The organism is Rhizobium sp. YTUHZ045 (assembly GCF_051124255.1).
Lineage (GTDB): Bacteria > Pseudomonadota > Alphaproteobacteria > Rhizobiales > Rhizobiaceae > Rhizobium.
This window is the reverse complement of sequence record NZ_CP101432.1, coordinates 1247302-1689015: the sequence shown is the minus strand read 5'-3', so window position 1 is coordinate 1689015 and position 441714 is coordinate 1247302. Positions and strand designations below refer to the sequence as shown.

The window sequence follows — 441714 nt, the reverse complement described above, 5'->3', positions numbered from 1 at the left end:
AAGCAGCGCAATGACTGGTGCGATTAGCGATACCGTCGGTCCAACACCGTACGGAACCTGGTCGATCGCTCTTTCGTTAAAGCGGTAGGAAAGCACGGGGGTTCCTCTTGTGCGATCCGTTGTCACGACTTGCCCCGCTTCGGCGGGGTTTTTTTGACCGAATACCGCCCCTAAACCATTCCCCAATGAGGGGTGAGCGTCCAGAAAAACAACAAAAACAAACACTTGAAATGCCCGGCCTGAGAGATAGGTGACGTTTTGTACCGGAGACATGGGTAACACTTTTCGCTTTTTTGCGGGAGGTGTTGATGCCGTGGAGAGAGACTTCGGTCATGGATGAGCGTCTTCGATTTGTCGCCCGGTTGCTGGAGGGCGAAGGGATGAGCGAGGTTTGCCGGGAGTTCGGGATCTCGCGCAAGACCGGCTACAAGATCTTCAATCGCTACAAGGAGGACGGGCTGGAGGCCCTGACGGACCGGTCTCGGCGACCGGTGCGCTATGCCAACCAGTTGCCCGAGCCGGTCGAGGCGATGATCGTGCGATGCAAGAAGGACAAGCCGCACTGGGGCGCGCGCAAGATCCGCGAGCTCCTGGTCCGCCGTCTGGCCGGCGACGTGCGCATCCCAGCCAGAAGCACGGTGCACGCGGTGCTCGACCGGTACGGCCTTGTGAGCCAGGCCCGCAAGAGGAACCGGGCGAACAAGGCCGTGGGCACGACGCTCTCGACAGCCATCGGACCCAACGATCTTTGGTGCGCCGACTTCAAGGGCGAGTTCAAGCTGGGCGACGGCAGATATTGTTACCCCCTGACGATCACCGACCAGGCTTCGCGCTATCTCCTGTGCTGCGAGGCCTTCGAGACGACCCGCGAACGCGGCGTCTTCGGTGCGTTCCGGCGAGTCTTTGCCGAGCGTGGGCTTCCGCTTGCCATTCGTTCCGACAACGGCCTGCCGTTTGCCAGCCCGAACGGGCTCTACAATCTCTCGAAACTGTCGGTCTGGTGGCTCAGACTCGGCGTCGCCTTCGAACGCATTCGCCCCGGCCACCCGCAGGAGAATGGCCGCCATGAACGCATGCATCTGACGCTGAAGAAGGAAGCCACCCGTCCGCCGGGACGCAATATTCTCCAGCAGCAAATGCGCTTCGACGCATTCGTCAGCGAGTTCAACACCGAAAGACCGCATGAGGCCCTGTCGATGAAGGTCCCAGCCGATGTCTACAAGGCTTCGCCGCGACCCTATGAGGGGCTGCCCGAGATCAGCTATCCCTTCCATGACCGCGATGCCATCGTCACCAACTGCGGCCGTCTGTGCATCCATCGCAAGAAGATCAACATCTCAACCGTCATGGCCGGTCAGAGGCTCGGCCTCAAGGAGGTCGACGACGGCATTTGGCTCGTCAGCTTCATGCACTATGATCTCGGATATATCGATCTGGAGCAGAGGACTTTACAAACCATCGACAACCCGTTCGGCACGAGGTTGTCACCCATGTCTTAGGGACAATCTGTTACCTATGTCTCCGGGTCGGACAAAAAGCAGGTGGCGACCCCTGCAGGAATCGAACCTGCGACAACCTGCTTAGAAGGCAGGTGCTCTATCCAGCTGAGCTAAGGGGCCGTCCGGCGGTCACGTTTAAAGAGCGCGACCGAATGCGCCATATGTGGACGAGAAATCTCAATGCGTCCAGGGCTGCGTGCGGGTATAGCGGAAATTATCCGGATAGGCCACAACCTGGCGGGCCGGATCCTTCGGCGCGATGACGCGGTATTCGATGCCGTTGCGCTGGGCGTAGGATTCGGCAAGCGCCTGCGTTTCGAAGGTGAGTTTTACCTGCTGGCGCATGTCGCCCGAGGAGGTGTAGCCCATGATCGGATCGATCTTGCGCGGCGACTCCTGATCGAATTCAAGCACCCAGAGATGGGTCTTGGCCTTGCCTGACTGCATGGCGGTCTTAGCAGGACGATAGATCTTGGCAGACATGACTGCGGCATCTCCGAATATGCAGGGACAGAGCGCCCCGCCTTTCATGGTCTCAATCCCGTTGCCGGGCCCTTGCTTCGTCGTTTGCGATAACGCGAAGAGTTGAATTTTGCTTATCCGCGAATCCCCGTTTTTTCAAGAAAAAAGCGGATCGCGACGCCGCTGCCACAGCCACCCCGACGATGCGCCAATGTGTTGGGAAGCAAGGCTTATCGTTAACTCGGGCGCCTCAGCACATTCATCCCTCATGTCGCTGCCATTCCACCTAAATCCCCAGGAATTCCAAGCGATTGCGCAATATTACCAATTGTCTCATGTTGTGATCACAAGGTGATTGCCGCAGCCGACCGCGGGCACTAGTTTGCGGCTCAATCGGCTTCAGTGGATGCACGCATGATGAGACGTTCGACAGAGTTCAATGCCATTATGATAGGAGCTGGCATCACCGCTTTCTTCTATGTCGCTATCAGCTATGCCCAATATATCGGCCTGATCGCCCGCGGCTAAGGCTGATCGCCCTGACGTCCAATTGCGCCTCACAGGTAAATTGAAGGCCGACCGGGATTTTCCTCTTGCGTCCACAGGCCTGGTGAGAAATCTCCGGCCACAGCTGGATTTATGGGTTGCGACGACGAAGTGAACCGTGTATTCCCGCTGCCAATCACGGCACGGAGTGTAGCGCAGTCTGGTAGCGCATCTGGTTTGGGACCAGAGGGTCGGGAGTTCGAATCTCTCCACTCCGACCACCGCCTTCCCACTGAAATAACTGGTGTTTTATAGCTTATTCTCACCACGTCCACCATATCGGCCGTGGGAGCAATGTGGGAGCAAAGCTGCATCGCGGCCCCTTTTTGCCGCGATGCGCCAACGGCGATCGAGAGCTACGCGCACAGGACACCTAGATCTCACATATCGATGGATTATCGGCAGCATCGCGCAGACCTTTATATGAAGGATGCCGAAGCTTTCCGTCATGCGTCCAGGCCCGATATTCAATCTCGGCGATGAGTTTCGGCTTGATCCAGATCAGGTTCTTGCGCCGGCCGGTATACCTCACCGCAGGCGCTGACACCTTTCTCTTGTCCATCGCAGCGCGGAGCTCCATTGCCTGGGTGGCCTTAAAGCCCGTTCCGACCGATCCGACATAGACCAGCTGGCCTTCCTTTCGCGCCGCAAGCAGCAGCGCACGGATATTCCCGAATGCCGAGCTGGACCTCTGGTAGCCGACGATAGCGAAGCCGCCGCTCTGGATGCATTTGATCTTCTGCCATTCGCCGCCGCGGCCGCTGCGATAGATGCTGTTCCGGTCTTTCGCGATGATGCCCTCGAGTCCATGCTCGCAGGCAATGCGAAAGAGCTTGTCACCATCCGCCTCGATCTCCTCGGATAAACGGATCGCCTCCTCCCCGCCGGCCGGCACGAGTCCCTCGAGGAGATGGCGCCGAGCGGTGAGTTCTGTTCCGGTGAGATCATGGCCGTCGAGGTAGAGCAAATCGAAGGCCATCAGGACTGATTCCCACGATCTCCGCTTTCCGCCGCGGCCGCCAAGCGACTGCTGAAGCTTGCCGAAATCCGATCGGCCCAGATCGTCGAAGACGACGGCCTCGCCGTCCAGTATCGCCGTCGAAACAGGTAGGCGTTTTGCCTGGGCGGCGATGGCAGGAAAACGCTCGGTCCAGTCATGGCCGCCGCTGGTCAGGATCCTGATGCCCTTCGGCTCAATGTGGACAGCCAAGCGGTATCCATCCCATTTCACCTCGAACGACCACTGCCGCCCTTTCGGCGGACGCGGCTTCAGCTGCGCAAGGCACGGATCAATGCGCGCCGGCATCGGGTCGAGGGTGAGCTGATGCTGGGCGGGATCGCGCCGCCGGCGTGGCCGGCCTCGCAGCGGGGCGTCGGCTTTGCCGAGCAGCGGCTGGGGAGGCTTGCGGGGCGGCTTTGTCATGCCGCCAGTTCAGCAGCCACACCTTAAAAAGCAATTGACCAAGAATGATTATTGACTCGCGCGCCCATGAGAACATATTAGCAACCTCGCTCGGGCGGAGCATTCAGCAACAGTGCGGCAGAAAGGACCTCGGAAGGGGAAGGATGACGCATGGCCGAAACGATCGGCGAGGCAATGGACGCAGGATGGGATGTCACCGCCAGATGCGCTTGGGGAAGACGTGAGGGGCTGAAGAGCGTGCGCGAATGCCAGTGGAAGCATAAATTGGATATCGTCACCCTGGTTGCTACGAGAGGGCGCGACTTTCCGCTTGCTATGCTCTCGCAGCGCATGCGCTGCCCAGTTTGCGGCAGCAGGCGCGTAGCTATCGCCTACCTGCCAAAGAGCGCGCCGAGGGCGCAAACCATGGAAAGGGGACCGAGATGGTAGGTGCCCAGAGGTTTCAGGAGATCAAGGACTGGTCGCCCGGATATATCAATGTCGCCCCGGACCATGTGACCATCATGGCCGAGTGCCAGGCATGCGGAGAGCAGAGGGAATTCGATCGGAAGGCCGTGCCGCGGGGCATGCAGCAACATCTGATCAGCGAGATCGAGCCGCATCTGAAATGCGCCACCTGCGGCGCGAAGGCGGGGAAGTTGAGATTCGGCTATTATGTCGGGGGAGACTGATGCGGTGGCAGCCGGACCGGAAGGAAGATACGACGCCACAGCTGAAGAAATGCAGTTGCGGCGGCAACGCGAAAGTAGTCTACGACGCCCCGTCGAGGATCGTGTGCACGAGATGCGGATCGGAAGTTGCGGCGAAGACAATGCCGTTTTTCCGGGATCGTGCAAGGCAACGTGAACACGAGGCTTGGCGGGCGGCCGCCAAATGGAACGAGGGGATCATTCCGCAATGAGCATTGAAGGGCATTCGACGGCGCCGGGGGCGAACGTCATCGCCGAGCACTATTGCTGTGTCGCCGACTGCGCGAAGTGGGGAAGCTTCGGCTTTTCCCAATCGAAGACGGTCGAGACGCGCTGGTGGTGCTTCGAGCACTATCCCTATTGGGACGAGATCAAGAGCCGGAGCAATTCGAAATGATTGCTGGGCTGATCCTCTGCGCCTCGCTGACGGCGGTCGACGGCGATACCGTCAAATGCGACGGGCAGAATATGCGACTGCTGGGGGAAGGTGTTCCGTTCATCAGCGGCATCGATACGCCGGAGATAGGATCGCACGCAAAGTGCATGAAGGAGCGGAAATTGGCGCTGATCGCCAAGGGAAGGCTGAAAGAGCTTTTGGCTGAAAAGGGATTGCGGGTGATGTTCAGCGGCGCGGTGGACCGTACGCCGTCGCACCGCCCCCTCGTCAACATCTATCGAACGAATGGGGAAGAGATCGGGGCCAAGCTGCTCCGGGAGGGATTCGCCCGGACGTGGAGCCCCGATCGCCGCAACGACTGGTGCGATTAGCTGAAGCGTACGCAATCGTACCGGAACCTGGCAGATCGCTTTCTGTTAGAGCAACGGGATCGCACGGGTGGCCCTGAAAAGGGTCCATCGTTCCAGTCAGTCCTGTGCGATCCCTGACGCCCCAAAACTGCCCCGCTGCGGCGGGGCTTTTTTGGGGACACATCTCGCCGATATCGGTGGCATTTGTCCGGAGCGACTTCGCCCTTGTATCGGCATCTTTAGCGCTCGTACTGGCATGACCTTGCGACATAGGTGTACCTTGCCAACCTACTATTTTCACATCAGGCATGCTGATTACGTCATACGAGACCATGAAGGACGCGACTTCGTTGACCGGGAAGCGGCGAGAGAAGAAGCTGTCGACGACCTCTGGGAACTCCTTATCCACGCGCTTCTCAGGAGAGGTCAAGATATCCCTCTCGGGATTGATATTTACGATGAAGACGGCGCTTTGGCAGCACAAGTCAATGTTGACGCCTCGATCCCCGACCTAGTTCGTCGGTTACCTTGAACCCTTCGTCAGTTAATCTTGAGCCAGTGCCTCACCCACGCCACGGCGCCATCGCTCATCCACGTGAGGATAGCGCCTGTCGTCAGGCCAGCGATGGCGATCAGACCTGAGACGCCGTAGCCGATCGTCTTGATACGCTTCCAATCTTCCAGGGCCGGCTGAGTTGCCGCGTGGTTCTTGTCCACCGTTTCCTTCAGGCTCTTGATCTCCTCGCGCAGCGTAGCATCCACCCCGCCACTTATCGCCACGGTCGTATCGAGGTGCGCGATCTGCTTCGCCTGCTCGTCGAGGCGCTTGTGGATGACCGATCGGCTCTCGTGGGCATTTTCCTTCTCGTCACTGACCTCATTGCGTAAGAGGCTAACGTTTTCCTCTATACCGGTCAGCCTTCCTTCAACACGCCCGAGGGCGCGCATGATATCGTCGTTGGATGTCATCTGTTCTGGCGCCTATGGGTAGAGTTTTAGCTTCTCGGACTGCGGGATCCGGCTCACGGTTCTGAGGACATGATGGAGAGCGGGGTGGATGAAGTCTGAAGCCGTATAGGCGTGACCAAGCAACGCGGCATTTTCATTCAGCACGACCGTAGCGAACACTTCCTGGACCTTGTAGTCAGCCGTCCCATCGCCGTTGTCCGTCTTGCCGATTAACGTTCTGCTGGCCCATGATCCAACTTGATACTCGAACATGATGCGCGCTCCGAGAGGGATCGAGTTTGGGAGCTTTATTGTGTCCCACGTCGTCACGCCGTCCTGATTACCGGGATGGCCGATGACGTTCCCAAGAGGAAATGTTTCTGCCGCCGGCGGCTTGGTCGGGTCGGTGTCCGACATGAAGGCGGGGAACACATCGATTGTCTTGTTGTAGGCCGAGCTTGCCAACAAAAGCGCATTCGCCGCAGCCAGAACCGAAGTCCATTGCGTGGTACTGTAGCTATATCCCGCTACCGTGCGTCCGCTATCGGACGAAGAACTGACAGTAGGCCACATGGTAACGCCGACAATATGCGTCCCCGCGCCATATCGGTTCCTAACGCGCGTTCCAGGAAGAGCTGTCTTAGCGTTCGCCCAGGTGGACGCAACCGTAGCATTGGTGTCGTTCCGGCCCGACCAATCCAGGACGCATGTCCAAATATCCTTTCCGCCATTGAACGTCGTCTTGATGGCGTCGATGAGATCCCAGCGCTTGAAGGCATTAGTTGTCAGTTCTTGTGCCGACTTTGATCCGGGAACGCCCATCACTACCGGAATGTAGCTTCCCCAAACGCTATCCCTCTGATCGAGCCAGCGGCGACCAACACCCATATTGCCGCGTGCGTCGGCAGACGCTGCTATCTCCTGCCTTTCCAGCAAGCTATCGGCCAGCACCAGGGGAGCTGGCCGGCCATCCCATCCCTTTGCAAGGATGAGCGCAGGCCCGTAGCACATTTTCTGCGAGTTAGTGGCGTTGCCCACCGTGTTATAAAGGCTATCAGGATCCATCGCCGCGGTAGAAGGGGCGTCGGCGTCAGCCAGCGCCTCGACCGATGCGAGGTCGCCAGCCGCCCAATACTTCTCTCCCCTATGCCGCTGGATGCGATAGTTCGCGACGTACGTTTGCCCAACCGTGCCATGATAGTACGTCTCGACGCCGTAGACCGTCCATGCCGGGAGATTACTCGGCAGAGTGACTTCGCCGTAAACGATACCTGTCCCGGCCGTGATGGTCGCGGCAGCCAATGAGCTGAACGTGATCGGATATTTTATCCCAGTGATGGGATGAATAAATTTTGCCTTATCTATGAAAAAGTCGGCGGTTGGGCTTTGCAGTTCTTGCGGCGCGTTGCCGCCCTCAGTCAGACCGAAGCCAACGAACGGTATCAAGAAGGTGTTTGTGGGATAATCTGGCGAGCCGAAGAACAGCTTTGAACACTGGTAATTGAGGCCTGTCGTGAACGTCCAGGCATTGGTGGTGTTGTTGACCGGCCAACGCGTCCGAGTCGCGGCCGGCATGTAACGGTCGGGGTCAGGCACCCAAGGAGGGTGCGACCCACCCGGCCTCGCCTGCGGGTAGGGCCGGCGATCGACGATCTTCTCGACCGTCTTCGCCAGTCCGCGAATATTTGCAATCCTCGTTGCGATACCTGCCATGATCAGGCGCTCGCAACGTTGCACTTCCACCCGGGCTGAGCTGGAAGATCCTTTTCGTCACTCGCGATGAAGTGCGAGCGCGCCTTGTCCTGAGACGAGCCGACCGCCTGGGTGGCGTCGGGGTTTTGCCCGGCGACCGCAAACATCTCACCGGTTGCGGGCGCTCGGACGCGGAAAACGAGCGCACCCGCGACTTCGGAAGAGCGGTCAGAAGGCGCGGTCTGTGTCGTAGTCGCCCCGAGAGCGATGGTCTCTGACCACATCGGGACGAATATCTTGGCGCCGCGGATGTCCTGGACGTAGCCGCACTGCACGTGAGCACCTGAGATAGCCATGCTTCAGTCTCCTACTTTCGATAGTTTGTGGTGACGTCGTCGTAAAATTGACCCCAGCGCCCGACGCGAGCGTTGGCGCGGTCGAGCGCCTGCCGCTCTCTGGCGAGGACAGCGATCAACGGCTGGCCCTCAACAACTGGTGCATGCGCTTCCTGCTTGCGCAGATCGTCAGGGGCTACCGGCAGCAAGACGCCGGCGGCCGCCTGCCCCTTCGCCGTCGCCGCATTATTCAGGCGTTCAGTGGCGGAGCAGCCACTCACGATCAGCAGCAGTGACAGCGCAGGCGCGGTTCTTTTCTGAAAGCTGAAGCTCATAGGATCTGATCTCGTTTTCGAGGGTGTCTTTGGCGGCCTGCTCGGAGGTCTCGGCGGCCGCCAGGCGCTTACGATGCTCTTCCGTGACCTGCAGAGCGATATTGCGTTCCCGTTCCATCTTGGCGGCGATTGCCTCCGCCGCCGTTTTCTCTGTCAACAGGACATAGCCAGCGCGGGCCTCGCGGGCGGCGGAAGGATAGCCAACCGCGACGGCATAGAGGTGATAGAGCATGAGACCGACAGCCACGCCGGCGCCGAGCTTGAGGCCATCGAGGATCCCGAACATCAGGCCGGTATCCCGCTGAGGCAGAGGGCACGCTCCGCGGTGCGGCGCTTCGTCAGCCCCGGCAATCGAATGCCTGCCGCCCGGTCCCATTTCGTCAGCTCGTTACAGGCGCCCGTCACGTCGCCGGCGTTGAGCTTGCGGGCGAGCGTCGACTTGCAAAAGGCACCCGTTCCGACGTTGTAGGTGAAGGAAAGGAACGCGACATAGGCGCCGGCCGGCACTTGATCCGGCTGCTCCATGCATGCGCGCATACCGGTCTCAAATTCCCTGAGGCTGTCGCCCAGCATGTCCTTGCATTGCGCAACGGTGTAGCTATCACCCATCTTGACCCCGCGAGTCTCTCCGAAGCAGACCGTCGGAATTCCGATGGGATCGCGGTAAGCGACAGTGCGCAGCCCTTCGAAGGTGCTGACGACGGCGATGCATGCGGCAGCGATCGCGCTACCCTTCTTCAGGCGGCTTGCCATTTGCGAGGTCTCCGGAGACTTTCTGTTGGACGAAGATTCGGGCGACGATCGCCGCGACCGCGAGCAGGCCAGTGATCGCCGACATGGCGAGCTGGATGTAGATGTTGCGAGATACCCAGGTCGCGGCGACGAAGTTGTAGATCGGCTCGATGACGATAAAGAGCAACGCGAGCACCATCAGGCGCACCGACCAGGCGCGTTTAAGCACCTCGCGCCAGTTGTGGACGAGCATGGAGTTGGCTCCAGTTGTGATGGAAAAGAAAAAGGCGCCCCGAGGAGCGCCTTGCTTGATGTGGTTTTGGATAGGTTAGTTAGACGCGCTCGGCGACCACCAAGACTTCGTCACTGAGGTTGTGATTGTCGATAACTGCTTGCAAATCGCTCATCATCGGCGACAGGGCCGAAAGGAGCTTCGATTGATTGAGCGCCGGCGCGAACAGGCCGAGGGTGCTCATCATTTCATAAAAGTCCTGACCGAAGACCCAGACGGCGTTGATCTTATAGCCATGGCGCTCCAGCATCCCCTCGAGAGAGCGGAGCGAGAAGAGGAATAGATGCAATGGAGGATGCATCATTCTGTTGACCAGATCCGGAAACGTCATCTGGCTCATCGTCGAGATCGATGGGAAGTGCGGGACCTCGATGACCAGAGCATCCCCCTGCTCCTGGATGGCCGACACATCAGAAAGGATCTGGTTGGGATCCGGCACGTGCTCGAGGACGCTGAACATCGAGATCGTGCCATATTGGCCGCGATATTTCGAAACCGTATCTTTCGAGATGTAATCCTGACGGACCTCGATCCCGAATCTTTTCGCAGCGTATTCCGCCTCCATCACGTTCGGCTCCAGGCCGAGGACGTCGTATCCCCGTTCTTTCACCACTGACAACGCTTCGCCGACGCCGCAGCCTATGTCCAGCCACGTCTTTTTCGACGGCCGCGAGTGTTCGATTGCAAACTCGACCTTTGGCGTGAACACTTGGGCGACACGGTAATCAATGATCGAATCGTTCGCGTAGAGGACCTTGTTCGCCTCAGTGTAGTAGGTCGACCGGTAGGCCGCTGAGAGCGCCTCTTCCGGAGGTGGATTGCAGACGAAAGCGGATCCGCATCCATCGCATTCGTGATAGTCGAAGCCATAGATCGTCAGAAGCTTGCGATGCGCTCCGCTCCCGCAGGCAGGGCAATTGGAGAGCATGGCACCCTTTTCGATCCCTTCAGAGAACGCCCGCGCCGCCGCGATTGATCCGGCCTTGTTCAGATCTTTCTTCAGGCGGCCGCTATCGATCGGCTTGCCCCGCTTCACTGGAAAATCGTACTGCGCCACTTTCGGCCTCCACTCTATGCATAGGTACAACCCTGCTTATTGAGATGCCGGTAATGTCGCAAGTAGGAGTATTAAGTTTCTGGTGCTAGAAGTTCTTCCGCCCTGGCAGGCGAGAGAACAGCGGAAAGCAGTGCCTTCAAAGTGCCAAACAATTCATCTTCGGTGCTGATGTAACTCGCCGCTTCATAGATGCGTCTCTGCTTCAAGGGTGCCGCTTGCATGGCTGCATCGACGTCGGCCACTTCATCATCACTCATGCGACGCCACGGCGTCGATTTCCCGATGATGTACGCCACCGCTGTTGGCTGATAGGCGACAACCTCGGGCGCATCGTCTGGAAGGAACTCCTCCGCGTACCCCTCTTGGAGTTGCTCAGAAAGGCCGCAGATATCGCCATCGACGTTTCGCATCACATACGGCATTTATCCAATCCTCTTGCAGGGGAAAATGAATCCATCGTTCCACAGCGACAGGTTGCCGGACGCACCAGCAACATGTCGGATTTGCCTGGCCGTGTTAGTCCACACTTCATCCGAACCAATCGAATAACCGCCTGACACTTGAGGAGTACCGACGTTGGCGCCGGAATTACCGCCACCTGCCACGAGAACGCCTTTGGCGGGATCATAAACCAAGCATGACGCGGTTGTGGCAGAGGAGTTGTACATAAACCGCAAGCTTGCCTTTACCTTTACACCATTAGGAACGGTGATCGCGGCTAAGGTTGAGGTGGTGCCAGTTGCGACGTTACCGAGGTCCAGAATGGGCGTTGTCCAGACGTATTCATCCTGAGCGTTCATGATGAACTCCCGGATATTCGAGCTGCCATCGGTCAGTGCAACTCCGATCGGCGCCAGCACATCGTAGCCGCTCAGCAGCGACAGGTTGACGCCGCCGACAGTTGCCGACGTTGAAAGCACCGCCTCGCCGGTCCCATCCGACTGCTTGCGCAGCGCATAGACGAAATAAGTGGCGTTCGCCGCCTTCGTGCCCGTATCGAGGCCACCGCCATTGCCGGCAACCCATGTGCCGTTGATGTTTTTGGTAAGCGTGGCAGCCGTGGATGTAAACTTGCTCAGCGCCTTGACCCTAAAGGCCGCGATATCAAGATGCGTCAGCGGCGTCGATCCATTCGGCAGAACGATCCCGCCCTCGACGAAGTCCGGGCCGAGCAGAGACGCGAGGAAGGTGCTCAGAGCAGTCAGTGTCAGGTTCTTCGAGTCGCCTGCCGCGCTGTCCCAGATCCCCAGCTTGTCGGCCCCGACGGCCGTTGTCTTTGCAGATAGTCCGTTGATGGTCGACCCGAGCCCACTCCATACGATCGCGTTCGTTGCCGTGTCTATCACCATCAGCAGGATGTCGTCGGCGCCATCATAAAAATAGAGCTTCAACTGCCCAGCCGTGGCGGTGGAGACCCAAAACGTTCCACCGACCGCATAAGACGGCCGGGAAGCGCCGGAATGGCTGCTAAGCAGAGCCTTGAAGCTGTCATCCATGCGCGCCGCCATGGCGCTTGGCGTCGCCGGGCCGGTCGTCGGTACGCTAAAGGTTGTTGCCTGGCTCATTGAACGTATCCATACCCTTTCGCCACATAGTCGAAGGTCCGCGCGACCGGCGTTCCCGATGAATTCTTAAATCTGATAGTGAAGCCCGAAGCGGTTTTCGCCGTAATCTCGGAATAGTCGCCGGTCTGCATGTCCTGGGCGGCGATCGAGATGCCGCTCAGCACGTAATAGGCAGGCGAGAAGCTGATTGTGCGTCCCGAGGTCGTTACCAAGAGGTCGTTTTCGGCAATGACACGGTCAGGCATGTCGACCGCGACGGCGAGCTCTTCGACAACCGGCGTGACATCGAACTGGAACGACAGAAGCCGCGCGCGGAAGCGATAGGCGCGAGCCGACACATCCGCCGTCGTGAGTTCTGCCCAATTGCTCCATGTCGGAGAACCTGAAGGATTGTCATCGGTCAAAGAAACTTCGACGCGCACATTCCATAGAGAGTCCGCCGCCAGGCCGAAATACTCCGACACACCGAACCAATCCGATCGCTCAAAGAGGTCGACGCTTGCAAGCTCTCCAAAGGCACTGATCATTGTCGAAACGCGAGACGTGTAGATCGCCCCGAGATCGACGAAATTGGCGAACTCATAGATGCCTTCGCTGACGAAACCTCCGAGTGACAGGAAGTAATCATCCACCGAAAACCAGTCGACGAGTTCGAAGAGATCGGTCGCAGTATCGAGCCGCAGCGCTCCGGCCGCTGCAATGACATTGGTTTTGGCTCCCAGAAAGCCAGGATCTTCCTGCAAGGCCTCGACGGCATTGAATGCTGTCAAGGGATTGACGGAGCTGACCACGAGAGCAGCATTTATCGACATCAGGCCGGCGTAATTCACGGCCTTGATCAAATATGTGCCGACCATTGCCGGTACCTGCGCCTGCGAACCAATCACGTTCGTGCGCAGTTGCGATGCGGTCTGCCATGTGGCGCCAGTCACCGCCGGCGAAAACCGGATCTCGCAATGAGAGAGCGCCTGATCGGCCTCGAGCGTCCACTGCAGCATCGCCACGTCGCCGCTGATCGCGATCCGGAAGTCTTGGACATCCGCCGGATTGGTGGCGAAGATCGCGCAGATGAAGGATCCCGACAGGAAGCCCGACAGTTCGCCGTTGGCGAACACGGCCCGGATGCGGACGTCGTAGACGCCAGTGGCGAGGTCGACGAAGCGGATCATCGGCGCGCTGACGCTGGACATGGTGATCCACTGGGTATCGCCATTCGCCCGGTATTGAACGATATAGGACGCCGCCGCGCCCACGTCCGGCGCCTGCCACGCCATGTCGATCGCGGAGGTCGCTGGCGCTGTCGTCCAAATGGTTTCGACATACGAAAGTGCCGACGGCGCCGAGGCGCGATAGTCGGGTATGGGTGCGATGCCCGTCTCGAAATCGGGAATCGTACCCTTGTCAGCCTGCAGGATAGCAGGCGCGTCGTCGACGAGCTCCAGCCGCGCGGACAAGTCCTGCCGCGCGGTGATGCCCTTGACGCGCAGCACGACGCTCTCGAAGCCGTTCTCACCGAACAGGGCGAGATCCCCGGGCTCAGGCAAAACGCCAGTGTCGGAAAACTGAAACGCATTAAACTCGCCGTCGATGCCGGTGATCGTCCGGACGATCGAGGAGCCGTCCGCAGCCCGGAAGCGCATCGAATAGTTCTTGCCAGCCTGCATCGTCAGGAGGTCGTCGAGAACCACGCCCTCTGGCGAGTTGCTCACGGACTTGACCCTCGCCGCGCCGGCACCCCACAGCACAACGTCATGGTTCACGCGAACACGATCTCCCCGAGTGCAGACCAGGTGCTCGAAATCGGTATCGAGCGAGTAGGTTTCGCGCTGCAGCCGCAGCTGGGCGATGTGATAGCGCCCGTGCTTCCAGATCAGGTCTTTGTCGGTAACGCCCGAAAATTCGATGCCTTCGAATTTTGTGGCGTTGCTTTCGGTGTATCCATCATCATAGACCACCCGTTCGTCGTTCAGATAACCGTTGTCACGATTGATGAACTTCACCCGGAAGCCGTGCGGCAGGTCCGCAAAGGCTCGCACCGACGAGAAATTCGCCGAGTTTCGCGGCGAGAAGTGCTGGACGATCGGCGAGTCCGCGATATCCCAGACAACACCCCATCGCCCGTCGCGGAAGGATACGGAGGCCCGACCGGCCGCAGCGATTTCGGTCAGCCGGTCATAGACCGACGTCTGGTCGCTTGCCACGAGGTCGAAGGTGAAGCCGTTGGTGACGTTATAGGCATGCCAGTCTTGCAGGCTGACGAGGTCGATCGAGGCGCCGTCGACAGGGCGCGCATTAGCATTCCCCTGAAGGACCTGCCGAAAGTGGTCGGCCGGGTTGCGGGTCACCTGGCCTGAAGACCATGTCGTGCCGTTCCACGCGCGGATTTTGGGGCTGGCGATGCAATTCAGCGTGTTGACCGTGCCGTTCAACTGTCCAGTCGCCCGGATCCGCATCTCGATCAGCGTCAGCGGTTTGGAGAAGCTGATGACCGGCTCGTTGCGCCTGCCGCGCACGGCCGTCCAGTAGACCGTCTCGGAAACCGTATCCTTGCCGCTGTAGTCTGGAGACGACTTGCTCAGGCGGACGTCGTATTTTCCGCGCGTCACTGTCTTGGATAGCGTCCGGCGCACGGCCTGCGGCGAATTGGAGGTCAGGTCGAATGTGCCGAGCGCAAGCCATGTGCTGCTGCTCGAAAGCTTGTATTGGACATCGATCGTGACCGTATAATTGACGCGGTTGCCGTTCGACGACTTGTAACGATAGACACCACTCGGCGCGCTAACGTCCACCGAAATTTCGTCGACGTTGTCGGCCGTCGTCCGCTGCACCCACCCCGTTTCAGCATCGAGCTCGATCGAAACGTCTTCCTGGAAAACCGGCTTCGTGTAGAGCGTCGGCGGAGTGACGGTGTGATCTTCGAGGACCTTATAAGTGACATCCTCGAACTTGGAGATCGCCGTCTCGCCGATTTTCAGGTCCGATACGGCGATCGGTCCGTAGCCGACGACGAAGAGCATACGCAGGTACTGATCGTCGCCGATAAGTTCAGTGTAGGCGCCGGCCGCATACGGCGGCGAAATCCGGTGTGTGCCAAAGATCTCTGGGATAGCGCCATATTGCGCTGCTGTGTTTTGGGCGCCGCCGATGGAATAGAGCGTCTTTGTCGTCGGCAGTGAATCAGGCTTCGCCACCGGAAAAAGCGCGTTGATGATGAGCGAACCGGCCAGCGAGATGCCGGCGCCGATCAGGCCGGTCGCGACAGACGCTGCCGCGCCGGTCAGGCCAGGCAGCAGGGCGCCGACCAGCCATGGCGCCGCCACTGCCGCGATGAGCGCCACCACGAGACCGGCGATCGCGCGAAACGCACCCTTGCCGGGAACCTTGACGATAACGACGGAGAAGCCAGGCTTCACGCGCACCCGTGCCCAGTTTCGCTGCTCGATCACATGTCCGGCGAGGCTCACATGCAGCCGTGCAGGCTCCAGACCACAGCAACTGATGATCTCCTCGATCGACAGGCCGGCCGGCACTTTGATGTGCTCGCGTTGCTGCCTTAGCGGCGATCTGCGGAAATAGACATTGACCAGATCAAAGGGCGCAATGATTTCGGCGTCCGCATTCCGAACGGTCAGCACGGGCTGTACCTGAAATAGCCGACGATGCGGTTGCGCCAGCGCATATCCCCTACCCTCTCAATCCGCGAAGGGTCGGGGCCTTCTGAATGCAGCATCTGGCCGTTACCAATGAAAACGCCGACATGACTTTCATCGCGGCCGACGCGCATGAGCACGCAATCGCCTTTTGCCGGCGTTGAAACCTCGGTCCATTGCTGCTCCCTTTCCGCGGCGATCAGTTGCGCGATCTCATGACGATGGAAGTCCACCTCTGCCATCTCGGCCGTATATGAGGGGATCTGGATACCGAGGACGTCCCGGTAGTAGAGAAACAGGATGCCCCAGCAATCCGCGCCTCCGTAATTCCGACCGTGGGGCACATAAGGAATGCCAACGAACCGCTCCATTAGAACAACCCGGGAAAGGAGCCGGGCGTGAACTGTCCGGCGGGATGGGGTTCGTTGATAAGCTGATCGGCAACCGTTGTGGATGAGATCGTGTGATCGTCAAAGGTCGCATCGGCCATCTGCAGCACTGGCACCGTGATCTCAACCAGGTCCGGATCGGAGGCCAAGATGACTTCCATCTTCACGCTCGGCGGCGTCGAGAAGCTGCGCAGGAGAGCGACGAGCGTGCGATCGATATTCTCCATCGTCAGCTGCACGCGCGGCGCGCTGTCGCTCTTGTCGTCGGGAAGCGTGAATTCGAACGGCAGAAAGATGTATTGCTCGCCCCGGCTTTCCGTACCGTAGACCAGCGGCTCGTCAGAGAGCCGCGTCGTCGGGTCGCTGGAGATGTAAATCGGCTCCTCGAGATCCTCGTGCGTCACCGTCAACAAGCAGATCGGGACCTCATCAGTTTCCTGCGCGTAAACAGCCTGTCTGAACCGATCGCTCACGTCCCTGCTCATGGCAGCACCTCAAGAGCTATCTGCACACGCCAGGAAATGCCGATCGCCGCATAGGAAGGCGGCTGACGCATCCGCACCAGAAGAGCGGAGCCGCCGTGCGGATCTGGAAAAGTGAAGGCGATCGCGCGATCCTTGGTATCGGCCTGGACGAAGGATCTAAAGATCTGGCGCTGCGCGTCGCTCATCATCATGCTGCCGGTGATCGGATAGACGTCCGATGTAGTGCGCCGGCGCACTTTCGCCGGCCCGACAGAGACGTTGCTGGCGAGGAGGTTGTCAGCCTCCTCTTCAGAATAACCATCCTTCAAGAAGGCCTGCGGCAGCGTGGCCGGCCAGGACGGCACCGTCATCGGCGAGCAAGCCCCTCAGAAAGGCCGAACTGTGACTTGACGGCCCGGCGCGAGCCGGATCCAGGGGTGTTGAGTTTCGCTGCCACGGTCTCGTCGATGAGCACGTCGAACTGCGGGCCATCTTTCGTATCGCGCCGCTGTGTTTTCACGGTTGATCCGCTGTTGTTGATCACATTGAACCTCACATTGACGTTGGCCGGGCTTTGCGGGCCGGAAAGAAGTGCCTTGGTCCTGCTGGTCGGAATGACCTGCGAACCGCGGGGCAGATTGACCAGCTCCGGGCCTTCTTCGCCGACCATAGCCACGCCGCCGGGTGCGAAGTCGGTACCAGAGGCGTAGCCGCGAACATTGAATGCCGAACTTGCAGCGCCGACGGTCGAGCTCCCGCCGCCAAACAGGCTCGTAAGCCAGCCCCAGAGACCGCCGCCGGAGCTCCCGCCGCCAGCCGTAGCACCAGAGGAGAGCGTATTCCCCAGCTGCCCGAGGCCATTGCCGAAGGTGCCGAGGTTCTGGGTGGCCGAGCCGACGGCCGGGTTGAAGTTCTGCAGGCCTCCGGTCGCGGAATCGGTCGTTCCGGACAGGCGCGTCAGGGCGTTGTTGAACTTCTCGACGTGCTGAGTTCCTGCGGTTCCAAGCACATCAACCGCGCTTCCGCCGCTACCGACCGAACCCTGACCACCAATCCCCTGCCAGTTGCTGATCCCGGCCTTGCGGGCGCCATACCACGAGCCCCAGCCATGCTTCGATGCATAGTCGAGGGCGAAATCGACGCCGGCAGGACCGTTCTCGGCAAGGGCCGGATCGAGGCCTGTCTTCGCCATGAAGGCATTCCCAAGGCCTCCGCCCTTGTAGAGCTGGAACGGGCCGAACGACTGTTCACGGATGCCATTCCTGACGTAGTTCGACTGCAAATTCCAGCTATTGAGACCGCCTTCTGACCGGGCGACTCGAAGGGCAATGTTCGGATCGATGCCGCGCTGCGTCGCCGCCTGCGTGATGTAAGCCGCGATATCGTTGGCGGGAAGCTGGGTGATCGTCGATTTGACCGCCTGGTCGATAAGGCCGCCGCGCCGCGACAGCGTCTCGACGGATGGCAGCACCGCAGAAGTGACCTTGCCAGTCGTAACCCCGGGCAGGTTCTGGTTGGCAGCAGTGACGTTGCCTGTTGCGGCGCCAAGGAGCCCACCGAACGCCCCTGCGGTCCCGCCGTTGATAACGACAGTCCCCGCCGTAACGTTCATGGCGCCGACACCGCGGTCTCCCAAAAGTCCGCCGGCGCTGTTGCCCTTCAGCAGATCTGAGAAGGTCCCGAGATTCGTGCCAAACAGGCCGTTTTTCAGCGGGTTTGCCACCCCGAGCTGAAGGATCGTCTTAGTGATATCCTTCAGGACGTCGATCGCAGTATCGCCGATGTTTTTGCCTTCGGCGATGCCGTCGACCAAGCTGTCGACTGCACTTGTGCCGGCCGAACGATAGGTATCCCATGCGTCCTTGCTCCGATCGAGCTCGGCATTCTGGTCTGCAAGGGCGCGGGCGAGTTCCCTGATCTGCTGAGCCTGATCGCCGGCGCTGTCGATCGCGAGATCGCGGATACGCTTTTCGGCGTCGAATTGCGCCAGCGCCCTCGCCTGATCGACTTGCGGCATCCCGACGGTAGCCTGCTGCGCGCGCAGCCGCTCCAGGCTGTCGGCCTGGCTGCGGATGTAATCGGTCGCCGACGCGCGCCGCTGCTCGTCAGACAGCCCCGCGTACGACTGCCGCAAGGCATCCAGGATCTCCTTCAGCTCCTTCTTCTGCTCGCCTTCGGCCGTATCGTAGGCCATCACCAGCGGCCGCAGCGCCAACTCCTGCTGAAGCTTTGCTTGCGCCTCGCCTCTGGTCATGGTGCCGGCGGCAACTTGGGCATCCAGTTTGAGCCGGATAGCGAGCTCTTCCTGCATCTCCTGGATCTGCGATCGGTTGCCGGCGATGAACTCAGCGATCGCGCTGCTATAAGCGTGCTGTGCTGCTGCGTTCGCTTCGACGGCGTTGACCTCTTGCAAACTGAGCTCGATGCGCGTGCGGCGCTGGATCAACTCGGCGCGCAAGATCGGATTGCGTTCGTTGCTCGCCGCGATATCAAGCTTTTCGATCTCTGTCAGGCGAGTCTGGCGGCTGAGCAGCGCCTCAAGCAGCGTCTTTTTCGCTTCGAGGGCCGCATTTATGCGCTCTTCCTGCTCTGCGCTGGTCCCCGCGCGCTGCGCTTCCAATGTCGCAATCTGGTTCTGCAGGTTCTGGATCTGCATCAGGTTGCTGACGGCCGGCGACTGGTCGGCAACGCCAACGGCAGCCACACCTGCGTTGGAGAGGCGAGCGTTCTCGCGATCGCGCGCTTCCTGCTCGTCACGCCGGCGCTTTTCTTCCTGCAGCTTCTCTAGCTTCGTGGCCTCGGATGCGCTCTGCAATCCATACGGGGTCAGAAGGCTGAAGATCCCGCCGATCGGATTGCTCTTGATGCGATCCTGCGCTTTCTGAGCTTCTGCAATCTGCTCCTCGAGCGACGGACCATATACGGCCTTGTCGACCGCCTGACCGAGCTTGTCGTAGGCCCAGCTGGCAAAATTGCCGACCCCCTGCCATGCCCGGCCGAGGGCGGTCGTTGCTTCAGCCGCCTTTGCCAAACGGTTCGGCAAAGCGTCGAGCATGACGGCCTGCGCTTCCGACAGACGATTCTGCGCGGCAAGGTTCGAAGCGTATTCCGCCGTCTTGGCATCGATCAAACCATACTGCCGCGAAAGGGCCTCGGCTGCGGATGCGGGATCTGCAAACATCTGGGCCAGCGTCTCGCCGGCCTTCGTGGCGTCCTGCCCGATCGTGGCGCCGAAATTCTTCGAAATGGCGATCAGGCGCTCGTAGTTCTCCGAGCCGACCTTGCCCGTCCTGAGGAACTGGACCTCCATTTCGCGAGCAGCCTTGATCGAGATGCCGGCAGCAGCGGCGCCGGCCTGCGCCGATGCTTCCAGTTCGTTTCGGGAAGCCGAAACGGCGCGGCCGAGGCCCGTCGAGGCAGTGTCGACGGCCTTAACCGAAACAATGTAATCATTCCAGGCCTTACCGGCGGTCGCTATCGCGGCAACAACACCAGTGACGGCAAGAGTGGCCGCACCTGTCGAACTGACCAGTCCCTTGATTGCGGTGCTGTCGGCCGCGAAGATCTGGGCGATCTGAGGTCCCTGCTGAAGGGCAACCTGTGAAAGCGGCATGCCGAGTGCCAGCGACTGCGCCACGTCAGTGCCCTGATACAACAGGTTCGTTAGTTGATAGCTGGGCAGTCCGCTGACGCCTCGCTTCTTCTGGCGCTGGATCTCTTCCGTCGTCGCCTCGTAACGCTGGCGAGCAACGATTTGAGCCTTCGCAAGCTCTTCCGTGGAGATCGCGCCTCGGTCCGCAAGGCTCTGATATTCCGCCATCTCGGCGTTCAGACGGTTTTGAGCGGCACTGAGCGGATCAATCTGGGCGCGCACGGCGGCAACCTGGCGCTCGAGCTGCTCGGCCGCCCGTGCGCTTTCCTCGAAAACACTGGCCGACTCGCGGGCAGATGTGCCGTAGCCGTTGATCCCCAACCGCTCGTTCAGATCAGACGAGAACGCCGAACCCTGCTGCTGGCGGCGAAGCTTGTCCAGCTCGTCTTGCTGGGCGAATTGCGCCGCAAACACCGATGCAGAGTCCCGGGCGGAAGTTCCTCCGCCGCTGAAGAAACGCCTGTTGAGGTCGTTCGCGAAGTTCTCGGCTTCTTGCTCCGCGCGCATGCGTGCAATTTCGAACTGGCGCGTGAAAACCGCGGCCGACTGGGCTGCGCTGTTGTCGTTTGCGGAACCGACACCGAGCTGCCGATTGAAAGCAGACTGAGCGCGATCGGCGGCCTGCGCATCGCGCGCCTCCTGAGCCAAGCGGGCATATTCTTCGCGCTGGCGCTTGGCCGCGGCTGCAACAGCATCGTGCTTGGTGACGATCGCCTCGAGCGCACGCTCGTATCCGCCAGTGATCTGGACGCCGAGGCGCTCCGCCTCGGCCAGATCGTTCAGTTCGCTCGACAGGCGCTGGGCTGAAACATAGGTGGGGTCGAATTGCTGGCGCAGCTGTTCGATGCGAGCAGACATCGCCGTCGCGGACTCGGCCACCGTGCTCTGGCTCAAACGAGCATTGACGTTCTCGATTGCCGTTGCGAGGCCGGTATAACCGCGCTTGGTGATCTCGGTCGCGTCGGCGATCAGGCCGAATCGCTTTTGCAGCCCTGCATAGACCAGCTCGAGGTGCTCGACCGAGGCAGTATTGGTGTTTTGCGAGTTCGCAAGACGCATAATCTCGCCGTTGAACTTCGCGGCATTGCCGTAACCGTCGATATAGGTCCGGCTCAGGCGCTCAAGCAGCGGTACCGCCGAGGATACCTTGATCGTCATGCCTTCGACAGCCTGACCGGCGGCCCTGCTGGACTCCACGCCTGCGCGATCGGCGGCAACCTTCTGCTGCATGCCGGCCACATATCGACCGGCATCAAAATCAGAGGTCACGCGCAGACTGCGCAGTTCTACGGCCATCGAATGGGATCCTCGCTGAAAAGAAAAGAGGCGGGCAGCTATTGCTCGCCCGCCTCCGTGGTTGTTGGTTCCGCCTCGGCTTCGAACTTCAGAAAAGCTCGATCGAACATGTGCATGAACCGAAGAAATCGGCCGAAGTCGTTCCCGGTGATGCCGTAATCACGGGCATATGTGCTGATCGCCACGTAGCTGATCGGCGTTTGGCCGCCGAAAGCGCCGTAGAAGCGGTCGTACCGCAAGGCGTCGAAGGCACGAAAGTAGAGCTCGTGCCAAGGGCGCGGCTCGAAATCTCGGTCCTCATTTGTCGGTTGGAGCCATTCCTCATCGACGTATTCTTCGGCCAGCTCGTCGAGCCAGGTGCGATAGCCGGCCGAACGTTCTCGATCGAGCCGATCAAGGAAGGCTTTTAGGAGTTTCCCTCTTCGGCCGCGGTGAATTCAACCTCGATCTGGGACAACTTCGCGGCGCAGTATTCGACGGCGCCGACCACTGCGCGATAGGCAGGATCCTTGAGCGTTGCGATCGCCGTTTCGGGACTATATTCCACGTCCAGGCCTTCCCAGCCGTGAAGGATGTGTTCGCAGTAAAGACTGCCGAGCTCCGACGAGAGGACCTCCTTCGGAACCGGATCATCCTTGTACTTCTTCGCGAGCCGCTGGAAGAGAAGATGGCGGGCGGTCTCGTATTCCGGCAGGGTCAGAGCAGAGACGTTGAACCGGACGCCGGGCCATTCCGGATACGGAACCCAGTCGCCCCTCTTTTCTCGCTCAAGATTTGCCTTCAGGCTGGACAGCTTGACTGTCATTGGTTTCCTTCTTCCTGTCATCGGCCGCCGGCGGATTGTCGTCGACGAGCCCCTTCGCGCGCAAAAGGTCGAGATAGCTGGCCGGTACCGGCACGCTTTCGACGCCGGCCAGGAACTTCGTTTTCTTGTCCTCGGGATAGCCCTCGAAGGAGACGGCCGGGACAAAGGTGACAAACCGCTCTTCGGCGGGCTTTTTGGCGTTGGTCATGCTACTGCCCTCGTGATGCTCATCGTTGCGCCGAGCGTGGAATCGAAGATCGCCTGGAAAGGCACCTCCATCACCACGGCGCGACCGTTACCCGGCCCAACTGGCGAGCCGTTCATCGCCTTGATCTTGGGGATCGAGAACGAATACTTGTTCAGAGTGGTGACGCCGAGCGTGAAAGAGAGCGCAAGGTCCGTATGATTGACGATGGCGTCGAACATGTCCTTGCTCTCGAAGACTGTCGTCATGGAACCCGACACGTCGAAGAGGCCGTAGGTGTAATCGTAGGTGTCATACTGGCCGATGACGTCGACCGGTGTGATGTTGTTGTTGATGCGCAGCGACAGCGCCTGCATTTTCGGCGAGGCGGTGACGCCGCCGACAAGCAGGGATCCAACATTGAGGCCGGCGTTGATGACGGGCGTCGTCGTCGGGTTGGTGTAGGTCGCGCCGGTGATGATCGCCGTGTCGGGCGCCGGGCTTCCGAGACCGAGAATGCCCCAGTTCGCGGTAACGTTCTGCTTCGCATTCAGCTGCAGATCCAGCGTGTTGAAGCGGCAGCCGCGGTATCTGGCGTAGACGTCGGTGGCGCCGAGTTCGAACGTCTTTTCGAAGGCGGCGGTCTTCATTGTGTTGCCGTTCTTCAGGACGTTCGTGGCCCAATCGCCGCAGAGCAGGCCGGAAAGCCACTCGTCGAATGTACCGTAGGACAGCAGTGTGTTCGCCGAACCGTTGATCTGCCGGCCGACGTCCGTCAGGTCGGTGCGGTTGCGATCGGGCCGCACTTCGTCCGACGAGATCGTCTGCTTGTCCAGCGTGATGCTTTCGGTCACATATCGGGCGACCTGCCACGTCGGGGTAGAGGGAATGGTGCCCGGCACCGTCTCCATGATATACGACAGCCGGGTCTGTGAGCCTTGGGCTACAGGCATGATGAGGGCTCCATCTTCGGATCAGCGCGTCATCACGACGGGCATTTCCAGTGGGAAGGGCGCACCATCACGGTGGGCCAGTTCGCGCTTGCCGAAGGCGCGTGTTCGGCGTCCGGACCGGCCGGAAGTGCTATGATCCAGTGATATCGCGACGATCGAAGCCGATCGTCAGCGTCATCGCAAAGAAGTTCGGGAAGTCCCTGCCCGGCTCGCCGCTGCCGATCGACATCCGATTAAAATTCATCGATCCGACCGGACGCTCGCGAAACAGGTTCGAAAGACGCTTGGCAATCGCGCGCGCCTCTCTCGATCCGGTGCCGTTCGGCACCATGACGTGGAAATAAGCCGCCCCGTCCTCAACCCATTCGTTCTCGCCGGGCGCCCCGAACGTATCCTGCGCGAGCAGATCTCCGACGATCTCGATGTAGACGAACGCGGTCTGGGAGTCCGGGTCGATGAGCGCGTCATTCTCATAGATCACGACGGTCTCCGACCAGGAGTCGAAGAGGACCTCGTTGATCGCGTCGAAAGCTTCCGGACTCGCCATTCAAAGCACCATGGACATGATGACTGCGGGATAGCTGATGGGCATGCCAGCCTGGCGGTCTTTCCGGCGGCCTTGGCTGTGCTTCAGCACGTAAGGAATTTCCGGATGCACGCCGGCCGAGATATTCAGCCACTTCGTTTCGAAGAGATACCCTGCCCCGGTCCGACCTTCATTGCCGAAACGGCGCGCGAGCGCCCGCTTCGTCCCGTCGAAGATCGCAAATCGCTTGGTGCCGAGCAATCCAGCTTCAGCCTTGCGGATATACGGCTGAAAGTTGGTGACGATCACTTCAGAGTTGGCCGCCACGTCCTGATCGTGTGGTACGACTTGGCCGTTGACGATCACGATGAATGAATTGCGAAATCGGCCAGACCGCACCGGCGAGCGGCGCTGCAGCTCCGAAATCGCATAGGCGATGATCTCGGCCCACAGCGAAAACTGATAGACGATCGGCCCGGGCGCGATCACCTCGTCCTCGGATCGCGCCAGCCGGCCGTTGACGTAGAGCTGATAGCTCTTGCTGGCGCCGGCCGCCTGGGCGCGGCGCAATTCGGATCGAGCGAAGTCCGCCAAAGCCTTGTTGATGGCCTCCGGCGCGATGCCGGCGGTTGCCAACTGGATCTCTCGCTCGAAACTCTCGAAGGTAGCCATCAGCCACCTATCATCAGCTTCATGCGAACGAGCACACCCCGCATTTTGTAGCGCTTGGGCACCTCGACGTTGCGTTCCTTGCCGTCTATCACGATCTTGTCGCCCTTCACGATCGGCAGGAAGGCCGCGACATAGGTCGGGCTGATGATGACGTTCGAAAACATGCTGTCGATATCGCCAGCGAGCTCTTCAGCCTCGAGCGGGCGGACAAAAGCCGGGATCTGAACCTCAGTCTTCGGCCTGGGGGAGCCGGTTGGAGCCGTATAACGGCGGAGAATGATGGTTTCGCCCGTCTCATCAAGGGTCCGATCAAGCTCTGCGATCGCTTCCGCGGGCGTGATCATCATGCGATCAACACGTTCCGGTATGCGCCGAGACGGGCGAGAAGGTCGGGTGGTACCGGAGCAAGCTCCGTTCCGGGAATTGCTCCTACCCAGAAATCAAGGCGGCGCGTCTGAATATCCGGGACTTCGATGCTTTCCGACTTCACGAGCGGGTCGCGAGCGCCTGATGAGAGACGAAGGCGCGCGAGATCCGAGGCGACGCCGACCAGATCGGCCGGGATATGGTCATCATCGAAGCCGGCGACATAGGTCACATCGATCGTTCCGGTCTGCCAGCGCCAGGGCCGGCCGCCGTTCACTCGGGAGAGGATTCCTGCGCCGCGGTTGATGAAAAAGTCGCTGCTGCTGACCGCCGTGCCAAGCTCAGTCACGGATGCAGCCGAAATGAACCGGCGCGAGAGCAGAATCTCGCCATCGCAGTCCTGGTTCCAGATCGTTTCGACCGCCGTTTCGGCCTTCAACGATGGAGGATTTACCCCATCGGAGGCCACGTTGCAGGCGATCGCGATCTCGGCGGAGATCTGCAGGCCAAGCTGCGTCAGCTCGATATCCTTGGACGTGTCGCCGGCTTGGAGGCCGGCGGCGGCCCGCAATTGAGGCAAGGTGAGCAAGGAAGGGCTCGTCGTTGGCACTGTCACCGTAAAGTTCTGGCGCATCGGAGCCCTTCCAGAGTGGCTGTTACTGCTGTGAAGCCTTCGGCTTCAGAGCTTCGACATATTCCGCTTTGGTCTTGAGGCCGGTGAGGTCGATCTTCTTTTCCGCCGCGTAGGCCTCCAGGTCGGCCTTGTTCATGGTGTTGAGCTCGGCCTCGGGCTTCCAATCCGAATTGGACAGGTCCGGGAGCTTCTCATCGAACTGGTTGGTGGTGCCGCCGGCGTCGCTGCTTGCCTTCTGTTCGTTTGCAGCGTCGGCCTGAACCTGTTGCTGCTGCACGGCAGCCGCGGCCGAAGGCGGGGTCGCGTGGCCTGGGGCGGAAAGCGGCTGCTCGAAAACGCCGGAGTTGGGATCCACGGCGGTGATCGGTTCGGCACCTTCGAATTCGCGAAGCATCTGCGCCTTGGCTTCGCTGACGAGGACCGCGTGGACCATGTTGCCACTGAAGGGTGCGCCACGGCGCGCGATAATGGCCTTCAGCTCTTCGTCCGACTGAGCACTGAGCCGCTTGTCGATCGCGTCAATGATCCGGCGATTCAGCTCTTCGTCGGCCGGCGTTGGCGAGCCCTGCACTGCCTCGATGAAACCGGCGTCGGCCAAGCCCTGAAATGTCGCATCATTGACCGAATAGCCGGAAGGCGGGAAATCGCTGCCGGCTGATATCTGGGTAATGTTGATCCCGTCCAGTGCGAACGGGAAAGTCTTCTTGACGACGCCCTTCATGGCGGAAGTCCTTCTGGGTTTGTGGTTGAGGAAACCGACGCGGCAGCGCGTCGGCCATTTTCATCCGCCCTCTGCGCGCCCCGCGTCGATTAGACCGGCGGGTTCGCCGTCGGTCGCAGGTTCTGCTTGCCGAGGATCCAGACCGCCGAGATGAAGACGTTGCCGGTATTGTTTGCCGGCGTGATCGTCGCACGCACATAGCGCTTTCCGCCGGTGTAGCCGATCTTGCGGATGGCGTTGTCGGCATTGAAGTCGAAGCCAGCAAGCGTGAGCGTGCCGTTCATCTGATCAGCCGGAACCGCAGCCGCATCCGAGAGGTTCGCTGCATCGCCGTGATCCATGGTGACGGCGAAAGTGGCATCGGCATCGGCGAGTGCGCCGATATTGATCGCGAAGACTACGGACTCGGAGCCGAGGCGATCGAGGATCTGGCTGACATAAGCGGTGTTGTCGGTGGTCGCAGCCGCCGGAGAAATCGCCCGCTTCAGGTCGATATTGTTGAGCAAGTCCCTCATGGGGATCTCCATAGTTTGCGGAGCGCAGCGCGCATCCGGACCGATTGAAAGACCGGGCGCGGCCTAAACCGCGCCCGCCGGCGAGCTGTGTATCAGGTGGAAACGACCTGCAGGGCGAATGCCTCGAAGTCGACGACGTCGCCGCCGACACGCTGGCGCGAGTAGAACTCGACGAACGGCTTCGAGGAGTACGGGTCGCGGAGAGTACGGATGCCGAGGCGGTCGACAACCGTATAACCGGCGCGGAAGTCGCCAAATGCGACCGGCAGCGCACCGGCGCCGACCGATGGCATGTCGTCGGCACGGCGGATGCTGTAGCCGAGCAGCATGGACGGCTTGCCCGCTTCCAGGCCCGGGCGCCAGATGTACTGGTTCTGCGAGTCCTTGAAGAGCATGACCGAGGCGACCGTGCCGCGCTTCATCAGCCAGTTGGCATTGGCCAGATATTTGTCCTTCAGCGCGAAGGTCAGCTGGACCAGACCGTCGGGAGTAAGCGCCGTCGCATTGCCGGAGGCGACCTGGGCAATGGTGCCGCGAACGCCTGCGGAGCCTGCCGGATAGGTCAGGATGCCGCGCGGCTTCTTGATGCCGTTGCCCGAGATGAACGCCAGAGCGCGCATGCGTGCGAATTTTTCGGCGACCTTTCGCTCGAGCCAGGCTTCGATGTCGATGCCGGCATCTTCGAGCAGCTGCTGCGTTGCCTTCGGCTTCGCGTAGATCTCGAAGACCGGAATGCGCTGCACGCCGACCTGTGGGGTGGACGTTTCGGGGCGCGCTTCCGTTTCACCAACCCAGCCGGCACCGGCTTCGTCGGTGTCGATCGCGATCTCGATTGCATCGGTCGTGACCGTCTCGTGATAGGCGAGCTCGTCGATCGGCGAGGTTTCGTAGACCTTGGTGATGATCCGCGAGCTGGTCGCGGTCGGCACCAGATAGCCACCGTCGGGATCCGAACCGACCATCATCGCCTTCTGTTCTTCGGGCGAGAGCGTATGGATCTCGCGACGAAGAGACATCTTGAAGGCTTCCTGATAGGCCTTGTACTCGTCGACATTGGTGTCTTCGGGCCTCAGGAGAGTGTTGAGCTTGAGCTCACCGCGGCGAGACATCACCGTGCGCTTGAAGTCAGTCGCTTCCAGGACAAGTTTGCCCTGATCCGCGCCGCCGGCACCGCCCGGACGATTCAGCTTCTTTTCGATTTCGACGATCGCGGCCGCTTCCTTCGCAGCCTTTTCGAGGATCTCCTGGACTTTCTTCTCCAGGGCCTCGTGCTTGGCCTCGACACCCTTGGTCAGGGCGTCCAGATCGGCCTTCAGCTGAGTGCCGTCGCCGGCGGACTTACCTGCCTTTTCGGCGAGATCGCGGACCTCCTTGAGGTCCTTTTCCATGCTGGTCTGAAGCGCCTTATAGTCATCGCCGACGCGCTTCACCTCGCGCTGGACATCGTCCAGCACGTCCTTGATATCGGGCATCTTGCCCTCCAATGATGAGGATGTTGATCAAGCCACCCGGAGCGCTTTCACGGCTTCGAGCAGTTCCATCGCGGCTTCCTCATCACGAGAAGACGACGTGGTATGGCCCTCAGCTTCACGCTGAAGGTGCTTTTTGACGATGGCGACGGCCTTCACGGCGTCAGCACCGGACAAAATGGATTTCAGATCGCGCTCAAGTTCGCGCGGATTGAACAGATCGAGCGCCTTCACCTGGTTGACGAGTGCCTTGTCGTTCGATCCCCACAGGACAACGCTGACTTCGAGCAGATCCACATCTTCGAGCGTGCGGTACGGTTCGGTCGGCTTGGTGCCGAGGGTATATTTCTTGGCGCGATATCCGATCGACAGGCCGTCGAGCTCGCCGCTCTTCATTCCCTCGTAGATCAGCGCGCCGCGGTCGGTATTGAGGCCAAACAGCTCGCCTTCAACCTTGAGGCCTTTGCTGTTCTCCTCCATCGATGTCCACTTGCCGATCGGCAACATGTCGTCGACCGGACCATAAAAGCCACCGTGCTGCAGCAGCATCTTCGGCAGCTTACCCTTGCCCTCCCATTCGCGGAGGGTGCGGCTGAAGGCGCCCTTCTGAACGACGTCTCCATGGGAGTCGACGTTGCCGAAGATCGAGCCGTAACCAGAAAAGGTCCCTTCTTTGGCGCCGCCGCTGGCGAACTTTACGTCGATGAGACCAGCTGCAAGGTGATCCATGCCTACTCTCCAGGTGGCTTCGGCGCCGGCGCGGCCGGCGGCGTGAGAAACATTGGCTTTCCGTCTTCGCCGATCGCGACCATGTTCGACGGCACGTAAAGGAGGTCGCCGCCAGCGACGGGCGGGAGCTCGTCCCAGGAACGAATTTCGTTCGGCGTGATCCAGCCCGGGCTGCTGCTGCCCAAGGCACGTTGGTTGAATTCCGCCTTGTCCTTAAGCGCAGGGCTCAGGAAGTCGCCCTCGACGAAACCAGTGTAATAGCCCTGCTGCCGCTGTTCCTTTTTCAGCAGAAAAAGATCTGCAGAACCACCGAAGCGGCGATGAATGGGGCGGACGCAGTGAACGAGATGGGCCAGGAACATCTGTTCCGCCGACGCGAATGTTGCGTTCTTGTCACCCGAGAAGCCGATCATGATCGGCATCACGCGCAGGACCTCACAGATTCGCTCGACCTGGAATTTTCTGGTTTCGATATGCTGCGCATCCACACCCGTCATTTGGACAGGCGTGAACTTTGCGGCCCGGTCGACCACCATAATCTTGCCAGTGTTCTCGGCGCCGCCGAAATGGCGGCGAACCCAGGCGGCCAGCTTTACCAGCCCCTGCTCGCCGATCGCCCCGTCAGCTGAAAGCACGCCGCTCGGCCGCGCGCCGTTGCGATGGAATCGCGCATGACTCTCTTCCGTCGCCAGCGCCAGGCCGATGGCCTCGGCAGCGTAACGGACGATATTCAGCCCCTCGATCGTGTCCCAGGACGGGCCTTTCACGTGCCAGATCCGGTCTCCGGGGACGGTTTCCGTGGTACCGTCAAGCCCCGTGAGGGTATAGGTTCTGGAATAATCCGCATTGACCTTGCAGACGACGCGGCCTGGATCCAGCAAGATCATTTCGACGATCTCGCCGCGGACCTTGTTGAGGAACGCATAGGACCTTCCCGCCAGATCAACGTGAAAGTTCTGCGTTTCCCGGAATTCCAGACTGGTCATCCACTCATTTGGCGCCGTCGCCAGCAGATCGTAGAGCGGTTGGTCGCGAGCTTCCTGCCGATCGATGACGGTTTTCCCGTTCACCGATTTCTCGGTTCGCCGGTAGAGCTTCCACGGTACTGTCGCGAGACCGTCGGCGCGCACTCGGCAGCAGGCGAGTACCGTAGTGACGCTCAAAGCGGACTTCCAATTGACCGAAATGCCGGTCTTCGACGTGGCGAATCCACCGAAGAAGTCCGCCCACATCTGGTCGACGATGCCGTAGCGCGTATCTTCCTTCCGCTCACCGCCGCTGAAGAGGGAACCGAAGAACCCCTTCATGCTTTTGACCTCGGCGCGAGCAGCAGCGCGAAGACGATCATGAGCACGCCGGCGACGATAAATCCGGCCGGCACGAAGATGAGCCATGCCCCGTAGGCGATCGCGACGGCCCCGGCGAGGCCGATCGCATCACGGACGAGTGCCGGCACAACGCCTGCAGCAATCAAAACAGCCGCCCGCAGGACGCGACCGACAAATCTCAGGAAGCGCATACGGTTGCTCCAAATCAATAAATATTCGACATCGTCTCTTCGAGCGCAGCCATCTCGGCTGCGATCTTCGCCTCGAGCGCGTCGAGATCTTCGTCGCTATCCCAGACCGATTGTTCGCCGGTCTCGACTAGGTCAGCCGCGCCCGAGAGCATCGCGAGCACTGTCATGCCGTCGATACGCCCACGCTGGTGCTTCTTGATGAAGAAGCGATTGTTCTGCGCGTCGGGTTGGACGGCTGCGTTGCCGGAGCACCACTTGGTGATCGGGCTCTCGTCGATGACGATCCGCCGCTGCAGGATGCGATCCTCGAATTTCTGCAGCGACCGCGGCATCCAAAGCGCCTTCTTCGACTGCATGCCAAGGCGGCCCTGGCCGTGAATTATGATCTTGAGGCCGGAACCGACCTCGCCTTCCGGCTCCCAGACCCATGTTTCCAAACCAACGTTGTCGCAGGCCTTGCGGAAGTCGGTGAGGAATGCGGGGTCGACGATCAGCGCCGCGACATTGTGCGAGGCGACCATCTTTCTCACCAGCTCGGCGATGAATTCGTATTCGATCGACCGTCCTGGCACGAGATTGAGGAGCGGCGGGACAGCCGCCGCCCATTCGACATACTGAGCGTGGTCCTCTTCCGCCTTTTCCTTCAGCTTCTCCGCCGGCTTCCAATATTCGACAGCCGCATGAAGGACGCCTTTGGGATCCACCCAGCCCATGCCGAGGGCGGTCAAGTCGTTCTTCTTGGACAGGTCGAGCGTCAGGTAGAGATCGGCGTCGCCTGCATCTTCGATATCGACGCTGCCTTGCACCGCTTCCCAAAAATCCAGATCGATCCAGTATTCGGACGATCCGACTGGGACGCCGAAATATAGGCGTTCGGTGCTCAATCGCATGCCGACCGAGTTACGGGCCGAGTTCACCTCGATCCGCACGTTCTCGATCGGGAACGTGATGCCGAGGCACGGCATGGACTTTTGCCAGCAACGCTCGTCCTCGAACGGCTTATCGCCGGGATCGACACGAGCGATGAACGCGAACGCTGAATCGTCCTCCGCCTCGCCGCGCAGGATCCGCTGGTGAAGCTGGCTCCATTCCGTCGCAACCGGTTGGTCGGCCGCCGGCGTGTTCGTCGACATCCACAGCAGAAAATCGCCGGGCATCTTGGCACCGGCAGACTTCCAGGTCTTCAGAGCGCCGTCCGATTTCCATTCATGGATCTCGTCGGCCGCAACATAGGATGGACGCGGGCCATTGACCTTTTCGTCACCGGCGAGTGACCGGAACTTCGAACCGCTTTCCGGATGCTCGAGCATCCATGTCATGTCGCCGGTACCGCGGGTTAGGATGGTGCCGCGAGAAACGAGGCTTTCGCCATCGAACTCCGCATCCGGCATTTCCGCGTTCGCCATTGCGACCGCATCACCGAAAAGAACGTTGGCCTGGTTGCGGTCCTTCGCAATCGCATAGCACTCGGCGCGCGGGATGCCGCGGGCAAACAGCGTATAGAGGCCGATCGCCGCAGCAACAGGCGACTTGATCTGCCCCTTGCCTGCCTCGACCCACGATGTGCGGAATCGAAGCCGGTTGCTGTCCTTGCGGTACCAGCCGAAAAGCGAGCCGACGACGAATGTCGTATAGCTCGGGAGATAAAATCGCTCGCCGGCTTTGGCGCCGGCGGTGACCTTGAGGATGGCAGGAAAGAAGCCCAAGGCCTTCTTCGCCGCTTCAGGTCGCCACTCCAGCCCGCGATACGGGCCGTATTTCAAGTCGTTCAGGTGCCGTTCGCAGGCCAGCCGGCCGTATTGCCCCGAAGTGATCCAGCCGTCGACAACCTCTTCGGCCCAGGCGGTGACCGGGTCACTTGTTTCCAAGGTAGTCATCAGCGGCGCGCTTCTTCCTTCCAGATCTCGGCGGCGCCTTCTCGGCGCGCCCACGTTCGGTCGGCGGGATTCCGAGTTCGCGCTCGGCCGCCATGACGCGCTTCATCGCTGCGTCAGCGATCGCCTTGTAGGGGTTATGCATCATGACCTTCGTTTTCGGTGCCTTGATCATGATGCCATTGCGGGCAACGTGCGCTTCCGCAAGTTTCCAGTCGGCATAGGCGCCGGCGGCCATCTCTATGAGAACGTCGTTGTCCACATCCAGGAGACCCTTCCGAGCAAGGCTCTGCGTAAGGACCTTCCAGCGCTCGGACGCGATCTTCGCGCGGCGCGAGCCCCATTGTCGGATGTCGACGGTCAGGAGCCAGTTCGGCTCCTCGATATCAACTATTGCCGGCTCTGTTTCGGTTCCAGGAAATGCCCCCTGCACCACATTCGATGCCGGGGTCGGATTTGGCTTTCTGCCTCTCATGCAGACTCGAACGTTCTGCTACCCTGTGGATAGCTGTGGGAAACGCAATGTGTCGTTCCAATTGCAAAAGACTCACCTAAAGTCCGCTCACCGATGAACTCGAAAAGGAGAGAAATAATGCAGTTTGCAATTGGCGACCGTGTGGAACTGAAGTCCGGTGGACCGGAGATGACAGTTCAAACCGCTGACTCAGGAAAGTACTACTGCGTTTGGTTCAATAGGGACGGCGGCTCTTACAAGCTTGAAGGCACTTCGTTTATTGAACAGACCCTAAAGAAGGTCGGTTAGAGGGCTGGCGGCCTGAACGCGCCGCCGCCCATTTTTGACGCTACTCAGCCGGTGTGAAGTCTAGATAAAACTTCGTGCCCGGCTGGATTTTGCCCAGCAGTGCCGGATTCGTGATGCTAAGGGTCAACTCACCCTGCGGAGTGAATTTGGCATACGTGTTGTCTTCGTCGGAACCGTCCGCCGGGTAAGAGCTGCTCCGTGCGACCGCAACCATCTTCACGCGATCGGACTGCTCAAATCTGTTGACTTCCGTTACGCGCATCTTGGCGCGCATTGTGACCTGTTCGCTTATTGCCATTGCGACTTCTCCTTGTTCAGGCCGGTACCGCCGGCCGCGGATCTGTGGTCTTCGCCGGCGCCGGCTCCATGCCTCGGTGAAAATGTGCCGCCACAAATTGCGGGGACAGCAGGCGGCGGAGGCACCCCGACCCCTGCCGGCGAAGTTCTAGAAACAGGGTGGGCCGAGGTGGCGCAGCAGCGGTACCCGCCAGATCACCCGCAAGGTGCCCTACTGATCTGGACCGCACGCTCGGCCGTTTACCTGGTATCGACGAATTTATCCCGTTGCCGACTCAGACGGCCAGGTGCATTCGATATCCAGGCACTCGGGAGAATTGTCATGGATGCTAAAGAATTCGCCAGCCACATGAAGGCTGAAATCGAAGAGATGAAAAACAAGGGGGTCGCTGCTGTCTATGTCGACAACCTTATCAACTACCTGTCAAACGTGGAAAGCACACCGTCCGAAGAACCGTCTGCCGCTCAACTTGAGCATTACAAGGGAACGCTTAACGTTCATCTGGAGGCGATGAAGCATAACAACAATATGCAAATCGAAATGTTCAAGTCCGCGCTCGTGGCAGGTCAAAACGCCATTCGGACCATGATCGTAATCAACGGTGGTGCTGCGGTCGCAATGCTTGCCTTCATCAGCAACCTCCTGAGAGACGGCCGCACGTTCGATGTGGCCGGTTATGCGACTGCAATGTTGGCGTTCACCGCCGGTGCGCTATTGGCAGGCCTGGTATCGGGTGGCACATATCTCACCCAGTGGATTGGCGCGAGCGACTCCCAAGTCGCTTACAGGGTGGCCTTTGGCATAAACTTGGTGACAATTCTGCTCGGAATTGTCTCGTTTGTCGCCTTCGGGATCGGAGCTTGGAAGGCCTACTCAGCATTTCCTGGCGCCTGATAATTTTTCCAAAGGGGGGGCACTTATTTTGCTCTCACTGCGAACGAAGGCCCCGGACGGTGGCGGCCCCTAACGGTCCCAGACATTCGACCACCCCCCGGGGTGCCCGAAAGCGCCCGGTCTGGCGTCAGCCCTTGCGCTCGATTGGTCGCTCGCCTGCCCTTTCAATCGGTCGACGATCAACAGCAACGTCTTTCCCCCTGCCCGATGGAATGGCAGCTTGAACGCCGTTGCGAACATCTGGCTTTGTCTGCCTGCGCATGTCGTCGCTCATGTCTTCCCCCTATGCCAAGGGTGGCGAGGATCAAGGGGCGAGCCGTCCACGGCGCAGCCCTGCACTACTGGCTTGCCGCTTCGTCGCCGAGCTCCGCCGCGTTGCTCTTTCACCTGCCGGTCATGACGGCTGCAAAGGGTGCGCGTGTTGCCGATCACATCGAGCGCCGTGGGATGATCCACGTTCGGGCGAGTGGCGATATGATCGCAGACAAGGCCAGCAGTAGAGCCGCAGCCAGGTACGACGCAGCGCCAGCCGTCGCGCTCATGGGTGGCGCGCTTCAGCGCCTTCCAATGAGGGGAATCGTAGTAGCGATTACGTGCCAGCGCAGACAACTCACAGATTTTTAGAGGTTTCAAACCGATCAGCGGATAACAGCCGCTATCAGCAAGCATCGATCACAAATTGACGAACACTCAGCCACTTGCGTTTGAACGGCAACGGCGCATAGTGCGCAGCAGCAGGCAGCACCAATTTCTTTTGGTGAAAGGTGCGCCATGCAATCCCCTGACATTCTCGCGCTAAAGCTATTTGGGCTTGAGGCAACAGCAAACGGCCCGCTTGCTATCGGCGCGCTTCTACTAATCGCGCTTGCCCTCATGTCGCGACGGAAACGGCATTGATGGCGGAACGAAAAAGGCGGCCAACCCGGAAGGTCGACCGCCTGTCGAAAGACGCAAATCAAGCATCCGCAACCAGATGACTCGTTTCGCCCCGTCCTGTCAACTGGCCTACCTTCCGCCTGCCCTGCTTCCCCTCGCCTCGCGAATCCCTCTCTCCGAACCTTATTGGAGAAGGGAGAATGGCCTTAAAGGCCATCTCCATAGAGGAATAATAAATAACTTCGCGCGCGCACGCGCGAGGCTGGCGCTGATTTTCCGCAGTTTTTCCGCCGATCTTCCGCAGGCCGATTTTCACAGCCCTTGAACGTCTTGCAACCGGAAGGAAAGCAACGCCGATTTTCCGCGTTTCTTCCGCAGATATTCCGCGATCTTTCCGCGAAGCTTCCGCGCGCACGTTCTCGATACGGCCCGCAGTTTCAACCGGCAGTGATACTACAAAAAATATTTTTGGTCGGCGCGATTTTGGGCAGGAAAACCGGCGCGGCGACAGTGGGAATTGACGCCAGGGCGACGAAAAACCGAATCAGTTTGAACGCTGTAGCGCTCCCGTGAAACCGTAAATAAACGCGGTTTCCACCCGTCGAAACCGTCAAATCGAAAATTAATGCGGTTTCAAATCAAAGCCTTAGCGATTTCGCGATCGATATCGGCCAGAACCGCGTTGTAAAACGAAATCAAATCGATATTCTCTCAATCACCGAAGCGAAAACGAAATCACTTCGGGATTGCGAGACGGACTTCCGCCACGCAATGTTCTTTGAAAAGCTGGCGAAGGTCCGATCATCGGCCCCAAGGTTTAGGCGACAAACTCGCGAAAGCGGGCAAAGCCTCGATTGTAAGGCGGACGGTAGGGTCTCGCGGATCAGCGGAAGAGGGCGACCCAATGCTAAGGCATTACCGGCATGACAAAGCCGGGTTTGGGGAAGGACGCGCGGCAAGCGGAAGGGTGAAAGCCCCTTATGCGGACTGAAATGACTTGCCTCGGTGAAGGTCTAGGCCATGGCGACATGGCGCGGGAACATAGCCGGCAACCCAGATAACCGCGTCCGCAGACTGGGCAAGAGCTGCACCCCACAACCGACAACAGGCATGGGTTCCCCTAGCACAAGATCACAACGGAAAATCTGAAGGGCAAGCAATCACTTGCCCCTCATACCACGTGCAAGGAAAGCGCCGCCGCGAGGCAGGCGCTTTCCCGGCATTTGGCCGTCAACCCGCCCCTGCGCGAGGGGCATTCAATCAGGAGAATACGACAATGGCACAGTTTCAGATCATCACCGGTAAGGCACTCAAGAACGCAATCGCCGGCCGCGGCCAGCAGATCGCCACGTTCACCCAGCGCGAGCACCAGCTCGCCGTTTCGGCGCTCGCCCACCTCGGTGAACACAACGACGTCATCTATGTACAGGCGCTCTACGACATGAGCCCGGCCAACTACCAGCGCGGCCTGCGCCTGTGGTTCCTCGAGTTCGGCAAGTGCACGTTCAAGGCCAACGAGTCCGGCAAGGGCGGCGCGTTCGTCTATGCCAAGTCCAAGGCCAGCGACATCGAGGGCGCAATGAAGGTCGCCCCGGCGAATTTCGAGAAGGAGGGCAAGGAGTCGACCACGGAAGCCAAGGCTTTCAACGCCGCTGAGTACCTCGCCAAGGTCGTCGAGAAGCTGACGAAGGAAGGCGCCGACGTGCGGGTTATCCGCGCCGTCGAAGGTGCGCAGAAGGTCGCCGCCGGTCCGGTCGTTGTCGTCCGCAACCAGAAGCCCCTGCCGACTGCAGCCGAAAAGGCAGCCGCGCCGAAGCGCGCCGCCAAGAAGGCCGACCCCATGCAGGCACCCGCCGCCAACGCCGTCGCTGCCTAAGTCACCATCCGGAAACAAGGGTATTTTGAATGGCAATCGCCTTTGATACACTCGGTTATGCGAAGCGCCTGCGTGATGCAGGCGTGAAACCGGAGACGGCAGAAGCACACGCGGAAGCCGCAAGGGATTTCATCATGGCCGAGCTGGTCACGAAAACAGATCTTGCCGCAGCGATCGACACGCTGACGCTGCGGCTGACAACCCGGCTGGGCGGCATCATGGTGGCGGGCGTTGGTGCGCTCGCCCTCATCATCAAGCTGACCTAGCCTCTCAATCCATCCCCACCATGCAAGCCCGGCCATCGCGCCGGGCTTTTGCGTTTCCAGCTTGAGGTAAACCCATGCCGAGCCAGCACTCGACACGCATGCGCATGCCCGCCGATTGGGAAACCGCCCGCCAGCGCCAGCAGCGCCAGGCCGCCGATGAATTGGCGGCATATCTCGCCAGGGCGGCCACGATGCGCGCCCGCATCGCCACCGCAAGAATTCTAATCTCCGAGCCGGTCACCCCTGCCCCCGGCCGGTGAGCGCAAGCACTCTCCCCCTCATGTCGCTTGCGCGGCCGCACGCTTCTGTCCCCCAGGCGTGCGGCCTTCCAGCGACATGCAATGAGGCATCCGATGAAATCCAAGCTTTCACCCGCCCAGCGGCGCAAAGACGCCATCGAGCGGCGCTTTCCCTCCTGGTACCTCACCGGCGAAATGACGTCGCCAGCGCTGCACATAACGGCAGCGTTCCGCTCCATCGCCGAGCTGGCGACACTCCGCGCCTACATCATGCGCGGCAACATTAGCCCCGCAATGTGCGTGCTTCTCAGGCAGTCCGCCCTCCGCTCCGCGAGGTTCAATCTCTGGGTCGGTCGGCGCTCTTCACCTCTCCCCTGAAAGGATCCTCACCGTGTTGAGTTTCAAGGATTCGCTCGCCTTCTTGGCTATCTGCGTTTTCGTCACTTCCTTTTCCATCTGGGGCGCCGTTATCGCCGCCCTTATCAACTAACGAGGACAATCGAGTATGATCACCAGAGAACGCGCCGCCAGCGTGGACAACTTCGTGCGCCAGTTCGCCGCTGAGCGGATGACGGACGGCGTGGAGAAGATCGCCGCCGACATGATCGGCGGCATCCTGCATTGGGTGATGCGCAATGCGGAGATGGCTGGCGAGGACGGCCGCAAGCCCGCCCTTGGCGTCGCCCGCGTCGGCCTATCGTCGTTCATCAGCGACCTGCACCGCATCGAGGGCAACCCCAAGCCGCCCGAGTGCTACACGCTGATCACGGTGCGCACCGAAGAAGGTCTGTGGGTGTCTGAAACCGGCTATGAGGAACTGGTCCAGCGAGGGAAGTGATGGCCGAACAGCAGGAACTGCCGCTCCCCTCCTCGACGACATGGAAAACACCCAAGGGCAATCATACCTGCAAGCGCGACCCTGAAGCCGGGCCCGGCACCTGCTGGCACTGGTGGGACGGATGCCCCAAGGCCGAAAGTCGCGGCTGCTACCTGCTTTGGCTGAAGGGCCAAGGTAAGCCGCCTACCGCGGATACCCCTTGTCCAAGTAATATTTGAACGCTTGGCAGAACGTGCCCTGTGTCTTCTGCTTTTGTAGATCGGCTGCGATGTAGTGGGCACGCTTGCGCCCCCGCGCAATAACCGCGTCCTTGCTTATCGCAAGCTCGATCATCGCCGAGCCGATCGAGATCTGCATTGCGTCATTATTCATCGGCACCCCGCAGATGCCTTGGCCAACCGCCAAGACAGCAACCTTCTCGATCCACAGCGACTCCTGTTTCGCCGATGCGGGGAAGGCGACCAGCGCAAGACATATTCCAACTATTGCCGTTCGCATCGATGCCCCCAGTTCCGGTAGGCCCAAGGTGGCCACCGTCGCCGGAGGTGTCAAGACGGCGCAACCCAATCGGAGAAATGAGATGAACATGATGACCACCGGTATTCAACCGGCGGCGCTGGAAACGCGCGCCATGATCGTCAACTTGACGATATCGCAATGGTCAGGCCGTCGCCTCGATCGACAGGTGACGGACGAGGTCAACTCGTCCCATGGCGCATCTGACGACGCCGGCCGCTATAACAAGCTGCTCATCCCCAAGGATGCGCTGGCGCCGATCGAGAAGATCGTCAATGCCACCCGTACCGACTTCCGCAAGCGCACCCTGCCGTGGATCGACGACGGCGGCCGGATCATGGCGGCCGACGCCTACCTGGCGCATTCCCGATGGATTGACGGGCAGCGCATCAAATTCGACGCGGCTGTCGACGCCTTCGTGACTGAATATCCCTCGCTGCTGACCGCTGCCAGCAAGCGCCTGAACACTATGTTCAAGGCGGAAGATTATCCGTCTCCGGAAGAGCTGCGCACCAAGTTCGCCATGGCCGTCACTGTCATGCCGGTACCGACTGCGGACGACTTCCGGGTGAACATGTCCCAGGCACAGGCCGACCGGATCCGCGCCGACATCGAGGAGAATGTCAGGCAGGCGACGGCGAACGCCATGCGCGACGTCTACCGGCGCATCGCCGATGTCACCGGCCGGATGGTCGAACGGCTGACTGCCTACAAGCCGGCTCAAAAGAAGGGCGAGCGCTCCGAGGGCACCTTCAAGGATAGCCTGGTCGAGAACGTGAAGGATCTCGTCGACATCATGCCGGCGCTCAACATCGTGGGCGACCCGTCGCTGACGGCGATCGCCGAGGAGATGCGGGCGCTTATCAAGTTCCCGGCTGACACGCTGCGGGTGAGCCCGACGGCACGGCAGGACGTCGCGGATAAAGCGCGCGAGATCCTCACCACAGTGAGCGATTACCTCTGATGCCCGCGACCTTCTCCGCCAATATGACCGTGCTGCCCGAGCTGGTTGGCGAGCGTATCGAGATGCCGGTCACCTTCCCCGGTAAGACGCCAAATCTTGACGGCCTGCGAAAGGCTATCGAGCCTCACCTCGACGGGCAGAAGCTCGAGCATGTCGCCGTCCTCTGGCACGGACGGCGCTGTAGCATGTTCGTTGGCGAGACGAGCACGATCGATGGACGGATCCGCAACGTCGAAGCCACTGCGATCTATCGCAACAACTGGCTGTCCCAGCATCCCGAAACTGACCCCGAAGAACTGCCGCCGATCTGCGGACCGGCGGTCTTATTCGACCGCAACGTCTGGTTCTGACGTTCAATCGCAGGAGAAAACCATGCATCTGAAGGACGCCGCGCGCGCCATCACCCGCTATATGAAAGCCGATATCCCTGTGATGATGTGGGGTGCGCCCGGGATCGGCAAGACGGATTTCTGCTACCAACTCGGCCAGCAGACAGGCCGGCAGGTCATCGACTGGCGCACCAACCTACGCGATCCGGTCGACGCCCGCGGTCTGCCGGTCGCCGATCTCGAGAACAACGTCGCCCGCTGGCTGCGGCCGAGCGACCTGCCCTTCGAGGGCTCCGATTTTCCCGACGACTCCATCGTGTTCCTCGACGAGATCAACACCGCGTCGCCCGCCATGCAGGTGGTGGCGATGCAGCTGGTGAACGAACGCCGTGTCGGCGAGCACCGGCTGAAGAAGGGCGTCTACATCATCGCCGCCGGCAATCGGCAGTCCGACAAGGCCGCTGCGCAGCGCATGCCGACGGCACTCGCGAACCGCCTCGCTCACATCGATGTCGAGGCCGATGTCGATATCTTTTGCGACTGGGCCTATGACAACCAGATCAACCCGATGCTGATCGCCTTCCTGCGGTGGCGCCCTGCGATGCTGCACGACATGGCCGGGCAGGATCTGCGCGCCTTCCCGACGCCGCGCTCTTGGGAGCGCACGTCGCGCATCATCGATGACGAGGACGACCCGCTTTTTCTCCAGATGGTGACAGGCCTGGTCGGCGAAGGTGCAGCGGCCGAGTTCATCGGCTTCGTCCGCACCTATCGCAACCTGCCGTCGCTCGATCTGGTGCTTTCCAATCCGAACGGCGCGAAGGTGCCGGCCGATCCGTCTGCGCGCTTCGCGATCGCCGTCGCCCTCGCACACAAGGTTACGGCCAAAACGTTCGAAGCCGGCATGAACTATATCCGCCGGCTGCCGAGCGAGTTCGAGATCCTCTTCGGCATCGATGCCGTCAAACGTGACACTGGCCTGTCTCATACGCAGACCTTCGTCGATTTCTCGACCCGCAATCAGGAAGTCATGATCGGATGAAACAGCGCACCTGGCTCGACAAGGATGGCAAGGTTGCGAGGAAAACAGACATTTCGCAGCTGACCAGAGTGAAGGGGCCAGAGGCAAAAGTTAAGCGGTTGGCGAAGAACTGGCCGACTATAGAGTGGACGTTCTACGGCTTCATGGCGGACGGCAGTAGCCGGAAATGGTTTCTGACCTATCAGGTGGTGCAGCGCCGGTTTCAGGCCGTCGCTGCCCACATGAACGAGCAGGAAGAGAAGTATTTTGCCCACATGGGCGACTTGTTTCCCATCAACTGGCAGGAGGTGCCGGCCAAGAAGCCGCGCAACATCACCACGCTCCTCCGAGGCTATCTGTCGGCCGAGCAGATCGCCGAGGCTCTCGCCACATCTATCGAAATCGGGAAACGCAAATGAGCAAGAGCAATCCGCCGCGTCTGATCCTCGGTCCATTCACGGAAACGCCGCACCTTCCCGAAGACGGTATCCTCTCCTGGGGTTTCATCACCGTTCGTGAGGACCATAGCGTCCAGTGGATGCAGCTGCATTTCAATATCCAGAAGCGAACCTTTTACACGTCATCAAACAGCAATGGCCGCTTCTATGTCTCAAGTGCCCACAGCTACACGACGAAGGACGGCCGAACGCGATCACGATCTGCGAAGCTTCGGCAGATCTCGTCATACATTAAGGGCGATGAGGATCTGACCAACCAGAACGGCGGCATGTTCCTCGGTGGCAGCGTGCCGGAACCGATGTCTGGACTACTGCGAGATCTGCTGAAAAAGCTGCTCAAAGACGAAGACATAGCATTGGTGACGCGGCTGTCGATCGGGGCGCATCGATGAAGATCACCGCTCATGTTCTCGACACGCTGTATCACCCGCCGGAGAAGGACGTTTACAATCTTTCCTGGCGGTTCAATCCCAAAATCAAACGTCGGCGGATGCCGCCTTACATCCTTGAGTTCAACACCTGGAAACGAGAATTCGTCCTGAAGCGGGGAACTCGTGGGGACGCATGGAGGAGATACGACGTCGACGATCCTCGTCTCCTCGATCTGCTAAAATCACGACTATCTCCCGCTGACATCGCTGCTTGCATCCGCACCGCCATCCTCGATGACGGCCTGCCGTTTTAGGAGACCATTATGGCACTGACTGCCGAACAGAAGATCCTTGCCGCCCGCACCTCGCTGATGTGGGACCATCCGTTCTTCGGCTCGCTCGCCGTGCAGCTCGTGCTGGTCGAGGAGAACAGCTATCCGACCATGGCGACTGACGGAACGCACCTCTTCTGGAATCGCAAGTTCGTCGACGGGCTGAAGAAGCCGGAGTTGGTGTTCGTTCTCGCCCACGAGGTGATGCATAATGCACTCGATCACCACGTCCGTAAGGGTCGCCGCGAGCACGAGAAATGGAACAAGGCTTGCGATTACGCGATCAATGGCGAGCTTTCGACTTGCGGTTTGAAGATGCCGAAGTGCGGCCTGATCGATGCGCAATATACCGGCCGCGGTGCCGAGGAGATCTATTCGCTTCTTCCCGACGAGCCGAAAGGCGGCGGTGCCGGCGGGAAGGATGATCCAGGCGGCTGCGGTGCGGTCCTGCCGGCAGCGGCGGCACACGAAGCCGAGAAGCTCGCGAAGGCCTCGGCCGACATGAAGGTCAAGGTCCGGCAAGCGGCAGCGATCGCAGCCAAGGCCGCCGGCGGGATCGGCAACTTGCCCGGCTCGATGCAGCGGCTCATCGAGAAGCTGCTCGCCCCCGTGGTCGACTGGCGCGCCGTGCTGCGGCGCTTCATCGATGACAGCCAGACCCGAGACTATACATGGATGAAGCCCAACCGCCGGCATATCGGTTCCGGCTTCATCCTTCCCGGGCTGATGACCGACGGCTTGAACCACCTAGTCGTTGGCGTCGACTCCTCTGGATCGACGTTCGACCCTGAGATCCTGCAGCGCTTCGCCTCCGAGATAAGCGGTGCATTTGGTGACGGCTCGATCGACAAGGTCACCGTGATCTATGCCGATACCGCAGTTGCCCGCGTCGACGAATTCGAGCGAGGCGACGAGATCGTCTTCAACATCGAAGGCGGCGGTGGGACGGCGTTCTCCAACACCTTCAGGTGGATCGAGAAGAATGTACAGGACGCTTCCGCCATCATCTACTTCACAGACCTTTATGTGACGGACTTCGGCAAGCGACCGGCCGCGCCGCTCATGTGGGCGGTCTACGGCGACAGCCGACAGTTTAAAGACCTGTCGGCAAAGACACCATTCGGCGAAGCGATCAGCCTCGCTGCCTGATCCATTACAGCCCATTGCCATTCATTAACCTGCCGCCTCCGGGCGGCTTTTTCATTGGGAGAACCAACATGCTCGAGCTCCTGATCGGGCTTTTCGTAGGCGGCTCCGTCGGCGTCCTCTCACGGTCGCTCGGCGGGGCGAGCAAAGAGCAACCACCAAATCCTCTCGCGCCTCTACTCGAGGATCTGCTCGCCACTCTGCGCCTCAATCTCAGCCTCCTCAAGGAAGAGCTGTACAACCGACGCCTTTCAGGCGTTCCGGAATACATCGCGCCTGTCGAGATCGCCGTCGACCGGACGAAGAAAGCAATCGCAACAGCAGAGGGATGGACATGAGCTTCGGAAAGGTCACGATGACGGCCGAGCAGGTGAAGCGCCTTTCGCCGGCAGAACAGCAACTCGCCAGAGCGCTCGCCGCGGAGATGGGAAAAGCTATCCCGGCCAAACCCGTTCCTGTCGAGACGCCGCCCGCCGGCGGCATTGATCTCGGCCGATCGGAATTCGGGAAAGCCATCTACCTCGACACCGAGAAGCTGCTCGACGGTCGCTTGCTGGTCCAGGGCACGTCGGGCGCAGGCAAGAGTTGGACGCTTCGACGCATTGTCGAACAGACTCACGGCCTGGTGCAGCAGATCATCGTCGATCCGGAGGGCGAGTTCGGCTCACTCGCCCAGCATTTCGACTTCCCCATCCTCGACGGAACGAAGCTCGACGCCGCTGCCCTCGCCGTCGCAGCCGGCCGGGTGCGTGAGCACCGCCTGTCCGTGCTCCTGGATCTCTCGCAACTCGATCGAGAAGCGCAGATGCAGAGCGTGACGGCGTTCGTCGGCGCGCTGATCGCAGCGCCCCGCGAGAACTGGCACCCTGCCCTGATCGTCATCGACGAGGCGCACCTGTTTGCGCCGTTCGGCGGCGCAGGCCTCGCCGCCACCTCGGTTCGTCAGGCGGCAACGCAGACCATCACCGACCTCATGAGCCGCGGACGCAAGCGCGGCTTGGCTGGCGTGCTGGCAACGCAGCGTATAGCCAAGCTGGCAAAATCCGTCTCGTCGGAGATCCTGAATTTCCTGATCGGCTTGAATACGCTCGATATCGACATTCGCCGCGCCGCCGAGACGATAGGCTGGGATGCCAGCAAGGGTTTCGACCGGTTGCCGATGCTGCAGCCGGGTGATTTCGTCGCCTCCGGACCGGCCTTCTCGCAGGCGCCGGCCACTCTGCATATCGGCGCCGTGGAAACGCGGCACATTGGCGCTCGTCCGGAGATCGTCGCACCGACGCAGATCGATGCGGCTGCAGCTGCTTCGCTGCTCGACCTCGAACAGCTCCACGCCGCCACCGCCGGCGGCGAGGAAATCCGATCGGAAGCCAGCATACCGCCGGCCTACCGTTCCATCCGCGCCTTCATCCGCGAGCCTGCGTTCGCAGACGCCGGCAGGATCTGGGAAGTTCTTCGGCCGCTTGCACCCCAGGGTGCCGCCGTGGCGGACCTCGCCGACTATCTGTCGATCGACGTCGGCCGCGTATCGGCCGCCCTCGCTCTCCTCGACAGCTACGGCGCAATCGAGATCAGCGACATGGCCGAAGGCCGCGCCGTTCGCGTAGGAAAAGGAATGACCATATGACCCTGAAGCCCGTATCCTTCAGCCGCCCAGTCGTCCATGAACCGCGCATCTCCAAACCCTATATCCCTGGCAAGCATGATAAGCGTTTCTGGACGGACGCCGAGAATGACATCATCCGGGAGCATTTTCCGAATGGCGGCGCAGCCGCCTGCCTCGCTCGTTTGGGTGAGCACCGCACGCTGCTGGGTCTCTATAACCAAGCCAAGAAGCTTGGGATTAAATCCAACCGTATGACCGCTGCTCGGAGGCGGCACCGGTCCTCGCCTGAACTCGATGCGCAGATCCGGGAGGAGTGGCAGAAGCTCGATGCCGGCAAAAAGGGAGTCGTCAACGATCTCGCCGATCGGCTCGGCCTGCCGCGCTGGTGGTTGACCAAGCGCCTTACGCATCTGGGCCTGACCACGCGCCACAAGAAGGAGCCGCCGTGGACGGCGGCCGAAGACGAGCTGATGAAGCGCGCGCCGCTGCATATGCCGGACAAGGCAGCGAAGATGTTCCGCGAGCATGGTTTCATCAGATCGCCAACGGCAATCGTGGTCCGGGCCAAGCGCCTCAACCTGTCTCGCCGTGCCGCGCGGGAGGAGCTATCGGCGACCAAGGCAGGGAACATCCTGGGCGTCGATATCAAGTTCATCACGGGCCGGATCCTCGCCGGTGAACTTCCAGCGACGAAGCGTGAAGATAAGCGCCGGGCCCAGCAGGGCGGCAGCGCCTGGGACGTCAAGCCTTCCGATCTCCGGAAGTGGATCCTCGACAACATTGACCAGGTTGATCTGCGCAAGGTCGACAAGGTTCCGTTCATCATGCTCATCGCGGAGGATCCTGACCGTGAGCAACCCCCATCTTAAGAGCGTCGTGAAGCTCTTCGAGTCGTGTCGATATCGGCACGACCTCTACACCATCTTCTCCGATTGGTGCGCCTGCGCGGCGATCGCTATGAGCAATGCTCTCGACATTCGGCAGCGTGAAGAACGAGAAGCGCGCTACCTCGATATCGTCAAGCGCTACAACAAGGAAGAGCTGGCCATCTTCCCGCAGATCCTCGGCGAAGTGACGATGGCACTGGAAACCGCTCCGCAGGATATTCTCGGCGCCACTTTCCACGAACTCGAGCTACACAACACGGCGCGCGGCCAGTTCTTCACGCCGTATGCCTTGTGCAAGATGATGGCCGTGATGCAAATCGGCGATCACACCAAAGCTGAGGTCGAGCGGCGCGGGTATATCACGGCGCACGAGCCGGCTGTGGGCGCCGGAGCGACTATCATTGCTCTTGCTGAAGCGCTGAAGGATGCCGGCATCAACTATCAGCAGCACCTGCATGTGGTCGCCGTCGACGTGGATCCACGCGCCGTGCATATGGCCTACGTGCAGTTTTCGCTGATGCATATCCCGGCGCAGGTGATTGTCGGCGATACGCTCCGGCTGGAGTTCCGCGAGGACTGGTTCACACCGGCACACATCATGGGGTTCTGGTCAGGGCGCCTCGCTGCCGATCGCCGTCCGCAGGAAATCTTGATCGATATCCCGGAACCCAAACCGCCGCCACCCGACCTAATCGAACCGCCGCCGCGAGCGGCGACTGGCCTTCCACTTTTCGACTTCGGTCTTTGACCGATCCACCCGCCGCCGACAGGCGGTTTTTTTATGCGCAAACTCAGGAGAAACCCGCATGCAATCCGATAACGTTGTCCAGCTTTTCACCACTGAAAACCCTTCCGCACTCGTCGATCGCGCCGAGATGACCGAGTGCACGGCCTTGCTCGCCAAACTGTGCGGCGGCAAGTCTTCCATCCCCATTCTCAGCCATATCCGCATCGCTTCGGAACCGGGCGGAGTGGCTCTGACCGCCACCAATCTCGACATCCAGGCTGAAACGTCGATCGCTGCCGACGTCGATGCCCGCTTCTCGGCCGCTCTGCCGGCCGCCGCCCTGCTCAAGTTGATGAAGAAGGGCACACCCAGCACCACCACAATCCTCGAGCTGCTCGCCGACGAAGCCGATTCCAACGCCGAACGAACCGTTGCCAACAAGTGCGCTATCCAGCTTGCCAGCTCCAGGTTCGTGCTCGACGCCATGCCGACCGATGATTTTCCGGACCTGATCCGGCATGCGGAAGGAGACAAGGTGCACCGCTTGACAGTCGGCAGCGCGATCCTTTGGAACGCCCTCGACGGGACGATCGACGCGGTCTCCACAGATCCGACGCGCTATTACCTGAATGGCGTCTATATCCATACCCATAACAGCCGCCTCCGCTTCGTCAGCACCGACGGTCATCGGCTTTATATCCAGGACACCAATATCCAGACGGGCAAGCACGAAATCGGCGCCATCCTGCCGACCGAGGCCGCGAAGTTCGTCGCGAACCTGCTCGACGGCCACGCCGGCGCGGATCCTGTGAAAGTCGAAATCTCGAAGGGCGTCGCCGTCTTCATCTTCCGCGATGTCGCCGTGACGGCAAAGGTGATCGACGGCACGTTTCCGGATTACCAGCGCGTCATTCCCGCCGAACCGGATAAGACTGCAACGATCGCCGGCGGCGAACTGTCGGCCCGCGTTGCCTCTCTCGTCGACTGCACCGGGGCAGCAACTGTCCACCTGAAGTTTGGAGGAGAGCAGCTCGCCATCAGCGCGACCGGCCCTGCAGGCCAAGGCACGACTGGGATGCGGTGCGACTATCGTGGCGAAGAGCTCGAGATCGCATTCGATGCCGCCTACCTGCGCTCGGCAATCGAAGCCGCAAGTCCCGACAGCCGCAACATGCGGATCCGTATGGCGGACAGCCTCTCGCCGGCGCTCGTGACAGGTTCGATCGGCGGCTGGACAGGCGTCCTGATGCCGACGAAGGCATAATCCAGTCAATCACCGGGCCGCTTTGAGCGCCCCTTTTGTTTCCAGGAAGGAAATTCGTCGTGAAGTCCAAATCTCCCGCATCCGCCGACGTTCAGGTCGGCATGAATATTCGGCAGCTCCGCCTCCGGAAGAATATGAGCCAGCAGGAACTTGCTGGCCACCTCAGCATCACGTTCCAGCAGGTCCAGAAATATGAGAAGGGATCGAACCGGGTGAGCGCCAGCCGGCTCGTCCAGATCGCCGCCGTCTTCGGCGTCAAGGTCGATGTCCTCTTCACCGGGGCCACGGCCGAGCTCGACATGCCTGCAGGCGGCCTACCGCAGATGAGCCGCGAGGCGCTGGCGGTTGCCGTCGACTTCGACGCGATCGAAAACCCGGCCGTTCGGCTGACGATCCGCGGCCTGGTCAAGTCGCTCAGCAACCAGCTCGCCGACCATGCAGCCTGAGAATACGCGCCGCCGGCGCCGATCAAGCCGACCCTCCTTCCACCGCTATCCCGCTACCCAACTCAAGAGGTTTCACCGACATGGAGCAACTGTCGCTCACCACAGATCGTCTCGTCCTGGACTCGAGCAACGCCCGCAAGATGCGGGACAAGGACTCCTTGGCGTCGCTCAAGGCATCAATCCTTGCCCACGGCATCATCCAGCCGATCACCGTCCGGCCGCCCGCGGCCGCTGATCGCGATCTCGAAGGCGATCGCTATCGCGTCTTCGCCGGCGGCCGCCGTCTGACGGCCGTGACAGAGCTGATCTTCGAAGGAAAGCTGCCGGCAGATTACGAGCTGCCGGCGCTGATAAAGGACGTTGACGATACCGGCGCCGACGAAATGAGCTTGGCGGAGAATATCTTACGACGTGCAATGCGACCGGTAGATGAGTTTAAGGCCTTCTCTCGCTTGGCCGACGAGGGCGCAACTGCGGACGATATCGCCTTGCGTTTTGGCCAGACTGTGCGGTTCGTGCAGGGGCGTATGGCTCTCGGTAGGCTGCACCCAGTCCTACTGGAGATGCTGGATCAGGATGAGATTCGGCTCGAAACGGCGATGGCATATACACTTGAGCCCGATCCGGAGCGACAGCTGAATATCTACAACAATCTTCCGGACTGGAAGAGGACCTCCTCTGTCTACATTAAGGAAGCCATTTCAGGTACCGGCACCAAGTCGAATGGCGGCCTCGCCAAATTCATCGGCGAAACGCGATACATCCTGGCCGGCGGCAAGATAACGAACGACCTATTTGAAGATCACAGTTTCTGGGTCAGCTCCGAGATCGTCGAAAAGCTGAAGGTTGAAAAGATCGAGGAGATGAAGAGTGAGCTGCTCGCGGCAGGCTGGGCATGGGTGAAGACCGCCGAGGAACTTGGCAACGATCTCTGGTACATGGACACGCTTCGTCCTGAGGAGTCGGGCCTGCCAGTCGAACAGCAGGAGCGTTTGGAAGAGTTGCAGGCACAACTTGAGGAGTTCGACGAGGTCGATATCGACGAGCTTCCTGCTGATGAGCAGGAACGATTCCGCGAACTCGACGCGGAGCATGATGAGCTAAGCAAGCTGGCGAAAGGTCGCCACTCAGCCGAACAGCGTGCCCAATCTGGCGTAGTGATCCGTACCGACCGCGACTATTGCCTGGATTTCGGCAAGCTGCCGCGCGGCACGACAGCGTCGAGCAGCTCTTCACCCAAAGCCGAGAAGGATCCTCTGGCGATCTCGGCACCAGTGTTATCCGAGCTGGGCAAGGCCGCCACTGTGGCGCTCGCCGAAGCCGTCGAGGCCCAACCCGACAAGGCACTGGCATTGTTGGCAGCCCTACTTGAATTGGGCCCCACATCGCCGTGGCAACAGCATCGACCCGGCCGCATCAGCATCGCAGCTCCTGGGGTTACCGTCGGGGGCTTTCAAGGTGTGACTGCGAAACGCTCCTACAGCGAGGCATTCGAAGAATATGCCGCAATGAAGGCCGTCGACTTGAAGAAGGCCCTTGCTCGGTTGGTAGCTGGGGCCGTGGACATAAGCCAGGAATGGCTTTCGTCCAACGCAAGCATGAGGACGGCGACTCTCGAAACCTTCGACGTCGACCCCACTCCGCATTTTGATGTCGACTCCTTCTTCACCGCGGCCCGCAAGCCGATCATCGCCGCCGCCTATAAGGAGATGACCGGCCAGGATCTGAAGGACGGCAAGAAGGGCGACATGGTCGCGATCGCTGTCGACGCAGCGAAGAAGACCGGTTGGCTTCCCGAATATCTCCGCACGGCGACATACAAACCGAAGAAGTCGAAATGAGATGCGGCGCTTCGGCGCCGCTCCTCTCCGAATCGTATATAGACAGGGAAACGAAGAATGATCGCGACGACAGAGGTAGCCTCCGTGGCCGACGAAGAAAGCAACGATTTCCGCACGTGGATGAAGTCCATGGGCTTTAATGCAAAGCAGGTCTCAAATGCCGGCGAAATGGTTGGCATGTCCCCCTCGCTCGCTGGGCATTCCAGCCGTGGGCTTCGGGAACTCACCTATACCGAACGGCTTGCGATGGCCGCCGCGACGGCTGGGCTGCCGGCATGGACGCCAGAGAAGGCCGACGAGATTGAGACTGTCAGAATTCTGCGCCGGATCCTGAGCGACGAGATATTCGCTGCTCAATCCGGAGTGGCCACCCAAGAAGAGGCTGTGAAGACCATCAAGGCGCTTATCCGCTCCGAGGCTTATCGGATAGCATCGGAGTCTAGGGCTGCGTCGAACGCTGCTGATCCTGAGACGGACAGGGTGATTCTCGATCTTCTGCGCGCTGCCGCGCAGCGTTCCAGCGGGCATTAAAATCTCGCATTGTCATCATGTGAAAGCGCACCGACAGATCGTCGAGCGCTTTCAGCAGCTTCGTAATGACGCGGTCCCGCCGATCGGCGCGGACCTTTTCCCAAAGCCAGATGTCATGAAAGACGACGTCTTCGATCATCGAGAACGTCGACTGTTCCAGACCAGGCGTTCTGTTCGCTCCGCGCAGCTCGCTGAGCCAGCGGATGCAGTCCATCTTGTATTCGCCCGGCAGCCGGCCGGGCATCCCACCACCGCTTGAACCTTCCAGGTTCGCGGCCTTCAGACCCGAGATCTGTGCGCCCTCGCAGATGCTGCGCAAACGCTGGCCTGCCGATAGCCGGCGATAGGCCGCGCCGTGGGCGTCGTGCTTGCCCTGCAGCAGTCCCTTGCTGAAGAGATATTCCAGCGGCGCGCTGTTGGTGATGACCGGCATGGCGCGCTCGCGGCCGATGCTGGCGATCTCGGCTTTGCGCCCGTCCCGGCCAGCGATAGCATCCGGAGGCAACACGGAATGCCTCGAGCCGATCTTCCATTCTTCCCAGCCGAACGCCTTCGCCATCACGGCGTAAAATGTAGACCGCCGTTGCTCGACATCCGGCTCTCGACCGTAGTGCGCGATCAGCGGCAGGGCACGCTTGCGCAGCTGCGCCTTTTCGAGCCGCTTCGCTTCCAACCGTTCCTTGAAACTCTTCGTCACATGCGCCTCCGGAGCGGCCCGGGTTTGCCTGTCGAGCCGAGCGGCAGGATGGTGAACGGCACTCTGTCGAGCATACCGTCATCGATGGGCTCGCCCTGGTCCAGCCGGATGCTTTCCAATTCCTTCAGCTTTTCCCTTCTGTCCTCGTCGGTCATCTTAGATCGGCCGGAATATTCGCTGCGGCCTATGATACCGGCGACCTGCTTGGTGCGCAGGCTGAGCGCGATCGCGATGGTCCTCTCCGGATAGCCTATTAGCCAAAGCACATAGGCAACGTATTTCACCCTATCCCCGTGGTGGCTACGAATCTTAACTCTCAAAATGGCACCTCTACTTCCCCTCGTCGGAAGGCATCAATTTCAGGATCATCGGTTTCGTTGAAGATTTCCGCTTGCCGCTGCGGATCTGCGACCTTCTTCGGAAAGGTCCGGGCAAAGCCACGGATGGGCTTTCCTGTCCACCACATATAAGGGGAATCGTACCCCATGATCCCATACTTCTGCAGGCCGTCACGGGCGGCCGCCACCGCCTTGCGGACGCGCTCGCGAGCTTTCTTCTTATCCGGCTCCTCGACCATCTTCGAAACGACGAGGTCGGCATAATCGGAATAGCTGACGATGGTCTTGCCGAGCGCCGCGATCGGGCCGTCCATCCGATCGGCGACCAGCTTGCCGTGCTTATCCATCGCCTCGAAGAAGTTGATGAGGAACCGGCGTTCGGAGGGATTGACCGAGAAGCCCTCGGCCTGCTGCAGCTTCTTCAGCCGCTCCTTCTCGTTCACCGAAAGCACGACGCACGACGTGATGTCGCGCTCGTTCACTTCGTCGTATCCAACGATGACCTGGGCGAGCGAGAAGTCGATCTTCACCCCGTCCTCATCATCCTTCTGCTTGGAGAGCACCAACGTGCGGACCTTCGTGGCTTCGTCGTTGGTGACGGTGAGCACCTGGTCGACGTCGGCATAGAGCGAAGTGTGTCCACGTAACTTTTTGCCATCTGCATTGAGGTGGTGGACGATCATGACATGGGCGCCGGTCTCGGTGGCGATCCGGTCGACGTTCTCCATGATGATCGAGATATCCTTGCCGCTGTTTTCGTCGGCGCCGGCGGTGGCTTTGGAGAAGGTATCGATGACAACAAGGCGCAGCGGCTGGATCATCACCAGCTTCCATGCATTGATCTCATCGATGAGCTTCTGTGTGTCGCCGTCCTTTGAGAACAGGTCGACCCGCGACGGCATGAGATAGAAGGGAACCTCTTCGGAGTCCGGCACCGCGAAATGCGTGCGATAGGCCTTTGCCCGCTTCTTCAGGCCGCGGGCGCCCTCGCCTACCTGATAGATGACGCCGCCCTGTTGAACCGGGCGGCCCAAGAACTCCTGGCCGCGGGCGACGCACATGGCGAGGTGCAGAGTGAGGAATGTTTTCCCGGATCCCGAGGGACCGGCGACAACCGAGCGGTCGCCGACGGTCAGCATGCCATGGACAAGATATTCGAGGTCCTTGCCCGGTTGGTCCAGATCCCGCCAGGACATCACCCCGAAATGCGAACGCGGCGGCTCAGGTGACCAGGCCGGCGCCTTCTCGATGAGCGCGATCAGCTTATCGGCCGTGCCGCCGCCCTTCTCTTTCCAATCGGTGATATCTTCCTTCGGACCGCACTCCGGCCAGTGCTTGGCGATATCCAGTACACGGACGCTGAAGGCGATGCCGCGCAGCGCGGCGGCGCGCGCCTGGACGCGGTTCCGGCCCGTATCATCGTTGTCGTTGCAGATGACTATGTCGAGCCCGGCCAGTTCGTTATCGAATGCAGGCTCCCAGTATTTGGCTCCGCCAACGTTCGTCGTGCCGACAAATCCCCATTCGGTGACCGTGTCGGCGTCCTTCTCTCCTTCCATCAGAAGAACGGTACCGCCTCCGGCTTTTCTCATCCGGCGGATCTCGGCGAGATTATAGAGGAAGCGGGGTGCGTCCGGAAAATCCTCCTCTTCCTCGTATTTCCGATCTTCCTTGGACTTCCACCAATTGGCGATCTCGCCCTTCTTCACCTTGGACCGGCCGTAACGACCTGCCTGCAGGCCCCACACCCAGCCGCCTTTCGGGTGCGGCCGGCGCTGCATGAAGCGGCGCGGCGCCGACTTCGGGAACTTGAGGACCTGGTAGGCGAGTTTGCCGGCATCGTCGAAATATTCGTAGAATGCGATCGGCTTTGGGTCCATGAAGTCAGGGAACCCGCCCGGCACGTCGACCGGATCATGATGCTTGGCAACAGGATTTTCCCGGCTTTCAAGATAGCCGTTGTCGACGAGCCACTCGACCGCCTCGCCTTTGGTCAGTCCCTTGAAGGCGCGCAGCAGATCGAGAACGCCGCCGCCCATCTGATCCTCGTGATCATACCAATTGCATTTGGTGAGATCGACCGAGATCGAGCCGTTCTTTCCCCAACGCAGCTCCGAACGCGTCGAGAGATGCCTATTCGGATCTCCTATCGTCTCGCCGAGGATCCGGCGTGCGACCGGCTCCATGATAGCTGCGAATTCTGCATTGTCAGTCACGGCCTGCACCACTCCTGACCCTTTGAACTTCTATAACCTTGCCGCCCTTGCGAAACAGCCGCTCAGCGCTGGCACGCCGAGCGTCACGCATGGTGCCGCCGGCAATCTCGCCGGAGCTGACCAGATGTCCGTTGAAGTATGCGATGAAATGTTCCAGCACGGCCTTGGTGGCTGACAACTCGTCGACGAAAACCTTCGGTCTGCCCTTCTTGTTCAGGAGCGGCTTGGCCTTGCCGTCCCGGGCCAGGCGCAACATTGCCTTCCAATTGCCGCCTTTCGTTGGTTCGGCGAATCCCTGGAACTCGTTCATGCCTGCCCCGCTCGGTATGACTTCCATGCATCCAGGATTCGAACGACCGTGGGCTCGGACACGCCGAGAGATTTTGCGAGCGTGGCGGTGTCCCATTTTTCTTTCGCGCGCAGCAGCAGCACGGCGCCGACAATGGCGTTGAGATCTTGATCTGATATCGGCATGCTCTTCTCGCGCCCGCAGACAGCCGCAAATCCCATGTCGAAGATCTGACCAGCCCAGACGGACGTTGAGATACCCCGCTCCTTGGCCTGTCGATCGAGCGTCGCTTTCGCCTTTTCTGCTACAGAAAGCTGAATGCCGACCATTTTCGAACGGAACGTCATGCTGCCTCGTCCTTCTCGTTGAGGATCCCGAGCGCCATCGAGAACATCAGGACGGCCGCGGCCAGCTTCCGACCGGCGTGCTTGTCGTCGGCTATCGCCGGATCGCTCGAGAACGCCTTGCGCGCCGTGTCGACCACACTGTCCATGGTGAAAGTGCATTCGGCATCGATGGGCCGATTGGGGAACTGCTCAGCGATCGATTTCCGCACGAGGCAGGTCGACCATCGACCGTCACCGTGCTCGATGAGAACACGCGACAGCCCGGGCTCCGCCACGATCGGCAGGCCGAGAAGACTGCTTCCCGGTACCGAGTCTTTAGCCATTGAATTTTCCCTTCTCGTCTCCCCAAGTTTCCCAGCCTGCCCGATCTGTCCGGCTGAACAGTTCGAGTCTGCGCTTTGCGTGGGGCATTAGTTTTTCAGCAACCTCAAAGCCTTCTTCCGGTTTGCGAGAATGTTCGCGAACCTTTCCGTAGAAGACGGACCTGGTTGACCGAGTGGTTTTAGGATTGCCGCGCGTCCCGATCAGGACAGGCTCCGAAGCGGACCGGAAAATATAGCCTGTCCCAAAGGCCAGTTTGTCGTGGACCGTGGTTTTGATCCACGCGCCCGCGGTCTTGAACTCGAACCCCCAGATCTTCATCGTCTCGATTTGCTGATCGAGCATGGGGTTGGTCCCGTACATCCATAACAGAGTGTCTGGAGCAGCCAGCTCGGCGACCGGGAACGCCCTGATTTCCTCGATCGGGAGGCACCTGTAATGCGCTTTGGCGTTCTTTCGCTCGCCACGCGCCGACCAGTTCGCGAAGTCCCACGGCGGATCAGCCATGATGAAATCGTATGCACCCGGCTCAAGGCCGGGGAACGCCCAATTCACACCGTAATGGGAAAAGAGCGTGTCCATCTGATCAGCGCACCTGGTGGAGCGTTGGGTGACTGCCACTCATTTGTTTGCTGGCGTGCTGAAAAAGGCCATAGAAGCCGAGGCTCAGGAATATGACCATGAGTACCGTCAGGAAAATGGTTGCTATGTGGTGCATCACGATGTCCATCAGTAGAAAACCGTCCTGGAGGTGAATGATGGAAAGGTGGAATAGCTGGCCTGGCCGCCACTCCATGGCGGCTCAGGCAGGCTCTCGCATTCGTAGCTCTCGAGCTCGGCGAGCATGATGTCGCCCACGCGGATCTGCTTCTTCAGCCGGTCCAAGGTCGCCTCGGCTTCTGCAATCTGGTTTTCAATAACGCGAGCGACCATGTTGTCGCCCTTACCCTTCCGCCGGGTTTTCCCCTTCATGAGGCGCAGTCTACGGAGGCGATTTTGATTGCTGGTCCTGCTGGTCGCGAAGTCGTTTAAGTTGGAACATACGACCTGACGCATCAGATCCGGAATGTTGGCGTGCTCTGGCGGCATGCCGTCGCCATTCGCCAGACCGCTGATGACGGCTCGGCAGATATCGTCAAGAAGACCTCTCGCCGCCTTGCACTCCTGCTCTGTCGCCCTGAACTGCCGGCGATCCCACAGCGACTTCGCAACCGGATCCATCAAAAAATCGTGGGCTTCCTTGAGTAAAAGGAAAGCCCTGGCGTCGCCGCCGGCGTCACTGTGCAGCTTCTTCGCCCGTCGTCGATATGCGGAACGGATCTGCTCTGGCGTCGATCGGCGCCTGATGCCAAGGATCTCATAAGGATCCCACTCGTCGCTGTGGATCGTCTGCTCAACGCTGGAAATAACAAGCGCGCTCATGCCCCGCCTCGCTTTCTCGATGCAGCTTTCAAGAAGAGATCGTCGACCGGCTGGGCGAGCTTGGGAGCAAGCTTGGCCTCAGCCCACGACCAGATCGCCAGCGCGTCGGAACGATCGTGCGAGATGTCCTCGTCAGAAGGCAGGATCCAGCCGAGTGCCATACACTTGCGGAAGACGATCGGCTTCGCATCCTCACCCTTCATCCCGCCGTTGCCGATGAAGTGCTTTCGAACCGTCGATGGTGTCGCGTACTCCCAATCGAAAACGCCGAGCCCATACGCCATGCCGCGCACCGCGGCTGGCAGGCCGTAAAGGATTTCAAACGCGGCGCTCGACGTCTGACCCTGCTTCGATGAAGGTGCGATCGGCAATTCGCAGATGATATTGGTCGGCTTGAATTCCTCGATCGCCCAGGAAATGAAGCGCATCGCGTTCCAGAACTTCGCGCCGTTCGAGATCGGACCGCCCTTCGGGGCGTTGCCGTCGCGCGTGAAGTACCGCGAGCCCGACACCGGCGCGGTGCCGGCGACGCCGAACGCCCAACCAAATCTGGACGCGAGATCGAGGGTAAGCATGCGAGGAGCGTCGGACATCGCTGATTTTCTTGTTGTGGGTTGTAGCGGTCGCTTTGGCGGCCCGACCTGAGAACGACATCAGGTCGGGCCCGACATGCCTTTGTTGCGCGATGGCATGCCGTCGGCGCTCAGGAGAAGCGCCGTCCAATCTCAGAATTCAGTGAACCTTCGCCGCGGCGGCTTCCGCCTTCGGCGCGGCCGCATCCCATGCGGTCTGCTCGTCTTCGGACATATCGCTTTTCACGGCACCGACGATCGCAGCGGTGCGATCGTCATCGCTGGTTTCTTCGCGCTCGACAGCAGCGGCACCCAGCGGCAGATCGGCGAAATCGCCGAGGGCTTCGCGGATATCCTTAAAGACCTGCTGCGCATCATCCTCGAGCTCTTCCATGATGCTCTCGGCCCTGCGCTCCAGGTCGCGAGCTTTGACCACGGCCTTCAGCACGTTCTTGGGCAGGCCCTGCGACTTCGCGTCATCGAGCAGGTCGCTCTGCTCTTTGCGGATGCGCCGGCAGCGTTCCATGTAGCTCATCTTCTCGCGAAGGATCTCCTTCTCGAGCTCTTCGAACTTGTCGACGAAGGACGCCATCTCGCTGGGGTTTGCGCGGTTTCTGCCTTCAAGAACTCTTGCCATCATTCGGCTCCTCAATGTCCATGCGGCGAATAGGCAAGCCGCTCGTGGCTGGTGCAGTAGAGATTGGATGCGCGGGCGCCGCAGAAGATCGGCTCGTGTCCCTGCAAGCCGTTGACCGGCCAGTGGCACTGGCGAGCGCCAAGGTTTTCAAGAAGAACAGGAGGGACGCCGTCGATTGGATCGAATGCTCGGGACTTGGCGATCGGCTCAAGGGCGATCATGTCGGGAACGGCCTTCACGGAGGCTTCGGTTTTAACCCTGTAGGGTATGGCCGAGTGATCGGCTGGCTCCTCATGCGCTCGGCGCGCGGTCTTCTTGGCTGTGGCGGCCTTCGCGGAGGTCTTGGAGATGCCGGCCGGCTTCGCCTGGCCCTTTCCATGCTTGATGTTATAGCGCGTCAAATAGCCGATGATCGCGTTCCGAGTCACATTCCTGAATCGGTTCGCAATGATTGATGCCGAAAAACCTTTCGCGGCCAGCGGCTTGATAGCTTCAATGCGCTGCTCTTTGCTGAGGGTTAACCAATCTGGAAAAGTGCTCATGCCGCCACCTCGGCCGCCAGCGCCTGCACCACCCGGTGCTGATCAGCAGACAACGGCATGCCGTTCTCGGCGAGCTTCTTCTCCATCTCGGCAGCGGCACGCGCGAAATCGCGCCGCGCCTTCGCATTGCGTCTGTGGGATAGCGCCATGCGGATCGCCATCGCCTCGTCGTCCCAAAGCCTGGTCGCCTCGCCATTGAAGATGGCGCGCACACGACGCAGGGTGATGTCGTCGGACGAGAAGCGACGGAGATCGGTTGCGATCAGCGGATAAAGAACCTTGGCGGGCTGGCGGCCAGCGATTAGTTCGCCGAGCTCACGCAGCATCGCCTGCGGGGAAGACACACCATACTCAGTCTTCCCCGCCGCATTGCCTTGGGAGGCATTCGGCAAATTGTCGTTGCTGGAAAGGGTTTCCAGGCGATTGGCAACAGTTTCCTGCCTTTTGGCAACAGGAGCTGGCACTCTCTTCGCATGAACCTGCGAAGGAGAAGAAGATGCCACGAAGTCGAAAGCGAGTGAGGTCACTGGAGCGCCTCCGTGACGGGAAAAAATTCGCTATGCATCAAAGCGATCCCCTCTTTCTCCGCGAAGGCGATAAGGAGCGTTGCATCCTCAAGCGGTATAAGACCGCCTGTCCCACCCTTTTCCTTCGACGCCATCCAGCGATAGACGCGCGAGACGTGCTTGCCGGTAACCTCGGCGCACTTCTGCACACCAATTTTGGCGACGATCGATTTAGCGGGTTCGAGATATTTTTCGCTCATGTCGCGATATTTGCGATTATCGCGATTTACTGTCAAGCGAATTTTGCGAACTTCGCGATAGAAGTTTTTGCGTATTTCGCGAGTATCGCATCATGAGAGATCCGCAACACGACGTAAAACAATGGCTTGCAACGAAATTGGAAGAGCGCGGCGAGAAGGCCGCGTTCGGCAAAGCGATTGGAATGACGGCCGACAAAGTCACCCGCTCGATCGAGTTGGAAAGTTCGGATCCCAAGAAGCGCAGAAAGCTCGATTTGAAAGAGATCGAGGCCGCTGCGCGATATTTCGGAGAGCTTCCGCCTGGCTTCGAAGGCATGAAAGAAAAATGGCTGGGCGCGGACTTCGTTATTAGCGTCGGCGATCAGCGTCACATCATTGGCCAGGCAAAGACATCGCGAGCGCAAAAACCAGAGCCGAATGCCAGCTTCCCGCCGCGATATCAACAGTTTCCTGACGACGTTTCCATTCCGCTTCGCGGCCAGATCTCAGCTGGGCCTAACGGCCGTTTCATCATGAACGGCCAGGACATCGCACGCGTCTTCTGCCCTCCGGGCCTTGACGGAGTGGAAGGCGCATACGCGGTACAAGTGCAAGGTAGTTCCGGGGAGCCGAGGTTCTTCAACGGCGAAACCGCATGGGTGAATCCCCATGCCAAAGTTAGGCAGGGCGACGATGTGATCGTGCAGGTCTTGGGCGACAACGACGGCGACGAGGTTTACAGCTATATCAAGCGCTATGTCAGTCAGTCAAAGGACACTCTGCGCCTGTACCAATACAACCCCGGCGAAGGCGAAACGCACGAATTGGAATTTCCAGCTGATAGGGTTTTCAGCATCCACAAGGTGGTTTTTCACGCGATGCTTTGAGTAAGTTCTTCGCCACGCCACGTCGGCCGGATCGTCAAATTGCGGAAGGCCGGCGTTGTCTTAGGGCACTCGCTGCACCGGATTTTTCGGCATAACTGCATGTAATTGTGGACCCCAAGTTCTGAGGCCTTCTGAAGGTTGCTCAGACCGAGGATGCGGGAATGCCCGCAGTCGTCACACGCCACGTAAAGGCTTGATAACTCAACAACAAGCCTCATTGCGTCGGGATGATCGGACGGCGGTCGCTGCATTTTAAACTCCTTTCTTGTTCTCATTTCGTTCATGGAGGAGAAAAGCAGGACTCCGGTTGAGAGTCGAGTCGGAAAATGATTCGCATCTACCAAAAGTTTTGAAAAGCTCTCGCGCAATCTCTTCTACAAAACGAGATTATCCACATAGATCAAACATCTATTAGGGGGGTGGCCTGAAGGGCCACCCCTATGGATATTTATATAAAATAACTCCGCGCGCCCGTGCGAGACGGGGAGCCATCCGTATTCGATAAATCGCGATATTCGCAATTTAGCGATTGACTTAATTCGCGATAATCGCAATTATCCGCTCAACATCGGATTGGTCAGCTCCAAGAAGCTGCCAACTGGAGCGAGCGGATCCCCAAAATGGATGACTACAAGCCAGGCCACCAACTGCCAGATAGCGTTCCGGTCTCAATCGGCACCCTTTCTCGCCTGACGATCGCCGACTGCATCCGCAAATGGGCGGTGGGCGGGGCGCTGACAGAGCGCGAACGCCTGATCATCGACGAGGCTCTTGCCGCCAACCGTCTCGAAATGATCGGCACCGTGTTCTCCGGGGGTGCCGATGCCCGTTGAATGCATCCTCCCCGGCGATCGCGCCGACTGGCTGGAACTCCGCCGCGGCTTCATCACGGCATCTGTCGCTGGCGCGTTGCTGTATTGCCACCCTTATACGACCGCCTACCAGCTCTGGGCGTTGAAGACCGGGAGGCTCGATGAAAGCACGGAAGAAAACGAGGCTATGCGTCGCGGCCGCCTGCTCGAGCCCGTCGCTGTCCAGATGCTGCGCGAAGAACGCCCGACATGGACGATCGATTATCGCGCTGACAATGCGTTCTACTGCGACCGAGACCTGAAGCTCGGCGCTACGCCGGACGCATATGCCTACAGGCCCGACGTCAGTGGGCGCGGGATCGTGCAGTTCAAGACGTCGTCAGAAGAAGCCTACCGATCCGGATGGATCGATCCTGAGTCCGGCGAAGTCGAGGTTCCACTCTGGATCGCCGTGCAGGCGATCGTCGAGGCCAAGATGACCGGCGCCGCCTGGGCGGCGGTGGCGGTCCTCGTTGTCGGCCGCGGGATCCACATGGAAGTGGTCGATATCCCGCTGCACGCCGAGGTCTGGCGCGCCCTGGTCACCGCGACGAATGCTTTCTGGCGCATCACCGACGCCGGCGGCCACCCGCCGGTCGATTGGGATCGGGATGGCTCGGCCGTGCTCGACGTGAACCGCTGGACCGAAGCGAAGCGGATCGATCTCTCGGGCGACGAAACCGTCGACCTATTCGCCAGCAATCTCGAAGACACCCGGATCAAGCGGCGCGAGCTGCAGAAGCGCGAGGACGTGCTTCGTGCGCAGATCCTTTACGCGATGGGCTCGGCCGAGATCGCGTCGACCAAGCGCTTCGAGATCCTTGCGCCCACCACCGTGCGCGCCGACGGCGCCACACAGCGTCAAATCCGTATCAAGCTAAGGGATCAAAGCAATGGACGCTTCTGACGTGGCCGGAATCGGCCACAACCGACCGCCCCTCACACTCACCGAGCAGCTCGCCGTCGATTACCGGAAGCTGATGGACCAGGTTGAGAAACTGGCAGCCGACGCCAATAGCGTGAAGGCCCTCGTCGATGCGGCCGAGACGCCGGCTGAAGACGGTAAAACGGCCGGACTCACCGACGAGCTTGTCGAGAAGATGGTCGAGATCGGCAAGACAGCGACAAAGCTGGCCGGTGCCAGCGGCATTGACAACGATCGGACATCGGCCACCAAAAGCCGCCGTGACGAGATCGAAATCATCAACGGCTTCTTCAACACCATGAAGAGTCGGGTCGACCGCATCAAGACGGCTTTCGCTGAAAAGGTCGGCGCCTACCACGACGAGAAGCGTGCCCGGGAGGCGCGCGAGGCGGCAGAACGGGCCCGCATCGCCCAGGAAGAAGCCGCCGCTAAGCTCGAAGAAGCGCAGAACGCCGAGCATTCCGTCCTTGGCGATGTCGTCATGAATGAAGCCGCGGTGTTGGAAGATGCCGCGCAGAAGGCGGCGCGCGAGGCTTTGAAGGCCGGCACCGGCCCGACCCGCACAGCTGCCGGCACGATCAGTAGTAGCGGCCGCTGGACGGCTGAGATCGAGGATGCGGCGAAGATCCCGCTCGAGGAGCTGCGCAACTTCATCAGGATCGGCGATCTCGAAAAGTTCGTCCGCGCCTACGCCCTCCACCACAAAGACACCAAGCCCCTGCCCGGCGTCCGGATCTACCGCGACTCCAAGACCTCTTTCCGCTGATCGGAGCATTTCATGAACGACGTAGCTATTTCGAATGATCCAAAGGTCCAGACGCTTCGCCAGCAGATCGAGCAGCGGCTCGAAAGCTTCGCCGAAGCGCTTCCCTCCCATATCACGCCTGAGCAGTTCAAGGCGGTGCTCGTTCGGGCCGCCATGGGCGACCCCAATCTTCTTCTTGCCGATCGGGTTTCGTTCTTCGAGGCCGCACTCGCCGCCGCCATCGATGGTCTGATGCCCGATAAAAAAGAAGGCGCCATGGTGGTCTACAACACCAAGATTAAGGATGGCGGCAAGGACGTCTGGATCAAGAAGGTCCAGTGGATGCCGATGATCCGCGGGATTTTCAACAAGGTCTACAATACCGGCCTTGTGAAGAGCGCGACCGTTGGAATCGTCTATGGGGGCGATCAGTTCCGCGCCTGGGTCGATGACGATGGCGAGCACCTGTTCCACGAGGAGGCAGAAGATCAGGACCGGAAGCTGATCCGGCGCATTTACGCGCAGGTGGTGATGAAGGCAGGCGGTTGCTACGTCGACACGATGCGGACCGCCGACATCGAAAAAGTTCGTCAGTCTTCAAAGAACAAGGATAGCGGCCCATGGGTTGATTGGTGGGAGGAGATGGCCTTCAAGACCGTCTTCCGGCATTTGTCCAAACGTCTTCCCTTCTCGCGCGAGATCGCTCCTCTCCTCGATCGCGACAATTTTCTCTACGACCTCGCCGGCCAGGCGCGCGACATCACGCCAGCGGCCAACAGGCCTCGGGGGATTGCCAACCGGCTCGACGCCCTCGTCGGCATCGCCGATCAGTCAGGCAGCCAGGTGCCGATGGAGAAACTGGGGGAGAACGAAAAGGAGAAGCAGCCGGCAAGGCGGCAGGAGACCCGTAAGCCTGCGGAGCGCCGGCAGCAGGATGATCGGCAGCGGGACGAACGTCGCGATGATGATCGCGGCGGCGATGGTGGTGGTGATGAAGGTCGCGGTACCGGCGACTCGGCTGCTGATGAAGCAGCGGCCTACCGCGCCGGCCGTGATGCTCGCGCCAAGGAAATGAGCCGGAAGGCTATCCCGGCCGAATACAAGAAGGATGAAGCGCTGACGGCCGCGTGGCTCGAAGGCTTCGATGCAGAGGGGAACTGATATGGATATCGCCCCTCTCTCCATTTTCCGCCTTTGCGACACCGAAACAACCGGCTTCCCGCCGCACGCTGAAATGTGCGAAATCGGCTGGGTCGACATCGTGTTTTATCCTGATGGCTGGAAAATCGAAGGCGAACAGCAGAGCAGGTTCGTCAATCCTGGTCACCCGATCCCGGCGAAGTGCACCGAGATCCACGGCATCACCGACGACATGGTTGTCGACGGCATGGATCCCAGTGACGCAAGGGCTTTGTTGTCGCGTGGCGCCACGCTCCTCGGTGCCCACAACGTCTCCTTCGACAAGCAATTCGTTCGATCACCGCTTCCGTGGATTTGCACGCTCGAGTGTGCCCGTCACGTCTGGCCACAGGCGCCGAACCACAAGAACGAGACCCTGAAGGAGTATCTCGGCATCAAGGTCGAGGGCGATGCCCACCGGGCCGGTTACGACGCGGCGGTGTCCGCTCATATTTTCCTTCATCTGACCAGACACCTTACCATCGCGGAGATGCTCGGATTATCAGATCCTGGCGCAGTCCCCCTTAAGATGCCGTTCGGCGAGCACAAGGGAAAGCGCTTCACCGAGATTCCAGACGGCTATCTGTCGTGGCTCACTCGATCCGACGTCCGCAAGGGCGTGAAGATCGCCGCGCAGAACGAGATCAACCGGCGCAACGCCGCGAAGCCGTCGGCGCCGGCGTCTCGGCCGCGCTCGAGCTCCTGGGACAGGAGCTTCTGACATGCGCTTCTCGCCCGTTCAATCCGCCGCCATCGATACCGTTGCCGGGTGGTTTTACTATGCCTCTGCCGAGCGGCCGATCTTCCGGATCTTCGGCTACGCCGGTACCGGCAAAACTACTCTCGCCCGACACTTCGCCGAACAGGTCGACGGCCGCGTCCACTACGCGGCCTTTACCGGCAAGGCCGCGATGGTCATGCGGAAGAACGGTTGCGAGAACGCAACGACGATCCACTCCACGATCTACAATGTCGAGCTCGACGAAAAAACCGGCAGAACCTCGTTCAAACTGAAGCCGAAGTTCGAACTGCAGGGCATCAAGCTTTTCATCATCGACGAGTGCTCGATGGTGGACGAAGAGCTTGGTAACGACCTTCTCTCGTTCGGTATTCCGGTGCTGGTCCTCGGTGATCCGGCGCAGCTCCCCCCAGTCAAGGGCGGTGGCTTTTTCACCAATGCAGATCCGGACGTCATGCTGACGGAGATCCACCGGCAGGCACAGGAAAATCCGATTCTGAGGGCGGCGACAGCCGTACGCGAAGGCAGGCCGATCAAGTACGGCAACTACGGTGCACTGCAGATAATCGGCCGCGGCGAAGTGACGGCCGATCTGGTCAAATCCGCCGACCAGGTCCTCGTAGGCGTCAACAAGACGCGCACAGCATATAACGATCGCCTTCGGGAATTGGCTGGTTACAGGACCAAGATGCCTGAGCCCGGCGACGTGCTGGTCGCCCTCAAGAACGATTCCACTCTCGGGATTTTCAATGGCGGCCTCTGGAAGGTTCTCGCCCTCAACAAGCAGTCGAAGGGTGCTCTCAAGGATATGTGCGTGCGCATGTCGGTGAAGTCCCTCGACTTCGACAATGCCGCACCGGTCGACGTGCGCGTCCGCGAGGAATTTTTTCAGGGCCGCGGCCACGAGGTCGACTGGAAAGATCTACGCGGAACCCAGCAATTCGACTTCGGCTATGCCCTTACGGTCCACAAGTCGCAGGGCAGCCAGTGGGCAAACGTGTGCCTGTTCGACGAAAGCGCCACCTTCGGCGCCGATCGCGGCCGGCACCTCTACACCGGCATCACCCGGGCCTCCGAAACTCTAACGATTGTGATGTGACATGAGCCCCACGGCGTATCCCCTCACCTGGCCGCACAATATCCCCCGGACGAAGAACAAGGCCGTCTCGAAGTTCAAGACCACCCTGCCGGCGGCACTGAAGAACGTCCGCAGCTCGCTCCAACTCTTCGCCACCGACTCAGGCAAGAAAGTGGATGGCATCACGATCTCTTCGAACGTCACGCTTGGCGTCGATCGGCCCGATGATCCTGGTGTCGCTGTCTGGTTCCAGTGGGACGGCATGTCGGTCTGCATCGCGGTCGACCGTTACCCGAAGGTCGAGGACAACGTCCAGGCTATCTATCACATCATCGACGGACGGCGCACCGAGCTGCGCCACGGCGGCCTGCATATCGTAAAGGCCACCTTCACCGGCCTACTGGCGCTGCCGGCGCCCGATCACCGGAGCTGGCGCGATGTCCTCGACATCAACTCAGAAACTCCGACCCGCGAAGTCATCGAAGGTCGGTTCCGGACACTTTCCAAGTCCCGTCATCCAGACGCACCCGGAGGCTCGCAGGAGGCGATGGCCGAACTCTCGCGGGCCAAGCAGGAAGCTCTGCAGGAGATTGGCCAATGATCCCGGTATCTGAGATCCACGACGCGGTCGAAGTCGCCGCCGGCGCGAGCACGGCATCTGGCATCGAGATCCTTAAACCTCGCACACCTTCGCAGGACAAGATTGCGCACACGCGAAGGGTTGTCCGCCTCTTCCTTGAGAACGTCGACGGAGGCCTGACTGTCGAGGATCTGCTCGAAGCCTTGGACGAAGGGGATCGGGAATGAGCAAGCCGCCCCGCACGCCGAGCGAATGGCTGCTGTTCCTTGCTGAACTCGCCGATGCCCACCCGCTCAGAACCATGACGGCTGCTGGATCCGATCTGCAGCGAGCCTTTCATGCTTTTCTTGTCGACGCCGGAAATTCCGGAGCGGATCCGCAGGACCTGCGCGCCGATCTCCTGACCATTCTGCCGCGCCTCTGCACCACCATCATCCAGTCCGAGCACGCCGGCGCAGCCTGTGGCACGTGCGCGGGCAACTTCGGCTTCCAACTCTACAGTGAGATCGCCAGACACATGAAAGAACTTTCTAATCAGCACGAAACGGGAGGACTGCACTGATGGCCGGCTCCCTCAATCAGGTAACGCTGATCGGACATCTGGGCCAAGACCCAGAGATCCGACGCACTCAAGGCGGCAACGCCGTTGCCAACTTCAGCATCGCCACCACGGAAACGTGGCGCGATCGCAATTCTGGCGAGAGGAAGGAAAAGACGGACTGGCATAATATCGTGGTCTGGAACGAGGGCCTCGCAAAGGTTTGCGAGCAATATCTCCGCAAGGGATCGAAGGTTTACGTCCAGGGAAAGCTGCAAACCCGCAAGTGGCAGCACCAAGACGGCAGCGATCGCTACACGACGGAAGTCGTTCTGCAGTTTGACGCCAAGCTCATCATGCTCTCCGGCCGCGACGAGAACGGCGGCGGCGATAGCCGCCGTGACGATCGAGGGGCCAATCGTGGAAATGGAAGTGGCGGCGGCAGGTCGAATGGCCGTGGCGCTGACGACGACTTCGGGCCCGGCAGCTATGGCGGCGGCGGCAGCGGCGGCGGCTTCTCCCGCGAACTCGACGACGACATCCCATTCGAAATGCCCTGGAGGTGACCGATGAAGGACCTGACGGTTTCCGAACGCGTTGTCGTTCGCATGCTCGAGGCGGCTTGGAGCGCCTACCTCACCCTACCCCATGAACGAGACGACGAGGCCATGGAATTCCGGCGCAAGCTGGATGAGGTCGCGGCCGTCGTGAAGATGCGTCCCGCACGCCGGGCCGCTGCTGAAGCTGAATTTGGGAGGAAGCTCTAATGCAGGTGGGAATGATCCAGGGGCATACCCGCATCCTCGGGAAGTCACAAGGTTATCTCGGCCTGCCCGTCCGCGACATCGTAGTTAACGACACGGTCAACGGACCAGAGACGCCAGCGATGCAAACAGCGTGGCTTCCGACGCCGGACGAGATCGCTGCAATCGCCGCCGGGGCGCCGATAATCCTGCAAATCCTTGGCGTGAGTCACCCCCCAGTCATGGTTTTTGTTGGAGAGGTGCCGTCAGATGGCTGACGAGAGCAGGAATGTAACCGGCGGACCGGCCTTCCCGATCGTCACAACCGAGACGAATGAACATGGATTTACCTTCCCGTTCGTCGAGCCCGGCATGAGCCTGCGCGATTGGTTTGCTGGGAAGGCGCTTCCTATCTGCATCCAGCAGCTCGGTGAAATCGACGACGCGGATTTCGACCAGCTTGGGCGGATCCATGGGATCAGCGGGAAGGTTGTCATCGCCGATCTGGCAGCGCGCATGGCTTACGCGCATGCGGATGCCATGATCGTCATCCGGAGAGGTGGCGCACCATGACCTCCGGCCGAATCACTTGCCTCAATCCGAATTGCCGGCGTACCGCGGCGGCAGATCGCTATCCGGGCTGCCGGCATATTATCTGCGGAAAGTGCTGGAAGCAGCTGCCCACGAGGACGCGCGCCCGACACAAGCAGCTGAACGCTCGATCGCGAACGCTATTCAGGCTCTCTCGCAAGGCAAAATACGGCGACGCGCTGCGCACTACGCAGTGGCAGACGATCGAGCGCCAGTACGACGGCGCCTGGGATCGGCTCAATCAAACTATCATTCGATATTTCACCGCCGCCGAGCTGCCGCCGGTCGGACTCGAAGATTTCCTAAAGGAGAACGGCATTGGCTGAGATAACCGCAAGCCAATTCGCGGCTTTCAAGAGCGCGTTCTACAACAATTCCGGCGACGAGACCGACGACCCTTTCGTGAAGGCGTTCGAAGCGATCGGATGGAGTGTCCCGAATTCGGAACAGCCGACCGGGATTGCCCGGGAAGTTTTCGGGGTAAAGATCCCGTTCGTCGCCGATTGCCTCCGAACCTACGCGGACGTTCTCCGCCGCGGCCATATTGATACGGCTGGTCATTACTTCCCCGTCGATATCGAGGAAGCCGCGGACATGCTCGAGGCCGGCGAAGCAGGACTGCTGGAGATAGCCCGGGCTCTGGTCGACTCCCTCGCACAGACACCCGAGCGCGCCGTGGCTTGGTCGGCGCTGCGCATTGCGGTGGAGAACGCTTGATGACGACCGGCGTGATCTCAAAGCTGCAGGATCTCGCGAAGATCAATCGCCTCGGCAACAAGGGCGCGCTCGCCGACGCACTGGACGAAGCCGCCGAGCTGCTCACAGAAGCCGACGCGCTGATCCGCGATTTCCCCGTCCTAATCTTCCGCACGCCTGGTGTCCGATCGGTAGTCGGTGCCACCGAGAGCAGCGAATATGCTTATCGGATTGGTGAGTGGACCCGCCGTCGGGACGCTTTCCTTGGCAAAGGCGGCAAGCGATGAAGACAATTGGCGATATCATAGCCTTCAATGAGACGCGCATGCGCGAGGCCGAGGGCGAAATCGAGCGTATTAACGAGCTTCCGCACAACGATCGCGTCACCGATGCTGAGCGCGATAAGTGGATTGCGGGCTGGCGAGAAGTCCGCGCGGTCTGCCGCGACACCATCTCTTACCTTCGCGTGTTGGAAAAGCGGGGTGATCGGGCATGATCCAGGTCGAGCGCCACATGTTCACCGTTGCGGAAGTTGTAGCCGCGGTACTGCCGAATGTCGGCCGGGCCCGCGAGATCGAGCTGCGCGTCGACGCCGACGGCTATGTCGTCATCGATATCGTCGCGCCCGCCGCCGCGCAGCCGGCTGGACAACAGGAACCTACCGCAGACGAAATTCGGAAATGCAGGCCGGACACAAAGGCAGAACCGGATGTGTCCAGCAATCCGCCCGCCTCCGAGCCGGGCCCACGCGAAGATGAGGCGCGCGGCCTCTGCCGCACGCCGCTGTTCCGGGCATTTCTGGAGGTGAAAACAGAGGAAGCGGCCCTGAAGGTGATGGCCGATCGCTGCCACGTGCCGCGCCTCGCGGATCTCGACCGCACCCGGTCGAATGGAATGAACCTGCGCCATGTCATTGAGGAGTTCGAGGCGTGGAAGATCACCTGAGCAATAAAGCGTGGCCGCCAATCTCTCTTGACGACTTGATGCCACACGATCAGGTTCTCGAGGCCTATCCGTGGCTAAGTGCCCAGATCCTGAACCGTTGGCGGCGCGAGCGCGCGATCCGTGTCTTCAAGGGGAAGGAGGGGAAGCCTGTGTATCCCCTGGCCGACCTCGCGATCGCCATAAATCAGGAGACGAAATGCGACGAAGACGATCCGAACGCCAGCTATTCGAGTACCGAGGTCAGTGGATCGGACAGGAGGCGGGACGACCCGGCTTCTACCGCTACTGGTACGATGACGGAAGCCGACGCGTTAAGAGAAAGGCTCTACCTGGCGAGAATCTCGAACAGGCGAAAGAAGAACTCGTAAAACTGCTGGGGAATGGTGCGCCATCCAAAAAGGCGCCCACCGAGGTCTATCTGTTCGATGTCCTTCAGCATTACCAAGACAATTATGCCGAGCCGAAGGGATACAAGCAGGTTGCCGCCGCGAGACGCGCGGCGGACCTGATCCTTGGCGCGCTCAAGGCGATCGATATCCCCTCGCCGGTCGTTGCAGATCTGACCCGCATCCGGCAGCAGCGATGCTGGGAGAAGATCTCGGAAATGGAAAAGCTCACACCAAAATCCATCTACACCTACATGATCTCGGTTCGGGCTGCGATCAATTACTCCGCAGTTCCGCAGGTCATCAAGATTGATGGGAAAGAGCACGAGGTGCAGCTCCTCGACGCTGCCGTGCCTATATTTTGCAATGAGGAGGAGATTGCGGATCATCTCAAAGCCGACGTCTCAAGGCCAAGGGATTACATTCCGACCTATCAGGATCTCGGTCGATGGATCGACGCGATCGATGAGGAGGATGACTTCCGGTTCGTCATCATCATGCTCAACACCTGCGCCCGGAACGAAGCCATCTTCGATCTAGACATTTCAAAGCAGGTGAACTTCGAGTACGGCACGATCGACCTCAATCCGCCCGGCCGCCGGCAGACGCGCAAGCGCCGGCCGATCATCCGTATGACCACAAATCTTGCTGGCTGGTTTGAGCACTGGAACAATAGCAAGCCTATTCGACAATATCAGGACACGGTCGAGAAACGCCTCAACAAGATCGGCAAGCCGGTGATCGACGGTGGCACCCAGGGGGTCAACCTGCCCGAGATGACGTGCTATACGCTCCGTCACTTCATGGCGACGAACCTAAGACGCGCGTCTTTCCCAGTCTCGAAAGAGCAGCGGTCGAAGTGGTTGGGTCATGCGGTGAAGGAGGGCTCGAAGACGACCGATTGGTACGAGACTTTCGACCCCGATTATCTCGAGCAGCCAATGCGTGCGACTGAGGAGATCATGGCGAAGCTGCAGAAGCACACCAAGCGGGCCCTCTTCGCTCCGAGCACTAAAGCGAACGGCCGCGTCAGGGTTATCGACGGTGGGAATTTGTGAGAGCACCGTGGGTGATAATCCCAAACGTTCTTCGGACGTTCTGGGTTTATTTGGGCGAGAATCCCGGTTTTCCGGAAGCCCATTTGGGCTCGTCTCCGGTTTGGGACCAGAGGGTCGGGAGTTCGAATCTCTCCACTCCGACCATTCAATATTCTGATTTCTTGGATTTCTTGTTGGCCACATCGCACCTCGCGAGCTGGTGTGCCGTCACTTCGCCTTCGTCGTCGTGGCGCTCACGATTCTGTCGCCCGGCTTGATTCCGAATTTGCCGACGATGCCGGCATTGAGTTCGACGACGTATTTCACCGGGCTCATCGAATCGATGATCTCGCGTGAATAGGGTTTTGCGTTTTCCTTGATGTGGCGGATCGTGCCGGTGTCGTCGGCAAAGAGCATGTCGAGCGGCAGGATGGTGTTCTCCATCCACATGGCAACGCGCCGTGTTTGCCCGAAATCGAAAATCATGCCGGCGTCATCAGCCATCGACTTGCGAAACATCAGCCCGCGGGCGCGCTGATCACCGGTGGCGGCGACCTCGACCGTAAAATGCAGCATCTTGCCGGCGGCTGTCTGGATGAGCAGTGGCTCCTTTTCGAACCGCATCTCCTCCTCAGCCAAAGCCGGCAGGGCGACCAAGAAAAAAAGCGCCATGACGGCGCTTCTGATCGCATGAAACAGGACGATGCCGCGCATGTCAGTGCGACCGGCTTGCCGGGCTCGGAACGTCGGGATGGATCTCTGCGGCCATCAGGCCCTTTTCGCCATCGCCGAAGCGGACGAGGACCACCTGGCCGGGGCGCAGCTCCGTCAGCCCGAAGCGGCGCAGCGTCTCCATGTGCACAAAAATGTCTTCGGTGCCCTCACCGCGCGTCAGGAAGCCGAAGCCCTTGGTGCGGTTGAACCACTTGACAAGCGCCCGCTCGAGCCCGCTCGTGGCGGTGACCTGCACATGGGTGCGCACCGGCGGCAGCTGCGAAGGATGAATGGCGGTCGACTGATCCATCGACAGGATCTTGAAAGCCTGGTAGCCGCGCTCGCGGCGCTGGACGAGAGCGACGATGCGCGTCCCCTCGAGGATCGTCTGATAGCCGTCGCGACGCAGGCAAGTCACGTGCAGGAGAACATCCTGCATGCCGTTATCAGGCACGATGAAGCCGAAGCCCTTGGCGACGTCGAACCACTTGACGACACCGGTGATTTCAACAAGATCGACCGCTTCCGACGACAGCTCGTCGACATCGGTGTATGCGTTCGATGAAATCCTATCAGCCATTATCGCCAGCCCCTCGAATACGCGTCACACTGTTACGGTTAACTGATTCTTGAAATCAAGATTAACATCTTGGTAACGGATAAGCGCAAGTCCTAGTTTTCGGTTATTCCCAGCTGCACATTTTATAAAGATGACTTGCCCGAAGCTGACCTCGGCTCGCCAAAAAGGCCAGCCCCTATAAAGGAGTAGATAGAATGCGTTATCTTCATACGATGGTTCGCGTCAAAGATCTGGACGCTTCGCTTGCCTTCTATACCACGCTGTTCGGACTGGAGGAGATTCGCCGCCACGAAAACGAGAAGGGCCGCTTTACCCTGGTTTTCCTGGCCGCTCGCGACGATCTCGACCGTGCGCGCAGCGAAAAGGCGCCCTGCCTCGAGCTCACTTACAACTGGGATACGGAGGATTATAGCGGAGGACGCAATTTCGGCCACCTCGCCTATGAGGTGGATGATATTTACGCGATCTGCCAAAAGCTGATGGATAACGGCATTACCATCAACCGGCCGCCGCGCGACGGCAACATGGCCTTCGTGCGCTCGCCCGACGGCATTTCGATCGAAATCCTGCAGAAGGGAAGCCCGCTTCCGGCCGCCGAACCCTGGGCTTCCATGGGCAATACCGGCGCCTGGTAATGGTTTTGGCCGCAAGGCTTTTGCGAAGCTTGCGGCTTTTGCGATTTCGGGTCCGGCCGGCGCCTTGACGCTTGCCGCGATCCGGCCCCGCAGGCAATCTCCCGGTGACTCGAAGCGGAAGATGGCGATATCTCGCCGTTTTCGCATCAACCGGAGACCGATTGCTTGCGTGACCTTGAGATGCGGATGCCCATTAAGGGCGCATTGCTGATCGCCACCTCGATGCTGGCGCTTTCCGGCTGCGTATCGAACAAGAAGACGCTCGATTCGGCCGCAGTTGTTCCGGCGACGGCGGCCGCAGCGCCACAGCTTGGCGCAACGGCGCCCGTGAAATCTGCCCCGCGCTCAGTCTATACCGACCCCCGCCTCGTCAATGTCTCCGGCGCCGAGGCCGCGCCACAGGTCGTGGCAGGCGATGCGAATGCCGCCGTCCCGCCGGCCGATCCGGCAATGGTGGCGCCTGCCAATATAGGCGGGCTCGTCATGCAGTCGACACGGATCAATGCGCAGGCGATGAGCATCTTTTCGGATCACCAGCCGCCGCCACAGAACAACAGCACGTCCACCGTCATTCAGCCGCAGGCCTATGCGCCCACGGAAGGAATGGCCCCTACAAAAAGCAGCGTCTACAGCCAGCCGATCATGCCCTCACAGCCGGCCGCCCCGGTGCTGCCGCAGCAATCGTCCGAAAATTCCGGCACGCAGCCTGCGCCCGTACAAACAGCCTCGCTGGCGATGGGCGGTATGCCCGCCTCGACGACAAACGCGCTTTACAGCGCACCGAAGCAGAACCTGCTCGGCAGTCTTTCCGGCCTTCTGCACAAAGCCGCCCTGCCCGGCATGACGCGTGTTGCGCCGAACGGGCTGCACGTCCAGAACGACAATGTCGAGGTCGGCTGCTTCAAACCGGACCTGCTGAAAGTGATCAAGACGGTCGAAAACCATTTCGGCCGGCCTGTCATCGTCACGTCAGGCTATCGCGACGAAGAACATAACCGCCTGGTTGGTGGGGCTGACGAATCGATGCACAAGAGCTGTGAGGCCGCGGACATTCAGATCGACGGCGTCTCCAAGTGGGATATCGCCGCGTATATAAGATCCTTGCCGGATCGCGGCGGGGTCGGCACCTATTGCCACACCGACTCGGTCCACCTCGACACCGGGAAGACCCGGGACTGGAACTGGGGCTGCGGCGGCAAACGGGCACCCTTAACCACCGCAAGAGCGATCTGACATCGTCGACGCGAAGTTCCCTCACCCAACGTCAGCTGGATTTCACCTGCTTCTGGAAGGCTGTACAAGCCTTTGATTCGCCAGTGGTAATTTTAAATAGTACTGCCACTGGAATATCTGTCATTTTTTTGAAAAAAATCGAATTTGCCGCTTGCGGCTTTCGAAGGTGCTGACTATAAGGGCGCCACCACGAAGGAAGCGCCCTTCGTCTATCGGTTAGGACACCAGATTTTCATTCTGGGAAGAGGGGTTCGACTCCCCTAGGGCGTGCCACTTTCTCTCCATACAGAAGCCATCGCATCCGCTTGCAGAAGCTCGCGCGCACGCCTATTTTATCGAGGCTGGCCTGCGCCCTTCGTCTATCGGTTAGGACGACAGATTCTCATTCTGTAAAGAGGGGTTCGACTCCCCTAGGGCGTACCATCGAAATTATGATTGCCGCCAACCACCGATCGGTTTGATATTCCAGCCATCCACCGCCCGTAGCGCCGTGGTTTTCCACAGCTCAAAAAAATCGGCGAAAACTGTGATTTTTTCGCGCCTTGGCGCTTGCGGCTTTCGAAGGTGCTGACTATAAGGGCGCCACCACGAAGGAAGCGCCCTTCGTCTATCGGTTAGGACACCAGATTTTCATTCTGGGAAGAGGGGTTCGACTCCCCTAGGGCGTGCCACTTTCTTCCTTTAATTTTCTCATCCGAGACTCTTTTTCGTGACCGTTCTATTTCGCTGGCGCTGCGTCGCAGACGCGCAGCTGGACGCGGCGTGCGCCTTGATAATGTTCGGCGCCGAGCGAGCCTGCGACATGGAGGCTCGCGCCGCGTGAATTGATGAGAAGATTGCCGAGGCCGGTATCGGCGGCGCGAAAGGCGATTCCATCGAGCCGCGACCCGTCCATCGCCTCCAGCGTCACCTTCACATGTTTCTCGCCGACGAGGCGCGCGTCTCGCACCCGATGCGCCGGTACGGCAAAGAGCGGCTGAGCGTGGCCGGAGCCATAGGGACCGGCGGCTTCCAGGCGGTCAATGAGTTCAAGCGTGGCGCCGCTTGCGCCGATTGCGCCATCGATCTTCAATGTCTCGTTGGCGACGAGGCTCGCCACCGTCCTTGCGGCCTTCTCGGTAAAGAAGGTCCTCAACCTGCCGAGATCGGCGCGCTCGACCGTCAGCCCCGCCGCCATGGCATGGCCGCCACCCTTGATGAGGATGCCCTCCTCGACCGCAGCCCGCACCATCCTGCCCATGTCGAAACCATTGATGGAGCGGCCTGAGCCGGTGCCGCGGCCGGAGGGATCGAAAGCGATCGCGAAGGCGGGCCGCTTGAATTTCTCCTTCAGCCGCGCGGCGATCAACCCAACGATGCCCGGATGCCACTTCTCATGGGCGGTGACGATGACGGAGGCGCCCTCGCCGTCGCCATATTCGGCCAGCGCCTCGGCTTCCGCCTCCTGCAGCATCATCGCCTCCATCGCCTGACGTTCACGGTTCAGCTCGTCGAGGCGCTGTGCGATCATTTCCGCCTCACCGGCATCATCGAGCGTCAGCAGGCGGCTTCCGAGCGCGGCATCGCCGATCCGTCCACCGGCATTGATGCGCGGGCCGATCAGAAAGCCGAAATGATAGGGGGTCACGGGGCCCGCGAGCCCCGCCTTGCGGAAGAGCGCGGCGAGCCCGGCATTGCTCTGGTGCCGGGCAGCAACCAGCCCCTTCACCACATAGGCGCGGTTGAGCCCCTTCAGCGGCACGACATCGCAGACCGTCGCAAGCGCCACGATGTCAAGCCATTGCAGCAGGTCGAGCGCCAGGATGCGTTTGTTGCCGGCCGCGCGCAACAGCCGCAATGTCGCGACCAGCACCATGTAGACGACGCCGGCTGCGCAAAGATGCCCCTGCCCCGACAGATCGTCTTCACGGTTCGGATTGACGAGCGCATGGCAGGGCGGCAGCTCATGTGTCACCTGGTGGTGATCGATGACGACGACATCGATGTTGCGCGCGGCAGCGGCCGCAAGCGCGTCCTGACTGGTGGAGCCGCAATCGACGGTGACGATCAGCCTGGCGCCATTGTCGATCAGCTGGTTGATCGCCGCCGGATTGGGGCCATAACCTTCAAAGATGCGGTCGGGAATGTAGATGTTCGCCTTGATGCCGAAATGGCTTAGAAAGCGGAACATCAGCGCCGAGGAAGCCGCGCCGTCGACGTCGTAGTCGCCGAAAATCGCCACGCGCTCGCCGCGCTCGATTGCAAGCAAGAGACGGGTTGCCGCCTTCTCGCAATCGGTCAGCGTGTGGGGATCGGGCATCAGGCTGCGGATCGTCGGGTCGAGGAATTCGACCGCTTCGTCAACCGGGACGCCGCGTCCTGCGAGAACGCGGGCGATCAGATCCGGCAGCCCGTGAACCTGCGCCATGGCGAGCGCCCGGTTCTGGCCAGCCTGGTCGAGTCTTGCAACCCAGCGATTGTCGAGTGCGGATTTCTCCACGCCGAGAAACGCGCGCTGTACCGGATCGACGAGATCTGCCATGCCAAACTCCGCTGACTTCATCTGTTCTTTCTACAGGAGCAGCGGAGATAACATAGGGACGGATTTCCAGACACGGATTTTTACCAGAAGATCAGCCAGACGATCACGGCGATGCCGCCGATCTGCACCAACAAGACCGAAAACAGCGTCAGCAGAATGGCCCAGTTGCGGCCTTCCGTATGTTCGTCGTCAAAAGCCTCGTCATGGCTCACTTCACGAATGTCACTGTGCAGCGGCTTGAGGATGTCCGCAAACATCGCAGGGCGGGCTGGCGGCACCTTGCTCGGACTGCCATGCTCTTTTCCGGCGTGGCTGTCCTTGCTCATGAAATGCTCCACGCCGACGACTCACCATCTGTGGTTTTATTTATAGCAGTATTTCGGCATCTGGTAATATAGACTTCCGCAAGGGGAGGCTGAACGATTAACAAAAAATCCGCCCTGCCAGAGACAGGGCGGTTCATACTTCGGAAAACGCTTTAACACTCTGAAGCTGCGCATCGTGCTTTCCGAAAATCGAATCCGATTTTCGGGCCGACGCGCTAGGCTTCTTCTTTCGGCCGTTCGATACGGATTACCTGCGGCTCGCCGAAGAGATAGCCTTCCGACTTTATCGAAGCGACCGCCCTGCGCACGGACTCCTCCATCGTCGCATGGGTGACGAGAATGATCGTCTGGTGATGCGATGGAGCCAGGTGCTGCGTGGAGCGCTGAACGATCGATTCGAGCGAGATGTGGTTTTCCGCCATGCGGGTGGCGACGCTTGCAAAGACGCCGGTGCGGTCGAGCACAGTCAGGCGGATGAAATATCCGCCCTCGTGACTCTGCATCTGTGCCTTGCGGTAAGGCTCCAGCGCCTTTGCGGGATGACCGAGCACCGGCACGCGCTGAGCGCCCGGCTGGCTCTTGGCGATATCGGCGATATCGCCAAGCACGGACGAGGCCGTCGCATTGCCGCCAGCGCCTGGTCCGACCATCAGCAGTTCGCCGAGGACGTCGGACTCAATTGCCACCGCATTGGTAACGCCGTCGACTTGGGCGATGACGGAATCGACCGGGACCATGGTCGGGTGTACACGCTGTTCGATGCCGGTCTCGGTGCGCTGGGCAACGCCGAGCAGCTTGATGCGGTAACCGAGTTCGGCCGCGGCGTGGATGTCCTCGATCGAGATATTGGTGATGCCTTCGAGATAGATATCGTCGGCTGCGATGCGATTGCCGAAGGCAAGCGTCGTCAGGATGGCGAGCTTGTGGGCGGTATCGTTGCCCTCGATATCGAAGGCGGGATCGGCTTCGGCATAACCCAGCCGCTGCGCTTCCTTGAGGCATTCGGCGAAGGAAAGCCCCTCCTTCTCCATCTTGGTCAGGATGTAGTTGCAGGTGCCGTTCATGATGCCGTAGATGCGCGAGACGGCGTTACCCGTCAGCGATTCGCGCAGCGCCTTGATGACGGGGATGCCGCCGGCGACCGCCGCCTCGAAATTCAGCAGCGAACCCTTCTCTTCCGCGATCGTCGCAAACTCGACGCCGTGAAAGGCGAGCAGCGCCTTGTTGGCTGTCACCACATGGAGACCGCGCTGCAGCGCGGCGCGCACCGAGACGTTGGCAGCCCCTTCGGCACCGCCCATCAGTTCGACGAAGACGTCGATATCACCCTTTTCAGCCAGATCCTCAGGCCGATCGAACCAGGTGACGGCAGAAAGATCGACGCCCCGGTCTCGCGTTTTGTCGCGGGCGGAAACCGCAGTAATCGTAATCGGACGTCCGCAGGTGACGGCAAGCTCGTTGCTTTTCTGCTGAATGATGCGGACAAGCGAGGCGCCAACGGTGCCTAAGCCCGCAATGCCGATTTTGAGGGCATCTGCCATGGATCGATCCTGAAATGTCTGTGTGGCGGCAGCCGCCGAATGCGGCTGCCCAAGAGTTGGAATTAACGGTGGGCGTTCAGCGAGATGACGTTATGCATCGTCTCGTCTGCCGTCGACATGAACTTTTTGATATTGCGCGCAGCCTGACGGATGCGGTGTTCATTCTCGACAAGCGCCAGACGGACATAGTCGTCGCCCATCTCGCCGAATCCGATGCCGGGAGCAACGGCGACGTCGGCCTTCTCGACCAGCAGCTTGGAAAACTCCAGCGAACCGAGATGACGGAACTTTTCCGGAATTTTCGCCCAGGCGAACATGGTGGCTGCCGGCGGCGGCACTTCAAAGCCTGCCTTGCCGAAGCTTTCGACCATGACGTCGCGGCGGCGCTTGTAGACGTTACGGACTTCCGCAATGTCGGAACCATCACCGTTCAGCGCATGCGTCGCCGCCACCTGGATCGGCGTGAAGGCGCCGTAATCGAGGTAGGACTTGACGCGGGTGAGCGCAGCGATCAGCCGCTCATTCCCGACGGCAAAGCCCATGCGCCAGCCGGGCATGGAAAAGGTCTTCGACATCGAGGTGAACTCGACCGTCACATCCATTGCGCCCGGCACTTCGAGGACCGAAGGCGGCGGAGCGCCGTCGAAATAGATCTCCGAATAGGCAAGATCGGACAGCACGATGATGTCGTGCTTCTTGGCGAAGGCGACGACGTCCTTGTAGAAATCGAGCGTCGCGACAAAGGCCGTCGGGTTCGAGGGATAGTTGAGGATCAGCGCCAGGGGCTTCGGGATCGAATGCCGGACCGCGCGCTCAAGCGGCGGGAAGAAGGTCTCGTCCGGCTCCACCGACATCGAGCGGATCACGCCGCCGGCCATCAGGAAGCCGAAGGCGTGAATCGGATAGGTTGGATTCGGGCAGAGGATCACGTCGCCGGGCGCGGTGATCGCCTGCGCCATATTGGCGAAGCCTTCCTTGGAGCCGAGGGTGGCGACCACCTGCGTATCCGGGTTGAGTTTGACGCCGAAGCGGCGGGCATAATAGGCGGCCTGGGCGCGGCGCAGACCGGGAATGCCCTTGGAGGAGGAATAACGGTGCGTGCGCGGATCCTGCACGACCTCGCAGAGCTTATCGACGATCGCCTGGGGGGTGGGAAGGTCAGGGTTTCCCATGCCGAGATCGATGATATCGGCGCCGCCCGCTCGCGCGCTTGCTTTCAAACGGTTGACCTGTTCGAAAACATAAGGCGGCAAACGCCGGACTTTGTGAAACTCTTCCATTTCATTCCCCATGGAAAGGCGGCATTTCGGGCCGCGGTCGAAGTTCGTTCCGTCTCCCGGCGGCTGCGACACGAACTTCACAATCGCAGCGCCGTATTCATCAGACCCAAGCCAAGCGGCAAATCTTTGACGGAAAAGCCGCACAACCACGCATTATCGGGAAAATCGCATCTTCCGATCCATCCGGAAGGCTTTGCGTCCAAATTGCCTGAAAGGCAAGGCTTATTTGGATATTTCGGAGAGCGTCTGCGGACCATGCTCGGCGGCGAGGCGGCGCATTTCGGCGACCTTGGCCTGATATTCGGCTTCCGAGATCGTGCCGGCCTTGCGCCGGCCGGCAAGCGCGGTCAACTGATGCTGCAGTTCGGCCGCCTGCTCATCGCTCATCTGGACGTTGGCCGCCGTCAGCGGCGCACCGAAATTCGGATAGCCGTCCGGTGATTTTGTCAGACCGCCTTCGACAGCCTCGCCCTTGGTTGCCGGCATGACGACGGCGGTCGGCGCCGCTCGCTTGGCGGCAGCTGCGGCTTTTTCCTCCGCCGTCAGATTGCATCCGGCAAGGGTCATCGCCGCCGCGGCGCAGATCAATGCGGTGCGGTTGAAGGTTGCGATGCGCCGAATGCCGTTCTTGATCATGCCTCAAAATCCAGTTCTGATTGCCTCGACTGTTAAATTTGTCGCAGCCACAAAGCAATAGCACGAGCCGATGCGGGTGGAACTTGTTTTCTCGTTCGGTCACGATGTACAACAAACGGATAAAAAGAGTGCTGCCGCCGGAGGAAATGGTGACCGACAGCAAGCAGGAGAGTGGCGGCCAGAAGAATGGCGACAAGACCGGTTTCGACGCAACCGATCTCGAACCCTATCTGCTGAAGGATCCCGAGACCATGGCGATGAATTTCGCCCGGGCGCTCGAAAATCTCGGCCAGGCCGCCTCGGCTTGGCTTGCGCCGCGCGAACGCGGCGAGATCTCCGAAAGCTCCATCGATCCGATGACCGACATGGTCAAGACGCTTTCGAAGGTCAGCGAATACTGGATTTCCGATCCCCGCCGCACCTTCGAGGCGCAGACCCAGCTGATGTCCTCGTTCTTCGGCATCTGGATGCGCTCGATGCAGCGCTTGCAGGGCACGCGTGGGATGCAGGGCGAGCCCCTGCCGCCCGAGCCCGACACCCGCAAGGACAAGCGCTTTTCCGACGAGGATTGGGAGAAAAATCCATTCTTCGATTTCCTCCGCCAGGTCTATCTCGTCACGAGCGATTGGGTGGACAAGCTGGTGTCGGAGACCGACGGCCTCGACGAGCACACCAAGCACAAGGCAGAATTTTACGTGAAGCAGATCACGGCAGCTCTTTCGCCGAGCAACTTCATCGCTACCAACCCGCAGCTTTACCGCGAGACCATCGCAACCAACGGCGAAAACCTCGTGCGCGGCATGAAGATGCTCGCCGAGGACATCGCTGCCGGAAACGGCGAGCTTCGCCTTCGACAGACCGACATGACGAAATTCGCTGTCGGCCGTGACATGGCGCTGACACCGGGCAAAGTCATCGCCCAGAACGATATCTGCCAGATCATCCAGTACGAAGCCTCGACCGAAACAGTGCTGAAGCGGCCGCTGCTGATCTGCCCGCCCTGGATCAACAAGTTCTATATTCTCGACCTCAACCCTCAGAAATCATTCATCAAATGGTGCGTAGACCAGGGCCAGACCGTCTTCGTCATATCCTGGGTCAACCCGGATGCGCGTCACGCCGAGAAGGACTGGGGCGCCTATGCCCGGGAAGGCATCGATTTCGCGCTCGAGACGATCGAGAAGGCGACCGGCGAGAAGGACGTCAATGCCGTCGGCTACTGCGTCGGCGGCACGCTGCTGGCCGCAACACTGGCGCTGCACGCCAAGGAGAAAAACCGGCGCATAAAGACCGCGACTCTCTTCACCACTCAGGTCGACTTCACCCATGCCGGCGATCTCAAGGTCTTCGTCGACGAGGAGCAGCTTGCCGCGCTCGAAGAGCATATGAAGGCGGCCGGCTATCTCGACGGCACGAAGATGTCGATGGCCTTCAACATGCTGCGCGCTTCCGAGCTGATCTGGCCTTATTTCGTCAACAGCTATCTCAAGGGCCAGGAGCCCCTGCCCTTCGACCTGTTGTTCTGGAACGCCGATTCGACGCGTATGGCGGCGGCAAACCACGCCTTCTACCTGCGAAACTGCTATCTCCGCAATGCGTTGACGCAGAACGAGATGATCCTCGACGGCAAGCGCGTATCGCTGAAAGATGTGAAGATCCCGATCTATAATCTCGCAACGCGCGAGGACCACATCGCGCCTGCAAAATCGGTCTTCCTCGGCAGCCAGTTCTTCGGCGGCAAGGTCGAATTCGTCGTCACCGGCTCGGGACATATCGCCGGTGTCGTCAACCCGCCCGACAAGAAGAAATACCAATTCTGGACGGGCGGCCCGGCGAAGGGAGACTATGAGACCTGGCTCGAGCGAGCCAGCGAGACGCCGGGATCGTGGTGGCCGCATTGGCAGGCCTGGATCGAGTCGCAGGACAGTAGACGCGTTGCGGCGCGCAAACCCGGCGGCGATGCGCTGAACGCGATCGAAGAAGCACCGGGAAGTTATGTGATGGAACGCACCTGAGACGCCAGCAGGCATCTCTTTTTGAGACATCCCAAGAAACAGCGATATCGCGTAAACAAATTAGAAACCATAATTCGTCATCCTCTCAAAACAGTCGGAAGTCGCAGGCGGCCTAAATTCGGCCCCTTTGCGCCCTTACCGGCCCCGGCGAAGTTTTAGTCAGTCAGTGCCGCCGGCCTGCGTAGCGAGTTTGAAAGACGAGTGTAGTATGGCGTTTGCGGTAGGGACGTTGGATAACGTCGCCCCTCTTGGCGGATCTGCTTTGCGTTCGCACAGATCTCGCGGTTTTCTTTACGGTGTCGTCGGCGCCGGGCTTTTAACCTCAACATGGATGATCGCGACCTTGGCAACGATGCATTCGGTCGCCGCGCCCTTCTCTCCAGCAGGCAGCCTGGCACAGATCGGCGCCACCCCGAAAGTGGCGTCGTCAACTCGCCTTGAAAGGTTGATCCATGTCGGCAAGGGTGACCGGCTGACTGCCTTCAACGCGAAGCCGAAGATGCCGCTGACGGCAAGCCTCATCCAGTCTCACGCCGAAAAGACCGCCGCCGCCGCAACTGCATTGGCGGCTCTGGCGAAGAACAATCGGCTGACCGTGACTGCCGAGCAACCGGTCGTCGCCGCGATTTCCGACAGCGCCAAGTTCCGCAAGGATGATGCGATCGCGCCGCCGCCGGTCGAACTCGCCTCGGCAGAGATTGAAGAAGACGACGGCAACCGCATCATCGTTCCGTCGAAGGAGGCCGTCGCAGCGGCCCAACTCCAGGCGATGCTCGCGCTTGCCGATGCCGACCCCCGGCAGATCGCACCCGCCCCGATCGAGCCAGTCGCCTCTCCCGTCAGGACCGCCTCGGTTCCTGCAACAGAATCCGCTCCGGTGCAGGTCGCAGCGGCAGAGGATCAACCCTTCGATCTCGTCCTGTCACCCGATACAGGTTCCGTGCCGTTACCGATGGCGCGTCCGGACGGACTCATCGGCAAACCGGCGCCGACGGCCAAGGGTGCGCAGCGCTCTGCCGGGCCTGCCCTTGCCTATGCCCAGCCAAACTCGCCGATAGAGGACGATGAGGACGATGCCGTGCCGCGCTACGACAAGCCGGTCTTCTCGCCGAAACTGCGGGCAGGTGTCGCGATCTATGATATCGAAAACAGCACCGTCTACCTGCCGAGCGGCGAACGGCTGGAGGCTCATTCAGGTCTCGGCAAGATGCGCGACAACCCGCGCTACGTCGACAAGAAGATGCGCGGACCGACGCCGCCGCATACCTATGTCCTCACGATGCGCGAGGCTCTGTTTCACGGAGTCGAAGCGCTGCGCTTGACACCGGTGGAAGGCTCGGATGCCATCTATGACCGCGTCGGCCTGCTTGCCCACACCTATATGCTCGGCAAGAACGGCGATTCCAACGGCTGCGTTTCCTTCAAGGATTACAAGCGCTTCCTGGCCGCCTACAAACGGGGCGAGATCAAGCAGCTCGTGGTGGTGCCGCGGCTGAACAACAAGCCGGCTTCGACGCTCGCTTCGCTGTTTTCGTCGCGCAGCTGATTTAGAGCACGTGGGCAAGCAGCCGCTTGCCCCGCAGCCCTACTTCAGCCAAACTGCTATCCGCTCCACCGCCTCTGCGATCTCTGCTTGCGAACCCGCATAGGAGAGACGCAAGGTTCGATGTCCCTCCAGCGGATCGAAATCAAGCCCCGGCGTCGCCGCAACGTTGATTTCTGCAAGCATGCGTTTGGCAAAACCCATGCTGTCATTGGTGAAGCGCGAGACATCGATATAGGCGTAGAAGGCACCGTCCATCGGCGAAGCGGGCGCAAGGCCGATCCTGGGCAGGCGGTCGAGCAGCAGCGCTCGGTTTGCGGCATAGCTCGCCTTGACATGATCAAGCTCTTGGCTTGCGCCAAGTGCGGCCACCGCTGCGATCTGGGAGAGCTCGGGCGGCGAGATATAGAGGCTCTGCGCCACGCGCTCGATCGGCCGCACCAGGCGCTCCGGCAGCACCATCCAACCGATTCGCCAGCCCGTCATGCAGTAATATTTGGAGAAGGAGTTGATGACGATCGCCTCGTCGGTCAGCTCGAGCGCGCTCGCTTCCTCGCCGGCGAAGGTCAGCCCGTGATAGATCTCATCGGAGATGAAGGCGATGGATTGGGCCGCGCAGTAGTCCGCAAGCGCCTTCAACCCGTCACGGCCGGTCACCGTGCCGGTCGGATTTGCGGGACTTGCAAGCAGTACGCCTTTGAGCCTGACGCCGCTTTGCTGCTGTGCCGCCTCAAGGCTCTCGGGTGTCAGGGTAAAGTGGGTCTCGGCCGTCACCGGCACTTCGAGAACCTTCAGCCCCAGCGCGCCGAGAATGTTGCGATAAGCGGGATAACCCGGTCTCGCGATCGCCACGGCATCGCCGGCATCGAAAAGCGACAGAAAGGCGAGATTGAACCCTGCCGAGGAGCCTGTGGTTATGGCGATGCGCTTGGGATCGATCTCCAGGCCGTGACGGTCCCTGTAGTGCCAAGCAAGTGCGGATTTCAGCCGCGCCGTCCCCAGCGCATCCGTATAACCGATCCGGCCTTCGAGGAGGGCGGCGTTTGCCGCTTCGAGGGCAGCTCGAGGCGCGGGATGCGAAGGTTGGCCGACCGCCACCGAGATGACGGGATGGCCGGCTGCCCGCCGCTTCGTCGCCTCCGCCAACACGTCCATGGCATGAAAAGGCTCGACTTCGCTGCGTTTCGATATGGAAAACAAGATCGCTTCTCGCTCGGCTTCTTGGCTGTTGGCCAGACAATTGCCGCATTAATCGGCTCATCACAATCCCGCGAGGGCGGCGCAGGGATGAAAATTCCTGTTTGAGCAGAACTCGACGCACCGTACCTTGACGCGACGCGTTCAAGTCCATAACCCGGCGACGGTTTCTCGACCAAGACCACATCGCCGATGACGAGGATATCATGGCCTTCTTCTCAAAAAGCTTCACCGCACTGGCGCTCGCCGCATCGATCGCGCTCCCGTTTCCAGCGGCAGCGCTCGACGATCAGCAGAAGAAGGAGTTCGGCGAATTCATCAAGCAATATCTGATCGAGAACCCGGAGATCATGCTTGATGTCCAGGAGGCGCTGCAGAAGAAGCAGGAAGCCGCGCGGCTGGTGAAAGCCAATATGGCAATCGAGGAGAACACCGCGAACATCTTCAATTCGAAGGATGACGTCGCGCTCGGCAATCCCAAGGGCGACGTGACGGTCGTCGAATTCTTCGATTATAACTGCACCTACTGCCGTCACGCGCTTCCCGACATGCAGGCGATGTTGAAGAAGGACACGAACGTTCGCTTCGTGCTCAAGGAATTCCCGATCCTCGGGCCGGATTCGGTTGCCGCCCACAAAGTGGCCGACGCCTTCCGCAGGCTGGCGCCTGCGAAATACGCCGACTTTCATGTCGCCCTTCTCAGCAGCGAAGGCCGCGCCTCGGAAGACAGTGCGATCGCCGTCGCAGGCTCTCTCGGCGTCAGCGAGGACAAGATTCGCGCCGAGATGGCTAAGAGCCCGAATGACGGGATCGTTCAGGCGACCTATCAGCTTGCCTCCAGCCTCGGCATCAGCGGCACGCCCTCTTACGTAATCGGCAACGAGCTGGTCCCGGGCGCAGTCGGGCTCGACGATCTCGAAGCCAAGGTCAAGAACATGCGCAGCTGCGGCAAGACCGCCTGCTGAGGAAGCGGGCAGCCGACCGGCCGCTCATCAAATCGCCAGAATCGAAGCGTTTCAGCCATGTGGACAAATGTGGCGCGATTCCTGCCGGCCAACCCGTAAGGGCTTTCATTCAGCCCTCGCGGAGTCTATAGGTTGCCGTCGTGCATTTACGGAACATTCGATGACGCAAACGATTTTTGTCCTGAACGGCCCAAACCTGAACATGCTGGGCAAACGAGAGCCCGGCATTTATGGCGGCAAGACGCTCAAGGACATCGAGGCAAACTGCAAGGCAGCCGGGCGCGAACTCGGCTTTGATATCGATTTCCGTCAGAGCAACCACGAAGGCACGCTTGTGGACTGGATCCACGAGGCCGACGAAAAAGCCGCCGGCGTCGCCATCAATGCAGGCGCCTACACGCATACGTCAGTCGCGCTGCACGACGCGATCCGCGCTATTTCGATTCCCGTCATCGAGCTCCACATTTCCAACGTCCATGCACGGGAAGAGTTTCGCCACAAGTCGATGATCGCACCGGCATGCAAGGGCGTGATCTGCGGCTTCGGGCCTCATAGTTACATCCTGGCGCTGCAAGCGCTGAAGAACATCACGGCATAAGAAGAAGACAGGGCAACACCATGGCTGAAAAGAAATCGGGTATCGATCAGGCACTGATCCGCGATCTCGCCAACATCCTCAACGAGACGGATCTGACGGAGATCGAGGTCGAGCAGGACGACTTGCGTATCCGCGTTTCCCGCGGCGGCACGCCGCAATACGTCCAGGCACCGATCGCTGCACCGGCCTTTGCCGCTGCTCCGGCAGCAGCCGCCGCTCCGGCAGCCGCCGCTGCCGCGCCTGCCGCAGCCCCCGGCCGCAACCCGGCGAATGTCGTCAATGCGCCGATGGTCGGCACTGTCTATATGGCGCCGGCTCCGGGCGCACGTCCGTTCATCGAAATCGGCGCCACCGTCAAGGAAGGCCAGACGCTCATCATCATCGAAGCGATGAAGACGATGAACCAGATTCCTTCGCCGAAGTCGGGCAAGGTGACCGAGATCCTCGTCGACGACGGACATCCCGTCGAATACGGCCAAGCTCTCGTCGTCATCGAATAGGCCCAAGCCATGATTTCGAAAATCCTTATCGCCAATCGCGGGGAAATTGCCCTTCGCGTGCTTCGGGCCTGCAAGGAGCTCGGCATTGCCTGCGTCGTGGTGCATTCCACCGCCGACGCCGATGCCATGCACGTGCGCCTTGCCGACGAAAGCGTGTGCATCGGTCCGCCCTCCTCGCGCGAGAGCTACCTCAACATCCATCAGATCGTCGCCGCCTGCGAGATCACCGGCGCCGATGCCGTGCACCCGGGTTACGGCTTTCTGTCGGAGAACGCCAAGTTTGCCGATATCCTGGAAGCGCACGGCATCACCTTCATCGGGCCGACGGCGGATCACATCCGTATCATGGGCGACAAGATCACCGCCAAGACGACGGCGCTGGAACTCGGCATTCCCGTCGTTCCCGGCTCGGACGGCGAAGTGAAGACCGAAGAGGATGCGCTGCGTACGGCCGCCGAAATCGGCTATCCCGTGCTGATCAAGGCAACGGCCGGCGGCGGCGGGCGCGGCATGAAGGTCGCCAAGAGCGAGGCCGATCTCATCGAGGCCTGGTCGACGGCGCGTACCGAGGCGGCAGCCGCCTTCGGCAACGATGCCGTCTACATGGAAAAGTATCTCGGCAAGCCGCGCCACATCGAAATCCAGGTCTTCGGTGACGGTGAAGGCAATGCCATTCATCTCGGCGAACGCGACTGCTCGCTGCAGCGCCGCCACCAGAAGGTCTGGGAAGAAGCCAATTCGCCTGCACTCAATGTCGAGCAGCGCATGAAGATCGGCCAGATCTGCGCCGATGCCATGAAGAAGCTGAAATATCGCGGCGCCGGCACGATCGAATTCCTCTACGAGAACGGCGAATTCTATTTCATCGAAATGAACACCCGTTTGCAGGTGGAGCATCCGATCACGGAAGCGATCACCGGCATCGACCTGGTGCATGAGCAGATCCGCGTCGCCTCCGGCGGCGGCCTGTCTGTGACGCAGGACGAGGTGCATTTCTCCGGCCATGCCATCGAATGCCGGATCAATGCCGAGGATGCGCGCACCTTCGTGCCCTCCCCCGGCACGATCACGCATTTCCATGCGCCGGGCGGCCTTGGCGTGCGCATCGACTCCGGCGCCTACCAAGGTTACAAGATCCCGCCCTATTACGACAGCCTCATCGGCAAGCTGATCGTGCACGGCCGCACGCGCGTCGAGTGCATGATGCGCCTGCGCCGCGCGCTCGACGAATTCGTCGTCGACGGCATCAAGACGACGCTGCCGTTGTTCCAGGATCTCGTCTCCAACCAGGATATCGCCAACGGCGACTACGATATCCACTGGCTGGAACATTACCTCGCCAACACGCCAGCGGCATAGGACAGGAATGGCAGGATCGCGCAGGAAGTCACCAGGCATAACCCCTGACATCCTCCTGCGCGCCTATTCCATCGGCCTCTTTCCGATGGCCGAGTCTGCCGACGACCCGGAGATCTTCTGGGTCGAACCGGAATTGCGCGGCGTTCTGCCGCTCGGTGATTTCCACATATCGAAAAGCCTCGCCAAACGTGTGCGCAGGAAACCCTTCGAAATCCGCTTCGATCACGATTTCGACCAGGTGATCGCGGCTTGCGCGGAGGAAACATCGGGACGCCCGAGCACCTGGATCAACCAGACGATCCGGTCGCTTTATTCCACGCTGTTCGAAATTGGTCATGCCCATACCGTTGAAGCCTGGGAAGGCGATCAACTGGTCGGCGGCCTCTACGGTGTCTCGCTGGGTTCGGCCTTTTTCGGCGAAAGCATGTTTTCACGCCGGACGGACGCCTCGAAAATCTGCCTTGTACACCTGGTCGACCGGCTGAGGGAAAAGGGTTTCACGCTGCTCGACACGCAATTCACCACCGAACATCTGAAAACGTTCGGAGCGATCGACGTGCCGAAGGCCGAATATGCGCTGTTGCTCGCCAGCGCGATGGAATCGCCACACCTGGAGTTTTAAACGTGATCGTTTCATCCCAGCGTTGATTTTCGAGCCGACTCGAATAGGTTCGGCCATGAAACGGGGGATAGAATTTTGAAACGATATTATGCGGCCACACTCCTTTTTGTCTTGTTTGCGGGTCAGGCCGAAGCACGCCCGTACCAGGAGATGTTTCCTGGCAGGGCTTTTTCGGATGCAGAAAAACCACTGCTGCAAAAGCTCGATTTTCAGCAGGGTGCGATCAAGCTGCCCGCTGCAAAGGCGACGCTGAACATGCCGGAAGGCTTCTACTATCTCAATTCCGCAGACACGAAGAAGGTGCTGGTCGATATCTGGGGAAATCCGCCGCAGGCGGCGGAGGGAACGATGGGAATGATCTTCCCGGCGAAATACGCGCCGACCGATATCGGGGCCTGGGGTTCCATCGTCGAATACAGCGCCGACGGGTATGTCTCAGACGCCGACGCCGCCACGACCGATTACGATGAATTGCTGCAGAAGATCAAGGATTCGATCAGGGAAAATAACGTCGAGCGCGAAAAGCAGGGTTTTAAAAAGATTACGCTTGTCGGCTGGGCCTCGACGCCGCATTACGACAAATCTGCGCATGCGATGCATTGGGCGCGCGATTTGCTGTTTGGCGATGATGCGCAAGCCCCGCATACCCTTAACTATTCGGTACGCGTTCTTGGTCGCCAGGGCGTATTCGAGTTCGATTTCGTTGCCGGCCTGAATCAGTTGAAGGAGATCGAGCAGGTCATTCCGACCGTCACGACGCTCGTGCAGTTCGACAAGGGAATGGCCTATACCGACTTCGTCGAAGGCGACAAGATCGCAGCCTACGGAATGGCCGGGATGATCGCTGCGGGTGCTGGCGCCAAGATCGCCGCAAAGGTAGGGCTACTGGCGCTTGCCGCCGCCTTCCTCAAAAAGGCCGGCATCCTTATTGTCGTCGTGCTTGGCGGTGCGCTTCGGTTTGCCAAAGGTCTTTTCACGCGAAACAAGACACCCACGGCATAGGCTCGCTGCCTAGCCAGGGGACGGCGCCGAAATTGTGAAGCTTTTTCGGCGTCTGTCCCAGCTGATATCAATCAACGGGCCGGCGCCTTGGCGCTGTCGGGTGCCGGGACGTCTGAGCTTGTCTTGCAGTCCTTCAGCCAGACGTCATAGATCGGGTGCTCTACGGCGTTGAGACCGGGACTGTCGGCGAACATCCAGCCGGTGAAGATGCGGCGAATCTTGCGGTCCAGGGTAATTTCGTCGACCTCGACGAAACCGTCGATCTTCTGCGCTTCAGCCTGGTCGCGCGAATAGCAGGCTTTCGGCGTCACCTGTAGCGCGCCGAACTGTACCGTCTCATTGACATAGACATCGAACGTCGTGATACGGCCGGTGATCTTGTCGAGGCCGGAGAACACCGCAACCGGATTGTCGATGCGTGCGGCATGCGCCGCACCCGGTGGAAGCAGAGCCGAGAGCGCCAGCAGCGATCCGGCGCCACGCAGGACCATGTTCCGCGTGAAGAGCTTCATATGCACCCGTCTCCAGACATTTTCGGTTCACGGCCGCGATCCAGCGCGGCCAACCTGCGGGTAAAGGTCAATTGTGGCCAAAAGCCGGGCTTGCGATCGCCCGGTCGAGCCGTCTCAGTTGCCGGGCGTCCAGGCGTCGTAATCGCCGGTGACGCGCGGCCGCTCGCCGGGAACCGCGAGTGAGCCCGGCGGTCGGTAAGCCTGCGGCGAACCGGTGAGGTTCGGACGATGCGCCTTCTGCCATTCCTTGGCGACATAGTTTTCCTTGGACGGCGGAACATCGGTGCGATGATGCATCCAACCATGCCAGCCCGGCGGAATGGCGGAGGCTTCCGCATAACCCTTGTAGATCACCCAGCGCTTCGGCAGGCCATAGGAAGACATGCCGCCTTCATAATAGACGTTGCCGAATTCATCCTCGCCGACGCGCTTGCCAAAACGCCAGGTCGCAAAACGCGTGCCTATCGTCTGACTGTTCCACCAGGTGAAGATTTGAACCAGAAGATTCCGCATGTCTTTTCCTTGTGCCCGCCAGTGCGGGCCAAACCAGAATTTAGCTCCCCGCTTATGCCGTCGCCAAGCCGAATTGTCCAGCGATTCCACGAGAGGCAGGGGTCATTTCAAGGCCATCTTGAAGCCGATATGCGAAGGCTTGAAGCCAAGCCTTTCATAGAAACGATGGGCATCCTTGCGCATGGCGTTCGAGGTCAGCTGTACCAGCCGCACGCCGCGGCTTTTTGCCTCGGCAACGGCGAATTCGATCATTCCAGTGCCGATGCCCTCCCCGCGCATGTCGGCCCGCGTCTGCACCGCCTCAATGATCATCGTCGAAGAACCGCGGCCCGTCAGCGAGGTCGTGAGCATCGTCTGGAACGTGCCGACGACTTCGCGGCCGCGCTCTGCGACATAAAGCGTCTGGTCGGGCGAAGCCTCGATGACTGCGAAGGCCCTGGCATAATCGGCAAAAGCCTCGGCATCCGTGGTATCGCCGTGACCGCCGAGAGCATCGGCAGCAAACAGCGCCACAAGCGCCGACAGATCGTCGCTGCGCGCTTCGCGAATGAGAATATCGGACAATTCGACCGCCACGGTCTCAATGCCCTTCGATCGGTTTTTCGAAAATCAGCGAGGGAATGCCGGATTGTCCGGGCGCGCTGTTCTCATTGCGGCCGGCTTCGGTGAAACCATGCGCCTGGTAGAAGGCGATCGCCGCCGCATTCTGCGGCTCGACTTCCAGACGCATGATCTCGGCATCCGGAAAGCAGGATTCGAGCTCGGCGAAGATATCGCGGCCGATGCCCTGGCGCTTCAGCGACGGGCTGACGTAGAGGAGATGCAGCATGACCGTTTTCGTCAGCGCCTGCGACATCGCTGCATAGCCCACGCCGCCGATGTTGCGGCCATTATCGGCGACGAGGAACTCGGCATCCCTGCGCACCAGCCGCGCCTTGAGCGCTGCCGGAGTAAAGAGATGGGCGATCAGATCGTCCACCTTTGTTGTGCCGTGGAGCTCGTCATAGGTGGCGTGAAAGCTCTCCACCAGAAGAGATCGTACCTTCTCGAGGTCGCGCTCGCCGGCGGTGCGGACGAAATACACCGCTTATTCCTCGATTCCGAGCTTCGCCTTGACCAGCGCCTGGACGGCCTGTGGATTGGCCTTGCCGCCGGTCGCTTTCATCACCTGGCCGACGAACCATGCCGCCATGGTCGGCTTCGCCTTGACCTTTTCCACCTGCTCGGGATTGGCGGCGATGATCTCGTCCACGGCCTTTTCGATCGCTCCGGTATCGGTCACCTGCTTCATGCCGCGCAATTCGACGATCTCGGCGGGATCACCGCCTTCGGTCAGCACGATTTCGAACAGATCCTTGGCGATCTTGCCGGAGATGGTTCCCGCCTTGATGAGATCGATAATGGCGCCGAGTTGGGCCGGCGAAACCGGCGTCTGCTCGATATCCTTGCCGGTGCGGTTCAGCGCGCCGAGCAGGTCGTTGATCACCCAGTTGGCCGCCGTCTTGCCGTCGCGGCCTGCGGCCACCGCCTCGAAATAATCGGCGATCGCCTTTTCGGAAACGAGCACCGAAGCATCGTAGACCGACAGGCCGAGTTCACGCACGAAGCGCTCCTTCTTGTCGTCGGGCAGTTCCGGCAGATCGGCTTCGAGCGCCTTGATGAAGGCATCGTCGAATTCGAGCGGCAGCAGATCCGGATCGGGGAAGTAGCGATAATCATGTGCGTCTTCCTTGGAGCGCATGGAGCGCGTCTCGCCCTTGTTCGGATCAAAGAGGCGTGTCTCCTGATCGATCGTGCCACCGTCTTCCAGAATGCCGATCTGGCGGCGCGCTTCGTATTCGATCGCCTGGCCGATGAAACGGATCGAGTTGACGTTCTTGATTTCGCAGCGCGTGCCGAAGGGCTCGCCCGGACGGCGGACGGAGACGTTGACGTCGGCGCGCATCGAGCCTTCATCCATGTTGCCGTCGCAGGTGCCGAGATAACGCACGATCGAACGCAGCTTGGTCATATAGGCTTTGGCTTCGTCGGACGAGCGCATATCGGGCTTGGAGACGATCTCCATCAGCGCCACGCCGGACCGGTTCAGATCGACATAGGACATGGTCGCGTGCTGGTCGTGCATCGACTTGCCGGCATCCTGCTCCAGGTGCAGGCGCTCGATGCCGATCTCGATATCCTCGAACTGGCCCTGGCGATCCGGCCCGAGCGAAATGACGATCTTGCCCTCGCCGACGATCGGATCCTTGTACTGCGAGATCTGATAGCCCTGCGGCAGGTCGGGGTAGAAATAGTTCTTGCGGTCGAAGACCGAACGCTTGTTGATCTCAGCTTTGAGGCCGAGACCGGTGCGCACGGCCTGCTTGACGCATTCCTCGTTGATGACGGGCAGCATGCCGGGCATGGCGGCATCGACCAGCGAAACGTTCGAATTCTGCGGCTTTCCGAATTCCGTCGAAGCGCCGGAAAAGAGCTTCGAATTGGACAGCACCTGGGCATGGACTTCCATGCCGACGATGACTTCCCAGTCGCCGGTGGCACCGGGAATGAAGCGTTTTGGATCGGGCGTGCGGACGTCGACAATGGTCATCTGATGCTCTTTGCAGGCTGTTCTTTTCCACTGGTGAGGTAAAGGAAATGGCATTCCGGTGCAAGGCTTTCCCCATCGCGCACCGCGGTTTGACGCAGGGGCGGCGACATTTGCCGCGGGTTAACCGAGGGATGGCAATGTAGCCGCATGACGATGACCGACATCACCAAAACGGCCGCACTGTTTCTGGCGCTGAACCTCATCGCATTTCCGATCTATTTCCTCGACAAGCAGGCGGCGCGCAATGGTGGGTGGCGCATCAGCGAGCGCTCACTTCTGACTCTTGCGCTGATCGGCGGCAGCCTCGGTGCGCTGGCGGCACAACAGATCCTGCGCCACAAGACGAAAAAGGAACCGTTCCGGTCGATCCTGGCGGCGATCCTGATCCTTCACGGCGCCTTGGCCACGATGCTGGCCCTCGCGCCACTATGGGCCCCTCGCCTTCATCTGGATTTTTAAACTTCAGAATTCCTGCCCATATCCGCCTTGGCTTTCCGAAACCAGCGGCTTCGTCAGCCCGACAGAGGGCACGTCTCGGTCAAGCTTCGGATTATAGGCGACCGACAGCCAGTGGATACCGTAACCGTGCTTCCGAAAAAAGCCGATTGCCTCGCTATTGCTGGAATGGGTCTGCACCGCCGCCGTCTCGAAGCCTCGGCCGGCGATATCCTTCTCGATGCGTTCGAGAAGGGCTGAGCCGAGTCCCTGCCGGGTGAAGACGGGATCGATCCAGAAATCCGAGATGGTTTCGTCCAATCCCTCGCGTGCAGCCCAGCCTGCGACCTGGCCGTTCTGCTCGATGACGGTGATTGTCAGCCAGTCGTTCTCCACGAAGTTGCGAAAGGCGTTGCGCGCCGCGTCGATCATCGCATCCGATTCGCCAATCGACGCCATCGCCTTTTGCCAGGCCCTGAGCCCGATCTCGCTCAATAGCTCCGCTTCCCCGTCGCGGGCATTGCGAATGTGGATCAACGACACCTCCGCGTTACCCCTCTAACTAGATCACTGAGTCGCGGAATTTACCAGTAGCTGCAAAGGGATGATCAACCGAAACCAGCGTTTTCGACCGGTTTTCACCGACAGGGATGCTCTTGACCGCTTTTTCCGGGCCGAATAATAGATATTTTATGTTGAGCCAGTCTGAGATCCGGTAAAGGCCCTGCCCGCAAGTTTTCTTGCGCGCATGGGCCCGAAAAAACGAAGCCCTCACGTTCGAATGAGCGCCAGATCGTTTTTGTGCGCCCCTACGGCGCGATACCGGATCTCACAACATGGACATTTCCCGCACGGAGCAGCGCATCCTGCATCTCATGGCCCAAGGCGGCCGCATCGAAATTACCCGCGACGACTACAGAAAGATCGAAAACGTCAGTTGTTTCACCCGCGACGGCTGGCTCTATCCCGGCGTCGACCTCGATCTCTTCAGGAGATTGAAACGGCTGAAGGCGATCAGGTCTTCAGGCGGCCAGCCCTACCGGATCACCGAAAGGGGGCTGAGGCTGGTCAGATCGCAGCTGGACAATAGATAGGTCGGGCAAGCAACTCACTCTGACCGCGCCTTAAACCGGCGCGGTTGGGGCTCAGCTTCAATGGATTCTTTCAACGGCCAAGGTTACGCGGACGACTACAACCATTTCCGGCTGCATTCATCGCTCGGATATAAAACGCTGGCAGACTCTGACGGGACCATCGCCGGAACCGGATCCAATGCTGCGCAAGATCAAGGCTCGCGTTTCCGCCGGTTGCTCACACCGCGCCACTTGGCATATTCAAAACCGCCTAAGCTCTAATTGGCGCCGGAGAAAATTCAGTGGCAGGTCACGGTGCCCGGCGTCGAGCGGTCAATCTCGACATTGGCGTCCGGATAGAGCGTCGTGCCGAAGCCCCAGCTCTTCTTCACCCGGGCGCCGTCCGGTCCATAGGCGAAGCTCACCGTGGCGCCGTTCTGGGTGACGCTCGCCAGCCGGTTGGCGCCGTCCCAGGTCAGCGTGCGGGCACCATCCGAGACCATGTTGCCGTTGGCAAAAAGCCGGCCGAAGGCGGTAAGCCGCGAAATACTACAAGTCCGACTTAAGACTCCTTCCTCGCTGCCCGCAATTGATTAGATTCACCCTGTCCTGAACCTAATCCGGCGAGCTACTCGCTCCATCCAACGGAGATACTGTCAAACCTTCTTCACTGAGAATATTTTGGGGCGCTTGATTATAGATCACAAGCTCGTCCCCCCTATTCATAACAAACAGCTCAGATTGGGAGCTCTGAAACACGATACCTTCGATAGCATATTGACCTTTGATCACCCCTAGGAAATCAATGTCTTGGCCGGAGATATTTTCCCAACCACCCCTTCTTGTTGCGTTAACTAGCCTTTCCTGGCCAAATTCGCCCATGTCTCTCTCAGCCATAGCGACCTTGCCGTGAGCGATTTGCAATGATTCTCCATCGGCTCCGCAACGAAGGGTGAAGGATATTCCAGAACTTAGTTCCAGATAGATCGCTTGAGGATTGTGCATATTCCATTTCCCTTCGAAAACGTGAACCAGGTAAACCACCTCATTCACACGTCCCAACCTTGCTGTCATTCGCTCAATCTCGTCAAAGCACGTCTCACGCTCGGATTATTACGCCTCGGTGCGGCAGGTGACCAACGAAAGCGGCTACCGTATCGAACAGACCGGCTACGCCGCCTATGGCGAAGCCACCAACACCAGCTTCCGGACCAAGAAGAGCTATATCGGCGAACGCTTCGATCCCAAAACCGGCCTGATGTATCTCAATGCCAGATACTACGATCCAGCCTTCGGCCGGTTAATCTCCCCGGATGATTGGGATCCGATACTAAGGAGAGCGTCGGGACGACCGATACAGCTACTCCGAAAACGATCCCGGCAATAAGTCTGATCCCAATGGGGATGCGCTGGGCTCAAGTATATTCACGATTAGACTTCGCGATACCATTAATCACGTTGATATCGCGCCTAGATCCCGGAACACGTTATCCAAATACTCGCGAACTTCAACAGAGCGATCTAGGCCGGATCTTATGTTTACATTCTCGTACGGCCTAAGAGCAGCACGTATTACACCTGGGCTTGTGCCGCCGATGCTTGAAGCGAGATAGGCATATTCCGCAGCCCTTGCCGCGCCATTGCACCAGTCCCACGGCATCCATTTGTAATCACTTATCAGAAGATCGCAAAGTTTGTCCTTCGAGATCAAAAACCCTCCCAGCTCTCGGTCGAAGCGGTGAATGTCGGCTTGAGCCTTCTCAAGCACTAACTCCAAATTCCCGCCATGGTCACTCAACCGCAGCGATGACCGTTCTCCCCATGAGTAGTATTGCCCCAATTGGCACCGCTCATTAAATCGGCCTTCCACCCTACTGTTTCTCCCGCCGTAGTGTTTCAAGCACTTTTCTGCAAAACTAAACGCGGCAATGTTCCGCAGTCCAAAATCACATGCCAGATTGTTGACGGGTCGCCCAAATAAATTCCATTCGACAAAACTCTCCGTCTCGCCATCATTGCTACGGCAGTATAAGAATTTTGATACTTTAATGAAGCCTATCTGCGCCATTTTTTCATCTAGCGCAGATGTGATTTCTTCTAGAAACATTTAGGCGCCGCTCCCATCACTTCACAATCTCGTCGAACAGTATCTTGCTCTCAGATAAGAAAGGACGAAGAACGGCGCTTGGCGCATCGACTGGAGCACAGCCATCACACATGGTTTTGTAAGCAACACTGTTAACTGGGCCGAATTTCGAAGCGCCACCAAATTGCATTACAGAAATATTTTTCAGAACCTTAGCTACGATCAAGCTTCACCATATCAGACACTGATGTTTTCACCTCGAAACCGACAATGTTTCCGAAAGAGTCGCGCCCCGGATGAAAGCTCTATGTCACGCCGAATCTATTTCCGGCGTCCAACCAGATTCAATTCGCTCGACCAACAACGTATCGTTCCACACCCCACGAATCGACAGCTGATGCTGTTCAGCAGATAACTGCCCGATCCGCCATTCCTTTTCACCATCCCACAGCCACCACACGCCCACCTTCCGCGTAGCCGGGTCTACAACACCGGCACGGAACGTCGGGAATTTCGTGGCGTCAGATGGCAGCGGCACATTGCCAACAATTGACACAATACCTCGATCAACCGCTGCGCTTAGCGGAAAGAAACACATAAACAATGGCGGGCTGTTTACTAAATCGGCAAAACTGTCCGGCCGTGTATCAAAAAATTTCCTAAACACCCGAAGCAACGCACCATATTGCTTATGCTTGTGCGCGTAATGCGCATAAGCTAGTCCTTTCGCGGTGTTGATCTCGATAATATCGCCGATTTTCAGCATCGCCATTTTAGTACCCCGGATAGCCAACTTGTTTCAACAGATCGGCCCACGTTGCTTTGCTCCAGCATATGCAGTTGAGATGCTGTTGATCACGTTCATCAATCCAGCATTTCTGGCCAAACCGTACTTCTCAAAAGAATTTGCACAACAGCCTTGGCCAATCGAAGACTGTCGGCTGCAGCGCATCCTTTGACGCGGGAGACAAGGAGCCCATCGCGGCCAGGGGGCTGTCAGGTCGCAGCTGGACAATAGATAGGTCCGGCAACCAACCATGGTCGCGTCTGAAACCGGCGCGGTCGGGGCTCAGCTTCAAAATGGATTATTTCGACGGGGCAAGGTCAGTCAACCGCAAGACGACCGACCGCTATTCGTCCCACTCGAGCGGAGCATTCCGATGCTCCGCCTGCATGTTGCTTTCTTTTTTACTGAAACAAAATCGGCAAATTTCGCTCAACGCTGAGCCGCGCCAAGCCGATAAGGCGATCCAAGAGAGGCTCGCCGTCCACATCAAAGAAGCAGTCATCGAGGTTGGCCGGTCGAAGTCCGAACATTTTGGCAACTTTAAACTTCCAATCACTCCCAAGAGGTTCAGGTGGGAGCTCCGCAAACTTACGGATGATCTCAGCGAGCTCAGCTCGCAACGCGACTGCCTCTTCGGGAGACCACTGCCCGTCACAATCGGAATGCAGCATCAATATCGGGCATCGCGATCCCTCAACACCGCCTTCTACATGCGTTGCAACCGCGGTACGAAATGTGCCGAAATCGGCATATGAGCCGACTTCGACCCCATCCACCTCATCTTCGCCGTCAAAGATGCACAGATACAAGCCCACTAGTAATCCTCCCGTAGAATCACATTCGCCATCTTGCCAATGAGGTCTAGAAGCGACGGGTGAAACTTGCAGGCCTTGGGTACCTTAATGACGAGTTTAAGACCGTCGGATGCGGCACGGAAAGCGAGCATCCGAATTTGATATGTTGCGCGAAGGGTACTCACGTTTTTCACGAGATATAGCCTGTTGAACTTCTCAGCGTCGGCTCTCGTGCTACGAGGCGTTTGGTGTCTTGTTTGCTTCGGCATCACTAGCTTTTTCTATTTTGGCAATCGTTCGCATCCGTTGATGCGGCAGACAAGGAGGCCATTGCGGCCGGGGCAGTCAGGTCGCAGCTGGACCAAACCTGATCGCGCCTTAAACCGGCACGGTCGGGGCAAACCTCAAGCCTTTGCAGACAATTCCGCCCGCATCGCCGCCCACTCGTCGGCGATCGTGCCCGTGCCGCGGGTCTTGCCGGCGCGGCGATACCAGTAGTCGGCATTCCAGTCGTCGCCCTCGATGCGATGGCAGAGGGCGTGGCCCCAGTCGAACGGCTGTTCGCCTTCGTGGCGCTGACAGATATCGTGAACCGCCTGCCAATCAGCGCCCATGGCGAAGCCGCCGGCAGCAAGGCGATCGATTGCATCGATCAGGCGCATAAGATCATTGCCTGCCATGAAGCCCTCCCGGTTTCGGCTGTTGCTCAGCCTAGCTGCTTCTCCAGATGCACCTTTTCGAGCGGGACGCCCATGCTCCTGGAGAATTCGATACCGTGCCAGATGATTGTGAAACCGCAGCGTTTGTAAAGCCGGATCGCGCCCAGGTTCCTGGCATGGGTGTCGATCCGGGCGGTCGTCAGTCCTTCGGCCGTCATCAGCTCGCACAGATACCACAGCAGAGCCTCGCCCACCCCCTTGCCCTGATGATGGGGATGCACCCAGAGATCGGAGATATAGTTGGGTTCGCCTTCACGAGCGCCCCAGCCGACGATCTCCGCGTCGAGTTCGGCAACGAAGATCTCACCTTTTGTCTCTCGCGGAAAAACAGTGAACTCTTGCCTGATTTTAGCAATCACAGCGGGGTCGCGATAACTCTCGTCGAAGGCGTCGGCTGCGGCCCATGCGGCGAAGCCGACGGCGCCGACCGTTTCGCGGTCGGCGGACGTCATCTTTCGGATCGCGAGACCCGTTACCACCACTTGGCCGGCGTAAATTTGCCGGCGGCCTGCTCGATAACGTAGGCGGTCTTGAAGAGGGTCTCCTCGTCGAAGGCCTTGCCGATGAGCTGCAGGCCGAGCGGCAGGCCCTTATGGTCGAGGCCGGCAGGCACGGCGATGCCGGGCAGGCCCGCCATGTTGACCGTCACCGTGAAGATGTCGTTCAGGTACATCTTCACCGGATCGGCCGCGAGGTTTTCGTCGGCGACGCCGAAGGCGGAGGACGGCGTTGCCGGGGTGAGGATGGCGTCGACGCCGGCATCGAACGCCAGTTCGAAATCGCGCTTGATCAGCGTGCGGACCTTCTGGGCGCGGATGTAATAGGCGTCGTAGTAGCCGGCCGACAGCACGTAGGTGCCGATCATGATGCGGCGCTTGACTTCCTGGCCGAAGCCGGCGGCGCGCGTCTTCTCGTACATATCGACAATATCCTTGCCGTCGACGCGCAGGCCGTAGCGCACGCCATCGTATCGCGCGAGGTTCGAGGACGCCTCGGCAGGCGCGACGATGTAATAGGCCGGAAGCGCGTATTTGGTGTGGGGCAGGGAGATATCGACGATTTCGGCGCCGGCATGCTTCAGCCAGGCGATGCCCTGGCGCCAGAGGGTCTCAATCTCCTCAGGCATGCCGTCGACACGGTATTCATTCGGAATGCCGATCTTCATGCCCTTCAGCGACTGGCCGAGGACGGCCTCATAATCGGGCACCGGCAGATCGACAGACGTGGTGTCCTTGGCGTCGACGCTTGCCATCGACTTCAGCAGGATAGCGGCATCGCGCACATCGCGGGCGATCGGGCCTGCCTGGTCGAGCGAGGAGGCAAAGGCGACGGTGCCCCAGCGCGAGCAGCGGCCATAGGTCGGCTTGATGCCGACGGTGCCGGTGAAGGCGGCCGGCTGGCGGATCGAGCCGCCGGTATCGGTCGCGGTGGCGCCGGCGCAAAGATGGGCGGCAACTGCAGCGGCCGAGCCGCCGGAGGAGCCGCCGGGAACGAGTTGCTGGTTGGAGCCCGACGCACGCCAGGGATTGATCACCGGGCCGTAATAGGACGTCTCGTTGGACGAGCCCATGGCGAACTCGTCCATGTTCAGCTTGCCGAGCATGACGGCGCCATCGTCCCAGAGGTTCTGCGTGACGGTCGATTCATAACGCGGCTCGAAACGATCGAGGATATGGCTGCAGGCCTGGGTGTGGACGCCAACGGTTGCAAACAGATCCTTGATGCCGAGCGGAATGCCTTCGAGCTCGCCCGCCGTGCCGGCGGCAATCCGCTCGTCGGACTTCCTGGCCATGACGCGGGCGAGATCCGGCGTCACCTTGACATAGGCGTTCAGCCGGTCGTTGGCCGCGTCGATTGCCGCGATATAGGCTTCGGTCAGTTCGAGCGCGGTGATTTCCTTGGCGCGCAGCTTCTCGCGGGCTTCGGCAATGGTCAGGCTGGTGAGTTCGCTCATCGTGTTTTCGCTTCAGGTCTTGAAAATGGCAACAGGGTCGGAAAGAGGCTTTCGACGCCTTATTCGACGACTTTCGGCACCAGGAAAAAATTATGGTCGGTGACCGGCGCATTGGCGACGATATCGGCGGCCTTGTTGCCGTCGGTCACCTCGTCGGCCCGCTTTTTCATCGCCATCGGCGTCACCGACGTCATCGCCTCGACGCCATCGACATTGACTTCGGAGAGCTGCTCGACGAAGCCGAGGATGCCGTTCAACTCGCCGACCATGCGATTTGCCTCATCTTCGGAGACGGCAATACGGGCAAGTTTGGCGACGCGCTTCACGGTGGCAAGATCGACGGACATGGCATTCTCCGGATAGGATTTTTCCCACCCGCTATAAAGGCCATGTCCGCCCGGTGCAACGGGGTTTCGTCAGATCGACAGGCTCTCGGCAGGCTTAAGCGCCCTCGCCTCAGTCTTCGATCCCTCCATGCCGGCAACGAATTTATCGGCCGTCTGGTCGATGATCGGGAAGGTGCCGTAATGGCAGGGGATCGCGGTCTTGAAGCTGAAATAGCGCTGGCAGGCGAGGGCCGCCACCGCGCCGCCCATGGTGAAGCGGTCGCCGATCGGCACGAAGCCTATATCGGGCTGGTGCAGTTCGTTGATCAGCGCCATGTCGGAGAAGATGTCGGTGTCGCCCATGGCGAGGATCGAGGCTTCGTCGTCGAAGTGCAGCATCAGACCATTGGCGTTGCCGAGCGCATGCGAGACGCCGTCCTCGGTGATCTGGGCCGAGGAATGCAGCGCATTGGTGAAGGTCGCGGAGAATCCGCCGAATGTGACCGTGCCGCCGGTATTGCCCATCTCGATCCTGTCGACGCCCTTGGAGCCGAGCCAGGCGGCAAGATCGGCATTGGCGAGCACGACGGCGCCCGTTTCCTTGGCGAGCGCCACGGTGTCGCCGACATGGTCGCCATGGCCATGGGTCAGCAGGATATGGGTGATGCCTGCGGACACATCCTTGATGTCCTGGCCGGAAAAGGAGCGGTTATGGCTGAGGAACGGATCGAGCAGGATCTTCGCCTTTGATGTCTCGATGCGGAAGGCGGAATGGCCGAGCCAGGTGATCTTCATGAAATCTCTCCTTACGTGATGCAAAATCTGATTTCGATGGTAAGGACATATCTCATGCCCCGGCAAAGGAAAGCGGCGGCGGCTTCAATTTCTTTTGACGGGATGAAACGGCAATGACGGTGCTGACGATCGAGGAAATGGCTGAAATCCTTGCTCCCGGGCAGGCGATCGCCGGTCTCGACCTCGGCACCAAAACGATCGGCCTTTCGATGTCCGATCTCGGCCGGCGTTTCGCCACGCCACGTCCGGTGATCCGCCGCGTCAAGTTAACGGTCGATGCGCAGGTGCTGCTGGACTTCGCGGCGGCGGAAAAGGTTGCCGGCTTTATCATCGGCCTGCCGATGAATATGGACGGATCGGCGGGGCCGCGCGTGCAGGCGACGCGCGCCTTCGTGCGTAACATGGAGCAGAAAACGGTGCTGCCCTTCGTCTATTGGGACGAACGGCTTTCGACGGTCGCGGCCGAACGGACGCTCATCGAAATGGACGTCTCACGCGCCAAGCGGGCCGAACGGATCGATTCGGCCGCGGCAAGCTTCATCCTTCAGGGGGCCCTCGACAGGCTGTCCTCGCTCGCAAGGTCTGCGGGAGACGAATCCAGCGCCTGACGCGCCTTCCACCAGGCGGCGATCAACTTCCGCTTTCTGAATCCCAGGATGGCGAAGACGACGAGACTGTCCACCGCAATGGCGCGAGCAACGAGCGGCGGAATGGTTTCCGGCGGAATGCCGAGGGCTTCGCCATAAATCGCGAAAGTCAGGTCATGGACCTGCCGTGTCAGCATGAAGATGCCAAAATTCATGTCGTAATAGGAGAGCCAGTACCATGCGCCCAGAAAGACGATAGGACCGGCCCAGAAGACTAGAAACCACTTCATGCGGCTTCTCCTCCCTGCTTGCGGGCGATGGGCAGATCGAGGGAAACCAGCCAGGTCGACAACGCCATGATGCAAAGCACCAGCGTGGGAATTGCGATATCGAGCGCCAGGATTGCGAAGAACATCATTGCCGTCACCAGAATTGCGGCTTTCGCGATCTTGCTTCCCATGGGCGTCAACTCGCAGGTTCTCACTCGTATCATCTCTGCTCCCCGCCACACTGTCCGGTTAACCAGCCCCACGCAACGTAAACCATTCGTTAAGGTTAACGCCGCGCCGCCTCCCCTGTGGATGAAGGGGGTCAGCCGTAGACGCCGCGCACGAGACGCTTCAGAGCCGTCGCGGCCTTCTCCCAGTCCTTCGACGTCTTCAGCGACAGGCCTGCACACTGGCCGCCGGCTGCGCCGGAAAGCACGAGGTACTGAATCGCCGCGATCACGACGGCATTGACGGCTGCCGCATCCACGCCCTTCGGCGGCGCCAGCGAACCGCGCATGCGATCTAGCCAAAGGGCGAGAGCCTTCGAACGGGCCTCGGACAGCCGCCTCACCTGCTCGGTATTTTCCGATACTTCCCAGGCGAGGATGCGGCGCATCAGCGGATCATTTCTCAAGGCGTCGAGCAGGAGAAGCGCCAGCCGCTCCATCAGATCGCCATAGGTGAGCATGAACATGCCGCCGGCATCTTCCGGAATGCGATCCCTCACCCACGTGCCGAGATCCGCGCCGATCGCCTCGACCAGACCGTCAAGTCCGCCATAGTAGCGGTAGATCAGCTGCTTGTCGCAGCCGGCGCGGCGGGCGACCGCATTGATGCCGAAATTCTGGAAGCCCTCCTCCGCCAGCAGGCCCTTGCCGGCGGCAAGGATGGCGCGCTCGGTGGCGCCGCGATCGCGCACGCGCCGTTCCGGCTCCGTGCCGATCCCGGGTGAGTTATCAAGATTTTCAGCTTCATTCAGCACGACCGACCCTTCCCCACTGTCACCAATCGGTGAGTAGCGGGGAGACCTTATTCGATCAATCCTATCCCCTTGGGAAGATTGTGGATATTTCCTCCGGCACTCAGAATTCGGCGCCGAATGGCTGCGGAAAGCGGATCGAAACCTTCCAGAAATCTCGTCCCGACGGTTGATCGCGATGGACGAACCCGGCATAGCTGCATTATGAACAAATCTAACAATCTCCGCTAAGGCCCTGCAATGGTGAATTATATCGAAGCCTCCTCCGCGCCGCCGAAGAATACGGGCGCCATCCGGCTTTACGATGCGCAGGCATTCGAAGGCATGCGCAGGGCGTGCCAGCTGACCGCGCGCTGCCTCGATGCACTCGCCGATATCGTCAGGCCCGGCCTGCTTACCGACGAGATCGACCGATTCGTATTCGATTTCGGTATGGATCACGGCGCCTTTCCCGCGACGCTGAATTATCGCGGCTACACCAAATCCACCTGCACATCGATCAATCACGTCGTCTGCCACGGCATTCCAAACGACAAGCCGCTGCGCGAAGGCGATATCGTGAATATCGACGTTACCTTCGTGCTCGACGGCTGGCATGGCGATTCGAGCCGGATGTATCCGGTCGGCACGATCAAGCGGGCAGCCGAGCGGCTGCTCGAGGTGACCTATGAATCTCTGATGCGCGGCATATCAGCCGTCAGGCCCGGCGCCCGCACCGGCGCGATCGGCGAGGCGATCCAGACCTATGCAGAGGCCGAGCGCTGTTCGGTGGTGCGTGATTTCTGCGGCCACGGCGTCGGCCGGCTGTTCCACGATTCGCCGAATATCCTGCATTATGGCCGCGCCAATGAAGGACCGGAGCTGCGCGAAGGCATGATCTTCACCATCGAGCCGATGATCAATCTCGGCCGGCCGCATGTGAAGGTGCTTGCCGACGGCTGGACGGCCGTGACCCGCGACCGCTCGCTTTCGGCGCAGTATGAACACACGGTCGGCGTCACCGCCGAGGGCTGCGAAATCTTTACGTTGTCACCGGGTGGCCTCGACCGGCCCGGACTGCCGCCGCTTGCCAGGTGACGATCCGATGGCGAAGCGGCCTGTTGCGACATCTTCCGACGACAAGCTGCCTTTCGAGACTGAAGAGCCTGTTGTCGACGAACGCTCGTTCTTCGGCGGCCGGCTGCGAAAACCAGCCGCGCCGAACGCCCGGACCGCCCTACCCGCCTCGCTTTCCGCGCCGGAACATTATCACGGTCATCGCGAGCGGCTGCGTGACCGCTTCCGCGAACTGGGCGATACGGCGCTTGCCGATTACGAAATCCTTGAACTCTTGCTTTTCCGGCTGATCCCGCGACGCGACACCAAGCCGATCGCCAAGGCGCTCATCGAACGATTCGGCTCGCTTTCCGGCGTCTTTGGCGCGCCGGCGGCGCTACTGACGGAGGTGAAGGGCGTCGGCGAGAATGTCGCCCTCGACCTGAAACTGATCGCCACCGTCGCTCACCGGACCCTGAAGAGCGAGATCAGAAGCAAGCAGGTTCTCTCCTCCTGGTCCTCGGTCATCCAGTACTGCCATGCCGCCATGGCGCATGAGACACGCGAACAATTCCGCATTCTCTTCCTCGACAAGCGCAACGTGCTGATCGCTGATGAGGTGCAGGGCCGCGGCACGGTCGACCATACGCCGGTCTATCCGCGCGAGGTGGTCAAACGCGCGCTTGAGCTTTCGGCGACGGCGATCATCCTCGTGCACAACCACCCCTCCGGCGATCCGACGCCCTCGCGCGCCGATATTGACATGACGAAGGTGATCGTCGAGGCAGCCAAAGCGCTCGACATCACCGTCCACGACCACATCATCATCGGCAAGGACGGCCATGTCAGCCTGAAGGGGCTGAAGTTGATGTGATCCCGCCGCCTTGAGACGCGACCACGTAACTATCGCCCACCCCGAAGCCCTCCACGGAGACGAGATGTCGAATGGTCCCAATGCTGTTCTCACTTCCGATGAGATCGACGCGATAGCGCGTGACGTCGTTGCAGAAGGACAGGCGGGCCGCACGTCGGCGGCATGGCAGAAGATCCAACCATTTCGAAAAGCCCAGCGTCACCAGACTGAGGCCGCGATGGCATTGTTATGGATAGTTGACCAACAAAGCCTCACAAGAGAAGACGCAACAGACGTTCTTTCCGAGATCGCAGATGCCCACGAAGACAATATCGATATCCTTTCGGCGATCGGACTATGCCTGGAATCCGTCCGCGACATCGATGATCTGAACGCGCCACCGCCGGAACACCCGATATTTCAGTCGATGGTCGCGACGCTGGACCGCTTAGCCAAGCTTCATGACGGGCGGCCTGAACAGGAGCAGATACTGCGCGGGCTCGCCACGTCGGCGCGAATGATGGCACGCCAGATGGATGCAATCGCCGAGAACAGTCTCCGGAAACTGACGGAAATCGATCACGGAACAGCGCGCATCAATACAATTTGGGTCTTTTCTACAAGACGCGGGGCAGATTCGCAGAAGGCGTAGCGGCGGGCCTGGCTGCTGCAAGCTTGCAGCGGGAGGTTATCGACAGCACCGAGTGGAACCTTGGAATCTGCGCCACGGGCGCAGGGGACGCCGAGACCGCTTTGGACGTGTGGAAGCGGATGGGTCAGAAGATCGAGCTTGGGCGGTTCGGGTTACCGGAAGGCGGGTATGCGGCCTGCAAGGTGAGACTTGCCCAGCGGCCTCTTGCTGAGCGGACGGCGGACTCGGATGATCCAGGGGAGGAGGAGACCGTATGGATCGAGCGTCTAAGTCCATGTCATGGCATTATTCGCAGCGTACTGTTCGGCAGTCTCGGCGTCGACTATGGCGATGTCGTCCTCATGGACGGCGCTCCGATTACGTATCATACCTACGGTGAACAAGAGGTCCCGGTCTTCCCGCATCTGGCAACGCTTGTGCGCCGGAACTACCAGTTTTTTGCTTTCGCGGGCACGCAAGAGACAGCAGGGCAACTGATCGATCTAAGCGGGGAATTGGACGAGGACGCCATTATCTATTCACACACCGAAAACCTTAGGATCATGTGCGCAAATTGCTGGCGCAACCCCGACATCGATCACGCCGATCATGAGAAAATGGAAAAACACGTCGTCACCGGTCGCATTGCCGCGCCGCCCGACATCGCACCTGCACGACTTCTGGATCTGATTGATAGGGGAATCGAAAAGCGAAAAACTTGCCAGCTCTATGCGCCCGATCTCTGCGCAGCGGCGGGGCAGTTGGCGCGCGAGCGGAGCGACAGACGGCGGTTTACTCTATTGACGGATAATTAGCGACATTCCTGCACGGAAAGGTCGCGGCCGAGCGCGCTGGACCGGCGGTCCGATCAGCGGCGCTGCTTCTTCCCGGCGGCAGCTGCTGACGCTCATTCTGCCGTTCGACCCGGAGGTCGCAGGCAAGCATCTGAGGCAAGCGAAGACTGCGGAAAGCTTCAGTTGACAGCGGTCGCCGGCGCGGATTCTATGCAATCCTGCGCCGCCACTCTGAATAATACCCGCCCGCAAATGCCGAGAAGATAAAGCTTCATGACGATCTCCAGCGGTAACACTGATCGATCGACCCGGCTCTGCCGCGATGCGCTCTGCCTCGATGACTTTGAAATGAGGGCACGGCGGCATCTGCCGAAGCCTCTGTTCGGTTATATCGCCGGCGCGACCGAGACCAATGCGTCGCTGCGGCATAACGCAGAGGCCTTCAAGGCCTATGCCTTTCGGCCTCGTGTGCTTCGGGACGTCTCGGGGCGCGGCACTGAGACGAGCCTCTTCGGCAAAACCTATGCCGCACCGTTCGGCATTGCGCCGATGGGGATCAGCGCGCTGATGGCCTACCGGGGGGACATTGTGCTCGCGCAAGGAGCGGACCAATCGGGAATCCCGATGATTATAAGCGGTTCGTCACTCATCCCCCTGGAAGAGATCGCGGCGGTTTCGCCACAAGCATGGTTTCAGGCCTATCTCCCCGGCGAACCCGACCGCATCGACGCTCTCATCGATCGGGTCGCCGCGGCCGGCCTCACCACCCTTCTGCTGACCGTGGATACCGCCACGCTGCCCAATCGAGAAAATAATGTAAGGGCGGGCTTTTCGACACCTTTGCGTCCCGGGCTCCGCTTGGCATGGCAGGGCATCTCGCATCCCCGCTGGACAACCGGCACGTTCCTGCGCACGATCGTCCGGCACGGCATTCCGCATTTTGAAAATTCCTACGCCACAAGAGGCGCGCCGATCATCTCCTCCAACGTCACGCGCGATTTCGGCAAGCGTGACCACCTCAACTGGAGCCACTTGGAGCGTATACGCAAGCGGTGGTCCGGCAAACTCGTGGTCAAGGGGATCATGCATCCTGAAGACGCGGCACGGGCTGCAGATACCGGAGCGGATGGCGTGATCGTCTCCAATCACGGCGGCCGCCAGCTCGACGGCACCGCATCTCCCCTTCAGGTCCTCCCGGAGGTTGCTGCACGTGTCGGAGACAGCATTGCCGTCATGATCGACGGCGGCATCCGGCGTGGAACGGATATCATAAAGGCCCTCGCGCTTGGCGCCTGTTTCGTGTTCGTGGGCAGGCCGTTCCTTTATGCTGCAGCCGTCGCGGGGCTACCGGGCGTGCTCAGGGCGGCGGATATCCTGAAGACGGAACTGTATAGCAACATGGCGCTGCTCGGGGTCACCGGGGTGAGCGATATTTCCACGGACTACATCACTCGCGTATGAACAACCGTCGCGCGCTGACATCGATATGACGAAGGTGATCATCGACGCGGCGAAGACACTTGATATCACTGTCGACGACCACATCATCATCGGCAAGGACGGCCATGTGAGCTTGAAAGGGCTGAAGCTGATCTGAAAAGCACAGGTCCGGCTGAAACGGCAGCCGTAAAACAATCTGTAACATTGACCGGCTACCGATAGAAGAGCGACATTTTTGTCGCAAATGATTCCATTTCCAATCCGAGGCTAGAGGATGTTTCAGTACGATCTCGTTGTGGTGGGTAGCGGTCCCGCAGGGCGCCGCGGCGCGATCCAGGCTGCGAAACTCGGCAAGAAAGTGCTTGTCATCGAACAGGGCAAGCGCGTCGGCGGCGTGTCCGTCCATACCGGCACCATCCCTTCGAAGACGCTGCGCGAGACCGCGCTCAATCTCTCCGGCTGGCGCGAACGCGGCTTCTACGGCCGATCCTACCGCGTCAAGCAGGAGATCAGTGCGGAAGATCTGCGTCGCCGACTGCTGATTACCCTCAACCATGAAGTGGAAGTGCTCGAGCATCAGTTCGCCCGCAACCGTGTCCACCACATGCGCGGCAAAGCGAGTTTCATCGATTCCACCACCTTGCAGGTCATCAAGGATGACGGCGAAGCGCTGACGGTGAGCGGCGCCAGCATTCTGCTGGCCGTTGGCACGAAGCCTTTCCGACCGGACTACATGCCATTTGATGGCAAGACAGTGCTCGACAGCGACGAGCTGCTTGATATCGAAGAGCTGCCGCGCACCATGGTTGTCATCGGCGCCGGCGTTATTGGCATCGAATATGCGACGATCTTCTCGGCCCTTGATACTGCCGTGACGGTGATCGATCCGAAGTCGACGATGCTCGACTTCATCGACAAGGAAATCGTCGAGGATTTCACCTATCAGCTGCGTGACCGCAATATGAAGCTGCTGCTGGGCACGAAGGCCGAGAAGGTCGAACGGCTGGATAGCGGCAAGGTTCAGCTGATGCTCGACAACGGCCGTCATCTTGTGACCGACATGGTGCTCTTTGCCGCCGGACGCATGGGAGCGACCGACGCGCTGAACCTTCCGGCCATCGGACTGGAGGCTGACAGCCGTGGCCGCCTGAAGGTCAATCCCGAGACCTTCCAGACATCGGTTGCCAACGTCTACGCCGCCGGCGACGTCGTCGGCTTTCCGAGCCTTGCCTCGACCTCGATGGAACAAGGCCGCATCGCCGCGCGTGTGGCAATCGGCGCGGTCGCCAAGGAGCCGCAGAAATATTTCCCCTACGGCATCTATGCGGTGCCGGAGATCTCGACCTGCGGCCTGACCGAAGAGGAAATGAAGGAGCGCGGCATCGCCTATGAATGCGGCATTGCCCGCTTCCGCGAAACCTCGCGCGGCCATATCATGGGCCTCGATACCGGGCTTCTGAAGCTGATCTTCTCGCTGAAGACCCGCCGACTGCTCGGCGTGCATATCGTCGGCGAGGGCGCCACCGAGCTGGTGCACATCGGTCAGGCGGTGCTCAATCTGAAAGGCACGGTTGAATATTTCGTCGAAAACACCTTCAACTATCCGACGCTCGCCGAAGCCTACAAGATCGCCGGCCTCGACGCCTGGAACCGGATGGGTGACATCAAGTCGGAACTCTGAAGGCCCGACGGCAGCGCCCATCTGATTCCGCCAGCTAAGATGGAGCCGAGAGCTTGCGCATCATTTCACTGAATGCATGGGGCGGCCGACTGCACGAGGCCCTGATCGCCTATGTCAAGCAGGCTGACCCTGATGTGCTGTGCCTTCAGGAGGTGCTGCGGGCGCCGAATGCGGATAGCGGATGGTCGATATACCGGGATGCGGGGCTGGAACTGCCGCAACGTGTCAATCTGTTTCAGGAAATCAGCGCCGCCCTGCCCGCCCACGACGCCTTCTTCTGCCCGACATCGCGAGGTGAACTTTTCAACGGCGACGCCGCCATCGTCGCGGAATTCGGGTTGGCGACCTTCGTCCGCAAATCACATTCCATCATCGCCCAGTCGCTGGACTTCGTGCATGGCAGTTTTTCCGCCGATGGCTGGGGTGAACATCCCAGACCGCGCAACGCCCATTGCATTCGCCTCTTCAGCCATGCGCACGGCCGCGCGGTGACCATCGCCCATATGCATGGCCTGCGCGATCCAGCCGGCAAGGGCGATACGGCGCAGCGCGAACAGCAGGCGCTGGCATTGGCCGACCTCATCGGGCGGATCTGGCCCGGCGACGAAGGGCTCGTGGTCTGCGGTGACTTCAATGTGCTGCCCGACAGTGCGACCTTTCGCATCCTTGCCCGGTCGGGCCTTTCCGATCTCGTCACCGGAAACGGCCTTGTCGACACGCGAACCTCCTACTATCTGAAGCAGGGCCGCTTCGCGGACTACATGCTGGTTACGCCTGACGTGGAGGTTGCCAGGTTCGAGGTGGTCGAGGCACCCGAGGTCTCCGACCACCGCGCATTGCTGCTCGATATCGCGTAGTATATTGAGGGATGCGCTGTGCGAAACTTCTGCGCGCAGTTTCCTGTTTTTACGCCCTAGTTTGAACCCTGCTCAATCGCATCGATACGCCGTGCCTGACTTGTGCCTTCAACTCCCTTTTGCCTCCGGGCAGACGTTTCTAGAGAAAGATAGATACTCTTGCCCCATGCTTCGGAAACCGCGCGCAGACGTTTTCAGCTCATCTTGATCAAGCCGTCGCATTATGACGATGACGGCTACGTCATCCGCTGGTGGCGGGCGATGATCCCTTCCAATTCGCTCGCGGCCCTCTACGGCATCGCTGCCGAATGCGCCGAGCGCAAGGTGCTCGGGTCGGATACCGCGATCGACATTACGGTGATCGATGAAACCAATACACGGATCGATTTTGCCGGGCTGCTCGCCCAGTTCAAGCGCCACGGCAATTTCGGCATGGTGGCGCTGGTCGGCGTCCAGTCCAATCAATATCCGCGCGCCCTCGACATTGCCCGCCCCTTCCGCAATGCCGGCCTGCCCGTCTCAATGGGTGGCTTTCATGTGTCCGGCTGCCTGTCGATGCTCGACGGCACAGCGGTTGGGCTCGATGCCTGCCGCGATATGGGCATCTCGATGTTTGCCGGCGAAGCAGAGGGGCGGCTCGACATGGTGCTGCGCGATGCCGCCGCCGGCGAGTTGAAGCCGCTTTATAATTTCATGAACGACCTTCCCGGCATCGGCGGCACGCCGGTTCCTTTCCTGCCGAAGGACAACATCCAGCGCACGCTCGGCCTCAGCACCAGCTTCGATGCCGGACGCGGCTGTCCCTACCAGTGCTCGTTCTGCACCATCATCAACGTGCAGGGTCGAAAATCGCGTTTCCGCTCGGCCGACGACGTCGAAAAGCTCGTGCGGATGAACTGGGCGCAGGGCATCCACAAGTTCTTCATCACCGACGATAATTTCGCCCGAAACAAGGATTGGGAAGCGATCTTCGACCGGCTGATCGACCTCAAGGAGCGGGATGGCATTCCGCTCGGCCTGATGATCCAGGTCGATACGCTCTGCCACAAGATCCCCAATTTCATTGAAAAATCCAAGCGCGCCGGCGTTACGCGCGTCTTCATCGGTCTCGAAAACGTCAATCCGGATAATCTGACCGCCGCCAAGAAGAACCAGAACAAGATCACCGAATATCGCAAGATGCTGCTCGCCTGGAAGGCGCAGGGCATCATGACGCTCGCCGGCTATATCCTGGGCTTCCCCGCCGACACGCCGGAATCGATCCGCCGCGACATCGCCATCATCCAGGAAGAGCTGCCGCTCGATGTCATCGAGTTCTTCATCCTGACGCCGCTTCCCGGCTCCGAGGACCACCAAGTTCTCTGGAAGAAGGGTGTCGAGATGAATGATGATCTCAACATCTACGATGTCGAGCATGTCTGCACTTCCCATCCCAAGATGAGCAAGCAGGAATGGGAAGACATCTACCATGAGGCTTGGTCGCTCTATTATTCGCCCCATCATATGAAGACGCTGCTGCGCCGCGCCGTTGCGACCGGAGTGCCGCTGGCAAGGCTCGTCAAGGTTCTCGTCTCCTTTGCAACCACGGTGCCGCTGGAAAACGTGCATCCGTTGCAGAGCGGCCTCTTGCGCCTGAAGACGCCGTCGGAGCGGCGTCCGGAACTCCCGCGCGAACATCCGCTCGTCTTTTGGCCGCGCTTTGCGTGGGAAACCCTCCGCAAACATGCTTCGCTCGCCGGCACGATCATTGGCCTGACGATTTCGGCCTTCCTGATTTCACGGGATGCCAAGTCGAAGACCTATATGGATCAGGCTCTGACGCCCGTCGCCGACGACGAAGAAGAAACGCTCCACCTCTTCACCCAGACATCAGGCGGCGCCGCAGCCGTCAGCCATGTCAGGAAAGTCGCGCAACTGACGGGGCATTGAGCGGAAATTCTTGCAATAGCGGCCGACTCCCCGCCGGCGGGAGATCACAGGCGACATCAAGGCGAAGCTTGGAGGCTCCGACTTTGATTCGGCTAAAGCGCGTCGCGACCTCCCAGAGACGCGCCACGCTCTATGCGATTTGGATCATCCGGCTCGTCTCGGCCACTTGTAGCGTGTCGACGAATTCGACGATGTTGACGGGTTTGCCATCCTGGAAATGGATCTTGTCGACGAATTCCGTTGAGAAGGTTACGCCCGATGGGATGTGTCTGACCTCGCCTTCACGATGGGCAAAGACCATCTGCTCGTCCTCATCCACATAGATGCCGGTCGTCCTGACCTTGGATAGGTCCCATGCCGTGATAAGCTGCGTTATCGTTTGGCGAAAGTCATGCCCACTCGATTCGATCGTCAAAGGCGCCAGCCGTGCATTGCCGACCATGCGGAAGGTACAACCCTCGCCGAACAGCGCAAGCGTACCCTCGATGTCGCCACGACCACGCACAGAATAGATTTCCTCTACCAGCGTCTTCATGTCATTCTTTGCGGTCATTTTCAGGTCCTCCATTACCCAACGCTCTTGGTTTTTATGCATGTTGATCCCGGGCAACATGCGCCAGTAAAATCTGCGCCGGCTTGCAGCTTGCTCAACTATTTGTTGTTGCCAGCAAAGATAACACCATGACGGAGAGGGCGTCGAGTACCCCGTCCGGATGACCCGAAAAGAAAAAGCCCCGCACGTTGGCGGGGCCTTTCCAAGTTTCAGAACTGAAAAGCGATTATTCGGCGCTTTCGTCAGCCGCCTTCTTCTTCGGTGCAGCCTTCTTCTTCGGCGCGGCTTCTTCGCCTTCACCGGCGTCGGCAGCTTCGGCCTTGGCGGCAGCCTTCTTCTTCGGCGCGGCCTTCTTGGTCTCGGCCTTCGTCTCGCCTTCTTCCTCGGCGAGCAGTTCTTCCTTCGTCACCTTCTTGTCGGTGACGTCGATTTCGGTCAGCAGGTGATCGATGACCTTCTCTTCGAAGATCGGGGCGCGGATCGAAGCGGCGGCGCCCGGCTGGCTGCGGAAGAATTCGAGGATCTGCTTTTCCTGACCGGGATATTGGCGCAGCTGATCGTAGATCGCGCGCTGCATCTCGTCTTCGGTGACTTCGACGCCGGCCTTTTCGCCGATCTCGGAGAGAACGAGGCCGAGGCGGACGCGACGCTCGGCAAGCGTCTTGTATTCCTCACGCGCCTTCTCTTCGGTCGTGTCTTCGTCCTCGAAGGTCTTGCCCGACTGGGCAAGGTCGTTGTTCACCTGGCTCCAGATGCCGTTGTACTCGGCGTCGACGAGCGAAGCCGGGGTCTCGAACTTGTACATCTCGTCGAGCTGATCGAGGATCTGGCGCTTCAGCTTCTGGCGGGTCAGCGAGCCGTACTGCGATTCGATCTGGCCACGGACGATCTCCTTCAGGCGATCGGCAGATTCGATGCCGAGCTTGGAGGCGAGCTCGTCGTTGATTTCGACAGCGCCCGGAGCTGCGACATCCTTGACCGTGATGTCGAAGGTCGCTTCCTTGCCGGCAAGATTCTTGGCCGGATAGTCGGCCGGGAAGGTCACGGTGATGGTCTTCTCTTCGCCAGCCTTGACGCCGACGAGCTGGTCTTCGAAGCCCGGAATGAAGCGGCCGGAGCCGATCACCAGTTCGGCGCCCTGATCGGTGCCGCCTTCGAAGGCTTCGCCGTCAACCTTGCCCACATAATCCATGGTGATGCGGTCGCCGTTTGCGGCCTTGCCGGTCTTGCTCTCGTAGGAGCGGGCGCTTTCGGCGACCTTCAGGACCTGTTCATTGACTTCCTCATCCGAGATGTCGATGACTTCGCGCGTTACCTTGATGCCCTTGACGGACTTCAGCTCGATCGGCGGCAGCACTTCGTAGGAGAGCGTGAATTCGAAATCCTGCTGGGCGGTGAGGATCTTGTCAGCCTCGTCCTTGTCCTCGGTCATGGCGATTTCCGGCTGGGTGGCCGACTTTTCGCCGCGGCTGGACAGGATGGCGGCGGGCTGCTCGCGGACAATCTCGTTGACGAGATCGGCCATGATCGACTTGCCGTAGACCTTCTTCAGGTGAGCAGCGGGGACCTTGCCCGGACGGAAGCCGTTGATGCGGATCTTGTCCTTCACATCGGCAAGACGCTCATTCATCTTGTCTTCCATGTCCTTGGCCGGGATAACGACCTTGATTTCGCGCTTCAGCCCTTCAGCGAGCGTTTCGATAACCTGCATGTCTTCCTACCTTCATGTCGTGGCGGCCGTGCCCAGACGCCGTTCGTTTCTATGAGCACGACGCCGGCAGCGTGCCGCGCGTGGCTTTTCCCAATTCCTGCATCATTCCACCCAAGGGGGAACGGCACTCGCTTCCGGGTATCGGGGATAACTAACTTCTTAGTCGCCCCTGCAAACAGCCTGGTGCGGGTAGAGAGACTTGAACTCCCACGCCTTGCGGCACCAGAACCTAAATCTGGCGTGTCTACCAATTTCACCATACCCGCGTTCACAGAACCGCATGCCTATGCCTGCGCATGAGGCCTTCCGGAGCGCGGCGTCTCTATATCACCCGATTTGGTCGAGGCAAAGGAAAAATGAACGTCCAATGACAGGCTATTCAAGGCCCAAAAGCCGCCCTGTCCCGAAGGCTCCGGAGATCAGTAAAGCGGTTCGTCGTAAACCGGCTTGCCGTCGACGAGCAGGCTGCGAATCTGCGCGCTTCCATCCGGCGCGACCCTCACCGCTATGGCGACGTTGCCATCGTTGCGGGCCTCCTCGATCAGTTTGCCCTGACCTTCCGGAACGTAATAGCGCTCGATGCCGTATTCGACCCGGATGCTGCCGCCCGCAGCCAGCCCGCCGCTATAGAAAGTCTTGCTGCGCAGGATCACCGTCTCCGGCTGCGGCGGCAGTGCCTGGAAGGACGATTCGGTCACCGCCCAGAAACCGTCGGCCTGCTTCTTCAACCGGACCCATAGCGTGCGTTCGCCGGGTTCGGCGGGAATGCCGCCGGAGACCGTCTGCACCGGCACGGTAGAAATGTCATAATTCAACACGACATAATCGCCGCGCAGGAAATCCCGTGGGTCGACCGGGGCGGTTTTCAGCAGGACCTCAGCGCCGCTGCTGAGGATCGATGCACGGCTCTGGATGATCGTGCCGAGGATCACGGTCTGCAAGCCGGCGACGATGATCGCCGAAACGAAATATCCCTTGCCGGATCGCAGCCTAGCCATCAACGAGCTCATACGCGTGCCTCCCGCGAAAAGCGCCGCTCGAGACGGATGACGATCCAGGCGACGAGCGCCACCACAAGACCTGAGAACAGGAAGAGGCTCGACGTGCCGAGGATCGAGCCGACGGTGACGGAGGCGAGATAGAGCATCTCCGCGGCAAAGGTCGTATAGGCGAGATAGCGCACCGCGCCGTTATCCCTGCCCTGCAGAGCGATCGCCAGCACGGCAGCGGCGAGCGTCGCCACCCCGAGCACCACCAGCCGCCAGCCTTGCTCGATCTCGATATGCAGCAGCAGCAAGCCAATGACGGCGATGAGGAAGCTGTAGAAAGCCGGCGCTGCGCCGGCACTCCTGACGAGGGAAGAGATACGGGGGTGCGGCAAGGCTGTCAGCGCGAACACCGCCATGCCGCCGATCACGAAGGCGAGCGCCACCGCGATCTCCTCATAAAGAGTATAGAGCCAGGCGAGCCAGCCGATCAACAGCAGATAGGCGAGATGACGGGCGCGCTCGGCACCGGTGTAACGCACCAGTGCGACTGTGATCACCGCCATGACCGGCGCCATCCAGGGATCAAACCCGATCCAATGCGTGTCGTTGTTCTCGAGATAGATGGCGAAGGACGCCCACGAGAGAAAGCCCGCGACGACGACGACCGCGCCCGAGCGGAACAGGATCGCCGAGATCGTCGCAATCGCGAACCAGAGATACATCACGGTCTGCTCGTCGCCGGAGAGATGATACATCTGCCCGACCAGCGAAATCGCGCCACCGAAGCTCACCGCGCCGATGACCAGCAGCCCACTTGCTGCCGCTGTCGCACCTCGGGCAAACATGGAGGCGGCGGCAATGTGCACAGCCCAGATCAGCGCGAGAATTGCGCCGACCCGGACGAGCCGCGGAATGGCCTCCCAGTTGGACGCGACGACCAGCAGGACGGCAGCAGCAAGCAGCACCGCCGCCAGCGCCATCAGCACTCGACCCAGGCTGAAACTTGCCGGACGGCTGTCATATTCGGTGAGAAGCTTGGCCGCCGTTTCCTGTCCAATCAGACCCTTGCCCACCCAGAGCGAGAGATCCCGCTCCAATCTGCCGCGATACATACCTCCACCCCTCATTTCCGTGTCGCTCGCTCCGGCGCTACGGCTTCCATCGTTATAGCCGCAGCAAGCCGCTTCGCAAACGCCCGTCGCGGCGACAAATATGCAAATTCCTCAGTGGTCTAATTTGGGTCAGATGTTAACCGGGCGCTAACGTCGCAACTGCTAATATGAGCATATGAAAGACAGACATGCGGATTACGCATACCCCTTATGTATTTATTGCACTGCAAAATACCAATTAGTCATACTATTTACCGCTCTATCGAAGCACGGGGATGGCGCCCCGGCCCGGTTTTCCGGATGCCCACGGACGCTTTGTTCGTGATGAGATTCGCAGCCGCGCACTCCTCCTCCCAAGCGCGCTGTGATAGACTGGCAACACTCCTCCTCCCAGTTGCCAGTCAATATAATGCGCCCGCCGGATCCTCCCCCGGCGGGCGTTCTTTTTGACGACTGTATCTTAGACAATTCAAGCACTTAACGGCATCCGAGCTGCGGCACTGCCACCAAAGCGAGATGTCGAAGTCCCCGTCGCGTGAAGCTGCGGGACCCCATCGCGATCCATCGCTTTGCCATTGGCATTGAGACGAATGAACAGCCAGTCGATTCAGCGCGAAACGCCAACGGACTGATCGTCAGCGGGGCGGCTTTGTTTCATCGCAAGGCGAGTGAGCGGGAGAAAAAGGCGGAATTCTCCAGCGATTATTTTGCCTATTCGTTGACCAGAATGCGGTAAGATTATATAAAGCATTGCACAGCTCGCATGGGTGACTTGAAAACTTGGCTGTTTTCGTTCTTCGCGACGCAACATATATTCCGGCCATCAAATAGAGGTCAGCGCCGATCGGTGGCCGCTGGCAGATCAAACCCTAGGAAAGGGGCTTAACATGAACATCACTCGCTCATTCAACAACTGGCGCAAGTATCGTCAGACCGTCACCGAACTCGGTCGCATGACCAACCGCGAATTGCATGACCTCGGCATTGACCGTTCGGACATCCATCGCGTCGCTCGCGAAGCTTCTTCTCGCTAATTCAAGGCGATCGCTGCTTCCTCCCAAGCAGATCGCAAATGATTGAAACGCCCGCTGCACCGCAGCGGGCGTTTTCTTTTGCAAACAATGCACTTCCGCTCCGGTTGCGACCTTCCCCGTTCTTTCGCCCGCTTAAAAAATATTCACCGCTCAAATTGCGAGCATCATCGTGCACAATTGCATGGCAGACGCCTCTTATTTGCACTGCACAATGCGACCGATATCGCCTATATAAACATCAACCGCAGAGAGACAGGCGATCCCGCCGTCCCGCGGATATTTGTTCGAGGAAGAAGACAATGAACCCGATCCGTATCGCAAAAAGCTGGCTCAGCTATCGTCGTACAATCAACGAACTCGGCAGCCTGTCGAACCAGACCCTGTCTGATATCGGTGTCAGCCGCTACGACATCCGCAACATCGCATCCCGCTCTTTCCGTTAATCGCGGGTCTCGCAACGGGCACGATGTTTCAAGACGGCGCCATTATGGGCGCCGTTTTTGATTCCGGGTGTTGGATCGCACCTGCCGACATGATATCAGCCCGGAATGAACACGATCTCCTCCTACTCCCCTATCCACGTCGTCGGCGGCGGGCTTGCCGGTTCGGAAGCCGCGTGGCAGATCGCCAGTGTGGGCGTACCCGTCATTCTGCATGAGATGCGCGGCGTGCGCGGCACGGATGCGCACAAGACCGACGGTCTTGCCGAACTCGTCTGCTCCAATTCCTTCCGTTCCGACGATGCGACCAGCAATGCCGTCGGCGTCATCCATGCGGAAATGCGCATGGCAGGGTCGCTGATCATGGCCGCGGCCGACCGCCACCAGGTACCGGCCGGCGGCGCGCTCGCTGTCGATCGCGACGGCTTCTCCGAGGCAGTCACCAAGGCAATCCACGACCATCCGCTCATCACCGTCGTGCGCGAAGAGATCACCGGCCTGCCGCCGCGTGAGTGGGATCTAGCCATCGTCGCCACCGGACCGCTGACGGCGCCGTCGCTCGCAGCCGCGATACAGGCGGAGACCGGTGAGGATTCGCTTGCTTTCTTCGACGCCATTGCGCCGATCGTCTACCGCGACAGCATCGACATGGATATCTGCTGGTATCAGTCGCGCTACGACAAGATCGGCCCCGGCGGCACCGGCAAGGACTACATCAACTGCCCGATGGACGAGGCGCAATACAATGCCTTCGTCGACGCGTTGATCGCAGGCGACACGGTCGGTTTCAAGGAATGGGAAGGCACCCCCTATTTCGACGGCTGCCTGCCGATCGAGGTCATGGCCGAACGCGGCCGCGAGACACTGCGCCACGGGCCGATGAAACCGATGGGTTTGACGAACGCGCATAACCCGACCGTCAAGGCCTATGCCGTCGTGCAGCTGCGGCAGGACAATGCGCTCGGCACTCTCTACAACATGGTCGGCTTTCAGACGAAGCTGAAATACGGCGCGCAGGCGGAAATCTTCCGGATGATTCCGGGTCTTCAAAATGCGGAATTTGCCCGGCTCGGCGGCCTGCACCGCAATACCTACATCAATTCCCCCACCCTGCTCGATCCGTCGCTGACGCTGAAATCACGGTCGGGCTTGCGTTTTGCCGGCCAGATCACCGGCTGCGAGGGGTATGTGGAAAGCGCCAGCGTCGGGCTGATGGCCGGGCGTTTCGCCGCTGCCGAACGCAAGGGTGAGGAAATCTCGCTGCCACCGGCGACGACGGCACTCGGTTCGCTGCTCGGTCATATCACCGGCGGGCATATCGTCACCGACGAGGAGCCGGGCAAGCGATCGTTCCAGCCGATGAATATCAATTTCGGACTGTTTCCCGAACTCGAGCCGGGCTCGATCGTCAAGCCCGAGGGCGTCAAGCGCTTTCGCGGCAAGGACAAAACGATCATGAAACGGCAGTTGATCGCACGTCGCGCGCTTGCCGACTGCGCCGCCTGGCTCGGTCAGACACCGACCTTTGCCGAAAGTGCCTAGCAGCTGTTCTACTGCTTGTTGGCGGCGGAAATACTGTCGGATGGCAGATCCTTATCCGGCTCGGCGATGTAATTGCCGAGCAGCCAGAGCGCCACTTCGGAAGCCTCCTTCGGCGAGGCAAACTCGAATTTGCCGTTGTGGCTGGGGGCATCGAGAAATTCGATCGCCAACCCCCTGCCCGTCTCCGTGCTTACGGCACGCACACGGCCGGGCTCTATCAGATGGCAGGAGAAATGGCGTGCCATGTTGCGCATGAGGCCGGCCTTGTTGTCGTGCAGGCGCACGAAGATTGCCTGCCCGTTTTCCGTCGCCTGCAGCTGGCGGATTGCCTCGTTGGGAAAGGCGCGGCCGAACTCGATGATGGCCAGACCCGTATCGTGCAGACTGTCTTCCTTGTTTTGCGCAGCCATGCGTGTGGCTGCGAAAGCAAAGAAGATGACGATGGCGAAAAGGACGCACCAGACGATAATGCCCACGCCGAGTCTCCGTTCAAAGCATAGTGGTGAAGGCGTTATAGCGCGCGAGACTTGCGCGAATTTGAACGATATCAGATTTTCCGACGGCCCGCTGACAGCGCCATTCTGAGCTGGCGGCGCCATTGCGGCGGCTGCAGCGGCCGGTCGAACAGGAGAGAACCCTGCCTCTGCGCCTTGAGGAGCACCGGTTCGGCCAAAGTCGCGGGAAGGAAAGCAGGGAACACGGCTGACGCAATCGATCCTGCCCCTCTCGCCTTTGCCAGATGCTCAAGGCCCAGCCCGGCGAAGGCCTCGATGGCGGCGGAGATGCGCGATCGGTCTTCGCCGGCGAGGAAGGCGTCGCGGTCGAGCCCGGTGGCGGAAAGGATCTGCAGCGGAATATAGAGCTGGCCGCGGCGGCGATGCAGCGGCATCAGCAGCAACAGCCCGGCAATCGCCTGTGCGACGCCGGCATGGCCGGCGGCATCCGCCGATCGCGGTGCCTCCTCCGGCGAAAGCACGAGGCTTGCGAGCTGAATCAGCGCGGAGGCCGTTTCGCCGGCATAACCTTCGAGCGAGACCCGCGTCTCCATCGGATCGTCATAAAGGTCGAAAGTGCGGGCGTCGATCATGTCGACCAGCGTCTTGCGCGGCAGGCGATGGGTTTCGATCGCCGTCAGAAGTGCGGCGGCGACGGGATTGGCTGCCGTCGAGCCATGCGCGCTGCCTTCCAGCAGGTCGCGCCAGTATTGCATGCGCACTTCGCCAGGCAGCGGCTCGTGCACCAGATCGCGGATGCGGGCAAGCTCCGCATTGAACGCGTAAAGGGCCGCCAGCGCGCCGCGCTTCTCCTGCGGCGACAGGAGACAGGCGAGATAACGGTCGCGATCGTTGTCGCGCAGCATCGCCAGGCAGATGTCCTGGTTCGTCGCTAGTTTCGCATCAGCCATCGTCAGACCGCAATCAATGCCGCTGCGACGGCGCGCTGCTCCGACAGCATGATGTTGAAGGTGCGTACCGCGGCACCCGTGCTCATCGGATCGGAAGAAATGCCGCGCGCCTTCAGCACCTGTTTCAATTCGTCGGGCAGACGGCGAAGCTCGGTTCCAGTGCCGACGAGCAGAACCTCGATATCGGCGGCCTCATCAAGCACACGGCTGAAGTTTTCAGGCGTCAGCGGCTTCGATACGTCCATGTCCCAGCCGTAAATGCCGGAGGGCAGGCAAAGGATCGAGCCGCGATGCGACATATCGGCAAAACGGAAACCGCCATTGCCGTAGGTGTCGATCGGAGCCCGGCCAGGAAAATGAGCCGCGCGGATTTCTATGCCTTTTGCCATGTTTTCAAACCACCGTGCCGGATTTTACACCAGCATCCGTCTTGTTGCTCTCTTCGCCGTCGGGAACCTCCGGCCGCAGCCGGAAGACGATCAAGACGGGAGCCGCGATATAGATCGAAGAGAAAGTGCCGAGCGCGACTCCGAAGAGCATTGCAAAGGAAAAGGAGCGAATGACGTCGCCGCCGAACAGATAGAGCGCGAGCAGCGCAAGCAGTGTCGTCGCGGCCGTCAAGACAGTGCGCGACAATGTCTGGTTGATCGAGGCATCGATCAGGATCGGCAGCGGCATCTTCCTGTATCGTACGAGATTCTCGCGCATCCGGTCATAGACGACGACCGTGTCGTTCAAGGAGTAGCCGACGATGGTCAGTACGGCGGCAATGCTCGTCAAGTTGAACTCGATGCCGGTCAGCACGAAAAGCCCGAGCATGATGATGACATCGTGCAGCGTGGCAATAATGGCGCCAATGGCGAACTGCCATTCAAAACGGATCCATATGTAGATCAGGATCGCCGCGAGTGCGGCTGCGACACCAAACGTCGCCATCGTCGTCAATTCGCCCGAAATGGCGGGGCCGACGACCTCGACGCGGCGGAAATCATAGTCTGTCTCGAGTTCGCCGCGCACCAGCGTCGCCGCTGATTGCTCAGCGTTCTCGCCGCCCCCTTGGGAGGCGATGCGGATGCGCGCGTTCGACGGCCCGCCCGTACGCTCGACGCTGACCTCGCCAATATTGAGATCGTCAAGGCGTGATTTAAGATCAGCGATGTTGGCATTGCCCTGTTTCGCCGTCACCTCGATGAGAGAGCCGCCCGTGAAATCGATTCCGAGCTGCAGGCCAACGGTGGCAAAGGCCGCCATGGCGATCAGCGAGATCACTGCCGAGGCCGTGAAGACGTAACGGCGGATCCCCATGAAACGCACATTGGCGTGCTCGAAAAGCTGCGCGAGAACGCTCTTCGGCAGATGCCTGGGATGGCGCGCTTTCAGCCAGGCGGCAACGATCGAGCGTGTCACCGTGAAAGCCGTGATGACTGTCGTCAGAATGCCGACCGCGAGCGTCACCGCGAAACCGCGAATGGACTCGCTGCCGAGAAACAGAAGGATAATTGCGGCGATAAAGATCGTGACATTCGCGTCGACGATCGTTGCGAAGGCGCGCGAGAAGCCGCGGCCGACGGCCAGGGCAAAGGAGGAGTTGGCTCTTTCCTCCTCGCGGATGCGCTCATAGATCAGCACGTTGGAATCGACCGCCATGCCGACGATAAGCACGATGCCGGCAATACCAGGCAAAGTCAGCGTGGCGCCGGCAAGGCTGAGTGCCGCGACGATGAAGATCAGATTGAAGAAGAGCGACATGACGGCGATAGCGCCGAGAATACGGTAGAGCGCGATCATCAGCGCTGCGACCAGTACGACGGCCACGAGACCGGCAACCAGGCCGGAGAATATGGAATCGGCGCCGAAGCTCGGGCTGATGCTGCGCTCCTCGACGCTGGTCAACGTCGCCGGCATGGCGCCGGCGCGCAGCATCACTGCAAGGTCACGAATGCCATCCTCGGAGAAATTCGCCGAAATCCGGCCCTCGCCGCCAGTGATCGCCGCATCGATGACCGGCGCAGACATCACCTGATCGTCAAAGACGATGGCAAGGTGCTTGCCGATATTTTGCGCTGTCGCCTGCGCCAGCCGCTGCGTGCCCTCCGCATCGAGTCGATAGTCAATCGAGGTCTCCTGCGTCTGCGGATCGACGACAGGCTCGATATCGACCATGTTGCTGCCGGTGACGAATGCCGTGCGGTCGACGAGATAGGGAACAGGTGGATCGTCGAGCGAATAGAGCACCTGCGAGCTGGCCGGCCAGCGGCCGTTCAGCGCCTCCTGTCCCGACATGCTTTCGTCGAGCAGATGAAAGGAAAGCTTTGCCGGCTGGTTCAGAATATTCTTCAGCCGCTCCGCATCGACGGATCCCAGCACCTGCACGACGATCCGGTCGTCGCCATCGGGGCGAATCTGAAAGTCTTTATAGCCGAAGCCAGCGATGCGGCGGCCGACGATATCGAGCGACCGGCTGCGGGCCGAGGCGACGTCGGCGGTGATGCCGGCATCGGATATCTGCAGTGAGAGTTGCCCTTCCTCGCCCTGCCGCAGCGCAAGGCCGGTGCCTGAATGTTCGTCACCTGATGTCAGAGGCTTCAGAAGATCGACCGCCTTTTTCGTCTCTGCCGGATCGGTAATCCGGACAGTGACAGTCTGGCCGTTGCCGGTTAGGCCGGTATAGCGGATGCCGGCACCTCTCAGCGCCTTGCGCACATTCGCGACCGTCTCTTCCAACCGGTCTTTGATGATATCGGAACGCTCGACCTTCAGAACGATGTGCGAACCGCCCTGCAGGTCAAGACCGAGTGTCACGTGGTCCTTTTGCCACCATCCCGGCAGAGAAGAGCGCTGCGCCTCGCTCAGGAGATTGGGCGCAGCAACGACGACGGCCGCAAATGCAACCAGCCAAATCAGAAGTGTTTTCAAGCGGGAAAAATGCAACATTCTCTCGACGATCTTCCGATCCGGCGGTTCCGCCGTTATCGCTTGTTACGCCGCGTCGGCCTTGACAGGCTCACCCTTGACGCGAACGTCAGAAATGCCGCTGCGGACGATGCGCACGCGAACACCTTCGGCAATCTCGACCTCGACTTCCTTATCGTCGACGACCTTCGTCACCTTGCCGACGAGACCACCGCCGGTCACGATCTGGTCGCCACGGCGGATCGCCTTCAGAGTTTCCTCACGCTTCTTGGCCTGCGCGCGCTGCGGCCGGATCAGCAGAAAATACCAGACGACCATCAGCGGCACGAACAGGATGATCATTTCGAAACCGGAACCGCCGAATCCTGTTGCGGTATCGGTCGCAGTCTGGGCGAATGCCGGGGTGATGAACATGCTAAACTCCTCAGGCTTCTATGGCGGAACTCCGCCTGCTTTTCAGGTTGCCGGACTATAGTTGCAGCTTAGATGAATGCAACAGAAACAGCCGGGAACAGTACCGATTCCGGTGCCTCATAACCTTTCCGCTGGCAAAACGCCATGGTAGGCGGCATCGAAAGATCAAAGCGGCTTGCCGCAGCGAGAAATCAGGAGGCCCATGATGACCGAGGAAATCAACACCGCCCTGCTTGCCGAACTGAAAAGGCTCGCTGACGCCGTGCAGCGGCTGGCCGGACCGGCACCTGCCGTCAACGATTGGAATGCGGCCGACTGTTTCGTCTGGGCACCGTCGCGTCAGTATCTGCAGCCGGTGAAGAAGCCGAACCGGGTGGCGCTGAAACTCATCCGCGGTGTCGACCACGTGCGCGACATCCTGCATGAGAATACGGTGCGGTTCGCCGAGGGTTATGCCGCCAACAACGTGCTTCTCTGGGGCGCGCGCGGCATGGGCAAATCCTCGCTTGTCAAGGCCGTGCATGAGGATGTCAGGCGCGAGAGCGGCATTCCGCTGAAGCTGGTCGAGGTTCATCGCGAGGATATTGCGAGCCTGCCCAACCTGCTCGACCTGCTGAAGGACACGCCGTACCGTGTGATCGTCTTCTGCGACGACCTCTCCTTCGATCACGACGACACCGCCTACAAGTCACTGAAGGCGGCACTCGATGGCGGGGTCGAAGGGCGGCCCGACAATGTGCTCTTCTACGCAACGTCAAATCGGCGCCATCTTCTGCCGCGTCACATGATGGAAAACGAACAGTCGACGGCGATCAATCCATCGGAGGCAGTCGAGGAAAAGGTTTCGCTGTCCGACCGCTTCGGTCTTTGGCTCGGCTTTCACAAATGCAGCCAGGAAGACTATCTCGGCATGATTGACAGCTATGCCGATCACTTCAAGCTCGGTCTCGACCGTGACAAGATGCATGCCGAGGCGCTGGAATGGGCAACGACACGCGGTGCGCGCTCCGGCCGCGTGGCCTGGCAATATATCCAGGATCTGGCCGGACGTATGCGCGTTCATATCGACCGGGCGTAGGCGCCTCTCCCGAAGCGGAACGGACGAGATCTAAAAATGACAAAAGCCCGGCTGGCGGCCGGGCTTTTGCGCTCCCTGGTACGCTATACCTATTCCAGGAAAGTCATCGGATTGACCGGCGAGGCGTCCTTGCGGACCTCGAAATGGACCTGCGGCTGCTTGACGTCGCCGCTCATGCCGGAGACGGCGACGGTCTGCCCGCGCTGAATCTTCTGACCACGGGTGACGCTCAGCGTGTCGGCGTTGCCGTAGACGGTGACGGTGCCGTCGTCGTGACGGACGAGTACCGTATTGCCGAGCTCCTTCAGGCCGTTACCGGCATAAATGACAACGCCGTTTTCCGCGGCTTTGATCGGCGTTCCCTGCGGCACCGAGATATCGATGCCGTCATTGCGGTTGCCGTTGACGTTGGCGCCGTAGGCGGCAATCACCTGACCGCGGACCGGCCAGCGATATTTGCCGATGCCGGTCGATTCCGGTGCGTCGGAGCTGACGTCGGACTTCTTCTCGACATCGTCAACGGACTGGGTGGCGACCGGCGCCTTGTAAGGCGCGGGCTGAACGGAGGCGGTCTGTTGGGCGGGCGCCGGATCAGCCGGCTTCGACTCGACCTTCTCAGCCGGGATCGAGGCGGTCTTGACAGTATCTGCACTGCCATTCGGAAGCTTCAGGGCCTGTCCGACACGCAGCGAATTCGCCGAAAGATTGTTGGCCGCCTTGAGATCGTCGATGTTGGTGCCTGTCGCCTTTGCGATCTTCGCCAGCGAATCGCCCTGCTTGACGACATAGCTGCCGGCCGGCGTCTTCGGGTCCTTGCCGGCGCCAACCGGAACCTTGCCGGTGGGATCGGCGCTCGCTATGGTCTTGTCCCGGGCGGAATTGGCGCCGGGGACGACAGCGACCTTCTGTTCCGGCGCCTTGGCCGGGTCCGGCATATTGCCGGGCTTGGAAAGATCGGTCGCCTGCGAAGCCGCCTTGACGGCATTGCCGCCATTCAAAGTCGGGATCAGGATTGCCTGGCCAGGTTTAGCGGCAGAAGCCATCTTCAGATTATTGACGCGCAGGATTTCCTTTTCCGGAACGCCAAAGCGCCGCGATAACGTCGCAATGCTCTCACCCGGGCGCAGCGTGACGGAAGGTGCGTTGGTCGCGGACCAACCGGAAACCTTCGGCGTCGTGCCCGTCGTCAAAGAATCGGGCGTCGGCTTCGGGGCAGCGGGCGCTACGAGCCGCTGCTTATCAAGCTGCGCCGAAGCGGGGAACGGCTGGGCAAGCGCGACTTCCTTTTCCCGCTGGCGGGACGGCGCCGCGGCCGTCGGAGCGGCGAGATCGGAACGCTGTATCGAGACCGGCGAGGAAGCCATGCGTGCGCTCGACGTGCGCACCGGCTCGTAACTCTGACGCGCCGGATAGGGCTGATTCAGCGTATTATTGCCGCCGCCGTAACCGGACTGACTGGCAACGGCGGAACCGCCGAGATCGGCGCGCGGCACCGGATCGCCTTGCTGACCGCTGGGCGGAATGGAACTGGTGGTAATCTGATCCCGCCCCGAGGAGGAAAACAAGCCGCCGAACCGTGTCACATCGGAACTGCAGCCTGTTGCGGTACTCGCCAGCAGGCCAACAACCAGGAGATTACCGGCCGACTTACTGAACTTCGGCGAAAGACTGAAACGCATTGACTCGACCCACTGAGAACGCAACCATTTGTGAGTCTATTAAAACGCGTTAGTGTTACCACGCGGTTAAGAGGCTGGAATCAGTGCGATATTTTTGAGAAGTTGATAACCATAGCTTACGGGTGAAAAATCGCAGTGCCTGGAAGGTAATCCCGAAAAGTGCGCGGTCTTTCAGACGCTGCCTCTACAGCAGCGATGCAAGACGCGGAACAATCGGCAGATAAGGGGCTTCGAACAGTTCCTCGCGTTCGAAACGGCTGCCGGTTTTCGTCAGCCGCACCATGCGACACTCATTCTCGGAAATCATCAGCGGCGCAATCATCGAGCCACCGGAAACGAGTTGGTCGGTATAAAAGCGCGGCATGGCATTGAATGCGGCGGTGACCAGAATGCGGTCGAAAGTGCCCTCTCCCTGCATGCCGGCGCTGCCGTCGGCGTGGCGGATGACAACATTGCGCAGACCGAGCGATTCCATGCGCCGCTGTGCAGCCGTCGTCAGCGTCTTATAGCGGTCGATCGACAGAACACGCTCGGCCAGACGGCCCATGACAGCGGCGGTGAAGCCGCTGCCGGTGCCGACTTCCAGGACGCGCTGCCCCGGTTTGAGCTTCAGGTGATGCAGGATGCGGACGACAAAATCGATGCCTTCAAGGAAAGAGCCGCATTCGATCGGTATCGTCCGGCTCGAATAGGCGTCGTCTGAAAATTGCGGCGGCACGAACAGCGAGCGCTGTGTCTGCTCGACCGCCGTCAGCAGATCGAGATCAGAGATGCCTTCGGCACGCAGTCTGAGGACGAGCGCCGCAAAGCCCTCCTTCTCCGCCAGTCTTGCCGTCAAACTTGTGCTCCGTATCCCAAGGCCCGCGCCACGCGGTCCGTCACGGAATAATCGGTCAGATCCAGTTTCAAAGGCGTTACCGAAATCTTGTTATGCTTCAGGGCGTGAATATCGGTGCCTTCGATGAAGGCGCCGGCGCGTTCGCCGAACTTCAGCCAGTAATAGGGAAAACCCCGGCCGTCGGAGCGGGCGTCGACCTGCAGGTTGAAGGCGAGCTTGCCCTGCATGGTGACCTCGGCGCCGTCGACCTCGTCGGGGCGGCAGTTTGGGAAGTTGAGATTGAGGAACGTACCGTCCGGCAGGTCCAGCACCATCAGTTTTTCCAGAAGAGCCGGTGCATGTGCTTCGCAGACCTCCCAGGGCACGATACGCGCGCCGTTCTCGTAAAGATAAGCTTGGCTCAGCGCAAAGGAGCGCACGCCCTGCATCGTGCCTTCGATGGCGCCGGCGATCGTGCCGGAATAGGTCACGTCGTCTGCGACGTTTGAACCCGAATTGACGCCGGAGAGGACAAGATCAGGTTTGATGTCCATTACCTGGCGGATGCCCATGATGACGCAATCCGTCGGCGTGCCGCGCAAGGCGAAATGCTTGTCGGAAATCTTGCGCAGCCGCAAAGGCTCAGACAGGCTCAGCGAATGGGCCAGGCCACTCTGGTCGGTCTCGGGCGCCACGATCCAGACGTCGTCGGACAGAGTGCGGGCGATCCGCTCCAGCGCGGCAAGGCCTTCGGCATGGATGCCATCGTCATTCGTGAGCAGGATGCGCATCGCCTCAGGCCGCCCCTTCGATCTTCGTCATTCCGCCCATATAGGGCAGCAAAACGTCCGGAATCGTGACGGAACCATCTTCGTTCAGATAATTTTCGAGGATTGCGATCAGGCAGCGGCCGACAGCGGTGCCGGAACCGTTCAGCGTGTGCACGAACTTGTTGCTCTTATCGTCCTTGCCGCGGTAGCGCGCATTCATGCGCCGGGCCTGGAAATCGCCGCAGACCGAGCAGGAGGAAATTTCGCGGAAAGTGTTCTGCCCCGGCAGCCAGACTTCGAGATCGTAGGTCTTGCGCGAGCCGAAGCCCATGTCGCCGGTGCACAACGTCATCGTGCGGAAATGCAGGCCAAGACGCTTCAGCACTTCCTCAGCGCAGGCAGTCATCCGCTCGTGCTCGGCGATCGAACTTTCGGCGTCGGTGATCGAGACGAGCTCGCACTTCCAGAACTGGTGCTGGCGCAGCATGCCGCGGGTGTCGCGGCCGGCCGAACCCGCCTCGGAACGGAAAGACGGCGTCAAGGCGGTGAAGCGGAGCGGCAGCTTCTCCTGGTCGAGGATTTCCTCGCGCACCAGGTTGGTCAGGGTCACCTCGGCCGTCGGAATGAGATAACGGCTGTCGGTCGTCTTGAAGAGATCCTCTTCGAACTTCGGCAGGTTGCCGGTGCCGAACAGCGCTTCAGCGCGCACCATCAGCGGCGAACTGACCTCGGTGTAGCCGTGCTCGCTGGTGTGGAGGTCGATCATGAACTGTCCGAGCGCCCGCTCGAGCCTGGCGAGCGGCCCGGTCAGGACCGTGAAGCGCGAGCCGGAGAGCTTGGCGGCGCGCTCGAAATCCATATAGCCGAGCGCCTCGCCGATTTCGAAATGCTCCTTCGGCGTGTGGTTCCAACGGGGCTTTTCGCCGACGATGCGGCTGACGGCATTGTCGTGCTCGTCCTTGCCGACAGGAACGTCGTCCAAGGGCACGTTCGGAATGCGCGAGAGAGCGTCGTTGAGCTCAGCGGAAAGCAGACGCTCCTCCTCCTCAGCTGCTGGCAGCGTCACCTTGATTTCTGCAACCTCGGCCTTCAGCTTCTCGGCAAGCTCGGTATTCTTCTGCGCCATGGCTGCGCCGATCTCCTTCGAGGCGGCGTTGCGGCGGGACAGCAAATCCTGCGCCTTCTGCACGGCGGAGCGGCGCTTTTCATCGAGGGCGACCAGAGTTTGGGCCAGAGGCTCGGCGCCGCGCTTGGCAAGGGCGGCATCGAGCGCTTCGGGATTCTCACGGATCCATTTGATATCGAGCATCGTCGTTCCAACTCGTTGCAACAGAAGTGACCGGTCGGAGAAACCGACCGGACAGGAAATGGCAGACCTCGGGAAAATGTCGGAAACCGGTCAGACGTTGTCCGTCTTGGCGACGTCGGAGGAACCAGAAGCCTCTTCAAGTGCCTGTCGGGAACGCTGACGCTCCACGAGTCGTGCCGCGTAGATGGAAATCTCGTAGAGAAGGATCGTCGGCAGCGCAAGGCCGATCTGGGACATCGGATCCGGCGGCGTCAGCACGGCGGCGACCACGAAGGCGAGCACGATGGCGAACTTGCGCTTTTCGGCGAGCCATTGCGACGTCAGCAGACCGACGCGGGCAAGCAGCGTCGTGATGACGGGCAGCTGAAAGACAAGGCCGAAGGAGAAGACCAGCGTCATGATAAGGCTCAGATATTCCGAGACCTTCGGCATCAGCGAGATCGCCACCTCGTCATGACCCGGCGCCTGCTGCATCGACAGGAAGAACCACATGACCATCGGCGTGAAGAAGAAATAGACGAGCGCGGCACCCATCAGGAACAGGACCGGCGACGCGATCAGGAACGGCAGGAAGGCCTGGCGCTCGTTCTTGTAGAGGCCAGGGGCCACGAACTTATAGACCTGGGCGGCAATGATGGGGAAAGCGACCACCAGGCCGCCGAACATCGCCACCTTGACCTGGGTAAAGAAGAACTCCTGGGGCGCGGTATAAATCAGCTGGGCCTTCTCGACGTCGAGATGCGCCCATTCCACGGCCGTCTTGTAGGGGATGACCAGATAGTTGAAGAGATGCTTGGCAAAAAAGAAGCATACAATGAAGGCGATGAAGAACGCCCCGATCGACCAGATCAGCCGCGTGCGCAGCTCCATCAGGTGCTCGATCAGCGGCTGCGGCTTGTCTTCGATATCACCGCTCATGCCTCGTCCTTCTTCTTCTGGGTCGGCTTCTTCGGTGTTGCAGGCTTCCTGACTGCCGCGGCGCGCTTCGGCTTTTCCACCGGTACGGCAACGGCTGCGGCGGCATCGACCTTGTCGGCAGCCTTGACGCGTGGCCTGCGCACGGCCTTCGGCTTCTCGGCGACCGTATCGGCCTGAGCAATCGCTGCTGCGACCGGCTCAGGCTGCTCAGGCGCCGGCACCAGGGGCGGCGTTTCCGGCAGGCTCATCGACGGCGTCGGGGCCGAGACGGCAGCCGGCGGCACTTCGGTCTTATTTTCCGGAGCAGCAGTCGTCTTCTGCAAGTCGGCTTTGATCTCGTTGCCCATCTGGCGAAGCGGGTTCATCGCTTCACGCAGGCTGTTGACCGGGTTGAGCTTCTGGGCGTCGCTGATCGTCTGGCGGACATCGTCAAGCTCGGCTTCGCGCAACGCTTCGTCGAACTGCGCCCGAAATTCACCCGCAACCTTGCGGGCGCGCTGCGTCATCTTGCCGAAAGCGCGCAGCATCGGCGGCAAATCCTTGGGACCGACAACGACGATCAGCACGACCGCGATGACCAAAAGCTCGGTCCAGCCAATATCGAACATGCAAGGCTCCTGGACGGGAAGCGCGGGGGCTGCGCTTTTTCCCGGACTTGTTTACTTCGTTTCGTCGGCCTTGTGATCGACGGTCTTTGCCGTTTCCGGCGCGTCTTCGTCCGTCATGCCCTTCTTGAAGCTTTTGATGCCCTTGGCGACATCGCCCATCAGTTCCGGAATCTTGCCGCGCCCGAACAACAACAGCACGATGACCAGAACGATCAGCCAGTGCCACATGCTAAGAGAACCCATCACTCTAACTCCCTGTTTCGATGTTCCCACGATGTAAGGAATTCTAACACCGTTTCCAACATCAAGCCCTTTGAACTGCGCTTAATGTCACGGTATCGCCCTTTATGACAAGCCACAGACCCGTCGAAAAATGGTGAGCACCATTGTTTTCGTCATGCATGGCAAAAGCAAGAGGAAGTCCTTCAATCTTCGGAGGTAGAACGTGGGGCAAGCAACCCCAGTTCTTCGAGATCCATCTGGGTGATCGGATCTTCGTCCTCGGTCAATTCGTCGTTCATCGAAGGCGAGGGAATATTGAAGTTCGTCGGGATCCGGCCCGACAAAAGGCCCGCCCCCTTCAATTCTTCGAGACCCGGCAGATCGCGCAGTTCTTCCAGGCCGAAATGGTCGAGAAAATCGCGGGTCGTGCCCAATGTCACCGGCCGGCCAGGTGTGCGCCGGCGGCCGCGAAACCGCACCCAACCGGCTTCCATCAGCACGTCGAGCGTGCCGCGCGAGGTCTGAACGCCGCGAATATCCTCGATCTCGGCGCGCGTCACCGGCTGGTGATAGGCGATGATTGCGAGCACTTCCAAGGCAGCGCGCGAAAGCTTCTTCACCTCATTGTCGTCACGGCGGATAACGAAGGAGAGATCGGCGGCGGTGCGGAAAGCCCAGGCACCCTCGACCTGCACGAGATTGACCCCGCGCGGCGCATATTGCTCCTTCAGGCGCAGCATGATCGCGCGCACGTCGGCGCCCATCGGCAGGCGCTCGGCGAGGAAAGCTTCGGAAACCGGCTGCGAGGATGCGAAGACCAGCGCCTCGGCAGTGCGCTCCGCCTCGATCTCGGCCCGCAAGTCGCGGCCTTCCCCCTCGAAATCCTCTTCGCTCCCGGGATCGATCAAACCGGCCGCTCCTGTTCAACCACCTGCAACGTGGCGTGCTTGGGACCGCGACGCATGTAGATCGGCTGAAAGGCGCCGTCCTGACGGATTTCGAGCTTGCCCTCGCGCACCAGTTCCAGCGAAGCGGCGAAGGCGCTGGCGATCGCCGTCACGCGTTCCTCGGGCGCTGCGAGATAACGCAGCAGATAATGCTCCATCGCCGTCCAGTCGCCGACCTCGCCGATCATCTGGGTCAGCAGCTCACGGGCATCGGTCAGCGACCAGACATTACGCCTCTCGATCGTCACCTGGGTGATGGCATGGCGCTGGCGCAGCGCCGCATAGGCGGTCAGGAGATCGTAGAGGCTTGCGGCGTAAGCCGATTGTTGCCGATCGGGAATGTGCTCGGGTGCACCGCGGGCGAAGATATCGCGGCCGAGGCGGTTGCGGTTGACGAGGCCCTCCGCCGCTTGCCGCATGGCCTCGAGGCGCTTTAGGCGGAAGGCGAGCGTTGCCGCCATCTCCTCGCCCGAAGGGCCGTCATCCTTGACTTGCTGGGGTATGAGCAGCCGCGACTTGAGATAGGCAAGCCAGGCCGCCATGACGAGATAATCGGCGGCAAGCTCGATGCGGATGCGCCGGGCGCTTTCGACGAACTGCAAATATTGTTCGGCGAGCGCCAAGACCGATATGCGCGACAGGTCGACCTTCTGGTTGCGGGCGAGATAGAGCAGCAGGTCGAGCGGGCCTTCGAATCCGGCCACGTCGATCACCAGCGCCGGTTCGTGACTGGCGCGCTCAGCGCCGTTCTCCTGCCACAGCTTGTCCATCGGCGTTGCCGCCTGCGGACGTTCCGCGCCCTTGACCGTGCTCACCACCCTGCTCTCCTACGATCACACCGACACAAACATTGCCTCGAATTCCGCCCTCAATTCCGCCTCGTCGGCAGTATCCGGAGCCGCAAAGCCTGCTTCTACCGCTTTTGCGCGGGCAAGCGAAAGACCGGCGAGCGGCGGAACATTTGCCACGACATCTAGCATCTCGTCCATCTTGCCATTGCAATGCAGCACGATATCGCATCCGCCTGCAATGATATTCGCCGCCCTTTCGCCGATCGTGCCGGAAAGCGCGTTCATCGAGCTATCGTCGGAAAGCAGCAGACCGCCAAAGCCGATGTGCTGACGGATGACGCCGTCGATCACTTTGCGCGAGGTCGTCGCCGGATTGTCCGGGTCGATTGAGGTGAAGACGAGATGGCAGGTCATTGCCATCAGTTCGTCTTTCATCGCGGTGAAGGGCGGGAAATCATGGGCCTCCAGCTCATCGCGGGATACGGTAACGACAGGCAGCTCCAGATGTGAATCGGCAAAGCCGCGACCATGGCCGGGCATATGCTTCATGACGGGCAGCAGGCCGCCGGCCTTCAGCCCCTCGCCAGCCGCCCGTCCCATTGCGATAACCGTCAGTGGATCGCCGCCATAGGCGCGGTCGCCGATGACGTTGCTGCTGCCTTCGACCGGCACGTCGAGAACCGGCAGGCAATCGACATTGATGCCGAGCTTCGAAAGATCGAAGGCATGCAGGCGCGACATCAGCCAGGCGGCGCGCAGCCCGAGCGCCCGGTCGCGGCGATAGAGATCGCCCAGCGCCTGGCCTGAGGGATAACGCGGCAAAACCGGCGGACGGATGCGCTGAACGCGACCCCCCTCCTGGTCGATCAGCACCGGTGCGTGCCAGCCGACGCTGTCGCGCAGCTCGGCAACGAGATCAGTGATCTGCGCTGCTTCGGAGATATTGCGCCCAAAGAGAATGAAGCCCCAGGGCCGTTCGTCCCGGTAAAAGGCCTTTTCTTCGGATGTGAGGGCAAGGCCGCTGCAGCCAAGGATCATCGCTTTTGATTCGGTCATGGAGGAATCATAGACGGCAGCGGGCCAAATGCGAGCAAACGCGGGCGCGATGCACAAAAAAGAGCGGCGGGCGATCCGGCTCGCCGCTCTCATAATTCAAATGGCTCAATGTTACTTGGAAATCAAGCAGCTTCCCCCGGCGGCGCGATACTTTTCGCAAAGCGCTGCGGCTTCATCTTTGGAGCCGACCGGGATGCGGACACGGTAGAAAGTGCCCTTACCGGCGATATCTGCCCTGCGGATTTCATGGGCGCGGCCACCAAGCACGCCGGCGAATTTCTTCGACAGGTTTGCATAAGATTTATTGGCCTCATCCTCCGACGGCAGCGATGCTATCTGGAGGCCGTAGCCGCCTGCAGATGCGGCTTGCTGCGGCTGGGCGGCGGCCGGCGTTGCGGCGGCGACCTGCGTCGGCTTTGGCTGCTGCACGGGCGTGCGGACGTTACCCTGGTCGGTAACCGTGCCGACGACGTTGACGGGCTGCTCGGCCGGGCGGGCGATCGGAACCGGGGCCGTATCGGCGATCGTTGCCGTCTTGACCGGCCGTACCGGCGCATCGACCGGTGCGGGATTTGCCGCCTGCTCATCGGCACTTGCGGCAGGCGACGGCTGCGCCGGCGCAGCTTGAACTGGTGCTGCAGAACGCGCATCGGCGGAAGCAATCTCGGCGCTTGCCGGGAAGCTTGCAGCCGTTCCGGCGACCGGCGGCGCGATCGGGGCCGACGGCGCAGACGGGGCGGACTGCGCCGTCACTGGCGTCTGGGCAGACGGCATCGGCTGCGCAGGCGGCGTCGGCTGGTCGACCGGCGCGGACTCCTCGCGGGCGACCAGCGTGCCGTCAGGCTTGACGATCATCGTGCGGACCTTGCGCGGCGAAACGGATGGCGCCTTGTCAGCGTCGCTTGCGGAATTGTCGTCCGCGTTGGCGTGGTTCGGCAGCAGACGCGGATCCTCCGTCTCGCCAACCGCCGTCGGCGTGACACGATCGTCAGCGCCGGCGTTCTCGTCATCCTCTGGCAATGCCTCCGGCGTCAAGGTTCGCTGGACGACATCGACCGGCGCCTCGTCCGAAGAGACGAGCGCCTTCTGCTTCGGCTCCTCGGCGGAACCCGCAACGCGGTCGTAGACGGCCTTATCCTGGTTCGGAACCGTCTTACCACCGGGATTTTCCGGAACGACCTTGACCGGCTCCTTGTCCGCGGTGATCACACGCGGCTCGCCGGATGCGACAATACCAAGCCCTACGCCGTTCGAGACGGAAGAATAAACGCCATAACCGACCCCGGCGAAGACCACCAATACCACGGCCCCGGCCAGCAGCCGGCGCATCGACCGGGCGCGGCTGAAATCAGCAGCCTGGCTTGCCGACTCGATGTGGACCTCGGAGGTTTCCCGGCGCTCGACCGGCTCGCGCACGCTGCGGCGGAAATCCTCCTCCAGGGCTCGTTCGAAATCATCGAGACCGTCGGCTATCGTCGGCTTGACCGGCGTTGCCGCAGCAGCAGCCATATTACGGGCGGACGCCGCCGTTTCCCGCGGCTTGGCCGGCTCGAAGAAGCTCGCGATCTCCGCATCGAGATCGAAATCGAAATCCGCAGTTTTCGCGACCGGAGCGGGCTGCTCGACCGGCGGCAGCGCCGGCACATGCATGTCCTCCACCGTCTCGGGACGATCCTCGGGATCGGAGATCATCGCCGGATCGAAGGGCAGATCTTCGGTCGATTCAGCGGCGGACGCCTCTGCAGCGGGTGCCCAGTTGAAAGCCGGAGCTGGGGCCGGCTGCTCAGAAACCAGGGCCGGCGCCGGCTGCGCCGGGACAGCGGCCTGCGGGTACTCACGCGTTGCCTGCTGGGGCGCAGCGGGCGCCGGCTGCGCCTTTGGCTGCGGCGCAGGCTCGGCTGCTTCGGAAAAATCAAGATCGGCAAGTTCCAGCTCGATACCGGCGAGGTCCAGTTCGAAATCGTGGCCCGCGAAGGGATCATCGGCTTCCGGCGCTGGCTGCGGCGCCCGTGAATAGGCCGTTGCGACAGGCTGGGGCGGCATGACCGCGGCAGGCTGCGGCGCGACCGGCCTTGCGGCTTCGGCAGCATGGGCAGGCGCCATTTCGATCGGAGCGGACAGGACCGGTGCCGGAGCGATCTCCTCTGATTGAACCGGTGCGGCAGTGATCGGGGCGACTTCGACGGGAGCGGGCTCCGGCGCAGCCGGCGCCAGATTGGCGCGCTGCAATACCGGGCGGGGCACGGGATAGCGCGAGACGTCGGCCAGCAGGTCGTCGACATCGAAGGTGCCGGCGGTATGCGGAACCTCAGGTCCGACCTCGGTCAGCGCGGCATCGGCCTGGATCTCGCCCTCGACGGCGGCCGCGAGATCGAAGCCGGCGTCGGATCCGAACTCTTCCAGATTATCCTCGACCTCAACGAATTCCTCGGCTTCAGCAGTTTCTTGCGGCGCAATTGCCTCATCGTGGCGATCGAGCTCGGCGGGAAAGCCGAACGACGGCGCCGCGGATTCGAACTCCTCGGGAGGTTCGACAGCGGCAACGGGCGCCGGCTGCTCGATAACGGGCTCCGGCTCGGCGGAGGCGAGATCGGCAACCGCTGATTCAGCCGCCGGTTCAGCGACTGCTTCAGCTGCGGGCGCAGCGACTACTTCGGCGACCGGTTCGACCACTGTCACCGGCTCCTGACGTTTTGGGGCATGGAAATTGGCGAGCGGCAGCCTGATGCTGGCGGCCGACCATTGCGGGGTTTTGGCGGGCTGCGACAGTGAAGAGACCGGCGCCGCACCGATCGACAGCTCAAGTTCCTCGATCAGATCGCGGGCGCCGCCGAAAGCGGCTTGGGTCGGCACCTCGGAAACAGGATCGATGGACAGCTGGTGGGGACCGGCCGCTCGGTCGGCAGCGGCTACGTCCCAGTTCCTTGCCGGAGGTTGGGCAGCTTCTTCCGCGGCGACGGGACCAACGGAGACGGGCTCCGGAACATCCGCGTTTACGGGAGAAGCATCGAGAACGGGCTCGACATAGTCTTCGGAAGCGAAGCCGTCGGAGATCGGCTCGGCCGGCCGATCGAGCTCGGCCAGCGGACGCGGCGAATCGTAGCGATCGAACTCCCGCCCGAGCTCGTCTTCCAGATCGAAGGCGGGTTCGCGCCGGGCGGCGTCGCTTATGGTATTCGCCGCAACACGCGGCTCGAAACCAACGATCCGGGCAAGTTCGGCCAACGGATCGTCGTCGGCAAACAGATCTTCTTTTCCGCGCGTATCATACGCAAGTTGTTTCTCAGCCATGCCTATCCCACTCGCAAACGCCAACGCTCAAATGCCAGCGCATTGTGGGTAAATGGTGACGTTATCGCATTTCGTCAGGTGCGGCAGTGCCTGTAATGGCAAGTCCCGACTTCAAAACCGACGCGACGGCGTACACCAGCCCAAGTCTGGCAATAGTTGATTCTCGGTTTTTATCATTAACAAATCGTAATTCCGGCTGATCTTTACCTTTGTTCCAGTGCGCGTGGAACGCACTAGCGAGGTCGTAGAGGTAAAATGCGATGCGATGCGGCTCCTGCGACTGGGCGGCTGCCTCGACGATACGCGGGAATTCGGCAAGCTTGGCGACGAGCTGTAATTCGGCCGGATCTTCAATGCCAGCAACGGCTTTCGCAAGATCCTCTGGCGAAACATCGAGGCCGGGAAAAGCCTCCCTTGCCTGCCGGAAGACCGACATGCAGCGGGCATGCGCATATTGAACGTAGAAGACGGGATTATCCTTCGACTGTTCCGTCACTTTGGCGAAATCGAAGTCGAGCGGTTCGGAATTCTTGCGATAGAGCATCATAAACCGGACCGAATCACGGCCGACTTCCTCGACGACATCCCGCAGCGTGACGAAATCGCCGGAGCGTTTCGACATCTTCACCGGCTCACCGTTGCGATAGAGTTTGACGAGCTGGCAGAGCAGCACGGTCAGCTTCGCCTTACCTTCCGAGACCGCGCGCGCAACCGCTTCCAGGCGTTTGACGTAGCCGCCATGGTCGGCGCCGAGCACATAGATCATCTCCTCGAAGCCGCGGTCGAACTTGTTCTTGAAGTAGGCGAGGTCGGCGGCAAAGTAGGTGTAGGAGCCGTCCGACTTGATCAGCGGCCGGTCCATGTCGTCGCCTACCTCGGTCGAGCGGAACAGCGTCTGCTCGCGATCTTCCCAGTCCTCGGCAACCTGACCCTTCGGCGGCGGCAGCGTGCCCTTGTAGACATACCCCTTGAAGGTCAGGTCGTTGATCGCCGTGCGGATCGCCGCTGCGCCATTGGCATGCAAGGCGCGCTCGGAGAAGAAGATATCGTGATGGACGTTCAGCGCCGCCAGATCTTCGCGGATCATCGCCATCATCGCATCGATCGTGCGATCCTTGACGATCGGCATCCATTCCTCTTCCGGCATATTGTGCAGCCGGACACCGTAATCGGCGGCAAGCGACTGGCCGACGGGCACGAGATAGTCGCCCGGATAGAGACCCGACGGGATTTCGCCGATCCGTTCACCCAGCGCTTCGCGATAACGCAGGAAGACCGACCGGGCGAGCACGTCGATCTGCGAACCGGCGTCGTTGATGTAATATTCCTTCTCGACGCCGTAACCGGCAAAGGCGAGCAGGTTGGCGAGCGCATCGCCGACGACGGCGCCGCGGCAATGGCCGACATGCATCGGGCCGGTCGGATTGGCCGAGACATATTCGACGTTGACCTTGCGACCTTGGCCTAGGGTCGAGCGGCCGTAGTCGGTGCCGGCGCCGATGACGGAAGCCAGCAGCCGCTGCCAATAGCCGACGGCGAGACGGATGTTGATGAAACCGGGACCGGCTACCGAAACATCGGCGACGTCGGCGTCCTCCTTAAGCTTCGCGATAAGGACATCCGCAAGGGCGCGAGGATTGGTGCCGAGCGGCTTTGCCAGCACCATCGCGGCATTGGTCGCAACGTCGCCATGACTCACATCGCGCGGCGGTTCGACCGTGATGCGGCCGAAATCGAGCTCAGAGCGCTTTTCCCTGACCAGATCGATCTGTTCAAGGGCGGTTTTGATCCTGGCTTCGAAGTCGGTAAAAAGGTTCATCGCACTCTTCCATGCATAGGCTGTGCCAAAGGGGCAAATCGGCCTTCGGCGGGCGACCGCTGCCTATCGCAAATCCGGAGTGTGGTCAAACAATCGCCTGTGGGCACTGATCGCATAGGTGTCGGTCATGCCGGCGAGGTAATCGCCGACATGGCGAGCCTTGGGCGCGTCGGCGAGCCCGGCGATATGATCGACCCAGTAATGGCTCTGCATCTCCTTGGGACTGGCCATGTAGGCGGCAAAGAGATCCGTGACGATCTGGGCAGCACCGGCGCGGATGCGCATGATATCGGGATTGCGGTAGATGCGCTTGAAGAGCATTGCCTTGATCTGCCTGTCGGTTTCGGCCATCCCTTCGGAAAAGGTGGCGATAACCCGGTCGGCGCCGCGAATGTCGGCTGCGCTCTCGGGACGAAGAAGTGAAAGGCGCTCCTGCGCAACGCCGATGACGTCCTCGACCATGCGGGTGATCTGGCGGCGCATGATCTCGTGGGTGAAACGGCTCGGTTCCAGATGCGGGTAGCGCCCCCTCACCTCGGCCATCAATCCCGCAAGAAAGGGGATTTCCTCCAGCATGTCGAAACTCAGATAGCCGGAGCGCAGGCCGTCGTCGATATCGTGTGTGTTGTAGGCGATGTCGTCGGCAATCGCCGCGACCTGGGCTTCCAGGCTGGCATAGGTTGCGAGTTCGAGATCGTGCAGTTCGCAATAATCGAGGATCGGCTGCGGAACCGGACCGCGCGTGCCTGCCCCTTCCGGCGTCAGCAGCGGACCATTGTGCTTGACCAGGCCTTCGAGGCTTTCCCATGTCAGATTGATGCCGTCGAATTCGGCATATCGCCTCTCGAGCTTGGTCACGATGCGCAGCGATTGGGCATTATGGTCGAAGCCGCCATAGGGCAGCAGCACCTCGTGCAGCGCGTCCTCGCCGGTATGGCCGAACGGCGTGTGGCCGAAATCGTGCACCAGCGCCACGCCCTCGGCCAAATCCTCGTCAAGTTTCAGGGCGCGGGCAAGCGCGCGGGCAATCTGCGCCACCTCGATCGTATGCGTCAGCCGGGTGCGGTAGTGATCGCCGTCCTGGGCGATGAAGACCTGGGTCTTGTGCTTCAGCCGGCGGAAGGCGGTTGTATGAACAATGCGGTCGCGGTCGCGTTGGAAGTCGGAGCGAGTCGGACTGCTGTCTTCCGGATAGAGGCGCCCACGCGTCGTCCACGGGTCGGCCGCATAGACCGCCCTCTCGCTGCCGCCGAAACCTAAAGCCCGCCTGTCAATCGTCATTCTTCACCGTCATTCTGCCTGTTGCCGCATCTGCCCATTGACGCCGCTTTGCCCTCTTCATACCTATAGCCCGACGAAACGGCAAAGCGGCATTCGCCGACCGCTTCGGCGCATCATGGCCTTTTTGCGAAGATCATGGTAAGTTCCTTTGATATCAGGCATTTGAACATTCGAGTGCCAAAACCCATTCTCTCCGGATCTTGACCCCGGCAGGAGGAAATATGACGGATACGAGTGTAACTCTTTCGGATGCCGCGGCAAAGCGTATCGCCGCGATCGTCAGTGCTGAGGCCGGCAAGAGCGCGCTGCGCGTTTCCGTCGAAGGCGGCGGCTGTTCGGGCTTTTCCTACAAGTTCGATCTTGCCGACAGCGCTGGGGATGACGACATCGTCATTGAAAAGAACGACGCGAAGGTGCTGATCGACAGCCTGTCGCTCGTCTATATGGCAGGGTCCGAGATCGACTTCGTCGACAATCTGCTTGGCCAATCCTTCCAGATCAAGAACCCGAATGCGGTGGCAAGCTGCGGCTGCGGCACCAGCTTCTCGATCTGAATATCCGAACGGACAACGTTGTCCCCAACGACCGGCGGAAGAATTCCTTCCAGCCGGTTTATCGGCTTGTCCAGCGGCGAAAGACCACGATAAAAGGAGCGCACTGAAGCGCGTCGCGATCTTTCAGATTCGCTTGGCCCACGCTTTAGCTCTTTGGTTTTCCGCATGTCGTCAATCGCAAAACCGCCGCACGTTTTTGCGCGACATGCCCTAGCGAACGGGACAGAGCATGAAGATCGCGACCTGGAACATCAACGGCGTCAAGGCGCGCATCGACAATCTCACGCAATGGCTCAAGGATTCCGATCCCGATATCGTCTGCCTGCAGGAGATCAAGACGGTCGACGAAGGCTTTCCCCGGCTGGAGATCGAAGCGCTCGGCTATCATGTCGAGACGCATGGCCAGAAGGGATTCAACGGGGTCGCGATCCTCTCCAAGACTTCACCTTTTGAAGTCAACCGCGGCCTGCCCGGCGACCCGCTAGACGAACAGGCGCGTTTCCTGGAAGCGGTGTTCACACTGCCCGACAGCCGCATCCTGCGCGTCTGCTGCATCTATCTCCCGAACGGCAATCCCGTCGACACCGAGAAATACCCCTACAAGCTCGCCTGGATGGAGCGTCTGAGGAGCTTTGCGGCCGAACGGCTGGCCTATGAAGAGATGCTGGTGCTTGCCGGCGATTACAACGTCATCCCCGAACCGCACGACTGCTTCGATCCCAAGGTCTGGGAAAGCGATGCGCTGTTTCTGCCGCAGACGCGGCAGGCCTTCCGCAGGCTCGAAAATCTCGGCTTGATCGATGCAGTGCGCGCGACGACGGACGCGACGCGTCTCTATTCCTTCTGGGATTATCAGGCGGGTGCATGGCCGAAGAACAACGGCATCCGCATCGACCACCTGCTACTGTCACCGGAAGCAGCCGACCGGATGACGTCGGCTGCTATCGAAAAACATGTGCGGGCCTGGGAAAAGCCGTCCGACCATGTACCGGTGATCGCCTATTTCGATTTCGCGGCCTGACATTCCGAGCCCATGGCAGCGCGTCAACTCAGGGCGCGATGGAGACGCGCGGGTTGAATGCCGCGGGCGCTGAACGGAAAGCGTCAATCAGAACCGCTCGCGATGGCGTGCGACAGCGAAACTGCCGTGCGACGGTCGGCCTCATTGGCAACCGAGAAGGCCTGCTCCTGCAGCGCTTCCATCCAGCTGCAATCCTTCGGCTTGCAGCGATCGAGAGCGGCGGTCATCAGCGCGAGACCGCGAGCCGTCTGGCCTTCGTCGAAAAGGATGTTTCCGAAAACGGCCATGGCACCGGGATGGCCACTCTTGCGGGCCTGGTTCAACCACTTTTTCGCCTGCTGCGGGCTGGAACTACCGCCCTCGCCGGCCAGCATCATCTGCGCCAGCTGGAACTGTGCTTCGGGAACGCCAAAGGTGGAGGCCACCTGGAAGTAAAGCTGGCGCGCCTGAGTGAGATCAATCTTGACAGGGCTGCCGGCAATACCGTGCTTGTAGTAATTTGCGAGCGAGAGAAGAGCGTTGACGAAGAAGCCTGTGTCTTCCGAGCCGGGTTCGACACCCTGCTGGGCGATCTCACTATAGATCTTGAAGGCTTCGAAATCGTCCTGGGTGACGCCGTCACCATCGGCATACATGTTGGCGAGCGCCCAGCGCGAACCGGTATGACCCTTTTCGGCGGCGTATTTGTAGGCTTCTACCGCCTCCTCCTTCTGTCCGTTTTTATAGGCCTTGAAGCCGAACTTGAACAGATCGAAAGGACCGGACTCCTTGCTGACGTCGCTCTTGATGTCGAAAGCATGAACCGGACCGGACAGCGATATTGCCACCCACATGCTCACCAGCATGAATTTGAACAGTTTGAACTCGGACGTTACCATTTCAACCGATTTCTTTCGTTCATCGCGCGCAGTCGGCGCTGACGCCGGGCATACCGCGGATGTATTCTTTCGAGGCGAGCGATCCCGCGGCGGGCTCCATGGCCCCTTTGCCCGCGTCGCATCCAGCCCATAGGCCTTTTCTCAAAGGCCTAATTTTCAGCACATCATTCACGACCACCCGGCTCCCGGCATGGCCCGACTGCAATCTTCCTGGCGCTCTTTCGGCGGGCGCGACATCCGCCTCCCCGCCTTTATCGCATTCGTAAATAGCAAATGTGACCAAACCGGTATCGACATCTGCCGCGAAGCCCGCCTGCCTGTGCGAACGGGCAGACAACGACGATGATGGATGGATCGACGGCGTGATCTTGAGGTCGAACTTGTGGCCGGAACAGCCTTGGCCGGAAAGAAAAACGGCCGCAATCATGCGGCTGTCGCCACTTGCGCCGTACGATCTGCTGTTACCGGAAAAAAATCGACTCATGCTACTGATTACACGCACCGTAAGTCTGCCATCACCTCGCCCGCAAATACCGCTGCGCTCTCTTTGTGGCGGGAAATGGACAAATTCACCCCATCGCCACCATACGCCATTCGTCGTAAAAAACTGTTGCTGAATCGTCACAAAACGAGACCAGAAAATAACATGATTAATGGGCGCACATAAAGAAGAGCCCGGCAGTGCCGGGCTCCTCAATTCTTCAGAACGTGGAATTAGAACTTGATCTTTATGCTTGTCGACAGTGCAGCGACCAGATCATCGTCAAAGGAATAGGAGACATCATCTCCATATGTGACGCCATTCCGGGTCACAGCACCAGACGAACCGCTCGTCAACACGCCCACGGCCCCTGCAAAGCGCCATTCGATATGCTCTGTGGGCGTATAGGCCGCGCCGAGACCGAGCGTCCAGCTGTCTGTCTGCGCGCCATAGCCTTGGCTTGTGCCGCGGTCCCATGTCAGGCTGACTGCACCGGCCCATTGTTCATTGAACTTGTGGCCAACACCGCCGGAGATCGTCCAACCATCACGATAAAGAAGGTCGAGTGAGGTTAGACCACCCGCGGGGCAAGGCAAACCGTTGGTCGGGCAGAATGCTACCGACTGCAGCACGCTCCAATTCGTCCATTTAACCGATCCGAATGCAAGCCAATCCGGAGCGATTCCGCTTTGCAGCTTCAACTCCAGCGAATCCGGCGCTTCGGCGGAGCCGGAAACAGGTGTGACTAAGCCCCCGAATAACGGCACCACCGGAACCTGACGGAGATCGACGGTCCCGGACAGGTCATCGTACTTGACGCGACTGTTATAGACCAGGCTCGCACGCATCGCATATTCCGGGATCTCATAAGCGATGCCGGCGCGCCAGCCCCAACCACTGTCGTCAATATCCAGACGACCGACGCCGGTTCCAGTCCCGAGCAGAAGCGGAAGCGTTGAAACCAGACGTTCCTTGAAGCCTTCGACTTCCTGATAAAAAGCACCGCCAATGAAGCGAAGCTGCCCAGGGCCGACATCAAAACGATAGGAGCAGGTGCCGCCATAGTTGCGGGTTTTGATCTTTGTCTCAATGTTATCATTGGCGCCGGCCCAGTTCAGGCCGGGGTCGGTGTGCGCGCCGAAGGGCTCCGAATAGTCAACGAGGCAGTCGACTGCATCGCCAAAACCAGCCTTAAAACCAATATAGGGGATGGTGTAATTTGAGGTGTCGTCAGCCGTGTCTGGACGGCTGTTCAGATTGCCGCCCCCTGTAAGTATCGACGTATTCGTGTCTCGGACATCCTTCAGCTTACGCTGCGGCGTGACGTAAGTCACGCCCGACTGAAATGAGAAAGGCGATGTATCGAACAGCTGATCGATGTTATAGCCGCCGCGCTCCAGGCCACCGGCGAAGGATGGCGAGCCAAGCGACGAAAGAAAAACGAGCGACGTTACGCCCTTGGAAAACATACGCGATGCCATTGTGTCTCCCCCACTCCAGCAATTGATGTACGCCACTTTAGTAAGCGTTCGCTCGACATGGCAACGCGCCCCACGGCCTCGCTCCCAGGCATTGCAGCGGCTAACTTACGTAAAGAAATTGACGGACACGTCAAAAAATCCGGTTAATAGAATATTATTCTAGAGTTATCAATTTTGAGTTTGGCGTTTGGGTTTTCATTCCAAACATTGCAAATGCTGTATCAATCCAACAACAGTGACAGTTTTCACCAAATGGATAACCGCAGAGCCAAAATCCACGGGCTCAGCCCCTGAAATCAGCAGCGTTCAAGACCGAATCAGAAGCGCCCCAAAAACCAAAAGACGCGCCCGATGGGGGCGCGTCCTTGATATAAATTACCAAAATCGGCGACAAAACTTATCCGGCTTCGGTCACCCTCAAAAGGGCGGTTTTCAAGCTGGCGATCTGCCCCTTCAACTCATCGAGACGCTCGCGCTCGGCCTCGACCACCTCGGGGTTGGCATTGGCGACGAACTTATCGTTGGAAAGCTTGCCATTGATGCGAGCGATTTCGCCATCCATCTTGGCGATCGCCTTTTCCAGACGGGTCTTTTCGGCGGAAAGATCGATCAGATTGCCGAGCGGAAGGCAGACAGTGGCTTCGGCGACGACGATCTGAGCCGCGCCCTTCGGCGCATCGTCGGAAAGCGATATCGCTTCCACGCGGGCAAGCCGCTTGATGGCGGCGTCGTGGCGGAACAGCCTTTCGCGCGTGAGATTGTTGGCCTTGACGACGACCAGCGGGGCGGTCGCCGACGGTGGCACATTCATTTCGGCGCGCACGGAGCGGATGCCTGAGACGAGGTCGATCAGCCAATTGATCTCGTCAGCGGCTGCGTTATCCGCATAGGACGGCGCCGGCCATTCGGCATGGCACACCAGCGTGTCGCGCTCCTTGCCTTCGCCTGCGGTATGCGCCCAAAGCTCTTCGGTCATGAAGGGCATGAAGGGATGCAAGAGCTTATAGATCTCTTCGAGAATATAGGCGCTGCAGGCCTGGGCTTCGGCCTTGGCGCCCCCGTCATCGCCATTGAAGACCGGCTTCAGAAGCTCGAGATACCAGTCGCAGACTTCGTTCCAGACGAAACGGTAGAGCGCGCCGGCGGCATCGTTGAAGCGGAAGGCTTCAAGCGCTTCCGTTACGTCACGTTCCGTACGGGCAAGCTCCGTCAGGATCCAGCGGTTGATGGTGAGCTCGGCGGCCTCCGGAACGAAGTGCGGATCGCTCTTAGCACCATTCATCTCGGCAAAACGCGTGGCGTTCCAGAGCTTGGTGCCGAAATTGCGGTAGCCGGCGATGCGGGCCGGATCGAGCTTCACGTCACGGCCCTGTGCGGCCATGATCGCCAGGGTGAAGCGCAGCGCGTCGGCGCCGTATTCGTCGATCAGTTCCAGCGGGTCGATGACGTTGCCCTTCGACTTCGACATCTTCTGCCCGTTCTTATCGCGCACCAGTGCGTGGATATAGATCGTATGGAAGGGTTCGACGGAATCGCCATTCTCGTCCTTCATGAAATGCAGGCCCATCTGCATCATGCGAACGACCCAAAACGGGATGATATCGAAACCGGTGACGAGGACATTCGTCGGGTAGTAACGCGCAAGTTCCGGCGTCTCGTCGGGCCAGCCGAGCGTCGAGAAAGGCCAGAGCGCAGAAGAGAACCATGTGTCGAGCACGTCCTCGTCCCGCGTCAGGATTTCGCCAGGCTTGAAGTTTTCGAGCAGGTCCTCGACATAGGCCTTCATCGGCCCCTCATGCGAGAGGTAATGCTGGATCGCCGCCTGCAGCGCCTCCTCCTCGGTTTTTTCGACGAAGACTTGGCCGTCGGGACCGTACCAAGCCGGAATCTGATGGCCCCACCAGAGCTGGCGGGAGATGCACCACGGTTCGATGTTCTCCAGCCAATTGAAGTAGGTGTTTTCCCAGTTCCTGGGAATAAATCTGGTCCTTCCCTCGCGAACGGACTCCAGGGCAGGCTGCCCCAATGTCTTGTTGTCGACAAACCATTGTTCCGTCAGCCGCGGCTCGATCGGCACGCCGCCACGGTCGCCATGCGGGACCATATGCTTGTGCGGTTCGATCTTGTCGAGAAGGCCGGCCTCTTCGAAGATCTCGACGATGACCTTGCGTGCATAGAAGCGGTCCTGCCCTTCCAGACGGTCCCAGGCGCCATGCAGCGCCGCCGGATTGTCGAGACCTTCAAGGAAATCCTCATTGTCCTTGATGGCAATGGTGCCATCGACGTTCATGACGTTGATCGCCCGCAGTTTCGCGCGCTTGCCGACTTCAAAGTCGTTGAAATCATGGGCAGGCGTGATCTTCACCGCACCTGTGCCGGCCGTCGGATCAGCATAGGAATCGGCGACGATCGGTATCCTGCGGCCGACGATCGGCAGGATCACATGCTTGCCGATGATCGGCTTGTAACGCTCGTCTTCGGGGTTCACGGCAACGCCGGTATCGCCGAGCATCGTCTCCGGCCGCGTCGTGGCGACAACGATATAGTCACGCGTCTCGAACTCAGTCGGCTTGCCTTCCTCGTCGAAGGCGATCGGATATTGATAGGTGACGCCGGGCTCGAGCGGATAGCGCAGATGCCAGAGATGACCCTTCACCTCGTGTTGTTCGACCTCCATGTCGGAAATCGCCGTCAGGAGTTTTGGGTCCCAATTGACGAGGCGCTTGTCCTTGTAAATCAGGCCTTCCTTATAGAGCGTGACGAAAACCTCGAGAACGGCTTGCGACAGGCCTTCGTCCATGGTGAAGCGCTCGCGTGACCAGTCGCAGGACGCGCCGAGGCGCTTCAGCTGGTTGAAGATCAGACCGCCCGATTCCGCCTTCCATTCCCAGATCTTGTCGATGAAGGCTTCGCGGCCCATCTCGCGGCGGCCCGGCAGCTGCTGCTCCATCAGCTTGCGCTCGACGACCATCTGGGTGGCGATGCCGGCGTGATCCATGCCCGGCTGCCAGAGCACGTCCTTGCCGCGCATGCGCTCGAAGCGCACCATGATGTCCTGCAGCGTATTGTTCAGCGCGTGCCCCATATGGAGCGAACCGGTGACGTTTGGCGGCGGGATCACGATGGTGAAGGTCTCGGCCCCTGGTTTGGCGTTCGCGCCGGCGCGGAAGGCGTCCGCCTCATCCCATTTCGCGGCGATTTTCGGTTCGACTGCGGCGGAATCATAGGTCTTGTCGAGCATTTTCTGACCAATTTCGAGGTTCGAGGATGGGGGTTGTAAATAGGATGGCCACGGCCAAGTCAATAAAAAAGCCGCCCCGGAGACCGGAGCGGCTTTTCCAGGAAAAATCAATCCGATCAGCGGCGCGGGCCGCGCGCCACGCGCTCGATTTCCTCGCGCACCAGCCGTTCGACCAGAGTCGGCAGATTGTCATCAAGCCATTCACGCAGCATCGGGCGCAGCATGTCCTCGGCAATCTCGTCCAGCGACCGGCGCTCGGCACCGTCGATCGCCGCGGCAAGCTCCTCGAAGGAGCGGCTGATCTGCAGACCGGCATCTTCCGAAAGCAGGGCGGGCTGGGCCTCCTCGACAACGCTCGGCAGGAAACGCTCGGTCGACGAAGGAGCGGGCTCCAAAGCCGGTGGCGCAGTTTCGGCGGCAGCAGCGGCTTGATCGGCGACGGCGACCCGCGGTGTTTCGGCAAGCGCCGGCTCAAGCGGCTGCCGGACGGGACCAGAGGAAACGGGTGCTGCGGCAGTGGTAAAAACAGGCTGTGCCGGCTGCGGCTGCGGACTTGCAGCGCGCGGCGGCTCCGGCATGACGGCCGGCTGCGGCTCCGGCTGGCGGAAGCCGCTCGGAATTTCGCGCAAGGCTTGACCGGCCTGCACGGCGCTGCGCTCGGAGGCGGCGCGCACGCGGGCTGCGACATCGGCAAGCGACAGCGCGCGGGCCGGAGCTTCGGTCTCAGGGGCGGTGCCGGCCGAATTGGCGGCGACGAAACGCGGATCGGACGAGCGCATGGCCGGTTCGGGAAACTCGACGCCGGCATAGGTGTCATCCACCGTCAGATGGATTTCGGAGCCGTTGTCGTCGTCGTCAGCGCCGTAAACCGGCGGCACGGAAGCTGAAATCGCCTTGCCGGCGCCGGGTTCATTGCTTTCGATGATCTGGCGAATGGAGGCCAGAATTTCTTCCATGGACGGTTCACGCGCTACACTTGGCTGAGCCATATCTATCCCCGTTATCCCAACACAACGATCGGACGGTGTGGAGCGTTCATCCGAATCACCACGACCTTAGAATACCCCAGACGCGAAAAAAATCATCGAGAATCAAATGAATGCGGCCATGCACAGTTTTGTTACCCAATGTTTGCCGCCCGCCATCCGGGACGACAACGCCAGGATAAAATATGTTTGTGAAGGCTTTCCGGCAGCACTGACAGAAACGGGCGCCAATGGCGCCCGTCGCTCGAATTCACCAGGGAGAACGACGTCAGAAAACGAATTCGCGCGCCTTGGCAAAACCCGGCAGTGGCTTGACTGAAGCGTTGAAGAAGACGTTTTCCGAGATGGCGCCGCGCTCGGCGACGAAGACCTTGGCGCGAGCGGCATTGCCATAGCCTTCGACCGTGACCAGACGGCCGCCATCGCGCAACTGCCCGAGAAGAGCGGCCGGAACCTCCTCGACCGCGCCGTTGACGAAGATCAGATCATAGGGAGCGCCGGCGGCATAGCCTTCTTCGAGGGGACCGGTCACGACCTCGATCTTGCCATAGCCGGCAACGTTTGCCTTCGCTTCGGCAGCCAGCGCCTCGTCGCATTCAAGGGCAATGACCGAGCCGGCGATGATCGACAGCAGCGCCGTTGTATATCCCGTGCCGCACCCGACCTCGAGCACGAAATCGTCTTTGCCGATGGTGGCCAGCTGCAGCAGCTTGGCAAGCGGCGAGGCCTCCATCAGGAAGCGGGCCGGCTTGCCCGGCGCGGCGGGTGATATTTCGACGTCGTTGTCGATATAGGCCAGCAGCTTTGATTTCTCCGGCACGAAAGCCTCGCGCGGCACGGTAAGAAAAGCCGTCAGCACGGAATGCGAGGTAACATCCGTCGTGCGGATTTGGGTGTCGACCATCTTTGCGCGCGCTGCTTCGAAATCCATCATGTCCTCTCGCTCTTGAAAAGCGGTTCCTGTCCCTCGTCTCTTAATCTCCGCCACGGATGCTTTCAAGGCTTGGCATCGGTCGGCGAAAAGAATCCGCCAGGCGGCTCTTTCTCGCCACAGGAGGCAGGGTGCTGCAACGCAAGCGTGATATGCCCTCCCCCCTCATGTTATAATTTGCAGCGGAGTGAATAGGAGGAGCAGGCCAATGTCTGCGATTTTCGAATATTTCACGCTGTTCGATTTTCTTATCGTCGCAGCGCTCGTCGGCATCTTTTGCTGCGGGCTGCTGGACGGTGAGACGACCTGAGGAGATCGAGCGCCGAGGCACACTCCGGCGCAGCTTGCCTGGAGCCCGCGACCATCCAAGTCGGGGACGCGGGTTGGGAGCGCTTGACCGTAAAATAGCGTGCGACCGAGCGATCACCTCGAAATCAGCAAGGTTCCACAACCCTTTACAGCGCTGAGGAGAAATTGGAGGCCTCGCCCGGAATTGAACCGGGGTACAAGGATTTGCAGGCTTTTGCCGCCTATTGTTTTTAAAGAGATTTCTGCCCTCGTGTTGCATACATGTTGCAGTTAGCTGAGCAGGATGTTCGCTGCTTGTGCCAGCTCTGTTCCGTCATCCGAGCGTGCAAACAGGTGCCCGTAAGTGTCCATCGTCATCACGATCGAAGCATGTCCGAGGCGCTCTTGAACCATCTTTGCCGGCAGGCCGAGACCGCCGTCTTCCTTCCGGTTGATCAGCCAGCTTGCGAAGAAGTGGCGCAACGCATGCAAGCCCGTGTACTTGGCCCTGAGGATCGGCTTGCCATTTTTGTCACGCTTGCCGGTATCGATCGTTACGCCCGCCCGTACCATCGCCGGCTGGAGGCCCTTCCTGACGACGTTCGAGTGTGAGCGCGAGTCACCATCGGGATTGGCGAACACAAGGACAGGCTTGTTCCCCTGCTTGAGCTTCAGCTCTTTAAGAGTGTTGACGACAAGCGGCGGCACTGGAATGGTCCGCACCCCAGCTTCCGACTTCGGTGGCCCCATTTCCCGGAACTGATCCACCCGTTGACGGACGGCAATCTCTCCGCGCTTGAAATCGACGTCCTGCCAGCGTAGGCCGCGCAACTCCGACGAACGCATGCCTGTAAAGACTGCGGTTAACAACAGCGGGCGCCAGGTGCCCTCAAGGGCGCCGAGGAGCGCCTTGATCTCCGCAGGGGTTGGAATATCAGTTCCGACCTTAAGTTTGCCCTTCTGGCGCTTCTCCTGCCGCCTGTCCCGGCCCTTCCTGCTTCCCTTGATATCCCGCACCGGATTGCGAGCTGCAAGCCCACGCTCACCAGCGTCCGCGAGTATTGAGCCGAGCGAAGTCAGAATCTTTTTCACCATTGCCGGCGATCTGCCTTCTTTCCGCATACGATCCTCAAAGTCGCGCACGGCCGGCACGGTGAGCTTTGACAAGAGCACCTGACCGATCATCGGCACGATGTGATGCTCCAAGTGACTCTTGCGCTGATTGACTGTCGAGCGCTCAAGGCCGGCATTCTCACCAGAGGCGATCCACAGTGACCCGGCCTTCTCGACCGTCACGCTTGCTGAGTCGGCAACGTGCGTCCCTGCCCTCACCTCGACGGCAGCCGTGGCGGCAAACTGGTCGGCTTCCTTCTTCCTTGTGAAACTCTTCAGCCGGCGCTTGCCGCCCGTGTCGAAATAGTCAACGACCCAAGCATATTTCTGTTCGCCTTTCGGTGTTACCCATTCTCGCTTGCGGACGCTCATTTATCGGCCTCGCCGTTGGACTGGTACTTTTCGTCTACCGCTCTCTTGCGTGCGGCCACGTCGGCATCTTGCCGACCTTTCCATTTGAGTAGCGCCTTCTGCAATTCACCCACAGCGTCTTCATCCAGAGTTGGATCGCGACCGGCGGCGCCCGCCTCAATAGCGTTCACGATCTCCTCCGTAATCACGTCAATTGCGCCGCCATATCCGCGAATCTTCCTCATCGCGGAGAAAAGATGGTGCAGTTCCTCAAGGCGCGCACTGATCGAAACAGGCTCCGGAAAAGCCATTTCGAGCGCTCTGACGATTTCGGCGTTCATGCTGCGGCCGTTACGATCGCCGGCCGCCTTAATACGTTCGCGCATCCCAGGCGGAAGTCGCAGTTGAAACTGGTCAATGTTCGTTCTGTTTTCGGCCATTTCTCATATCTTCTCTTTAAACCTATCCAGTGGATATGTTTCCGCTTGACTATCAAGCCTATCCGTTGGATATATCATATCCTCTGGATATTACAGGAGGCAATCATCCAATGGAAGAAATTACAAAAGATTCCGCTCCGCCTCTAGAACTTGTCTGGGGTGCGGCGAACATCGCGAAACTCATTGGCAGGTCCCAGCGGGCCACGTTCCACATGCTCGACAGCGGCGAGCTCCCGGCCAAAAAGGTCGGCAACCGATGGGTCGCGGAGCGCGGCAAGCTAGTCGCTTTTTTCATGGATGCCGCATGACCGCCGCACTTTCGCACGGCGGCTGCATGGGGTGATGGGCGTCTTCGGGGACGTTCGGAAAATACCCTAGCCAGCAGCTTCGCGCAACTCGCGGTGGTTTCCGAATGGAGACCGCTGATGACGAAAATTGATTCAGATTATTTCGACTCGCCGCCCCTTGGCTGGCTTTTGACACGCCACATCGACTGGCTAATCGCCTGCGGTGTATCAAAAGCGGCGATTGTTGAGCCCGAGCCGATCCGTCTGATCCATGGCTTTCGCGGGCATGACGGCTTCTTCGAAGTAGACCGTAGCGGCCCAACTTGGTTGGCTTTCCGCGAGTGTGAAGACATCTGCTTTTGGCGGCCGGAATCCGACGAATTAGCGCGCTGGACGGGCCGGGCGTTCGCGCTCGGCGAGCAGGCAGTCGACAATGCGGGAACCTATTCTATCGGGCACTGCCTCCATGTCTTCAGCACGCCCCTTTGCTGGCTCAAAGCCGGCCGCGACGGGATCGTGGTCATCGATTGGCGGCGCGCTTTTGATGAACTTCGCCATTGCCCGCGCGTCGCCGTCCACGAAGCCCTCCTGCCGGTCTACACCCGGCACATGCGGCCCGCGCGGATGCCACAGGTGTCTATCCTGCGCAGGCGTGAGGGGGCGACGTCATGACCGACGAACCAAAGTTCGGAGCTATCAGACTCGATGTGTATCATCAGGCGCACAGAATGGAGGAACCCGCTCCGCCGGCCTATTCGGAAGAGGCCCTGGCGCTTGAATTTGCCAACCGGAACAATTTTCATCTCCGATTTGTCGCTGCCTGGAGCCAGTGGATGGAATGGGACGGCAAGGTCTGGCGAGCGGACAAGACGCTCGGTGTTTACGACCAGTGCCGCCGACTGTGCCGAGAATTCGCCTCAGATTGCGATGGCAAGGAGGAGGTGCGGCGGCGGCTCGCCAGTGCCAAAACCGTGGCAGCCGTCGCCTCACTGATCCGGGCGGACCGGCGGATCGCGGCAGCGATTGATCAATGGGATCGAGATAATTGGAGCATCAATACGCCAGCCGGTGTTGTTGATCTGACAACCGGCAGGCTCCGCATTGCCTCGCCGGGCGACTATTTGACTAAAATCTCGACGGTGGCTCCCGGTGGGGATTGCCCGCTCTGGCGCGCCTTTCTCGCCCGCGTCACGGCCGGAGACGAGGAACTGCAAGCCTTCCTCCAGCGGGTGGCGGGGTATTGCCTGACCGGCATCACCCGCGAACACGCGCTGTTCTTTCTGTTCGGCCACGGCGGCAACGGCAAAAGTGTCTTCATCGACACGCTGATGAATGTTGTCGGTGATTACGGCAGGAGCGCACCCATCGAGACGTTTGTCGCGTCTAGCGGTGACCGTCATCCCACCGAGCTTGCCGGCTTGCGCGGCGCGCGGCTGGTGACGGCGGTGGAGACGGAAGAAGGACGCCGTTGGGCGGAATCGAAGATCAAGGCGCTAACCGGCGGCGACCGTATAGCCGCGCGCTTCATGCGGCAGGACTTTTTCGAATACCAGCCGCAGTTCAAGCTCGTGATCGCCGGTAACCACAAGCCCAGCTTGCGCTCCGTTGACGAGGCGATCCGCCGTCGCTTCAACCTGATCCCCTTCACAGTGACGATCCCGCCCGAGGAGCGGGATGAAACCCTGACGGAAAAGCTCAAGGAGGAATGGCCGGGGATTTTCGCCTGGGCGATCGAAGGTTGCCTCGAATGGCAGCGTATCGGCCTGTCGCCACCGAGAGCGGTCACGGAAGCAACCGCCCATTATCTGGACGCCGAGGACGCTCTTGGTGCTTGGATGGAGGATTGTTGCCAGCGCGATCCGCAAGCGTTCGAGGGCACCATCCCTCTCTATGCGTCCTGGAAAAGCTGGGCGGAACGATCCGGCGAGACCGCAGGCTCGCAGAAGAGCTTCAAACAGGCGCTCGAAGCGCGTGGATTCACGTCCGCCAGGATTCAAAAAATGCGGGGTATTTACGGGCTTAGACTTTCCGAGCCAGCTCGGGGAGGACGCTATGGAGAGTTCGATTAAACGCCTCGGTGCCACGTGTGCCACGAGCTTCCATTTCGGGCGTCATACGCGCGCCGCGCGCGAACACTGGAAAAGCAAACTCATGGCAAACATGGCACGCGAACCGGCGAGGAGGCGTTGCGGCGCGAGTTTCGGACTTTCAATGAGAGATGAAAAGGCGCCAGTCCCGGCGCCGGTGCAAGGAAGGAGACGATCATGACAAACGTGCTGAACAGCGAGCAGAGGAGCAAGCTGGCGGACATCATGGCCAAGGCGACGGATGACGGAGTGCCTTACTGCGGTGACCTCGAACTCATGAAACGCTTTCGCGTGGCTTGCCCGGAATTGGGCCCCGAGGTCGCAGATAACGCGGTGCGCGGCATGATCCGAGCGGGCCGGATGATGGGTCATATCCCGGCATCCGCTGAACCGCAATCGCCACCTGACTATTCGAAGCTCCCGCCGGAGATGGCCCTGCATCGGCGCATGGTCGATATTTTCGTCAACAACAAGGATGTTGATGAAATGCGGCGGCAGCTCATCAGCGAATGCGGCCATGCGACTAGCGAGCAGTTCTCAAAAGCCGCTGAAGAAGGCTTGCACGTGCTCAAGGAACGAATGGCGGAACGGAAACGGCGGATGGAGACGCACGCTCGTTTCGACCCCCTATTTGATGACATTGCCGACCCGGAAGCGAGCGCGATCGAGCACGCGGAGCGGAAAGCCGAGCAGGGCGATCCACTTGCAATCGAATTCCTTCGCTATGTCGCTGCCAACCTGTCGGCTTGACCACCAAACGGCAAGGCCGGAGCCGTTGATCATCCCGGCTGAAGAGGAGAAGGAAGTGAACGAGGAAATGATGGATATCTCACCCCGCATTAATGCCTTTGAATACCTGACACATCTGGAGACGGAACTGAGACTTGGGAAGCGCTCATGCTATTCGCGCGCTGAACTGGTGGACGCCTTCCGCCATGTACGCCTCCAGGTCGCCGCGCATAAAGATAATCCGGAGACCCCCGGGCTCCTCGTGCGGATAGATCAGGATTTGGCTGAAATCTCGCGATGACGGGATTCAGGCCGGCCGGGACGTGAGTGTCCCGGCCTCTAAGGAGGCCAAAGGCCGATGACGGATGAAAATCTTCTCCTGCTCCTTGCAGACACTGCGGGAGAAAATGGCCGGCGCGGGATCGGAACCGGAGCCGGCGCCCGACGTCACCGACGACCATTTCGCGGCCGGCAATCTGATCGAACTGCCGCTCGCCGCTCAGCGCGTCGGGATACACGTGGAAGGGAAGCCGAGATGACTAGCTATTCGCTCGCCCTCGCTAAAATGACCCGCCTTCAGGGACAGGGCTGGTGATCATGGGTGCCGCAGAACGCCAGCGCCGCTACCGAGCACGGAGAAAGGCCGGCCGCCGTGTCGTCGTTCTTGAAGTCGATGCGGTTGAACTTGCCGTCGTATTGGAGAGCTTGCACTTTCTTAATCCGATGGAAGAGGACAATGACGCAGCAGTCCAGCGGGCGCTCGTTAACATGATCCGGGCACTCAGTCGCGGCTTAACAGGTGACGCGTGACGCCGAGCTAGTTCGAGATCTGCTACCATCGACACATGGTTGAAACGACAACATACGAGACGATAAGCGATGGCTCGTTGCACGAAGCCGGGCACTGCGTGGCCGCCCTCAGCTACGGGATCGGCGTCCGCCGTGTCTGCATTGACGCTGGCGAGGCGGTTATCGAGCCTTGTGGAATTTATCTTGAGCAGGGGCGCTATCACGGAGCCGTCGCCCTCGGATACGCGATCGTCGCTCTAGCCGGCCGAGCTGCGGCGCCTACAACCAGCTTGTCGAAATCGGACGAACTTCTATTGGATCAAGCGATTTTCTTGGGGTCGTGGGCTCACCCCCCCGACGAGATGTGTCGCGCGTTTTCTGCTCTCGCCAATAGCTTCGTGCTCGTTCACCGTAAGGAGATCGAAACCCTTGCCACGATCCTTGATCGACGCCGAAGCATGTCGGGCGCCGAAGTCGAGGAAATCATCAGGAGCATCGGGCAATGGTAGAGAAGGAAGAGGAGCAGGAACTCGCCCTTCTCGCAACACGCGCCGAGGAGATCAGAACCGGCCTCGACACCAACTTCACGGAAGAGCAGCTTCAACGGCCATTGAGCAGGCGTATGGTTCACGCGCTCGTCGCCTCGCTGACCGCTACTACATCCGCGAAACTGAAGGCTCTCTCCGCCCGCGTCGCCGAACTCGAAGCTGGCGGCGTCCGCTATTCTGGTTGTTATCAAAGAGCGCTGGAATACCGAAAGGGCAGCGTCGTGACTTTCGTTTCCTCGATGTGGGTCGCCCTTGATAACGTCCCGGCCGGCGTGCAACCCGGCTCAAACACCGCCTTTTGGCAGCTGGCTCAAAAGGGCAATCCGTCAAAGCGCGTGAAGGCAACCGAGAGAGAGCAATGATATCCTTCAAAGAAGCCGTAGCGCGGACCTCCGCATCGCTCGACCGACAGATCGCGGACGCCCTCGACCAATCCGAGTTGGTCCTCCTCGACCAAGGAGCAACCGCAGACGAGATTGCCTCTTTCCGAGCTGAATACCTGGCCGAATCCCAAGTGTGGAGGGCCGAAGCCTTGGCTGAGATAATTCGCGGACTGTCAGATTGGGACGCGCCGACCGGCAAGCTGCAATGAAGCCGGGGGGATGGGCCAATGCCAAAATGGCCGCCTTCAAAAGGCCCGCGCGCCCTTTCATGCGTATAATTTTTTTGGCGCCGGCAGAAAAATGAGTTTTTCCCGTCCATAGATCGAAATGGCTAAGAAGACCCCCGGACGACCACCGCATAACCCTAGCGCAACCGACCGCCGTGTCGTCGCGCTGTTGGCTTCAACGGGAGTGCGGCAGTCGGAAATCTGTTACGTCCTCGGCATCTCCGAAAAGACGTTGCGACGTCGTTACGAGGCAGAGTTGCGCCGAGGCGCATGGAAGTTGGAATGCGCGCTCGCTCTGCGGCTTTTCGACATTGCCGGCGGCAAAAGCGCCGTCGCGCTTCGGGCGAACAAGTTTATATTGAAGGCTCGCTTCGGATGGTCGGAATTTGCGCCACGACCGCCCGAGTGAAGGCCGGATGCGCCGGACTATCTCATCTTAACTTTTCGCGGGTCCGCCCGCACGAGGCCCCGAGAAAGACACCATGACCAAGCCTGACACCGCCGCCCTGCTAGAGGACACCGCCGACCGGATCGCGGACGTTTCCCGGCCCGACCTTCAGATCCTTCTTCGCCGTGCCGCCCTGTTGCTGCGAAACTCCAGCTCGATCGCATTCGACGACGACGTTGAAGAAGCTCTCCGGGATTTGTCAGGCGAGTTCGGCAAGACCCGCAATGATACCATCCGGTTCATCGTCAGGGAGTGGATGGAGAAGAACACTTATCTGCCCGTGCACGAGTTGGATGAAGACGGCGAGGTCGACGGGAACGCTTAAATTGCGTTGATAAACTGTGGATTAATCGCCGCCCACGCTCACGGCATCAATGATTTGCGTCATAGTGCGACCTGCAGTCACGGAAGCGACCGCTCTGACAAAGCGAAATGGTCGCCCCGAGACTGCTGGCGCTACGCCCGCGTGGGGAGAGGGTGGCTGCAACCATCCTCTCCTTTCGGTAGCCTACCGTGCTACATGTAATGATGTAGCGCAACATGCAACATACCGATATCCACGATTCATGCGGCACAGTTGTCCGCACGTCCCTCGCCATATAATGGAGCATCACCATGCCTAGCTTGGCGCAGATGACCGGTTCACTGCACATCCATAATTTTTATATCGGGAAGTTGAAAGCCAAGCAGGAACAGCTTTTCGACAGCGACCCCGACCTGGCGATGCTTCTCGACAATGTGGCTGCCATTCTCTCAGAGCACGCGGTCGCGTTGGCCGGCGACATCGCTGACATGGAAGATGACGACACGTGAGTTCTGTAGCTAACGTCGGCACGGATAAGTATCCTGCAACGCAAGCAGCATCACCCATGCAAAGACGCTGATCTTGGCTTTTCCATGCTCTGGATGCTTGCGGACGAAGGTGACAAACATGTCCGTGTACTCCGCACCGCTCATCTTTGACAGCGCGGGTTCGCAATATAGGGGTGCCGTATGTCTCTCCTCCAGTGCGAAATTGGCCGCCTCTACTCCTTTCGCCGCCCCGATGACGAGCGCATGGATCTCGTCCTCGTCTAACTGCTCGATCATGGCATCGATCGACAACTGAGACCGCTCTGCTTTCCCGTTGGCAACGCCCCCGACCACAAGTGAGAGCGCCAATGCAATAACTGCCACCCGCATAAACTTTCCCATCGTGATCAATCTCGCGATCCTACATAACGCGACTGAAAATGGCAGCAATTGACAGAATCACTGACGCGCTGCCTAGCCCATATATCGCGTAATCAATGGTGCGGTTTTATTCGAGTGATGATCTGAAACAATATTAAAAGAATCAGAGCAAGCATTGCAGACCCAATAAAACTCGCAGAGTACAGGACCGAGAACCCATACTCTTTGCGCCCGAGTAGGAGCTCTAAAGCGTGGCACTTTCCATTTGTGCAGGCCTCTGAAATTGGAAATGTGTACACTAGTATGCAATAAATTATATAAATTATTACGCCGAAATATAACATCCACGACAGATCGCGTGTTGTTGTTTCTGCCATCGGAAATAAAGGACCGCCATGGCGATGCTTCTCTAAAACAAATATCCCTGCAAAGCATAGAGCCGTTGCGAACTGCCCTACGGTTACGAGAACAGGTAGATCGTATGTCTTTAAAAACATCAGCGAAATCAAAGCCACGAACCCTAATGGAAAAAGAAAAGCAGCAACAAAACGCTCACCACTCATTGCTCTTCGATATACGAGAGCTTCAGTAGTGACATAGGCAGACCAAATCGTCGCCAGAATTGGAACTGGGCCGGCGATCCAGGGCAGGCTAATAGAAGGCATAATTTCCCCAACACCACGACGAGTATTTCACGCACTGAGTCGTAAGAAATGCCAGAAGAAACAAAAAAGCGGAACTAGGCCGCGAACCATAAGTGCTTAATGATAGCGTTGGGTGGAAACCATCATGCAATTCGGCTAGTCGTCGTCCATGCTTAAGTTTGTAGAACTACAGCTCGGCCACGGTTGGGTTGCCGAGCCAAATGCCCCCAGCCTGAAGTTTCAGTTGCGGGCTCCAACGTCAACGTCTGTTTCCGCTCGCATAGGCCAGTGGGAGACGAAAAACCGTCGGGTATTCTCAGGGCTTTGAACCTATTTTCGAAGGCCGGTCCGAAGTTCGATGAGGCATGGGGCACTCTAAGCTTCATTCGCTGCAGCCGGTGGCGCTGGGACGACACCAACGATCATGAATGGCATAAGGTAGATGGCCATGGTCGTTACAGTGGCATAGCCCCGCGATGGGGCGAGTTCTATGAGTTAGTTGGCCACGACCCGATCCGCGATGCCGTGCCGTGGGAAACAATCCACGAAGACACCGCCAACTCTCGACATTTTCTCTATTATTTTCGCGACGAAACGCTCGAGTTCATGTCCGAGGAGTGGTCGTTCACCCCTAGCCTGACGGTCTTGTGAGGCTTCTTGGCTCTTCTCGGACTTTAGTTTCGGTTGCGGATCGTAGCAGTTGCCGCACTATTCTAACTCATAAACCGCGGCATTATCCGCTGGATCCCGCAGCCCCTTGTACGATGGGTGCCGCAGCTTCCCGTCATGCGTCCAGGCGCGATATTCGATCTCGGCGACAAGTTTCGGTTTGATCCAGATCAGGTTCTTGCGCCCGCCGGAATATTTCACCGCAGGCGCCGACACCTTAAGCTTGTCCATCGCAGCGCGAAGCTCCAATGCCTGGTTTGCCTTAAAGCCAGTACCGACCGATCCGACATAGACCAACTGGCCCTCTCTCCGCGCAGCCAACAGCAGCGCGCCGATATTCCCGAACGCCGAGCTTGACCGCTGATAGCCAATGATCGCGAAGCCGTCGCTCTGGATGCATTTGATCTTCTGCCATTCGCCACCGCGCCCGCCGCGATACGTGCTGTTCCGGTCTTTCGCGATGATGCCCTCAAGGCCATGCTCGCAAGCGATGCGCAGAAGCGTTTCGCCATCCGCCTCGATCTCCTCGGATAGACGAATGGCCTCCTCCCCGCCGGGCGGCACTATCCCCTCGAGGAGATGGCGCCGGGCGGTGAGCTCTGTCCCGGTGAGGTCGTGGCCGTCGAGGTAGAGCAAGTCGAAGGCCATCAGGACCGATTCCCATGATATCCGCTTGCCGCCCTTGCCTCCGAGCGACTGCTGAAGCTTGCCGAAATCCGAACGGCCAAGATCATCAAACACGACGGCCTCGCCGTCCAATATCGCTGTTGAGACGGGAAGGCGTTTTGCTGCGGCGGCAATGGCAGGAAACCGTTCGGTCCAGTAATGACCGCCGCTGGTCAGGATCCTGATGCCCTTCGGTTCGATGTGGACGGCCAGCCGGTAGCCATCCCATTTCACCTCGAACGCCCACTGTCGCCCTTTCGGCGGCCGCGGCTTCAGCAGCGCAAGGCACGGATCGAGGCGCGCCGGCATTGGGTCGAGGGTAAGCTGATGCTGTGCCGGGTCACGCTTCTTACGCGGCCGGCTGCGGAGCGGTGCGTCAGCGTCACCAAGCAGCGGCTGGGAAGGCTTGCGAGGCGGCTTTGTCATCGCCGCAGTTCATCAGCAACGCCTTAAAAAGCAATTGACCAAGATTGATTATTGACTTGGATCGTGGCGAGCAGAAACTAGCGATACGCTCGGGGTTGAGCGCGTCTATTGAGAGAAGGTAAACGACGATGACCCCGTTGCAGCCCGTGTCACGATGCGCGCTGAACAACGCTGAACTGGCCCTCTGTCAGAGGGTATATGACCGCATCATCTCAGCCAGACCGCTCATTTCAGATGCCGAGCGCGAGGACCTAGCCAGCATGATTATCCGGTCATACCAGCATGGGGTGACGGACGAGGATGCGTTAGTGCGGTTGCTGAGCTGATCGCAAACCTCCTATTCGGGCTGTCCGATAACAGGAACCTTACGCATCATCTCCCCATCAATTGCCCGCTTCGGCGGGGCTATTTTTGTTCCCGTCAAATTCATTATTGACTCGCCCGCCGACGAGAACATATTAGGAACATCGCTCGGGCGGAGCATCTCAATAATGCGGCAGAAAGGCCCTGAAAGGGGAAGGATGACGCATGGCCGAAACGATCGGCGAGGCAATGGACGCCGGGTGGGATGTCAGCGCCAGATGCGCGTGGGGGAAACGTGAGGGGCTGAAGAGCGTTCGCGAATGCCAGTGGAAGCATAAACTGGATATTGTCACCCTGGTGGCGACGAGAGGGCGTGACTTTCCGCTCGCCATGCTCTCGCAGCGGATGCGCTGCCCGGTCTGCGGCAGCCGCCGTGTGGCAATTGCCTACCTGCCCAAGAGCGCGCCGCGGGCTGAAACCATGCCACGGGGGTCGAAATGGTAAGATTTTTGGAGGTGCCGAATTGGGACCCTGGCTACGTCAACACGACGCCGCAACACATCGCAATTATGGCCGAATGTACAGCCTGCGGCGATAGGCGCGAATTCTCTATGGATCGGCTGCCGGCCAGCCTTCATTATGCGCAGATCAAGGAGGTCGAGAGACGCCTAAAATGCTCGGTGTGCGGCGCTAAGGCCGGAAAGCTGCGGTTCGGCAGCTTTGTGCCGGATTAGTAGGGAGGGGACAATTTGAGTATCGAAGGCCATTCATCGGCACCTGGCGCTAACGTGATCATAGAGCATTATTGCGAAGAGCCCGGCTGCAAGGAATGGGGAGGCTTCGGCAATAGCCCCTCGAAGGCTATTCCTGTTCGATGGTGGTGCTGGGAGCACTTTCCCCACAAGACTTATGAACAGGAACAGGCGCTGAGACGAAAGCTCGAGGCCGTGGACGAGACAACCAGACAATGATGGCTGGACTGATCCTATGCGCTTCACTGACGGCGGTCGACGGCGATACCGTCAAATGCGATGGACAGAACATGCGACTGCTGGGGGAAGGTGTTTCGTTCGTCTCAGGAATCGACACGCCGGAGATGGGGAGCCACGCGAAGTGCATAAAGGAACGGAAGCTGGCGTTGATCGCCAAGGGAAGGCTGAAAGAGCTCCTGGCTGAAAAGGGCTTGCGGGTGATGTTCAGCGGCGCGGTGGACAGGACGCCATCGCACCGGCCGCTCGTCAACATCTACAGAGCGAATGGGGAAGAGATCGGGAAGAAGTTGCTGCAGGAAGGCTTCGCTCGCAGTTGGAGTCGAAAACTGAGGAACAATTGGTGCGATTAAGCCAGCCGACCGCCAATCCAACGGACTCAGCCGGCACTGTCTTTCGCACTTCGTTCGCCGGTAAACAGCGCCCAGATTCCGAGACTCAGTCCAGCCAGTGCGGGAACGCCCAAGAGGACCCCAAAATAAATTGTGATCGGGAGGTCATGAATCCCTATAAATATTTCCTGCCCAGCACACTTATCAGCCATGTACCCTCTGAAATGATTACACTTTCCGACGTCAGGGAATAAAACGAAAAGGCCGTCAAAAACAAACAGGAATGTCAGGCAGAGGGCCACGGCGCGAAACATAATCGAGGCAGGACCACGCCTGAGAGACATGTCCGGTTTTGTTTTTTGAATGGACCACAACAGCTTGCCGAGTAGGAAGCACGCAGCCGTTCCGAGGCATTGGGCTATAATCAGGGCGAGCGTCGGGTTGATAAAGGCCTTCACGAATTGCGCAGCGAGAGCTGCAACGAATGCTACCAGCCCCAGAATTGAAACCACTGACGGAAATGTAATCCCGTCGCGTGTTACGACTGCGCGATAGAGAACATAGGAAGCCCAGGCAGTCAGGGCTATGGGAATGAGGCCGATGGGCCAAGGGAACGAGAGATCAAGCATGCCCTGACTATGCCTGAACACGTCCGTTACTCAACCGAAATGCGGAAACAAACCATCCTCCTCATGCGCTGTTTTTCGCCAGTGACGCAATGATGGCGTGGAGCTGTCGGGTCGTTTCCCTTCGGCCGCGCGCTGAAGATCGATCCGAGGACCGTGAAGCGAGGCTATCGCCGCGAGCTGGACATCGGCGCCGCAAAGCTTGAAGCCGCTCATCGTCGGCCATCTTCCCCACGTGGCCGAAGGTAGAGGAGCCGTCGCGCTCAAGACAATCCGGTTCACGTTGCCGGATTACGCGCCGCGCAAGATTAGCTAATAGGTGCGTTGTGTTCGCCAGTTTGCTTTCTGGCCCCCATAAAGGAATACGCCCACCTGTCCAATTCATCTGCAAGAGAGTCGCATAACGGGGTCAAATCAGCGAGCACAGCGCCCAGCCCTTCCGGGAACCACCTCGGACGCCGGCCCGGCGTGATCTCTTCCATGAAGAAGCCTTCGCTTACTACGTCCGTAATGAGCTTTAGCCAGTCCGATGCCTGCTCTAGGGATTCCTCAACAATTGGGTCGAAAAAGTCTCTCGCGTCTGTAACCGCGCGTGAATTGACGAGCCTATGCAGCGCATGCGCTCGATAGATCGCGAATTTGGCCTTGAGTTGCGCGTCGGGCGTCCAGTCAGGCTCGAACGCACCCTCGGGAACAAGGTCCAAAAGCTGTTCGATTTGTGCGACCCCTTCACGAAGTTGGTGAGGTACGCTGTGAGCAAGTCTCAAAGCAGCGAGTTTACGAGGCATCTGCGTAACATGCAGTTCCCGTTCATGCCGCGCTTGCTGCAATCGGTCTGAATCTCTCATTTGCCGCACAGTCCATCGGGCAGCGAGGATCGCCAGAATACCTGTGATCAATGTCTGGAAATCAAACAGGAAGTTGCGAACCACGTCACCGCCCTTTCCGGTAGGAGCTCTCGGTTCTCCAAACGCTGCCGGCAAAATCAGCGCTGCTACAACAAGCAGTATCCAAAGGAGTTCAAGTTTCCGTTTATGGTCCTCCGTCACCGGGTGCCCCTTCATTCGCCTGCATGGCGCGTTTTTGCACGCACCGATTAGGGCGTGATTCCCCGATGATCGGTCAATGCTGCACGGACTTTGTCCACGGCGCTTTAAGTTCGGCCGGGAGGAGCTTTTCGGGTGGCCGGAAGGACGAAGGCGATACCGGCCGGGCATCCAAACCGCAGTTTCGATTTGTGAACTTGCTTCTGTGCTGTCTCAGCCAATACTTCGAGGACCGGTATGCGAATCGAAGCTGGTATGACAAATGCGGATAACGATAACCGACTTGATCGGTGGTGTGTACGACTACAACGAGCATGCAAAGCTGGCCGATCGCGGCGCCCGCCGCTATCATCCCTTTTCCTTTGACTTCGACTCGACCCCCATGAACCTCAAGGACCCTGAGGAGCACTGGGATGAGCAGGCGAAAAATGATCACGCCAACAGCCGGGCCCAAGTCGTCGAAAGGCTCAAGGTCGAGCACGGTGTCCGAAACATTGCGATGATCACCCAGAACACGATCGATCTGGGGCCTAAATCGATGTCCTTACTCAGCTATCACAACATGCTGCACGAGCAGGCGCGCCGCTCGTTTGTCACAGGCGCGTACTATCCCGCGTTGGTCGCAGCATGCGCCCTTGGCGAGCGCATCCTTAACCATCTCATTCTTGACCTCCGGGATAGTTTTAAGGCCTCCCCTCACTACAAAAAGGTCTACAGGAAGGACTCCTTCGACTACTGGCCTTTTGCGGTAACGGTGCTGATGGACTGGAAAGTGCTGGTCACTGGCGTCGAGGTGGACTTCCTCGCGCTGAGCGACCTGCGAAATCGCTCGATTCATTTTAACCCCGACACCTACCAGTCTTTGCGTGAAGATGCGCTTACCGCTCTCCATCGGCTTGATAAGATCATTGCGAAACAGTTCGGTTACTTCGGCCGCCAGCCCTGGTTCATCGAGAACACACCAGGTGCGCAGTTCATAAAGCGGGACTACGAAACCGACCCGTTCGTGCGCACTTATATTATCCCGCGTAGCGGCTTCGTCGGACCGCTTTACGGCATGGAGATGACGCCGGATGGCAACTGGCGGCATCTCGATTATGCCGACTATGGCGATGAAGAACTTGCTGACGAGGCGTTTGCGACACGTGTCAGGGACCGCGATCCGAAGAAGGTTGTTTCCCGCGAGTTGATTGAAAAGAACCGCAAGAGCATGGGATAGACCTGCTGTTGACGGTCGAAACTCCTGACGGCCGGCGGCCGGCAGCTTGGATTGGACGATACCCCTTTTTGATAGATGTTCGCCGTGCGGCAACGCGCTTACGATCTTCACGCCGGGGGAGATAGGGCATGCGTCAGGGTTATCGCGTTCCGCAGAAGAAATCGGTGCTGCTCACGGCGCCCGGCTTAGTCATCGGCGCGGTCGCGTTTGGCGCGGCCGGCGGCTGGACCGCGAGCGACATGCTGGCCTCATGGAACGCTTCTGGCGGTTCCGGACAATCGTGCAGGATCAAGGGCAACATCAGCATCGACACGGGCGAGCGCATCTTCCATGTGCCGGGGCAGAAATACTACGCACAGACGAAGATCAGCCCCCAGTACGGGGAAAGATGGTTCTGTACGGAGTTTGAGGCTTGGGCGGCCGGCTGGCGAAAATCGAAATCGTGATGAGCGGAAAGAAGGCTTCGCCCGAACACGGAACCCTAAATGCCGGAACGACTGGTGTCACTGAGCGGAGTTTTTCCCGTGTCCTTTAGATCCCCACCATCTGCCGAATTTTGCGTTTAAGTGAACCAGGTTCTTTTCCAATCACCGTCCGCCCCGTTAAATATCCAGAAACCTCATCAGATAACAAAGCAAATGAAGCGTAAAACAATATAACGATGGGTGAAAACATCACGAGAGCACACGAATTCGAAAGCACTGGTGCGATCGCGAACTCAGAGGACAATGTTTCAGCCAATATAACCAGAGGAATCCAGGCAAATACCGAAATCAAAAGCCCGATTACAATAGCATAAAGGCCATATTTCTTTTCATTTATCATTAAAATTCTTAGTAAACTAAAAAGATAGCTTCGCATCTTCAGTCCCTCAGCGACTCTGGTACGGGATTAGCAGGGCGCCATCCATCGGCCGCTCATCAACATTTCGAACGAATGGGGACGAGATCGGGAAAAAGCTGCTCAGGGAAGCTCCGCCCGCCCCGCTCCGAACTCGTGGTGGATGGGAGCTGAGATCTAACCGTCTCGCCTTCCACGCTCATACAGGCCTTCAATTGTAATTTCTCTCATCGCCATTTGAAGCCATGCCGTAAAAAAGCCGGTCCTGAATTTTGACTGGGACCCCAGTTCGACTAGGAGAAGAATCGTCAGAAAAGCGAAAAGCATGACCGGCCAAAGGAACGAGACATCCGCGACCGTGGAAGGATCAATGTCATTGAGTTGGACATAAAGAATCGTTCCGCCAAACAGTACCGCACAGCAAGGCGCAAGGGCCAACCAAGCCCAGACAAAGAAGCGGACTTCTTCATGTAAATTTTTCACCCGCTTTTGCTCCGTTAATGAGAGGCTGCGATAGTCAGTATCATAGCGGGGCTCTCCCTGAAAACGGCCACGTGAACGTAGGACGCAAGAGACGACAATGTTTCCCTAAGGAGCAAATTCCCCCAGCCCTTATCCACGAACCGCGCTGGCGGCCCCGTGGGAGTCAAGGCGGGGCATCAGCGCCGCGTGGACAGGTTCCAGTATTCACAGAGCAGATCGAGGTATTCGCGGAGATCGCGGGCGGCTCTGAGCTTGGCCCGTTTGCTTGCTCCTGGGCCGACAATCTCACCGAGGGAGTAGCCCTCGCCGCATATCCGCGACACCAGCCAGTACCCCTTCTCGCCAAGCAGAGGTCGAATCCGACGAAGTTCCTCGGCCGCCTGCATCTGGCGGTGGCCGATCGGGTCCGCAATACCGCCGCCATCCACCGGCTCACGACCGTAGTCGATCGCCCGCGTGCTCCGGCACATCGCTTCCCACAAGGCGCGAAACCTCGTCGCGGCGGCGAGCTGAGCGGCGTCGATCCGGCCGCGCGAGGCCAACATCGTGATGGCGCTTTCCCGGATGTTGACGATCGCCGGAATGGTTCGGGGATTACCCGCCTCACCGTCATGCGCCGGCGAGAAGTACGGATTCGCGATGGTCACCGCCCGCAAGGAGCGGTGCGGATCGGAGGACGGCGTTCTTTTCGATGAGATGGGCATTGAGGAAGGATGCCACAACGCCGAAGGTTAAAAAAGGCACGAACGGCCGGGGTTTAGGAGGGCCGGCATGTCGCATACATGTCGCACGGAGCTGCCGTCACTAAATGAGAGCCGTTGTAAACATTGAGAAATTTTTTGCAACATATGCAACATGCAGCCAAGGGGAGGCTGACAGCTAGGTCGCGCTAAGCTTTTGTTTTTACTGGTAAAATTGTTGGAGGCCTCGCCCGGAATTGAACCGGGGTACAAGGATTTGCAGTCCTCTGCGTCACCACTCCGCCACGAGGCCTCACCTGTGACCGACATCGAAAAATATCGTGTGGTGGCCGCGATTTAGACCAGCTCTAGAATGAGCGCAAGACCTTTCATTCTGAATGTGGTCCTTTTTTCATTCCGAACAGGCGTTAGCGGAAAATCCTGCGTGACCCGCTCCACGCTTGAATGATGATAGCGGGTTAACTACATACCAATAAAAGTCCAGCCCTTCGGCATCACCCCAAATAGTTACGATTGCAATGCGAACCGATTTGGTTGATCCCCATTTTCTGGGGAGAAATCATGCACGACGCGACATTCGGCGGGACTGCCAAAGACATCTTTTTTTCACTTCTTGCCACGCTCAAGCGCCTCTCGAGGATCTATGTGAACGGAGGCAAGGAAGACGAGTGGGGCTATGCCCTCGTTACCGAAACTGTCATCGACATCAACACGAAGATGCCGATCACCGGCCACGTGATGCGCAAGGTCGTCGACGGCAAGTTTGTTCACCGCCAGATGACAGAGGAAGAGTGCGAAGATTTCGACGCGGGCCGATCCTGGTGAATTGCCTGCCACTCGGGACATGAAAAACCACCGGCGGCATTTGGACGAATTCCCAACTTGACTTAGAGCGCCTGCCCGCCATCTTATCGCCGTGGGAGGGATAGGAGCTGCGATGGAATGGGCTGCCCTCAAAGAAAGGCAGGGACGTGCGGCATATGATGCCGAGACCCGGGATCTCCACGTAAAGTTCGCCGGTTCAGCGCCGGTGAGACATGCGAATATTCCGCCGCATGTCTACCAGAACCTTCTGGAAACGAACGATCCACACTTTTATTACCGGTATTATATCGCGCCATCGCGCGTCTCACCGGCCCGTCGACAACCCTTCTCGATGGTCGTCCACGGACTGAAGCTCGTTCTGCTTCTTGCCGCCTGCAGTGTGTTGATGGCAACCGAGCTGGATCCGGGCCATGGCGGGATTTTCGAGGAAAGCGAACTGAGATCGAATTAGAATCGCTTCATCCGGATCCATGCAAATCGAACTCGACACCCGACCTGCGTGATCAGCCGACGGTGATACCGACGCTCTCAAGCGAGGTCCTGTTCTGGGAACGGTAGCGGCGATCGTCCCGACCGCGGTCGTTCCTGCCGTCGCGCTCATTACGGCCGTTAAAATTGCGATAGTTGCGAGGCCCGTTATACCAGCCTTCGCCTTGATCGATGACGCACCCTTCGGGGCGGCGGCAGATACCGCTCGCGTCAAAACCCCGGCTGTCGACGGCCTGGGCCTCGGCTGATGTGGCTGAGACCATCGCCGCTACCGAGAAAACTGCAATAAAAAATGGCTTCATATCCTCACCCGGATCGTCGTGGTGCGTTTCAGCTCCATAAACCACCAATGCCGAAAACGATCCACGTTCCGCAGGGCGTCTCCCGCGACCGCCGTTAGCCGGCCGGCGTTCGCCGCCTGTGCCACCAGACTGCCAGCCGGCGCCGAAGCCGGCGGGCGATGGAAAGATCATGCGAAAGCACCAGGAGGCCGAGCGGCAGCATCCAGAAACCGAGGACCGGCAGGAAGCCCAGCAATCCACAGAAAACGAGGGCCGCACCGATTGCCATCCGTCCGATGCGTGAGTGCGGCATGCCAATGCTGAAGGAGCCGAGCATAAGCCTGTGGTTTACGTGGTCGATACCGAAGCGCCCTGCCCGCCTTCTGCGCTTTTCGCTGCCCGTTGTCTCTTGGCGATCATTCCTGTTTGTCATTTCCCAGAGATGGGCGCAGACTGTCCAAATACAAGTTCATTTCATTTTTTTGAAAAAACCGCTTGGCAAATCGGGCAAGCATTTGTATTAGCCCACTCACACCGCGCCAAGCAGTGATCCCTGGTAGCTCAGCGGTAGAGCATTCGACTGTTAATCGACAGGTCGCCGGTTCGAATCCGGCCCGGGGAGCCAATTCTAGAAATAAGTGCCTGTTTTTGTTGAGAAATCCGAAGGCAGGCACTTACTTCCCCGCTTTCCCCCAATTTGAAGTCATATGTCGCCGTCGCTTGGGCTATAATTTTTCTGTTACTGATTTATCCCAACGTTAATTCCGCCGTTGGCGGCACACCGACCGTGGGCGGCAAGGCACTCCTCTCGCCTAGTCCTAAATCCGCACCCGCCTGAACCTTGCGAAAGTTCCCAAGGCGCGTGGATTCGGTCTATCTGAAGCTTTTGCTGGTAACCACGGATGTACTGGCGCCGTGCTAATGCAAAAGAAGGGTCGGCGCTGGCATTCGCCCGATCCTTCTCTTTTGCGACAGTTCAGTGGCTACTGCTGATAGCTCCCTTCCCTGTCCGACACCGTGATTTCCTCGCACCGCAGCTGGTCAGATCCAGACAGGTATCGGCGCAGGTTACCCTACTGCATGTTTTCATGCCGAGGGCAGTTGCCGTTAGTGCTGCCGACTAAAAGTCAAAATACACGGTCACACCTGACCGACGGCGATAGGGGTAATCGTCGCGATAGCCGTAATAGTCGCGATAGCCGTGGTAGTCGCGGTAGCCGTAATAATGCGGACGATAGCAGGAGCCGTAATACCGGCAGTCGCGGTAAGCGTACCGGTGTTTCTTCCAGTGGCCATACGCATGTCCATTACCGTGGTGACGGTGTTTGACCTGCTCGACGTCGGCGGTGTGTATAGCTACCGCTTTCGGCACGACAATCGGCGCGGCGTTAAGCGGCAGGGCGAAAGATGCAGACAAGACAATGGCTGCAAGCGAGGAAAAAAGCATCTTCATCGGCGCATCCTTTCAAGCTGCGATTCTGGGTTAACAAGCATTAACCTCCGATGAACGACGGCCCGCTCACAAAAACACCAGACAACGCACCGCTGGTTTGGCCGCGGGTGGTGTTCGAGCCGGCCATTGGTGTTCAGAGCAAGCGCACCCGGGCAGTCAGCCGGCGGCGACCGTTATCGAGGGAGCGCGCCCGACGCTGCTGCCTGGCCGCCGGCATAGGTCGATAAGATGTGAAAATGGCACGCCCATTAAGTTGGGCGTGCCGAGTTACCGATCCTTGCTCCGATTAATGCAACTTACCAGGTCTGGCGATTATACCAGTCGTCAATGTCTCGCCGGGTACGGTCTTTCTCGTAGCCGTAGCGCTCCTGGATCTTGCCTTCGAGCTGATCGCGCTTACCGTTGATGACGTCAAGATCGTCGTCGGTCAGCTTGCCCCACTGCTCCTTGACCTTGCCTTTCATCTGCTTCCAATTGCCTTCAACGCGGTTCCAATCCATGGCTCATTCCTCCTGTCGTAGGAAAGAGGAACGGAGATGAGCGATAAGGGTTCCGCTTCGGCAGGCGGCCAGCCAGTACAGAATCAACATTCTTCGTATGGGCAGCGAGTGGCAAGACTCCGCCTCGAGCGGCTGGAGGCTCCGATTGGGTGTTCAGCATGTCGGATCGAGCGCTTTGTTCTCGCAATTTTGGTCGTCCGACCCCAGACATCGGATTTGAAGCGGCTCCCTCTCTAATAGCTGCACGAACGGCCGTCGCCGGGCCGGAAGCCGTCGGCGCAGGCAGGGTTCATGGAATCGCCAGGCTGGTATCCCGATGCCGAGCCATATGAATTTGGCGGCGTCGAGCAAGCTGAGGCAATGACCGACAGGCCAATTGCTCCGGCCGCTAAGAATGCTCGAAATCTGTTCATGAATACTTCTCCCATTTCCGCTGCGCTCGGTAAGCGAGAGTCCCTTCTTCCAGAACTACGGGAGCATTCCCGAACTCCTCCGAAATCACTCTGCGGCTGAAGATATAGCCGCGACTCTCAACGGACGTCAGCTTCAGCCGCGAAAAATTCGTGCCGGTCGTTAAGAATTATGCGTGCAATACGTTCATATCGTCGGCCATCCTCGCGGTATTAAAAGATAGCACAACGCATATGGCGCCCCGGAAGCGACACTGACTTCCGGGGCAAGTTGACGAAGCTTTCACCGGCATGCATTTGCCGCGTCGGGTTGTGTCGAGCTATTGCCGGAGGTGGGAGCCGGGTTGCCGGTGCCGCCGGCCTGCTGGCGCTGGCAGTCGTTCGGATCGCCGCCGGAGCCGGTCGCACCGGTCGCACCGGCGCCGATAGTCGTATTTGCGTTTGCGCCGGCACCGCCGGAATTGGTGTTGCCGGAACCGCTGGCGTCCGAACCAGACATGGTGCCGCTGCCGGAACCTGAGGCTCCGCCGCCGCTGCCACTGCCCGATCCCGAGCCTCCACCTGATTGCGCCATTGCCGACGTTGCCAGGCCAATCGTGATTGCTGCTACTGCCATCATTCTCAGAAGCATTGGATATCCTCCTCGCTGCTTCATTGCCGATAGGCAGCAAACAAAAGCCTCTGGAGATTGTTTCAGTTCGAAAACGTACAGGAACGTCCCTGCGTCGCTCACCGCCTCGGCCGATGACCGAACGAACGGCGGAAACGCCCTCATTCTTGACTCGAAGGCGGATGAGAACATAATAGGAACATCGGTGGGGCGCAAATGAAAATCGGATTGGAAGCTCTGAAGGAGATCGAGGTCGTGCGTCCGCAGGCAGCCGAAAAATTAGCAGAAGAAACGTTGAGAGGAGAAGTCGACGCAGTTGTCGCTTTTCACCAAGGGACGTCCGTGCCGCCATTACAACGCTGCTGCTGGATTGCCGTCATCTCAGACTTCAGCTCGCCCTGAGAGATAAAGGCGTGAGCCGCGGCATGGCCTGTGAACGGACAACGACCGTTGAAAGGCCATGAGACATCGTCGCGGTATCGGCCTCGCGCCTCCTGATCGCCACTCCGTCGAAATCGAAAAGGCAACATTGGCGACGTTGCCGGAGTGGTTCGTCATGTATGCCCGTTGCCACGCATGTCGCCGCCAGATGTTTATTGAGCGGCGGAATATTGCCCGTCGCTGCGGCCAGAACCTGTCTCTCGCCAGTCTGGCCAAACGCCTTCAATGCCAAGGATGCGGCAACCGCTCCGGCAATCTGCTGCTCCTTCAAATGCTGCCGCGCGACTGACAGGCAACCGCGCGCTTCAAACCGACCGCTTCCACCGGCGGGAACAAACGCCATCGTTAAAAGTTGTGTGGCATCAACCACGTAACGTCGCCTTTGACAGGAGGTCTCTCATGGGTCGCGGTATTCTACTTTGGCTGCTTGGCGTTCCACTGCCTATCATCATTCTTCTGGCTCTGTTTATGCGATAGGAACGGATCATGTCGGTTTCAATGACAGGTTCCGGAGAGGTTGCCACTCCGGTCGAATCCTCCAAATCCGCCATGACATGGGGACCCATCTTCGGTGGCGCGGCCGCCGCCATCGGAGTGACCCTCATCCTTCTTCTTCTGGGATCCGGGCTTGGCTTGACGATGGTGTCGCCCTGGTCGGGACAAAGCAGCTCGCTCGGCACGCTCGGCATCACAGCGGCGATCTGGCTTGTTCTCGTGCAATGGCTCTCCTCCGCGCTCGGAGGCTATGTAACCGGCCGCTTGCGCACAAAATGGGCCGCCGTCCACACCGACGAGGTTTTCTTCCGCGACACCGCGCATGGTTTTCTAAGCTGGGCTCTGGCAACCATCTTCGTCGCCGGATTCCTTGCGTCGTCGCTGACATCGCTTGCCGGTGCCGGTGCACAGGCGGTAGGATCGGCCGCGCAAGCCGTAGGCTCGACCGCCGCGGCCGCCGGTACGGCAGCAGCAACGTCGTCAACCTCGCCGCTGGATCTTTCCACCGCCTATTTTACCGACGCATTGCTACGCCCTGACCAGGCGCGTGCGGCAGCGACATCCAACGATGCTGCGGCAACGTCGGAAGTCTCCCGCATCCTCCTCAATGGCGCTGCCGAAGGGCAAGTTCCAGATGAGGACAAGGCCTATCTTGCCACCATCGTCTCTGCGCGGACCGGTCTCTCCGAAGCCGATGCACGCGCCCGCGTGGATGCTGTGCTGAAGCGTATCGACGACGCTAAGGCCGCCACGCAGAAGGCTGCCGACGAGGCACGAAAAGCCGCCTCGACCACGGCATTGCTGGGATCCTTGTCGCTTCTGGTCGGCGCCTTCATAGCCGCTGCGGCTGCGGCTCTGGGAGGATCGCAACGCGACGCAGAGGAAGATCTCGTCGTCACATCCCGCCTCTAACTGAGGGGGGGCGCGGTCTCAACGGCGCGCCCCAGTCCTCGGCTCGGCAGTCAGCCTGACCAAAAGCACGCACGTCACGCTAAAGCCGGTAGAGGAGCGTATGAAGACGTGAAACGCCAAAGCGCATCTGAATAATCGCGACACGCCTGGTGATGGAAACGGCTACGATCTGCTCCATCTTCCTTTATGGGACTGTGGAGAGCCATATGCGCTGGCGCTTTCGACTGATTTCCGACCTCGCCGTTTCATGGGCAGGGCACCGTGTGGTTCCTGTCGCGCTGATTGGGTTCATAACTCTATGGACGGCAGTCGGTTTAAGATTTTCCTTTCCCCGGCAGTGGTTTCTGCTGACCAACATGGTGGGCACGCTCGTCACATTCCTTATTTTGCTGCTGCTGCAGCACTCCCAAAATCGGGACATGAAGGCACTCCATGCCAAGCTCGACGAACTAATCCGATCAAGCGAGGCAGGAAACCATTGGATTGCAGCCGAGAAGAAAGATGCCGACGCCATTGAAGAGATGCGGCAGCAACATCAAGACCAGATTTCGGCGAAGCGAGTGTGAGGAGATGGGCGCCTCTAACCGGACGTTGCCTCTGCGCCGGATTTCTCGTCCGATTTCTCATCCGCCTTCTCCTCGACGCTTTCGGCCTTTTCTGCAAGCGTCTTGCTCATTTCCCTGAGCTCGCCCTCGTCGAGCTTTTCGATGCCGACAAATTTATTGGCGGCCTGACTCGTCAGAATGAGTTCGTCAAGCTTGGCCTGCAAAGCCTTTCCGTCACGGTTCTGGCTGTTCTGCAACACAAACACCATCAGAAAGGTGATGATGGTGGTCGTCGTGTTGATCACGAGCTGCCACGTTTCGGAATAATCGAAATATGGCCCGGACACTGCCCAGACGAGGACGAGCATCAGAGCTGCGATAAAGGTGAACGGCCTTCCCGACAGCTCGGCGACGGCGGTTGCGAAGGAAGAGAAGAAGTTGGATTTGTTCGACATTCGAGAAGGCTCCCGCAGCATCAATGCTGTCAATCGACAACATCAACTCCACATCCGGGCGGAAGTTCCTCATGCCGTCGAGGTCGATCCGGACGGCATGCTCAATGCATGAGATTGCTGGTCAGACGCGTCGGATCAAACCCGATGAATCAGCGTTTCTGTGATTTGGCAACGGCCTGCTTCTGGTGGCTGAGGACCAGTTCGATCTGGACATCTTGTTGAAACTCCATCACCCGCTGACCGACAAGGCTCTCCGGCATTCCCGCGGCTAGAAGCTGATCGGCAAGCCTGCGGCACTCGGCCTTCCAGAATTCGACTGCGTCCGCGCCATGCCGGCGGCCGAGTTCCCGGGCGCAGCGTTCGATATTGGCAGTTCCGGTTGCGGAGGGAAAGGCAATAACCTTGCCTTCGTGAGAGGTGGCGGCAGGGCGGCAGGTCGTTTCAGTGGCCATCGAATACAGGTTTCCTTTGATCCTATATGTTGTCTACGGGAGGATGGTTAATGCTTTCTATTCGTTCGCCTCTTCCAATGCCGAGACTCTGCGTCACTGCCGTCAGATCACCGCATCTTCGGCCTTGACGCCGCCACGCCGATACGCCGACAGTCTCGGTCACAATCGACACCTTGAGGCAGCAGAGACCAACGATGACGATAACCGCCCCCCGCGATTTCCTGAAAAGCCTGTTCGACGCGGCAGTTCGCGCGGCCGATCCGCTGACCGGCATCAAATCGCACCTGCCGGAGAAACCGAAAGGAAGAACCGTCGTGATTGGCGCCGGCAAGGGCGCGGCGCAGATGGCGCGGGCGCTCGAAAGCGCATGGGCCGGACCGATCGAGGGGTTGGTGGTCACGCGATACGGCTATGGCTGCGAAACACGCTTCATCGAGATCATCGAGGCAGCCCATCCGGTGCCCGACGCTGCTGGGTTCGCTGCCGCCAGACGGTTGATGGAAACGGTGAACCGGCTGACGGAAGACGATCTCGTGATCGCGCTGATCTGCGGCGGCGGCTCGGCACTGCTGCCCGCCCCGCCGGAAGGATTGACGCTCGAAGACGAAATTGCGCTCAACGAAATGCTGCTTGCGTCGGGCGCGCCGATCTCGGCGATGAATGTGGTGCGCAAGCATCTCTCCACCATCAAGGGCGGAAGACTGGCGGCAGCGACGAAAGCGAGAGTCGTCAGCCTGATCGTTTCGGATATTCCCGGCGATAACCCGTCCCACGTCGCCTCCGGGCCGACGGTGCCCGACGGTTCAACACGGCAAGAAGCGCTGGAGATCATCAGGCAGTATGGATTGCAGCTGCCGCAGGCCGCGCTCGACCATTTGAACTCGCCAAAGGCAGATGCACCGCGGCCGGACGATCCGGTATTCCTGCGGCACGAGCATCACATCATCGCCTCTGCCGGCGTTTCGCTGGCGGCCGCCGCTGCCGAGGCGGAATCACAAGGGATCACGCCGGCAATCCTTTCGGATGCCATCGAAGGCGAATCGCGTGACGTGGCGCTGGTGCATGCGGCCATCGCCCGCGAGATCCTCGGGCGGAACAGGCCATTCTCGAAGCCGGTCGTCCTCCTGTCCGGCGGCGAGACGACGGTGACGCTGAAAGCCAAAGGCGGCAAGGGCGGGCGCAATGGCGAATTCACCCTTGCCATGGCGCTTGCAATCGATGGGCAAGACGGCATTGCTGTGCTGGCTGCCGACACGGACGGGATCGACGGCTCGGAAGACAATGCCGGCGCCTTTGCCGATGACGGCACGGTGAAGCGTCTGCGCGCCGCCGGGCTCGATCCGCGCCGACTGCTCGACGGCAATGACAGCTACTCGGCGTTCAAGGCTATCGGCGATCTCTTCGAGACCGGTCCGACCGGAACCAACGTCAACGATTTCAGGGCGATCCTCATCCGTTAGAGACGACTAACCGGCGATCAGGTCTTGATCCGTCCCTGCCCGACCAGCCAGCCGACCGATTCCTGCACCGCCTGCAGAGACGTATATCTCGGGGTGTAGCCCAACAGGCGCCGGGCTTTGGCAATCGAGCAGTTCGGACTGCGGGCGATGTGCTCCCATGTCGCCTCCGCGTCCTCGGCCGTCTGGCCCTCCGCCCAGGCGTCGAATGGTGCGAAGGTGAGCTTCGGGTCCTGCCCGAACCACCGCGACATGAATTCGGCGTAGCCGCGAAGCGTCACGGCCTGCTCCGATACCGCATGGAAACTTTCGCCGATCGATGCATTCCGATTGGCGATCGCGTCCATGAACATCGCCGCCACGTCGTCGGCATGGACATGATGAACGGTCTCCAGACCGAAATTGGGCAGCGCCAGAGCCTCTCCGCGGGCAAGGGTCGAAAAGACCTGCAGATTGAAATTGCCGGCCGGATTGAGCGGCGCCCATCCGCGGCCGACAATGTGGCCGGGATGAATGATGGTCGCCGGAAAACCCCGAAGTCTTGCCTGCTGCAGCAGATAGGTTTCGATCGCCGCCTTTTGAATGCCATAGTCACCGAACGGAGACTTCGGCGCTTCCTCCCGTGTCGGCACGGCCACCGGATATCCATGTGTCCAGATCGTGCCAGTATGTAGGAAATGGCCGACATGCCCTGACAGCGCCGTCACCAGCTGCTCGGCGCTTTCCAGCGTGAAGCAGATCATATCGATGACGATATCGGCGTTCAAGGCCCGCACGGCCGGGCCGAATTCGCCGGTCCGCTCCATCTCTACCCGGTCCATCTGTCGCTGATCGACGGAGGCCCAAGCGCGGTTTGCCGTATAAGGCCTTGCCGCGCCGCGGCTGATGGTGACGACGTCGTGACCCGCCTCCACCAGACGAGGAATGAGATAGGTTCCGACATGGCCCGTTGCCCCAATGACCAAAACGCGCATTGTCTTCCCTCCCGATGGCATGATCCGCTGCGACTATGCTGCGCCGTCCAGCGATCGTGCAAGCAGACTTTTCGTCGCGAATGGAGCAGGCCTTCTATTGGTTCCTGAAAACGAGGCAGGTGCCGCCGTGCTTGCGGATCTGATTGCAGACGTCGTTGGCCTCCATTCGTGTCTGCCGGGCGATGCGGGCAGCATAACGCGGTCGAAAACCGAAGCTGCGATCGCGCTGACGCAGGATCAGGGGCTGCTCCGCGTTCAATGGCGCAGGCAGATCCAGCACGGCGTCGCGAAACATGCGCCGCGCCACGGCGGCATCGGCATTCGCCGCCAGTTGGACGCCCCAGGGTGCCCAAATGCCCTCCTGGCGCCAAGGCGTGTCCTTCAATATCCTGCTTTCGGCCAGCGCCACGCAGCCGTCAAGGAAGGGCTTGTCCTTGTCGAGCGGGGCGGCTGCATTCTCAGGCGGATTGTCCTTCCACTCCTCGACCGTGTGGGCGGTGATCGCCATCACGTAGCCGCGCGTCTCGTAGGGTAACCTGCCTGATGTAAGGTAAGTCGCAAGGCGGTTTTCGCCGGCGTTGTAGGCGGCCGCGGCAAGGCCGAGATTGCCAAAACGATTTCGCAATTCGTCGAGATATTGCGCCGATTTCCTCAAGGCTTCCAGCGCCTGATAGCTGTCTTCGAGGCCGCGAAGTTTCGCCGTTCCAGGCATGAACTGCGCAATGCCCTGCGCGCCCTTGATGCTGACTGCGTCGGGGCGAAAGGTGCTTTCCCGCCAGATGAGTCGGGCGAAATAAGCCGGCGGCAACCGATTGGCCTCGGCGAAATGCTCGATCGCGATGCAAAGGTCACGATTGAAACTGTCCTTGCGGATGCAGAGCCTCTCGCCTGAACCCAAGGCCGAGGGTCCCGAATAGAGACAGGCCGGCTCGGCAGCACTCCCTTCCGGTTGAGCTTTCGGCGTATCGACGCCGGAAAACAGAAAACAAAGCGAAAGCAGGGCCTTCGCCGAATTCCTCAAAATGCCGGACTGACGCTTTCGCCCTATCATCGGATCTCAGCAGGTTAACTTCCATCGCGACGTTCATGCTAGATAACATCGATTAAGGCGCGAAGCTTCCCCATTTCGCAATGCGGGCATGAAAAAAGCCGCCGGGCAATGGCCGCGGCGGCTTCGGGAACGAACTTGAAAGCCGTTTTCAGACCGACGGCTGCTTCGTCTTCCTGAGATAGGGCAGGACGGTATCGAAGGAGCCGAACCGCGCGATCGCATCGTCATTGGAAACGGCAGCGGTGATGATGACATCTTCGCCCTGATTCCAGTTTGCCGGCGTCGCCACCTGGTGCTTGGCGGTCAGCTGGATGGAGTCGATGGCGCGCAGGATCTCATTGAAATTGCGGCCCGTCGTCATCGGATAGGTCAGGATCAGCTTGATCTTCTTGTCCGGGCCGATGATGAAGACCGAGCGCACCGTTGCGTTGTCTGCGGGCGTCCGGCCTTCGGAGCTGTCGCCGGCACCGGCCGGCAGCATATCGTAGAGCTTGGCGACCTTCAGATCCTTGTCGCCGATCAAGGGGTAATCGACATCAAAGCCGGTTGCGGTCTTGATGTCGCCCTTCCACTTCGCGTGGCTTTCGACCGGGTCGACGGAAATGCCGATGATCTTGACGCCGCGCTTGGAAAACTCGTCGGCAAGGCCAGCCATGGCGCCGAGCTCCGTCGTGCAGACAGGCGTGAAATTCTTCGGGTGCGAGAACAGCACGGCCCAGCCGTTGCCGATCCAATCATGGAAGCTGATCGGTCCCTGCGTCGTATCGGCGGTAAAGTCGGGAGCGATGTCGTTGATGCGTAAGCTCATGGTCGGCCCTCCAAGCCTTTGTTCAATGTTTTTCATCTTAAATCGCGGGGCATCGGCCGTCCTTCGGAAGCAGTCGCAGATTGCGATGATCGAGATCGCGCCGACAGGAAGTAAAGACCTCCTATCCCCAAATTTAACTAGGTCATATACCACGATAACTAAAGGTATGCCCTTTCGATTTCCGGGCTGCTGCGGCATTATTTTTACATAATGAAGGAAAGGCAGCTGTTAGCGATCTCGCGGCCAGCACCGAAGGCTTGGTGACCAGATCGGCTCGCTGCGCGCCTGAAACTGCGCCATTTTGATTAATTTTTATGCATAGTGTCTTATGCACATTTTTCAGGCGTACGCCTTGCCAAAATTGCTGCAGCGCGTCATAATTATGCGAATGACGCATCGCGATCTGACAATTCTGGTGATCGACGAAAATGCTATACGCGCCTCCATCATTGAGGAAGGACTGCGCGAGGCAGGGCATGCGCGCGTCACCGTCGTGCATGAGGTCAACGGCATCGCACGAACGATCGAAACGCTGATGCCCGACGTGATCATCATCGATATCGAAAATCCCAACCGCGACATGATGGAACATCTGTTCCAGCTGACGCGCACGGTCAGCCGCCCGATCGCTATGTTCGTCGATCGCTCCGATACGGCCTCCATCGAGGCCGCCGTCGAGGCCGGCGTTTCGGCCTATATCGTCGACGGATTGAAGAAGGAGCGAGTCAAACCGATTCTCGATATGGCCGTCAGCCGCTTCAATGCCTTCAGCCGGCTGCGGCGCGAGCTCGCCGATGCCCGCTCGGCACTGGAGGAACGCAAGCTCATCGAGCGCGCCAAGGGCATACTCATGAAAATGCGCGGACTCTCCGAGGAAGAGGCCTTCGCCCTGCTGCGCCAGACAGCAATGAATGAAAAGAAGAAAATGTCGGAGATCGCCCAGAGCGTCGTCACCGCTGCAGGGCTTTTGATGTAATGGCCGATATTGCGAATTTCCGGAGGAAACCGGAGTGGATATGATGACAAAGACCGCCAATTCCGGCGGGCTGCCCTCGCCCGCATGCGTGAACAACGAAGGCGCGAAAGTACTGCGGGCGGGATTCATTCCGCTTGTCGACGCATCGGTGCTGATTGCGGCGGCAGAATTCGGTTTTGCACAGAAAGAAGGCCTGACCCTCGATCTCGTCAAGGACGTTTCCTGGGCGAATGTTCGCGACCGGCTGGCGTTTCGCCAGTTCGACATCGCCCATATGCTTTCGCCGATGCCGGTCGCTTCGATGCTCGGCCTCGGTTCCAATCCGTCGCCGACGATCACGCCTTTTTCGTTGGGTCGCGGCGGCAACGCCATCACCCTATCGGCCCGGCTCTTCGAGAGGATGCGCGAGGACGCCGGCTTGCCGGAAACGGCAGGCGCGCTCGACAATGCCCGCGCCCTGGCAAAGACATTGGCGGCAATGAAGGCACGCGAAGAGCCGCTGCCGACCTTCGGCGTTACCTATCCTTTCTCTTCCCACAATTACGAATTCCGTTACTGGCTGGCGGCGGGCGGCATCGATCCCGACAAGGACGTCAAGCTCGTCGTCGTGCCGCCGCCCATGACATCAGACGCGTTGGCGGCCGGTGCGATCGACGGGTTCTGTGTAGGCGCCCCGTGGAATATGGTTGCCTCCGAGCGCGGGCTCGGCCGTATCGTCGCCGCCAAGCAGGATATTTGGCCCTCGGCTCCTGAAAAGGTGATCGGCATGCGGCCGGATTGGGCCGAAAGCCGTCCCGAAACCGTTTCCCGATTGATTGTGGCGCTCGACGCTGCAGCGCGCTGGTGCGACCGCCCGGACAATCACGACGCGTTGGCGGCCGCCCTTTCCGATCCCCGTTACATCGCCGCCCCGGTAAACATCATCCGCCGCGTTCTCGCCGGCGAATTCAACCTCGATGCCAATAGCAACCGGCGCGTCATCCCCGAATATTTTCAATTCCACTCCGGTTTCGCCAACTATCCGAGGCCGAGCCATGCCCTCTGGATTTACAGTCAGATGATCCGTTGGGGGCAGGCGGAGACCAGCCTCAACAGGGCACGGGCCGCCACCTCCGCCTACCGCCCGGATCTCTATCGCGCAGCTCTAGGCGACAACAACGCGCCTGTTGATGCCGATATTCGCATCGAAGGCGGCGAAGATAACGATCGCTTCATGGATGGTCGGATCTTCGATCCCGCAGCGCTGCCGGATTATGTCGCGGGCTTTGCCGTCAGGAGCACCCTGCCCTTCCTCACCGGCAACGACGAAACCTGATGCCAGGCCTGCCTGCACAAAACGCCAGCACGGATCGGCGGCCGCCCTATCACAACGCACAAAAGATTTGCACCTCTGCCGCTGCTCGAAAAATAGGCAAGACTAAAATCTCTCTCGAAAAGCTTTCATTTCAAAGGCTTGAGCAACATGTAGAAAATTGGCACGCAGTTTGCATTGCTTGTATTGCGCGGATCAACGGCGATCGGGGCGAAATGGGCACACGCAGGCGCTCATCAAGACACGGGCTACGTTGCGACAAGCAAAGCAAACGGTAGTCGATCAAATGTTCAGCAACCCGCGATGGGATTGCATCGAGATAGATAGGCCGGAAGGCCAATGATTGGGCGTCCAACGGCGGGCGCCACCAGCAAAGCCGCTGATCAGGATATTTGCGCGCCTCGTGCAAGCGCGTCCTGACCAGCGGCTTTTTGTTTTAACCCCCAGCAATGGATCGGCACGACCTTGTCGGGCCACGGAGAAGCTATGTCTGCCATTGAGAAAGTGCAGCCCATGTCAGCCGGCGAAACAGCCAAAGCACTGTGGATCTCCACTGTGGCCTTCACCCTCTGTTTTGCCGTCTGGACGATCTTCGCCATCATCGGCATTCGCATCAAGCAAGAGCTCAACCTGAACGAGGCTGAGTTCGGGTTGCTGATCGGCACCCCCGTTCTGACCGGCTCGATCGTGCGCATCGTTCTCGGCATCTGGACGGGACGGTACGGCGGCCGTCTCGTCTACACGCTGACGATGCTCGCCGCCGCATTGGCGACCTTCCTTCTCTCCTACGCCCACACTTATACGCAGATGCTGATCGCCGGCCTCGGTGTCGGCCTTGCCGGCGGCTCCTTCGCAGTCGGCGTCGCCTATGTCTCGCCTTTCTTCCCGGCAGAGAAACAGGGAACGGCGCTCGGTATCTTCGGCGCCGGTAACGTCGGCGCGGCCGTCACCAAATTTGCAGCCCCCTTCGTGCTCATCGCATGGGGCTGGCAGGCGGTTGCCGAGATCTGGGCCGTCGGCCTGGCGCTGATGGCCATCGTCTTCTGGTTCACCACGACAGATGATCCGGCCTTCCGCCTTCGCCGCGAGCGCGGCGTCGCTTCCAAGAGCCTGGCCCAGGAATTCGCGCCGCTGCAGAACGTTCAGGTCTGGCGCTTCTCGCTCTACTATTTCTTCGCCTTCGGCGGCTTCGTCGCCCTGTCCTTGTGGCTGCCGCGCTACCTCGTCGGCGTCTACGGCTTCAACCTGGAAACGGCCGGCATGATCGCGGCCGCATACTCCATCCCGGGCAGCATCTTCCGGGCCTTCGGCGGCGTGCTCTCGGACAAGAAAGGCGCGCGCAGCGTCATGTACGCGATGTTTGCCGTGTCGGCTGTGGCCACCCTCATCCTTTCGCTGCCGGCCACCGCGATCACTCCGGTCATCTTCATCGTCGTCATCTTCGTGCTCGGCTTCTTCATGAGCCTCGGCAAGGCCGCCGTCTACAAGCACATTCCGGCCTACTACCCCGACAGCGTAGGCGCCGTTGGCGGCATCGTCGGCATGATGGGCGGGCTCGGCGGCTTCATCCTGCCGATCGCCTTTGGCCTCCTCAAGGATATGACCGGCCTTTGGTCCAGCTGTTTCCTGCTGCTTTTCGCGATCGTGGCGATCTCGCTCATCTGGATGCACCTGTCCGTCAAGCAATTGTCGCGCCAGGGGCACTCTGCGCCCGTGGCTGCAACCTGATCCAAGGACTGTAGATATGACTGAAAAACTCGTTATCATCGGCAATGGCATGGCGCCCGGGCGCATGCTGGAGCATCTCTTCGAGCAGGCGCCCGGACGCTATGAAGTGACGATCTTCAATGCCGAGCCGCGCGTCAATTACGACCGCATCATGCTGTCGCCGGTTCTCTCCGGCGAAAAGGACTACGAGCAGATCATCATTCATGGTGACGGCTGGTATATCAAGCACGGCATCACGCTCTACAAGGGCCACAGGATCGTCAACATCGATCGCGCCGCCAAGACCGTCACGTCAGACCATGGCGTCACCGAAAGCTACGACAAGCTGGTGATCGCAACCGGTTCGGTGCCCTTCATCATTCCGGTTCCCGGCAAGGATCTGCCCGGCGTCATCACCTATCGCGACCTCGATGACGTGCAGGCGATGCTGCTTGCCGCGCAGTCGCGCGAAAAGGCCGTCGTCATCGGCGGCGGCCTGCTCGGCCTGGAAGCAGCGGCCGGTCTTGCCCAGCGCGGCATGGACGTGACCGTACTGCACGTCATGCCGACGCTGATGGAGCGTCAGCTCGATCCCGCCGCCGGCTATCTTCTGCAGAAGGCCGTCGAGGAACGCGGCATCAAGGTCATCTGCAAGGCCAATACCAAGGCGATCATCGGAAACGGCAGGGTCGAAGGCATCGAGCTGGACGACGGCCGCATCATCCCGGCAACGCTCGTCGTGATGGCCGTCGGCATCCGGCCGAATGTCGGCCTGGCGAAGGACGCCGGTCTTGCGGTCAATCGCGGCATCGTCGTCGATGCCGGCATGCAGACCTCGGACGGGGATATCCTGGCGCTCGGTGAATGCGCCGAGGTGGGCGGCATGGTCTACGGCCTTGTCGCGCCGCTCTATGAGATGGCCCGTATCGCCGCCGCGCATCTCTCCGGCGATCGTTCACCCGCCTTCGTCCATGCTGATACGCCGACCAAACTGAAGGTCACAGGAATCGAGCTTTATTCGCTCGGCGATTTCGCCGACGGCGACGACCGCGAAGAGATCGTGCTGCGCGATGCCAGCGCCGGCATCTACAAGCGTCTGGTGCTGAAGGACAACAAGATCATCGGCACCGTGCTTTACGGCGAAACTGCCGACGGCGCTTGGTTCAACGACCTGAAAAAGAAAGCGACCGATATTTCGGAGATGCGCGAGACGCTGATCTTCGGACAGGCCTATCAGGGAGGGTCGCCGCTGGACCCTATGGCGGCCGTTGCAGCCTTGCCGGATGACGCGGAAATCTGTGGCTGCAACGGCGTATGCAAGGGCAAGATCACGTCGACGATCACGTCAAAGGGGCTGACGTCCCTCGACGACGTGCGCGCCCATACCAAGGCGTCCGCCTCGTGCGGCTCGTGCACCGGCCTCGTCGAGCAATTGATGGCGCTGACGCTCGGCGACAGCTACAATCCGGCTGCCGTCCAGCCGATGTGCACCTGCACCGAACTCGGGCATGACGATGTCCGGCGGCTGATCAAGGCAAAGGGGCTGAAGAGCATCCCCGCGGTCATGCAGGAACTCGAATGGAAGACCTCCTGCGGCTGCGCAAAATGTCGCCCTGCACTCAACTATTACCTCGTCTGCGACTGGCCGGATGAATATGCCGACGACTACCAGTCACGCTTCATCAACGAGCGCGTCCACGCCAACATTCAAAAGGACGGTACCTATTCCGTTGTTCCGCGCATGTGGGGCGGCGTCACCTCGTCGGACGAGCTTCGCGCCATCGCCGATGTCGTTGACAAGTTCGAGATCCCGATGGTGAAGGTGACGGGCGGGCAGCGCATCGACCTGCTTGGAGTGGAGAAGGAAGACCTTCCAGCCGTCTGGGCCGATCTCGGGAAGGCCGGCTTCGTCTCCGGCCAGGCCTATGCCAAGGGCCTGCGTACCGTGAAGACCTGCGTCGGTTCGGACTGGTGCCGTTTCGGCACCCAGGATTCCACCGGTCTCGGCATTCGCATCGAGAAATTCATGTGGGGTTCCTGGACACCGGCCAAGCTGAAGATGGCCGTCTCCGGCTGCCCGCGCAACTGCGCGGAAGCAACCTGCAAGGATATCGGCGTGATCTGCGTGGATTCCGGCTTTGAAATCCACTTCGCCGGTGCGGCCGGTCTCGACATCAAGGGCACCGAGGTGCTCGGGCTTGTTAAGACCGAAGACGAGGCGCTGGAGCATATCGTTGCCCTGACGCAGATGTACCGTGAGCAGGCCCGCTATCTTGAGCGCATCTACAAATGGGCCAAGCGCATCGGCCTGGAGGAAATCCGCCGCCAGATCATGGGTGATGCCGAAAAGCGTAAAGCCTATTACGACCGCTTTGTCTTCTCCCAGAAATTCGCCCAGGTCGATCCCTGGTCTGAGCGTGTCTCCGGCAAGGACAAGCATGAATTCAAGCCGATGGCGACGATCGGTTATCCGCAGGCAGCCGAGTAAGGAGATTGATATGACCTGGTCCAATGAAAACTGGCACCCGATCGGTGACATCTCCGATATCCCCCTGCGTGGCGCGCGCTGCGTGAAGACACCGCAGGGCAAGATCGCCGTCTTCCGCACGGCGGAAAACGAGGTTTTTGCCATCGAGGATCACTGCCCGCACAAGGGCGGGCCGCTGTCGCAGGGGATCGTCCACGCCAAGGCCGTCACCTGCCCGCTGCACAACTGGGTGATCTCTCTCGAAACCGGCAAGGCGCTCGGCGCCGATGAGGGCGCGGTGCGGACCATACCGGTCCGCAACGACGACGGCGCTCTGTTCATAGCGCTTGAAAGTCTGATGATGGCGGCGGAATAAATGACGACAGAGGTCAAGACCACCTGTCCTTATTGCGGCGTCGGCTGCGGCGTCATTGCCACGGTCGACGAGGCCGGCGCCGCCAGCATCAAGGGCGATCCCGAGCATCCGTCGAATTTCGGCCGTCTCTGCTCGAAGGGTTCGGCGCTTGCCGAAACGATCGATCTCGACGGCCGTCTTCTCCATCCTGAAATATCCGGCGAAAAGAGCGACTGGGACGAGGCGCTTGATCTCGTCGCACGGCGTTTTTCCGAAACCATCGCCGAACACGGGCCGGATTCGGTTGCCTTCTACGTCTCGGGTCAGCTGCTGACCGAAGATTATTACATCGCCAACAAGCTGATGAAGGGCTTCATCGGCTCAGCCAATATCGACACCAATTCCAGGCTCTGCATGTCCTCGTCCGTCGCCGGCCATCGCCGTGCTTTCGGCGCCGATACGGTGCCCGGGACCTATGAGGATCTCGAACTTGCCGATCTGGTGCTCCTGACCGGCTCCAACCTCGCCTGGTGCCACCCTGTCATCTACCAGCGGCTTGCCGCCGCAAAGACGGCACGGCCCAACATGCGCATCGTCGTCATCGATCCGCGCCGGACGATGACATGCGATATCGCCGACCTGCACCTGGCAATCCGCCCGGACGGCGACGTCGCGCTGTTCATGGGACTGCTTGCGCATCTTGCGACAAGCCCGGCGATCGACCAGAACTATATCGCCGCCCATACCAAGGGTTTCGGCGATGCTTTTGCGGCCGCAGCCGCGCTTGACACCAACGATCTCCTGGAACGGACCGGTCTGCCGGCCATGCAGATCAGGGAGTTCTTCCGCCTGTTCGAGACGACCGAGAAGGTCGTCACCTGCTACAGCCAGGGCGTCAACCAATCCTCCTCCGGCACCGACAAGGTCAACGCCATCCTCAACTGTCACCTCGCTACCGGCCGCATCGGCCGGCCGGGCATGGGACCGTTCTCGTTGACCGGCCAGCCGAACGCCATGGGCGGGCGTGAGGTCGGCGGCCTCGCCAATATGCTTGCCGCCCATATGGCGATAGAGAATGCGGATGACCGCGACCGCGTGCAGCGCTTCTGGAATTCGCCCGTCATCGCCGCAAAGCCCGGCTTGAAGGCGGTCGACATGTTCCGTGCGGTGGCCGATGGACGCATCAAGGCGCTCTGGGTCATGGCCACCAATCCTGTTGTGTCGATGCCGGATGCCGACAGCGTCGAAAGCGCGATCGCCGCCTGTCCCTTCGTCGTCGTGTCGGACATTCTGAGAGACACGGATACGACCCGGCATGCCCATGTGCTTTTGCCCTCGCTCGGCTGGGGCGAGAAGAACGGTACCGTTACCAATTCCGAACGTCGCATTTCCAGGCAGCGGCCGTTTCTCAACCCCCCCGGCGAAGCCAGGGCTGATTGGTGGCAGCTTGCGGAGGTCGGACGGCGCATGGGATTTGGCGTCGCTTTCGATTTCGAGGCGCCGGATGCAATCTTTGCCGAACATGCAGCGCTTTCCGCCTTCGAAAATGACGGCAGCCGCGATTTCGACATCGGCGCCCACGCCGGCACGAGCGGTGGTGCTTATGATGAACTGTCGCCCTTTCAATGGCCGCAGCCCGCGGGGACAGAGCCTGGCGTCACCCGCTTCTTCGCCGAGGGCGGCTTTTTCCATCCCGATGGCAAGGCGCGCTTTGTCGCGGTGAAACCGCCTGCGGCGGACCGCACCAATGCCGATTTCCCCTTCACCCTGAACACCGGCCGCATCCGCGATCAGTGGCACACGATGACACGAACCGGGAAGAGCGCGCGGCTTTCCGCCCATATCGCCGAACCCTTTGCCGAGATCCATCCGCGCGATGCGATCGAGACCGGCATATCAAGCGCCGGCCTCGTCGAGATCGAGAGCCCCCAGGGCAAAGCGATCGTGCGGGCGCTGGTGACCGACCGCCAGGCGCGCGGCGGCATTTTCGCACCCATGCACTGGAACGATCAGTTCGCGGCAAAAGCCCGGATCGACGCCGTGGTGGCGCCGATCACCGACCCTATTTCCGGCCAGCCGGCGTCGAAGAATGTTGCCGTTGCCGTTCGGCCCTTCCGCGCCACCCATTACGGATTCGCGGTCTCTGCCATCAAACCGGACACACCCGACGCGGCCTATTGGGCGGTGGCGAAAGCTGCAGGCGGTTGGCGGCTTGAGCTTGCCTTCACCGAGGCTGTCGAAGACTGGACGGCCTGGTGCCGGAAGGTCTTCGCCATTCCGGCCGCAATCGAACCGCTGGGGTATGCGGATCGGCAATCCGGCGACCTGAGGCTCGCCTTCTTCGATGGTGAGATCCTGCTTGCCGCTCTGTTCCTTGCACGCGAGCCGGTTGCCGTTGCTCGCAACTGGGCAATCTCGCAACTCTCCGTCGTGCATGGCGACCTCAGGAAACGCTTTGCGCTGGTCGCAGGCCGTCCCGGCGGCGGCAGACCGGATCCCGGTGCGACCGTCTGCTCCTGCTTCAGTGTCGGGGTCAACCAGATCGCTGCCGCGGTGCGAGGCGGATGCCATAGCGTTGAAGAGGTAGGCAAGGAAACGAGCGCCGGAACCAATTGCGGTTCCTGCCGCAGCGAAATCGGCAGGATCATCGATCGCTGTCTCGCCGCAGCCGCGGAGTGAATGCGCAAGCGCGAATGCTGGAGGTCGGATGTCAGGCTGCGCTCGGGACGATAAGCATTTTATGGTCGGCTGAGATGTTGACGGCGATCTCGTCATAGGAAGAGATGGTCGGATGCGGCGTCTCCATCTTCTGGTGATGGGTTGCCGTAACGACCATGACATCGGCGCCCGCCGCCTCGCCGGCCTTGATGCCGGCTGCGACATCCTCAAACACCAGACAATCCCGCGTGCTGACGCCGAGGCGTTCGGCGCCGAGAATATAACATTGCGGATCGGGCTTTCCGACCGTCACGTCCTCCGCCGTCACCATAAATTTCGGCAGAGGCAGGCCAGCCGCTTCCAGCCGCCGGCGGGCAAGACGCAAGGGCGAAGAGGTGACGATCGCCCAGCGATCCGGCGGCAGCGAAGCCAAGAAGGCGGCTGCGCCGGAAATGGCAACGACATTGCCGACATCGGCAATTTCGGCTTCGGTCACCAGCCTTGCCTCGTGTTCCGGATCGACGCCCGGCAGGTTCAGCCGGGTGATTGTGTCAATGCCACGCGATCCGTGCATCTTCGGCAAGAAGGCGGCGACATCGAGCCCATGGCGTCTTGCCCAGTCGCTCCAAACACGCTCGGCGGCGAGGATCGAATTGAGGATGGTGCCGTCCATGTCGAAGAGGAAAGCGGCATAAGGCTTCTCGAAGCCGTGGGGGATCGGCGGGTACAAGCGCGTATCTCATTAAGGAGGAGTTTCGGATGGTCGTTGCTGGCGGCGATGAAACGGCAAATCGCAGCGTTTTGCAAGTCTGGGCAGGACAGCGACGTTGCATGTCTTAGGAAGCCTATAGAGGATCAAGTCACCGGAGAGACGCAAGCCGATCCGGTCATCGCAGCGTTCCTCGGCGCCGCAACCATACAAGGCCCGCGTGCAGGTTTTTCAAAAAAATCGGAACAATGAATCCTGCAAGTGGTTACCCAGAGGTCATCCATGATGAAAATCAAAGGAGGATATCCTCATGACTAAATCCCTCATTGCCGCTTCGCTGCTCGCGATCGGCATGGCATCGTCAGCCTTTGCCCAGTCGAATCCGGATCCCATCGGACCGACGAATGGCGGCTCGACCGATCCGGGTTCGGGTAACTATTCGTCCGATTATACCAACAGCGACAATGGCATGCACCCTGTCCAGGTCGCCCCCGTCGATCCGACCACGACCCAGAGCATCCGACCGCCGCAGGCGATGGAATGCGCCGGCATGCCGCAGCAGGGGACCGGTGTCGATACGCGCGGCGGTGAGAGCGGCGCATCGATCAGCGAAGCCTGCCGCGAATACGACAACTAAGCAGGCGGTCACCGCTTTGAAACGTGTCGTGCAAAAGCGCACCACCTCGGAAAAGGCCGGTTTATGCCGGCCTTTTCATGTCGCGGCGGATAAAGACTGCCTTCGCAATTTTTGATCCGCGCGTTCCGGCCACCCGCCTTCCCGCACCGTTGATCATTCCGCAGGGTGTGGCATCACCGGATGGTGACCATCTAGCGGCGGCCGCTGCCGCCAGCCAGTCAGATAGTTCATCAGTGGGAAATAAGCGCCATAGGGAAGCAGACGCGCCAGTTTCAACATCGCGGTGAAGCGTCTGGGGAAAGCGATCTCGAAAGCCTGCGACTTCAGCCCGGCGGCAATCTGGCGGGCAGCCTCCTCGGACGACACCCGCGCCGCCGGCATAGGAAAGGCGCTCTTGCCCACCGTCGGCGTGTCGACGAAGCCCGGGCTGATGAGCTGAATGCGGATGCCCACCTTGTCGAGATCGAATTTCAGGCTTTCGGCCATGTTGATCAACGCCGCCTTGGTGGCGCCATAGGCAGCCCCCGTCGGCAGGCCGCCATAGGCGGTGACGGAAGAGACGATGGCGATCTGCCCCTGCCCTTTCGCCTTCATATGGCGGATCGCCGGCAACAGACAGTTGACGACGCCGGAAAGATTGACGGCAAAGCTCTTTTCGAAATCGGCGCGGTTCAGATCCTCGGCGTGGACCGGCAGGTAGATACCGGCATTGAGGATCGCCATTGCGAGCGTGCCGTGCTCATATTCGATAGAGGCCAGGACATGTTCCATGTCCTCGGCATCGGTGACATCACCGTCGAGGACGATAATATTCCCGGAAAGGCCGCTGGCTTCGGCCTGCAGCTCGACCAGCTTTTCGTGGCTTCTGGCGGTGACGGCGACCTTGTATCCTTCGCCGGCAAGCTTCAGCGCAAGCGCCCGGCCGATACCTGAGCTCGCGCCCGAGATCCAGACGATTCCATGTTCGGGACGGGCGATGAAATCACGCATGACATGCTCCTCCGGCTCTGCCTGACCAGCACGAAAACAGGCCCGGAAGTTCTTTGCGCCTCCCGGATTTACGGCTCTATCACACCATTGTGGCTGCTTTCAGCCGATCAGGTCGCCGATCATCTGACGAAAGGACCGGGTCAGCCGGATCGGTCCGTCGGACAGCGCGAAGGCAATGCAAGGCCTGTCCTTTTCGGCAAACCGGCCGGTGATCGACAGTTTCGTCGGCAATCGAGATGTCGCCGGGGCCGAAATGGCTGCGCTCGTCGTTGAAAGACCCGTCTAGAGCTTTTCCGGATTAAATTGAATCATTCGGGTTGGCTTAAACGGAGTCGGATGGTCGACCGGCCGGCGCGCCTCGTAGCCCTCGGGCAAGGAACCGGCGACATAATGCGCCCTCAGTGCGTCGATCGTGTCGATCTGATCGTGAATCATGTCGGTTTCGGCCAGGCCCGCCGCTCGTGTTCCGTTGTCGCTTTGTCGTCATCCATACGGGGAAAGCCAGTTTTCGGATCACCATGGCAGGTGGGATCGCCGTCGCGGGCCATTTCGGATAAGGAAAGCGAAATTTTATCGTGACCACCAGGGGTATGGAATAGCATTTCTTGCCAACACAGCCTTGTGAAGGGAAAAGACCGTTCCTAAAGTAAGAGTTCGAAAGAGGCAGATTCCATGACCTTCCATCCCTCCGTCCTCGAAGCCATCGGCAATACGCCCCTGATCAAACTCAAGGGCGCCTCCGCGGCAACCGGCTGCACCATTCTCGGCAAGGCGGAGTTTCTCAACCCCGGCCAGTCGGTCAAGGACCGTGCCGCGCTCTACATCATCCGCGATGCGGAGCGGAAGGGGCTGCTTCGGCCCGGCGGCGTCATCGTCGAAGGCACGGCCGGCAATACCGGCATCGGGCTGACGCTGGTCGCCAAGGCGCTCGGCTACCGCACCGTCATCGTCATCCCGGAAACCCAGAGCCAGGAAAAGAAGGACGCGCTGAAATTGCTCGGCGCCGAACTCGTCGAAGTGCCGGCCGTTCCCTACAAGAACCCGAACAACTATGTGAAGGTGTCCGGGCGTCTTGCCGAACAAATGGCGAAGAGCGAACCGAACGGGGCAATCTGGGCGAACCAGTTCGACAACGTCGCCAACCGCCAGGCGCACATCGAAACGACGGCGCCGGAAATCTGGAACGATACCGACGGCAAGGTCGACGGCTTCATCTGCTCCGTCGGCTCCGGCGGCACGCTTGCCGGTGTCGCCGCCGGCCTCAAGGCTTTTAATCCCGACGTCAAGATCGGCATCGCCGATCCCGACGGCGCTGCTCTTTATGAATTCTACCAGAACGGCACGCTGAAATCCGAGGGATCCTCGATCACCGAGGGCATCGGCCAGGGCCGCATCACGGCCAATCTCGAGGGCTTCACACCCGATTTCTCCTATCGCGTCTCCGATGCCGAAGCACTTCCCTATCTTTTCGACCTCGTCGAAAACGAGGGGCTGTGCCTCGGCGGCTCGACAGCGATCAACATTGCCGGCGCGGTCAATCTCGCCCGCGATCTCGGGCCCGGTCACACGGTGGTGACAATCCTCTGCGACTACGGCAACCGCTACCAATCGAAGCTCTTCAATCCGGATTTTCTGCGATCGAAGGGACTACCCGTTCCCGGCTGGATGACTGGTTCGTCCGACATACACGTTCCCTACGAGCCCGTGTGAGACCTCATGCCCGTCAATGCCCTCTATCGCGACGACTTCTATCTCTCGACATGCGAGGCGGTCGTCACTGCCGTTCACGACGACGGGGGCATCGAGCTTAACCAGACCTGCTTTTACGCCACATCGGGTGGCCAGCCCGGTGACACTGGCCAGCTTGAACGCGCCGACGGAACCAAGATCGCACTGGGCCAGACAAAACACGGCGCCGGCAAGGATGTCATCATCCACGTGCCGCTCGAAAACGAGCCGCGGCCGGAGGTCGGCGAGACGCTGGTGCTGCATGTCGATTGGCCACGCCGCTACCGGCTGATGCGCATGCACACGGCCTGCCACCTGCTGTCGGTCATCTGCTCCTATCCGATCACCGGAGCCGCCGTCGGCGAGGAGGAAAGCCGCGTCGACTTCGACATGAGCGAGACGATCGACAAGGACGAGGTCACGGCCAAGCTGATGGAACTGGTCGGTCAGAACCATCCGGTCTATCTGCAATGGATCACCGACGACGAGCTTGCGGCCAATCCCGACATCGTCAAGTCGAAGAACGTGCGTCCGCCGATCGGGCTTGGCCGCGTCAGCCTCGTCTGCATCGGCGAGAACTCCTCGATTGACAGCCAGCCCTGCGGCGGCACACATGTCTCGGAGACGCAGGAAGTCGGCCAGATCCACATCGCCAAGATCGAAAAGAAGGGCAAGGAGAACCGGCGCTTCCGCATCCGCTTCGGCACGCCCGGCGTAGAAGCCTGATAAGGGGAGACCATAATGACTGAGAGCAAGAGCCGTTTCGTCGTCTCGGCCGAATGGCTGCAGGCCGAGCTCGGCAAGCCGGATCTGCGCGTGCTGGACGCCTCCTTCTACCTGCCGGCGCAAAAACGCGACGCCGATGCCGAATATGCCGCGGGCCATATTCCCGGGGCCATCCGCTTCGATCAGGACAAGATCGCCGACCACTCGACGGCGCTGCCGCATACGATCCCCTCGCCCGATTATTTCGCCGCCGAAGTCGGCAAGCTCGGCATCAGCGAGAATGATCGCATCGTCGTCTATGACGGTATCGGCGTGTTTGCCTCGCCCCGCGTCTGGTGGCTGTTCCGGGTGATGGGGGCAAAGAACGTCTTCGTCCTCGACGGAGGTCTCGACGGCTGGAAGGCTGAGGGCCGTCCGCTCGAAACAGCGGCCCCCAACTATGCCCCGGCGACGTTTACGCCTGACTTCGATGAGAGCCGCGTCGTCACGCTGGACACCATGCGCGACATCGTCTCGAGCGGCGCGATGCAGATTGCCGACGCCCGTAGCGCCGGCCGCTTCGCCGCTACCGAACCCGAGCCGCGTGCCGGCATGCGCTCCGGCCATATGCCCGGCGCCCGAAGCCTGCCCTCGGGCGTCTTCGCCAACCAGGGCCGGTTCAAATCGCTGCCCGAACTCAGGCAGACCATCGAAGAGGCCGGAATTGATCTCTCCAAGCCGGTCGTCACCTCCTGCGGCTCAGGGATCACGGCCGCGATCATCACGCTGGCGCTGGAATCGCTCGGCCATCACGACAACAAGCTTTATGACGGTTCATGGAGCGAATGGGGCAGCCGTGACGATACGCCTGTCGTCACCAGTCCGCCGACGCCGGTTAAAGCCTGACCGCCATGGGAAAGACGCCCACTTCGCTCAAAGCTCATATCACCCGTCTTGAAATGACGGCGGCGCCCAAGGCCAGCATGCCGGTGCCCGTCAATATCCAGACGGCGATCATGCGTGCGCCAGGCATACCGCTGCCCTTTTACCGCTATCTCTATCGACAGGTGGGCGCGCGCTGGCAGTGGGTGGACCGGCTGCGCATGAGCGACGAGCAACTGGCAGAAACACTGAACGACAAGCGCAACAATATCAGCGTCCTCTACGTGAACGGCGCACCGGCCGGCTTCTACGAGTATTTCTGCGCGGACGAGGAGACGATTGAACTCAGCCATTTCGGCCTGATCGAACATGCGCTCGGGCTCGGCATCGGCAAATGGTTTCTGCTGCAGGCGCTCTATGCGATCTGGGCGCTCGATCCGAAGCGCGTCACCACGACCACCAACAATCTCGACCATCCGCGCGCGCTGCAGCTCTATCAGATGTACGGCTTTTCCCCTGTTTCGACCGGCACCGGCATTGTGCGGCCGCTGAGTGACAAGGAGCTCCTGGAACTTGCGCGGAAAAGCTGAGGCTGTTGCTGACGGAGTTTATGCTGACATTAGTTGTCAGCAGCGGTGTAGATAATCTCTGGAAACCGCCGGTTTCTGAACCGAGCCATCTTACCCGGAAAGCTTCACTATGCTGGCGCTCGCTGGGCTTCAGTCCATATCCCATTGGAGCAAGTCCTGAGATGAAGCCGCACCACCGTATTTTCTTCATCCAGTTTGCCGTCGCCCTTTCCGTGGGGGCTTTTCTTTCGCGCCTGCCTGATCTTCAGCGCAAATTCGGCCTCACCGAGGGCGAGCTCGGGCTTTTGCTCGCCATCATGTCCTTGGGGGTTCTCAGCGGGCTGACATTTTCGGTGAGGATCATTGAGAGGCTTGGTGCGCGCACCACAGCTTTCGTCACGGTGTTCGGTGCATCCGTGTTCCTATCGATAATCTCCTGGATGCCTTCAGCTCTCCCGGCGATGCCATTCTTCTTCATCGCCGGTCTATTCACCGGCGCATTCGAGATCAACGCCAACATCGAAACCGACCGTCACGAGGCCCTGCTTGGATATCGCATTATGAGCCGCGCGCACGGCATGTGGAGCCTCGGCTTTTGCATGACAGCCCTTGTCGCCGCCGGCATGCGACAGGCCGGCATCACCATCGAACTGCACATCTTCCTCGTCTTCCAGACCGTCCTCATTTCAGGCTCGATCGTCTTCTCGAAGATCGAGACCGCACCTCCGCGGCAGGACGCGCACTCCGGAGAAATCCCCCTCATCGCTTTTCCGACTATCGGGCTGCTACCCCTTTGCCTGATAGGCGCAGCACCGCTCTTGGCTGAAGGCGCGAGCGTCGATTGGTCAGCAATCTATATGCGTGACGTCTTTGCGGCCGAACCGTTCGTCGGCGGCCTCAGCGTGACGATATTCTCCTTCTGCATCGCCACCGGACGGCTTGCAATGGATCCTGTGATCGACCGTTTCAATCCACAGCCGGTCGCAATAGTCCTTCTCGCAATCGTCGTCGCCGGGCTTCTACTGGTCGCGACGGCAGCACACCCCGTCATAGCGCTGATAGGCTTCGGCCTGACCGGTATCGGCTGCTCGTCGGTCTATCCGCTTGCCATCTCGGCTGCGGCCCGCCGTGCGGACCGACCGGCTCCAGTCAACGTCGCAGCACTTGGGCAGACGACCTTCCTCGTGTTTTTTGCCGGCCCGCCCCTGCTTGGTTTCATTGCAGAATATGTCGGTATCCGCTTTTCCTATTGGGCGGTGGTCCCCGTTATCGTCGCCGCTCTTTCGATGACCAAGGCGCTTGCCGCAGCTCCCATGCCGGCCATAGGAGCGCAGCGAGCTGTGCAGTCCCAAGGCTGACGCGGCTGGCTTCAGCGCGCTGCGCCAGCAGCGCAAGATCGACTTCGACCAAGGCATTCTGCTTTCACCATGCAGCGTCGCAAGAAACGGGTGGCTTCCGCGATGACGCGGGTGCATTTCGTGGCAATCACAGAGGAGATTTACCATGAACGCCATTCGTTTTATCGCCATGCCGACCGCTGATGCCGAAGCACTCTGGAATGGTGGCCGCGACGCCTATGACAACCTGCCCGAGACGATGATATCAGACGGTGACGGCAATCCTTGCCGCCATTGCCTGCAGAATATCGAAGAGGGCGAGGAGATGCTGGTTTTCGCCTACCGGCCCTTCCCGAAGCTGCAGCCCTATGCCGAAACCGGGCCCATTTTCCTCCACAAACAGCCCTGCCGGCGTTACGCCGCCGAGGAGATTCTGCCGCCGGTGCTGACGACGAGCCGCGACTTCATCGTCCGCGGCTACAATGAGAACAACCGCATCGTGTACGGTACCGGCGCGGTGACTCTGGTCAGCGAAATTGCGGCCTATGGCGAAAAGCTGCTGGCACGAGCCGACATCGCCTATGTGCATGTGCGTTCGGCGCGCAACAATTGCTTCCAGTGTCGGATCGACAAGGCAAAGGCGCCGGCCCTGACAGAGACCGGCGCCTTCACCTGACCGTGGGTCAGGTAGCTTACGCTACGTTGAGCACGCTCTCCGGCGCGAAGGCCTCATAACCGAGCGCCTCGGCGACCGGCTTGTTGGTGATACGACCCTTGTGCACGTTGAGGCCGTTCCTCAAGTGCTTGTCCTCGGCGATGGCGCGCAGGCCGCGGTCGGCAAGCGCAAGCCCATGAACCAGCGTGGCGTTGTTCAGCGCATGCGCTGACGTGACCGGTACTGCACCGGGCATGTTGGCGACGCAATAATGCACCACGCCCTCGACCTCATAAGTCGGGTCGGAATGCGTCGTCGCATGCGAGGTTTCGAAGCAGCCGCCCTGGTCGATGGCGACGTCGACGATGACGGCGCCCTTCTTCATGCCGGACAGCATCTCGCGGGTAACGAGCTTCGGAGCGGCAGCACCCGGGATCAACACGGCACCGATGATGAGATCGGCCGAGAAGACCTCCTCCTCCAGCGCCTGGATGCTGGAATAACGGGTGTGGACACGGCCAGCGAAGATGTCGTCGAGCTGACGCAGGCGCGGCAGGGATCTGTCGAGAATGCTGACATCGGCGCCGAGTCCGGCGGCCATTCTGGCGGCATGCAGGCCGACGACGCCCCCGCCGATGACGGCGACCTTGGCCGGCAGCACGCCGGGCACGCCGCCGAGCAGGACACCGAGACCGCCATTGGCCTTCTGCAGGGCTGTCGCCCCGGCCTGAATGGACAGGCGCCCGGCGACCTCGGACATCGGCGCCAGCAGCGGCAGGCCGCCGCGCTCGTCGGTCACGGTCTCATAGGCGATTGCGGTGACGCCGGAGGCGAGAAGACCCTTGGTCTGATCGGGATCGGGCGCTAGATGCAGATAGGTGTAGAGCAGCTGACCATCGCGAAGCTGGGCCCATTCAGAAGGCTGCGGCTCCTTGACTTTGACGATCATGTCGCACTTTTCGAAAATATCCTTGGCGGAGGCGGCGATCTTCGCGCCAGCCGCGGCATAGGCGGCATCATCGGCGCCGATGCCGGCTCCCGCCTTGGTCTCTACCCAGACCTCGTGGCCGTGCGCCACATATTCGCGCACCGAAGCAGGCGTCAGCCCGACGCGATATTCATGATTCTTGATTTCCTTCGGGCAACCGACACGCATTTTGCGTTCCTCTCCTTTTGTCTCCGCGGTCGCGGATCTCCTCTGCGACCAATCCAACCACCAAGGCTGCGAAATGTCCTTGCAAAGACGGTTTGCGCAAACGCGATTTTTCGGTGATTATTGCGTCTCTGCCCTCTCTCTTCGAAGGTTCTTCGAATGGCCGATCTCGATACCATCGATCTTTCGATTCTGAAGGTTTTGCAGGCCAATGCCCGCATCACCAATGCCGAGCTCGCCGAAAGGATCGGGCTTTCCCCTTCGGCCTGTTCGCGCCGGCTCGACATTCTTGAAAGGAGCGGCGTCATCGACGGCTACCATGCGCGGCTTTCGCACAAGGCGCTCGACTACAAGATGATCGCCATCGTGCATATTTCCCTCTCGGGCCAGTTCGCCAAGACGCTGGCGGAGTTCGAGTCGGCAGTGAAGCTCTGCCCGAACGTGCTCGTCTGCTACCTGATGTCGGGCGAATATGACTACATCCTCAGGGTCGCCGCCCGCGATCTCGAAGACTATGAGCGTATCCATCGCGACTGGCTGTCGGCCCTTCCCCATGTGGTCAAGATCAATTCGAGTTTCGCGCTCAGAGAAATCATCGACAGGCCGAATGTGGGGCTTTGAGGCCTTGCTTATTTTCAGAATGCCTGACCAGACTTTCGGCGCGCGCGGGCTTCTCCCGCCTATTGGCATGTCATGAAATCGAAGACCCACGGTTACATTTTCGCCCTGCTGGCGCTGACCATCTTTTCGCTGCAGGACGCCATCTCCAAACACCTGGCATCCGCCTATCCGCCGATCTTCGTGACGATGATCCGCTACTGGGCCTTCGGGCTTTTCACAATCATTCTCGCTTCGAAGATGCACGGCGGTCTCAAGGCGACGGCTCGCACCAAACGCCCCGCCCTGCAGGTGGCCCGCGGCCTGCTGCTTGCGGTCCAGGTGGTTCTGGCGATCACCTGTTTTGCCGTGATCGGCCTTGCCCGTTCACAGGCGATCTTTTCCGCGACGCCGATCCTGATTGCGCTGCTGGCGATGCCGATCCTCGGCGAGCGGGTCGGGTGGCGCCGATGGGCGGCAATCGGCGCCGGGCTTTTTGGAGTGCTGCTGATCCTGAAGCCGGAAGGCGATTTCTTCGACGTAAAGCTGCTTCTCGCCGTCGCCTCCTGCTTCAATTTCGCCTTTTACGTCATCGCCACACGGCTCGTCAGCCGCGACGATTCTTCGACGACCAGCTTCTTCTATACCGGTGTCGTCGGCGCCGTTGCGATGACGCTGATCGGGCCGTTCTACTGGAGCTGGATGTCATCCGGCGACTGGGGCTGGATGGCGCTCGTCTGCATGACCAGCATTTCCAGCCATTATTTCCTCATCCGCGCCTACGATAGTCTCGATGCCGCCGCCGTCCAGCCGCTGACCTATCTGTCGCTTGTCTACGCTTCGATCATCGGCGTGGCGATCTATGGCGAAACGCTGAGCCTCAACACGATCGTCGGCTCGGCGATCGTGGTCGCCGCCGGCATCTTCACGGTCTGGCGCGAACATGTTGTGGGACGCAGGGCTGCCAAAGCCAGCGGCGTCGCATTTGATTGAGAGTCGACCTGCGTTAGCCCGTTTTACACAGATTGGCTTCCAGAATCGCTGCACGCATCTCCGTGACATGCAGTAACCCTAACTGACAGTTTCACTGCAATTTTAGCCAAGCCACTAAAACCATTTCAATTTTCGGGCGCTATGCTCTCCGACTGTATCCAAGGGAGACAGTATGACCCGCAACTTGAAAATCACGGCAAGAAAGGCCGACCGGCAAAACTGCCGTGTCTTCGGCAGCGTCAAATATCTGAACAGCCAAGTGGATGTCCGCATTCTCAACCTGTCGGTGACCGGCGCCGCCCTGGAGACGAAGACGCCGCTCCATGCCGCTTCCGGCAGCAAGGTGCGCATCGAAGCCGAAAATCTCGGACTGCTGGAAGGGATCATCCGCTGGAAGCACAATGGCCGCATCGGCGTGCAGTTCGATGTGAATTCGAATGCGCGGGCACAGGTCGCCTCTTATTTCCGCTTTTTCCATAAGGAAATACGGCCGGTGCTGGCGGTTCGTCAGCTGAGAGCCGCGACCGGCGGCGACCGCCCACCTCATCCGTCGACGCTGAAAGCGTAAGGCCGCACCGCTATTACGCCGAGGAGCGGCTGAGATCGGTCAGGAGCTGCGGTTGGTGCTGGTGCCGCCCGCAGGCGATGGAGATTGAGGATCTGCCGCCGCCAGCGACTTTCCGTATCGCCGCCGTAAACGTCTCCGCGTTGTCGTCCGCACTGGACGCGTTGCCTCCGAAATCTTTGCCCTTTGCAATCACGACCCTGCTCGTGCCCCTTCCCAAGGGATACGTCCTGAGACTACAAGTTGCGTTTCAAAACCATTGCGCCTTTACCACTGATGTTTGCCGTGCTGTCATTTTCGCAGTGTACTCCTCGCCAAATCGTCCTAATTCTGAGGAGCCGGACGATGCACTATCTTTGAAGGAGAGCTTCCATGTCTTCCATTTTCGACGTTGGCTTGATGAGCCGCCGTTCCTTGCTTGGCGGCCTTGCCGCCACCTCCGCCCTGGTGCTGCTGCACCCTTTCAGCGCGCGCGCCAGCGCCAACCAGGCGCATCTCCGGCTGATGGAAACGACGGACATTCACGTCAACGTCTTCCCCTATGACTATTATGCCGACAAGCCGAACGACACGATGGGTCTGGCGCGCACCGGGACGATCATCGACAATATCCGCGCAGAGGCCGTCAACTCGCTGCTGGTCGACAATGGCGACGTGCTCCAGGGCAATCCGATGGGCGACTATATCGCCTATCAGCACGGCATGAAGGACGGCGACGTCCATCCCGTGATCAACGCGATGAACACGCTCGGCTATACCGTCGGCACGCTCGGAAATCACGAGTTCAACTACGGCCTCGACTTCATGTTCAAGGTGCTGTCGGGCGCCAACTTCCCCTTCGTCTGCGCCAACCTGACCAAAGGTCAGCTCGCCTCGGACCCGAAGCAGGACGACCTCTTCTTCAAGCCTTATGTCATCGTCGAAAAACAGGTCAAGGACGGCGCCGGCAAGGAAAGCCCGGTCAAGATCGGCTTCATCGGCTTCGTGCCGCCGCAGATCATGCTCTGGGATATCAAGAACCTCGAAGGCAAGGCGCAGACGCGCGACATCGTCGAAGCGGCCAAGGCCTGGGTCCCGGCGATGAAGGAAGCCGGCGCCGATATCGTCATCGCCCTCTCCCATTCCGGCATCGACGGCAGCGCGCCGACCGAAAAAATGGAAAACGCCTCGCTGTATCTGGCCGCCGTCGAGGGGATCGACGCGATCTTCACCGGTCACCAGCATCTCGTCTTCCCCGGTCCGAAGAGCTGGGACGGCATCGCCAATGCCGACCCGGTCAAGGGCACACTGCATGGCAAGCCCGCCGTGATGGCAGGCTTCTGGGGCTCGCATCTCGGCCTTATCGACCTGCTCCTGGAAAAGGACGGCAACAGCTGGAAGATCGTCGATTTCACCTCGGAAGCCCGGCCGATCTATCATCGCGACGACAAGAAGAAAGTGGTTGCCGATTACGCCGACAAGAAAGAGGTGGTCGAGGCCGCCAAATCAGAGCATGAGGCGACGCTCGCCTATGTCCGCACGCCCGTCGGCAAGACCTCCGCGCCGCTCTATTCCTATTTCGCGCTCGTCGCCGACGACCCTTCCGTCCAGGTCGTCAGCCAGGCTCAGACCTGGTACATCAAGCAGATGCTCGCCGACACCGAATTCAAGGATCTGCCGGTGCTTTCGGCTGCGGCTCCCTTCAAGGCCGGCGGTCGCGGCGGCGCGGATTATTATACCGACGTTCCGGCCGGCGATATCGCCATCAAGAACGTCGCCGACCTCTACCTCTATCCGAACACGGTGCAGGCTGTCGCCATCACCGGCGCGCAAGTGAAGAACTGGCTCGAAATGTCGGCCGGCATGTTCAATCACATCGAAGCCGGATCGAAGGATGCGCCGCTGCTCAACAACGACTTCCCATCCTATAATTTCGATGTCATCGACGGCGTGACCTATCAGATCGACCTGTCGCAGCCGCCGAAATATGACTCATCCGGCAAGGCCATCAATCCGGATGCCACCCGCATCCAGAATCTCACCTTTGATGGCAAGCCGATCGATCCGGCTCAGAAGTTCGTCGTCGTTACCAACAATTACCGCGCCGGCGGCGGCGGCAATTTCCCGGAGATTGCAGCGGATAAGGTGATCTTCCAGGCGCCTGATACCAATCGCGACGTCATCGTCCGTTATGTCCACGACCAAGGCACGATCAATCCGTCGGCCGATGCGAACTGGACCTTCAAACCGCTGCCGGGCACGACCGTTACCTTCGACAGCGGCCCGAAGGCAAAGCAGTTCCTCGCTGCAGTCAAGAGCGTCAAGATCGAGGAAGCCGGCGAAGGAGCGGATGGCTTCTCGAAGTTCAGGCTCGTTTTATAAGCAGGTAGGTCCCAGCGAAGGCGCGGCTCCGCGCCTTCGTCATTCGGCCGCGAGTGGCGGAACGGTGTCACGCAGTTCCGCCATTTCGGCATGGAAATCGGCCTGGTTCGGGCAGGCGGAAAGCCGCGTACGGAACGCGTCGATCATCCAGCTGGCGGCGGGTCCGGGCGGGTTGGCGAGCTGGCGCATCGAGTAGATGGCGTACTCGCCCTGTTCATAGGCCTCAAGATCGAGGTGGACGAGCGCGCCGCTGCGCAAGTCGTCATGCATTATGGATGCCGGAAGTCCGCCCCAGCCTAGTCCGGCCTTGATCAGCTGGTGTTTCGTCGCGATATCGCTGACCCGCCACGTCTTGTACGACAAGACATTGAAATCCCGTCCTTTGGTGCGGCCTGAAGCGTCTGTCACGACGAGCTGCACTTCCTCGCGCACGTCGCCGAGTGTCAACGGCCGGTCGATGCGGGCAAGCGGGTGGTTGGGTGCGGCGACGGGCAGCATGAAGGAGTGGCCAATTCGCTCCGTGATGATCGAATCATCCTGCTTCAGGACAGCGCCGCCAATGCCGATCGTCGTCTTGCCGCTCAATACGAGATCCATGACCATTCCGAGCTCGCCGACATTGAGGTTCAATGAAACGGTCGGAAACCTCTCGCGGAATTCGCGCAGCACGTCCACCACGGCCCGCGAGGGCACCATGACGCTGATGGCCACGGAAACCTCCGCTTCAAGCCCTTCCCTCAGGCTTTTGACGCGCGCCCGCATGACCTGCAGGTCCCCCAGAATGCGGCGCGCATCCTCGAGCATGGCCTTGCCCGCCTCGGTCAGCTTCGGCTGGCGCGCGCCGGAACGCTCGAAAAGCGCCACTTCCAGCTGCGCCTCCAGGTTTGCGATCGTATAGCTGATCACCGATTGCGCTCGGTTCAATGCCCGCGAAGCGGCCGAGAAGCTGCCGGTTTCGGCAACGGTCAAAAACACCTGCAATTGATCCAAGGTGGGGTTCGGAAGCATCTTCCATCCATTCCATCGATAGTTTCGATCGACATTATCTCCGTTTTTTCGATAGCAGGCCAGACTTATTTTCCTGTTCGACACCGCGGCTCACCTCCCAGCGACGAGCCGTTCCGTTCAATTCGAAAGGAAATGATCCATGTCGTCCATTCTTCTTCTGACGTCCAGCCCGCGTGCCGAATCGCTCTCGACGCCGATCGCCGCTGATCTCGCCGAGAAGCTGAAAAACCAGAAGCCGGGCAGCGTCGTCGTCCGCCGCGACCTTGCCGCCACCCCGCTGCCGCATATCGATGACCTGTTCACCGGCGCGATCCGCAAGCCGGCGGAAGCCCGCACCGCCGAAGAGATCGCAGCCATCAAAACCTCCGACGAACTGGTCGCCGAACTGTTTGCCGCCGACACGATCGTCATCAGCACCGGCTTGATCAACTTCAACATCTATTCGTCGCTGAAGACCTGGATCGACAATGTCGCCCGCGCCGGCGTGACCTTCAAGTACACGGAAAGCGGCCCGGTCGGCCTCGTAACCGGCAAGAAGGTTTATGTGGTGCTTGCTTCCGGCGGCGTCTACTCGCAGGGACCGGCTGCTCCCCTCAACCACGCCGTGCCTTACCTGAAATCGGTTCTCGGCTTCCTCGGCATCACCGATATCGAGACCATCTATGTCGAAGGTCTGGCTTTCGGCCCGGAAGCCGCTGAAAAGGCCATCGGCGCCGCCAAGTCGCGCGTCGAGGAAATCGCACTCGCAGCCTGATCGGGTTCCGAACTCCATTGAACGGCCGGCATCTGCCGGCCGTTCGTCATTTGCCGATATCGGCGACGAAATCCCGGATCGTCTCCAGGATTTCGCCCGAAAGAGCCTTATCCGAGGAAGCCCTGGCAAGGCCGACGCCGCCTGCCATCATGGCGAAAGCCATGATGGCCTTTCGCCGTCTTTCCCCTTCATTTGCTCCCGTGGCCTTGCTGGCCAAAGCCTCGAAATTGCGTTCGAGCCGCTCAGTGGCAATGCGCCGCGTCTTCTCGCTGCTGCGCGCGATATCGGAGGTCAGCGCGGCGAAAGGGCAGCCTTCGCCAGGATTGTCGCGGTGATAGGCGCTGACATAGCGATCGGCGACATCGGCAGCCGTCATCTTCGCGGGGTCCACACCCTCTGCTTCCAGCCTGCGCCCCCATGAATCGAAGGCGGATTCGATCGCCTCGGCAACGAGATCGTCACGGGAGGCGAAGTGCTTGTAGAAGCCGCCGACGGTCAGTCCGGCCTCCTTCATCAGGTCGGCGACGCCGATGCCTTCCAACCCCTCTTCGCGCAACCGCTTTGACGCAGTCTCGACGATTTTCTCGTGCGTCTTCTGTTTTTCCAGCTGCGAACGGCCCATCGGACTCTCCTCGTACTGCCTCTTGACTCCTGTGGATTACAATCATAATCCTATTAGATAACGATCATAATCCAGATCGTTGCCATTTCCAAGAGGAGCATGAATCATGCGTCTAAGAAACAAGGTCGCCCTGATCACCGGCGGAAACAGCGGTATCGGTCTTGCGACCGCCAAAGTCTTCATCGACGAGGGTGCCAAGGTGGTGATCACCGGCCGCAACCCGGAAACACTTGCCGCCGCCGAAAAGGCGCTTGGGGCCGGTGGGCTGGCGCTGAGGGTCGATGTCACCGATGCCGCCGCCACCGGGAAGGCTTTTGCGGAAGCTGCCGCGAAGGTCGGCAAGTTCGACATCGTCTTCGCCAATGCCGGCATCGGCGGAGCAACACCACTCGGTGATACGTCGCCGGAGCAGTTCAATCGGATCATCAGCACCAATCTGACGGCTGTGTTCTTCACCGTGCAATCGGCCCTGCCGCATCTCAGCGACGGCGGCTCGGTGATCCTCAACGGCTCGGTGCATGCCGTGCTCGGCGCCCCCGGCTGGTCTGCCTATGCAGCGACCAAGGCGGCGGTGCGTGCCATGACGCGCAATATGGCGTCGGAACTTGCGCCGCGCGGCATCCGCGTCAACCAGGTGACGCCAGGCGGCACGAAGACGCCGATCTGGTCGCCAATGGCGCCAACGGATGATGCGATGTCGGCACTCGAAGCTCGCATGGGCGGCCTGAGCCCGCTCGGCCGCATGAGCGAAGCCGAGGAAATCGCCAAGGCAGCGCTCTATCTCGCCTCGGATGATTCCGCCAACGTCACCGGCATCGAAATCACCGTCGATGGCGGCATGACGGGCGCGCCTTCAGGTGCCAAGATCTTCCGCGCCGCCTGACTGCAGTAGGGGCTGGCAAAACCTGCCCAGCCCCCGTCCCTGCGCAGCCAGCCTGCTACGGCTACTTTGTCTCAGCTCTTACGCAGGGCGCGTTGAGCGATACGAAACAGGACGATTGCCACATTGAGAATGGCAAGCAGGAGCAGGACATAGAGCATGGCCTGAATCCCGGAGGAAACGATCAGGTTTCCGGCAATCAGCGGAAAGCCGAAGACCCCTATGAAATAGGACAGCGAGAACAATAGAAGCGATTGCGGCATAAGGCCTTGGGGCGCCTCATTTGCAGCCAGGCCGTTGATGACGGAATAGGTCAACCCATAGCCCAGTCCGAGGATCGCCGCGGCTCCGAGGTAGACTGTCTGAGTTGATGTCATCACCAGGAACAGCAGGATGGAAGCCAGGGTCAGGCTTGTCAGGGCCAGAAGCGAATAGAGCGGATCCTTCCTGACCACATATGCCGCCACGAACAGCCGACTCAGGATGGCGGACGACATAAAACCGAAGAAGAAGAGGGAATAGTCGAAGCCGTGCGCCTTGGCATAGCTGGTCTGGAAGCTGGAAAGTCCCCCGAAAATCGCTCCACCGACGCCGACCATGATGATGGAATAGATCGCCGGCGAAGCGATCACCCGGCGCGCCGCGCCAAACGAGATCTTGTTGACGTGGGGCAAAATCTTGCCGGCACTGGTCAGCCGGAGATGGAGCCAAAAGTACAGCGCACCGCCGGCGAGGCTGGACAGAAAGGCAAAGGAGAAGGCCGTCTCAATTGGCATAGACCAGCCGGTGGCAATGCGGCCGATGATCGGTCCGGCGCCGATGCCCGACATCATCGACCCAGAAAGCAAGGCAAAGAACCTGATCCGATTCTGGGGCTCCACCAGTGCGGCGACTAGAATGGGTCCAAGCGTATAGAACGTGCCCCAGCCGATACCGAGAATGAGGCCGACGGTCATCAGGCTGAGCCCAACCGAGGGGACGGTGGCAAATCCCAATCCCGATGCTGCAAGAAACAGCCCGGCAACAGCCACCGCCCGCGCCGCGCCGATGGCGTCCGCGATATGGCCGGACAGGATCACGAGAATGACAGTGCTGACCGTCGCGGCCGAGATGATCAGGCCGGCAAGCGCCTCGTTCCCGCCACGCTCGCCCACCAGCACCGGGATGAGAAAGGTCACGCCATAGGCGATCGAAAGAAGAAACCCTCCGATACACAGGACGGCAAACTCGCCGCCATCGACCTTCTCCGTTGCCACTGAATCACTCATGTCTCCCGCCCGTCGCAAAAGCTCATCCGACTATTGCAGCAATGGAGATCACGTTTGCGCTATGCTAACAAGTCGTTTTTAGTTCATCACTAACATATTGAAAAATCATGCAATGTACGGAATATGTTTCGATTTTCGCAACATCCCAAACACCGGCCGTCTCGCTGTGGTGATCAACGCGATCAGCCACCTAACTCGGTTGCACCATGCCGGAACGGCCGACGACGCAGTTGCGGCCGCCTTTCTTCGCCGCATAGAGCCTGCCGTCGGCCGCGGTGAGCACCGTCGTAAAGCTGATGCCGTCCTCGTCAGCTGTCGCAACGCCGATACTGACCGTCACCGGCTTGTCATCCGGCGTTTTGACGCTGGTCTCGATCGTCCAGCGCAGGCGTTCGGCAAGGAGCAACCCTTCCTCATGGCTTGTGCCGGGGCAGACGGCGACGAATTCCTCGCCGCCGAAGCGGAAGATGCGGTCGCTGGACCGCAGCGTCGTGCCGAGCCGGGCGGCTATCGCCCTCAGCACCTCGTCGCCCTGAAGATGGCCATGACCATCGTTGACATCCTTGAAGTGATCGGCGTCTATAATGAGGACGGTGGCAAGCAGCCCCTGCCTCAAGGCCTCGCGCAGCATCACCGGCGCTTCGAGTTCCATGCGTGTGCGGTCATAGACGCCGGTAAGCATATCGCGGCCGGTGCGCTCCAGAAGGTCATTATAGCGCTCGCGAAAGGTGAGATCACTGAAGACGTCGCTGATGGAGCGCGCGGCGGCGTCAGCGCCAAGGCGGCGGATCCGATATTCATAGACGGCAAACATCGCCCCATAGAGGCCGACGGAGAGCATCTTCGCCTTCCAGCCACCCCAGAATACGGCGACTGGAACATCGAGGAAATAGTGCAGTGCGGCAAAAAAGCCGACCTGGTCGAAAGTCAGCAGCACAAAGCCGGAGATCATGAAACGCAGGACGACACGCCTGCGGAAGAAATCGCCGAGCTTTTCATAGAGCAGGATGATGCCGAGCGAATCGACATAGAGCAGCGCCGTGCCCCAAATCATCAGCCAGCCCATCGCTTTCAGGAAATCGACGTCGGGCGTGTGGTTCGACGACAGCTGCAGCGGCTGGTGCAACTGCAGCACCCAGGCGATGCCGACGGTCAGCAGATTGCCGAGAAACAAGCCGTAGATCGGCTGGCGCACCGTCGCGGCATCCTCCCACAGATACAGCATCAGGATCATCATCAGCTTGCCGGAGAAGAAGACGGATGAGCCCGGCGACACATCGCCGAACGGCAGCGAGACGTAAAAGACCGCCGCCAGATAAGTCTCCATGAAATGCATGACGCCGAGCGCCGTCAGAAAGACGCCGAGGCCAAGCCGATGGCGGAAATGCAGAAGCGTCACCATCAGCACGAAATAGGCGATGGCTTCGACGACAAAGACCGCGAGGTTCAGCGCTTCCATGACAACACCTCGGCTTCAGGCCGATGCCTCAGGCACCCTGCCGGCACGGCGGCGGATCCAATGAACGAGCGTCTGAAAAAGTGGAACACGAGGGCAGCCCTGCAAATCCTGCAGGCAATAGCTTTCACCGCAATCCTTTAAGATTGCGTATGCAAACCTGCTTCCTTCGAGAGCGCAAGTCACGGCCTTGAAAAGCAACGGGATTTCGGGCCGCGGCCGATTCCGATTGATCGGGATCGATTTCAGACCTGACGGATCTTCTCGCCGTCACCAAAGAGTGACGAACCATGCTGGTCGATTATCTGCTGCGCCTTGCGCACCGTGCATTCGATCGCATCGTCGGAGGAGGAAAACATATCGGCGCGAATGAAATTGCGCACCAGCACCTCGTCGCCGACCTTTTTTTCGATGCGGCCGGCCAGACGATACTGGCCGCCTTCCTTGCGCGGCTCCGCATAGATCGTGCAATCGCCATAAAGCTGCGGCTCGCTGGACGGCCCGGCCGCCTGCGACGCCGGTTTGGCCCCGCCGGAGAACATCGAAAAGAGATTTGAAATGAATGAAGCCATGGCGCGTGTCTAGCACGATGGCCCTACGATCGCCAAGTCAAATGATCAGGTTAGCGAGGATCTCGTTTTCAGTGATATCCTCGTAACCCATGCCAGAAGCTTCGAAATTTGCAATCAGCCGGGCGAAATTCTCCGGCGCCTTGGTTTCGATGCCGATCAGGATCGAGCCGAAGTTGCGCGCCGATTTTTTCAGATATTCGAAGCGGGCGATATCGTCGTCGGGTCCGAGCAGATTGAGGAAATCCCGGAGCGCCCCGGGACGCTGGGCCAGCCTGAGGATGAAGTACTTCTTCAGCCCTGCGTAACGCATGGCTCTTTCCTTTACGTCAGGCAGGCGCTCGAAGTCGAAATTGCCGCCGGAGACGACAGCGACGATGGTCTTGCCGCGGATCGCTTGGGCGTCCATCGCGGCGATTGCCGTCAGCGACAAGGCGCCGGCCGGCTCCAGCACGACGCCCTCGACGTTCAACATCTCCTGGATGGTGACGCAGATGGCGTTTTCCGGCATCAGCTGCACTTGGCTTGCCGGGAAATCGCGAAGGGCGGCGAAATTCAGGTCGCCGATGCGGGCGACCGCTGCGCCGTCAACGAAATTGTCGACCTTGGCAAGCGTCGTCACCTTGCCTGCCTCGATGCTGCGCCTGAGGCTTGGCGCACCGGCCGGTTCGGCGAAGACGAAGGCCGATTTCGGCACGATGCCATCGAGATAACCGGTGATGCCGGCGGCCAGTCCACCGCCGCCGACGGGCAGAACCACCATATCGGGCACGGTTCCCTCGGGCAGCTGCTGCATGATCTCGGCAGCGACCGTCGCCTGCCCCTCGATAATATCGGCATGGTCGAAGGGCGGCACCATGACGCCGCCGACCGCCTCGACATGCTCGCGCGCCGCCTGATAGCACTGATCGAAAAAGTCGCCGAACAGCCGGATAGTGATGAATTCAGCGGCGAACATGCGGGTCTTGTCGATTTTCTGCTGCGGCGTCGTCACCGGCATGAAGACGACGCCCGGCACGCCGAAATGACGGCAGACATAGGCAAAGCCTTGGGCGTGGTTGCCGGCCGAGGCACAGACGAAGGTTTTGCCGGCCGCCCCCTGCCCGATCGCCTTGCGGAAAAAATTGAAGGCGCCGCGGATCTTATAGGAGCGCACCGGCGACAGATCCTCGCGCTTCAGCCAAATATCGGCACCGTAGCGGGCCGAGAGATGGTCATTGAGCTGCAGCGGCGTTGCCGGAAAGAGGCTGCGCATTGCCTCTTCGGCGCTTTCGACGTCAAGTCTCGTCACGGGCGTGGTCCATTCTCATGATTGGTCACCGCCGCTATGGCACAGGCCGGCGGCTAAAGGAAAGGTTCACTGACCGGCCGGCTCAGCCCATAGAGCCTTTCTTAAGCCAATTGCAAAATCGGCGGCAGATGAACTGATTTTAACTGTCAATGGAAAGGCCTGCCACTTATATGGAGCGATGATGATCTTCAAATTCGCAAGACCGCTCGCCTGGCTGCTGCTCGCCCTCATCCTGTTTGTCACGGTTTCGCCGATCGGGCTGAGACCGGATACGGTGACGACGGTCGATGCGGACCGCGGCACCGCCTATGTTCTGCTCGGCCTTGCCTTTGCGCTCGCCTATCCGAAGCAGTGGAAACTGGTGGCCGTGCTGCTGATCATTGGGGCGGTCGCCATCGAATATCTGCAGTATTTCGCACCGACCCGCCATCCGCGCCTGCATGACGCAGGCATCAAGGCCATGGGCGCTGCCCTCGGCCTCGCTGCCGGCTGGGTGATCAACAGATGGCGCGAGAGCAGAGCTCCAAACAGCCTGCCTTTCACAGAACGCTGACTATTGCGGATCAGAAACCCGGCAAATCCGTTGCCCAGAAAAACAGCGGTATCGCAGCCACAACAGTTGCAAGAACAAATGCGACGCTCGTCCTGAAGATCCGGACGCGCCGAACCCTGGTCCCGCTCCAATCGTAAACCATCGTCTTACTCCCACAAGACAACACTTACTCTACCGCCGCGGCGCAATCCTTGCACCGAAAATGTCATTGTCAAGCAATAACGCGCTCTTACGCGCAAGATACAGGCATATTCCAACAGGATTATAACGATTGTTGCAGCTAACCGGGGCATTATCGAACCGGTCCGCCTTCGTTCCTGACGGAACTACGGCGCGACAAACTTCGCTTGGCTGCTCTCTTCGGCTCGCCGAGCCGAAGCTCACAGAGCGTAGGCTGGTGCGGGCGACGGGGATCGAACCCGTATAGCCTAAGGCCGAGGGATTTTAAGTCCCTTGCGTCTACCAGTTTCGCCACGCCCGCTTGCTGCGTTTTCAATATCTTGCGTCATGGGCGATGGGAAGAGCCGTGGGGCGTAAAAATAATATTGGCTCTGCCGGCAGCGCCACGGAATGAATGGGCAGGTATTTTAACGCGAAAGTGACTGTCGGCGCCGCTCGTTTCGTCTGGCCCGAGAAACTGAAAAGGCGCGGCGGGCTCACGCCCATCGCGCCTTCATCATTTACGCATCGAGATCAAGCGAGCTTGGCAGCGAGCCGGGCGACATGGGCGCCCTGGTATTTCGCGCCTTCGAGTTCGACCTCGGAAGGCTGGCGCGAACCGTCGCCGTTGGTGATGGTGGAGGCGCCGTAAGGCGAGCCGCCCTTGACTTCCTCAGTGCCCATCTGGCCCTGGAAGGCGTAAGGCAGACCGGCGACGACCATGCCCTGGTGCAGGAAGGTGGGGATGAAGCCGAGGATGGTCGATTCCTGGCCGCCATGCTGGGTCGCCGAAGAGGTGAAGACCGAACCGATTTTGCCGACGAGCTTGCCGGTGAACCAAAGGCCGCCCGTCTGGTCCCAGAAATTGCGCATCTGCGAGGCGACCGTGCCGAAGCGGGTGCCGGCGCCAACGATGATTGCGTCATAATCCGTCAGTTCATCGACGGTGGCGATCGGCGCAGCCTGGTCGATCTTGTAGTGAGAGGCCTTGGCGACCTCTTCCGGTACCAGTTCCGGGACGCGCTTGACGGTGACGTCGGCACCAGCCGACCTCGCGCCTTCAGCAACGGCATAGGCCATGGTTTCGATATGGCCATAGGCCGAGTAATAAAGAACGAGAACTTTCGCCATCTTCCATTTTCCTTGAAACAGCGGGGAATTTCGTAACCGGCGGATTTCTACCAGCGCCTAGGGCCGAAGGCAGCCCTGCGCGGGAAAACTCAGTGTTCAACGTGCGTAGACGAAAATTCGCTTGCGGTTCTGATTTGGCGCGAAAGTGACGCATCGGCTCGTTCTAAAGAGCATGGTATCGTCCGAAATCGCTTATCCTTTTCGGCATGAGGCGCGCGTGTTTGCAAAGCAGCCTGAGGGCGCTACCTATTGACCAGCCTCACATCACGGAACATCCTATGAGCCATGACACCGTCGTCACCGCCGCCATGCTCGCCATCGGCGACGAACTCCTTTCCGGCCGCACAAAGGACAAGAATATCGGCCACCTCGCCGATCTGCTCACCCTGTCCGGCATAGATCTCAAGGAAGTGCGAATCGTCGCCGACGACGAGCAGGCGATCGTCGAGGCGCTGAATGCGCTTCGCGCTCGCTATGACTACGTCTTCACCTCGGGCGGCATCGGGCCGACGCATGACGACATCACCGCCGATGCGATCGCCAACGCTTTCGGCCTGCCCTGCGAATATGACGAAGCGGCGATGACCCTGCTGGCCGATATGTACCGTCGCCGCGAGATGGAATTCACCGAGGCGCGTCAGCGCATGGCGCGCATGCCGCGGGGCGCCGCCCATATCCCCAATCCGGTATCGACGGCGCCGGGGTTCATCATCGGCAATGTCTATGTGATGGCCGGCGTGCCGCAGGTCTTCCAGGCGATGATCGACAATGTGCTGCCGACGCTTCGGACAGGCACGCCGGTTCTCTCGCTCGCCATCGCCTGCCCTTATGGCGAAGGTGATATCGGCACGCCCCTTGCCGCGATCCAGAAAGCGCATCCGGATACCAGCATCGGTTCCTACCCGCGTTATATCGGCCAGAAATTCTCGACCGAGATCGTCGTACGCGGCCGCGCGCAGGCGGCAATCGATGCGGCCGGCGCCGAAGTCCACGCGATGATCGACGCCATCCGCCGGAACAAGGAGGTCGCAGAAAACCATTCCGCCGAGGCATGAGAGGCCGGACTTGATCCCCGTCAAGGAACGGGAGAACGGTCTGGTGCATTCCGTCCCTCGCGCAGGTCATTTCAGCGCAAGGAGAATTGATATGTCTTACAAAACCATTCTCGCCATTCTCGATACGGCAGACAATAGTGCCGCCGTTGCCGATTTTGCCTTTGCCATTGCCGCCGAAGGCGGTGCTCACGTGATCGGCCTGCATGCCGAAACCATATCGGCCGTGCCGCTGGTGGCCCCTATGGAAATTCCCGATCCCGTCGCCGTCCAGGCGCTGCAGGATATGGCGCATGGTGAAACGGTCGCCCTCGAGCGCATCTTTCGCGCCAAAGCGCAGGCCGCCGACGCCTCATCGGAATGGCGCAGCTTTGCCACCTCCACCGGCTACGGTTCCGCACCGCTGATCGAAAGCGCCCGCAGCGCCGATCTTCTGATCGCATCGCAGGCCGACCCGGCCAACCCCTCCGACAGCCATGTCGATGTCGACGGCTTCCTCTTCGAAGCCGGCCGGCCGGTGCTGATGATCCCTTACGTCATCCGCCAGCCGAAGCCGATCAAGCGCGTGCTGATCGCCTGGAACGGCTCGAAGGAGGCGACGCGCGCGACCTTCGATGCGCTGCCCTTCCTGAAAGCGGCCGAGGAAGTGGAGATTTTTTCGGTCGACCCGGCCGATGCCGCTCTGCAGTCGCCGCTCACACCAGGCGCCGAGATCGCCGCCGCACTTGCACGCCATGGCGTGAAGACGACGCTTGCGACGGGCCACAGCGTCGACAGGAATACCTCGCATGTCATCGAAAACCGGCTGTCGGACAGCAGCATCGATCTTCTCGTCATGGGCGCCTATACCCATTCCCGGCTTTGGCAGGCGATCTTCGGCGGCACGACGAAGAGCCTGCTGCAATCAATGACGGCGCTGACCCTGTTGTCGCGATGAGCGGCTCCTCTTGCGTTTTACCGGCAAATCCCGCTAATTGCTGCGACCGATGAAGGCTTCGAGCCCCGGCCACGCCTCGCGCAGCAACTCGCGATCTCGCGCAGTTCCGGCTGCGCGATTTGCGTTTTGCCGCTGAAGCCGTCCGGTCGCCGGTCAACGGCGTTTCGTCTCTATTCATGCCGCGGAGCAGCCCGATGTCCCTTCCCGATAAAGCCTTTCCCGTTTCCTGGGATCAATTCCACCGCGATGCGCGCGCCCTTGCCTGGCGGCTTGCAGGCCTCGATCAAGCCTTCAAGGCGATCGTCTGCATCACCCGCGGCGGCCTGGTGCCGGCCGCGATCATCTCCCGGGAACTGAACATCCGGCTGATCGAGACAGTCTGCATCGCCTCCTATCATGACTATGTGAATCAGGGCGACATGGTGCTGCTCAAGGGAATTGCGCCCGAGCTTGCCGAAAACGGCGGTGAAGGCGTGCTGGTCGTCGACGATCTGACGGATACCGGCAAAACCGCGGCGCAGGTTCGCACCATGCTGCCGAAGGCGCATTTCGCCTGCGTCTACGCCAAGCCGAAGGGGGTGCCGACCGTCGACACCTTCATCACCGAGGTCAGCCAGGACACCTGGATCTATTTCCCCTGGGACATGGGCTTCACCTACCAGGAACCGATCGCCAAGGGCGCTGGCGCGCGCTGATCGCCGCAAACCCGCATTTAGACAGCGCTGATTTCCTCAGCGAATCGGCAAGCGCATTTGCGCCGGAAATGCCATCACAAGATTTGCCGCAGGACACTTTTTTGCCGCTGCGGCATTTTCCTTAGCCGGCAACGCCCGCAAGTCATTGTATTTCCAGCGCTCCCCGGCTTTCCCCAATCTCCACAGGCGCGTCCACAAGATGTTGTGGTTACCATTCAATTAAAAACCAGCCCTTGACGGAATCAGCGGTTTCAAACTTTACTGTTCCTGATGTTGCGGCGGCGACAGGACCGGAGGTACGAGCCCGGTTCCCTTTGAAAAACAAGACGCAGAATCAGGCTGTTGTGCCGGAACCGGCCTAAGCCAGAGAGGATTTCTGCGCGGTTTTCTGCCTCCAAAAAAAGTGACATCGGGGCTGGCGATAATAAGCTGTTAATACTATATTTAGTGTTTGCAGCCACCATCACCACAAGATACAGGAAGGACATCTCCGGATGACACCCCTGTCACGATACGGAAACGAGACTGGCTGCACGACGACAATGTGCCGCCGGATAGGAAATTTGCGCCCTGGGGACGGGCGCCAACGCGAGGTCAAGACTATGCGCATCGAACGTCGTTTCACGAAGGCCGGCCAAGGCGCCTATGCGGATATCGAATTCCGTAAGGCGACGAGCGAGATCAAGAACCCGGATGGGTCAATCGTCTTCCGCCTCGAGAATATCGACGTGCCTGCGCAGTTCTCCCAAGTCGCGACCGACGTTCTGGCGCAGAAGTATTTCCGCAAGGCCGGCGTCCCCACTCGGCTGAAGAAGGTCGAGGAGAATGACGTTCCTTCCTTCCTATGGCGCTCCGTTCCCGACGATGCCGCGCTGAAGACCCTGCCCAAGGAGGAGCAGACCGGCTCCGAAATCGACGCGCGCCAGGTCTTCGATCGCCTCGCCGGCACCTGGACCTATTGGGGCTGGAAGGGCGGCTATTTCTCTTCGGAAGAAGATGCTGCCGCCTTCAAGGACGAGCTTGCCTATATGCTCGCCACCCAGCGGGTCGCTCCGAACTCGCCGCAGTGGTTCAACACCGGCCTGCACTGGGCCTATGGCATCGACGGCCCCGGCCAGGGCCATTTCTATGTCGACCCCTTCACCGGCAAGCTGACCAAGTCCAAGTCCGCCTACGAACACCCGCAGCCGCATGCCTGCTTCATCCAGTCGGTCGAGGACGATCTCGTCAACGAAGGCGGCATCATGGACCTCTGGGTGCGTGAAGCGCGCCTGTTCAAATACGGCTCCGGCACCGGCTCCAACTTCTCCATGCTGCGCGGCGAAGGCGAAAAGCTTTCCGGCGGCGGCCGCTCCTCCGGCCTGATGAGCTTCCTGAAGATCGGCGACCGCGCCGCCGGCGCCATCAAATCGGGCGGCACGACCCGCCGCGCCGCCAAGATGGTGGTCGTCGACATCGACCATCCCGATATCGAGGAATACATCAACTGGAAGGTCAAGGAAGAGCAGAAGGTTGCGGCTCTCGTCACCGGCTCCAAGATCGTCGCCAGGCACCTGAAGGCGATTATGAAGGCCTGCTTCAATTGCGAAGGCGACAACGGCGATTGCTTCGACCCGGCCAAGAACCCTGCCCTGAAGCGCGAGATCCGCGCCGCCAAGAAGGATCAGGTTCCGGAGAACTACGTCCAGCGCGTCATCCAGTTCGCCCGCCAGGGCTACAAGGATCTCGAATTCAAGACCTACGACACGGACTGGGATTCGGAAGCCTATCTGACGGTATCGGGACAGAACTCCAACAACTCCGTCTCGATCAAGGACGACTTCCTGCGCGCCGTCGAGAATGACGGCGAATGGAAGCTGACCGCCCGCAAGGACGGCAAGGTCATGAAGACGCTGAAGGCGCGCGACCTCTGGGAAACGATTTCCTATGCCGCCTGGGCTTCGGCCGATCCGGGCATCCATTTCAACACAACGATGAACGACTGGCACACCTCGCCGGCCGGCGGCCCGATCCGCGGCTCGAACCCGTGCTCGGAATACATGTTCCTCGACGACACGGCCTGCAACCTCGCTTCGCTGAACCTCTTGCAGTTCAAGGACAAGGCCACCAAGCGCATCAATATCGGCGACTACGAACATGCCGTTCGCCTGTGGACCGTCGTGCTCGAAATCTCGGTGATGATGGCGCAGTTCCCGTCGAAGCGCATTGCCGAACTCTCCTACGAATACCGCACGCTCGGCCTCGGCTACGCCAATATCGGCGGCCTGCTGATGTCGTCGGGCATCCCCTACGACTCCGCTGAGGCCCGTGCCATCGCCGGCTCGCTGACGGCGATCATGACCGGCGTCTGCTATGCGACCTCGGCTGAAATGGCCGGCGAGCTCGGCCCGTTCCCGAATTTCGCGCCGAACCGCGAGAGCATGCTCAGGGTCATCCGCAACCATCGCCGCGCCGCTTACGGCGAAACCTCCGGCTATGAGGCGCTGTCGATCGAACCGGTCGCGCTGATCCATTCGGAAAACCCCGACCAGGATCTCGCCGCCCATGCCAAATCCGCCTGGGACAAGGCGCTCGAGCTCGGCGAAAAGCACGGCTACCGCAATGCCCAGGTTTCGGTCATCGCCCCCACGGGCACGATCGGCCTTGTCATGGATTGCGACACGACGGGCATCGAGCCTGACTTTGCCCTCGTCAAGTTCAAGAAGCTCGCCGGCGGCGGCTACTTCAAGATCATCAACCGCGCCGTGCCGGAAGCGCTGCGCACGCTCGGCTATTCGGAAAGCCAGATCGCCGAGATCGAGGCCTATGCAGTCGGCCACGGCAACTTGAACCAGGCGCCGGCGATCAACCCGTCGACGCTGAAGGCCAAGGGCTTCACCGACGAGAAGGTGGAAGCCGTCAACGCCGCGCTGAAGAGCGCCTTCGACATCAAGTTCGTCTTCAATCAGTGGACGCTCGGCGCCGACTTCCTGAAGGACACGCTGAAGGTTTCCGACGAGCAGCTCGCTGACATGAGCTTCAACCTGCTCGACCATATGGGCTTCTCGAAGAAGGACATCGAAGCCGCCAACATCCATGTCTGCGGTGCGATGACGCTGGAAGGCGCGCCCTTCCTCAAGGCCGAGCATCTGCCGGTCTTCGATTGCGCCAATCCCTGCGGCAAGATCGGCAAGCGTTACCTATCCGTGGAAAGCCATATCCGCATGATGGCGGCTGCCCAGCCCTTCATCTCGGGCGCGATTTCCAAGACGATCAACATGCCGAACGAGGCAACCGTCGAGGATTGCAAGAACGCCTATATGCTCTCCTGGAAGCTCGGCCTCAAAGCGAACGCCCTCTACCGTGACGGCTCGAAGCTGTCGCAGCCGCTCAACGCCTCGCTGATCGAAGACGAGAACGACGAGGAAGCGCTGGAAGAACTGCTGCAGGCGCCGGTCGCCGCCCAGGCCGTTACCGTCACCGAGAAGATCATCGAACGGGTGATCGAGCGTGTTTCGCGCGAACGCGAGAAGCTGCCGAACCGCCGCCAGGGCTACACCCAGAAGGCCACCGTGGGCGGACACAAGGTCTATCTCAGAACCGGCGAATTCGGCGACGGCCGCCTCGGCGAGATCTTCATCGACATGCACAAGGAAGGGGCTGCCTTCCGTGCGATGATGAACAATTTCGCCATCGCCATCTCGCTCGGCCTGCAATATGGCGTGCCGCTCGAGGAATATGTGGAGGCCTTCACCTTCACCAAGTTCGAGCCGGCCGGCATGGTCATCGGTAACGATGCCATCAAGAACGCCACCTCGATCCTCGACTACGTCTTCCGCGAACTGGCCGTCTCCTACCTCGGCCGCCACGACCTCGCACATGTCGACACGTCCGACTTCTCGAATACCGCGCTCGGCAAGGGTATCCAGGAAGGCAAGACCAACCTGCTCTCCACCGGCTGGACCCGCGGCTATAAGCCGACCCTGGTCTCCGGCACTGGCGGTGAACGACAGGCCGGCGAACCCAAGGGTGCGGCCACCGCAGCCCCGGCCCGCGCCGCTTCCACCGGCACGGTAACCGCCTTTGCCGGCAGCGCTGCCCGCAAGCTGGAGCCGACGGTCGCCGTCTCCACCTCCGAAATCGTCGCCTTCAAGCGCGATTACGAGGAGCGCGCCAAGGAATTGGCGGAAGAGATCGCCGAAGAGGTACTCGAGGAAATCGCCAGCGACGCAACCGCCCTCTTCTCCGACAAGGCGCAAGCAGACGCGGCAACGGCCAAGACCGAAGCCAAGAAGGTGGAAGCCGAACGCCGCCAGCGCTCGATCATGCAGGGTTACACGGGCAACATGTGCTCGGAGTGCCAGAACTTCACGATGGTGCGGAACGGCACCTGCGAAAAGTGCGACACATGCGGTGCGACGAGCGGGTGCAGCTGAGCAGGATTGCGGTTCTTCAGTGTTTTAAGGAATAGACTTCAAGTCTGGTCAAAAGCGTTGGCCATTTCCGACAGAAGAAATGGTCAACCCGATACAGGAGGCCGTCCGGGCACGAACAAGTGCCCGGAGAATCCTCTGAGGAACAAATAGAGAAACAATCGCAAGAGCAGCGAAACGCCCTATCCGCGGGATGCTCAAGTTCGTAAACGTAAGACGAGACAACTGGACCTGCCAGTGACATCCGTTTATTTTGCGAGCTGTATCGCAGGCGGCCTTCATGCTCCGGGAGTCACCACGAAACGAAGCTGCGCCGACCCATGCTGCCGAAACACCGCCTCATCCTTCTGCGCCACGCCAAATCCGCCTGGCCCGACGGTGTGTCCGACTATAAACGGCCATTGGCGGATCGCGGGCGCAAGGCAGCACCCGTCATCGGCACCTACATGAGGCGCGAAAAGCTGATCCCCGATTTAGCCCTCGTCTCGCCGGCCCGCCGGGCGCAGGAAACCTGGAAGCTTGTCCGGCGGGCCCTTTCGAAAAAGATCCCCGAACGCGAAGCGGCGGATATCTACGAGGTGTCGGGGGAGCGCATCCTCGATGTGATCCGAGCCGTCGAACCTGGCATTCGCACGCTGCTCATCGTCGGCCACAATCCCGGCATGGAGAATGCGGCCTCGCTTATCGTGGCGGACGGCGACGCCGATGCCTTGCGACGCATGGGGGAGAAGTTCCCGACGGCGGGACTCGCCGTCATTGACCTCCATCTCGACGGATGGGACGAGATTGCGGCGGGCACCGGTTATCTCGAGCGGTTCGTAACCCCTAGATCCTTGGGATGAAGGGCCACTTTCCGGTTTGAATTTGATGGACATGGTGCACGGTCCCGATTCTACCCGCGCCCCTCCTTCGAGCCCCTGCGGGGCGCCTCAACAAAGATGAGGGCGGCGAGAGACAGGCGCATGACGGCTGGGTGCAGTCGGCAGCAGGTCAAAAGCCCGGACGGCTCGGGTACGATCGCGATCTGACCGTCTAGGTCCCAGGGAATCAGGTGATCTCAGCCATTGTCAAGGACTCACAGAGTCCGGACAAGATCGGCAACCTCCAGGAGCGCTTCCGATATTCATTCGTTCGATTTGTCGACAGACGCTCGGTTAGACTTGGACCGGCTATTCGCGATCCGGAAAGCGAAAACGGCGGAGCGAGCCAAAACTCCTGATGTAGGCCTCGCGCTCGGCATCGGCAGCGCTCTTGCCGATATCGCGCAGGAGATGTTCGTTCAACCGGTGCCACGGGACATCTGGATTGATGGCGGCAACCCATAGATCATGCAGTCGCGCGCGCCAACGAACCCGCCCCTCGACTGCCGTTGGCATGCCCTCTTCGCCTTTACGGATGAAGCTCATTGCACTACCCTCCAACTTCGATGTGCGGCGCCGTCCGCAACGATCCTCCTCCCTCGTCAAAGAGATGTGTGGCCGGATGTGATGGATTCGTAAAAGCGATGGCTATGGCGGATTCGATGAAGCGCCCTTTCCTCTCCCTGTTGGGTGGGTTCGACTGCCCGGGCCTTGCCGCGGGGTCGCCAGCGTTTACGCGGAAGGCTCGGGCCTTGATGGCCTATCTGGCGCTTCAGACCGGACAGTCCCAATCACGCGAAAAACTGGCGGCCTTGCTGTGGGGCGGGACCGGAGAAGAGCAGGCCCGCGCGAACCTACGGCAAACCTTGTCCGTCCTGCGGCGAGCGCTGAAGGCGACCGGACGGGCATGGATCCGGATCGAAGGCGACCGGGTGGCGCTCGATCTCGACGACACCGATCTCGACGTCAGGCGGTTTGAGGCCATGGCAGCCGGCTCCCAGACCGACGACCTCGAACAGGCGATCGCTCTCTATCCCGGGGAGCTCCTCGAAGGTTTCAACCTTGCTGAAGAACCGTTCGAAGACTGGCTTCGCACCGAAAGGGAACGGCTACGGATCATCGCCACTGCCGCCCTGGAAAAGCTCATTACTCGCCACATCGGGAGGAACGAACCGGGCGCCGCCATATCCGCCGCAACGCGGTTGCTCGCTCTGGAGCCGTTACGCGAAGATGTGCATCGTACGCTGATGCGCGCCCATGCAGCGATGGGACGATTCAATCTCGCCCTCGCACAATACCGGAATTGCGCCGATACGTTGCGCAAGCAGCTCGGCGTGCAGCCCGAGCCCGAAACGCGGGCTCTCTACCAAGATTTGCTGGCGCGCCGCATGGCGCCGCCTGCCGAGCGATCACCAGAGGAAGGAGCGTCGTTCGAAGCCCGTCCTCAAACCCGCTATGTGAAATCGGACGGGGTCAACATCGCTTACCAGGTGACGGGCGACGGGCCCTTCGACCTCGTCTATGTTCAAGGCTGGGTTTCCAACCTCGACTACGCCTGGGAATCGTCGAAATTGTCGAGCGTTCTGCACCGTCTCGGTTCCTTCTGTCGCCTTATCCGCATAGACAAACGTGGCACGGGCCTATCGGATCGTGGCACTGGCTTTCCAACACTCGATCAGCGCATGGAGGATGTTCGCGCCGTGCTGGATGCGGTTGGATCACAAAAGACGGCCCTGTTCGGCAGCTCGGAAGGCGGCCTCATGTGCATGCTGTTCGCCGCGAGCTATCCCGAACGCACGGCTGCCCTCATTCTACATGGAGCCTATGCGAGGGGTCTCTGGTCACCGGATTATCCCTGGGGGCGTACCCGAGAGGAGCTCGAAGAGGAACTGCTTGCCATTGAGCGGGAATGGGGTCGCCCGGCGGACCTCAGCCGGGCGGCCCCGAGCCTCATCGACAATATGGTCGAACGTGAATGGTTTGCGGGGTACCTGCGCAATTCGGCATCCCCCACCGATGCGATCTCCTTGTGGCGCTGGAGCGTCGAGATCGACGCGCGCGATATCCTTCCCGTGATCCGAGTTCCGACCCTGATTACCCACCGAACCGGCGACCGCTGGGTCAAGCCCGAAGAAGGGCGTTATCTGGCAAGCCGCATTCCCGGCGCGATATATGTCGAGCTGCCCGGCGATGACCATATTATCTGGGGCGCCGATTCCGACCGGCTGATGGACGAAATCCAGCGGTTCCTGGTCTCCGCCCCGCCTGCCCCGACTGAAAGCGCCTTGCTGACGGTCTTGCACTTGGATGTTCAAGGCGCGTCCTCCGGTCGGGTGAAAGATTGGCGGGACGACGCCGTTCGACAGCTTCGCGCCGCCGACGGCGAGGCGATCGACCTGCGGGAATCCGGACTTGTCGCCGCGTTCCGGCAGCCCAGCCAGGCGATCACCTGTGCATTCGATCTTCGCGGCCGCCTGCATCACATCGGCTTGGATGTTCGCGCAGCCATTCACGTCGGCGAATGCGAACGGCAAGGCGGCCTCTATGCGGGTCCGGTGCTGCGGCTTGCCGCAGGATTTGCCGACTGCGCCGGACCAGGCGATATCATCGCCTCCCGAACCGTGCGCGATCTCGTTGTCGGTGCAAATCTCTCCTTTGATCTACGTGGACAGCTCGATCTGCCCGGAATCCCCGGTCCCTGGCCGTACTTCTCCATTGGGCAGCCCTGAAGTCATAAATGTTTGCTCTCCCGGGTTCGCAATGCAATCACAGAACTACCTAGTCGGGGTGAACGGCGGCGGTAGAAGCGTGAGCCTGCCGACCTGCGGCTTTCCGCTGCCTCGCTGCTGCCCCACCATCGAGCCCGCCTACGCCACGACCGAGACAACCACCCGCGACCATGTTTGATGGGAGCACAGGAGCGACCTTTCGGCCAATCACAGACAATGCCGTAGATTTCGCGATATTGTTCCAACTGTTCTTTCGGGCCGGCCAACAGCAGCGGGCAAGCGGTATAGTTTCCCTTCACTTTCCCGTTCTCGACATCCAGTCGAAGATCTCCGACTCCGGTGTATCGCCAAGTAAAGCGGTGAAATGGTCACCTGATGCCTTGATCTGATAGACCCACATGAATTCCACATTTGGCGCCCTCTGATCGGTGGACAGCGCCACGCCCTCGGCCTTATCCGTAAAACCCAACTTGATGCTATATTTTCGGTTCCCGGCGGTGGATTACGCAGTTTCTCGAAGAAGCCGTCCACCTCCCTTTTGAGACCTTGGCCATGGCCAGATCGCCGCGCGCGATCGTCTGGACGCTTGTATTGTCGTCGGCCAGAGCAAGTTCGGCGGGAATGACCAGAATGGATAGTCCAAGCATTGAGAAGCGTGAAATGACGTTGCGCAACATTCGATACGCCCGAAATTGTTTTAGTGTTCCGACGCAACATAGCTATCTGAGGTTGATTTCAATCTCTAGCTTGGAGTTGGTGCTCCTTCGCGCGCTCTATAACCGGCACCTCCGGCTCTCGTCAAAACGGCAGAATGTCGAACAGGCGCTTGCTCGCCCTCGCCGCCCAAGACGGCTTCACCGTACCGGCCGCCAATGGCGGCCCCGACGATGGCGCCAGCAGCGGTTGATAGAACCGGTTGAGCATCGCATCGCAGACATAGTGCCCCCAATTCGTCAGGTGCTCCGTCTCATCAGCGCCGAGGAAATGGAGGTAGGTGCCGATCTCGGACGGAACGACGGATGCCGGAGGCCTCGAGTAAGAGGCGTAGGGTTTGAGGTCGGCGTCCTTGCTGTCGATCGACCAATAAACGCCATGGGTTCTTGCGCGCAGCGCCGATTTCGCGACATCGTCGAGGCCAAGCGTATCGGCCCGTTTTGCAGCCTTGAAGCCGGCGATCAGGTCTCGCCGCCTTAACGACCGCACCTGATTGTCCGTCGTATCGAGAACGCGCTTCAGCTGGGAGAGATAATTCCAGTATCCGCGGGTCGAGGAGCGCCAAGGCGCGCCGGCATCGCTGACGAGCAGGCAGTCGCAGCGTTTCAGCGCGGGCTCGATGCCGTGATTGTCGTAGACGCCGCCGTCGCTCAATATCGCCCTGCCCGGAGCGACTGGTTCGCCAACCGTGTCGTCGAGTTTTTCCCTTTTCCAGGGAAACCGCGACAGGTCCAATCGCAGCGGTGACAACACGGGAGGGAATGCCGCCGAAGCGGCAACCGCGGTTGCGAGCGACAATGCCGGACGAAACGACACCCCGATCCTGTAATCCGCGATATAGCGGTTCGACATCCGAAAGAGCGAACCGGTGCTGAGATTGCTGGCGCAAAATACGAACCAGGGCAATCTCGGAAGATCGCGCAGGCTTGGCGATCGTCCATCGAACAGATGCCGCTCGTATAGTTTGGCGGCTTCCTCGGCCGCGCTTGAGAAGGGATTGAACACGCCCTTCAGGAAGCTCGGCCCATCCGCGAATACCTGACTGAGGGCGAGAATGCGATCCAGGTATTCCGTCTTGAAATTGACGGCGACCTCGTTCTTGAACACCAGCCGCGGCCAGATATAGGCGAGCAGGCCGGAGGCGATGGATCCCCCCGAGACCGACGAGATCATATCGAGCTTCGCCAGAAGGCCAGCCTCGTTGAGCCTCGCAAGCGATCCCGCATGGAAAAGCATGGCCCGATAGCCACCGCCCGAAAGGCAGAGGCCGAGTTTATAACGCTCCGCCGGCTTCTCGGGATCGTCGGATCCCGAAGAGACGGCATTCGATGCGGCATGCTCGTCTTCCGACATGCTCGGCCTCACTCAGGAAGATGAGTTTTCACCGATCTCTTCCTTCAGGCAAGCTGCCGAACTTTGCGGTCATTGCCTGCGGACCGGCAATATCTACTCTGCGTACCTCCGGGAATTGGCATCGCATTTGTGCCACTCCCAGTTTATTTCGGCTTCGTCCTTTTCGCCATAACACCAGTCGGCGCGATTGAGCAGCGGACCGAGTTCGTCGCGCCGTCTGCATGCCCGCAGCGTTTCGGGTCCAGTGCGATCGACACTCGTGCGGCAGATGTCGTCCAGTCCTGTCCACTGATGGATCAACCGATCCGGCGCCTTGGCCCCCTTGTCCGTGGCGAGCACCTTTCCGGTCTCGGACTCGATCTGCAGAGAGGCCGTGTTCCACACGTAAGAGAATTCGGCCATCCCGGAGGACGTCTTACCCGTGTCCCTATTTCCGGCAAACCATTCGACAATTCCCGACATTTCGCATTTTCCGGCACAGCTGGCAGTCACCGAGCCCGGCTTGACGCGGTAGATGCGCTCCGGCCAGCGTTGGGCGAAGGCTGCCTTTTCCTTCAGGACGGCGTCTTTGTCGACCGAGTTTCCGAAGAAGGAGACCTCGTCGGCATAGACGCCCTTCATGAAGGCCAACGCCGATGCGCTGTCTTTCGACCATTCGTCATTGTATCGGTTTGCGAAATTAACCGCCTCCGTGGTCAGGTCGCCGGGTTCCGGTGCGCCCGCCTCCTCGGAATCACTCGGCTCTGACGGCATGTCGGCGGGTGTTGCGCTCTCCTGCGGTGCGGCGCCTGGCGAGGGCGGCGCGCTTTCCTGTGCCGAAGGCATATCCTCGGGCGTGTTGATATTCCAGTCCCGCATTTCCGCAGCGGTGAGATACCGTATATCGGTGCTGTCGATCGACAGACTGAGCTGCAGCAGGTTGGGGCTTACCCCCATGTCAGTGAGATAGCCGATGATCTCGCCGGTCAGTGCTTGAACAGTCGAAACGGCCAATTTGTTGTCGATGGCAACATCGTCGGACAGGGAAACCCGATGCACGCCGATAGAGCCCGGCTCGGCAAATCTTTCAACGCCGCCGACGAAGGAGAAGGCGCAAGCCGACGCGCACTCGGCGGCTCTGATCTGTATCGTTTTTGCATTCAGGAGGCGGAGGGCCCGGCCGAACCTGATCGCGGCGACCACGTTTCCGCCTGGCGAGTCAAAGGTAACATAGCTCGGCTGGTACTGCGTATATTCGTCGACAAGCGTCATCGCATCGTCGGAACTCTCGAACACGCCTTTTATCGTCAGGACGCGCTCTCCCGGCGCGGTCTCCAGACGTTCGTAGGAAATGGCCGCATGCCCCTCCCCGGCTAGGGCGACGAACGCCAGCAGCATCGATATCAACGAGACGGATTTCCGCATTCTATCCCGGTCCCCAAGCACCTGTATTTTCTCCTGTCGTCATTCGCAGCATAGCTTTCGCAGGTCTGAATAGCCGGATGATGAAGACCTGCTCTACCCCGCCTCATTCGCGACCAGCCGACGCCAATTACGGTCCGAAGAACAATAGCTTCGCAGAGAATGTTGACAGCTACCCCAGCAGGTCAGATCAATGCACAAGGGCAATCTTCTGGCAAGCGTCACAATCAGAAGTGATGAGACAAGGTAAATGCCGTGCCTTCGCTGTTCTGGAGGCATCATAGACGCGTGCAATTGATATCGGCTATGTCGGCTGCACCGACACATTTGACCAGTGAGGCCGTTCGTGACTTCCCCCTACGACAATCACGCCCTCGACCTGAGGAATGATCCCAATTTCTTCGCCCTTCTGACCGGCAGCTACAAGCGCATCGTCGGCCGCGCTCTTATCGAGGATGGGCAAGGGCCGGACTGGCTTTACAGCCATGCACCTTTCGTGGTCCTCGCGCACAATACACTGCCCGACCCGCGCTTCATCTACGCAAACCGGACTGCGCAGAACTGCTTCGAATATAATTGGGACGAATTCATCATGCTGCCGTCGCGACTATCAGCCGAGCAGCCTGATCGCGCCGAACGCCAGCGGCTGCTGGATGCCGTCACGCGCAATGGTTTCGTCGATAATGGCCGCGGCCTCAGGGTCGCGAAATCGGGGCGCCGTTTCTGGGTCGAAAATTTCACTGTCTGGCAGCTCATCGATGAGACGGGCAAGCGGTTGGGCCAGGCGGCGATATTCTCTTTTTGGCGGGACGCGTAGTTCCTACGGTTTTACGCGGTCCGGATGCGCTGCCTGGAAGGCGGGGAGTTCGGCGCATCTGGCGTCGATGTCGCTGATGCGTCTGAAAGCCGTCATATCAACGCCCCAGCGGCGGGCATTGTAGACCTGAGGAACAAGGCATAGGTCGGCCATCGACGGCCTACCGCCAAAGCTGAACGCGCCATCGGATTCGCCGAGCATAGTCTCCAGCTTGCGAAGTCCATCGCCGATGAAATGGTTCATCCATTCCTCGCGAGCCTCGGCCTTGTCGGTCAGCGTCAGAAGATGCGAGACAACATGCAGATTACAGATCGGATGGATGTCCATGGCAACCGCATATGCGAAGGCGCGCACTCTGTGGCGGTCGAGCCTATCCGATGGCAGCAATCCGCATTCCGGCCGGAGCTCGGCCAGATATTCGATGATGGCCAGCGACTGTGTCAGCGTTTTCCCATCGATCACAAGTGTCGGCACGAGCCCTTGCGGATTGAGCGCGAGATAGTCCGGCATTCTGTGCGCACCGTCGAGCAAGTTGATCGGTACAGTCTGGTAGTCGAGGCCCAGAAGATTGAGCGCGATCCGCACCCGATAACTCGCCGACGACCGCCAGTAGTCGTAGAGAATGATCTCGTTCATTCCCGGTCAGCTCCCTCGTATTTTCCGACCGTCTGCTCGATCGCACCGAAAATCGAATGGCCGGCATGATCCTTCATCTCGATGCGGACCTGGTCGCCGAACCTCATGAAGGGGGTCTTCGGCGATCCGCTTTCGATCGCCTCGATCATTCTCAATTCGGCAATGCAGGAATAGCCATCTCCTCCCTCGCCCACCGGCTTGCCGGGGCCGCCGTCGAGCTTGTTGGAGACCGTGCCGGAGCCGACAATCGTTCCGGCCGCGAGGTGGCGGGTTTTGGCGGCATGGGCGATCAGCTGGCCGAAATCGAATGTCATATCGATGCCGGCACTTGCCTTGCCGAATGGTCTGCCGTTCAAGCTTACGAGCAGCGGCAGGTGCAGCTTGCGGCTATCCCAGGCGTCCCCAAGCTCGTCCGGCGTGACCGCGACCGGCGAAAATGCCGAGGCCGGCTTGGACTGGAAGAAGCCGAAACCTTTCGCCAGCTCGTCCGGGATCAAGCCGCGCAACGACACGTCGTTGACGAGCATTACCAGACGAATGGCGCCACGGGCAGCTTCCGCGCTCGCGCCCATGGCGACGTCGCCGGTGATGACAGCGACCTCGCCCTCCATGTCAATCCCAAAGGCCTCATCTGCTGCCAGGATCGGGTCTCGCGGCGCGAGGAAACCGTCCGAGCCACCTTGATACATCAGCGGATCGGTCCAGAAGCTAGCCGGCATCTCGGCGCCGCGCGCCTTGCGCACCAGTTCCACATGGTTGACGTAGGCCGAGCCGTCGGCCCATTGATAGGCGCGCGGTAAAGGGGATGCGGCGTCATGTTCGTGAAAGCGGATGGTCGGCTGAGCCCCCGTCTCGATGCCTTCGGCAACCAGCCGAAGCCTCGGAGCGACATGCTCCCAGTCGTCGAGCGCCGCCTGCAGGGTGCGGGCGATGTGACCGACCTCCGAACAGCGCGTCAGATCGCGGGACACGACGACGAGGCGGCCGTCCCTGGTGGAGTCCTTCAAGGTCGCAAGTTTCATGTCTCAATTCCGTGCCGGAGGGAGCTTCGCCGATCTTGACCGATCCTGTCACTTGATGCCCGGAGTTCCGTCGAACTTGCGCTCGAGGCCATCCCAGCATTCGAGGTAATCGTCCTGCAGCGTTTCGAGCTCGGCTGCATATTTCGTCAGCTGCTGCGGATAACGGGTCTCGAACATGAAGGCCATGGTGTGATCGAGCTTCATCGGCTTGAGCTCGGTATTCGATGCCTTTTCGAAGGCGAGCGCGTCCGGGCCGTGAGGAAGCATCATATTGTGCAGGCTGATCCCGCCCGGCACGAAGCCCTCCTCCTTGGCGTCATACTGCCCATGGATCAGACCCATGAACTCGCTCATGATGTTGCGGTGGTACCATGGCGGGCGGAAGGTGTGCTCGGCGACCAGCCAGCGCGGCGGAAAGATCACGAAATCGACATTCGCGGTGCCGGCATCTTCGGTGGGCGCGGTCAGCACCGAGAAGATCGACGGATCGGGATGATCGAAACTGATGGCGCCTACCGGCGAAAATGTTCGCAGATCGTATTTGTAGGGCGCGTAGTTGCCGTGCCAGGCAACCACATCCAGCGGCGAGTGGCCGATTTCGGTAACATAGAATTTGCCGCACCATTTCACATGCACGCGGCAGGGCTCTTCCTTGTCCTCGAAAGCAGCGACAGGCGTCTTGAAGTCGCGCGGGTTGGCCAGGCAATTGGCGCCGATCGGCCCGCGGTCCGGCAAAGTGAATTTCGCGCCATAGTTCTCGCAGATATAGCCGCGCCAGACCGCCTGCTCGCCGCTCTTCAGAATTTTGAACATCATGCCGCGAGGGATGAGGCAAATTTCCAGCGGCTCGACATCCATGATGCCCATTTCGGTGAACACTCTGATGGCGCCGAGCTGCGGCACGATCAGCAGTTCGCCGTCGGCGTTGAAGAAGTAATCATCGACCATGTCTTCGTTGAAGACATAGGCATGCGCCGACATGCCGACCTGGGTCGTGGCATCGCCCGCCGTCGTCATCGTCCGCACCCCTTGCAGAAAATTCAGCTTCTCAGTGGGAGCAGGCAGCGGATCCCAGCGGAGCTGACCGAGCGGGAGCGAATGCTCGTCCAGGCAGGGTGCGGTTTTCCAGAGCGGATAGGACGAGTTCGAGAAGCGGCGGGTGTGGCGCACGCTCGGGCGAATGCGGTACAGCCAGGACCGTTCATTCGTACCGCGCGGCGCAGTGAAGGGCGAGCCGGAAAGCTGCTCGGCATAAAGGCCGTAGTTGCATTTCTGCGGGCTGTTCTGGCCCTGCGGCAAGGCGCCGGGCAGCGACTCCGTCTCGAAGTCGTTGCCGAAGCCCGGCATATATTTCAGTCTGTTTGCCTTCGCCGCTTCCGCGTCGGAAGCCTGGATCGATGTCTGGTCCATGCTCAACTCCTCCCCGAAAACTCTACTACGTCGTAGAGTTTACTCCGCTGCCGTGCCGATGACACCACGCTTGATCTGATCTGCCTCGATCGACTCGAACAGCGCACGGAAGTTGCCCTCGCCGAAGCCCTCATCGCCCTTGCGCTGAATGAATTCGAAGAAGATCGGACCGATTACCGTCTTGGAGAAGATCTGCAGCAGGATTTTCGTCATGCCGCCGTTCACCACACCTTCGCCGTCGATCAGGATGCCGTGCTTCTTCATGCGGTCGATCGGTTCGTCATGGCCATGCACGCGATCATAGGACATGTCGTAATAGGTCTCGGGAGGGCCTGGCATGAAGCGCAGGCCGTTATCGGCAAGCCGGTCGGTCGCTTCGTAAATATCCTCCGTCCCAACAGCGATGTGCTGGATGCCCTCGCCCCGGTACTTCTTCAGATATTCCTCGATCTGGCTGGTGTCGTCCTTCGATTCATTCAGGGGAATGCGGATCTTGCCGCAGGGCGAGGTGATGGCGCGGCTGACCAGACCGGTGATGCGACCGTCAATATCGAAGAAGTGGATCTGCTTGAAATTGAACAGATCGCGGTAGAAATCCCACCACTTGTCCATGTTGCCGCGGAAGACGTTGTGGGTGAGGTGGTCGAGATAATAAAAGCCGATCCCTGTGGGATTTGGATTGGGCTCGCCAAGCCAATCGAACTCGGCCTCGTAAGCCGATCCCTTTGTCCCATAGGTCTCGACGAAATAGAGCAGCGAGCCGCCGATGCCGACAATCGCCGGAACGTCGAGCACCTTGTCATTTCCTTCATAGGGAACGGCGCCCTTCGACACCGCGTGATCGAAGGCGTGCTTGGCGTCGACCACGCGCCAGGCCATCGACGGGGCGCAGGGACCATGCTTTGCGACAAAACCAGCGGCATGGCTACCGGGCTCGGCATTCAACACATAATTTATGTCGCCCTGGCGCCAGACGGTAATGTTTTTCGTCTTGTGCTTGGCGACCGCGATATAGCCCATGCGTGTGAAGAGCTCGCTGAGCTTCTCAGGCTCGGGGTGGGCGAATTCGACGAATTCGAAGCCGTCGGTGCCGGCCGGATTGTCGGCGGTGATTTCCGACGGAGGCGCATCATGCGGGAACGGACCCATTTTCTTTTCCTCCAGAGGAGATTGCAATCTATGCAAACTATGGCTCAAAACTGGCGAAAAGTTCTTGCATTCTTGGTGCTATAGGAAAAGATTATGCACGATCTGTGAGCATTCTGGAGATTTTGCGCAATGGATGAGCCCCTAGACAAATTGGATCTACGCCTCCTTCTGGAACTTCAAAAGGATGGAAGGCTCACGAACAACGAGCTTGGTGAGCGGATCGCGCTTTCACCGTCGCAATGCTCGCGCCGGCGTACCAGATTGGAAGCCGAGGGCTATATTCGCAGCTACCGTGCCCACCTCGATCGGGAGAAGCTGGGGCTCGATATGCTGGTGGTCATTTCCGTCACGCTTGCCACCCACAACCGAGACAATGCCCGCCGATTTTCGCAATTGATCAACGGTCTGCCCGAAGTTCTCGAAGCCTATGCGCTGACGGGCGAGATGGACTATCACCTCAAGGTGGCGACCCGTGGGCTCGCCGATCTGTCGAAATTCGTCAACGACGTTCTGCTGCCGCACGAATCCGTGCAGCACGTGAAAACCTCGATCGTGCTCGACACGCTGAAGACGTTCGAAGGCTATCCAGTGATGATGCCGGGCAGCCGGCATGGCGACAGCGCGCGATAAACGTTAGAGCGGCAGTTCGGTGGAGAATTTCAGCTCGCGCAGCACGAAGCTTGATACGACGGTGCGCACATGCGGGTTGCGCATGAGATAGCGGGTCATGAAGGCTTCGTAGCTTTCGACGTCCCTCGCCCTTATCTTCAGCATGTAGTCGAAGGCGCCCGACAAGGCGTAGCACTCCATGATCTCCGGCCGCTCCAGCACCACTGAAGCGAAAGAAGCCACCGCCTCCTCATGGTGATCCTCCAGCGTGACGTGCGCAATCACGCAGAGCTTGAGATCGAGTTTGCCGGGATCGAGCAACGTGACGCGCTTGCGGATGACGCCGTCGGCTTCCAGTTCCTGGATCTTCCTCCAGGCCGAGCTCTGCGACATGCCGGCTTTTTCCGCCAGATCCGCCAGCGACAGAGTGCCGTCGGCCTGGATCAGTTGCAGAAGCTTGCGGCGGAAATTCCCAGATTCTTTCATTGTAGCCATCGTACTCGGAAATATCTCCCACCACTATGGCGATACCCGGTATGAAAGAAAAGAAAATCCGTCAAACATGGAGCATAATGACAGAAATATCGCCATTCCCGGGAGGATCAGCCGATGACCAAGGAAAGCAGCTACACCGCCAAACTGCCCGGCCCGGACGGCCTTTATGACTATACCCCTGAAGAAGATCAGATCTGGGGCGAACTCTACCGGCGTCAGATGAAGCTCTTGGCCGACAAGGCTTGCCAGGAATATCTGGACGGCGTCAAACTGCTGGGGCTCAAGCCGGAAAAAGTGCCTCAGCTCCTCGATGTGAACAGACGCCTGAACGAGACCACAGGTTTCGGCGTCGAAGGCGTGCCGGCACTTATTCCGCCTTCGCGCTTCTATGAGCTTCTCTCGCAGGGCAAGTTCCCGCTGGCGACCTTCCTGCGCCGCCGCGAGCATATCGATTATATCGAGGAACCGGACCTGTTCCACGAGGTCTTCGGCCATTGCCCATTGCTGACCAATCAGAGCTATGCCAATTTCGTCCGGCATTTCGGCGAAACCGCCATGCGCCTCGGCAAGGGCTATTCATGGCATCTGTTCCGGATTTTCTGGTTCACCGTCGAATTCGGCCTGATCAACACGCCGCAAGGCCGCCGCTGCTTCGGCGCCGGCATCGTCTCCTCTCCGAGCGAAGCGAAGGCGGCAACGGAAGGCACGTCGTGCGAATTCCGACCGTTCGATTTGATGAGCGTGCTCAGGACGCCCTACCGCATCGATATCCTTCAGCCGATCTACTATGTCATCGACAGCTTTGCCGATCTCGAGGCGATCGTGGAGCAGGATATCGGCGGCGCGATCCTCAAAGCGAAATCACTTGGGGATTTCGCCCCGGCTTTCGAAGCCAAGGCTTCGTGAACTCGACGCTGCGGTAGCGTGTAGGTAGTCGCAGATCCAGCGCTTCACTTCGGAGCGGCGGGACTGCGATTGACGAATTCGACCAGGACGCCCGGCTTGACCATGCCGGCCAGCTCTTCGGCGTCCCAATTCGTCAGCCGCACGCAGCCATGCGAGCCGACCTTGTCGATGAGCTTCGGCTCCGGTGTGCCGTGTATGCCATAGGTCGGCTCGGTCAGATCGATCCAAACGCTGCCGACGGGACCGTTCGGCCCCTTCGGGACTGTCAGAACCTTGTTGTTCTTTCCCTGCTTGAAATTTCGCTTCGGATCGTATCGGTAAACCGGCATTCTCGAGACGCCCTTGACCTTGTGTTTTCCTGAAGGCGCCGGATTGTCCTCGCTGCCGATCGTCGCGGGATAGACGGCAAGTAGGGACCCATCCTCGCCATAGGCCAGCACCTGCCCTGTCTTCTTGTCAGCCTCGATGCTCTTGACTTTGCCTTGCCTGGGAGGGCCGGGATTAACGACCCACACCTTGTCGCCGGGCGCAAAATGCGAGCCAGGGTTAAGTGCATTCAAGAGATCGAGATCCATGTGGAAGCGCTCGGACAGCTTCTCCGCAACGCTGGTATAGCCGAGGCTCTGCATCTTTGCCTTCTCGCCGTAATCCTCAGGAATCCTGTCGACCAGCCCCGTGGCGTCCTCCGGCGAGACGACATAGCTCTCAACGACGGGGGAATTGTCTTCCAACCGGGAGGCGACATCCGGATCCGGCCTGCCGTCCACGGGAAGCTTGTTCATCGCCTCGAAGCCGGCCACCGCCTTGTCGACATTCTCGCCGGAGAGACCGTCGACCACGCCGGGAGACGAGCCCGCGCGGTCGAGCAGGACCTGTAGGCGGATGATCGCCGGGTCCGGATCTGCGGGTTGCAGCTTTCCTTTCCCGATGTCGGCAATGGAAGCGGCGTTGATCGTTTCGGGGAGAAGCTCCCGCGCGGAGGCGCCGCCAACGGAAAGGGCCAGAGCGAGCAGCGACATCGGCAGGGCTGTTTTCATGGACAACAAATGGCCGACGTGGGAATTTGTTCCCACACCAGCCGGACATCCTCCGACACAGCATCTGCTACAAGTCCGCAGGACCGGTGGCAGGCTCCGGTCACGGCGCCCTCGCTTGCTTCCTGGCTTCGCGTGCTCTTGCGGTGCGCCGGGCGGGCCTCAGTTCTTCGATCGTCGGCTGCCACCATTCGGCATCCCGGCGGGGAGGCGTTTTCGCAGGCCAGGTACGGACAAGTTCGTCGAATGTCGGGGCCCGCCAGTACCCCCAGAGATGATCCTCGGTGACCCCGGGGTAGAAATCCGCGACGAGAGCCGGATCGACCAGTTCGCCGGTGATTTCTGTGAAGACGACGATCCCATACGAGGTGGCCACCGGGCGTCCTGTCGGCGGCAGGTCGTCGGTCGGAAGCGGGTAACGGCGGCGCTTGCGTTCCGCTGCGCGAAGCCTGCTGCGCATCTCCTGTTCGGTTCCCTTCCGCTCGTCGGCGCGCCGTCGCCTCTCCTCCGGTTCGTTTCTGCGAGCCGCCGCTTCGATCTCAGGCCATCTGCGTCTCAGCTCCTCATAGGATCGAAAGGGCACGTGCCATATTCGAAGATCGCCGTCCCATCGCGAGAACGGCACCTCGCGAAGTTCGTCGACGACGGTTTTTGAATAGGGCGTTCGGATTCGAAAGCCGGCCTTACCAAGTTCCAGATATGGACTGTCGATGGGATCGAAGGCGAAGGCATCGCGTCCCTTCGCATCCGCATGCGCGTCGGCTTCGGCCTCCAGCTCGGCAAGCCATCGGCCGATGCGACGGGACGCCGTTCGGCCGGGAACGAACCAGGCCTTTCGCACGTCGTTCCAGCGGGCGCGAGGGAAGCGGTTTCGAAACTGCTCGACAGTCATCCTGTCGTAAGGGAAGGAGACCTCTGCACCTGGCTTCGGCTCATCGTCACGGGGCGATCTCTCGTCCTGGTCAGCGGGCGATTTTGTTTCGATCATAGAAGGAGAACGCTCCCGCGTCGGGATCGGTTTCCGGCGCAGCCGTACGTCGCCTTAACGACGCTAGTGAACCGTCTTCGACGGCTTCTGCGGGTGCGAAATGTTATGCAGCGTTGCCATGAGCTTTTCGAACTCGTTCAAGACACGGTTGAACTCGGCGTCCGGCATCGTAACGATTTCCGATACTGTCGAAGAAACCGACGCAATCAGTTTATCGATCCAAACGCAGCGATCGGCCGGCACATTTCCGAGAACTTCGCGACGGAGTATCTTCAACTCGCGAAGAATACGAACGATAAGGGCTCCGCGTTCCGCCCTGCTCAAGAACGGAAGCCTTGTCTGCGCCAGGTGGATTTCTGCTATCAGCGTCGTTGCCATCCCCGCTCTCCGCCCCTCAAATACAACCGGATATCACAACCGCTGCGATTACAACACGGACTTTAGTCCGGCTAGCCAGTTCGGTTCAGTTTCGTACGGCTCGCCCGTCAACGGTCAATTGCTCGTCGCGACCAGATCCGACATGTCGCAACTGCGGCGCGGTCCTTCCCAAGGCTGATATGTATTGTCTTCCGGTCGGTACGATCTATAGCGGGCGGCGCATCGGGCTGCTGCCTGGGCATTGACTTTCGGGCTGCCGCCTTCATGGCTCTCGGCGATATCCTGCTGGAACGGCGAAGAGCATTCGCGGGTCCTGCCGCTATAGGATCGATAGCTGTTGGTCGCAGGATCGAAGGAGCGGTAGCGCTGCGCGCACCAGGCAAGGTGCTCGGCAGCGAGTTCTGGCCGCGGTTTCTGAGGTTCTGTCCACGGACGAGCGGGTTGCGAAGCCACCCTTGGCACCGTGGTCGTCGGAGCCTCGGTGACATAGCTGGAATAGACAGGTGGAATTCGTTCATAATGCTGCCGATGGGGATCGACCTTCACCGGACTCGTCGTCCACAGATCGGGGGCCGCAAGGTCCGTGAACGCGCGCGGTTCGGAATCCGCCACAACATGCGAGGCAACGGATGCCGCTGCCATGCAGGCGCCAACCGAGCTGACGATGCCGAAGGCGACCGTCGCAATGCCATTCATCAGCCCGCCTCCTGCTCTTGTGCCTGGGGAACCCAGACGCGCGCCGCGGCGCTGCTGTGACCGCCGGTGGCGACCAGCACCGCGAGAATGCCGACGATCGCCAAGAGGATGGCGATCAGCGGCACGGCGAAACCAGCAGATTTTTTTTCGGGATAAATCATGTTCCCTCTCCTCGACCCTCGCGGCCGCACGATGACGCTGCCGTCCATCGTGCGGCTGATCTGAAGATGATTTGGAAGACGCGGCAGAGCCACGTGAACGATCAGGTCACTTGATCACCTGAATCACCTTGCGGGACGAGGGTTCGACAATGACACGCTCGTCATTGACCACCGCGTAGGCATATTTCGGATCGTCCGGAACTGGGGTCACGACGACCGTTTCCGGCAGGGGCTGGCCGACGACCACCTTTTCCTTCACGACCACTCGCGCCGAGGGTGCCGGCGCCTCGCGGACATAAGTGACGACCTTTTGCGGCGGCGGATCGATCGCCGTGCCGACGACTGCACCGGCAACGCCGCCGATAGCAGCACCGGCCGGACCACCAACGATAGCTCCGGTGATTGCGCCACCAGCCGCACCATTGACGGTCGAGGACTGGGCGAATGCGACACCTGACATCAGGGTCATGGCAGTTGCCGCGCCTGCAATAAGCTTGAAGAGCATCTTTTCCTCCTTCCTTTCAATGCGGCCTGCTTGCCGCTGCCAAACCAACTTGCTCGCGACGAGGTCGTTCCACGCCCCGGACCTCGGTCTGAGGCATCCCGGCCCTTGGTCTGGATTTTATTATTCGTCAGCCGCGCTATTCTCGAGCCGCACGCCATCGCATCGCGGGCTTGGGCAGGAGACCGAGGAGATGACACGATCCAACCGCCGGGAAGCAGGACGCAGGCGCCTGGCCATGCGTCTGCCGCAAATGCGGACGCTGATCATGCAGGCGCGCGACCCGTGGCAGCTCGAGCTTTTCGAGGCCTATCAGATGGCGGTCGAAGCGCGTGATCGGCTTCGAAGGCGACGGTTCAATTTGAAGCTGGTGCGGGAATATGACGAAACCTGTGTCGAGATCGAACAGCACGTCATGGGCGCGATGCCTCTCCCTACCTCAACTACCGCCTCATCCCCTAATCCGCGACCGTAGGTTCAATCCAGGCGCCAGGACAATGATTGTCCGCACGAGCCCCGGCACGGACAATCACGCGCGAGAGGACACCGAAGAGGTTAAGGAGCGCGGCCGGAGACGACCAGGGCACTCATGCTGCCGCAAGGACGGGCGCCATAGCGGGACGCCACCCGCTCGGCCACCTCATCAACGATTTCCGACATGCGCTCCGGCGCCCGCGATTCGATTTCTCCGCTGAGCGGCGTGCCCCGGCAGAAAGCGGTCGCGACATCCTGTGCTGTGGCCGCGATGGAGGTCAGTTCGAGCCGCTCGCAGGAAACCGCCTCGAATCCCGCCGATGATACTTCAGCCTTGATCGGGGTGGGATCGAAGTAAGAATATGGCAAGCGCCTGAGGAAATCGGGAGGATCCGACGGGAAGAGGCTTGTCAGGCATTCGTCCACACATCTTGCGAAATCGTTGGCAGCAAGCGAATCCCACGTCGAGAACAGGAAATGGCCTCCGCTCCGCAACACTCTTTTCGCCTCGCCGTGGGCCTTCGGCTTATCCGGAAAGAACATGACGCCGAACTGGCAAACGACGAGATCGAACATCAAAGGGGCGAACGGCAGATCTTGCGCATCCGCGTGCATCCAATGCGTTCGCGACATCGTCACAGATGGTGCGCCGACGTCGATCATCGCCTGGCTGAGATCGGTGGCAACGATCTCTGCGGCCGGATCAAGCTTCGCCCGCAGAGCGCGTGTCAAGGCGCCGGTCCCCGCCGCGACTTCGAGCACGCTGACCGGCTTCGACCGTTCAACTGCGATTGCCATTTCCAACGCATAGGGCTCAAAGAGAATCGGCACGAGAAGGGCTTGGTAAAGGTCGGCGACGCCTGCCCCGAACGGAGGGGGAGACGCGGCAAATGCGGCGCCTTCGATGTTCGCAGAAACTGTCACCACAAGTCTCCAAGCCCAACTCTATCGAAATTGAGATATGGCTGAATCCGCTGTTGTCCACGGGGACGGACCTTGGTCCCAAGCCCCTTCGACCGAAGTCCCCGACGCGGAACGGTCGCCTGACCGCGTCGTTTGAGCGATACGGAAGGAGATCCGCATATGACCCAAAGGAACAGATCTCATACGAATGATGCCTGGAACGTGTCCGTCATCGCCCTCGTCATCGTTCTGGCCGGCCTTCTCTATGTCTTCGGCGCAGCCATGTCAGGCGATAGCCTCCAACTGACCGAGAGCATCAGAGGCGCTGAGGTCTTCGATACCAGGAATCTGCCCTGATACAGTCTGGAAAAACTCTAAAGACGCTGTAGGTTTAGTCGGGAAAGTCTCTTACCGGTATCAAAATGAATTGGCTGCGCCGCTGGAATGCCCGCTCACTCGCCTCGCAATTTTTCATCGCGGGTGGCTTGGTCTCGATCGCCGCCATGTTTCTGGTGGGCATCCTTGTCACTCATCTGATCGAGGAAGCCGTCATTCATAATTCCGGCGCGGCGACGGCTCTTTACGTCGACAGTGTGGTGGCGCCGCTGCTTCCCGACATGCAAACGGAATCGCTGCTGGACGAAGGCAGTGCCCAGGCTCTCGACGAAACGCTCGGCCAGGGGGCGCTTGGCAGGCGCCTTGTCTCATTCAGGTTGTGGCGAAACGACGGCACCATCCTCTATTCGAACGACAAGGATCTGGTGGGTCAGAAATTTCCCCTGAACGCCAAGCTGCAGAAGGCATTCGCCGGCTCGCTCGTGGCGCGCTACGAGATTGCCGATGACCCGGAAAGCGGCGCCGAGCGCGCGCTCGGCAAGCCGCTGATGGAAATCTACAATCCGGTTCTCCAGCCGTGGTCCGGCCAGGCGGTCGCTGTACTCGAATTCTACGAGACGGCGGAAGGCCTTGGCGACAGTCTGGCGCACGCGAGGCTGCAGAGCTGGGGGGCGGTCGCCGCTCTGACAGGCGTCTTTTTCCTCGTTCTCTCCGCCCTGGTGTTTCGCGGAAGCCGCACGATAGAAGCGCAGCGCAGGGACCTCAAAGAACGGGTCAAGGAATTGTCGGCGCTGCTGGCGGAAAATCGCGGGCTCCAGCGGCGGCTGCAGCGCGCTTCGCAGCGCGTGGCGGCGCTGAACGAAACATATCTGCGCAGCATTGGCGCCGATCTTCACGACGGTCCGGCGCAGCACATTGCCTATGCTTCACTGCGACTGGACAGCGATTTATTGATCAACGCATCCACCGAACCCGAAGCACGCGAAAAAGAACTTGCCTGGATACGCTCGAGCCTCGCCGAGGCCATGACGGAAATCCGCAATATCTGCAGCGGACTGGTGCTGCCGCAGATCGAAAAGTCCTCCATCACCGATATCGTACTGCGGGTCGTCGAAGCGCACCGGCACAAGACCGAAACCGTTGTCGAAACGATCATCGACGAGGATGGACCCGAGCTCGCTGCTGCCGTAAAGATCTGTATCTATCGCTTCGTTCAGGAAGCCTTGAACAACGCCTATCGCCACGGCGGCGGCGTTCAGCAGAGCGTGAAAGCCGTGTCGCACAATGGTCATGTTTGTGTGGAGGTCAGTGATCGTGGCGATGGGTTCGACCCGACGGAGGTGAGGCCGACAAGCCTCGGCCTGGTTGGGCTGCGCGAACGCATCGACAGCCTGGGGGGATCTTTCGATATTAAGACGGGTGAAGGCGGAACGACCGTGACCATGACCTTCGAGCCTATGGAAGCTGGAGAGTAGAGATGACACCAATCACCGTCGGCGTCGTGGACGACCACCCGCTTTTTCGCGAGGGCGTAACGCGCAGCTTGTCGGAGATGAGCGACTTCGTGGTCATTGGCGAAGGGGCCAACAGCGAAGACGCTGCCATGATCGCTTCAAACAACCGTCCCGACATCATGCTCCTCGATGTCTCGATGCCCGGCGGCGGATTGGCTGCGATCAGCGACGTCCTGGCGCTGAGCCCGACGACGAAAGTGCTGATGTTGACGGTATCCGAGGAGGTGGACACGCTGCTCGGAGCCCTGCAGCAGGGCGCGATGGGCTACGTTCTCAAAGGTGTCGGTTCACGCGGTCTCGCCGAAGCGATTAAAACCGTCCTCAGCGGATCGCGATATGTCTCGCCGACGATGTCGGCGAAGGCGATGGAAAATTCGCTACATAACGGAAACTCCGACAAGAACAGTCTGACGCCAAGGGAGCGCGAGGTGATGGATCTCGTCGCCCAAGGTCTGTCCAACAAGCATATCGGCCTGCGCCTCAACCTGCAGGAAAAGACCGTAAAGCACCATATGACCCAGATCCTGAGCAAGCTCGGCGCCTCGAACAGGACCGAAGCGGCCCTGCAGTGGCGTGAACGACGATAGCACCGGGTCGGCCTGGCATCTCTGCGGTGGCGTTTTCCGCGCCTTAGCGAAGGAATCGGCTCAGCCGGCTTGCGTCGCTAGCCGTCGCCTGCCGGCTTATGATCGTCCTGCCCTTCGAGTCCTTCATGATATAGCGGCCACTGCGCAGGCTTTCGGTGATGCCGTTCGCGTGGCGAACGTTGATCGACCCATCGGTACCTTCGGTCGCTCTGGCCTTCGATCCTGTCGACGTCGAAGCCGAGGAGGAAGAGGATCCGGCGCTGCTGCTGGAGCTTCCACCTGAGCTGTTGCCGGAGCCACTATTGCCGTTTCCGCCCCCGTTGCCATTGCCTCCCCCGTTGCCGCCTCCTCCACCGTTGCCGTTTCCGCCACCGTTGCCGCCCCCATTGCCGTTCCCATTATTGCCGTCTTTTGCCTCTGCGTGTTTCGCCCTCAGAACGCGAAGGGAGCCGTCGAGGTTAATCGTCACGGGTGATGCGGCAACCACGAAGGCGACGGCAGCGCAGCCGCCCAATCTCAAAAAACCTCGTTTCGAGACAGTCAATGCCATTGCCTTGTTCATCCGTTCTTCGCCGTTCCTACGCCCTTTGGACGCCTGGGAATTTTCGCCTTTCTGAGGGCTAAATGCAACCGGACCTAGGTACTAAGAAAAGGCAGGACTTTGGTCCGGCAAACAGTGGATGCGCCCCTAAAAATACGAGCGCTGCCATCAAAAATACTGCCTCTGCGCGTATATTGTCGACGTTGTCGCGATCGTGATGTTGGATGAGGCGCGGACGCATTTTTCTGGAACTTCTTTCGTCGTGGTCGCTTTTGATTATCAAAATGCAACGGAGGAAACCGCGATGCCGAACCCGAATGAATCACCCGCCGTCCAGTCCTTGCGAAAAGAGCAGGCAGAGCAGCGCAAACAATCCCGAAAGGGCGAACTCGACAAAGCGATCGAAGACACGTTTCCTGCTTCTGATCCTGTTTCCGCCACTCATACCTCTATTCCCGCCGGCCGCAGCGATGTAGAGGCGGCTGAGCGCGTGAAGCGGGAGCCTGATCCGACCGCGATTGACCAAGAGTACCCGCTGGTCGATCAAGCCTTGCGCTCTACCGGACAAACAGCCCGCGCCTCGGACAGATTCGATGCAAATCGCGAAGAGTTGCGCGCGCTTCAGAAAGAAGCCGGCCGGGTGGCCGAATCCGCCTCCGAGCTGGCTTCCGGAACAGCCCGCCTGGCAAAGGCCGAAGCGAAGAGCTTTGTCCAGGACATTGAGGATCGGATCCGCCGGCAGCCGCTGACGGCTGCAGCGATCGTCGCCGGCATCGCCTTCGTCTTCGGCGCAACGCGCTGAGAGGACCACAATGGCGAGCCAATGGACCGGCGGCTGCCTGTGCGGATCCTGCCGATATGAATTCAGCGGCGATCAGCCGCATCCGGGATACTGCCATTGCGACATGTGCAAGAAGGCGACGGGAGGTCCTTTCGCGGTTCTTGTCCAGGCCAAGGTTCAAGATCTCGCCTGGACAAAGGCTTCCCCTGCCGTATACCGATCCTCACCCATCGCGACACGTGGCTTTTGCGGCGCATGCGGAACCCCGCTCTTTCTTCAGTATGACGGCGACGAACTGATCCGCGTGACAGTCGGTTCGCTCGATCACCCCGACAGGATACGCCCGGCAGGTCATTACGGCGTTGAGAGCCGGCTTGACTGGGCCGACTGCGGGCGTGGACTACCGGAGGAGGAAACTCAGGAGCGTTTCTGAAGGATGCCGCGAAAAATTATGCCCGTGACGCCCGACCAGTGAACCAGTAGATTGCGGCCAGCTTCTGGATCTGGCCACCGTCGCGGCGTGAGCCCATGAAAATTGCAACCTACAATGTCAACGGCATCAACGGGCGACTGAACAACCTGCTCCGCTGGCTGAAGGAGGATGCCCCCGATATCGCCTGCCTTCAGGAACTGAAAACCGACGACGCCAATTTTCCGCGAAAGGAGGTCGAACGGGCGGGCTACGGCGCCGTCTGGCACGGGCAGCGATCCTGGAACGGCGTCGCCATACTGGCAAAGGACAAGATACCGATACTGACCCGGCGCGGTCTTCCGGGCGATCCTGACGATACCCACAGCCGATATATCGAAGCCGTCATCGAGGGCATGCTGATCGGATGCCTGTATCTGCCGAACGGCAATCCTTTTCCCAGCGCCAAGTTCGAATATAAGCTTCGCTGGTTCCGTCGCCTGCACGCCTATGCCGCCGAACTGCTCGAAATCGAGGTGCCTTCCATCCTTGCCGGCGATTTCAACGTCATGCCGACGGAGATCGACGTCTATAAGCCGGAGCGCTGGCGAGACGATGCGCTTTTCAGGCCCGAAGTCCGCAAAGCCTATGCCCAGCTCGTCTCTCAAGGCTGGACGGATGCCATCAGGCATCTGCATCCGGACGAGCGCATCTACACCTTCTGGAAATATTGGCGGAACAGTTTCGAGCGCGACGCCGGGCTTCGGATCGACCACTTTCTCCTCAGCCCGACGGTGGCGCCGTGGCTTCGATCGGCGACCGTCCGGCGCAAGCCGCGGGGCTGGGAGCATACGAGCGACCACGCACCCGTCATGATAGAGCTCGATGTTCCCGCAGCTGAAGCCGTGTAAGCGGTCGCAGAATATCAGGGAACCTGCGATGGCTGCCGGAGTTTGCCTGCAAAGGAGATTGTCCGATGCGCACGAAATCCATTCCCGATTCCGCCAAGCTTCCGCCGAAGTCGTTGAATGAGGATACTCAGGACGACGAGCTGCCCGAGGCAGATGTCGACGACCAGCGCAAGCCTCCCGTTAGCATGGGCAACAGCCGCGAGGCGGGCGACGGCGTCCCCGGCTCCGACCCTGAGACAGGCCGCGCCGATCAGAAGGGTCGCATTCCTGCCCCGCAATTCTCCAACCGAAAGTGATCGTCATGGGCGAAAGCAAGAACTATCTCAATACCGACGAAATCCAGGCCGACGACCAGTTGTCGCCGAAACCGGTCGAAGGCAAAGATCCGCCGAGGCATGTGCGCAAAAGCGAAGAAGCCGTCGCAGAAGGCTCCGACGATACGGAGCGCATCCGGGTTCCACCGCCGGTCGCAAATCCCGATTGATATGGTTACAGCATCGCCTCATACGCCAGCGCCAAGGTCGTAGATGCGGCCCGTCAGCCAGGCGGGCCAGTCCCGCTCGAAAAAGGATCTGGCGCTTTCATTCAGTTCGCGGTTGGGACGGGTTGAAAGCCTGATCTCATCGCCTTCGAGCCGGACGACGATCTGCTCCTTGCGATGCGCTTCGCTTTCCTTGCGAAAGCGATAGTGCTCCAGTGGACCGACGCTCGCCAGCGGAAGGAATTCGCCCTGTGCATCGCAGATCGCGCGTGCTCCCCGACTGCCGCCGCCCTTGCCGATGAAGAAGTCCAGCGCACTCAGCACCGCTTCCGAGGCGAGCGCCATGTGCCGCCATTGCACGCCTCGGACCGCTTCGGCCGCGCGGCCGTAGGCGACGCCGTTGGCGCGGATTTCGGCGTTCAGCTTCCGCGCTTCGACCAAGGCCTGGCGGACGCTCCTTTGATCGCAGATGATGCCCGCCTTCTCGCTCATGCGTGCCTGCACCGCCGAGCGGACCACTTTGACGGTGAGCGGGCTTTCGGTCCGCAGCGCGGAAAGAAGATTGGCGATGCCCGCCTCCGCCGCCTCCGGTACACGTCCCGCGGCAGCCCGCTTCGCCCCGCCGCCGGCGCCGATGTGTTCGGCCACCCGGGTGCCGAAGACCTGCCCGGCATTCAGCGCCGCTCCACCGGGCCTTGTTACCCCATGTGTGCCCGCCGCCTCCCCGACCGCGTAGCAGCCACCCAGATTGGTGCGGCCCCAGCTATCGACCATGATGCCGCCGTTCATGTGCTGGTTGTTGACCGCGAACTCCAGCGGCTCTTCGGCAATATCGATCTTGTAGCGGCGATAGAGTTCGATCGCGAGCGGGTTCATATGCTTCAATCGATCGATCGGCATTTCCTGATCGGCGCCAGCCTTGCCGAGATAGAGCCGAACATCCTCGTCCAGCCTTTCCAGGCTGAATGGCAGGTCGCCGGGAACGGGCAGAGGATTGCGGTTGAAGTCCATAAAGACGCGCCGACCCGCTGCGGTCTCACGGTAAATGGCGAGATCGACCAGGCTCGAGCCGAAATCCAGCATCCGGGTGGCGTGGAACGGCCATTGATAGCCCTTGCGGAAGATGTTTGACGCCAACTCCCGGGTGCTTCGATAATATTCCGCCAGGAAATGGTGTTCGGCGCCTTCGCGATCGACCGAATAGATATGTGGGATTGCCTGGACGTACGTGCCGGACAGATTCCACGGGAAGCCCTCCCTGCGCGTCCCGATGCCGAACTGACTTTCGGTCAAATTGACGAGCTCGACGCCTGCCTCCAGCGCCAATCCAAGGGAGCCGAAGCAGCCGTTGGGATAAACGCTGTCGCGATAGAGTTCGCCCGGGCCGCCGGCGGCGAGCACAATCACGTCACTCACGAACAAGGCGATGCCGAGCGGGTTCTCCTGCCTACGGTCGCCGGCGCGCATGACGAGCATGCCGGCGACATGACGATCAGCCCCCGAGCCCTCGGTGAGGATTTTGACCGCGGTGGTCTGGTTGTAGAACGGCACGCCGAGCCGGATCGCCTCCTCCGCCAGCACCTTGACCATCAGCCGCGACGTGCGCGGGCCGCAGCTGGTGGCGCGGCCGACCTCGTCATGGTCGGTCTGATATCTCAGCGTTCCGCCAAGCGGATCCTGGGGCAGCGGCAGCCCCAAGAACTGCAGCGACGCCATCATCCGCGATGATCCCACCGCCTCGACATAGGCCGTGTCTTCGTCCATGGCGCCGCCGCTGCCGATGGCGCGGGCCATCGCCCTGTAATTATCGCCCTGATCGGCCGTGTTTGCGGTGTGAAGGGTTTGCTTATCGGAGCCTGAGCAGGCCGAGGTTCCGCCCCATGCACTTTGACTGATGATGACGACATCGACGCCGCGCCGCTTCATTTCCACCGCCGCACGCAAACCCGCAGCGCCGGATCCGACGACGACGCAACTGGCTGGGTGGATCGGCACGTCGATGCCTGCGAGGCGGGCTACTCCGGAAGCAGGAGCCTCCGGCGGAAGCCGCGGCATATCGACGTCGGTCAGTGCGTCAAGAATTTCCTGCGGAACGTCTATTGTCATCGGCTCGCCACAATCAATTGAGCGGGATATCCACCCAGCGTCTCTGCCGGGAGGACTCCATGCATGCGTCGACGATCTGGCAGATATGGTGGCCGGTATCGAATGTCGGCCACATCGGTTTGTTTGCGACAATCGATCGGATCACCTCCGCCACCTCGATGATCTTGCTTTCATTATAGCCAATGCCGAAATTCGGCAGCGGAAGGAAGGCCCTGAAGGTGGGGTTCTCAGGACCGACGTCGATCTCGCGAAATCCCCGGCGTCCCGTGCTGTCGTCGTTGGAGTAAAAACGCAGCCGGTTAATCTCGTCATAGGTATAGGCGATGCTGCCCTTCGTTCCGTAGATTTCATAGGTCTGCATGAATTTGCGGCCGGTGGCGACGCGGCTGAAGTCGACGATGCCGGCGGCGCCGTTTTCGAACCGGCACAGCAGGTTCGTCGCGTCGGGATTGGTGATATCGGCCCAGGCCTCGTTGCCTGACAGTTTCACCTGCTCCCCATAGGCAAGCCCCTCGACGATCGGCCGGCGCGTGGTGACGATGAGATTGTCGGCGATCAGGGAGCTGACGCGGCCAACGAGGAAATCCATGAAGCTGAAGATGTGCGAACCGGTGTCGCCGACGATCCCGGTCGGCGCGAGCTTGCCATCGGCACGCCACATGTAGGGCGCTGTGGGATCCCCATACATGTCGACATGCTGGCAGCCGCGAAACAGCTTTATCTCGCCGATTTCACCGGATTCGATGATCTCTTTCGCCAAATCATGAACGGGGTTTCGGGGAAACGCGTGTCCGACACGTGTAATGACCCCCATCTCTTTAGCGATCTCGGCCAGCTCCCGCGCTTCATCGGCGGTGTTTGCCAGCGGCTTCTCGCAATAGACATGTTTGCCGGCCAGCAGCGCGGCCTTGGCCACCGGATAGTGAAGATGGTCGGGCAGACAGATATCGATCAGATCGACTTCGGGATCGGTGACCGCCAGCTTCCAATCCTGGTAGATCCTGGCCACCGGCGCCCTGTTGCCGATATCCTGCGCTACGTCAGGGTTGCTGTCGACAAGCGCCACGATCCGCGCCGTTCCGCCCGACACGCCGAAGAAATGCTGAAAGGTCTGATAGGCCATCGTGTGGACCTTTCCCATCCAGCCCGAGGCGCCAAGCACTGCAACTTTCACTTCAGACATCGTCGTTACTCCTTAGCGGATCTCGGCGCGGGCCCGCGGCCTCGTATCATTGCGCTCATCGGCGAAGATCGCCGACGGCAGCGCAGGCAGGCCCCGGATGAGGTCCGATCCTTTTTCGCCGACCATGATCGTCGGCGCGTTGGTGTTGCATGACGGCACGCGCGGCATGACGGAGGAATCGCAGACCCTGAGGCCTTCCACGCCGTGGACCTTGAGATCGAGCCCGACAACCGCGTCAGACCCGCTTCCCATCTTGCAGGTGCCCACCGGATGATGGTCGGTCTTGGCATTGGCGCAGCCATAGTCAAAAAGCTGCTCGTCAGTCATGACCTTGGGCCCGGGAAGCCTTTCGGCCATAACATAGGGTTTCAGCGCCGCCTGCTGCATGATTTCGCGGGCGATCTTGAGCCCCTCTAGCGACATCTTCCTGTCATGGGGATCGGCCCAGTAGTTGGGATCGATCAAGGGAGCCGCAGCGGGATCGGCGGATGAAAGACGCACCGTCCCTCGCGAGCGCGGATGCAGATAGGCCGAGTTGAGCGTGACCCCGGCGTTCCTGAGCCGCTCGACGCCTGCTTCAATGCCTGAACCCAGGCCGAGGTGGAACTGGATATCGGGAGACCGTGCGTCGGGATCGGCATACCAGAAGCCGCCAGTCTCGAAGAGCGACGAGGCGACCGGACCGGTGCGGAAGAGAATATATTGAATTCCGGCCCACAGTGTCCGGTGGAGCTTCGCGACGCCGTCATAGGTGTGATCGCCGGTGCATTCGGCGATAACGAAGAGATCGAGATGGTCCTGAAGATTGCCGCCGACGCCGGGCAGATCGTGGAGGGGCCTGACGCCAACCGAGGTCAAATGGTCGGCCGGCCCTATCCCGGACTGCAACAGGAGCTTCGGCGATCCGATCGCGCCTGACGAGACCAGGACTTCGCGCTCAGCCCGCACGACCTCCAGACCGTGTCCGGTCGCGATTTCGACGCCGACCGCGCGACCCGCCTCCAGCATGATGCGGACGACGCGCGCGCCCTTCCGGATCATGAGATTCTTTCGGTTTTTGATTGGCGAGAGATAGGCGAACGATGCCGATGACCGGCGGCGGTTGCGCTGGGTGAGCTGATAAAATCCGACGCCGGCCTGCTGGCGGCCGTTGAAATCGTGATTATAAGGTATGCCGAGCTCCTGACCCGCGCGAATATAGGCGTCGCAGATCGGCAACGGTGCAGCCGGCATGGAGACACCCAGCGGACCGCCATAGGCGTGGTAGTCGTCTGCGAAACGTTGATTGTCCTCAGCACGTTTGAAATAGGGCAGGATCGAACGGTAGTCCCAGCCCTCGCAGCCGTCTTCACTGGCCCAGAGATCATAATCGGCCGCGTTTCCGCGGGTGTAGAGCTGCGCATTGATCGACGAGCCGCCGCCGATGATCTTTGCCTGGGTATAGCGAAGCACTCTGTCCTTCATGTGCTTTTGGGGAACGGTTTCCCATCCCCAACTAGCGACGCCCTTGGTCATCTTGGCGAAACCGGCGGGCATGTGGAAAAGGGGATTCCAGTCACCTCCGCCCGCCTCCAGAAGCAGTACCTTGACATCGGGATCTTCGCTGAGGCGGCTTGCAAGAACGCAGCCCGCAGGACCGGCACCGGTGATGATATAATCGAATCCCATTTTACTGTCCTATTTGAAGCCGGCGCGCATCAATGGATCTGGCTGTGTCTGCAAATCCGTCGATGCGATGTGATGGGCAACTCTGAGCGCTTGGCTGGCGACGGTGAGCGCCGGATTGACTGCAGCCGATGTGGGGAGAAAACCGGCGTCGACGACGAAAAGATTGCCGTGATCGTAGGATCGGCAGTATGGATCCAGTGGCGCTGTTGCCGGGTCGTTTCCGATGCGGATCGTTCCGCACTGATGGGACGGCGTGCGTTTGTCGAAGGGTCTGGATAGCACGATCGGAAAACCGATCGACCGCAGGATCGCCTTCAGCTTGGCGACAAGCGCAAGATGCGCGTCCCAGTTGGTCCTCTGCCATTTAAGGATGATCCGATCGCCGTCGACCATTACGCGGCTTTCGGGATTCGGAACGTCCTCGCTCATCGCATAGAAGTCGATGGCATGGTCCGTCATGAAACGCAGAAGCCATTCCGGCGCCTGCGGCAGAGAGCCTTTGAGGACCTTTTCGGAAATACGCCCCAGCAACTGCACATTGCCGAGCGGCGGTCCGCCCTCCCCGTCCGAGAGATAGAAGTCGTTGAAGGCGAAGGTCTTCTGGTAGACGGCGGTGTTCCTGAAGCGCGGCGAGACCGCTATCACGGCCGAGGCGTTGTGGTTCATGAAGTTGCGGCCCACCTGATCGGAAGAGTTGGCGAGCCCCCTCGGGAAGCGGTCGTTCTTCGAACGGAGCAAAAGCACGGATGACTGGACCGCACCGGCGGAAAGAATAACGATCCTGGGCGAGACGGTCAGCGTCTGTCCGTCCTTGACATAGCTGATCCGGTCGATCCGGCTCCCCGCCCCCGTGTCGAGCCGCATCACCCGTGCATTGGTCTCAAGCCGCACGTTCTCGTGTTTCAGCGCCACCGCGAGCCCTGCGGTCTCGGCATCCATCTTGCCATCCTGCGAATTCGGATGCGCATCCCAGGGCGTGCGTGCCTTGGAGAGCCAGGCATCGAGATCCAGGCCGAGCGGCAGCGAAAACGGATGCAGTCCTTTGGCCTTGAGGCGTGCCCTGACGTCGGCGACCGGCGCCTCATCGGGCACGGGCGGGAATTCGTAGGCAACCGAGTGATGCGGTTCGGTCGGATCTTCGCCAAGACTGCCGCGAACCTGATACATCAGCTCCGCCTTCGAATACCAGGGCTCCAGCTCTTCATAGGGAAAGGGCCACGCCGGCGACACGCCTTCCCGATGTTCGATGACGTCGAAATCCTCTTTGCGGTAGCGTGAGAGGACGGCGCCGTAGAATTTCGAGTTGCCGCCGACATTGTAATAGTTGCCGGGGTTGAAGCCCCTGCCGTTCGCCTCGTACCACGTCTCATTCGGCCGGAAATGGCCACGCTGGAAGATGGCGCGCTGGTCGCGATTGACGGGAAGATCAGCAATATGATCGCCGGCTTCGAGGACCAATATCTGCGCACCTGATACAGCCAGGCCGGCAGCGACGGTGGCGCCGCCGACGCCCGAGCCGATGATGACGATGTCTGGTGAACCGCTCATGTCAACACCTTGCCATCACGCGATCCGCGCTTGCGTTTCCGGATCGAAGAAGACAGCCTTGTCGAGATTGAAGGCGAGGCGTGTGTGCTGGCCGGGTGCGATACCGGCATCGGCGCGCAGGCGGGCGACGACTTCCTTGCCGCCGAGCTTGGTGACGGCGAAGGTGTCGGAGCCGGCCGGTTCGACGACCTCGATCAGGCAGTCGCCTTCGGTGAGCGAGCGGGCATTGCGGTCGGCGCCATCGGGGTCGGTCAGCGCCTCGGGGCGGATGCCGAAGATCACCTGCCGGCCGGCATAGGAGGAAAGGCCGTTGCCGGTCATCGTGACGGGAAGCCTGAGCGGGGCGGCATTCGGCCGCTCGAGCGAGACGGCGAGGCCGCCGGCGCCGTTCTCGACCGAGGCCTTCACCAGGTTCATCGCCGGCGAGCCCATGAAGTCGGCGACGAACATGTTGGCGGGATTGTTGTAGATCTCCGCCGGCGTGCCGAACTGCTGGACGATGCCGTCCTTCATCACGGCGATGCGGGTGGCGAGCGTCATCGCCTCGATCTGGTCGTGGGTGACATAGACGATGGTCTTGCCGGTCGCCTGATGCAGCCGCTTGATCTCGATGCGCATGTCGACGCGCAGTTTCGCGTCTAGGTTGGAGAGCGGCTCGTCGAACAGGAAGAGCTTGGGATCGCGCACCAGCGCCCGGCCCATGGCGACGCGCTGGCGCTGGCCGCCCGACAGCTGGCTCGGCTTGCGGTCGAGCAGATGGCCGATCTGCAGCACCTTGGCGACCTTGTCGATCGCCTGCTTGCGCTCCTTGGGCGGCACGCCGCGCATCTCCATGCCGAAGGCGATGTTGCCCGCCACCGTCATATTCGGATAGAGCGCATAGGACTGGAACACCATGGCGATGTCGCGCTTGGAGGGATGCAGGCCGTTGACGGCGCGCCCGTCGATGCGGATATCGCCTGACGTGATCGTCTCCAGCCCGGCAATGGTGTTGAGGAGGGTCGACTTGCCGCAGCCGGACGGGCCGACCAGCACGAGAAAGCCGCCCTTTTCGAGTTCGAGATCGATACCCTTGAGGATGTCGACGGCGCCGAAGCGCTTTCTGAGGCCGGAGATTTCCAGGAAAGCCATGGGTTACCCTTTGACTGCGCCCGCCATCAGGCCACGCACGAAGTAGCGGCCGGCGAGGATATAGACGATGAGCGTCGGAACGGCCGCGATCATCGCCGCCGCCATGTTGACATTGTATTCGACCACCCCGGTCGAGGTGTTGACGACATTGTTGAGCGCCACCGTCATCGGCATGGAATCGCCGGTGCCGGCATAGGCCGAAGCAAACAGGAAGTCGTTCCAGATGTTGGTGAACTGGTAGATGACGGTGACAACGATGATCGGCAGCGAGTTCGGCAGCATGATGCGGCGGAAGATCTGGAAGAAGCTCGCGCCATCGACCTGGGCGGCCCTGACCAGTTCGGTCGGAAAGGCCTCGTAGAAATTGCGGAAGAACAACGTCGTGAAGCCGAGGCCGTAGACGACATGGACGAAGACCAGATTGACCGTCGAATTGCCGAAGCCGAAGTTCCAGCCGGTGGCGTTCTGCAGCGTCACGCCGAAGCGGCCGAGCGAGCCGAGAATGGTCGCCATCGGCAGCAGCACCGATTGGAACGGGATGAAGCAGGCAAACAGCATCAGCCCGAACACCAGCGTGTGGCCGGGAAAACGCCATTTGGTCAGGACATAGCCGTTCAGCGCCCCGAAGAAGGTGGAGATCACCACCGCCGGCACCACCATCTTGATCGAGTTCCAGAAGTAGCCCTTGATGCCGGCGCAGGTCAGCCCGACGCAGGCCTGGCCCCAGGCCTTGACCCAGGGATCGAAGGTCGGCGCCTCAGGCAGCGCCAGCATGTTGCCGTTCTGGATCTCGTCCATCGTCTTGAACGAGGTCACCAGCATGACGAAGAGCGGCATCAGATAGAGGATGGCGAAGATGACAAGCAGGCCGTAGATGACGATGCGGCCGATCCAGCGGGCGCTGTTGCCGCGCTCCGCTGCTTCGGCGGCTGCTGCCGATGAGGAGGTGCCGAGGGCAGAGGTGACGCCGCTCATCGGGCCTTCTCCTTCAATTCGGAATAGAGATAGGGAACGATGATCGCCGAGATCGTCATCAGCATGATGATGGCGCTCGCCGAGCCGACGGCCATCTCGTTGCGCTTGAAGGTGTACTCATACATGAAGTTGGATGGCAGCCAGGCCGAGCCGCCAGGCCCCCCTGAGGTCAGCGCCACCACCAGGTCGTAGGACTTGATCGCCATATGGGCGAGCACGATGAAGGCCGACAGGAAGATCGGTCGCAAGAGCGGGATGATGATGCGCCGATAGAGCTGGAAAGGCGAGGCGCCATCGATCTCAGCCGCCTTCATGATCTCGCCGTCGATGCCGCGCAAGCCAGCCAGGAACATCGCCATGACGAAGCCCGACGCCTGCCAGACACCGGCGATGACGACGGTATAGATGACGAAGTCCTTGTTCTTGATCCAGTCGAAGTGGAAGCTCGTCCAGCCGAAGTGATGCAGGGTCTGCTCCAGCCCGAGGCCGGGATCGAGGAACCACTTCCAGGCCACCCCGGTGACGATGAAGGAAAGCGCCATCGGATAGAGGAAGATCGGCCTGAGCAACCCCTCGCCGCGGATCTTCTGGTCGAGCAGGATGGCGAGCAGCAGGCCGAGCGCCAGACAGATGCCGACATAGAGGAAGCCGAAGATCGCCATATTGGTGATCGATGTGTACCAGGAGGACGGCGGATCGCTCTCGAAGGTCCAGCGCCACAGCCGCTGATAGGCGCGCGCGCCGGTCAGCTGATAGGAGGGGAAGGTCTTGGAATTGGTGAAGGAGAGATAGGCCGTCCAGACGATGAAGCCGTAGACGAAGATCAGCGTGATGACGAAGCTCGGCGCCAGCACGATCTTCGGCAGCGCATCCTGCAGCCGGCCCCTGAGCGAGACCCGCGTCGCCTGCCCCGGCGTCAGAACCGGATCGGTGGTGGCAACTGTGCTCATAGAATGCATCTCCTCCCTGCATGTCGTCATGCATGTCGTCATGGGGCTGGCCAGCATGCCTGTCCCCGCATGATCGCCCCCGCATATCCGTCAGGGGACTGAAGCTTCCCCGCGAAGGCCGCGGGGAAGCCTTGTCATCGGCCTCGTCTCAGCGGGCGTCGTCGATCGCCTGGACGAGCTGGGTGACGGCTTCGTCGGAGCTCTTGATCTGGCCGTGGACGAACTTCGAGACGACGTCCTTATAGGCATTGGCGATCGCCGGCGGCGCGCCGTAACCCTGGGCCAGCGAGCCGAACAGCGTGCCGCCCTCGTTGGCCGCCTTCAGGTCGGCGATGCCCTTCTTGCCGCAGGCGTCGAAGTCGGTGTCGGGAACGTCGGTACGGGCCGGGACCGAACCCTTGACGACGTTGAAGGCCGACTGGAAGCTCTTCGACAGCGTTGCGGTCGCCAGCGCCACCTGGGCCGCCTTGCGGTCCTCGGGAACGTTGAACATGCCGAACATGTCGGAGTTGTAGATGACGCTGCCTTCGGTGCCGGGGAAGCGGTAGCAGAGGAAGTCTTTATCCGGCGTCTTCTTGGCGGCGACGAATTCGCCCTTGGCCCAGTCGCCCATCACCTGCACCAGCGCGTCACCCTTGATGACCATGGCGGTCGCCAGATTCCAGTCGCGGCCGGAGAAGTTCGGATCGACATATTTGACGATCCTGGCGAGGTTGTCGAAGGACTTCTTCATCGTATCCGACTTCAGCGATTCCTCGTCGAGGTCGTTGAAGGCCTTCTTGTAGAACTCCGGTCCGCCGGTCGACAGCACGATGGAATCGAACATCGTCGCTTCCTGCCAGTTCTGGCCGCCGAGCGCCAACGGGATGACGCCTGCGGCCTTGGCCTTGTCGAGCAGGGCGATCAGATCGTCGAAGGTCTTCGGCTGGCTGCCGCCGATCTTGTCCATCACCGCCTTGTTGATCCACAGCCAGTTGACCGAGTGCACGTTAACCGGGGCGGCGACCCACTTGCCGTCATAGACGGAGAACTTCTGAAGTGCGGCCGGCACCGACTTGTCCCAGCCTTCCTTCTTGGCCGTCTCCGTCAGGTCGCCCATGACGCCGGCCTGGGCATAATCGAGCACGGTATAACCCAGCATCTGCGAGGCTGTCGGATAGGTGCCGGCCGCCACCATCGCCTTCAGCGCCGTCATCGCCGCATCACCGCCGCCGCCGGCAACCGGAACATCCTTCCAGGCAAAGCCTTCCTTCGACAAATCCTCCTTCAGGACGTTCAAAGCCGCTGCCTCGCCGCCTGACGTCCACCAGTGCAGCATCTGCACTTCCTTGACGTCGGCAGCGCGGGCGGGCACGCCGGCGCCGGCCAGAGCCAATGCGATCACCGCAGTCGTTGTCAGAAACTTACGCATCAAAGAACCTCCCAGTTCAGTTTGGAGGATGCGGAACCATTCCCGCATCCGATCACCCGCCCTCCTCAGGCGTAGCTTCGCTGCCGGCCAAGCCGGCCTTAGCTTCGCGGCATCCACCAATTGGTGCGCTTGCCGATATGCATGTTCAGCGTCTTGGTCTCCGTGTAATCCTCGACTGCATGGCGGCCGAGCTCGCGGCCGAGGCCGCTCTGCTTGTAACCGCCGAAGGGAAGCTCTGAGGCGCCGTCCATGAAAGTGTTCATCCAGACCGTGCCCGCCCGCACCGACCGGCCGATCGTCAGGCAGGTGTCGAAATCGCGGCTCCAGACGCCAGCCGACAGGCCGTAGTCGATCGAATTTGCAATCCGGATCGCTTCGGCAGTCGTCTCGAACGTCAGAACCGACAGGACCGGGCCGAAGACTTCCTCGCGCGCCACCGCCATATCGGGTGTCACCGCTTCGAGGATCGTCGGCGACATGAACTGCCCCATGCCGAGATCGAGTGTCTCGCCACCATGGGCGACGCGAGCGCCGCTGCCCCTCGCACCGGCGACATATCCCGAGATCTTTTCCAGATGCTGCGGCGTGATGATCGCGCCGACTTGCGTCGAGGGATCTAGGGGATCACCGACCCTCACTCCCTTCGACAGCTCGGCAATCCGCCTGACGATGTCGGAGGCGGTTGATTTATGGAGGATCAGCCGCGAGCCGGCGTTGCAGCACTCGCCGGCATTGAAATAGGCTCCGAAGACAGCGGCATCGACGAAGGCATCGAGATCGGCGTCCGGGAATACGATCTGCGGGTTCTTGCCGCCGAGTTCCAACGAGACCTTCTTCAGCGTCTGCGCCGCATTCGACATCGTCAACTTGCCGACTCCGGTCGAGCCGGTGAAGGACACCATATCGACGTCCAGATGCGACGTCATGACCGAGCCGACCTCAGGTCCCGTACCGGTGACAATGTTGACGACGCCATCCGGAACACCTGCTTCCTGCAGGATTTCTCCGAGCACGAGCGTCGATCCCGATGTCAGTTCCGAGGGCTTGACGACGGTCGTGCAGCCCGCTGCCAGGGCGAAAGGCAGCTTCTGGCCGACGATGAGGAACGGAAAATTCCAGGGCGTGATGATCGACACCACGCCGATCGCTTCGCGCAGCACGACGCCGAGCGTACCATCGCCGAGCGTGTTATAGCTTTCCCCGTGAAGGTCGCGCGCAAGCGCCGCCGCGTAACGCCAGATGTCGACCGAACCGGCAATTTCACCCCGCACCTGGGTGATCGGTTTCCCCGCCTCGATCGCATCGAGAAACGCCAGCTCCTCTGCCCGCGCCGCGATCAGATCGGCAGCCTTGAGCAGGATGGCGGACCGTTCGGAAGCGGTCATCCGCGGCCACGGCCCGAGATCGAATGCTTTGCGTGCCGCAGCAATGGCGCGCTCGGCATCCGTCTTGCTGCCTGTGGGGAAGCGGCTGACCACGACCCCGTGGCTCGGCGCGATACGCTCGATCGGATCGGCGCTGCCGGCCTCCCATCTGCCGTCGATCAGCATCTGGAAATCGCGTGCTTTGTGATCGCTCAGCGCGGTGGGGTTGACCAGGACCGTCATTACCATTCTCCCTTGAACGTTGCCGGGCGCTTCTCGCTGAATGATGCGACGCCCTCCTTCAGATCGCCGGTCTTGGCGGCGAGGATCGAGCCCAGGGCTTCGACCGCGGTTCCATTGTCTTCACCGTTCGCCGATGCGATCATCAACTTGGCGATCTCGATGGCCGCCGGCCCCCTTGCGGCGATCCGTTCAGCATAGTCCCTGGCGGCGGCCAGCGCGTTTCCGGTTGGAACTACCGCATCGACGATTCCGAGCAGGCGCGCCTCCTCGGCGGTGAAAATCTCGCCGCCGAGCGCCATGCGCCGGACGGCCTGGGCGCCGAAGCGGCGCACGAGACGCTGGGTCCCGGACCAGCCCGGTACCATTCCAAGGCCGGTCTCCGGCAGGCCGATCTTGATGTGTTGCTCGGCGAGGCGAATGTCGGCGACACCTGCAAGCTCAAGCCCGCCTCCGAGGGCATGGCCGTTCAGGGCCGCGACCAGCGGCACCCTGAGCGTCGCCAGTCTTTCGAAGATACGGTGGCCGTTGCGAACCCAGGAATGACCGAATTCCTGCGGCAGCATTCCGCCCCAGGCCTTGATATCGCCGCCGGCAGAAAAGCCCTTTCCTTCGCCAGTGAGAACGGCTGCGCGAACGCCCGGGTTCGCCTCCACCGCGTCAGCCGCCTCCGCCAAAGCCTTCAGCATGTCGAGATCGAGCGCGTTCAGCTTCTCCGGCCGGGAGATCGTCAGCGTTGCCACGTGGCCTTCGATATCGACCTTGACCGTTCCGCTAGCCATGAAAGGTGCCCTCCAATGTCCGCGCCTTCTTTGCGGGAAGCGAGAGGCCGATCTCAGCCTCAAGGAACAGTGCGGCGTCCATAACCTTGAGATCAGGCGCGACGATCAGCGGGAACTCGGACTGGTCGAGGATATGAGCCTGCAGATCGACCCCAGGAGCGATCTCGGTCAACACGATGCCGTCGGGCGTCAGCTTCATCACACACCGCTCGGTGACATAGGTGATGTCCTGCCGCTGCTCGATCGCCCGCCTGCCGCTGAAGGTGACGTGTTCGACCTCGTTCACCAGCTTCTTCAGCTTGCCTTCCCTCTCGATGAGCAGAGTTCCATCGGCGATCGAAAGCTTCGCTCCGGCGTTGAACATGCCGGAGAAGACGATCTTCTTCGCCCGCGCCGTGATGTCGACGAAGCCTCCGGCACCCGCCGTCACATGCGGCCGGAAGGAGAGCTTGGAGACATTGACCGAACCGTCCCTGCCGATCTCGAGGAAGGAGAGCAGCGATGCATCGAAGCCTGCCCCTTGGAAATAGGTGAACTGATAGGGAGACGGCATATAGGCATCGGCGTTGGAGGCGCAGCCGAAGGCAAAGTCGAGCAGCGGCACGCCGCCGACCGCGCCCTGCTCGATGACCCAGGTGACCGCGCCGTGGAGCCCCTCCTCCAGCAGAATGCGCGGCACATTGGCCGAGATGCCGAAGCCAAGATTGACGCAGCTTCCCGCTTGAAGTTCCTGCGCGACGCGACGCGCAATGACTTTCTGAACATTGAACTCCGGAACGCTGAAGCTATCGAGCGGGCGGAAGATCTCCCCTGATATCGCCGGATCGTACTGCGTCTGCGTCGTCTGCTTCTGTTCGGGATCGACGATGACATAGTCGACCAGCATTCCCGGAACCCGGACGTCATGCGGTTTCAGCGAGCCTTCCTTGGTGATCCGCTTGACCTGCGCGATGACGATCCCGCCATTATTGCGGGCGGCAAGGGCCTGATCGAGACCGCCGAGATAGGCGCCTTCATGTTCATATGTGAGGTTGCCGCGTTCGTCGGCCGTCGTAGCGCGAATGATGGCGACCTGAGGAACGATCGAGGGAAAGAACAGCCAATCGTCGCCCTCGAAGCTGACGCGCTTGACCACCGGATCGTTCGAAGCCAGTTCGTTCATCGCGCAGCCCTGCCGCCGGGGATCGACGAAGGTGTCGATGCCGATCTTGGTCAGGACGCCCGGCCGCTTGGCGGCGGCCTCGCGGTGAATGTCGAAGAGAATACCGGAGGGAATGTTATAGGCCGGAATCTCATTGTTGGTGATCATCTGCCAGATCAGCGGCGGTTCGGCCGTCGACGGGCCGGAGGGATAAGAGCCGCCGATGACGCATTTGAGCAGTCCCTTCTTGGCGATATAGTCGACGCCCTTGATGCCACTCATATCCCCGGCGGCAATCGGGTGAAGGGTTGTAATGTGACGGGGATGGCCGGCCGCATCAAAACGCTCGCCGATCGCCTTCAGCATCAGGTCGGGGCAGCCGAGACCGCTCGACGACGACACTGTGACAACGGCGCCGTCCGGGATCAGTGCCGCCGCTTCGGCTGGTGTCAGATGCTTCTTCATGTGCGTCACTTCGAACCCCGTTTCAATTTGCCGCTCCGCCGGCCCTCGCCTGCGAGGCTGTGCCGGCGCCGCAACTTTCGCGGACGACGAGCCGAACGGCTGTCGTCACCGTCTCCGCTTCGGCCTTGCCGGCATTGATCTGCTTGAGGAGCATCTGCGCGCCGCGGCGCCCGATGCCTTGTGGATCGACCGAGACCGTCGTCAGCGCCGGAACCGCCGCCTGAGCCTCGATGACGTCGTCGAAACCGACGACGGCAAAGTCGGCGCCCGGCTCCAGACGGCGCGCACGTAATCCGTCGCAGACTCCGAAGGCGACTGCATCGTTGAAGCAGACGGCTGCAGTGGGCCTATCGCCATAAGCAATCGCTTTTCCGATCGCCTCGACGCCGCCCGCTCGCGACGGGGCGGACGAGATCACGAGTGCCTCGTCGTAGCCGAGTCCGGCCGCTTCCATTCCGCTGCGGTAACCGGCAAGGCGATCGTCGAAGACAGCGGTATCGGGAAAACCGCCGAGAAAAGCGATACGCTTATGACCGAGACCCACCAGATGCTGAACGGCTGACATCATGCCGGACCGGTTGTCGGAGACTATGGACGACACCTTAGCGCCGGGCAGGTTTCGAACGACCACCACGACGGGAATCCCTGCCGCGACCAGTGGCTTGAAATCGGCGGCATCGGTGGCGCGCGCCGGCGAGACGATCAGGCCCGAAATGCCATGTTCGCGCATAGATGCGACAACTTCGCGCTGCCTGTCGATGCTCTCACCGGTATTCGACAGGAACTGCACGAAACCGGCCGACTGAACGACCATATCGACACCCACCGCCAGCTCGGCAAAGAAGCTGTTCGTCAGGTCGTTCACCACCACGCCGATGATCCTCGATTTTGCACCCGCCTGCCGTAGATTGGCCGCGCCGCGATTGTAGACATAGCCAAGCTCCCGCATCACGGCATTGACCTTTGCGCGCGTTCCCTCGTTGACGAGGGAGGAGCCCTGCAACACCAGCGACACCGTCGACTTGGAGACGCCAGCGGCCTTCGCAATGTCGATCACGGTCACCCGGTTTTTTGTCACTTCACCCTCCCGACGCCACCGTCGTCTAATGCATATTTATTTGGAACGTTCCAAACATGTCAAGAGGTATTTCCGTTAAAGCGGGGTCGTGTGGACATTACTCCGTCGTCCTGACACCGCAGGGCGAGATTCTTTTTTTGGAACGATTTAATTCGAGGCATGGACTGCCCTCAAGGAACTCCTGTCCAGAGGCATTAGCGAAACTTTATCGTTTGTGGCCAATGCTGGGGATCGGGAACGTGCCAGATCCAAAGTGGGGCCGGAGATGCCGCATTCATTTGAAGCCATGCTGGAGAACCTGCCGCAGGGCATTGTTCTCCTTGACTCTGCCAATATGGTGACGGCTTTCAATGCCCGCGCGCTTGATATTCTGGGCCTTCCCAATGGCGCTCTGCGCAGAGGAATGAACATCGACAGCTTGCCCGGCACCGCTGACTGCAAGGCAGCCGCTTGTTCAGGGTTGACGATCGGCGGACCGCACACCTCGCAGTTTGCACTGTCCGACGGACGGATGATCTCACTGACCTGCGCTCCCTCGAGAGAGGGAAGCTGGATCCTAAGCTATGAAGACATCTCGACGCATATCCGCGTAAAAGACAATCTGACGGAACAGCATCACCGGTTCGATGCAGCCCTCAGCAATATGCCGCATGGGCTTTGCATGTTCGATTCGACGAAGAAGCTGATATTGTGCAATGCGTCCTATGCGCGGATCTACGATCTTCCGGACTTTCTGACGCAGCCCGGAACGCCGCTGGTGGACATCCTCGCCTATCGATGTCTGCAGGGAAATGGTCCGGCCGATACCGCCACCTATTTTGACGTCGTTTTCGAAGCGACTGCACTCGGTGCGCCGGCGAGCCAGAACATCGCGCTTACCGACGGGCGCATCATCAAAATCACCCACAATCCGATGCAGAACGGCGGATATGTGGCGACCCACGAGGACGTCACCAAGACCGTGCGGCTGGCGGAAGAACTGCGCCGCCATCATGATCAACTCGAAATTACGGTGCAAAGCCGAACGGCAGAGGTCGAACGGCAGGCGCGCGAGCTTGAGCGGATGCTCGCCCAGGAGCGGAGCATCAACGAATTGCAGCGGCAGTTCGTGGCGATGGCATCACATGAATTCCGCACCCCGCTCGCAATCATCGATGCTGCCGCCCAGCGGCTGCTCCGGAAAGGGGGCACGGTCGAACCCGAATTTCTCAACGACAAGGTCGAACAGATACGCGCATCGGTGAGCCGGATCGTCGATCTCATCGAGAGCATCCTGGCGGCCGGACGCCTCGATAACGGAAAGACCGATATCAGTTATGACGCCTGCGCCGTGGGAACGTTGATCAGAACATGCTGCGAGCGGCAGTCGGCGATCTCGAAGACGCATCGTTTCGTGCTTTGCATAGACGGGTTGCCGGAATTCATCGATGCCGATCCCCGCAGCTTAAGCCAGGTCTTTACCAATCTGCTCTCGAATGCGGTGAAATACGCGCCAGGAACCTCCGAAATTCGTGTCACGGCATGGGAGGAGACGGGCAATATCAAGGTTTCGGTTAGCGACGATGGCGTGGGGATCGATGCTGAAGACGTGCCCCGGTTGTTTCAGCGCTATTTCCGCGCGCGGACGTCGACCGGGATTGCCGGAACCGGTATCGGCCTCAATCTTGTGAAGCAGATCATCGAACTGCATCAAGGCTCGATAGAGGTGCGGAGTGCAAGAGGGTGCGGGTCCACCTTCACCGTCACTCTTCCAATCAAGAGAGCCGCTGACGTACTGGCGAGCAACGACGTTGCCTGATCATTCAGCCTATGGCCGATGGCTCGTTCCCGAACTGCCGGAGCGGGATTGCTGTCCGGCATATCTACCCTATCCTTCTCGCAATAGAGGAGGATCATGCCATGGCTTTCATTCACACCCCGGATGCATCCGCCAGCGAGAAGACGACGTCGATGTACGCGTCGGCCGAGGCGAATTATGGTTATCTGCCGAACATGTATCGTGCCTTCGGCCACCGGCCGGAGGTAATGGAGAGCTGGGCCGGGCTGCTTTCGAGCATTCGCGGCCATATGAGCCTCAGGCGCTACGAACTGGTGACGCTGGCGGCGGCCAAAGAACTCAAATCCTCCTATTGCATGCTGGCGCACGGCTCCGTGCTGCTGCGCGAGGGATTTACCAGCGACGGGCTGACGGCGGTTGTCAACGAGACCGAAAAGGCGCCGATCGATGCCGGCGAACGCGCGATCATGACCTTTGCAGCCAAGGTGGCGCGTGATGCGACATCGGTCACGCAGCAGGATATAGACGGATTGAAGAAACACGGGCTGAGTGACGCCGAAATCTTCGACGTCACGGCCGCCACAGCGGCCCGCTGTTTCTTTTCGAAAATGCTGGATGCGCTCGGCGCTGCGCCCGATCACGCCTATATCGAGCGGCTGGAGCCGAATGTGCGAAAGGCGCTCAGTGTCGGCCGGGAAGTCGAGCGGCCTCTGGCGCCCACACCCTCGGCCGGCACATCGCATTGATGCAGTATCGGCTGACGCCGGCGGCTGTGGCCCCTATTCTTCCGGTTTGTCGGCAAAATGCCGGATCGCAAACTCGGCAATAGTCTGGCTCGAGCGATCGGCATCGTCGAGCATGGCGGGAAATAGCTGCCACTGATGCGGCATGCCCGGCCAGACCTCGGTGGTCACATCCACGCCCTCCTCGCGCGCTTTGTCGGCGAGGCGCAGCGTGTCGTCAAGCAGGGCTTCGCCGGAACCGACCTGCAGCAATAGCGGCGGGAATCCCGTCATGTCGGCATAAAGCGGTGAGGCCTGAGGATCGGTGGCAGGCCGGCTGCCGAGATAGGTCTTACGCAAAGTCTCGAGCCACGCCTTATCGACCAGCGGGTCGCTGCCGGCATTTGCCGTCATCGTTCCGCCCGTCGCGGCGAGATCGGTGATCGGGCTCAGCGCAATCACAGCCGCCGGCAGGGGTTTTGCTGCCTGCTTCTGCCGCAGCACCGCCTCGAGCGCGATATTGCCACCGGCGCCGTCTCCCGCCACGACGACATTCTCGTTGCGATATCCGTTATCGAGAAGCCAGCGGTAGGCCGTCAGCGCGTCGTTGATCTGGGCGGGATAGGCATACTCCGGCATCAACCGATAATTGATCAGAAGCACGTCGCTGGATGCGGCCTTGGCGAGCGAACCGGCGAAGAGGCTGTGCGTGCGGATGGAACCGCCGGAAAAGCCGCCGCCATGAATGTAGAGAATCACCCTTTTGCCGATCGGGTGATGGAGCCGGGCGGGCCACATCAGCTCGCCATCCACGCCGTCGGCATCGACCTGCCTAACCTGGATGCGCGTCGGCCCGGGCATTGTTTCCATCAGCCTGGCGAAAGCAGCCCTGCGCTCTTGCAGACTGTCGGCGCCGGCAAAATGCTCCTTCCAGAGGCCGAGCAGCTTTTCGACCTGCGCATGCGAGGACTGGCTTTGCGGCCCGATTTCCTGTCCCAGCGCCAGTGGAGACGATAGAATCAGCACGACCAAGGCGGGAAAGAGATATCTGGGCCGCTTCGACCCTCCTCGATCAGCATTCGACAAAATCCGCCCCTTCATCAATCTCTCCCGATGATGCTGCCGATGGCCGTATCTTTGGCCGCTTTGCCCAGCGGAGTCAAAAGGGTGACGAGTGCGACCTTCCGCTTTTTCAAGTCTCCAACGGAGACCGGAAAAAATCGACAATCACCGCCAGCGCGGCTTGCCATCTGGCAGGCTTCCATCGGAAATAGGCTCCCGCCCTGCCCTCAACTTCCGTGCTTCGGCTCGCTTAGGAATGAAGGATACCGATGACCACCATTTACCTTGCCGGCCCGGAAGTCTTTCTTCCCGATGCACTGCCCATCATGGCCGAGAAACGCCGATTGGCGCGTCAGTTCGGCTTCGAACCGACGGGGCCTGGCAGTGACGAGAACCAGACGCCGATAAAGCGGACGGCTGCGGAGATCTACACCCGCAATGACGTCGCCATGCGCCGGGCCGAAATCTGCCTCGCCAACATCACTCCCTTTCGGGGCGTCAGCGCCGACCCGGGCACGGTCTACGAGATCGGCTTCATGATTGCTCTCGGGAAATCGGTCTTCGCCTATACCAACCACCCCGACGACTATGGGCTGCGCGTCCGCTCGATCTGGTATGCGGGAATGGAGATCGATGAGACGAGCGGACGCCCGCGCGGGCCTGACGGCATCGCGATTGAAAATCACGGCATGGCCGACAACCTGATGATCGACGGAGGCGTCGAGGCGACGGGAGGCAAGGTATTCCGTGCGACCGCTCTGCCGGCGGATCCTGCACGCGACCTGACGATTTATCTTCAGGCGCTTCAGACGATCGCTGGTCTGCGTGGGTAGGAATTGAAGCTTTTACTCTGCCCTGATCGCGTCGATCACCGCCCTGAAGCCCGCAGACATGTGTCGGCGGCTGGGATAATAGAGATAGAGCGGTTCCTCCGGCTGACACCAATCATCGAGCACCTGGACGAGCTCTCCGTCGGCAATGGCCTTTGCGACGCGAGGCTCCCAGATATAGGCAAGGCCGACGCCGCCGAGCGCTGCCTGCATCATCAGTTCGTGATCGTCGAGCGAAAGCGGTCCGGTCGGCTGAAAACTCACCGTCTGGCCGTCCTTCTCGAATTCCCAGGCATAACGTGCACCGGAGGGAAACATGTTCTGGATGCAGAGGTGGCGCTTGAGCTCGTAAGGCGTTTGCGGCTTCGGACGCCTTGCGAAGTAGGCCGGTGAACCGACAACGACCAGGCGGATGCGCGGCTTGATGCGCAGGGCGATCATGCCTTCCGTGACGCGCTCGCCGAAACGGATGCCGGCATCAAAACCTTCCTCGACGATGTCGACCAGCCGATCGGTCGCGTTAATTTCCAGCTGCAAATTGGGATTACGTTCAATCAAAGGGGCGATGACACGGCCGATGACGAAGGAACCGATCGAATTCGGCACGTTGATCCTCACCCTGCCGAATGGCGTGTCGCGGTAGCGGTTCAGCGCATCGAGTGCGGTCGCCATCTCCCCGAACGCCGGGATGAGATGTGAGACCAGGAGTTCGCCTGCTTCCGTCAGCGAAACGCTGCGGGTTGTGCGGTTGAGCAGGCGGATGCCAACTCGGTCTTCCAGATTAAGCACGGCATGGCTAACGGCAGAGGCTGTGACGCCCCGCTCCTCCCCTGCCTTGCGGAAGCTCTTGTGCCGCGCCACGGCCGCGAAGGCGGCCAGTTCGGAAAGTTCCGTTGCACGCATTGCTGAATTCCACTCATCATAGCATCAATAATAACAAATCTTATACAGCATCGGAATTTCGATCAAATTCAGCCCGTCAGCATAAAGATGCGACAACAACAAAGGAATTCGTCATGAAAGTCTGGTTTATTACTGGTGCATCGCGCGGTTTCGGCGCGCTGATGACCAAGGAGGCACTTGCAGCGGGCGATGCCGTCATCGCCACCGCCCGCAACGCCAAGACCATTATCGAGCAGTTCGGGGATCATCCGAACCTGCTGGCCGTCGCCCTCGACGTCACCAACGAGACGCAAGCGAAGGAGGCTGCAGCCGCCGGCATCGCCCGCTTCGGCCGCATCGACGTGCTTGCCAACAATGCCGGCTACGGCCTACTCGGCGCAGTCGAGGAAGCCACGGCCGAAGAGATCGAAAGGATCTATGCCACCAATGTCTTCGGTCTCCTGAAGGTGACACGCGCCGTGCTGCCCTATATGCGCCGCCAGCGTGCCGGCCATATCCTGAACTTCTCCTCCATCGGTGGCTATTTCGGCTATCCCGGCTGGGGTGTCTACGGCTCGACCAAATTCGCCGTCGAGGGACTGTCGGAATCCATGGCCGCCGAACTCGAACCTCTCGGCATCAAGGTGACGATCGTCGAGCCCGGCTTCTTCCGCACGGACTTCCTCGCCGACAGCTCGCTGGCAATAAGCCCGGCCTCGATCGCCGATTACGAAGGCACGCCGGCCGGAAACATGCGTAGTTTCGCCGCCGACGCCAATCACGCCCAGCCTGGTCACCCCGCCAAGCTCGCTGCCGGCATCATGACGATGGTCAACTCCGCCAACCCGCCGCTGCGCATGCCATTCGGCAGCGATACGGTCGCTATGATTGAGGCGCAGCATGCGAGTGTCGAAAAGGAACTGGCCGCCTGGCGCGAGCTTGCCGTCTCCACGGATTTTGCAAGCCACGCAACCGCTGGGGTCTGAGCAGCCAAGACCAATGCCGCCGCATTCGGATCTGGGCATGCGGCGGCAGCGCCTTGGAATTGATGCAAAGAACGCCTTGCGGCGAATTGGCATTCGCCTCTCGCTGAGGATGGCCTAGATGTAAGTCAGACCGTGACCCGTGAAGAGGCAACGCATGTCCATCAAGTCCATCTGTATTTATGGCGCCGGCGCCCTTGGCGGCGCTATCGCCGCCAAGCTCGCAGGCAAGGAAGATAACGACATCGACGTCTCCGTCGTCGCGCGTGGGGCGCATCTCGATACGATCCGCAGCCACGGTCTCAGCCTGCGCGGGGCCGATGCGGAAACCCCGCTCAAGGTGCGCGTGACGGCAACCGACGATCCGAAGACATTGCCGCGACAGGATCTCGTCATCACCGGCCTGAAGGGACATCAGCTGCCGCCTGCCGCCGAGGGGATCGCCGGTCTGCTCAAGCAAGGCACCCGCGTCGTTATGATCCTCAACGGCATTCCGTGGTGGTATTTTCATCGCGATACCAGGAGCGGATATGCGGAGCTGCAATTCGACGAGCTCGATCCCGGCGGCAGGCTCTGGCGGCTGATCGGCCCCGACCGCGTGATTGGCTGCGTCGCTTATCAAGGTGCGGAAGTTGCCAGCCCGGGCGAGATCCGGCTTTCTCACAACGGCCGCTTCGTGCTTGGCGAGCCCTCCGGCGAAATGTCTGCCGATCTTTCAGCCATAGCAGCGGTGCTGACCGGCGCCGGCCTCAGCATTACGACCACGGCGGACATCCGCAGCGAAATCTGGAGCAAGTTGATGGGCAATGCCGCCTTCAACCCGATCAGCGCTCTGACGCGGGCGCTGATGACCGACATTATGGCGGATCCGTCGCTCATGGATCTGATCAGCAAGGTCATGAAGGAAGTGCGCGCCGTCGGCGACGCGGTCGGCGCGCATTTCGCCATGTCAGTCGAGCAGCGGCTGGAGCAATCGCGCCACATCGGCGGGGTTCGAACCTCGATGTTGCAAGACTTGATCGGCGGCAAGGCGCTCGAAATTACCCCGCTTGTGGGCATGCTGGTGGCGCTTGGACGCCTGATCGCCGTGCCGACCCCGGTATCGGAGACGATCCTGGCGCTGGTAACGCAGCTGGATCGGGAAAACCGGCGCGGCAACTGACAACGAGGAGAGCGGCCATCGGGGTCGATCATTCCTTTCCCGACACCGCGCCGATTTCCAACTTTTCGTTAACCGGCATGCTGGTAAAATCTCGCCAAGTTATCAGACGCCGCGAGACCGATGCAGAAACCGAATTTCCGCTTCACCCATTACGATCTCAAGGAACAGCGAGCCGGAACGATCGTCGAGGTGTCTCTGAATGCGGTGAACAATGTTCGTCTGATGACGGCGCCGAACTTCCAGCGTTTCACCGAGGTTCTCGATTTCAAATATATCGGCGGCGTGGCGCGCAAGTCGCCGGTCAAGCTCGCCGTTCCGGAAAGCGGCCACTGGCACGTTGTCGTCGATATGGAAGGCCACCACGGGCTCGCGGAATCCGCCGTCAAGGTGATCGCCGCGCCTGTCAATCAGAAGACGCCACGCCCCTCCTGAGCTTTGCAGCACTGGCATCTTTTCTGACGCGCCGGGACAGGCACGGACGTGTTTTGTCGACAGACCTGATCACGAGACGGCCAATCGTACTGATCTTGATCACGATCAATGAATCATCCCGAGTCGTCGTTCACAATTCTCAGTCGCGGGGCTTCCACCACGCCGCCAGCTGCAGTCGGCTCCCATTCATGCTCGGATCGCGGAGAGAGGAACAGCAGACGAATATCTCATCACCTGGGGCAGCCCATGACTTCGAACCCGATCGATCGTGTTACCGATATCATCGATCCCGGCGATGCACTCGGTGAAGTCCTTTTCGGACTGATCATGGCGCTGACTTTGACGGTCGGCTCGAGACTTGTTTTTGAAGAAGAGGGGTTGGATGCTCAGGAGTTGATCGTCGCAACAGTCGGATGCAACGTCGCCTGGGGGATCATTGACGCCGTTTTGTTCGTTCTGGGGACGACGTTTTACAAGAGCAGGCGGCTGCGCCTTTTTCGGCAAATCAAAGCCGCCGGAAGCGAGACCGCGGCGCTCAACATGCTCGCGAAAGAATTCCCGATCGAAGAAGCACCGTTTTCTGCAAAGGCTGCCGATGCGGACCCGCTTTATAGATCACTGCTGACGCTCGCACGCAGGGCCGATCCTGTGAGGGCGTCCCTCTCGAAAAATGATCTCCTTGCCGCCCTCGCGGTCGTTTTTCTCGTCTCGGTCACGTCCATACCGGCCGTGACCCCTTTGTTTCTCATCGACAGCGCCCACCTCGCTCTGAGAGTCAGCAACCTGTTTCTCATCACGCTGCTGTTCGTGACGGGTTATGCGTGGGCGAAATTTTCGGGAGGCAGGCCCTTTTATGCGGGGGTGACAATGACTTGCCTCGGATTGCTCCTGGTCGCCATAGCGGTCGCTCTTGGCGGTTAACCCCGCCCACGCGTCAGCGCGGATTGCGCTCTTTGCGCAGCTTCGCCCACCATTCCAGCCGCTTACGGATATCCCGCTCGAAGCCGCGCTCCGGCGGATCGTAGAAGGTCTGGCGGCCCATTTTCTCCGGGAAATAATCCTGGCCGGAAAAGGCGTCCGGCTCGTCATGGTCGTAGCGATAACCTTCACCATAGCCCTCGCCTTTCATCAATTTGGTCGGCGCATTCAGGATATGTTTGGGCGGCAACAGCGAGCCGTTCTGCTTCGCGGCCTGGCTTGCCGCCTTGAATGCGGTATAGACGGCATTCGATTTCGGAGCGGTGGCGAGATAAACGCAGGCTTGGGCAAGCGCCAGCTCCCCCTCCGGCGACCCCAGGTAGTCATAAGCATCCTTGGCGGCGTTGCAGATCACCAGCGCCTGCGGATCGGCAAGCCCGATATCCTCCACCGCCATGCGCACCAGACGCCGGCCAAGATAGAGCGGATCCTCGCCGGCATCGAACATGCGGGCGAGATAATAGAGCGCAGCATCCGGATCCGAGCCGCGCACCGATTTATGCAATGCCGAAATCAGATTGTAGTGGCCGTCCTGCGCCTTGTCGTAGACGGGGGCGCGGCGCTGGACGATATGCGTCAACGCTTCGGTGTCGAAACTCTCCCCCTCGCGCGCCGCCCGCCAGACCTCTTCGGCAAGCGTCAGAACCGCGCGGCCGTCGCCATCGGCCATGCGGATCAGGCTGGCGCGCGCCTCCTCGGTCAGGGGCAGCGGCCTCTGCTCGATCGCCTCGGCGCGCGTCAGCAATTCCTCCAGGCTCTCCTCGTCATGTGACTTGAAGGTGAGGACGCGGGCGCGCGACAACAGAGCGGCGTTGAGCTCGAAGGAGGGATTTTCGGTGGTGGCGCCGACGAGGACGACGGTGCCGTCCTCCATGACCGGCAGGAAACTGTCCTGCTGGGCTCGGTTGAAACGATGAATCTCATCGACGAACAGCAGCGTCTGGCGGCCGTCCATGCGGCGCATGCGAGCCGCCTCGAACACTTTCTTCAGATCGGCGACGCCGGAAAAGATCGCCGAAATCTGCTCGAAGGCCAGCCCCGCCTCACCGGAAAGCAGCCGCGCCACCGTCGTTTTGCCGGTGCCTGGCGGACCCCAGAAGATCATCGATCCGAGCGAACCGCTTTCGATCATCCTCTTCAGCACGCCGTCCTCACCGGTCAGATGTTCCTGACCGGTGACATCGGCAAGCGTCTTCGGCCGCAACCGGTCGGCAAGCGGCCGCCTGGCGGCAACCTCCTCCGGAATACGCGGCGCGAAGAGATCATTGCTCATCGAAAGAACTGCCTGATACGCTGGCCATCGCGCTCGATTTCGACCCGCCAGAGACCCGGATCGCTGCTGGCTATCTCGGCCAGTTCTTTGGTCGATTTTACTTCCGTTCCGTTGATCGAAACGATGATATCCTTGGGCTCAAAACCCAGGCGGGCTGCCGGGGAATCTTCCTTGACATCGGCAACGACGACACCCGCCGATTCCGAGGGCATGCGCAATTCATCTGCGACGCGCGGCGACAGGTTTTCGACGACGGCGCCGGTAAAGGGAGTGCGCCCGCCGATGACGCGCTGGTCGCGCGGCGAGGTCTCCGGCGCGCGGTCGAGCGCCAGCGACAACTGCTCCTCGTGACCGTTGTCAATGACGGTCAGATTGACCGTTTTGCCGAGGCCGGCTGTCGTCAGGCGATAGAGCAACGCATCCGGATGCTCGACGGAAATGCCGTTGACTGATGTGACGATCTGGCCGGCCTTCAGCCCGGCCTTCGCCGCCGGGCTGCCTTCCGAAACCTTGACGACGAGTGCGCCGCGTACTTTGTTGAGCCCAAGCGCTTCGGCGACTTCCGACGTCACGGCATCGAAGCTTGCGCCGACATAGGGCCGCTCGAAGGATTTGACGCCGGCATCGGCGGAAGCGAGGAAGACTTTGACGAGATTGGCAGGAATGGCGAAGCCGATGCCGTTCGAGCCGCCGCCGCGCGAGAAGATCGCGGTGTTGATGCCGATCAGCTCGCCCTTCATGTTCATCAATGCGCCGCCCGAGTTGCCCGGATTGATCGAGGCGTCGGTCTGGATGAAGAAGCCGAACTCGTTCTTGACCACCTGGTTACGGGCAAGTGCGGAGACGATACCGCTCGTCACCGTCTGGCCGACGCCGAAGGGATTGCCGATCGCCAGCACCAGATCGCCGACTTCGACAGTATCGGAATTGCCGATCGGCAGCGTCGGGAAGCTCTCCTTGGTGTCGATCTTCAGCACGGCGAGGTCGACGCGGTCATCGCGCAGCACCACCTTGCAGGGGAATTCGCGGCCATCCGGCAGCGCCACCTTGATGTCATCGGCGCCTTCGACGACGTGATTGTTGGTGACGACAGTGCCGTTCGCCTCGACGATGACGCCGGACCCGAGCGAGGACTGCTTCTCGGATCGATTCGGCATCTGCTGACCGAAGAACTGCTCGAAGAAGGGATCGCCGGCAAAGGGCGACTGGCGCTGGATGATCTTTTCCGCATAGACGTTGACGACGGCGCCCGAGGTCTGTTTGACCAGCGGCGCAAATGAGAGCTGCATCTGCATCTGGTTCTCGGGCACCGTCTTTGCCGTCTGCGCCTGGGCCGCAGCCGGCAGAACGAGCATGAGAGCGAAAATCGAAACGGAGGCGCGCTTGAACAGGCCTTGCATGGGTATCCCTTTTGAATCCTCTTAAGCAACGTTGTAGCGTCCGACGCTAGAAAGGAAAGAGGGCGGAAGCATGGAAGAATAAGGCAAGGAAGTGCCTTGAAGGCGCTGCGAATTTGATCCGGGAAGATCCACCATGCAACTGATATCAAAAGCCAAAATCTGGGCAAAGTCACTGAAGCGTGACATCGTGGCGCTGTGGCTTGCCGCCCGCGATCCTCGCGTGCCCTGGTATGCGAAAGCGGTCGCTGGCGCTGTCGCAGCCTATGCGCTTTCGCCGATCGATCTGATCCCCGATTTCATTCCTGTGCTCGGCTATGTCGACGATCTCGTCATCGTGCCGCTCGGCATCCTGCTGGCGACGCGGCTTGTGCCGGCAGAGGTGATGGCTGCGCTTCGCCAGGAGGCCTCAAGGCGGACTGAGCGCCCCTCCGGCGGGGCCGGACTGATCTTCATCCTTGTCGTCTGGCTCGCCTGCATCATCTTTCTGGCTCTGGCAGTGCGCAAGCTGATTTGATCGGCAGTAAAGGAAGATGATGATGACATGGCGAATGCCGGCCGCGCTCGGTTTGGCGATCCTGATTTTCCCATCGGATCCTGCATGGTCGGCGAGCTTCGATTGCGATGCGAAGGAATTGAAGCCGGACGAAAAGGCGATCTGCGACAACCGCGCCCTCAACGACGCCGACGTCAAGATGGTGACGACTTTCGAGCTGCTCTCCGGGCTGCTGGCCATGGGCTCTCGCGGCACGTTGCAGGACGAGCAGACCGCCTGGCTGAAGAAGCGGCAGGAATGCGGCGCCGATGCCGCCTGCATCAAGGCTGCCTACGACGAGCGGATGAAGCAGCTCGGCGAGACCTACAAAAACATCAACCGGCCGCTTTGACAGCGACCGGTTGACAAAGCAGCTGACTCTTAATCAGCGGGTTGTAGGTTGGAGGCTACTCAGCGAGCGTTCAGATCCCGCACGGCGCCGCGATCGGCGCTCGTCGCGAAGGCAGCGTAAGCTTTGAGCGCGGTGGTGACGTTGCGCTTGCGAACCTCGGTCGGCCGCCAGCCCTTGCCGTCTTGCTCGACGCGGCGGGCGGCGAGCTCGGCCTCGCTGACACGCAGGCTGATCGTACGGTTGGGGATATCGATATCGATCATATCGCCTTCGCGCACCAGGCCGATCGTGCCGCCATTTGCCGCTTCCGGCGAGACATGGCCGATCGAGAGACCCGAGGTGCCGCCGGAGAAGCGGCCGTCGGTGATGAGCGCGCAGGCCTTGCCGAGGCCTTTCGACTTCAGATAGCTCGTCGGATAGAGCATTTCCTGCATGCCGGGACCGCCCTTCGGGCCTTCGTAGCGGATAACGACGACGTCGCCGGCCTTGATCTCGTTGGCGAGGATCGCCTTAACCGACGCATCCTGACTTTCGAAGACGCGGGCCGGGCCTGAGAATTTCAGGATCGATTCATCGACGCCGGCCGTCTTGACGATGCAGCCGTCGACCGCGAGATTACCCTTTAGCACGGCAAGACCGCCATCCCTCGAGAAGGGATGTTCGACCGAACGGATGACGCCGTTTTGGCGATCGGTGTCGAGCTCGTCCCAGCGGGCCTCCTGGCTGAAGGCGACCTGGGTCGGGATGCCGCCGGGAGCGGCCCGATAGAAGTTGCGGACGGTGTCGCTGCTGGTGCGGGTGATGTCCCAGCGATCGATTGCATCGCCGAGCGTCTCGGCATGCACGGTCGGGCAATCGCGGTTCAGCAGGCCACCCTTATCGAGCTCTCCGAGGATCGACATGATGCCGCCAGCGCGATGGACATCTTCCATGTGTACATCGCTCTTGGCAGGCGCGACCTTCGACAGGCATGGCACCCGGCGCGACAGGGCGTCGATATCGGCCATAGTGAAGTCGACTTCGCCTTCATGGGCCGCTGCCAGGATGTGCAGGACCGTATTGGTCGAACCGCCCATGGCGATATCGAGCGCCATCGCATTCTCGAAAGCCTGCTTGGAGGCAATGGTGCGCGGCAGCGCCTTGACGTCGTCCTGCTCGTAGTAGCGGCGGGCGAGATCAACGATCAGGTGGCCGGCCTCGACGAAGAGGCGCTTACGATCGGCATGGGTGGCAAGCGTCGAACCATTGCCGGGCAGCGACAGGCCGAGCGCCTCCGTCAGGCAATTCATGGAGTTTGCGGTGAACATGCCGGAGCACGAGCCGCAGGTCGGACAGGCTGAACGCTCGATCACCTTGACGTCGTCATCAGAGATCTTGTCGTCGGCAGCCGCGACCATGGCGTCGACGAGGTCGAGCGCATGTTGCTTGCCATGCAGCACGACCTTGCCCGCTTCCATCGGACCGCCGGACACGAAGACGGTGGGGATGTTGAGGCGCAGCGACGCCATCAGCATGCCGGGAGTGATCTTGTCGCAGTTGGAAATGCAGACCATTGCATCAGCGCAATGGGCATTGACCATGTATTCGACGCTGTCGGCGATCAACTCGCGCGAGGGCAGCGAATAGAGCATGCCATCATGGCCCATGGCGATGCCGTCGTCGACGGCGATCGTATTGAACTCCTTGGCGACGCCGCCGGCCGCCTCGATTTCGCGGGCGACGAGCTGGCCGAGATCCTTAAGATGCACGTGGCCCGGCACGAACTGGGTGAAGGAATTCACCACCGCGATGATCGGCTTGCCGAAATCCGAATCCTTCATGCCCGTGGCGCGCCAAAGGCCGCGCGCGCCCGCCATGTTGCGGCCGTGGGTCGTGGTTCTGGAACGGTAAGCTGGCATCGGTGTCTTCCTCGACATGTCGGAAACATCAGGCGAAGCCGGGGCGGCAATGAAGCCTGCGGGCCGGGCGAACGCCGCTTTTTGGAATTGTCCTAATCCAATCGATGGGGGCTGTCACTACCGGCAAGGCCAAATCCGGTACGCCGCCGGGAGAAGCGCGTTGAGCGCCATTCGAATATATACGGTTCGGCGGGCCTTTGGTTACACCCTATCCCATCACAGCAGAACACAAAAAATTGGCTTCCTGTCAGCAATATTCAAGGCATAGAAATTGATCCGAACATGCGGGCGGTTCGTTTAAGGACTATATTCGGAATATCCGCCCTGGAGGTTTTCGACATGCCAAACTATCGCCCCCCAAAGATCGCGTCGTCGGAGATCACGCCCCGCCAGATCTATCTGCGCCGCCGTGAATTCCTGGGCGCAGCGACGCTTGGCGCCATGGCGCTCTATGGCGCTGGAAAGGCCAGCGCGGCCGCCCTTTCCGCCGTCGAGAGCAAGTACAAGGTCGATGAGAAGACGACGCCGATCAAGGACGTCACGACCTACAATAATTTCTATGAGTTCGGTCTCGACAAGGGCGACCCCGCCGCTCTCTCCGGCGATTTCAAGCCGCTGCCCTGGACGGTCAAGGTCGACGGCATGGTCAACAAGCCAGGTACCTTCGACGTCGAGGCGCTGATGAAGGAATTCCCGATCGAGGAGCGCACCTATCGGATGCGCTGCGTCGAGGCATGGTCGATGGTCATTCCATGGAACGGGTTTCCGCTGGCGGCGCTGCTCGACAAGGTGGAGCCGCTCGGCAGCGCCAAATATATCGCCTTCGAAACCGTCGTGCGACCGGAGGAGATGCCCGGGCAGAAGGGCTTCTTCCAGTCGCTCGACTGGCCCTATGTCGAGGGCCTGCGGCTGGACGAGGCGCGCCACCCACTGACGCTGCTTGCCGTCGGGCTTTATGGCGAAACGCTGCCGAACCAGAACGGTGCGCCGATCCGCCTCGTCGTGCCGTGGAAATACGGCTTCAAGGGCATCAAGTCGATCGTCAGGATCACGCTCACCGACCAGCAGCCGAAGAACACCTGGCAGGTGACCAATCCGCAGGAATACGGTTTCTACGCCAACGTCAATCCAGCCGTCGACCATCCGCGCTGGAGCCAGGCGAGCGAGAGGCGCATCGGCGAAAGCGGCTTCTTCGGCGCCAGCCGTCACCCCACCCTGCCCTTCAACGGCTATGCCGACGAGGTGGCGAGCCTTTATGCCGGCATGGATCTGAAGGCGAATTTCTGATGGCGGAACTGTCGCTCGCCATCCCGAAGCGCTGGCAGCCCGCTTCCGTCTGGCTGCTTTATGTCGTCGGGTTCGTGCCCGCCGCCTGGACCTTCTATCTCGGCGCGACCGATCAGCTCGGCGCCGATCCGGTCAAGACCTTTGAGCTCTTCCTCGGCATCTGGACAATCCGCTTCCTGATCGCAACACTTGCAGTGTCCCCTGCCCGCGAGTTGTTCGGCTGGAATTATCTGCGCTACCGCCGCGCTCTCGGCCTTTTGACCTTCTACTATGCGCTGATGCATTTCACCGTTTACATGGTGCTCGACCAGGCGATGGATATTCAGGCCGTCGTCAACGACGTGCTGAAGCGCCCGTTCATCATGTTCGGCATGGCTGGCCTTGCCATGCTTATTCCCCTGGCGGTGACATCCAATAATTTCTCGATTCGTCGCCTCGGTACGACCTGGATCTGGTTACACCGCCTCGTCACCATCATTGCCGCCTGCGGGGCTCTGCATTTTGCCCTTTCGACCAAGATCCTCGATCTCGAGCAGTTTATTTATGTGGGGTTGATCATCGCGCTCATCCTTTACCGCTCCTGGCGGCCGATCGCGCGCAGTCGGAAGAAAAGCCAGGGGCGGCAGCGCAATCGTGCGGTGGCGTCGGTTTCCTGAAGCCAGCCGTCAACGGCGCGCGGGATCAAAGGCACAGACCACAGCGATGCCGATCGCATAGGCCACTATGTTCCAAAGGGAAAATATCCGGCCAAGCAACAAGGCGCCTGCAGTCGTCAACCGAAAGGCGTCCAACCAGGGTGTATGATAAAGTCGGAAGAATTCGACTGCGATTGCCATGAACAGCGCCATGACCGCAATGACTGCCCGCGGTGACTTTCCGAGAACGAGCGCCACCAGCAGATAGACCATCGCCCCCCACAGCGCCGACCCGCCATATTTGACGACGACGAAAGGCAGATCGACCGCGTAGCCGAAGCGCCTGAGCGCCAGGCCGGCCGCAATCACCACAAGCACAGCCCCGAGACGGAGGAGCTGCGCTCGAGAATGCGCTTCGCGCATAGAACCTTCCATCTTAATCTCCACAGTTTGGAGCTCGGGACAGACATCGCTCCGTCACCGAAGAAGCTGCGCCGCTTCCGTTTTCGGCCGATGCACAAATGAAAACAGCCGGGCTTCGCAGCCCGGCTGTTTTCTATCCGCCGAAACGGAAGACTTAGGCGGCGACGGCCTGCTCTTCGGCAGCGACGCGGGCCTTGTCGGCTGCGCCCTTGGCGTAAGTGTCGCGGTCGACGAACTCGATCACGGCCATGGCGGCGTTGTCGCCCTGGCGGAAGCCGGCCTTCATGATGCGCAGGTAGCCGCCGTTGCGGGTGGCGTAACGCGTTGCGATCGTGTCGAACAGCTTCGAGACGACGGCAGCATCGCGGATCTGCGAGATCGCCTGACGGCGAGCGTGCAGGTCGCCGCGCTTGCCGAGCGTGACGAGCTTTTCGACGATCGGACGGATTTCCTTGGCCTTCGGCAGGGTCGTGACGATCTGCTCGTGGGTAATCAGCGAAGCCGCCATATTGGCGAACATCGCCTTGCGGTGGCTTGCAGTTCTATTCAGCTTGCGGCCGGCTTTACCATGGCGCATTGCTCTTCTCCTTTAATGCAGTGCCCTTACTTCGTTACCGGGCCTGCCGTTTCCTGGCACATGCAGGCGATATGCCTGCTGTTTGACGGGGAAAGGCAGCCGAAAGAGCCTGCCTTTTGGTTTCTTAATATTGGTCTTCGTAGCGCTTGGCGAGATCTTCGATGTTCTCGGGCGGCCATGCGGGCACCTCCATGCCGAGGTGCAGGCCCATGGAAGCGAGAACTTCCTTGATTTCGTTCAGCGACTTGCGACCAAAATTCGGCGTGCGGAGCATTTCTGCTTCGGTCTTCTGAATCAGGTCACCGATGTAGACGATGTTGTCGTTCTTCAGGCAGTTTGCCGAACGGACCGACAGTTCGAGTTCGTCCACCTTCTTGAGGAGAGCCGGGTTGAAAGCAAGTTCGGTGACTGCTTCCTCTTCGGTTTCCTTCTGCGGCTCGTCAAAGTTGACGAAGACGCCAAGCTGATCCTGGAGGATGCGCGCCGCAAAAGCGACGGCGTCTTCGCCGGTGATCGAGCCATCGGTTTCGATGGTCATGTTCAGCTTGTCGTAGTCGAGAACCTGTCCTTCGCGGGTATTTTCAACCTTGTAGGACACCTTCTTGACCGGCGAATAGAGGCTGTCGACCGGGATAAGGCCGATCGGAGCATCTTCCGCACGATTACGCTCGGCCGGAACATAACCCTTGCCGTTGTTGACGGTGAACTCCATCCGGATCTCGGCGCCCTCGTCGAGCGTGCAGATCACATGCTCGGGGTTGAGGATTTCGATATCGCCGACCGTCTGAATGTCGCCAGCCGTGACAACGCCCGGGCCCTGCTTGCGCACGACCATGCGTTTTGCGTCGTCGCCATCCATCTTGATGGCGATTTCCTTGATGTTGAGCACGATATCCGTGACATCTTCGCGGACGCCGGGAATCGAGGAGAATTCATGCAGCACGCCATCGATCTGCACCGCCGTAACGGCAGCACCACGCAGCGAGGAGAGCAGAACGCGGCGAAGCGCGTTGCCGAGGGTGAGGCCGAAGCCGCGCTCCAGCGGTTCGGCGACGAGCGTCGCCCTGGTGCGCGAGCTCGAGGAGAACTCCACCTTGTTCGGCTTGATCAGTTCCTGCCAGTTCTTCTGAATCATGAGTTTGCCTTCCGTTCGTTGCCACCATCCAATCGTGACAACCGAGCTTGAAAACCACCGGGAGCGCCAAGGCGCTCACCGGTGACGAGAGCGATGATCAGACGCGGCGCTTCTTGCGCGGACGGCAGCCATTGTGCGGGATCGGCGTCACGTCGCGGATGGACGTGATCATGAAACCTGCAGCCTGGAGCGCACGCAGAGCCGATTCACGACCCGAACCCGGACCGCAGACTTCGACTTCCAGCGACTTCATGCCGTGTTCCTGGGCCTTCTTGGCGCAGTCTTCGGCAGCGATCTGGGCAGCAAAGGGGGTCGACTTGCGCGAACCCTTGAAGCCCTTGGCGCCAGCCGACGACCAAGCGATCGCATTGCCCTGCGCATCGGTGATGGTGATCATCGTGTTGTTGAAGGTCGAGTTAACGTGCGCGACACCCGACGAGATATTCTTGCGCTCGCGACGGCGAACGCGGACGGCTTCCTTAGCCATGCTATTCCTTTCTTTGATCTCTTCACCGCCGTAATACCAGCGGCTACACCGGAACGGCGCCTACATGGTCCCGCTCCAAACTCAAAAGAGGCCGGCGCGGACCGCCAGCCTCCCCACCCCGGTTTCCCGGAAATTACTTCTTCTTGCCAGCGATTGCCTTTGCCGGACCCTTACGGGTGCGGGCATTGGTGTGCGTGCGCTGACCGCGGACCGGAAGGCCGCGACGATGACGCAGGCCGCGGTAGCAGCCGAGATCCATCAGACGCTTGATGTTCATCGCGGTTTCGCGACGAAGATCACCCTCGACCTGATAGTCACGGTCGATGGTTTCGCGGATCTGAAGGACTTCAGCGTCCGTCAGCTGATGCACACGACGCTCAGCCGGAATACCGACCTTCTCGACGATTTCCTGTGCGAATTTCGGACCGATCCCGTGAATGTAGGTCAGCGCGATGACTACGCGCTTTGCAGTCGGGATGTTGACGCCAGCGATACGTGCCACGCCTGTTCTCCTTGCATTCCAGTTGCCATCCGGCAAGTGGGCTTCGTTATGCGACCCTCAGGGCCGCCCGTTCAGATTTAATGTCCGTAACATGTCAAAACGACCGCACCCGGACTTCCCAGGGAAATCCGCGCCGATCGCAGGGAATGTCGCGAGTTGGCGCGGTGTTTAGCGGAATCACTGCTGAAAAGCAACCGTTTCCGCCAAGTTTATTTTCAAGCCTTAAAGCTTGGAAAGAATGGCTTCGACCTCAGCAGTCACCTGGTCGATTTCAGCCATGCCGTCGACAGACCTGAGCTTGCCCTTGGCATGGTAGTAACCGATCAGCGGTGAGGTCTCCTTGTAGTAGACCTGCAACCGGGCCGTCATGGTCTCCGGAGTGTCGTCGGGACGGCGCTTGAAGTGGGTAGAGCCGCACTTGTCGCACACACCCTCATTGGCCGGGACCTTGTCCGTGTCGTGATAGACGCTACCGCACTGGGCGCAGGAGTAGCGGCCGGCAACACGACGGACCAATTCGGCATCATCGACACGGAATTCGATGACGACGGAGAGGCCAAGACCCTTTGCTCTCAGCATCGCTTCGGTGGCGTCCGCCTGAACGAGCGTCCTGGGGAAGCCATCGAGAATGAAACCGTTGGCGCAATCGGGCTGATCGATTCGCTCCGAGACGATGGCGATGACGATCTCATCCGAGACCAGCTTACCGGCGTCCATGACCGCCTTGGCGCGCTTGCCGATCTCCGTGCCGGCGTTGACCGCCGCACGCAGCATATCTCCCGTGGAAAGCTGCGGAATGCCGTGCTTTTCCACGATCCGCTGGGCCTGGGTTCCCTTGCCCGCGCCCGGCGGCCCCAAAAGGATAAGTCTCATCGCCCCCTCTTTCCTCCTCGCAACTTCGATTTCTTGATCAGGCCTTCGTATTGCTGCGCGATCAGGTGACCCTGGATCTGTGCAACCGTGTCAAGAGTTACGCTAACCACGATCAAAAGCGAAGTCCCACCAAGGGATAATGGAATGCCGGTTTGCGACACCAGAATCTCCGGGAGGATGCAGACGAAGACGAGATAGATGGCGCCGATCACCGTGATACGGGTCAGCACGTAGTCGATGTATTCAGCGGTGCGCTCACCGGGACGGATTCCGGGAATAAAGCCGCCATGCTTCTTCAGATTGTCGGCCGTGTCCTTCGGATTGAAGACGATGGCCGTATAGAAGAAGGCGAAGAAGGCGATCAGCGCCGCATAGAGCACCATGTAGAGCGGCTGGCCATGGCCGAGGGCGGCAACGATCGACGTCGCCCAGGAAGGCATGGCCGTGGTGTTGGCAAAGCCCGCGACTGTCGCCGGCAGAAGCAGCAGCGAAGAGGCAAAAATCGCCGGGATCACGCCCGAGGTGTTCAGTTTCAGCGGCAGGTGCGACGTATCGCCCTGGAACATGCGGTTGCCGACCTGGCGCTTCGGATACTGGATCAGCAGCCGGCGCTGGGCGCGCTCCACGAAAACGATGACACCGATGACGGCGATTGCGACAATGATGACGAGCAGGATGAGGCCGGTCGACAGCGCCCCGGTGCGGCCGAGTTCAAGCGTGCCGGCAAGAGCGCTCGGCAGGCCGGCTGCGATACCGGCGAAGATGATCAGCGAAATGCCGTTGCCGATACCGCGCGAGGTGATCTGCTCGCCCAGCCACATCAGGAACATCGTGCCGCCGAGCAGCGTCAGAACGGTGGAAATACGGAAGAACCAGCCCGGATCGACGACAAGGCCCTGGCCGCTCTCCAGGCCGGCCGCAATGCCGTAAGCCTGAAGTGCACCCAGAATGACGGTGCCGTAGCGGGTGTACTGGTTGATGATCTTGCGACCCTGCTCGCCTTCCTTCTTCAGGTTTTCAAGCGTCGGCACGACCGAAGTCATCAGCTGCACGATGATCGAAGCGGAGATATAGGGCATGATGCCGAGCGCAAAGATCGCCATGCGCTGAACGGCGCCGCCCGAGAACATGTTGAAAAGGCCGAGAATGCCGCCTGCCTGGCCGCGGAACGCCTGGGCATAGGCTTCGGGATTGAGACCCGGAAGCGGGATATGGGTGCCGAGCCTGTAGACGAGGAGAGCTGCCAGTGTGAACCACAGGCGCTTCTTCAGATCCTCGGCTTTGGCAAAGGTCGAAAAATTGAGGTTGGATGCCAATTGTTCCGCTGCAGAAGCCATGCGATTCTCCGCCCTACCAATTCCGGCGTCTCTGGGGAAATGCCGGCCCCGGAATCAGTATGAAAATAATTCAAAACCGGGTTTTGGACGGATTGCAGCGCAACCCCATGCCTCACCCTTGTTTTCCAGTCTTACCGGCGTGACGCGGGCGCGCCAGCCAAGTTTTTGTGAGGCCCACATATGGGAGCAAAATCGCCCGGTGTGAAGCACCCCGGGCGATATATCATCAGATATTATTCTGCTGCAGCCGGAGCCGAAAGCAGCGTCACCGTGCCGCCGGCCTTTTCGATCTTCTCGACGGCGGGCTTGGAAGCGCCAGCGACGACGATGGTGATCTTGGCCTTGAGCTCGCCGTCGGCGAGAACGCGAACGCCATCCTTGGCGCGGCGGATAACCCCGGCAGCCTTCAGGGCAGCTGCGTCAACAGTCGCCTTGGCGTCGAGCTTGCCGGCGTCGACTGCCGCCTGAATGCGGCCGAGCGACACGACAACAAAGTCGGAAGCGAAAATGTTATTGAAGCCGCGCTTCGGCAGGCGACGATAGATCGGCATCTGGCCGCCTTCGAAGCCGTTGATGGCGACGCCGGAACGGGACTTCTGACCCTTGACACCGCGACCAGCCGTCTTGCCGGAGCCCGAACCGATACCGCGGCCGAGGCGCTTGCGGCTGTGGGTCGAGCCTTCGTTGTCCTTGATTTCATTGAGTTTCATGAGCGTTTCCTCCGTCTCACTTCTCGTCGACGATGCGAACGAGATGCTGGACAGCACGGATCATGCCGCGAACGGAAGGAGTATCCTCCAGCGTGCGGCGACGGTGCATCTTGTTCAGTCCGAGACCGATCAGCGTGCGCTGCTGGACGTCCGGACGGCGGATCGGGCTGCCGATCTGTTCGATCGTGACAGTCTTCGCTTCAGCCTTCTTGGTAGCCTTGGCCATTGGTCAGCTCCTCTTATTCTTCAGAGGCGTTGCCGGAGGCGCTACGACGAGCCTGCAGCGTTGCATACTTGATGCCGCGCTGAGCTGCGATGTCCTTCGGGTGAACCTGGTGCTTCAGAGCGTCGAAGGTGGCGCGAACCATGTTGTAGGGGTTCGACGAACCGGTCGACTTGGCGACGACGTCGTGCATGCCGAGGGTTTCGAATACGGCGCGCATCGGACCGCCGGCGATGATGCCGGTACCGACCTTGGCCGAGCGCAGCAGAACCTTGCCGGCGCCGTGGCGGCCATGGACGTCGTGATGCAGCGTGCGGCCATCACGCAGCGGTACGAAGATCAGCTCGCGCTTGGCGGCTTCGGTTGCCTTGCGGATGGCTTCCGGCACTTCGCGTGCCTTGCCGTGGCCGAAGCCGACGCGGCCCTTCTGGTCGCCGACGACGACGAGTGCTGCGAAACCAAAACGACGGCCGCCCTTGACGACCTTGGCGACGCGGTTGATCGCGACCAGCTTGTCGACGAATTCGCTATCGCGCTCTTCACGGCTCTGGCGGTCTTCCCGCTGCGGCCTTCTTTCCTGTGCCATTGTCCTCTTCCTTTTTCTTTTCCGGGTGCAATCGGCAAATGAATGTGGACCGCACAGCCTCCCCTTCTTGCCAGGGAGTGCCTGCGGTCCGGCGAAAATCCGGCCGGAGCGACAGCGCCCGGCCGGAAACTGATCAGAAGGTCAGACCGCCTTCGCGGGCCGCTTCGGCGAGAGCCTTGATGCGGCCGTGATAGATGAAGGCGCCACGGTCGAATACGACGTCCGTAACGCCGGCCTTGGAGGCGCGCTCGGCGACGAGCTTGCCTACGGCGGCGGCGGCGGCGGTATCGGCACCGGTCTTCAGAGAACCGCGCAGATCCTTGTCGAGGGTGGAGGCGGACGCAAGCGTCTTGCCGGCCACGTCATCGATGATCTGGGCATAGATGTTCTTCGAGGAGCGATGAACCGACAGGCGCGGACGGCCATTGGCCACCGACTTGATATGACGGCGCACGCGGTTGGCACGACGTGCAAGTGCTTCTTTCCTGCTAGCCATTTCGCGTGATCCTTACTTCTTCTTGCCTTCTTTGCGGACGATCCGCTCGTCGGCATACTTGACACCCTTGCCCTTGTACGGCTCGGGACCGCGATATTCGCGGATTTCGGCCGCAACCTGACCGACCTGCTGCTTGTTGATGCCGCTGACGATGATTTCAGTCGGCTTCGGAACAGCGATCGAGATGCCGACCGGCGGTTCATAGACCACGTCGTGGCTGAAACCGAGGGCCAGCTGCAGGTTCTTGCCCTGCATGGCGGCGCGGTAACCGACGCCGTTGATTTCGAGCTTGCGCTCGTAACCGTCCTTGACGCCCTTGAAGATGCCTTCGATCATCGTGCGGGACATGCCCCACTTCGAACGCGCATCCTTGGACTGGTTTACGGGCGTCACGACGACCGCGTTGTTTTCGAGCTTGAGGCTGACTTCGTCGTTAGCGACGAAGAACAGCTCGCCCTTCGGGCCCTTTGCGGTAACCTTCTGGCCTTCGACCGTAGCCGTGATCCCAGCAGGCACCTGAACGGGCTTCTTACCGATACGAGACATGTTTCAATCCTGTCTGTTCGCTATGGAGATCCCTGCCCGATCTTAGAAGACCGAGCAAAGAACCTCGCCACCAACGTTCTGTTCGCGAGCCTGGTGATCGGCCATCACGCCCTTCGGAGTCGAAAGGATGGTGATGCCGAGGCCGTTCGCGACCTGCGGAATGGACTTGACCGAGACATAAACCCGGCGGCCCGGCTTCGACACACGGCCGATCTCACGGATCACCGATGCGCCTTCATAGTACTTCAGCTCGATGTTGAGCTCCGACTTGCCGTTGCCGAAATCGACAACGGAATAGCCACGGATGTAGCCTTCGGACTGCAGGACATCGAGAACACGCGCACGGAGCTTGGATGCAGGCGTCGAAACCGACGACTTGCGGCGGGAAGCGCCGTTGCGGATGCGGGTGAGCATATCGCCCAACGGATCAGTCATTGTCATCTAACCTGCTCCTTACCAGCTCGACTTGACGATGCCCGGCACCTTGCCGAGATTGCCGAGTTCACGCAGCGCGATACGCGACATGCGCAGTTTGCGGTAGTATGCGCGCGGACGGCCCGATACTTCGCAACGGTTGCGAATGCGGGTCTTCGATCCATCGCGCGGCAGGGATGCCAGCTTGATCGAGGCCTTGAACCGCTCTTCGATCGGAAGAGCCTGGTTCATGATGATCGCCTTCAACGCAGCCCGCTTTGCGGCCTGGTTGGCGACCGTATTACGGCGGCGCTTGTTCTTTTCAACTGCGCTTGTCTTCGCCATGTCAGGTTCCTTTTCTACGCTCGTCGTTACGGTTATTGACGGAACGGGAAGCTGAACTCCTTCAGGAGAGTCCGTGCTTCATCGTCGGTCGTCGCCGTCGTGCAAACGATGATGTCCATGCCCCACATCTGATCAACCTTGTCGTAGTTGATTTCAGGGAACACAATGTGCTCCTTGATGCCCATGGCGAAGTTGCCACGGCCGTCAAAGCTCTTCGGGTTCAGGCCGCGGAAGTCGCGAACGCGCGGAAGCGCGATGTTGACCAGGCGATCCAGGAACTCGTACATGCGGGCGCCGCGCAGGGTGACCTTTGCGCCGATCGGCATGTTTTCGCGGACCTTGAAGCCTGCGATAGAGTTGCGTGCGCGGGTGATGACCGGCTTCTGACCGGCGATCGCCGCGAGGTCGGCGGCAGCAACCGTCGGCTTCTTCGAATCAGCGGTCGCTTCACCGACACCCATGTTGATCACGATCTTGTCGAGCTTCGGGATCATCATCTCGTTGGCGTAGGAGAACTTCTCCTGCATCGCCTTGCGGATGCGCTCGACATATTCCTTCTTGAGCCGCGGCTCGTATTTTGCCTCAGCCATCGATCACTTCTCCAGAACGCTTGGCCACGCGGACCTTCTTGCCGTCAACGACCTTGAAACCGACGCGGGTCGGCTTGCCGTCCTTGTCGACGATTGCAATGTTGGACAGGTGGACCGGGGCTTCCTTGTTGATGATGCCAGCTTCCTGGGTCTGCGTCTGGCGCTGGTGGCGCTTCACGACGTTGACGCCACGGACGACGGCACGATCTTCCTTCGGCATGACCTGAACGACTTCGCCGGTGCGGCCCTTGTCCTTGCCAGCGAGCATGACGACCTTGTCGCCTTTACGTATCTTCTGCATCGCTTCGCTCCTTACAGTACTTCGGGAGCCAGCGAGATGATCTTCATGTGGTTCTTGGCGCGAAGTTCGCGCGGAACCGGTCCGAAGATACGGGTACCGATCGGCTCTTTCTTGTTGTCGATGAGGACTGCTGCGTTGGTGTCGAAGCGGATGACGGAGCCATCCGGACGACGGATGTCCTTGGCGGTGCGAACGACAACCGCCTTCATCACGTCACCCTTCTTCACGCGGCCGCGCGGGATCGCTTCCTTGATCGAAACGACAATGACGTCGCCGATCGAGGCATACTTGCGCTTCGAGCCGCCCAGCACCTTGATGCACATGACACGACGTGCGCCGGAATTATCCGCGACGTCGAGGTTTGTTTGCATCTGAATCATATCAGGTCGCCTTCTTGGTTTACCGGAATGGTTGGACCTAAGCCCCCTACCCCGGCTTATGAAAATGTTCGCCGGCCAACCCACCGTAACGGCAGGCAAAAACACGGCATAGCTGAATAGCGCGGGGTCGATCGTGCCAGGGTGGTTTCCCGAACGGGACCTTCCGTGCGCTCAAAGCAAAAGAACGCCCGGCATTCGAGCGTTCTGACGCTGCTTCATACAGATATTTCGGCGAGACGCAAGGCCTCGCGCAAAATTCTGTTACTTGCCCTGGGCGGCAATGACCGTCCAGCGCTTGTCCTTGGAGATCGGCGCGCATTCCTCGATGGATACGGTATCGCCGATCTTGTACTGGTTGTTTTCGTCGTGGGCCTTGTACTTCTTGGAACGACGAACGGTCTTCTGGAGCAGCGGGTGAGCGAAACGACGCTCAACGCGAACCACTACCGTCTTCTCGTTCTTGTCGCCAACGACGACGCCCTGCAGGATGCGCTTCGGCATGTTTTTCTTCCTTTAGGCCTTAACTTCTGCCGCCTTCTGGCGGGCAATGGTTTTGACGCGGGCGATGTCCTTGCGGACTTCGTTGATGCGCGAGGACTTTTCGAGCTGGCCGGTCGCCTTCTGGAAGCGCAGGTTGAACTGCTCCTTCTTCAGCTTGGCAAGCTCGTCCTTGAGTTGGTCGGCGCTGAGCGCGCGAACGTCTGAGGCTTTCATGAGCTCAATCCCTTACTCTGCAATGCGCTGTACGAAGCGCGTCTTGACCGAGAGCTTGGCAGAGCCGAGGCGAAGCGCCTCGCGGGCGATCTCTTCGCTGACGCCGTCGATCTCGAACATCATACGACCGGGCTTGACCTTGCATGCCCAGTACTCAACGGAGCCCTTACCTTTACCCATGCGGACTTCGGTCGGCTTTGCGGTTACCGGAACGTCCGGGAACACGCGGATCCATACGCGGCCGGCGCGCTTCATGTAACGCGTGATCGCGCGGCGGGCCGCTTCGATCTCGCGTGCGTTGACGCGGTTGGGCTCCTGAGCCTTCAGGCCGAATTCGCCGAATGCCAGGTCAGAACCGCCCTTGGCAACGCCCTTGATGCGGCCCTTGAACTGCTTGCGGTACTTAGTACGCTTTGGCTGCAACATTTTCTTACTTCTCCGAGCTTATCTTTCGCCAGCGCTAATTACGCGTTGTCGCGTTCGCGGCGACGATCGCCACGGTCGCGTTCGCGGCTTGCCGGACCCTGTGCGTCGCCTTCCAGCGCGCGACGTTCGGAAGCCATCGGATCGTGCTCAAGGATTTCGCCCTTGAAGATCCAGACCTTGATGCCGCAGATACCGAATGCGGTTTCGGCTTCTGCCGTGCCGTAATCGATGTCGGCGCGCAGCGTGTGCAGCGGCACACGACCTTCACGGTACCATTCAGTACGGGCGATTTCAGCACCGCCGAGACGACCGGCGCAGGTGATCTTGATGCCTTCGGCTCCAAGACGCATTGCCGACTGAACGGCGCGCTTCATGGCGCGGCGGAAAGCCACGCGGCGCTCGAGCTGCTGGGCGATCGACTGAGCGACCAGCGTCGCGTCGACTTCGGGCTTGCGCACTTCGACGATGTTGAGGTGCGTTTCCGAATTGGTCATGTCCGACAGCTTCTTGCGGAGCTTGTCGATGTCGGCGCCCTTACGGCCGATGATCAGGCCCGGACGAGCCGAGTGGATCGTGACGCGGCACTTCTTGTGCGGACGCTCGATGACCACTTTGGAGATGCCTGCCTGCTTCAGTTCGCTCATGACGAACTTGCGCATCTTCAGGTCTTCGTGCAGCAGCTGGCCATACTCGGCATTGTCCGCGAACCAGCGGCTATCCCAAGTACGGTTGATGCCGAGACGGAAACCGATCGGATTGATTTTCTGACCCATTATGCGGCCTCCTCTGCTGCCTGCACTTCACGAACGACGATCGTCAGGTGCGCGAAGGGCTTTTCGATGCGCGACGCGCGACCGCGGCCACGAGCGTGGAAACGCTTCATGACGATCGACTTGCCGACATAGGCTTCGGCGACGACGAGCGCGTCGACGTCAAGATCGTGGTTGTTCTCGGCGTTGGCGATCGCGGATTCGAGCGTCTTCTTGACGGCGCCCGCGATGCGCTTGCGGGAGAACTCCAGCTCAGCGAGTGCACGCTCTACCTTCTTGCCGCGGATGGCCGCAGCAACCAGGTTGAGCTTCTGGGGGCTGACACGGAGCGTGCGGGCGACTGCTTGCGCCTCGTTGTCCTTCAGCCGGCGTTCGGCTTTTGCCTTGCCCATTGTTACTTCCTCTTCGCCTTCTTGTCCGCGCCGTGACCGTAGTAGGTGCGGGTCGGAGAGAATTCACCGAATTTGTGACCGACCATGTCTTCATTGACACTGACCGGGACATGTTTGCTGCCGTTGTAGACGCCGAAGGTAAGTCCGACGAACTGCGGCAGGATCGTGGAGCGACGGCTCCAGATCTTGATCACTTCTGCACGTCCGCCTTCACGAACCTTCTCAGCCTTCTTGAGAAGATAGCCGTCAACGAACGGACCTTTCCATACTGAACGAGCCATTGGAGACTTCCTCTCTTACTTCTTACGCTGATGACGCGAGCGCATGATCATCTTGTCGGTCGACTTGTTCGACCGGGTGCGCTTGCCCTTGGTCGGCTTGCCCCACGGTGTCACCGGATGGCGACCACCGGAGGTGCGGCCTTCACCACCGCCGTGCGGATGGTCGACCGGGTTCATGACAACACCGCGGTTATGGGGACGCTTGCCGCGCCAGACGCTACGACCGGCCTTGCCGTCGTTGATGTTGGCGTGGTCGGGGTTCGAGACGGCGCCGATCGAAGCAAGGCAGATGCCGCTTACGAGGCGCTGCTCACCGGAGTTCAGGCGAAGGATCGCCATACCCTGGTCACGACCGACGAGCTGCGCGTAGGAACCGGCGGAACGGGCGATCTGACCGCCCTTGCCCGGCTTCATTTCCACATTGTGGATGATGGAGCCGACCGGGATGTACTGCAGCGGCATGGTGTTGCCGGGCTTGACGTCGACAGCCTTCTCCGAAGCGATGACCTTGTCGCCGGCAGCGAGACGCTGCGGAGCGATGATGTAGGCCTGCTCGCCATCAGAATAGGTCACCAGCGCGATGAAAGCCGTGCGGTTCGGATCGTATTCGATACGCTCGACCGTGCCTTCGACATCGAACTTGCGACGCTTGAAGTCGACCAGTCGGTAGCTGCGCTTATGACCGCCACCAATGAAGCGAGCCGTGATGCGGCCGAGGTTGTTACGACCACCGCTCTTGGTCAGACCTTCCGTCAGCGCCTTGACCGGCTTGCCCTTGTAGAGCGAGGAGCGGTCCACGATGACCAGCTGACGCTGGCTCGGGGTCGTCGGATTGAATGTTTTCAATGCCATTTTCTTATTCCTCAGAGACCGGTGGAGACGTCGATCGTCTGGCCTTCAGCCAGCGTCACGACAGCCTTCTTCACGTCCTTCTGCTTGCCGACGAAACCGCGGAACCGCTTGGTCTTGCCCTTACGCAGCAGAGTGTTGACGGCCGTAACCTTGACGCCGAACAGCGCCTCGACAGCAGCCTTGATTTCCGGCTTTGTCGCCTGCTTGGCGACATTGAAAACAACCTGGTTGTTTTCAGATACCAGCGTGGACTTTTCGGTGATCGCCGGAGAGACGATCACATCGTAGTGGCGAAGATCGGTCACTTGAATCGCTCCTCTAGCGCTTCAACCGCAGCCTTGGAAAGCACGAGCTTGCCGCGGCGCACGATGTCGTAAACATTGATGCCCTGGATCGGCAGAACATCGATGTTCGGGATGTTCTGCGCTGCAAGCTTGAAGTTGCCGTCAAGCTCTGCACCGCCGATGAAGAGGGCGTTGGTCAGGCCGAGCGTCTCGAAAGCAGACGCGAGAGCCTTGGTCTTGGCTTCAGCTGCGACCAGGTTGTCGATGACGATGACGTCATCGGCCTTGATCTTGGCCGAAAGGGCATGGCGAAGGCCGAGTGCGCGAACCTTCTTCGGAAGGTCGTGCTCGTGGCTGCGAACGACCGGGCCATGGGCCTTGCCGCCGCCGCGGAACTGCGGAGCGCGAGCCGAATGGTGACGGGCGCGGCCCGTACCCTTCTGCTTGTACATCTTGGCGCCGGTGCGCGAAACCTCAGCGCGGCCCTTTGCCTTGTGCGTGCCCTGCTGCTTCTTGGCAAGCTGCCAGCGGATAACGCGGGCGAGAATGTCTTCGCGGGGCTCGAGGCCGAAAATCTCGTCCGAAAGGGAGACCTTCCCGGCGTCTTTTCCCTCGAGGGTCTTGACGTTCAATTCCATTGATCTGGCTCCCTTACTTCGCGGCCGACTTGACGGCGTCGCGCACGATGATCCAGGCACCCTTGGAACCGGGAACAGCACCCTTGATCAGGATCAGACCGCGATCTTCGTCGGTCGAAACCACTTCCAGGTTCTGCGTCGTGACGCGCGTCTGGCCCATGTGACCAGCCATCTTCTTGTTCTTGAAAACCTTGCCCGGATCCTGGCGCGAGCCGGTCGAACCGTGCGAACGGTGCGAAACCGACACACCGTGCGTGGCGCGCAGACCGCCGAAACCGTGGCGCTTCATGGCGCCGGCAAAACCCTTACCGATGGTCGTACCCGTCACATCGACGAGCTGACCGGCGGCAAAGTGACCCGCCTTGAGCTCCGTGCCGATCTCCAGCAGATTGTCTTCCGACACGCGGAATTCTGCGAGCTTGGCCTTCGGCTCGACGTTGGCAACGGCAAAGTTGCCGCGCATCGCCTTCGACGTGTTCTTTACCTTCGCCTGGCCGGCACCGAGCTGAACTGCGGTATAGCCATTCTTTTCGACAGTGCGCGTGGCAACGACCTGGCAGCCGTCCATACGCAGTACCGTTACCGGGACATGCTCGCCGGCGTCGTTGTAGACGCGGGTCATTCCCACCTTCTGTGCAATCACACCTGAACGCATCGGTTCAATCCTTCCAACTCAGCTCGAGCAAGCTCAGAGCTTGATCTCAACATCGACACCGGCGGCGAGATCGAGCTTCATCAGCGCGTCTACCGTCTGCGGGGTCGGGTCTACGATGTCGAGCAGGCGCTTATGCGTGCGCATCTCGAACTGTTCGCGGCTCTTCTTGTCGATGTGCGGGGACCGGTTGACCGTAAACTTCTCGATGCGGGTCGGAAGCGGAACGGGGCCCCGGACGCTTGCACCGGTGCGCTTCGCCGTCGACACGATCTCGCGCGTGGAAGCATCGAGAATCCGGTGATCGAACGCCTTCAGGCGAATGCGGATATTTTGGCCGTTCATTCGACGTTATCCTTGTGTTTGTTTTCCACATGTCTCTCAACAAGACACGGGTTGTTCTTTCTTCCTAAGGCGGACCACCGGTTTCAAAGATCGAGAGGGCGCCGATGCCCGGCGTCCCTATCCAGTCTTCAGGGCCTTCTAGCCCACCTTATTTGCTTGTTCAGTCACCGCTTCGTCGTCCAAAGCGGCACGCAAATCGCGCTCGCGCGCCATTTGCTACATTTCTGTGTAATAAGCAAGCGGCTTACGCCGCCTGCATCATAATATTGTCATCGAATCGGCCACCCCACCGGAGTGGCCGAATGAATTACTCGACGATCGAAGCGACGATACCGGCGCCGACGGTGCGGCCGCCTTCGCGGATAGCGAAGCGCAGCTTTTCTTCCATCGCGATCGGAACGATCAGCTCGACGTCAACCGTGACGTTGTCGCCCGGCATGACCATTTCCGTGCCTTCCGGCAGCGTGACGATGCCGGTCACGTCCGTCGTGCGGAAGTAGAACTGCGGACGGTAGTTGGTGAAGAACGGCGTATGACGGCCGCCCTCTTCCTTCGTCAGGATGTACGCTTCTGCCTTGAACTTCTTGTGCGGCTTGACGGAGCCCGGCTTGCACAGGATCTGACCACGCTCGACGCCGTCACGGTTCACACCGCGGATCAGCGCGCCGATGTTGTCGCCGGCCTGGCCCTGGTCGAGCAGCTTGCGGAACATTTCAACGCCGGTCACCGTCGTCTTCGAGGTCGGGCGGATGCCGACGATCTCGACTTCTTCACCAACCTTGATGATGCCACGCTCGACGCGGCCGGTCACGACCGTACCACGGCCCGAGATCGAGAACACGTCTTCGATCGGCATCAGGAACGGCTGGTCAACCGGACGCTCCGGCGTCGGGATGTAGGAGTCAACCGCTGCCATCAGCTCGCGGATCGCGTCTTCGCCGATCTTCTTGTCGGAATCTTCAAGAGCAGCAAGCGCCGAACCCTTGACAACCGGAATGTCGTCGCCCGGGAAGTCGTAGGACGACAGAAGTTCGCGAACTTCAAGCTCGACCAGCTCGAGAAGCTCGGCGTCGTCAACCTGGTCGACCTTGTTCAGGAACACAACGATCGCCGGAACGCCGACCTGGCGGGCGAGCAGGATGTGTTCGCGCGTCTGCGGCATCGGGCCGTCAGCAGCCGAGCAAACCAGGATCGCGCCGTCCATCTGCGCCGCACCGGTGATCATGTTCTTCACGTAGTCGGCATGGCCGGGGCAGTCGACGTGCGCGTAGTGGCGGGCCGGCGTCTCATACTCGACGTGCGCCGTCGAGATCGTGATGCCGCGCGCCTTCTCTTCCGGAGCCGCGTCGATCTGGTCGTACGCCTTGAACTCACCGAAGTACTTCGTGATCGCTGCCGTCAGAGACGTCTTGCCGTGGTCAACGTGGCCGATCGTGCCGATGTTGACGTGCGGCTTGTTGCGCTCAAACTTACTCTTTGCCATTTTCGGCTCTCCGTTTTGCTAGTCCCGAGGGGGTCTAATTCTTGTTATCGGTCAATTGGTATTCCGGTCACTTCTGACCGGAATACTTTGCCTGGATTTCGGTTGCGACGTTCGACGGGACCGGCGCGTAGTGATCGAAGGTCATCGTGTACTGAGCACGGCCCTGCGACATGGAGCGCAGGTTGTCGACGTACTTGAACATGTTGGCCAGCGGAACGTTGGCGCTGATGACAACCGCAATACCACGGCTTTCCTGACCCTGGATCTGGCCACGGCGGGAGTTGAGGTCGCCGATAACATCACCGACATAATCTTCCGGGGTGACGACCTCGACCTTCATCATCGGCTCGAGGAGCTGAGCGCCGGCCTTCTTGGCTGCTTCACGGAAGCAAGCGCGAGCAGCGATTTCGAACGCCAGGACCGAGGAGTCGACGTCGTGGAAGGCGCCGTCGATAAGCGTCGCCTTGACGCCCAGCATCGGGAAGCCAGCCAGCGGGCCGGAAGACAGAACGCTTTCGATGCCCTTCTGAACGCCCGGGATGTATTCCTTCGGAACGGCACCGCCGACGATCTTGGATTCGAACTTGAAGTCTTCGCCTTCCGGGTTCGGTTCGAAGATGATCTTGACGCGTGCGAACTGGCCGGTACCACCGGTCTGTTTCTTGTGCGTGTAGTCTTCTTCGGTCTGGCGCGTGATGGTTTCGCGGTAAGCAACCTGCGGCGCACCGACGTTTGCTTCGACCTTGAACTCGCGGCGCATGCGGTCGACGATGATGTCGAGATGCAATTCGCCCATGCCGGCGATGATCGTCTGGCCGGATTCCTGGTCCGTCTTTACGCGGAAGGACGGGTCTTCAGCTGCCAGGCGGTTGAGCGCGAGGCCCATCTTTTCCTGGTCGCCCTTGGACTTCGGCTCGATGGCGATCTGGATGACCGGCTCGGGGAATTCCATGCGCTCGAGGATAACCGGCTTCAGCGGATCGCAGAGCGTATCGCCAGTGGTGGTTTCCTTGAGGCCGGCGAGAGCAACGATGTCGCCTGCGAAGGCTTCTTCGATGTCTTCACGCGAGTTGGAGTGCATCTGCAGCATGCGGCCGACGCGCTCGCGCTTGTCCTTGACCGTGTTCAGAACCGAAGAGCCCTTTTCGAGCTTGCCGGAATAGATGCGTGCGAAGGTGAGCGAACCGACGAAGGGGTCGTTCATGATCTTGAACGCCAGCATCGAAAGCGGCTCGGCGTCGTCTGCGTGACGCTCGATATCAGCTTCGGTCTTGAAGTCGATGCCCTTGATCGCCGGGATGTCGAGCGGCGACGGCAGGTAGTCGACGACGGCGTCGAGCAGCGGCTGAACGCCCTTGTTCTTGAAGGCGGTGCCGCAGAACATCGGATGGAACTTGACGTCGATGGTGCCGCGGCGAACGAGTTCGCGGATCTTGTCGTTGTCGGGCATGTTGCCTTCAAGGTAGGCTTCCATCGCAGCTTCGTCGATCTCGACAACCGTCTCGATCAGCTTTTCGCGATATTCTTCAGCCTTGGCCTTCAGGTCATCCGGGATTTCGACGACGTCCCACTGGGCGCCGAGCGATTCGTCGCGCCAGATCAGGGCGTTCATCTCGACCAGGTCGACAACGCCCTTGAAGTCGCTTTCAGCGCCGATCGGCAGCTGCATGACGACGGCGGTGGCGCCGAGGCGGGTTTTGATCATCTCGACCGAGCGGTAGAAGTCGGCGCCGGTCTTGTCCATCTTGTTGCAGAAGATCATCCGCGGAACATGATACTTCTCAGCCTGGCGCCAGACGGTTTCCGTCTGCGGCTCAACGCCGGCGTTGGCGTCGAGCAGCGCGATGGCACCGTCGAGAACGCGCAGCGAACGCTCGACTTCGATGGTGAAGTCGACGTGGCCGGGAGTGTCGATGATGTTGAAGCGGCGCATCTTGCCGTCACGGCCCTTCCAGAAGGTCGTGGTGGCAGCAGAGGTGATCGTGATGCCACGCTCCTGCTCCTGCTCCATCCAGTCCATGGTGGCTGCGCCGTCGTGGACTTCGCCGATCTTGTGCGACTTGCCGGTGTAGTAAAGGATACGCTCGGTAGTCGTCGTCTTGCCGGCGTCGATATGCGCCATGATACCGAAATTGCGGTAGTCTTCGATCTTATATTCGCGAGCCATTGTGGACTGCCTTTCGATACCGTTCGGAATTACCAGCGATAGTGCGAGAACGCGCGGTTGGCGTCAGCCATCTTGTGCGTGTCTTCGCGCTTCTTGACGGCGGAGCCGCGGTTGTTGGACGCATCGAGCAGTTCGCCGGACAGACGGTCGATCATGGTGGTTTCGTTGCGCTTGCGGGCAGCGGCAATCAGCCAGCGAATGGCGAGAGCCTGGCGGCGCTCCGGACGGACGTCGACCGGAACCTGGTAGGTCGCACCACCGACGCGGCGCGAGCGGACTTCAACGTGCGGGGCAATGTTGTCGAGCGCAGAATGGAAAACCGAAAGCGGCTCCTGCTTGGACTTGCCCTGGACGGCGTCGAACGCACCGTAGACGATGTTTTCAGCAACGGACTTCTTACCATCGAGCATGATGGCATTCATGAACTTGGTCACGACGAGGTCACCGAACTTCGGATCCGGATTGATCTCGCGCTTTTCTGCTTTATGACGTCTGGACATACTTTTCGTCTCTTCAACCGTTAAGGCGCTTTATCACGCGGAGGACCTCGCGCAGCGCCGGATTATTCAAAATCCGAATTACTTCGGACGCTTCGCACCGTACTTGGAGCGACGCTGCTTGCGGTTCTTGACACCCTGGGTATCGAGAACGCCGCGGATGATGTGATAACGGACACCCGGAAGGTCCTTTACGCGGCCGCCACGGATCATGACGACGGAGTGTTCCTGAAGGTTGTGACCTTCGCCGGGGATGTAACCAATGACTTCGAAGCCGTTGGTCAGGCGGATCTTTGCGACCTTACGCAGAGCCGAGTTCGGCTTCTTCGGCGTGGTCGTGTAGACGCGCGTGCAAACGCCGCGCTTCTGCGGGTTCTCCTGGAGAGCGGGAACCTTATTACGCTTTACGTTCGCCTGGCGAGGCTTGCGGATCAGCTGGTTTACGGTAGGCATTCAACCATCCCTTACGTTTATCTCAGTACCCTTGCGGGCTTGAACTCACGCCGTCTCCGGCAATGACGCATGCTTTCCGTCAATGCGCAAAATATGGCCCGATCCGCTTCCGCAGATGGACCACAAGGAGCAGAGGACGCATAAAAACCTGCGTCATGCGTGCAGCATCATGACTTCAACGTGCGTTTAGAACCTTGTTTGAGGTGAATTTCAGGGCGCGTCGCCCCGAACAGCCAAGCCTCACATGGGATCTGATGGGCGGGGTACTACTGGTTTCCACCCGTTCCGTCAAGGCCAGTTAAGAAATAAACTTGGCCGCATCACCTTGATATGCGGGCCGAACGCCCTGTTTTCATCCTTCTAGACGCATTCAGGGACGTGCGCCAAGATAAAAACTTGGGCCTTGCAGCAAAAGCGGTTAAGGAATCAGCGATTGCGGCGTTAGGTCCTCTCAGCGGATTCGACAATGCGAATCTCCAGGAACCGAGGACAGGCGATGATCACGACACCTGATAACGACAATAATTTCGACGGGCCGATGATCTTCATCATCATCGGCAAAGGTTATGAGTCCGAGGCCAGCGAAGGCATCGACCTGCACATCCTGCTGAAGGCGCCCGATGACGACACCGCCGTGCGCGAAGCCTTGAACGCTCTTGCCGAGGAGGGTTTCATCGAGGCCGACCTCGACCAGATCGGCATGCTGACCGAAATTCCGGCGGAAGAGCCGCACGCCTCGGCGTATCAGGGTGCGGTTGATGGCGAGGTCGCGATCATCCGGTTCAACTGACGGGAACGCCCTCCCTCCCCCGATCAATTAGAGGCTAGCACAAACGAAAACCGCCCAGATCGCTCCGGGCGGTTTTCAATTCGTGGACCTCAGCTGCGGATTATTCCGCAGCCGGGGCGTTTTCGGCCATGTCCTGCAGCATCGGGGTGGCGACCGCTGCCCCAGTGCCCTTGCGGCGCTCTTCGAGGATGAGCTCGTCGCGCGACGTGGCGATGCGGCGGATCTGGGTCATGGTGCCGCCGGTGCCGGCCGGGATGAGGCGGCCGACGATGACATTTTCCTTCAGCCCCTGCAGGCCGTCGGTCTTGCCGGCGATAGCAGCTTCCGTCAGCACCTTGGTCGTTTCCTGGAAGGACGCGGCCGAGATGAAGGACGGGGTCTGCAGCGACGCCTTGGTGATGCCGAGAAGGACCGGCTCGCCGCTGGCGGGCTTCTTGCCCTGCTCGATCAGGTGGTCGTTGACGTCCTCCAGCTCGATCCGGTCGACGTTGTCGCCGACGATGTAGGTCGAGTCGCCTGCATCGGTGATCTCCACCTTCTGCAGCATCTGACGGACGATCACTTCGATGTGCTTGTCGTTGATGACGACGCCCTGCAGACGATAGACTTCCTGGATTTCGTTGACCAGGTAGGAAGCGAGAGCCTCCACGCCCTTGATCGCCAGGATGTCGTGCGGAGCCGGGTTACCGTCGAGGATGTAGTCACCCTTTTCGATATAGTCGCCGTCCTGAAGGTGGAAGGGCTTGCCCTTCGGGATCAGGTATTCGACAGGCTCGACACCGTCTTCCGCCGGTTCGATGATGACGCGACGCTTGTTCTTGTAGTCGCGGCCGAGGCGGATCGTACCATCGATCTCTGCGATGATGGCGTGGTCCTTCGGACGGCGCGCTTCGAACAGTTCGGCAACACGCGGCAGACCACCGGTGATGTCCTTGGTCTTAGCGCTTTCGAGCGGCGAACGGGCGAGAACGTCACCCTGGGAGACTTTCGTGCCCGGCTCGACCGACAGAATGGCGTCGACCGAGAGCAGGAAGCGGGCGTCACCACCGCGGGACAGCTTCGCGACATTGCCGCTGGCGTCCTTGATGACGATCGCCGGCTTGAGGTCCGAACCGCGCGGGGTCGAACGCCAGTCAATGACCTGACGCTTGGTGATGCCGGTGGATTCGTCGGTCGCTTCCAGAACCGAGAGACCATCGACGAGGTCTTCGAACTGAACGGTACCGGCAACTTCCGTCATCATCGGACGGGTGTAAGGATCCCACTCCGCCAGGCGCTGCCCGCGCTTGACCTTGTCACCTTCGTCAACGTGCAGCTTCGAACCGTAGGCGACACGTTGCGAAGAGCGCTCGACGCCACGCTCGTCCAGGATCTGGACGGTCATGTTGCGGCCCATGGCAACGAGGCTGCCTTCGGAGTTGCGCAGCACGTTGCGGTTCTTGATCTGCACCGTACCTTCGTACGAGGCTTCCAGGAACGACTGGTCGACCACGGTTGCCGTACCGCCAAGGTGGAAAGTACGCATGGTGAGCTGGGTTCCCGGCTCGCCGATCGACTGAGCGGCGATGACGCCGACGGCTTCGCCCATGTTGACCGGCGTACCGCGCGCGAGGTCGCGGCCATAGCAGACCGAGCAGACGCCCGTCTGGATTTCGCAGGTCAGCGCCGAGCGGATGCGGATCGACTGGATGCCAGCCTTCTCGATCTCGATGACATCGGGCTCGAGGATCATCTTGCCGGCATCGACGATGCGCTCGCCCGTCACCGGATGATCGATGTCGTCAAGCGCCGTGCGGCCGAGGATACGGGCGCCGAGCGAGGCGACGACCTGGCCGGCATCGACGATGGCGGTCATGGTCAGGCCGGTTTCGGTGCCGCAATCGACGTGCGTGACGATGCAATCCTGCGCGACGTCGACAAGACGGCGGGTCAGGTAACCGGAGTTCGCGGTCTTCAAGGCGGTGTCTGCCAGACCCTTACGGGCGCCGTGCGTCGAGTTGAAGTACTCGTTGACGGTCAGGCCTTCCTTGAAGTTGGAGATGATCGGCGTCTCGATAATTTCACCCGACGGCTTGGCCATCAGGCCGCGCATGCCGCCCAGCTGGCGCATCTGGTTCGGAGAACCGCGGGCGCCGGAGTGGCTCATCATGTAGATCGAGTTCATCGGCTTCTGACGGCCGGTGTTCTCGTCGAATTCGACCGCCTTGATGCGCGCCATCATTTCTTCGGCGACCTTTTCGGTCGCCTTGCCCCAGGCGTCGACAACCTTGTTGTACTTTTCGCCCTGGGTGATGAGGCCGTCATTGTACTGCTGCTCGTATTCCTTCACCAGGTTTTCGGTGTCGGCAACGATCTTCGCCTTGGTGGCCGGGATGACCATGTCGTCCTTGCCGAACGAAATGCCGGCGCGGCAGGCATGGGCGAAGCCGAGCTGCATGATGCGGTCGCAGAAGATGACCGTGTCCTTCTGGCCGCAATGGCGATAGACCGTGTCGATCATCTTGGAGATGTTCTTCTTGGTCATTTCCTGGTTGCAAATGTCGAAGGGCACCTTGCCGTTCTTCGGCAGCAGTTCGCCGATAAGCAGACGGCCGGGCGTCGTCTCATAGATCTTGGAGTAGGGCTTGCCATCCTCGCCGATCGACTTGAAGCGGCCGCGGATCTTGGTGTGCAGCGTGACGACCTTGTTTTCCAGCGCGTGATGCAGCTCGCCGAGATCGGAGAAAGCCATGCCTTCGCCCGGTTCGTTCTGGTTCAGGATCGACAGATAGTAGAGGCCGAGAACCATGTCCTGCGAGGGAACGATGATCGGCGCGCCGTTTGCCGGGTGCAGGATGTTGTTGGTCGACATCATCAGCACGCGGGCTTCGAGCTGGGCTTCGAGCGACAGCGGCACGTGAACAGCCATCTGGTCACCGTCGAAGTCGGCGTTGAAGGCCGTGCAGACGAGCGGGTGCAGCTGGATGGCCTTGCCTTCGACCAGGGTGGGTTCGAAGGCCTGGATGCCCAGGCGGTGCAGCGTCGGTGCGCGGTTCAGGAGAACCGGATGTTCGCGGATGACCTCGTCGAGGATATCCCAAACTTCCGGCTTTTCCTTTTCAACCAGCTTCTTGGCCTGCTTGACGGTCGAGGAGTAACCCTTGGCGTCCAGCCGGGCATAGATGAACGGCTTGAAGAGCTCGAGCGCCATCTTCTTCGGAAGACCGCACTGATGCAGCTTCAGTTCCGGACCGGTGACGATGACCGAACGGCCGGAATAGTCGACGCGCTTGCCGAGCAGGTTCTGACGGAAGCGGCCCTGCTTACCCTTCAGCATGTCGGACAGCGACTTCAGCGGGCGCTTGTTGGCGCCGGTGATGACGCGGCCGCGGCGGCCGTTATCGAAGAGCGCGTCGACAGATTCCTGCAGCATGCGCTTTTCGTTGCGGATGATGATGCCCGGAGCGCGCAGTTCGATCAGGCGCTTCAGACGGTTGTTACGGTTGATGACGCGGCGATAGAGATCGTTCAGATCCGACGTCGCGAAACGGCCGCCGTCGAGCGGAACGAGCGGGCGCAGATCCGGCGGGATGACCGGAACGACCTTCATGATCATCCATTCCGGACGATTGCCTGACTCCATGAAGTTCTCGACGATCTTCAGGCGCTTCATCAGCTTCTTCTGCTTGAGATCCGACGTCGTGTCGGCAAGCTCGGAGCGCAGATCGCCGGCGATCTTTTCGAGGTTCATCGAGGCCAGCATCTCGTAGATCGCCTCAGCGCCGATCATCGCGGTAAACTGGTCTTCGCCGTATTCGTCGACGGCGAGCATGTACTCTTCTTCCGTCAGGAGCTGGTGCTCCTTGAGCGCGGTCAGGCCGGGCTCGGTGACGATGTAGTTTTCGAAATAGAGAACGCGCTCGACATCCTTCAGCGTCATGTCGAGCAGGGTCGAGATGCGCGACGGCAGCGACTTCAGGAACCAGATGTGGGCAACGGGAGCGGCGAGCTCGATATGGCCCATGCGCTCACGGCGAACACGCGACAGCGTGACTTCGACGCCGCACTTTTCGCAGATGATGCCCTTGTACTTCATGCGCTTGTACTTGCCGCACAAGCATTCGTAATCCTTGATCGGGCCAAAGATGCGTGCGCAGAACAGACCGTCGCGTTCCGGCTTGAACGTACGGTAGTTGATGGTTTCCGGCTTCTTGATCTCACCGTAGGACCAGGAGAGGATCTTCTCCGGAGACGCGATCGAAATCCGAATGGAATCGAAATTCTGTGCAGGCACCTGCGGATTGAAAAGATTCATGACCTCTTGGTTCATGCCTGTCTCCTTCATGGGCTAAAGCGCCCTCAAAATGCGATGGCCGGCGGCAATTCCCGGGAGCCGCCTCCCTCGCTTAAACGAGAATAACCGCAAGATGCGGCGAAACTTCCCTTCCGGGCCGACAGATGCGGCTCCCGGCGGGACCGACGTGCGCCGCATTGGCAGCGCACGCCCTATCAATGTTTACTCGGCCGCGTCCGGCAGCTGGGTTGCCTGCGCTTCGTCGAGCTTGGTGTTCTCGAGCTCGACGCTGAGGCCCAGCGAGCGCATTTCCTTGACGAGAACGTTGAAGCTTTCCGGAATACCGGCTTCGAACGTGTCGTCTCCGCGGACAATGGCTTCGTAGACCTTGGTGCGGCCGGCGACGTCGTCCGACTTCACCGTCAGCATTTCCTGCAGCGTATAGGCGGCGCCATAGGCTTCGAGCGCCCAGACTTCCATTTCGCCGAAGCGCTGACCGCCGAACTGCGCCTTGCCGCCCAGCGGCTGCTGGGTCACGAGCGAGTAAGGGCCGATCGAACGGGCATGGATCTTGTCGTCGACCAGGTGGTTGAGCTTCAGCATGTAGATGTAGCCCACGGTCACCTGGCGGTCGAACTGCTCGCCGGTACGGCCGTCATAGAGCGTCGACTGGCCGGTGTCCTTGAGACCCGCCAGACGCAGCATGTCGTTGACGTCACCTTCGTTAGCGCCGTCGAAGACCGGCGTTGCGATCGAAACACCGCGCTTCCACTGGTCGGCGAGACGCAGAACGGACTCATCGTCGAAGTCCTGGACCTGTTCGGCCTTGGGACCGTCGCCCACGACATCGCCAATGGTCTTGCGCAGTGGCTCGATGTTGCCATTGGCTTTATACGCTTCGATCAGTTCGCCGATCTGGCGACCCATGCCGGCGCAAGCCCAGCCCAGGTGCGTTTCCAGGATCTGGCCGACGTTCATGCGCGAAGGCACGCCGAGCGGGTTCAGAACGACGTCGACATGCGTGCCGTCTTCGAGGAACGGCATGTCCTCGACAGGCACAATGCGCGAGACCACGCCCTTGTTCCCGTGACGACCGGCCATCTTATCGCCCGGCTGGATCTTGCGCTTCACGGCAACGAAGACCTTGACCATCTTCATGACGCCCGGAGGCATTTCATCGCCGCGCTGGACCTTCTCGACCTTATCCATGAAGCGCTGTTCGAGGCGCGACTTGGACTCGTCGTACTGGCCGCGGAGCGCTTCGAGTTCGCTCTGCACCTTTTCGTCCTCGACGGCGAACATCCACCACTGCGAGCGGGGATATTCGGAGACGACGGCGTTCGAAAGCTCGGTGCCCTTCTTGAAGCCCTTCGGACCGGCAATCGAGACCTGGCCGCGCAGCATGTCGATCAGACGACCATAGACGTTACGGTCGAGGATCGCCTGCTCGTCGTCACGGTCCTTGGCGAGACGCTCGATCTCTTCGCGTTCGATCGCCATCGCGCGCTCGTCCTTCTCGACGCCATGGCGGTTGAAGACGCGAACTTCGACGATCGTGCCATAGGTGCCGGGCGGCATGCGCATGGAGGTGTCGCGCACATCGGAGGCTTTTTCGCCGAAGATGGCGCGCAGAAGCTTTTCTTCCGGCGTCATCGGGCTTTCGCCCTTCGGCGTGATCTTGCCGACGAGGATATCGCCCGGCTGAACCTCGGCGCCGATATAGACGATGCCGGCTTCGTCGAGGTTCTTCAGCGCTTCTTCCGAGACGTTCGGAATATCGCGGGTGATTTCCTCGGGGCCGAGCTTGGTGTCGCGCGCCATCACTTCGAATTCCTCGATGTGGATGGAGGTGAACACGTCGTCGGCAACGATGCGCTCAGAGAGCAGGATCGAGTCTTCGTAGTTGTAGCCGTTCCAGGGCATGAACGCGACGAGCGCGTTGCGGCCGAGCGCCAGGTCGCCGAGATCGGTCGACGGACCGTCGGCGAGAATATCGCCACGGTTGACGACGTCACCAACGGTGACCAGCGGACGCTGGTTGACGCAGGTGTTCTGGTTCGAACGCTGGAACTTCTGCAGGCGGTAGATATCGACGCCGGACTTGCCGGCTTCGAGGTCCTCCGTGGCGCGGATAACGATACGCGTCGCGTCGACCTGGTCGACGACGCCGCCGCGGCGGGCGCCGATGGCGGCACCGGAGTCACGCGCGACGACCGGCTCCATGCCGGTGCCGACGAACGGAGCTTCGGCACGCAACAGCGGCACGGCCTGACGCTGCATGTTCGAGCCCATGAGGGCGCGGTTGGCGTCGTCGTTTTCCAGGAACGGGATGAGTGCCGCAGCAACCGAAACGACCTGCTTCGGCGAAACGTCCATCAGGTTCATGCTGTCGCGGGGCGCGAGCATAACTTCACCCGCGTGACGGCAGACGACGAATTCGTCGACGAAGGAACCGTCAGCGTTCAGTTCGGCGTTGGCCTGCGCGACGTAGTACTTCGCCTCTTCCATGGCGGAGAGGTAGAGCACGTCGTTCGTCACCTTGCCGTCGACGATGCGCCGGTACGGGCTCTCGATGAAGCCGTATTTGTTGACGCGGGCAAAGGTCGCAAGCGAGTTGATCAGACCGATGTTCGGGCCTTCCGGCGTTTCGATCGGGCAGATGCGGCCATAGTGGGTCGGATGCACGTCGCGGACTTCGAAGCCCGCGCGCTCGCGGGTCAGACCGCCCGGACCAAGGGCCGAAAGGCGGCGCTTGTGGGTGATTTCCGACAGCGGGTTGACCTGGTCCATGAACTGCGAGAGCTGCGAGGAGCCGAAGAATTCGCGGACGGCTGCGGCAGCCGGCTTGGCGTTGATCAGGTCCTGCGGCATGACCGTGTCGATTTCGATAGAGGACATGCGTTCCTTGATCGCACGCTCCATGCGCAGCAGGCCGAGACGGTACTGGTTCTCCATCAGCTCGCCGACCGAGCGGACGCGACGGTTGCCGAGGTTGTCGATGTCGTCGATCTCGCCCTTGCCGTCGCGCAGCTCGACCAGCATCTTGACCACGGCCAGGATGTCATCCTTGCGCAGGATGCGAACGGTGTCCTCGACGGAGAGGTCGAGGCGCATGTTCATCTTGACGCGGCCGACGGCAGAGAGGTCGTAACGCTCCGCATCGAAGAACAGCGAGTTGAACATGGCCTCGGCCGATTCCATGGTCGGCGGTTCACCCGGGCGCATGACGCGATAGATGTCGAACAGAGCGTCCTGACGGTTCTCGTTCTTGTCAGCCGAAAGCGTGTTGCGGATATAGGCGCCGACATTAATGTGGTCGATGCCGAGAACCGGGATCTCGTCAAAACCGTTTGCGAGGATGACGGCAAGCGTCTTCTCGTCGATCTCGTCGCCGGCCTCGAGATAGATCTCACCCGTCGAGTAGTTGACGATATCCTCGGCAAGGTAGTTACCGTAGAGATCGTCGTCGCCGGCCTTCAGCGCCTTCAGGCCCTTATCGGAAAGCTGGCGCAGCAGGCGCGGCGTCAGCTTCTTGCCGGCTTCCACTACGACTTCGCCGGTATCGGCGTCGACCATCTCGGTGATTGCCTTGGCGCCCTTCAGCGTTTCCGGCTTGAAGGGAATGCGCCAGCCTTCGCCGTCGCGCTTGTAGAGCGACTTCGTGTAGAAGGTGTCGAGGATTTCCTCGCCGTCCATGCCGAGCGCCATCAACAGCGACGTGACGGGGATCTTGCGGCGGCGGTCGATGCGGGCGTAGACGATGTCCTTGGCATCGAATTCGATATCGAGCCAGGAGCCGCGATAAGGAATGACGCGGGCGGCGAAGAGCAGCTTGCCGGAAGAATGGCTCTTGCCCTTGTCGTGGTCGAAGAAGACGCCCGGCGAACGGTGCATCTGCGAGACGATGACGCGCTCGGTGCCGTTGACGATGAACGTGCCGTTGTTCGTCATGAGCGGCATGTCGCCCATGTAAACGGACTGTTCCTTGATGTCCTTGATCGACTTTGCGCCGGTATCCTCGTCGATATCGAACACGATGAGACGGAGAGTGACCTTCAGCGGCGCGGCATAGGTCAGGTCGCGCTGGCGGCACTCGTCAACGTCGAACTTCGGTGGTTCGAATTCGTAAGATACGAACTCCAGCATCGAGGCGCCGGAGAAGTCGGTGATCGGGAAAACAGACTTGAAGACGGCCTGAAGGCCTTCGTCAGGGCGACCGCCCTTCGGCTCTTCAACCATCAGAAACTGGTCGTAGGACGCCTTCTGAACCTCGATGAGGTTCGGCATTTCTGCGACTTCGGGGATCTTACCAAAAAACTTGCGTACGCGCCTGCGACCATTGAACGAAAGGGTCTGAGCCATCGTCGCTCCTTCAAAAATTGCATCCGGGCCTGCAACGGACGGGAACCGATGGCCAGTCGACCCCGCCGATCAATGAGTAGTTCAACCTCGTCCCACCTCCCGAAATAGCCAGGCCGGATTGCCTTGGCGCTTCGGTTCGAGACCATGCTCTTGAAGAACCCATTACCCAAAAGCCGTTTTCACGCGGCTTTTGGGTAATTCGTTCAGGAAAACGGCAAATGGGAGGCAGTAAATGCCGCCTCCCACGTGCAGTTCAAGATTACTTGACGTCGGCCTTTGCGCCTGCGTCTTCAAGCTTCTTCTTGATGTCGGCGGCTTCAGCCTTGGAAACGCCTTCCTTGACAGCCTTCGGAGCGCCTTCGACGAGGTCCTTGGCTTCCTTGAGGCCGAGGCCGGTGATGGCGCGGACTTCCTTGATGACGTTGATCTTGTTGGCGCCGGCATCCGTGAGGATGACGTCGAACTCGGTCTTTTCTTCTTCAGCCGGAGCAGCTGCGCCGCCTGCAGCGCCGCCAACGGCAGCAACAGCTACCGGAGCAGCGGCGGAAACGCCCCACTTTTCTTCAAGAAGCTTCGACAGTTCTGCAGCTTCCAGAACGGTCAGCGAGGAGAGGTCTTCAACGATCTTTGCGAGATCAGCCATTTTCTAGTTCCTTTTGTTCGGTTCGAACTGTTGAGTATGTACAGCGAAAAACCGCCTTAAGCGGCTTCGTCCTTCTTGGCGTAGGCCGAGAACACGCGAGCAAGCTGGCTTGCCGGTGCTGCAACAACGCCTGCAATGCGGGTAGCCGGGGTCTGGATCATGCCCAGCAGCTTCGCACGCAGTTCGTCCAGCGAAGGCAGGGTCGCAAGCGACTTGACACCTTCGGCGTTCAGCGTTGTCGTACCCATGGCGCCGCCGAGAACCACGATCTTGTCGTTGGTCTTGGCGAAATCCATGACGACCTTCGGAGCGATGATCGGATCATTGCTGTAAGCAATGAGGGTCTGACCCTTGAAGAGATTGGAAATCCCTTCCGCTTCCGTACCCTGAAGGGCAATTTTGGCCAGGCGGTTCTTCGCGACTTTGACGGTGCCGCCAGCAGCGCGCATCTTCGAACGAAAATCGTTCATCTGTGCGACTGTAGCACCAGCATAGTGGGCCACGACAACCGAGCCCGAAGCCTTGAAGACTTCGTTCAGTTCCGTGACGAATTCGCGTTTTTCCGCTCTTTCCACTGCCTATCTCCAGTTGGCGGGACCGTTGGAAACGGACCCACCGGGTTGCCTTTTGCCCCCTGGGATCAAAAGAGATCCCAAGCGACGCTTGAGGATCCTGTCCCCTCGCGCTCCGCGCCAATCAAGGCTGAAGAGGCACAAGGCATCCAAGGCTCGAACCGAGTTCCAAGAAGCGAACTTCATGCAATTCGGGTCTTACCCGTCTCATGCAGGCCAAGTGATTAAGGGAAAACCACCTGCAATCTCGGACAGGATTCCGGATTTCTCCGGAATATTCCGGCCCCTTGCGAGGCCGGAAATTCAGCGACCGGGCCGAAGCCCGGCCATAAACTTATGCAGTCGGAGCCGCGGTGACCGAGCCGACTTCGATCTTGACGCCCGGCCCCATGGTCGAGGAAATCGCCACGCGCTTGACGTAATTGCCCTTGGCGCCAGCCGGCTTCGCCTTGATGACGGCGTCGGCAAAGGCCCGGATGTTTTCTTCCAGAGCCTTGGCGTCGAAAGAGGCCTTGCCAATGCCGGCATGGACGATACCAGCCTTCTCGACGCGGAACTCGACGGCGCCGCCCTTAGAAGCCTTGACGGCTCCGGCGACGTCCATGGTGACGGTTCCGACCTTCGGGTTCGGCATCATGCCGCGCGGGCCAAGAACCTTACCGAGACGGCCGACGAGCGGCATCATGTCGGGGGTGGCGATGCAGCGATCGAATTCGATCTTGCCGCCCTGGACGATTTCGACGAGGTCTTCGGCGCCAACGACATCGGCACCGGCAGCCTTGGCTTCGTCAGCCTTGGCGCCACGAGCGAAGACGGCGACGCGAACCGTACGGCCGGTGCCGTTCGGCAGGTTGACGACGCCGCGAACCATCTGGTCCGCATGACGCGGGTCAACGCCGAGGTTCATCGAGACTTCGATGGTCTCGTCGAACTTTGCGACAGCCCGTTCCTTGACCATGCCGATGGCGGTTGTCAGAGCGTAGAGCTTGGTGGGATCAACACCTTCGTTGATCTTGCGTGTGCGCTTGCCTGCCATGGTCTTAACCCACCACTTCCAGGCCCATGGCACGGGCAGAGCCCTCGATCATCGCCATTGCGCCTTCGATATCCGCTGCGTTCAGGTCCTTCATCTTAGCTTCCGCGATCGTCTTGATCTGAGCCTTGGTGAGGGTACCGGCCTTTGCGCCCTTGCCCGGGGTCTTGGAACCGGAGGTGATCTTCGCTTCCTTCTTCAGCCAGTAGCTGACCGGAGGCTGCTTCATCGCGAAGGTGAAGGACTTGTCCTGGTAATAGGTGATGACGACCGGAATCGGCATACCCTTTTCCATTTCCTGCGTGGCGGCGTTGAACGCCTTGCAGAATTCCATGATGTTAATGCCACGCTGACCAAGCGCCGGGCCGATCGGCGGGGACGGGTTCGCCGATCCTGCCTTGACCTGAAGCTTGAGCTGGCCTGCAACTTTCTTAGCCATATCTCTCTGCCTTTCATGAACGGCCGGTTGCCCGGCCCGTGATGCCGGATCGCTCCGGCGGCTGCGGTTGCGTGGTGCGGATCAATAGGGTCCGGCTAAGACCCCTCACCTTCCACGCGGATGCGGACTAGGTCCGCCGGAAACAGACCTAAAAAGGCCAGCCTCCAAATCTGCAATCAGACCTTCTCGACCTGAGCGTATTCCAGCTCGACCGGTGTTGCGCGGCCGAAGATCGACACTTCCACCTTCAGGCGCGAACGCTCTTCGTCCACATCCTGAACCGTGCCGTTGAACGAGGCGAAGGGACCATCGGAAACGCGGACCTGCTCGCCGATCTCGAAGGTAACGGATGCCTTCGGCCGCTCGACACCTTCCTGAACCTGGCCGAGAATACGCTCGGCTTCATAATCCGGAATCGGAACGGGTTTATTGTCGGAGCCGAGGAAACCCGTGACCTTCGGCGTATTCTTGATCAGGTGGTAGGCCTCGTCCGTCAGATTGGCGCGAACCAGGACATAACCCGGGAAGAACTTGCGCTCGCTATCGACCTTGCGGCCGCGACGCACTTCCACAACCTTTTCGGTCGGCACGAGGATCTTCTCGAACAGGTGCTCAAGCCCCTTCTGGCGAGCCTTGTTCTCGATGTCTTCAGCTACCTTCTTTTCAAAATTCGAGTACGCGTGGACGATGTACCAACGTGCCGCCATTTTCATCTCCACCCGTATCAGTTGCCGGTATTGAGCACGAAGCTCAGGACCCAGCCGATCAGCTGGTCAGCGGCAAAGAAAAACAGCGCGGCAAATACCACCATCACCAGCACCATGACCGTCGAGATCATCGTCTCGCGGCGCGACGGCCATGTGACCTTGGACGTCTCGGAGCGAACCTGCTGCAGAAACGCAAATGGATTGGATTTGGATGCCATCGACTGCCCACGCAATTACGGCGCGTAAAGCTGAAACTATCAGCCCCACGCACCGCGTGTCTGTTGAACCCTAAATAAACACCGATTTCCGAATGCACAAGAGGGAAACCGAAGTTTAACGAAATTAGTTGCCACCAATTGATCCACAGCCCGGTATGCCGCGAGCAGCGCCGCGCTGTCCGTATCAGGGAAAATGGCAGGGGCAGAGGGGCTCGAACCCCCGACCTGCGGTTTTGGAGACCGCCGCTCTACCAACTGAGCTATACCCCTTCATGCCTGTCCTTCAGCGCCCGGGCCGAGACCCGCAAATCGCTGCCGAAATGCATGGCGCTCCCTTTAAGACGGCGGCAGCGGATTGGCAAGCACGATTTTCGATTTTCAAAGCGTTCTGCTCATTTGCGAGCGTCCGCCTTTCGATCGGGCAACCGGAAGCGTTCAGACCTTCACATATTTCCGCCAGTCGTGTTCTTCCTTGAAGCCAAGCACCTGGCGAATCTTGCGGTTGGAAAGCAGCCCCTCATATTCACCGATCTCGCGGGTGAACGGTACGTTGGGGAAGAATCGCTTCGCCAACTCCTTCGACGGCGTATTGGCCGAAACCGTGTCGTTAGCGGCATTGAAGACCTGGTAGCCAAGCCCGTCCTTCTCTATGCAGAGATGGCAGATCTTTCCCAGGTCGCGAGCGTCGATGTAGCTCCAGGTGATGCGCTTGCGCATCTCAGGATGGGCGAAATAGGTCGGAAACCTTTCATATTCGTGCGGCTCGATAACGTTGCCGATGCGCAGCGCATAGATGTCGAAGCCCGATCGTTCGGCAAAGGCGCGTGCCGTCTTTTCGTTGACGACCTTGGAGAGGCCGTAGGAATCCATCGGATTGACGTCGTAGTCTTCCTCTAGCGGAAACTGGTGGAAGTCGCGATGACCTTCGGCGAAACAGACGCCGTAGGTCGTCTCACTCGACGCGACGATGATCTTCCGGATCCCGAGCTTCACCGCCGCTTCTATGACATTGTAAGTGCCCATCACGTTGATGCGGAAGGTCTCGTTGTCCGGCTTGATCAGGATGCGCGGAATGGCGGCAAAATGCACGACGGCATCGAAAGGCTGAACACCCCTGCCCTCGTCGAGATCGGGAAAATCGCGATGCATCGACAGCGCGTTGAAGACCTGGCCGCTATCGGTGATGTCGGCGATAAGATTGGTGACGCCGGGGCTGTCCAGAGGCACGAGATCGAGGTTGTGAACCTCGTAGCCTGCATTGACGAGCCATGGCACGGCATGGCGACCTGCCTTGCCGGAACCGCCTGTGAACAGAATCCGCTTTTTCATGGAAATGTCCTCCGCATCATGAAACCGGAGGCATAGTTAGACGCTTCCGCGCGAAGAGCAAGCGAGCGTTCTGCGAGGTATTTCACCCCGCCGCGCCAGGAGCACCCTATCCGGGAGCACCTGGCCATTTACTGCCCTGTCACCGCAGCCCCGTGCGATGAACTGGAAAGGTCGTCACTTGACGACGCTTACCTCATTGATCTGCACTCCGGCCGATTGAACAACCTCTTGCGGAATCGCAGCGATGAAAAACATCGTGAAAACATACATTGCGAATATCGTCGCAACGAATGTGGCCTTTGGAATCATCCCGACTCTCCTCTTTACAGGGAGGAGTCTGGACTAAAATGAGCCAATCACAACTGCTTTCTGAACGTGAGATGAACAAAATACTGTGACGAACATCTTTAACGATATTTTTACAACACCTGTTAAACAGCTCGGATGCATCAAAAACGAAAAACCCCGCTGTTTCCAGCGGGGCCTTCCTGATTGTGGATAACCTGAAAGGTTACTCGACGATCGAAGCGACGATACCGGCGCCGACGGTGCGGCCGCCTTCGCGGATAGCGAAGCGCAGCTTTTCTTCCATCGCGATCGGAACGATCAGCTCGACGTCAACCGTGACGTTGTCGCCCGGCATGACCATTTCCGTGCCTTCCGGCAGCGTGACGATGCCGGTCACGTCCGTCGTGCGGAAGTAGAACTGCGGACGGTAGTTGGTGAAGAACGGCGTATGACGGCCGCCCTCTTCCTTCGTCAGGATGTACGCTTCTGCCTTGAACTTCTTGTGCGGCTTGACGGAGCCCGGCTTGCACAGGATCTGACCACGCTCGACGCCGTCACGGTTCACACCGCGGATCAGCGCGCCGATGTTGTCGCCGGCCTGGCCCTGGTCGAGCAGCTTGCGGAACATTTCAACGCCGGTCACCGTCGTCTTCGAGGTCGGGCGGATGCCGACGATCTCGACTTCTTCACCAACCTTGATGATGCCACGCTCGACGCGGCCGGTCACGACCGTACCACGGCCCGAGATCGAGAACACGTCTTCGATCGGCATCAGGAACGGCTGGTCAACCGGACGCTCCGGCGTCGGGATGTAGGAGTCAACCGCTGCCATCAGCTCGCGGATCGCGTCTTCGCCGATCTTCTTGTCGGAATCTTCAAGAGCAGCAAGCGCCGAACCCTTGACAACCGGAATGTCGTCGCCCGGGAAGTCGTAGGACGACAGAAGTTCGCGAACTTCAAGCTCGACCAGCTCGAGAAGCTCGGCGTCGTCAACCTGGTCGACCTTGTTCAGGAACACAACGATCGCCGGAACGCCGACCTGGCGGGCGAGCAGGATGTGTTCGCGCGTCTGCGGCATCGGGCCGTCAGCAGCCGAGCAAACCAGGATCGCGCCGTCCATCTGCGCCGCACCGGTGATCATGTTCTTCACGTAGTCGGCATGGCCGGGGCAGTCGACGTGCGCGTAGTGGCGGGCCGGCGTCTCATACTCGACGTGCGCCGTCGAGATCGTGATGCCGCGCGCCTTCTCTTCCGGAGCCGCGTCGATCTGGTCGTACGCCTTGAACTCACCGAAGTACTTCGTGATCGCTGCCGTCAGAGACGTCTTGCCGTGGTCAACGTGGCCGATCGTGCCGATGTTGACGTGCGGCTTGTTGCGCTCAAACTTACTCTTTGCCATTTGAATGCTTCCTGTGAACGAAATGGTGGCCCCGGCGAACCGGTTTAGTGCCGCCGTTTAAGGCTTTCGGCGAAATTGCGCAAGACTTAATTGCAGACGCCAATCTTGGCGTGACAGCGCATATGGGAGACAATTCGCCGCCTGCAAGGCGATTCGCCGCGGCCCCTCCAAAAATCGCTGGAATCTCACAGAAAATCGCACGGATCACCAAGGATGAGCCGCGGCCGCCGGCATTGACATCCCTCGCCTGCGGCAATGGCGGCCGGCGTCTCCGCCACGGCTGGAAACAGCGCGCGTGACGATCGCGACTGCGATCGCGTCAACTGGCTTTAAGGGAGACTGGAGCGGGTAGCGGGAATCGAACCCGCGTATTCAGCTTGGAAGGCTGCTGCTCTACCATTGAGCTATACCCGCGGGATGGTCAGATCCGATGACGAATGGTGGAGAGAGTTGGATTTGAACCAACGTAGGCTGAGCCAACGGATTTACAGTCCGTCCCCTTTAACCACTCGGGCATCTCTCCAGTTTTTCGTCCGGATCTTGAAGACCAAGTTCGTCAGACTTCGAAGCGTTGCCGCCCGTCGTCTGCGCCGCGTATATGACCGGAGCATTTCCGTCTGTCAACACGATGACAATGGAAAAAACACGAAAAATTTCATTCGCCGCCGAAAGCCGGCATATGAAAGAAAGCCTATGCGGCAGCGAACGCCATGGCTATAAAGCCGCATGAGCAAAGACAACAAATCCGGCGGCAAGGCCGCGACAGAGCCATCCGCCAAGGATACGCACTACGCCAATCTGAGGCGCGCCCACCGTGACGCCAAGCGCGAACGCGGCGAGATCCCGACACCCCAGCCACAGAAGCGCCGGCGTGGAGCTGAGGACTGGAAGCCGCCGGCGCTCGCGCCCGACCAGGTATATCTCTATGGCCTCCATACAGTGCGCGCCGCTCTCGACAATCCGGAGCGCAAGAAGATCAAGCTGTTTACGACACAGAATGCGCTCGCGCGCCTGGAAATCGACGTCGAGACGCTCGGCATTCCCTTCGAAATCGTCTCGCCGCACGAGATCGACAAGCTGCTGGGTCCCGAGGCGATCCATCAGGGCGTCATGCTGGAAACGCGGCCGCTACCGATGCGCCGGCTCGAAGCGCTAAAGGACAGCCCTCTCCTGCTCGTGCTCGATCAGGTCACCGATCCGCACAATGTCGGCGCGATCATGCGCTCGGCCGTCGCCTTCAATGCCGGGGCCGTTATCACTACCCAGAGACATAGCCCGACCGAGTCAGGCGTGCTCGCCAAGTCCGCCTCCGGCGCCCTGGAACTGATACCTTATATACAGATCACCAATCTCGCCGATGCACTCGGCGAATTGCACAGGCTCGGCTTCTCCACCATCGGCCTCGATTCGGAAGGGCCGGCGCCGCTCGAAGGCACCTTCTCAGGCGACAAGGTGGCGCTGGTGCTCGGCTCGGAGGGCAAGGGGCTCAGGCAGAAGACACGCGAAACCGTCAATGCGCTTGCCCGCCTCGACATGCCGGGCGCAATCAAATCGCTGAACGTCTCGAATGCAGCGGCGATCGCGCTTTATGCGGCGCGGCTCTATCTGAAGCCATAGGTGGGCCAACAAGCGACCAGCTCAATTCAAGCGACCGCAGTCATCACGCCAGGGGGAAGTGTCATGATCCGTTTCGTCGTCCGGCTTTCGGCTGCGGCAGCAGCCCTCCTTGCTTGTGGCCTGGCCCAGGGCCAGGAGATCGATGCCGATATTGTTAAAGCGCAGGCCGGGACCTATCTCTTTGCCCCGCAAGACGGCCGCGCGGGATGCCGGATGACGCTTGAAACCGGTACGGCGATCGGCGGCTATTCGCTCTCTGGCCAGGAGTCTTGCACTACGCCACTGCCGGCGCTCGCCGAGTCCTATGCCTGGAATTTCGACGGCAATGGCGGCCTCATTCTGATCGATGCGATGCGCAAGGTCATCGCCCGTTTCGTCGAGAACGAGGGTTCAGCGATGAAAACGGAAGACGAAACACCGCTCCTGCTGATCTCGGCACCCGATGGTGTCGATCGCTTGCCGACCTTCAGGAGCCTTGCCGGGACATGGGCAATGCAAAGACCGGGCGGCGAAAAGCTCTGCAGCGTGACACTCGACGGCACCGTCGATACGGACGGCCATGCACCCCTATCGCTTTCCGGAGACTGCGCCGCCAATGTCGCCGGGCTCAAGCTCACCATATGGGATATCGATGGTTTCGGGTTGACGCTGATGAGCCATGATGGTTCGTCGCTCAGCTTCGACATGCGCGCCGACGGCAATTTCGACAAGTCCAGAGAAGAAGGCGGCAAGCCACTTTCGCTCGTGCGCCACTGATCCCGGCGCATGGCTCGAGCCGGAGAAATCCACTTTTTGCCTTGGAATGACCTTCTGGAGCATTATGATCGGGCGGCGATCGATCCGTAGCGACCGGTCATAAGCAAGAAGGAGCGATTCCCATCATGGCCATTCGACCGCTGATTTTCGGTATCCTCTTCATCGCGGCCTTTGTGGGAATCATTCTCAGCATCATTTGGGTGGACACGTCGCATCCCGTTCACCAGGCCGATCCCCTGTCGCCGACGGCGCCTGGCCCCGCGACGCCGGGGCCGGTGCAATAGGCCGAGAGGAACGCGGACGGCAATCGCGCGTTAATCCCCGATCGAACGAGGATTGAACGCTTATGCGCATAATGATCGCCATCGTCGCCGTCATGGTCGCCTCGGTGCTCAGCATCGCGATGATGTCACCTTCCGGTGCCGGACAGACCGGTAATGGCGACAGGATCGAGGCCAAAATCAACGAACCCCTCGCGCATTGAACCGGAACGACGGGTAGCTGAGACCGACTGTCTTCAGCTACAATAGAACCAGGGCATGTCGCGATCATATGGCACCACTCGAGGGAAATGGCTGCGGTCAGCAAATATGCGCGAACTTCATGGCTGGTTCCTCATTGAGGATGGGGAGACACTGCGCCGTCCGGCTGAATTGCCGCTGAAACAGTCCTTCGGACGGGGTTCATTAAGGAAAAACGCGCCGGAGCATTATCGAAACCAGTCCGCCTTCGTTCTCAACGAAACTACGACGCGACAGCCTTCGCTTGGCCGCTCTCTTCGGCTCGCCGAGCCGAAGCTCACGAGCGTAGGCTGGTGCCCCCGGCAGGGTTCGAACCCGCGACCCCCTGATTACAAATCAGGTGCTCTACCAACTGAGCTACAAGGGCAATAGCTGCCCAACTAACAGATTCTGCGATCCTGTAAAGGAAAATCCGTGCGAGCGCCGACAAGTCTGCGTGTATTCAAAACGCCTTGTCTTGCAAAACGGCCTTGTCGCAACTGCCATTTATCCTTTAGCTAGAGCAGCTTCACAAAGGGCATTGTATGGGCCGTTCATTCCAGACGCTTTCCTTTATCGCCTCGCCGACGATGGAGGCGCTCGCAGCGCGCGAAGAGCTGATTCGCATCTATGGCGACGTGCCTCAGGACAAGGCTGATGTCATCGTCGCACTGGGCGGCGATGGCTTCATGCTGCAGACGCTGCACAGCACCATGAATTCGGGCAAGCTGGTCTACGGCATGAATCGCGGCTCGGTCGGCTTTCTGATGAATGATTACAGCACGGAACGGCTTCAGGAGCGTATCTGCGTCGCCGTCGAAAACGCCTTCCGCCCATTGAAGATGACGACGGCCAATGCCGACGGCACGAATTCCACAGCGCTCGCCATCAACGAGGTTTATCTTTTCCGTCAGTCTTATCAGGCCGCCAATCTGAGGGTGGTGGTCGACGGGCGCGTACGGCTGGAGGAGCTGATCTGCGACGGGCTGATGGTGGCCACCCCAGCGGGATCGACGGCCTATAATCTTTCCGCCCATGGCCCCATCCTGCCGCTCGAGGCGCCACTGCTCGCCATGACGCCGGTCAGCGCTTTCAGGCCGCGGCGCTGGAGGGGCGCCCTGCTTCCGAACAAGGTGACCGTCGATATCGACGTGCTCGAACCGGTGAAGCGGCCGGTGAATGCGGTGGCAGACAATACGGAGGTCAAATCGGTGTTGCATGTCCGCATCGCCCAGTCGGAGCATATGACGGCGCGTATCCTCTCCGATCCGGACCGCTCCTGGTCCGACCGCATTCTCGCCGAGCAGTTCAAGGATTGAAATCATGGCAATGCGCCTGACATTGATGGCCACGGTTTTCCTCGCTGGATCCTCGGCCGCGATCGCCGCTCCCGCGCAGGACGTCATCCTGCCGGCTTCTGTGATTTTCGCGACCAGCACCGGCTACTGGGAGGATGACGGCAACGCACCTGATGTCGAGCGGGCGCCCACCGCTGCCGAAAGCGTGTCCGCCCCTCAGCAAAAGCGCCACGGCTATTACAAGCTCTTTGCCGTGCGTCAGCCGGACAAGACATCGAAAGTCTATCTTCAGCAGATTGCCCAGACCGAGACCGGTCCGGCGATTGCCTCGACCATCGAGCTGCAGGAGATCAGCGACCTGAAGCCATACGTGACCGATATCCGCCCCGAAAACTCGAGCGGCATCATCAAGCAACCCGGCCTCTTCGCTACGATCTATCTGAAGACCGATCCCGCAGCCGAGCCGGACGGCTGGACCGTGCTGATTGACGAACTCGGCGACATCACCATCGAGAAAGCGACCAATTGAGCAGCGAGACGCTGTTCGCACAGGCGAGGAAGATGAAACTCGGCTTTCGCGAGGGCATCCTCTATGACGACCGGAGACTAGACTGGGACGCAGCCGGTCCAAGGCCCGTCCGCTGGTCGCTATGGTATCCGGCTGCCGATAACGCGCAGGAATGCGAGATCCAGGAGAGAAGCTGGTTTCGGAAGGCGGCGGTCGCTCGCGACGCACCGATTCGGCCCTCAGACAGGCCTTATCCCCTCGTCCTGCTGTCACATGGCACTGGTGGATCTGCGGCCGGACTGGAATGGCTGGCGCGACGCCTGGTCGATCGCGGATTTGCAGCGCTCGGCGTCGATCATCACGGCAATACGGGCAGTGAGCCCTACCGCGCCGAAGGTTTTGCCTGTCTCTGGGAACGGGCGCCAGATCTGAGCTTGATGCTCGACCGCTGTCGCGACTGGCTTGGCCATCTTGCCGGTCGGATCGATGCGGACCGTGTATTCGCGGTCGGATTTTCGGCCGGAGCCTATAGCGTCATGTTGCTTCTCGGCGCCGTCACCCAGTTCTCGCAGTTCGAGCCGTCACGGCTGAAGCCGGGTGGTCCACGCGGCCCGAGGGAATTTCCCGACCTCGCCGATCATATTCCCTCACTGCTTCGCACCAGCGATGTTTTTCGCGAATCATGGTCCCGCATGTCGCGATCCTATCGGGACGACAGGATCACAGCGGCGGTCCTCTGCGCGCCGGGTCGCTCCGTTCTCAGCTTCGGCGCCGAGAGCCTGAAAGCTGTCGTGGCGCCCGCTCTTATCCTTGTCGGCGATGCCGATAAGGCGGCACCGGCTGAGGAATGTTCTTGCTGGCTGCATGAGCGCCTGACACGCAGCGCGCTAAAAATCCTCGGCGGCGGCCTCGGGCATTATGTCTTTGTGCCGGAGGGCACCGGGCTCGGCATGGCCTTTGCCGCCGAGCTCTTCACCGATCCGCCGGGCATCGAGCGGGGGGCCGTTCATGACGAGATTGCCGCTCTTTCCGCAGCGCTGTTTCATGACGGCGATGGCGGCGCGATAGGCAGAACAAAGAAAGCCCCGTTTCCGGGGCTTTGATTTCCATGATGCTGATTGTCAGTCGACATCCTCGACGACCGCATCGGCGGCGCCGCTGATGCGATGGGCAAGGGCCGCTTCCATGAATTCGTTCAGATCGCCGTCGAGCACGTCATCCGGAGCGGTGCTGGCGACGCCTGTGCGCAGGTCCTTGACCAGCTGGTAGGGTTGCAGCACGTAGGAGCGGATCTGATGACCCCAGCCGATATCCGTCTTGGAAGCGGCTTCGGCGTTGGCAGCCTCTTCGCGCTTCTTCAACTCTGCTTCGTACATCCGGGCACGCAGCATTTCCCAGGCCTTGGCACGGTTCTTGTGCTGCGAACGTTCCTGCTGGCAGGCCACCACGATCCCGGTCGGGATATGGGTGATGCGCACGGCCGAGTCCGTCGTGTTTACGTGCTGGCCGCCGGCGCCTGACGAACGATAGGTATCGATGCGGCAATCGCTTTCGTTGATGTCGATGTTGATCGAGTCGTCGACGACCGGATAGACCCAGATCGACGAGAAGGACGTATGGCGCCGCGCATTGCTGTCGTAGGGGGAAATGCGCACCAGACGATGTACGCCCGATTCTGTCTTCAGCCAGCCATAGGCATTGTGGCCCTTGACGAGCAGGGTCGCGGACTTGATGCCCGCCTCTTCGCCATCATGGACTTCGAGAAGCTCGACCTTGAAGCGCTGGCGTTCCGCCCAGCGGGTGTACATGCGCAACAGCATGTTGGCCCAGTCCTGGCTTTCGGTGCCGCCGGCGCCGGAATGGACTTCGAGATAGGTGTCGTTGCTGTCGGCCTCCCCGGAGAGCATCGCCTCCACCTGACGGCGCGCGGCCTCGGCCTTCAGTGCCTTCAAGGCGTCCTCGGCCTCTTTGACGATGCCTTCGTCGCCCTCTTCCTCGCCGAGTTCGACCAGCTCGACATTGTCTTTCAGCTGCTGTTCCAGCTGCCGGACGCCGTTAATGCCGTCATCGAGCTGCTGACGCTCGCGCATCAGCTTCTGGGCTTCCTGCGCATCGTTCCAGAGGTTCGGATCCTCTGCCTTGTTGTTCAACCAGTCCAGTCGTCTTATTGCCTGGTCCCAGTCAAAGATGCCTCCTCAGCAGGGTGATAGCCTGCTTGGTTTCATCGACCACGTTTTCGATTTCCGCTCGCATTTTCCTGCTTCTCTGTAACGGTCTTCTTCAAGTGCTGGTGACATAGAGACGCCCGCCGCGGATGTAAAGAGCCGGGGCGGGTTTCCAAAATTGGGTGAAGACTCAGAAGAGTCCTGGCGTGCCGGTCTGAACGGCCTGGTTGGCTTGCGGCGAGGTCTTCAGGATCTCCTCCGGCGCCATGGTGCTGTCCATGCCGATGACGGAGAAGCTGTCGGCAGGTCCGGTGCCGGGTTTGAAGGCCTCGACGATCGTGTTCGGATCTCCGTCGGCGGCGGCCATGCCGGTCTTGCGGTCGATCGGGATCAGGTTCATGCCCTGTGGAATGACGAACTTCGATTCCGGCATGTCCTTGACGGCGGCCTGCATGAATTCGTTGAAAATCGGGGCGGATAGACCGCCGCCGGTGCCGCCGCGGCCGAGCGGGGCCGGCGTATCGAAGCCCATATAGAGGCCGGCGACGAGATCCGGCGTGAAACCGACGAACCAGGCATCCTTTTCGTCATTGGTGGTGCCGGTCTTTCCGGCGACGTCGCGACCGCCGAGATCAATCTTGCCGGCGGCGGTGCCGCGCTGGATGACGCCCTGCATCATCGAGGTAATCTGGTAGGCGGTCATCGGGTCAAGGACGGTTTCGCGGTTGTCGACGACATTCGGCTCTTCCTGGTTCTGCCAGTCGCCCGCATTGCAGCCCTCGCAGAGGCGCTCCTCATGCTTGAAGATCGTCTTGCCATAACGGTCCTGAATACGGTCGATCAGGGTCGGCTTGATCTGCTTGCCGCCATTGGCAATGACCGAATAGGCCGAGACCATGCGCAGCACTGTCGTGTCGCCCGCGCCGAGCGACATCGAGAGAACCGGCAGCATGTGATCGTAGATACCGAAGCGTTCGGCATATTCGGCAACGATATTCATGCCGAGATCGTTGGCGAGTCGCACCGTCATCAGGTTGCGCGAATGCTCGATGCCTGAGCGCAGTGTCGACGGGCCGCCGACTTCGCCGCCGTAGTTTTCGGGCTTCCAAACCTGGCCACCCGAGACGATCTCAATCGGCGCGTCCATGATGACGGAGGCCGGCGTATAACCGTTGTCCATCGCAGCGGCGTAGACGAAAGGCTTGAACGAGGAGCCCGGCTGGCGCATCGCCTGAGTAGCGCGGTTGAATTCGGACTGGCCATAGGAGAAGCCGCCGACCATGGCGAGCACGCGGCCGGTCTTCGGATCCATGGCGACAAGCCCACCCTGTACCTTCGGCGGCTGGCGCAGACGGTAGGAGGTCGACGCGTCGTCACCGAGCTTCTCGACATAGACGACATCGCCCGGGCTCAAGACACCGGCCGGCGATTTCGCCGTCTTGCGGGAGCCATCCGCCGAACGGTAGGCCCACTGCATGTTCTTGGCGTCGATGGTGCCGCGCTGACGGTCCGCCGCAACCTTGCCGCTCCCGTCCTTGGCCGGCTGCAGGCCGATATCGACATTGTTATCGGACACGGCGAGGACGACGGCGAGCCGCCATTCCGGAACGTCGGTTAGCGCGGGAATATCGGCAAGCGCCTTGCCCCAATCGCCGCTGGAGTCGATCTGCTTAATGGCCCCATGGAATCCGCGGCGCTCGTCATAGGTCACGAGGCCATCCTGCAGCGCCTTGCGGGCGGCGAGCTGCATTTGTGGATCGAGCGAAGTGCGCACGGAAAGGCCGCCCTCGTAAAGAACCTTCTCGCCATATTGATCGATCAGCTGGCGGCGCACGGCTTCGGCGAAGTAATCGGACGCGAAGAGCGAGGGACCGTTGCTGCGGGCGGTGACGCCGAGCGGCTGCTTCTTGGCTTCCGCGCCGTCGCTCTGGCTGACATAGCCGTTCTCGACCATGCGATCGATAACCCAGTTGCGACGCTCGAGCGCCGCCTCAGGATGGCGGAACGGATGATAATTGGCCGGGCCTTTCGGAAGCGATGCCAAATAGGCGGCCTCGGCGACAGTCAGCTCGGTAACCGACTTATTGAAATAGGTCAGCGCCGCGCCGGCGATGCCATAGGAATTCATCCCGAAGAAAATCTCGTTCAGGTAGAGTTCGAGAATCTTGTCCTTGCTGTAGGCCTGCTCGATACGAAAGGAGAGGATTGCTTCCTTGATCTTGCGGTCGATCGTCTGGTCCGAGCTCAAAAGGAAGTTCTTAGCCACCTGCTGGGTGATTGTGGAAGCACCGACGGGACGGCGGCCCGAACCGAAATTCTGCAGGTTGACGAGGATTGCGCGGCCGAGACCGGTGAGGTCGACGCCCGGATGGTTGTAGAAATTCTTGTCCTCGGCCGACAGGAAAGCGGCCTTCACGCGGTCGGGAATGGCCTGGATCGGCAGGAAAAGACGCTTTTCTTTGGCATATTCGGCCATGAGAGCGCCGTTGCCGGCATGGACGCGGGTTGTCACCGGCGGCGCGTAGCTGTTCAGAACGGCATAGTCCGGAAGATCCCTGGCGACATTGGCGAGATAGATAGCAATACCCGCCGCAGCGACCAGAAACAGGACGCAGGCCATTCCGAAGAAATATCCAAGAAGTCTAAGCATATTTTCAGCTACCGGTCTCTTCGATCCGCAATCGGCGCAGACGCAACGATTGCACAGATCGAGACAATTTGCACGTTGCGCGCGGCTTACTCCATGAGCGCTACCGCCACAAGCCGATTCCGCGCCTCAAGCTAGGAAACATAAGCCGGAGTAACGGCGCGAATGTGAGCAAAATAGGGCTCTGCCCGCCGCAATCACCGCCGCGGCAGCGTTTCATCGGGACTGTCACATCCAAGCAACGCCCTTGCCCGCCGACAAGCCGAAGCACGGCGTTCAGAACGTGATTCATCTGATGGCGTCCAAGTCTCTGTTTTCATGGATTTCGCTTGAGCGAACTATTAGAATCTTCGGGCGACGCTCTTATCCGCCATTCGCCACAACGCCGGTACGGTATCGCTTCACCGCCTCGGTCAGGAGATCGGCGATCCTGGTGCGCCAGGTTTCGTCGAGCAGCAGTTTTTCGTCTTCGGCATTCGACAGGAATCCGAGCTCGAGCAGGATCGACGGCACGTCGGGGGCCTGCAGCACGCGGAAGCCGGCGTGGCGGTGCGGATTGTTGATGGTGCCGACTTGGTCCTTGAAGGAATTCAGCACGCTCTCGGCCAGCGAGATCGAAAAGGCCTGCGTCTCGCGCCGCGTCAGATCGAGCAGGATGTCGGCGACCTCGGGCGGCTCGGCGACTACCTCCTTGCCGGCGATCTGGTCGGAAAGGTTTTCGCGCTCGGCAAGATCGGCTGCGAGCTTGTCGGAGGCCTTGTCCGAAATCGTATAGACCGTTGCGCCGCGGATATCCTTCTGTTTCAGCGTATCGGCATGCAGTGAAATGAACAGGCCGGCATGGTTCTGGCGGGCGATCAGCACGCGCTGGGAAAGCGACAGGAACTCGTCGTCGCTGCGCGTCAGGAACGCCTTGATGCCCGGCTCCTTGTTCAGCCGGTCAGCCAGAGCCCTGGCGAAAGCAAGCGTCACCTGCTTTTCCTCGGTCTTCGTATCGACGCCGATTGCGCCGGTGTCGATGCCGCCATGGCCGGCGTCGACGGCAATGACGAAATCGCCGGGGGCGGCTTTCTCCGGCGCCGGAATGGCGCTCGTCGTCTGAGCCGCCTCGGTCCGATCATCCCACGATTGTGTCTTCACCAGTTCGGCAAAGGCCTCCTTATCGATCATTTCGGCGTCGAGCACCAGGCGATGACCCCTGCCCGCCTCGTCGGCCTGCACCTTGGCGAGCGAGAGCTTCACCGGCCTTGCCGCTGTCAGCATGATGCGGGCGCTCTCCTCATCCATCTTGCCGTAGCGGATATCCTTGAAGAGACCGCGAGCGGCCAAATCCTTCCCCGGGAAACCGAAGGCGGTGGCCGGCAGATCGACGACGATGCGCTCCGGATTGGCGATATAATGGACGGAGAAACGCGGTTCGCGGTCGAAATCGATGACGATGCGCGTCCTGGCTTCATCGCCGATGATGCGCGCCCCATAAGCGAGCAGCGGATCCTTCGTCTCGGCCGAACCCGCGAGGCCAGGCAGGAGGCAACCTGCAATGAGCACCGCCGTCTGAACCCGCCTTGCGAATGTCGATCGCCGCGTTGCGGACTGCGCCGCGATCCGAGCCCTCTTAAACAATAAACCGTCACACCCTATTTGTAACCGCGATGGACCTGATATGGCCGGATCGACGCTCGATAGCGAGACGCCTTGCGACCTGCCGAATCGCGGTCACCTGCCCCCAGTTTCTATGCGATTCGAAATCCATCAATATTATGGCACATTTGGCTTTTCCCTTGCTATTGTGACAGAGAAAACATACAACGCATTTTAGGGTAGAAGTGTTGACGGGATAGAGTCGCCGCAAGGGCTGCCAGCCAGATCTGGACCTGGCGCCACATCGGTCATCGTCCGCCGTCTCATGCGCTTCAACCCGGGAACTGGATCCTGATTTTCCGGCTTCTGTCGGAACTTCATTGGTGGATCAGCCACCACGCTCTCAGGGAGCAACCCTCATCGGACCCGAACCGGGTCTTCGTATTTGTCGATCACGCTTGGTTGTTGATGGTTTCGCAGCAGGTTTTATCTGAAGTGTACAGGCCCCGGACCGAAACGGTTCCGGCTGCGGTCTGGCTGCTGCTCTTCCCTTCGCGTCAAGCGCGACTTTCAATATCCGGCGCGGCCACGGTGGACCGCATTCTTTCTGTTTCAACAGCAGTCGGGAATGCGCTCTCGCGGCCACGCCGAGGAGCACAGCTTACATGGCAGACAAAATGCTTATCGATGCGTCTCACGAGGAAGAGACGCGCGTCGTTGTCGTTCGCGGGAACCGCATAGAAGAATTTGACTTCGAGTCGCAGCACAAGAAGCAGATCCGCGGCAATATCTATCTTGCAAAGGTAACGAGGGTCGAGCCCTCGCTGCAGGCCGCCTTCGTCGATTACGGCGGCAACCGGCACGGCTTCCTGGCCTTCGCCGAAATCCATCCCGATTATTATCAGATACCGCTCGCCGACCGTCAGGCACTGCTTCGGGCCGAAGCCGAGGAGCATCGCCGCGATGAAGACGTCGAACACGTCGAAACCGCACCGGTCGTCGATCTTTCGACCCAGGACCAGCCGGATGTCGGCATCGTGCCCACGGAGGCACCGGCTGCCGTAACGGAAGAGGCCGCGGCGGAAAACGTTGCCGTAACGGCAGAGGTGGCAGCATCGCCTGAAGTCGCCGAGGAAGCGCCAGCCAAGAAGGCAAGGCCGCGCCGGAGCCGCAAGAAGGTTGCCGAAACGACCGCGACCGAGGATGCCGTTCCGACAGACGTCGAAGCCGAAGGCGCTGCAAGCGTCGACAACGACGATGACGCCCCTGCCGGCGGCACGATGGCCGCGATGGTGGAAACCGACACGATCTCCGAGGACATCGACACCAGCAAGCGTCGCCACGATGACGACGATGACGACGATGATCACGGTGAAGAGGAAGTCATCGAATCCGTCGGCGCCGAAGACGCGATGGAAGAAGTTCCGGACCGCGTGCAGCGCAAGCCGCGCAAGCAGTACCGCATCCAGGAAGTCATCAAGCGCCGCCAGATCCTGCTGGTGCAGGTCGCCAAGGAAGAGCGCGGTAACAAGGGTGCCGCTCTCACCACCTATCTCTCGCTTGCAGGCCGCTATTCGGTTCTGATGCCGAACACGGCGCGCGGCGGCGGCATTTCCCGCAAGATCACCAATCCGCAGGACCGCAAGCGCCTGAAGGAAATCGCCCGCATGCTCGAAGTGCCGCAGGGCATGGGCGTCATCCTTCGCACCGCCGGTGCGAACCGCACCAAGGTCGAGGTCAAGCGCGATTTCGAATATCTGATGCGCCTGTGGGAAAATGTCCGCACTCTGACGCTGGCGTCGACCGCTCCCTGCCTCGTCTATGAAGAGGGCTCGCTGATCAAGCGCTCGATCCGCGACCTCTACAACAAGGATATCGGCGAAATCATCGTTGCCGGCGAGGAAGGCTATCGTGAAGCGAAAGACTTCATGAAGATGCTGATGCCGAGCCATGCCAAGGTGGTTCAGCCCTACCGCGATATCCACCCGATCTTCTCGCGCTCCGGCATCGAGGCCCAGCTCGACCGCATGCTGCAGCCGCAGGTGACGCTGCGTTCCGGCGGCTACCTGATCATGAATCAGACGGAAGCGTTGGTTTCGATCGACGTCAACTCCGGCCGCTCGACGCGCGAACACTCGATTGAGGACACCGCGCTGCAGACGAACCTCGAAGCCGCGGAAGAAATCGCCCGCCAGCTTCGCCTGCGCGACCTCGCCGGCCTGATCGTCATCGACTTCATCGACATGGAAGAGAAGCGCAACAACCGCGCCGTCGAGAAGAAGCTGAAGGAATGCCTGAAGAACGACCGCGCCCGCATCCAGGTCGGCCGGATCTCGCATTTCGGCCTGCTCGAAATGTCACGCCAGCGCATCCGCGCTTCGGTTCTCGAATCGACGACCCAGGTCTGCTCGCATTGCGGCGGCACCGGCCACGTCCGTTCGCAGTCCTCCGTCGCCCTGCATGTGCTGCGCGGCATCGAGGAATATCTGCTGAAGAATACGACGCACAACATCACCGTGCGCACCACGCCCGACATCGCCCTCTACCTGCTCAACCACAAGCGCCAGACGATCGTCGATTACGAAGCGCGCTTTGGCGTAGCGATCATCATCGATGCCGACGGTTCGGTCGGCGCACAGCACTTTGCGATCGACCGCGGCGAGCCTGTCGAAAACCCAGTCAAGATCGAAAGCCTCTTCAACTTCGCAGCCATCCCCGAGGATGAGGACGACGACATCGTCATCGAGGCTGATGAGGACGAAGACGAAGAACTCGAGGAAAAGGCTGCCGCGACCGAACGTCCCGCTGCGGCGCGTTCGGAAGGCGAAGGTGAAGGCAACCGTAAGCGCAAGCGTCGCCGCCGCCGTCGTGGCCGCAACGGCAATGCCGAGCAGCCGGCAGCCGCTGCAGGCGAAGCTGGCGACGAAGAGGAAGATGGCGACGATGAGGGCGCTGAGGGCGACGAAACCGCCGCCGCTGCACCCGAGAGCCGCGCCGAAAACGAGGAATCGCAGCGCCGCAAGCGCCGTCGTCGCGGCAAGCGCGGCGGTCGCCGCAATCGGGAGGACGGCTCCGAGCTGACGGCCAATGAAGCCGGCGAAGGCAGCGGCAGCGAGGATGAAGACGACGGCATTTCGGATGACGTCGCTCCAGGTGAAGCCGCAATTGTCGAGACGGTTCCCGAACAGGCCGGCGAGAGCCAAGCTGTAACGGCTGCCGTCGAGGATATGGCCGTCATCGCCGAAGAGGTAAAGCCTTCCCGTGGCCGCGGCCGCCGCAAGCCCGCCGCAGCGCCGGTCGAAGAACCAGTAGCGGAAGCAACACCCGCCGTTGAAGCCGAACCGGAGGTGGTCGAAGCCTCCGCCGATCTCGCAACGCCCGCCCAGGAAGAAGCAAAGCCGGTTCGCGCTAACCGCGAATCCAATATTTCTTCCTCAGAGCCGACGGTGAAATCCACCCGTACCGAAAATGGCGAAAGCGACGAAGGCAAGCCGAAGAAAGCCGGCTGGTGGCAGCGCCGTGGCTTCTTTTGAACGCTGATTTTCGGACGTAAATGATGAGATCCGGCTGCGGCGACGCGGCCGGATTTTTGTTTATGGCGGCGGCTTCAGCATCGATTTGCAGCAAGGCAGCGCGAGTACGTGTATTATTGAGATCACACATATGGATGCGACCGTGCGAACGGCTCTGGATATCGATAGGGGCTTGCTTGAAGCGGCAATGGTAGCCACGGGATTGGCGACGAAAAAGGCCACGATCGAACAAGCCTTGCGAAGCCTCGTCGACAGGCACCGTCAGAAGAATGCGATCGCAGATCTCGCAGGGATCGGCTGGGAAGGCGACCTCGACGAGATACGTCAATCCCCCGCTGACAATCAGGCGGCCGGGGGGTAGAGCAGATCGACGATGTAGCTGGCGTCGAAGCGGGAGTCGAGCATGCCGTAGGTGGAGCGCCAGCCGCCGGCCAGGCGCGTCTCTATGAAGGCATCGGCAATGCGCCCTGCCCCGAGCCGGTAGAGCTCGGCGGCGCCGGCGGCAAGAGCCAGCTGCTCGACGAGCAGGCGTGCCGCGCCCTCGTCCTGTTCGCTGAGGGCGATTGCGGCGCGCAGCACGTCGATCGTTTTCTTCCCGGCGGGGCCGAGATCGCGCGCGAGGCCCGCAAAAACCGTTTCGAACAGATCCTTGCCACGGTTGAGCACGCGCAGCACATCCAGCGCCATGACGTTGCCGGAGCCCTCCCAGATGGCATTGACGGGAGCCTCCCGGTAATGACGGGCGATCGGCCGCTCCTCGATGTAACCGTTGCCGCCGATGCACTCCATCGCCTCGTAGATCAGCGCGGGTGCGATCTTGCAGCACCAGTATTTGGCGACGGGAGTCATGACGCGGGCATAGGCCGCTTCCTCGGCATTGCCGCGGGCCTTGTCGAAAGCATCGGCAAGACGGAAGGACAGCGCGGTGGCGGCCGCGACATCGAGCGCCATGTCGGCCAGCACGCGCGTCATGATCGGCTGATTGACGAGCATCCTGCCGAAGACGCTGCGGCCGCGCGTGTGATGCACGGCCTCGGCCAGCGAGGCGCGCATGATGCCAGAGGAGGCAAGTGCGCAATCAAGCCGCGTCAACGTCACCATGTCGAGGATGGTGCGGATGCCGGCATCCGGGCCGCCGAGCAGGAAACCGAAGGTATCGGTGAACTCCACCTCTGAAGAGGCGTTGGACCGGTTACCGACCTTATCCTTCAGTCGCTGGAACTGCAGTCCGTTCGCTGACCCGTCCTCCAGCAGGCGAGGCACGAGGAAGCAGCCCATGCCCTCCTTCGTCTGCGCCAGCATGATGAAGGCATCGCTCATCGGAGCCGACATGAACCATTTGTGGCCGGAAAGCCGGTAGATGCCTTCACTGACCTTTTCGGCAGCGCTGCGGTTGGCCCTGACATCGGTGCCGCCCTGCTTTTCGGTCATGCCCATGCCGATCGTCACCGCAGACTTCTGCATAGCGGGCCGGTTGGACGAATCATATTTGCGCGACAGGATCTTCGGCGCCCAGTCCTTCTGCACCGCAGGGGACGCCGACAGCGCGGCCACCGAAGCGCTCGTCATTGTCAGCGGGCAGAGATGGCCAGATTCCAGCTGTGCCGTCAGGTAAAATCGCGCGGCGCGGACCTTGTGGCCTGCGTCCTTCGCCTCGATATCGGCCTGCGGATCCCAGACGGAGGAATGCAGGCCGACCGACATGGAGCGACGCATCAGCGCGTGCCAGGCGGGATGGAATTCGACGACATCGAGACGTTCGCCGCGCGGACCATGGGTGCGCAGCTGTGGCGCCCCCTGGTTTGCCATGCGCGCCAGCTCCTGTGCCTCCGGCGAGGTGACGTAGCGGCCGATATTTTCCAGGTCTTCACGGATGCCGCGCGGCAGGGCCGCCGTCAGATCGACAATCAGAGGATCGGATCGATAGGCATTGATGCCGGACCACAGGCTCGGCTGGTTGAGTTCTGCGAGTTTGTCGTCAGTCCGGTTTGCGGAGGTCATTGTTCGCTTCTAGTGCAAGAACCCGGCAAGGAAAACCGGAAGTTATGATTCGCTTCATTCTGCTCTATCGGAATTCGGGCGAAAATGCATGGGGACATAAGCCTTTGCCCACAGCGCGTGCTTGCCCCGGCGGGCGGCACTCATTATAGACCCGCAAGAGACAGCAAGAGGCAGGGTCATGGTCTTTTTCCCCCACCGCCACCTCATTGGCATCAAGGGCCTCACCGAGCAGGATATCACCTATCTTCTCGACAAGGCGGACGAAGCCGTCAAGATCAGCCGCCAGCGAGAAAAGAAGACGTCGACGCTGCGCGGACTGACACAGATCAACCTCTTCTTCGAGGCATCGACCCGCACACAGGCCTCCTTCGAGCTTGCCGGCAAGCGGCTTGGCGCCGACGTGATGAACATGTCGGTCGGCAATTCCTCGGTGAAGAAAGGCGAAACGCTGATCGATACGGCGATGACGCTGAATGCAATGCGTCCGGACGTGCTGGTGATCCGCCATTCAAGCGCCGGTGCGGCCGCGCTTCTAGCTCAGAAAGTCTCCTGCTCGGTCGTCAATGCCGGCGACGGGCAGCACGAACATCCGACCCAGGCGCTGCTCGACGCGCTGACGATCCGCCGCGCCAAGGGCAAGCTTTCGCGGATCACCGTAGCGATCTGCGGCGACGTGCTGCACTCGCGCGTGGCGCGCTCCAATATCCTGCTGCTGAACGCGATGGGCGCACGCGTGCGCGTCGTCGCGCCCGCCACGCTGCTGCCCGCCGGCATCGCCGAGATGGGTGTCGAGGTGTTCCACTCGATGAAGGAAGGATTGAAGGACGCCGACGTCGTGATGATGCTGCGACTGCAGCGCGAACGCATGTCCGGCGCCTTTGTGCCGTCGGTGCGCGAGTATTATCACTTCTACGGACTCGACGCCGAAACGCTGAAAGCAGCGAAGGACGATGCGCTGGTCATGCACCCCGGGCCGATGAACCGCGGCGTCGAGATCGCCTCCGAGGTGGCCGATGGTCCGCAGAGCGTCATCGCCGAACAAGTGGAAATGGGGGTCGCCGTGCGCATGGCCGTCATGGAGACGCTGCTCGTCTCGCAGAACCAAGGTCCCCGAACCGACGGAATGATGGCATGAGCAACTCGATCGTCCTCAAGAATGTCCGCATCGTCGATCCCTCGCGCGATCTCGACGAGATTGGAACGATCATCGCTAAAAATGGCGTGATTCTTGCCGCCGGCAGCGGAGCGCAGAACCAGGGCGCGCCGGAAGGCGCCGTCGTGCGCGACTGCACCGGCCTCGTGGCGACCCCCGGCCTCGTCGATGCACGCGTCCATATCGGCGAGCCCGGCGGCGAGCACCGCGAGACGATCGCCTCGGCGAGCCGGGCGGCGGCAGCCGGCGGCATCACCTCGATCATCATGATGCCGGACACCGATCCCGTCATTGACGACATCGCGCTGGTGGAATTCGTCAAGAAGACGGCGCGGGACACGGCCAGCGTCAACGTCTATCCGGCAGCCGCCCTCACCAAGGGTCTTGCCGGCGAGGAGATGACGGAGATCGGCCTTTTGATGCAAGCGGGCGCCGTCGCCTTCACCGACGCCCATTCCAGCGTCCCTAACACACAGGTGCTGCGCCGAATCATGACCTATGCGCGCGAGTTCGGCGCCGTCATTTCCTGCGAGACCCGCGACAAGTATCTCGGCGCCAATGGCGTCATGCATGAGGGACTTTTCGCCAGCTGGCTGGGGCTCTCCGGCATTCCGAAGGAAGCCGAGCTGATCCCACTCGAACGCGATCTCAGGGTGGCAGAACTGACGCGCGGCCGTTATCACGCCGCGATGATCTCCGTGCCGGAATCGGTCGAAGCCATTGAACGCGCCCGGGGCCGTGGCGCCAAGGTGACCTCGGGCATCTCGATCAACAATCTGGCGCTCAACGAGAACGACATCGGCGAATACCGCACCTTCTTCAAGCTCTATCCGCCGTTGCGCCCGGAGGATGACCGGGTCGCCATGGCCGAAGCGCTTGCGAGTGGCGCGATCGACATCATCGTCTCCTCGCACGACCCGCAGGACGTCGACACGAAGCGCCTGCCGTTCGCAGAAGCGGCCGATGGCGCAGTCGGATTGGAAACGATGCTGGCAGCGGCCCTCAGGCTTCACCATGGCGGCCAGGTCGGCCTGATGCGGCTGATCGACGCCATGTCCACCCGCCCGGCACAAATCTTCGGCCTTGAGGCCGGCACGCTGAAGCCGGGTGCTGCGGCCGATATCACGCTGATCGATCTCGATGAGCCTTGGCTTGTCGCTAAAGACATGCTTCTCTCCCGCTCGAAGAATACGCCTTTCGAGGATGCACGCTTCAGCGGGCGAGCGGTTGCGACCTACGTCTCCGGAAAGCTTGTCCACGCAGTTTAAGAATCGACACCATCGCCGTTCATCCCCAGAGGGAAAAGGGCCGGACTTGAGGATAGCCACGGAGGGCTGAGGGGGCACATGTTATCCAATCTCATGTCATGGCAGATCACGCTGCCGATCGCACTTGCGGCTGCCGTCATCGGTTATCTCCTCGGCTCAATCCCCTTCGGCCTGATTCTCACCCGCGCCGCCGGCCTTGGCGATGTGCGCAGCATCGGCTCCGGCAATATCGGCGCGACCAATGTGCTCAGAACCGGAAATCGCAAGCTCGCCGCGGCAACCCTGCTGCTCGACGCCTTGAAGGCATCGGCGGCAGCCTGGATCGTCGGCTATTTCCTCGGTGAAGAGGCCGCGATCATCGCCGGCTTCTTCGCCTTCATCGGCCATCTCTTCCCCGTCTGGATCGGCTTCAAGGGCGGCAAGGGTGTCGCCACCTATATCGGCACGCTGCTCGGCGTCGCGCCGATCATGGTGGTGCTCTTCGCCGCCATCTGGCTGGCGGTCGCCGTCACCACCCGCTATTCCTCGCTGTCGGCCCTTGTCGCCATGCTCGTCATTCCCATTGCCTTGTTGATATTGGGCAATGAAAAGGTCGCGGCCGTCATGGCGGTCATGACGCTCATCTCCTACTGGAAGCACAAGGCGAATATTTCGCGCCTGATGGGCGGAACGGAAAGCAAGATCGGGGCGAAGTGACAATGGATGCGCGGAGCGCGGGATCCACAGGCACGGTGCTCAGCGAAAGGCAGAGGATTGCCTGGCTACGCCTGATTCGTTCCGACAATGTCGGCCCTGCAACTTTTCGCGATCTCATCAATCATTTCGGTTCGGCCGAGGTGGCACTCGCGGCGCTGCCGGAGCTTTCGGCGCGCGGCGGCGCGACACGTGGCATCCGCATTGCCAGCGAAGCCGAGGCGCACCGGGAACTGGAGGCGGCGCATCGTTTCGGCGCCCGCTTTGTCGGCATCGGCGAGCCGGACTATCCGCAGGCGCTGAAACAGATCGACGGTGCACCGCCGCTCCTTGCCGTCAAGGGCGCGCTTGCTGCCGCCAAACGACCGGCGGTCGGCATCGTCGGCTCTCGCAACGCCTCGGCCGCAGGCGCCAAATTCGCGGCGATGGTGGCGCACGACTGTGGCCGGGCGGGTTATACCGTGGTTTCCGGTCTGGCGCGCGGCATCGACACGGCAGCGCATCGGGCAAGCCTCGGCACGGGCACGATCGCCGCCCTTGCCGGCGGCCTGGACAAGCCCTACCCGCCGGAGAATATCCGTCTGATCGAAGAGATAACCGCCGGCAACGGCCTGGCGGTGAGCGAAATGCCTTTCGGCTGGGAACCCCGCGCCCGCGATTTCCCGCGCCGGAACCGGCTGATTGCCGGCATTGCGCTCGGCGTGGTGATCGTCGAAGCGGCGATGCGCTCGGGCTCGCTGATTACGGCACGCCTCGCCGGCGAGTTCGGCCGCCTGGTGTTTGCCGTGCCGGGCTCGCCGCTCGATCCGCGCTGTCACGGCACCAACGGCCTGCTCAAGGACGGCGCCTCGATCGTTATAGAACCTGCCGATGTCATCGAGGCCTTGGCGCCGCTTGCGCAACTCGACCTCTTCCCTTTGTCGAAGGTGGAGGAGCCGGCACGCGAGAGCAGGGCAATAACGATGCCGCCCGGCGATTCGGACCGGATGCGTGTCATCGGCGCGCTCGGACCGACGCCTGTCGAGATCGACGACGTCATCCGCCACACCGGCCTAGCGGCATCCGCGGTTTATCTCATTCTCCTCGAACTCGACATATCAGGCAGGCTGCACCGGCATCAGGGCGGTTTCGTCTCGCTTTCCGATTGACGCTTGCGCGGTACGAGGGGACGGCTTGCAAACGCAGGAACCGCGTGTCGAAAAAGATAGCTCTACGGCCAGAAGTTAAATTCCGTTGCGAATCCTGTTCCGATTGCACCAGATGCAAGAGGTAAAATTGTAGCAAACCCCTTGACCGCAGCGATTTCCCTGTCCATGTCGGAGGGCCAGTATCCAAGTTGCGCTGCGTGTTGCGCTGGCTCCCACGCCGGCGTGGCTGTTTTTTAGAGAATCATCATGAATGTTGTAGTGGTGGAATCGCCTGCCAAGGCCAAGACGATCAACAAGTATCTGGGTTCGGGATACAAAGTGCTCGCCTCCTTCGGCCATGTGCGCGATCTGCCTGCCAAGGACGGCTCCGTTCTTCCCGATCAGGATTTCGAAATGCTCTGGGAGGTCGACGGTGCTTCGGCCAAGCGGATGAAGGACATCGCTGATGCGGTGAAGTCCTCCGACGGGCTCTTTCTCGCGACCGACCCTGACCGCGAAGGCGAAGCGATTTCATGGCACGTCCTTGACATGCTGAACAAGAAGCGGGTGCTGAACGGCAAGTCCGTCAAGCGCGTCGTCTTCAATGCAATCACCAAGAAGGCCGTCCTCGATGCGATGGCCGATCCGCGTGATATCGACGTGCCGCTGGTCGACGCTTATCTGGCGCGCCGCGCGCTCGACTATCTCGTCGGTTTCAATCTTTCGCCGGTTCTGTGGCGCAAGCTGCCGGGCGCGCGTTCGGCCGGCCGCGTCCAGTCGGTCGCGCTTCGTCTGGTCTGCGATCGCGAATCCGAAATCGAGCGCTTCATTTCGGAAGAGTACTGGAATATCTCGGCGCTGCTGAAGACGCCGCGCGGCGACGAATTTGAGGCAAGGCTGGTTTCGGCGCATGGCAAGCGGCTGCAGCCGCGGGCGATCGGCAACGGCGAGGATGCGGCCCGGCTGAAGGCATTGCTCGAAGGCGCCACCTATATCGTCGATACGGTCGAGGCAAAACCGGTCAAGCGCAATCCGGGACCGCCGTTCACCACCTCGACGCTGCAGCAGGCCGCCTCCTCCAATCTCGGCTTCTCCGCCTCACGCACCATGCAGATCGCCCAGAAGCTCTATGAGGGTGTTGATATCGGCGGCGAGACGGTCGGTCTCATCACCTATATGCGAACCGACGGCGTACAGATGGCCCCGGAAGCGATCGGTGCTGCGCGCAGCGCCATCCTCGACCAGTTCGGCGAGCGTTACCTGCCTGAGAAGGCGCGCCTCTATTCCACCAAAGCGAAGAACGCCCAGGAGGCGCACGAGGCGATCCGTCCGACCGATTTCTACCGCTCTCCTGACCGCGTGCGCAAATTCCTCGATGCCGACCAGATCCGGCTCTACGAGCTGATATGGAAGCGCGGCATCGCCAGCCAGATGGCGTCGGCCGAGATCGAGCGCACCACGGCCGAAATCACCGCCGACAATAAGGGCGAGAAGGCCGGCCTGCGCGCCGTCGGTTCGGTCATCCGCTTCGACGGCTTCATCGCCGCCTATACCGACCAGAAGGAGGACGGCGAGCAGAGCGATGACGGCGACGAGGATGGCCGTCTGCCGGAGATCAATGCGCGCGAGACGCTCGCCAAGCAGAAGATTAATTCGACCCAGCATTTCACCGAGCCGCCGCCGCGCTATTCGGAAGCCTCGCTGATCAAGAAGATGGAAGAGCTCGGCATCGGCCGTCCCTCGACCTATGCCGCCACACTGGCGACACTGCGCGACCGCGACTATGTGACAATCGACAAACGTAAACTCATCCCGCAGGCCAAGGGCCGGCTGGTGACGGCTTTCCTCGAAAGCTTCTTCACCAAATATGTCGAATATGATTTCACCGCCGACCTCGAGGAGAAGCTCGACCGGATTTCCGCCGGCGAATTGAACTGGAAGCAGGTGCTGCGCGATTTCTGGAAGGACTTCTTCGCGCAGATCGAAGACACGAAGGAACTGCGCGTCACCAACGTGCTCGATTCGCTGAACGAAGCGCTGGCGCCGCTCGTCTTCCCGAAACGCGAAGATGGCGGCGACCCCAGAATCTGTCAGGTCTGCGGCACCGGCAACCTTTCGCTGAAGCTTGGCAGATACGGCGCCTTTGTTGGCTGCTCGAACTATCCGGAATGCAACTACACCCGCCAGCTCTCCTCCGAAAATGGCGGAGAAGCGGAGGGTGTCTCGCTCAACGAACCGAAGAGCCTCGGCACCGACCCGACGACAGGCGAGGAACTGACGCTCCGTTCCGGCCGCTTCGGTCCCTATATCCAACGCGGCGATGGCAAGGAGGCCAAACGCGCCTCGTTGCCGAAGGGCTGGAAGCCTGAGGATATCGACTATGAAAAGGCGATGGCGCTGATCTCGCTGCCGCGCGATATCGGCAAACACCCAGAAACGGGCAAGATGATCTCGTCGGGCATCGGCCGCTACGGGCCGTTCCTCCTGCATGACGGTTCCTATGCCAATCTGGAAACCGTTGAGGATGTCTTCTCCGTCGGCCTCAACCGCGCCGTGACACTGATTGCCGAAAAAGCCAACAAGGCGCCGGGCCGGGGTGCGCGCGGTACGCCGGCGGCGCTGAAGACCCTCGGCGATCATCCCGAGGGCGGCGCCATCACTGTTCGCGACGGCAAATATGGCCCCTATGTCAACTGGGGCAAGGTCAACGCCACCCTGCCGAAGGGCAAGGATCCGCAAGCGATCACCATTGAGGAGGCGCTTGCGCTGATCACGGAAAAGGCCGGCAAGGCTCCCACCGGCAAGGCGGCCAAGGGGAAAGCCAAGCCGAAGGCGGCCGCCGCCGAAGCCAAGACAACCAAGACGGCCGCCAAGCCGAAGGCAGCGAAGGCCAAGGCGCCCGCGAAATCGAAAAAGAGCTGACGTGAGCAGGACACCGCGCGACAGAACGAACCTCGCGGGCAAGCGCCCGGGCAAGATCGGCCGCGCCGGCAGGGATGCTCCCGCTGTCGAACCGCTGAACATCGTCCATGGCACGCTGCCCTCGCGCGAAGTGATCCTGCGTTTCATCGCCGATCATCCGCAGAAGGCTTCCAAGCGTGAACTCGCCAAGGCGTTCGGGCTGAAAGGCGACAGCCGCGTCGAGCTCAAGCACATGCTGCAGGAACTCGAGCAGGAAGGCATGCTCCAAAAGAGCCGCAAGTCGCTCATTCGTCCCGGCGCTCTTCCGCCCGTCACCGTTCTCGACATCACGACGCGCGACAAGGACGGCGACTTGATCGGCCGGCCGGCGGAATGGCCGGAGGAGCAGGGTGTGGCGCCTGCCGTCGCCATCCGCCAGCAATCGCCCGCAGGCCGCCAGGGTAAGGGCAAGGCACCCGTCGCCGGCCTCGGCGACCGAATCCTGGCGAAGATCTTCCCGGCCGTCGATCGCGGCGGACCGGCTTATACGGCGCGTATCATCAAGGTGATCGACAGGCGCCGCGGTGCGGCCATGGGCGTTTTCCGCAGCGCGCCGGGCGGTGGCGGCCGCCTGTTGCCGATCGAACGGCGCGGCGAAGAGATGGTGATCGATCCCGACTTCACCGGCGGCGCCAAGGACGGCGACCTGGTCGAGATCGAAGTCGCGCGCCTCGGACGCTTCGGCCTGCCGCGAGCCAAGGTCCTTTCCGTCGTCGGCTCGGTCGGCTCGGAAAAGGCGATCTCGATGATCGCGATCCATGCGCACGGCATCCCGCATGTCTTCCCGCCGGCCGTGATCGCGGAGGCAGAAGCCGCAAAACCAGCGACGATGGCGCATCGTGAAGACTGGCGTAACATGCCGCTGATCACCATCGATCCGGCCGACGCCAAGGACCATGACGACGCAGTTTACGCCGAACTCGATCCCTCGCCCGACAATCCTGGCGGCGTCATCGTCACCGTCGCGATTGCCGACGTCTCCTGGTATGTCCGCCCCAATTCGCCGCTCGACCGCGAAGCGCTGAAGCGCGGCAACTCGGTCTATTTCCCCGATCGCGTCGTGCCGATGCTGCCGGAGCGCATCTCCAATGATCTCTGCTCGCTGAAGGAAGGCGTCGACCGGCCGGCGCTCGCCGTGCGCATGAGCTTCTCGGGCGAAGGCCGCAAGATCGGCCATACCTTTCATCGCATCATGATGAAGAGTGCCGCTAAGCTCTCCTATCAGCAGGCGCAGGCGGCGATCGACGGAAGTCCGGACGACAAGACCGGACCGATGCTCGAGGCGATCCTGAAACCGCTCTGGCACGCCTATGGGGTGATGAAGCGCGGACGCGATCGGCGCCAGCCGCTGGAACTCGACATGCCGGAGCGCAAGATTCTGCTGAAATCAGACGGCACCGTCGACCGGGTCTTCGTGCCGCCGCGGCTCGATGCGCACAAGCTGATCGAAGAGATGATGATCCAGGCGAATGTCTGCGCCGCCGAAACGCTCGAGAAGAAGCGCCAGCCGTTGGTCTACCGCATCCATGATGGTCCAACGCTTGCCAAGCAGGAAGTCTTGCGCGAATTCCTGGCGACACTCGGCATCTCGCTCGCCAAGGGCGGCAATGTGCGCGCCAACAGCTTCAACGGCATTCTGGCGAAAGCGGAAGGTACGGCGCATCAGACCATGGTCAATGAGATGGTGCTGCGCTCGCAAAGCCAGGCGATCTACAGTCCCGAGAATATCGGACATTTCGGCCTCAACCTGATGAAATACGCCCACTTCACCTCGCCGATCCGCCGCTACGCCGATCTCATCGTGCATCGCGCGCTCGTCGGTTCGCTCGGTTTCGGCGAAGGCGGCATCGCTCCCGACGAAGAAGCCTCGCTCGACGATATCGCCGCCGAAATCTCGACCTTCGAGCGCCGGGCGATGGCGGCCGAGCGCGAGACCATCGACCGGCTGATCGCCCATCATTTGAGCACCCGCGTCGGCGAGGAGTTTGCCGGCCGCGTCTCCGGAGTTACGAAGTCCGGGCTCTTTATCACCTTGCCGGACTATGGTGCCGACGGTTTCGTCCCTATATCTACGCTCGGCACCGATTATTTCATCTATGACGAGGCGCATCAGGCACTGTCGGGTGAAAAGACGGGCCTCGGCTATCGTCTTGGCGACAGCGTCACCGTGAAGCTTGCGGAAGCAATCCCGCTTGCCGGGGCCTTGCGCTTCGAGATGCTGAGCGAAGGACGCGAGATGCCGACGGCAGTGCGTTCCTTTCATAAGGCCGGCCGCCGCAACAGCGGCCAGGTCCGCAAGAAACCGGGAACGCGTCCCCCGCGCGGACGCCGCTAAGCCGCTGTGCCGAAAGCAGCAATGGTCCTATTGCGACGCTTCATGCTTTCTGCCTGAAAGAGGAAGATGCAATGAACACACCGACCGATCCGGTCGCCCGCTACGGGAACGGAGCCGAAGCCGAGCGTCCGCTCGGGCGTTCCATTATGCGCGGGCTGATGAACCGCTGCCCGGCCTGCGGCAAAGGCAAGCTCTTCCGCGCCTTTTTGAAACCGGTCGATCATTGCGCCGCCTGCGGCGAGGCGATCCATCACCATCGCTCCGACGACCTGCCGCCCTATATCGTCATCCTGGTCCTCGGCCACGTCATCGTCGGCGGCTACATGCTGACCGATCTGACCTTCGTGTTGCCGGTATGGGTCCATCTTGCCATATGGGCGCCGATCACGGTCATCGCCGCGCTCGCCTCGATCCAGCCGATCAAGGGCGGCGTCATCGGCCTGCAATGGGCGCTGCGCATGCATGGTTTCGGCGGCGAGAGCGAAAGTCCCGATGATTACGAGCTTCCCCGCCGGCCGGATTGAGCGCCTTCACCTTCCAGACATATTTAGCGTGTAGTGCCAGCGCTCCACCGACCACTACCGACACGCGGGAGTCAACGATCTTTCAACGACTTGACATGGTAAGCTTTTCTTGTCTGAACAGGCTTTACATTCCGCAGATCACATCGGAAATACTGCGAAACGCCGCCCGTCACCTGGATTTGGCACATCTGTGTCCCTTCTCTGTGAGACGAGAGGTCGATTCGCTCGCGCAGCTTTCTAAGGATGGATAAATGTCTCAGCCGAGAACCGGCACACCGGGCGATGTCGAAGAAATCCATTGGCCTTCTCTGGTGGCAGCCATCTCGTCCATTTCAGCCGTCGGCATAGCAATCGGTCTCGGACTCCCGCTTCTCAGCATCATCCTCGAAAAACGCGGCATCTCGTCTACGCTGATCGGGCTCAACACGGCGATGGCCGGGATTTCGGCGATGGCCGCGGCCCCTGTTACCACAAAGCTCGCTCATAAATACGGCGTTGCGCCGACGATGCTCTGGGCGGTGCTGATTTCGGCGCTGAGTGCACTCGGCTTCTATTATGCCCAGGATTTCTGGATGTGGTTTCCGCTGCGTTTCGCCTTCCATGGCGCAACGACGACGCTGTTCATCCTCTCCGAGTTCTGGATCAACGCCGCCTCGCCGCCATCCAAGCGCGGCTTTGTGCTCGGCATATATGCAACCGTGCTTTCCATTGGGTTCGCCGCAGGACCCCTGCTCTTTTCGATACTCGGCAGCGACGGCATCTTTCCCTTCCTGGTCGGCGCGGGGGCCATCCTGCTTGCCGCCATTCCGATTTTCATCGCCCGTGACGAAAGCCCGGTGCTCGAGGAAAAGCCGGAATTGCATTTCATGCGCTACGTCCTACTGGTGCCGACAGCGACGGCTGCCGTCTTCATCTTCGGCGCGGTCGAAGCTGGCGGGCTGTCACTTTTTCCGATTTTTGCCGTGCGCGCCCATTTCACCGAATCCCAGGCGGCGCTGCTGCTCACGATGATGGGCGTCGGCAACGTCATCTTCCAGATTCCGCTCGGCCTGCTCTCCGACCGGATCCGCGACAAGCGACCGCTTCTGGCAGGGATGGCGCTGATGGGCTTTGTCGGCTCGATGACGCTGCCGATCCTCGTCAACAACTGGCTGCTGATGGCCGGGATCCTGCTCTTCTGGGGCGGCTGCGTCTCCGGCCTCTACACGGTCGGCCTCAGCCATCTCGGTTCGCGGCTGACGGGCTCCGATCTGGCTGCGGCCAATGCCGCCTTCGTCTTCTGTTATGCGGTGGGAACCGTGGCTGGGCCACAGGTGATCGGCGCAGCAATCGACGTCGCCGGAAATAATGGTTTTGCCTGGGCGATTGCCGCTTTCTTCGGTCTTTATGCCCTACTTTCCGGCATCAGATTGATGTTCGTTCGAAAACGGACTTGACTTTTCGGGCGGGATTCGTAGTTTCGCGCCAGAATTTGCCGTGGAGCCCATCCGGCTTCCACGGCTTTCATTTTCTTAAAGGCAGGACGACCATGGCCAAGGCTACAACAATCAAGATCAAGCTGCTGTCGACAGCCGACACCGGTTTCTTCTACGTCACGACGAAGAACAGCCGTACGATGACGGACAAGATGACGAAGACGAAGTATGACCCGATTGCTAAGAAGCATGTCGAGTTCAAGGAAACCAAGATCAAGTAATCACTTGGCCTGACGGATTTCAAAAAGCGCGCGCCTTCGGGTTGCGCGTTTTTTATTGTCCTGGGACCGCCTTGGAGAATGATAGCGCAAACAGACAAACGCCGCCCTTCCATCTTCGGGAAGTGCGGCGCTTTCTTGAAAGGGGGTCGGCCAGCATGCAAAACGGCACGAGGAACCGTTATGACTTGCCTACTAGCCGACCGACCCCACGACCCAGGAGATGCGGCGGACCTGAGCATCATGGGGTATCGACAGCTCCTCTGCGGAGCGCTTCTTTTATGAGCCGATAATTTGCGCAGAAATGAAAGAAAATCAACAAATTCTTAATGATGAATTTTCTGAGCTTGATTCTATGGTTAAAAGTCCAGTTTTGGAACATACAAAGATTTGACGGCTCTGCTTGCCGGCTAAGCCTAATGACGTAGGGCTCGAAGAAGTTCGACAATATAACTTAATAACTTAAGCAGCCCCTCCCCCTACGTGAGGTGATGCCGCCACACTTTATTTGACCCTGTTGGAGGCGGGCGTTTTTTATAGTCTTCATTTCATTTTTGGCTGGGCCGCGGCATTCAGGAGACTGTCGCGCCGCACCATATCCACAGCAACGCCGGGAGTCCATTTTTGGGCTACCGGGCTGCTAAATTTGGGCCTGCGTCGCACAGGCGAAAGTTAAAAATCGGTAACAAATCGCTTACCGCTGTGGAAAACCGCAAATGGCGCGTATGGCGTCCGAAGTGATTCGTCAGGCAGCCGCTGCGACCACGCGATTGCGGCCGGTATTCTTGGCCTCGTAAAGAGCAAGATCGGCCTGCTTCATCAACTGGTCGGGGGTCAACACCGCGCCGATGCGCGAGGCGATGCCGAAGGACGCGGTGACGCTCAGGGCCTCACTTGAGCGCTTCAGCATGAAGGGAGCGCTTTCGACAGCCGCGCGCAGGCGCTCGGCGACGGCTGCGGCAACTGCAGGCGAGGTGTCCGGCATCACCACGACGAATTCCTCCCCGCCGTAGCGGCAGGCGAGGTCGGCGCCGCGGATGGTTGAACGGACGCGGTTTGCGAATTCGCGCAGCACTTCGTCGCCGCCGTCATGGCCGTATGTGTCGTTCACCTGCTTGAAACGGTCGATATCGGTGATCAGCACCGAAAGCGGCCGGCCCCGCGCCATCGACCGGTTGAAGAGCACGTTCAGGTGATTGTCGAGATAACGTCTGTTGTAAAGACCAGTCAGTGGATCGGTCACGGCAAGCTCGATCGTCTGCTTGACGCTGGCGCGCAGACGATCGTTATAACGCTTGCGACGGATCTGCGTCAGGCTGCGGGCGACGAGTTCGTTGGGATCGACGGGGCGGATGATGTAGTCGTTGACGCCGAGATCAAGCGCGCGGACGACCATGTCGTCGGTGCCCTGCTCGGTGATGATCAGGATCGGGAGGAAGCGTGTGCGCTCCAACGAGCGCAGTTGCGAGCAGAGCCGAAGCGGATCGTAATCGTCGAAATTGGCATTGACGATGACGAGATCGAACGCGTTCTCGGCCGCCTCGAAGAGGGCGGCCTGCGGATCGGAGAGCGCAAGCACATCGGCGATGGGCTTCAGCGCCCTGACGATGCGCTCTTGAGAATTGGCGCGGCCGTCGACCAATAGCACCTGGCCGGCCTCGTCGCCACGGCCTTCGGCTGCCCGCATGAGGTCGCCCATGCCCATCGTATGAGCGGTGTCGGCGCGGATGCGCAGTTCGTCGCTCAACGTCTTCAGCCGCAGCAGGCTCTTCACCCGCGAGATCAACTGCAGATCATTGACCGGCTTGGTGAGAAAATCGTCGGCGCCGGCCTTCAGACCGCGTACCCGATCGGCCGGCTGGTCGAGTGCGGTGACCATGACGACTGGAATATGGGCGGTTTTCTGACTGGCCTTCAGCCGCTCGCAGACCTCGAAGCCATCAATACCGGGCATCATGATGTCGAGCAGGATCAGGTCGACCTGATTGCGCTCGCAGATCGCCAGCGCTTCGTGACCGTCGGCCGCGGTCATCACGTCGAAATACTCCGCGAGCAGCCGCGCTTCAAGCAGCTTCACGTTGGCTGGAATATCGTCAACCACCAGTATTCGCGCGGTCATAACGGTCTTTCCGATGCGTCAGGCATCGCCCAGATAGGTCTTGATCGTCTCGATGAATTTCGGAACCGAGATCGGTTTGGAAACATAGGCCTCGCAGCCACCCTGGCGGATCCGCTCCTCGTCGCCCTTCATCGCGAAAGCCGTGACGGCGATCACGGGAATCACATGCAGCTCGTCGTCTTCCTTCAGCCATTTGGTGACTTCGAGGCCGGAGACCTCAGGAAGCTGGATATCCATGAGGATGAGGTCGGGGCGATGCTTGCGCGCCAGATCGAGCGCCTCCATGCCGTTTCTCGTCTGAATCGTGGTATAGCCGGACGCCTCGATCAGGTCGCGAAAGAGCTTCATGTTGAGCTCGTTATCTTCTACAATCATTACCTGTTTGGGCATGACAAGCTGTCCCTACGTCCGTTCGCACAGTCGTTCGTCCCATGAGAAATGCACATGCGGATGAATAGCTCCGTGAAACCGATAGCGCACGCTAGCGGTATTTGGTTGAAGAAAAGGTAACTTACCCCTCGAAATGCAAAGCAACTTCAAGACTTCGAAACAACAGGCGGCCGACCCGCACGAGACGGCGATCGCCGTGCTCGGCTGGCTTGCCGCCGATCCCGACATGTTCGGCCGCTTCCTCGCACTCACCGGCATGGCGCCCGAGCAGGTGCGCAACGCAGTCAACGATCCGGGTTTCCTCTCAGGCATGATGGACTTCCTGATGAACCACGAACCGACGGCGATGGCCTTCTGCACGGCGAGTGGCCTCAGCCCGGAGACGGTGACGGCCGCCTGGCGGCATTTCTCTTCGCCGGGGCTCGATTCGGGAGAATACTGAGCGTGACAGAGTTCGATGTTTCGCACATCCGGCTCGGCGAGCGGCCGCTGATCGTCTGCGACGTCGACGATGTCGTCCTGCGGTTCATCGACCCCTTCCAGCTTTTTCTTCAGAGCCAGGGTCACGCGTTTCTGCCGCGCTCGTTCAAGCTTCACGGCAACATCGTCTCGAAAGTGGACGGCACGGAGATCGGGGACCAGCAGGTCAGCCGGTTGATCGAGGAATTCTTCGAGGCGCAGGAGCTGTGGCAGACGCCGCTCGACCGCGTAGTCGAAACGCTCGACCGGCTTTCGCGCGAGGCCGATGTCCTGTTTCTGACGGCCATGCAGCCGCGGTTCCAGGAGCAGCGCCGTCGCCTGCTCGACAGGATGGGCCTGCTCTTTCCGCTGCTTGCCAGCGAAGAGCCCAAGGGGCCGATCGTCCACGCCTTGCATGCCAGCCGCTCCCATTCCGTTGTCTTTATCGACGATATGGCGCGCAATCTGCATTCCGTCAGGGATCACGTCGCCAATTGCCTGCTCATTCACCTGATGCCGGATTCGCCCGTCCATCGTTTCGCTCCGGCGGCAGCCGACGACATCACCCGCGCCACCGATTGGGCGCATGCGGCCGAGCTGATCGAGGCCCACTTCCTTTCCGGCACAATCAACCGCGCAGTTCCAGCCGCATGAGCGGACGGCCGTCCTTGCGTCTGGCGATCGTCTCGAAACCGGCTGCTTCGAAGATTGCCGTCGAGCCGATGCAGAGCGTCACCGATTTCGACTGCTTCGCATGATCGATCGCAGGCTTCGAGCAGCCGCGCGCCCTGGCGCCGGGCATGGTCGATCGCGCCGGCGAGCAGGCGATGACTTAATCCCCTGCCACGCAGTTTCGGCAGCAGGAAGAAGCAGCTGACAGCCCAGATAGAGGGATCACGCGCATCATCCTCCTCCAGCGGCCGCGAGACGGTGCGCGGTGAATTGAACTGCGGCACGTCGTGGCGCGGCCCGACCTGCACCCAGGCGACCGGTCCGCCATCGGTATAACAGATGATCCCCGGCGGCGGCCCGGCCCCGATCCGTTCGCGCATATGCGCCTTGCGCTCGTCGGCCGTCATCGTCGTCCTCACCGCATGCGGCAAGCGCAGCGCGACACACCAGCAATTATAAAAAGCGCCCTGCGGGCCGAACAGAGTCTCGAAGTCGCCCCACCGGTCTGCCGTCACCGGCTCGACACGAAGATCTTTATCCAAAGGCAAAGCTCCCGTCCTCTCTTGTGACTCATAAGCTTAAGGCGTAGTGTCGCGCCGTTCAACCTTTGTTCTCACCATGACGCCCGCGCCTGACAAGACACCCGGCTTCTGTCGCGACTGCCTTGCCGAGCAGAAGGGTGAGGCGCGTCGTTGCCTATCCTGCGGCAGCCCGCGTCTGGTGCACCATCGCGAGCTCTATCGACTGACACTTGCGCATATCGATTGCGACGCCTTCTACGCGGCGGTCGAAAAGCGTGACAATCCCGAACTTGCCGACAAGCCGGTCATCATCGGCGGCGGCAAACGCGGTGTCGTCTCCACTGCCTGCTATATCGCCCGTATCCACGGCGTGCGTTCGGCGATGCCGATGTTCAAGGCGCTGGAGGCATGCCCTCAGGCCATCGTCATACGCCCGGACATGGAAAAATATGTCCGGGTCGGGCGCCAGGTGCGCGCACTGATGCAGGAGTTGACACCGCTGGTGCAGCCGCTGTCGATCGACGAAGCCTTCCTGGAACTGGGCGGCACGGAGAGGCTGCATCACGATCCACCGGCGCGTACGCTCGCCAAATTCGCTCGCCGCATCGAAAAGGAAATCGGCATTACCGTATCGGTCGGGCTTTCCTATTGCAAATTCCTCGCCAAGGTCGCTTCCGACCTGCAGAAGCCGCGCGGCTTTTCCGTCGTCGGCCGTGAAGAAGCGGTGGAATTTCTGGCGCCGCGTCCCGTCACCACCATCTGGGGCGTCGGCAAGGCCTTTGCCGCGACGCTGGAGGCGGACGGCATCCGCACCATCGGCCAGCTACAGCAGATGGAGGAGAATGACCTGATGCGCCGCTACGGCAGCATCGGCCAGCGGCTTGCGCGGCTCTCGCGCGGCATCGACGACCGCGAGGTGCATCTCAACGACGCCGCCAAGAGCGTTTCGGCCGAAACGACCTTCTTTGACGACATCTCGCGCCACGACGATCTGGTGCCGATCCTGCGCAACCTTTCCGAAAAGGTTTCCTGGCGGCTGAAGAAAAACGATATCGCCGGCCGGACCGTGGTGCTGAAGATGAAGAGCGCCGACTTCAAGACGCGCACCCGCAACCGCAAGCTCGAGGACCCGACCCAGCTTGCCGACAGGATCTTCCGCATCGGGCTCGAACTTCTCGAAAAGGAAACGGACGGTACGAAATTCCGCCTGATCGGCATCGGCGTCACCGATCTCGGCGATGCCACCCGCGCCGATCCGCCCGATCTGATCGACCGGCAGTCAGGCCGGCGGGCGGCGGCCGAAGCGGCGATGGACAAGCTGCGCGACAAGTTCGGCAAGAATACGGTCGAAACCGGCTACACCTTCGGCAGCGGCAAGCGCGATCACTAGAACATCTCGCGGTGCGCGCTTGTTAGAGATGCAAAATAAAAGCAATACCTTAGACCAAACAGATCAAACTTTGATTCATCCGGCATGCTTTGCCTTTTGTGTATGCGTGTCGTCAGCGCGGAACCGCTGCACCGTTCCGGGCAAGCCGATGAGTCCGGGGTTTAAAATCTTCCTTAAACTTCGTCTCATAATGTGCCGGGCCAGTATTGCGTATGGTTGGGTATCATGTTCTCGCGTCTCGTCTTCGGCCTCGGCTTGCTGTCGGCCACCGCACTCGTGCACCCTGCTCTTGCCGCGGATGCACGAACGCTGCAGATCTTCGTCTCGAAGAACAAGCAGTCGCTTGTGGTTTATGACGGCACCGACGTCGTCGCGACCTCGAAGGTCTCGACCGGCAAGGACGGCCATACGACTCCGAGCGGCATTTTCTCGGTGCTCGAAAAGCAGAAATACCACGAATCCAACCTCTATTCGGCCGCCCCGATGCCGTTCATGCAACGGCTGACATGGTCCGGAATCGCGCTGCACGAATCCAATTCCGTGCCGCGTTATCCCGCCTCGCACGGCTGCGTACGCATGCCCGGCGCCTTCGCAAAAATGCTCTACCGAATGACCGAGCCCGGCATTCCCGTCATCATCAGCGACGACGAATTGGTGCCGCAGCCGATCGACCATCCGAACCTTTTCCGCCCCGATGCGCCGGCAGCGATGCCGCTCCTTTCGGATGTCGAGCTGCGGCCCTCCATCCCCGTCAGTCCCGGGACACCGGTGCAGGTGGCGATGAACGACACCGCCGCAATGCCGATGCCGGCGGCATCGCCGGTTACCGCGCCGGAGGTCCGGCCGCCGTCCGAGCCGATCAGCATGCTCGTCACGCGGCGAACGCTGCGCGAAACGGTGATCGACATTCAAACGATACTCAATCAGCTCGGCTTTTCCGCCGGCAGTCCGGACGGGCTGCTCGGTCCGTCGACCGTGCAGGCGATCAACGCCTTCAAGATGCTGCGGCCGACGGAATTTGCCGGCGACAGGAGCCTGGTCTCCGACAGACTTCTCACATCGGTCTATTCCGCAGCCGGCAAGGGCGAGCCTCCGAACGGCGTCATCATGGTGCGGCAGGCCTTCAAGCCGATTTTCGAAGCGCCGGTAACAATCGCCGATCCGGGATTGGCGCTCGGCACGCATTTTTTCACGCTGCATGCGGTCGATGAACAGGCCGGAACGGCGGACTGGTTCGGCGTCACACTTAGCAACAACCTCTCCCGCGAGACGATGAAACGACTCGGCATCACCAGCCAGGAAAGCTCCATTGTCATGGGCAAGCCGATTGCCCTTTCGCTGAGCCGCATCACGATCCCCGACGAGGCCCGCCGCAGGATCGACGCACTGATCGCGCCCGGCTCGACGCTGACGATCTCCGACACCGGCCTTGGCCGGGAAACCGGCGAAGGCACGGATTTCATCACGATCACCCGTGGGTGACGAGATCAACGGGGTCGATCATCAACTGTGTCGATCAGACAAGCTCGACGTCAACGACGCCGGGGGCGGCGCGAAGAGCGGCAGCAATCTCGGGGGTGATGCGGTATTTCTCCGGCAGCGCCACTTCCACCTCGCGTTTGCCCTCCTCCTTGATGACAATGAAGGAAACCAGACCGTCACCCTTAGCATTCAGATGGCCGGCAACCATCTTCAGCGGCCCGGAATCGCGGACATAAACGCGCAGCGCCTTCTGCATCTGCAGCGACTTTTCCTCAAGCGACTGGATCGTCTGAATGCGAAGACCGATACCCTCCGGCCGCTCCTCACCGGTCGCTGTCAGCAGGAAGGATTTTCCGGACTCGAGCACGTCGCGATATTGGTTCAGCATCTCCGAAAACAGCACCGCCTCGAACTGGCCTGAAGAATCGGAAAAGACGATGATGCCCATCTTGTTGCCGGTGCGGGTCTTGCGCTCCTGCTTGGAGATGACGGTTCCGGCAAGGCGTGCATTGGCGGCGCCCTGTTTGATGGCCGCTGAAAACTCGGCGAAAGTCTGCACACGCATCTTCTGCAGGATGTTGTTGTAGGAATCGAGCGGGTGGGCCGTCAGATAGAAGCCCAGCACCTGGAACTCCTTGAGCAGCCGCTCCGATGCCAGCCAGGGTGAATAGGGCGGCAAGGAGATCTTCTCCGGGCCCGAGTTTAGTGCGCTGCCGAAAATGTCCGCTTGGCCGCTCAGCTTATTTTCCTGGGCGCGCTGGGCATAACCGAGGATGCGGTCGAGGCCGGCGGAAAGCTGGGCGCGGTCGGTGCCGAAACAATCGAAGGCGCCGGCATAGATCAGGCTTTCGAGCACGCGGCGATTCACCTGGCGCGGATCGATGCGCAGACAGAAATCCTCGATGCTGGCAAAAGGTTTGTCGCCACGCACCTCGACGATGTGGTCGACGGCGGATTCGCCGACGCCCTTCAAAGCGGCGAGCGCATAATAGATTCGGTTATCGCCGGTCTCGAAATGTCGGAAGGATGTCTGCACCGAGGGCGCAATCACCTCAATGCCCAAGCGCTTGGCGTCCTGCCGGAAATCATTGACCTTTTCCGTATTGGACATGTCGAGCGTCATCGAGGCGGCGAGGAACTCGACCGGATAATGCGCCTTCATATAGGCCGTCTGGTAGGAGACGATGGCGTAGGCGGCGGCGTGCGACTTGTTGAAGCCGTAGTTCGCAAACTTCGCCAAGAGTTCGAAGATGTTGTCGGCCTGCGGCTTCGAGACGCCGTTCTTGACCGCGCCGACGACGAAGCGTTCGCGCTGCTGGTCCATCTCCGCCTTGATCTTCTTACCCATGGCGCGGCGCAGAAGGTCGGCTTCGCCAAGCGAATAGCCCGACAGGACCTGGGCGATCTGCATCACCTGTTCCTGATAGACGATAACGCCCTGCGTTTCCTTGAGCAGGTGGTCGATCATCGGATGGATCGATTCCAGCTCTTCGTCGCCATGCTTGCGAGCATTGTAGGTCGGGATGTTTTCCATCGGGCCCGGGCGGTAGAGCGCCACCAGCGCGATGATGTCCTCGATGCAGTCCGGCTTCATGCCGATCAGCGCCTTGCGCATGCCGGCACTTTCCACCTGGAACACGCCGACCGTCTCGCCGCGCGACAGCATCTCGTAGGTCGGTTTGTCGTCGAGAGGAATGGCCGCAAGATCGACTTTGATGCCGCGCTTGGCGACGAAATCGACGGCGACCTTCAGCACCGTCAGAGTCTTCAGGCCGAGAAAGTCAAACTTGACGAGGCCGGCCTGCTCCACCCACTTCATGTTGAACTGGGTGACCGGCATGTCGGAGCGCGGATCGCGATACATCGGCACCAGCTTGGATAACGGCCTATCGCCGATGACAATACCGGCAGCATGCGTCGAGGCGTGGCGATAAAGCCCTTCGATCTTCTGGGCAATGTCGAGCAGGCGCGCCACCACCGGTTCCTTCGCCGCCTCCTCCTGCAGCTTCGGCTCCTCTTCGATCGCTTTAGAGAGCGGCGTCGGATTGGCCGGATTGTTCGGCACGAGTTTGCAGATCTTGTCTACCTGACCGTAGGGCATTTCCAGCACGCGGCCGACGTCGCGAAGTGCGGCGCGCGCCTGCAGCGAACCGAAGGTGATGATCTGCGCCACCTGCTCGCGCCCATATTTCGCCTGAACGTAACGGATCACCTCTTCGCGACGGTCCTGGCAGAAGTCGATGTCGAAGTCAGGCATTGAGACGCGTTCCGGATTGAGGAAGCGCTCGAAGAGCAGCGAGAAGCGCAGCGGGTCGACGTCGGTGATGGTCAATGCATAGGCGACCAGCGAACCGGCGCCCGAACCGCGACCGGGACCGACGGGAATATCATGCTGCTTGGCCCACTTGATGAAGTCGGAAACGATCAGGAAGTAACCCGGGAAGCGCATGCGCTCGATAACGCTGAGCTCGAACTCCAACCGCTCACGATAATCCTTTTCCTCGTAACCCGGCGACATGCCGAGCGTGGCAAGCCGCATGTCCAGCCCTTCCACCGCCTGGCGGCGCAATTCGCCCGCCTCGGCGCGTTCGGCCTCCTCGGCATCGTCGGTGGCGCCAGTGAAGCGCGGCAGGATCGGCTTTCTTGTCTTCAACACGAAGGAGCAGCGCCTGGCGATCTCGATCGTGTTCTCAAGCGCTTCCGGCAGGTCGGCAAAGAGCTTGGCCATTTCGGCCCGGCTTTTCAGATAGTGATCCGGCGTCAGGCGAAAGCGGCTGTCGTCCGAGACGATGGCGTTATGCGCAACCGCCATCAGCGCATCATGGGCGTCGTAATCGTCGCGGGTCGGAAAGAAGGCCTCGTTCGTGGCGACGAGCGGCAGGTCATGCGTGTAGGCAAGCCTGACGATCTTCTGCTCGTGCCGCTTGTCGTAGGTGCCGTGCCGCTGCAGTTCGACATAGAGTCTGTCGCCGAAGAGACGCTTCAGCGTGAGCAGCCGGGCTTCCGCCTGGCCGGGATGACCTTCCCTGACAGCCGCGTCGACCGGTCCGGTCAGGGCGCCGGTCAAGGCGATCAGACCTTCCGTGCCTGCCTCTTCCAGCCAGGAGGCTCTGACATGTATGGCCTGGTTGCTATCGCCGCCGAGATAGGCGCGGCTGACGAGATCGACCAGTCTTTCATAACCGGCCTCCGTCGCGGCAAGTAGAACGATCGATGGCAGCTTGATCAGGGCCTGCTGACCGCCGCGCTTCTCACTTTCCAATCCGTCTTCCATGTCGATGGAGACCTGGCAGCCGATGATCGGCTGCAGGCCCTCGTCCATTGCCTTCTGGGAGAATTCAAGGGCGACGAAGAGATTGTTGGTGTCGGTAATGGCGATCGCAGGCTGACTGTCGCTGGTCGCCTTGTAGAGGATCTTCTTCAGAGGCAGCGCACCCTCAAGAAGCGAATAGGCGGAGTGGACCCTCAGGTGGATGAAGCCCGGCGTGCCGCCGGTCGCCTCACCCATTGAACCCTTTTCCGTCTCCGCCATGATATGCCTTCCCAATCAGCCGAAATGAATCGGATGCATTGTCGGCATTGAGGGCAATGATGTCCAGAAGAAGACCCGCTTGCGAACCGCATGACTGCCATGCGATCCCCTGAAAACTTTAGATCGCGATGACGATCAGCGAGAAGCTGGCAACGAACATTGCGATGGAGGTGAATGCTGCGATATCACGGATCATGTCAGTCATCTGGCTCTCCTTTACTCGTTATGTTTTCAATCTGTTCCATCTATGTTCCTATGTCAACAGGAATCTTTTCCTTTGCGCTTGCGTTTGAAAATGCCGGCTCGGGACTGCGAATCGAACCTCGCCTTCGGCGCTGGCTTTGAACATGCTCCGCGACCGGCTCGACATCGCCTGCCGAACGGATCCGTACAGCGCATTCGATGTCTGATGCACCTGCCCCAAGGCGATCGAGCGATGCACTCTTTTGTTCTTCTTATGTTCTCACCGTTCTGCTATATCCGTATCAGATGAGGCAGGAGGAAGATGATAATGCTCGACACCGTGATACTGAACGACTTCATCGTAGAGGCGAAGGCCGCGACCTATGTCGGCGGTGGTGTGCCTCGCCCGCCCTGCCGGCCGGGTGCTCACGATATCGGCTACGAGCGCGGCGACTGGTCCTATCTCGACAGCTACTTCGGCGGCACCGATTTCGCCGGCCAGGAAGTGGTGTGGTTGGCCGGCGAACCCGTCTGGGTGATGAATTATTTCGGCCGCGTCGTCGCGTCCGATCTGATCGACGGCAGTGCCGCCGGAACGGTGATCAAGGCGGCGCTGTCGGCAATGTATCGGGAGGGCCGCTTTCTCGGCGGAATGGAATTCAATCATCCGTTCGGCCGCTATGTCGACCGCAGCGAAGGCGGCTGCGAGGGATTCAGCGGCCAGGAATGCATCATGGTCGATGGCCGGAGGGCCTATGTGCTCGACTATCGCGGCGGGCTGGTTATCCCCTGACCGCAGGCCGGTAAAAGATGTGGATTGGGTGCATAATGTCCGTCAAGAGGTCGGCGATAACGGCCCCTCATCCGGCTGCCGCCACCTTCTCCCCGCGCGCGGGGCGAAGGGACCATGCCGCAAGCTCCCCGTTTCCACCTCGCTCTCGCAGGGCACGTCCCCTCTCCCCGCGCGCGGGGAGAGGGCTAGGGTGAGGGGCAAGCCATCGGCGCGAGTGGGGCAACCATAGACCGAAGTCTTAGAAGTCGACGATCTTGCCGTCCGAAATCGTGACGCGCCGATCCATGCGGCCGGCAAGTTCATGGTTGTGGGTGGCGATAAGGGCGGCAAGGCCGGATTGGCGCACCAGCGCCTCTAGCGCATCGAAGACGTAGCTTGCCGTTTCCGGATCCAGATTGCCGGTCGGCTCGTCGGCAAGAAGCAGCGTCGGCGCATTAGCGACGGCGCGGGCGATCGCGACGCGCTGCTGTTCGCCGCCGGAAAGTTCAGCCGGGCGATGCGAACCGCGATGGCCGATGCGCATATAATCGAGAAGCTGGCCGGCTCGCTCCCGGGCCTCCTTCCAGGACAGGCCGGCGATCAGCTGCGGCATCATGATGTTCTCAAGCGCGGAAAATTCCGGCAGGAGGTGATGGAACTGATAGACGAAGCCGATCTCGCGTCGGCGGATCGCCGTGCGCTTCTCATCGGAAAGGCCATCGCAGGCAAGGCCGTTAATGGTAACCTCGCCGCCGTCGGGATGCTCGAGCAGGCCTGCGACATGCAGCAGGGTCGACTTGCCTGTGCCGGAGGGGGCGACAAGGGCGACGATTTCCCCTTTAGACAGCGAGAAATCCGCACCCTTCAGGATCGTGAGCAGCGTATCGCCCTGCCCGTAATGGCGCTCGACGCCGGTAAGCTTGAGGACGACGTTGCGGTTCATGAATGCGGCATTCCTTATTCGTAGCGCAGGGCCTGCACCGGATCGAGCCTGGAGGCGCGCCATGCCGGGAAGATGGTGGCGATGAAGGAGAGGCTGAGCGCCATGACGACCACCGAGATCGTTTCGCCGATATCCATCTCGGCCGGCAGCTGGCTGAGGAAATAGACCTGCGGATTGAAGATCACCGTGCCGGAGATCCAGGAGAAGAACTGGCGGATGGATTCGATATTGACGCAGACGAGAACGCCGAGCAGCACACCGGCAAGGGTACCGACGATGCCGATCGCCGCCCCGGTCATGAAGAAGATGCGCATGATGGCGCCGGCGCTGGCGCCCATGGTGCGCAGGATGGCGATATCGCTGCCCTTGTCCTTCACCAGCATGATGAGGCCGGAGATGATGTTGAGCGCCGCCACGAGCACGATCAGCGTCAGGATCATGAACATGACGTTGCGCTCGACCTGGAGTGCGGAGAAGAAGGTCTGGTTGCGCTGACGCCAGTCGGTAAGGTTAATCTGGCGGCCGGCCGCCTCTTCCACCTTCGGCCTCAGGGCGTCGATATCATCGGGATGATCGACGAAGAGCTCGATCGACTGCACCAGCCCAGCGGCATTGAAGTAGAGCTGCGCTTCCTCGAGCGGCATGAAGATGATCGAGGAATCGTATTCGGACATGCCGATCTCGAACAGGGCGGAAATCTTATAGGATTTGACGCGCGGATTGACGCCCATCGGCGTGATATCGCCTTCCGGCGAGGTCAGGGTAATGAGGTCGCCGACGCGCAGACCCAGCTGATCGGCCATGCGGGTGCCGATCAGCACGCCCTCGCCAGAGGCATAGCCCACCATGTCGCCGGATTTGATGTTGTCGGAGATTGTCTTGAGTTTCGTCAGGTCTTCGGCGCGGGCGCCGCGCACCAAAGCGCCGGTGCTGCCGCCAGCCTGAGCGGAGGCAAGCACCTGCCCTTCGACCAGGGGCAGCGCCATCTTGACGCCCGGCACCGCCGCGAGTTTGGCGGTCAAGTCGGGGTAATCGGTAAAGGGGCCATCGACCGGCTGCACGATCATATGACCGTTGATGCCGAGGATGCGCGAGACGAGTTCGGTGCGAAAGCCGTTCATGACGGCCATGACGATGATCAGCGTCGCAACGCCGAGCATGATGCCGACGAAGGAGAAGCCGGCGATCACCGAAATGAAGGCCTCCTTGCGGCGGGCGCGCAGATAGCGCCACGCCACGAGGCGCTCAAAGGTGGAAAATGGCTTGCCAGCCGGACCCAAGCCGGATTTTGAACTCCGGTCCACTGCTGCCTCTGCCATTTCGCCTCCGCTTCCTTAAGCCACGAACCTGTTGATCGCCGCTTCGATGGTCATCGTTTCACGGGCGCCGGTCTTGCGGTCCTTCACTTCGACCTCGCCGTTCGCGACCGCACGCGGGCCGGCGATGATCTGGACAGGTACGCCGATCAGGTCGGCGGTCGCGAACTTCGTGCCGGCCCGGTCGTCGGTGTCGTCATAGAGCACATCCTTGCCGGCCTTTTTCAGCGCGGCGTAGATCAGCTCACAAGTATCGTCGCAGGCCTCATCGCCCGCCTTCATGTTGATGACGACGACATCGAAGGGTGCGACCGATGCCGGCCAGATGATTCCGTTGTCATCATGCGATGCTTCGATGATGGCGGGAACAAGGCGTGTCGGACCGATACCGTAGGAACCCATGTGGACGAAGTGTTCCTTGCCGTCGGGCCCCTGGACTTTCGCGCCCATCGGCTCGGAATATTTCGTGCCGAAGTAGAAGATATGGCCAACCTCGATGCCGCGGGCGGAAAGGCGCTCGGCTTCGGGAACGGCGTTGAAAGCAGCCTCGTCGTGCATTTCCGAGGTGGCCGCGTAGAGCGAGGTCCACTTGTCGAAGATCGCCTTCAGGCCTTCGACGCTGTCGAAATCAGTGTTTTCGCCGGGAATATCGAAACCGACGAAGTCCTTATGGCAGAAGACTTCGGATTCGCCGGTATCGGCGAGGATGATGAATTCATGGCTGAGATTGCCGCCGATCGGGCCGGTATCCGCGCGCATAGGGATGGCGCGAAGGCCAAGCCGATCGAATGTTCTGAGATAGGCGGCGAACATCTTATTATAGGAATGCTCCGCCCCTTCGCGCGTCAGATCGAAGGAATAAGCGTCCTTCATCATGAATTCGCGCGAGCGCATGGTGCCGAAGCGAGGCCGGATCTCGTCACGGAACTTCAGCTGGATGTGATAGAGATTGAGCGGCAGGTCCTTGTAGGATTTGACGGAGGAGCGGAAAATATCCGTCACCATCTCCTCGTTGGTGGGGCCGTAGAGCATCGGCCGGTCCTGGCGATCCTTGATGCGCAGCATCTCCTTGCCATAGGCATCATAACGGCCGCTTTCCTGCCAGAGCTCGGCCGATTGCAGGGTCGGCATCGAAAGCTCAATGGCGCCGGCGCGGTTCTGCTCCTCGCGGATAATGGCGTTGACTTTGTCGAGCACACGCTTGCCGAGCGGCAACCAGGAATAGATGCCCTGAGACTGCTGGCGGATCATGCCGGCGCGCAGCATCAACCGATGGGAGACGATTTCCGCCTCCTTGGGGTTTTCCTTAAGGATGGGCAAGAAGTAGCGAGACAGACGCATGGCGATTCCGGAGCAGTTGAGATCCCACTGGCGAGCGGAATCGAAGATACTTGTGAATGTGGGAGCGTTCATAGCCGCTTCGCGGCGGGAAGGAAACCCGCAACTGCTGTCGGCCGCCTCCCGGACACGCATGTTCGCACCCGCAAAATGAAAGGGCGTAAAAAAGCGCGTATTTATAAGGACTTGAACGAAAATCTTGTCAACAGAAAAATTTTGCTAGGGTGTAGCAAAAATGCAAAAAAAGCTAATGACAAAGCCCAATCTTTGAGCTAGCTTTAGCTCACAAAACAGGCAAGAAGCTAAATTCTTGCTGTACTCGCGGTCAAGTCTTGGGAGGATCAGATCTTAGGCGCGCTCGTCGCAGCCCCGGCAACGGTTACAGATCACGCGATACTTAAAACAAGGCTTCTGGCCTTGTTTTTTTTTGGCTTTTCGCCCTCTCCTCCCATTCAAACTCCAGACGGCTCCCGTAAGGGAAGCCTCTCATTCCGTTAGGCGAGCTCTTTGCCGTAGCAGCACGACGCCAGTATGACGCAAAACGGCTTTTTTCCTGAATTCTGCATCTGCTCAAACTTTGAGCAAAAGCTATCTCAATAGAAGCTAGGCCCGAGTTGTGGAAGGGCGTCGAAGCCCCATCCGAAATAGGTGTCGCAGACATACCAAATGCCATAGATCAGCGCCGAGATCAGCGTCGTCAGCGAAAAGACGAAGGCGGCGCGAAAGCGGGTGGGCGCGCTTGGCACGGTGCCGAGCACGATATCGTCGTCTTCCGCCTGGGTGCGCAGGCCGATCGGCAGAACGGCGAACAGCGTCATCCACCAGATGATAAAGTAGACGGCGAATCCCTGGAGGAAGGTCTGGAGCATTAGCTTTCCCGGTGGTGTCTTGCCGACAGTACGCATCAAGCGCTGTGTCGCGTGGAACTGGCGCACTTATACGGTGGAATAGCGTCCAACTCAAAGCGAAGGAAACATTTCGTCGTCTTCGGGTCACTCTGCCGCAGCGAAACCGGGTCCGATTGTATTTGATTTAGGCCTGTTCGAGTTCGATCAGCGTGCCGAAGAAATCCTTCGGGTGCAAAAAGAGCACCGGCTTGCCATGCGCGCCGGTCTTCGGCTTGATATCGCCAAGCACCCGCGCGCCGGCGGCGACCAGTCGATCACGGGCGAGGATGATATCGTCCACCTCGTAACAGATATGATGCATGCCGCCGGACGGGTTCTTTTCGAGGAAAGTTGCGATTGGCGAGTCCTGCCCGAGCGGCTGCAGCAATTCGACCTTGGTGTTCGGCAACTCGACGAAGACCACGGTGACCCCGTGTTCCGGCAGAGGCTGCGGCTCAGATACCGCGGCCCCCAGCGTGTCGCGATAAGCGGCCGTCGCCGCTGCGAGGTCGGGAACGGCGATGGCGATGTGGTTCACCCGTCCGAGCATGGTCAGACCTTGGTTACGAAGGCGGTGACAACGGGCTTCTTGCCCCAGGCGTGATTTGCGGCCGCGCGGATGGCACGGCGCACGGCCTCCTGCAGCATGTCGATATCCTTGCGGCGGGCGCGCGGAATGCTTTCGATGGCGCTGATCGCCGCATCGTAGAGCGTATCTTCCATCTCCTCGCCTTCGTCATCATAAACCGGCAGACCGATCGAGACGAGATCGGGATCGCCGAGAATGTCATAACGGGCGTCGAGCACGACGTTGACCGCGACATGGCCGACATAGGAGAGTTTCTTGCGCTCGCCGATGCCCATTTCGTCGAAATCGCCGATCAGCAGGCCGTCCTTGTAGATCCGGCCATGCGGCGCTTCGCCGATCACCTCGACCGGCCCCGGCGCCAGCCGCAGGATATCGCCGTTGCGCACCCGCGGCACAATCGCGATGCCGGATTGCTCGGCAAGTTCCTTATGCGCCGTCAGATGTGTCGCCTCGCCATGTACCGGCACGACGATTTTCGGCCGGGTCCACTCATACATCCTCTGCAACTCGTTGCGGCGCGGATGGCCGGAGACGTGGACGAGCGCCTCAGTATCGGTGATGATATGCACGCCCTGCTCGACAAGGCCGTTCTTGATGTCCTGGATCGCCTTCTCGTTGCCGGGAATGGCACGCGAAGAAAAGACGACGATATCACCTGCCGCAAAGGCCACATTGCGCATCTCGTCACGGGAGAGCTTGGCAAGGGCCGCCCGCGCCTCACCCTGGCTACCGGTCAAGATGACGACGACCTTGTCGCGCGGGATATAGCCGTACTCCTCCTCGGAAATGAAAGGTTTGACCCCTTCCATCAGGCCGATGTCACTAGCGACATCGACGACGCGCTTCAGCGAACTGCCGAGCAGCAGCACTTCGCGGCCGGCCGCCTCGGCAGCCTCGGCTACGGTGCGAATACGCCCGACATTGGACGAGAAGGTCGTGATCGCCACCCGGCCCTCGGCATCCTCGATGATCTTGCGCAGGCTTTCCGACACATCCTTCTCGGAGGGTGAAACACCGTCGCGCAGGGCGTTGGTGGAATCGCACATCAGCGCCAGCACGCCCTCGTCGCCAAGCTGGCGGAAGCGTGTCTCATCGGTCAGAGGCCCGAGCGAAGGCTCGTGGTCGATCTTCCAGTCCCCCGTATGGATGATGTTGCCGGCCGGCGTGCGGATCATCAGCGACATCGGCTCGGGGATCGAATGGTTGACGGCCACACCTTCGATGCTGAACGGACCGACATTGATAGTATCGCCCGCCTTGAACGGCGTCACCGGCACTTCGCCGATCGTCGCCTTCTCGAAGTTGCGTTTGGCTTCAAGCAGCCCCGATGTAAAGGCCGAAGCGAAAACCGGAACGTTGAGGCCCGGCCAGAGATCGGCGAGTGCCCCGTAATGGTCTTCATGGGCGTGGGTGATGATGATTGCCTTGAGATTCTTTCGCTCGCTGGCAAGGAAGCGGATATCGGGCAGCACGAGGTCGACACCCGGCAAGTCAGGTCCCGGAAAAGTGACGCCGCAATCGACCATGATCCACTGGCGATGCTCGGGCGGGCCGTAGCCGTAAAGGGCAAGATTCATCCCGATCTCGCCGACGCCGCCCAGAGGCAGGAATACCAATTCGTCCTGTTTCGCCATAATTTTCGTTTTTTCCGCTATCTAAAAAACACATCACCGGCGGCAATAGACATGATCGTGCCAGCGCCGGTATCGAGCATCAACAAGCCATTATCATCAATCCCGGCGAATTGTCCGGAAATCGACCGGTCCGGTAAATTGACCGTGATCTTTTCCCCGATGCCACAGGCAATGGCGCGCCAGAGCGCGGTGATCTCGGCAATGCCGCGGCCCTGATCCCATATTTCGAGCACATCCGCCATCGCCGCGAAAAGATGAGCGAAAACTTCCTCCGGCGAAGCCGCGCTCGCATGCTGGCGCAGGCAGGTGACGGGATAGAGCGGATTGTCCGGCATGACCGAGACATTGATGCCGATGCCAACGATCAGCGCATAACGGCCATCCGGCAGCCCCTCGCCTTCGACCAGGATGCCGCAGGTCTTCTTCCTGCCAATGAGAATATCGTTCGGCCATTTGACCTCAAGCGGTTCGCCGCCGGGGGGCAGTACCCTGCGGATGGCCTGGTGAACGGCAACGGCAACCGCCAGCGGCAGCGAGCCGAGGCGCTCCATCGGCGCCGGGTCGATCAGCAGAAGAGACGCGTAGAGATTGCCGCGTTCGGAAACCCAGAGCCTGCCGCGACGGCCGCGGCCGCCGGTCTGCCTCTCGGCCGTCACCCAGAGATTGCCGGGATCCCCCGCCCGGGCTCGGGCGAGGCATTCGCTGTTGGTGGACGATGTTTCCGACAGAGCCTCATGCCTGATATCGCCGAGCGATATCCGGCGTCGTCCGTCGGAGGCCATCAGAAGAGCGTCGCAGCGGCAAGCTCTGCCGCGCCGCCGATCGGGCCGCCGATGAGCACATAGGCGGTGACGAAGAGACCGGAGAGACCGAAGACCAGACGCAGGGCGCTGGAGACACGGGCGAATTCGCCGGTCGCTTCATCGAACCACATCAGCTTGATGACACGCAGATAATAATAGGCGCCGACGACCGAGGCGAGAACGCCGATGATGGCAAGCGCATAAAGCTTGGCTTCGATCGCAGCAACGAAGACGAAGTATTTGGCGAAGAATCCGGCGAGCGGCGGAATGCCGGCGAGCGAGAACATCAGCGCCGTCAGCACCACAGCCATGAACGGGTTGGTTGTGGAAAGGCCGGCGAGATCGTTGACGTTTTCGACGACGGTGCCGTCCTTGCGGCGCATCGACATGATGATCGCGAAGGTGCCGAGCGTCATGATCATGTAAATGACCATGTAAAGCATGACGCCGGAAACGCCGGTCTGGTTGCCGGCGGCAAGGCCGACCAGCGCATAGCCCATGTGGCCGATCGAGGAATAGGCCATCAGCCGCTTGATGTTCTTTTGGCCGATCGCGGCAAAGGAGCCGAGCAGCATCGAGGCGATCGAGATGAAGACGACGACCTGCTGCCAGTCAGCCAGGACCGGCTGAAAGGCGGTGATGACCATGCGTGTCATCATCGCCATAGCGGCAACCTTGGGGGCTGCGGCGAGGAAGGCGGTAACCGGCGTCGGCGCGCCTTCATAAACGTCCGGCGTCCACATGTGGAAGGGAACGGCCGAGATCTTAAAGGCGATGCCGGCGAGGATGAAGACCAGGCCGAAGATGAGGCCGAGCGAACGCGCGCCTTCAACCGAAAGCGCCTGGGCGATCTCGGCGAAATGGGTATGGCCGGTGAAGCCGTAGACCAGCGACATGCCGTAGAGCAGCATGCCGGAGGACAGCGCGCCGAGGACGAAATATTTGAGGCCGGCTTCGGTCGACTTCAGGCTGTCGCGGTTGATCGCGGCGACGACGTAAAGCGCCAGCGACTGCAGTTCCAGCGCGAGATAGAGCGAGATCAGGTCGTTGGCCGAGATCATCAGCAGGATGCCGAGGGTCGCAAGCACCAGCAGAACCGGGAACTCGAACTTGTCGAGCTGATTTTCGCGGGCATGCCCCATGGTCATGAACAGGGCGACCAGCGAACCGATGAGCGCCACCAGCTTCATGAAGCGCGAGAAGCCGTCAGCCATATAGACGCCGCCGAAGGCGAGGCCTTCCGCCGGCACAAAGAGCAGCCACAGACCGGATGCGAGCAGCAGGACGATGGCAAGGCCGGTGACGGCAAGGCCCGACCGCTCGCCTGAGAAGACGCCGACCATCAACAGGACCAGGGCGCCGACCGCGAGGATGAGCTCCGGCGCGGAAAGATGCAGACTGAGGAGAATTGTTTCAGCGGTCATGTCCGATAAGTCCCGTCATCATTTCATAGACAGCGCAACATTCTGCGCTGCGTGCACGGCGGCCGTGTAGTTGTTGACCAGCAGATCCACCGAGGCGGCCGTCGCATCGAAGACCGGAGCCGGATAAACGCCGAAGAAAATGGTCAGCGCGACCAGCGGATAGAGAATAAGCTGTTCGCGTCTCGAAAGATCGAGCAGCGCCTTCAGCTTTTCCTTCTCGAGGGCGCCGAAGATTACCCGGCGATAGAGCCAGAGCGCATAAGCGGCCGAGAGAATGACGCCAGTGGCGGCAAAGAGCGCGACCCAGGTGTTGACCCGGAAGACGCCGATCAGCGTCAGGAATTCGCCGATGAAGCCAGACGTGCCGGGAAGCCCGACATTGGCCATGGTGAAGACCATCATCGCCACGGCATATTTCGGCATGTTGTTGACGAGGCCGCCATAGGCGTTGATCTCGCGGGTGTGGGTACGGTCGTAGACGACGCCGACGCAGAGGAAGAGCGCGCCGGAGACGATGCCGTGCGAGAGCATCTGGAAGATAGACCCCTGAACACCCTGCATGTTGGCGGCGAAGATGCCCATGGTCACGTAGCCCATATGCGCCACCGAGGAATAGGCGATCAGCTTCTTGATATCATCCTGCATCATTGCCACCAGCGAGGTGTAGATGATGGCGATGACCGACATGGCGAAGACGAGCGGCGCGAAATAGTCGGAGGCGACCGGGAACATGCCGAGCGAGAAGCGGATGAGACCGTAGCCGCCGAGCTTCAAGAGCACACCGGCCAGGATCACCGAACCTGCCGTCGGCGCCTGAACGTGGGCGTCCGGAAGCCACGTATGGACCGGCCACATCGGCATCTTCACCGCGAACGAGGCGAAGAAGGCAAGCCAGAGCCATGTCTGCAGCGCCGGCGGGAACTTGTAGGCGAGCAGCGCGGTGATGTCGGTCGTGCCGGCCTGCCAGTACATCGCCATGATGGCGAGCAGCATCAGCACCGAGCCGAGCAGCGTATAGAGGAAGAACTTGTAGCTCGCATAGACACGGTCCTTGCCGCCCCAGACGCCGATGATCAGGAACATCGGGATGAGGCCCGCTTCGAAGAAGACGTAGAAGAGCACGATATCGAGCGAGACGAAGACGCCGACCATCATCGTTTCGAGGATGAGGAAGGCGATCATGTATTCCTTCAGGCGCTTCTCGATCGAGAGCCAGCTCGCGAGCACGCAGAAGGGCATGAGGAAGGTCGACAGAATGACGAACAGCATGGAAATGCCGTCGACGCCGACGTGGTAGCCGATGCCGGTGCCGAGCCAATCATGCTTTTCGAGCATCTGGAAGCCGGGATTGGCATTGTCGAAGCCGATCCAGATGAAGAGCGAGACGACGAAAGTGAAGACGGTGGTGATCAGCGAGATCCACAGCACGTTCTTCCGGCCGCTTTCGCTGTCGCCATTCATCAAGAGCAGGAGCACCACACCGACGAGCGGCAGGAAGGTGACCGTTGAAAGAATAGGCCAATCGGTCATCAGAAGGAACTCCCGAGCATCATCCAGGTAACGAGCGCCGCAATGCCGAGCAGCATGGCGAATGCATAGTGATAGAGGTAACCGGTCTGCAGGCGGACGACGCGGTCGGTGACGGCGACAACGCGGGCTGCCACGCCGTTCGGGCCATAGGTATCGATGACGCCGACGTCACCCTTCTTCCACAGGAAGCGGCCAAGCGCCCTTGCCGTGCGGACGAAGAGGAAGTCGTAGAGTTCGTCGAAGTACCACTTGTTGAGCAGGAAGTGGTAGAGCACCCGGTGCTGCTTGGCGAGGACGCGCGGCGTCTGCGGCGAGCGGATATACATGTACCAGGCTATGACGAAGCCGATCAGCATGGCGATGAACGGGCTCAGGCCCACGAGCGCCGGCACATGGTGGAACTCCTCGACCAGTTCGTTCTCGGCGCCGGTAAACAGCGCGCCCTTCCAGAACTCGGCATATTCCTCGCCGTAGAACCGGCCTTCGAAGATCACGCCCGCCAGCACCGCGCCGATCGCCAGGAGATAAAGCGGCACCAGCATGACCTGCGGCGATTCGTGGACGTGGTGCATGACCTCGTGCGAAGCGCGCGGCTTGCCGAAGAAGGTCATGAAGATCAGACGCCAGGAGTAGAAGCTGGTGAACAGAGCGGCAATGACGAGCAACGAGAAGGCAAAGCCCGCGACCGGCGAATGCGAGGCATAGGTCGCCTCGATGATCACGTCCTTGGAGAAGAAGCCGGCAAAGCCGATCGGCGTGAAGGGAATGCCGACGCCGGTGATCGCCAGCGTGCCGATGATCATCATCCAGAACGTTACCTTGATGTGTGGCCGCAGGCCACCCATGTAGCGCATGTCCTGCTCGCCATCGACGGCGTGGATGACCGAGCCGGCGCAGAGGAAGAGCAGCGCCTTGAAGAAGGCGTGCGTAAAGAGATGGAAGATCGCCGCGCCATAGGCCCCTACCCCGAGCGCCACGAACATGTAGCCGAGCTGCGAGCAGGTGGAATAGGCGATGACGCGCTTGATGTCGTTCTGGACCAGGCCGACAGTTGCCGCGAAGAAGGCGGTGATCGCGCCGATGACGGTAACGACGGTCAGTGCGTCGGGCGACAATTCGAAGAGCGGCGACATGCGGGCGACGAGGAAGACGCCGGCGGTGACCATGGTGGCGGCATGGATGAGGGCCGAGACCGGGGTCGGGCCTTCCATCGCGTCCGGCAGCCAGGTGTGCAGCAGGAACTGCGCCGACTTGCCCATCGCGCCCATGAATAGCAGCAGGCAGATGCCGGTCAGCGCATGCGCCTTGTCGAGCTGCATGCCGAAGAGGTTGAGGATCACTTCGCTCGCCTCGCCGCCACCTTCATGCGGGGCGAAATTCGATGCATTAGCGAAGATCGTATCGAGGTTGATCGAGCCGAACAGCACGAAGACGCCGGCAATGCCGAGCACGAAACCGAAGTCGCCGACGCGGTTGACGATGAAAGCCTTCATCGCCGCGGCCGTCGCCGAAGGCTTCTTGAACCAGAAGCCGATCAGTAGATAGGAGGCGAGACCGACGCCTTCCCAGCCGAAGAACATCTGGGCAAGATTGTCGGCTGTCACCAGCATCAGCATGGCGAAGGTGAAGAGCGACAGATAGGCAAAGAAGCGCGGGCGATGCGGATCGGTATGCATGTAGCCGATCGAATAGATATGCACCAGCGTCGAGACCGTGTTGACCACGATCAGCATGACGGAGGTGAGCGTATCCACGCGCAGCGACCAGGAGACGTCGATGCCGCCGGACTGGATCCAGCGCAGCACCTCGACCTTGATCGGCCCGCCTTCAAGATGGCCCATGCCGACGTTAAAGAAGACGATCCAGGACAGGATGCCGGCAATGATCATCAGGCCGCTGGTGACATATTCCGAAGCCTTGGCGCCGATGGCGCGGCCGAAAAGGCCGGCGACGATGGCGCCGATCAAGGGAAGAAAGACAATAGCCTTATAGAGGAACATGAGCCACTCAGCCCTTCATCATATTGACGTCTTCGACCGCGATCGAGCCGCGGTTGCGGTAGAAGACAACGAGAATTGCAAGACCGATCGCCGCTTCGGCAGCCGCGACCGTCAGAATGAACAGCGCGAAGACCTGACCGACAATGTCGTTCAGGAAGTGAGAGAAGGCGACCATGTTGATGTTGACAGCAAGCAGGATCAGTTCGACCGACATAAGGATGACGATGACGTTCTTCCGGTTGAGGAAGATGCCGAAGACGCCGAGCGTGAAGAGGATGGCGCTGACCGTCAGGTAATGGGAAAGTCCGATGACCATGTTCTTTGTTCCTTGACCTGCCTTTAGACGCCCTGCCCGGGCTTGACCGACACCACCTCGACGGCGGTGGCGGGCGTGCGGGCAACCTGCCTTGAGATATTCTGCCGCTTGATGTTGGTGCGATGCCTCAGCGTCAGCACGATCGCGCCGATCATGGCGACCAGCAGCACCAGGCCGGCAATCTGGAAGAAATAGACGTAGTTGGTGTAAAGCACGTCGCCGAGAGCGGCCGTATTCGTACGCTCGCTGAGCGCCGGGATCGGCATGGCGACTGACTTGGCGATATCAGGCGAGATGACGCTGCCGCCGATCACGACGATCAACTCGGCCGCCAGGATGATCCCAATCAACCCGCCGATCGGCGCATATTCGAGCACGCCTGCCCTCAATTCGGTGAAGTCAATGTCGAGCATCATCACCACAAAGAGGAAGAGGACGGCGACGGCGCCGACATAAACGACGAGCAGGATCATCGCCAGGAACTCGGCGCCGAGCAGCAGGAACAGGCCGGCCGCGTTGAAGAACACCAGGATCAGGAACAGAACCGAGTGAACCGGGTTCTTCGCCCAGATGACCATGAACGCCGACGCCACAGCGACAAAGGCGAAAAGATAGAAAAATAGAGCCTGCAGACCCATGTTGGTGCCTTTTTCATCTTCCCCCGGGCAGCCGGGAGTTTCCCTGCCCGATGAAGCTTCGCGGCACTCGCCGGCAAAGCTCCTGTACATATTGACCGCGACAGGAGCGAGCGCTCCATCACAGCATTTCAGATATCAATCAGCGATACGGCGAGTCGATCGCGATGTTGCGGGCGATTTCACGCTCCCACCGGTCTCCGTTATCGAGAAGGCGCGCCTTGTCGAAATAGAGCTCTTCGCGGGTTTCCGTCGCAAATTCGAAATTCGGACCTTCGACGATCGCATCGACCGGGCAGGCTTCCTGGCAGAAGCCGCAATAGATGCACTTCACCATGTCGATGTCATAGCGCACCGTGCGGCGTGTGCCGTCGTTGCGGCGCGGACCGGCCTCGATGGTGATGGCCTGGGCAGGACAGATCGCCTCGCAGAGCTTGCAGGCGATGCAGCGTTCCTCGCCGTTCGGATAACGGCGCAGCGCGTGCTCGCCGCGGAATCGCGGGGAGACCGGGCCCTTTTCGAAGGGGTAATTGATCGTCGCCTTCTGGCGGAAGAAATAGCGCATCGACAGAAAGAACGCGCCGAAGAATTCCTTGAGGAACAGCGAGTTGATGGAGCTGGACAAGCTTGCCATCTTCAACCTCCAATTTTGCCGGAAACGAGAGCAGGCATCATTACGCCCATCCCATCAGTTTCAGCACGAATGCAACGATAATCACCATAGCGAGCGACAGCGGCAGGAAGACTTTCCAGCCGAGACGCATGAGCTGGTCGTAGCGGTAGCGCGGGACGAAGGCTTTGACCATCGCGAATATGAAGAACACGAAGCATGCCTTCAGCATGAACCAGATGATGCCAGGGACCCAGTTGAGGATCCAGATATCGACCGGAGGCAGCCAGCCGCCGAGGAAGAGGATCGTCGTCAGCGAGCACATCAGGCAGACGGCGGCATATTCGCCTAGCATGAACATCATGTATGGCGAGGAGCCGTATTCGACCATGAAGCCGGCGACAAGTTCCGACTCCGCTTCCGGAAGGTCGAAAGGCGGGCGGTTCGTCTCGGCGAGCGCCGAGATAAAGAAGACGATGAACATCGGGAACAGCGACAGCCAGTGCCAGTCGAGGAACGAGGCCGGCAGGCCGAGCATGGTGCCGAGGCCATTGTGCTGCGCATTGACGATGTCGGTCAGGTTGAGCGAGCCGACGCAGAGCAGAACGGTGACGATGACGAAGCCGATCGAGACTTCATAGGACACCATCTGTGCGGCCGAGCGCAGCGCGCCGAGGAACGGGTATTTCGAATTCGAAGCCCAGCCGCCCATGATGATGCCGTAGACTTCGAGAGAGGAGATCGCGAAAATATAGAGGATGCCGACATTGATGTTGGCGATCACCCAGCCGTCGGCGAGCGGCACCACCGCCCAGGTCGACAGCGCCAGAAGCACCGTAACCAGCGGGGCCAGCAGGAACACCGCCTTGTTGGCGCCGGCCGGAATGATCGGCTCCTTGAAGACAAACTTCAGAAGGTCGGCGAAGGACTGGAACAGGCCGAAGGGACCGACGACGTTCGGACCGCGGCGCAGCTGCACCGCCGCCCAGATCTTGCGGTCGGCAAGCAGCACGTAAGCGATGAAGACGAGCAGGCAGACGAGAAGCAGCAGCGACTGACCGATCATGATGATCCCCGGCCAGACATAGGTTGAGAAGAAAGAATCCATGAGTTCCTGCCCTTACTCTGCCGCGACTTTGAAATTGTTGCGGGCCAATGCCGAGCACTCGGCCATGACAGCCGAGGCGCGCGCTATCGGGTTCGTCAAATAGAAGTCTTTGACCGGCGACGCAAACCCTGACTTGTTCATCTTGCCGGCTTTTTTCGCGACTGCGGCAATTTGGGCGCTATCGGTTTCGGCGATCTCGTCGATGGCGGCGAAATGCGGGAAAGCGGCATAGAGCCGGCCGCGCAGCTCGCTCAGCGAATCGAAGGGAAGCTTCTTGCCGAGCACGTCCGACAGGGCGCGAATGATCGCCCAGTCCTCGCGGGCATCACCCGGCGCAAAGCCTGCGCGGTAGCCCATCTGGACACGGCCTTCGGTATTGACCCAGGTGCCGGACTTTTCGGTATAGGCTGCGGCCGGCAGGATCACGTCGGCATGGTGGGCGCCATTATCGCCGTGCGAGCCGATATAGACGGTGAGCTTGGCCTTCTTGGCGGTGAAGTCGAGTTCGTCGGCGCCAAGCAGGAAGAGCACGTCCATTGCCGTCAGCATCTCGGCGGCGCTGACGCCCTTGGCACCGGGTACGAAGCCGAGGTCGAGTCCTCCGACGCGCGAAGCGGCAGTGTGGAGGACGGCAAAGCCGTTCCAGCCGTCGACGACCGCACCGACCGAACCGGCAAGCTTGGCGGCACTTGCGAGTACGCCGGCGCCATCGCTGCGCGACAGCGCGCCCTGGCCGATGATGATCATCGGCTTGGCGGCGTTCTTCAGGACGTCCGCGAAGGCATGACTGCCGTCGACCAGATCCTTCAGTGTGTCGGGTCCGCCGCCGAGATAGTCATAGCTGTAACGCAGTTCACCGGGCTCGCCGATCACGCCGATCGGGAACTTGCCGCGGCGCCAGCGCTTGCGGATGCGGGCATTGAGGATAGCCGCCTCGAAACGTGGATTGGCGCCGATGATCAGCAGCGCGTCGGCCTGGTCGATGCCAGCAATTGTCGGGTTGAAAAGGTAGCTGGCGCGGCCGAGCGACGGATCGAGTGCCGTCCCATCCTGGCGACAGTCGAGATTGGCCGATCCCAGCGACTTCACCAGTTCGGAGAGCGCATACATTTCTTCGACGGAAGCGAGGTCGCCCGCGATCGCACCGATCTTGTCACCCGAGGTGGCGCTGACAGCAGCCTTGATGGCGCCGAAGGCTTCGGCCCAGCTCGCCGGCTGCAGGCGGCCGTCGCGGCGGACGTAAGGCCGGTCGAGGCGCTGCGTCTTCAAACCATCCCAGATGAAGCGGCTCTTGTCGGAAATCCACTCTTCGTTGATCGCCTCGTTGACACGCGGCAGGATGCGCATCACTTCACGGCCACGGGTGTCGACGCGGATCGCCGAACCGACGGCATCCATGACGTCGATCGACTCGGTCTTGTTCAATTCCCAGGGGCGCGCGGTGAAGGCGAAGGGCTTGGAGGTGAGCGCGCCGACCGGGCATAGGTCGACGACGTTGCCCTGCAGTTCGGAGGTCATCGCCTGTTCGAGATAGGTGGTGATCTCGGCATCCTCGCCGCGGCCGATCAGGCCGAGCTCGGAAATGCCGGCAACCTCAGTGGTGAAGCGGACACAGCGCGTGCAATGGATGCAGCGGTTCATCACCGTCTTGACGAGCGGGCCGATATACTTGTCCTCGACGGCGCGCTTGTCTTCCTGGTAGCGGGAGGTGTCGATGCCGAAGGCCATCGCCTGATCCTGCAGGTCGCATTCGCCGCCCTGGTCGCAGATCGGGCAATCGAGCGGATGGTTGATCAGCAGGAATTCCATCACGCCTTCGCGGGCCTTCTTGACCATCGGCGTGTTGGTGAAGACCTCGGGCAGTTCGCCATTCGGGCCGCCGCGGATGTCGCGCACGCTCATGGCGCAGGAAGCCTGCGGCTTCGGCGGGCCGCCCTTCACCTCGACAAGGCACATGCGGCAGTTGCCGGCAACCGACAGGCGTTCGTGGAAGCAGAAGCGCGGAACTTCGGCGCCGGCATCCTCACACGCCTGCAATAGCGTGAAATGATCCGGAACTTCGATCTCGTTGCCGTCAATCTTCAGTTTTGCCATCGTCGCTCAGTCCTGTTTCCCGTTTGCCTGAAGGCGGCAAACAAACCTGTTTTGCAACATTCTCTTTGCCGAGCCGGATCTTTCGTCCTGCTGGCAGCCGATGTCGCCCAAATTGTCTGTCGCGCGTTCCAGACGCGGAACCCGCACCGGCAGCTGCAGCGTGAGGCCCCGCCCCTGCGCCGATCCGCCCTATCTCCGGCCGGTTTGCACGGCCGGACAGTTCATTTCCTTCTGCGGCCTCGCCCGACCAGAACCTTCGCCTGACCAATCCAGTCGTCGCGCCCGATACGGCCGTTAAGGCCGAGCTCGGCGTCGAGCCGGGCAATATCCTCGTCGGTCCAGGCGGCAATATCGGCGAAGCCGCGAATGCCTTTGGTGTTCAACACCTGCTCCAGCTTCGGGCCGATGCCGGCGATCAGCTTGAGATCGTCGGCCTTTGCAGTCCGCTGAGCGGCTTTTGCATTCACAGCCGGCTTTGGCCGGCTCGCCGGCACCGGTTCGGCAGCCGGCTTGACGACTGTCAGCCTCGGCCCAGCCTTCCGCTCGACCGCAGGATTGTCGGCCGCGGGCTTGCTGAAAGCCTTGACGGCCGGGCGGATATTTTTCGGTCGGATATCGACTGCGGGCGCCGGTTCGTCGGGCGGCGTGTCATCAAGGGCTGCGGCGAGTTTGCCCGTCGTTTCCAGAGCGCCCTGGAAGGCTCCGAAAAAGGCGCTCGCCATCTGCGTCGAGAGGCCGAAACCGATTGCCGTTGCGGCGGCAAAGGCTGCGGCAGGGTGCGCCATCAGCGGATGCACAGGCATTGCCTGCGCGTTTTCCAGCATCTCGGCGGCAAGACGGCCGAAGCCGGCCGCGAAATCAGCGGTCTCTTCCTTCTTCCCACTCTTGGATGCCTTGTCCGTCATGATTACTCAGCCGCCTCCAAAACCGCCCCGTGGTCGAGCGCACTTGCCGTATACTGGTCGATGCGCTTTTCGATCTCGGGGCGGAAGTTACGGATCAGGCCCTGCACCGGCCATGCGGCGGCGTCGCCGAGCGCACAGATGGTGTGGCCTTCGATTTGCTTCGTCACCTGGAACAGCATGTCGATTTCGCGCTTCTGGGCATTGCCCTTGGCCATGCGCTCCATCACGCGCCACATCCAGCCCGTGCCTTCGCGGCAGGGCGTGCACTGGCCACAGCTCTCATGCTTGAAGAACGCGGAGATGCGGGCGATCGCCTTGATGACGTCGGTGGACTTGTCCATGACGATCGCGGCGGCCGTGCCGAAGGAGGAGCCGACACCGCGCAGGCCGTCGAAATCCATCGGGCAATCGATGATGTCCTTGGCCGGAACGATCGGGCAGGATGCGCCGCCCGGAATGACGGCGAGCAGGTTGTCCCAGCCGCCGCGGATGCCGCCAGCGTGGCGGTCGACTAGTTCGCGGAATGTGATACCCATTTCCTCTTCGACGGTGCACGGCTTATTGACGTGGCCGGAGAGCATGAACAGCTTGGTGCCGACATTGTTCGGACGGCCGATAGACGAGAACCAGCCGGCGCCGCGGCGCAGGATCGTCGGCGCGACAGCGATCGATTCGACGTTGTTGACGGTCGTCGGGCAGCCGTAGAGACCCATATTGGCGGGGAACGGCGGCTTGAGCCGCGGCTGGCCCTTCTTGCCCTCGAGGCTCTCGAGCAGCGCGGTTTCCTCACCGCAGATATAGGCGCCGGCGCCGTGATGGACAAAGATATCCATGTCCCAGCCGAGCTTGTTGTTCTTGCCAAGCAGGCCGTAATCATAACATTCGTCGATTGCAGCCTGCAGCGCTTCACGCTCGCGGATATATTCGCCGCGCACATAGATATAGGCGGTATTGGCGCCCATGGCGAAGCTCGCGACGACGCAGCCTTCGATCAGCGTGTGCGGATCGTGGCGCATGATGTCGCGGTCCTTGCAGGTGCCGGGCTCCGATTCGTCGGCATTGACGACCAGGTAATGCGGGCGGCCGTCGCTTTCCTTCGGCATGAAGGACCATTTGAGACCCGTGGGGAAGCCGGCGCCGCCGCGGCCGCGAAGGCCAGAGGCCTTCATCTCGTTGATGATCCAATCGCGGCCCTTTTCGAGGATCTGCTTGGTGCCATCCCAATGGCCGCGGCTCATCGCGCCCTTCAGGGACTTGTCCTTGAGGCCGTAGATGTTGGTAAAGATGCGGTCTTTATCTTGTAACATGCTTCACCTCTTACCGCGGCTTCTTGCCGAAGACCTTGATATATTCCGCTTCGCCGCCCTTGGCGAGCGCCTTGGCCTGCTTGACCCAGTCGTCACGCTCGATGCGGCCGCGGAAATTCAGGTAGCCATCGACCCATTCGCGCTCGGCCTTCTTCCAGCCTGCGACCTGCGAGAAGGTGAAGATGCCGATTTCATTCAATGTCGCCTCGATCTTCGGACCGACGCCGGAGATCATCTTCAGGTCATCCGGTGCGGCGGGCTTTTCGATGCCGGCTGGACGGTTCTTGTCAGTCAGGCTGGGCTTGGCCGCCGGAGCGGTTTCGGCCTTGGCCGCAGCAAGCGCCGGCTCGGCAGGCGCCGTGCCGGAAACCGGCTGCTGCGCGGCTGCCTTGGCATTCTTCGCTGCTGCCTTCGGCGCCGTCGCCGGCGTCTTCAAGGCGGCATTGGTCTCGGCATCGGTGCTCTTCGGGCGGCCGGCCTCGGAGGGCGGGACCGGCGCGCCGTCGACCGGTGCCGACACGGTTTCGGTATCGGCCTTCTTGGCGCGTGTCCTTGCCTTCGGCTCTTCCGTCGTCAGCGAGGTCGGGCCGCCTTCAGGTGCTGAGAATATCCGGTCGATCTGGGTGCCCGGCTTGATGCTCGCGCCATTGCCGGCGGCAAAGGTGTCGATGATCTCTTCGAGGCGCTCCGGCGTCAGGTCTTCGTACGTGTCCTTGCCGATCATCACCATCGGGGCGTTGACGCAGGCGCCAAGACATTCGACCTCTTCCCAGGAGAGCGTGCCTTCGGCATTGCGCTCGAAGGGGTGCACGTGGATCTTGCTCTTGCAGACCGACATCAGCGCTTCCGAGCCGCGCAGCATGCAGGGCGTCGTGCCGCAGACCTGGACATGGGCGCGCGTGCCGACAGGATGCAGCTGGAACTGCGTATAGAAGGTCGCGACCTCGAGCACTCTGATATAGGCCATGTCGAGCATGTCGGCGATCTTTTCGATCGCCGCGCGCGTGACCCAGCCGTCCTGTTCCTGCGCCCGCATCAGCAGCGGAATGACCGCCGACTGCTGGCGGCCGGCGGGGTATTTCTGGATCGTCTTGTCCGCCCAGACCGCATTTTCATCGCTGAAGGCGAATGCGGCAGGCTGAAATTGATCTTCGGCTAATCGACGAACGGACATTCTTCCTCACGCCTTGTCAGTTTAGGGTTCCACACCGCGAAGCGGTCAAAGACTGCATTTCGCAGGCATAGGCCGACTGGTCTTTCTGCATAAATACGACGAATTTGCTGCCATTCGGAATGGCGGCCTTGATCTGATAGCCCTTGGACAAAAGCTCGCCCATGGACGATTGCTGCCCCGGCGGCGTCACTTCCTTATGACCCAGCGGCGTGCCGAGGGTGTCGGCCTCCTGGGCCGAAACCCCGGATGCCGCAAGAAGAATTGCGACGGCCAGCGGCAGAAGCTGCATCAGCGGTCCACCTCGCCGAAGACGATATCGAGCGAGCCAAGGACAGCAGCGACGTCGGCGAGCTGATGGCCGCGGCACATGAAGTCCATCGCCTGCAGATGGGCGTAACCCGGAGCGCGGATCTTGCAGCGATACGGCTTGTTCGAGCCGTCGGAGACGAGATAGACGCCGAACTCGCCCTTCGGCGCCTCGACGGCGGCATAAACCTCGCCGGCAGGCACGTGGTAGCCTTCGGTGTAGAGCTTGAAATGGTGGATCAGCGCCTCCATCGAGCGCTTCATCTCGCCACGCTTCGGCGGCACGACCTTGCCGTCGATCGACGAGAAAGGACCGGTCTTCGCATCCGAGAGCAGGCGATTGACGCACTGCTTCATGATGCGGACCGATTGGCGCATCTCGATCATGCGGATCAGGTAGCGGTCGTAATTGTCGCCGTTCTTGCCGATCGGGATGTCGAATTCGAGATCGGAATAACATTCGTAGGGCTGGGCGCGACGCAGGTCCCAAGCAGCGCCCGAACCGCGCACCATGACGCCGGAGAAGCCCCAGGCCCAGCAATCTTCCAGAGAGACGACGCCGATGTCGACGTTGCGCTGCTTGAAGATACGGTTGCCGGTCAAAAGGTCGTCGATGTCGTCGAGCGCCTTCAGGAACGGATCGCACCAGTCGCCGATGTCCTGCACGAGCTTTTCCGGCAGATCCTGGTGGACGCCGCCGGGACGGAAATAAGCCGCATGCATGCGCGAGCCGCTGGCGCGTTCATAGAACACCATCAGCTTTTCACGCTCTTCGAAGCCCCAGAGCGGCGGTGTCAGCGCGCCGACGTCCATGGCCTGCGTCGTAACGTTCAAGAGATGTGAGAGGATGCGGCCGATTTCCGAGTAGAGAACGCGGATCAGCTGACCACGGATCGGGATCTGGATACCGAGCAGCTTTTCCACGGCCAGCGCATAGGCATGCTCCTGGTTCATTGGCGCGACATAGTCGAGGCGATCGAAATAGGGCACCGCCTGAAGATAGGTCTTGGTCTCGATCAGCTTCTCGGTGCCGCGATGAAGCAAGCCGATATGCGGATCAACCCGCTCCACAATTTCGCCGTCAAGCTCCAGGACAAGACGAAGAACGCCGTGCGCCGCCGGATGCTGCGGTCCGAAATTGATGTTGAAGTTACGGACGTTATGTTCTGTCATGGCGATGAGCTCGCGTTCTCAGATAACCAGTGAATGACGGGCGCAGAGCCCGCCAGCCGCCTTGAACTATTGTTTCGCTTTTTCGTCGCCGGGAAGCACATATTCCGTGCCTTCCCATGGCGACATGAAGTCGAAGTTGCGGAATTCCTGCTTGAGTTCCACCGGCTCGTAAACGACGCGCTTCGCGGCGTCGTCATAACGAACTTCGACGAAACCAGTGGTCGGGAAGTCCTTGCGCAAAGGATGACCTTCGAAACCATAGTCGGTCAGGATGCGGCGCAGGTCCGGATGGCCGGTGAAGAGCACACCGTACATGTCCCAAGTCTCACGCTCGAACCAGTCGGCGCCGGGATAGATGGGGCAAGCAGACGGAACCGGCGTATCCTCGTCGGTCGCGACCTTGACGCGGATGCGCAGGTTCTTCTTCGGCGACAGCAGATGATAGACGACGTCGAAACGCAGTTCGCGCTGCGGCCAGTCGACGCCGCAAATGTCGATCAGGCTGACGAAACCGCACTTGGCGTCGTCACGCAGGAAGGTCAGGAGCGGGATCAGGTTTTCACCCGTCGCCGTCAGCGTCAGCTCGCCGTACTTCATCTGCGAGGCGACGATCAGGTTGCCGCGCGCTTCGCCAAGATAGGAGGCAAGCTCAGTCAGGGCTTCACTCATATGCCTTGTCCTTAACCCTTAGCGTTCGATCGTGCCGGTGCGCCGGATCTTCTTCTGCAGCAGAAGCACGCCGTAAAGCAGTGCCTCCGCCGTGGGGGGACAGCCCGGCACGTAAATATCGATCGGCACGACACGGTCGCAGCCGCGAACAACCGAATAGGAATAGTGATAGTAGCCGCCGCCATTAGCACAGGAGCCCATCGAGATGACATAGCGCGGCTCAGGCATCTGGTCGTAAACCTTGCGCAGAGCCGGCGCCATCTTGTTAGTCAGCGTGCCGGCGACGATCATCACGTCGGACTGGCGCGGCGAAGCGCGCGGCGCAAAACCAAAGCGCTCGACGTCATAACGCGGCATGGAGAGCTGCATCATTTCGACAGCGCAACAGGCAAGACCAAAGGTCATCCACATCAGCGAGCCGGTACGGGCCCAGTTGATCAACTCGTCCGTCGAGGTGACGAGGAAACCCTTGTCGGCGAGTTCGTTGTTGATCTCGCCGAAAAATGCGTCGTTGCTGCCGATCGGCTTGCCGGTCGACGGATCAATGATCCCCTTCGGCTGCGGCGCGACGAGCGGCTGGTTGCTCACAGGGGTCACTCCCATTCCAGGGCTCCCTTCTTCCATTCATAGATAAAGCCGATGGTCAGCACGAGGAGGAAGACCATCATGGACCAGAAGCCGAACCAGCCGATGGCGCCGAAGGAAACGGCCCAGGGGAAGAGGAAGGCGACCTCGAGGTCGAAGATGATGAAGAGGATCGACACGAGGTAGAAGCGGATGTCGAACTTCATGCGGGCGTCGTCGAAAGCGTTGAAACCGCATTCGTAAGCCGAGAGCTTTTCCGAATCGGGCGCTTTGAAAGCCACGGCGAACGGCGCAATGAGCAGCGCCAGGCCGATAACGAGCGCAATGGCGATGAAGATAGCGATCGGAATATAGGAACTGAGCAGTTCAGTCATCATGTTCATCCTTGCTTGCCGGGGGCGCCAGGCGGCGCATTTGGGCAATTGCCCGACAAGCGAACGTGCGTTGCAACAAGCCGTGGTTAGCGCAGCCGACGCCGCGGCGCAAGACTTTTACAGAGGCAATTCGACGCGTCGCGGGCGGACATTATCAAGCAGATGCAACGATGTCGCGACAAATCCGCAGAAGTCGATTCAAGCTGCATGCCTGACCCCTGGAAACTGCATGGCTTTCGGAAGAGAATGGCGCGAGTGACGGGGCTCGAACCCGCGACCTCCGGCGTGACAGGCCGGCACTCTAACCGACTGAGCTACACCCGCGCATGACGGACGGAAGAGCCGGACGGCGGCGACTGAACGCCTGCTTTGAAATGGCGCGAGTGACGGGGCTCGAACCCGCGACCTCCGGCGTGACAGGCCGGCACTCTAACCGACTGAGCTACACCCGCACTTCATTTCAAGCAATCCGGATGCCTTCGCACCCTCACCAAAACGGCTGGCCGTTTCGATGAGCGGCTAACTACGGGGTTCGCCTTTTAGTGTCAAGCAGGTTTGGAGACAAAACCATGACAGTCGTTGAATTGTTTCGGCAAAGCCGCTGCAGGAAGAACGGAAAGCCGGCAATTCCAACCTCCGCAGCCGTAGCGAGGCACGATCGGAGCCGACAGCGCAGGCAAAATGCATAAGCCCGCGGCTCCCCCTCCCCTTTATCCACAGGCCGACCGAGCCCGTTCGGCAGCGCAGACGAGCAGACCACCGCCAAAAAAATCAAAAATTCTTCACAAACACTCTTGCGGTTTTGCCGCGATCCGCATAGATCACGGCCACCAACGCAGCAGGCCAATCGGCTTCGCCAGCGATGGGCGATTAGCTCAGTTGGTAGAGCGCCTCGTTTACACCGAGGATGTCGGGAGTTCGAGTCTCTCATCGCCCACCATTTTTCCTCTTGAGTTTCGAAGAGTAATGTCGAGCCGCAGTGATCTGCCGCGGATTGGCGCAATGCAGCTATCTGCCTCTGCAGAAGCTGTCTTACATGAACGCGACCCGACATTCGGCAAGACATTCCGGCACAGCATAGCTGTCCGGCAGGTCAAATGCGGCGCCGTCTGGGAAGCCAGGTTCCACCAAAACGGACTACTCCAGCCTCCGCGCACCTCCTATTGGGCGAATGGATGAGGGCGGGCAAAAATGAGACTATTCGTCGCCCGGAAGTCTCCGCGCTTGAAGGCTTACCGCGCCGGGGGTACCATGAGAACTCTATGCTCCGCATTGACGCTGTGCATTGCGATTGCCCTTTGCACGCCAAGCTCCATCTATGTCAGCCTGCCCGGATACGCCTTCAAGACGAATCCGAAATGCCAGCGCCACGTACCGAAGACGAAGTTTGACAGAAGGTGCGACCAGCCGATACTGGGCTTCAAGGACTTTACGCCTCCGCTTGTGACCGTCCTCGGGATCTGAAGATCCTGCTCGGCTGCCGGCAAATCATCCCTTCGCCAACTCCTGATCCACCGCCGAAACCAGCCGCGAATCATCTGCCGTCACATCGGGCGCGAAGCGGGCGGCGACTTTGCCGTCGCGGCCGATCAGGAATTTTTCGAAATTCCAGAGAATGTCGTCCTCGTCGCCGCCTGATATCCCGTGGGCATTCAGGCGTTCGCGCATCGGACCCTCGCCCGTCGTGTTCACGCCTGATTTGGTCAGCTGCCGATAGAGCGGGTGCTGGGCCTCGCCCTTGACCGAGATCTTAGAAAAGATCGGGAAGGTGACGTCGTAGGTGGTGGTGCAGAAATCGAGGATCTCGGCGTCCGTGCCTGGTTCCTGGCCCTTGAAGTCGTTGGCGGGGAAAGCGGCGATGACGAAGCCGCGCCCGCGCTTTTCGCCATAGAGTCTTTCGAGCCCCTCATATTGCGGCGTGAGCCCGCATTTCGAGGCGACGTTGACAATCAGAAGCACCCTGCCCTTGTATTCATTCAGCGTGGTCTGTCGACCATCCACCGTCTTGACCGGAATATCCAGCACATTGCCCGTCATGGGAACCTCCAATTGGCACGGATCGTTCCGGGAGCTTAGCAATATCGCCGTCATTGTCATCAGGGTGAAGACCAACTCGGCGTCAGCATCCCGGCGTCGCCGTTTGGCGACACCGGGATAGCCCGTCAGGCGGGCGAGGTTTCCCGTACGTCATCGAGTAGGAAATGGACGACGAGATAATCCGTCTTGTAGTGGCGGCCGCTGTCCGAGACGGATTCGACGCTGCCACCATCCTTTGGATGCCAGGGATGATAATGAGGGTTGGTGGTGATGAGCGTGATGGCCTTGCCGGCGAACGGTCCTTCGCCCAAGCGGAAGCGCATCTCGGCGAGCGGCCAGATTCGCTCGTAATCTTCCATGGCGATGCGCGCCTTCAGCGCTTTCCGGTGCAGCGGCTCGCCGGCGCCTGCTTCTGCGGATGATTCCAGCATCACTTCTTCGGCATGGGCAATGATTGCATTGAACTCTTCGGGCCACATCCGTCTCATGAAGTCGCTCCTCCCAGGGCTCTTTCGTCATTCACAGGCGAAACTTAACCTTTTGTCCGCAAGAAGCAAATTCTTGTCATGCCGTTGTCATCCGCCTCGGCTGCTCCTACGTTCCCCTCGAACCGCACAAGGGCCGTCAGCCGGCCCCAATCCCGAGATCAAAGATGAAGACACGTGAAGAAAGGCAGGCGTTGCGGGCGAGCATGCCGAGCACCCCGCTCAGCGCCCATCATATAGAAAACGCCCGGCTGCTGCCGGATCGGGGCGAACTGCTCTACCGGATCCCGAATGGCGGCATCGGTGTCGAGGTGGGGGCGGCCTTCGGCGAGTATACGGCGGAGATCCTGGAAAAGAATCGCCCGGCCCAGCTTTATCTCATCGATCCCTGGTCGATGGATCGCTACAGCTCCGGGCTCGACGCGATTCACACGAATTTCGCGGCCGAGATCGAGGCTGGCCGGCTGCACCTGATGCAAGGCACATCGCTCGACAAGCTCGCCGAATTCGAGGATGACTTCCTCGACTGGGCCTATATCGACACCGATCATTCCTTCGAGCTCACCTGGCAGGAGCTCCTGCTCTGCGAGAGGAAGGTGAAGCGCACAGGACGCATTGCCGGCCATGATTTCTGCACCGGCAACACCGTCAAACCGATCGTCTACGGTGTCGTCGAGGCGGTTACGAAATTCTGCAAGGATTATGCCTGGCAATTCGAATTCCTGACGGTCGAATCACACGCGCATTTTTCCTATTGCCTGAAGCGCCTTTGATCAGTTCACGCCTTGCCGGAATATTGTTCGTCGCTGACCTTTTCCATCCAGTCGACATGGCTGCCGTCCAATGCCTCGTGAATGGCAATATGCGTCATCGCCGTGTCCGGGCCGGCGCCGTGCCAGTGTTTTTCGCCCGGCGCAAACCAGACGGTGTCGCCGGCGCGAATCTCGCGAATCTCCCCGCCCCAGCTCTGGGCAAGGCCCTTGCCTGAGGTGACGATCAGCGTCTGGCCGAGCGGATGCGTGTGCCAGGCCGTGCGGGCTCCGGGTTCGAAGGTGACGGAGATTGCCTTCACCCTTGCCGGCGTCGGCGGCTCGATCAGCGGATCCTGCCGAACGGCGCCGGTAAAATAGTCGGCCGGCGGCTTCGTCGAGGGGCTGGAGCCAGCGGGTTTGATCTCCATGATCGTTCCTTTCCATCCAATAGCGTTGAAGCCTTGTCTCCGGACGATATTTGATCGAGGCGACCGATCAAGACCGGATCGGCAATTGCCGCACAGTTGCCCGCCTGATAGGCCAGTGTCTTTCATAACCTAGGAGATGTTCATGAAACACCATGCTTTTGGCCGCATGCCGTTCACCGTCACCAATGTCGGCTTCGGCGCCTGGCAAATCGGCGGCTCCTGGGGCAATATCAGCGAGGCGGACGGGCGGGCGGCGCTGAACGCCGCGCTCGATGCCGGTATGACGTTCATCGACACGGCGGATGTTTACGGCGACGGCCGCTCGGAAAAGATCATTGCCGATGTTCTGAAGACGCTCGGCGGCGAGCGCCCGATGGTCGCAACCAAGGCAGGCCGCCGCCTCAACCCACATGTCGCGGAAGGATATACCAAGGCCAATCTCCAAGGCTTCATCGACCGCAGCCTCAAAAACCTCGCGGTCGACAGCCTCGATCTCGTGCAGTTGCACTGCCCGCCGCGCGAGGTGCTTTACCTGCCTGAGGTCTTCGAGGGCCTCGACGCACTGCAGAAGGCCGGAAAGATCAAGGGTTATGGCGTTAGCGTCGAAAAAGTCGAGGACGGGCTGAAGGCCATCGAATATCCCGGCGTCGTCAGCGTCCAGATCATCTACAACATTTTCCGTCAGCGCCCCGACCATCTGTTCTTCGAGGAAGCACGTCGCAGGAATGTGGCGATCATCGCGCGCGTGCCGCTGGCAAGTGGTCTTCTCTCCGGCAAGATCAGCCGCGAGACGCAGTTTGCCAGCGACGACCATCGCAATTTCAACCGCCACGGCGAAGCTTTCGACGTCGGCGAGACCTTTGCCGGCGTACCTTTCGAGGTCGGGCTGCAGGCGGTCGAGGAAGTGCGCAAGCTGGTGCCGGCCGGCGTCACTATGGCCGCCTTCGCGTTGCGTTGGATCCTGATGGCTGAAGCCGTCACCGTCGTCATCCCCGGCGCCCGCAATGCCGAACAGGCCAAGGCAAACGCGGCCGCCGCCGATCTCGCGCCGCTTTCGGCCGATGTCATGTCTGCGACGCGTGAAATCTACGAGCGGCTGATCGCGCCGCATGTGCATCAGCGCTGGTAAGGCTGGAGCGAGTCGCTTTTTTTTGAAGGCTGCAGCGAGCCGAGAGCGGCCCGTCATCCGGCTGCCGCCACCGTCTCCCCGCAAGCGGGGCGAAGGGATATGCCGCACGTGCTTCCTTCACCTCGACGTTGCGCTTGGCACGTCCCCTCGCCCCGTTTTAACGGGGCGAGGGTTAGGTGAGGGGCAACCTTCAGTTCGTGGCACTCAGCTCGACCGGAAAGAACAAGGTCTCGCCGGAAGAGTCGCTCACACCGTCATTATCGGTGACAGCGTAAGGCTTGCCCGATGCGTCGAAGGTGAAGCCTTCGAGCTTGTCGAGCACATAGCCGTTGGTCGCCGTCTTCAGTTCGTCGAGGAAGTCGTGTGCTTCGGCCTTCTTCACGACCGGCAGTTCGGCCCCGAGCTTGGCTGGCTTCAGTTCCGAGATCGCCACCTTGTAAAGCTTCTTCAGCCTGGCGGCGTCGCCGACGAGGTTGTCGCGCTCGATGATGTAAACGTTGTCGCCGTCGGCGGAGATCTCAGACAGGCCGACCCAGCCGCTTTCCGTCTTGTCGAGCGGATAGCGCACGGCGCCCCATTCCTTTTTCTTCGGATTGTAGGAGACGAGCTTGACGAAGCCCTTCTCGTCGTCACCCCACTCGCGCTGGACGACCATCCACAACGTGGCATCGTCGCCGGTGCCGACAATGGTGACACCCTCGAAGCCGTAGCGAATTTCGTTGGCGGCGAGTTCCCTAGGCAGAGCAATCTCGGCCTTGATGTCGCCCTTGGCATTGACGTTGTAGAGCGCATGCGGGACGAGGCGCTCGCTGTTTCCTTCCGAGGCGAGCCAGAAGGAGCCGTCGGCTGCGACCGCAATGCCTTCGATGTCGAGCTTCTGGGCCGGAGCGCCGTCGCGCTTGACGACGAGGGCGTCGGTGATGACGGCCGGCTTCTTGGTTGCGTCGATCGTGTAGATCGTCGGCTGCGAGCCCAGAACGCTGTCGCTGACGGCGTAGAGCATGCCCGGTTTTCCGGGAACGGCGGCGAGACCCGAAAGGGCTGCGAAACCGATCGGATTGCCGTCCTTCTCGGCGGAGACGATCTGCGGATAGGCTTTTTCGCCTTCCGAGCGCTCGTAGATCATTACGTGCGAGCGCACTCCGCCGTCCTGGCCGAGATCGAGTTCATTTGCGGTCGCAAAGAGATTACGCTGGGGGATAGCGACCCCGCCTTCCGGCGAAATGCCCGACGGCAGAAGCTGCACGAGTTCGGGGTCGGCGCCGGTATCCTTATAGACGCCGACGACCGAGGCGCGCTCGGCAAGCAGGAAGAAATACTGGTCATCGCCGAACTTGGCGGCTTCGAGGCCTTCCGGCTCGACGCCCTTCGATCCCGAACGGCTTTCCGGATAATGGCCGATATGGGCGACGGCGCGTTCGAAGGATGCGCCCGATTCGTAGAGGACCTTGCCCGTCTTGTCGAAGATGGTGAAGCCGCGCGAGCCGCCCTGATAGTCGCCTTCATTGGCGACGACGAGGCGGTTGTCGTCCAGCCACTTCACGGCATCCGGCTCGCGCAGGACGCCTTTCGATTCGCTCGAGAATTTCAGGGCGCCGTCGCGCTTCGTGTCGATGCCGGAGAGATCGACGCTGCCGGCGGTAAAGTGGGTCTTCACCTGAGCCGTGTTGGCATCGATGATGACGATCTCGTTATTTTCCTGCAGCGTGAGCGCAATCTCGTTCTGCCCGTTGAAGGCCACGAATTCCGGCTCCGGATCTTCAGGGGCAACACCGGCGAGACCGTTCAGCGCCACATGCTTGATGGCGCCGCAGTCGACGGTGCCGTTGTTGACCTGGAAAACGGCGAGCTCGCCGGCCGGCATCTGCGGGATCTTGCCGTCATTGACCTCTTCGTCGCGTTCGTTTTCGATCGCGATGGCGCCGAGCGTCTTGTCCTTGTTGAGGGCAATCGAATCCGGCTGGCCACCGAGATCGCAGATGTTCTCGATCTTCTTCGTCGCCACGTCGACGATTGCGAGACGGCCTGAGGGCTTGGCCTTGCTTTCGGAGGTGTTGACGGCAACCAGCGCCTTGCCGGCGCTCGAGCTAACCGATGTCGGCTCGCCATCCATCATCAGCGCGCCGGCGGCTTTCGGGGCCTTGGCGTCGGTAATGTCGATGAAGCCGATCGCGCCGAGCGGACTGTCGCTATAGATCAGTGTGTTGCCGTCGTCGGTCGCGGTGATGATTTCCGCGGATGTCGGCGACAGCTTGTCCTTGTCAGCAGGCAGGTTCTGGGCGACCGGGAAGGAGGCGATGCGGTTGAAAACCGGCTCGGCCGCGGCCGGGACGGCAACGGATGCGAGAAGCACGGCAGCGAGCGCTGCCTTGCGCGATAAAATTGTCATGAAATCCCCCAATGTCGAAAGATCGAACAGAGGGGTTTTGCGGGACTGCCATGACAGAGACATGACAGTCCGCGAGTTTTCAGAGGTTTACATCGGCCCCTTCCCCTTCCCGGCGCATCTCATTTCGCATGATGAAGAGCGACGCTGAAAGGATGAGCGCGGCTCCCAGCCAGAGATAACCGGCCGGCGCATAGCCAAAGAACAGCCAGCCGGCGAGCACGTTCAGCGGCAGCTTCAGGTCGTCGAATGGTTGGACATAGGCGGCATCGGCGCTGGCATAGGCAAGGGTCAGCAGATATTGCGCCACGACCGTCAGGAGGCCTGCCACAAGGAAGAGCGCCAGCGTCGTGCCCGTCGGCACCGCGAAGTCCGCCGCAAGCGCCAGGCCGGCGTTGACCGGCGTCAACAGCACTAACAGCCAGACGGTAATCGTTTCCGGTCTTTCGATGCCGGTCAGGCTCTTGGTGATGAGCGAGGAGGCGCCCCAGAGCAGCGCCGAGAGCACCGGCAGGAGGGCAGCCCAGGTGAAACTATCAGACCATGGCTGGAGGATGATCATCGCGCCAGCAAAGCCGACACCGGTCGCTGCCCAGCGTGCCGGGCCGACGCGCTCACCGAGGAACAGGCGGGCGCCGAGGATAATGAAGAAGGGCGAGGTCATGACCAGCGCGATCGCCTGCCAGATCGGCACTGAGGCAAGACCGGAAACCCAGGCCTCGACACCAAGCGCGGCAAAGAGGACGCGCACGACGTGCCGCCGGGGATAGTCGGTACGCATCGCCGCAAGGCCTGATTTGCGCAGGAAGGGCAAGGAGAAGAGGAAGGCGAAGCCATATTGCCAGAAGGCTGCGGAGGCTGGCGGAAAGGCGAGTTTCATGGTTAGCCACTGGGTGACGACGTTGAGCAGCGAGAAGGCCACGCCTCCAAGCACCATGAAAGCAGCGCCGGCAAAGGCGCGAGAACGCGGGACTGCAAGGGAATTCTGATTCATGTCTTTTATCCAAAAAAGGGACCAACATAAATCAGGACGCATGAGGCGACGGCGCGCAGGAGCCGGCAGTCCCCCTGCCCGCTCACGGCCATGCTCATTCTCTTTCTTCCGGACTATACCGTCGGCTCCGGAATCGCACCGGATCTGCTGACCCTTCCCCGGCCGAAGCTTGAGAAGGCGCTCGCGGGCTCGGGCCACAGCCCTTACCGCCGGTGGGGACTTTCACCCCGCCCTGAGAACAGCATTGTTGGTAAGACAAAGCGCTGCATACGGCAAGCGGCAAAACAAAAGGGGTCCGGCAGCGCCGAACCCCTCGAAAACCTGCTCAGCCGTTCTCGTTTACGGCCGGCGGATGATGAATCAGCCGTTGACGGCGTCCTTCAGGCCCTTGCCGGGCGTGAACTTCGGCACGTTGCGGGCCGGAATGTCGACTTCAGCGCCGGTCGACGGGTTGCGGCCCTTCGTTGCAGCGCGATGAGAAACGGTGAAGCTGCCGAAACCAGCGAGGCGGATATCGCCCTTGTTCTTGAGTTCGGCCTGGACAACGTCGAAAACCGCGTCAACAGCGGAAGCCGCGTCAGACTTCGTCAGTCCTGCCTTTTCGGCCACTGCGGACACGAGTTCATTCTTGTTCATGTTTCCACCCCTTTCTAAATGGTATGAAACGACTCAAATCTAAGCTAGGCGCAGAATAGGTTTCATCAGGCCCGCCGAAAACCCAAAAGCCCTGCAAATCAAGGAAAAGCAAGCGTCTCCATGACGTTTTCACAAAAAAGGCTGGCGTTTCCGCCAGCCTTTTTGCGTCTTTTGCTTCAATCGGGCATAAATGTGGCAAACGCCACTCAATGCGCTATGGTCGCGCCCGAATCGTCGAGACCTTCGACCGACGTGATGACGGGCGTTTCCACCGTGCCATCCCACTCGATCGGCTCCGGCCGACGGATCAGCGCATGCTTGATCACCTCGCCCATCCGCGAGACCGGGATGATCTCCATGCTGTTCTTCACGTTATCCGGAATCTCCGCCAGGTCCTTGGCGTTTTCTTCCGGAATCAGCACTTTCTTGATGCCGCCGCGAAGCGCCGCAAGCAGCTTTTCCTTGAGACCGCCGATCGGCAGCACCCGGCCGCGAAGGGTGATTTCACCGGTCATGGCCACATGCTTGTTGACCGGGATGCCGGTCATGATCGAAACGATGGCGGTTGCCATGGCGACGCCGGCCGACGGGCCATCCTTCGGCGTCGCACCTTCCGGCACGTGCACGTGGATGTCGTTCTTTTCGAACATCGGCGGTTCGATGCCGAAATCGACAGCGCGCGAGCGGACGTAGGAAGCCGCCGCCGAGATCGATTCCTTCATGACGTCCTTCAGATTGCCGGTAACCGTCATGCGGCCCTTGCCCGGCATCATCACGCCTTCGATGGTCAGCAGCTCGCCGCCGACTTCCGTCCAGGCAAGACCGGTCACGACGCCGACCTGATCCTCGCCCTCGGCTTCGCCATGGCGGAAGCGCGGGACGCCCAGATAGTCGGCGATGTTGGCGGCCGTCACGTGAACGGACTTCGTCTTGCCCTTGATGATCTCGGTGACCGCCTTGCGGGCGAGCTTCATCAGTTCGCGTTCGAAGCTGCGGACACCGGCTTCACGGGTGTATTGCTGACTGATCGCCATCAGGGCGTCGTCACTGACCGAGAACTCTTCCGGCTGCAACGCATGTTCCTTGATGGCCTTCGGCAGCAGGTGCCGCTTGGCGATCTCACGCTTTTCGTCCTCGGTGTAGCCGGCGATACGGATGATCTCCATGCGGTCCATCAAGGGCGCCGGAATGTTCAGCGTGTTCGCCGTCGTGATGAACATCACGTCCGACAGGTCGTATTCGACTTCCAGGTAATGGTCCACGAAGGTCGAGTTCTGCGCCGGATCGAGCACTTCGAGCAAGGCCGAGGACGGGTCGCCGCGGAAATCCATGCCCATCTTGTCGATCTCGTCGAGCAGGAAGAGCGGGTTGGACTTCTTCGCCTTCTTCATCGACTGGATGACCTTGCCGGGCATCGAGCCGATATAGGTGCGGCGGTGACCGCGGATTTCGGCTTCGTCGCGAACGCCGCCGAGCGCCATGCGGACATACTCACGGCCGGTCGCCTTGGCGATCGACTGGGCGAGCGAGGTCTTGCCGACGCCCGGAGGGCCGACGAGGCAGAGGATCGGGCCCTTGATCTTGGTGGCGCGAGCCTGCACGGCGAGATATTCGACAATGCGTTCCTTGACCTTGTCCAGACCGAAGTGATCGGCCTCGAGGATCTTCTCGGCATTGTTGAGGTCGGCCTTGATCTTCGACTTCTTGCCCCACGGAATGCCGAGCAGCCAATCCAGATAATTGCGCACGACCGTGGCTTCCGCCGACATCGGGCTCATCTGGCGCAGCTTCTTCAGCTCCGCCTCCGCCTTTTCACGGGCCTCCTTGGACAGCTTGGTCTTGGAGATGCGCTCTTCCAGTTCGCTCATCTCGTCACGGCCTTCCTCGCCGTCTCCGAGCTCCTTCTGGATCGCCTTCATCTGCTCATTGAGATAATATTCGCGCTGGGTCTTCTCCATCTGGCGCTTGACGCGCGAGCGGATGCGCTTTTCGACCTGCAGCACCGAGATCTCGCCTTCCATGAAGCCGAGAGCCTTTTCGAGACGCTGCTTGACGCTCGTCGTCTCCAGCATCTCCTGCTTCTCGGTGATCTTGATCGACAGATGCGAGGCGACCGTATCGGCGAGCTTGGAATAGTCGTCGATCTGGCTGGCGGCACCGACCACTTCCGGCGAAATCTTCTTGTTCAGCTTCACATAGCTTTCGAATTCTGAAACGACCGAGCGCGACAAAGCTTCCAGTTCGACCGGATCGTCATGGGGCTCCTCGAGCACATGGCCGAGCGCCTCATAGAAATCCTCACGGCTCGTATAAGTGTCGATCTCGGCGCGGGCGCGGCCTTCGACCAGAACCTTGACGGTGCCATCAGGCAGCTTCAGCAGCTGCAGCACGTTTGCCACGGTGCCGACATTGTGGATCGCCGAAGGGTCCGGATCATCGTCGCTGGCGTTGATCTGCGTCACCAACATGATCTGCTTGTCCGAGCCCATGACCTCCTCGAGCGCGCGGATCGACTTTTCCCGTCCGACAAACAGCGGCACGATCATATGCGGGAAAACCACGATGTCACGCAAAGGCAGAACAGGGTAGGCAGTGCTGCTCGCTACAGACGTTTTCTTCGTCATTTTTTATCCTTTCCATCGTCCCGTTGCCGGGCTCTTTGCACGGCCGCTTGGGATCAGCCGGCACTCTCACTTGGCCTACAAGTGGAGGTTCTTACTATGCTTTTCAAGCCACGCTAACGCCCTCGTTCCCCGTATATGACAGCTTCGTTACAACGGAACACCAGCACTATGAAACGCGTGGCTGGACCGGCGCTTACCACTTCCGACCCGGCTATATACAACGCCAGCAATACACTCACGGAATCACTGCATCATTGCCAAGCATCGCCCCTTGCGCAACATCGGCAAAGGCAAGCTCCAGTTCCCACCGGCAAAATACTAACAGCGCCTCGCATGGTTTTTCAAATAGAAAGGGGCTCGCCTATGGCAAGCCCCTTAAAATAACGGTGCGAAAACCATAAGATTACGCGGAAGCGTTGGCTTTCTCTTCCTGACGATCGGCATAGATGTAGAGCGGACGAGCCGAGCCGCGCACCACCTCCTCCGAGATGACCACCTCGCGCACGCCTTCCAGCGTCGGCAGTTCGAACATCGTGTCGAGCAGGATCTTCTCCATGATCGAACGAAGGCCGCGGGCGCCGGTCTTGCGCACGATCGCCTTGCGGGCGATTTCGCGCAATGCATCCTCGTGGAAGGTGAGTTCCACATCTTCCATCTCGAACAGCCGCTGATACTGCTTGATCAGCGCGTTCTTCGGCTCGGATAGGATCTGGATCAGCGCGTCCTCGTCGAGATCCTCGAGCGTCGCCAAAACCGGCAGACGGCCGATGAACTCGGGAATGAGGCCGAACTTGACCAGATCTTCCGGCTCCAGTTCGCGCAGGACTTCGCCGACGCGGCGGTCGTCCTGAGCTTTCACAGTCGCGCCGAAGCCGATCGAAGTCTTCTCGCCGCGGGCGGAGATGATCTTGTCGAGGCCGGCGAAGGCGCCGCCGCAGATGAACAGGATGTTCGTCGTGTCGACCTGCAGGAATTCCTGCTGCGGGTGCTTGCGGCCGCCCTGCGGCGGAACGGAAGCGACCGTGCCTTCCATGATCTTCAACAGCGCCTGCTGCACGCCCTCGCCCGAGACGTCGCGGGTGATCGACGGATTGTCGGACTTGCGCGAAATCTTGTCGACTTCGTCGATGTAGACGATGCCGCGCTGCGCGCGTTCGACGTTGTAGTCGGCCGCCTGCAGGAGCTTCAGAATGATGTTTTCGACGTCCTCGCCGACATAGCCTGCTTCCGTCAGCGTCGTCGCATCCGCCATGGTGAAGGGAACGTCGATGATGCGGGCGAGCGTCTGAGCCAGATAGGTCTTGCCGCAGCCGGTAGGGCCGACGAGCATAATGTTCGACTTCGCCAGTTCGACTTCTCCGTTCTTGGAGGCATGCGCCAGGCGCTTGTAATGGTTGTGAACGGCGACCGACAGGATCTTCTTCGCCTGCCGCTGGCCGATGACGTATTCGTCGAGGACCTTGATGATGTCCTGAGGCGTCGGGACGCCGTCGCGGGACTTGACCATCGAGGACTTGTTCTCCTCGCGGATGATGTCCATGCACAATTCGACGCATTCATCGCAGATGAAGACGGTCGGTCCGGCAATCAGTTTCCGGACTTCGTGCTGGCTCTTTCCGCAGAACGAACAATAGAGGGTGTTCTTGGAGTCGCCGCCGTTGCTGCCGCTGACCTTGCTCATATCACTTTCCTTCCAGCACGCCGCATTTCAAGGCGAAATCGCGGTCCACTCTATCAGCTCCTGGCGGCACTCCGTTTCCGGAGCCTTTGCCGAGAAGGGCTTCAGGGGCTACAAACCGGTCCCAATCAACCATGTCATGGTCCCGGTGGCAACGAATTCCCCTTCGAATGCCGAATGCTATGTCATAAAAATTCAACATAGCATTAATAGTTACTATTAGCGTCTTCGTCGCCAGTTGAAAGCCTTGTTCGATCACAAATGAGATAGAACTGTGGCGAGGAAAACACCATCCCAATTAATTACTAGGCCTGCTCGCCTTCCATCTCGAGGCGTGATGTCAGAACCTTGTCGATGACGCCCCAGCCCTGGGCCTCGTCCGCATCCATGAAATGGTCACGATCGAGCGTCTTTTCAACTTCCTCGTAGCTGCGGCCGGTGTGCTTGACATAGACCTCGTTCAGTCGGCGCTTCATCTTTAGGATGTCGCGGGCGTGGCGCTCGATATCCGAGGCCTGGCCCTGGAAGCCGCCCGAGGGCTGGTGAACCATGATGCGGGAATTCGGCGTGGCGAAGCGCATGTCTTTATGGCCGGCCGCCAGCAGCAGCGAACCCATGGACGCGGCCTGGCCGATGCAGAGCGTCGAAACCGCCGGTTTGATAAACTGCATCGTGTCGTAGATCGCCATGCCCGCGGTGACGACGCCACCGGGAGAATTGATGTAGAGAGCGATTTCCTTCTTCGGGTTTTCGGCCTCGAGGAAGAGAAGCTGGGCGCAGACGAGCGTCGCCATGTGATCCTCGACGGCGCCGGTCAGGAAGATGATGCGTTCCTTCAACAGACGGGAATAGATGTCGTAGGAGCGTTCACCGCGGTTGGTCTGTTCGACGACCATCGGCACGAGGGCCATTGCGGTATCAACTGGGTTTCTCATGTGCGTCCTTTGTCAACGTCATGCCGGCACGCCGGGAATCAAAGAAAATGTCTTATCCCTACATAGAGTGTCCCTGCCCTCCTCTTCAAGACACGCATTGGGATAACGTTAAGAAGACGGGCAAGGCCCCAGGGCTTGGGCGCCGACAGCCTCTTTCTCGCAAACGCCTGTCGGCCGCGAGCCCCCGATGTCGTCTCCCCTCGCTTTTCTCCATGACAGAATGAAGGAAAGGTTACTCCATTCGACAGCGCTCAAGCACGTTTACCCAACGGAAAGCCTATCGCCAGATACCGGCCGAAAATCATGCCGCAGTGCAACGACATTAAGGAAGTGGCGAGCTTCCTCCGCAAGGATGCGGGCCAACAGACAAGGTCGACGGGCAAGGGGTTGCTGCCGTGTTCAATATCGCTACAGGTCTCGCCATCTGGTGTTCGGAGGCCATGACGCTCGCTCTGGTGCTCTTCGTCGCTTGGCGCCACAATGTCAGAAATGAAGCCTATCTCTATTGGGGCCTGGGCTTCTTTCTGACCGCCATAGGCTTTGCGATGATCTCGCTGCGCAGCGAAATCCCCAGCCTGTTTTCCATCGAGGTGGGCAATGCCATCGCGCTGCTCGGCCAGAGCGCCTGGGTGGCGGGTTTTCTCGCACTCGACCGCAAGAAGATCGAATGGTGGGCTCTGCTGCCGCCGGCAATCTGGCTGGCCGGGGTCTTTCTGCCCTGGGTTAACACTGATTATTCCAACCGCGTCGTGCTTTATAATCTCGCTTCGGCGACGGGCGCCACGGCATTGGCCATGGCGGTCGCCGCCGGCGACATCCGCCGCGAGCGCACCCGCACTAAGCTTATGGGAGTGTTCGTCATCCAGGGCTGCCTGTGTTTCGGCTCGGCGCTGACGATGGCGGTTACGCTGCCGAGCGATATCGAGGCCACTAATCTCGGCGGCGTCTCGGCCATGGCAAGCGCCTTCCTGCTCACCATCGCCTTCGCGCTTACCTGTCGACTGGTGATGGAGCGCTCCGAACGGCATCTGCGCGCCATGACGCTGACCGATTCCCTGACCGGCGTGCTCAACCGCCGTGGCCTGCTCGGCTATTTCGAGTCCATCCAGGAGAGAGCCCATAGCGAGCAGCGGCAGGTCGCGGTGATCCTTTTCGACCTCGATCATTTCAAGCGCGTCAACGACCGTTTCGGCCATCAATCCGGCGACGCGGTGCTCACCGCCTTCGCGCGCATGGCCCGGCAATATATTCCAAACAACATTTTCGGCCGCATGGGCGGGGAAGAATTCGCCGCCTTCGCAGCTGTCGCGGATCAGACGGAAGCCGAGGCGATCGCCGAAGCGATCCGTACCGAATTCTGCCGCTTTCCCGTCAGCACTGGCGAAGCAATCGTTCCGGTCACGGTGAGCATCGGCATCGCGCTCGCCTCCTCGATCGAAGCCAATATCGACAAACTGATCTCAGCCGCCGACCGGGCTCTCTATGCGGCCAAGGCCGCCGGCCGCAATTGCACGGTCACCTTCGGCGAAGAGGAAGCGGCGGCTCCAGCGCCAGTCACGCCAAGCACCACCGCCGGCGAGCTCGTGCCCACGGTCGACGACCAGGTCGAGGCGCTGCGGCGCATGGGCACGCTGTCACGGGCCGGTTAGCCGCAAGTCTGAAACAGATTCATTCCCCAGGCTTATACAAAAATCTCGATATGGTCAGCGCGTCTGATCGGGCGTGCCCGGCTTCCGCCGGCCTTTCTCTCCCGCATCTTTTACAGGTCGGAGAAATCCGTTAAGCCTCAACGCATGACCATACCGCCCTTTCTCTCGATCGATCGCGCCAGCCGCCATGTCTCGCTGGATGCTCGCAACCCGGCCTTCTATGGCAATCCGAACGCCGTCTATGCGGCTCTTCACGCCCACTGCCCGACCTTTTACTGGGAGGAGCAGAAACAGTGGTTCTTCACCGGCTACGACCATGTGAACGGACTGTTGCGCGACCGCCGCTTCGGCCGGCAGATCCTCCATATCGCCAGCCGGGAGGAGCTAGGCCTCGCCGAGCCGATGCCGCATCTTGAAAGTTTCGATCTCTCGGAACGTTACTCCCTGCTCGAGCTGGAACCGCCGGAGCACACGCGTCTGCGCACGCTCGTCAACCGCGCCTTTGTCTCCCGCCATGTCGAGAAGATGAAGCCGGAGCTTGTCGAGCTTGCCAATCGGCTGATCGACGGCTTTGCGGAGAAGCGCGAAGTCGAGCTGCTCTCGGCTTTTGCCGACATCATCCCGGTGACGATGATTGCCCGCATGATCGGCATCCCCGAGGATATGGGGCCGCAGTTGCTCGCCTGGTCGCATGCCTATGTGCGCATGTACATGTTCGGCCGCACACGCCAGCAAGAAGAAGAGGCCGAACGGGCGGCCAGAGAATTTTCCGACTATGTCAGAGGGGCAATCGCCGAACGCCGGGCAGAGCCTCGCGATGACCTGCTGACCCACATGATCCGCACGGAGCACAAGGGCCAGTATCTCACTGAAGAAGAACTCATTTCAACGACGATCGTGTTGCTCAATGCCGGCCATGAAGCGACAGTGCACCAGATCGGCAACTCCGTGCACACCATCCTCAACAGCGGTCGAGATCCGGCAGAACTCTTCCGGGACGATGCGGCGACGGAGCGCACCATCGAGGAGACCCTGCGCATCTGCGCGCCCGTCCACATCTTCCAGCGCTGGGCGCTCGAGCCCGCGGAGATCGATGGCGTCTCCTTCCAGCGCGGCGACAAGGTAAACCTCATCCTCGCCGCCGCCAATCTCGACCCGGCGAAATTCACCGATCCCCTCGCCTTCCGGCCCGACCGCAACGAGGCGCCGAACCTCTCCTTCGGCGCCGGCATCCATTTCTGCATCGGCGCGCCATTGGCGCGGCTGGAACTTAACGTCGCGGTGCCGATCCTGTTCGAACGGCTTCCCAGCCTCAGGCTGGCAAAGACGCCCCTCGTCAAGGACGTCTATCATTTCCACGGGCTCGACCGCTTGGATCTCCGGTGGTGATCGGCACAGTATCCCAGATCGGCCGAAGTTCCGCCCAGCCTGCTGCCGCGATCTCGCGGCATTACGCTGCCTGTTCTTGAAGCCTGCTGGATATGTCGAGCGCCGACATCGGTTTTCCGATCAAATAGCCTTGCAGCTGGTCACAGCCGGCCTCCCGCAAGATCGCCGCCTGACGGCTATTCTCGATGCCCTCCGCCGTAACGGGAATCTGCAGAGCGGTCGCCAAAGAGATGGTCGCCTTGAGAACATCGGCGCCATTCGAGGCCTGGTCGAGAGCGGAGACCAGCGAGCGGTCGATCTTCATCCGATCAAAGCCGAACTGCCGCAATGCGCCGATGCTTGCATAGCCGCAGCCGAAGTCGTCGAGCGCGAATTTGATACCGACCTTTTTGAGGTGATCTATCGACCGACGCGCCTGATCCGGATTGGTCATGAGGACGCCTTCGGTGATTTCCAACGTCAGCCGCCTCGGATCGAAATCGAGTTCCTGCAGGAGGGAGATCACGTCGGCGGCAAATTCCGGATTGCAGAGCTGAACCGGCGAGACGTTGACGGACAGGGCCATACCTGGCCAATTTCTGGCGTGCTCGATCGATGTTTTCAGCATATGACTGCCGAGCGCATCGATGAGGCCGCATCTTTCGGCAAGGGGAATGAAAATTTCCGGACTGATATTTCCGGTCGCAGTCCGCCAGCGGGCGAGCGCTTCAAGACCGGTCACCGCGCCGGTCGTCGCAGAAACGAGAGGCTGGAATACGGCTTCGATCGCGCCATTGCTGATCGCACTCTTCAACAGAGCTTCCAGTTCGGCGATCCTTTGGCGCTCCCGATCCAGTTCGGGGTCATATTCGATCGCCCGGCCTTTGCCATTTTCCTTGGCGCGGTAGAGCGCCATATCAGCCCTGCGCAAAAGCTCCAGCGGCTCAATGTCTTCGTCACGGGCAGCAGCGCCGATGCTCGCTCCAACCTCGATCGTTCGCCCTTCAATTTTGAAGGGTTCGGCAAAAAGCGCCAAAATCGTGTCTTCTATCTCGTGACGCGGAGCAGTGCCGATCTGGACAAGAGCGAACTCGTCCCCCCCTAACCGAGCCGCAGCAACGACTTCGGGATGACAGGCGATCAGCGCCTTAGAGACCATCCGTATCAAATCATCCCCTACCGCATGGCCCCAGGCGTCATTGACCGCCTTGAACCCATCGAGATCGACCAGATAGAGCCTGGGCAGTGAAAGGTCCGAGCCTTCGAGGTCTTCCAACATGCAGAGAAGCCCATGCCTGTTCAGGAGGCCGCTCAGACTATCGTGATTGGCTTCGAAAATCGCTGCCTGCGCCAGTTGACGCAGACGCCGCGCCTCGGATGCGCCCACCAGCAGAACGCCGGCCAGGAATAGCACGAGGATGATGGTAGCGGCAGCAACAAAGGGATAGACCTGTTGGAACACAGCGCTTCCCGGCGCTTTGCTCGGCCAGACGAGATGGCCGATGACACCGCCCTTCATGTCCGTGATCGGCGTGTTGAGCAGACCTGGCTCGGGCGCTGCAGCAAGGCGCAAGCCCTCGAGTTCGTGTTCGTTTGACAGCGTATTGAGAACGTCCGAGTTGAACTCTTTGTAAAAGCTCAGCACGCTGAGCTTCGGAAGCTCGCCTTCTTTCTCGAAAGGCTGGATTGGCTGTGATGCGATGACAGCGATGCCGGTTTCCGTCTTAATGAAATTGACCACCGGCGCCTGTGGGAAATCGATGGCCGTATTGATCTGCCGGTAGAAAGCTTCGCCGAAAAAGGCGCTTGGCTGGAAGGGCTCGCCTTTGGCATAGGCGGAGACGATCGACGAGCGATCGGGACCGGTCACGATGGCACCGTCATACAGCGGGTAATCCTCGCTGGTCTTTCCCCAGTTCTCATAAGCCCAATCCGCGGCTCCGGGAGTTGCGATCGCCTTATAGGCATCATCCCATACGGCGTTGTCGGTTGTCGTCGCGCTCAGGCGGCTGACAAAGGCTGCGATCGCTGCGCGTGAGGCGCGACTGGCCCTGGCATCGTCGATTTCGTTCGCCGATCGGGTCATCGAGGCCACGACGTGGGCCATGAGGCCGGTCAGAACGAGCGCGACGACAAGGAAGAAAACGGTGGTCGCAATGATGAAAGACGTTTGGGTCCGAACGTGCCTACCCGCAAGATTCGACGACATGCCAATCCCGAAAAGATGAATTTCAAGGCCATGTCTATAGTGACGGCAGGAGACATCATGTCCGCAATGCGCTGCAGATAAGGTCTAGCACTTGACGATTTAGGTTCGATTAATAGGCAACATCAAATGCCTTTTATCGGCGGAGGGGAAGCGGTTATTGCAGGAGAAACGGGTCACAATCGCAGCAAAGCGGGACAGGCCCGCCAACGTGAGAGTCGGCTCTGAGCCGCTGTTCAGACCTTGATCACATAGTCCTTGCGAGTCGTTTCAACGACTTCCCAGGTTCCCTTGAAGCCCGGTCTCAAGATCATCCGGTCACCCGCCTTGAGATGAACCGGCTCACCGTCGTCCTCCGTGACGATCGAATGGCCTGACAGCAGGCTGAAATATTCCCACTCCTCGTAGACGATCCGCCATTTGCCGGGTGTTGCCTCCCAGATTCCGGAATAAAGACCGCCGTCGATCTCCTCCAGATTCCAGGTGCGAAATTGCGGATCGCCGGAGACGATCCGAGCGGCCTCCGGGGCGCCGAACTCGGGTTCGACGCCATCCATGTTGAAGGTGATGAAATTCGCCGCAACCATCATAAACCCTCCGTCGCCAGTGTCTTTCGCGGCAAACGTCTGCGCGCGAATGTTCGAAATCTTTGCAACTTGTCTCTCGTCGCACAGGGCATTGACCGCCCTTGGGAACTGAGCCCTTTTCCCATCACCTTCAGCGACATTTGTGAAGATCGCGGTTAGAATTGACGGCAATGCTTTTCAGTTCGTGAGAATTTTGCCTGCCTTGGCAGCGGTCGTATCTGACGCAATGCCAGGCTGACAGAAGCCGCTTGAAAGAGGGGCTATCTTGGCGCGGCTGAGCGCAGGTCCGGTCGCCGCTCTGTCACTCCGAGGGGGACAATTGTCAGAGCAGCGATACCCGCTTCATGGGCTGCAAGCAGAAGCGCCTCGCGGAATCGTTCCGGGCTAATTTTGCCGGTAATTGCATCGACACAGGCTTTTACGGCAGCGACGTATTCCTCGCCGTCATCAGAAGGCCAATCATTGATCAGGAGATGTGCCGCATCGCCGAGCGTCCGGACGATCTTGCGTGTTGCCGGACCGCGCAAAGCAAGCGCGACCGGCGTGAATGCCGATGATGTATTCCAGCACATCGTCCTCGACCCCTCAAGGCATGGTTACTGCAATCCTGACCGCGCAACATACGCTTGTTTTCTGAAATTTGGAATTGAAAACTGAGCAATAAAACCGCTTCGACGTGAAGTAGCGGGAACTAAAGAAAAGGGCTCAAGGACCTCCTATCCGAGCGCCCTGAGGCTCGGCGACATGAGACGCGCTGATCACGAGGGCAGCAATTGATCCGACCGATTTGCAACTGGTCGCCACCGAAGCGCAGCCGCTCAGCGTTTGGCACGAAGCCCATAACCGCCATGATATTCCAGTCAGTTCCTGTGGGTGCTGGTCACTCTGACATAATAGCCGTCGGGATCGACAAGGCGAAAGTCGCGCAGTCCCCAAGGCCGCATGGCGAGGGCGGAAAGTGGCCAGCCGCTCTCTTTCGCCTTGCGATAGGCATCCTCGACATCAGTGACCTTCAAGACGATCTCGACGCCGAGGCCGACCGTGTCGCCGATTTCGCCGCGTAACGGATGATCGCTCGAAAGGACGCTTCGGGAATTGATCGCGATGACGGCGTCGCCGTTTCTCAACATCGTATATTCCGTGCTCGTCGAGCCCTCGACTTCAAAGCCCAGAACTCGCTGGTAGAAATCAATCGATGTCTGAGGCGTTTGGACAAACAACTCCAAAGTCAGGTGCAACTGGGCCTCCCTCTCTATGCTTTTAGCAGAACAAGCGGACGAACGCCGCACTGGAACGGCCAAACTTCAACTGCCTGGTCCAAATCAAACACGCTGCCGCCGCAATTCGCAAAGGACACGTTCAACTCCCTGTTCCACCGTCAGGTTCGATGTGTCGAGAATTTCGCATCCGTATGTCTGTGCTTCATGCCGTAGGAAGGCGGCCCAGTTCATCATATCCGGATTTGACAGATCAGGCTGGCCTCGATCAATCGAAAGGCGCCTGGCTCGGGTCTCGTCGTCGCAATCGATCAAGATAAAGGAATGCGAACCGATCCCGGCACGTTCGGCGGCTTCGGCCAGAAAGGAAAAACGCGACTGCCCCTCGAATAGGATGCTACTCCCTTCTGCCAGGAGCGGCGACAGTCGCGCCATCCATGCAAAAGTGGCCTCTCTCTGCCATCCTTCTACAGAGCCGAATTGATCAACCATCTCCTCGACGGGCGGAACGCCGATGCGGTCCTGGTAAAAGACGTCGATCTCTTGCCCATGCCGCCGCTCAATAGCTTCGGCGATTGTCGTTTTTCCGGCCCCCGATGCGCCAGTGAGAATGACGAGAGGCATGATTGCTCCATTCACCGCAGTCAGCAAAAGGTATGAGCAAGGTAGCGTCGGTCGTATTCCAAAGATCGTCGGGCCGACATTACGACGTCCGCCGCGAAGGCGAGCGAGAGCCGCCTCTTCAACGGACGCGGCACTTCAAAGGCGAAACGCCTTAGATCGTTCATCGAGCGCGCCGGCGTCTTCGGTCGCGAGGCTATTGCGCGAACTCTGGGACTACCGCAGCACCATCGTCACGTGAGCAGGCGCTGGAGGCCCTCGGTCAAGAACTGAGGCGACCCGCCAAAATACGAACAAGTCGCGTGACCTAACTCCGCCAATCAGAGAAGCACCATCTATCGCCTATTAGACTTTGGCACTGGCCTCGTATCGGATTTCGAGTGCGCTGAGATCCGCGATGTTCCCATTGCCTCGGAGCGATTAATGAAGGGCTGCGGGCGCAGGCGCGATCAGGGGGAACCGCGCGATTAATATACTGGTGAGTTCCTCCTGGGTGCGATGGCCGCGATTGAAAAGGTCGATTGCCGCGCTGCAGATCATTTCCGATGTCTTGTCGTCCGGTTTGGCCTTGTAGTGCCTAAACCAAGATTGAACGGACAGCGAGAGCACGGCCCATTCTGTTTCTTGGACGCTCGTGATCAACATTCCTCATCTCCTCACAAGTTGAAACGCGGCAGCTTTGCAGGGCTTCACAAGTGAGCCTGCAATCCCAGTTGTGCCGTGACGTTGAAGAATATCTCCTGCCATTCAGTGCGAGATGATCGCACGACCGCTGGAGGCCAGATGCTGTGTAATGGCGCGCCGGATTTCAGTAACCGTGTCGAAGAGCCTGTTGTCCAAGTCGATGACATTGAAGCGGACGGCGATGAATTTGAGGCGGTTTTCCACGGGGACCGCGATCCCGACTTCCTGACCATTGAATACGACAGCTTGCTTTTGCATAACAAACCTCGGGCGCGCCACACGGGGGCACCATCTTAGAAAAGTGGAACAAAGGGTTTACGACGCGTCAGATTGCCGTCGTAGGTCGGTATCGGATCGAGACGAGATCACGCATTCGCTGCACCACCGCGAAGAAACGAAGACGGACAAACAAAGTCATGATCCTCCCTCAAGCGAGGTCAAACGATCGCTGAGCAGCGCCGACAAGCGCCGATATTTCGGAACTTCTCGCTAAAAAACGTAGTCGAGAAATTTCAAGTAAGCAACTGATTTTTGTATTTATTTAGCGTTTTAAATCGTATGACAATTACCGCAGGTGCGAAGTTATAGATGATGTACGTTCATCCAACCTGTCGTCGAGGCCGGCTGGTGGGACCGACGTAAGCGACAGGGCCGTTATTGGGTAGGTCGAAGACCCAGTACGAACGATAGCTAGCGCCAATGTTTGCGGGGCTAACCGGCATAACAGGGGCGATGTTCCGCTCCTGCGCTGCCTTCCAGAAGCTGTCGGGACCTACCTTCATGATGGCGGTACGCCTTCCGGTATGGCTTCTCGGACCTAAGTCCCTATCGCGAACCAAATTACCAGTTCGCTGTTTCCTTCGTATCACGAAGGAGGACTGCCATGAGCTTTGAGCCTGAAAGCCTAGCCAACGATCAGCTTGCGAGCGTGCAGGCCGCGGTGTCAGCGGAACCAGAGCTGGAAAGCTCGTCCATCTCTGTAAGCATGGTCGGCAGAAGCGTCCTGTTGGAGGGCTATGTGGCCGGCTACGGTGATCGGGAGAAGGCGACGGCGATTGCCGCTTTGATCGCGGGCCCGGAGAACGTGCGTGATAGGATGCAGGACCGGGAAGAGATAAACGGGTAACGCGTCACCAAGCGGGAACTTTCCGACCGGTATTGTGGTCATCGCCGGTTCGCCGCCGCCTTATCCGCCTTGCTATATGACATGTTTGTGACGTAGAGCTGTCCCATCACCGCGACGCAGGAAATCGGCTGACACTATATTGCTTGAGCGCGAAACAACGGTACGTACAACGTCGCCGCGGCGGACCGTGTACCAGGCTGCGGGAGTTTGCCTGACGGCCCGGGCGGACGAAACGCCTCTAGTGCTTGTGCGGAGCAAACGCAACGGTGACTGGGGGATTCCCAAAGGCACGATCGAGGATGGCGAGGCCAGTGCCCAGACCGCCGAGCGCGAAGCTTTCGAAGAAGCCGGAATAATTGGCTCGGCGGTCACGAAGCCAATGGGTCATTTCGAATACGAAAAAGAGAGTAACGGCACCCAATACCACGTTACTGTCCATATCCTATCGGGAAGCGACCTTGCGGATCGATATTCCGAAAGCGAAGTTCTGGAGCGGCTTTGCTTTCCGTTGCTGGGCAGCCCGCCCCGTTGTCCTCCATTGCAATAATTATGTCTGGTCCTTCCATGGCCGGCGTAATCTCAACGCTTCCGCCCTTGTGTTCGGGAAGGCATAGTTGAAAGCGTTTGTGACCACAATCAGACTGATTGACCAGGCCTTGTTGGAGGAAACGAGTAGTTGCGGGCTGCTGCCCTGAGGGCGATTGGTCTCACATCGCGCAGCAGATCGGCCAACCCCTGCGCCAGCCTGTTCCAGGTTGTCGGCGATGTCGACTGACGCGTAAAAGCGAGGCCACGGCAGCCAGGACAATCAGATCTTCGAGAGCGCCTGCTCTAGATCGGCGATGATGTCCTTGACGTCTTCGATGCCGATGGAAAGCCGCACCACGTCGGGTCCGGCACCGGCGGCGATCTTCTGCTCGTCGCTCAGTTGCCGGTGCGTCGTCGAGGCCGGATGAATGACGAGCGAGCGGGTGTCGCCGACATTGGCAAGATGGGAGAAGAGTTCAAGTCCTTCGACCAGCGTCTTACCAGCCTCATAACCGCCCCGGACGCCGAAGGTGAAGACGGAGCCTGCGCCCTTCGGCGAATAACGCTGCTGCATGGCATGGTTCGGATCGTCATCGAGGCCGGCATAATTCACCCAGGCGATCTTGCTGTGCGCCTTCAGCCACCGGGCGACGGCGATGGCATTGTCGCTGTGGCGCTGCATTCTGAGCGGCAGGGTCTCGATGCCGGTCAGAATTAGGAAGGCATTGAAGGGCGAAATTGCCGGGCCGAGGTCGCGAAGGCCGAGCACGCGGGCAGCGATCGCGAAGGCGAAATTGCCGAAAGTCGCGTGCAGAACCATGCCGTTATATTCCGGCCGCGGGCTCGACAGCATCGGGTAATTGCCTGACGTCGACCAGTCGAAGGTCCCGCCGTCGACGATAAGGCCGCCCATGGAATTGCCGTGGCCGCCGAGAAATTTAGTCAGCGAGTGCACGACTATATCGGCGCCGTGCTCGATCGGACGGATGAGATAGGGCGTTGCCATTGTGTTGTCGACGATCAGCGGCAGGCCGTGGCGATGCGCGACGTCGGCAATGGCGGCGATATCGACGAAGGTGCCGCCCGGATTGGCAAGGCTTTCGATAAAGATGCCGCGGGTCTTGTCGTCGATCTGACTTTCGAAGCTCGCCGGATCGGCGGAATCGGCCCATCGCACCTGCCAGCCGAAATTCTCGAAAGCATGGCCGAACTGATTGATCGAGCCGCCATAGAGCTTGCGGGCGGCGATGAAATTTTCGCCCGGGCGCATGATGGTGTGGAAGACGATCATCTGCGCCGCGTGGCCGGAGGCGACGGCAAGGGCCGCCGTACCGCCCTCGAGCGCGGCGACGCGTTCCTCGAGCACGGCCTGCGTCGGGTTCATGATGCGGGTGTAGATATTACCAAACTCCTGCAGGCCGAAGAGGGCGGCCGCATGATCGGAATCGTTGAAGACAAAAGCGGTCGTCTGGTAGATCGGCGTCACTCGTGCGCCGGTCGCCGGATCGGGCTGTGCGCCTGCGTGGACCGCCAAGGTGTTGAATCCAGGATCGTTCTTAGCCATGTCGCCCTCCGAATTGTTGCTCACGGGGCAGGATCATAGCTTGTCGCCGACGAAAGTTAATCGCGATCCGTTTCAACCCTTGGGCGTTCGGGGAAAAATCCGTCTCAGGGCAGCCCAGCTCAGGCAATGAGACGAGGATATTCGATCGCCGGGCAGCGGTTCATCACCACTTTAATGCCGGCAGCCTCCGCCTTTGCCGCCGCGGCATCGTTGCGGACGCCAAGCTGAGCCCAGATCACCTTCGGCAACGGCCTCAGCGCCAACGCCTCCTCAACGACCCCATCGAGATATTCGGCGGCGCGAAAGACATCAATCATATCGATCGGCACCGGAACGTCGGCAAGCCGGGCGTAGACGGTGCGGCCGTGGATCTGTTTGCCCGCCTGCCCCGGATTGACCGGTATGACCTCATAGCCGCGCGACAGCAGATAGCCCATGACGCCGTTGCTCGGCCGGGCCGGATTGGGCGAGGCACCGGTCAGCGCGATGGTCTTTACCGACTGCAGGATTCCGGCGAGATAATCATCCGTGTAGGCGTCGTGATCCATTTCCGTTTCTCCATTCCGGCAGCGCCTTTGAGCCTGCCGGCATTTTTTGCATTTCGGCAGAACCGGCTGCAGGTGTTTGCGTATATAGGAGTTGAATGGCTCTGAGGATGATTCAATGAGAAAAATTGCTCTTGCCCTCATGCTTGTGCTCGCCGCATCACCGGCAGCAGCGATCTCGCGCTACAATCCACTCAGCATGAGCTGCGCCGGCGTGCGGGCGGCCATCCACAATCAGGGCGCCGTGATCTTCCGCTACCAATCTCCCCGCGGGCTGCCGCTTTATGATCGCTACGTGCGCAACAGCAATTATTGTGACGCGACCGATTATGCGGAATGGACCCATATCCCGACAAAGGACGATCCACGCTGCCCGGTTCTGAACTGCCAAAGCCTAGACAACCTTGACGGGATGCTCTTCGTTCCGCATCATCAGCTCTGACCTCCCCGCCGCCGCAACCCTTGCAGGCGCCGATCGCCTTCCGCGCTTGCAACCAGGCTTCCAGTTCAATCGCGCGATGCGATTTCTCCGAGAACATACAATCTGAAGCTTCTTTTTTCGCGTATATCAAAGTTATAGAAGAATATCTGTATTTCAGCAGCATAGAAAGATCCGCCATGGAATTCCCTCAATTGTTTTCCCTTTCCATTCCCCATAAGGTCACTATATGTTCTCTCGTCCATTAGAAACATCTCATAGTTGAGAAGATCGCGTGGATTGAACGCATATCGCGCGCACGTAAAACTTGTCGTCATACCCTGCCATTGTTTGCATATTGAAAGGATGATAATGGAGCCGAGAACGCATCCGCGACCGCGGCGATGCATTTTCGTGCAAATATCAGTTGTCTTTCCAGAATTCTGCCCCGTCGGGGCGAGGCGCTTCGCCTTCTTCCGCAGCACCGGATTTATCCCTTGCCTCTCGACGTCATCCTGCTCGTTCTGTTCGGTGCGTTGCTGCATGCGACATGGAACGCGATTGTCAAAGCGGGCAGCGATAAATCCCTGGATGCGGCGTTGATTTCGGCCGGCGGCGCAGTGTCCGCGTTGCCGTTTCTGGCATTTCTGCCGTTGCCGCAAAGCGCGGCCTGGCCGTTCATCGGCGCCTCGGCCATCCTGCAGTTCGCCTATTTCCAGCTGGTTGCCGCCGCTTACCGAGCCGGTGATATCGGCCTCGTCTATCCGCTGATGCGTGGTTGCGCACCGTTGCTGGTCGCCGCGACAAGCGGCATCGTCCTGCGCGAACATCTTTCCGGCGCCGCTCTTGCCGGCATCATGACGATTTCAGCCGGCGTCCTGACGCTCGCCCTGGAGACTCGGCGCAGCAGCGGCCATGCGGTCGCCTTCTCGATTGCCAATGCGTTCGTCATCGCCAGCTATACTTTTGTCGACGGCATCGGCGCACGCCTTTCAGGCAATGCGGTTTCCTATACGTTGTGGATGTCGCTGCTGCCGCCGATACTGCTGTTTGCCTGGGCGGCATCCCAGCGCGGCAGCTTGACGGTGTTGCATCACGTTCGCCGCAACTGGTGGCGCGGCCTGATCGGCGGCGCGGGATCGATTGCATCCTATGGGCTGGCACTTTGGGCGATGACGAAGGCGCCGGTAGCGACCGTTGCCGCACTGCGGGAAACTTCGATCCTCTTTGCGCTGGTGCTCTCCGTTGCCGTCTTCAAGGAAAAAGCCGGCATCTGGCGTTACGTCGCCGGCGTCGTCATCGCGGTCGGCGTACTGGTTCTGAAACTCGCCTAATCATTCGCCCTTCCATTCCGGCTTGCGCTTGCCGAGAAAGGCGCCGATCCCTTCCTGCGCGTCCTGCGTCAGCATGTTTTCCACCATCACCATAGCGACATAATCATAGGCCGCCTCCACCGGCAGTTCGAGCTGCCGATAAAACGCTTCCTTGCCGATTTTCAGGATCAGTGGCGATTTGCCGGCAATCACGGCGGCATATTTGGACACGACCTGCGCAAGATACTGCTTGGGCACGATGCGGTTGACGAGGCCGAAATCCTTGGCGGTGGAGGCGTCGATCGTCTCACCGGTCAAGAGCATCTCCATAGCCTGCTTACGATGCGCGGCACGGGAAACGGCCACCATCGGCGTCGAACAGAACAGGCCGATATTGACGCCCGGCGTGCAGAACGTCGAAGTGTCGGTGCAGATCGCCAGATCGCAGGATGCGACGAGCTGACAGCCCGCAGCCGTTGCAAGCCCATCGACCTCGGCGATGACAGGTTTTGGCAGATGCGCGATCTTCAGCATCAAATCGGCGCAGAGCCTGAAGCTTTTCTCGAAGAAAGCAGCGCCCTGATCTTCGTCGACGCGATGAGCCGTGAGTTCCTTAAGGTCGTGGCCGGCGGAAAAAACGGCGCCGGTCGAGGCGATGACGACGACGCGCACATCCAAATCCGCCTCCGCCTTTTCGAGCTCGGCCATCAGCGCTTGAAGAAGCGCGATCGACAGCGCATTAGCCGGCGGGTCGTTAAGAATGAGCCGCAGCACGCCGTCGCGCAACGAGCGGAGCAACAATCCGTCGGTCCTGTCCGCTTCCTTTCGGAAGGATACGATTTCAGCCATGATGCTGCTCCCTGCGCTCGATTTCCACACAGCCGTTCTGGCACACGGCGCCGGCCATTTCGAGCAGGATACGCTGTCGCAGTCAAAACCAGAACCATGATTTCGATCGCTCTGCCTTCGCCTGCGCAGGGGTCAGACCGATATCGCGAAGCTCGTCATCGGTGAGTTCCGACAACTTGCGGCGGCTGCGACGCTTTTCGAGCCGACACTCTATGGCCGCCAGCAGCCGCCTGCCCCAGCGCGCCCTCTCGCGGCGTTTCAGCCGAAGGGCGCTGCGAGGTATCTCCAAGCTTTCGTCGAATTCCACGGTCATCCTTCATCCTTTCCTGACGGACGAAAGATGCGCTGGAAGACGCAGCGAAAGAAGCTTATGGGTATTATTATATGCATAAGGATTTCTTTGGCATGCTCCTCAATCTCGATCAGCTTTCGACCTTCATCAATGTCGCCGACCTCGGCAGCTTTACGGCTGCGGCCGACAAGGAAGGCGTGACGCAGCCGGCCGTCAGCCTGCAGATCAAGGGGCTCGAACAGCGGCTCGGCGTCAGGCTGATCGAGCGAGTCGGGCGGCGGGCGCAACCGACGGCGGCGGGCATCGACCTGCTTTCGCATGCAAGGCGTCTGCTTCAGCAGGCAGCCGCGGCGGAAGAAGCGATGATGCCCCACAGGGATGGCGCCAGCGGCCGGGTGCGCATCGGCAGCGGCGGCACGGCATCGATCCATCTGCTTCCCCGCGCCATCGCCGCCGCCCGGCAGTCCATGCCTGGCCTCGAAATCACCGTCTCGATCGGGAATGCCGACGATATCCTGCGCGATCTGGAAGCCAACAGCCTCGACATCGCCGTTGTGGCCCTGCCGGCATCGGGACGGAACTTCGAGATCGAACCCTTCTACGAAGAGGAATTGCTGGCTGTCGCCCCCGCGGGCAGCCCCGTGCCCAAGGGTGGACCGGACCCGGCCTTCATGCGCGACAGGACGCTGCTGCTTTACGAGGGCGGCAATACGAGGCGGGCAATCGACGCGTGGCTAGCCGCCCCGGATATCAGGATCCGACCGGCGATGGAGTTCGGCAGTATCGAAGCGATCAAGGAACTGGTGGCCGTCGGACTCGGCTGGTCGATCCTGCCGGGGTTAGCGGTGAAGCGCGACCGCGCCGGTCTGCTGACGACATCGTCGCTGCAGCCGAAGCTGACACGCCGCCTCGCCATGGTTCTTCGCCGGGACAAACATCTGACACGCGGCCTCCGGGAAATGATAAAAAGCCTGCGTTCCTTTGAGGATTAGCGATGGTTTTCGACCGACGGCGGGGCAACGCTGAAAACGTTAAACGGGCAAATATTCAGCCCGATTGTGGGGTATCACAACACCACATTGCTAAACGTTTGTTTTCACTTGTTCTTTTTTCCGGCCGTCGCGAAAGCCGATATTGACCCTGTGTCACATTGCCTTTATACACCGCGACAGAACGCAGCCTGTCCGGGCTGCTTTCTTTTTGGCAGGTTCGCGCTTGCCAATCCAAGCAACAAGAAACGCCCTTAAAGCCCTCGGGCCAAGGGTCCTAAAAGAGAGTATTGACATGGCAACCTTCTCACAGAAGCCTGCAGAGGTGGAGAAGAAGTGGGTGATCATCGACGCCGAAGGGCTGGTCGTTGGCCGTCTCGCTTCCATCATCGCTATGCGCCTGCGCGGCAAGCACAAGGCAACCTTCACGCCCCATGTTGACGACGGCGACAACGTCATCGTCATCAATGCCGACAAGGTGGTTTTCACCGGCAAGAAGTATTCCGACAAGGTCTACTACTGGCACACCGGTTATGCCGGCGGCATCAAGGAGCGCACCGCACGTCAGATCATTGAAGGCCGCTTCCCCGAGCGCGTCCTCGAAAAGGCCGTCGAACGCATGGTTCCGCGCGGCCCGCTCGGCCGTCGCCAGATGAAGAACCTTCGCGTTTACGCCGGTCCCAACCATCCCCATGAAGCCCAGCAGCCGGTCGCCCTCGACGTTGCCGCGCTCAACAAAAAGAACGTAAGGAGCGCCTGATCATGGCTGACCTCTCCTCCCTGAAGGATCTCGGCACGTCTTCCGAAGCTGCCGCTCCGGCCCACGTCCGCAAGGTCGATTCGCTCGGCCGCTCCTACGCGACCGGCAAGCGCAAGGACGCCGTCGCCCGCGTTTGGGTCAAGGCCGGCTCCGGCAAGATCATCGTCAACGGCAAGGACTTCACGGCTTACTTCGCCCGTCCGGTGCTGCAGATGATCCTGCGCCAGCCGATTGTCGCAGCTGCCCGTGACGGCCAGTTCGACATCATCGCAACCGTTGCCGGCGGCGGTCTTTCCGGCCAGGCCGGCGCTGTTCGCCACGGCCTGTCCAAGGCGCTGACCTACTTCGAACCGGGCCTGCGCTCGGTACTGAAGAAGGGCGGCTTCCTGACCCGTGACAGCCGCGTCGTCGAGCGCAAGAAGTACGGCAAGGCAAAGGCCCGCCGCTCCTTCCAGTTCTCCAAGCGTTAATCGTTTCGGACAGACGGAAATTACGAAGGCCGGGGAAACCCGGCCTTTTTGTTTGGGCGTTTGAGGAATTCCGGAATCGCCTCGCCGGTCGCCATTGCCGCACTCCGGTTCTGCTGGTAGAAATCCGACAGAACGCTTCGCAAACGAGCGGAGCCGCAATCAAGGTCGCATCATGGGAACAACCAAGTCCGCAGACAACTAAGCCGCAACAACTTGCGCTGTTGTTGCGGCATCTGTCCCAGCAAATCCGATACTGGTGAAAGACAGATCGCCGCCGAATGAAAATCATTTGAGCGGATCTTACCCATGTCTTATCCGAAAATTCCGTCGTGGAATTATTCCTTGCCGGCAAGTTTGTTGCTGGTGGCTCCTTTCGACATCCTGGCGTCGCTTGCCATGGACATCTATCTACCGGTTGTGCCGACGATGCCCCAGGCGCTCGGCACCTCGCCTGAAGTCATCCAGTTGACCCTCAGCCTCTATATGCTTGTGCTCGGCGTCGGCCAGATTGTCTTTGGTCCGATCTCCGATATGGTCGGGCGACGACCCGTGCTGATCGGCGGGGCGGCACTATTTGCCCTTGCGTCCTTTCTGCTTGCCGGGGCCTCATCCGCACTTCTCTTCGTGGCCTTGCGATTGTTGCAGGCGATCGGCGCCTCGGCGGCTCTTGTCGCCACCTTTGCAACAGTGCGCGACGTCTATGCCGAGCGGCCGGAAAGCAGCGTGATCTATAGCCTGCTCGGTTCGCTGCTATCGCTTGTGCCTGCGTTCGGGCCGGTCGTCGGCACGGTGATTGCCGACCACTATGGGTGGCGAGCCATCTTTCTCGTCATCGGCCTGCTGTCGATCATTGCAACTCTCAATGCCGGCATGCGGTGGCATGAAACCCGCCCGGTTACGTCGGCGACAACCATCGCAATAGGTCCGATCCTCGCGAGCTTTCCCTTCTGGATCTACACGACCGGCTTCAGCGCAGCGATGGGAGCCTTCTTCGTCTTCTTCTCGACCGCGCCTCGCATCCTGATCGATCGGGCCGGTTTTTCCGGCATCAGCTTCAGCTTCATCTTTGCTTCAGTGGCATTGGTGATGATTGTGACGGCGCGCCTTGCCAAGCGCTTCGTCGCACGCTGGGGCATCGCAGGCAGCCTCGCAAGAGGCATGGCGCTGCTGCTTGTCGGCGCGGTGATGCTTGCCATGGGAGAGATGTTTTTGCAGGAACCGCTTGTCCGCCTCATTCTGCCGATGTGGATCATCGCCATCGGCATTGTCTTTGCGACAGCCGTTACGGCCAATGGTGCGCTTGCCGCATTCGGCAACAGCGCGGGAACGGCCGTGGCGCTCTACTTCTGCGTCGAAAGCCTGCTGGTCGGTGCTGCAGGCACATTGTTCGTGATTCTGCTCGACGGCGACACAGCCTGGCCGCTGGCGGCCTATACCGGGGCGGCAGCGCTGATAACCCTGGCTGGATTGCGCCAGCTTGCCCGGAAGGCCGTCTGAGGCCGCAGAATTGCGGCAGCGCCAACCGCAGAGCGACCGTCAAGCGGGGATCGCTTGAAATCTCGGCGCACCTCGCCTACCCCTTACCTGCCCCGAAAGGAAACATCCATTCCTTTCGGGATCGGGCAGTCGTGACCGGTGGCCAGGCAATATAAGGTCGACATCGAATGCGATTATGCTCGCGCGGACAGAGAAGGAGCCCCCCTTGGCGAACAAGACCATTGATCATGCCTTCACAGCGACCAACCTCACTTCGGCCGCCAGCGATCCCACCTTTGCCGGCGCTCTGTCCTTCATGCGCCGCCGCTTCACCAAAGAACTTGCCGGCGTCGATGTCGCCGTCTGGGGCATCCCCTTCGACGCCGCCACATCGAACAGACCGGGCACGCGCTTCGGCCCGCAGGCGATTCGGCGCGCCTCGGCGATATTCGACAACGATGCGCAATATCCCTTCAACCGCGAACTGTTTGCCGAGATGGCGGTGATCGACTATGGCGATTGCCTGCTCGACTACGGCAACCATCAGGACACGCCCGGCGCCATCGAACGCCAGGCCAATGCGATCCTCGACAGCGGCGCCTTTCTGCTGACGCTCGGCGGCGATCATTACGTCACTTGGCCGCTGCTGAAAGCCCATGCCGCAAAGCACGGGCCTCTCGCGCTGGTGCAGTTCGACGCTCACCAGGACACCTGGTTCGACGAAGAGCGGCGCATCGACCATGGCTCCTTCGTGGCGCGGGCCGTGCGTGAAGGCATCATCGATCCCGACCGCTCGATTCAGATCGGCATCCGTACCCATGCGCCGGAGGATTGCGGCCTCAATATTCTTTATGGTCATCAGGTCGAGGAGATGAGCGGCGGCGACATCGCCTCGGCGATCATCTCTCATACACGCGGCGCCCCCGCCTATCTCACCTTCGATATCGATTGCCTGGATCCTGCCTTTGCGCCGGGTACCGGTACGCCGGTTGCCGGCGGTCCGTCGAGCGCCAAGACCCTCTCGGTGCTGCAGCGTCTGCACCAACTCGATATCCGCGGCGCCGACGTGGTCGAGGTGTCGCCGCCTTACGACCATGCCGATATCACCGCCATTGCGGGGGCAACGGTGGCAATGTATATGCTTGGCCTTCATGCCGAGCGACGCGCCATTGCGGCGTCACAAGGCTGATTTATCATCGTTCAAATTGAATCCGGAAATCCTCAGAACCCACTGAAAGCGCAGGTCTAACATGGCACCGAAAATCTTCATCGATGGCGAACACGGCACAACGGGTCTGCAGATCCGTACGCGCATGGCCGGCCGCCGCGATGTCGAGCTTCTGTCCATTCCCGAGGACGAGCGGCGCAACGCCGCCATGCGCGAAGACATGCTGAACAGCGCCGATGTGGCCATTCTGTGCCTGCCCGACGACGCGTCGAAGGAAGCGGTTCAGATGGTTTCGGGCAACAACAACGTCCGCGTTATCGACACCTCGACGGCCTTCCGCGTCAATTCCGGCTGGGCCTACGGCTTTGCCGAAATGGACGGTGCACAGGCCGACAAGATCAAGGCCGCCCGTTTCGTCTCCAATCCCGGATGCTATCCGACAGGCGCGATCGGCCTCATTCGGCCGCTGCGCGCCGCCGGCATTCTGCCGGATGGCTACCCCGTTACGGTCAATGCGGTTTCCGGTTACACCGGTGGCGGCAAGCAGCTGATTGCTCAGATGGAAAATCCGGATCATCCGGACGCGATCACCGCGCCGCATTTCCTCTATGGCCTGCCGCTCACTCACAAACATGTGCCCGAAATGACCGTGCATGGCCTGCTCGACCGCGCACCGATCTTCTCGCCGTCGGTCGGCAAGTTCGCGCAGGGCATGATCGTACAGGTGCCGCTGCATCTCGACGATCTCGCCGAGGGCGCGACGATGGAAAGCATTCACGCGGCACTGATTGCCCATTATGCCGGACAGGGCATCGTCACCGTCGTGCCGCTCGCCGAAAGCAAGGCGCTCCCCCGCGTCAATGCCGTCGAGCTCGAGGGCAAGGACACGATGAAACTCTTCGTCTTCGGTACGCCGGGTGGTTCCCAGGTCAATCTGGTGGCGCTGCTCGACAACCTCGGCAAGGGTGCCTCGGGTGCTGCCGTGCAGAACATGGACCTGATGCTCGCCAGCTGAGGTCATGATGCTGGATAGGCTTGTCGCCGACATGCAGACGTGGTTTGCCGCCGCCCTGCCCGGTCACGGCATTTATGCGCTGATGGCGTTTGCCTTGATCGCGGGGCTAGCCCGCGGCTTTTCCGGTTTCGGCGCAGCGTTGATCTTAGTCCCGCTCGGCGGCGCCATCGTTGGCCCGAAGCTGATCTCGCCGATCCTGCTCGTCATCGACGGCATCGCCACACTTGGGATGATCCCACCCGCCTGGCGCGACGCCCACCGGTCCGAAGTTTTCGTCATGGCGGCTGGTGCGGCACTCGGCGTCCCGGCCGGAACGGCGCTGCTGGCGCTGCTCGACCCGACGCTGCTGCGCTGGAGCATCACGATCATCGCCATCAGCCTGCTCGCGCTTCTCGTATCGGGATGGCGCTACCAAGGCGCGCCGTCAGCGCCGCTCAGCAGCGGCATCGGCCTGATCGCCGGACTTTTCAGCGGCGCCGCGCAGCTTGGCGGACCGCCTGTCGTTGCCTACTGGCTCGGCGGCAAGAGCGACTTCGCGCGCGTCAGAGCGAATGTCGTGCTGTATTTTTCGATCTCGTCCGTCTTCAGCGCCATCAGCTATTATATCGGCGGTCTGTTCGTGCCCGCTGTCTTCGCCCTCACAGTCGTTATCCTGCCGAGTTATGCGCTGGGTCTCTATGGCGGCTCGAAACTGTTCGGGCTTGCCGAGGAGCGGACCTTCCGCATCGCCTGCTACATGCTGATCGCAGCGGCAGCCATCATCGGCATGCCGCTGCTCGACGGCCTGCTGCGTTAGAACGAATGACAGCCTCCCGCTTTCAATCGCGTTCGGTGATCATCGTCTCGTGCGGGTATTCGCCGTAAAAGCCACGCCAGTTGGCGACGGCGAAACCGAATACAACAAGCGCGCCGGCCTGATGCAGCAGGCCCCAGTGAAGCGGCACCTGCATCAGCAGCGTGGCAATGCCGATCGCCGCCTGAACGGTCACCAGCGCGAAAAGCACGACGGCGCGGCGGGCATGGGTGGTCCAGGGTGCGGCGCGAAGGGCGATCACCATGTTGATCAGCACCAGTGCGAAGAGCGTATAGGCGCCGATGCGGTGGATGAACTGCACTGTCTTCGGGTTCTCGAAGGCATTGATCCAGAAGGGCTGCTGAATGAGCAGATCGGAGGGAATGACGGCGCCATCCATCAATGGCCAGGTATTGTAGGAAAAACCGGCATCGAGTCCCGCCACCAGGGCACCGAGATAGATCTGGAACAGCGCGAAAATGGCGATCACGGCAGCGAAGCCGCGCGAGCTGCGTGCCGGCGCCGCATCGTTGGAGTGCGGCGACAGCCCGCGCATGATCCACATGCAGCCGGCAAAGATTAGGCAGGCCATGACGAGATGCGTCGCCAGCCGGTACTGACTGACATCAGTGCGAACGGAAAGGCCTGAGGCCACCATCCACCAGCCGATGAAACCCTGCAGGCCGCCGAGCGCCAGGATGCCGACGAGCGGCCAGCGCAGGCGTTTCTGGATCCGCCCCGTCAGCCAGAAAAAAAGAAGCGGCAGCGCGAAGATCACGCCGATGCCGCGGGCGATCAGCCGGTGCGCCCATTCCCACCAGAAGATGCTCTTGAACTCGTCGACGGTCATGGAACTGTTCAATTGCTGAAATTCGGGAATGCGCTGGTAGAGGCGGAACTCCTCTTCCCATTCCGCGGCCGACAGCGGCGGAACGACGCCATGGATCGGCTTCCACTCGGTGATCGAGAGGCCGGAATTGGTCAGCCGCGTTGACCCTCCGACGAGCACGAGACAAAAGAGCGCCAAAAGCACAAAGCCGAGCCACAGCCGCAAGGCGCGGCGGTCGCGGTTCTGCTTGCGTACTTCGCTCAGGATCGCCTGTTCCGTGGTGAGGTTCGCGACGGCCATGATGTCTCCTTCTATCCGGCAGTTGATTTGCCCCACCGGCTCATGCAAAACAAGCCCCGAAGCTTTGCGGCATGCCGTCGCGCCGCTCCGCGCTACCCATACAAGAGATAAACAATGCCCGTCCGCCTTCGCAAATTCATCGGCACGATCCTTATCATCGTGCTTGTGCTCGTCTATGCGCTGGTGGCGAACACGATCGCGGTGGCGACGCTCGGCAACGCCCCCTGGTGGGGGCACCTGCTCTATTTCCTGCTGACGGGCCTGCTTTGGGTATTGCCGGCAATGGTGATCATCAAGTGGATGGCCGGGCCGCGGCAACAGTAGGCCATTAACGGCCGAATAACCGTGATCGGCGGAAAACCCCGCCGATGGGCGGCGGTTAAACCAAATATATGTCCTGCACACCTACCTTCCCGTTCAGCATTTTGACCGGAGAGTTCCCGTGCAGACGCAAAAGCTCGATATTGATGAACAGTCGTCAGATGTTGGCGCGCTGGCCGATATGGCGATCTCACGCCTACGCCAGGTGAGTATGAAACTTGCCATGGCAAAAATCGACATCTCGGTTTTCGACGCGATGCAGCCATTGGAGGATGATTGGCGGGCTCTGGAGGTCGATGATCTCCATTCGCTTCATCAAAGCTATGATTGGTGCGCCACTTGGGTGAATGCCTTTCAGCGGCCGCTGGCAATTCTCAAGGGCACCTATGCCGGCGAGACCGCCTTCATTCTGCCGATTGAGATTGTCAAATCCCGTGGATTGACCGTCGCAAAGTTCATCGCTGCCGATCACAGCAATATCAATACCGGTCTGTTCTCCGGCAATTTCGCCGAAAGTGGCGGCAGCATCGACGCGCAGAAGTTCGCGGCGCAGCTTCGGAAGGCCTTGAAGGGCCATGCAGATCTGCTGCTGCTGCAAAACGTCCCGCTGGAATGGCGCGGGCGGCAGACCCCGCTCACCGGACTGCCGATGGTGCAGAACCAGAACCACGCCTATCAATTGCCGTTACTCTCCAATTTCGAGGAGACGCTGAAGCAGCTCAACGCCAAGAGCCGACGTAAGAAATTCCGCGTTCAGTCGAGGCGTCTGGAAGCAGCCGGGGGCGTCGACTACGTCATTCCACAAACATCCCAAGAGCAACACCACCTGCTCGACATCTTCTTCCGTTTGAAGAGTGCCCGCTTCGCGAGCCTTGGCCTGCCCGACGTCTTCGCCGATCGCGAAACTCAGGCCTTCCTGCACGGCCTCATCGACAAGCGAGATGATGCGAGACGGTATTTCGCCCTGCAGATGCATGCGCTGCGGCTGAAGGGCGAGAATAAAGACGGGATCGCCGCGATATCAGGGATTTCGCGCAAGGGCGACCATGTCATATGCCAGTTCGGGGCGATCGACGAAGACCTTGTACCGGATACAAGCCCCGGCGAGTTCCTATATTGGCAGGCGATCGCAGGGCTGCATGGCAGAGGTGTCGCGCTGTTCGATTTCGGCCTCGGCGACCAGACCTATAAGCGTTCCTGGGCACCAGTGGAGACCGCGCATTATGACGTGGTCGTGCCGGTCTCGCCGTTCGGAGTCGCCGCAGGCGCCGCGCACCGGATCGTCACCCGTAGCAAGGCGCATATCAAGGCGCGTCCCAAACTCTATAAATTGGCCCAAGGCATTCGCGCACGGATCGGCTGAAATCGCTGAACACTTTCGCGCGACATGCTTAGGCAGCCTGCCCGAGCTCCTGCTCGTCCGCTTGGCCGCCCGACATCAGCACGACGCGCTGATAGCCCGCCGCCTGGAACTCCGTCATCAGGGTAACGAAGATCGTCTCCTCTAGCTGCGGCAGGGAGAGGATAATTTCAACATCCCGGCTGCGCGTCAGCCGCGAGACGCCGGCGACATCGGCCGCACCGCATTCGACCACCACGACGTCGTAGGCGGCGGCGAGCGCATCGAGCAGCAGCGACAGCCGTTCGACACCGCGCATGGCGCGGCGCACGTCGCTCTGGCCCTGCGGGATCAGATGGGCATCGGAAAGCCGATCGCCATGGATCGTGTCGCCGAAGGCGGCCTCGCCGCACAGCAGATCGGTGACACCAAGAGCTGCCTGGTCCTCGGCCATCAGTTCTGTGGGATAGCCGGAGCCGGTCATATCAATCAGAATGACGCGGCGGCCGGCATCAGCGAGCATGCGCGTCAACGCAACAGTCGCCGCCGAACCGTTGTCACCAGTTGGAGATATGGCGATTGCCAGCGGCGCGCGGCTGCCCGTGAGGTAGTCCGCAACGGACTCAATGGAAAATTCATTATCGTCCTCCGGCGCCTCTTCGGCGGCCGCCGTTTCTTCGATCACGTCCTTTCCATCATCCTCCGTGACAACGGCGAGCATGCTCGGCTGGACGGGCCTTCTGGCGGCCGGGGCGGCCTGCGGCACTTCCCTGTCTTCCGCGACCATTTCCGCCTTGACTGCGTCACGGGACGTATCGACGGCACGAAGCGCCCGACCGCTGAAGAGTTCGGCGAGCATGGTGACGATGGCGCTCAGGATCAGCGTTGCGACGGCGGCGACGACAACGATCGGCACCACCTTCGGGAAATAGGGATCGACCGGCTCGATTGCCCGGGACACGATACGGGCGTCCGCCGGGCTGGAATTGCTGTCGGCGCGCGAGGCGGCCTCGCGGTAACGCACCAGATAGGTTTCGAGCAGCTGGCGCTGGGCGTTTGCCTCGCGCTCCAGCGCGTTGAGGCCAACCTCGTCTTCGCCGGCACGGGCGCTGTTGGCCTGAACCGCGTCCTTCTGGCGCTCGAGTTCGCTTGCGCGGAGGTCGGCAACCTTGGCCTCATTTTCGATGCTTGCCAGGATCTTCTGCGTCTCCTGGCGGATTTGGCCGCGAATATCGGAGAGCTGGGCGCGCAGGCTCTTCAGCTTCGGATGACTGTTGAGGAGGCTGGTTTGCAGATCCGATATTTGCGACTGCAGGCCCGATTCCGTCGCCTTCAGCCGCTGGATCGCCTGGGAAGACATGATGTCAGGCAGCGTATCGGAGGCTTCGCCCGATGACAGCGCATTGCGCACCGCCTGCGCCCTCGCCTCGGCATTGGCCTTGTCGCCCCGCACCCGGGTGAGTTCTGCGGAGATGTCATTAAGCTGCTGGGTGGGGAATGTGGTCGTGCCGTTCGTTTGCAGCAGACCGTGGTTGGTGCGATATTCGGCGACCTTCTTCTCGGCCTCGCTGACCTTCTGCCGCAGGTTTTCGATCTCCGGCTCGAGCCAGCGCGTCGCTTCCGAATTGGAGGCGAGCTTGGCGCCGCTCTGGGTGGAAAGGTAGACGTTCGCCATGGCGTTCGGGATGGCGGCGGCGAGCTTCGGATCCTTCGACGTGAAATTGATGCCGATGACGCGCGAACCCGGCACTTGGTAGACCTGCAGCCGCTCGACGAAAGCGTCGATTACCCGTTCTTCCGGCGGGTTCTCGATCGGATTCTTCTTCAGATGCAGCTTCACCAGGATGCTGCTCATCGCCGAGCCGTTGGCGGCATCGTCGAATTCCGGCAGATTGTAGAGTTTCAGGTCGTTGATCACCTTCTTGAGGAGATCAGCCGATTGCAGGAGCTGCACCTGGCTGGCGATATTCAGCTCGTCCATCAGCGGCCCGGCGCCGGCGTCGCTCGCTTGCTGGGTACTCGCGAAGGCCGGCGCGCGGGGTTCGATGAGGATGCGTGTTTCGCTGCGATATTGCGGCGAGATGATCTTGGCGCCGGCAAAGGCGACGCCGGCCGCCGCGAGCGTGATCGTCAAAATCCTTACCCGGCGCGCCCAAACGGCGCGAACCAGCTGGCCGAGGTCGATGTCCACATCCTGATCACGCACTACGCCGGACATGCTCTTACTCCACAACAAAATCGCCGCAAGCGTAAACGACCATGGTAACGCAACGGTTAATGGTGATCCTGCCAAGAAATAGCGGCGATCGGCAAAGAACTGGCGAATTGTCATACGCCTTTTACCGGGCATTAACCCTAACGGATCGATAACGGCTGCACCGAGTTCATTTTCTGTGAGCACAAGCGGATGTCTGTCGCCCCGCCCAAGATCCTTTTGGCCCTGAGCCTTGCAGCCATCACGGCAGCATTGGGCGGATGCACGACGTATAAGCCGGCCCCAAAAGCCTTCAACGAGGCGACCATCCAGCCGTATACGCTTGATAGCGGCGACCGGCTGCGCATCACCGTGTTCGACCAGCAGAGCCTGACCAATACCTACACCGTCGATCAGGCCGGTTATATCGCCTTCCCCCTCATCGGTCAGGTCCCTGCCCGCGGCCGAACCCTGCAGCAACTTTCAGGGCAGATCGCCCAGAAACTGCAGCAGGGCTATCTTCGCGATCCCGATGTCACCATCGACGTCGACCGCTACCGCTCGATCTTCATTATGGGCGAAGTCGGGCAGCCTGGCCAATATGCCTATGTTCCGGGCATGACCGTACAGAATGCCATCGCCGTTGCCGGCGGCTTCTCCAGTCGCGCCAACCAAAGCATGGTCGACGTCACCCGCAAGATAAACGGACAGGTCCTGACCGGGCGCATCAACATATCCGGCCCGATCATCGCCGGCGACACGATCTACGTTCGCGAACGGCTCTTCTGAGCCATGACAAGAGAGAGGCCGCTCCGCATTCTCCACTGCTTCAGGTCGCCGGTCGGCGGAATTTTCCGCCATGTCCGCGATCTGGTTGAGGAGCACAGCAAGGCGGGCCATCACATCGGCATCCTTTGCGACAGCTCGACCGGCGGCGAGCACGAAGACAGACTGTTCGACGATATCCGCCCATATCTGTCGCTCGGCCTGACGCGCGTGCCGATCCGCCGCTCGGTCAGCCCGTCCGATATCGCGACGATGTGGGATACGTACAAGAAGATTAAAAGTTTGCGGCCGGATGTGCTGCACGGGCACGGCGCCAAGGGCGGCGTGCTCGCGCGACTTGCCGGCTCAGCCCTGCGGGTGAACAGGTATCGCGTAGCCCGCCTCTATACCGCGCATGGCGGAAGCCTGCATTATTCGCGCTCCTCATTCACAGGACAGTTCGTCCTCAGGATGGAGCGCCTGCAGGAATATTTCACCGATGCGCTGGTCTTCATCTGCGAATACGAGCGCGACACCTATACCCGTAAGGTGGGCAAGCCGCGGACGAAGACGAAACTGATCTATAACGGCATCGGAGAGCGCGAATTCGAGCCGATCCACACCCGGTCGGATGCCGTGCATTTCATTTATGTCGGAATGCTTCGGGACCTCAAGGGTCCCGATCTGTTTGTCGATGCCTTCGCCAAGACCGAGCGGCTGCTCGGCAGGCCCCTTTCGGCGCTGATGATCGGCGACGGACCTGACCGGGACCGCTACCGCGAGATGATGATCGAGCGCGGCCTCGGCAAACGGATCGGCATGCTGCCGGCAATGCGTATCCACGAAGCCTTTGCCATGGCGCAAAATCTCGTCGTCCCCTCTCGCGCCGAAGCAATGCCCTATATCGTGCTCGAAGGGCTGGGAGCCGGCAAGACGATCATCGCCAGCCGCGTCGGCGGCATTCCCGAAGTGCTCGGCAAGGACAGTCCGGCTCTTGTCGAGCCAGGCAATTCCGACGATCTCGCCCGCGTCATGGCGGAAGCGCTCAGCACGCCCGGCTGGCACGCCAGAACAATGCCGTCGCATGAAGCGGTAAAGGCCGTGTTTTCCTCCACAGTGATGGCTCAGGATGTGCTGAAGCTGTACCATGAACTCGTCAATTCCGCCGGACAGGCAGTGTCCGTCGCCCTGTAAATATTTCTTAGGGGCTTTCTGGTATTCGCTTGCTGACAACGAGCGATAAAACCCCATGAACAAATTGGAAAAAAGCGATCAATTCGACGTGGAAGCGCTGCGCAAGCAAATTTCCGACATCGAGGCGCGCCGCAACGCAGGTCAGGCGCACTCCGCCGAACCGGTCGAAATCAATCCTTATGCCCGGCAGATCGCCGAACAGTTCCGCGACGGTACCCGTTCGCCTGTCATTATTATCGGTCAATTGCGGCTGCTGGAATTCCTGGCGCTCTTTTTGATTGCCCTGATCGTCCACTACTTCTGGCCGGGCGACGGCAGCGATCCCCTGCTGGTGCGGGCAGGCATGGCCGCGATCGCTTCGGCCTCGACCGTCATCGCCCTGCAGCTTGCCGACACCTACACCATTCCCGCACTCCGGGCGAAGCTGCGGCTGATGCCCCGCATTCTCGCCTCCTGGACGATCGCGCTTGCCCTTACCATCGGCCTGTTCACGCTCATCCGCGGCACGACATGGGCGATGGCCGATGCCTATGTTCCCTGGTTTGCCGCCGGGGTGCTGTTTCTCTCTGCCGAGCGTTTCCTTGTCGCCTACGGCATCCGCAATTGGGCGCGCAACGGCATCATGGAGCGGCGCGCCGTCATCGTCGGCGGCGGCGAACCGGCCAAGGAGCTGATCCGCATCCTCGAACAACAGTCCGACAACGACATCCGCATCTGCGGCATCTTCGACGACCGCGGCGAAAAACGCTCGCCGATCATGGTCGCCGGTTACCCGAAGCTCGGCACAGTGGCGGAACTCGTCGAATTCGTGCGGCTTACGCGCATCGACATGCTGATCATCGCCCTGCCGCTTTCGGCTGAGGCGCGTATCTTCGATCTCCTGAAGAAGCTCTGGGTCCTGCCGGTCGATATTCGGCTTGCGGCGCACGCCAACCGGCTGCGCTTCCGGCCACGCGCCTATTCGCATGTCGGCGCTGTTCCGATGCTCGACATTTTCAAGATGCCGATCCGCGACTGGGATTCCGTCGCCAAACGCGGCTTCGACATCTTTTTCACTCTGGTCGCGCTTGCGCTGCTCTGGCCGCTGATGGCCGCAACCGCGATCGCCATCAAGGCGACCTCGGAAGGCCCCGTCTTCTTCATGCAGGAGCGTCACGGCTTCAACAACGAAGTCATCAACGTCTTCAAGTTCCGCTCGATGTACACAAACATGGCCGATCCTACGGGCAAGGCCGCGGTGACCAAGGGCGATCCGCGTGTCACTCGCGTCGGAAGGTTCATCCGCAAAACCTCGATCGACGAGCTGCCGCAGCTTTTCAACGTGCTGCGGGGAGATCTCTCGCTGATCGGTCCGCGTCCGCATGCGGTTCTTGCCCAGGCGCGCGACCGCGCCTTCGCCGATGTCGTCGAAGGTTATTTCGCCCGCCACCGCGTCAAGCCGGGCGTTACCGGTTGGGCGCAGATCAACGGCTGGCGCGGCGAGGTCGACAATGACGAGAAGATCAAGTTCCGCACCGCCTACGACCTCTATTACATCGAGAACTGGTCGCTCTGGTTTGATCTCAAAATCCTATTCCTGACGCCGATCCGGCTGCTCAACACGGAAAACGCCTATTGAGCGCGATCCAGGCGACATATCCGCGTGTCGCCCAGCCTCAGCGGGCGGCGCTGCGGCTCATCGGCTCGGCCTTCGTCGCCTTCGGCGTTTTCCTCTCCGGCTTTGTCATCGATGAGCCGGCGCCTTATGAACTCTGGATGGCGGGGCTGATTGGCCTCTGGTTCATCCTGGGCCTCAGAATTTCGCGCAGCGTTGCGCCGTTGCTTGCCCTGCTGCTCACTTTCAATATCGGCGGCATGCTGTCGCTGACGCAGATGAAGGACCTTGCGACGGCGCCGATGTATATTGCCGTCTCGACCTTCCTGGCGCTGACCGCGGTTTTCTACGGGGCGATCATCGAGGACAGCCATAAGCGGCTGCCGCTAATCTTCAACGCCTGGACCCTGGCTGCCGTCGTCACGTCGGCGCTCGGCGTGCTCGGCTATTTTCACGCCTTTCCGGGCTCGGAAGTATTTACTCTTTATGATCGCGCCAAAGGCGCGTTCCAGGATCCGAACGTCTTCGGCCCGTTCCTGGTGCCGCCGTCGCTCCATCTCGTCCACGGCATTCTGGTCGGCGATCTGAAGAAATCGCCGTTGAAGGCGGCCGCCCTTCTCGTGATTGCCCTCGGCATATTTCTCTCCTTTTCCCGCGCCGCCTGGGGTCTCTTTGCGCTCGGCGTCATGCTGTTAATTTTCATCATGCTGCTGAAGGAGCGCAGCGGCGCCTTCCGCTTGCGAGTGCTGATCCTGTCGCTGGCGGCGATCATGTTGCTGGTCGCATCGCTGCTCGTGGCGCTGCAGATCCCAAAGGTCGCAGAGTTGTTTTCGACACGCGCCCAGCTTGTGCAGCAGTATGACGGCGAACATCTCGGCCGTTTCGAGCGCCACAGGATCGGTTTCACCATGATGATGGAGCGCCCGCTCGGCATCGGCCCGCTCGTGTTCGGCACGATGTTTCCCGAGGACGAGCATAACATCTGGCTGAAGTCGCTCACCTCCTATGGCTGGCTCGGCTTCGTCAGCTATGTCGGAATGCTCCTCTGGACGCTCATCCTCGGTTTCCGGAACCTGCTTCACGACCGGCCCTGGCAACCCTTCCTGATGATTGCCTGGATCTCCGTTCTTGGCCACGCGGCGATCGGCAACGTCATCGACATCGACCACTGGCGCCATGTCTATCTGCTCTTCGGCACGGTCTGGGGCTGCGCGGCGCTGGAAGTGCGCCACAGGCGAGGCCGAATTCCCAAGGGAACGGCGTAGTCTGCCGCCTGATCACGGGGCTATTTCGTCGCGCCTGCCGTCAAGCCGGCAATAAACCGCCGCTGGAAAACGAGATAGGTTAGGATTAGCGGGGCAATGACGATCACGGCACCGGCGGTCAGAACCGGCGTGTTGACGGTGTAACGTCCCTGGAAAAACAGCATGCCGAGGGGCAGTGTCCGATAGGCATCGTCATTCACCAGAATGAAGGGAATCAGAAACTCGTTCCAGGTCCAAATGAACAGGAACAACGCCAGCGTCGACATTGCCGGCACCATCAGCGGAACGACGATCTTGCGCAAAATATAGAAGCGCCCCGCGCCATCGAGAACAGCCGCTTCCAAAATTTCTTCCGGCAATTGCTGCATCGCGCTAGCAAGAAAGATCGTAGAGAATGGTATCGACATCGCGATCTGCGGCACGATGACGGCCGCATAGGTGTTGATCAGCCCAAGATACCGCATTTCATAATAAAGCGGGATGATGAAGGCCTCCGCCGGCACCATCATGCCGAGTGTCAGGATCGCGAACAGCGTGCGCCTGAGCGGAAAGGACAGATAAGCGAAGGCAAAACCCGTCAGCAGGCCCAGAAAGACGCTTGCCGCAACAACGGGAATGACAACGATGATCGAATTCCAGAAGTAGATGTTGAAATGGCCGGCGTTCCAGGCATCGAGGTAATTTTCGAAATGCGGATATGCCGGCAGCGCGAATGCGCCCTGCAGAACGTCGGCCTTGCTCTTGATCGAAGTCAGCAGCAGAAGCAGGAACGGCGTAATCGTTACGAATGCAAGAAGCCAGAGGACAAGGCGAAGGAAGAGCGGGGCGGCGGGAATGTTGGACTTGCGGCTCATCAAGCCATTCCTTTACTTCTTGAGCCCACCAGCCGGTGAATTGCAAAATTGATTGCGAATGTCAGCAGCGCGCCGACAATGGCGATGGCCGCAGCCGCGCCGAACCGATTGAGCTCGAAACCGAGCTGATACATGTAGATATTCGGTACGAGCGTGGCGTTGGCGGGTCCGCCGCGGGTCATTGTAAAAATCAGGTCGAAGCTTTTGATCGAGGCGATGACCGTCAGCAGCAAAACCACCCTGATCTCCGGCATGAGAAGCGGCAGGGTTATCCAGAAAAACGTCTTTCGCGCCGAAGCGCCATCGACTTTCGCAGCATCAAAGAGCGATGGATCGATGCGCTGAATTCCCGTGAGGAAAATGACCATGCAGAAACCGAAGAAATACCAGGTGGCAACGATCCCGACCGCGGGAAGCACGAAGTTGAAATCTCCCAGCCAAGGGAGTGCGAACATGCCTAAGCCCACTGCTCTCAGAAACTGGTTGAACGGGCCGAATGCAGGATTGTAGAGCCATGCCCAGATGATGCCCAACACGGCAGTCGGCATGATATATGGGAGGAACAGGAAGGTCCGCAGAGCGAGCTGTTCCCGTTGCTTCAGATTCCAGACGCAGGCGGCAAGACCTATGCCGAGCCCGAGCGGCAGGACGCAGTAGAATATCATCAGCTCGGCATTGTTGCGCAAGGCGATGTAAAAACGATCATCGGAAAAGAGATCGATGTAATTGCCGAGGCCAACCCATTTGGGCACGGTCAAGCCGTCCCAACTGGTCAGGCTCAATCCCAGAGCCGCGACAATCGGCCCGAAGACAAAGGCCGCGTAAAGCAGCAATCCGGGGAAGAGATAGATCGAATTGATATGTTCGGAGCCATCAAGTGGGGAGCGCTTCATTCCGGTACTCCATGAAGCCAAAGCTATGGTCGTCGTGCAGCAAGCCTGAGATCGCGGCGCTGATTTCTTGAAATGATGTCGACGGGACGCAGGCCGCGGATGGTCGCGGCCTGCGTCAGCGCCATTATTTCTGACCCTTCAGGTAAGCCTGATAATCCTTGTCCATGGCATCGACAAAGGCTTCAGGCGTGATCTTGCCGGACAGGAGAAGCGGCGTGTTATCGTCGATTGTCTTCAACATCGTCGGGCTCGACCAATCGGGATAGTGGCCGAGAGCGTCATTGGCGTTGAGCGTCTTCCACATCTCGATGCCGGCGGTCAGCAGCGGCGTGAGCTTGGGCTGCGCATCCGCCGCAAGCGACGTTGCCGGAAGATAGCTGGCATTGGCCCAGGTTTCGGCAGCCTTTTCCGAAACCATGTAGTCGATATATTCACCGGCCAGGTCCTGCGTTTTCTTATCTTTGGCAAGGCTCGTTATCGCCCAGGCAAGATCCACGCCGCCGACGCTCAGCGGCTTGGTAATGCCTTTCGGGGCAGGAATGGCCATGAAGCCTATATCCTGGTTGTGCTGCATATCACCGAAATACCAGGTTCCCGAGATCAGGAAGGCGCCCTGCCCTGATATGAAAAGCTGGACGGCGTCGTCACCCGAAATGCCCTCGAAACCGGGATAGAAATAGCCGCCCTGCGCCCACTTCTGCACCAGTTTTGCGGATTCGATGTTGCCCTTGGTGTTCCAGGAGCCTCCCCTGCCATAGATCAGATCATCAAGCTCGGCGCGATTGCTTGCGTCGATATGGGCTTGATCGATGGCGCCAATCATGTGCAGGGCCAGATGCTGCTTTGCGCTGCCCATCATGAATGGCGCAACGCCCTTTTCCTTCAGCTTGTCGAGATCGGCCAGGAGTTCCTCGAAAGTCTTCGGCAGCGCTATGCCGGCATCGTCGAGGATCTTCTTGTTGTAGTATAGGCCGACGATCTCGGCGAGGCCTGATATGCCGTAGGTCTTACCGACGCCAAACTTTGGCCCATCCCAGCGATCTCGCGCCAGCACGGAATCGGACTGCCGCTTATCCCAGCTGTATTTCTTGATGTAGTCGTCAACCGGCAGGAGCAGTCCTTCCTTGACCATCGCGCCCATATCGCCGGCGCCCTGGTTGACTTTCGTGACGACCGGGCCGTTGCCTGCCGAAACCGCAAGCTTCAGCGTCAACTTCATGTCATCGAATGTGCGGGCGGTACGCTTGATCGTAACGCCGGGATGCGCAGCCTCGAAGTCCTTGTTCAATTGCTCGATGACCGCACTCTGACCTTCATAGGTCTGGTCGTCCCATACAGCCAGATCGTCAGCGCGCGCCGCCGCCGATAGGCTGAAGCTTACAAGCGCAGCGCCGGTCAGCGCGACAGCTGCCTTCCATTGGCTTGCCGACAGAATGTTGATCGATTTCACGCTACTTCTCCTCTGTTCCACCTTTATTCGGTTTATTCTCCACTCCCCGTTCAGGCCGGGCGCCACGCACCGGCCGAACGTTTTCTTCCCTCAGAGCTTTGCCGGGCTGGCGAATCTGAGGTAATCGTCAATGCATCAGCCTTCTCGCGGCCTGAAATGACAAAGCCACGCAGGAGGTGGCAACGTGATGGACACCAATTGCTTCATCCGTCCGGCGATTGATGCGGATATCGACGCCCTTTTCGATATCTGCCTGAAAACGGCGAATGGCGGAGACGATGCGAGCGCGCTTTACAGCGACCCGCATCTGCCCGGCTACATCTGGTCGGTACCCTATCTCAAATTCGCCAAAGACTTCGCCTTTGTTCTCGTTCAGAACGACCGCGCGGTCGGCTATGTCGTCGGCACGCCGGATACCAGCGCGTTCGACAGAGACTTGCAGGCGAATTGGTGGCCGTTCGTGCGCCGGGAGATCGCGGGACTGACGCCCGCCCGTCCGCGCGACGCCGACGTGATCGAGCGAATTCACAATCCTCGCAGCGGAACGGCGTGGCTTCAAGACCAGTACCCCGCGCATCTCCACATCAATATTCTTCCCGGGCGTCAGGCCGCGGGCTGGGGACGCAGGATGATCAGCACCGAGCTTCAGGCGCTCAAGGATCATGGGGTCGGAGCCGTACATCTCGGCGTCGATCCGAACAACGAACGCGCCAGGGGCTTCTACCGCCACCTCGGCTTTTCGGAATTCGAACGGGATGGCGGCGTCGCCTTCGCAATGCGGATCGAATAGGGATTTGGCTAGAGCCGACGACGCCGTAGAGTTCATGACATCGGCTCCGCATTTGCGGCGTCCAGCCCATATTTGAGAACCACCGCCGCCGGCATGGCGCTCCAGCCCTGAAGCAGCGAGCCGCGCCCGTAAGGGGGCGAGAAATATTCCACCGCGCCGATCCAGCCGTTGTCGAGGCAGGTTTCCCACCAGCGCGTCAATGCGTAGCGCGCGCCTCCAAGTCCGTGGCGAAGGCGTTCTTCGGCGTAGGCGCCGTCCCAATAAGGCCAGTCCGAGCCGTTATGGTAGCGGTAGGGAAAGGCGGTCTTGGATCGCAAATCGCTTTGCCGCTTGAATGGTGGATAGGCGCACATTACACCCCAACTGCCATAGGGCTGTTCCTGATTGTTGCGCGTTTCCAGTCTGGTTTCGAACGCTCTCAGGAGGCCGACAGCCTTCTCCTCTGAAATAGCACTAAATCGCGACAAGGTCAGGCTGTCGAGAGCCAGATGATCCTCGACAAAAGAGCCAGGCGTTCCGTAGTCGAGATATCCTCCCGTTGCTGGCACGAAAAGCCTGGCTTCGATTTCCCGGCGGGCAAGCATTGCGGTCTTGCGTGCATGTTCGGCAAGGGTCGGATCGTGTCCTTCGCCCAGTCTTGCCACCGCATCCAGCGCGCCGACGAAGAGACCGAGGTCATAGGAGACAAGACCGTCACGGAAGACGTTGTCCGCCCAATCCCGATCGTTGCGCGGCTTCAGCGGCAGAACGCTGTCGGGACCGGCCAGACTGACACAGCGATCCATGATCGCCCTCACTGTGGGCCAATGAAGCTGCACCTCGGCCGCGTCTTTCGTAACGCCGAAATAGTCATCCAGAAAAAGAATGAAGAAAAGCGGACTGTCGAAGTGGTCGCTCCACCAATCTTGCGGACGGTTATGGTACTCGGGAACTGCTCTTTTGTGATTTTTGGGGTTGACCTTGCAGTCGGCGACGAAGCGCTGCCAGGCATCCGACTGCGCCGGTCCCGTCAGGATAACGCCGCTCGGGGCCTCTCCGTCGGGCTGTATTCCCTTGGCGAGCAGCCGGATCTCGTCGCGCACCGCCTCCGGAGCAAGCATCAGAAGAGGCTGCATCGTCCAATAGCCATCGCGGTAATAGGTCCGCGCCGGAGCGCTATAGGCCTGTCCGGCGGCAAGGCCGGCGAAGGCGCCATTTTCGTCGCGTCTTATGCTGGAAAGGGCCGCATGTATGCCCTGGCTGACCATGCTGCGCATCAGCGGGTCGGCCTCAGGCATCATGTCGCAACGCGCCACATATTCCGCGGCTTCGGTGATAATGGCTTCACTGGTGAGATCGAGCGCTCTCTCGGCTTCATTTCTCGAGGCGCCGCCGGCAATCCGCAGATCGGAATCTTGAGCTTCCACGATAAGGGCGCCCCAGCCCATTTCGAAAATCTGCCGTTGGCCGCTGCGGGACACCTTCGCTTTCGCGTCTCGCCCATCCGGCTCGTGCCACCACGCGCAACGGCGCGCTGGATAGACGCGCTGCAGGCGCACTCCTTTGATCAGCATCACCGGCAGCGACTGCGCGACGAACACGCCGCCCTGTTTCGAGACGAGCCGGTTCGGAGCGTAGCTATAGGGGCCGGTGATCGGAGAAAACCGCACGCGCCCCAAGCTGCCGGCACCCCAAAGGGCAAGATCGGCATATCCGTCCGGATGAACATCCGCCTGAAGGCGTGGCGCCATTATAGGCAGCAAGACGCCGGCGTCGGCTGAAAGCTGTCCATCGGTCGAGGGCTTTATCATACACTGGTCCCCGACAGCCGCGTTGAGGAACCCGCAGGATGCGAAACGGAGAAACAGCCGAACCAGCCTGAGCCGATTCTTCTTTGGGCGATCTTGGCGCGTGCGCGCTGACCCAGACAATATGTATGGTGCATACTTGTCCACACCCTCTTCAATCGCGCATGTGATCACGCGTTGATCCCCAGCCTACAGGCGGCTCCTCTTTTGTCAAGGAGGTAGACAAATTGTCGGCTTCCGTGTACTGAACTCGGCTAACGAGATGAGGGTGGAGGACTAAACGCGCCATTTCGCGATGGTTGAGAACCGGACCGACCTTACATTAGGGATACACCTCGAACTAATTGGAACGAGCAGCCGGATGGCAACGAACTCTTCTATCGTACAGACTCCCATCGCACGAAAAATCTCGACCAACGCGGTGATCCGGGCCGTGTTAGCCAAGGGGAAGATTTCTCGCGCCGATATTGCCAAGCTGACCGGCTTATCGAAACAGACGATTTCCGATGTCGTGCGCGATCTTGAGGATGATGGGTGGCTGAAAGCTGTCGGGCAGACCGATGGTCGTCCCGGCCGGAATGCGATCATCTATGAAATCAACGCAAGCGCGGGCCTGGCTGTCTCCATCGATCTCGGAGGCACCAAGATCGCTGCGGCTATCTGCGATCTGTTAGGTAACGTCGTTGCAGAAACCAAAGTGCCCACCGACCCACGCGGTGGACCGCATCTCGTCAACCAGTTCAGCGACCTGATCACTCAACTCGCACTTGCGGCAGGGACGACTGCCGACAAGCTGCGTCTCGTCGTTCTCGGCAGTCCCGGCGTCCTCGATCCGGCTACCGGACATATCAATGTAGCGCCGAACATTCCCGGCGTGGACGCGATGGATCTGCGGCAAGCGTTCAGCGACAAGATGGGCATACCGGTGATCATCGAAAATGACGTCAACCTCGCCGCGCAAGGGGAGAGATGGCGGGGACACGGCGTCGAGGTCGGCAATTTTGCTTTCGTGGCGCTTGGGACGGGCGTCGGCATGGGCATCATCGCCAATGGCGCGCTGTTGCGCGGCGCGCACGGCGCGGCCGGCGAAATCGCCTATCTTCCGCTCGGCGGCGATGCTTTTGATCCCGGCGGATTTACGCTCGGCACCTTTGAGAGCGCGGTCGGCAGCGTTGCGATGCTGCGGCGCTATACCGGTTTCGGCGGCCGCAACGCTTCTACCGTGGCCGACCTCTTCGCGGCGTTCAATGCAGGCGAAACGAGCGCTATCGCCGCAATCGAAGAAACGGCGAGGCTGGTGGCCATCGCTATTGCCGCCATCGGAGCAACTCTCGACCCCGAGCTGGTGATCACCGGCGGCAGCATTGGTGCAAGGCCGGAACTCGTAAACGCCATCCGCGGTTTTCTGCCGCGTTGCACCCCCTACCCGCCGCGCATCGAGATCAGCCGCTTCGGCAACCGCGCCGCCCTCATGGGAGGCATGGGGATCGCCGTCGAGCGCATGCATGACGATCTGTTCGGTGTAAAATTGCGGGACGCTTGAACATTACGGCAGGTCGCAATCAGCCGCTGCGCCACTTGCGAAGAGCGGCAAATGCGCTAGATTTTGCACCATGATCACAGCAACGCAGATACGCGGCGCGCGCGCCATGATCGGAATGAGCATCGAAGAGCTCGCCGCCGCAAGCGGCCTGCCGGCCGAGATCGTGACGGCGTTGGAAAAGGGCGAGTTTGAGGGTGAGCCGCATGCGCTGTTCGACGTGCGCAGCACCCTCGAGGCGCACGGCATCATCTTCCTGTCGAGCGGCAATCAAGATGAAGGCGGCCCCGGCATCCGGTTGCGGGCACGCACATCAACCGATGACGGCATCCGGCCGGAAAATCTCAATGCCGCCAATGATGACTGACCAGATCCATCCGTCGGGTTCCGCGGCCCCATCCTTTATTGCGGGAACCGCGTGTCAGAGATAGGTCTTGGCAAGTTCGGCGAGTTTGCCGCCGTCTCTCACGCCCTGCCTGTAAAGCTGAATGATAACCGCACCGATCCTCTCGGCTTCCGGCGTCGTTCTGACCAGGCCGCGTTCGTCGCAGACCTTGCCTAGCACTTGCGAAAGCAGATCGAGATCTTCCGAAAAGAGCGGTAAATCATGCGGATGAATTGATGACCGTAACATCACGCCGCACTTCCCTCCGAGGGCAAACGCCTACACGCTTGCATCGCCGGCCGCCCTCCGCAACCGGCAATGAAGTTATTATGCGTGAGGGTCCTAACTTTAGCAACTGCGCAAATTCCTGCGGAACAAAATTTCCTCCCCGCGCGTGCAGCGCGGGGATCTGCGAATGCAACGTTGAGTAAAAAACACTTTCCCTCCCCGTCCAAGCCTACTCTCCAGCCAGCAGCCTGATCGTTTCACCGCCTCCGACGCCATCGAATATCTGAACCGATGGCCGGGCAAGCGGCGAGGCGCGATTATCGCGTTGCACTCCAACATTGTCCTGATGCGCTCGATCGGCTGCGCAGCCCGCACGCCGCACGGGGTTCCTTTGTCACAGCGGCGAAGATCGCAGGATTACCGGTGTGAGAGCGGCTCAGGCGTGTTGCGTTTTTCAGATTCGCTGTTCGCGGCTTGATCCTGATCCCGGCGTTGCCGCAACGTGCTTCAGCCCTTGCGGCGGCCGCCAGCGGCGATGAACGGCGGATCGATGAAGCCTTCGGTGATCACCTTGGCGGCCAGCTCGATCACTCGTTCCTCGGCAAGTTCGGCAAGCGCGAGGGCGACGTCGCCCTCCGACCAACCGGCCTTGACCGCCTCGTCCGACAGAGCTTGGAAAGCACCGGCAAGGGCCTGCCTGCAAGTTAGAGTCTGGTTCATATTCACCATGCGCTCGCACTAGGCAATCTCTGAGAGGAACAGTCCTAATCTACACGTGTTCGCAAAAATGCGAAACGTTAAAAGGTTCTCTGAAATTCAAAATCAAGCCATTTGGCCAAAAACTCTGTATAGCCCTAACAAAATAGACAACTGCTCGTCCATCTTTGATGGATTCCAAAAAGAACTAGAGAGCTATTTTTCAACCACTCCCGTCAAGGGAGCATTTCATCAGATGATTTACTTCAAATGGTCAAAATCGAACCAGATAGACTGACGATTTTCTCCACCTGATGACATGGATCCGAAGTCCGGCTGTTTTCAGCATCTTCGCGCCCCCCTGTCAATCAGCTTCGGGATATTCCCGCCGCGAGCATGACCATCACTCGCATCGTGGTGAAGAGGAGCTTAAAGCGGTTCGACCGATGGGCGTCGGAGGATGTGGCGAATGCCGACCGGCGTTGATCACCTTATTACCATAACGGCACCACACTGAAGTCAAAGTCCGCCGTACCATTGCCTCGGCGCGTTCAATTTTTTCAGGAGGTAAAATGTCTATCGAACTGGACGCTACTACCTATGTTCACGCCAAGCCGACGACTGCTCATTCCTATATCCTGCCGACCGTTGTCGATGTTCTTGAAAACAGTTTCCAAGAGGCTAGCGAAACGGCAGTCTTTGATCTCGGTTGCGGCACCGGCGGCGCTGCCTCGGTGCTTGTGGAGAAAGGCTACGACGTCGTGGGCGTCGATCCGTCGGAGGACGGTATTGCGAAAGCGAAAGCGGTCCATCCCGATCTTCCGCTGGAAATCGGTTCCGGCTACGACGATCTTTCCAGCCGCTACGGGACCTTCGATGCGGTGATCAGCATAGAGGTGGTGGAGCATGTTTACGACCCGAAGGCTTTCTCGGCAACCATGTACGATCTGGTGAAACCGGGCGGCATTGCGGTCGTCTCGACGCCTTTTCACGGTTACTGGAAAAATCTGGCTTTGGCCGTAAGCGGAAAGATGGATGACCATTTCATGCCGCTCAAAGAGCATGGCCATATCAAATTCTGGTCCCCGGGGACGCTCAGCACGCTGCTGCTCGACACAGGTTTCGAAGACGTCGACTTCGAGTATGTCGGAAGAATTCCGCTTCTGGCAAAATCGATGATTGCAATCGCGCAGAAACCGCACTGACGGCCCGTTCTCTACCGCAGCCACGCACGCGCTGCACTCACATTTATCGTGGTGTTCTGACTGGGATTTCAAGGGGATAAATGGTCGGGGCGACTGGACTCGAACCAGCGACCCCTTGACCCCCAGTCAAGTGCGCTACCGGGCTGCGCTACGCCCCGACCTGCCGAAACGGCTTGATTGCTTTATGAAATCGGCCTTCATAGCGCAAGGGGAAAATGAGGGTCGTGGAATAAAAATAGAACGGAAGCCGTCGAAAAGCACAGATCGGCGCAAACAGTCCTACGAAAGTCCCCGAGGTGGAAACCGGCGGTGCGGAGCATCATGTGCACGTGTTTCTCGCCGGTTCGCAAAACTTCGAATGCGAGTGGTATGCCAGGAAGAAGCTGTTTGCAGATAATGGCTCGGCTAAAGGCTATTGATCGCCAACAGACACTTGATGTTGGAAAACAATCGCGAACCCGAGACTGAAGTCCGATGTTACCACAAGCGGACATGGTGGGGTTGTTTGATGCACCGCAGTCAGACCACCATTTGCTTTTGGTCTCACCGCTCTACCTCAATCGACAGAGACAGTGGAGGAAGTCGCAGTGCGTAAGCCGATCATATTGTTTGCCTTTGCCGCGTTCGCCTTACCCGCTGATGCGATGGCGCAGTCGCCTGAGCTCGAGGATACCTGCAAATCCGTGGCAAAGAGCTTCTTCATGACCGATCAGCTCGCTATCGGCACCGTGCAATCCTTTCCCGAGTTGAAGCCGCCGGGTGTCCGCATGTCCTATTCGACGCGGCAGGGAACCGCGCCGGCCGAAATGACCGACATATTCGAATGCGAGTTCGACAAGGCGGACAAGCCGCACAACCTGGCTCGCTTCTGCGTGTCGAGCACGTGCTATTCGCCGAACGCCGATGACGGTGACCGCAAGCGCCGCTTCGACGAAATGCGCATTCTCCTCAACCGCGCTGAGAAATAGGAGGTCGGCGTGCTCGGCATGATTGGCAATCCCGCCGGCCGGATACTGCCCTTCGCTTCGAAGCGACGCCGGTAGCTGGGGTGCTGATCGACGCTAACATGGAGCACAGCGCCGAGGGCCGCGCACGGCCACCCTGGTCGGGCTTCCGACCGATTTTTTAAACCGAACTCAACGCGCCGTTGCAAATCAATCAGGCGGAAGTCTCTTATGTCAATATGATTCCACTGACATCAGTTCGCCCAGTAACGTTCAGTTTGCGACGACCTTCAGCCGGCCTTCGGCGGTCTGGCGAGGCTGCCACGCCCGATAATTGGCAACCGAAAAATGCGGAGTTTCGAAAGGCGTGGCGTGGGTTTCGGTGACGACGGTGACATCGGCGCCGGCGGCCTCGCCGGCAAGAATGCCAGCAACGGCATCTTCGAAGACCAGGCAGTTCGCGGGATCGACGCCGAGGCGATTTGCACCGAGCAGATAACCTTCTGGGCTCGGCTTGCCCGATTTGACCGTTTCACCGCTGATCATCACCTTTGGCATCGGAATGCCGGCTGCAGCCATGCGGCGCCTCGCGAGTTCGATCGGCGCCGAGGTGACGATCGCCCATCTGCCGTCGGGGATAGCGTTGAGGAAGCGGACGGCATCGGGGATTTCGACGATGCCGGCGACGTCCTCCATCTCCTCGGCCAGCAGCAGATCCGCCTCGTGCGCCGGATCGACACCCGGCAAGCCGAGGCCGCGGATCACGTCGGAGGCACGGATGCCGTGAATCGTTTTCAGGAAAACCTCCGGCTCGAAACCGTGGCGTCTTGCCCATTCGCTCCAGACGCGCTCGACGACGGCAATGGAATTCAGCAGCGTTCCGTCCATATCGAAGAGGAAGGCGTCATAGGATCTGTCGAGAACGTCGTGGTGACCGGGCACGGGTGTTTCCTTGCGAGCACGAGGCAGCCGGGGCCTCTCCGGCAGGCGAGTAGCCGAGAGCGGCGACGGCGTCAACGTCAGTCGTTGACATCGGGATGCGTGACGTTGCGAACATCGGCCAGACCACGTGCGGCGTCTCGATTGCCGGTCGCGGCGGCGGCTTCGAAGATCCGCATCGCGTCATCATACATTTTCAGATTGAGATAGCAGTAGCCCCGCAGAACCATCAGATCGATGCGCTCCTGCTGCAACTGCGCGCGTTGATCGAGATAGATGAGGGTTTCACGGTAACGTCCGGCGTCGAAGGCAGACAAGGCGCGATCGGCGAGGATCGCCACCTGCAGTTCGGCAGCGCGCTGGCGGCTCTGCGGTGCCTTGGTTGCCGCAACGGCGGCATTGCTGGAAAGACCGGCGCGCAGATAGGCGAGGCTCCGACCATAGGCCGCGTCTTCGCGGATCTTGCGGACCGGGCTCTGCAACGCCGTCTCGAAGGCCGAGACCGCCTCCATCGGCCGGTTGATATCCATCAGGCACCAGCCGCGCGACAGCGCCTCGCCCGGCCCCAATCGTCCCGCGTCGATGGTCGTCGAGCAGTCCCGCGCCTGGCGCGGACCGCGCTCGACAGTCACCGTCTGCAACGCCGGCCTTGCGGCGCGGATGGCGACTTCCGGTTCCGGCTGCCGCACAGTTCGCGGCTCGGCCGGAAGCGGCGCCGCTGAAGCGGCCGGACGCTGCGGCGGCTCTACCGGCTGGCCCGGCTGCTGCGCCGCGAGCGGCGCCTTTGCGGGCTGCGTATTGGCGCTCGACCCCGGCAAGGAAGTGTCCTGAAGATTGGCGATTCGCGCCGACCTGCCGGCCCAGCCGCGCTGGAGGTCGAGGACACCCTTGCGGTCGTTCAGCTGCTCACGCGTGACGGCAAGGCCATAGGCGGACGGTTCGTCGTCCGTTTTCCAGGCCAGCGCGGTCTCGAACCAGCGCGCGGCGGTCTGGAACTGGTTGAGAGAACGGGCATACCAGCCGAACTGCTGCGCCGTCGGCACATATTTCCGGGCGATGACTTCGGCTGCGATCCGATGAAGCACGTCCTCGGTCAGATCGGCCGGCGGTTGCAGCGCCATCAGGTTGGCAGTGGCGGCAAGATAGGTTGCGGTCGCGTCATCGGAATCGGCGCGCCAGCGGAACATCACGTCCTCGGCTTCCTGCGGCGCCTTGCGGGCGATCAGCGCCAGCGCCAACCCCTGCGAGGCGGCCGCCGTATCCTCCCTGTCGCGGGCGGCACGAAACCACTTTTCGGCATCGGCAGGGTTGTTGCGGCGAAGCTGGTGCCAGCCGAGCAGCAGCGCATCGGAGGCCAGCCCCTGGCTTTCGGCAAGCTTTTCGAGGTGAGCGATATAATTCGGCGCAATGGCGAGCTTCGGATCGTCGTTGCTTTCAGCGACGAAACGTCGGGCAAGGTTGTCGCGGATTGCATCGAATTCCCTGCTGCCGTCGACAGCAGGTTTTTCCAATGCCAGCAGCGCCTGCATCGGCTGGTAGTCGAGCAGGGTCGAGGCTTTTTCGACCGTCGCCTGCCGTTCGGCAACGTCGGTGCAGTTCTTCAGGATATAGGCATAAGCATCCTGCCCGCGCTGCGCCCTCTCCGTCCGGATGAAGGCTTCGGCGACACGCCAGAGCACGTCGACCTCGCTGCAGGTGAGCAGGCTCGGCGTCGCGGCGGCGATATCCACCACAGTCGCATATTGCTTGAGATCCGAAGCGTTGATGAGGCGGGAGCGGGCTTCGGCGACCCCAAGCCGCTCGAGCAGATCAGCCGGCGGCTGCCACACGGCGTCGGCGGCCTGACGGTCGGCGATCGCTTTGCGCAACTCCGCATAACGGCCATCGGAATAAAGCTTCCACATGGCCTCGAGCTGCTTGTCGCCATTCTGCGGCACGGCGAGCGGATCGGCCGGCGGAACCCAGTTTGGATAAAGCGCCTGAAGGCGGGAGATTTCGGCCTGCAGGCGCACTTTGTCGCCGCGGCTGGCAAAATAGCGAAGCGCGCTTTCATCGACGGCAGGCGGCGCGGGCGCGGCGGCCTTTTCAGGCGCCGGCGGGTCGGAAACGATCGGCGGTGCGACCGGAGCCGGCTCTGCAGCTGTCTGAGGCGCGTCGGGTTGCGGTGCTGCCGGCTGTTCTATAGCGGCATTTGGCTCACTGCTGCCCGGTGCCGGCGGCGGCGACGAAGTGATCGCTTCGATCCTGTCGGCGACGGTCTCGGCATTGAATTCGGAATTGCCCGCGGGAGCGTCGTCCGGCTTGATGCGGCCCATCATCAACAGCTCCGGCCCCGGCCTGTCTGCGGAGCCAAGGCCGAGCTTTTGCTGCAGAGCGCCACGATCCTTCAGTCCGGTGACGAGGGTCGCCACCACGACTGCCGCTGACATCGCCACGAGAGAAGCTTTCACAGACACTCCGGATGCTTCTCCCCGATAAAGGCCAGCCCCAGCAATTGAAGCGTGGCCGGATAATAGAGCGTGGGTGCAAATTGCAGAGCCGAGACCGGCAGCCTGGTCCCGTCGACTACACAGGCCACAACATCGTTAACAATTCTATAACCCGGATCCAGCAACACGGTCTTCGGCCGGCCTGTGGTCAGATCGATCGTGGCCGGAATGCCATTCTGCGACATCCCCATTCGCATGCGGTTCAACAGCGCCTTGTCTGTGATGCCGCCGCGCGCGAGATAGAGCGGGATGCGAAGGGCATTATAGGCAAATTCGGCGTCGAAACCTTCTGCCGGTCGCGGTGGGCCACTGAGGCTGACCCATTCGGCAGGAAGCTTGCGCGGACCGAACTGCATCGTCTTCAACAGCGCCACGCCATCGTCCGACAGCTCTTTCCAGGCATCGGAGGGAGCAAGCGCTGCCATGACAGGCATCGCCTCGTAAATCCAGTAGGAAGGATTGACGACGGGGCCGTCGTCACGATCGGCGGCGCCAAAACCTTCGCTGCCCGGCATCAGCAGAGTCCGGCCCGCCGAGTGGACGATGGCCTTCGCAAGCAGCGCCTGCGCCATGCGGGAGGCGGCGAGGATATAGTCGTTGCGCTTCCATGCGGTGCCGGCAAGCGCCAGGGCATAGGCGATCAGCATGTCGCCATCCGTGGCATTATTGGTGTCGGTCACGTGCGGCTTGACGTTCGGATCCCATTTCCAGACGGCCAAGCCATCGTCGCGCAACAGCAGCTCGGTACGGGTAAAATACCAGATCTGCTCGAAATCCGCGGGGCTCGCCGAGAGATAAGCGAGCAGCATGCCATAGCCCTGTCCTTCGCTATGGCTGATATTGCCGTTGCCGTTATCGATGATCCGGCCACTCGCATCGAGAAACTTCGCCTTATAGGCAGACCACGCATCGGCATTGATCATCGCCTGCTGTGCAGCGGCGGATGGGCTTGCGGGGGCGAATGTAACCGTCGCCGCAAGCAGAAGCACGCGCCACCACCTCATTTGGACCGGCCCAGCGTTTTGAGCATGCGCGAGGTAGCGACGCCGATCAGCAGCACGAAGACGACGAGCAGCGAAGCATAGGAGAGGATATTCGTCGACAACCAATTGGCGGCGATCAAGCGGCAATTGGCGATCGACCAAGGCGTGGATGGGACGAAATCGAAGCGGGTGACGGGCACCGCCTCGATCTTGCCCGTCTTGCTCGAATAGGTGGTGATATGGCCTGATATCTGCGGCCAGTTCAACTGACCGGTCAGCACTTCGAGCCCTTCGCGCAGATCCCTTGCCGAGGGTGCCGCCACCACGGTCCACGAACCCTCTCCCAGGGGGCTGGAGCCTTGCGCAACCACGAGCGTGTCGGCGTTGGAGGGGGTGAAGACCGTCTCGGCCCCGGGGATGAACTGCAGCGAACTGCGGGTGATGTCGAAATTGCGCCCCAGCCATTCACGGAAGGCAGTGATGCGGCTGCGCAAGATACCGCCGCTCACCTTGGAATTCCACTCCTCGAAGGCTGTGCCGGTATCAACGACGCCTGGCTGCGTGTCGGCCACCGGACGCCACGAGGCTTGGCTCGCCGTCGAGATGTTGGCCTGCGTCAACGCGGTTGCCGGCATCTGCGAAATCGAGCCGATGAAGATGGCGTCCCGATCGCCGATCATATTCGGCGAGGCCACGGTTTCGACGGCGATCGGATGACCAGCCATCACCGCCATCTGACCGAGCAGCGTAGCGGCGGCCGAAAGCGTATCGGCATCGACGCGATCGATGAAGAGCGGCGTCGGTTCCGTCGCCCGGCCATAGGGATAAGCTGTGCCGGACATTGCGGCCAAGTTCGGACGCTGCCCGACGCGGGCAAAATCCGGAATGTGCACTTCGGAGGTATCGAACAGGGCAAAACGGGGATTGGCACCGGCGGTAGCACCCGGAGCACAAGCGGCATCGTCCTTCGTCATCAGGATCGTCTCGATCGCAATCGTATTGAGGCCGGGTTTGAAGTGGCGCATCGTCACGCGGATCGGCAGATGACGGAGAATGCCGCCGGTGGTTGAAGCAAGCGGCACGGTGGAGGCGATGTTGTCGTTGACGTAGATATCGATATGGCTGCCGGGAAGCACATTGTCAGTATAGGCGGCGTCGAGCAGCACCTTGGCCTCGCCATAGGCATTGGCATAGAAGTCGGCCGGCACGGCGACATTGAAGCTGGTGCGGAACCGCCGGCCGGAAAATTCCGTGGTCTTCACGCCGAGTTGCGAGAGGGCGATGCTGGTGTCGGAAAAGACCAGTGGCGCATTCGGCGCGCTCCAGCGCTCGGTGGTCAGCTCATCGCGGCGGACGTCCGCGGACCTGTCAGTCGGCGAAACGATGGTATCGATCGCGGAGGAGACTGCTTGCCACGAGGGGCCGCTGATCAGAAGCACCGGCGAGCCGCTGCGCGGATCGGTCACGAAAGCGGCGAGCGGCGCGCTTTCGGCCCCGGGCGGCAGGCCGGGAAAGAACGGCCGCAGCTCCGCGGCGGTCCCGACGAGCACACCGAGCTTGCCAGGACCGGCGGCCGGAAGGGAGGCGGTGCTGAAGGCAAATATCTGGTTCGGCATGCTGCTCAGCACTGACAGGCCCTGTGCCAGCCGCAACAACGGCTTGGTCGTCCCCGGCTGCTCCAGCGCCGGGACGACGATATCGAACTCCGTCCTGCCCGCGCCATCGACGCCGATGGCGCGGATCGCGTCGGCGCTCGAAAGCTCCGCGGCATTCCCGCCGGCAAAGCTCAGATAGGTTCCGGCCGGATCGATATTCGACCATAATTCATAGGTGGACTGGATGCTGCAGTCGGTGCGATGGCGCTGCTCTGC

480 protein-coding genes, 17 tRNA genes, 4 pseudogenes and 1 riboswitch (1 of these 502 only partly in view) are annotated in these 441714 nt (G+C 60.3%); of the genes and pseudogenes, 212 read left to right on the top strand and 289 right to left on the bottom strand.

The features are described 5' to 3' along the window. Positions 1-308: 308 nt before the first annotated feature. Positions 309-1499 (top strand): IS481 family transposase, encoded by a 1191-nt coding sequence (locus NMA58_RS08585; protein WP_430961215.1) that lies wholly within the window; start codon positions 309-311, stop codon positions 1497-1499. A gap of 43 nt (positions 1500-1542) precedes the next feature. On the opposite strand, the gene NMA58_RS08580 is transcribed toward NMA58_RS08585, so the two are convergent. Beyond that, a tRNA-Arg gene (locus NMA58_RS08580) sits at positions 1543-1619 on the bottom strand. A gap of 57 nt (positions 1620-1676) precedes the next feature. Continuing rightward, the gene (locus tag NMA58_RS08575) at positions 1677-1982 is read right to left on the bottom strand and encodes an ETC complex I subunit (protein WP_085778028.1); all 306 of its coding nucleotides are present in this window, start codon (positions 1980-1982) and stop codon (positions 1677-1679) included. Positions 1983-2651: 669 nt separating this feature from the next. On the opposite strand from NMA58_RS08575, the gene NMA58_RS08570 reads away from it, so the two are divergent. Further along, a tRNA-Pro gene (locus NMA58_RS08570) sits at positions 2652-2728 on the top strand. Positions 2729-2880: 152 nt separating this feature from the next. Here NMA58_RS08570 and ligD (NMA58_RS08565) read toward each other — a convergent pair. Beyond that, a complete protein-coding gene (ligD, locus tag NMA58_RS08565) occupies positions 2881-3930 on the bottom strand; it encodes a non-homologous end-joining DNA ligase (RefSeq protein ID WP_434713012.1) in 1050 nt (349 codons plus the stop codon). Positions 3931-4352: 422 nt separating this feature from the next. On the opposite strand from ligD (NMA58_RS08565), the gene NMA58_RS08560 reads away from it, so the two are divergent. The 4 genes from NMA58_RS08560 to NMA58_RS08545 all read left to right on the top strand — a co-directional run bounded on the left by NMA58_RS08560 (position 4353) and on the right by NMA58_RS08545 (position 5898). Continuing rightward, complete coding sequence (locus NMA58_RS08560) at positions 4353-4601, top strand: hypothetical protein (protein ID WP_434713011.1); 249 nt, start codon at positions 4353-4355, stop codon at positions 4599-4601. Positions 4602-4827: 226 nt separating this feature from the next. Beyond that, positions 4828-5016, top strand: a complete 189-nt coding sequence (locus NMA58_RS08555; RefSeq protein ID WP_434713010.1) for a hypothetical protein — start codon at positions 4828-4830, stop codon at positions 5014-5016. After that, complete coding sequence (locus NMA58_RS08550) at positions 5013-5387, top strand: thermonuclease family protein (protein WP_434713009.1); 375 nt, start codon at positions 5013-5015, stop codon at positions 5385-5387. The genes NMA58_RS08555 and NMA58_RS08550 overlap by 4 nt, the downstream gene beginning before the upstream one ends. A gap of 235 nt (positions 5388-5622) precedes the next feature. After that, positions 5623-5898, top strand: coding sequence for a DUF6894 family protein (locus NMA58_RS08545; protein WP_434713395.1), 276 nt, complete (start codon positions 5623-5625; stop codon positions 5896-5898). A gap of 8 nt (positions 5899-5906) precedes the next feature. On the opposite strand, the gene NMA58_RS08540 is transcribed toward NMA58_RS08545, so the two are convergent. From NMA58_RS08540 to NMA58_RS08470, 15 genes are all read right to left on the bottom strand, one after another. Beyond that, entirely contained in the window at positions 5907-6335 is a 429-nt protein-coding gene (locus NMA58_RS08540) for a DUF1515 domain-containing protein (RefSeq protein ID WP_434713008.1), read from the bottom strand. A 12-nt stretch (positions 6336-6347) separates the two neighbouring features. Then, positions 6348-8027, bottom strand: coding sequence for a hypothetical protein (locus tag NMA58_RS08535; protein ID WP_434713007.1), 1680 nt, complete (start codon positions 8025-8027; stop codon positions 6348-6350). A gap of 2 nt (positions 8028-8029) precedes the next feature. Beyond that, positions 8030-8362 carry a hypothetical protein gene (locus NMA58_RS08530; protein WP_434713006.1) on the bottom strand — a complete coding sequence of 111 codons (333 nt, stop codon included), beginning with the start codon at positions 8360-8362 and terminating at the stop codon, positions 8030-8032. A gap of 11 nt (positions 8363-8373) precedes the next feature. Then, on the bottom strand, positions 8374-8595 hold the full coding sequence (locus tag NMA58_RS08525) for a hypothetical protein (protein WP_434713394.1): 222 nt from the start codon (positions 8593-8595) through the stop codon (positions 8374-8376). 4 nt (positions 8596-8599) lie between these two features. Then, positions 8600-8962, bottom strand: coding sequence for a hypothetical protein (locus tag NMA58_RS08520; protein WP_434713005.1), 363 nt, complete (start codon positions 8960-8962; stop codon positions 8600-8602). Further along, positions 8962-9429, bottom strand: coding sequence for a lysozyme (locus tag NMA58_RS08515; protein ID WP_434713004.1), 468 nt, complete (start codon positions 9427-9429; stop codon positions 8962-8964). Before NMA58_RS08515 ends, NMA58_RS08520 begins: the two co-directional genes overlap by 1 nt. Further along, entirely contained in the window at positions 9404-9661 is a 258-nt protein-coding gene (locus NMA58_RS08510) for a hypothetical protein (RefSeq protein WP_434713003.1), read from the bottom strand. The genes NMA58_RS08515 and NMA58_RS08510 overlap by 26 nt, the downstream gene beginning before the upstream one ends. Positions 9662-9740: 79 nt before the next feature. Continuing rightward, positions 9741-10757, bottom strand: coding sequence for a class I SAM-dependent methyltransferase (locus NMA58_RS08505; protein WP_434713002.1), 1017 nt, complete (start codon positions 10755-10757; stop codon positions 9741-9743). Between the two features lie 71 nt (positions 10758-10828). Continuing rightward, positions 10829-11179, bottom strand: a complete 351-nt coding sequence (locus NMA58_RS08500) for a hypothetical protein (protein WP_434713001.1) — start codon at positions 11177-11179, stop codon at positions 10829-10831. Then, positions 11180-12322 carry a hypothetical protein gene (locus NMA58_RS08495; protein WP_434713000.1) on the bottom strand — a complete coding sequence of 381 codons (1143 nt, stop codon included), beginning with the start codon at positions 12320-12322 and terminating at the stop codon, positions 11180-11182. Then, positions 12319-15957 (bottom strand): host specificity factor TipJ family phage tail protein, encoded by a 3639-nt coding sequence (locus NMA58_RS08490; RefSeq protein WP_434712999.1) that lies wholly within the window; start codon positions 15955-15957, stop codon positions 12319-12321. Before NMA58_RS08490 ends, NMA58_RS08495 begins: the two co-directional genes overlap by 4 nt. Then, entirely contained in the window at positions 15951-16343 is a 393-nt protein-coding gene (locus NMA58_RS08485; RefSeq protein ID WP_434712998.1) for a C40 family peptidase, read from the bottom strand. Before NMA58_RS08485 ends, NMA58_RS08490 begins: the two co-directional genes overlap by 7 nt. Continuing rightward, the gene (locus NMA58_RS08480) at positions 16343-16834 is read right to left on the bottom strand and encodes a DUF1833 family protein (RefSeq protein WP_311044261.1); all 492 of its coding nucleotides are present in this window, start codon (positions 16832-16834) and stop codon (positions 16343-16345) included. The genes NMA58_RS08485 and NMA58_RS08480 overlap by 1 nt, the downstream gene beginning before the upstream one ends. Before the next feature lie 8 nt (positions 16835-16842). Next, positions 16843-17196, bottom strand: coding sequence for a hypothetical protein (locus NMA58_RS08475; RefSeq protein ID WP_434712997.1), 354 nt, complete (start codon positions 17194-17196; stop codon positions 16843-16845). Next, on the bottom strand, positions 17193-21773 hold the full coding sequence (locus tag NMA58_RS08470) for a phage tail length tape measure family protein (protein WP_434712996.1): 4581 nt from the start codon (positions 21771-21773) through the stop codon (positions 17193-17195). Before NMA58_RS08470 ends, NMA58_RS08475 begins: the two co-directional genes overlap by 4 nt. A 200-nt stretch (positions 21774-21973) precedes the next feature. Here NMA58_RS08470 and NMA58_RS08465 point away from each other — a divergent pair, with 200 nt between their 5' ends. Then, entirely contained in the window at positions 21974-22183 is a 210-nt protein-coding gene (locus tag NMA58_RS08465) for a hypothetical protein (RefSeq protein WP_434712995.1), read from the top strand. Here NMA58_RS08465 and NMA58_RS08460 read toward each other — a convergent pair. The 15 genes from NMA58_RS08460 to NMA58_RS08390 all read right to left on the bottom strand — a co-directional run bounded on the left by NMA58_RS08460 (position 22180) and on the right by NMA58_RS08390 (position 33215). Beyond that, the gene (locus tag NMA58_RS08460; RefSeq protein WP_434712994.1) at positions 22180-22578 is read right to left on the bottom strand and encodes a hypothetical protein; all 399 of its coding nucleotides are present in this window, start codon (positions 22576-22578) and stop codon (positions 22180-22182) included. The two genes, NMA58_RS08465 and NMA58_RS08460, sit on opposite strands and share 4 nt — an antisense overlap. Then, positions 22541-22786: a hypothetical protein gene (locus NMA58_RS08455; RefSeq protein ID WP_221160148.1), complete on the bottom strand. Its 246-nt coding sequence runs from the start codon at positions 22784-22786 to the stop codon at positions 22541-22543. The genes NMA58_RS08460 and NMA58_RS08455 overlap by 38 nt, the downstream gene beginning before the upstream one ends. Continuing rightward, on the bottom strand, positions 22783-23715 hold the full coding sequence (locus tag NMA58_RS08450) for a phage tail tube protein (RefSeq protein WP_221094252.1): 933 nt from the start codon (positions 23713-23715) through the stop codon (positions 22783-22785). The genes NMA58_RS08455 and NMA58_RS08450 overlap by 4 nt, the downstream gene beginning before the upstream one ends. A 130-nt stretch (positions 23716-23845) precedes the next feature. Next, positions 23846-24262 (bottom strand): hypothetical protein, encoded by a 417-nt coding sequence (locus NMA58_RS08445; protein WP_434712993.1) that lies wholly within the window; start codon positions 24260-24262, stop codon positions 23846-23848. Continuing rightward, entirely contained in the window at positions 24263-24913 is a 651-nt protein-coding gene (locus NMA58_RS08440) for a hypothetical protein (protein WP_221094374.1), read from the bottom strand. Further along, complete coding sequence (locus NMA58_RS08435; RefSeq protein ID WP_434712992.1) at positions 24913-25260, bottom strand: hypothetical protein; 348 nt, start codon at positions 25258-25260, stop codon at positions 24913-24915. Before NMA58_RS08435 ends, NMA58_RS08440 begins: the two co-directional genes overlap by 1 nt. After that, entirely contained in the window at positions 25257-25913 is a 657-nt protein-coding gene (locus NMA58_RS08430; RefSeq protein WP_434712991.1) for a hypothetical protein, read from the bottom strand. The genes NMA58_RS08435 and NMA58_RS08430 overlap by 4 nt, the downstream gene beginning before the upstream one ends. Before the next feature lie 22 nt (positions 25914-25935). After that, the gene (locus NMA58_RS08425) at positions 25936-26634 is read right to left on the bottom strand and encodes a hypothetical protein (RefSeq protein WP_434712990.1); all 699 of its coding nucleotides are present in this window, start codon (positions 26632-26634) and stop codon (positions 25936-25938) included. Between the two features lie 89 nt (positions 26635-26723). Next, positions 26724-27149, bottom strand: a complete 426-nt coding sequence (locus NMA58_RS08420) for a hypothetical protein (protein ID WP_221094247.1) — start codon at positions 27147-27149, stop codon at positions 26724-26726. 92 nt (positions 27150-27241) lie between these two features. Beyond that, positions 27242-28621 (bottom strand): phage major capsid protein, encoded by a 1380-nt coding sequence (locus NMA58_RS08415; protein ID WP_434712989.1) that lies wholly within the window; start codon positions 28619-28621, stop codon positions 27242-27244. 27 nt (positions 28622-28648) lie between these two features. After that, positions 28649-29347 (bottom strand): HK97 family phage prohead protease, encoded by a 699-nt coding sequence (locus NMA58_RS08410; RefSeq protein WP_221160155.1) that lies wholly within the window; start codon positions 29345-29347, stop codon positions 28649-28651. Positions 29348-29349: 2 nt separating this feature from the next. Continuing rightward, the gene (locus NMA58_RS08405; protein WP_434712988.1) at positions 29350-30477 is read right to left on the bottom strand and encodes a phage portal protein; all 1128 of its coding nucleotides are present in this window, start codon (positions 30475-30477) and stop codon (positions 29350-29352) included. A 173-nt stretch (positions 30478-30650) separates the two neighbouring features. Beyond that, on the bottom strand, positions 30651-30866 hold the full coding sequence (locus NMA58_RS08400) for a hypothetical protein (RefSeq protein ID WP_221160211.1): 216 nt from the start codon (positions 30864-30866) through the stop codon (positions 30651-30653). Positions 30867-30880: 14 nt separating this feature from the next. Beyond that, a complete protein-coding gene (locus NMA58_RS08395) occupies positions 30881-32743 on the bottom strand; it encodes a terminase large subunit (protein WP_434712987.1) in 1863 nt (620 codons plus the stop codon). Beyond that, positions 32721-33215: a P27 family phage terminase small subunit gene (locus NMA58_RS08390; protein ID WP_221094241.1), complete on the bottom strand. Its 495-nt coding sequence runs from the start codon at positions 33213-33215 to the stop codon at positions 32721-32723. Before NMA58_RS08390 ends, NMA58_RS08395 begins: the two co-directional genes overlap by 23 nt. A 117-nt stretch (positions 33216-33332) precedes the next feature. Here NMA58_RS08390 and NMA58_RS08385 point away from each other — a divergent pair, with 117 nt between their 5' ends. Next, positions 33333-33503 carry a YodC family protein gene (locus NMA58_RS08385; protein WP_434712986.1) on the top strand — a complete coding sequence of 57 codons (171 nt, stop codon included), beginning with the start codon at positions 33333-33335 and terminating at the stop codon, positions 33501-33503. Positions 33504-33543: 40 nt separating this feature from the next. Here NMA58_RS08385 and NMA58_RS08380 read toward each other — a convergent pair whose 3' ends face one another. After that, on the bottom strand, positions 33544-33801 hold the full coding sequence (locus NMA58_RS08380) for a hypothetical protein (protein WP_221094239.1): 258 nt from the start codon (positions 33799-33801) through the stop codon (positions 33544-33546). Between the two features lie 321 nt (positions 33802-34122). Between NMA58_RS08380 and NMA58_RS08375 the strand changes: the two genes are divergently transcribed. Beyond that, positions 34123-34695, top strand: coding sequence for a hypothetical protein (locus tag NMA58_RS08375; RefSeq protein ID WP_434712985.1), 573 nt, complete (start codon positions 34123-34125; stop codon positions 34693-34695). A gap of 127 nt (positions 34696-34822) precedes the next feature. Here NMA58_RS08375 and NMA58_RS08370 read toward each other — a convergent pair whose 3' ends face one another. Both NMA58_RS08370 and NMA58_RS08365 read right to left on the bottom strand, forming a co-directional pair. Further along, the gene (locus NMA58_RS08370; RefSeq protein ID WP_434712984.1) at positions 34823-34969 is read right to left on the bottom strand and encodes a hypothetical protein; all 147 of its coding nucleotides are present in this window, start codon (positions 34967-34969) and stop codon (positions 34823-34825) included. Further along, on the bottom strand, positions 34966-35364 hold the full coding sequence (locus NMA58_RS08365) for a hypothetical protein (protein ID WP_434712983.1): 399 nt from the start codon (positions 35362-35364) through the stop codon (positions 34966-34968). Before NMA58_RS08365 ends, NMA58_RS08370 begins: the two co-directional genes overlap by 4 nt. 1483 nt (positions 35365-36847) lie before the next feature. Here NMA58_RS08365 and NMA58_RS08360 point away from each other — a divergent pair. The 5 genes from NMA58_RS08360 to NMA58_RS08340 all read left to right on the top strand — a co-directional run bounded on the left by NMA58_RS08360 (position 36848) and on the right by NMA58_RS08340 (position 38790). Beyond that, positions 36848-37447 (top strand): hypothetical protein, encoded by a 600-nt coding sequence (locus NMA58_RS08360; protein WP_434712982.1) that lies wholly within the window; start codon positions 36848-36850, stop codon positions 37445-37447. 29 nt (positions 37448-37476) lie between these two features. Continuing rightward, entirely contained in the window at positions 37477-37713 is a 237-nt protein-coding gene (locus tag NMA58_RS08355; protein WP_221094235.1) for a hypothetical protein, read from the top strand. Between the two features lie 74 nt (positions 37714-37787). After that, a complete protein-coding gene (locus NMA58_RS08350) occupies positions 37788-37973 on the top strand; it encodes a hypothetical protein (protein WP_221094234.1) in 186 nt (61 codons plus the stop codon). A 93-nt stretch (positions 37974-38066) separates the two neighbouring features. Further along, positions 38067-38330 (top strand): hypothetical protein, encoded by a 264-nt coding sequence (locus tag NMA58_RS08345; RefSeq protein ID WP_434712981.1) that lies wholly within the window; start codon positions 38067-38069, stop codon positions 38328-38330. Positions 38331-38457: 127 nt separating this feature from the next. Further along, positions 38458-38790, top strand: coding sequence for a hypothetical protein (locus NMA58_RS08340; protein WP_434712979.1), 333 nt, complete (start codon positions 38458-38460; stop codon positions 38788-38790). Between the two features lie 183 nt (positions 38791-38973). Here the strand turns inward: NMA58_RS08340 and NMA58_RS08335 are convergent, their stop codons facing one another. After that, on the bottom strand, positions 38974-39378 hold the full coding sequence (locus tag NMA58_RS08335) for a hypothetical protein (protein WP_434712977.1): 405 nt from the start codon (positions 39376-39378) through the stop codon (positions 38974-38976). Between NMA58_RS08335 and NMA58_RS08330 the strand changes: the two genes are divergently transcribed. The 15 genes from NMA58_RS08330 (at position 39371) to NMA58_RS08260 (ending at position 51229) form a co-directional block, all read left to right on the top strand. After that, positions 39371-40270, top strand: coding sequence for a hypothetical protein (locus tag NMA58_RS08330; protein ID WP_434712976.1), 900 nt, complete (start codon positions 39371-39373; stop codon positions 40268-40270). The two genes, NMA58_RS08335 and NMA58_RS08330, sit on opposite strands and share 8 nt — an antisense overlap. After that, positions 40270-40620 carry a hypothetical protein gene (locus tag NMA58_RS08325; RefSeq protein ID WP_434712975.1) on the top strand — a complete coding sequence of 117 codons (351 nt, stop codon included), beginning with the start codon at positions 40270-40272 and terminating at the stop codon, positions 40618-40620. The genes NMA58_RS08330 and NMA58_RS08325 overlap by 1 nt, the downstream gene beginning before the upstream one ends. A 22-nt stretch (positions 40621-40642) precedes the next feature. After that, positions 40643-41641: an AAA family ATPase gene (locus tag NMA58_RS08320; protein ID WP_434712974.1), complete on the top strand. Its 999-nt coding sequence runs from the start codon at positions 40643-40645 to the stop codon at positions 41639-41641. Then, the gene (locus tag NMA58_RS08315; protein WP_434712972.1) at positions 41638-42039 is read left to right on the top strand and encodes a hypothetical protein; all 402 of its coding nucleotides are present in this window, start codon (positions 41638-41640) and stop codon (positions 42037-42039) included. Before NMA58_RS08320 ends, NMA58_RS08315 begins: the two co-directional genes overlap by 4 nt. Beyond that, entirely contained in the window at positions 42036-42470 is a 435-nt protein-coding gene (locus tag NMA58_RS08310; protein WP_434712971.1) for a hypothetical protein, read from the top strand. Before NMA58_RS08315 ends, NMA58_RS08310 begins: the two co-directional genes overlap by 4 nt. After that, positions 42467-42763: a hypothetical protein gene (locus NMA58_RS08305; protein WP_434712970.1), complete on the top strand. Its 297-nt coding sequence runs from the start codon at positions 42467-42469 to the stop codon at positions 42761-42763. Before NMA58_RS08310 ends, NMA58_RS08305 begins: the two co-directional genes overlap by 4 nt. 9 nt (positions 42764-42772) lie before the next feature. Then, positions 42773-43930, top strand: a complete 1158-nt coding sequence (locus NMA58_RS08300) for a vWA domain-containing protein (protein ID WP_434712969.1) — start codon at positions 42773-42775, stop codon at positions 43928-43930. Between the two features lie 68 nt (positions 43931-43998). Continuing rightward, complete coding sequence (locus NMA58_RS08295; protein ID WP_434712968.1) at positions 43999-44265, top strand: hypothetical protein; 267 nt, start codon at positions 43999-44001, stop codon at positions 44263-44265. Beyond that, positions 44262-45554 carry an ATP-binding protein gene (locus NMA58_RS08290; RefSeq protein ID WP_434712967.1) on the top strand — a complete coding sequence of 431 codons (1293 nt, stop codon included), beginning with the start codon at positions 44262-44264 and terminating at the stop codon, positions 45552-45554. The genes NMA58_RS08295 and NMA58_RS08290 overlap by 4 nt, the downstream gene beginning before the upstream one ends. Further along, positions 45551-46402 carry a hypothetical protein gene (locus tag NMA58_RS08285; RefSeq protein ID WP_434712965.1) on the top strand — a complete coding sequence of 284 codons (852 nt, stop codon included), beginning with the start codon at positions 45551-45553 and terminating at the stop codon, positions 46400-46402. Before NMA58_RS08290 ends, NMA58_RS08285 begins: the two co-directional genes overlap by 4 nt. Before the next feature lie 7 nt (positions 46403-46409). Continuing rightward, complete coding sequence (locus NMA58_RS08280; protein ID WP_434712964.1) at positions 46410-47168, top strand: N-6 DNA methylase; 759 nt, start codon at positions 46410-46412, stop codon at positions 47166-47168. A 58-nt stretch (positions 47169-47226) separates the two neighbouring features. Then, positions 47227-48411: a DNA polymerase III subunit beta gene (gene dnaN / locus NMA58_RS08275; RefSeq protein WP_434712963.1), complete on the top strand. Its 1185-nt coding sequence runs from the start codon at positions 47227-47229 to the stop codon at positions 48409-48411. Positions 48412-48470: 59 nt separating this feature from the next. Further along, positions 48471-48857: a helix-turn-helix domain-containing protein gene (locus NMA58_RS08270; RefSeq protein ID WP_434712961.1), complete on the top strand. Its 387-nt coding sequence runs from the start codon at positions 48471-48473 to the stop codon at positions 48855-48857. 80 nt (positions 48858-48937) lie between these two features. After that, positions 48938-50698: a ParB/RepB/Spo0J family partition protein gene (locus tag NMA58_RS08265; protein WP_434712960.1), complete on the top strand. Its 1761-nt coding sequence runs from the start codon at positions 48938-48940 to the stop codon at positions 50696-50698. Between the two features lie 57 nt (positions 50699-50755). Beyond that, positions 50756-51229: a hypothetical protein gene (locus NMA58_RS08260; RefSeq protein WP_434712958.1), complete on the top strand. Its 474-nt coding sequence runs from the start codon at positions 50756-50758 to the stop codon at positions 51227-51229. Here NMA58_RS08260 and NMA58_RS08255 read toward each other — a convergent pair. Genes NMA58_RS08255 through NMA58_RS08225 form a run of 7 tightly spaced genes read right to left on the bottom strand, consistent with a single transcriptional unit; the run spans position 51138 to position 56019 of the window. Continuing rightward, positions 51138-51926 (bottom strand): hypothetical protein, encoded by a 789-nt coding sequence (locus NMA58_RS08255; RefSeq protein ID WP_434712956.1) that lies wholly within the window; start codon positions 51924-51926, stop codon positions 51138-51140. The genes NMA58_RS08260 and NMA58_RS08255 overlap by 92 nt on opposite strands. Next, positions 51923-52210, bottom strand: a complete 288-nt coding sequence (locus NMA58_RS08250) for a hypothetical protein (RefSeq protein ID WP_221094217.1) — start codon at positions 52208-52210, stop codon at positions 51923-51925. The genes NMA58_RS08255 and NMA58_RS08250 overlap by 4 nt, the downstream gene beginning before the upstream one ends. A gap of 32 nt (positions 52211-52242) precedes the next feature. Further along, positions 52243-54480 (bottom strand): AAA family ATPase, encoded by a 2238-nt coding sequence (locus NMA58_RS08245; protein ID WP_434712955.1) that lies wholly within the window; start codon positions 54478-54480, stop codon positions 52243-52245. Continuing rightward, positions 54473-54790, bottom strand: a complete 318-nt coding sequence (locus tag NMA58_RS08240; protein WP_434712954.1) for a hypothetical protein — start codon at positions 54788-54790, stop codon at positions 54473-54475. Before NMA58_RS08240 ends, NMA58_RS08245 begins: the two co-directional genes overlap by 8 nt. Further along, the gene (locus NMA58_RS08235) at positions 54787-55098 is read right to left on the bottom strand and encodes a helix-turn-helix domain-containing protein (protein ID WP_434712952.1); all 312 of its coding nucleotides are present in this window, start codon (positions 55096-55098) and stop codon (positions 54787-54789) included. Before NMA58_RS08235 ends, NMA58_RS08240 begins: the two co-directional genes overlap by 4 nt. Positions 55099-55112: 14 nt before the next feature. Then, on the bottom strand, positions 55113-55439 hold the full coding sequence (locus NMA58_RS08230) for a hypothetical protein (protein ID WP_434712951.1): 327 nt from the start codon (positions 55437-55439) through the stop codon (positions 55113-55115). Beyond that, positions 55432-56019, bottom strand: coding sequence for an MT-A70 family methyltransferase (locus NMA58_RS08225; protein WP_434712950.1), 588 nt, complete (start codon positions 56017-56019; stop codon positions 55432-55434). The genes NMA58_RS08230 and NMA58_RS08225 overlap by 8 nt, the downstream gene beginning before the upstream one ends. 28 nt (positions 56020-56047) lie before the next feature. Between NMA58_RS08225 and NMA58_RS08220 the strand changes: the two genes are divergently transcribed. Then, positions 56048-56173, top strand: a complete 126-nt coding sequence (locus NMA58_RS08220; RefSeq protein ID WP_434712949.1) for a hypothetical protein — start codon at positions 56048-56050, stop codon at positions 56171-56173. Here NMA58_RS08220 and NMA58_RS08215 read toward each other — a convergent pair. The 6 genes from NMA58_RS08215 to NMA58_RS08190 form a co-directional block, all read right to left on the bottom strand. Beyond that, positions 56167-56859, bottom strand: a complete 693-nt coding sequence (locus tag NMA58_RS08215) for a J domain-containing protein (RefSeq protein ID WP_221094210.1) — start codon at positions 56857-56859, stop codon at positions 56167-56169. The two genes, NMA58_RS08220 and NMA58_RS08215, sit on opposite strands and share 7 nt — an antisense overlap. Then, a complete protein-coding gene (locus tag NMA58_RS08210; protein ID WP_434712948.1) occupies positions 56856-57452 on the bottom strand; it encodes a hypothetical protein in 597 nt (198 codons plus the stop codon). The genes NMA58_RS08215 and NMA58_RS08210 overlap by 4 nt, the downstream gene beginning before the upstream one ends. A gap of 139 nt (positions 57453-57591) precedes the next feature. After that, positions 57592-58068 carry a hypothetical protein gene (locus NMA58_RS08205; protein ID WP_434712947.1) on the bottom strand — a complete coding sequence of 159 codons (477 nt, stop codon included), beginning with the start codon at positions 58066-58068 and terminating at the stop codon, positions 57592-57594. An 11-nt stretch (positions 58069-58079) separates the two neighbouring features. Then, entirely contained in the window at positions 58080-58610 is a 531-nt protein-coding gene (locus NMA58_RS08200) for a GcrA family cell cycle regulator (RefSeq protein ID WP_434712946.1), read from the bottom strand. Next, on the bottom strand, positions 58607-59074 hold the full coding sequence (locus NMA58_RS08195) for a hypothetical protein (protein WP_434712944.1): 468 nt from the start codon (positions 59072-59074) through the stop codon (positions 58607-58609). Before NMA58_RS08195 ends, NMA58_RS08200 begins: the two co-directional genes overlap by 4 nt. Before the next feature lie 59 nt (positions 59075-59133). Further along, positions 59134-59412: a hypothetical protein gene (locus NMA58_RS08190; protein ID WP_434712943.1), complete on the bottom strand. Its 279-nt coding sequence runs from the start codon at positions 59410-59412 to the stop codon at positions 59134-59136. 56 nt (positions 59413-59468) lie between these two features. Between NMA58_RS08190 and NMA58_RS08185 the strand changes: the two genes are divergently transcribed. The 20 genes from NMA58_RS08185 (at position 59469) to NMA58_RS08090 (ending at position 71296) form a co-directional block, all read left to right on the top strand. Next, a complete protein-coding gene (locus NMA58_RS08185; protein WP_434712942.1) occupies positions 59469-60242 on the top strand; it encodes a S24 family peptidase in 774 nt (257 codons plus the stop codon). 620 nt (positions 60243-60862) lie between these two features. Continuing rightward, positions 60863-61075, top strand: a complete 213-nt coding sequence (locus NMA58_RS08180) for a hypothetical protein (RefSeq protein ID WP_434712941.1) — start codon at positions 60863-60865, stop codon at positions 61073-61075. Continuing rightward, positions 61065-62000 (top strand): YqaJ viral recombinase family protein, encoded by a 936-nt coding sequence (locus tag NMA58_RS08175; RefSeq protein WP_434713393.1) that lies wholly within the window; start codon positions 61065-61067, stop codon positions 61998-62000. Before NMA58_RS08180 ends, NMA58_RS08175 begins: the two co-directional genes overlap by 11 nt. Then, a complete protein-coding gene (locus NMA58_RS08170) occupies positions 61987-62784 on the top strand; it encodes a hypothetical protein (protein ID WP_434712940.1) in 798 nt (265 codons plus the stop codon). The genes NMA58_RS08175 and NMA58_RS08170 overlap by 14 nt, the downstream gene beginning before the upstream one ends. A gap of 12 nt (positions 62785-62796) precedes the next feature. After that, a complete protein-coding gene (locus tag NMA58_RS08165) occupies positions 62797-63924 on the top strand; it encodes a recombinase RecT (RefSeq protein WP_434712938.1) in 1128 nt (375 codons plus the stop codon). A gap of 73 nt (positions 63925-63997) precedes the next feature. Continuing rightward, positions 63998-64663: a 3'-5' exonuclease gene (locus tag NMA58_RS08160; protein WP_434712937.1), complete on the top strand. Its 666-nt coding sequence runs from the start codon at positions 63998-64000 to the stop codon at positions 64661-64663. Between the two features lies 1 nt (position 64664). After that, positions 64665-65780, top strand: a complete 1116-nt coding sequence (locus tag NMA58_RS08155; protein WP_434712935.1) for an ATP-dependent DNA helicase — start codon at positions 64665-64667, stop codon at positions 65778-65780. A 1-nt stretch (position 65781) separates the two neighbouring features. After that, complete coding sequence (locus NMA58_RS08150) at positions 65782-66360, top strand: J domain-containing protein (protein WP_434712934.1); 579 nt, start codon at positions 65782-65784, stop codon at positions 66358-66360. Further along, entirely contained in the window at positions 66357-66566 is a 210-nt protein-coding gene (locus NMA58_RS08145) for a hypothetical protein (protein WP_434712933.1), read from the top strand. The genes NMA58_RS08150 and NMA58_RS08145 overlap by 4 nt, the downstream gene beginning before the upstream one ends. After that, positions 66563-66901: a hypothetical protein gene (locus NMA58_RS08140; protein ID WP_434712931.1), complete on the top strand. Its 339-nt coding sequence runs from the start codon at positions 66563-66565 to the stop codon at positions 66899-66901. The genes NMA58_RS08145 and NMA58_RS08140 overlap by 4 nt, the downstream gene beginning before the upstream one ends. Continuing rightward, complete coding sequence (ssb, locus tag NMA58_RS08135) at positions 66901-67443, top strand: single-stranded DNA-binding protein (protein ID WP_434712930.1); 543 nt, start codon at positions 66901-66903, stop codon at positions 67441-67443. The genes NMA58_RS08140 and ssb overlap by 1 nt, the downstream gene beginning before the upstream one ends. A gap of 3 nt (positions 67444-67446) precedes the next feature. Further along, positions 67447-67644 carry a hypothetical protein gene (locus NMA58_RS08130; protein ID WP_434712929.1) on the top strand — a complete coding sequence of 66 codons (198 nt, stop codon included), beginning with the start codon at positions 67447-67449 and terminating at the stop codon, positions 67642-67644. Further along, positions 67644-67898 carry a hypothetical protein gene (locus tag NMA58_RS08125; protein WP_434712927.1) on the top strand — a complete coding sequence of 85 codons (255 nt, stop codon included), beginning with the start codon at positions 67644-67646 and terminating at the stop codon, positions 67896-67898. Before NMA58_RS08130 ends, NMA58_RS08125 begins: the two co-directional genes overlap by 1 nt. Beyond that, entirely contained in the window at positions 67891-68193 is a 303-nt protein-coding gene (locus tag NMA58_RS08120) for a hypothetical protein (RefSeq protein WP_434712925.1), read from the top strand. Before NMA58_RS08125 ends, NMA58_RS08120 begins: the two co-directional genes overlap by 8 nt. After that, a complete protein-coding gene (locus NMA58_RS08115) occupies positions 68190-68537 on the top strand; it encodes a hypothetical protein (RefSeq protein WP_221124153.1) in 348 nt (115 codons plus the stop codon). The genes NMA58_RS08120 and NMA58_RS08115 overlap by 4 nt, the downstream gene beginning before the upstream one ends. Then, complete coding sequence (locus tag NMA58_RS08110; protein WP_434712923.1) at positions 68530-68928, top strand: hypothetical protein; 399 nt, start codon at positions 68530-68532, stop codon at positions 68926-68928. The genes NMA58_RS08115 and NMA58_RS08110 overlap by 8 nt, the downstream gene beginning before the upstream one ends. Next, complete coding sequence (locus NMA58_RS08105; RefSeq protein ID WP_434712921.1) at positions 68928-69194, top strand: hypothetical protein; 267 nt, start codon at positions 68928-68930, stop codon at positions 69192-69194. Before NMA58_RS08110 ends, NMA58_RS08105 begins: the two co-directional genes overlap by 1 nt. Positions 69195-69232: 38 nt before the next feature. Continuing rightward, positions 69233-69403, top strand: a complete 171-nt coding sequence (locus NMA58_RS08100; RefSeq protein ID WP_434712920.1) for a hypothetical protein — start codon at positions 69233-69235, stop codon at positions 69401-69403. Next, on the top strand, positions 69400-69852 hold the full coding sequence (locus tag NMA58_RS08095) for a hypothetical protein (RefSeq protein WP_434712919.1): 453 nt from the start codon (positions 69400-69402) through the stop codon (positions 69850-69852). The genes NMA58_RS08100 and NMA58_RS08095 overlap by 4 nt, the downstream gene beginning before the upstream one ends. 70 nt (positions 69853-69922) lie before the next feature. Continuing rightward, positions 69923-71296 (top strand): hypothetical protein, encoded by a 1374-nt coding sequence (locus tag NMA58_RS08090; protein ID WP_434712918.1) that lies wholly within the window; start codon positions 69923-69925, stop codon positions 71294-71296. A gap of 207 nt (positions 71297-71503) precedes the next feature. On the opposite strand, the gene NMA58_RS08085 is transcribed toward NMA58_RS08090, so the two are convergent. Both NMA58_RS08085 and NMA58_RS08080 read right to left on the bottom strand, forming a co-directional pair. Beyond that, positions 71504-71989 (bottom strand): DUF192 domain-containing protein, encoded by a 486-nt coding sequence (locus tag NMA58_RS08085; RefSeq protein ID WP_183701004.1) that lies wholly within the window; start codon positions 71987-71989, stop codon positions 71504-71506. Between the two features lies 1 nt (position 71990). Next, the gene (locus tag NMA58_RS08080; RefSeq protein ID WP_064802232.1) at positions 71991-72569 is read right to left on the bottom strand and encodes a cold-shock protein; all 579 of its coding nucleotides are present in this window, start codon (positions 72567-72569) and stop codon (positions 71991-71993) included. Between the two features lie 194 nt (positions 72570-72763). Between NMA58_RS08080 and gloA the strand changes: the two genes are divergently transcribed. From gloA to NMA58_RS08055, 5 genes are all read left to right on the top strand, one after another. Further along, positions 72764-73204 (top strand): lactoylglutathione lyase, encoded by a 441-nt coding sequence (gloA, locus tag NMA58_RS08075; RefSeq protein ID WP_085778026.1) that lies wholly within the window; start codon positions 72764-72766, stop codon positions 73202-73204. 165 nt (positions 73205-73369) lie between these two features. Beyond that, positions 73370-74437: a D-Ala-D-Ala carboxypeptidase family metallohydrolase gene (locus NMA58_RS08070; protein ID WP_434712916.1), complete on the top strand. Its 1068-nt coding sequence runs from the start codon at positions 73370-73372 to the stop codon at positions 74435-74437. A 198-nt stretch (positions 74438-74635) separates the two neighbouring features. Beyond that, a tRNA-Glu gene (locus NMA58_RS08065) sits at positions 74636-74710 on the top strand. A gap of 75 nt (positions 74711-74785) precedes the next feature. Further along, positions 74786-74860: transfer RNA gene (locus tag NMA58_RS08060), tRNA-Glu, on the top strand. Between the two features lie 173 nt (positions 74861-75033). Then, positions 75034-75108: transfer RNA gene (locus NMA58_RS08055), tRNA-Glu, on the top strand. Between the two features lie 47 nt (positions 75109-75155). Here NMA58_RS08055 and recJ read toward each other — a convergent pair. The 5 genes from recJ to NMA58_RS08030 all read right to left on the bottom strand — a co-directional run bounded on the left by recJ (position 75156) and on the right by NMA58_RS08030 (position 80741). Continuing rightward, positions 75156-76958: a single-stranded-DNA-specific exonuclease RecJ gene (recJ, locus tag NMA58_RS08050; RefSeq protein WP_434712915.1), complete on the bottom strand. Its 1803-nt coding sequence runs from the start codon at positions 76956-76958 to the stop codon at positions 75156-75158. Positions 76959-77038: 80 nt separating this feature from the next. Beyond that, the gene (locus tag NMA58_RS08045; protein WP_097598613.1) at positions 77039-77284 is read right to left on the bottom strand and encodes a hypothetical protein; all 246 of its coding nucleotides are present in this window, start codon (positions 77282-77284) and stop codon (positions 77039-77041) included. A gap of 215 nt (positions 77285-77499) precedes the next feature. Next, positions 77500-78825, bottom strand: coding sequence for a homoserine dehydrogenase (locus NMA58_RS08040; protein ID WP_434712914.1), 1326 nt, complete (start codon positions 78823-78825; stop codon positions 77500-77502). 62 nt (positions 78826-78887) lie between these two features. Beyond that, a complete protein-coding gene (locus tag NMA58_RS08035) occupies positions 78888-80105 on the bottom strand; it encodes an LL-diaminopimelate aminotransferase (protein WP_097598741.1) in 1218 nt (405 codons plus the stop codon). A gap of 222 nt (positions 80106-80327) precedes the next feature. Beyond that, entirely contained in the window at positions 80328-80741 is a 414-nt protein-coding gene (locus tag NMA58_RS08030) for a hypothetical protein (protein ID WP_097598615.1), read from the bottom strand. 146 nt (positions 80742-80887) lie between these two features. Between NMA58_RS08030 and NMA58_RS08025 the strand changes: the two genes are divergently transcribed. Both NMA58_RS08025 and NMA58_RS08020 read left to right on the top strand, forming a co-directional pair. Next, positions 80888-82756, top strand: a complete 1869-nt coding sequence (locus NMA58_RS08025; RefSeq protein ID WP_434713392.1) for a PHA/PHB synthase family protein — start codon at positions 80888-80890, stop codon at positions 82754-82756. A 208-nt stretch (positions 82757-82964) separates the two neighbouring features. After that, positions 82965-84302, top strand: coding sequence for a tlde1 domain-containing protein (locus NMA58_RS08020; RefSeq protein WP_434712912.1), 1338 nt, complete (start codon positions 82965-82967; stop codon positions 84300-84302). Positions 84303-84341: 39 nt separating this feature from the next. Here NMA58_RS08020 and NMA58_RS08015 read toward each other — a convergent pair whose 3' ends face one another. Continuing rightward, positions 84342-85499 carry a pyridoxal phosphate-dependent aminotransferase gene (locus tag NMA58_RS08015; RefSeq protein WP_434712911.1) on the bottom strand — a complete coding sequence of 386 codons (1158 nt, stop codon included), beginning with the start codon at positions 85497-85499 and terminating at the stop codon, positions 84342-84344. Between the two features lie 203 nt (positions 85500-85702). On the opposite strand from NMA58_RS08015, the gene NMA58_RS08010 reads away from it, so the two are divergent. From NMA58_RS08010 to NMA58_RS07985, 6 genes are all read left to right on the top strand, one after another. Beyond that, entirely contained in the window at positions 85703-86461 is a 759-nt protein-coding gene (locus NMA58_RS08010; protein ID WP_434712910.1) for a DsbA family protein, read from the top strand. A 160-nt stretch (positions 86462-86621) separates the two neighbouring features. Beyond that, positions 86622-87059, top strand: coding sequence for a type II 3-dehydroquinate dehydratase (aroQ, locus tag NMA58_RS08005; RefSeq protein ID WP_430960556.1), 438 nt, complete (start codon positions 86622-86624; stop codon positions 87057-87059). Between the two features lie 20 nt (positions 87060-87079). Then, complete coding sequence (gene accB / locus NMA58_RS08000) at positions 87080-87559, top strand: acetyl-CoA carboxylase biotin carboxyl carrier protein (protein ID WP_085778016.1); 480 nt, start codon at positions 87080-87082, stop codon at positions 87557-87559. A 9-nt stretch (positions 87560-87568) separates the two neighbouring features. Next, positions 87569-88918, top strand: a complete 1350-nt coding sequence (accC, locus tag NMA58_RS07995) for an acetyl-CoA carboxylase biotin carboxylase subunit (RefSeq protein WP_085778015.1) — start codon at positions 87569-87571, stop codon at positions 88916-88918. A gap of 7 nt (positions 88919-88925) precedes the next feature. Beyond that, positions 88926-89540, top strand: a complete 615-nt coding sequence (aat, locus tag NMA58_RS07990; RefSeq protein WP_434712909.1) for a leucyl/phenylalanyl-tRNA--protein transferase — start codon at positions 88926-88928, stop codon at positions 89538-89540. A 75-nt stretch (positions 89541-89615) separates the two neighbouring features. Continuing rightward, the gene (locus tag NMA58_RS07985) at positions 89616-90542 is read left to right on the top strand and encodes a DUF2167 domain-containing protein (protein WP_434712908.1); all 927 of its coding nucleotides are present in this window, start codon (positions 89616-89618) and stop codon (positions 90540-90542) included. A 71-nt stretch (positions 90543-90613) separates the two neighbouring features. Here NMA58_RS07985 and NMA58_RS07980 read toward each other — a convergent pair whose 3' ends face one another. The 5 genes from NMA58_RS07980 to gatB form a co-directional block, all read right to left on the bottom strand. Then, a complete protein-coding gene (locus NMA58_RS07980; protein ID WP_097598622.1) occupies positions 90614-91054 on the bottom strand; it encodes a DUF2155 domain-containing protein in 441 nt (146 codons plus the stop codon). A 114-nt stretch (positions 91055-91168) separates the two neighbouring features. After that, positions 91169-91567 (bottom strand): NADH:ubiquinone oxidoreductase subunit NDUFA12, encoded by a 399-nt coding sequence (locus tag NMA58_RS07975; RefSeq protein WP_011425152.1) that lies wholly within the window; start codon positions 91565-91567, stop codon positions 91169-91171. A gap of 102 nt (positions 91568-91669) precedes the next feature. Beyond that, complete coding sequence (locus NMA58_RS07970) at positions 91670-92143, bottom strand: GNAT family N-acetyltransferase (protein ID WP_434712907.1); 474 nt, start codon at positions 92141-92143, stop codon at positions 91670-91672. A gap of 4 nt (positions 92144-92147) precedes the next feature. After that, complete coding sequence (locus tag NMA58_RS07965; protein WP_434712905.1) at positions 92148-92651, bottom strand: GNAT family N-acetyltransferase; 504 nt, start codon at positions 92649-92651, stop codon at positions 92148-92150. Positions 92652-92654: 3 nt separating this feature from the next. Next, on the bottom strand, positions 92655-94157 hold the full coding sequence (gene gatB, locus NMA58_RS07960) for an Asp-tRNA(Asn)/Glu-tRNA(Gln) amidotransferase subunit GatB (RefSeq protein WP_434712904.1): 1503 nt from the start codon (positions 94155-94157) through the stop codon (positions 92655-92657). A gap of 147 nt (positions 94158-94304) precedes the next feature. Here gatB and NMA58_RS07955 point away from each other — a divergent pair, with 147 nt between their 5' ends. After that, positions 94305-94616, top strand: a complete 312-nt coding sequence (locus NMA58_RS07955) for a DUF1294 domain-containing protein (RefSeq protein WP_434712903.1) — start codon at positions 94305-94307, stop codon at positions 94614-94616. A gap of 3 nt (positions 94617-94619) precedes the next feature. Here the strand turns inward: NMA58_RS07955 and NMA58_RS07950 are convergent, their stop codons facing one another. Continuing rightward, positions 94620-95129, bottom strand: coding sequence for a GNAT family N-acetyltransferase (locus tag NMA58_RS07950; RefSeq protein WP_221122841.1), 510 nt, complete (start codon positions 95127-95129; stop codon positions 94620-94622). Positions 95130-95428: 299 nt separating this feature from the next. Between NMA58_RS07950 and NMA58_RS07945 the strand changes: the two genes are divergently transcribed. Together NMA58_RS07945 and NMA58_RS07940 are read left to right on the top strand one after the other, a co-directional pair. Further along, positions 95429-95686, top strand: a complete 258-nt coding sequence (locus tag NMA58_RS07945) for a YjhX family toxin (protein WP_064802186.1) — start codon at positions 95429-95431, stop codon at positions 95684-95686. A gap of 84 nt (positions 95687-95770) precedes the next feature. Next, positions 95771-95940 (top strand): annotated as a pseudogene (locus tag NMA58_RS07940) (IS3 family transposase); the annotation flags it as partial. Between the two features lie 24 nt (positions 95941-95964). Here the strand turns inward: NMA58_RS07940 and NMA58_RS07935 are convergent. Further along, on the bottom strand, positions 95965-96168 hold the full coding sequence (locus tag NMA58_RS07935) for a hypothetical protein (protein ID WP_434712901.1): 204 nt from the start codon (positions 96166-96168) through the stop codon (positions 95965-95967). Between the two features lie 112 nt (positions 96169-96280). Then, positions 96281-96739: a hypothetical protein gene (locus NMA58_RS07930; protein WP_434712899.1), complete on the bottom strand. Its 459-nt coding sequence runs from the start codon at positions 96737-96739 to the stop codon at positions 96281-96283. 58 nt (positions 96740-96797) lie between these two features. Here NMA58_RS07930 and NMA58_RS07925 point away from each other — a divergent pair, with 58 nt between their 5' ends. Beyond that, entirely contained in the window at positions 96798-97052 is a 255-nt protein-coding gene (locus NMA58_RS07925) for an RHS repeat-associated core domain-containing protein (RefSeq protein ID WP_434712897.1), read from the top strand. A 66-nt stretch (positions 97053-97118) separates the two neighbouring features. Here NMA58_RS07925 and NMA58_RS07920 read toward each other — a convergent pair whose 3' ends face one another. Beyond that, entirely contained in the window at positions 97119-97772 is a 654-nt protein-coding gene (locus tag NMA58_RS07920; RefSeq protein WP_434712895.1) for a hypothetical protein, read from the bottom strand. A 289-nt stretch (positions 97773-98061) separates the two neighbouring features. Beyond that, on the bottom strand, positions 98062-98523 hold the full coding sequence (locus tag NMA58_RS07915) for a hypothetical protein (protein ID WP_434712893.1): 462 nt from the start codon (positions 98521-98523) through the stop codon (positions 98062-98064). Between the two features lie 22 nt (positions 98524-98545). Between NMA58_RS07915 and NMA58_RS07910 the strand changes: the two genes are divergently transcribed. Further along, a complete protein-coding gene (locus tag NMA58_RS07910) occupies positions 98546-98710 on the top strand; it encodes a hypothetical protein (protein WP_434712891.1) in 165 nt (54 codons plus the stop codon). Positions 98711-98939: 229 nt separating this feature from the next. Here NMA58_RS07910 and NMA58_RS07905 read toward each other — a convergent pair whose 3' ends face one another. The 6 genes from NMA58_RS07905 to NMA58_RS07880 form a co-directional block, all read right to left on the bottom strand. Continuing rightward, a complete protein-coding gene (locus tag NMA58_RS07905; RefSeq protein ID WP_434712890.1) occupies positions 98940-99353 on the bottom strand; it encodes an Imm70 family immunity protein in 414 nt (137 codons plus the stop codon). Positions 99354-99736: 383 nt separating this feature from the next. Continuing rightward, complete coding sequence (locus NMA58_RS07900; RefSeq protein ID WP_210628097.1) at positions 99737-100012, bottom strand: hypothetical protein; 276 nt, start codon at positions 100010-100012, stop codon at positions 99737-99739. Positions 100013-100038: 26 nt separating this feature from the next. After that, entirely contained in the window at positions 100039-100503 is a 465-nt protein-coding gene (locus NMA58_RS07895) for a GNAT family N-acetyltransferase (RefSeq protein ID WP_434712888.1), read from the bottom strand. 20 nt (positions 100504-100523) lie between these two features. After that, complete coding sequence (gatA, locus tag NMA58_RS07890) at positions 100524-102005, bottom strand: Asp-tRNA(Asn)/Glu-tRNA(Gln) amidotransferase subunit GatA (protein WP_434712887.1); 1482 nt, start codon at positions 102003-102005, stop codon at positions 100524-100526. Positions 102006-102064: 59 nt separating this feature from the next. Continuing rightward, a complete protein-coding gene (gatC, locus tag NMA58_RS07885; RefSeq protein WP_011425142.1) occupies positions 102065-102352 on the bottom strand; it encodes an Asp-tRNA(Asn)/Glu-tRNA(Gln) amidotransferase subunit GatC in 288 nt (95 codons plus the stop codon). Positions 102353-102421: 69 nt separating this feature from the next. Beyond that, on the bottom strand, positions 102422-103126 hold the full coding sequence (locus tag NMA58_RS07880) for a metal-dependent hydrolase (protein WP_434712886.1): 705 nt from the start codon (positions 103124-103126) through the stop codon (positions 102422-102424). A 113-nt stretch (positions 103127-103239) separates the two neighbouring features. Here NMA58_RS07880 and ruvX point away from each other — a divergent pair, with 113 nt between their 5' ends. Then, positions 103240-103734 (top strand): Holliday junction resolvase RuvX, encoded by a 495-nt coding sequence (gene ruvX, locus NMA58_RS07875; protein ID WP_434712885.1) that lies wholly within the window; start codon positions 103240-103242, stop codon positions 103732-103734. On the opposite strand, the gene NMA58_RS07870 is transcribed toward ruvX, so the two are convergent. The 3 genes from NMA58_RS07870 to NMA58_RS07860 form a co-directional block, all read right to left on the bottom strand. After that, positions 103671-104003 (bottom strand): DUF6105 family protein, encoded by a 333-nt coding sequence (locus NMA58_RS07870; RefSeq protein WP_285193551.1) that lies wholly within the window; start codon positions 104001-104003, stop codon positions 103671-103673. The two genes, ruvX and NMA58_RS07870, sit on opposite strands and share 64 nt — an antisense overlap. Further along, positions 104000-104173: a hypothetical protein gene (locus NMA58_RS07865; RefSeq protein WP_176536264.1), complete on the bottom strand. Its 174-nt coding sequence runs from the start codon at positions 104171-104173 to the stop codon at positions 104000-104002. The genes NMA58_RS07870 and NMA58_RS07865 overlap by 4 nt, the downstream gene beginning before the upstream one ends. A 131-nt stretch (positions 104174-104304) precedes the next feature. Further along, positions 104305-104964, bottom strand: a complete 660-nt coding sequence (locus tag NMA58_RS07860; protein ID WP_434712884.1) for a TetR/AcrR family transcriptional regulator — start codon at positions 104962-104964, stop codon at positions 104305-104307. Positions 104965-105201: 237 nt separating this feature from the next. On the opposite strand from NMA58_RS07860, the gene map reads away from it, so the two are divergent. The 9 genes and pseudogenes from map to NMA58_RS07815 all read left to right on the top strand — a co-directional run bounded on the left by map (position 105202) and on the right by NMA58_RS07815 (position 114181). Continuing rightward, positions 105202-106038: a type I methionyl aminopeptidase gene (gene map / locus NMA58_RS07855; protein ID WP_085777995.1), complete on the top strand. Its 837-nt coding sequence runs from the start codon at positions 105202-105204 to the stop codon at positions 106036-106038. A 7-nt stretch (positions 106039-106045) separates the two neighbouring features. Beyond that, complete coding sequence (radC, locus tag NMA58_RS07850; RefSeq protein WP_434712883.1) at positions 106046-106870, top strand: RadC family protein; 825 nt, start codon at positions 106046-106048, stop codon at positions 106868-106870. Between the two features lie 64 nt (positions 106871-106934). After that, positions 106935-107501: a hypothetical protein gene (locus NMA58_RS07845; protein ID WP_434712882.1), complete on the top strand. Its 567-nt coding sequence runs from the start codon at positions 106935-106937 to the stop codon at positions 107499-107501. Further along, complete coding sequence (locus tag NMA58_RS07840; protein WP_434712881.1) at positions 107456-108295, top strand: hypothetical protein; 840 nt, start codon at positions 107456-107458, stop codon at positions 108293-108295. The genes NMA58_RS07845 and NMA58_RS07840 overlap by 46 nt, the downstream gene beginning before the upstream one ends. Before the next feature lie 252 nt (positions 108296-108547). Then, positions 108548-109735, top strand: a complete 1188-nt coding sequence (locus NMA58_RS07835; protein WP_434712880.1) for an alpha-hydroxy acid oxidase — start codon at positions 108548-108550, stop codon at positions 109733-109735. Positions 109736-109739: 4 nt separating this feature from the next. Continuing rightward, positions 109740-109871 (top strand): annotated as a pseudogene (locus NMA58_RS07830) (JAB domain-containing protein); the annotation flags it as partial. A gap of 117 nt (positions 109872-109988) precedes the next feature. Beyond that, positions 109989-111395 (top strand): Si-specific NAD(P)(+) transhydrogenase, encoded by a 1407-nt coding sequence (sthA, locus tag NMA58_RS07825; RefSeq protein WP_085777991.1) that lies wholly within the window; start codon positions 109989-109991, stop codon positions 111393-111395. A gap of 53 nt (positions 111396-111448) precedes the next feature. Beyond that, complete coding sequence (locus NMA58_RS07820) at positions 111449-112252, top strand: endonuclease/exonuclease/phosphatase family protein (protein WP_434712879.1); 804 nt, start codon at positions 111449-111451, stop codon at positions 112250-112252. Positions 112253-112411: 159 nt separating this feature from the next. Further along, a complete protein-coding gene (locus NMA58_RS07815) occupies positions 112412-114181 on the top strand; it encodes a B12-binding domain-containing radical SAM protein (protein ID WP_434712878.1) in 1770 nt (589 codons plus the stop codon). A 130-nt stretch (positions 114182-114311) separates the two neighbouring features. On the opposite strand, the gene NMA58_RS07810 is transcribed toward NMA58_RS07815, so the two are convergent. The 5 genes from NMA58_RS07810 to NMA58_RS07790 form a co-directional block, all read right to left on the bottom strand. Continuing rightward, positions 114312-114734, bottom strand: coding sequence for a nuclear transport factor 2 family protein (locus NMA58_RS07810; protein ID WP_434712877.1), 423 nt, complete (start codon positions 114732-114734; stop codon positions 114312-114314). A gap of 226 nt (positions 114735-114960) precedes the next feature. Further along, positions 114961-116445, bottom strand: a complete 1485-nt coding sequence (gene tig / locus NMA58_RS07805) for a trigger factor (protein WP_434712876.1) — start codon at positions 116443-116445, stop codon at positions 114961-114963. 181 nt (positions 116446-116626) lie between these two features. Then, positions 116627-116711: transfer RNA gene (locus NMA58_RS07800), tRNA-Leu, on the bottom strand. Positions 116712-116864: 153 nt separating this feature from the next. Next, positions 116865-117455: a GDYXXLXY domain-containing protein gene (locus tag NMA58_RS07795; RefSeq protein ID WP_434712875.1), complete on the bottom strand. Its 591-nt coding sequence runs from the start codon at positions 117453-117455 to the stop codon at positions 116865-116867. Further along, positions 117452-118546, bottom strand: coding sequence for a DUF2157 domain-containing protein (locus NMA58_RS07790; RefSeq protein WP_434712874.1), 1095 nt, complete (start codon positions 118544-118546; stop codon positions 117452-117454). The genes NMA58_RS07795 and NMA58_RS07790 overlap by 4 nt, the downstream gene beginning before the upstream one ends. Positions 118547-119081: 535 nt before the next feature. Here NMA58_RS07790 and NMA58_RS07785 point away from each other — a divergent pair. The 4 genes from NMA58_RS07785 (at position 119082) to trmFO (ending at position 121562) form a co-directional block, all read left to right on the top strand. After that, complete coding sequence (locus tag NMA58_RS07785; protein WP_434712873.1) at positions 119082-119282, top strand: hypothetical protein; 201 nt, start codon at positions 119082-119084, stop codon at positions 119280-119282. A gap of 151 nt (positions 119283-119433) precedes the next feature. After that, positions 119434-119580: a DUF1127 domain-containing protein gene (locus NMA58_RS07780; RefSeq protein ID WP_004678838.1), complete on the top strand. Its 147-nt coding sequence runs from the start codon at positions 119434-119436 to the stop codon at positions 119578-119580. 299 nt (positions 119581-119879) lie between these two features. After that, complete coding sequence (locus tag NMA58_RS07775; protein ID WP_085777942.1) at positions 119880-120023, top strand: DUF1127 domain-containing protein; 144 nt, start codon at positions 119880-119882, stop codon at positions 120021-120023. 105 nt (positions 120024-120128) lie between these two features. Beyond that, positions 120129-121562, top strand: a complete 1434-nt coding sequence (gene trmFO / locus NMA58_RS07770; RefSeq protein ID WP_434712872.1) for a methylenetetrahydrofolate--tRNA-(uracil(54)-C(5))-methyltransferase (FADH(2)-oxidizing) TrmFO — start codon at positions 120129-120131, stop codon at positions 121560-121562. Between the two features lie 8 nt (positions 121563-121570). Here the strand turns inward: trmFO and NMA58_RS07765 are convergent, their stop codons facing one another. From NMA58_RS07765 to yajC, 5 genes are all read right to left on the bottom strand, one after another. Next, positions 121571-122038, bottom strand: coding sequence for a hypothetical protein (locus tag NMA58_RS07765; RefSeq protein WP_183700930.1), 468 nt, complete (start codon positions 122036-122038; stop codon positions 121571-121573). A 71-nt stretch (positions 122039-122109) separates the two neighbouring features. Then, on the bottom strand, positions 122110-122967 hold the full coding sequence (locus NMA58_RS07760; RefSeq protein WP_097598647.1) for a phytoene/squalene synthase family protein: 858 nt from the start codon (positions 122965-122967) through the stop codon (positions 122110-122112). Between the two features lie 2 nt (positions 122968-122969). Further along, positions 122970-123356 (bottom strand): Mth938-like domain-containing protein, encoded by a 387-nt coding sequence (locus NMA58_RS07755; RefSeq protein WP_183700927.1) that lies wholly within the window; start codon positions 123354-123356, stop codon positions 122970-122972. Between the two features lie 4 nt (positions 123357-123360). After that, on the bottom strand, positions 123361-125901 hold the full coding sequence (secDF, locus tag NMA58_RS07750) for a protein translocase subunit SecDF (RefSeq protein WP_434712871.1): 2541 nt from the start codon (positions 125899-125901) through the stop codon (positions 123361-123363). A gap of 45 nt (positions 125902-125946) precedes the next feature. After that, a complete protein-coding gene (gene yajC, locus NMA58_RS07745; RefSeq protein WP_064696006.1) occupies positions 125947-126294 on the bottom strand; it encodes a preprotein translocase subunit YajC in 348 nt (115 codons plus the stop codon). Between the two features lie 205 nt (positions 126295-126499). Between yajC and NMA58_RS07740 the strand changes: the two genes are divergently transcribed. Further along, the gene (locus NMA58_RS07740) at positions 126500-127372 is read left to right on the top strand and encodes an ATP-binding protein (RefSeq protein WP_430960563.1); all 873 of its coding nucleotides are present in this window, start codon (positions 126500-126502) and stop codon (positions 127370-127372) included. 89 nt (positions 127373-127461) lie between these two features. Here NMA58_RS07740 and NMA58_RS07735 read toward each other — a convergent pair whose 3' ends face one another. The 13 genes from NMA58_RS07735 to NMA58_RS07675 all read right to left on the bottom strand — a co-directional run bounded on the left by NMA58_RS07735 (position 127462) and on the right by NMA58_RS07675 (position 142880). Continuing rightward, positions 127462-129051, bottom strand: a complete 1590-nt coding sequence (locus NMA58_RS07735; protein ID WP_434712870.1) for a peptidoglycan DD-metalloendopeptidase family protein — start codon at positions 129049-129051, stop codon at positions 127462-127464. Between the two features lie 184 nt (positions 129052-129235). Next, on the bottom strand, positions 129236-129889 hold the full coding sequence (locus NMA58_RS07730; protein WP_210628123.1) for a protein-L-isoaspartate(D-aspartate) O-methyltransferase: 654 nt from the start codon (positions 129887-129889) through the stop codon (positions 129236-129238). Beyond that, positions 129886-130659 carry a 5'/3'-nucleotidase SurE gene (surE, locus tag NMA58_RS07725; protein ID WP_221138362.1) on the bottom strand — a complete coding sequence of 258 codons (774 nt, stop codon included), beginning with the start codon at positions 130657-130659 and terminating at the stop codon, positions 129886-129888. Before surE ends, NMA58_RS07730 begins: the two co-directional genes overlap by 4 nt. 4 nt (positions 130660-130663) lie before the next feature. Further along, positions 130664-131947 (bottom strand): serine--tRNA ligase, encoded by a 1284-nt coding sequence (serS, locus tag NMA58_RS07720; RefSeq protein WP_434712869.1) that lies wholly within the window; start codon positions 131945-131947, stop codon positions 130664-130666. A 90-nt stretch (positions 131948-132037) separates the two neighbouring features. Further along, complete coding sequence (tatC, locus tag NMA58_RS07715; protein WP_085777932.1) at positions 132038-132865, bottom strand: twin-arginine translocase subunit TatC; 828 nt, start codon at positions 132863-132865, stop codon at positions 132038-132040. Next, positions 132862-133473, bottom strand: coding sequence for a Sec-independent protein translocase protein TatB (tatB, locus tag NMA58_RS07710; RefSeq protein WP_434712868.1), 612 nt, complete (start codon positions 133471-133473; stop codon positions 132862-132864). The genes tatC and tatB overlap by 4 nt, the downstream gene beginning before the upstream one ends. 51 nt (positions 133474-133524) lie before the next feature. Beyond that, entirely contained in the window at positions 133525-133716 is a 192-nt protein-coding gene (locus tag NMA58_RS07705; protein WP_011425113.1) for a twin-arginine translocase TatA/TatE family subunit, read from the bottom strand. 182 nt (positions 133717-133898) lie between these two features. Continuing rightward, positions 133899-134603 carry an SMC-Scp complex subunit ScpB gene (gene scpB, locus NMA58_RS07700; protein ID WP_434712867.1) on the bottom strand — a complete coding sequence of 235 codons (705 nt, stop codon included), beginning with the start codon at positions 134601-134603 and terminating at the stop codon, positions 133899-133901. Beyond that, a complete protein-coding gene (locus NMA58_RS07695; protein ID WP_085780051.1) occupies positions 134600-135457 on the bottom strand; it encodes a segregation and condensation protein A in 858 nt (285 codons plus the stop codon). The genes scpB and NMA58_RS07695 overlap by 4 nt, the downstream gene beginning before the upstream one ends. Positions 135458-135475: 18 nt before the next feature. Then, positions 135476-136489: a beta-N-acetylhexosaminidase gene (nagZ, locus tag NMA58_RS07690; RefSeq protein WP_434712866.1), complete on the bottom strand. Its 1014-nt coding sequence runs from the start codon at positions 136487-136489 to the stop codon at positions 135476-135478. A 111-nt stretch (positions 136490-136600) separates the two neighbouring features. Then, positions 136601-139780, bottom strand: coding sequence for an SPOR domain-containing protein (locus tag NMA58_RS07685; RefSeq protein ID WP_434712865.1), 3180 nt, complete (start codon positions 139778-139780; stop codon positions 136601-136603). A gap of 61 nt (positions 139781-139841) precedes the next feature. Next, positions 139842-141599: an arginine--tRNA ligase gene (gene argS, locus NMA58_RS07680; protein WP_434712864.1), complete on the bottom strand. Its 1758-nt coding sequence runs from the start codon at positions 141597-141599 to the stop codon at positions 139842-139844. Positions 141600-141662: 63 nt separating this feature from the next. Then, complete coding sequence (locus NMA58_RS07675) at positions 141663-142880, bottom strand: deoxyguanosinetriphosphate triphosphohydrolase (RefSeq protein WP_183700909.1); 1218 nt, start codon at positions 142878-142880, stop codon at positions 141663-141665. Between the two features lie 221 nt (positions 142881-143101). Between NMA58_RS07675 and erpA the strand changes: the two genes are divergently transcribed. Together erpA and xth (NMA58_RS07665) are read left to right on the top strand one after the other, a co-directional pair. Next, positions 143102-143434, top strand: a complete 333-nt coding sequence (erpA, locus tag NMA58_RS07670) for an iron-sulfur cluster insertion protein ErpA (protein ID WP_085777925.1) — start codon at positions 143102-143104, stop codon at positions 143432-143434. A gap of 229 nt (positions 143435-143663) precedes the next feature. After that, entirely contained in the window at positions 143664-144455 is a 792-nt protein-coding gene (gene xth, locus NMA58_RS07665) for an exodeoxyribonuclease III (RefSeq protein WP_085777924.1), read from the top strand. 83 nt (positions 144456-144538) lie between these two features. Here xth (NMA58_RS07665) and exoR read toward each other — a convergent pair whose 3' ends face one another. The 8 genes from exoR to NMA58_RS07625 form a co-directional block, all read right to left on the bottom strand. Next, complete coding sequence (gene exoR, locus NMA58_RS07660) at positions 144539-145333, bottom strand: exopolysaccharide production regulator ExoR (RefSeq protein ID WP_085777015.1); 795 nt, start codon at positions 145331-145333, stop codon at positions 144539-144541. A 19-nt stretch (positions 145334-145352) separates the two neighbouring features. Further along, entirely contained in the window at positions 145353-145958 is a 606-nt protein-coding gene (locus NMA58_RS07655; protein WP_434712863.1) for a hypothetical protein, read from the bottom strand. A gap of 89 nt (positions 145959-146047) precedes the next feature. Then, positions 146048-147295, bottom strand: coding sequence for an OmpP1/FadL family transporter (locus NMA58_RS07650; protein ID WP_434712862.1), 1248 nt, complete (start codon positions 147293-147295; stop codon positions 146048-146050). A gap of 397 nt (positions 147296-147692) precedes the next feature. Next, positions 147693-150536 (bottom strand): valine--tRNA ligase, encoded by a 2844-nt coding sequence (locus NMA58_RS07645; protein WP_434712860.1) that lies wholly within the window; start codon positions 150534-150536, stop codon positions 147693-147695. A 116-nt stretch (positions 150537-150652) separates the two neighbouring features. Beyond that, on the bottom strand, positions 150653-151525 hold the full coding sequence (locus NMA58_RS07640) for a DUF2497 domain-containing protein (RefSeq protein ID WP_221113250.1): 873 nt from the start codon (positions 151523-151525) through the stop codon (positions 150653-150655). 265 nt (positions 151526-151790) lie between these two features. Further along, on the bottom strand, positions 151791-152456 hold the full coding sequence (locus NMA58_RS07635) for a protein-L-isoaspartate O-methyltransferase family protein (protein WP_434712859.1): 666 nt from the start codon (positions 152454-152456) through the stop codon (positions 151791-151793). A 576-nt stretch (positions 152457-153032) separates the two neighbouring features. Continuing rightward, the gene (locus NMA58_RS07630) at positions 153033-154226 is read right to left on the bottom strand and encodes a tyrosine-type recombinase/integrase (protein ID WP_434712857.1); all 1194 of its coding nucleotides are present in this window, start codon (positions 154224-154226) and stop codon (positions 153033-153035) included. Next, positions 154223-154645, bottom strand: coding sequence for an Arc family DNA-binding protein (locus NMA58_RS07625; protein ID WP_434712856.1), 423 nt, complete (start codon positions 154643-154645; stop codon positions 154223-154225). Before NMA58_RS07625 ends, NMA58_RS07630 begins: the two co-directional genes overlap by 4 nt. A 110-nt stretch (positions 154646-154755) precedes the next feature. Between NMA58_RS07625 and NMA58_RS07620 the strand changes: the two genes are divergently transcribed. From NMA58_RS07620 to NMA58_RS07595, 6 genes are all read left to right on the top strand, one after another. Continuing rightward, complete coding sequence (locus NMA58_RS07620) at positions 154756-154953, top strand: DNA-binding protein (RefSeq protein ID WP_434712854.1); 198 nt, start codon at positions 154756-154758, stop codon at positions 154951-154953. Positions 154954-155070: 117 nt separating this feature from the next. Next, positions 155071-155604: a hypothetical protein gene (locus NMA58_RS07615; RefSeq protein ID WP_434712853.1), complete on the top strand. Its 534-nt coding sequence runs from the start codon at positions 155071-155073 to the stop codon at positions 155602-155604. Positions 155605-155765: 161 nt separating this feature from the next. Beyond that, on the top strand, positions 155766-157001 hold the full coding sequence (locus NMA58_RS07610; RefSeq protein WP_434712852.1) for a phage/plasmid primase, P4 family: 1236 nt from the start codon (positions 155766-155768) through the stop codon (positions 156999-157001). 195 nt (positions 157002-157196) lie between these two features. Continuing rightward, positions 157197-157769, top strand: a complete 573-nt coding sequence (locus tag NMA58_RS07605; protein WP_434712851.1) for a hypothetical protein — start codon at positions 157197-157199, stop codon at positions 157767-157769. Positions 157770-157824: 55 nt separating this feature from the next. Beyond that, positions 157825-158049 carry a hypothetical protein gene (locus tag NMA58_RS07600; protein WP_434712850.1) on the top strand — a complete coding sequence of 75 codons (225 nt, stop codon included), beginning with the start codon at positions 157825-157827 and terminating at the stop codon, positions 158047-158049. 64 nt (positions 158050-158113) lie between these two features. Beyond that, positions 158114-158287 carry a hypothetical protein gene (locus NMA58_RS07595; RefSeq protein ID WP_434712849.1) on the top strand — a complete coding sequence of 58 codons (174 nt, stop codon included), beginning with the start codon at positions 158114-158116 and terminating at the stop codon, positions 158285-158287. Positions 158288-158324: 37 nt separating this feature from the next. On the opposite strand, the gene NMA58_RS07590 is transcribed toward NMA58_RS07595, so the two are convergent. After that, positions 158325-158459 (bottom strand): hypothetical protein, encoded by a 135-nt coding sequence (locus tag NMA58_RS07590; RefSeq protein ID WP_434712848.1) that lies wholly within the window; start codon positions 158457-158459, stop codon positions 158325-158327. Positions 158460-158593: 134 nt separating this feature from the next. On the opposite strand from NMA58_RS07590, the gene NMA58_RS07585 reads away from it, so the two are divergent. From NMA58_RS07585 to NMA58_RS07565, 5 genes are all read left to right on the top strand, one after another. Next, entirely contained in the window at positions 158594-159046 is a 453-nt protein-coding gene (locus NMA58_RS07585; RefSeq protein WP_434712847.1) for a hypothetical protein, read from the top strand. Next, positions 159040-159447, top strand: coding sequence for a transposase (locus NMA58_RS07580; RefSeq protein ID WP_434712845.1), 408 nt, complete (start codon positions 159040-159042; stop codon positions 159445-159447). The genes NMA58_RS07585 and NMA58_RS07580 overlap by 7 nt, the downstream gene beginning before the upstream one ends. After that, positions 159444-159677 (top strand): hypothetical protein, encoded by a 234-nt coding sequence (locus tag NMA58_RS07575; RefSeq protein ID WP_434712844.1) that lies wholly within the window; start codon positions 159444-159446, stop codon positions 159675-159677. The genes NMA58_RS07580 and NMA58_RS07575 overlap by 4 nt, the downstream gene beginning before the upstream one ends. Before the next feature lie 500 nt (positions 159678-160177). Further along, the gene (locus NMA58_RS07570; protein ID WP_434712843.1) at positions 160178-160468 is read left to right on the top strand and encodes a CopG family transcriptional regulator; all 291 of its coding nucleotides are present in this window, start codon (positions 160178-160180) and stop codon (positions 160466-160468) included. A 290-nt stretch (positions 160469-160758) separates the two neighbouring features. Further along, on the top strand, positions 160759-160956 hold the full coding sequence (locus tag NMA58_RS07565; RefSeq protein WP_221158043.1) for a hypothetical protein: 198 nt from the start codon (positions 160759-160761) through the stop codon (positions 160954-160956). Between the two features lie 9 nt (positions 160957-160965). On the opposite strand, the gene NMA58_RS07560 is transcribed toward NMA58_RS07565, so the two are convergent. Together NMA58_RS07560 and NMA58_RS07555 are read right to left on the bottom strand one after the other, a co-directional pair. Continuing rightward, the gene (locus NMA58_RS07560; protein WP_434712842.1) at positions 160966-161346 is read right to left on the bottom strand and encodes a hypothetical protein; all 381 of its coding nucleotides are present in this window, start codon (positions 161344-161346) and stop codon (positions 160966-160968) included. Between the two features lie 83 nt (positions 161347-161429). After that, the gene (locus NMA58_RS07555; RefSeq protein WP_434712841.1) at positions 161430-161981 is read right to left on the bottom strand and encodes a hypothetical protein; all 552 of its coding nucleotides are present in this window, start codon (positions 161979-161981) and stop codon (positions 161430-161432) included. A 267-nt stretch (positions 161982-162248) separates the two neighbouring features. Here NMA58_RS07555 and NMA58_RS07550 point away from each other — a divergent pair, with 267 nt between their 5' ends. Continuing rightward, positions 162249-162611 carry a hypothetical protein gene (locus NMA58_RS07550; protein ID WP_434712840.1) on the top strand — a complete coding sequence of 121 codons (363 nt, stop codon included), beginning with the start codon at positions 162249-162251 and terminating at the stop codon, positions 162609-162611. Positions 162612-162668: 57 nt separating this feature from the next. On the opposite strand, the gene ligD (NMA58_RS07545) is transcribed toward NMA58_RS07550, so the two are convergent. Further along, positions 162669-163721 carry a non-homologous end-joining DNA ligase gene (ligD, locus tag NMA58_RS07545; RefSeq protein ID WP_434712839.1) on the bottom strand — a complete coding sequence of 351 codons (1053 nt, stop codon included), beginning with the start codon at positions 163719-163721 and terminating at the stop codon, positions 162669-162671. Positions 163722-164249: 528 nt separating this feature from the next. Here ligD (NMA58_RS07545) and NMA58_RS07540 point away from each other — a divergent pair. The 3 genes from NMA58_RS07540 (at position 164250) to NMA58_RS07530 (ending at position 165366) form a co-directional block, all read left to right on the top strand. Continuing rightward, a complete protein-coding gene (locus NMA58_RS07540; RefSeq protein WP_434712838.1) occupies positions 164250-164528 on the top strand; it encodes a hypothetical protein in 279 nt (92 codons plus the stop codon). A 245-nt stretch (positions 164529-164773) separates the two neighbouring features. Continuing rightward, positions 164774-164995: a hypothetical protein gene (locus NMA58_RS07535; protein ID WP_434712837.1), complete on the top strand. Its 222-nt coding sequence runs from the start codon at positions 164774-164776 to the stop codon at positions 164993-164995. Further along, complete coding sequence (locus tag NMA58_RS07530; RefSeq protein WP_434712836.1) at positions 164992-165366, top strand: thermonuclease family protein; 375 nt, start codon at positions 164992-164994, stop codon at positions 165364-165366. The genes NMA58_RS07535 and NMA58_RS07530 overlap by 4 nt, the downstream gene beginning before the upstream one ends. A 26-nt stretch (positions 165367-165392) precedes the next feature. On the opposite strand, the gene NMA58_RS07525 is transcribed toward NMA58_RS07530, so the two are convergent. Further along, a complete protein-coding gene (locus NMA58_RS07525; protein WP_434712835.1) occupies positions 165393-165974 on the bottom strand; it encodes a hypothetical protein in 582 nt (193 codons plus the stop codon). Between the two features lie 305 nt (positions 165975-166279). Beyond that, a complete protein-coding gene (locus tag NMA58_RS07520) occupies positions 166280-167020 on the bottom strand; it encodes a hypothetical protein (protein ID WP_434712834.1) in 741 nt (246 codons plus the stop codon). Between the two features lie 280 nt (positions 167021-167300). On the opposite strand from NMA58_RS07520, the gene NMA58_RS07515 reads away from it, so the two are divergent. Next, complete coding sequence (locus tag NMA58_RS07515) at positions 167301-168236, top strand: hypothetical protein (protein ID WP_434712833.1); 936 nt, start codon at positions 167301-167303, stop codon at positions 168234-168236. Positions 168237-168364: 128 nt separating this feature from the next. Further along, positions 168365-168682: a sunset domain-containing protein gene (locus tag NMA58_RS07510; protein WP_434712832.1), complete on the top strand. Its 318-nt coding sequence runs from the start codon at positions 168365-168367 to the stop codon at positions 168680-168682. 85 nt (positions 168683-168767) lie between these two features. On the opposite strand, the gene NMA58_RS07505 is transcribed toward NMA58_RS07510, so the two are convergent. The 4 genes from NMA58_RS07505 to NMA58_RS07490 form a co-directional block, all read right to left on the bottom strand. Beyond that, a complete protein-coding gene (locus NMA58_RS07505) occupies positions 168768-169097 on the bottom strand; it encodes a hypothetical protein (RefSeq protein WP_434712831.1) in 330 nt (109 codons plus the stop codon). A 156-nt stretch (positions 169098-169253) separates the two neighbouring features. Next, positions 169254-169559: a hypothetical protein gene (locus NMA58_RS07500; protein WP_434712830.1), complete on the bottom strand. Its 306-nt coding sequence runs from the start codon at positions 169557-169559 to the stop codon at positions 169254-169256. A gap of 176 nt (positions 169560-169735) precedes the next feature. Continuing rightward, positions 169736-170263: a hypothetical protein gene (locus NMA58_RS07495; RefSeq protein WP_434712829.1), complete on the bottom strand. Its 528-nt coding sequence runs from the start codon at positions 170261-170263 to the stop codon at positions 169736-169738. A 215-nt stretch (positions 170264-170478) separates the two neighbouring features. Further along, a tRNA-Cys gene (locus tag NMA58_RS07490) sits at positions 170479-170552 on the bottom strand. Between the two features lie 269 nt (positions 170553-170821). On the opposite strand from NMA58_RS07490, the gene NMA58_RS07485 reads away from it, so the two are divergent. Next, a complete protein-coding gene (locus NMA58_RS07485; RefSeq protein WP_221114538.1) occupies positions 170822-171085 on the top strand; it encodes a hypothetical protein in 264 nt (87 codons plus the stop codon). Between the two features lie 112 nt (positions 171086-171197). Further along, positions 171198-171536, top strand: coding sequence for a KTSC domain-containing protein (locus tag NMA58_RS07480; protein ID WP_183700897.1), 339 nt, complete (start codon positions 171198-171200; stop codon positions 171534-171536). A 52-nt stretch (positions 171537-171588) separates the two neighbouring features. Here the strand turns inward: NMA58_RS07480 and NMA58_RS07475 are convergent, their stop codons facing one another. Beyond that, positions 171589-171876, bottom strand: a complete 288-nt coding sequence (locus NMA58_RS07475; RefSeq protein WP_221138372.1) for a hypothetical protein — start codon at positions 171874-171876, stop codon at positions 171589-171591. Positions 171877-171970: 94 nt separating this feature from the next. Then, complete coding sequence (locus NMA58_RS07470; RefSeq protein ID WP_085777917.1) at positions 171971-172288, bottom strand: hypothetical protein; 318 nt, start codon at positions 172286-172288, stop codon at positions 171971-171973. A 117-nt stretch (positions 172289-172405) separates the two neighbouring features. Here NMA58_RS07470 and NMA58_RS07465 point away from each other — a divergent pair. Then, positions 172406-172480 (top strand) — tRNA-Asn (locus tag NMA58_RS07465). Between the two features lie 495 nt (positions 172481-172975). Here the strand turns inward: NMA58_RS07465 and NMA58_RS07460 are convergent. The 4 genes from NMA58_RS07460 to NMA58_RS07445 all read right to left on the bottom strand — a co-directional run bounded on the left by NMA58_RS07460 (position 172976) and on the right by NMA58_RS07445 (position 174849). Then, complete coding sequence (locus NMA58_RS07460) at positions 172976-173308, bottom strand: hypothetical protein (protein ID WP_434712828.1); 333 nt, start codon at positions 173306-173308, stop codon at positions 172976-172978. 296 nt (positions 173309-173604) lie between these two features. Then, positions 173605-173808, bottom strand: coding sequence for a CsbD family protein (locus tag NMA58_RS07455; RefSeq protein WP_009986102.1), 204 nt, complete (start codon positions 173806-173808; stop codon positions 173605-173607). Between the two features lie 233 nt (positions 173809-174041). Then, positions 174042-174221 (bottom strand): hypothetical protein, encoded by a 180-nt coding sequence (locus NMA58_RS07450; RefSeq protein ID WP_085777915.1) that lies wholly within the window; start codon positions 174219-174221, stop codon positions 174042-174044. 280 nt (positions 174222-174501) lie between these two features. Beyond that, positions 174502-174849, bottom strand: a complete 348-nt coding sequence (locus NMA58_RS07445) for an oxidoreductase (RefSeq protein WP_434712827.1) — start codon at positions 174847-174849, stop codon at positions 174502-174504. A gap of 195 nt (positions 174850-175044) precedes the next feature. Between NMA58_RS07445 and NMA58_RS07440 the strand changes: the two genes are divergently transcribed. After that, on the top strand, positions 175045-175230 hold the full coding sequence (locus NMA58_RS07440; protein WP_434712826.1) for a hypothetical protein: 186 nt from the start codon (positions 175045-175047) through the stop codon (positions 175228-175230). On the opposite strand, the gene NMA58_RS07435 is transcribed toward NMA58_RS07440, so the two are convergent. Next, positions 175217-175639, bottom strand: a complete 423-nt coding sequence (locus NMA58_RS07435) for a hypothetical protein (RefSeq protein ID WP_434712825.1) — start codon at positions 175637-175639, stop codon at positions 175217-175219. The genes NMA58_RS07440 and NMA58_RS07435 overlap by 14 nt on opposite strands. A gap of 116 nt (positions 175640-175755) precedes the next feature. Between NMA58_RS07435 and NMA58_RS07430 the strand changes: the two genes are divergently transcribed. Further along, on the top strand, positions 175756-176676 hold the full coding sequence (locus NMA58_RS07430) for a hypothetical protein (RefSeq protein WP_183700887.1): 921 nt from the start codon (positions 175756-175758) through the stop codon (positions 176674-176676). A gap of 206 nt (positions 176677-176882) precedes the next feature. Further along, positions 176883-177242: a low affinity iron permease family protein gene (locus NMA58_RS07425; RefSeq protein WP_085777912.1), complete on the top strand. Its 360-nt coding sequence runs from the start codon at positions 176883-176885 to the stop codon at positions 177240-177242. 14 nt (positions 177243-177256) lie between these two features. On the opposite strand, the gene NMA58_RS07420 is transcribed toward NMA58_RS07425, so the two are convergent. Beyond that, complete coding sequence (locus NMA58_RS07420; RefSeq protein WP_085777911.1) at positions 177257-177676, bottom strand: low affinity iron permease family protein; 420 nt, start codon at positions 177674-177676, stop codon at positions 177257-177259. Between NMA58_RS07420 and NMA58_RS07415 the strand changes: the two genes are divergently transcribed. Further along, positions 177660-177788, top strand: coding sequence for a hypothetical protein (locus NMA58_RS07415; RefSeq protein WP_259668362.1), 129 nt, complete (start codon positions 177660-177662; stop codon positions 177786-177788). The two genes, NMA58_RS07420 and NMA58_RS07415, sit on opposite strands and share 17 nt — an antisense overlap. Before the next feature lie 37 nt (positions 177789-177825). Here the strand turns inward: NMA58_RS07415 and NMA58_RS07410 are convergent, their stop codons facing one another. Next, complete coding sequence (locus tag NMA58_RS07410; protein ID WP_183700885.1) at positions 177826-178128, bottom strand: DUF6074 family protein; 303 nt, start codon at positions 178126-178128, stop codon at positions 177826-177828. Positions 178129-178322: 194 nt separating this feature from the next. On the opposite strand from NMA58_RS07410, the gene NMA58_RS07405 reads away from it, so the two are divergent. Next, on the top strand, positions 178323-179588 hold the full coding sequence (locus tag NMA58_RS07405) for a glycerate kinase type-2 family protein (RefSeq protein WP_430960392.1): 1266 nt from the start codon (positions 178323-178325) through the stop codon (positions 179586-179588). Between the two features lie 17 nt (positions 179589-179605). On the opposite strand, the gene NMA58_RS07400 is transcribed toward NMA58_RS07405, so the two are convergent. From NMA58_RS07400 to NMA58_RS07385, 4 genes are all read right to left on the bottom strand, one after another. Beyond that, the gene (locus tag NMA58_RS07400; RefSeq protein WP_434712824.1) at positions 179606-180559 is read right to left on the bottom strand and encodes an NAD-dependent epimerase/dehydratase family protein; all 954 of its coding nucleotides are present in this window, start codon (positions 180557-180559) and stop codon (positions 179606-179608) included. Between the two features lie 94 nt (positions 180560-180653). Beyond that, positions 180654-181610: a lytic transglycosylase domain-containing protein gene (locus NMA58_RS07395; protein WP_434712823.1), complete on the bottom strand. Its 957-nt coding sequence runs from the start codon at positions 181608-181610 to the stop codon at positions 180654-180656. 148 nt (positions 181611-181758) lie between these two features. Then, positions 181759-182418, bottom strand: a complete 660-nt coding sequence (locus NMA58_RS07390) for a peroxiredoxin (RefSeq protein WP_011425083.1) — start codon at positions 182416-182418, stop codon at positions 181759-181761. Positions 182419-182560: 142 nt separating this feature from the next. After that, the gene (locus NMA58_RS07385) at positions 182561-182815 is read right to left on the bottom strand and encodes a hypothetical protein (protein WP_434712822.1); all 255 of its coding nucleotides are present in this window, start codon (positions 182813-182815) and stop codon (positions 182561-182563) included. Here NMA58_RS07385 and NMA58_RS07380 point away from each other — a divergent pair. The 6 genes from NMA58_RS07380 (at position 182807) to NMA58_RS07355 (ending at position 191914) form a co-directional block, all read left to right on the top strand. Then, positions 182807-183394, top strand: a complete 588-nt coding sequence (locus NMA58_RS07380) for an ANTAR domain-containing response regulator (protein WP_302752279.1) — start codon at positions 182807-182809, stop codon at positions 183392-183394. The two genes, NMA58_RS07385 and NMA58_RS07380, sit on opposite strands and share 9 nt — an antisense overlap. A 34-nt stretch (positions 183395-183428) precedes the next feature. Continuing rightward, positions 183429-184709: a CmpA/NrtA family ABC transporter substrate-binding protein gene (locus NMA58_RS07375; protein WP_430960396.1), complete on the top strand. Its 1281-nt coding sequence runs from the start codon at positions 183429-183431 to the stop codon at positions 184707-184709. Between the two features lie 483 nt (positions 184710-185192). Continuing rightward, positions 185193-186434, top strand: a complete 1242-nt coding sequence (locus tag NMA58_RS07370) for an MFS transporter (RefSeq protein ID WP_434712821.1) — start codon at positions 185193-185195, stop codon at positions 186432-186434. A 16-nt stretch (positions 186435-186450) separates the two neighbouring features. Beyond that, complete coding sequence (gene nirB, locus NMA58_RS07365) at positions 186451-188901, top strand: nitrite reductase large subunit NirB (RefSeq protein ID WP_434712820.1); 2451 nt, start codon at positions 186451-186453, stop codon at positions 188899-188901. 10 nt (positions 188902-188911) lie between these two features. After that, complete coding sequence (gene nirD, locus NMA58_RS07360; RefSeq protein WP_097598685.1) at positions 188912-189256, top strand: nitrite reductase small subunit NirD; 345 nt, start codon at positions 188912-188914, stop codon at positions 189254-189256. After that, entirely contained in the window at positions 189257-191914 is a 2658-nt protein-coding gene (locus tag NMA58_RS07355) for a nitrate reductase (protein WP_434712819.1), read from the top strand. 31 nt (positions 191915-191945) lie between these two features. Here the strand turns inward: NMA58_RS07355 and NMA58_RS07350 are convergent, their stop codons facing one another. Beyond that, positions 191946-192566: an HAD-IA family hydrolase gene (locus tag NMA58_RS07350; RefSeq protein WP_434713391.1), complete on the bottom strand. Its 621-nt coding sequence runs from the start codon at positions 192564-192566 to the stop codon at positions 191946-191948. 346 nt (positions 192567-192912) lie between these two features. Between NMA58_RS07350 and NMA58_RS07345 the strand changes: the two genes are divergently transcribed. Beyond that, positions 192913-193239, top strand: coding sequence for a hypothetical protein (locus NMA58_RS07345; RefSeq protein WP_097598688.1), 327 nt, complete (start codon positions 192913-192915; stop codon positions 193237-193239). A 153-nt stretch (positions 193240-193392) separates the two neighbouring features. Here NMA58_RS07345 and NMA58_RS07340 read toward each other — a convergent pair whose 3' ends face one another. From NMA58_RS07340 to NMA58_RS07330, 3 genes and pseudogenes are all read right to left on the bottom strand, one after another. Next, positions 193393-194229 (bottom strand): SDR family NAD(P)-dependent oxidoreductase, encoded by an 837-nt coding sequence (locus tag NMA58_RS07340; RefSeq protein ID WP_434712818.1) that lies wholly within the window; start codon positions 194227-194229, stop codon positions 193393-193395. Between the two features lie 99 nt (positions 194230-194328). After that, positions 194329-194515 (bottom strand): annotated as a pseudogene (locus NMA58_RS07335) (transcriptional regulator); the annotation flags it as partial. Further along, on the bottom strand, positions 194512-194664 hold the full coding sequence (locus NMA58_RS07330) for a hypothetical protein (RefSeq protein ID WP_430960402.1): 153 nt from the start codon (positions 194662-194664) through the stop codon (positions 194512-194514). The gene NMA58_RS07330 and the pseudogene NMA58_RS07335, both read right to left, overlap by 4 nt. 237 nt (positions 194665-194901) lie before the next feature. Between NMA58_RS07330 and NMA58_RS07325 the strand changes: the two genes are divergently transcribed. From NMA58_RS07325 to NMA58_RS07300, 6 genes are all read left to right on the top strand, one after another. Further along, a complete protein-coding gene (locus NMA58_RS07325; RefSeq protein ID WP_221114519.1) occupies positions 194902-195939 on the top strand; it encodes a cysteine synthase A in 1038 nt (345 codons plus the stop codon). A 6-nt stretch (positions 195940-195945) separates the two neighbouring features. Continuing rightward, positions 195946-196683: an alanyl-tRNA editing protein gene (locus NMA58_RS07320; RefSeq protein ID WP_434712817.1), complete on the top strand. Its 738-nt coding sequence runs from the start codon at positions 195946-195948 to the stop codon at positions 196681-196683. 15 nt (positions 196684-196698) lie between these two features. Next, on the top strand, positions 196699-197568 hold the full coding sequence (gene sseA / locus NMA58_RS07315; RefSeq protein WP_434712816.1) for a 3-mercaptopyruvate sulfurtransferase: 870 nt from the start codon (positions 196699-196701) through the stop codon (positions 197566-197568). A gap of 5 nt (positions 197569-197573) precedes the next feature. Further along, on the top strand, positions 197574-198134 hold the full coding sequence (locus NMA58_RS07310; RefSeq protein WP_085777890.1) for a GNAT family N-acetyltransferase: 561 nt from the start codon (positions 197574-197576) through the stop codon (positions 198132-198134). 161 nt (positions 198135-198295) lie between these two features. Continuing rightward, entirely contained in the window at positions 198296-199471 is a 1176-nt protein-coding gene (locus NMA58_RS07305; protein ID WP_434713390.1) for an MFS transporter, read from the top strand. Between the two features lie 145 nt (positions 199472-199616). After that, entirely contained in the window at positions 199617-200126 is a 510-nt protein-coding gene (locus tag NMA58_RS07300; RefSeq protein ID WP_434712815.1) for a DUF1203 domain-containing protein, read from the top strand. A gap of 16 nt (positions 200127-200142) precedes the next feature. On the opposite strand, the gene ald is transcribed toward NMA58_RS07300, so the two are convergent. After that, positions 200143-201261, bottom strand: a complete 1119-nt coding sequence (ald, locus tag NMA58_RS07295) for an alanine dehydrogenase (RefSeq protein ID WP_434712814.1) — start codon at positions 201259-201261, stop codon at positions 200143-200145. A gap of 156 nt (positions 201262-201417) precedes the next feature. Between ald and NMA58_RS07290 the strand changes: the two genes are divergently transcribed. From NMA58_RS07290 to NMA58_RS07275, 4 genes are all read left to right on the top strand, one after another. Next, complete coding sequence (locus tag NMA58_RS07290; RefSeq protein ID WP_434712813.1) at positions 201418-201879, top strand: Lrp/AsnC family transcriptional regulator; 462 nt, start codon at positions 201418-201420, stop codon at positions 201877-201879. 72 nt (positions 201880-201951) lie between these two features. Next, a complete protein-coding gene (locus tag NMA58_RS07285; RefSeq protein WP_434712812.1) occupies positions 201952-202848 on the top strand; it encodes a DMT family transporter in 897 nt (298 codons plus the stop codon). Positions 202849-203020: 172 nt separating this feature from the next. Continuing rightward, the gene (locus NMA58_RS07280) at positions 203021-203416 is read left to right on the top strand and encodes a PilZ domain-containing protein (protein WP_085777886.1); all 396 of its coding nucleotides are present in this window, start codon (positions 203021-203023) and stop codon (positions 203414-203416) included. A gap of 369 nt (positions 203417-203785) precedes the next feature. After that, a complete protein-coding gene (locus NMA58_RS07275) occupies positions 203786-205774 on the top strand; it encodes a bifunctional 2',3'-cyclic-nucleotide 2'-phosphodiesterase/3'-nucleotidase (protein WP_434712811.1) in 1989 nt (662 codons plus the stop codon). A 39-nt stretch (positions 205775-205813) separates the two neighbouring features. On the opposite strand, the gene NMA58_RS07270 is transcribed toward NMA58_RS07275, so the two are convergent. Next, a complete protein-coding gene (locus NMA58_RS07270) occupies positions 205814-206782 on the bottom strand; it encodes a LysR family transcriptional regulator (RefSeq protein WP_430960410.1) in 969 nt (322 codons plus the stop codon). 139 nt (positions 206783-206921) lie between these two features. Between NMA58_RS07270 and NMA58_RS07265 the strand changes: the two genes are divergently transcribed. Then, the gene (locus NMA58_RS07265; protein WP_064802027.1) at positions 206922-207536 is read left to right on the top strand and encodes an FMN-dependent NADH-azoreductase; all 615 of its coding nucleotides are present in this window, start codon (positions 206922-206924) and stop codon (positions 207534-207536) included. Positions 207537-207582: 46 nt separating this feature from the next. On the opposite strand, the gene NMA58_RS07260 is transcribed toward NMA58_RS07265, so the two are convergent. After that, on the bottom strand, positions 207583-208158 hold the full coding sequence (locus NMA58_RS07260) for a TetR/AcrR family transcriptional regulator (protein WP_434712810.1): 576 nt from the start codon (positions 208156-208158) through the stop codon (positions 207583-207585). A gap of 106 nt (positions 208159-208264) precedes the next feature. On the opposite strand from NMA58_RS07260, the gene NMA58_RS07255 reads away from it, so the two are divergent. Next, on the top strand, positions 208265-209041 hold the full coding sequence (locus tag NMA58_RS07255; protein ID WP_434712809.1) for an SDR family NAD(P)-dependent oxidoreductase: 777 nt from the start codon (positions 208265-208267) through the stop codon (positions 209039-209041). A gap of 71 nt (positions 209042-209112) precedes the next feature. Here the strand turns inward: NMA58_RS07255 and NMA58_RS07250 are convergent, their stop codons facing one another. The 4 genes from NMA58_RS07250 to ilvA form a co-directional block, all read right to left on the bottom strand. Continuing rightward, a complete protein-coding gene (locus tag NMA58_RS07250) occupies positions 209113-210306 on the bottom strand; it encodes an MFS transporter (protein ID WP_434712808.1) in 1194 nt (397 codons plus the stop codon). 190 nt (positions 210307-210496) lie between these two features. Then, entirely contained in the window at positions 210497-211765 is a 1269-nt protein-coding gene (locus NMA58_RS07245; RefSeq protein WP_434712807.1) for a diguanylate cyclase, read from the bottom strand. 242 nt (positions 211766-212007) lie between these two features. Then, positions 212008-212334 (bottom strand): HlyU family transcriptional regulator, encoded by a 327-nt coding sequence (locus NMA58_RS07240; protein WP_430960415.1) that lies wholly within the window; start codon positions 212332-212334, stop codon positions 212008-212010. Between the two features lie 37 nt (positions 212335-212371). Beyond that, positions 212372-213622 carry a threonine ammonia-lyase gene (ilvA, locus tag NMA58_RS07235; RefSeq protein WP_434712806.1) on the bottom strand — a complete coding sequence of 417 codons (1251 nt, stop codon included), beginning with the start codon at positions 213620-213622 and terminating at the stop codon, positions 212372-212374. 178 nt (positions 213623-213800) lie between these two features. On the opposite strand from ilvA, the gene NMA58_RS07230 reads away from it, so the two are divergent. Then, complete coding sequence (locus NMA58_RS07230) at positions 213801-214175, top strand: VanZ family protein (protein WP_085777879.1); 375 nt, start codon at positions 213801-213803, stop codon at positions 214173-214175. Between the two features lie 395 nt (positions 214176-214570). Here NMA58_RS07230 and NMA58_RS07225 read toward each other — a convergent pair. Further along, a tRNA-Leu gene (locus NMA58_RS07225) sits at positions 214571-214656 on the bottom strand. A gap of 212 nt (positions 214657-214868) precedes the next feature. Next, the gene (gene wrbA / locus NMA58_RS07220; protein ID WP_430960417.1) at positions 214869-215465 is read right to left on the bottom strand and encodes an NAD(P)H:quinone oxidoreductase type IV; all 597 of its coding nucleotides are present in this window, start codon (positions 215463-215465) and stop codon (positions 214869-214871) included. A 278-nt stretch (positions 215466-215743) separates the two neighbouring features. On the opposite strand from wrbA, the gene NMA58_RS07215 reads away from it, so the two are divergent. The 5 genes from NMA58_RS07215 (at position 215744) to NMA58_RS07195 (ending at position 223403) form a co-directional block, all read left to right on the top strand. Beyond that, complete coding sequence (locus NMA58_RS07215) at positions 215744-216520, top strand: competence/damage-inducible protein A (RefSeq protein ID WP_434712805.1); 777 nt, start codon at positions 215744-215746, stop codon at positions 216518-216520. 91 nt (positions 216521-216611) lie between these two features. Then, positions 216612-217454 carry a universal stress protein gene (locus tag NMA58_RS07210; protein WP_434712804.1) on the top strand — a complete coding sequence of 281 codons (843 nt, stop codon included), beginning with the start codon at positions 216612-216614 and terminating at the stop codon, positions 217452-217454. A 194-nt stretch (positions 217455-217648) separates the two neighbouring features. Beyond that, a complete protein-coding gene (gpt, locus tag NMA58_RS07205) occupies positions 217649-218149 on the top strand; it encodes a xanthine phosphoribosyltransferase (protein ID WP_183700832.1) in 501 nt (166 codons plus the stop codon). Positions 218150-218751: 602 nt separating this feature from the next. Next, positions 218752-222564 carry a vitamin B12-dependent ribonucleotide reductase gene (locus NMA58_RS07200; protein WP_434712803.1) on the top strand — a complete coding sequence of 1271 codons (3813 nt, stop codon included), beginning with the start codon at positions 218752-218754 and terminating at the stop codon, positions 222562-222564. A gap of 317 nt (positions 222565-222881) precedes the next feature. Beyond that, complete coding sequence (locus tag NMA58_RS07195) at positions 222882-223403, top strand: SixA phosphatase family protein (RefSeq protein ID WP_434712802.1); 522 nt, start codon at positions 222882-222884, stop codon at positions 223401-223403. A gap of 327 nt (positions 223404-223730) precedes the next feature. On the opposite strand, the gene NMA58_RS07190 is transcribed toward NMA58_RS07195, so the two are convergent. Next, the gene (locus tag NMA58_RS07190) at positions 223731-223967 is read right to left on the bottom strand and encodes a hypothetical protein (protein ID WP_430960420.1); all 237 of its coding nucleotides are present in this window, start codon (positions 223965-223967) and stop codon (positions 223731-223733) included. Between the two features lie 209 nt (positions 223968-224176). Here NMA58_RS07190 and NMA58_RS07185 point away from each other — a divergent pair, with 209 nt between their 5' ends. Further along, positions 224177-226150, top strand: a complete 1974-nt coding sequence (locus NMA58_RS07185; RefSeq protein ID WP_434713389.1) for an alpha/beta fold hydrolase — start codon at positions 224177-224179, stop codon at positions 226148-226150. Between the two features lie 798 nt (positions 226151-226948). Here NMA58_RS07185 and NMA58_RS07180 read toward each other — a convergent pair. Together NMA58_RS07180 and NMA58_RS07175 are read right to left on the bottom strand one after the other, a co-directional pair. After that, complete coding sequence (locus NMA58_RS07180) at positions 226949-228217, bottom strand: patatin-like phospholipase family protein (protein ID WP_434712801.1); 1269 nt, start codon at positions 228215-228217, stop codon at positions 226949-226951. 93 nt (positions 228218-228310) lie between these two features. Beyond that, entirely contained in the window at positions 228311-229621 is a 1311-nt protein-coding gene (locus NMA58_RS07175; RefSeq protein ID WP_434712800.1) for a hypothetical protein, read from the bottom strand. Positions 229622-229964: 343 nt separating this feature from the next. On the opposite strand from NMA58_RS07175, the gene NMA58_RS07170 reads away from it, so the two are divergent. Continuing rightward, the gene (locus tag NMA58_RS07170) at positions 229965-230435 is read left to right on the top strand and encodes an MEKHLA domain-containing protein (protein ID WP_434712799.1); all 471 of its coding nucleotides are present in this window, start codon (positions 229965-229967) and stop codon (positions 230433-230435) included. Between the two features lie 3 nt (positions 230436-230438). Here the strand turns inward: NMA58_RS07170 and maiA are convergent, their stop codons facing one another. The 4 genes from maiA to hppD are packed head-to-tail and all read right to left on the bottom strand — an operon-like array spanning position 230439 to position 234652. Further along, a complete protein-coding gene (maiA, locus tag NMA58_RS07165) occupies positions 230439-231071 on the bottom strand; it encodes a maleylacetoacetate isomerase (RefSeq protein WP_434712798.1) in 633 nt (210 codons plus the stop codon). Then, entirely contained in the window at positions 231068-232093 is a 1026-nt protein-coding gene (locus NMA58_RS07160; protein ID WP_434712797.1) for a fumarylacetoacetate hydrolase family protein, read from the bottom strand. Before NMA58_RS07160 ends, maiA begins: the two co-directional genes overlap by 4 nt. Before the next feature lie 48 nt (positions 232094-232141). After that, complete coding sequence (gene hmgA, locus NMA58_RS07155; protein ID WP_434712796.1) at positions 232142-233503, bottom strand: homogentisate 1,2-dioxygenase; 1362 nt, start codon at positions 233501-233503, stop codon at positions 232142-232144. Positions 233504-233542: 39 nt separating this feature from the next. Further along, positions 233543-234652: a 4-hydroxyphenylpyruvate dioxygenase gene (gene hppD / locus NMA58_RS07150; RefSeq protein ID WP_183700815.1), complete on the bottom strand. Its 1110-nt coding sequence runs from the start codon at positions 234650-234652 to the stop codon at positions 233543-233545. 129 nt (positions 234653-234781) lie between these two features. On the opposite strand from hppD, the gene NMA58_RS07145 reads away from it, so the two are divergent. Then, complete coding sequence (locus NMA58_RS07145; RefSeq protein ID WP_064801992.1) at positions 234782-235282, top strand: Lrp/AsnC family transcriptional regulator; 501 nt, start codon at positions 234782-234784, stop codon at positions 235280-235282. 3 nt (positions 235283-235285) lie between these two features. Here NMA58_RS07145 and NMA58_RS07140 read toward each other — a convergent pair whose 3' ends face one another. Further along, positions 235286-235747: an Lrp/AsnC family transcriptional regulator gene (locus tag NMA58_RS07140; RefSeq protein ID WP_097598719.1), complete on the bottom strand. Its 462-nt coding sequence runs from the start codon at positions 235745-235747 to the stop codon at positions 235286-235288. A gap of 123 nt (positions 235748-235870) precedes the next feature. Between NMA58_RS07140 and NMA58_RS07135 the strand changes: the two genes are divergently transcribed. Further along, a complete protein-coding gene (locus NMA58_RS07135) occupies positions 235871-236662 on the top strand; it encodes a phenylalanine 4-monooxygenase (protein ID WP_183700813.1) in 792 nt (263 codons plus the stop codon). 44 nt (positions 236663-236706) lie between these two features. Here the strand turns inward: NMA58_RS07135 and NMA58_RS07130 are convergent, their stop codons facing one another. The 6 genes from NMA58_RS07130 to NMA58_RS07105 form a co-directional block, all read right to left on the bottom strand. Next, positions 236707-237699, bottom strand: a complete 993-nt coding sequence (locus NMA58_RS07130; protein WP_434712795.1) for a L,D-transpeptidase family protein — start codon at positions 237697-237699, stop codon at positions 236707-236709. A gap of 100 nt (positions 237700-237799) precedes the next feature. Further along, positions 237800-238684, bottom strand: coding sequence for a hypothetical protein (locus NMA58_RS07125; RefSeq protein ID WP_434712794.1), 885 nt, complete (start codon positions 238682-238684; stop codon positions 237800-237802). Positions 238685-238747: 63 nt separating this feature from the next. Further along, entirely contained in the window at positions 238748-239062 is a 315-nt protein-coding gene (locus tag NMA58_RS07120; RefSeq protein ID WP_085777861.1) for a hypothetical protein, read from the bottom strand. A 114-nt stretch (positions 239063-239176) separates the two neighbouring features. Then, the gene (locus NMA58_RS07115; RefSeq protein WP_430960429.1) at positions 239177-239758 is read right to left on the bottom strand and encodes a BA14K family protein; all 582 of its coding nucleotides are present in this window, start codon (positions 239756-239758) and stop codon (positions 239177-239179) included. Further along, the gene (locus NMA58_RS07110) at positions 239758-239919 is read right to left on the bottom strand and encodes a hypothetical protein (RefSeq protein WP_221128004.1); all 162 of its coding nucleotides are present in this window, start codon (positions 239917-239919) and stop codon (positions 239758-239760) included. The genes NMA58_RS07115 and NMA58_RS07110 overlap by 1 nt, the downstream gene beginning before the upstream one ends. Positions 239920-240025: 106 nt before the next feature. Then, positions 240026-240424, bottom strand: a complete 399-nt coding sequence (locus NMA58_RS07105; RefSeq protein ID WP_085777859.1) for a DUF1236 domain-containing protein — start codon at positions 240422-240424, stop codon at positions 240026-240028. A 190-nt stretch (positions 240425-240614) separates the two neighbouring features. On the opposite strand from NMA58_RS07105, the gene NMA58_RS07100 reads away from it, so the two are divergent. Further along, complete coding sequence (locus NMA58_RS07100) at positions 240615-240896, top strand: hypothetical protein (RefSeq protein WP_097598724.1); 282 nt, start codon at positions 240615-240617, stop codon at positions 240894-240896. Between the two features lie 80 nt (positions 240897-240976). On the opposite strand, the gene NMA58_RS07095 is transcribed toward NMA58_RS07100, so the two are convergent. Next, complete coding sequence (locus NMA58_RS07095) at positions 240977-241819, bottom strand: class I SAM-dependent methyltransferase (protein WP_434712793.1); 843 nt, start codon at positions 241817-241819, stop codon at positions 240977-240979. A 159-nt stretch (positions 241820-241978) separates the two neighbouring features. On the opposite strand from NMA58_RS07095, the gene NMA58_RS07090 reads away from it, so the two are divergent. The 3 genes from NMA58_RS07090 (at position 241979) to NMA58_RS07080 (ending at position 244235) form a co-directional block, all read left to right on the top strand. Beyond that, complete coding sequence (locus tag NMA58_RS07090; protein WP_176536270.1) at positions 241979-242155, top strand: hypothetical protein; 177 nt, start codon at positions 241979-241981, stop codon at positions 242153-242155. Positions 242156-242220: 65 nt separating this feature from the next. After that, a complete protein-coding gene (locus NMA58_RS07085) occupies positions 242221-243609 on the top strand; it encodes a sensor histidine kinase (RefSeq protein WP_434712792.1) in 1389 nt (462 codons plus the stop codon). 2 nt (positions 243610-243611) lie between these two features. Beyond that, a complete protein-coding gene (locus NMA58_RS07080; RefSeq protein WP_434712791.1) occupies positions 243612-244235 on the top strand; it encodes a LuxR C-terminal-related transcriptional regulator in 624 nt (207 codons plus the stop codon). 43 nt (positions 244236-244278) lie between these two features. On the opposite strand, the gene NMA58_RS07075 is transcribed toward NMA58_RS07080, so the two are convergent. Further along, positions 244279-244785, bottom strand: coding sequence for a hypothetical protein (locus tag NMA58_RS07075; RefSeq protein ID WP_430960433.1), 507 nt, complete (start codon positions 244783-244785; stop codon positions 244279-244281). A 295-nt stretch (positions 244786-245080) separates the two neighbouring features. Between NMA58_RS07075 and NMA58_RS07070 the strand changes: the two genes are divergently transcribed. The 5 genes from NMA58_RS07070 to NMA58_RS07050 all read left to right on the top strand — a co-directional run bounded on the left by NMA58_RS07070 (position 245081) and on the right by NMA58_RS07050 (position 247361). Then, positions 245081-245578, top strand: coding sequence for a hypothetical protein (locus tag NMA58_RS07070; RefSeq protein ID WP_183701055.1), 498 nt, complete (start codon positions 245081-245083; stop codon positions 245576-245578). 10 nt (positions 245579-245588) lie between these two features. After that, a complete protein-coding gene (locus NMA58_RS07065; protein WP_434712790.1) occupies positions 245589-245990 on the top strand; it encodes a GFA family protein in 402 nt (133 codons plus the stop codon). Positions 245991-246085: 95 nt separating this feature from the next. Then, positions 246086-246877 (top strand): exodeoxyribonuclease III, encoded by a 792-nt coding sequence (xth, locus tag NMA58_RS07060; RefSeq protein WP_097598728.1) that lies wholly within the window; start codon positions 246086-246088, stop codon positions 246875-246877. A 65-nt stretch (positions 246878-246942) separates the two neighbouring features. Further along, positions 246943-247173, top strand: a complete 231-nt coding sequence (locus NMA58_RS07055) for a hypothetical protein (RefSeq protein ID WP_097598729.1) — start codon at positions 246943-246945, stop codon at positions 247171-247173. A 5-nt stretch (positions 247174-247178) separates the two neighbouring features. After that, the gene (locus NMA58_RS07050) at positions 247179-247361 is read left to right on the top strand and encodes a hypothetical protein (RefSeq protein ID WP_064696150.1); all 183 of its coding nucleotides are present in this window, start codon (positions 247179-247181) and stop codon (positions 247359-247361) included. Positions 247362-247379: 18 nt separating this feature from the next. Here NMA58_RS07050 and NMA58_RS07045 read toward each other — a convergent pair whose 3' ends face one another. The 12 genes from NMA58_RS07045 to NMA58_RS06990 all read right to left on the bottom strand — a co-directional run bounded on the left by NMA58_RS07045 (position 247380) and on the right by NMA58_RS06990 (position 263400). Beyond that, positions 247380-249464, bottom strand: coding sequence for an FAD-binding protein (locus NMA58_RS07045; RefSeq protein ID WP_434712789.1), 2085 nt, complete (start codon positions 249462-249464; stop codon positions 247380-247382). A 13-nt stretch (positions 249465-249477) separates the two neighbouring features. Further along, positions 249478-250647, bottom strand: coding sequence for a Gfo/Idh/MocA family protein (locus tag NMA58_RS07040; protein WP_434712788.1), 1170 nt, complete (start codon positions 250645-250647; stop codon positions 249478-249480). Between the two features lie 12 nt (positions 250648-250659). Beyond that, the gene (locus NMA58_RS07035) at positions 250660-252315 is read right to left on the bottom strand and encodes a GMC family oxidoreductase (protein WP_434712787.1); all 1656 of its coding nucleotides are present in this window, start codon (positions 252313-252315) and stop codon (positions 250660-250662) included. 9 nt (positions 252316-252324) lie between these two features. Then, positions 252325-253863, bottom strand: coding sequence for a GMC oxidoreductase (locus tag NMA58_RS07030; protein ID WP_434712786.1), 1539 nt, complete (start codon positions 253861-253863; stop codon positions 252325-252327). A 15-nt stretch (positions 253864-253878) separates the two neighbouring features. Beyond that, positions 253879-254994 carry an ABC transporter ATP-binding protein gene (locus tag NMA58_RS07025; protein WP_434712785.1) on the bottom strand — a complete coding sequence of 372 codons (1116 nt, stop codon included), beginning with the start codon at positions 254992-254994 and terminating at the stop codon, positions 253879-253881. A 3-nt stretch (positions 254995-254997) separates the two neighbouring features. Continuing rightward, entirely contained in the window at positions 254998-255969 is a 972-nt protein-coding gene (locus NMA58_RS07020) for a carbohydrate ABC transporter permease (protein ID WP_434712784.1), read from the bottom strand. Beyond that, positions 255966-256919 (bottom strand): carbohydrate ABC transporter permease, encoded by a 954-nt coding sequence (locus NMA58_RS07015; protein ID WP_434712783.1) that lies wholly within the window; start codon positions 256917-256919, stop codon positions 255966-255968. The genes NMA58_RS07020 and NMA58_RS07015 overlap by 4 nt, the downstream gene beginning before the upstream one ends. Before the next feature lie 148 nt (positions 256920-257067). Next, complete coding sequence (locus tag NMA58_RS07010) at positions 257068-258330, bottom strand: ABC transporter substrate-binding protein (protein ID WP_434712782.1); 1263 nt, start codon at positions 258328-258330, stop codon at positions 257068-257070. 98 nt (positions 258331-258428) lie between these two features. Next, the gene (locus tag NMA58_RS07005) at positions 258429-259937 is read right to left on the bottom strand and encodes an aldehyde dehydrogenase family protein (RefSeq protein ID WP_221128308.1); all 1509 of its coding nucleotides are present in this window, start codon (positions 259935-259937) and stop codon (positions 258429-258431) included. Continuing rightward, positions 259937-260716, bottom strand: a complete 780-nt coding sequence (locus NMA58_RS07000) for an enoyl-CoA hydratase/isomerase family protein (RefSeq protein ID WP_183706360.1) — start codon at positions 260714-260716, stop codon at positions 259937-259939. Before NMA58_RS07000 ends, NMA58_RS07005 begins: the two co-directional genes overlap by 1 nt. Then, positions 260709-262322 (bottom strand): acyl CoA:acetate/3-ketoacid CoA transferase, encoded by a 1614-nt coding sequence (locus NMA58_RS06995; protein ID WP_434712781.1) that lies wholly within the window; start codon positions 262320-262322, stop codon positions 260709-260711. The genes NMA58_RS07000 and NMA58_RS06995 overlap by 8 nt, the downstream gene beginning before the upstream one ends. Positions 262323-262344: 22 nt before the next feature. Next, complete coding sequence (locus tag NMA58_RS06990) at positions 262345-263400, bottom strand: LacI family DNA-binding transcriptional regulator (RefSeq protein WP_285196140.1); 1056 nt, start codon at positions 263398-263400, stop codon at positions 262345-262347. Between the two features lie 265 nt (positions 263401-263665). On the opposite strand from NMA58_RS06990, the gene NMA58_RS06985 reads away from it, so the two are divergent. Both NMA58_RS06985 and NMA58_RS06980 read left to right on the top strand, forming a co-directional pair. Continuing rightward, positions 263666-265198 carry a PAS-domain containing protein gene (locus tag NMA58_RS06985; protein ID WP_434712780.1) on the top strand — a complete coding sequence of 511 codons (1533 nt, stop codon included), beginning with the start codon at positions 263666-263668 and terminating at the stop codon, positions 265196-265198. Positions 265199-265299: 101 nt separating this feature from the next. Further along, on the top strand, positions 265300-265923 hold the full coding sequence (locus NMA58_RS06980; RefSeq protein ID WP_434712779.1) for a carboxymuconolactone decarboxylase family protein: 624 nt from the start codon (positions 265300-265302) through the stop codon (positions 265921-265923). A 33-nt stretch (positions 265924-265956) separates the two neighbouring features. On the opposite strand, the gene NMA58_RS06975 is transcribed toward NMA58_RS06980, so the two are convergent. Further along, positions 265957-267000 carry an alpha/beta hydrolase gene (locus NMA58_RS06975; RefSeq protein WP_434712778.1) on the bottom strand — a complete coding sequence of 348 codons (1044 nt, stop codon included), beginning with the start codon at positions 266998-267000 and terminating at the stop codon, positions 265957-265959. Positions 267001-267230: 230 nt separating this feature from the next. Here NMA58_RS06975 and NMA58_RS06970 point away from each other — a divergent pair, with 230 nt between their 5' ends. Continuing rightward, positions 267231-267794, top strand: a complete 564-nt coding sequence (locus NMA58_RS06970; protein ID WP_183706368.1) for a nucleoside 2-deoxyribosyltransferase — start codon at positions 267231-267233, stop codon at positions 267792-267794. A 12-nt stretch (positions 267795-267806) separates the two neighbouring features. Here the strand turns inward: NMA58_RS06970 and NMA58_RS06965 are convergent, their stop codons facing one another. Beyond that, the gene (locus NMA58_RS06965; protein WP_097601662.1) at positions 267807-268694 is read right to left on the bottom strand and encodes a LysR family transcriptional regulator; all 888 of its coding nucleotides are present in this window, start codon (positions 268692-268694) and stop codon (positions 267807-267809) included. A 113-nt stretch (positions 268695-268807) separates the two neighbouring features. Here NMA58_RS06965 and NMA58_RS06960 point away from each other — a divergent pair, with 113 nt between their 5' ends. The 4 genes from NMA58_RS06960 (at position 268808) to NMA58_RS06945 (ending at position 272171) form a co-directional block, all read left to right on the top strand. Further along, positions 268808-269659, top strand: coding sequence for an oxidoreductase (locus NMA58_RS06960; RefSeq protein WP_434712777.1), 852 nt, complete (start codon positions 268808-268810; stop codon positions 269657-269659). 154 nt (positions 269660-269813) lie between these two features. Then, a complete protein-coding gene (locus tag NMA58_RS06955) occupies positions 269814-270818 on the top strand; it encodes a ketopantoate reductase family protein (protein WP_097601660.1) in 1005 nt (334 codons plus the stop codon). 120 nt (positions 270819-270938) lie between these two features. Beyond that, positions 270939-271250, top strand: a complete 312-nt coding sequence (locus NMA58_RS06950) for a DUF1883 domain-containing protein (RefSeq protein WP_085777832.1) — start codon at positions 270939-270941, stop codon at positions 271248-271250. 246 nt (positions 271251-271496) lie between these two features. Then, positions 271497-272171 carry a VIT1/CCC1 transporter family protein gene (locus tag NMA58_RS06945; protein ID WP_434713387.1) on the top strand — a complete coding sequence of 225 codons (675 nt, stop codon included), beginning with the start codon at positions 271497-271499 and terminating at the stop codon, positions 272169-272171. 13 nt (positions 272172-272184) lie between these two features. Here NMA58_RS06945 and NMA58_RS06940 read toward each other — a convergent pair whose 3' ends face one another. Both NMA58_RS06940 and NMA58_RS06935 read right to left on the bottom strand, forming a co-directional pair. After that, positions 272185-273501, bottom strand: a complete 1317-nt coding sequence (locus NMA58_RS06940) for a replication-associated recombination protein A (protein ID WP_097601658.1) — start codon at positions 273499-273501, stop codon at positions 272185-272187. Next, complete coding sequence (locus tag NMA58_RS06935; protein WP_434712776.1) at positions 273498-274901, bottom strand: DegQ family serine endoprotease; 1404 nt, start codon at positions 274899-274901, stop codon at positions 273498-273500. Before NMA58_RS06935 ends, NMA58_RS06940 begins: the two co-directional genes overlap by 4 nt. 133 nt (positions 274902-275034) lie before the next feature. On the opposite strand from NMA58_RS06935, the gene NMA58_RS06930 reads away from it, so the two are divergent. Together NMA58_RS06930 and NMA58_RS06925 are read left to right on the top strand one after the other, a co-directional pair. After that, positions 275035-275415 (top strand): YkvA family protein, encoded by a 381-nt coding sequence (locus NMA58_RS06930; RefSeq protein ID WP_097601656.1) that lies wholly within the window; start codon positions 275035-275037, stop codon positions 275413-275415. Between the two features lie 19 nt (positions 275416-275434). Further along, positions 275435-275785: a lysozyme inhibitor LprI family protein gene (locus NMA58_RS06925; protein WP_434712775.1), complete on the top strand. Its 351-nt coding sequence runs from the start codon at positions 275435-275437 to the stop codon at positions 275783-275785. Between the two features lie 59 nt (positions 275786-275844). Here NMA58_RS06925 and ilvD read toward each other — a convergent pair whose 3' ends face one another. Further along, positions 275845-277683 carry a dihydroxy-acid dehydratase gene (gene ilvD / locus NMA58_RS06920; protein ID WP_434712774.1) on the bottom strand — a complete coding sequence of 613 codons (1839 nt, stop codon included), beginning with the start codon at positions 277681-277683 and terminating at the stop codon, positions 275845-275847. Positions 277684-278022: 339 nt separating this feature from the next. Between ilvD and msrP the strand changes: the two genes are divergently transcribed. After that, complete coding sequence (gene msrP, locus NMA58_RS06915) at positions 278023-278970, top strand: protein-methionine-sulfoxide reductase catalytic subunit MsrP (RefSeq protein ID WP_430957621.1); 948 nt, start codon at positions 278023-278025, stop codon at positions 278968-278970. After that, on the top strand, positions 278970-279626 hold the full coding sequence (gene msrQ, locus NMA58_RS06910) for a protein-methionine-sulfoxide reductase heme-binding subunit MsrQ (protein ID WP_085777824.1): 657 nt from the start codon (positions 278970-278972) through the stop codon (positions 279624-279626). The genes msrP and msrQ overlap by 1 nt, the downstream gene beginning before the upstream one ends. 9 nt (positions 279627-279635) lie before the next feature. Here msrQ and NMA58_RS06905 read toward each other — a convergent pair whose 3' ends face one another. The 32 genes from NMA58_RS06905 to rpsL all read right to left on the bottom strand — a co-directional run bounded on the left by NMA58_RS06905 (position 279636) and on the right by rpsL (position 299484). After that, positions 279636-280040, bottom strand: coding sequence for a DUF2809 domain-containing protein (locus NMA58_RS06905; protein ID WP_434712773.1), 405 nt, complete (start codon positions 280038-280040; stop codon positions 279636-279638). A 142-nt stretch (positions 280041-280182) separates the two neighbouring features. Beyond that, positions 280183-280605 (bottom strand): 50S ribosomal protein L17, encoded by a 423-nt coding sequence (gene rplQ / locus NMA58_RS06900; RefSeq protein WP_011424993.1) that lies wholly within the window; start codon positions 280603-280605, stop codon positions 280183-280185. A gap of 124 nt (positions 280606-280729) precedes the next feature. Then, complete coding sequence (locus tag NMA58_RS06895; RefSeq protein WP_003547579.1) at positions 280730-281740, bottom strand: DNA-directed RNA polymerase subunit alpha; 1011 nt, start codon at positions 281738-281740, stop codon at positions 280730-280732. A 97-nt stretch (positions 281741-281837) separates the two neighbouring features. Beyond that, the gene (gene rpsK, locus NMA58_RS06890) at positions 281838-282227 is read right to left on the bottom strand and encodes a 30S ribosomal protein S11 (RefSeq protein WP_003547577.1); all 390 of its coding nucleotides are present in this window, start codon (positions 282225-282227) and stop codon (positions 281838-281840) included. Positions 282228-282360: 133 nt separating this feature from the next. Next, positions 282361-282729 (bottom strand): 30S ribosomal protein S13, encoded by a 369-nt coding sequence (gene rpsM, locus NMA58_RS06885; RefSeq protein ID WP_011424992.1) that lies wholly within the window; start codon positions 282727-282729, stop codon positions 282361-282363. A gap of 222 nt (positions 282730-282951) precedes the next feature. Continuing rightward, complete coding sequence (locus NMA58_RS06880; protein ID WP_085777823.1) at positions 282952-283602, bottom strand: adenylate kinase; 651 nt, start codon at positions 283600-283602, stop codon at positions 282952-282954. Further along, positions 283599-284939, bottom strand: coding sequence for a preprotein translocase subunit SecY (secY, locus tag NMA58_RS06875; protein ID WP_434712772.1), 1341 nt, complete (start codon positions 284937-284939; stop codon positions 283599-283601). The genes NMA58_RS06880 and secY overlap by 4 nt, the downstream gene beginning before the upstream one ends. A 233-nt stretch (positions 284940-285172) precedes the next feature. Then, positions 285173-285649 carry a 50S ribosomal protein L15 gene (gene rplO, locus NMA58_RS06870; RefSeq protein ID WP_085777821.1) on the bottom strand — a complete coding sequence of 159 codons (477 nt, stop codon included), beginning with the start codon at positions 285647-285649 and terminating at the stop codon, positions 285173-285175. A gap of 16 nt (positions 285650-285665) precedes the next feature. Beyond that, entirely contained in the window at positions 285666-285875 is a 210-nt protein-coding gene (rpmD, locus tag NMA58_RS06865; protein ID WP_011424988.1) for a 50S ribosomal protein L30, read from the bottom strand. Between the two features lie 13 nt (positions 285876-285888). Next, a complete protein-coding gene (gene rpsE, locus NMA58_RS06860) occupies positions 285889-286458 on the bottom strand; it encodes a 30S ribosomal protein S5 (RefSeq protein WP_003573784.1) in 570 nt (189 codons plus the stop codon). Between the two features lie 133 nt (positions 286459-286591). Then, complete coding sequence (gene rplR / locus NMA58_RS06855) at positions 286592-286954, bottom strand: 50S ribosomal protein L18 (protein ID WP_011424987.1); 363 nt, start codon at positions 286952-286954, stop codon at positions 286592-286594. Positions 286955-286966: 12 nt separating this feature from the next. Next, positions 286967-287500, bottom strand: coding sequence for a 50S ribosomal protein L6 (rplF, locus tag NMA58_RS06850; RefSeq protein WP_434712771.1), 534 nt, complete (start codon positions 287498-287500; stop codon positions 286967-286969). Between the two features lie 42 nt (positions 287501-287542). After that, positions 287543-287941: a 30S ribosomal protein S8 gene (gene rpsH, locus NMA58_RS06845; RefSeq protein WP_004674934.1), complete on the bottom strand. Its 399-nt coding sequence runs from the start codon at positions 287939-287941 to the stop codon at positions 287543-287545. 12 nt (positions 287942-287953) lie between these two features. Beyond that, positions 287954-288259: a 30S ribosomal protein S14 gene (rpsN, locus tag NMA58_RS06840; RefSeq protein ID WP_018115514.1), complete on the bottom strand. Its 306-nt coding sequence runs from the start codon at positions 288257-288259 to the stop codon at positions 287954-287956. 32 nt (positions 288260-288291) lie between these two features. Then, the gene (gene rplE, locus NMA58_RS06835) at positions 288292-288849 is read right to left on the bottom strand and encodes a 50S ribosomal protein L5 (protein WP_011424985.1); all 558 of its coding nucleotides are present in this window, start codon (positions 288847-288849) and stop codon (positions 288292-288294) included. Continuing rightward, positions 288842-289150 (bottom strand): 50S ribosomal protein L24, encoded by a 309-nt coding sequence (gene rplX, locus NMA58_RS06830; RefSeq protein WP_004674929.1) that lies wholly within the window; start codon positions 289148-289150, stop codon positions 288842-288844. Before rplX ends, rplE begins: the two co-directional genes overlap by 8 nt. Before the next feature lie 11 nt (positions 289151-289161). Continuing rightward, positions 289162-289530, bottom strand: coding sequence for a 50S ribosomal protein L14 (rplN, locus tag NMA58_RS06825; RefSeq protein WP_003573790.1), 369 nt, complete (start codon positions 289528-289530; stop codon positions 289162-289164). Between the two features lie 261 nt (positions 289531-289791). Further along, complete coding sequence (gene rpsQ, locus NMA58_RS06820) at positions 289792-290031, bottom strand: 30S ribosomal protein S17 (RefSeq protein WP_004674926.1); 240 nt, start codon at positions 290029-290031, stop codon at positions 289792-289794. 12 nt (positions 290032-290043) lie between these two features. Further along, positions 290044-290244 (bottom strand): 50S ribosomal protein L29, encoded by a 201-nt coding sequence (gene rpmC / locus NMA58_RS06815; protein WP_008521335.1) that lies wholly within the window; start codon positions 290242-290244, stop codon positions 290044-290046. 12 nt (positions 290245-290256) lie between these two features. Continuing rightward, positions 290257-290670, bottom strand: coding sequence for a 50S ribosomal protein L16 (gene rplP, locus NMA58_RS06810; protein ID WP_003573792.1), 414 nt, complete (start codon positions 290668-290670; stop codon positions 290257-290259). Between the two features lie 38 nt (positions 290671-290708). Then, the gene (gene rpsC, locus NMA58_RS06805) at positions 290709-291443 is read right to left on the bottom strand and encodes a 30S ribosomal protein S3 (RefSeq protein WP_003573793.1); all 735 of its coding nucleotides are present in this window, start codon (positions 291441-291443) and stop codon (positions 290709-290711) included. Beyond that, entirely contained in the window at positions 291443-291832 is a 390-nt protein-coding gene (gene rplV / locus NMA58_RS06800; RefSeq protein ID WP_004674922.1) for a 50S ribosomal protein L22, read from the bottom strand. Before rplV ends, rpsC begins: the two co-directional genes overlap by 1 nt. A 2-nt stretch (positions 291833-291834) precedes the next feature. After that, complete coding sequence (gene rpsS / locus NMA58_RS06795) at positions 291835-292113, bottom strand: 30S ribosomal protein S19 (RefSeq protein ID WP_007531666.1); 279 nt, start codon at positions 292111-292113, stop codon at positions 291835-291837. Between the two features lie 15 nt (positions 292114-292128). Then, positions 292129-292965, bottom strand: coding sequence for a 50S ribosomal protein L2 (gene rplB / locus NMA58_RS06790; protein WP_434712770.1), 837 nt, complete (start codon positions 292963-292965; stop codon positions 292129-292131). A gap of 11 nt (positions 292966-292976) precedes the next feature. After that, positions 292977-293270 (bottom strand): 50S ribosomal protein L23, encoded by a 294-nt coding sequence (locus NMA58_RS06785; RefSeq protein ID WP_003547550.1) that lies wholly within the window; start codon positions 293268-293270, stop codon positions 292977-292979. After that, on the bottom strand, positions 293267-293887 hold the full coding sequence (gene rplD / locus NMA58_RS06780) for a 50S ribosomal protein L4 (protein ID WP_004674918.1): 621 nt from the start codon (positions 293885-293887) through the stop codon (positions 293267-293269). Before rplD ends, NMA58_RS06785 begins: the two co-directional genes overlap by 4 nt. Before the next feature lie 13 nt (positions 293888-293900). Further along, entirely contained in the window at positions 293901-294542 is a 642-nt protein-coding gene (gene rplC, locus NMA58_RS06775; protein WP_004674916.1) for a 50S ribosomal protein L3, read from the bottom strand. A gap of 33 nt (positions 294543-294575) precedes the next feature. Then, entirely contained in the window at positions 294576-294884 is a 309-nt protein-coding gene (gene rpsJ, locus NMA58_RS06770) for a 30S ribosomal protein S10 (RefSeq protein WP_003547547.1), read from the bottom strand. Positions 294885-295191: 307 nt separating this feature from the next. After that, positions 295192-296367, bottom strand: a complete 1176-nt coding sequence (tuf, locus tag NMA58_RS06765) for an elongation factor Tu (RefSeq protein WP_011424970.1) — start codon at positions 296365-296367, stop codon at positions 295192-295194. A 67-nt stretch (positions 296368-296434) separates the two neighbouring features. After that, positions 296435-298534: an elongation factor G gene (gene fusA, locus NMA58_RS06760; RefSeq protein ID WP_085777820.1), complete on the bottom strand. Its 2100-nt coding sequence runs from the start codon at positions 298532-298534 to the stop codon at positions 296435-296437. Positions 298535-298563: 29 nt separating this feature from the next. Further along, the gene (gene rpsG, locus NMA58_RS06755) at positions 298564-299034 is read right to left on the bottom strand and encodes a 30S ribosomal protein S7 (protein WP_004669085.1); all 471 of its coding nucleotides are present in this window, start codon (positions 299032-299034) and stop codon (positions 298564-298566) included. 78 nt (positions 299035-299112) lie between these two features. Then, positions 299113-299484 carry a 30S ribosomal protein S12 gene (gene rpsL / locus NMA58_RS06750; RefSeq protein ID WP_003547537.1) on the bottom strand — a complete coding sequence of 124 codons (372 nt, stop codon included), beginning with the start codon at positions 299482-299484 and terminating at the stop codon, positions 299113-299115. Between the two features lie 496 nt (positions 299485-299980). Between rpsL and NMA58_RS06745 the strand changes: the two genes are divergently transcribed. Then, positions 299981-300274, top strand: coding sequence for a transcriptional regulator (locus NMA58_RS06745; RefSeq protein ID WP_085777819.1), 294 nt, complete (start codon positions 299981-299983; stop codon positions 300272-300274). A 100-nt stretch (positions 300275-300374) separates the two neighbouring features. Here NMA58_RS06745 and rpoC read toward each other — a convergent pair whose 3' ends face one another. The 13 genes from rpoC to NMA58_RS06680 form a co-directional block, all read right to left on the bottom strand. Next, complete coding sequence (gene rpoC / locus NMA58_RS06740) at positions 300375-304583, bottom strand: DNA-directed RNA polymerase subunit beta' (protein WP_085777818.1); 4209 nt, start codon at positions 304581-304583, stop codon at positions 300375-300377. A 186-nt stretch (positions 304584-304769) separates the two neighbouring features. Further along, positions 304770-308909 (bottom strand): DNA-directed RNA polymerase subunit beta, encoded by a 4140-nt coding sequence (gene rpoB / locus NMA58_RS06735; RefSeq protein WP_085777817.1) that lies wholly within the window; start codon positions 308907-308909, stop codon positions 304770-304772. 259 nt (positions 308910-309168) lie between these two features. Then, positions 309169-309552 (bottom strand): 50S ribosomal protein L7/L12, encoded by a 384-nt coding sequence (gene rplL, locus NMA58_RS06730; RefSeq protein ID WP_011424974.1) that lies wholly within the window; start codon positions 309550-309552, stop codon positions 309169-309171. A 56-nt stretch (positions 309553-309608) separates the two neighbouring features. Next, entirely contained in the window at positions 309609-310127 is a 519-nt protein-coding gene (gene rplJ, locus NMA58_RS06725; RefSeq protein ID WP_183706679.1) for a 50S ribosomal protein L10, read from the bottom strand. A gap of 331 nt (positions 310128-310458) precedes the next feature. Further along, positions 310459-311160 carry a 50S ribosomal protein L1 gene (gene rplA, locus NMA58_RS06720; protein ID WP_011424973.1) on the bottom strand — a complete coding sequence of 234 codons (702 nt, stop codon included), beginning with the start codon at positions 311158-311160 and terminating at the stop codon, positions 310459-310461. 4 nt (positions 311161-311164) lie between these two features. After that, entirely contained in the window at positions 311165-311596 is a 432-nt protein-coding gene (rplK, locus tag NMA58_RS06715) for a 50S ribosomal protein L11 (RefSeq protein WP_009985507.1), read from the bottom strand. A gap of 176 nt (positions 311597-311772) precedes the next feature. Then, a complete protein-coding gene (nusG, locus tag NMA58_RS06710; protein ID WP_007791989.1) occupies positions 311773-312303 on the bottom strand; it encodes a transcription termination/antitermination protein NusG in 531 nt (176 codons plus the stop codon). 17 nt (positions 312304-312320) lie between these two features. Continuing rightward, positions 312321-312521: a preprotein translocase subunit SecE gene (gene secE, locus NMA58_RS06705; protein ID WP_003573826.1), complete on the bottom strand. Its 201-nt coding sequence runs from the start codon at positions 312519-312521 to the stop codon at positions 312321-312323. Between the two features lie 194 nt (positions 312522-312715). Further along, positions 312716-312791, bottom strand: a tRNA-Trp gene (locus NMA58_RS06700). A 165-nt stretch (positions 312792-312956) separates the two neighbouring features. Continuing rightward, positions 312957-313850 (bottom strand): NAD-dependent epimerase/dehydratase family protein, encoded by an 894-nt coding sequence (locus NMA58_RS06695; protein WP_434712769.1) that lies wholly within the window; start codon positions 313848-313850, stop codon positions 312957-312959. A gap of 511 nt (positions 313851-314361) precedes the next feature. After that, positions 314362-315537 carry an elongation factor Tu gene (gene tuf, locus NMA58_RS06690; protein WP_011424970.1) on the bottom strand — a complete coding sequence of 392 codons (1176 nt, stop codon included), beginning with the start codon at positions 315535-315537 and terminating at the stop codon, positions 314362-314364. A 340-nt stretch (positions 315538-315877) separates the two neighbouring features. Further along, positions 315878-315951: transfer RNA gene (locus NMA58_RS06685), tRNA-Gly, on the bottom strand. Positions 315952-315975: 24 nt separating this feature from the next. Further along, positions 315976-316060 (bottom strand) — tRNA-Tyr (locus tag NMA58_RS06680). Between the two features lie 203 nt (positions 316061-316263). Between NMA58_RS06680 and rlmB the strand changes: the two genes are divergently transcribed. The 4 genes from rlmB to NMA58_RS06660 all read left to right on the top strand — a co-directional run bounded on the left by rlmB (position 316264) and on the right by NMA58_RS06660 (position 318394). Next, positions 316264-317154 (top strand): 23S rRNA (guanosine(2251)-2'-O)-methyltransferase RlmB, encoded by an 891-nt coding sequence (gene rlmB, locus NMA58_RS06675; protein ID WP_434712767.1) that lies wholly within the window; start codon positions 316264-316266, stop codon positions 317152-317154. 63 nt (positions 317155-317217) lie between these two features. Beyond that, on the top strand, positions 317218-317910 hold the full coding sequence (locus NMA58_RS06670; RefSeq protein WP_221112359.1) for an AprI/Inh family metalloprotease inhibitor: 693 nt from the start codon (positions 317218-317220) through the stop codon (positions 317908-317910). 125 nt (positions 317911-318035) lie between these two features. Next, positions 318036-318194: a hypothetical protein gene (locus NMA58_RS06665; protein WP_176536253.1), complete on the top strand. Its 159-nt coding sequence runs from the start codon at positions 318036-318038 to the stop codon at positions 318192-318194. Positions 318195-318256: 62 nt separating this feature from the next. Further along, positions 318257-318394, top strand: a complete 138-nt coding sequence (locus NMA58_RS06660) for a hypothetical protein (protein WP_198175514.1) — start codon at positions 318257-318259, stop codon at positions 318392-318394. Between the two features lie 328 nt (positions 318395-318722). Here the strand turns inward: NMA58_RS06660 and NMA58_RS06655 are convergent. Continuing rightward, positions 318723-318798: transfer RNA gene (locus NMA58_RS06655), tRNA-Thr, on the bottom strand. 157 nt (positions 318799-318955) lie between these two features. On the opposite strand from NMA58_RS06655, the gene NMA58_RS06650 reads away from it, so the two are divergent. From NMA58_RS06650 to NMA58_RS06640, 3 genes are read left to right on the top strand one after another with little or no spacing between them, the layout of a single operon-like run. Beyond that, a complete protein-coding gene (locus tag NMA58_RS06650; RefSeq protein ID WP_011424966.1) occupies positions 318956-319729 on the top strand; it encodes an NAD kinase in 774 nt (257 codons plus the stop codon). A gap of 4 nt (positions 319730-319733) precedes the next feature. Continuing rightward, a complete protein-coding gene (locus tag NMA58_RS06645; RefSeq protein WP_434712766.1) occupies positions 319734-320237 on the top strand; it encodes a hypothetical protein in 504 nt (167 codons plus the stop codon). Positions 320238-320269: 32 nt separating this feature from the next. Beyond that, positions 320270-321319, top strand: coding sequence for an alpha/beta hydrolase family protein (locus NMA58_RS06640; RefSeq protein WP_434712765.1), 1050 nt, complete (start codon positions 320270-320272; stop codon positions 321317-321319). Between the two features lie 18 nt (positions 321320-321337). Here the strand turns inward: NMA58_RS06640 and prfB are convergent. The 3 genes from prfB to NMA58_RS06625 all read right to left on the bottom strand — a co-directional run bounded on the left by prfB (position 321338) and on the right by NMA58_RS06625 (position 326651). After that, positions 321338-322469 (bottom strand): peptide chain release factor 2 gene (prfB, locus tag NMA58_RS06635; protein WP_176536255.1). Its coding sequence is split into 2 segments (ribosomal slippage): positions 321338-322399 and positions 322401-322469, totalling 1131 coding nucleotides; the frame shifts between segments, so codons are not numbered across the junction. Positions 322470-322571: 102 nt separating this feature from the next. Then, complete coding sequence (locus tag NMA58_RS06630) at positions 322572-325031, bottom strand: penicillin-binding protein 1A (RefSeq protein WP_097598340.1); 2460 nt, start codon at positions 325029-325031, stop codon at positions 322572-322574. A gap of 360 nt (positions 325032-325391) precedes the next feature. Next, entirely contained in the window at positions 325392-326651 is a 1260-nt protein-coding gene (locus tag NMA58_RS06625) for an N-acetylmuramoyl-L-alanine amidase (protein WP_434712763.1), read from the bottom strand. A 623-nt stretch (positions 326652-327274) separates the two neighbouring features. On the opposite strand from NMA58_RS06625, the gene NMA58_RS06620 reads away from it, so the two are divergent. After that, positions 327275-330142: a ribonuclease E/G gene (locus tag NMA58_RS06620; RefSeq protein WP_434712762.1), complete on the top strand. Its 2868-nt coding sequence runs from the start codon at positions 327275-327277 to the stop codon at positions 330140-330142. Between the two features lie 142 nt (positions 330143-330284). Next, positions 330285-330503 (top strand): type II toxin-antitoxin system VapB family antitoxin, encoded by a 219-nt coding sequence (locus NMA58_RS06615; protein ID WP_434713386.1) that lies wholly within the window; start codon positions 330285-330287, stop codon positions 330501-330503. Here the strand turns inward: NMA58_RS06615 and NMA58_RS06610 are convergent. Further along, positions 330485-332143, bottom strand: coding sequence for an acyl-CoA dehydrogenase family protein (locus NMA58_RS06610; protein ID WP_097598344.1), 1659 nt, complete (start codon positions 332141-332143; stop codon positions 330485-330487). The two genes, NMA58_RS06615 and NMA58_RS06610, sit on opposite strands and share 19 nt — an antisense overlap. A gap of 178 nt (positions 332144-332321) precedes the next feature. On the opposite strand from NMA58_RS06610, the gene NMA58_RS06605 reads away from it, so the two are divergent. The 9 genes from NMA58_RS06605 to rpmG all read left to right on the top strand — a co-directional run bounded on the left by NMA58_RS06605 (position 332322) and on the right by rpmG (position 343900). After that, positions 332322-333278 carry an aspartate carbamoyltransferase catalytic subunit gene (locus NMA58_RS06605; RefSeq protein ID WP_085777805.1) on the top strand — a complete coding sequence of 319 codons (957 nt, stop codon included), beginning with the start codon at positions 332322-332324 and terminating at the stop codon, positions 333276-333278. Beyond that, positions 333275-334564 (top strand): dihydroorotase, encoded by a 1290-nt coding sequence (locus NMA58_RS06600; protein WP_221128291.1) that lies wholly within the window; start codon positions 333275-333277, stop codon positions 334562-334564. Before NMA58_RS06605 ends, NMA58_RS06600 begins: the two co-directional genes overlap by 4 nt. Positions 334565-334642: 78 nt before the next feature. Continuing rightward, positions 334643-335260, top strand: coding sequence for a glycerol-3-phosphate 1-O-acyltransferase PlsY (plsY, locus tag NMA58_RS06595; protein ID WP_434712761.1), 618 nt, complete (start codon positions 334643-334645; stop codon positions 335258-335260). Positions 335261-335262: 2 nt separating this feature from the next. Beyond that, complete coding sequence (gene dprA / locus NMA58_RS06590) at positions 335263-336405, top strand: DNA-processing protein DprA (RefSeq protein WP_434712760.1); 1143 nt, start codon at positions 335263-335265, stop codon at positions 336403-336405. Positions 336406-336651: 246 nt separating this feature from the next. After that, a complete protein-coding gene (gene topA, locus NMA58_RS06585; RefSeq protein ID WP_434712759.1) occupies positions 336652-339306 on the top strand; it encodes a type I DNA topoisomerase in 2655 nt (884 codons plus the stop codon). Between the two features lies 1 nt (position 339307). Then, entirely contained in the window at positions 339308-341680 is a 2373-nt protein-coding gene (gene rnr / locus NMA58_RS06580) for a ribonuclease R (protein WP_434712758.1), read from the top strand. A 71-nt stretch (positions 341681-341751) separates the two neighbouring features. Beyond that, positions 341752-342204: a DUF983 domain-containing protein gene (locus NMA58_RS06575; protein ID WP_430957637.1), complete on the top strand. Its 453-nt coding sequence runs from the start codon at positions 341752-341754 to the stop codon at positions 342202-342204. Positions 342205-342455: 251 nt separating this feature from the next. Further along, positions 342456-343640, top strand: a complete 1185-nt coding sequence (locus NMA58_RS06570; RefSeq protein WP_097598350.1) for an MFS transporter — start codon at positions 342456-342458, stop codon at positions 343638-343640. A 92-nt stretch (positions 343641-343732) separates the two neighbouring features. After that, entirely contained in the window at positions 343733-343900 is a 168-nt protein-coding gene (gene rpmG, locus NMA58_RS06565) for a 50S ribosomal protein L33 (RefSeq protein ID WP_003587245.1), read from the top strand. A gap of 742 nt (positions 343901-344642) precedes the next feature. Here rpmG and NMA58_RS06560 read toward each other — a convergent pair. Together NMA58_RS06560 and NMA58_RS06555 are read right to left on the bottom strand one after the other, a co-directional pair. Further along, a complete protein-coding gene (locus tag NMA58_RS06560) occupies positions 344643-346016 on the bottom strand; it encodes a PleD family two-component system response regulator (RefSeq protein WP_430957638.1) in 1374 nt (457 codons plus the stop codon). An 18-nt stretch (positions 346017-346034) separates the two neighbouring features. Then, positions 346035-346406: a response regulator gene (locus NMA58_RS06555; protein ID WP_003547430.1), complete on the bottom strand. Its 372-nt coding sequence runs from the start codon at positions 346404-346406 to the stop codon at positions 346035-346037. A gap of 133 nt (positions 346407-346539) precedes the next feature. On the opposite strand from NMA58_RS06555, the gene NMA58_RS06550 reads away from it, so the two are divergent. Then, entirely contained in the window at positions 346540-346848 is a 309-nt protein-coding gene (locus NMA58_RS06550) for a DUF3572 domain-containing protein (RefSeq protein WP_434712757.1), read from the top strand. Further along, on the top strand, positions 346845-347519 hold the full coding sequence (locus NMA58_RS06545) for a hypothetical protein (protein WP_434713385.1): 675 nt from the start codon (positions 346845-346847) through the stop codon (positions 347517-347519). The genes NMA58_RS06550 and NMA58_RS06545 overlap by 4 nt, the downstream gene beginning before the upstream one ends. Here the strand turns inward: NMA58_RS06545 and NMA58_RS06540 are convergent. Beyond that, a pseudogene (locus NMA58_RS06540) lies at positions 347494-348079 on the bottom strand (GNAT family N-acetyltransferase). The gene NMA58_RS06545 and the pseudogene NMA58_RS06540 sit on opposite strands and share 26 nt — an antisense overlap. A 76-nt stretch (positions 348080-348155) precedes the next feature. Between NMA58_RS06540 and NMA58_RS06535 the strand changes: the two are divergent. Then, on the top strand, positions 348156-349448 hold the full coding sequence (locus tag NMA58_RS06535) for a DNA polymerase IV (RefSeq protein WP_434712756.1): 1293 nt from the start codon (positions 348156-348158) through the stop codon (positions 349446-349448). A 225-nt stretch (positions 349449-349673) separates the two neighbouring features. Then, positions 349674-350930 (top strand): L,D-transpeptidase family protein, encoded by a 1257-nt coding sequence (locus tag NMA58_RS06530; RefSeq protein WP_085777792.1) that lies wholly within the window; start codon positions 349674-349676, stop codon positions 350928-350930. Positions 350931-350964: 34 nt separating this feature from the next. Here NMA58_RS06530 and dnaE read toward each other — a convergent pair whose 3' ends face one another. Further along, a complete protein-coding gene (gene dnaE, locus NMA58_RS06525) occupies positions 350965-354462 on the bottom strand; it encodes a DNA polymerase III subunit alpha (protein ID WP_434712755.1) in 3498 nt (1165 codons plus the stop codon). A 511-nt stretch (positions 354463-354973) separates the two neighbouring features. On the opposite strand from dnaE, the gene NMA58_RS06520 reads away from it, so the two are divergent. Continuing rightward, a complete protein-coding gene (locus tag NMA58_RS06520) occupies positions 354974-355438 on the top strand; it encodes a DUF5680 domain-containing protein (RefSeq protein ID WP_434712754.1) in 465 nt (154 codons plus the stop codon). A 238-nt stretch (positions 355439-355676) separates the two neighbouring features. On the opposite strand, the gene NMA58_RS06515 is transcribed toward NMA58_RS06520, so the two are convergent. The 25 genes from NMA58_RS06515 to NMA58_RS06395 all read right to left on the bottom strand — a co-directional run bounded on the left by NMA58_RS06515 (position 355677) and on the right by NMA58_RS06395 (position 379589). Next, a complete protein-coding gene (locus NMA58_RS06515; protein WP_097598359.1) occupies positions 355677-356360 on the bottom strand; it encodes an ABC transporter ATP-binding protein in 684 nt (227 codons plus the stop codon). Between the two features lie 14 nt (positions 356361-356374). Continuing rightward, positions 356375-357679 (bottom strand): lipoprotein-releasing ABC transporter permease subunit, encoded by a 1305-nt coding sequence (locus tag NMA58_RS06510; protein ID WP_434712753.1) that lies wholly within the window; start codon positions 357677-357679, stop codon positions 356375-356377. 15 nt (positions 357680-357694) lie between these two features. Then, positions 357695-359017 (bottom strand): proline--tRNA ligase, encoded by a 1323-nt coding sequence (gene proS, locus NMA58_RS06505; protein WP_097598361.1) that lies wholly within the window; start codon positions 359015-359017, stop codon positions 357695-357697. A gap of 590 nt (positions 359018-359607) precedes the next feature. Further along, a complete protein-coding gene (locus NMA58_RS06500; protein WP_020921013.1) occupies positions 359608-359883 on the bottom strand; it encodes a DUF1467 family protein in 276 nt (91 codons plus the stop codon). Positions 359884-360046: 163 nt separating this feature from the next. Further along, positions 360047-360451 (bottom strand): methylmalonyl-CoA epimerase, encoded by a 405-nt coding sequence (gene mce, locus NMA58_RS06495; RefSeq protein ID WP_430957645.1) that lies wholly within the window; start codon positions 360449-360451, stop codon positions 360047-360049. 2 nt (positions 360452-360453) lie between these two features. Next, the gene (locus NMA58_RS06490) at positions 360454-362124 is read right to left on the bottom strand and encodes a ribonuclease J (protein WP_430957646.1); all 1671 of its coding nucleotides are present in this window, start codon (positions 362122-362124) and stop codon (positions 360454-360456) included. Between the two features lie 17 nt (positions 362125-362141). Then, on the bottom strand, positions 362142-362906 hold the full coding sequence (locus NMA58_RS06485) for a biotin--[acetyl-CoA-carboxylase] ligase (protein ID WP_434712752.1): 765 nt from the start codon (positions 362904-362906) through the stop codon (positions 362142-362144). Continuing rightward, positions 362906-364351, bottom strand: a complete 1446-nt coding sequence (gene nuoN, locus NMA58_RS06480; protein ID WP_097598365.1) for an NADH-quinone oxidoreductase subunit NuoN — start codon at positions 364349-364351, stop codon at positions 362906-362908. The genes NMA58_RS06485 and nuoN overlap by 1 nt, the downstream gene beginning before the upstream one ends. A gap of 18 nt (positions 364352-364369) precedes the next feature. Then, positions 364370-365881, bottom strand: coding sequence for an NADH-quinone oxidoreductase subunit M (locus tag NMA58_RS06475; RefSeq protein WP_097598366.1), 1512 nt, complete (start codon positions 365879-365881; stop codon positions 364370-364372). Further along, positions 365881-367881 (bottom strand): NADH-quinone oxidoreductase subunit L, encoded by a 2001-nt coding sequence (nuoL, locus tag NMA58_RS06470; RefSeq protein ID WP_183699442.1) that lies wholly within the window; start codon positions 367879-367881, stop codon positions 365881-365883. The genes NMA58_RS06475 and nuoL overlap by 1 nt, the downstream gene beginning before the upstream one ends. A gap of 7 nt (positions 367882-367888) precedes the next feature. Next, positions 367889-368197: an NADH-quinone oxidoreductase subunit NuoK gene (gene nuoK, locus NMA58_RS06465; protein WP_010066755.1), complete on the bottom strand. Its 309-nt coding sequence runs from the start codon at positions 368195-368197 to the stop codon at positions 367889-367891. A gap of 23 nt (positions 368198-368220) precedes the next feature. Then, complete coding sequence (locus NMA58_RS06460) at positions 368221-368835, bottom strand: NADH-quinone oxidoreductase subunit J (protein WP_011424932.1); 615 nt, start codon at positions 368833-368835, stop codon at positions 368221-368223. 139 nt (positions 368836-368974) lie between these two features. Further along, positions 368975-369466, bottom strand: a complete 492-nt coding sequence (gene nuoI, locus NMA58_RS06455; RefSeq protein WP_004680064.1) for an NADH-quinone oxidoreductase subunit NuoI — start codon at positions 369464-369466, stop codon at positions 368975-368977. A 40-nt stretch (positions 369467-369506) separates the two neighbouring features. Next, a complete protein-coding gene (nuoH, locus tag NMA58_RS06450) occupies positions 369507-370550 on the bottom strand; it encodes an NADH-quinone oxidoreductase subunit NuoH (RefSeq protein ID WP_434712751.1) in 1044 nt (347 codons plus the stop codon). Positions 370551-370562: 12 nt separating this feature from the next. Then, a complete protein-coding gene (gene nuoG, locus NMA58_RS06445) occupies positions 370563-372644 on the bottom strand; it encodes an NADH-quinone oxidoreductase subunit NuoG (protein ID WP_434712749.1) in 2082 nt (693 codons plus the stop codon). Between the two features lie 221 nt (positions 372645-372865). After that, a complete protein-coding gene (locus NMA58_RS06440; protein WP_434712748.1) occupies positions 372866-373549 on the bottom strand; it encodes a 5' DNA nuclease in 684 nt (227 codons plus the stop codon). Positions 373550-373551: 2 nt separating this feature from the next. Continuing rightward, the gene (gene nuoF, locus NMA58_RS06435; RefSeq protein WP_064801825.1) at positions 373552-374856 is read right to left on the bottom strand and encodes an NADH-quinone oxidoreductase subunit NuoF; all 1305 of its coding nucleotides are present in this window, start codon (positions 374854-374856) and stop codon (positions 373552-373554) included. 10 nt (positions 374857-374866) lie between these two features. Continuing rightward, positions 374867-376030, bottom strand: coding sequence for an NADH-quinone oxidoreductase subunit E (locus NMA58_RS06430; RefSeq protein ID WP_285192879.1), 1164 nt, complete (start codon positions 376028-376030; stop codon positions 374867-374869). A gap of 16 nt (positions 376031-376046) precedes the next feature. Beyond that, a complete protein-coding gene (locus NMA58_RS06425; protein ID WP_085777776.1) occupies positions 376047-376319 on the bottom strand; it encodes a hypothetical protein in 273 nt (90 codons plus the stop codon). Next, positions 376319-377509 (bottom strand): NADH-quinone oxidoreductase subunit D, encoded by a 1191-nt coding sequence (locus NMA58_RS06420; protein WP_097598371.1) that lies wholly within the window; start codon positions 377507-377509, stop codon positions 376319-376321. The genes NMA58_RS06425 and NMA58_RS06420 overlap by 1 nt, the downstream gene beginning before the upstream one ends. A gap of 66 nt (positions 377510-377575) precedes the next feature. Continuing rightward, positions 377576-378178 carry an NADH-quinone oxidoreductase subunit C gene (locus tag NMA58_RS06415; RefSeq protein WP_434712747.1) on the bottom strand — a complete coding sequence of 201 codons (603 nt, stop codon included), beginning with the start codon at positions 378176-378178 and terminating at the stop codon, positions 377576-377578. 18 nt (positions 378179-378196) lie between these two features. Further along, positions 378197-378781: a NuoB/complex I 20 kDa subunit family protein gene (locus NMA58_RS06410; protein ID WP_064801815.1), complete on the bottom strand. Its 585-nt coding sequence runs from the start codon at positions 378779-378781 to the stop codon at positions 378197-378199. Continuing rightward, positions 378772-379137 carry an NADH-quinone oxidoreductase subunit A gene (locus NMA58_RS06405; protein ID WP_010055493.1) on the bottom strand — a complete coding sequence of 122 codons (366 nt, stop codon included), beginning with the start codon at positions 379135-379137 and terminating at the stop codon, positions 378772-378774. The genes NMA58_RS06410 and NMA58_RS06405 overlap by 10 nt, the downstream gene beginning before the upstream one ends. 247 nt (positions 379138-379384) lie before the next feature. Further along, positions 379385-379461: transfer RNA gene (locus tag NMA58_RS06400), tRNA-Asp, on the bottom strand. Between the two features lie 51 nt (positions 379462-379512). Continuing rightward, positions 379513-379589, bottom strand: a tRNA-Asp gene (locus tag NMA58_RS06395). Positions 379590-380001: 412 nt separating this feature from the next. Here NMA58_RS06395 and NMA58_RS06390 point away from each other — a divergent pair. Both NMA58_RS06390 and NMA58_RS06385 read left to right on the top strand, forming a co-directional pair. Next, a tRNA-Val gene (locus NMA58_RS06390) sits at positions 380002-380077 on the top strand. Between the two features lie 311 nt (positions 380078-380388). Beyond that, positions 380389-380601, top strand: coding sequence for a hypothetical protein (locus NMA58_RS06385; RefSeq protein ID WP_085777772.1), 213 nt, complete (start codon positions 380389-380391; stop codon positions 380599-380601). Between the two features lie 24 nt (positions 380602-380625). Here the strand turns inward: NMA58_RS06385 and NMA58_RS06380 are convergent, their stop codons facing one another. Continuing rightward, positions 380626-381174 carry a glutathione peroxidase gene (locus NMA58_RS06380; RefSeq protein WP_434712746.1) on the bottom strand — a complete coding sequence of 183 codons (549 nt, stop codon included), beginning with the start codon at positions 381172-381174 and terminating at the stop codon, positions 380626-380628. Between the two features lie 125 nt (positions 381175-381299). Further along, positions 381300-381662, bottom strand: a complete 363-nt coding sequence (locus NMA58_RS06375) for a hypothetical protein (protein WP_085777770.1) — start codon at positions 381660-381662, stop codon at positions 381300-381302. 164 nt (positions 381663-381826) lie between these two features. Between NMA58_RS06375 and NMA58_RS06370 the strand changes: the two genes are divergently transcribed. After that, a complete protein-coding gene (locus NMA58_RS06370; protein WP_434712745.1) occupies positions 381827-382432 on the top strand; it encodes a class I SAM-dependent methyltransferase in 606 nt (201 codons plus the stop codon). Between the two features lie 5 nt (positions 382433-382437). Here the strand turns inward: NMA58_RS06370 and NMA58_RS06365 are convergent, their stop codons facing one another. Next, positions 382438-382839 (bottom strand): (R)-mandelonitrile lyase, encoded by a 402-nt coding sequence (locus NMA58_RS06365; protein WP_434712744.1) that lies wholly within the window; start codon positions 382837-382839, stop codon positions 382438-382440. Positions 382840-382981: 142 nt separating this feature from the next. Between NMA58_RS06365 and NMA58_RS06360 the strand changes: the two genes are divergently transcribed. Next, positions 382982-383968: an aldo/keto reductase gene (locus NMA58_RS06360; RefSeq protein ID WP_434712743.1), complete on the top strand. Its 987-nt coding sequence runs from the start codon at positions 382982-382984 to the stop codon at positions 383966-383968. 190 nt (positions 383969-384158) lie between these two features. On the opposite strand, the gene NMA58_RS06355 is transcribed toward NMA58_RS06360, so the two are convergent. The 6 genes from NMA58_RS06355 to clpP all read right to left on the bottom strand — a co-directional run bounded on the left by NMA58_RS06355 (position 384159) and on the right by clpP (position 393221). Further along, positions 384159-386357, bottom strand: coding sequence for an esterase-like activity of phytase family protein (locus NMA58_RS06355; protein ID WP_434712742.1), 2199 nt, complete (start codon positions 386355-386357; stop codon positions 384159-384161). Positions 386358-386436: 79 nt separating this feature from the next. After that, positions 386437-387357 (bottom strand): DMT family transporter, encoded by a 921-nt coding sequence (locus tag NMA58_RS06350; protein WP_434713384.1) that lies wholly within the window; start codon positions 387355-387357, stop codon positions 386437-386439. 83 nt (positions 387358-387440) lie between these two features. Continuing rightward, positions 387441-387592, bottom strand: a riboswitch (FMN riboswitch). Positions 387593-387708: 116 nt separating this feature from the next. After that, a complete protein-coding gene (gene hupB, locus NMA58_RS06345; protein WP_003558438.1) occupies positions 387709-387984 on the bottom strand; it encodes a DNA-binding protein HupB in 276 nt (91 codons plus the stop codon). Between the two features lie 206 nt (positions 387985-388190). Then, positions 388191-390608 (bottom strand): endopeptidase La, encoded by a 2418-nt coding sequence (gene lon, locus NMA58_RS06340; protein WP_434712741.1) that lies wholly within the window; start codon positions 390606-390608, stop codon positions 388191-388193. A 403-nt stretch (positions 390609-391011) separates the two neighbouring features. Then, positions 391012-392289, bottom strand: coding sequence for an ATP-dependent Clp protease ATP-binding subunit ClpX (gene clpX / locus NMA58_RS06335; protein ID WP_004680013.1), 1278 nt, complete (start codon positions 392287-392289; stop codon positions 391012-391014). Positions 392290-392591: 302 nt separating this feature from the next. Then, entirely contained in the window at positions 392592-393221 is a 630-nt protein-coding gene (gene clpP / locus NMA58_RS06330) for an ATP-dependent Clp endopeptidase proteolytic subunit ClpP (RefSeq protein WP_038688182.1), read from the bottom strand. Positions 393222-393616: 395 nt separating this feature from the next. Between clpP and NMA58_RS06325 the strand changes: the two genes are divergently transcribed. Both NMA58_RS06325 and NMA58_RS06320 read left to right on the top strand, forming a co-directional pair. Beyond that, positions 393617-394870 carry a GGDEF domain-containing protein gene (locus NMA58_RS06325; RefSeq protein ID WP_434712740.1) on the top strand — a complete coding sequence of 418 codons (1254 nt, stop codon included), beginning with the start codon at positions 393617-393619 and terminating at the stop codon, positions 394868-394870. 144 nt (positions 394871-395014) lie between these two features. Then, the gene (locus NMA58_RS06320) at positions 395015-396259 is read left to right on the top strand and encodes a cytochrome P450 (RefSeq protein ID WP_434712739.1); all 1245 of its coding nucleotides are present in this window, start codon (positions 395015-395017) and stop codon (positions 396257-396259) included. Between the two features lie 61 nt (positions 396260-396320). On the opposite strand, the gene NMA58_RS06315 is transcribed toward NMA58_RS06320, so the two are convergent. From NMA58_RS06315 to NMA58_RS06285, 7 genes are all read right to left on the bottom strand, one after another. Next, positions 396321-398447: a bifunctional diguanylate cyclase/phosphodiesterase gene (locus NMA58_RS06315; RefSeq protein WP_434712738.1), complete on the bottom strand. Its 2127-nt coding sequence runs from the start codon at positions 398445-398447 to the stop codon at positions 396321-396323. A gap of 233 nt (positions 398448-398680) precedes the next feature. Next, positions 398681-399034, bottom strand: coding sequence for a cupin domain-containing protein (locus tag NMA58_RS06310; RefSeq protein WP_434712737.1), 354 nt, complete (start codon positions 399032-399034; stop codon positions 398681-398683). Positions 399035-399291: 257 nt separating this feature from the next. Next, the gene (locus tag NMA58_RS06305) at positions 399292-399603 is read right to left on the bottom strand and encodes a DUF982 domain-containing protein (protein ID WP_434712736.1); all 312 of its coding nucleotides are present in this window, start codon (positions 399601-399603) and stop codon (positions 399292-399294) included. Positions 399604-399891: 288 nt separating this feature from the next. Continuing rightward, positions 399892-400269, bottom strand: a complete 378-nt coding sequence (locus NMA58_RS06300) for a VOC family protein (protein ID WP_434712735.1) — start codon at positions 400267-400269, stop codon at positions 399892-399894. Between the two features lie 84 nt (positions 400270-400353). Then, positions 400354-400872 carry an AAA family ATPase gene (locus NMA58_RS06295; RefSeq protein WP_434712734.1) on the bottom strand — a complete coding sequence of 173 codons (519 nt, stop codon included), beginning with the start codon at positions 400870-400872 and terminating at the stop codon, positions 400354-400356. Positions 400873-401289: 417 nt separating this feature from the next. After that, positions 401290-401514, bottom strand: coding sequence for a hypothetical protein (locus tag NMA58_RS06290; RefSeq protein ID WP_085777758.1), 225 nt, complete (start codon positions 401512-401514; stop codon positions 401290-401292). Between the two features lie 102 nt (positions 401515-401616). Beyond that, entirely contained in the window at positions 401617-401811 is a 195-nt protein-coding gene (locus NMA58_RS06285) for a hypothetical protein (RefSeq protein WP_064711990.1), read from the bottom strand. Positions 401812-402436: 625 nt separating this feature from the next. Between NMA58_RS06285 and NMA58_RS06280 the strand changes: the two genes are divergently transcribed. Further along, positions 402437-402679: a BON domain-containing protein gene (locus NMA58_RS06280; protein ID WP_285192864.1), complete on the top strand. Its 243-nt coding sequence runs from the start codon at positions 402437-402439 to the stop codon at positions 402677-402679. A gap of 139 nt (positions 402680-402818) precedes the next feature. Beyond that, entirely contained in the window at positions 402819-403226 is a 408-nt protein-coding gene (locus NMA58_RS06275; protein WP_434712733.1) for an NUDIX hydrolase, read from the top strand. 261 nt (positions 403227-403487) lie between these two features. Here NMA58_RS06275 and NMA58_RS06270 read toward each other — a convergent pair whose 3' ends face one another. Both NMA58_RS06270 and NMA58_RS06265 read right to left on the bottom strand, forming a co-directional pair. Then, positions 403488-404771 carry an O-acetylhomoserine aminocarboxypropyltransferase gene (locus NMA58_RS06270; protein ID WP_434712732.1) on the bottom strand — a complete coding sequence of 428 codons (1284 nt, stop codon included), beginning with the start codon at positions 404769-404771 and terminating at the stop codon, positions 403488-403490. 119 nt (positions 404772-404890) lie between these two features. Next, positions 404891-405319, bottom strand: a complete 429-nt coding sequence (locus tag NMA58_RS06265) for a CoA-binding protein (RefSeq protein WP_434712731.1) — start codon at positions 405317-405319, stop codon at positions 404891-404893. A gap of 115 nt (positions 405320-405434) precedes the next feature. Between NMA58_RS06265 and NMA58_RS06260 the strand changes: the two genes are divergently transcribed. After that, complete coding sequence (locus NMA58_RS06260) at positions 405435-405758, top strand: hypothetical protein (RefSeq protein ID WP_434712730.1); 324 nt, start codon at positions 405435-405437, stop codon at positions 405756-405758. Between the two features lie 473 nt (positions 405759-406231). Then, on the top strand, positions 406232-407068 hold the full coding sequence (locus NMA58_RS06255; RefSeq protein ID WP_097598532.1) for an EamA family transporter: 837 nt from the start codon (positions 406232-406234) through the stop codon (positions 407066-407068). Here the strand turns inward: NMA58_RS06255 and NMA58_RS06250 are convergent, their stop codons facing one another. Together NMA58_RS06250 and NMA58_RS06245 are read right to left on the bottom strand one after the other, a co-directional pair. Further along, positions 407069-407896 carry an enoyl-CoA hydratase gene (locus tag NMA58_RS06250; protein WP_434712729.1) on the bottom strand — a complete coding sequence of 276 codons (828 nt, stop codon included), beginning with the start codon at positions 407894-407896 and terminating at the stop codon, positions 407069-407071. An 82-nt stretch (positions 407897-407978) separates the two neighbouring features. Beyond that, a complete protein-coding gene (locus tag NMA58_RS06245) occupies positions 407979-408209 on the bottom strand; it encodes a DUF1127 domain-containing protein (RefSeq protein WP_434712728.1) in 231 nt (76 codons plus the stop codon). Positions 408210-408280: 71 nt separating this feature from the next. Here NMA58_RS06245 and NMA58_RS06240 point away from each other — a divergent pair, with 71 nt between their 5' ends. The 7 genes from NMA58_RS06240 to NMA58_RS06210 all read left to right on the top strand — a co-directional run bounded on the left by NMA58_RS06240 (position 408281) and on the right by NMA58_RS06210 (position 414862). Beyond that, complete coding sequence (locus tag NMA58_RS06240; RefSeq protein ID WP_434712727.1) at positions 408281-409180, top strand: LysR family transcriptional regulator; 900 nt, start codon at positions 408281-408283, stop codon at positions 409178-409180. 292 nt (positions 409181-409472) lie between these two features. Next, positions 409473-409937: a 50S ribosomal protein L13 gene (gene rplM / locus NMA58_RS06235; protein WP_011424898.1), complete on the top strand. Its 465-nt coding sequence runs from the start codon at positions 409473-409475 to the stop codon at positions 409935-409937. 2 nt (positions 409938-409939) lie between these two features. Next, the gene (gene rpsI / locus NMA58_RS06230; protein WP_011424897.1) at positions 409940-410407 is read left to right on the top strand and encodes a 30S ribosomal protein S9; all 468 of its coding nucleotides are present in this window, start codon (positions 409940-409942) and stop codon (positions 410405-410407) included. Between the two features lie 306 nt (positions 410408-410713). Then, positions 410714-411904: a CmlA/FloR family chloramphenicol efflux MFS transporter gene (gene cml, locus NMA58_RS06225; protein WP_434712726.1), complete on the top strand. Its 1191-nt coding sequence runs from the start codon at positions 410714-410716 to the stop codon at positions 411902-411904. 205 nt (positions 411905-412109) lie between these two features. Further along, on the top strand, positions 412110-413072 hold the full coding sequence (gene speB / locus NMA58_RS06220) for an agmatinase (protein ID WP_434712725.1): 963 nt from the start codon (positions 412110-412112) through the stop codon (positions 413070-413072). A gap of 61 nt (positions 413073-413133) precedes the next feature. Continuing rightward, a complete protein-coding gene (gene argC / locus NMA58_RS06215; protein ID WP_434712723.1) occupies positions 413134-414066 on the top strand; it encodes an N-acetyl-gamma-glutamyl-phosphate reductase in 933 nt (310 codons plus the stop codon). A 4-nt stretch (positions 414067-414070) separates the two neighbouring features. Next, positions 414071-414862: a TSUP family transporter gene (locus tag NMA58_RS06210; RefSeq protein ID WP_434712722.1), complete on the top strand. Its 792-nt coding sequence runs from the start codon at positions 414071-414073 to the stop codon at positions 414860-414862. Positions 414863-414884: 22 nt separating this feature from the next. Here the strand turns inward: NMA58_RS06210 and NMA58_RS06205 are convergent, their stop codons facing one another. Continuing rightward, positions 414885-415988, bottom strand: a complete 1104-nt coding sequence (locus NMA58_RS06205; protein WP_434712721.1) for a COX15/CtaA family protein — start codon at positions 415986-415988, stop codon at positions 414885-414887. 114 nt (positions 415989-416102) lie between these two features. Between NMA58_RS06205 and NMA58_RS06200 the strand changes: the two genes are divergently transcribed. Then, on the top strand, positions 416103-416312 hold the full coding sequence (locus NMA58_RS06200; protein ID WP_003573983.1) for a DUF2842 domain-containing protein: 210 nt from the start codon (positions 416103-416105) through the stop codon (positions 416310-416312). A gap of 118 nt (positions 416313-416430) precedes the next feature. After that, a complete protein-coding gene (locus NMA58_RS06195; RefSeq protein ID WP_434712720.1) occupies positions 416431-417672 on the top strand; it encodes a GNAT family N-acetyltransferase in 1242 nt (413 codons plus the stop codon). Positions 417673-417700: 28 nt separating this feature from the next. On the opposite strand, the gene NMA58_RS06190 is transcribed toward NMA58_RS06195, so the two are convergent. Beyond that, positions 417701-419866: a GumC family protein gene (locus NMA58_RS06190; protein WP_430957701.1), complete on the bottom strand. Its 2166-nt coding sequence runs from the start codon at positions 419864-419866 to the stop codon at positions 417701-417703. Between the two features lie 189 nt (positions 419867-420055). On the opposite strand from NMA58_RS06190, the gene NMA58_RS06185 reads away from it, so the two are divergent. Genes NMA58_RS06185 through NMA58_RS06170 form a run of 4 tightly spaced genes read left to right on the top strand, consistent with a single transcriptional unit; the run spans position 420056 to position 424660 of the window. Next, positions 420056-420631: a polysaccharide biosynthesis/export family protein gene (locus tag NMA58_RS06185; RefSeq protein WP_085777743.1), complete on the top strand. Its 576-nt coding sequence runs from the start codon at positions 420056-420058 to the stop codon at positions 420629-420631. A gap of 3 nt (positions 420632-420634) precedes the next feature. Next, positions 420635-421801, top strand: a complete 1167-nt coding sequence (locus NMA58_RS06180) for a glycosyltransferase family 4 protein (protein ID WP_434712719.1) — start codon at positions 420635-420637, stop codon at positions 421799-421801. A gap of 55 nt (positions 421802-421856) precedes the next feature. Further along, positions 421857-423419, top strand: a complete 1563-nt coding sequence (locus NMA58_RS06175) for an undecaprenyl-phosphate glucose phosphotransferase (RefSeq protein ID WP_434712718.1) — start codon at positions 421857-421859, stop codon at positions 423417-423419. Beyond that, positions 423416-424660 (top strand): O-antigen ligase family protein, encoded by a 1245-nt coding sequence (locus NMA58_RS06170; protein WP_434712717.1) that lies wholly within the window; start codon positions 423416-423418, stop codon positions 424658-424660. Before NMA58_RS06175 ends, NMA58_RS06170 begins: the two co-directional genes overlap by 4 nt. Before the next feature lie 20 nt (positions 424661-424680). Here the strand turns inward: NMA58_RS06170 and NMA58_RS06165 are convergent, their stop codons facing one another. The 3 genes from NMA58_RS06165 to NMA58_RS06155 all read right to left on the bottom strand — a co-directional run bounded on the left by NMA58_RS06165 (position 424681) and on the right by NMA58_RS06155 (position 427878). After that, positions 424681-425514 carry a carbohydrate ABC transporter permease gene (locus tag NMA58_RS06165; RefSeq protein ID WP_011424885.1) on the bottom strand — a complete coding sequence of 278 codons (834 nt, stop codon included), beginning with the start codon at positions 425512-425514 and terminating at the stop codon, positions 424681-424683. Continuing rightward, positions 425514-426407, bottom strand: a complete 894-nt coding sequence (locus NMA58_RS06160) for a carbohydrate ABC transporter permease (RefSeq protein WP_430957705.1) — start codon at positions 426405-426407, stop codon at positions 425514-425516. The genes NMA58_RS06165 and NMA58_RS06160 overlap by 1 nt, the downstream gene beginning before the upstream one ends. Positions 426408-426531: 124 nt before the next feature. After that, positions 426532-427878, bottom strand: coding sequence for an extracellular solute-binding protein (locus NMA58_RS06155; protein WP_434712716.1), 1347 nt, complete (start codon positions 427876-427878; stop codon positions 426532-426534). Positions 427879-428044: 166 nt separating this feature from the next. Here NMA58_RS06155 and NMA58_RS06150 point away from each other — a divergent pair, with 166 nt between their 5' ends. Then, positions 428045-428647 carry a GNAT family N-acetyltransferase gene (locus NMA58_RS06150; protein WP_434713518.1) on the top strand — a complete coding sequence of 201 codons (603 nt, stop codon included), beginning with the start codon at positions 428045-428047 and terminating at the stop codon, positions 428645-428647. Between the two features lie 32 nt (positions 428648-428679). Here the strand turns inward: NMA58_RS06150 and NMA58_RS06145 are convergent, their stop codons facing one another. Next, positions 428680-430437: a glycogen debranching protein gene (locus NMA58_RS06145; RefSeq protein ID WP_434712715.1), complete on the bottom strand. Its 1758-nt coding sequence runs from the start codon at positions 430435-430437 to the stop codon at positions 428680-428682. Between the two features lie 358 nt (positions 430438-430795). Here NMA58_RS06145 and NMA58_RS06140 point away from each other — a divergent pair, with 358 nt between their 5' ends. Beyond that, positions 430796-431977 carry an ROK family transcriptional regulator gene (locus NMA58_RS06140; protein WP_434713516.1) on the top strand — a complete coding sequence of 394 codons (1182 nt, stop codon included), beginning with the start codon at positions 430796-430798 and terminating at the stop codon, positions 431975-431977. A 70-nt stretch (positions 431978-432047) separates the two neighbouring features. Further along, entirely contained in the window at positions 432048-432341 is a 294-nt protein-coding gene (locus NMA58_RS06135; RefSeq protein ID WP_434712714.1) for a helix-turn-helix domain-containing protein, read from the top strand. 54 nt (positions 432342-432395) lie between these two features. Here NMA58_RS06135 and NMA58_RS06130 read toward each other — a convergent pair whose 3' ends face one another. Then, complete coding sequence (locus NMA58_RS06130) at positions 432396-432608, bottom strand: hypothetical protein (RefSeq protein WP_434712713.1); 213 nt, start codon at positions 432606-432608, stop codon at positions 432396-432398. Positions 432609-432878: 270 nt separating this feature from the next. Between NMA58_RS06130 and NMA58_RS06125 the strand changes: the two genes are divergently transcribed. Beyond that, positions 432879-433016 carry a DUF982 domain-containing protein gene (locus tag NMA58_RS06125; protein ID WP_434712712.1) on the top strand — a complete coding sequence of 46 codons (138 nt, stop codon included), beginning with the start codon at positions 432879-432881 and terminating at the stop codon, positions 433014-433016. 78 nt (positions 433017-433094) lie between these two features. Here the strand turns inward: NMA58_RS06125 and NMA58_RS06120 are convergent, their stop codons facing one another. After that, the gene (locus NMA58_RS06120; RefSeq protein WP_434712711.1) at positions 433095-433316 is read right to left on the bottom strand and encodes a hypothetical protein; all 222 of its coding nucleotides are present in this window, start codon (positions 433314-433316) and stop codon (positions 433095-433097) included. Between the two features lie 539 nt (positions 433317-433855). Here NMA58_RS06120 and NMA58_RS06115 point away from each other — a divergent pair. After that, a complete protein-coding gene (locus NMA58_RS06115) occupies positions 433856-434488 on the top strand; it encodes a class I SAM-dependent methyltransferase (RefSeq protein ID WP_434712710.1) in 633 nt (210 codons plus the stop codon). An 81-nt stretch (positions 434489-434569) separates the two neighbouring features. Here the strand turns inward: NMA58_RS06115 and NMA58_RS06110 are convergent. Next, positions 434570-434646: transfer RNA gene (locus NMA58_RS06110), tRNA-Pro, on the bottom strand. 429 nt (positions 434647-435075) lie between these two features. Between NMA58_RS06110 and NMA58_RS06105 the strand changes: the two genes are divergently transcribed. Next, positions 435076-435456, top strand: coding sequence for a hypothetical protein (locus tag NMA58_RS06105; RefSeq protein WP_064801724.1), 381 nt, complete (start codon positions 435076-435078; stop codon positions 435454-435456). A 249-nt stretch (positions 435457-435705) separates the two neighbouring features. On the opposite strand, the gene NMA58_RS06100 is transcribed toward NMA58_RS06105, so the two are convergent. The 4 genes from NMA58_RS06100 to NMA58_RS06085 form a co-directional block, all read right to left on the bottom strand. Continuing rightward, a complete protein-coding gene (locus tag NMA58_RS06100; RefSeq protein ID WP_434712709.1) occupies positions 435706-436374 on the bottom strand; it encodes an HAD family hydrolase in 669 nt (222 codons plus the stop codon). A 77-nt stretch (positions 436375-436451) separates the two neighbouring features. After that, positions 436452-438821 (bottom strand): cellulose synthase, encoded by a 2370-nt coding sequence (locus NMA58_RS06095; protein WP_434712708.1) that lies wholly within the window; start codon positions 438819-438821, stop codon positions 436452-436454. Further along, the gene (locus NMA58_RS06090; RefSeq protein ID WP_430957714.1) at positions 438818-439864 is read right to left on the bottom strand and encodes a glycosyl hydrolase family 8; all 1047 of its coding nucleotides are present in this window, start codon (positions 439862-439864) and stop codon (positions 438818-438820) included. The genes NMA58_RS06095 and NMA58_RS06090 overlap by 4 nt, the downstream gene beginning before the upstream one ends. Then, positions 439861-441714: the 3' portion of a cellulose biosynthesis cyclic di-GMP-binding regulatory protein BcsB gene (locus NMA58_RS06085; protein ID WP_434712706.1), read on the bottom strand. The gene runs 579 nt beyond the window's last position; only the last 1854 of its 2433 coding nucleotides appear in the window; the start codon falls outside the window, past its right edge — the gene reads right to left on this strand; its stop codon occupies positions 439861-439863. Before NMA58_RS06085 ends, NMA58_RS06090 begins: the two co-directional genes overlap by 4 nt.

What these genes read in the sequence shown, in the direction of transcription:
- NMA58_RS08585 (WP_430961215.1), top strand. Translation starts at nt 309, where the DNA reads ATGCCGTGGAGAGAGACTTCGGTCATGGATGAGCGTCTTCGATTTGTC.
- NMA58_RS08575 (WP_085778028.1), bottom strand. Translation starts at nt 1,982, where the DNA reads ATGTCTGCCAAGATCTATCGTCCTGCTAAGACCGCCATGCAGTCAGGC.
- ligD (WP_434713012.1), bottom strand. Translation starts at nt 3,930, where the DNA reads ATGACAAAGCCGCCCCGCAAGCCTCCCCAGCCGCTGCTCGGCAAAGCC.
- NMA58_RS08560 (WP_434713011.1), top strand. Translation starts at nt 4,353, where the DNA reads ATGGTAGGTGCCCAGAGGTTTCAGGAGATCAAGGACTGGTCGCCCGGA.
- NMA58_RS08555 (WP_434713010.1), top strand. Translation starts at nt 4,828, where the DNA reads ATGAGCATTGAAGGGCATTCGACGGCGCCGGGGGCGAACGTCATCGCC.
- NMA58_RS08550 (WP_434713009.1), top strand. Translation starts at nt 5,013, where the DNA reads ATGATTGCTGGGCTGATCCTCTGCGCCTCGCTGACGGCGGTCGACGGC.
- NMA58_RS08545 (WP_434713395.1), top strand. Translation starts at nt 5,623, where the DNA reads ATGACCTTGCGACATAGGTGTACCTTGCCAACCTACTATTTTCACATC.
- NMA58_RS08540 (WP_434713008.1), bottom strand. Translation starts at nt 6,335, where the DNA reads ATGACATCCAACGACGATATCATGCGCGCCCTCGGGCGTGTTGAAGGA.
- NMA58_RS08535 (WP_434713007.1), bottom strand. Translation starts at nt 8,027, where the DNA reads ATGGCAGGTATCGCAACGAGGATTGCAAATATTCGCGGACTGGCGAAG.
- NMA58_RS08530 (WP_434713006.1), bottom strand. Translation starts at nt 8,362, where the DNA reads ATGGCTATCTCAGGTGCTCACGTGCAGTGCGGCTACGTCCAGGACATC.
- NMA58_RS08520 (WP_434713005.1), bottom strand. Translation starts at nt 8,962, where the DNA reads ATGTTCGGGATCCTCGATGGCCTCAAGCTCGGCGCCGGCGTGGCTGTC.
- NMA58_RS08515 (WP_434713004.1), bottom strand. Translation starts at nt 9,429, where the DNA reads ATGGCAAGCCGCCTGAAGAAGGGTAGCGCGATCGCTGCCGCATGCATC.
- NMA58_RS08510 (WP_434713003.1), bottom strand. Translation starts at nt 9,661, where the DNA reads ATGCTCGTCCACAACTGGCGCGAGGTGCTTAAACGCGCCTGGTCGGTG.
- NMA58_RS08500 (WP_434713001.1), bottom strand. Translation starts at nt 11,179, where the DNA reads ATGCCGTATGTGATGCGAAACGTCGATGGCGATATCTGCGGCCTTTCT.
- NMA58_RS08495 (WP_434713000.1), bottom strand. Translation starts at nt 12,322, where the DNA reads ATGAGCCAGGCAACAACCTTTAGCGTACCGACGACCGGCCCGGCGACG.
- NMA58_RS08485 (WP_434712998.1), bottom strand. Translation starts at nt 16,343, where the DNA reads ATGGAGCGGTTCGTTGGCATTCCTTATGTGCCCCACGGTCGGAATTAC.
- NMA58_RS08475 (WP_434712997.1), bottom strand. Translation starts at nt 17,196, where the DNA reads ATGACGGTGCCGTCCTGGCCGGCCACGCTGCCGCAGGCCTTCTTGAAG.
- NMA58_RS08470 (WP_434712996.1), bottom strand. Translation starts at nt 21,773, where the DNA reads ATGGCCGTAGAACTGCGCAGTCTGCGCGTGACCTCTGATTTTGATGCC.
- NMA58_RS08460 (WP_434712994.1), bottom strand. Translation starts at nt 22,578, where the DNA reads ATGACAGTCAAGCTGTCCAGCCTGAAGGCAAATCTTGAGCGAGAAAAG.
- NMA58_RS08455 (WP_221160148.1), bottom strand. Translation starts at nt 22,786, where the DNA reads ATGACCAACGCCAAAAAGCCCGCCGAAGAGCGGTTTGTCACCTTTGTC.
- NMA58_RS08450 (WP_221094252.1), bottom strand. Translation starts at nt 23,715, where the DNA reads ATGCCTGTAGCCCAAGGCTCACAGACCCGGCTGTCGTATATCATGGAG.
- NMA58_RS08445 (WP_434712993.1), bottom strand. Translation starts at nt 24,262, where the DNA reads ATGGCGAGTCCGGAAGCTTTCGACGCGATCAACGAGGTCCTCTTCGAC.
- NMA58_RS08440 (WP_221094374.1), bottom strand. Translation starts at nt 24,913, where the DNA reads ATGGCTACCTTCGAGAGTTTCGAGCGAGAGATCCAGTTGGCAACCGCC.
- NMA58_RS08435 (WP_434712992.1), bottom strand. Translation starts at nt 25,260, where the DNA reads ATGATGATCACGCCCGCGGAAGCGATCGCAGAGCTTGATCGGACCCTT.
- NMA58_RS08430 (WP_434712991.1), bottom strand. Translation starts at nt 25,913, where the DNA reads ATGCGCCAGAACTTTACGGTGACAGTGCCAACGACGAGCCCTTCCTTG.
- NMA58_RS08425 (WP_434712990.1), bottom strand. Translation starts at nt 26,634, where the DNA reads ATGAAGGGCGTCGTCAAGAAGACTTTCCCGTTCGCACTGGACGGGATC.
- NMA58_RS08420 (WP_221094247.1), bottom strand. Translation starts at nt 27,149, where the DNA reads ATGAGGGACTTGCTCAACAATATCGACCTGAAGCGGGCGATTTCTCCG.
- NMA58_RS08415 (WP_434712989.1), bottom strand. Translation starts at nt 28,621, where the DNA reads ATGCCCGATATCAAGGACGTGCTGGACGATGTCCAGCGCGAGGTGAAG.
- NMA58_RS08410 (WP_221160155.1), bottom strand. Translation starts at nt 29,347, where the DNA reads ATGGATCACCTTGCAGCTGGTCTCATCGACGTAAAGTTCGCCAGCGGC.
- NMA58_RS08400 (WP_221160211.1), bottom strand. Translation starts at nt 30,866, where the DNA reads ATGCGCTTCCTGAGATTTGTCGGTCGCGTCCTGCGGGCGGCTGTTTTG.
- NMA58_RS08395 (WP_434712987.1), bottom strand. Translation starts at nt 32,743, where the DNA reads ATGACTACCTTGGAAACAAGTGACCCGGTCACCGCCTGGGCCGAAGAG.
- NMA58_RS08390 (WP_221094241.1), bottom strand. Translation starts at nt 33,215, where the DNA reads ATGAGAGGCAGAAAGCCAAATCCGACCCCGGCATCGAATGTGGTGCAG.
- NMA58_RS08385 (WP_434712986.1), top strand. Translation starts at nt 33,333, where the DNA reads ATGCAGTTTGCAATTGGCGACCGTGTGGAACTGAAGTCCGGTGGACCG.
- NMA58_RS08380 (WP_221094239.1), bottom strand. Translation starts at nt 33,801, where the DNA reads ATGGCAATAAGCGAACAGGTCACAATGCGCGCCAAGATGCGCGTAACG.
- NMA58_RS08375 (WP_434712985.1), top strand. Translation starts at nt 34,123, where the DNA reads ATGGATGCTAAAGAATTCGCCAGCCACATGAAGGCTGAAATCGAAGAG.
- NMA58_RS08370 (WP_434712984.1), bottom strand. Translation starts at nt 34,969, where the DNA reads ATGAGCGACGACATGCGCAGGCAGACAAAGCCAGATGTTCGCAACGGC.
- NMA58_RS08365 (WP_434712983.1), bottom strand. Translation starts at nt 35,364, where the DNA reads ATGCTTGCTGATAGCGGCTGTTATCCGCTGATCGGTTTGAAACCTCTA.
- NMA58_RS08360 (WP_434712982.1), top strand. Translation starts at nt 36,848, where the DNA reads ATGGCACAGTTTCAGATCATCACCGGTAAGGCACTCAAGAACGCAATC.
- NMA58_RS08355 (WP_221094235.1), top strand. Translation starts at nt 37,477, where the DNA reads ATGGCAATCGCCTTTGATACACTCGGTTATGCGAAGCGCCTGCGTGAT.
- NMA58_RS08350 (WP_221094234.1), top strand. Translation starts at nt 37,788, where the DNA reads ATGCCGAGCCAGCACTCGACACGCATGCGCATGCCCGCCGATTGGGAA.
- NMA58_RS08345 (WP_434712981.1), top strand. Translation starts at nt 38,067, where the DNA reads ATGAAATCCAAGCTTTCACCCGCCCAGCGGCGCAAAGACGCCATCGAG.
- NMA58_RS08340 (WP_434712979.1), top strand. Translation starts at nt 38,458, where the DNA reads ATGATCACCAGAGAACGCGCCGCCAGCGTGGACAACTTCGTGCGCCAG.
- NMA58_RS08330 (WP_434712976.1), top strand. Translation starts at nt 39,371, where the DNA reads ATGAACATGATGACCACCGGTATTCAACCGGCGGCGCTGGAAACGCGC.
- NMA58_RS08335 (WP_434712977.1), bottom strand. Translation starts at nt 39,378, where the DNA reads ATGTTCATCTCATTTCTCCGATTGGGTTGCGCCGTCTTGACACCTCCG.
- NMA58_RS08325 (WP_434712975.1), top strand. Translation starts at nt 40,270, where the DNA reads ATGCCCGCGACCTTCTCCGCCAATATGACCGTGCTGCCCGAGCTGGTT.
- NMA58_RS08320 (WP_434712974.1), top strand. Translation starts at nt 40,643, where the DNA reads ATGCATCTGAAGGACGCCGCGCGCGCCATCACCCGCTATATGAAAGCC.
- NMA58_RS08315 (WP_434712972.1), top strand. Translation starts at nt 41,638, where the DNA reads ATGAAACAGCGCACCTGGCTCGACAAGGATGGCAAGGTTGCGAGGAAA.
- NMA58_RS08310 (WP_434712971.1), top strand. Translation starts at nt 42,036, where the DNA reads ATGAGCAAGAGCAATCCGCCGCGTCTGATCCTCGGTCCATTCACGGAA.
- NMA58_RS08305 (WP_434712970.1), top strand. Translation starts at nt 42,467, where the DNA reads ATGAAGATCACCGCTCATGTTCTCGACACGCTGTATCACCCGCCGGAG.
- NMA58_RS08300 (WP_434712969.1), top strand. Translation starts at nt 42,773, where the DNA reads ATGGCACTGACTGCCGAACAGAAGATCCTTGCCGCCCGCACCTCGCTG.
- NMA58_RS08295 (WP_434712968.1), top strand. Translation starts at nt 43,999, where the DNA reads ATGCTCGAGCTCCTGATCGGGCTTTTCGTAGGCGGCTCCGTCGGCGTC.
- NMA58_RS08290 (WP_434712967.1), top strand. Translation starts at nt 44,262, where the DNA reads ATGAGCTTCGGAAAGGTCACGATGACGGCCGAGCAGGTGAAGCGCCTT.
- NMA58_RS08285 (WP_434712965.1), top strand. Translation starts at nt 45,551, where the DNA reads ATGACCCTGAAGCCCGTATCCTTCAGCCGCCCAGTCGTCCATGAACCG.
- dnaN (WP_434712963.1), top strand. Translation starts at nt 47,227, where the DNA reads ATGCAATCCGATAACGTTGTCCAGCTTTTCACCACTGAAAACCCTTCC.
- NMA58_RS08265 (WP_434712960.1), top strand. Translation starts at nt 48,938, where the DNA reads ATGGAGCAACTGTCGCTCACCACAGATCGTCTCGTCCTGGACTCGAGC.
- NMA58_RS08260 (WP_434712958.1), top strand. Translation starts at nt 50,756, where the DNA reads ATGATCGCGACGACAGAGGTAGCCTCCGTGGCCGACGAAGAAAGCAAC.
- NMA58_RS08240 (WP_434712954.1), bottom strand. Translation starts at nt 54,790, where the DNA reads ATGAACGAGTTCCAGGGATTCGCCGAACCAACGAAAGGCGGCAATTGG.
- NMA58_RS08235 (WP_434712952.1), bottom strand. Translation starts at nt 55,098, where the DNA reads ATGGTCGGCATTCAGCTTTCTGTAGCAGAAAAGGCGAAAGCGACGCTC.
- NMA58_RS08230 (WP_434712951.1), bottom strand. Translation starts at nt 55,439, where the DNA reads ATGGCTAAAGACTCGGTACCGGGAAGCAGTCTTCTCGGCCTGCCGATC.
- NMA58_RS08225 (WP_434712950.1), bottom strand. Translation starts at nt 56,019, where the DNA reads ATGGACACGCTCTTTTCCCATTACGGTGTGAATTGGGCGTTCCCCGGC.
- NMA58_RS08215 (WP_221094210.1), bottom strand. Translation starts at nt 56,859, where the DNA reads ATGAGCGCGCTTGTTATTTCCAGCGTTGAGCAGACGATCCACAGCGAC.
- NMA58_RS08210 (WP_434712948.1), bottom strand. Translation starts at nt 57,452, where the DNA reads ATGTCCGACGCTCCTCGCATGCTTACCCTCGATCTCGCGTCCAGATTT.
- NMA58_RS08205 (WP_434712947.1), bottom strand. Translation starts at nt 58,068, where the DNA reads ATGGCAAGAGTTCTTGAAGGCAGAAACCGCGCAAACCCCAGCGAGATG.
- NMA58_RS08200 (WP_434712946.1), bottom strand. Translation starts at nt 58,610, where the DNA reads ATGAGCACTTTTCCAGATTGGTTAACCCTCAGCAAAGAGCAGCGCATT.
- NMA58_RS08185 (WP_434712942.1), top strand. Translation starts at nt 59,469, where the DNA reads ATGAGAGATCCGCAACACGACGTAAAACAATGGCTTGCAACGAAATTG.
- NMA58_RS08180 (WP_434712941.1), top strand. Translation starts at nt 60,863, where the DNA reads ATGGATGACTACAAGCCAGGCCACCAACTGCCAGATAGCGTTCCGGTC.
- NMA58_RS08175 (WP_434713393.1), top strand. Translation starts at nt 61,065, where the DNA reads ATGCCCGTTGAATGCATCCTCCCCGGCGATCGCGCCGACTGGCTGGAA.
- NMA58_RS08170 (WP_434712940.1), top strand. Translation starts at nt 61,987, where the DNA reads ATGGACGCTTCTGACGTGGCCGGAATCGGCCACAACCGACCGCCCCTC.
- NMA58_RS08165 (WP_434712938.1), top strand. Translation starts at nt 62,797, where the DNA reads ATGAACGACGTAGCTATTTCGAATGATCCAAAGGTCCAGACGCTTCGC.
- NMA58_RS08160 (WP_434712937.1), top strand. Translation starts at nt 63,998, where the DNA reads ATGTGCGAAATCGGCTGGGTCGACATCGTGTTTTATCCTGATGGCTGG.
- NMA58_RS08155 (WP_434712935.1), top strand. Translation starts at nt 64,665, where the DNA reads ATGCGCTTCTCGCCCGTTCAATCCGCCGCCATCGATACCGTTGCCGGG.
- NMA58_RS08150 (WP_434712934.1), top strand. Translation starts at nt 65,782, where the DNA reads ATGAGCCCCACGGCGTATCCCCTCACCTGGCCGCACAATATCCCCCGG.
- NMA58_RS08145 (WP_434712933.1), top strand. Translation starts at nt 66,357, where the DNA reads ATGATCCCGGTATCTGAGATCCACGACGCGGTCGAAGTCGCCGCCGGC.
- NMA58_RS08140 (WP_434712931.1), top strand. Translation starts at nt 66,563, where the DNA reads ATGAGCAAGCCGCCCCGCACGCCGAGCGAATGGCTGCTGTTCCTTGCT.
- ssb (WP_434712930.1), top strand. Translation starts at nt 66,901, where the DNA reads ATGGCCGGCTCCCTCAATCAGGTAACGCTGATCGGACATCTGGGCCAA.
- NMA58_RS08130 (WP_434712929.1), top strand. Translation starts at nt 67,447, where the DNA reads ATGAAGGACCTGACGGTTTCCGAACGCGTTGTCGTTCGCATGCTCGAG.
- NMA58_RS08125 (WP_434712927.1), top strand. Translation starts at nt 67,644, where the DNA reads ATGCAGGTGGGAATGATCCAGGGGCATACCCGCATCCTCGGGAAGTCA.
- NMA58_RS08120 (WP_434712925.1), top strand. Translation starts at nt 67,891, where the DNA reads ATGGCTGACGAGAGCAGGAATGTAACCGGCGGACCGGCCTTCCCGATC.
- NMA58_RS08115 (WP_221124153.1), top strand. Translation starts at nt 68,190, where the DNA reads ATGACCTCCGGCCGAATCACTTGCCTCAATCCGAATTGCCGGCGTACC.
- NMA58_RS08105 (WP_434712921.1), top strand. Translation starts at nt 68,928, where the DNA reads ATGACGACCGGCGTGATCTCAAAGCTGCAGGATCTCGCGAAGATCAAT.
- NMA58_RS08100 (WP_434712920.1), top strand. Translation starts at nt 69,233, where the DNA reads ATGCGCGAGGCCGAGGGCGAAATCGAGCGTATTAACGAGCTTCCGCAC.
- NMA58_RS08095 (WP_434712919.1), top strand. Translation starts at nt 69,400, where the DNA reads ATGATCCAGGTCGAGCGCCACATGTTCACCGTTGCGGAAGTTGTAGCC.
- NMA58_RS08085 (WP_183701004.1), bottom strand. Translation starts at nt 71,989, where the DNA reads ATGCGCGGCATCGTCCTGTTTCATGCGATCAGAAGCGCCGTCATGGCG.
- NMA58_RS08080 (WP_064802232.1), bottom strand. Translation starts at nt 72,569, where the DNA reads ATGGCTGATAGGATTTCATCGAACGCATACACCGATGTCGACGAGCTG.
- gloA (WP_085778026.1), top strand. Translation starts at nt 72,764, where the DNA reads ATGCGTTATCTTCATACGATGGTTCGCGTCAAAGATCTGGACGCTTCG.
- recJ (WP_434712915.1), bottom strand. Translation starts at nt 76,958, where the DNA reads ATGGCAGATCTCGTCGATCCGGTACAGCGCGCGTTTCTCGGCGTGGAG.
- NMA58_RS08045 (WP_097598613.1), bottom strand. Translation starts at nt 77,284, where the DNA reads ATGAGCAAGGACAGCCACGCCGGAAAAGAGCATGGCAGTCCGAGCAAG.
- NMA58_RS08040 (WP_434712914.1), bottom strand. Translation starts at nt 78,825, where the DNA reads ATGGCAGATGCCCTCAAAATCGGCATTGCGGGCTTAGGCACCGTTGGC.
- NMA58_RS08035 (WP_097598741.1), bottom strand. Translation starts at nt 80,105, where the DNA reads ATGGAAGAGTTTCACAAAGTCCGGCGTTTGCCGCCTTATGTTTTCGAA.
- NMA58_RS08030 (WP_097598615.1), bottom strand. Translation starts at nt 80,741, where the DNA reads ATGATCAAGAACGGCATTCGGCGCATCGCAACCTTCAACCGCACCGCA.
- NMA58_RS08025 (WP_434713392.1), top strand. Translation starts at nt 80,888, where the DNA reads ATGGTGACCGACAGCAAGCAGGAGAGTGGCGGCCAGAAGAATGGCGAC.
- NMA58_RS08020 (WP_434712912.1), top strand. Translation starts at nt 82,965, where the DNA reads ATGGCGTTTGCGGTAGGGACGTTGGATAACGTCGCCCCTCTTGGCGGA.
- NMA58_RS08010 (WP_434712910.1), top strand. Translation starts at nt 85,703, where the DNA reads ATGGCCTTCTTCTCAAAAAGCTTCACCGCACTGGCGCTCGCCGCATCG.
- aroQ (WP_430960556.1), top strand. Translation starts at nt 86,622, where the DNA reads ATGACGCAAACGATTTTTGTCCTGAACGGCCCAAACCTGAACATGCTG.
- accB (WP_085778016.1), top strand. Translation starts at nt 87,080, where the DNA reads ATGGCTGAAAAGAAATCGGGTATCGATCAGGCACTGATCCGCGATCTC.
- accC (WP_085778015.1), top strand. Translation starts at nt 87,569, where the DNA reads ATGATTTCGAAAATCCTTATCGCCAATCGCGGGGAAATTGCCCTTCGC.
- aat (WP_434712909.1), top strand. Translation starts at nt 88,926, where the DNA reads ATGGCAGGATCGCGCAGGAAGTCACCAGGCATAACCCCTGACATCCTC.
- NMA58_RS07980 (WP_097598622.1), bottom strand. Translation starts at nt 91,054, where the DNA reads ATGAAGCTCTTCACGCGGAACATGGTCCTGCGTGGCGCCGGATCGCTG.
- NMA58_RS07975 (WP_011425152.1), bottom strand. Translation starts at nt 91,567, where the DNA reads ATGCGGAATCTTCTGGTTCAAATCTTCACCTGGTGGAACAGTCAGACG.
- gatB (WP_434712904.1), bottom strand. Translation starts at nt 94,157, where the DNA reads ATGACCATTGTCGACGTCCGCACGCCCGATCCAAAACGCTTCATTCCC.
- NMA58_RS07955 (WP_434712903.1), top strand. Translation starts at nt 94,305, where the DNA reads ATGACGATGACCGACATCACCAAAACGGCCGCACTGTTTCTGGCGCTG.
- NMA58_RS07945 (WP_064802186.1), top strand. Translation starts at nt 95,429, where the DNA reads ATGGACATTTCCCGCACGGAGCAGCGCATCCTGCATCTCATGGCCCAA.
- NMA58_RS07935 (WP_434712901.1), bottom strand. Translation starts at nt 96,168, where the DNA reads ATGGTCTCGGATGGTGCCCGCACGCTGACCTGGGACGGCGCCAACCGG.
- NMA58_RS07930 (WP_434712899.1), bottom strand. Translation starts at nt 96,739, where the DNA reads ATGACAGCAAGGTTGGGACGTGTGAATGAGGTGGTTTACCTGGTTCAC.
- NMA58_RS07920 (WP_434712895.1), bottom strand. Translation starts at nt 97,772, where the DNA reads ATGTTTCTAGAAGAAATCACATCTGCGCTAGATGAAAAAATGGCGCAG.
- NMA58_RS07915 (WP_434712893.1), bottom strand. Translation starts at nt 98,523, where the DNA reads ATGGCGATGCTGAAAATCGGCGATATTATCGAGATCAACACCGCGAAA.
- NMA58_RS07900 (WP_210628097.1), bottom strand. Translation starts at nt 100,012, where the DNA reads ATGGCAGGCAATGATCTTATGCGCCTGATCGATGCAATCGATCGCCTT.
- NMA58_RS07895 (WP_434712888.1), bottom strand. Translation starts at nt 100,503, where the DNA reads ATGACGTCCGCCGACCGCGAAACGGTCGGCGCCGTCGGCTTCGCCGCA.
- gatA (WP_434712887.1), bottom strand. Translation starts at nt 102,005, where the DNA reads ATGAGCGAACTCACCAGCCTGACCATTGCCGAAGCCCGCGAGAAGCTG.
- gatC (WP_011425142.1), bottom strand. Translation starts at nt 102,352, where the DNA reads ATGTCCGTCGATCTTGCCACCGTGAAGCGCGTCGCCAAACTTGCCCGT.
- NMA58_RS07880 (WP_434712886.1), bottom strand. Translation starts at nt 103,126, where the DNA reads ATGAAGATCACCTGGCTCGGCCATTCCGCCTTCCGCATCGAGACATCA.
- ruvX (WP_434712885.1), top strand. Translation starts at nt 103,240, where the DNA reads ATGACGGTGCTGACGATCGAGGAAATGGCTGAAATCCTTGCTCCCGGG.
- NMA58_RS07870 (WP_285193551.1), bottom strand. Translation starts at nt 104,003, where the DNA reads ATGAAGTGGTTTCTAGTCTTCTGGGCCGGTCCTATCGTCTTTCTGGGC.
- NMA58_RS07865 (WP_176536264.1), bottom strand. Translation starts at nt 104,173, where the DNA reads ATGGGAAGCAAGATCGCGAAAGCCGCAATTCTGGTGACGGCAATGATG.
- map (WP_085777995.1), top strand. Translation starts at nt 105,202, where the DNA reads ATGGTGAATTATATCGAAGCCTCCTCCGCGCCGCCGAAGAATACGGGC.
- radC (WP_434712883.1), top strand. Translation starts at nt 106,046, where the DNA reads ATGGCGAAGCGGCCTGTTGCGACATCTTCCGACGACAAGCTGCCTTTC.
- NMA58_RS07845 (WP_434712882.1), top strand. Translation starts at nt 106,935, where the DNA reads ATGTCGAATGGTCCCAATGCTGTTCTCACTTCCGATGAGATCGACGCG.
- NMA58_RS07835 (WP_434712880.1), top strand. Translation starts at nt 108,548, where the DNA reads ATGACGATCTCCAGCGGTAACACTGATCGATCGACCCGGCTCTGCCGC.
- sthA (WP_085777991.1), top strand. Translation starts at nt 109,989, where the DNA reads ATGTTTCAGTACGATCTCGTTGTGGTGGGTAGCGGTCCCGCAGGGCGC.
- NMA58_RS07810 (WP_434712877.1), bottom strand. Translation starts at nt 114,734, where the DNA reads ATGACCGCAAAGAATGACATGAAGACGCTGGTAGAGGAAATCTATTCT.
- tig (WP_434712876.1), bottom strand. Translation starts at nt 116,445, where the DNA reads ATGCAGGTTATCGAAACGCTCGCTGAAGGGCTGAAGCGCGAAATCAAG.
- NMA58_RS07795 (WP_434712875.1), bottom strand. Translation starts at nt 117,455, where the DNA reads ATGAGCTCGTTGATGGCTAGGCTGCGATCCGGCAAGGGATATTTCGTT.
- NMA58_RS07790 (WP_434712874.1), bottom strand. Translation starts at nt 118,546, where the DNA reads ATGTATCGCGGCAGATTGGAGCGGGATCTCTCGCTCTGGGTGGGCAAG.
- NMA58_RS07780 (WP_004678838.1), top strand. Translation starts at nt 119,434, where the DNA reads ATGAACATCACTCGCTCATTCAACAACTGGCGCAAGTATCGTCAGACC.
- NMA58_RS07775 (WP_085777942.1), top strand. Translation starts at nt 119,880, where the DNA reads ATGAACCCGATCCGTATCGCAAAAAGCTGGCTCAGCTATCGTCGTACA.
- trmFO (WP_434712872.1), top strand. Translation starts at nt 120,129, where the DNA reads ATGAACACGATCTCCTCCTACTCCCCTATCCACGTCGTCGGCGGCGGG.
- NMA58_RS07760 (WP_097598647.1), bottom strand. Translation starts at nt 122,967, where the DNA reads ATGGCTGATGCGAAACTAGCGACGAACCAGGACATCTGCCTGGCGATG.
- NMA58_RS07755 (WP_183700927.1), bottom strand. Translation starts at nt 123,356, where the DNA reads ATGGCAAAAGGCATAGAAATCCGCGCGGCTCATTTTCCTGGCCGGGCT.
- secDF (WP_434712871.1), bottom strand. Translation starts at nt 125,901, where the DNA reads ATGTTGCATTTTTCCCGCTTGAAAACACTTCTGATTTGGCTGGTTGCA.
- yajC (WP_064696006.1), bottom strand. Translation starts at nt 126,294, where the DNA reads ATGTTCATCACCCCGGCATTCGCCCAGACTGCGACCGATACCGCAACA.
- NMA58_RS07740 (WP_430960563.1), top strand. Translation starts at nt 126,500, where the DNA reads ATGACCGAGGAAATCAACACCGCCCTGCTTGCCGAACTGAAAAGGCTC.
- NMA58_RS07735 (WP_434712870.1), bottom strand. Translation starts at nt 129,051, where the DNA reads ATGCGTTTCAGTCTTTCGCCGAAGTTCAGTAAGTCGGCCGGTAATCTC.
- surE (WP_221138362.1), bottom strand. Translation starts at nt 130,659, where the DNA reads ATGCGCATCCTGCTCACGAATGACGATGGCATCCATGCCGAAGGCCTT.
- serS (WP_434712869.1), bottom strand. Translation starts at nt 131,947, where the DNA reads ATGCTCGATATCAAATGGATCCGTGAGAATCCCGAAGCGCTCGATGCC.
- tatC (WP_085777932.1), bottom strand. Translation starts at nt 132,865, where the DNA reads ATGAGCGGTGATATCGAAGACAAGCCGCAGCCGCTGATCGAGCACCTG.
- tatB (WP_434712868.1), bottom strand. Translation starts at nt 133,473, where the DNA reads ATGTTCGATATTGGCTGGACCGAGCTTTTGGTCATCGCGGTCGTGCTG.
- NMA58_RS07705 (WP_011425113.1), bottom strand. Translation starts at nt 133,716, where the DNA reads ATGGGTTCTCTTAGCATGTGGCACTGGCTGATCGTTCTGGTCATCGTG.
- nagZ (WP_434712866.1), bottom strand. Translation starts at nt 136,489, where the DNA reads ATGACCGAATCAAAAGCGATGATCCTTGGCTGCAGCGGCCTTGCCCTC.
- NMA58_RS07685 (WP_434712865.1), bottom strand. Translation starts at nt 139,780, where the DNA reads ATGGCTGAGAAACAACTTGCGTATGATACGCGCGGAAAAGAAGATCTG.
- argS (WP_434712864.1), bottom strand. Translation starts at nt 141,599, where the DNA reads ATGAACCTTTTTACCGACTTCGAAGCCAGGATCAAAACCGCCCTTGAA.
- NMA58_RS07675 (WP_183700909.1), bottom strand. Translation starts at nt 142,880, where the DNA reads ATGACGATTGACAGGCGGGCTTTAGGTTTCGGCGGCAGCGAGAGGGCG.
- erpA (WP_085777925.1), top strand. Translation starts at nt 143,102, where the DNA reads ATGACGGATACGAGTGTAACTCTTTCGGATGCCGCGGCAAAGCGTATC.
- xth (WP_085777924.1), top strand. Translation starts at nt 143,664, where the DNA reads ATGAAGATCGCGACCTGGAACATCAACGGCGTCAAGGCGCGCATCGAC.
- exoR (WP_085777015.1), bottom strand. Translation starts at nt 145,333, where the DNA reads ATGGTAACGTCCGAGTTCAAACTGTTCAAATTCATGCTGGTGAGCATG.
- NMA58_RS07650 (WP_434712862.1), bottom strand. Translation starts at nt 147,295, where the DNA reads ATGGCATCGCGTATGTTTTCCAAGGGCGTAACGTCGCTCGTTTTTCTT.
- NMA58_RS07645 (WP_434712860.1), bottom strand. Translation starts at nt 150,536, where the DNA reads ATGCTCGACAAGACCTATGATTCCGCCGCAGTCGAACCGAAAATCGCC.
- NMA58_RS07640 (WP_221113250.1), bottom strand. Translation starts at nt 151,525, where the DNA reads ATGGCTCAGCCAAGTGTAGCGCGTGAACCGTCCATGGAAGAAATTCTG.
- NMA58_RS07635 (WP_434712859.1), bottom strand. Translation starts at nt 152,456, where the DNA reads ATGATGGATTTCGAAGCAGCGCGCGCAAAGATGGTCGACACCCAAATC.
- NMA58_RS07630 (WP_434712857.1), bottom strand. Translation starts at nt 154,226, where the DNA reads ATGAGCGTCCGCAAGCGAGAATGGGTAACACCGAAAGGCGAACAGAAA.
- NMA58_RS07625 (WP_434712856.1), bottom strand. Translation starts at nt 154,645, where the DNA reads ATGGCCGAAAACAGAACGAACATTGACCAGTTTCAACTGCGACTTCCG.
- NMA58_RS07620 (WP_434712854.1), top strand. Translation starts at nt 154,756, where the DNA reads ATGGAAGAAATTACAAAAGATTCCGCTCCGCCTCTAGAACTTGTCTGG.
- NMA58_RS07615 (WP_434712853.1), top strand. Translation starts at nt 155,071, where the DNA reads ATGACGAAAATTGATTCAGATTATTTCGACTCGCCGCCCCTTGGCTGG.
- NMA58_RS07610 (WP_434712852.1), top strand. Translation starts at nt 155,766, where the DNA reads ATGGAATGGGACGGCAAGGTCTGGCGAGCGGACAAGACGCTCGGTGTT.
- NMA58_RS07605 (WP_434712851.1), top strand. Translation starts at nt 157,197, where the DNA reads ATGACAAACGTGCTGAACAGCGAGCAGAGGAGCAAGCTGGCGGACATC.
- NMA58_RS07595 (WP_434712849.1), top strand. Translation starts at nt 158,114, where the DNA reads ATGAAAATCTTCTCCTGCTCCTTGCAGACACTGCGGGAGAAAATGGCC.
- NMA58_RS07585 (WP_434712847.1), top strand. Translation starts at nt 158,594, where the DNA reads ATGGTTGAAACGACAACATACGAGACGATAAGCGATGGCTCGTTGCAC.
- NMA58_RS07580 (WP_434712845.1), top strand. Translation starts at nt 159,040, where the DNA reads ATGGTAGAGAAGGAAGAGGAGCAGGAACTCGCCCTTCTCGCAACACGC.
- NMA58_RS07575 (WP_434712844.1), top strand. Translation starts at nt 159,444, where the DNA reads ATGATATCCTTCAAAGAAGCCGTAGCGCGGACCTCCGCATCGCTCGAC.
- NMA58_RS07570 (WP_434712843.1), top strand. Translation starts at nt 160,178, where the DNA reads ATGACCAAGCCTGACACCGCCGCCCTGCTAGAGGACACCGCCGACCGG.
- NMA58_RS07565 (WP_221158043.1), top strand. Translation starts at nt 160,759, where the DNA reads ATGCCTAGCTTGGCGCAGATGACCGGTTCACTGCACATCCATAATTTT.
- NMA58_RS07555 (WP_434712841.1), bottom strand. Translation starts at nt 161,981, where the DNA reads ATGCCTTCTATTAGCCTGCCCTGGATCGCCGGCCCAGTTCCAATTCTG.
- ligD (WP_434712839.1), bottom strand. Translation starts at nt 163,721, where the DNA reads ATGACAAAGCCGCCTCGCAAGCCTTCCCAGCCGCTGCTTGGTGACGCT.
- NMA58_RS07540 (WP_434712838.1), top strand. Translation starts at nt 164,250, where the DNA reads ATGGCCGAAACGATCGGCGAGGCAATGGACGCCGGGTGGGATGTCAGC.
- NMA58_RS07530 (WP_434712836.1), top strand. Translation starts at nt 164,992, where the DNA reads ATGATGGCTGGACTGATCCTATGCGCTTCACTGACGGCGGTCGACGGC.
- NMA58_RS07525 (WP_434712835.1), bottom strand. Translation starts at nt 165,974, where the DNA reads ATGCTTGATCTCTCGTTCCCTTGGCCCATCGGCCTCATTCCCATAGCC.
- NMA58_RS07510 (WP_434712832.1), top strand. Translation starts at nt 168,365, where the DNA reads ATGCGTCAGGGTTATCGCGTTCCGCAGAAGAAATCGGTGCTGCTCACG.
- NMA58_RS07505 (WP_434712831.1), bottom strand. Translation starts at nt 169,097, where the DNA reads ATGCGAAGCTATCTTTTTAGTTTACTAAGAATTTTAATGATAAATGAA.
- NMA58_RS07495 (WP_434712829.1), bottom strand. Translation starts at nt 170,263, where the DNA reads ATGCCCATCTCATCGAAAAGAACGCCGTCCTCCGATCCGCACCGCTCC.
- NMA58_RS07485 (WP_221114538.1), top strand. Translation starts at nt 170,822, where the DNA reads ATGCACGACGCGACATTCGGCGGGACTGCCAAAGACATCTTTTTTTCA.
- NMA58_RS07480 (WP_183700897.1), top strand. Translation starts at nt 171,198, where the DNA reads ATGGAATGGGCTGCCCTCAAAGAAAGGCAGGGACGTGCGGCATATGAT.
- NMA58_RS07475 (WP_221138372.1), bottom strand. Translation starts at nt 171,876, where the DNA reads ATGAAGCCATTTTTTATTGCAGTTTTCTCGGTAGCGGCGATGGTCTCA.
- NMA58_RS07470 (WP_085777917.1), bottom strand. Translation starts at nt 172,288, where the DNA reads ATGACAAACAGGAATGATCGCCAAGAGACAACGGGCAGCGAAAAGCGC.
- NMA58_RS07460 (WP_434712828.1), bottom strand. Translation starts at nt 173,308, where the DNA reads ATGAAGATGCTTTTTTCCTCGCTTGCAGCCATTGTCTTGTCTGCATCT.
- NMA58_RS07455 (WP_009986102.1), bottom strand. Translation starts at nt 173,808, where the DNA reads ATGGATTGGAACCGCGTTGAAGGCAATTGGAAGCAGATGAAAGGCAAG.
- NMA58_RS07450 (WP_085777915.1), bottom strand. Translation starts at nt 174,221, where the DNA reads ATGAACAGATTTCGAGCATTCTTAGCGGCCGGAGCAATTGGCCTGTCG.
- NMA58_RS07445 (WP_434712827.1), bottom strand. Translation starts at nt 174,849, where the DNA reads ATGCTTCTGAGAATGATGGCAGTAGCAGCAATCACGATTGGCCTGGCA.
- NMA58_RS07440 (WP_434712826.1), top strand. Translation starts at nt 175,045, where the DNA reads ATGAAAATCGGATTGGAAGCTCTGAAGGAGATCGAGGTCGTGCGTCCG.
- NMA58_RS07430 (WP_183700887.1), top strand. Translation starts at nt 175,756, where the DNA reads ATGTCGGTTTCAATGACAGGTTCCGGAGAGGTTGCCACTCCGGTCGAA.
- NMA58_RS07425 (WP_085777912.1), top strand. Translation starts at nt 176,883, where the DNA reads ATGCGCTGGCGCTTTCGACTGATTTCCGACCTCGCCGTTTCATGGGCA.
- NMA58_RS07420 (WP_085777911.1), bottom strand. Translation starts at nt 177,676, where the DNA reads ATGTCGAACAAATCCAACTTCTTCTCTTCCTTCGCAACCGCCGTCGCC.
- NMA58_RS07410 (WP_183700885.1), bottom strand. Translation starts at nt 178,128, where the DNA reads ATGGCCACTGAAACGACCTGCCGCCCTGCCGCCACCTCTCACGAAGGC.
- NMA58_RS07405 (WP_430960392.1), top strand. Translation starts at nt 178,323, where the DNA reads ATGACGATAACCGCCCCCCGCGATTTCCTGAAAAGCCTGTTCGACGCG.
- NMA58_RS07400 (WP_434712824.1), bottom strand. Translation starts at nt 180,559, where the DNA reads ATGCGCGTTTTGGTCATTGGGGCAACGGGCCATGTCGGAACCTATCTC.
- NMA58_RS07395 (WP_434712823.1), bottom strand. Translation starts at nt 181,610, where the DNA reads ATGATAGGGCGAAAGCGTCAGTCCGGCATTTTGAGGAATTCGGCGAAG.
- NMA58_RS07390 (WP_011425083.1), bottom strand. Translation starts at nt 182,418, where the DNA reads ATGAGCTTACGCATCAACGACATCGCTCCCGACTTTACCGCCGATACG.
- NMA58_RS07380 (WP_302752279.1), top strand. Translation starts at nt 182,807, where the DNA reads ATGACGCATCGCGATCTGACAATTCTGGTGATCGACGAAAATGCTATA.
- NMA58_RS07385 (WP_434712822.1), bottom strand. Translation starts at nt 182,815, where the DNA reads ATGCGTCATTCGCATAATTATGACGCGCTGCAGCAATTTTGGCAAGGC.
- NMA58_RS07370 (WP_434712821.1), top strand. Translation starts at nt 185,193, where the DNA reads ATGTCTGCCATTGAGAAAGTGCAGCCCATGTCAGCCGGCGAAACAGCC.
- nirB (WP_434712820.1), top strand. Translation starts at nt 186,451, where the DNA reads ATGACTGAAAAACTCGTTATCATCGGCAATGGCATGGCGCCCGGGCGC.
- nirD (WP_097598685.1), top strand. Translation starts at nt 188,912, where the DNA reads ATGACCTGGTCCAATGAAAACTGGCACCCGATCGGTGACATCTCCGAT.
- NMA58_RS07355 (WP_434712819.1), top strand. Translation starts at nt 189,257, where the DNA reads ATGACGACAGAGGTCAAGACCACCTGTCCTTATTGCGGCGTCGGCTGC.
- NMA58_RS07350 (WP_434713391.1), bottom strand. Translation starts at nt 192,566, where the DNA reads ATGGACGGCACCATCCTCAATTCGATCCTCGCCGCCGAGCGTGTTTGG.
- NMA58_RS07345 (WP_097598688.1), top strand. Translation starts at nt 192,913, where the DNA reads ATGACTAAATCCCTCATTGCCGCTTCGCTGCTCGCGATCGGCATGGCA.
- NMA58_RS07340 (WP_434712818.1), bottom strand. Translation starts at nt 194,229, where the DNA reads ATGCGTGATTTCATCGCCCGTCCCGAACATGGAATCGTCTGGATCTCG.
- NMA58_RS07330 (WP_430960402.1), bottom strand. Translation starts at nt 194,664, where the DNA reads ATGATTCACGATCAGATCGACACGATCGACGCACTGAGGGCGCATTAT.
- NMA58_RS07325 (WP_221114519.1), top strand. Translation starts at nt 194,902, where the DNA reads ATGACCTTCCATCCCTCCGTCCTCGAAGCCATCGGCAATACGCCCCTG.
- NMA58_RS07320 (WP_434712817.1), top strand. Translation starts at nt 195,946, where the DNA reads ATGCCCGTCAATGCCCTCTATCGCGACGACTTCTATCTCTCGACATGC.
- sseA (WP_434712816.1), top strand. Translation starts at nt 196,699, where the DNA reads ATGACTGAGAGCAAGAGCCGTTTCGTCGTCTCGGCCGAATGGCTGCAG.
- NMA58_RS07310 (WP_085777890.1), top strand. Translation starts at nt 197,574, where the DNA reads ATGGGAAAGACGCCCACTTCGCTCAAAGCTCATATCACCCGTCTTGAA.
- NMA58_RS07305 (WP_434713390.1), top strand. Translation starts at nt 198,296, where the DNA reads ATGAAGCCGCACCACCGTATTTTCTTCATCCAGTTTGCCGTCGCCCTT.
- NMA58_RS07300 (WP_434712815.1), top strand. Translation starts at nt 199,617, where the DNA reads ATGAACGCCATTCGTTTTATCGCCATGCCGACCGCTGATGCCGAAGCA.
- ald (WP_434712814.1), bottom strand. Translation starts at nt 201,261, where the DNA reads ATGCGTGTCGGTTGCCCGAAGGAAATCAAGAATCATGAATATCGCGTC.
- NMA58_RS07290 (WP_434712813.1), top strand. Translation starts at nt 201,418, where the DNA reads ATGGCCGATCTCGATACCATCGATCTTTCGATTCTGAAGGTTTTGCAG.
- NMA58_RS07285 (WP_434712812.1), top strand. Translation starts at nt 201,952, where the DNA reads ATGAAATCGAAGACCCACGGTTACATTTTCGCCCTGCTGGCGCTGACC.
- NMA58_RS07280 (WP_085777886.1), top strand. Translation starts at nt 203,021, where the DNA reads ATGACCCGCAACTTGAAAATCACGGCAAGAAAGGCCGACCGGCAAAAC.
- NMA58_RS07275 (WP_434712811.1), top strand. Translation starts at nt 203,786, where the DNA reads ATGTCTTCCATTTTCGACGTTGGCTTGATGAGCCGCCGTTCCTTGCTT.
- NMA58_RS07270 (WP_430960410.1), bottom strand. Translation starts at nt 206,782, where the DNA reads ATGCTTCCGAACCCCACCTTGGATCAATTGCAGGTGTTTTTGACCGTT.
- NMA58_RS07265 (WP_064802027.1), top strand. Translation starts at nt 206,922, where the DNA reads ATGTCGTCCATTCTTCTTCTGACGTCCAGCCCGCGTGCCGAATCGCTC.
- NMA58_RS07260 (WP_434712810.1), bottom strand. Translation starts at nt 208,158, where the DNA reads ATGGGCCGTTCGCAGCTGGAAAAACAGAAGACGCACGAGAAAATCGTC.
- NMA58_RS07255 (WP_434712809.1), top strand. Translation starts at nt 208,265, where the DNA reads ATGCGTCTAAGAAACAAGGTCGCCCTGATCACCGGCGGAAACAGCGGT.
- NMA58_RS07250 (WP_434712808.1), bottom strand. Translation starts at nt 210,306, where the DNA reads ATGAGTGATTCAGTGGCAACGGAGAAGGTCGATGGCGGCGAGTTTGCC.
- NMA58_RS07245 (WP_434712807.1), bottom strand. Translation starts at nt 211,765, where the DNA reads ATGGAAGCGCTGAACCTCGCGGTCTTTGTCGTCGAAGCCATCGCCTAT.
- NMA58_RS07240 (WP_430960415.1), bottom strand. Translation starts at nt 212,334, where the DNA reads ATGGCTTCATTCATTTCAAATCTCTTTTCGATGTTCTCCGGCGGGGCC.
- NMA58_RS07230 (WP_085777879.1), top strand. Translation starts at nt 213,801, where the DNA reads ATGATGATCTTCAAATTCGCAAGACCGCTCGCCTGGCTGCTGCTCGCC.
- wrbA (WP_430960417.1), bottom strand. Translation starts at nt 215,465, where the DNA reads ATGGCGAAAGTTCTCGTTCTTTATTACTCGGCCTATGGCCATATCGAA.
- NMA58_RS07215 (WP_434712805.1), top strand. Translation starts at nt 215,744, where the DNA reads ATGAGCCATGACACCGTCGTCACCGCCGCCATGCTCGCCATCGGCGAC.
- NMA58_RS07210 (WP_434712804.1), top strand. Translation starts at nt 216,612, where the DNA reads ATGTCTTACAAAACCATTCTCGCCATTCTCGATACGGCAGACAATAGT.
- gpt (WP_183700832.1), top strand. Translation starts at nt 217,649, where the DNA reads ATGTCCCTTCCCGATAAAGCCTTTCCCGTTTCCTGGGATCAATTCCAC.
- NMA58_RS07200 (WP_434712803.1), top strand. Translation starts at nt 218,752, where the DNA reads ATGCGCATCGAACGTCGTTTCACGAAGGCCGGCCAAGGCGCCTATGCG.
- NMA58_RS07195 (WP_434712802.1), top strand. Translation starts at nt 222,882, where the DNA reads ATGCTGCCGAAACACCGCCTCATCCTTCTGCGCCACGCCAAATCCGCC.
- NMA58_RS07190 (WP_430960420.1), bottom strand. Translation starts at nt 223,967, where the DNA reads ATGAGCTTCATCCGTAAAGGCGAAGAGGGCATGCCAACGGCAGTCGAG.
- NMA58_RS07185 (WP_434713389.1), top strand. Translation starts at nt 224,177, where the DNA reads ATGGCCTATCTGGCGCTTCAGACCGGACAGTCCCAATCACGCGAAAAA.
- NMA58_RS07180 (WP_434712801.1), bottom strand. Translation starts at nt 228,217, where the DNA reads ATGTCGGAAGACGAGCATGCCGCATCGAATGCCGTCTCTTCGGGATCC.
- NMA58_RS07175 (WP_434712800.1), bottom strand. Translation starts at nt 229,621, where the DNA reads ATGCGGAAATCCGTCTCGTTGATATCGATGCTGCTGGCGTTCGTCGCC.
- maiA (WP_434712798.1), bottom strand. Translation starts at nt 231,071, where the DNA reads ATGAACGAGATCATTCTCTACGACTACTGGCGGTCGTCGGCGAGTTAT.
- NMA58_RS07160 (WP_434712797.1), bottom strand. Translation starts at nt 232,093, where the DNA reads ATGAAACTTGCGACCTTGAAGGACTCCACCAGGGACGGCCGCCTCGTC.
- hmgA (WP_434712796.1), bottom strand. Translation starts at nt 233,503, where the DNA reads ATGGACCAGACATCGATCCAGGCTTCCGACGCGGAAGCGGCGAAGGCA.
- hppD (WP_183700815.1), bottom strand. Translation starts at nt 234,652, where the DNA reads ATGGGTCCGTTCCCGCATGATGCGCCTCCGTCGGAAATCACCGCCGAC.
- NMA58_RS07145 (WP_064801992.1), top strand. Translation starts at nt 234,782, where the DNA reads ATGGATGAGCCCCTAGACAAATTGGATCTACGCCTCCTTCTGGAACTT.
- NMA58_RS07140 (WP_097598719.1), bottom strand. Translation starts at nt 235,747, where the DNA reads ATGAAAGAATCTGGGAATTTCCGCCGCAAGCTTCTGCAACTGATCCAG.
- NMA58_RS07135 (WP_183700813.1), top strand. Translation starts at nt 235,871, where the DNA reads ATGACCAAGGAAAGCAGCTACACCGCCAAACTGCCCGGCCCGGACGGC.
- NMA58_RS07130 (WP_434712795.1), bottom strand. Translation starts at nt 237,699, where the DNA reads ATGAAAACAGCCCTGCCGATGTCGCTGCTCGCTCTGGCCCTTTCCGTT.
- NMA58_RS07125 (WP_434712794.1), bottom strand. Translation starts at nt 238,684, where the DNA reads ATGATCGAAACAAAATCGCCCGCTGACCAGGACGAGAGATCGCCCCGT.
- NMA58_RS07120 (WP_085777861.1), bottom strand. Translation starts at nt 239,062, where the DNA reads ATGGCAACGACGCTGATAGCAGAAATCCACCTGGCGCAGACAAGGCTT.
- NMA58_RS07115 (WP_430960429.1), bottom strand. Translation starts at nt 239,758, where the DNA reads ATGAATGGCATTGCGACGGTCGCCTTCGGCATCGTCAGCTCGGTTGGC.
- NMA58_RS07110 (WP_221128004.1), bottom strand. Translation starts at nt 239,919, where the DNA reads ATGATTTATCCCGAAAAAAAATCTGCTGGTTTCGCCGTGCCGCTGATC.
- NMA58_RS07105 (WP_085777859.1), bottom strand. Translation starts at nt 240,424, where the DNA reads ATGCTCTTCAAGCTTATTGCAGGCGCGGCAACTGCCATGACCCTGATG.
- NMA58_RS07100 (WP_097598724.1), top strand. Translation starts at nt 240,615, where the DNA reads ATGACACGATCCAACCGCCGGGAAGCAGGACGCAGGCGCCTGGCCATG.
- NMA58_RS07090 (WP_176536270.1), top strand. Translation starts at nt 241,979, where the DNA reads ATGACCCAAAGGAACAGATCTCATACGAATGATGCCTGGAACGTGTCC.
- NMA58_RS07085 (WP_434712792.1), top strand. Translation starts at nt 242,221, where the DNA reads ATGAATTGGCTGCGCCGCTGGAATGCCCGCTCACTCGCCTCGCAATTT.
- NMA58_RS07080 (WP_434712791.1), top strand. Translation starts at nt 243,612, where the DNA reads ATGACACCAATCACCGTCGGCGTCGTGGACGACCACCCGCTTTTTCGC.
- NMA58_RS07075 (WP_430960433.1), bottom strand. Translation starts at nt 244,785, where the DNA reads ATGGCATTGACTGTCTCGAAACGAGGTTTTTTGAGATTGGGCGGCTGC.
- NMA58_RS07070 (WP_183701055.1), top strand. Translation starts at nt 245,081, where the DNA reads ATGCCGAACCCGAATGAATCACCCGCCGTCCAGTCCTTGCGAAAAGAG.
- NMA58_RS07065 (WP_434712790.1), top strand. Translation starts at nt 245,589, where the DNA reads ATGGCGAGCCAATGGACCGGCGGCTGCCTGTGCGGATCCTGCCGATAT.
- xth (WP_097598728.1), top strand. Translation starts at nt 246,086, where the DNA reads ATGAAAATTGCAACCTACAATGTCAACGGCATCAACGGGCGACTGAAC.
- NMA58_RS07055 (WP_097598729.1), top strand. Translation starts at nt 246,943, where the DNA reads ATGCGCACGAAATCCATTCCCGATTCCGCCAAGCTTCCGCCGAAGTCG.
- NMA58_RS07050 (WP_064696150.1), top strand. Translation starts at nt 247,179, where the DNA reads ATGGGCGAAAGCAAGAACTATCTCAATACCGACGAAATCCAGGCCGAC.
- NMA58_RS07045 (WP_434712789.1), bottom strand. Translation starts at nt 249,464, where the DNA reads ATGACAATAGACGTTCCGCAGGAAATTCTTGACGCACTGACCGACGTC.
- NMA58_RS07040 (WP_434712788.1), bottom strand. Translation starts at nt 250,647, where the DNA reads ATGTCTGAAGTGAAAGTTGCAGTGCTTGGCGCCTCGGGCTGGATGGGA.
- NMA58_RS07035 (WP_434712787.1), bottom strand. Translation starts at nt 252,315, where the DNA reads ATGGGATTCGATTATATCATCACCGGTGCCGGTCCTGCGGGCTGCGTT.
- NMA58_RS07030 (WP_434712786.1), bottom strand. Translation starts at nt 253,863, where the DNA reads ATGAGCGGTTCACCAGACATCGTCATCATCGGCTCGGGCGTCGGCGGC.
- NMA58_RS07025 (WP_434712785.1), bottom strand. Translation starts at nt 254,994, where the DNA reads ATGGCTTTCCTGGAAATCTCCGGCCTCAGAAAGCGCTTCGGCGCCGTC.
- NMA58_RS07020 (WP_434712784.1), bottom strand. Translation starts at nt 255,969, where the DNA reads ATGAGCGGCGTCACCTCTGCCCTCGGCACCTCCTCATCGGCAGCAGCC.
- NMA58_RS07015 (WP_434712783.1), bottom strand. Translation starts at nt 256,919, where the DNA reads ATGAGCACAGTTGCCACCACCGATCCGGTTCTGACGCCGGGGCAGGCG.
- NMA58_RS07010 (WP_434712782.1), bottom strand. Translation starts at nt 258,330, where the DNA reads ATGCGTAAGTTTCTGACAACGACTGCGGTGATCGCATTGGCTCTGGCC.
- NMA58_RS07005 (WP_221128308.1), bottom strand. Translation starts at nt 259,937, where the DNA reads ATGACGGTCCTGGTCAACCCCACCGCGCTGAGCGATCACAAAGCACGC.
- NMA58_RS07000 (WP_183706360.1), bottom strand. Translation starts at nt 260,716, where the DNA reads ATGGCTAGCGGAACGGTCAAGGTCGATATCGAAGGCCACGTGGCAACG.
- NMA58_RS06995 (WP_434712781.1), bottom strand. Translation starts at nt 262,322, where the DNA reads ATGAAGAAGCATCTGACACCAGCCGAAGCGGCGGCACTGATCCCGGAC.
- NMA58_RS06985 (WP_434712780.1), top strand. Translation starts at nt 263,666, where the DNA reads ATGCCGCATTCATTTGAAGCCATGCTGGAGAACCTGCCGCAGGGCATT.
- NMA58_RS06980 (WP_434712779.1), top strand. Translation starts at nt 265,300, where the DNA reads ATGGCTTTCATTCACACCCCGGATGCATCCGCCAGCGAGAAGACGACG.
- NMA58_RS06975 (WP_434712778.1), bottom strand. Translation starts at nt 267,000, where the DNA reads ATGAAGGGGCGGATTTTGTCGAATGCTGATCGAGGAGGGTCGAAGCGG.
- NMA58_RS06970 (WP_183706368.1), top strand. Translation starts at nt 267,231, where the DNA reads ATGACCACCATTTACCTTGCCGGCCCGGAAGTCTTTCTTCCCGATGCA.
- NMA58_RS06965 (WP_097601662.1), bottom strand. Translation starts at nt 268,694, where the DNA reads ATGCGTGCAACGGAACTTTCCGAACTGGCCGCCTTCGCGGCCGTGGCG.
- NMA58_RS06960 (WP_434712777.1), top strand. Translation starts at nt 268,808, where the DNA reads ATGAAAGTCTGGTTTATTACTGGTGCATCGCGCGGTTTCGGCGCGCTG.
- NMA58_RS06955 (WP_097601660.1), top strand. Translation starts at nt 269,814, where the DNA reads ATGTCCATCAAGTCCATCTGTATTTATGGCGCCGGCGCCCTTGGCGGC.
- NMA58_RS06950 (WP_085777832.1), top strand. Translation starts at nt 270,939, where the DNA reads ATGCAGAAACCGAATTTCCGCTTCACCCATTACGATCTCAAGGAACAG.
- NMA58_RS06945 (WP_434713387.1), top strand. Translation starts at nt 271,497, where the DNA reads ATGACTTCGAACCCGATCGATCGTGTTACCGATATCATCGATCCCGGC.
- NMA58_RS06940 (WP_097601658.1), bottom strand. Translation starts at nt 273,501, where the DNA reads ATGAGCAATGATCTCTTCGCGCCGCGTATTCCGGAGGAGGTTGCCGCC.
- NMA58_RS06935 (WP_434712776.1), bottom strand. Translation starts at nt 274,901, where the DNA reads ATGCAAGGCCTGTTCAAGCGCGCCTCCGTTTCGATTTTCGCTCTCATG.
- NMA58_RS06930 (WP_097601656.1), top strand. Translation starts at nt 275,035, where the DNA reads ATGCAACTGATATCAAAAGCCAAAATCTGGGCAAAGTCACTGAAGCGT.
- NMA58_RS06925 (WP_434712775.1), top strand. Translation starts at nt 275,435, where the DNA reads ATGATGACATGGCGAATGCCGGCCGCGCTCGGTTTGGCGATCCTGATT.
- ilvD (WP_434712774.1), bottom strand. Translation starts at nt 277,683, where the DNA reads ATGCCAGCTTACCGTTCCAGAACCACGACCCACGGCCGCAACATGGCG.
- msrP (WP_430957621.1), top strand. Translation starts at nt 278,023, where the DNA reads ATGCCAAACTATCGCCCCCCAAAGATCGCGTCGTCGGAGATCACGCCC.
- msrQ (WP_085777824.1), top strand. Translation starts at nt 278,970, where the DNA reads ATGGCGGAACTGTCGCTCGCCATCCCGAAGCGCTGGCAGCCCGCTTCC.
- NMA58_RS06905 (WP_434712773.1), bottom strand. Translation starts at nt 280,040, where the DNA reads ATGGAAGGTTCTATGCGCGAAGCGCATTCTCGAGCGCAGCTCCTCCGT.
- rplQ (WP_011424993.1), bottom strand. Translation starts at nt 280,605, where the DNA reads ATGCGCCATGGTAAAGCCGGCCGCAAGCTGAATAGAACTGCAAGCCAC.
- NMA58_RS06895 (WP_003547579.1), bottom strand. Translation starts at nt 281,740, where the DNA reads ATGATTCAGAAGAACTGGCAGGAACTGATCAAGCCGAACAAGGTGGAG.
- rpsK (WP_003547577.1), bottom strand. Translation starts at nt 282,227, where the DNA reads ATGGCTAAGGAAGCCGTCCGCGTTCGCCGTCGCGAGCGCAAGAATATC.
- NMA58_RS06880 (WP_085777823.1), bottom strand. Translation starts at nt 283,602, where the DNA reads ATGAGACTTATCCTTTTGGGGCCGCCGGGCGCGGGCAAGGGAACCCAG.
- secY (WP_434712772.1), bottom strand. Translation starts at nt 284,939, where the DNA reads ATGGCTTCTGCAGCGGAACAATTGGCATCCAACCTCAATTTTTCGACC.
- rplO (WP_085777821.1), bottom strand. Translation starts at nt 285,649, where the DNA reads ATGAAACTCAATGAAATCAAGGACAACGAAGGCTCGACCCACAGCCGC.
- rpmD (WP_011424988.1), bottom strand. Translation starts at nt 285,875, where the DNA reads ATGGCCAAGGCTACCAAGAAGGCTGAAGCGAAGACTGTCACGATCGAA.
- rpsE (WP_003573784.1), bottom strand. Translation starts at nt 286,458, where the DNA reads ATGGCACAGGAAAGAAGGCCGCAGCGGGAAGACCGCCAGAGCCGTGAA.
- rplR (WP_011424987.1), bottom strand. Translation starts at nt 286,954, where the DNA reads ATGGCTAGCAGGAAAGAAGCACTTGCACGTCGTGCCAACCGCGTGCGC.
- rplF (WP_434712771.1), bottom strand. Translation starts at nt 287,500, where the DNA reads ATGTCTCGTATCGGTAAGAAGCCCGTTCAGGTGCCTGCTGGGATCACG.
- rpsH (WP_004674934.1), bottom strand. Translation starts at nt 287,941, where the DNA reads ATGACAATGACTGATCCGTTGGGCGATATGCTCACCCGCATCCGCAAC.
- rpsN (WP_018115514.1), bottom strand. Translation starts at nt 288,259, where the DNA reads ATGGCGAAGACAAGCGCAGTTGAAAAGAACAAGCGCCGCCGTAATACG.
- rplE (WP_011424985.1), bottom strand. Translation starts at nt 288,849, where the DNA reads ATGGCTGAGGCAAAATACGAGCCGCGGCTCAAGAAGGAATATGTCGAG.
- rplX (WP_004674929.1), bottom strand. Translation starts at nt 289,150, where the DNA reads ATGCAGAAGATACGTAAAGGCGACAAGGTCGTCATGCTCGCTGGCAAG.
- rplN (WP_003573790.1), bottom strand. Translation starts at nt 289,530, where the DNA reads ATGATTCAGATGCAAACAAACCTCGACGTCGCGGATAATTCCGGCGCA.
- rpsQ (WP_004674926.1), bottom strand. Translation starts at nt 290,031, where the DNA reads ATGCCGAAGCGCATCCTGCAGGGCGTCGTCGTTGGCGACAAGAACGAG.
- rpmC (WP_008521335.1), bottom strand. Translation starts at nt 290,244, where the DNA reads ATGAAAGCCTCAGACGTTCGCGCGCTCAGCGCCGACCAACTCAAGGAC.
- rplP (WP_003573792.1), bottom strand. Translation starts at nt 290,670, where the DNA reads ATGTTGCAGCCAAAGCGTACTAAGTACCGCAAGCAGTTCAAGGGCCGC.
- rpsC (WP_003573793.1), bottom strand. Translation starts at nt 291,443, where the DNA reads ATGGGTCAGAAAATCAATCCGATCGGTTTCCGTCTCGGCATCAACCGT.
- rplV (WP_004674922.1), bottom strand. Translation starts at nt 291,832, where the DNA reads ATGGGCAAGGCAAAAGCCGAACGCCGGCTGAAGGACAACGAGGCGCAA.
- rpsS (WP_007531666.1), bottom strand. Translation starts at nt 292,113, where the DNA reads ATGGCTCGTTCAGTATGGAAAGGTCCGTTCGTTGACGGCTATCTTCTC.
- rplB (WP_434712770.1), bottom strand. Translation starts at nt 292,965, where the DNA reads ATGGCATTGAAAACATTCAATCCGACGACCCCGAGCCAGCGTCAGCTG.
- rplD (WP_004674918.1), bottom strand. Translation starts at nt 293,887, where the DNA reads ATGGAATTGAACGTCAAGACCCTCGAGGGAAAAGACGCCGGGAAGGTC.
- rplC (WP_004674916.1), bottom strand. Translation starts at nt 294,542, where the DNA reads ATGCGTTCAGGTGTGATTGCACAGAAGGTGGGAATGACCCGCGTCTAC.
- rpsJ (WP_003547547.1), bottom strand. Translation starts at nt 294,884, where the DNA reads ATGAACGGCCAAAATATCCGCATTCGCCTGAAGGCGTTCGATCACCGG.
- tuf (WP_011424970.1), bottom strand. Translation starts at nt 296,367, where the DNA reads ATGGCAAAGAGTAAGTTTGAGCGCAACAAGCCGCACGTCAACATCGGC.
- fusA (WP_085777820.1), bottom strand. Translation starts at nt 298,534, where the DNA reads ATGGCTCGCGAATATAAGATCGAAGACTACCGCAATTTCGGTATCATG.
- rpsG (WP_004669085.1), bottom strand. Translation starts at nt 299,034, where the DNA reads ATGTCCAGACGTCATAAAGCAGAAAAGCGCGAGATCAATCCGGATCCG.
- rpsL (WP_003547537.1), bottom strand. Translation starts at nt 299,484, where the DNA reads ATGCCTACCGTAAACCAGCTGATCCGCAAGCCTCGCCAGGCGAACGTA.
- NMA58_RS06745 (WP_085777819.1), top strand. Translation starts at nt 299,981, where the DNA reads ATGATCACGACACCTGATAACGACAATAATTTCGACGGGCCGATGATC.
- rpoC (WP_085777818.1), bottom strand. Translation starts at nt 304,583, where the DNA reads ATGAACCAAGAGGTCATGAATCTTTTCAATCCGCAGGTGCCTGCACAG.
- rpoB (WP_085777817.1), bottom strand. Translation starts at nt 308,909, where the DNA reads ATGGCTCAGACCCTTTCGTTCAATGGTCGCAGGCGCGTACGCAAGTTT.
- rplL (WP_011424974.1), bottom strand. Translation starts at nt 309,552, where the DNA reads ATGGCTGATCTCGCAAAGATCGTTGAAGACCTCTCCTCGCTGACCGTT.
- rplA (WP_011424973.1), bottom strand. Translation starts at nt 311,160, where the DNA reads ATGGCAGGCAAGCGCACACGCAAGATCAACGAAGGTGTTGATCCCACC.
- rplK (WP_009985507.1), bottom strand. Translation starts at nt 311,596, where the DNA reads ATGGCTAAGAAAGTTGCAGGCCAGCTCAAGCTTCAGGTCAAGGCAGGA.
- nusG (WP_007791989.1), bottom strand. Translation starts at nt 312,303, where the DNA reads ATGGCGGCACGTTGGTACATCGTCCACGCGTACTCGAATTTTGAAAAG.
- secE (WP_003573826.1), bottom strand. Translation starts at nt 312,521, where the DNA reads ATGGCATCCAAATCCAATCCATTTGCGTTTCTGCAGCAGGTTCGCTCC.
- NMA58_RS06695 (WP_434712769.1), bottom strand. Translation starts at nt 313,850, where the DNA reads ATGAAAAAGCGGATTCTGTTCACAGGCGGTTCCGGCAAGGCAGGTCGC.
- tuf (WP_011424970.1), bottom strand. Translation starts at nt 315,537, where the DNA reads ATGGCAAAGAGTAAGTTTGAGCGCAACAAGCCGCACGTCAACATCGGC.
- rlmB (WP_434712767.1), top strand. Translation starts at nt 316,264, where the DNA reads ATGAGCAAAGACAACAAATCCGGCGGCAAGGCCGCGACAGAGCCATCC.
- NMA58_RS06670 (WP_221112359.1), top strand. Translation starts at nt 317,218, where the DNA reads ATGATCCGTTTCGTCGTCCGGCTTTCGGCTGCGGCAGCAGCCCTCCTT.
- NMA58_RS06665 (WP_176536253.1), top strand. Translation starts at nt 318,036, where the DNA reads ATGGCCATTCGACCGCTGATTTTCGGTATCCTCTTCATCGCGGCCTTT.
- NMA58_RS06660 (WP_198175514.1), top strand. Translation starts at nt 318,257, where the DNA reads ATGCGCATAATGATCGCCATCGTCGCCGTCATGGTCGCCTCGGTGCTC.
- NMA58_RS06650 (WP_011424966.1), top strand. Translation starts at nt 318,956, where the DNA reads ATGGGCCGTTCATTCCAGACGCTTTCCTTTATCGCCTCGCCGACGATG.
- NMA58_RS06645 (WP_434712766.1), top strand. Translation starts at nt 319,734, where the DNA reads ATGGCAATGCGCCTGACATTGATGGCCACGGTTTTCCTCGCTGGATCC.
- NMA58_RS06640 (WP_434712765.1), top strand. Translation starts at nt 320,270, where the DNA reads ATGAAACTCGGCTTTCGCGAGGGCATCCTCTATGACGACCGGAGACTA.
- NMA58_RS06630 (WP_097598340.1), bottom strand. Translation starts at nt 325,031, where the DNA reads ATGCTTAGACTTCTTGGATATTTCTTCGGAATGGCCTGCGTCCTGTTT.
- NMA58_RS06620 (WP_434712762.1), top strand. Translation starts at nt 327,275, where the DNA reads ATGGCAGACAAAATGCTTATCGATGCGTCTCACGAGGAAGAGACGCGC.
- NMA58_RS06610 (WP_097598344.1), bottom strand. Translation starts at nt 332,143, where the DNA reads ATGACCTCCGCAAACCGGACTGACGACAAACTCGCAGAACTCAACCAG.
- NMA58_RS06605 (WP_085777805.1), top strand. Translation starts at nt 332,322, where the DNA reads ATGGTCTTTTTCCCCCACCGCCACCTCATTGGCATCAAGGGCCTCACC.
- NMA58_RS06600 (WP_221128291.1), top strand. Translation starts at nt 333,275, where the DNA reads ATGAGCAACTCGATCGTCCTCAAGAATGTCCGCATCGTCGATCCCTCG.
- plsY (WP_434712761.1), top strand. Translation starts at nt 334,643, where the DNA reads ATGTTATCCAATCTCATGTCATGGCAGATCACGCTGCCGATCGCACTT.
- dprA (WP_434712760.1), top strand. Translation starts at nt 335,263, where the DNA reads ATGGATGCGCGGAGCGCGGGATCCACAGGCACGGTGCTCAGCGAAAGG.
- topA (WP_434712759.1), top strand. Translation starts at nt 336,652, where the DNA reads ATGAATGTTGTAGTGGTGGAATCGCCTGCCAAGGCCAAGACGATCAAC.
- NMA58_RS06575 (WP_430957637.1), top strand. Translation starts at nt 341,752, where the DNA reads ATGAACACACCGACCGATCCGGTCGCCCGCTACGGGAACGGAGCCGAA.
- NMA58_RS06570 (WP_097598350.1), top strand. Translation starts at nt 342,456, where the DNA reads ATGTCTCAGCCGAGAACCGGCACACCGGGCGATGTCGAAGAAATCCAT.
- rpmG (WP_003587245.1), top strand. Translation starts at nt 343,733, where the DNA reads ATGGCCAAGGCTACAACAATCAAGATCAAGCTGCTGTCGACAGCCGAC.
- NMA58_RS06560 (WP_430957638.1), bottom strand. Translation starts at nt 346,016, where the DNA reads ATGACCGCGCGAATACTGGTGGTTGACGATATTCCAGCCAACGTGAAG.
- NMA58_RS06555 (WP_003547430.1), bottom strand. Translation starts at nt 346,406, where the DNA reads ATGCCCAAACAGGTAATGATTGTAGAAGATAACGAGCTCAACATGAAG.
- NMA58_RS06550 (WP_434712757.1), top strand. Translation starts at nt 346,540, where the DNA reads ATGCAAAGCAACTTCAAGACTTCGAAACAACAGGCGGCCGACCCGCAC.
- NMA58_RS06535 (WP_434712756.1), top strand. Translation starts at nt 348,156, where the DNA reads ATGACGCCCGCGCCTGACAAGACACCCGGCTTCTGTCGCGACTGCCTT.
- NMA58_RS06530 (WP_085777792.1), top strand. Translation starts at nt 349,674, where the DNA reads ATGTTCTCGCGTCTCGTCTTCGGCCTCGGCTTGCTGTCGGCCACCGCA.
- dnaE (WP_434712755.1), bottom strand. Translation starts at nt 354,462, where the DNA reads ATGGCGGAGACGGAAAAGGGTTCAATGGGTGAGGCGACCGGCGGCACG.
- NMA58_RS06520 (WP_434712754.1), top strand. Translation starts at nt 354,974, where the DNA reads ATGCTCGACACCGTGATACTGAACGACTTCATCGTAGAGGCGAAGGCC.
- NMA58_RS06515 (WP_097598359.1), bottom strand. Translation starts at nt 356,360, where the DNA reads ATGAACCGCAACGTCGTCCTCAAGCTTACCGGCGTCGAGCGCCATTAC.
- NMA58_RS06510 (WP_434712753.1), bottom strand. Translation starts at nt 357,679, where the DNA reads ATGGCAGAGGCAGCAGTGGACCGGAGTTCAAAATCCGGCTTGGGTCCG.
- proS (WP_097598361.1), bottom strand. Translation starts at nt 359,017, where the DNA reads ATGCGTCTGTCTCGCTACTTCTTGCCCATCCTTAAGGAAAACCCCAAG.
- NMA58_RS06500 (WP_020921013.1), bottom strand. Translation starts at nt 359,883, where the DNA reads ATGCTCCAGACCTTCCTCCAGGGATTCGCCGTCTACTTTATCATCTGG.
- mce (WP_430957645.1), bottom strand. Translation starts at nt 360,451, where the DNA reads ATGCTCGGACGGGTGAACCACATCGCCATCGCCGTTCCCGACCTCGCA.
- NMA58_RS06490 (WP_430957646.1), bottom strand. Translation starts at nt 362,124, where the DNA reads ATGGCGAAACAGGACGAATTGGTATTCCTGCCTCTGGGCGGCGTCGGC.
- NMA58_RS06485 (WP_434712752.1), bottom strand. Translation starts at nt 362,906, where the DNA reads ATGGCCTCCGACGGACGACGCCGGATATCGCTCGGCGATATCAGGCAT.
- nuoN (WP_097598365.1), bottom strand. Translation starts at nt 364,351, where the DNA reads ATGACCGCTGAAACAATTCTCCTCAGTCTGCATCTTTCCGCGCCGGAG.
- NMA58_RS06475 (WP_097598366.1), bottom strand. Translation starts at nt 365,881, where the DNA reads ATGACCGATTGGCCTATTCTTTCAACGGTCACCTTCCTGCCGCTCGTC.
- nuoL (WP_183699442.1), bottom strand. Translation starts at nt 367,881, where the DNA reads ATGTTCCTCTATAAGGCTATTGTCTTTCTTCCCTTGATCGGCGCCATC.
- nuoK (WP_010066755.1), bottom strand. Translation starts at nt 368,197, where the DNA reads ATGGTCATCGGACTTTCCCATTACCTGACGGTCAGCGCCATCCTCTTC.
- NMA58_RS06460 (WP_011424932.1), bottom strand. Translation starts at nt 368,835, where the DNA reads ATGGGTCTGCAGGCTCTATTTTTCTATCTTTTCGCCTTTGTCGCTGTG.
- nuoI (WP_004680064.1), bottom strand. Translation starts at nt 369,466, where the DNA reads ATGGCAAGCTTGTCCAGCTCCATCAACTCGCTGTTCCTCAAGGAATTC.
- nuoH (WP_434712751.1), bottom strand. Translation starts at nt 370,550, where the DNA reads ATGGATTCTTTCTTCTCAACCTATGTCTGGCCGGGGATCATCATGATC.
- nuoG (WP_434712749.1), bottom strand. Translation starts at nt 372,644, where the DNA reads ATGGCAAAACTGAAGATTGACGGCAACGAGATCGAAGTTCCGGATCAT.
- NMA58_RS06440 (WP_434712748.1), bottom strand. Translation starts at nt 373,549, where the DNA reads ATGACGGACAAGGCATCCAAGAGTGGGAAGAAGGAAGAGACCGCTGAT.
- nuoF (WP_064801825.1), bottom strand. Translation starts at nt 374,856, where the DNA reads ATGTTACAAGATAAAGACCGCATCTTTACCAACATCTACGGCCTCAAG.
- NMA58_RS06430 (WP_285192879.1), bottom strand. Translation starts at nt 376,030, where the DNA reads ATGTCCGTTCGTCGATTAGCCGAAGATCAATTTCAGCCTGCCGCATTC.
- NMA58_RS06425 (WP_085777776.1), bottom strand. Translation starts at nt 376,319, where the DNA reads ATGCAGCTTCTGCCGCTGGCCGTCGCAATTCTTCTTGCGGCATCCGGG.
- NMA58_RS06420 (WP_097598371.1), bottom strand. Translation starts at nt 377,509, where the DNA reads ATGACAGAACATAACGTCCGTAACTTCAACATCAATTTCGGACCGCAG.
- NMA58_RS06415 (WP_434712747.1), bottom strand. Translation starts at nt 378,178, where the DNA reads ATGAGTGAAGCCCTGACTGAGCTTGCCTCCTATCTTGGCGAAGCGCGC.
- NMA58_RS06410 (WP_064801815.1), bottom strand. Translation starts at nt 378,781, where the DNA reads ATGGGAGTGACCCCTGTGAGCAACCAGCCGCTCGTCGCGCCGCAGCCG.
- NMA58_RS06405 (WP_010055493.1), bottom strand. Translation starts at nt 379,137, where the DNA reads ATGACTGAACTGCTCAGTTCCTATATTCCGATCGCTATCTTCATCGCC.
- NMA58_RS06385 (WP_085777772.1), top strand. Translation starts at nt 380,389, where the DNA reads ATGAGAACTCTATGCTCCGCATTGACGCTGTGCATTGCGATTGCCCTT.
- NMA58_RS06380 (WP_434712746.1), bottom strand. Translation starts at nt 381,174, where the DNA reads ATGACGGGCAATGTGCTGGATATTCCGGTCAAGACGGTGGATGGTCGA.
- NMA58_RS06375 (WP_085777770.1), bottom strand. Translation starts at nt 381,662, where the DNA reads ATGAGACGGATGTGGCCCGAAGAGTTCAATGCAATCATTGCCCATGCC.
- NMA58_RS06370 (WP_434712745.1), top strand. Translation starts at nt 381,827, where the DNA reads ATGAAGACACGTGAAGAAAGGCAGGCGTTGCGGGCGAGCATGCCGAGC.
- NMA58_RS06365 (WP_434712744.1), bottom strand. Translation starts at nt 382,839, where the DNA reads ATGGAGATCAAACCCGCTGGCTCCAGCCCCTCGACGAAGCCGCCGGCC.
- NMA58_RS06360 (WP_434712743.1), top strand. Translation starts at nt 382,982, where the DNA reads ATGAAACACCATGCTTTTGGCCGCATGCCGTTCACCGTCACCAATGTC.
- NMA58_RS06355 (WP_434712742.1), bottom strand. Translation starts at nt 386,357, where the DNA reads ATGACAATTTTATCGCGCAAGGCAGCGCTCGCTGCCGTGCTTCTCGCA.
- hupB (WP_003558438.1), bottom strand. Translation starts at nt 387,984, where the DNA reads ATGAACAAGAATGAACTCGTGTCCGCAGTGGCCGAAAAGGCAGGACTG.
- lon (WP_434712741.1), bottom strand. Translation starts at nt 390,608, where the DNA reads ATGACGAAGAAAACGTCTGTAGCGAGCAGCACTGCCTACCCTGTTCTG.
- clpX (WP_004680013.1), bottom strand. Translation starts at nt 392,289, where the DNA reads ATGAGCAAGGTCAGCGGCAGCAACGGCGGCGACTCCAAGAACACCCTC.
- clpP (WP_038688182.1), bottom strand. Translation starts at nt 393,221, where the DNA reads ATGAGAAACCCAGTTGATACCGCAATGGCCCTCGTGCCGATGGTCGTC.
- NMA58_RS06320 (WP_434712739.1), top strand. Translation starts at nt 395,015, where the DNA reads ATGACCATACCGCCCTTTCTCTCGATCGATCGCGCCAGCCGCCATGTC.
- NMA58_RS06315 (WP_434712738.1), bottom strand. Translation starts at nt 398,447, where the DNA reads ATGTCGTCGAATCTTGCGGGTAGGCACGTTCGGACCCAAACGTCTTTC.
- NMA58_RS06310 (WP_434712737.1), bottom strand. Translation starts at nt 399,034, where the DNA reads ATGATGGTTGCGGCGAATTTCATCACCTTCAACATGGATGGCGTCGAA.
- NMA58_RS06305 (WP_434712736.1), bottom strand. Translation starts at nt 399,603, where the DNA reads ATGTGCTGGAATACATCATCGGCATTCACGCCGGTCGCGCTTGCTTTG.
- NMA58_RS06295 (WP_434712734.1), bottom strand. Translation starts at nt 400,872, where the DNA reads ATGCCTCTCGTCATTCTCACTGGCGCATCGGGGGCCGGAAAAACGACA.
- NMA58_RS06290 (WP_085777758.1), bottom strand. Translation starts at nt 401,514, where the DNA reads ATGTTGATCACGAGCGTCCAAGAAACAGAATGGGCCGTGCTCTCGCTG.
- NMA58_RS06285 (WP_064711990.1), bottom strand. Translation starts at nt 401,811, where the DNA reads ATGCAAAAGCAAGCTGTCGTATTCAATGGTCAGGAAGTCGGGATCGCG.
- NMA58_RS06280 (WP_285192864.1), top strand. Translation starts at nt 402,437, where the DNA reads ATGAGCTTTGAGCCTGAAAGCCTAGCCAACGATCAGCTTGCGAGCGTG.
- NMA58_RS06270 (WP_434712732.1), bottom strand. Translation starts at nt 404,771, where the DNA reads ATGGCTAAGAACGATCCTGGATTCAACACCTTGGCGGTCCACGCAGGC.
- NMA58_RS06265 (WP_434712731.1), bottom strand. Translation starts at nt 405,319, where the DNA reads ATGGATCACGACGCCTACACGGATGATTATCTCGCCGGAATCCTGCAG.
- NMA58_RS06260 (WP_434712730.1), top strand. Translation starts at nt 405,435, where the DNA reads ATGAGAAAAATTGCTCTTGCCCTCATGCTTGTGCTCGCCGCATCACCG.
- NMA58_RS06250 (WP_434712729.1), bottom strand. Translation starts at nt 407,896, where the DNA reads ATGGCTGAAATCGTATCCTTCCGAAAGGAAGCGGACAGGACCGACGGA.
- NMA58_RS06245 (WP_434712728.1), bottom strand. Translation starts at nt 408,209, where the DNA reads ATGACCGTGGAATTCGACGAAAGCTTGGAGATACCTCGCAGCGCCCTT.
- NMA58_RS06240 (WP_434712727.1), top strand. Translation starts at nt 408,281, where the DNA reads ATGCATAAGGATTTCTTTGGCATGCTCCTCAATCTCGATCAGCTTTCG.
- rplM (WP_011424898.1), top strand. Translation starts at nt 409,473, where the DNA reads ATGGCAACCTTCTCACAGAAGCCTGCAGAGGTGGAGAAGAAGTGGGTG.
- rpsI (WP_011424897.1), top strand. Translation starts at nt 409,940, where the DNA reads ATGGCTGACCTCTCCTCCCTGAAGGATCTCGGCACGTCTTCCGAAGCT.
- cml (WP_434712726.1), top strand. Translation starts at nt 410,714, where the DNA reads ATGTCTTATCCGAAAATTCCGTCGTGGAATTATTCCTTGCCGGCAAGT.
- argC (WP_434712723.1), top strand. Translation starts at nt 413,134, where the DNA reads ATGGCACCGAAAATCTTCATCGATGGCGAACACGGCACAACGGGTCTG.
- NMA58_RS06210 (WP_434712722.1), top strand. Translation starts at nt 414,071, where the DNA reads ATGATGCTGGATAGGCTTGTCGCCGACATGCAGACGTGGTTTGCCGCC.
- NMA58_RS06205 (WP_434712721.1), bottom strand. Translation starts at nt 415,988, where the DNA reads ATGGCCGTCGCGAACCTCACCACGGAACAGGCGATCCTGAGCGAAGTA.
- NMA58_RS06200 (WP_003573983.1), top strand. Translation starts at nt 416,103, where the DNA reads ATGCCCGTCCGCCTTCGCAAATTCATCGGCACGATCCTTATCATCGTG.
- NMA58_RS06190 (WP_430957701.1), bottom strand. Translation starts at nt 419,866, where the DNA reads ATGTCCGGCGTAGTGCGTGATCAGGATGTGGACATCGACCTCGGCCAG.
- NMA58_RS06185 (WP_085777743.1), top strand. Translation starts at nt 420,056, where the DNA reads ATGTCTGTCGCCCCGCCCAAGATCCTTTTGGCCCTGAGCCTTGCAGCC.
- NMA58_RS06180 (WP_434712719.1), top strand. Translation starts at nt 420,635, where the DNA reads ATGACAAGAGAGAGGCCGCTCCGCATTCTCCACTGCTTCAGGTCGCCG.
- NMA58_RS06175 (WP_434712718.1), top strand. Translation starts at nt 421,857, where the DNA reads ATGAACAAATTGGAAAAAAGCGATCAATTCGACGTGGAAGCGCTGCGC.
- NMA58_RS06165 (WP_011424885.1), bottom strand. Translation starts at nt 425,514, where the DNA reads ATGAGCCGCAAGTCCAACATTCCCGCCGCCCCGCTCTTCCTTCGCCTT.
- NMA58_RS06160 (WP_430957705.1), bottom strand. Translation starts at nt 426,407, where the DNA reads ATGAAGCGCTCCCCACTTGATGGCTCCGAACATATCAATTCGATCTAT.
- NMA58_RS06150 (WP_434713518.1), top strand. Translation starts at nt 428,045, where the DNA reads ATGGACACCAATTGCTTCATCCGTCCGGCGATTGATGCGGATATCGAC.
- NMA58_RS06145 (WP_434712715.1), bottom strand. Translation starts at nt 430,437, where the DNA reads ATGATAAAGCCCTCGACCGATGGACAGCTTTCAGCCGACGCCGGCGTC.
- NMA58_RS06140 (WP_434713516.1), top strand. Translation starts at nt 430,796, where the DNA reads ATGGCAACGAACTCTTCTATCGTACAGACTCCCATCGCACGAAAAATC.
- NMA58_RS06135 (WP_434712714.1), top strand. Translation starts at nt 432,048, where the DNA reads ATGATCACAGCAACGCAGATACGCGGCGCGCGCGCCATGATCGGAATG.
- NMA58_RS06130 (WP_434712713.1), bottom strand. Translation starts at nt 432,608, where the DNA reads ATGTTACGGTCATCAATTCATCCGCATGATTTACCGCTCTTTTCGGAA.
- NMA58_RS06125 (WP_434712712.1), top strand. Translation starts at nt 432,879, where the DNA reads ATGGCCGGGCAAGCGGCGAGGCGCGATTATCGCGTTGCACTCCAACAT.
- NMA58_RS06120 (WP_434712711.1), bottom strand. Translation starts at nt 433,316, where the DNA reads ATGGTGAATATGAACCAGACTCTAACTTGCAGGCAGGCCCTTGCCGGT.
- NMA58_RS06115 (WP_434712710.1), top strand. Translation starts at nt 433,856, where the DNA reads ATGTCTATCGAACTGGACGCTACTACCTATGTTCACGCCAAGCCGACG.
- NMA58_RS06090 (WP_430957714.1), bottom strand. Translation starts at nt 439,864, where the DNA reads ATGAGGTGGTGGCGCGTGCTTCTGCTTGCGGCGACGGTTACATTCGCC.